The following is a 461,373-nucleotide window of genomic DNA, read 5'->3' as shown; positions in this document are numbered from 1 at the left end:
TGGCTTACATCTAAGTGAGATTGCTTATGGTAATTGGATTACACATGGTGCTCAAGTGGACAATGATACTGCCCATGCTTGTGTTCGCGCTGCATTGGATGTAGGGATCACAACATTTGATACTGCAGATGTATATTCCGATACGAAAGCTGAGATGGTGCTGGGCCAAGCATTAAAAGGAGTGCACAGAGCTGATATCGAATTGTGTACCAAGGTGTGCCATCCCACAGGGACGGGACGTAACGCAAGAGGTCTGTCTCGCAAGCATATTTTGGAGGCGTGCCATGCTTCACTGAACAGATTACAGACCGATTATATTGATATCTATTATGCGCATCGCTTTGACGCAACAGTATCCCTTGAAGAGACCTTTTTGGCTTTTTCGGATCTGGTGCGTCAAGGTAAGGTTCTCTATGTCGGGATAAGTGAGTGGACGGCGGATCAGATAGCAGAAGGTGCTATTTTGGCGAGGGAATTGAAGGTGCCATTGGTGGCTAGTCAACCTCAATATTCGATGTTATGGCGCGTGATGGAGACGGAGGTAGTTCAAGCTTGTGAGCGGGAAGGGATTGGACAGGTGGTCTGGTCACCGCTTGCTCAAGGAATTCTTTCAGGTAAATATATGCCAGGGCAACCATTGCCAGAGGGTTCTCGTGCTTCAACAGCTGCGGGCTCACCATTTATGAATAAATTGGCGGGTCAGTGGCTTCGGACTGAGGTGCTTGAGGCGGTCTCGAATCTCTCTTCCATCGCCAGTGAAGTTGGGTTGACGCTTCCGCAGTTGGCTATAGCATGGGTGTTGCAAAATACACAAGTCTCATCTGCAATTATTGGGGCATCCAAGCCTGAGCAGGTTATAGAAAATGCCAGAGCTGCGGGAGTTCGTCTGGATAGGGAAGTAATGTTGGAAATCGATAGGGTGCTAGAAGGACTCGTTGAACGTGATCCTAGAAAAACGGGCTGAATATTATATTATTCACCATTAATAGCTTCTGAACTCATTTGTCCTATGATCTCTAGTAACGCGGATAAGGAGGCACGATCGCAATCGGTTCTCCAAGCGGCATAAAGGGGAATCGATGGTGTGCTTTCTTCAAAGGGACGAAATGCGACACCTTCACGCTGAAAAATAGCAACTGAAGAGGGCACAATGGAAACTCCAAGATTAGCAGCTACCAAATTTACAATGGTGTACATCTGAATGGCTTCCTGTACAACATTCGGATACATGTCGTGTTGGGCGCAGAAGCTCATAATGAGGTCATGAAAAGGAGCTCCTAAATGACGCGGGAACGATATAAACGGCTCTAAAGCTAAAGAGCGAATGGATAACACCGGTAATTGAGATAGGTGATGCTGCTCTGGCAAAACGGCAATAAGCGATTCATTGACTAAGGGACGATGGTCGATATGTTTGCCCGACTCTGTATAACGTACAAATCCAATGTGAATCGTTCCTTCATGTAAAGCCTGCCACTGCTGAGCAGACGTCATCTCATGTAATCTGAGTTGTACTTGTGGATAACGTTCCCGAAACATTTTTAACATATTAACCAATACTCCACCAGCTGCAGAATCTATAAATCCAATGTTCAAATGTCCGATAATTCCTTGATCGACTAATTGTGTTGTTTTAATAGAGCGTTCCAGTTGAGATAAAATGGATTTAGCCTCCTCTAGAAATACCGCCCCCGCTGGCGTGAGACGAACTTGTCTTTTGTTCCGTTCTAATAGTTTCACACCAATTTCATTCTCCAGAGCTTGAATTTGCTGGCTTAAGGGAGGCTGTGTCATATTTAGCTTCTCTGCTGCACGGTTAAAATGCAGTTCCTCTGCTACTGCGATAAAGTATTGCAATTTTTTTATGTCCATACTTTTCATTCTCCCTTGAAATGCTTCTTCAAGCAAGTATAAGGATCTTTGAAGAAAAATGAAAGGAATGACATGTCCTTTGAGGTGTTTTATTCGAGTGCCAAATGCGCTAGACTTGGAATGGGTACCCAGAACAATGATGTACTGTTTGATTGGTCATAAAGGGGGAGATCTACGATGATAAGAGGATTAACAACAGCAGGTTTGGGTGAGATTAGTTCCAATGAAGAATACATCAGACTTGCGAGCCAATTCGGGTTTCGGTCCATAGACGTCAATCCATTAGAGTTGGTACAGCAATATGGCAAGGATGGGGCAGTTCAATTGTTGGAAAGTCATGGCGTCATGCTAGGATCTTTTGGTTTAGAGGTAGATTGGCGCACGACAGAGGATAGCTTTAGGGAGAGTCTGAAATCGCTTACCCAGATGGCTGAGGCCGCTGCTGACTTAAAGTGCACCACATGCTGCACATATATTTTACCTTCGACTGATCTTCCGGTCGCACCGTTTATGATTGCAGCCACTAGACGTTTAAGACTATGTGCAGAAATATTAGGCGCTTATGGTATTTCGCTAGCCTTAGAGTTCGTTGGCCCTCATCACTTACGTACACAATGGGCAAATCCGCTGATCTGGACGATGCATGATACGTTGAACTGGATAGACACCATTCAAGTGAGAAATATCGGCTTGTTGCTGGATTCCTATCATTGGCATACAAATGGATTAACAAGTGAGGATCTGCTGAAATTACAACCGCATCAAATCGCGTATGTCCATATCAATGATGCTAAACCTCTGCCCATAGAAGAATTGCTTGATTTTGATCGATTGTATCCAGGGGAAGGGGCTATTGATCTTACAGGCTTCCTGGGAAGCCTTACAAAGATCGGGTATACCGGCGTTATCGCCCAAGAAGTGCTGGCACCAGCCTCCGCACACAGTTCATCTGAATTATTTTCCCGTTCCAAAGCAGGTTTCGATAAAGTATTCTCATTGCTAGAAATCTAAACACATCGAACTCTACATTAGAAGAGGCGTTAAGGAAGGAATCAACTATCTGCTCTATGGGATAGTTGATTTTTTTCCTCTAAACATAGGATTACATACGTCTATAGGCCTCTTAATATAGTATAATCATACTGTATTGCTCAAAGTTGGAGATAGGGATATAGCACTATTAAATACTATTGACGAATGAGGAGTCTATGAGAACTTCGGAGAATAAAATTAAGTTAAGTCATATGTTGTACATAGTAGTATTCATCTGCCTGCTGATTGCAATACGCTGGAGCTGGTACAATCATTTTACTCTGTCTAATCCTCCTGTAGTGGAGCAAGGTGTGCTCGATTTGCGGGGAGTAGACCTTGAATCACTAAGCTCTTTTCCATTGGATGGAGAATGGGAGTTTTATCCTCAACAATGGGTGAATGCCGCCAATGTGGATAGAGTTTTAAAAGGCCAAATGCTTCAGGTGCCGGGTAACTGGAGTACCGCATTTAATCCTTCAGAGCAAAAAAAGGCATATGGATACGGAACTTATCATATGCGTATTTTGCTAGATCAACCCTTGTCTGAGCCGCTAAGCTTTTGGTTCCAGTCCATCTATACTTCTTCTGAAGTGGAGATCAATGGAACAGTGCTCGCACGGTTTGGTGTGTTATCTGACGAGAAGGAAGAGCATGTTTATGTGACGAAAGCATTCTTAATCAGTTATACACCTACAGATCAGAAGCATCTGGATCTATTTGTCCGGACGTCAAACTATGAGTCTCCACTAAAAGGGGGCATAATTCGGTCCGTGGAGTTTGGCATTCAACATGAAGTAGACACTATATACTGGAATTCCATTGGCTTGCAGCTAGTCGTAGGGGTCATGCTTCTTCTACATGGGTTGTATTTATTGATTATCTATCTGATGGATGTACGAAAAACAGAGCTGATTATTTTTTTCCTCATGATGGTCGCTGCGGCTGTATCCATTGGGGTTGAACATAATGGACTAATGTTCCGGTTTCTTCATGTTGATTTTGCCTGGATGTTGAGGTTAAAGGTTCTTTCGTATATAGGGTTTTGTCTATTCCTTTTATTGATGGGAAGAGAACTATTGGGGAATCGACGGAAAGGCAAGGCGTTTTATAGTTACATCCTGTCAGTTCTCATTTTTACTTTATTTATTATTGTAGGTCCTGAAGAGGCAGTGTTATATATCATCGGAAAAGGGTATTACATGATCCTGTATTACGTTCCAGTGTGTTGGACGGTATATTATTTTTGGAAGATGGTATCCTTACGAGCTGAAGGTGCTCTATTTTTATTGTTTTCAGTGTTAGCAGTACTAAATAATATGTTGTGGGGGGCTGTCTACTATGCCAGTAGCTCACAATTTATGTTTTATCCCGTAGATTTAATAGCTGCCCTTGCCGCATTTTCCGCCTATTGGTTTAGGAGATATTTTCATCAATCCCATCAAAATGTGTTACTGAACGCTCAATTGGCGGAATCCAATAAATTAAAGGACCGTTTTCTAGCCAATACGTCACATGAGCTGCGCACTCCACTGCATGGGATTATGAATATTGCCCAAAGTGTGTTAACAAGAAAAAAACATGTGCTGGATGAAGAGAGCCAGCGTGACATGGAATTGCTAATTATGGTCAGTCGCCGGATGTCGCTTATGCTGAATGACTTGCTTGATGTTGTGCGATTGCAGGATAAGCGGATTGTGATGAATATAAAGGTCTTGCAAGTGAGGTCATTGGCTGAAGGTGTACTGGATATGTTACGCTTCTTAACCGGTGGGACGAAGGTAGAGCTTCGAATGTCTATAGATGAGAAACTGCCTCGTGTTTATGCGGATGAGGAGCGATTGGTGCAGATTCTGATTAATTTAGTTCATAACGCACTAAAGTACACCGAACAGGGAAGTGTTGAACTGGCCGCAGAACAAGTGGGTGGGGATGTATGGATACATGTTACGGATACAGGAGTAGGCATGGATGAAGCTTTGAAAAAGCGTGTTTTTATGCGCTATGAACAAGGGGCTTACGGTCAAGGCGGCATTGGGCTGGGACTAAGCATCTGTAAGGAGCTGGTCGAACTGCATGGCAGTGAATTATTGCTGCAATCGCAGCCGGGTCAGGGAAGTAAGTTCAGCTTCAAATTACCTGTAGCCAAAGGGAGCTTGCAGTCATCCATTCCGGATGTCTATGCAGAAAAAGATTCGGATCCATTGTCACCATTCAGCACGTGGATAACTGCTGAGAAATCAGCTATGGTGGCTGCCACCTATAATACAAAGGAAGTAGAGCCACTCTCGAAGCTCGATACAGACGCTGATATCATACATGTGCTGGCAGTTGATGATGATTCGGTTAATTTAAAAGTTTTGCAAAATATTTTATCAGATGGAGCTTATCGGATTGATACAACGACTTCAGCCCGTGAGGCGCTGGATATGTTGCATCATGAGCAGTTCGATTTGGTTATCGCTGATGTGATGATGCCGGGCATGTCTGGTTATGAATTGACAAGATTGATACGCGAGCGGTTCACGATGTATGAACTTCCTATTATTCTACTGACCGCTCGCAGTGAGCAGGAGGATGTCTACGCAGGTTTCTTGGCTGGAGCAAATGACTATGTTACTAAGCCAGTAGATGCAATGGAATTGAAGTATCGCGCATCGTCGCTCACTTCTATGAAGCAAGCAGTCAATGATCGTTTGAGAATGGAGGCTGCTTATTTACAAGCGCAGATCCATCCACATTTTCTCTTTAATACATTAAATTCGATTATGTCCTTGAGTGATTTTGACACTGTCAAAATGAAAGATCTTTCAGATGCGTTCACTACTTATCTGCGGATCAGCTTTGACTTCTTAAATGCAGGCAAACTTGTTTCGCTGTCGCAAGAGCTGGAGCTGGTCGAGAATTATGTATATATCCAGCAGCAACGTTTTGAGGAGAGGCTGCAAGTTGAATGGGAAGTAGACGCGAATCTCCAGCTTCTAATTCCTCCGCTAACGATTCAGCCACTGGTGGAGAACGCCGTCCGGCATGGGATATTAAGTCGGGCAAAAGGTGGAATCTTGCGTATTCATATTGAGACACATGCGGAGGCTATTCATTTTATCATTGCAGATACGGGGATTGGAATGGATGAAGCTCAAGTCAGCAAGTTATTACAGCCAAAAAGTCTTAAGGATCAAGGAATTGGTCTCCTTAATACCGATCGGAGATTAACACAATTATATGGACAAGGCTTGAAGATTCAAAGTATTCCTGGGGTGGGAACTACGGTGTCTTTCATTATTCCTGATTAGGATGGTTGTAAAACCATCCTTTTCTGTCTAGCTGTAATTGAGTGGATGTGATTTGAATGATCAATTCTTCCACGGCGGATAAGGTTGCAACTATACAGACAATGGTTGTCCAAATGGTGTGGTTACTATGGGAAAGCCATATAGGAGTTACAAATAGGAGGAGCCCGGTGAGTTTATTGCCGTAGGTATGGATGCTTGCGTAAGTTTTGAATCTGCGAAGGGCAATCCCTATCGCTGTTAAGCGGATGACCGCGATCAAGAAGATCCATAGGATGAATTCGAGTGTGAGACCTAGAAGCGGATACAAAGTAAATAAGCTGATCCCGATTAGTATTGTGTCGGCAGCAGAATCCAGCTTTGCTCCGAGATGACTTGTTGTGCCTGATTTTCGGGCAATTGGACCATCTATCAGATCGGTGACTCCGCAAAGGATATAAATTGCAAGAAAGGGCGAACTTAGGGGCTCGAAGAATAACAGCATGATTGCCAAGATAATTCTGCCAAGTGTAATACAGTTAGGTATAACTTTCAACTTCAATCCCACCTTTGTTCATGACCTCATTTAATTCTATTGTACCAGAGGCAGAGTATATGCTATATGCTATTTGGAAAAGGATTATAAGATAGTATTGAAGAAGTAGTGAAGTAGAAGTGTAGATTAGGATTCTAGTAGTAATTTAGGAGGGATTTTATGAAGCAGAATACAAACTTAAAGGTACATACATTAGCTGATATCGAACATCTGAAAATTCACGGCAGAACAACAGGTTTACTTTCTCCACTAACGTTATTTTGGACAGGCAGTGCGGTCGAATTAAATGTTAAAAGTTCTGAGCTATGGCTTGAAGTAGAAGCAGATTATGATGTTTATGAACCTTGGATTAGCATCCTGATCAACTCCGTTCCTGTAAGCAGACAAATGTTAGTAGCAGGCCGGTATTGGATTTGTGTATTTAGAGGCATGAATGATCGTGTTGTGAAAAATGTCCGTATTGTAAAAGATGTGCAGGCAATGAGTGGAGACTCTGGCTGCTCTTTGCAGATACATGCGGTGAAGATGGATGGGGAATTTCTGCCCGTTGCGGACAAACCCCACAAGATAGAGTTCATAGGTGACAGTATAACATCCGGAGAAGGAAGTATAGGTGCCAAGGCTGAAGAAGACTGGATTCCAATGTGGTTTAGCGCCATTAACAACTATACTAGTATGACGGCAGATGCTTTAAATGCAGAATATAGAGTTATTTCTCAAAGTGGCTGGGGTGTCCTTACTAGCTGGGATAATAATCCGCACGGTAATATCCCTGATGGTTATGAACAGGTTTGTGGTCTTCTAACTGGAGCAAAGAACGAAGCTTTTGGAGCTTTTCAAGAACATTCTTTTGAATCCTGGCAGCCAGATGTTGTGGTAGTTAATCTAGGAACCAATGATGGGGGCGCTTTTCATTCGCCAGAATGGAAAGATGAGGTAACAGGGGAAAGCCATAAACAACGCTTAAATGAAGACGGGACCTATCATGAGGATGATATACAAGCTTTTGTCGATGCCGTCGAGAAATTTCTGATGATGCTTAGAAAAAATAATCAACATGCACATCTCGTATGGGCATACGGGATGCTTGGTATCCCCATGATGCCGGCGATCTACCGAGCGGTCGATGCTTATAGCAAGAAAACAGGGGACAAGCAGGTTTCAGTGTTGCAGCTTCCAAATATGACGGATGAGACCATAGGGGCAAGAAGTCATCCGGGAGCATTAGCTCATGAACAAGCGGCAAAAGAGTTGACGGGGTATTTGAAAGGGATTCTAGCGGGCGAAAGTTAATGATGAATTCATAAAAAACAAGCCGGAGCGAAAGGATCACGCTCCGGCTTGTTTTTATTTACTTTAGTCTATTTGGTGGATACAGATTTGAACCATTCGTTAACTTCTTTGGTGATTTGGTCACCACCATTTGCTTTCCAGTTGGAAACAAAGGAGTCAAAGGCATCTACTGGAAGCTTGCCGTAAATGATTTTGTTGAAGGTTTCCATTTCGGATTGACGAAGCAGATTCCATTTGGATACCATCGTTGGTGTCGCAGCACCAGTGAAATAGTTCTGTCTACGAATGTCTATTTGCGACATAACAACTTTTGCAGCGGCCCAGTTTTCCGGTTTACGGAACTCAGCCATTTGTTTTTCATAAGGAGTTACAGGTGTTTCACCATCAGCAAGTTTAACCAATGTCTTCATGAACAGATCAGGAATACGAGCCGGTCCAGTTAAGAAAGGAAACTCATTAGAGAAGTCTTTAATCTTCTCTTTATCACTAGTAGGTTTTCCATCAATCATGTCCCAATCGTAGCCTTTAGCAAAGCCGTATTCAAATTCACTACCAGCTGCTGGATTAGCTAAGTTATCAAGCAAGTAGTTGTAGTATAAGAAAATCGCTTCAGGGTGCTTAGCATCTTTGTTAATCATGATACTAGCGTTTACCCCAGAGTTCTGCCATTTGGTACCGATGAGTCCGTCTGGACCTGCTGGAACCGGATAAGCTTTGATCTTCGCTCCAGGTACATTTTTCATAAGATCGGGAGCCGGCCAGTCTGGAACCCAGTTTGCCCCTGGTAGAATACCTGCGGCGCCTTTTGTCCAGCTTTCAGCAGATTTACCTTCATCCCAAAGTGCGGAGTCTGTGTGAATATAACCTTTTTCCATCCACTCACTAAGCTTAGCAAGGGCTTGTTTAGCACCAGGGTTAATGGAACCGTATTCTAGATTGCCGTCGGCATCTTTATTCCATTGTTCTTCAATTGTACCGTAAGCACCGAATAACCAGTCGAGTTGGCCCATCCAGGTATTTGTATTATTTTTCAAAGAAATCGCAAGTGGGAAAACATCTTTAGGTGCTAGACCGTCAGGGTTTTCGTTCTTGAATTTGTCCATAATGATCTCAAGATCGGCGATTGTTTTTGGAGCTTGAAGGTTCAGCTTTTCCATCCAATCTTCCCGTAACCAGAGAAGGGTATCGTCATTATCGGTATATTCAAGGATCGGCATATTGTATTTCTTACCGTCTTTTGTGAATGGATACCAAAGTTCTGGGTGTGCTGCAGCATGATCTTTTAGAATTTTATTAGCATATTTGTCGAACAGCTCATCGATAGCAATGAACTGACCGGAATCAATCAGTTGATTGGTCAACACTGCATTGGTTGGTACAGAAACGAAGTCAGGCAGCTTTTCGCCAGAAGCAATGGCAAGCTGAAGCTTTTGTCTGTATTGATCGTCATTGGCAGGATACCAAGTATCTTTATGCTTCATGCCCAGTGTTTCCAGCATCCAGCGATCGTGAACATTGTTTTCTTTTGTATCGCCTTGAACATATTTCTTCGGCATCAATACCGAACTGAACTCGATGGGTGGATCGTATTTACCTTTTTCAAAAGCAGCATCTGCTTCAGATAAACTAGTCTCAGACGATGTGGTATTGTTTTGTTTGGCGTTTTCATTATTTCCGCCGCCACTGCCACAGGCTGTGAGTGTGATAAGTGCTGTGACCGTTAACAACGACCACATTTTTTTGAACTTGATCATTCTTTAATTCCCCCTACTGTGTATGATCTTTACAAGTGTAACTTTAACAACTAGTCGGGGATGGCATCTATATGAGATTTTTAGTTTCGATAGGACTCTATCATGCTATTTATTATTGTCTCGATATTCCTGCGGTGTTACTCCGAACTGTCGTTTGAATACTTTTATAAAATAAGCAGGGTCCATATAGCCAATCTCCATGCTGATTTCATAGACTTTTTTAGAAGTGGTTTTCAGCTTATGGCAGGCCCGATCCATGCGCAGGCGCGAGATATAATCGCTTATTCCTTCACCCGTTTCAATCTTATAAATTTTTGATAAATGAGTCGGATGGAGGTTTACATGGTCAGCCAGAACCCGTAATGAAACATCTAAATGCAGGTTTTTGTCTGTGAAATCTTGAATCTTTTTCACATATTCAGACCTGATGTCCTTAATTTCGTTAGACGTTCCTTCTTTCAATTTGCTCAGGATGCTGAGGGACCATTTTCTAAGTTTGCCGATGGTCGAGAACGCTTCACCGCTTTGCAACCAACCGAGATCGTCTCCCACTAAGTTAGCTAGAGTATGTCCATTTCGGTGTGCGAGATTCGTGAAGGATGCAGTGATTAAAAAACCTGCCTCCATGCAATGCTCCCACGATTCAGACCATTTCTCATCCAGCTCCGCGCAGACAGCGAGTAGTTTCTCTTCCGCAGCATCCCAATGCCCACTTTCAAGTAGGTGAATTAGTGTCGGCGGGGTGTAAAGGGCATCCAAAGGTCCTTGGGTGGTGGAAGGTTCAAATTCGCTGACCCGCATTACGAATTCGCGCTCGTCTCCCACGATCTGCCGGAAATAAGCTGTAGCCTGACGGAAACGGCTCGACACCTTCTCGGGAAACTGGAACCACTCGGTGATTACTATGGACAGGGAACCTTTCAGAAATTGCTTAACCTTATACTGAAGCTGTAAAGAAAGCTTTTCTAGAATGGTTTCTTTGCCGATGTCGGATCCTTTCTCTTTAAGCTGAAGCAGAAACACAAGATATCCATGTTCTTCTTTAACGCCCCAGACCTGCATGAATTCACCCATAATCTCTTCAGCCATATTGATGATGGCATATTCAATTAAGGTTTGATCATTATTGTTATAATGGCTAAATTCTTCTTCCATGCGTACAAGCATCAAAGCGCAATCGCCAGAATGGAAGGGCAAATCATAATTTACGAGCTTCCGTTCCCATTCGCCAGCTTGAAATTGATGACCTTGCAAGGCATCAAGCAGCAGTTGACCACGTAAAAGCGGCAGATTTTCCCGTAGGGTAAACTGGGTTCGTTTAAGCGAACTGATAAGTTCCCATTCTGTGTTCAATTGCTCGATGGCAGTTTTGACTGCACCGATGATTTCATCATCGGTAGGTGGCTTAAGCAAATAATCGACTGCATTATGCTGGAGTGCTTTTTTGGCATAATCGAACTCCGAATGGCCTGATAAAATAATGCATTTAATCTTTTTATCACGTTTTCTTATCCGCTCTATTAATTCAATTCCCGTCATTTCGGGCATTTGGATATCCGAGATCACAATATCAATCGGGTTGGTATCGATAATTTGTAGCGCCTCACGTGCCGAATACGCTTTATGCACCTGTTCAATTCCTAGCGTATGCCAGGGTTTAGTCATGGCAAGATTATCTACCCAGTGTGCTTCATCGTCTACTATAATCATTTGCATGTTGTTATTCTCCTTGATGATTCTTAAATTTAGAATATTCATCCTCAGTAGGGATTTCCCAGATAATCTCTGTTCGGAAACCTCCAAGAGGGGATGGTTTAAAGGTTAGACAGGATTGATTACCGAACAGGTGCATGATCCGCTGATTCGTATTCCAGAGCCCGCAGCCCATTTCTTCCTGCAACGGCTCCTGCATTTTACGATTCAAAGCTTCCAGCTGCTCCGGATTCAAGCCAGGTCCGTCGTCATCAATGTAGATCTTGCAGAAGCCGTTCGAAATCTCACCACTAATGCTGATTTCACCCGATGAATACGATTTTGCCACTCCGTGAATGACTGAATTCTCTACAATAGGTTGTAGCATTAGACGTGGCACAGACTGGCTTAACATGTTCTCAGGGATTTCGATATGATAATCAATTCTGGCATTGCGCAGTTTTTGAATATCCAAGTAGTTGACGAGCAGCTTGATTTCTTCATCCAGTGACGCGGTTTCCCGTTCCATTCGGGTAGTATAACGGTAGTAAGCACTTAAATTATAAGCCATTGAGACGACAGCGTCCTCATCCTTCATTTGGGCCATATTGATAATATAACCAAGGCAGTTATAGAGAAAATGTGGATTGATTTGCGCCTGCAGTTGCTTAAGTGTAGCTTCGCGGGCACGGATTTTCTCATTGAACACATTCTCTATCAGGTCTTGAATTTGATGGGACATATCATTAAAGCGATGGAATAGAAACGAAAACTCGTTCCGGCCCTCGTTATGAAGACGTACAGAATAATCTCCACGCTGCACGCGCCGTAAGCCTTTAATTAGCTTTTTGATAGGATATTGAACATTTCTGTATAGTAATATGGAAGCGGAAATTCCCATAACAAACAGCAAAATCATCGAGATATAGAACAAATCCTGACTGAGCGAAATGGGTTTTAGGATTTGATATAGAGGGACAACATCTATTAAATTCCAATCCAAATAGGAGGACTTCACAGAGCTGACCAGGTAGTTCTTGCCATTGAGTTTGACTACATCCTGCGTAGTGTTCTCAGGTGAGTGTTTATCCAGGTAACGAATGAGTTCTTCAGATAACTGCTTGTCCGCACTGCGATTCAGAATCGGAGAGTTCCCTTTATGATAGAGAAAAGGATCACCTTGTCCACCCTCCTTGTACGTATCCAGCATGTTCTGAATATTCTCATAACTGAAGCTGGCTTCAATCACCAAGTTGCTTCCCGTCAACATCCCCGGCTGAGCTAAGGAATCTGTATAGAACCAGTAGAAGGATTTTAGCTCGTCTTTAGATTCCAAGCTATGATCGCCATACGTCCATTTTCCACTCATATTTCTTTTTAAGTAATCCTCATCATACCCAAATGCTCGATTGTAGTTGGAGATGACATCTTTATTTTGCTGTGAATGTACGGCATATCTGGCAGGCCAAATATCTGCAACCCCGGATTGAAGCACCATCTTTTCCTGAATGACATACCGGGTTTGCATCTGATCATATCGATCAGCCCAAATGTTTAATCCGTTGAAGGCTCTGACATTTGGATCTCTAGAAAGGATAAGGGTGAAGTCCATCATCTGATTAATACGTGAATCAATTTGACTGGACAGAAAAGTGAGCTGCTTCGTATTGGACACCTGCAGCTCTTTACTCACAACATCGTAGGTGACGTTATTTGAAAAGGTATACATGATAATGATGGGGATGAACAAGAGTATGATCAGGCAGTTTATTTTGGCAAACAAACTAAACCGCGATTGTGTTAATTCTCTCAGGGATGTAAAGCGCTTCCAAATATTCATAAATGTACCCTCCAGATGATGTCCTAATAAAACCATATCAAGCCTAACAATGTTATATAGTCAAACCTGAGAAACGCCTGATACTATTTATAGCAGAGATCCCCATCACACACAAAATATTTTTTTTGGGAACAGGAGAGAGCTATGGAGGCTAATTCAATACAGCAGGTAGGCCTGGAAAATAAACCAAGTATAAAAAGTAAAAGAAAAAAAGGCTATAAACAACCATGGGTGCTCCACTTCATGGTATTACCGGCGGCAATTATGGTTTTTATTTTTTCTTATATCCCCATGTCAGGAATACTCATGGCATTTCAGGATTATAAGCCTGCATTAGGATTTTTTGATTCCGAATGGGTCGGACTTAAGCATTTCAGGTACATGTGGGAGAACGATTATTTCCTGCAAATTACTTGGAATACACTGTTTTTTGCTTGCTCCAAAATTGTTTTGAACCTGATTATTCCTTTTATATTCGCCTTGTTGCTCAATGAGGTAAGGAATATGGGTCTTAAAAGATCTATTCAAACACTCGTCTATCTACCGCATTTCTTGTCTTGGGTTACCCTTTCAGGAATTCTGATCGATATCCTAGCACAAACAGGGATCGTCAATCAGTTTATTTCGTCCGTTTTCGGCATAAAACCGATCTTTTTTCTAGGGGACGGCAACTGGTTCCGATTTACCATCATAGCCAGTGATGTTTGGAAAGAATTTGGTTTCAACACGATCATTTTCCTAGCTGCGCTATCCGGCATTAATCCATCACTTTATGAAGCTGCTGAAGTGGATGGGGCAGGTCGCTGGAAGCAAACGATGTATATTACCATACCAGCACTTATTCCAATTGCTATTGTAATTGCGACCTTGGCACTGGGCAATGTATTGAACGCCAACTTTGACCAGGTATTTAACCTATATAGTCCTTTGATCTATCAACAAGGGGATATCATTGATACCTTTGTGTACAGAGAAGGTCTTCTGAGCGGACAATTCAGCTTTGCGACCGCAGTTAATCTTTTTAAATCGGCAATTAGTTTAATTCTAATCGTTATTTCATACCGACTTGCCTATAGATTTGCAGGGTACAGAATTTTCTAGAAAGGATGACAACAAATGTACCATAAAACCCTTCCATATCGAATATTTAGCATATTCAACAATGTGCTCCTAACTATCCTTTCGGTGCTCTGCTTGCTGCCATTGTATCACTTACTCATGGTATCTCTTAGTGCGTCCGCCCCAGCCAATGCTGGATTGGTCACCTTTTGGCCAATTGGCTTTACTTTGGAGGCCTATGCAAAAACTTTTAACAACACTAATTTTCTTACATCCCTGTGGGTGTCGGTAGAGCGGACAATACTAGGAACAGCACTTGCACTGGTAGTAAATACGGTTGCAGCCTATGCTCTTTCTAAGGAAACTAGAGTTTTCCGGGCGCGTAATATCTATCTTTGGTATTTTGTCGTAACCATGCTGTTCAGTGGGGGTCTGATTCCGGGATATATCCTGATTCTAAAGCTCGGGCTGATGAATTCTTTGATGGCACTTATCCTACCTGGATTGGTAGCCGTATTTAACATCATTTTGCTGCTGAACTTCTTCCGTGGTGTACCTAAGGACCTTGAGGAAGCAGCCTTTATTGATGGGGCAGGACATTTTAAGACCTTTTTGAAAATATATTTACCAGTCTCCTTACCAGTCATTGCAACGGTTTCTCTATTCATGATGGTGGGTCATTGGAACTCTTATTTTGACGGTATAATCTATATCAGAGATTCGGATAAGCTGCCGCTGGCGACGTTTATGCAGACCATTATCGTTCAGGCAGATATGTCTAAGCTTGATCCGTCAGCCGTAGCTAACTTGTCTCAACGGACTATACGGGCTTCACAGATTTTCATAAGTGCGCTACCGATATTGTTAGTTTATCCATTCCTGCAACGGTATTTTGTAACAGGGATCGTAGTCGGAGCTGTAAAAGAATAGTCAAAAAAGAGGGAGTTACTGGACTAGTCCATGTAGCTCCCTTTTTTTGTAGGTATGGCATGCAAATTAGACACCCGAGATGAATTGCGCCTTCTAAAATACGGTGCTATACTTTTGGCATGAAATATGCTCGGAGGTGGTACAGTGCTAATGTTGAAATGCCCATTAGCTAGAAGTTCCTCACGCAAAGCCTAATATAGGGCGATACTTTGCGTGAGGTGCGATGGATGACTATATCGCCCAACTTAATTTTATCGTTTCTATAAATGGGCTTTGCACCTTATGAACTTTTAATATAAATAAGGGGCTGAAAAGCGATGTGTACACCATTTATTAGAAACCATCAATATAACTTAATTAAGAAACAAACGAAATTTGTTCTGCATACCCTGCGAACCGTTGCGGATCGCAGAGTCTTGGAGACTGTAAGATATAGTGCTGCTACGAACATTATTGAGGCATTTCCTTCTCTTACGGAGAATCACAAGCAGATGCTGGAACAAATATCGACCTTCGAAACTGCAGAAGATTTCCAGAGATATCTTAGTGAATTAGAACCATACCTAGAGTCATATCCGACGATTACGCTGAAGCAGATTCAGAAGCTATTCCCTAAGAATAAGAAACTGAAAGTACCTGATCTACAACTCATCGACTATCGCAACATAACATATTTGAGTTGGATAGATATTGCCAGTAATAAATTATTCATTATCTATCCGTACGAAGGACAGTTCATTGGTATAGAGGGTAGAATTACACCAACGCACAAAAAAGGGTACTGCATGTTCTGCAATCGGCATCAAGAGCTTGCATTCTTTTATGTTAAGACCAAGAATGTGAACGTTTCGCCGGATAATATTTCTGCTGTGGGTCAATACGTATGTTTGGATAATCAGGAATGTAATCGGAGCATAACCGATACAGCTAAGCTTGAGAGGTTCATTCTCTCTGTCCGCAAATAATGTTTAGAAAAGGCTCCCTTAGTGGGAGCCTTTTTTGTTAAAAGATATCGTCAGGATATAGACAATTCGTTTCATTGAAGCAATGAGGCACGACATTAGTGGATATAATGAGAAAGGGGAGTTAGTAGTATAATTCTTCGTAAGATTCAGTGACTGAATAAACAATATAAGCGTTTACAAACAGAAAATTTGAGTAGTTATAAGAATAGTCAGAAAATTTCCATATGACGTGCTTTGTTACTTAAGCTATAATGAGGTCTAAAAAAGAAAACGGGGCGTTATAATGAATCAAATTAAGGGTAACAAAAATCTTCTCTCGGAGAAGGAGGAACGTTTCTCTTCCGCGGGCTTTATTTTTGCCGCCATCGGCAGCTCGGTTGGGCTAGGGAATATGTGGAAGTTTCCTTATATTACAGGAGAAAATGGGGGGGCAGCTTTTTTCCTTCTTTTCATCGTCTGTTTAGTGCTGATAGGGTTACCGGTGCTGTTGGCAGAACTGGCTATCGGACGCAGCGGGCGTGGTAGCGCGGCGACCTCTTTTATGCGGGCTGGAGGCGGGAAGAGTTGGTTTGCAGCTGGAATGTTGCAGGTGCTTGCGCCGTTTTTAATTCTCTCCTTTTATATTATTGTTGCTGGCTGGACGCTGAACTATTCGATGATTGCTTTTAATGGACAACTATTCAGCACTACTGATTATGCAGGCGAATTCAATTCGTTTGTCTCCGGATATATGCCGATCGTTTGGCAGGGGATAGCCATTCTGATTACGGCGGGTGTAGTCATCCTTGGTGTATCAGGCGGGATTGAGAAATTTAACAAAGTATTAATTCCTGGTATGGTCGTACTCCTTGTAGTGTTAATGATTCGCGCGGTAACCTTACCGGGTGCATCCGCAGGGGTTTCCTTTTTCCTAAAACCGGACTTTTCAGTGTTGACAGCGGAATCTGCGCTAGTTGCATTGGGACATGCCTTCTTTTCATTATCGCTCGGGATGGGGATTCTCCTGACATACGGATCTTATGTTGATAAAAAACAATCGCTAGGTACCGCTGCCATCGCAATCGGTGCGGGAGATTTGTTATATGCTTTTATCGCAGGCTTGATTATTTTTCCGACGACGTTCTCATTTGGTATTGCTCCTGATCAGGGGCCTTCGCTGATTTTTATCGCTTTGCCAGCCGCTTTCTCGGCTATGCCTTTTGGTGCGCTCTTCGGCGGTTTGTTCTTTATCTTGCTGGCGATTGCTGCTCTAACCTCAGCTGTATCGCTGCTTGAAGTGCCAGTATCCTTCACAATGGAGCGCTGGAATTGGAGCCGGAAACGTTCGGTTTGGATTTTGACGTTGATCTGTTTCCTTCTTAGTATTCCTTTAGCGATGTCACTGGGAATGTTCCCGGAGCTAACGATTGGTGGCAAATCTCTATTTGATGGGCTGGATTTTATCACCTCTAACATTATGCTGCCACTTGGAGGTCTGCTGATTACCATCTTCGCCGGTTATTTCTGGAAAGGTGCAGCGGAAGCCGCTGGACTACAGGCACGCTGGTTCCGTGTTTGGCTGTTTATGCTCCGTTATGTGGCGCCGATCCTAGTGTTCCTAGTGCTGCTCCATACCTCGGGGATTATTTCCTTCTAATTCTGAAATTTATTTATCCAAAAATAGCTCTACGACCCTTGTTGGTTGTAGGGTTTTTTTGTGTTGAAAAGAGGGGATTAGCTTGATTTTTAATTCCTACTTGACTAGGTGGAATAATTGGAATATAGTATAAAAAAGCTTGAACGGTATGGAAGGGAATGTAACTAACTAATCAATCCTTAACTAATAATTGTATACAATTATACAAATATATTATTGGGGTTCGGACCCCACATATTATCGATGAGGAGCAGTATAGAAATGGCGATACGATCACGAAGGTTATCAAAGGATAATACCTACTATGAATTAAAACAAAAAATTATTGATAGCGAGTTTGAACCGAATCAACCTGTAAATGAAGAAAATTTGGCGGCCTTGCTCGGAGTCAGCCGCACACCTCTAAGAGAGGCGATACAGAGATTGGAGAACGAGGATTTTCTGGTTCGACAGCCAAATGGAAGACTGCGGGTAGCTTCAGTAACCCTTAAAGAGGTTGAAGAAATATTTCTTATTCGCAGCATGCTTGAAGGCTATATTGCAAGAAGTGCAGCTAAGCATGCCACAGAGAAAGATATTGTGAATTTAACGACGATGATTACAAAAATGAAACACTCGTTCCAGCTTGGTGATAATCAGAATTTTGTTACATATGGATTTGAGTTCCATGATTATTTATCAGAAATCAGCGAACTAAAAACCTTCGAGAAGGTTCTGAATCAATTAAGAGATCATTCGCTTCGTTATTGTCGATTCGTCTCTATGCATGGGGATTGGAACACACAAGCGGATGAAGAACATGATCTTATTTTACAAATGATCGCTGCTAAAAATGAAGATGGTGCTGAAAAAGCCATGCAAGATCATATTTTAAGCAGTCTATCGACTGCGCTTGATCGCATCAAAGGGATTGAAGAAAAGCTGGAAGCATAACGAAAGGGGAGTACATCACCTATGAAACCACTAAATGAGGTTGAGCAAGCTTTAGCTAATCAATTAATAGAGGTTCGCAGAAACCTGCATCGTGAGCCTGAATTAGCGTATGAAGAGTTTAAAACCACAACAAAATTACGGGAATGGCTGACCCAAGCCAATATTCACATCCTTGACTTGCCTCTACAAACCGGACTCATCGCAGAGATTGGGCAGGGTCACGGACCCATAGTGGCCATTCGTTGTGATATTGATGCACTTCCCATAGAGGAACAAACTGAATTGTCCTTTGCCTCAGAGATCCCAGGAAAAATGCATGCCTGTGGTCACGATTTTCACACGGCTACTATTTTAGGTGCTGCATTATTATTAAAGGCTCGTGAAAGTGAATTACCTGGAAAGGTTAGAGTATTGTTTCAACCCGCGGAAGAAACAGGGCATGGGGCGGAAAGTGTCTTAGCCTCGGGAGGACTCCAGGATGTGGCGGCTATATTTGGTCTCCATAATTCACCTGACTTGCCTACGGGAGCTTTTGGAACAAGAACAGGAGCTTTAACAGCCGGTGTTGACCGGTTTGAAATTACAATAAAAGGTGTCGGCGCTCATGCTGCTTATCCTGAAAAAGGTGTGGATACGATTGTAACTGCGGCTCAGATCATTACCGCACTACAAACCATCGTAAGTCGTCAAAACAGCACCACGGAACCAGTTGTGCTAAGTGTTACCCGAATTAATGGAGGCTTCACATGGAATGTATTGCCGGAAAAAGTCGAATTAGAAGGTACAGTAAGAACTTATAATGAAGAGATTCGCCGCAATATTCCGATACAAATGACTCGTCTTATCGAAGGAATTGCGGCGGGAGCTGGGGCAGAGGCACAGTTACATTGGTATCCAGGTCCACCCGCAACGATAAATCATGGGGAATGGGCGGACTTTACCAAAGAGATCGCCTCAGATTTCGGCTATGAAGTACATGATATTCCTCCACAGATGGGTGGAGAAGATTTCTCTTTTTATTTACAACAGATACCGGGTGCTTTTGTGAATATAGGATCAGGTCCAGCCTATCCCTTACATCACCCTCGTTTCGATGTTGATGAAGCTGCGATATTACCAGCTGCTAAGTATTTCGCTTTATTGGCAGAACAAGCGCTGGTGAAGCTGCAAGAGGAAGCTTAATCCTATATATGATTGAGGGGAATGGAAATGATTGAATTAAAGAATGTTTACAAATCGTTCACTCGGAAAGGGATCACTATTGATGCTCTTAAAGGAATCGATTTAAAGGTCGAAAAAGGCGATATATTCGGGGTTATCGGCTATAGCGGTGCTGGGAAAAGTACATTAATTCGTTTAGTCAATTATTTGGAAAGACCCACCAAAGGACAAGTTATGGTCGCTGGACGTGATTTGGGAACATACAACGATAAAGAGTTGCGTACCGCTAAGAAAAATATCGGAATGATATTTCAACATTTTAATCTACTAGAATCTAAAAAAGTATTTGATAATGTGGCGATCCCTCTAGTTCTCCTAAAAAAGAATAAAAATGAAATCCGCCAGCGGGTAATGGAGCTGCTAGAGTTTGTTGGATTAAGTGACAAAGCGGGGAGTTACCCGAGTGAGTTATCAGGTGGTCAGAAGCAACGTGTCGGGATTGCTAGAGCGCTTGCCTCGAATCCGTCTATCCTTTTATGTGACGAAGCGACCTCTGCCTTAGATCCACAGACCACACATTCTATCTTACAGCTATTAAAAAAAATCAATGCTGAATACAACATTACCGTGATGATCATTACACATGAAATGTCTGTGATTCAAGAGATTTGTAACAAGGTAGCGGTCATGGAAGAAGGCCGGATTATTGAGCAAGGAAGTGTTCTAGATGTATTCGGAAGTCCAAAACATCTGACCACGCAAAATTTCGTGAAGACGGTTATTCAAAATAGCATGACCTCTAGCGTGCGGAAATCTATCAAAACAGAACCCGGAAGTCAGCTGTACAAGCTTAATTTTGTGGGAGCAAGTGCCTCTGAGCCTATCCTGTTTGAAATGATTCGCTCCTGCGATATAAAGGTCAATATTTTATTTGCGAATACGACGGAGATTCAAGAAACAACACTGGGAACAGTGATCATTCAATTCGATGGTGAGGCAGCAGAGATTAACAATGCATTATCTTTCTTAACAAGAAATGGAGTCGGTGTAGAGGAGGTAGAATCTAATGTTTTCGACCACAGTAACAGGTGATCAATTTCTGCAGGCGATTATAGAAACAATTCAAATGGTAGGGTTCTCCTTGTTTGTTGGCTCCCTGATTGGGATCCCATTTGGGATATTGCTTGTCATCACTCGTCCGGGTGGGGTTTTGGAGAACAAAGCGCTTTACGCCATACTAAATCCGATTATCAACATCATTCGCTCATTGCCTTTTATTATTTTACTGGTTGCGATTGTGCCTTTCACACGATTGATTGTTCATACTTCAATTGGGACAAGCGCAGCGATCGTACCCTTGATTATCTATATCGCACCTTATATAGGGCGGTTGGTAGAGAACTCACTGCTTGAAGTGAATCCGGGAATCCTTGAAGCCGCTGAGGCGATGGGAGCCACTCCTTTTCAAGTCATTTGGTACTTTTTATTGCCAGAGGCGGTTGGATCCTTAATCCTGTCTCTTACAACAGCGACGATTGGTCTGATAGGTGCAACTGCAATGGCTGGAACGGTAGGGGGAGGCGGCGTGGGAGACTTGGCGATCGTATATGGATACCAACGCTTTGACACTGTTGTCGTAGTAGCCACCGTGATTATCCTCATTATTTTAGTGCAAGGGATTCAATCTTTAGGCAACACGCTAGCAAGAAAAATTCGCCGTTACTAGTTACTACATATTTTGGGAGGGACTCGACAGATGAGTGAATGGAGTAAGCAAGATCGTTTTAACGCATTATTATCAGGAGAACGGGCGGATCGTCCAATCGGAAGTGGTTGGCGCCATTTTATCGACAAAGAACAAACTGCAGATGATTTAGCAGAAACTACGATTTCTTTTACGAAAAAATATGATTGGGATTGGGTCAAGATTAATCCAAGAGCGACTTATCTGGCGGAAGCTTGGGGGAATCAATACGATTTTACGGATTATCAGACCGTATTTCCGAGACAGCAAACGACGGCTATTCCAACAGCGGCTAGTCTGTGGGATATCGATGTTAAAAAGGCAGTCCAGTCAGCCCCTTTGGCAGAGCATTTAGATGCGGTTAGAAAAATTCGCCAAGGGTTACCAGATACCCCACTAATCCAGACGGTATTTTCACCATTAACAGTGCTGCTATTTATTGTAGGACGTTCTGCTTACGTTACTAAAACGGTGTTTGGTATTGAGCACCCGGTAACTTTGGAATCCTTGTTTAAAGAACATCGAGCGGCAGCACACCATGCGCTACATGCGATTTCCTTAACTTTAGCCGATTATGTACAAGAGTTACAGCAAGCGGGTTCTGACGGTTTGTTCTACGCAGTGACGGGCACAGCTCACCCAGGATTATTTGATGAAGCAATGTTTGATGAGCTGTCCAGACCTTATGATTCTATTGTGTTAGAAGCAGCAAGCTATGGAAAAAACATTCTTCATACTTGTGGAGCTTACGCCCAGCCTGAGAAGTTCAACGATTATCGGATTGACGGGATCAGTTGGGATACGATAGCCAAGGGGAATCCAGGGTTAGAGGCAAATCTCAAAGCTACTAAAGTGGGGGGAGTCGATCATGGGTTGTTTGCGGTAAACGATATTGCCCAAATCAAGCAGCAGGCTGAAGATGCATTAAAGTTAATGAAAGACCAGCCGTTTATTCTATCTCCAAATTGCGCAATCCCACTCAATGTGACGGATGAGGCGTTGGCACAATTTAAAAAATCTATATTGGAATAGGGGAAGTAAGTATGAAAAAGTTAATGTTAGTGATGATGATAGGTGTTCTTGCAGTGTTGACGGCTTGTGGCAATAAAGAGGCGGGGGATTCTGGAGATAAGAAAAAACTTACCGTTGGATTTGGTGTCGGAACCTATGAGGAACAATTCCGCCAATCGATTCTACCGATTCTAGAGAAACAAGGGTATTCCGTTGACATTAAAACCTTCTCGCAAAACATGCAGGTCAATCCAGCAATGAAGGAAGGCTCCATTGACGCAAGCATATTCCAAAGTACAGCTTATATGGAGGCTATTAACGAAGAAATCAATGCAGATATGGTCGGAATTGCTTATGTTCCAGGTGCTCCACAAGGTCTTTATTCTGTAAATCATACCACGCTAGACGATGTTAAAGACGGTACAACCGTAGCTGTTCCGAACGATCCGGTAAACCAAGAGCGTGCACTACGTATTCTGGAAGAATTGGGTTGGGTCAAAATTAAAGAAGGGGCGGGCGTAGCGGATTTCAATATTAATAGTATGGAACCGGATAAATATAATATTGATATTAAAATACTGGACCCCGCTCAAATCCTTGTCTCCCTTCAAGATGTTGATTATGGCGTTGTAAACGGTAATTATATTGCCAATTCGGACAGAAAGATTACGGATGCTTTGAAAATAGAAAACACACCTATGGAACACAGAATTATCGTATCGGTTAATAAAAAGGATGAAAATTCACAGTGGGCTAAAGATTTGAAAGCTGCTTATGAATCCAAAGAGTTTGAAGAATATATTCATGGATTAGAAAAATATGATGGTTTCATTCTACCTGAAGCTTGGGACAACAATTAATTAAGGAAGTGAACGGAGTGACCAAAGAAAAGATTCATTTTATTGGTGGCGGACAGATGGCGGAAGCGATCATCCGCGCATGTATAGCGAATAACACCTTGTCTGTAAATCAAATTAGTGTATCGGATATTAATGAAGCGCGGCTGCAGTTTTTGAATACCAAATATGGTGTAGATACGGAGAGTTCACAAGAGCATAACCTGTCTACAGCAGATGTAATAGTAGTGGCAGTTCGTCCACAGGATGATTTAACTACACTTGGTCAAATCGTACAACAATTCGCTACAGCTTCTGCCGCTATCGTATCGATTGTGGCGGGTGTGACGAATGATCAATTAGCTGGGTATTTTGGAGCTGAACGGTCCATTATCCGGGTTATCCCCAATACTTTAACCGATACAGGATATGGATATAGTGGTGTAGCGTTAAATGCTTATGCTACTCGTGATCAAGTGGAGCATTTCTTACTTGGCTTTGGAAAAGTACAATATCTGGATGAGGCGTTAATGGATGTTTTCACTGGATTTGGTGTGGCGGGTCCTAACTATATCTATTATTTCATTGAATCTCTCGTGGATGCAGGTGTACTTGCCGGACTGCCGCGTGAGCAAGCCTGGAAGGTTGCATTGGAGAATATGATGGGATCGGTAGCAATGCTGCAACAGACAGGGCTGCATCCACGACAGCTGCTGGATATTAATAATTCACCTGGCGGTGTCGGCATGCATGGCTTGTACGAATTAAACAACAGTGATTTCGCAGCGGGCCTGCAAAGAAGTGTTCTGGCAGCTGTAAAACGTACTACTGAGTTGGGAGTGAAGTAATCATGGCAACGATGAAATGGGATCATTTAGTTCACTATGTCAATGATTTGGCCAAACCGGTTGAGATCTTTGGAGCTCATGGATTGGTTGCTTTTAAAGGAGGATCTCATAAAGATTGGGGAACCTATAATGCCTTAAGTTACTTTGGGCTAACCTATCTCGAGTTTCTGGGCATTGAGAATCTTGAGCTGGCAAAGGCAACTGAACATAATCTAGTGGTGAAAGATGCAGTTGAACTTTTACCAGAACATGAAGTTCTAAGTAGAGTAGTTATCCGGACGGATGATATTGAAGAAGTAGCGGCTTCTCTGAAAGCAGCAGGCTTATCATTATCTCCAATTATCGATGGTAAGCGTCTAGATAACGAGGGCAGATTAATAGAGTGGCGGATGATGACCATTGCTGGTGACTTTGGGGGACTGGTCTATCCGTTCATTATTCAATGGAGCGGAACGGATACAGAGCGAGTGGAAAGATTAACATCATCTGGAGTCATTAAGCCTCATCCTGCGGGAGAAGTCGAAATCGTCCGTGCTGTATTTCATGTCTCCGATCCTGAAGCTGCAGCCAACCATTGGGGAACCATATTCGGACTGCCTGTTACGAAGCCAGAGGATGATACCTTCAGCCTTAAGATTGGCGATAGATCATTTGTTTTCGTACAAGGAGACGAGAACCAATTCAAGCAGGTGGTTTTTGAAACGGATTCGTTAGAGCTGAAAGGGAAGACGATTCGGATTGGTGATGGGGAGTATGTTTTCGTTTAAGGGACTAGTATCTTTATAACTTTAGAAATAAAGACTTACTTGAAGGGATCGATACCTCGAGTAAGTCTTTTTGCTATTCACCGAAGGTACTAATGATGCTGGCATTTTTTTGTTTTAATCAATTTGTAAGATTTATTGAATTCCATTATATGGTACGATATCCATGGTATAAAAGGAATGAAGATAATTTCTCTTGCTTGGCACTATGGATTTTGATAAACATAATGGATAAATTTAAATATTACATATGGAGGTAATTACGGATGAAAACTCACTATTACTTAGATTGGTTTTATGATAAGGGTTTTTCTGAGAAATTAGTCAATGTGTTGCATGAGGATATAACAGACAGAAAATCGCTCGTTATGATTAGCGCTGAATCGTCTGATTTTAGTGATGAACAAGTTAATATTGATAGTGTTTTTGAAAGGACATGGTTTAATCAGGCTAACATTTATTTTGATGAATATCATTTCATTGATGACCGCACGCAGAAGGAAGATGCCCAGCGGTTAATTCAAAACGCCTCTGTCGTTTTTTTATGTGGTGGAACCGCTCGCGACCAAAAGTACCTTTTGACGGAATATGAATTATCGGATTTGATTAAAAAAAGCAATGCTGTTGTAATGGGAACAAGTGCTGGTGGGATGAACATGTCTGATGAATATGTGGATGAATGCACTGTTTGTGAAGGTATGGCTCTTAATCACTTTTCTTTTGAAGCTCATTTTGATCATGATAACACCGCGATGATTGAGGAGCGTTTCCCTTTATCGAATAAAATGGATATTTATGTGGCGGCAGACAAAGATGGTGCTGTACGTGTGAAGGACAGCAAAATCGACATTATAGGCAATGTATATTTAATTTCCCACTCAAAGATTCAGAAATTGGCTGAGACGCTCTAATAATGGTTGAGTGGTTGTGACACTGACGGTTAACTGAATGGTATTTGTTTTGAGTCCCTATTTGACAGCACCTTACGAGCAAATCGAGTTGATTACTATTTTGAATTTATATCATTCCAGATCCACGTAAAGTTATCGGATTCCGCGATTGTAAGGATATGAAGTTTCAAGTGAAGAAGCGTTTGATACAGTGAGAGGAGAACTCAAGTCTCTTTTCTTATGGACTGGGTCTAGAAAGGAGTGAATAAGCAATGGAGTGGAAAGGCGATGCAAATGCCAATAAAATAAGAGAGTCTCAGTTCACTGAGGAACTATCGGAGTCACAATTATCGGCTTTAGAATATGTTACGAATTACGCGCGAACTCGAAAAAGTGAAGCAGTTCAGACTATCCATGAAATTCTTCAAATGTCTAATGTGGATCGGGAAGAGTTTGAAGATGCTGTGGTCAAAATAAAGTCACATGCGAAGATTGCTCTACATTTCCATCCAGATCGACTAGATCCGGTAAAGAAAAGTGTTGCAGAGGCGCTATTGGAGCAAGGCGTGTACAAGAGCCAATTTGAGACCTTGTTATCCAGTGGTAGTGTATCAGCCTATCCGGGCGGTCAACGTGATTTGTGGGAGGAAAGACTATTTGGAGGGGCATACCAACAAGAGGGTGCTTCGAATAGCGAACGCCCTAAATATGGCGCTCTTGATTTGATGCGTCATTCGGATGGGCCAGCTCCGCGCTTTGGCTCCTGCTATTTCCTCCTATCCCCTGAGGTTTCTTATCGCAGTACATACACCTATATGGATTCGCATCAAAACCCTGTACAGAAAGGGACATATGCAGAATTTGATGATATGATGGCGGCATTACTAGAGGAGATTTTCTTAAGAGATTCCGCTCTAGGGGAAAAAGATCTTCAATCACAAAAATTAGTCGACCATCTTCGGGTCAACCTCACAATGCCGTTTACAGACCCTTCAAAGGGTGAAGCTAAACGTAATCTTAACCACTATATTGAAGCGCAGGTTCATGGAAATATCCGTCTAAAGGAAGATGTGGAAATCTTAGTAGCCGATCCTTCATTCAAGGGCACTCCAACAGGGCAAATCCTGGAGCAAATATGTTTACAGTATGCCATCCAACTCTATTGGCACATGGGATTCGCGATGTGGGTAGACGAAGTGCCTTCAGATTTTAGAGGGCCTACGATGCCTTCCTTGGCTAAGCGTATTGCTCATCACGGTTATATTGATGCGAGCATGATTGGATCTGCTGCTATGCACTTAAAGCATGATCCTGCAGCATGGCGGGACCGAGGAACCGAAAAAGATGTACTTCAAGAATTAAAACTCTTATGGCATGTTTTGGTACGGTACGGAAAGCCGCTCCGAAACTTTAAGTTGTAAGAAGCCTTGGTACGCTTGGAGTTATGGGCATTTAAGTAAACAAACAAACAAATAAATAAATAAATAAATAAGCAAGCGAATTTCCCTCCGTATGGGATATTTGACTTGTCATTGATGAGATGTAAGTGTGAATCAATTTCTATAGAAACTCCTGCTAATAGTATTAGTGGGAGTTTTTCTATTGGATACAGGGGAAATGTTCGTCATATTTTTCCATTTTGAAGTATAATAAGATTATAATTCATCGAGACTTTCTACCGGATAATATTTGAATATTGAGATAAAGTTTGTAGCTTCACAAAGTTCGTGAATATAATGTTAGACGAAATTATCTATTTAAGAACTAAAGGAGCGTAGTCGTATGAGCTATATTCGTATAGAAGATATAATGATTAAAAATTATAGATCTTTTGGAGATAAAGTTGTAGTTCACTTTCCTAAAGAAGATTATAAAAAACCAGTAGCTATAGTAGGGTACAACAACGCAGGAAAGACGAATTTTTTGAATTCAATTTTATATGGAATAACAGAAAAGTATGTTACTAAAGATAGCTTTACAATTAATGATTTTCATAATCGCAGCTATGATAATATACCTCTAATTGCAACAAAAATGAGTAGTAGTAGTGAACATAAAGTGGAAGGTAAAATAGCAAATCTTACAGGATATCATTATTTGGATATCGAACTCGATGGAACTGAAATAGAAAGTGCCAGAATCAACTCTTACGAAGATGGGAAACGAGAGAGACAACTCTATACCTCATTTGGTGCAGCTAAATACTTTAAAATATTCTACATAAATTTTCATGAAATTAAAAAAGAAATATCAACAAAGAAAACAAGTTGGGGGAATTTATCTTCATTTTTAGCAAAACATATCAAAAGTATAGTTGATAGAGATGGTATTATGGCAGATAAAAAAGATCAATTCAAAGCAGAGGTAAAGTCCTCTACTGATAAGGTAATGGCTGATTCCAGTTTGAATGAATTTTTAAATAGGATACAAATTAATTATTCGACTAACTTGAGACAAAATCAGTGTCATATTGAATTTGGATTGCCTGAGTATGAGGATATATTCTTAGAAATGATGTTCAAAGTTGGTCTTAATGGTGACATGAAAAACCTTGTACCGATCAGCCATTTTGGTGATGGTTATATTTCTATGTTTGTCATGGCTATTATTCAAGCGATTGCAGAGAGCAATGAGACAGACAAGTGTCTTTTCTTATTCGAAGAACCTGAAAGCTTTTTACATGAGAACCATCAAGAATATTTCTACAAAACTGTTCTTTGTGGCTTAGCTGAGAAAGGACACCAAGTAATTTATACTACTCATTCTGACAAAATGTTGGATGTCTTTGATACTAGAGGATTGATTCGTTTTGAATTTGATGAAGATACTAAGCAAACAGTACTTAAATACAACAAACATAATAGTGAGTTTCTCGAAGTCGAAGAGAACGAAGAAATTTTTGATGAGTTGCTTTCTGAAATTGATGATTATAATAATTACATCAAGCTAATTGAGCCAAACCTAAATAAAATATTATTCAGCAAAAAAGTTTTACTTGTAGAAGGCCCTAATGATCTGATGACTTACAAAGAAATTATCAGAAGAAAAGTATTGGAACTCACTGAGGATAATAAATACTCAGAAACCTATTTGAATTTTAATAACATTGCTATAGTTCCTCATCATGGGAAAGTAACTGCTTTAATTTTAATTAAGTTATGTAAGCACTTAGGCATAAATTATTTTGCTATCAATGATTTTGACTTCGAAGAAAATTTTGTGGCAAAGCTCTCTTTTGAAACAATCGGAGAACTTAAAGAAAGTGATATCTATAATACTGAACTAGAAAATATTAAAGTTTTTAATTCAAAAGGTGAGCCATTGAGTGAAAGAACTAAAAAGGGGATGATAACTACAAATTGGAATCTGATTAAAGAAGCCTCTTTTGAGAAGATACATTTTAACATACCTAAGTTAGAGTCTGTTTTAGGGTATGACTCAAATGATAAAAATAGCGCGAAGATCTGGAGAATAATTAAAGAAACATCTGAGTTTGGAGAGCCTATCTTCCCTGAAAATCTTAAGGAATTCCTTGAATTGAATAATATCCAAAGACAAAGATAACTTCGTCTAACATAATATTTACGCATCGGGCATATCCCCTCTGCCGGACACGCCCAGCGCTCGCCAGGTGTCGTGAATGCAGAAACGGTAGGGTGAAATTCTCGAAAAATAAAAGAGGGAGACTAACTCAACCAAGGCATAGACCCAATTGGTAAGAGAACAGTTTATGGTGGGATTTTCAAAGAAGGCAATAATTCCGACTAACACATTATCATGCTGTGAACCTGTTGGTTTAATACATAGAAGCTTTAAACATAACGAAATATAACCTCTATGATATCCCTAATGACCAGAATTGAATTCCGGAAGAGAATCAATATATCTTTATTAACATCTAGACCCAATGAAACTGGGACAATTCTGCAAGGTAACACTTGAGGTATCTATTTATTCGTAGCCTAATCCAGTTTGGCTCATCCAGTAACTCTCTATCATTGAGGGGAAGTTTGTGTGAATCAATTCTTGGAGCTTCTACCATTCGATAAATTTCATTGAAAAGAAGAGCAGTAGCGGTTTATGATTTTCCGTATTATGGCATTATAAAACTACAGCTTTCAGGGACTGTTGCAACTAAAAGAATTTCAAGGGGCAGATAGGGAATGAAAGAACTAAGATTTTCTATTGGAGAACCAAAGAGTATTAGATCATCGGTATGGAAAGTTTGGGTAAATAAAAGCGATATATATATTTTAACAAGGATGTTAGGCTCGGATTCTAAAGTCAGTTTACATGAATCTGGTGAATGCCAATGGTCCCGGAATTTTGACTCAGTTGCAAAATTCACTAACGCTCCAATTCGAAACAGAGATAGACATATTGTCAAGTGGAATCTACCTATAGTTAATGAAGGTGAAGCAAAACATATATTTAGAATTATCATTCCAAGAAGTGAATTAAGGGAAATTAATATAGAAGAAAACTTGAAAAAAGTAAGATGGCTTCCACTTCCTCGAACTGGACATGCAGTTCAAATAGAATGTTATATTACTCAGCCTCTATTAAGTGCACCGGACACTGCTAGTTCCCCGTATAATCATATAGCTTCTTTGCCACTGGCTGATGGAAGGTGGTTTGTATTATTTATTCAGGAAATAGTAGTGACTGAAGATAAAAAAAGCATGATTGAAAGTGCGAAAATTGATGCATTAAATATCTTATTAGGGAATGACTTGACTATTGAAGGTGAATTAAATGCAGTTGGATTTACAGATATAGGTGAATGTAAGGGCCTAATAGAGCTGATTTTACAAAGAAATAACGATGAGGAGTAATTCTAATGAATCCTCAACAACTTATAACATAATATTCTCATTTCTCGGCTATCGCTGATTGGTTTTCAGTAGAGATTTTGGTAAAGTGGTTGGCAATCCAGACAACCCGTGTTTCGTAAATGTAGGAATTAAGAATGTTATTTTGAGCTAAGTAGAGAGGACTAGAAAATGAATAGCAAATTTAATTTATATCAATTAAAGAGTATATACATGGAAGCATTTTCATCTGATGAAAAGACTCTTATTTTTGAGATCAGTATTGGTAGAGGAAGATTTATATTTATGATGTTCGTTTCTGATGAAGATATGGAAACGAAAGATAGACTGTTTATTTATTTAAGGAATATTAACTATATATTGAGAATTAAAATGTATGGCAACCACAAAGAAGGTGTGTTTGATATTTATATAACTAATGAAATAGAAAGTAAATTGACTGAAGAATTACAATTAAATCAAAAAGGGAATGTATTTAACTTTGAGCAATTTCTTAGTCAACTAAACAGTAGTATTCCTACCTCGATTACAAATGAAAATAAAATCGTTATTTTAAGAGAGAATAGGGCTATAGTTGGGGAATTAGGGGCAATAGATGAAGCTGAAAAAACCATTTTAATCGGTACAATAAGATTGCCTATCCAAAAAAAACCACAAGATAAAACACTAAGAAAGCTTTATGCTTATACTGACGGTGAATATAAAGATATTACACTATTAATTGAATTACTGAAGAAGTTTAATACTACAGTGGCTTGGAGAAGTAGTAATAATGAAATTGAAACAAATAATATTAATGCGTTAATTAATAAGTTGAAAAACGATAATTCATCAAGATTTTAAGTTTAATGGTCTTGTTATTACTTGCATTCTTTGTGTACATGGAAATTATGTACTGCGAAATAAATGGTAAGCTGTGTTTCTACATAATGAAATCTACTCTCGTGCCTATGGCACGGGAGTTTTCGCAATTCCTTTAGATAAAAGGAAGTTGCTTTCAATGACTTAATTCATTGTAACTGCACCAATTGACTATACCTCAAATACAAATCCCCAATCCGATTCAGAACTTCCTCATTCTCCGGTTGGAAATGAATCGCCCATTCCATGTACTTAATCGCTTTGCTTAGTTCTCCTGACTCTAAGTATTGCTCAGACATATACTGACTAAGTACAAATAGTCTATCCTCCCATTTATCACGTTCTCTCAATATCCAATCATGGGCCAATGTTCTAAATGAGTTCTTATGAAGCTGCTCAAACAATTGCGTACAAAGTTGCTGTTTATGTATGGAATCCTGTTCAATCCAAGCCTCATCCAGGAGTTTAATAAATGCAGTTAAGTCACATTTAATATTCCCACTCAAGTAGATATTTTCCTTATCCAACCTCAGAAAATTATATTCATCATTCTTAATGAGCTTTCGGAGATGCGTTAAATACATTCGTAAATTATGTCGTGCTTTTCCTGCTGCGACCTCACCCCATAGATCATCACATAGTTGTTCTCTTGTTACAGAAGGGTTCATGACTAAATAGATGAGAATTTGCTTGGCGTAACGCTGATTCCAGCCTTCAACAATTTGCTCTCCATTAACGAATACTTGAAAATGATTCAATAAATCGACTCTTAATATGTTCTCAGATATAACTTGGTTTTGTTCATCCAACATTACGAATAGTTCACTATGGAGTGCTTGAAGAAACGTATCTTCACTTTTGGGTGATCCATTGCCATTCTGAAAAAAGTGGTGGATCTGCTTGTAGGTTTCTTTAGGCTGGTCATAAAACGTCATATTTGATGAATTGATAACCGTCATACATTGCCAATTCAGAATATAACTAGTCTGTAAACCGGATAAATAGGTCGGATAAATGGGGTCAAGATCACCTGAAACGATGACTACAGGTTTAGTATTTCCTTTAAGCTGGACAAAAATTTCATTATGAATGTCTACAAAAGCTTCCCAAAGCTCAAAATAGGTTTCAAGTGAAACCGTATAGAAGCCTTCATATAATTGTAAAATCTCAGGACTGTCTGATGGATAAAGGGTAATATTTGGTATGACATGATTGGCTAGTAGCTCAATTGAATTATTTTGAACTAACGATCTTCGATGCTCTGTGAACTTAGTGGCTGTGCTTTTTGGGAAAAATAATGGAATAGAGTGCAGGCTGCAACCTAAAACCATTTCCGGTTTAAAAATTCCAAGCAGCACGGCACATATGTTTCCTGCTCCATGACCAACGGCGAAAAAAGAAGAAATATTGAGCTGTTCTACAGAAAAAGTGTGTCCTCGAATAGCAGTCTCCAAGTTAATTTGTTTGGCCCTTTATCGCTTAACCCATGTCCACGCAAATCATAGCGTAGAATATGATAGTGTTGCTGCAAATAAGGAACAATCAAATCCCAGGAACGTAAATTCATACCCGCTCCGTGGATAATCATGATAGTGTCTATTTGTTGGTTAAGAGAGTTAGAGTGAAGATATTCATAATAAATGTTCATACCATTTCGATCAATGTAAGGCATATGTTGTTCAGTTTCCTCTCATCATCAAATCGTAAGATTAATCGCTAGTACATCTTATAACAGCTTTAAAGGAAAATACATACAGATATGACTATAGTGAAATTGCCGCAACGCTTTGTCGGATGGCTGATTACTTTCCTTGATTACATATTCATATTTTTTCATTGGTATGTGCCTCCAAAATTTTACAGTTGTCATATTCGATGATGTGTCATCAAAAATGCCCAACATTCTACTTGGATGGCGGCAAAAATTTAACAAGTTTGGAGTAGAATCTATTATGGAAAGCAAAACAATTAAACACGTAGCCGTTTATTTAAGAAAATCACGGGACGATGGTGAGTTTGAAGACGTTCTCTCGAAGCATAGGGATACCCTTCTGACCTTGGTCGAGAATCGAAATTGGACCTATAGGCTATATGAAGAAGTGGCCTCTGGTGAGAAGATAGACTCCCGTAAGGAAATGCAGAAGTTACTTCGGCATGTTGAAGACCAGCTCTATGATGGGGTAGTGGTCATGGATATTGACCATTTAGGGCGTGGAGAAAACAAGGATTGGGCACTCATTAAAGATACATTCTTAAATTCAGAAACGGTCATTATCACACCAAACAAGATATACGATCTAGAAATAGACAATGACGATGTATCATTTGATTTCATGTCTATTTTTGCCCGAATAGAGTACAAAACGATTAAGCGAAGAATGAAGCAGGGCAAAGAGGCTGGAGCCAAGAAAGGCATGTGAACAAACGGAAAGCCACCGTTTCCTTACTACTACGATAAGAACACAAGGTCGGTATTGGTGGATGAAACAAAGCGTCCGATTTATCGAGCGATTGTTGAAAAGTATTTGAATGGAACAAACCTTGGTCATATCGCCATTTGGTTGACGGATAACAAGATACCCACGCCATACAACATTAAGCCGGATGGAAAGAACAAGGGCTGGTCAAATATTACGGTTCAACGGTTGCTGGCAAGCGAAATCCATTTGGGTTACATTACTTATGGAAAAACCCGTTCCAAGCGTGGTCAGGTGGAGCTTGTACCCGAAGAAGAGCGGATTAAAGTCATGGGAACACATGAAAAGCTGAAAACGCCGGAAGAACATGAAGCGATTATGGAGCGGCTGCTTAAGAATCGCATGTTGAATCCCAATTCAAGACGTAACATTTTTCCTTTGTCAGGCTTGCTTTATTGTGAGAAATGCGGTTCGCGGATGAGGTTCCGGGTGGGAGAGAACAAGAAGCAGGGGCAGCACTGGAGTGCATTGTGCTATCACCAGTACAAAGATGGAAGCAAATGTGAACAGCGTGGCAAGGTAATGGATGCTGATTTTTTCAATGCTCTGTATGATCGGATTATTCATGTTGATCCAAACATTTTGCGGGAGATTGAAATGCATGGCAGTCGGTATAATGATACTCAAGTGATCATCGAGGTCAAAGCGCAGGAATTGAAGAAGCAGAAGCGAGCGTTGGACAAGCTGCATGAATCGTATGAAGAGGACATGATAACGAAGCAGGTATTTTTGGAACGTAAAGCTATCCGGTCTAGGCAGATACAGAAACAGGAGGAAGATTTGAAGGATTTGCGGAAGGTTGTAGTAGATGAAGGGAATTATCCAACTGTGGAGCAGATATATGAGCGGATAGGTGAGTATAGAGAGTTGTGGAGCGCTGCGGTGACAAGTGAAGAGAAGAATCGAGCTTTGAAGAAGCTGGTGGAGCGGATTGTGTATAATCGGGAAGGGAATCGGGTAGAATTGACGGTTTGTTATAGGTGAAATCGTCTTTACTAGGGTTATTTAATAGATTGAAAAGAGTGCCTCTGGAAATAGTCCCAGAGGCTTAATCATTGGGAGTACAAAGTTATAATTAAGAATTGAATTGATTTGGTTTAGATACAAACAAGCGTTCTTTAAAATTTGTATCTCAAATGGTAGAATAGATGCATGGTAATTTTTTGAATGATTGGTTAGTCATATAGAATTTATTTTGAATTATACATAAATTTTAATTTGGGGGTATTAATATATGCCATATCCATCCGGGGGTAGGGGAGATAAACTCGGCAATAGATTTGAATTTAGGTGGGCAGTATACCAAATACTTCAGGTATTGGATGAAAAAATTGATTACTTTATTCTAGAAGCCCTCGGTGATGATGAGCAGGGCGTTGATATATGGATTGGTAGAAAGGATGGTATTAGAGAAGGGCAACAATGCAAAGGAAGAAGTGGGAGTAAGGAATACTGGGAATTTGGAACTGCAAATGCTAAGGGCATATTTAAAAATTGGAAATTTCATTTAGACAGAGATATTACAAATACGGTATCTCTAGTATCTCCTTTAGTGTTCACTTTGTTAGAGGACACAATAGATGGAGCAATGAAAACTAATGATATTCCTAAAGATTTTTATAATAATCAAATACTTACTGCTAGCAAAGAGGTAAGAGGTTTCTTCAGAAACTTTTGCAGGGCGATGGATCTAAACCCTGAACAAGATAATGATCTTATTAAATGTATTTCCTACTTAAAAAGGATAACTTATCGTCAATTCCCGGACAAAGAACTTAAAGAATTAATTATATCTAAAATTAGTTTATTATTCATTGGGAATGAAGAAGAAATATATGATACTTTGGTTTCTTGGATAGTAGAAGGTAATATTTGGGGGAGTAAGATAAGCCAATTTGTGTTATTTAAACTATTCAACGAAAAAGGCATTAAACTCAAGCAACTTGCTAATGATTCCCGCCTTCTACCTAGAATAGAAGAGTTAAATAGAGAATTCAGTTCAGTATTTATTCCGTTTAAGGATGAGATGATTGATAGAACTGAATTTTTGCTATGTAGAAATGAAATTAAATTAGGAAATTCATTATTGATACACGGAAAAGCTGGAAGAGGAAAAAGCGGGTGTACGGAGGATGTTATTAGTTATTGTCGTGAAAATGCTATACCATATTTAGCAATAAAATTAGATAAACGTACTCCAAGTGGAAATGCAGAAAAATGGGGGAACGATTTAGGGTTGCCCGCATCGATAGTTCATTGTATTCATAGTGTGTCTAAAACTGAAAAAGCAGTAATTATTTTGGATCAATTAGATGCACTACGATGGACTCAAGCACACTCTAAAGATGCTTTATTAGTATGCGCTCAAGTTATAAATCAAGTTGAGCGATTAAATATTGAAAGAGAAAATAAAATTTCAGTGGTTTTTGTATGTAGAACATATGATCTGGAAAATGATAATAATATTAAATCTTTGTTTAAAACTTCTGGAAAAATTAGCGAACTTATTCAATGGAATAAAATTCAAGTCAATGAATTAAATGATGAAACAGTAAGGGCTGTTATAGGATCAGGATATGCAAACTTAACAGGTAAATTAAAGGAAATACTTCGTATTCCAAGCAATATATATATTTGGGATAAATTAGACAAGGGGAACGCGTATAATGAATGTTCGACTGCAAATCATTTAGTTACTGAATGGTGGAGACAGTTAACAAGGAAATGTTTTGAGTTAGGACTAAGTGAAACAGATATGAATAGGTCAAAGGAAGATTTAATAAATAATTTTGATAAATCCGGACGGATATGTGTTCCCATAAAGATCTTAAACGTCAATAATTCATGTCTTGAATTCTTGTCTTCCAATGGTTTCCTGGTAGTACAAGATGATAAGGTTTCATTCGCTCATCAATCTATACTAGATTGTTTTTTAGTTGAAAAGATGCTAATTAAATATTACGAAATTGGAGATATATTAGAGGTTATTGGAAATAAAGAGAAGCAAACTCCTGGAAGAAGATATCAGGTGCAAATGCTCCTTCAAAATTTACTTGAGCTTGATAGCGATGATTTTCTAAATGCAGGTCAGAAAATGTTGGCTTCTGATCAAATTAGATACAGTGTGAAATTTGTCTTTTTCGAAATATTAAATCAGTTGGATATTCTAGACGAAAATATCCAGAGTTACATAGTAGAAAATTGTGAAAACGAATTATATGGTGAGCATATAATAAACAATGTTGTATACTCAAGACCACAATACATCAGACTACTTAGAGATTACGGCTTTTTAGAGAAATGGTTTAGTACTCCTCAGAAGAAGAATATTGCAATAAATCTTTTTATAAGTTTAGCACCAAATTATGAAACAAAAGATGTTGAATTTATTTTGAAGCATGCATTTCAATCTCAAGAAGATGATGATAAATTTTCTCGATGTTTTTCACATGATATTAACCAAGATAGTGATGAAATGTTTGAATTGCGTATGGAATTTTATAACAAATATCCACAAATGGCTGATACATATCTTGATATTAAGGCAATGCTTGAAAAATGTGAAATAAGAACAATAAGAGTGTTTGCATTTTTATTGGAGAACAAGCTTGGAAAAAATGGCCAAAGTATCTATAGGTATGCAGAGGAATTTTTGCAAGAAGATTCTGAAGTGTTCATAAAAAATGGACAAGAGGTAGTTGATATATTGTTACCATATATTCCAGTTTCAAATGATGAGATCTTATCTTTTGGTGATTGGTCTGGAAGAAGTGCTCATAGTAGAAGTTTAGAAAGGACAAGTATTGAGATTCTTAAGAAAGCTAATGCAGCAATTATTAATGCGAGCCCGAAGGTGTTCCTAGAACGATACAAAGAATATATTGGAACAGGTAAAGTAATCTTTAATGAGATAATATTAGATGCATTATATAAATTTCCGTATTTATACAGTGATTTTATTATTGAATATTTATGTAGTAGCTTTGATAATAATATTTTCGAAAAAACAAGTGGTAATGGTGATGAATTGCTCTTAGCCAAACAAGTTTTGAAAAAACATTCCGAACATTGCAAACAAGATGTATTTGATATGTTAGAAAAAAAGGTGATTGGTTACATATCACCACGAGCGACAGATATATATAAACGTAGAATTCAATACAATCAAGAATATAAAGGTTATAAACTTTATTGGAGTTTTTGGGGAGACCTTCAAAAAGAAATTCTAGAGGTTCTTCCATACAATCGACTGAGTAACAAAGCGAAAGATTTGGCTCGCGTTTTAAACCGTAAATTTAATAATGAAACAACCTTATATAGGTATTCGAATGGACATAGTGGATGGGTAACATCTTCCATAGCAGGTAAAACACTAAGTAATAAGAAATGGCTAGGTATATTAACTAACCAGAAGCTAAATGATAAACGTGGACATCATAATTGGAAAGAAGTTTCAGGGGGTTTTTTGGAAAACTCGATTGAATCATTTTCAGGCAGTTTTAGTGATGCTGTTTCTAAAGAACCTGTAAGAATGATAAAGTTGATGCTTTCACATGACGAAATTATTATGGATATTTATATTGATTCATTATTTAGTGGAGTAGCACATAGCAGTAACTTAGTGAATGTGCCTCTAAAATTGTTAGAAGCAATGATACTGAAATATTTATATGACTATACATCATATAGGGCAAGTTACATTTGTACTATTATTGAAAATCGGGAAGAAGTGGACTGGTCACAGGAGATATTAGATATTCTTAAAGATATTACGATTAAACATAAAAATCCGGAAATTGGCAAACCAAATGTTACCAGTAATGAAGACAAAGATATGCGTACTTTCGATATGTTACAAAGTAATGCATTAAATTGTGTTAGAGGAAAAGCAGCTCGCTCAATTGCACATTTGTTATGGAAAGATAGTAGTTTTTTTGGAGAGTTTAAAGATGTGCTTGAGAAATTGGTGGTGGATCAAAATCCAGCAGTCAGATTGGCAAGTTTATTTGCGTTATGGCCATCATATAATATTGATAGAGAATGGGCATCTAAAAAGATTATAAACTTATTAAAACAAGATTATCGCTTAGCAGGATTTCATGGTACAAAAGATATGCTCTTTTTATTGTACCCTCAATATCGTCAAAGAGTATTAGAAATTATTAAGCAATGTTATGCTTCTGAGGATAAGGAATTAATTCAGATAGGAGCCTATTGTTTATCAGAAATGTTTATTCTTAAAGAAAATTTCGAGGTTGAAATGGAAGATGTGGATAATATGAGTAAATTACAAGCTGAAAAGGTTCTATACATGGTCATGTTATATTTTAATAATGATCAATATAATCAGTTAGCTAAAAATATTATACGTAGATTTAAAACAAGTACTTTAGATTTAGAAATGTCTATTTCAAGATTGTTTTATGATAATTTGATAAATTTAGATAGAGATAAGGATTTTTTGATAGAGATTATGAACTCTAACCTAAATCGTAGAATATTGCATGCTTTTGTTTACTATTTGGAGAAGCAATCGAAGTCAATAATAAAATACAAAGATATTATTTTGTCAATGAGTAGGCATCTAATTGACAATCAAGTTGAGAGATATGAAGGTTTATGGGGAGTTCAAGATGAAATCTCCAAGTTAGTCATCGGATTGTATGATGAAACTTCTGGAAGCAAGCTTTCTGAGCTGAAGTATATTGCACAGGAATGTCTAGATATCTGGGATTTGATGTTTGAAAAGCAAATTGGACCAGTTAGAAGGTTGAGCAGAGAAATGATGGAAAGATAGATAGTGTGGAGAGAGTTGGATGGAATTATCACCGCCATGCTGTAACACGCCCATAACCTGGATAAAGGGTTCCTCTGGCCGGAAGAGGTTTTTGAAGTCGCCAAGCGCGACAACAAGCCCGTCTTCTTATCATTGGGTACAGCTACTTATTGACCCACACGTACCTGTCATTGATGAGTAGTCTGTATGAATCAATGTTATTTAACTCCTCCTAATAAATATTGGTGGGAGTTTTTTTGCATGTGGAAATTTTCTCAATTTGGTAGATTTACAAAATATGGAATATATGCTATCTTATCTATGAAAGCGCATCCAAGAGATGGCATATTGAACTTTTATTTACCATATTTAACATAGAGAGGAAAGGTGAAAATGAAAAATTTGCTCAAGAAGGCAATCACAATGATGCTGGCATTTACTCTGCTACTTGGATTGATGACAGCGCCGCCCGTTCATGCAGACAACGCACTTTTCACAATTGAAAGCGAAAACGCTCAGCTCACCTCCGATCTTCAAGTGACGACCCAAATTTACGGACAGCCCTAACCCGGATACTCTGGAAGCGGATTTGTCTGGATGCAGAATTCCGGTACAATTTCCTTCACAGTGACTGTCCCAGAAACCGGCATATATACGATCTCCACACGTTATATGCAGGAGCTCAGTGCTGACGGCAGGCTTCAATCTTTAGCCGTTAACGGCGTTACGAAGGGTTCGTATATGCTGCCCTATACGACCACATGGTCGAATTTCGATTTTGGCTATCACAAGCTGAATCAAGGCAGCAACACTATTCAACTGAAGGCTGGCTGGGGTTTCGCTTATTTTGATACCTTCACTGTGGATTATGCCGATCTTGATCCCCTGGATGTGCAACCTGTCCTCAGCGATACTCAAGCGACTCCGGAAACTCAGCTTCTGATGAATTATTTAACGGAGGTTTACGGCAATCATATGATCTCCGGCCAGCAGGAGATTTACGGAGGCGGAAATGACGGCAATTCCGAGCTGGAGTTTGATTGGATTCACAATTTAACGGGAAAGTATCCGGCGATCCGCGGATTTGATCTGATGAATTACAATCCGCTTTACGGCTGGGAGGATGGTACGACCGCCCGGATGATCGATTGGGTGAATAACCGGGGCGGGATCGCGACAAACAGCTGGCATATCACTGTGCCCCGAGATTTCACCGCCTATCAGCTCGGGGAATTTGTAGATTGGAAGAAAGCTACCTACAAGCCGACAGAAACCAATTTTAATACAGCCAATGCGGTAGTTCCAGGTACGAAAGAATACCAATATGTACAACTGGCCATTGGGGATTTGGCGGAGCAACTGCAGATTCTGCAAAATAACAATGTGCCGGTTATCTTCAGACCCTTCCATGAGGCGGAGGGCAACGGTGGATTGAATGGAGAAGGTGCATGGTTCTGGTGGGCTTCGGCAGGCTCGGAGGTGTACAAGCAGTTGTGGGACCTGCTCTATACTGAACTTACAGAAACGTACGGTCTGCACAATTTGATCTGGACCTACAACAGCTACGTGTACAGCACTTCTCCCGCATGGTATCCCGGCGATGATCAGGTGGATATTGTAGGCTATGATAAATACAACACGATCTATAACCGCTATGACGGTTTGTCTGGTGTGCCCAATGAGGACGCGATTACCTCGATTTTCTATCAGCTTGTTGATTTAACGGGCAGTACGAAAATGGTAGCCATGACGGAGAACGACACCGTTCCAAGCGTTCAAAATCTGACAGAGGAAAAATCGGGCTGGCTCTATTTCTTACCGTGGTATGGTGAGCATCTCATGAGTTCCGCCTTTAATTATCCGGCTACCTTAACAACGCTGTACCAAAGCAATTATGTAATCACGCTCGATGAGCTACCTGATTTGAAGGTTAACAATCCAATTCCAAGTGCGTCTATCACACCTGCAAACGTCGAATTTGATAAAAATGCCTCCAATCAGAGTGACAAAGCCATCACCGTGAATTTAAACGGCAATACGTTAACCGCTCTCCGGGCAGGCGCAAATACATTAATAGAGACTCAGGATTATACCTTGAGTGGAAATACGCTAATGCTCAAAAAAGCATTTCTGGCGACACTGCCGGTTGGCGAGCATTCGATCATCTTTGATTTTAATAAAGGACAAGATCCCGTATTAAAAGTGAAAATTGTCGATACCACGCCAAGCGCATCCATTGCGCCCGTGAGCGCTGCATTTGATAAAGCGGCGAATCTAACCCAGGATATTTCCGTAGTCCTTACCTTAAATGGACACCAGCTTGCAAGTATCACAAATGGAAATTTCACACTTTTAGCGAGTCAGGATTATACGGCATCAAGCGCTGCTGTTGTTCTGAAAAAATCCTATCTTTCCACGCTTCCGCTGGGACAGAATACCCTAACCTTTCATTTTAATGGAGGAAATAATGCTGTTCTTACAGTGAACGTAACGGATAGCAGTGTTCCAGTACCCACTGGAGATTTGACGGTCCAAGCTTTTAATGGCAACACAAGTGCCTCCACTAACGGGATTTCACCCAAAATCAAAGTAGTCAATACCGGTGATTCAGCGATTCAACTAAGTGATGTGAAGGTCCGGTATTACTATACGATTGATGGCGAGAAAGATCAGAGTTTCTGGATCGACTGGGCCAGCATCGGAAATGCGAATCTAACCGGCAATTTCATTAAGCTGGCGACTCCTGTTGCCAGTGCAGATTATGTTTTGGAAATTGGTTTCACGAGTTCGGCTGGAACACTTAATCCAGGTCAGAGCGCAGAAATTCAAACCCGTTTCTCCAAAACCGACTGGTCCAATTTCAACCAGGTTAATGATTATTCGTTCAAGGCATCCAGCAGTCAGTTCATCAACAATGAACAGGTCACCGGGTATATGAATGGTCAGCTTGTGTGGGGGATTGAGCCATAAGCTTTTAATGAAAAAAGGTATCTTTGTGTAAAACAAAGATGCTTTTTTTCATTTTGGGAAAAAGCAGGGAGTGCAATGGGAGAACCATTTCTGAAGTAGCCAGATTGCTCGATGATCAGTTTCTGGAGAAGGAAAAGCTTGAATTGAGCGAGATTACCATCGACTGTGTTGGCTATTTGTAGAACTGGAGCAAAGAAATTTTTGTTAAAATTAGGGAGTTAGGTGCTTGTGTGGAATTTTTGTAGTCAGTCGCGATTCTCCTGAGTCGTTCCTATGGTGTGCAATGTCGCATTAATCCTGCTGCAATGTCGCAAAAGTACATGGAAATAGAGTATGAAGATAGATTATACTCACTTTATTGATCTGATAATGAAAATCATTATCATACATAAGGGGGAGTCAGCATGAAAAGAACAAAGAAGAGGCAAGCAACCGGTAGAAAGGTAGATGCTGCCCAAAAAGCAGGACTATTAATGATATGGATGATGGCGCTGGTACTTGTGCTAACGGCTTGCGGTACTGGAGGGGGAGCAAATGCGGGCACTGCCGCACTGCCATCTGCTTCAGCCGAGCCGTCACCTACATCTGAGACACAGGCTCAGACTGCAGCCTTCCCGGTTACCATCTCGCATATGAAGGGCGAATATACGCTGACTGAGAAGCCGAAGGTCATCGCCGCGCTTGATGTGAAATTCATCGATCAATTGTTAGCGATAGGCGAGCATCCGGCAGGCAGCGTTGTAGCTGGAGCGAAAGATGCAAAGTTTCCAGAATATTTAAGTGAACAATTGGGTGATGTGAAGGTCCTGGGCACACGCGATGAGCCCAATCTTGAAGCTATTGTAGCGATGAATCCGGATCTTATATTGATGACCGATTTTCAGGAGCAGGTGTATGACAGCGTCAGTAAAATTGCGCCCACAATAGTACTCGACTTCTATGAAGATTGGCGGGATACATCGGCTACCATCGGTATGATAACGGGCAAGCAGGCGGAGGCGAAGGTAGTGCGTCAAGCCTACGAGGACAAAATCGTCGGACTGCGGGAGCAGCTGTCGGCGAAGCTGGGCGACGAAACGGTAGCTCTGATTCGCCCAAGACCGGAAGGTATTCGCGTACACGGTCCCGAACATCGGACCGGAAGCATTCTTTATGAGGATTTGGGATTGAATATCCCTGCATTCGTTCAGGAGATCAAAGATGATACCTCCGTTGAAATTTCGATGGAGACCATCGCTGATATTGGAGCAGATCACTATTTCCTGTTATCGGATGAATTGTTTGCCAAAGAGGCAGAGGCAATGGCGAACAGTCCGGTCTGGAAATCTCATGATGCCGTTAAAAATAACCGCGTATACAATGTGAATTCAACGCTCTGGATCGCTTATTATGGGCCAATTGCCCTCAATATTATTGTAGATCAAACCGCGGAAGCGCTGTTGGGATCGCATTAAAATGGACAACTATCTGTCGTCTGCCACCTGGAAGCAAATGGCGGAGGAATACCGTCTGTGGGTAGGTGAACTACCTGAAGGCAACGTTCGTACAATTGCCCTTAGCCAGTTGCACGAAGAAGCTGCATGCCGCGAATATGTAAGCTGGCTTAAAGGTTATATCGGTGCGCCTGATATGCAGGTTGCCGCTTCCATGCTGGCCAAGCGGATCGGTTATCTGTGGATCGCGCCGATGCTGACCGCTATGACCCTTCATAACCGGGAAGTCTCCATCCCGCTGGAGAACTGCTTCCTCTATCATCCGGCTTCCCCAGCTTTTAAAGGGGATACGCGTTTTCCTTTCCTTGCGCTGAACGGGCTTCGAGCGACGGCGGCACCGGAAGACAGGGAAGCGTGGCGAGAAGAGATCGTAGAGGAAATTTTCGCGGAACGTCTTGCGCCGCTGCTGCACACGCTTGCTGCAATTGGTCCCGTCTCCATGGCAGTACTTTGGGAGAATATTATGGTACGCATTGCCCCGTTGTATTCTCCTGGAACAGGTGAATTTGGGCAAGAGAGGCAACGAATGCAAGCCGATTTTGCCTTCCTGACCCGGATAGCTCCCGGACAATTGTTCGGCGCAAGACGCAATCCGTTTACCCGGTTCACAGAGAACAATGACCTGGCTCCGGTTGCAAAAAACAAGCGTATCACCTGCTGTTTTTATTACAGGATGTCGGCGGAATATTGCGGAAAATGTCCGAAAATTGACAATGAGAATGAATCTCAATTAAAATGACAACAGCAACGCACTCACTTATGTTGCGGACGCGCTTTCACTAAAGCATGTAATCCTATTCGAGTGCGCCCGTTTAACAGAGGATGCTATTGTCAGGAGATGAGAGAAATGCCGCTGAAAGAACAGGCAAGTTTATGGAGTGATACAACGATCAAAATGCTTGATGTGCGTAGCGGTACTTTGCCACCCGGCGGCGTTATGAGCGAAACCGGATTAACAGCCAATGTGTTGCTGCTGGCAGGCGGCGGGGAAGGTAGGCTTGTGATGAATGGCGAAATTTGCCATATCCAGGCCTATTTCGCTTGTCACGCAGTCAAGGGATCAGCATTTACTTTGACTGCTGGATCAGAAACCATTCATTATACTGTTATTATATACAAGGCTTTTCCAATGTTGGGGGCTGCCCATGTTCTGTTTCCGCAGCGCAATCACCCATTACGAACTTCATTTGTTCACCGTCCTGTGCTCCTGGCTGAACTGCATCAGACTGCGGAACAAATCGAAGCCAAATGGAGCCGGGGCGAAGGGCTGGAGCGTTTCCATGCGAATGCGCTACTGCAAGGAATGCTTTACGAGCTTATTATGGAGTATGAATGTGGTCAGAAAGGCACAGAGGCGGATATGGTGGATGTTGTCGCTGCCTATATAGCGGGGCATTATCGTCAGGAGCTGGAGCTTAAGGAGCTGGCAGCGCTTGCCGGATGCAGTACAAGACAGTTACAGCGGCGATTCAAACAGGAGAAGTTACTAGGACCGATGGAATATGTAATCCAGCTGCGGATGGAGAGTGCCGAGCGGATGTTGCGTCATACGGATGCTCCCATCGGCGAAATTGCAGAAAAAACGGGCTATCGCGACATGTATTACTTTAGCAGGGCATTTAAGAAATATCATGGAGTTCCCCCGCAGATCTACAGGCGCACTGCCGCTTCAGGGATCGGTGCTCTCTCAGCATATTCTGGGCTGCCGGATCGCCTGGCCTCATCGTACGAGACGCTGCAAGGCCCGGTAATTTGTCATATGCGAGGCGAATATTGCGTCACCGCTTCTCCGAGACGTATCGCCGTACTCGACGTTCAATATGCAGACCATTTGCTTGCGCTTGGGATATCTCCGGCAGGGAGTGTAGGAACGGGCAGTGCAGCGTTAAAATTCCCCCAATATATCAGGGAAAGGCTTAAGACAACGGAAATGCTCGGAACTTATGAGTACCCGGACCTGCAAGCTGTCGAACGGCTGCGGCCGGATTTGATTGTCTGTACTGAGGTGCATGCTCAGCATTATGAACGGTTAAGCCGGATTGCGCCAACCCTAATGTTTCAACGGAATGAGAGCTGGCAGACGATTCTGGGCCTGTTCGGTGAATTGACGGACAAGCGGACAGAGGTGGAGCGTATTATTGCGGATTACCTGCGCCGAACAGCATTGCTGTCTGAGCAGCTTTCAACGGCGCTGGCGGGTCAGAGCGTGGCCTTGATCCGTCCGCGTGAGTCGCTGGTACGGGTGCATACTGCCTCCCATCGCACAGGTGCCGTGCTGTACCGGGATCTTGGTCTGCCAGCTCCTCTATTTGTCGCAGACACTTCCGACACGGCTTATCATATTACAGTTGATAGACTGCCGGCTGTGCATGCCAGCCATTATTTTTTACTTAGTAATGAGATGATGCAGGAGGGGATATCTGCGACAGAGCAAAGCGTGCGAGGGATGTTGGATTCCGATGAGCGGCCGTATATATACCCGGTAGATGCCGCTACATGGATCGGCTGCTACGGACCGACAGGTATCAATTACATTGTGGATCAGGTAGCCCGTACCTTGCTGGCCTGAGCGGTATCTAAGAGGATCCCCTAATTTCAGGCTATTTTTAGCCTAAACGTGAACAGCTCCTGTGATTATCACAGGAGCTTGTTTGTGCTGCGGATTATTATTTGTTGGGATAGCATTTAGAATTATCTGTCTGACCTAAAATATAGTCGATGCTTACTTTATAGAAATTAGCTAGCGTAATTAAAACGGCGCTCGGAACATCCAAATTTCCATTTTCATAGCGGGAGTAGGTGGCTTGTGTAATATGTAAAAGCTCTTCTATTTGTTGCTGTGTCAGATCTTTGTCTGCGCGTAAATTACGGATTCCTGTGTACAATGCTCATCAGCATAAGGATGAAATCCTTTGAAAACTGCGATATCTACTCATTCTTTTAATTTAACTTTAGAGTAAGGAGTTTTTTGGTTCGTTCTGTTTAGTAAATAGTCAGTACTCGTCTTATGATAATCTGCTAGCTTAATCAGAACGGCCGTGGGAATATCAACATCACCGCGTTCATAATTACTATAAATCCTCTGGCTGCATTGCAAATACTCTGCCATTTGGGTTTGAGTCAAATCTTTATCTTCACGTAAATCTCGGATACGTTGATACATACTAAACACCTCCAAGGCAAGCATATCTTAGCGAATTATTCGCTATTGATTTTTAGCGATAAATTCGCTAAGATGATTGAAGAGATGATTTGGGAGGGATGACTGGTGAGTCTTTTGGAGGATTTATATTACGGGAAAATCTGTCCAAGTGAACTTTTGTGTTTACGCGATCCCGAGTATATACAGAACTCCAAGCTAATCTCAGAGTTTATGGACATCCTAAAAGCAAAGTTATCTATAGAAGACTTTACTATGATTGAACAAGCCTTGGATCTGAGTGGCATGCAGAACTCTATCTCATCCGCTTCCGCCTATACTCTCGGATTCAGAACGGGGGCTGCTATGATAATAGAAGTATTAGAACATAAGGATGAACTTATACACTCTAAGGGAGAAGCTATGTCTTGAAAAAATAAAGATAGAGCTATTAGAGGGTAGAAATCGAGAAGAGGAGAACAAAAATTGAACAATATCATTCCAAACCGCATATGTTGATAGACGAACTTCTTCAGGCAGAAAGTTGGGGCATTATTCAAGCGAAGTTGGTTCCTGCTATTAAGGAAGCTATCGCTATGGGAGATGTTGAAAAACTCTCTAAACTTAGGACTAAGTTTCCATATTCTTTCGAAAATTCATTAAAGCATTTGAAAAAAGCGGAGCGGGAATTTATTCGAAACGGATGACGGAAGTGGGGGGAACCCCCTAACATCCGCTGGTTATATGAAAAAGATAATTTTGACGATCAGTTTTACCGTAGTGAGAAATTAAGCCAGTCGGAGGCGTAGTTGATATACCGATTAGCTCTCTTTCTTCGCTTAGGACGGATAAAAATATCGTTATCGGAAGCAGTGAAAAGGATATCATTGCAGCTATCCCTGAGGCATCCCGCAGCGAAAAGAAAGTAGATGGTGTTGTTAACTATTGGGTGAACGGTACCAAGCTTGACTAAGGATTCTATCATCCTTCCCTTGCCTTTGTCGTCAAAGAAGACAAGGTTGAAAATCTAGAGTTAACCAATTTACTTATTGATCCGAGTGATTCGAGTGAATAAAGAAGGCAGGCTCACATGGCCAGCCTTCTTTATTTAACTTAACAAGTCGACTTCTTTTTGAGACCAGCCGGATGCTCCAATTGCTTCATTGGCTACATAAATTCCCGTTAGAACTGATCCTCCTGTTTCTAAGCTACCCTGGTTGATTACCGGAAGCAGCTTATAGCCTAGGGTCTTTTTTTAGTGTCTATAAAATCGGGGCCTGACCATTATGGGCAGGGCCTTCTTTACGTTATTCCAGACCATTGACAATTATTGTAAAGATGGTGTATTGTAAGTGATAAGTAGTAAGTATAAGTAGTAAGTAAATCAAACGCTCACCATACGGAATAAATATCATCCTGTAAATACGAATTAATGGATAGGGGTGGATGGTTATGATGGATCTTAAATTAGCACCAAGTTTTTCATTGATCGCGCTTAATGCACAGAGAAGTCTTCAGATGACTACTGTTAAGAAAGTGTCTTTGCGCTGCATGGCAGCAGCGGTTATATTGGAGCTTTACTTAGAGGGGTGTTTTACACCATCAGAGAACAAGTTAACTTTGCACAAGGAAGCACTTGATCAATCTCATTCAACACCCTATAGAGAAACTGTTCTACAACCCATACTTCATAATAGTGCTGAGGTAACGGGTGACCTAAATTGGTGGTTAAAGAAGGCTTCGAGGAAGTCTAACCATCAATTAAAAAAGTTCGAAACCGCGATTTCAGATGATCTTCAAGCCATGAATTTGCTTGAAGATATACCAAGCCTGATAGGGAGCGACATGTATTTTGATTCTGCTGAAGTTGAAATTAGAGCCTATCGCAGTAATATGGAGGCGTACACGAGCATTACAGAGAATATGCGCGCAGAGATTTTGGAAGAGGGCCCAGTTACGGACGAGGTCATTTGTATGCTATGGCTACTTCGTGAATGTGGATGTATGCAAGATTTCTTCTCACTGAACGAATTAGAACAGGTGAATATCAAACTACATGATCTATACCAAAGTAACTTATGGGCAAAGGCATTGTTTCCTATACAAATCCGCCATGGAATTGAGTTAGGCATCAAACGTTTTTTAGCATTGAAGACAAAGTTTGCGAAGACATTTATCGGCAGTAGTCTCAATCTTATCTTCCCTGCCCTAGAGCGATCACGAGCTGTCTTTATAGAAACAGAGTCTTGGTTTGATAATTCTAATCAAAGGTTAGACGCAGTTATTACAAGATTAATGTCCTATGGACATGAAGTTAAGGTGCTGGAGAGAGGATCGATTGCGACCCTTAAAATTGATAATTTGCTCTACGATGCGATCCCACATTTTGTAATGATGAAAGTGCCAATTCAAGGTGTGCGTCTTATTCCGAAGCGCCCGCTGTAAAGGAGTTGGTTATCAATGTCTAGACAACGATCCATGGAGAATATTATGGCGTCAGAATATGTATCGATAGGGGAATTAGTAAGAATCACAAATGCTCGTTATAGTACACTCAAACATTACACAGAAGAAGGCATGCTGCCCTTTGAACAGGCAGAGGAGAACTTAACACGCAGATATAAAAGAGAAGAAACCGTCGCGCGCATTCTTTGGATCAAAGAAATGAAAGCAAACGGTTTATCTATCCCACAAATTAAAGAAGCTTTAGGAATGAATTAAATATTTCTTCACCTTGCAGTCAAATTTAAACCTAACTCCGCGGGAGCTTCCCCCCATACTGCGCGCGCAATTGCTGCAATTTATCCAGCTTGCTTAGACTACTGTCCCTGTTTGCTAATCCCACTCCAAGGATCAGATTCTCAATAATATAGGTGGGGCCAACCATGGAGTGGAACTCCCAAACCTCACCTCTCCCGGCATAAAGCACGATATCTGCATCTTGCGATCGCGGGTAGACGAGTCTATCTGTGATCAGGATGACCTGGTAATTTACTTCACGTGCATGGTTCAGTATGACTTCAATCTCAGGCAGTATTTGCACAAATCCAAAGACAAGCAAGACATCTTGTTTGTCAGCATGCATTAAGGTCTCTAGCAGCTCATGGCCGCTGGGGGCCATTTTTTTCATTTGAAGACCAAAACGCGCCATTCGATAGATCATTAGCTCGGCTAATCCGGCGCAAGGGCCAGGGCTGTATACATAAATAATCCGAGCTGTTGATATTGCATCTACTGCACGCTTTAGTACATCGTCACTTAAATAGCGGCGTGTTTCTTGCAAATGATGTGAACAATTGTCCAGCAGCAGTTGAGGGAGTGAGGTATCGTCTGATCGCTGCATGGCATCACGCATTTTTACAGAAGGTGTGGATTCAAAGCGGAAACGGAGCCGGTTTTTAAAATCTTTGGCATGTTTATACCCCGCAGCTTTCCAGAACCGTGAAACGGAGGCAATGCTCAAATGCAGCTCGTCTGCCATTTCTTGTTCGGTCATATAGACCACACGTTGCTCATTTTTCTGAATAAAGTCGGCAATTATCCGTTGATTAGGCGAAAAAGCGCGATGGTTCCAATCTTTATACAATCTCTCAATCCTCCTATGATGATGCGATAGATAGAATATAACGTGCGAATATGTTGTAAATATTTTTACAACGTTAAAAATATTGAAAAAAATATTACTCTCATTTAACAAATGAAAAAAGCTGTGATGACATGGCCTTCTTATAATGAAGATAAATTCTTATTGGGAGGCCAAATATTTCATGAGCACGATAAAAACGCGTTACACACTGACTCAGTCACAAAAAATGATGATTTTTGTACTGTCGATGTCGCTTTACGGGTTGTCCAATATGTTTACCGAGCTAGTGCCTGGGATCAAACTGGGCCCGATTGAATTATCCATTGAATATTTCGCCTTCATTCCTTTGACATTATGTATGTTGTTTCACCCCTTATATGCGGCGGTCGGAGCAGCTGTTGGTGAGGTAATCTTCGGGGAATTGATGTTAGGCCAATTTGGTGGTTTAGGGGAGCTGGAGAAATTCATTACCTTCTCACTGGCGATGTATACCGCAGGCCGCATGGTATCTGATCCGAAGAATCGTAGACAGGTTGGAGTGGCTGCGATTACCGGCGTGGCGATTCACCAGTTTTTTAGCTCCGTTATAGATATTGTGAAGGTATGGGTAGGGGTAGAAGAGCTAGAGGCTGTTAAAGGGCTGGCTGAAAGCATCGTTGTAATTGAGGGAGTAGGGTTCCTGAATGATGTACTCTTCTCCGGCATTTTGTTCGCGCTGATTCCTACCATGTATCTGGTTCCGCGTTTATATGGGAAAATTGAACCTTTGCTCGGCATGAAACCACGTGAGCGGAATATGAAATATGCAACAGGAGCGTGGCTATCTCCTAAGCTGGTCATTGCCGGAACCTTTCTAGTGATGGTAGCGGTGGGGTCAGAATTGTTATCGGAATCGGGCTGGAACTTCGGTGATTTTGAGCTTGCAGGAGCGGAATCGAATGAAAAGACCTTGATTTGGCTCAGTATGTTGGTAGCGGCTGTAGTAGCGGCAACGGCGATTATTACACTGCTTCGGCGTTCGGCACGAAAAAGACAGGAAGCGGGTCAAGCAGATGCGTAATACAATTCTTGAATTGAACAAAATTAACTTTACGTATCCGGGAGCTGAACAACCAGTACTGCAAGACGTAGACTTACGACTGGGAGAAGGAGATTTTATTGCGATCATCGGCAGTAATGGCTCCGGGAAATCTACTCTCTGCAAATGCTTTAACGGCTTAATTCCTCATTATTACACTGGTGATTTCAGTGGAGAGGTGACAGTTTGCGGCCAATCTGCGGATGGAAAAAGTGTAGCAGAGCTGTCCAAACGTATCGGTTATGTTTATCAGGATTTCGAGAATCAATTGGTAAGGCCGACGGTGCTTGATGATGTGTCTTTTACACCTCTGAATTATGGGTTTACGGATTACAAGGAACGGGGAGAGCGTGCGCTGGCGTTAACCGGACTTAGTGATTTGAGGCATGAATTTATTTGGCAGTTAAGTGGTGGGCAAAAACATCTGCTCGCTCTGGCCGGAGCCCTAGCTATGGATCCGGAAATTCTGGTGATCGACGAACCCGTAGCCCAGCTTGATCCGCAGCATGCCCGTCATATCTATGATATTTTGCAGCGTTTAAATGAGGAGCATGGAAAGACCATTGTAGTGATTGAGCATCATGCGGAATTCATTGCGGATTATTGTAAAAATGTTGTCCTGATGGATCAGGGTAAAATGCGCTGGCAGAAGCCTGTTCGTGAAGCTTTGTCATCTGTAGAAGAATTGCTAGAGCTGGGCATTTACCCACCGGATGTGACCCGGGCGGCTTGGCTGCTACAGCCTGATGATCAGAACACAAAGCTGCTTCCCTTAAATGCTGAGGAAGGCAGTACCCGCATGATTCTTCGTCAGGATGCTAATGTGGAGACACTTCCAATCGGACGAATTCAAGAGCAGCTCCCCAAAGCAGCAAAAGAAGAAAGTTCTATCGTTCAGCTGGAGAATGTTCACCTCTCTTACCGTACGATTCATAAGGTGCTGCATCCTGTACTGAATGGAATTCAGCTAGAACTGCGGCAGGGAGAGTCCATTGCTCTTATTGGCAACAACGGAGCAGGTAAATCTTCATTAATGAAGCTGATTGCTGGTATTGTCAGACCTACAGCTGGAACCGTAAAGGTTAAAGATATGACGGTGAACGGGTTGCCGCCTGAACGTCTCTCCGGTACGGTAGCTTACGTATTCCAGAATCCGGAGGAAATGTTTATCGAGGATTCTGTGCGTAAGGAAATCGCTTATTATCTGAAGGCGCGGAAATTACCAGATACGGATGAAAGAGTGGATGAGATGCTAAAGGCGTTTCGCTTAAGCGAGCTGGCTGAACGGGATGCCCGACTGCTAAGTGGCGGGCAGCAGCGCCGGGTATCCTTGGCGATTGGTGCCGCGGTTAAACCCGCCATCATGCTGCTTGATGAACCGACAGCTAATCTGGACATTTCGACCAAACAAGAAATGGTACATGTGCTGGAGACGCTTCGTAATCATGTGAAGACGGTAGTCATCGCAACTCATGATATGCAGCTTGTCGCTGAATGGGCCAGCAGAATAATTGTAATGCATCAAGGACGGATAATCGCGGATGGAACGAAGGATGAAATTTTCGCTGATGGGCTTCTTTTACGGCGTGCGGGTCTGGCTCAGACCCAATTGATGGAGCTAAGTCGTATGCTCGGTCTCCCAAGAATTTGCAGTAGCTTAGAAGAGTTTGTGAGTTTAGTGGAAAAGAAGGAGGTAGCTGCAATCCATGGAAGCCGTTAAACGGGCACTTGACCGTATATCTGTAGAACAAATCAAATTGGAGTTACTCGGAACCGCATATAACAGCAGCAGCACTTTTCTGGGCAGGCTGGACCCGCGAACCCTGCTGCTCTGGTATCTCTTTTTTGCCATCGTGCCTTGGTTTGTACATAACCGGACAATCCTGTTAGGGATGTTCGTGCTTATGGTTTTAACGACCGTCCTCTCCCGGGTCAGCCCTTATATTATTTTTATATTATGTCTCGGCTTAATCAGCCAGATTGGCTGGATGTTTATATTGTCGCTCTTTTTCGGCGGGGGGATTGAATCCTTGCTGCCTATGCTGACACTGACGCTTAAGCTTTCGGTGATTTCGCTGGCGAGTATAACGGTTTTCTCTAGTCTTGATCCGGAACGACTTAGTGACGGCTTACTGTCTTTAGGAATCCCTGATACCTTTGCGTTCAGCTTATCTTATGGCTATCGTATTTTGCCTACTTTACTGGAGGAATTCCATCAGATTCTACTTTCCTTTAGATTGAGAGGGCAACGACCGCTTCAACATGGAATTTTCTATTGGCGAACAATAACGTATTATTTGCGAATCGTGATTCTGGCATTTTACCCGCTCATGTTGAACACAGCTAAACGTTCTCGAACAACGATTGAAGCTCTTGAGACTCGGGGATTTAGCTACGGGCTTAATAATAAGAAAGTGAAGAAGATCAAGTTATCTTATTTGAAAATGAAGCGGTCCGACTGGTACTTTTTATCCGGATCCATTGCTTATGTCATCTTGATATTCTGTATTGGTTATCTCTACCCTGAACTGGTGTATTAACATAACTTACAAGCTCAAAGGAGACGAATTAGACATGATGAATATTGATCTGCATACCCATGGTAAATTATCTAAGAAATCTACGTTTTCCCCCGAATATTTTGCGGAGATGATGTTCGAAGCCAAGGCAAATGGATTACAGGCTATAGCATTGACCGAGCATTTTAATACTTCTAATTTCTTTGCGATGTATGATGCGCTGGATCAGACTTATCCCTATAACGGGCATTATTACGATGTGAACGGACTTAAACTGTTTCCAGGTATGGAAGTGGATATCGCGGAGACAGGTCATATCCTGTTGATCGGACTAAAGGAGAATGTTCTAGCTGTCCGCGCTTTACTAGATGAGCATACACAGGAGGGGAATTTCATACCTTTTAAGCAGTTGCTTGATATGGCCGACGAACATAATCTTTGGAAAATCGGAGCCCACCCCTTCCGAACTTCTACGCCTTTACATCAACTGGATCCGGCATTGCTTCAGCGATTAGACGCTTTTGATTTCAACGCTAAGGATATTTACATGCAGGGGGTGGAGACTTATAAAAACTTGATCACGCCGTTTGCTGAGAAGCTGGGTGTGCCTGTGATTGCTGGCAGTGACAGTCATCAGTGTTTGCAGTATGGCAGTGTTGTGAATCGTCTGCAAGACTCCTGCTCAACTGTGGAAGAATTGAAGGAAGCTATCAAACAAGGAAACTATGTAATAGAGGTTTCTCCGTGTCTTCATACCAAAGTAAAAGCTTCGGTAATGATGAAAAAACTATTGAAGCAGTTAATTGGCGAAGCCCCCTCCAGAGATGAAGCGGAGTTAGGATATATGGCGTAGAAAGTAGAAGAGGGTTGTTCCATAAGCCATGAAATGATGAAATGGCTACTGGGACAACCCTTTTTGTTGTTCGCTGGATTTCATTACTTTTGCATGTACAAAGATAACTATCGGACACAGATGACTCTAAACGCAGTTTTATTCCAGATTTGGGATGCTAACGGACCGCATAGTCACTAATGGCACGAAATGGACCTCTGTCAAGAAAGTGGACAGTCACGCAACAGACATTCTAGTCAATTGCTCAGCAAAACGAACTGGAGAAAGATACCCCAGCGCGCCATGCATTCGCTTGCGGTTATAATAAAACTCAATATATTGAAAAAGTGTCTGGTAGGCTTGCTCCTTAGTTTTGAATCGTGGATTACAATAAATGAGCTCCTTTTTCAAAATGCTGTGCCACGACTCGATACAGGCGTTATCATAACAGTTACCTCTGCGGCTCATGCTGGACTCCATGCCATACGCTTTCAACTGCTTCGTGTATTCATGAGAAGTATATTGAGAACCTCTATCGGAGTGATGTAATAGACCCTTTTCCGGTTGTTTAGCTTCGTAAGCATCTTGTAAGGCGCCCGAAATTAAGCTAGTTTCCATATGGTTCTCCAAGCGCCACCCCACGATTTCACGCGTGCAAAGGTCCATCACACTAGCCAGGTACAAGCGCCCTCCCCGGCAAGGAATGTACGTAATGTCGGTAACCCATACTGAATTGGGTTTGAGTATTTTAAATTGCTGGTTCAGCGTATTCGGGGCAATCGGATGGTCATGATTGGAGTCAGTGGTCTGTACGCGATACGTTTTGGAGACAATGGAGCGAAGCTTCATATGTCGCATGTACACACTCACCGTGCGTTCGGTAACGGTATGACCTTCTTGATGTAACAGGCGGGTGATCTTCGGACTCCCATACCGCTTTTGATGGTCTGCAAAATGATACTGAATTCGCTTCATTATCGCAGCCTTACGAAGCATATGCGTACTGTTTTTTTCTGTCCGCCACTTGTAGTACCCGCTCCGTGACACATGTAGGGTCATGCACATCTTCTCCAAGAGAAACTCGGAGCGATGTTTTTCAATAAACTGGAATCTCAGTTCCTTGGTTTGCTGAAGATGTGCACTGCTTTTTTTACGATCGCTAATTCCTCTTCCACATCGGCAATCTTGTTATCTTTTTCTTGAAGTTGACGGCTCATTTCTTTCAACTGTGCCTCGAGTTCCCGTACTCGATCCACGCTAGCTGCCGGTTCATTCTTTAGTTCTCGATACTGGCTCATCCATTGATGCAGGGTACTTTTTGGGATGTTGAGCTCTTCCGCCAAGTCGCCCACTGTCTTTGTTTGCTCTTGAATGAACTGCACTGTCTGTTTTTTAAATTCTTCGTTATACCGTTGTCGATGTTCTCCCATGTGAACACACCTCCGTGGACTCATTATCGCCAGTCTGTTAACTACTGTCCACTTTTTATTCTAGCTTCAAAAAACACCATATATGAATCTCTTTCAACGGAATAACGGCTCTGGAGTCCGAAACTCTGCTCAGAAGGCTGGGAATTTGCCAATAACGTTATCTGGGTCCTCAAATCTCAGAATGTATGAATTATCGTTTGTCTTTCGAATCTTTATTGATGACTCGGGTGGGTCTGGTCACCCAATTCGTGCGATTCATCGGTTTTACAGTATCAATTCTTGAATTGGAAGGTTCCTTCGAAGGTTCTGTGGATTCAGTTTCAGTAGAAGCTGTACCCTCTTGATCTACGGTTTTTTTTCTCGATAGTCCTGTACCATCATGTTTGCCTCTGTTCCATACTCTTCCCTTACTCATACATACACTCCATTTCTATACGCTTATTCATAAACCATATCATATAAGGACAAGTTAAGGAAGAAAGACATAGCACAGATCGAAGAATTTTTCAAGTTATAAAGGTTACTGGAGATTTCATTTTATGGTGGCTATAATAGTACTGATATTGAAAGGAGAGTACTTATATTATGGCAATCAAGATCATAACAGACAGCGGTTCAGACCTACCCTTTGACTACATGGAGAAGTATAATGTTTCCGTGATCCACCTACCGGTTCATTTTGGGCATGAGTTAATGCCGGCTGATACGGACACGAAAAGCTTTTATGCTCAAATGCGCGAATCCAAGGAGCTGCCTACCACAGCTAGTCCAAGTCCCAACGAATTCCTTGAGAAGTTCAAGCAAGTGGAGGAGGGAACTGACATTATGGTCATTTGTATGTCCTCTAATATTAGTAGCACTTATCAGACGGCTATGATTGCTATGGAAATGTATAAGGATGAAGGACATACCAATGCAATAGAGGTTATAGATTCCAAAAACTTCTCAGGCGGGCTGTCATTGATTGTCGGCCTGGCGGCGCAGTGGTCCTTAACTTGTTCAAGCTTGCAAGAGCTCAAGGAAAAGGTACTTCAGCAGATAGAGGAAGTTAACGCTTATTTTACGCTGGACACTCTGGAGAATGTAATGAAAGGCGGACGTCTAAGTCGGCTCTCGGGAGCCGTAGCGTCTGTACTCAATATAAAGTTGCTGCTCAAAATCAGCGAAGAAGGCACTGTCGAAGTAGTGGAGAAGACCCGGGGTCTTCCAAAAGCACTGAATCGTCTGCTTGCGCATTTGGATGAGAAGCAGCATGATTACGAGAAAGCGGTTATCGCTATTGTACACAGTAATTGTGAGAAGCTGGCACTCGAGATTAAAGAACGCATTTTACTAAAGCATCCCTTCAAAGAAGTCTTACTCTCAAGCATGGGTCCGGTTATGGGAACCTATGCTGGGGAGGGCGGAATTGGCGTAGCTTTTTAAAATAGTGATCCTCACAATCCAGACAAATTACGATCGTACATGGGACGTTTTCCCGTGTGCGATTTTTATTTTATTACTATGTGATAATTTAGCTATTCTTTAGATTGTGTTTAGGCTCTGTTAATAATTACAGAATATAGTTAGATGGGGGGATTATCATGTATACAATATTGATCGCTGATGATGAAGCAGAAATTGTGGAATTGCTAAGATTATATTTAGAGAAAGAGTACAACATTTTGGAAGCGAACAGTGGGACTGAAGCCTTAACGCAGGTACAGAACCATAAAGTTGATTTGGCAATTCTGGATATTATGATGCCGGGTCTGGATGGACTGCAATTATTGAAAAAGATCCGCGAGGTGCATCATTTTCCAGTGTTATTTTTATCCGCCAAAAGCGAACATCATGACAAGATTCTGGGTCTTGAACTAGGAGCCGACGATTATATTTCCAAACCGTTTAATCCATTAGAAATAGTAGCCCGTGTTGGAGCACTGCTGCGGCGTGTACATCATTTCGATGCGCAAGTCGTTGAGGAAAAAGAAGCTGAACAGATTGTATTAGGTGAATTAATGCTGGATCAAAGCCAGTGTCTGCTCTATCGTTCTGGTGAACCTGTGGTGCTTACTTCTACCGAGTACAAAATTTTGGAACTAATGATGAAGCAGCCTGGACGAGTATTTACACGCAAAAAAATATATGAGGCCGTGTGGGAAGATTTTTATGTGTACGAAGATAATAGTATCATGGTACATATCAGCAATATCCGGGAAAAAATTGAGGAAGACTCCAAAAAGCCAGTATATTTAAAGACTATTAGAGGGCTGGGATACAAAATTGAAGCGCCTATGGAGCAATAGAGATCAACGACCTTTACAATCATCGCTGACGCTGGATTTTTTGTTGTTTATCTGTATTTTGTTTTTTCTCGTGATTGTATATTATTTGTTTATTAATCTTGATGTGACCCATATTTTTGAAAAAAATAAAATCGCTGATCCTGATTTGAAGGTGGAAGCTAGTGCTTATCGAGATAATCTGGAGCATGGGATAGAAACCAAACGTCTTCTGCGTAGCGGGGGATGGATCGAGGTCTTGGATCAAGACATGAAGGTCACCAAGGTTGTTGGAGAAAAAAAAGACGGTGTAACCCAATATACCAGTAACCAGCTTTTAAAAAGTTTGGAAAATGGAGAAGATCAAGCTTACTTTTACTCGTTGACCACGGTAAATGCTCAGAGCGAATCGGAGTGGCTGCTGCTGAAGCTGCCGCGGGAAGCTATCACCATCACCATTAATAGTGATCCCTTCGTGGCCTACTTTAATCATTCGCTTTCATACTATGTCTTTTTGGGTGTGGGAATGATTCTTTTGCTAATTATCGTGTACAGCTATTGGGTGGCGCGGCGAATCAGGAAACCACTGCGTATCATCACGCTTGGGCTGAAGCAGATGATTCAGGGGAATTATGATACTCGAATCGCTTTATATGCAGAGAAGGAATTTTCGCAAATTGGAGAGACTTTTAATTATATGGCAGACGTAATTGAAAAGACGACCAAAGAAAAACGCCAGGCAGAGGAAAGTAAGAAACGGATGATGGTTGATCTGTCCCATGATCTGAAGACGCCGATAACGAGTATACAGGGCTTTGCACAGGCGCTTGTAGAGGGTAGAGGCGAGGATGAAGAACGCCAAAAAAGATATTTAAGCTATATTTATAATAAATCCTCACAAGTTACTAAGCTGATTCAGAACATGCTGGAGCTGTTAAAAATAGATTCACCGGATTTCTTGCTACGAATGGAGCGTCAAGAACTGGGCGAATTTATTCGTGAAATCATTGCAGATACCTACGGAGAGATTGAACAAAAGAATTTTGTTTTGCATCTAAATGTTCCCGAAGAGGATGTGTTCTTGAACTTTGATGCTGAGCTGCTCTCGAGTGTGGTTCATAATTTGATCTCCAATGCACTGATCTATAATCCTCCAGGTACACATTTGCGTGTGGAGGTGATCCCTTTGGAGAAAGAAGTCACGATTGAAATCGCTGATACTGGAGTGGGTATTCCAGAAGAGCTGTGGTCCACAATGTTTGATCCGTTTGTTCGGGGAGATAAAGCGCGGACAGCTTCGGGAGGAACAGGGCTAGGTCTCTCGATAGCTATGAAAAATACAGAGAAAATGGGGGGTACGCTTCATCTCAGTCGCCGAAAGAAGGAACCTACGGTATTCACCATCCGGATTCCGAAATAACGAGCTGGAAGACATCCAAATCAGAAGACGGGAGAGAAACTATGGCTAAACTGAACAATTTCATCAGAGTTTGTCTAGCGATCCTTTTAGTGTTAGGCATTGTATTTTTAGGCTCACGCGTAGATTTTTTATTCACACCGATCCTGTCTTTGTTCAGTGTCATTATAGTGCCTTTAATGCTGGCGGGTTTCTTTTATTACCTGCTGCGGCCACTGATCGATACCTTGGAGAAATATAAGCTGAATCGTTCTTTGGCGATTATCATCGTATATGTAGTTATTTTAGTGCTTCTGTTTGCTTTTATTATCGGTGTTTGGCCTTCACTTCGCACACAATTAGTTAATTTCGTCGATAATATGCCGAATCTCATTGCCTCCTTGAATCAACAGCTATTGAAACTAGAAGATAATGAATTTCTGTCTGCGTTGATCCCTGCTGATGCGAATCCAGCCTCCACATTGACGGATTATTTGAATAAAGGGTTTACGCTGTTAACGAATTACGTTTCAGGACTGTTCTCTTTTGTTTCGAATTTTGCGATCATTTTATTCACCTTTCCGATTATGTTATTCTACATGCTTAAGGAAGGTGGGAAATTCGGACGTAAGATTGTAAGTTTCTTCCCAAAGAAGTATCGTGAAGAAGGAACTACAATGATGACTGAAATCGACAGTGCGCTTAGTGGCTTTATCGTGGGCCGGGTGCTTGTTAATTTAGCCTTAGGCGTTCTGATGTATATTGGTTTCCTTATTATCGGCCTGCAATATGCATTGCTGTTGACTGTAATCGCAGTTGTGATGAACTTCGTGCCTTTTATTGGTGCGATACTGTCTAGTATCCCTATTTTCATCATCGGATTCATTCAATCGCCGTCTATAGCCGTCTGGTCCATCATCATTGTTCTGGTAGCGCAGCAGATACAGGATAATTTAATCGCTCCCTACATCTTTGGGAAAAAGCTCGATATTCATCCACTGACAACGATTATCCTGGTATTGGTTGGCGGGGATTTAGGCGGGATCATAGCGATATTGCTGATTATTCCGCTGTATATGATTGTTAAAATCGTCTTGACCAAGGCCTATTATTTGTTTGTCAAGCAACGACGGGTAGAGATAGAGGTAGAGGAGAGTCCTGATATCTCTTAAGGTAATAAAACATTATGGAGGGATTTCTATGAATGAAGGAACGGAGCAAGGACTAATTCATATTTCAGATGATGTGGTGACTTCGATCGTCGGGCAAGTGGTTCTGGACACACCGGGTATTGCCGGCATGTCAGGAAGCAGTATCTCGGACAACTGGGCTAAACGTCTAAGCGGTAAAAATGTAAAAAAAGGAATGTCCGTTGAAGTAAAAGAAGTGGATGTTGCCATCGATCTTCAGGTCATAGTTAATTACGGATGTGTGATTCAAGAGGTCTGCTATATGCTGCAGCAAAATGTAAGAAATGCTGTTGAAAATATGATGGGACTGTCTCTAGTTTCCGTAAATGTTAAGGTTGAGAAGGTCGCTCTGCCATTCTAAGAATAGCCCATTTAATAGGCACCGTAATCTAGGCTTCTGCATAGAATGGAGCAAATCCATTTACGGAGGTCAGAACATCCATGTCGACATTTAACACTGGGCAGCAACAGAATGTGATTTATCAGGCCGATCCTGCTGTGATCCGGCACCTGCACGGTGTCCGTGATTCCCTACATCAATCTTGCAAGCCATACCTTAACCATAAGGTGAACGTACAGACAATAGATGGCTTTGTACATGAAGGCGTTATAGCCGGAGTAGATAATAAACACTTGTATCTGAATGTTGCAGCTAATGGGCAAATGCCCCGCGGGTTTTACAACCCTCATCAGCCTTATCATCCTCATCCGGGCCCGGGACCTGGCCCATATCCAGGACCTTATCCAGGTCCCCCATACAATAATAATGTGATTTTACCGCTTGTGTTGTTTGAACTGCTTGCTATCTCTTTAATCTAGTGCTTGGGTTTAATTGAAGAAGGACATGTGCAGGATTTGTGGTCATACGTTGACGCATCCCGCCAGGTCCTTTTTTTGTAGGCGTAAAGTATGTGTTAGAAGGAGGTGTTCTCATTATCACTTTAGGGATATAATGGGTACAAACTCTGGGAGGTGGCATATGATTAGATACCCTTTTTTGAAAAAAAATGCGACGATAGGCGTTACAGCACCTTCATCTGGAGTAGGCATTCAAAATGCAGAACTTCTTACACTGGCCTCCAGCCGGTTGAAGTCGCAAGGATTTAATGTCATTATCGGCGAAACGGCATGGAAGCAAGATAAGGCTAAATCTGCACCAGCCAATGTTCGTGGTCATGAGTTTAATGAGATGATCAATGATGACGGAATCGATGCCCTTATTCCGCCTTGGGGCGGGGAATTGTTAATTGAAGCTCTGGAATATATTGATTTTGATGCTTTGCAGGACAAATGGATCGTGGGATATTCAGATATAAGCGTCTTGCTGCTTGCGGTCACGCTGACAACCGGTCTGGCTACTGCTCACGGAGCGAATCTCATTGATTTACGGGGAGAGTATTCAGATGATACTACAGCCCTCTGGCAGGCGGTTCTAGAGACATCAGTGGGTGAGTCCATTGTCCAGCATTCATCTCTTAAATATCAGCGGGAATGGCAGCATGATGTGCCTTCGCCATGCGTTTTTCATTTGACAGAGGAGACCTATTGGAAGTCTCTAACTACAGATGCTGTAACGATGAAAGGACGTCTGTTGGGTGGTTGTATAGATGTAATTAGGCATTTAATCGGCACGCCCTATGGAAAGCTCCAGCATTTTCAGCAAGAAATGATTCATGACGAACCTATAGTTTGGTATTTGGAAAATTGTGAATTGAACACAGCGGATTTACGCAGATCTTTAGTGCAGATGAAGCTGGCAGGGTGGTTTGAGAATTGTTCGGGGATTATGTTTGGCAGAAGTCCAGCTAATCGGCCTGTGGATAACTATACTGCCGAGGATATCTATGCTGAACTTTCTGAAGAGCTTAAGGTACCGATCGTTTATGATATCGATTGTGGTCATGTCCCGCCGCAGGTTACTTTTATTAATGGAGCTTATGCAGAAATTGAAGTGGCAGATGGAGTAGGGACGGTAAAGCAATATTTCTATGAATAGCGTTATATCAAAAAGGACAACCCCTTGGGTTGTCCCTTTTACTATCATTAGTTCCCTGTATTTACAATCGCTGTGATTTCCTCATCCAGGTCCAGTCTTACATCTTCACGATAGGCGCGAACACCATATTCGCTGAGCATGTAACGCAGGATCGCTTCAATCATATTGGACTCCACTAGAAATTGACTGCGGCCCTGTACCCAAACCTCTGCAGAGTAACCGGTATCTTCTTCCCAGCTCAGTTCCACCTGAACATCCTCTGGGCGAACAGCCTTTCGTTCCGCCATGTGCAGACAGAGGGCATTGATGATCTCATCCATGCTTAGAACGATTGTAGACATTAGTAACGACCATTCTGTTCTTCTAAGCGGCGACGTTCTTTTCTACGACGGAAGAAGGACATCACGAGCATAACCAGTACATAGATAGCTAGCATATTAACGGCAAAGCCTAGGAAGTCACCAAAAGCTCCCATTCCACCAAACATTCCACCGAATAATAATCCGGCCAAACCACCGATCATCATGCCCTTCATTAAGCTGCCGCCGCTGAAGAATCCACGTTTCGTATTAGCGGCAGATCCTGCTGTGGAGCTTTTAGTGCTGTCACTTTTTTTGATGTTATTTGTTGTTGTTGATTTTTTTGGAGTTGTTGAATAGCTGCGAGTGCCGGATTTGAAACCGCCGCCACCTCGACGTGCATCGGCAAAGTCTGGAGCAGCCACTGCAAAAAATAGAGTGAAGGCCATTAGAATCATCATTACGCGTTTCATTGGTTTCATTTAGTACGAAAACCCTCCTGTGAGCATGAATTTTTGTGTATGGTCGGTAATACGCAGACATGCCCCACAAGGTTTCAATTTTATTTATCATAATTTATACTTTTATGCACAAAAAAAGCGTGGATCCAGGATCCACGCAAACAGCAGTTAGAGAGTCGTCATTCGTTACTTATACCCATCAGCGACAAGCTCAAGCGCTCCGGTTGCCGGATCGATGATCATGCCATGGATAGGTACATTAGGGGGAAGCAGTGGATGACGTTTAATCAGGTCCACAGTCTGAATTACCCCTTCTTCGACATTGTCAAACCCACGCAGCCATTTTGTTAGTTTGATTCCGGAATTCTCCAGTGTAGACAGCACTTCTTCAGATACGCCACGTTCTTTAATGGAATTGATCATATGGTCTGCATTGAGGGAGGCCATACCGCATTCATAGTGTCCAACCACGATTACTTCTTCAGCATCTAGTTCATATAGAGCTACCATTACACTACGCATAACACTACCGAAAGGCTGAGAAATAACCGCACCAGCATTTTTGATAATTTTGACATCACCATTTTTGAAATTCATGGCTTTCGGCAATAATTCAACGAGTCTAGTGTCCATACAGGTGATGATCAGCATTTTTTTGTCAGGATAACGACTGGTTAAATAAGCTTCATAGTCCTTATTCTCTACAAAACTTTTATTAAAGTTAATAATTTCTGATACGTGGCTCATATTAGCTTCCTCCCTTAAAATCCTTGAATTGTACTTACGTTGCGCATATCTCTTACCATGATATTGTTGCCATAAATCTGAGAATCACTGTCCAGCTTATAGGAAGAGAAACGTTCCTCTGCATCGAGTCGCATCTTGTCTTCATAAAAGATTTCCTGTTGCCGGCTTACGATAAAGGGAAGAGAATTCGTCTTTATCCTAGAATCGCCTTGTTCCACTTCTGAAACAATCAGTAACACATTAATTCCGTCACACCCGCAGCCTACCGTATCATAAAAGAGCTTGAAAAATCCTGGCTGATCTCCAAGCCTTTCCTTCAACTTCCTTTCTGCGAGAGGTGTAACTTGAATCATCATAGCCCTGTTCACGCTCCTTGATTTTTGTTCGAAGCATGCTCTGCTTCTTATGTAACTCATTAAATATTTAAAATTAGAGATGTAATCTCTGAAGTTGATTATACTCATTCAAAAAAGTATCATCAAGAGGAGTCTGTAAAACAGAGAAAGCAGGTGGAGTAGAATGGAACAACAAGTAAAGGAACGATGGGAACAATTCAGCGAGTTATTGGCAAAAATTAGTGGATATTCAGAGGCCATAGAATTAATGCACTGGGATTTGCGCACAGGTGCACCGCGTAAGGGAGTAGAAGTTCGTTCCGGTACGATTGGGATGCTGAGTGGAGAATTGTTCAGACTTGAGATTTCACAGGAGATGGGTGACTTTACAGCATTTTTCAGCCGTCCAGAAGTGTTGAGCCAGCTTACAGCTAATCAACAAAAGATCGTCAACGATTGCCGCAAAGAGTATGAGCGCAGTAAGAGTATTCCTTCCAAAAGATTCGAAGAGTACGCTGTCCTGTCTGCTCATTCCCAAACGATCTGGGAAGAAGCTAAGGAGAACAATGACTTTGCTACATTTGAACCTTATTTGAGCAAAATCGTAGCTCTGAAACAAGAGTTCATCGATTATTGGGGGGTAAATGGCACACGTTACGATACGCTACTAGATATGTATGAGCCTGATCTCACGGTAGAGAAGGTGGATGAAGTGTTCAGTCGCCTCCGCAGCCGCTTGGTTCCGTTAGTGGAAGCTATCGCTGCTTCACCTAATAAACCTGATACCAGCTTCTTGCAGCAGATTTTCCCTAAAGAGCAGCAACAAAAGTTTGGTAACTTTATTCTGAAGCAAATGGGCTATGACTTCGACGCAGGCCGCTTGGATGAGAGTGTGCATCCTTTTGCTACAGGGCTGAATCCAGGTGACGTTCGTATTACGACCGCTTATTTACTTGATAACGTGACTAGCGCCGTCTTCAGCTCACTGCATGAAGGTGGACATGCGCTTTACGAACAAAATATCAGCCAAGATTTAGTGGGAACACCACTGGCTCAAGGCGCATCGATGGGGATTCATGAATCTCAGTCGAGACTATGGGAGAATATGATCGGCCGCAGCCGTGCGTTCTGGCAACGTTATTACGGTGATTTGCAGCAGCATTTCCCAGAGCAGCTTGCTAATGTAGATGTAGAGGATTTCTACCGGGCTATTAACAGTGTGGAAAATTCATTCATCCGAATTGAAGCAGATGAGCTTACATACAATCTGCACATTATTGTGCGTTACGAGATCGAAAAGCTTATTTTTAATGAAGGTCTATCTGTCAAAGATCTGCCTCAGGTATGGAATGCTAAATATCAAGAATATTTAGGTATTACACCGCTTAATGATGCGCTTGGTGTATTGCAGGACGTGCACTGGTCCGGTGGAGACTTCGGATATTTTGCATCCTACTCTTTGGGAAATATGTATGCTGCCCAAATCTTGAATACACTCCGCAAGGAGCTGCCGAACTACGATGAATTGATTGCTGCGGGAAATCTTTTGCCGATTAAAGAATGGTTAACAGAAAAAATCTACCGTTTCGGAAAAAGTCTGACCCCTTCGCAAATTATCGAACAAGTAACAGGTGAGCCGCTCAGTCCAGATTATCTGGCTGATTATTTGGAGGAGAAATACACGGAGATTTACAAACTGTAATCCAGTGAGGTCCGCGTGGTATAATAGAAAGAAAGCTTAGACGGAAGGATATGGATATGGCAAATACTCACACCTACACCCGGAGAGAAGAAGTCGCGAATGCGATTACGCACGGGATCGGAGCTGTATTAAGCGTCGCTGCACTTGTCCTGCTTGTTGTTTTTGCAAGTCTGAAAGGAACGGCATGGCATGTGGTCAGCTTCTCCATTTATGGAACGACAATGCTGCTTCTGTATCTCAATTCAACACTTGTGCATAGTCTCAAAGAGGGCAAGGCGAAGGATTTGTTCGAATTTTTCGATCACTCCTCTATTTATCTGTTTATCGCAGGCACGTACACCCCCTTTTTGCTAGTAGCTATTCGGGGAACACTTGGCTGGAGTTTATTTGGAGTCATTTGGGGGATCGCAGTATTTGGCGTTTTCTTCAAAGCGTTTTTTGTTAAAAAGTTTCTGTTCATGTCTACGGTATTCTACATTGCTATGGGTTGGCTGATTGTTATCGCCTGGAACCCTCTTTCGGCAGTTGTAGCGGACGGTGGTATGATTCTGCTGATGGCTGGCGGAGTGCTTTATACTCTAGGTACAGTTTTTTATGTGTGGAGAGGGTTTCCGTTCCATCACGCGATCTGGCATGTATTTGTTCTTGCAGGCAGTGTCACACATTTCTTCGCCATATTGATTTATGTACTGCCAATCCAATAATTTCAAGCGGATTTATCGCGGAAAATATGGACTTTTAATAAAGAAAGAGATGACAAGCAAAAGTGCTTGACATCTCTCTTTCTTTTAGGTATCATAAGGGACGTTGTGAAGGTGTAAAGTGTTTTTCCTTGACGAAGGGGTTGTCCTTAATGAGTCAGGAGAATAGGCTCGAGAAAACGAATCGTATCAATTTGCTTTTTGCCTTCTATGAACGACTGCTTACAGATAAGCAGCAAACGTTTCTTAAATATTATTTTCACGATGATTTTTCCTTGGGAGAAATCGCCGCTGAATTTGAAATCAGCCGCCAAGCTGTTTATGAGCATATTAAGCGGGCTGAGCAAGTCCTTGAGAATTATGAAGAAAAACTTGGATTATTAGTGAAACATGAGAGTCGTACTAAATATTTAGAAGAGCTGCGCAGACTGCCGGAGAATGGGATGCTGCCTGAGCAATATAAACTTCGGTTCGCGGAGATCGTGGATCGCTTGCAGAGGTTAGAGTAGCATGAAGGGAGAAATCTGCATATGGCGTTTGAAGGTTTAACCGGAAGATTGCAGAATGTGTTCAGCAAGCTACGCGGGAAAGGTAAAGTATCCGAAGAAGACGTAAACGAAGCTATGCGTGAAGTGCGGTTAGCCCTTCTGGAAGCCGATGTTAACTTCAAGGTAGTTAAAGAATTCGTGGCTAAGGTGAAAGAAAAGTCCATCGGCAAGGAAGTCATGGACAGCTTTACGCCTGGCATGGTAATTATCGACATCGTCAACAAGGAACTAACCGAGCTGATGGGCGGAAGCCAAGCGAAGCTGGCCAAGTCGAACAAGCCACCGACCGTCATTATGATGGCGGGTCTACAAGGGGCTGGTAAGACAACCACTTCGGGTAAGCTAGCTAAGCTGTTACAGAAGGGCAATCATCGTCCGCTCCTGGTTGCGGGAGATATTTACCGGCCTGCTGCTATCAAGCAGCTGCAAGTGCTGGGAGAACAGATTAAGGTTCCGGTATTCTCGCTGGGTGATCAGACTAGTCCGGTAGAAATTGCCAGACAAGCTGTACAACATGCGAAAGATAACGGACTGGATTATGTTATTATCGATACTGCAGGCCGCCTGCATATTGATGAAGAACTAATGGAAGAACTCAAGCAGATTCACAATGTTGTAAATCCTGATGAAGTACTTCTTGTAGTAGATGCTATGACGGGTCAAGACGCCGTGAATGTAGCCGAGAGCTTTAATAAGCAGCTTGAGCTTACAGGGGTCGTATTGACGAAACTCGACGGCGACAGCCGTGGTGGTGCTGCACTGTCAGTAAAAGCTGTTACCGGTTGCCCGATCAAATTCGCCGCTTTAGGGGAGAAGATCGACGCGCTGGAGCCGTTCCATCCGGAACGTATGGCTTCTCGGATTCTGGGTATGGGCGACATGCTGTCGCTGATTGAGAAAGCCCAGGCGAACATTGATACTGACAAGGCTAAAGAAATGGAACGTAAGATGCGTAATGCAGAGTTTACGTTCGATGATTTCCTTGAGCAAATGGATCAGGTGAAGAAGCTAGGCCCCATCGATCAAATTCTTGATATGCTTCCGGGTATGAACAAAGCCAAAGGCATTAAAGATTTAAAGGTCGACGATAAGCAAATGGGACGCGTTGAAGCCATAGTTCATTCTATGACTAAGGCGGAGAAGCAACAGCCTGAAATCATTAACCATAACCGCCGCAAGCGTATCGCAACCGGCAGCGGAACCTCAGTCGCTGAGGTCAACCGCCTCATCAAACAATTTGATGAGATGCGTAAGATGATGAAGCAATTCTCCGGCATGATGGGCGGAGGCGGCAAAGCCTCCAAGAAAAATGCCATGAAGCAGCTTAAAGGTCTTGGTGGTGGAAAAGGGCTGAAATTCCCTTTTAAATGATCTTGAATGTCTGTCCAACTAATGTTGGAAACTATTATAAGGAGGTGATTTTTCGTGGCAGTACGTATTCGTCTAAAAAGAATGGGAGCGCATAAAGCGCCTTTCTATCGTGTAGTGGTTTCCGATTCCCGGTCCCCTCGTGACGGTCGTTTTATCGAGGAAATCGGTTATTATAATCCGATTGAACAACCGGCAGTAGTTAAGATCGATGAGGAAAAAGCTCTTAAATGGCTTCAAACAGGTGCGCAAGCATCTGATACCGTCCGCAACTTGCTTTCCAAAGCAGGCGTGATGAAGAAGTTTCATGAGCTTAAGCAACAGAAATAATGACTGATTGCGAGGGTCCTCTATGGAAGAATTAGTTGGAGTAATTGCTAAGGCTTTAGTGGATCATCCAGAAGATGTGACGGTACGGGCTGTGGAGAAAGAACACTTGATTGTCTATGAGCTGTCCGTACATCCAGATGATGTAGGAAAGGTCATCGGCAAGCAAGGCAGGATCGCCAAGGCGCTCCGTACAGTAGTCACATCTGCAGCAGTCAAGAGCGATAAACGCGTAACTGTAGATATTTTATCTTAAATAATGCGTACAATGAGGGGCTAGGGATAGTATATCCCGGCTCCTTTTTGTTCAAATATATAGATGAAGCTTGTAAAGGAGAGGGTTATATGACGGAAGAATTAACCGTAGGCCGGCTTGTGAATACGCATGGAATTCGCGGGGAGATTAAAGTATTATCCCATACCGATTTTCCTGAGGTTCGTTTCGCTAAAGACAAGAAACTGTTCGTCATCCCTGCGGATGGCAGTGCAAAATTTGAAGTGACTGTAGAATCCGCTCGAGAGCATAAGGGTATGTTTATCGTTAAGCTTAAGGGATATACCAATATTAACGAAGTGGAAAAGTATAAGGGAAGTTTGCTTAAGGTACCAAGTAATGATCTGGTTGATCTGCCAGAGAACGAATATTACTTCCACCAAATCGTTGGCTGTGAAGTTTATACGGATGATGCTGGAAATGAACCGCTTGGCACAATTACGGAAATTTTACAGCCAGGTGCAAATGACGTGTGGGTTGTTAAGCCTGCTAAAGGGCAAGACATCCTTATCCCTGTAATTAACGATGTAGTGCTGAACGTGGACATTGAGGCCAAACGAATTACGGTTCACTTAATGGAAGGACTATTGCCATGATCAGAATTGATGTGCTAACGCTCTTTCCGGAGATGTGCGAAGGCGTATTTAGCACAAGCATTCTTGGTAAGGCACGCGAAAAAGGGATTGTATCTTTGAATGCTGTGAACTTTCGTGATTTCTCAGGAAATAAGCACAACAGTGTAGATGATACACCGTATGGCGGGGGCGGGGGCATGGTACTGAAGCCTGACCCGATCTTTGCAGCGGTAGAACATGTATTGGGGATCGAGGCTAGTCCTTTGGAGAATGGTTCTGAATCTGCAGTCCCGACGCCTTCCTCTGTGAAGCCGCGCATCATTCTTATGTGCCCGCAAGGAAAGACGTATAATCAGAAGATTGCTGAGGAACTGGCACAAGAGCAGCATCTAATCTTTATATGTGGTCATTATGAGGGCTACGATGAGCGGATACGGGAGCATCTGGTTACAGATGAACTGTCGATTGGCGATTACGTGTTAACGGGTGGAGAACTACCGGCACTGACGGTTATTGATTCAGTAGTTCGGCTACAGCCAGGAGCGCTTGGAAATGAAACCTCTGCGATCACGGATTCGTTCAGTACAGGGCTGTTGGAATATCCCCACTACACTCGGCCAGCTGAATTTCGGGGCTGGAAGGTACCAGATATGTTGCTGAGTGGCCATCATGCCAACATCGAAGTATGGCGAAGAGAGCAAGCGTTACAGCGTACATTTGAACGTAGACCTGATTTGCTCGAAAGTGCAGAACTAACGTTGAAAGACAAGAAAACACTGGAACGTCTGAAAAATGAAATCAAGCCGGAGTAAAATTTTAATAAAACAGGCATATTTTACGTCTTTTTAACGTATCTTACGTTAAGGAGGCGTTTTTGTTATGTTTACTTAAATATAAGAAGGGCTATAATCTCGTATTTTTTTTGCGTAATTTCCAAAACAAATGAGCATATGTGCGTTGAACTCTTCTATTTGGGGTAATAGATAGAGGTGGCGTAATACTATATGCAGCTTACGATGCAGCAAGCTTAACTATTGAAAGGAATGAACTGAAGTGACTACGAAGACGCGTGAAGAATTCAAGCCTAGCGTGGACACGATCCACAAAGAAGCGGAGCCGCTCCGCACCGTGAATGATATTATCGATTATTATACAAATCGCAAATCGTAATTCCCATTCGCCCTTTAAAGCTTGAACATATAAGATTAATAATTAAGTATGAATAAGCAAGTCCAATAAAACCATTAGAGTATAGCGAACGAAAGTTCACTACATCTAATGGTTTTATTGTTCCTGCTAAGAGAGGTCAAACCCTGTGACTCTGATCAGAATGTAAACACCCCCTCTTCAAGGAAAATTAAAAACTCTTTGGAAAGGGGGTGTTTGGTTAACTATAAAAATTCGTGGAGGCGCATTCTACTCTTTGCGAAAGAGGCGATATACTCCTGTAAGTAGAGCGTAAAGCGCAAAACATACGAGAACAGTAACTGCCCATGCATAGTTGCGAACGGTATAGGTAAGCGATGATAAAATAATAAAGATGGTAATACGCAGTACGCCTTCCTTAATAAACTGTTTACGTGCTACATTCATTCGATTGGCCTCCTTGAATGGATAGGATGGTACGGATAACAAGCCGAAAATATGTCTTTCCTTATATATAACCTTTGGGAATACAAAAAATGCAGAGAACGGAAAGTAAATATCGATGCAAACAAATGACCTATGTAACTTAGCCGTTACCGACCTGTACTCCTCACCATAGAGTATATCATTACGAATGAGGAGGAGTACACTAGTGGAGGCTTATTATAATTGCTTACGTTGTAAGAATAGAAGGGTACGTATCCTGACTACTGATGGCAGACAGCATGAAGGTGTGATTACAGATGTGGACAGATATAATGTTTACTTAAGAACAGGATCAAATGGACCTGTGCAGACTTCTGCATTTTTTGGTTACCCTTATGCTGCAGACAATATTTTAACTCTCAGCTTGTTCACGCTGTTGGCTATTGCATTAATTTAATCATGATGATGCAAAAACAGACCGTCCGCTCATCCGGACGGTCTGTTTATTAGTGGTTGGTTACTCTACTGTAATTGCGCCTATATCAGAGCTTAAGGACAACAATGGACCTCCTCCGTTAACATCACGTTTGCCACCCTCAACCCCGGTGATCTGGCCTAGATCACTTTTAGCCACCAAGCTACATTTCACGCCATCGGCTAGAACAGCATTGAGGCTACCCACATTTGTTGTCGCTTTAAGGCGGCTATCACTCTTCATTCCGGCTATATCCATGCGTATGCTTCCTGTATTAGACTCTAGAGTGGACTTACCGGTGATGTTCGCTCCTTCGATATCAATAGCTCCAACGTTGCTGACGATGCGGTAGTTTCCGTCCAGATTGCGGAGACGAATTTGTCCGACATTATTGGTGATTTGATATTCATCCATACTGGTGGGGATCTCTATAGTATAGTTAATACTAAAATCCGAATAGCCGTATTTATCTTGAGCCCAAGTCCATAAATCCTTCTTCGGATTTGATTTGGAATTTGTAGATACCTTCAAAGTATCGCCACTAACGTCTATTGAAATCTCAGCGTCATCCAAGATTTTCTGACGGTCAGCTTTATGGGCAGAGCCGTTATGAGCTAAGATTGTTGCACTTACATTAATTTGATCACCCGTAGTTGATGTAACTTCAATTTCTCCCACTGCATTGTTCATGCTAAGCACTGAAGCAGAGCCGATCTCTTTTGATAAGGATAGTTCTTTGCTAATGCTGTTTGCTTTAACTTCGTCGACCACCTTGGTAGCTGTATCCTGAACGGCTTGCTCCACGCTTGCAGCGGCTTTACCTAACTCTTGCTTCACAGCCTCACCAATATTTTGCTGCACATCTTCAGTAATATTCTTTCCTAGTTCGTTATTAGCGGATTGCCTACCCGGTAACTCTGTGCATCCTGCCAGAAGTACGATGGACAAGACGGCTACAGCTGCCATTACGCTAGTTGTATTACTCTTTTTCATAGAATAAAATCCTCCTTATTTTTGGGTATATGTGTTTTTCCCTAAGCGCTACGTTATGTACGTACTTCTGTAAGTATAGCCTACGGGGATTTATTGTAAAAACGGCTGTAGACGGGTTAATATACTGGACCAAAGACTAGGTATTTAAAAAGTGTTCACTACACTTCAAATTTCAATTGTGCTAAAATGTAATATAGATCTTACGCTGACATTAAAATGGGTAAGGATACATATAAAAAGAGCGAAGATGCTCTCATATATAATCTTCAGCAGCTACTGAAAAGCGCTTTTTAAAGTGAGATGTGCTAGGGCTAGTTTGCGAATACGATATAGACCGTTGCCTTACTTGCATCACAGGGCGGTCTTTTTATTTTCTTACCTCAATTAAATCATGAAGAGCGGAGGGAGCCAGATGCAATATGTAGTTATTTTGCTTGCCTTGCTAGCGCTGGGTGTTGTGTATTATATAGCTCAGAAAAAGAAAACAAGCAGCTCAAGCAATCCTTTGCGCACCACTAGCAGTAATGTGATCTCAATGGACAGTCATCGCAAAGCCAAACAGAGTCCAGGGGAGCAGCCTTGCTCTTCTTGCAAGAAGAAGAATGGAAAATTGATCTTCTATGCTCAAGACAACGGAACCGTGGTCGGCTTGTGTAAAGACTGCCAGTCTAAGGCAAAAAAAAGAGATATGTTGCCGTTATAAAATAGAAAAATAAGTTGTATTAGCCCGTCCTTTATGATATTATTAACTCTGTTGTGTGGAATACGGTGGTCCGCTGCGGATAATGAGGGAGAGCTCAGATCTCTCCGGAAGAGGCAAGAACACCTGTACGGAAGGAGGAAGTCCTTAATGAATATCCTACAAGCTATTACGCAAGAGCAACTTCGTAAAGATATCCCTAGTTTTCGTCCGGGTGACACTTTGAAGGTGCATGTAAAAGTTATCGAGGGAACTCGTGAGCGTATCCAGTTGTTCGAAGGCGTTGTAATCAAACGTCGTGGCGGTGGAATCAGTGAGACTTTTACGGTTCGTAAAATTTCTTACGGTGTTGGTGTGGAAAGAACATTCCCAATCAACTCGCCTAAACTCGAAAAAATCGAAGTGGCTCGTCGTGGTAAAGTGCGTCGTGCTAAGCTTTATTACCTTCGTGAACTACGTGGTAAAGCAGCGAGAATTAAAGAAATTCGTCGCTAGAATAGTGACAGAGGAGAGGGGCTTGAGTTCAAGCCCCTTTCGCTTTATTTTTTTTTTGAAAATATAAGAAAAGCATAAGTTTTACGTTATACATTATTCTTAAATTTCTCGCATAAACGCTTACCGTCCTTAAAAGGACGCTGAGGGCGTTTTAGCTTGGTATACAATGCGTGTGACATATACGCTTGGGGATAAGCTTCTCCGAAAAGGCCTCCTGAAGGAGTTTCTGTGGAGGGGTTTTTGGCAGGAGTTTTTTTGTGTTGTATAGTAAGAGTAGTATTAAGAGAGGACGGTGAACTATGCAGCAGGAACAAAGCGAAACTTTGGAATCAAGCGAGCAGAACCCACGTAAACAGAAAAATGAAGTGCTGGAATGGGTCAAGGCCATTGCGATTGCTTTAGTTCTGGTTATACTGATTCGCTGGCTTTTATTCAAGCCTTTTATTGTAGATGGACCTTCCATGCAGCCTAATTTCCATACGGGAGAACGTGTTATCGTTAATGAAATTTTATACGATATAAGATCACCGCAGCGGGGTGAGGTTATTGTATTCCACGTGCCATCTGAAGGCAGAGATTTTATTAAACGTGTAATTGGTGTGGCTGGAGATACTGTGAAAGTAGAAGGAGATGTAGTTACAGTTAACGGTGAGGTTGTTAACGAGACTTACATCCAAGGCGCTATTGATGCTGCGCATAGTAACAACGCTCTGTATAATAATAAAGATTTCCCAAATGAAAAATTCACGGATGGTACTGTACCAGAAGGACATATTTTCGTTATGGGGGATAATCGCTCGGATAGTACAGACAGCCGGATGATTGGCTATGTGCCGCTGGGTGATATTGTGGGTCGTGCAGATTTAATCTTCTGGCCGATAAAAGATATTACACTGATTAACCATTAAGTTGACAGAAGTCAAAGGAGGTGACGGCAATGGCCATTCATTGGTTTCCTGGTCATATGACGAAGGCTAGGCGGCAAATCGAGGATAAGCTGAAGCTAATTGATGTTGTTATAGAGTTGCTTGATTCCCGTCTGCCGCTTTCCAGCCGCAATCCGATGATTGACGATATTTTGCGGGACAAGCCGAGATTAATTATTTTGAACAAAGCGGATCTGGCGGATCCGGAAATTACTCGGAAGTGGCTGGCTTACTTTAAGGAACAAGGGCATGTTGCCCATCCTGTGGATGCATCTACTGGAACAGGCGTCAAGGAGATTCCGGAGCAGGTCAAGCTGCTGCTGAAGGAAAAAATTGATCGGCAGATCGCAAGAGGAATGAACCCACGAGCTATGCGCGCATTGATCGTCGGTATTCCTAACGTCGGTAAATCAACGCTGATTAATCGAATGGCTGGGAAGAGTATCGCTGCTACGGGTGACCGCCCGGGGGTTACTAAGGGCCAGCAGTGGATTAAAACAGGAGGTAATCTGGAGCTTCTGGATACTCCTGGTATCTTATGGCCGAAGTTTGAGGATCAAGACGTGGGTTACCGCTTGGCAGTGACGGGTGCGATCAAAGAAGAAATCCTGAACATTGAGGACATTGCTTTTTATGCAGTGAAGTATTTGGTGAAGGATTATGGTTCCAGATTTCAAGAACGCTTTGGTATTGAGAAGCTTCCTGAGGATCTTGAGAACCCTGATGAGATCGTCGCAGTTATGGAAGCCGTGGGCCGCAAACGCGGTTGTCTGATTAGCGGTGGACGTGTTGATCTGGAAAAAGCTTCACGTGCTTTGCTGCATGAGCTGCGGGCAGGTAAGCTTGGTCGTTTTACGCTGGAAACACCTTAAAGGCGTTTAAATGAATGGGTATGGAAGAGCCATCCGGAATTTTTCGGGGGCTCTTTTTTTTGCCGATTTGGATCAAATTGGAGTGGTTATTTGTACATGACCATGTGAGCTTTACTATGGTAAGCTGACTTATGTAGTTTATAGAATAAATTATAATTGGCGGTGACAGATTCGTGAGTACGATAGATATGTTGAGTTATGAAAAAGAGGGCTGGGAACAGTCTTATCGCCGTATAGCCGGCGTAGATGAAGTAGGCAGAGGTTGTTTGTTTGGGGATGTTGTTGCAGCAGCGGTGATTTTGCCGGAAGGGCTTATTATTGATGGCGTCAACGACTCTAAGAAGCTTACAGCGAAAAAAAGAGATGCCTTATTCGAGATTATTATGGAGCAGGCGATAGCTATTGGTGTAGGTTATGTGGATTCCCGCATGATTGATGAAATTAATATTAAGCAGGCTTCTCGTCTGGCGATGAAAAAAGCGGTAGAAGGTCTTAGTCATACCCCGGACTATATGTTAATCGATGCTGAAAAAGTAGATCTTCCGTTGCCGCAGCAGGCGATCATAAAAGGGGATGCTAACAGCCAGTCCATTGCGGCAGCTTCGATTATAGCTAAAGTAACAAGAGATAGACTGTGTGAAGGGGTGTGGGAGGAATTATACCCTGATTATGGGATTGCGATACATAAAGGTTATGCGACCAAGCTTCACAGGGAACAAATTACGGCGTTAGGTCCGACACCTATGCATCGGCGCAGCTTTATTGGGAAGATTCTTGCTGAACAGCAAACCCTTTTTTAAAATATCAGAATATAAAAGACGCCAAAGGCGCTTAAGCTTGGATAAATTCACCGCTCAAAAAAGTCGGATTAATACCGATATAGTAAGAAGAGAGAAAATGGAGGGAGGAGAAACGGTATGAATATCGGAACATTGATCCGCGGATTGCTCGGGGATAATAAACCGGGAGCGGCCAAGTCTTTGGAATTAAAAGAAGGGCAAGTTGTACGTGGTGTTGTTTTGTCTGTATCGGATTCGGGAAAAGAAGCCGTTGTGCAGATTCAAGGTACACCTGTTCGTGCGGAGTTGGAAACACCACTACTGCCAGGAGAGACCCTGAACTTGCAGGTTGGAGCACCCGGAGAAGGCGGATTGCCCGTATTGAAGCCGGTCTCCCTCGGCGAAACGGTGTTAGCTACCCCGCAAAACATGGGCGAGGCGTTGGAATCGCTTGGGCTTACTGACTCCAAAGCGGGTCGGGAAATTGTGTTGGCGATGCAGTCGGGTGGTATTCCGCTTACCAAAGAGACAGCAGCGATTCTGGATGCTGTAATGAGTGCGAAACCTGCGGGCGTGCCGACCTCAGAGTGGCTTGATGCAGCTGTCATTTCTGTAAAGCGGGGCCTGCCGGTTACCCCTGAAAGTGTGAAAGGATTGCAGCAGGCGGTTTTTGGTCCGCAGCTTCATCAGCTTTTGTCAGCGCTCGAAGAACAGATTACGATTTGGGCAGGTCAAGTCGCCGGTGAAGAAACAACAACAGCTGAAGCTAAAGCTGAAATGGGTACCCAAACCGGAAAGCTGAATGCTCCTGTAACGACAGGTACAGGCGCTGTGATTAACGGGGAAGCGGTATCAGCAGGTGATGCTGATGCGGAAATGGACCAGGTGGCGGTTAAAGGGACTGGACAACCTGTAAGTAAACCTGCTGAAGGTAGCACTGGTGTTACTACTACAAGCGGAAGTGCTGCTGCAACAGGAGGGGCAATGGGAGCCGGAGTTATTTCTGACGAAACTGCAATTCCTTTGAATTCAGTGAAATCAGAAATATCGGGAAGTGCAGCTGCGAGTACAGCTGAAGCTCCTGAGAATGAAACCGGTATTGTAACTGCTAAGCCACTGGTGCCCGAAGAGGCTGGTGAGGTTGTTCAGCTCTCGAAGAGTGGAAATACTGGTGAACCTTTGGCTGGGAAGACAACTTCTACGATTGCTGCCGGGACTCAGAGTAGTGCCGCTAACACGCAAGGGGACGGGATTGTAAACAATCAAAATAGTTCTAATGGGAGCGAAACTCATGGCAATGAAATGAGTCTAAATAAAGATAGAGCGCAGGGCAGTGTCAGTGGCGCGAATACAAGCGCCACTGGATCAGTTGGGGCAGATAGCCAAGCTGCTGCGGCAAACCAAGCTGGTGCAGCAAGCCAAGCTGCTGCGCCTAGCGGGGCTGCCCTGCTCGCGAAGCTGCAGAGCGTGCTCACCGAGCTGCGCGGCAGCATGCCGCAGCTCGCGAACGTTCCGCCCGCTGACGCGGCGGGACAAGATCCTGCCCCCGCGCCGGCAGCGCCGCGCGGGGAGACCACGGCTGCTGCGGCTTCGCCGGTGCAGCCAGACACCGCCCCACCCGCGGATGCGGAGTCGTGGGTGGGGCGGGTGTTGAAGCTGCTCGGTGCGGAGCACGAGCAGCAGGCCGTGCGCGGCGGTGTTTTGCCGGCCGCGGAGACGGCGCGAGCGGCAGCGGGGACAGCTGCAGCCGCGCTAGGCAGTGTCGGCGGGGAGCAAGCTGCCGACACGTTGAAGGGCGTGCTGCTGCAGCTTATGAGCAGCAGCGAGGTGCCGCCCGCGGTAAAAGATGCCGCGAGCGGGCTAGTGCAGCAGCTGACAGGCCAACAGCTGCTGCTGAATACAGACCGGACTGCTCCCTTCGCGCAGGTTACACTGTTCTTGCCGCTGCAAGGTCCAGATGGGCAGGAAACTGCATCGGTTCATATCCAGTCCAGGCGGGGCCGCAAAGGGGAGTTGGATGCAGCTAACTGTCGATTATGGTTCGATTTGGACATGAAGCAGCTAGGGCAGACATTGGTAGACGTGCAGGTTGTAGATCGAATCGTTAGTCTTAAGCTTCATAATGATCATCCGTGGGTGCTTGAGCTGCTGGAGACGCGGCGTGATGATATAAAAACTGCAGTAGAATCCATCGGTTATCAATTATCAGGTTTAAGAACCGAACCCTTGCCAGAATTGAATTTACCTAAAGAGCTTGCTGGTTCCAATACTAATAAGTTTGTTGATTATGTTCCTGAGGCTTACAAAGGAGTGGATTACCGTATATGAATGAGCCTGTACAGCCAATTTCACAAGGGCTCAAAAAAGCGGTCGCTCTCAAATATAGTCCCGGACAAAACGAGGCTCCTGTCGTAGTAGCCAAGGGACAAGGCGCGATAGCAGACCTTATTCTGCAAAAGGCTAAGGAGAGCGGGGTTGCTGTTCAGGAAGATGCAGCCCTCGTGGAGGTTCTTTCAAAGCTTGATCTGGACCAACAGATTCCGTCTGAGCTCTATCAGCTGGTGGCGGAAATCCTCAGCTTTGTGTATCAAAGCGATCGTTCTGCTGGTGAACGGGGACAAGAATGAAAGAGCCATATGTAAGAAAACACTATAACCGCAAAGAGAAAGGAACTGCTGCAGAGAACGGAGCTGTGCAGTACCTATCTTCTAGTGGATATATGATATTGGAACGGAATTGGCGTTGTCGTACTGGAGAGCTTGATATCATTGCGGAGCGTGAAGACTGTATTGTTGTTGTCGAAGTTCGTAGCCGCAGTGGAGAGCTGCTTCAGGGAACTCCAGAAGAATCGGTGAATGCTCGCAAAATAAACCAGGTTCGGAATACAACACAGGTTTATTTGCATATGAAGGGTTATGAGGAACGGCGGGTTTCTTTTGATGTAATTAGCGTCTTGTTAAATGACGATCTTAGCCTAGCTTCACTTAGTCATATTCGCGAGGCGTTTTAAGAGTAACTCTATATTCTCATGCGATTCTTTATGAATTTACTGCTGTTCTGATAAAAAAGTCTTTACATACCTTCCGCACTGTGGGTCATTTCTCAAAAGAAATGGGTAAACATTAGGAGTAACTTTTTAATGTCATCATGAGGAGGGCTGTCTAGTGAAGAATAAACCTTCTGAAATGCAGGTTAGTTTTACATGCCAATATTGCCAGCAGAAGATTGAAGTGAAATTTAAAGCAGAGCCAATATCTGTCGTCTGTTGCGATAATTGCAATAAGACCTTCACGGTAATGCGGCCCACTATAGCGGAGGAAATATTAATAGATTGGGAAAATGAAGCGTTATTTCAAAAAATCCGGGCTGAAAAGTCGCAAAACAGCAATAGTAGTCTCTTAGCGCTTGTAATTAGAGTTATTGAACTGCTTACATGGCGTGACAAAGGCAATGGACAGGTGGAAGCGATCAAGGAGATGCGTGGCTGGCTTATTGACAATGAGGAGGCGCCTCCTTTAGCTGAACTGATTCAGAGTGATGTTAATAAACGTTCGAGTAAGCGGCGCGACTGGGAAAAGTAACATTAACAATAAAGAGGTATTCCGTCATCGCCTCATGACATAGAATGATACGTATAATTTCGTGAGAAATTAGGCGGAAAAGTCCTCGGGGCTCCGAATTTCCTAGGGTTTATGGGTAGTCGGAGCTTTTTTCATACATACTGTCATTAGAATAGGAACAAAGGGAGGGTGCAAATGGCTAAGGTTTTTTTCACATCAGATCATCATTTTGGGCATAAGTTGATCATTGATTTTGAATCCAGACCCTTCAACGATGTAGAGCAAATGAATGAAGTTATGATTGAAAGTTGGAATTCGGTAGTGAATCCGGACGATAAAGTATTTCATTTGGGAGACTTTTCTTTTTTTAATAAGGAGGCGACTCGTGCGATTGTGGCCAGGCTGCATGGATACAAAATCCTGATCCTTGGCAATCATGATCGCGGCCGCAGCCGAAGCTGGTGGCTTGAGGCAGGTTTTGATGAGGTTAGTGAATATCCTTTGATTTATAAGGATTTCTTTTTCCTCTCACATGAGCCTATGTACATGAATAAACATATGCCTTACGTAAATGTGCACGGTCATATTCATGGACAAAAATATGAGGGGAACAATCATTTTAACATTTGTGTAGAGCATTGGAACTATAAACCGTTGACTTTTGAGCAGATTAGGGACACGGTCGTAGTTAGTGAAGGAGATTGAAGTAGGTCTTTAGAGATGCTCTTTCGCTTTTATGTAAAACTTGAATTTCTTATTCTAAAGATAAATTGCTCACAGATTGCGTTAGGACACAACTTTTATAATGTACTTAACAGCTATTATGTATTTGGAAAATAAGGAAGCACCTTTTTTCTTGAAGCTATCACACCCCAAATTAGGGTGTATTTCAGGAGATGAGGTGTTTTTATTATGTATGGGAAAATGTTTAGCGCGTGTCTGTATGGGATTGAAGGGGTAATGATTGGTGTGGAAATCGATCTTGCAAATGGATTGCCGCAGACGAATATCATTGGCTTACCAGATTCAGCAATTCGCGAGGCTGTTGAACGAGTTAGGGCTGCCGTTAAAAATTGCGGTTACCGCTATCCACAGCAGCGTATTACGATCAATCTTGCCCCAGCTGACCTGCGTAAAGAAGGTTCCGCTTTTGATCTAGCGATTGCTTTAGGCATACTGATAACTAGTGGCCAGTTGATTATGCCTTCAGCTCAAGAGATGCTTTTAATTGGAGAGCTTGCGCTCGACGGCAGTCTGCGTCCGGTATCGGGTGTGCTGCCGATGGTTGAAGCAGCGCGTAAAAGCGGGTTTAAAGCCGTTCTGCTCCCGCAGGGCAATGCGGCAGAAGCTGCTTTAATCAGTGGCATGAATGTTTACACCCTCAACCATTTGCAAGCGTTAGTGAATGCTGCTGAACCTGTGGCCAGCTTTGGTCCGATTATAGATAAGCTAGTTCCTATAGAAGAATCTGAAGGATCACTACTTCCTTTTCCTGTATCCGTGAGTATGGGGGCGGGGGCAAAAGAACAACCTCCGGTGCTTGTTCTTTCTGTAGAGCATCTCAAATATAACCCTATATATTCTGATTCTGAGGCTGCTTCTTCCGAAGCGAATGAAATAATGGATGATTACAGTGATGTGCTTGGACAGCAACATGTGAAAAGAGCACTAACTATCGCGGCTGCAGGGATGCATAATATTATGCTTATTGGTCCACCTGGCACAGGCAAAACGATGCTGATTAAACGCCTTCCCAGTATCCTTCCGCAATTGTCGGACAGTGAGGCGCTTGAGGTAACCAAAATTTTTAGTGCGGCTGGAAATTTGAAGGATGCACACAAAGGTTTGCTGCGAAGTCGTCCATTTCGTTCTCCACACCACACGATATCTTCTGCCGGATTAATTGGAGGGGGCGGTATTCCCAAGCCAGGTGAGGTAAGTCTTGCACATCGAGGTATTCTGTTTCTGGATGAATTGCCAGAATTCTCCCGGAATGTACTTGAAGTGCTGCGACAGCCCCTCGAAGATGGGGTGGTTACTATAAGTCGTGCCCGAGCTTCCTTTACTTTTCCTGCCAAATTCATGCTCGCTGCATCGATGAATCCGTGCAGCTGCGGCTTTTTTGGAAGCGGTATCTTCCAGCAAAATTGTACCTGTAGTCCTGCCAGGATTGCCCAATATCGGGCAAAAATATCTGGTCCTTTATTGGATCGGATCGACTTACAGGTTGATGTTCCCCGCCCGAAGGAATGGGATCGGCAGGGGCATGTTTTATCGTCAGCAGATATGCGTGCGGAGGTGTTGGCTGCTCAGGCCATCCAAGCTAAACGTTACAAACGACTTGCGATTTCATGGAACAGTGAACTTTCCGGTGCTTCCCTTCGGAAATATGCGAGCCTAAACCGAGAGAGTGCTCAAATGCTGTATGACATTTTGGAGAATTTAGGTCTAAGCATGCGAGCGCATGATCGGATTATTAAGCTATCCCGTACCATAGCTGATCTAGAGGGTGCACAGGATATTTCTTCTGCACATCTCGCGGAAGCTGTGCAATACCGTAATCTGGATCGGCAGGTAATAGCGGAGGAATAAAGATAAAAGAGCAGCGATTCCCGTTATGGGAGATTCGCTGCTCTATATTATGGACCGTTAGTTACGAACACCGCCGAATCATTATTATCCTCTGATGTTTACGGAACGGACCTAGAGGACGTTATTTGCAAGTTTTTAGCCCTTGGAGCGTAGGTTCGGACTCTGGAGTCGCTATTCCTTCGGAAGAAGGTTATATTGGGTGATTTTCATTCCAATAGCTTCCATGAGGTCCGATAGCATTCCAAATATGGGATTAAGTTGCGTTTAAGATCAACTGTGTCCGTTAGCTACTTCGAATGCGAAATGCCACGTATTCAAACGAAGGTTAGATCGTTTAGTGAATTTCACATACATTTTTCTCTATAATTTCTTACAGTACATTCAATTCTACTTCGATATTGCCACGAGTAGCACGGGAGTAAGGACATGCGCCATGGGCAGCTTCTACCAAAGATGTTGCGGTTTCTCTGTCAACGCCTTTAACCAGCACGTCAAGCTTAACCGCAATGCCGAACCCGCCATCTTCAACTTTACCAAAGCTAACAGTAGCCGTAACTTCGCTGCCTTCAATCTTCACTTTGCCAAGTCGAGCAACCATGTTTAGGGCACTGTCAAAACAAGCGGAGTAGCCAGCTGCAAATAATTGTTCAGGATTAGTACCTTCACCACCGGCGCCACCCATTTCGCGTGGTGTACTGATCGTAAGGTTGAGTTTAGGACTTTCTGATTCTATATAACCGTTTCTTCCCCCAACCGCTTTAACTGTTGTTTCATACATCTTTTGTTGAATTGTCATCATAATAAATCTCTCCTATTCATTAATTAGTTTGTGTACAATCTAATTTATCACAATTAATATAAAAGTCAAATTAATTTTTTGCTATTATTATGATGTGTGAGTGAATTATGATAAAATAAAGAGATAAGGCGGGTGAATAAATATGAAAATGAGTGAAGAAGATATGCAGAAAATGACTACAACCCCAGAGCTGCTGATCGAGAATCAGCTCTGTTTTACCATTTATGCTTGCTCGCGTGAGATTACAAAGCTGTACCAACCGTATTTGGATAAGATCGGTTTAACTTACTCCCAATACCTAGTAATGCTTGTGTTATGGGAACGGCAGCAATGTACAGTGAAAGAGATTGGTGAGGCGTTATTTTTGGATTCAGGAACGCTGACTCCGCTATTGAAGCGCTTGCAAGCCGCAGGCCTAATTATACGTGAACGCTCGATGCAGGATGAGCGAAAAGTATTAATCTCACTAACGAAGCAAGGCTGGGCACTCCAAAGTGATGCCGTGTGTATTCCCGGCAAAATGATGGAAGAAACGACACTGACAAATAATGAATCCATAGAGCTACTTGATCAGTTTAAAGACTTATTGAATCGTGTTCACGAAGCTAATATCCAAGATAGTAAAAAGTAAGCGTAGTAAGGAGTCAATGCGATCGTTCGCATTTCGGCATGAAATCAAGCGAAAAAATGTGTACAAATCATGAATATATTTAAGGTAAGCGTTTTAAAAACATGTTACACTATTCTGGGTTCCTTTGTATGGCATATAGGTAAATATAAGCTTAGTCTTATAGATTTACACAATGTCTCTTGCAGAAATAGTGCCATTCTTTTTACGAGTGGTAGATCAGTTTCTGCTGGTTCCGGAATAGTGCTGCATGTATAACATCAGCCTATCCCTAACCCCGCGGCAATCAAAACGGAAAGCGAGATGACGACAGGCTGCCTGTTTAGTCACCACGCTACTTTAGGAGGCTACCGCTATGAATATCCACGAGTATCAGGGAAAAGAAGTGCTTAAGAAGTACGGTGTAGCCGTACCGAATGGAAAAGTAGCTTATACAGTGGAGGAAGCGGTAGAAGCCGCAGAGTCACTGAGCACACCAGTTGTTGTAGTTAAAGCTCAGATTCACGCAGGTGGACGCGGTAAAGCTGGAGGAGTAAAGGTTGCTAAGAATATCGATGAGGTGCGTAGTTACGCAACTGAGATTCTTGGAAAGACTCTAGTAACTCACCAGACTGGACCGGAGGGTAAGGTAGTAAAAAGACTGCTCATTGAAGAGGGTTGTCAAATTGTTAAGGAGTATTACATTGGTATCGTAGTTGACAGAGGAACTGGCCGAGTGGTCATGATGGCTTCTGAAGAAGGCGGTACTGAGATTGAAGAAGTAGCTGCAACACATCCGGAGAAAATTTTTAAAGAGATCATTGATCCGGCAGTGGGTTTGCAGACTTTCCAGGCGCGCAAGCTGGCTTACAGCATCTCTATTCCCAATGAGCTGGTAGGCAAAACTGTGAAATTCATGCAAGCGCTATATTTAGCTTTCGTGGATAAAGATTGCTCTATTGCCGAAATTAACCCATTGGTAGTGACTGCGGATGGGAATGTGATGGCACTGGATGCCAAACTGAATTTTGATTCCAATGCCTTGTTCCGTCATAAGGATATTCTAGAGCTGCGGGATTTGGATGAAGAGGATTTAAAGGAAATCGAAGCCTCGAAGTATGACCTTAGCTATATTGCGCTTGATGGCAATATTGGGTGCATGGTAAACGGTGCAGGTCTCGCGATGGCGACTATGGATATTATTAAGTATTATGGGGGCGAACCCGCCAACTTCCTGGATGTAGGGGGCGGTGCAACGACCGAGAAGGTAACAGAAGCCTTTAAAATCATTTTATCGGATGAAAAGGTGAACGGGATTTTTGTTAATATTTTCGGCGGTATTATGCGCTGTGATGTTATCGCTAACGGTGTTGTAGAAGCGGCTAGTCAACTGGGTTTGACCAAACCGCTGGTTGTGCGTCTTGAGGGAACAAATGTTGGATTAGGCAAGCAGATTTTGGCTGGATCGGGACTTAATATTGTTGCTGCTGATTCTATGGCGGACGGTGCCCGTAAGATTGTGTCTCTTGTGCAATAATGGCCTGATTTAGGAAGCCAGTTATCGTATTTGACAATATAAGTAGGGATGTGACTTAAGGCATGAGCATTCTTGTAGATAAAAATACGAAAGTTATCACGCAGGGAATTACAGGATCAACGGGTTTGTTCCATACTAAAGGTGCGCTTGATTATGGAACACAGATGGTTGGAGGGGTAACACCGGGTAAAGGTGGAACATCTGTCAATATCACGCTTGAAAATGGCAGTGAGGTTAGCCTTCCGGTATTCGATACTGTTGTAGCTGCTAAGGCGGCTACAGGCGCAACCGCTAGTGTAATCTATGTACCGCCAGCATTCGCAGCAGACTCCATAATGGAAGCCGTGGACGCAGAACTCGACTTGGTGATTTGTATTACCGAAGGGATTCCAGTGCTTGATATGGTAAAGGTGTCCCGTTATATGGAGGGGCGCTCTACTGTATTGATCGGACCCAACTGTCCGGGAGTTATCACTCCTGGGGAATGCAAAATAGGAATTATGCCGGGTTATATTCATATGCCAGGGTATGTAGGTGTTGTCTCGCGCAGCGGAACTCTAACCTATGAGGCTGTTCATCAGCTGACCACGCGTGGAATCGGGCAATCTTCAGCTGTAGGTATTGGCGGAGACCCTGTTAAAGGCTCGGAGTTTATTGATATTCTGAAGCTTTTTAATGAGGATCCGGGTACAAAGGCAGTCATCATGATTGGTGAAATTGGCGGAACCGCAGAGGAAGAAGCAGCAGAGTGGATTCGTGAGCATATGACTAAGCCGGTTGTAGGGTTTATTGGCGGTGCTACTGCCCCTCCTGGCAAACGTATGGGGCATGCGGGTGCTATTATTTCCGGAGGCAAAGGAACAGCGAGTGAGAAAATTGCCGTACTTGAATCGTGCGGAATCAAGGTCGCTCCTACACCTGCCGAAATGGGCTCAACGCTTGTGAGTGTGCTTGAAGAACGCGGTATTCTTAGCGCATTTACAACGCATTAATTATTTTATATAATTGAAGGAATTCACTCTACGCGAGTGGGCTTCTTTCGTGTATAATTATTTCAGAGGTAAGCAACCTTTTGTTCCTATCTAAGGGATGAAAGGTTGCTTTTTTTGTTTTTTAACATAGAAAAATATTGAATTAAAAGAAAATATTGCATTCATCAAATTCATGTTACAAAATAGGGAAGGCTAACCCTTCCATTAAAGGAGAGTAAGCTTATATGGAAGAAAAAGATCTGCTGTTTGGTTTTAATGAAGTGGAGGGGATTGGCTGGAAAAGTATCGACAAGATCCGCAGAGCAGGCTTAATGTCAGAACGAGCATTTTCCTGTAGTGCAAAAGATTGGGAAACGATCGGATTGAACAGAAAGCTGTCGAATTATCTTGCTTCCATATATACGTTAGAGTGGATCGCTAAAAGGCGCTTATTAATGGAAGAATGTGCAGTGAAGATGGTCACTGTGTTTGATGCGGCTTATCCTGTTTTGTTGAAGGAGACGGCACAGCCACCGTGGATCCTTTATTATCGGGGGCGTTTGGAACTGTTATCAACTCCTAGTGTGGCGATGGTTGGCACCCGTGTGCCAACAGCTTATGGACGAAAGGTAGGAGGGATTCTCGCGGAGGAGCTTAGTGCAGCAGGTCTAACGGTGGTTAGCGGACTTGCGAGGGGTATTGATAGCATTTGTCACGAAGCGGCGCTAAGAAGCGGTGGAGGGACCATAGCAGTAGTGGCAACAGGATTGGAAAAAGTCTATCCAACTGAAAATATTGAACTGGAGCGGCGTATCTCTCAGGAAGGGCTTGTCATCACAGAGTATCCTCTTGGAACTAAAAGTCATCCTGGATTATTTCCACAGCGTAATCGGATCATAGCAGGTTTATCACGGGGGACAGTGGTCGTGGAGGCTGACAGTCGCAGTGGATCACTTATTACAGCCGATGCTGCCTTGGAAGCTGGAAGGGATGTCTTCGCAGTTCCCGGACCTATCACATCACCTAAGAGCAGAGGGGCGTTAGAGCTTATCAAACAGGGTGCAAAGCTGGTAACCAGTGGATTAGATATTATAGAAGAATATACTTCTTATTTGCCGACAAACGTAATAAAAACAGGGAATAATAGCACTACCGAACAGACAGCAGACGACTTTATGATTGAAAAGAAATTGACAAATGAGGAGTCTCACCTATACCATATACTGCATCAAGGCCCTTTTATATTGGACGATATGCTTGTAAGAACAGGATGGGATTTTGGACATTTGCATTCAGTTCTGTTATCTTTAATCATAAAAAAAGCGGTAACACAATTACCAGGAGCTATTTATAAGGTAATTTAATATAGAGGTGCGAGTGTTAACGAGGAGGAAGAGTCTATGGCAGATGCATTAGTTATTGTCGAGTCGCCTGCAAAAGCGAAGACAATTGGCAAATATCTAGGTAGTAAATATATTGTAAAGGCATCAATGGGACATATTAGGGATCTACCGAAGAGTCAAATTGGTGTTGAGGTGGAGAATGATTTCAGTCCCAAATATATTACTATCCGCGGTAAAGGATCTATATTGAAGGAATTGAAAGACGCTAGTAAAAAAGTTAAAAAAGTTTATCTCGCAGCTGACCCCGACCGCGAAGGGGAAGCAATTGCTTGGCATTTGGCGCATGCGCTGGATTTAGATAATACACAAGAATGCAGAGTTGTTTTTAATGAGATCACCAAACAAGCGGTAAAAGATGCTTTTAAGACACCGCGTAAGATTAATATGGATCTCGTGAATGCACAGCAGGCTAGACGTATTCTGGATCGACTGGTAGGGTACAAGATTAGTCCTCTATTATGGAAGAAAGTCAAAAAAGGTTTATCTGCTGGACGTGTTCAATCCGTTGCCGTGAAGATCATTATGGATCGTGAGAATGAAATCTCCGCTTTTGTACCCACCGAATATTGGAGCATAACAGCGAAGCTTGGAATCCGGGATTCCGTCTTTGAAGCTAAGTTTCATAAGCTGAATGGTGTGAAAAAAGAACTGAACCAGGAAAGTGATGTTCAGGAGGTTCTTGAAGCCATTAAGAACGCATCTTTTAAGGTGAGTGATGTGAAGGAGAAGGAAAGACAACGTCATCCTTCGGCTCCTTTTACCACCAGCTCCCTACAACAGGAAGCAGCCCGTAAGCTTGGATTCCGTGCCGCTAAGACAATGTCTGTTGCACAGCAGCTATACGAAGGTGTGGAACTCGGTAAAGAAGGTACCGTAGGTTTGATCACTTATATGCGTACAGACTCCACGCGTCTCTCTGTCACCGCTCAGGATGAAGCTAAAGAGCTTATAACAGCTAAGTATGGTGAGAAGTTCTTGCCAGAATCCCCACGGCAGTATTCTAAAAAGGCAGCTGGAGCACAGGAAGCGCATGAAGCGATTCGTCCTACCTCGGCATTACGCGAACCTGAAATGGTCAAAGAGTTCTTGAGCCGTGATCAATTCCGTCTCTACAAGCTAGTGTGGGAGCGATTCGTATCAAGTCAGATGTCTTCTGCCCTGCTGGATACGCTTTCGGTCGATATTGCTGCAGGTACTGCTACATTCAGAGCTGTTGGTTCGAAGGTTTCATTCCCCGGGTTCATGAAGGTTTATGTAGAAGGCAACGATGACGGAACTACAGATGAAGACAAGTATTTGCCGCCGCTTCAAGCGGGAGATGCTTTAAATAAGCAGGAGATCGAGCCTAAGCAGCACTTTACACAACCGCCTCCACGATATACGGAAGCAAGACTTGTAAAGACGCTTGAGGAGCTGGGTATAGGCCGTCCAAGTACATATGCCCCAACGCTGGAAACCATCCAGAAGCGTGGGTATGTGGCTATTGAAGAGAAAAAATTCATGCCAACCGAACTTGGCGAGCTTGTTATAGAGCAGATGGAGCAATTTTTCCCGGAAATCCTAAACGTTGAATTCACCGCGAACATGGAAGGTGATCTTGACCATGTGGAAGAGGGCTCAGAAGACTGGGTAAAGGTTCTTGCAGAGTTTTACGAATCGTTTGAGAAGCGTTTGGTATTCGCGGAAGAAGAGATGAAAGAAATTGAGATTGAAGATGAAGTCTCTGATGAGATCTGTGAGAAATGCGGCAAACCTCTCGTGTATAAGCTGGGTCGCTTTGGGAAATTCCTAGCATGCTCTGGCTTTCCGGATTGCCGAAACACGAAACCGATTATCAAGGATATTGGCGTAACTTGCCCTAAATGTCATGAAGGTAAGGTTGTGGAGCGACGCAGCAAAAAAGGGCGTGTTTTCTATGGCTGCGACCAGTACCCTGGTTGTGATTTCGTTTCATGGGATAGACCTTCTATAAAACCATGTCCATCATGTGGATCTTGGATGATTGAGAAACGTAATAAGCAAGGAACCAAGCTACAATGTACGTCTTGTGATCATACAGAGGCGGTTCTAGACAACGAAGAAGAATTAGCAGATTAATAGTCTCTATGGGAGGAAAAAAGACAGTGTCAGATACAGCAAAAGTAACAGTAATTGGAGCGGGCCTCGCAGGAAGCGAAGCCGCTTGGCAAATAGCATCACTAGGAGTACCGGTAAGATTATATGAGATGAGACCTGTAGTAAAGACGCCAGCCCATCACACGAATCAATTTGCTGAACTGGTATGCAGCAACTCCTTGCGTGCGAATGGATTAGGAAATGCTGTAGGTGTATTGAAGGAAGAAATGCGGCGTTTGAACTCTCTGGTATTAGGTGCTGCTGACCGACACGCGGTACCCGCAGGAGGAGCACTCGCCGTAGATCGGGACGGATTCTCAGGTGAGATCACCCATACTTTGCATAATCATCCGCTCGTTGAAGTCATAAATGAAGAACTTACGCATATACCGGAGGAGGGGATTGTTGTTATTGCAACTGGTCCCCTAACTTCACCGGCATTATCCGCTGAAATAAAAGGGCTGCTGGGTGAAGAGTATTTCTACTTCTATGATGCAGCAGCACCGATTGTTGAGAAAGACACCATTGATATGAACAAGGTGTATTTGGCTTCCCGTTATGATAAGGGAGAAGCGGCTTATCTGAACTGTCCGATGACAGAAGAGGAGTTCGACGTGTTTTATGATGCGTTGATTTCTGCTGAAACAGCAGCTCTCAAGGATTTTGAGAAAGAAATATACTTTGAAGGCTGTATGCCTATTGAAATCATGATGAAACGCGGTAAGCAAACAGCGTTATTTGGCCCAATGAAGCCAGTAGGACTTATCAATCCACATACAGGTAAACTTCCTTACGCGGTTGTGCAACTCCGTCAGGATAATGCTGCCGGTACACTTTACAATCTTGTTGGTTTTCAGACCCATTTGAAATGGGGTGAGCAGAAGCGAGTATTTTCACTGATCCCAGGTCTTGAGAATGCAGAATATGTTCGTTATGGTGTGATGCACAGAAATACATTTATTAATTCTCCTAAGCTTCTGCACCCTACTTATCAGATGAAAGGCAAGGAAAGACTCTTTTTTGCTGGACAGATGACAGGTGTAGAAGGTTATGTTGAATCAGCTGCTTCCGGGCTCATAGCTGGCATTAATGCTGCACGGGCAGCACTCGGTCAGGAAGGACTGATCTTCCCGCAGGATACTGTTCTAGGCAGCATGCCAGCTTATATTACTTCAGCCGATCCAGAGCATTTTCAGCCTATGAATGCCAATTTCGGTCTGTTGCCGAAGGTAGAGAAGAAGATCCGCAATAAGAAGGAAAAGAATGAAATGTTAGCTCATCGCGCTCTGGACAGTCTTGCCGAGTATGCCAACCGTACAGGACTCGCTTATTCGGAGCCGGAGGTTGTCGATAGCGAACAAAGCCCATCTTAAGGAGGTAACTTACAATCATGGTACCCAGCTTTCATGCGACTACAATTTGTGCTGTAAGACATAACGGACAGGCAGCTATAGCAGGTGATGGACAGGTTACATTCGGAGAGAGTGTTATTATGAAGACGACGGCCAGAAAAGTCCGTCGCCTGTACAGAGGACAAGTAATAGCAGGTTTTGCGGGGTCCGTTGCGGATGCTATTACCCTATTCGAAAAATTCGAGGGCAAGCTGGAGGAGCATCATGGGAACCTGCAGCGGGCTGCAGTTGAATTAGCGAAGGACTGGCGTCAAGATCGTATTCTTCGGAAGCTTGAAGCTTTGATGATTGTTATGGATAAGGAAGGAATGCTCCTGATCTCCGGAAATGGTGAAATTATCGAACCGGATGATGACGTTCTTGCGATTGGTTCCGGTGGTAATTTTGCGCTGGCTTCAGGTCGAGCACTCAAACGTCATGCACCCAATCTTTCCGCTGCGGATATTGCTAGAGAATCGCTTCAGGTAGCATCTGAAATTTGTGTGTACACTAATTCCAACATTATTGTTGAACAATTATAGACTCAGTGCCATAGAGACAAGGAGGAATTCACGATGGTGAATCAATCGCTTACACCCCGTCAAATTGTAGCCGAATTGGATAAATATATCGTAGGTCAGAAGCAAGCCAAGAAATCGGTAGCTGTTGCGCTCCGTAATCGGTATCGGCGCAGTCTGCTAGCAGAGGAACTGCGTGATGAAGTCGTCCCTAAGAACATCCTGATGATCGGACCTACAGGTGTGGGTAAGACAGAGATCGCCCGGCGTCTAGCAAAGCTTGTTAATGCACCGTTCATCAAAGTGGAGGCTACTAAATTCACTGAGGTCGGTTATGTAGGTCGAGATGTGGAATCTATGGTTCGTGATCTGGTAGAGACTTCTATTCGTATGGTCAAGCTTGAGCGTACGGAGAAGGTTAAGGATCGTGCGGAAGAACTGGCTAATGAGCGGATCGTTTCTATATTGGTCCCTTCCTCTTCCAAAAATAAATCACAAAAGAATCCTTTCGAGATGATTTTTGGAGGGAATTCTGCACAAGAGGACTCTAAAGAAGACACTGAGCAGGATGGAAGTTTAAGTGAACGCCGCCGTGGGGTTAGATTTAAGCTGTTAGCTGGTCAGCTGGAAGATGACATCATTGAAATTGATGTTGAGGATACAGCGCCAACTATGATGGATATGTTTGCAGGTCAAGGTAACGACCAAATGGGTATGAATATGCAAGAGATGTTCGGCAGTTTGCTGCCTAAGCGGACGAAGAAACGTAAGCTTCCTATTCGCGAAGCGCGCAAGGTACTCATTCAGGATGAGGCGGCCAAGCTGATTGATATGGATGATGTGATCCAGGAATCCGTGACTCGGGCTGAACAATCAGGCATTATTTTTATCGATGAAATCGATAAAGTAGCAAGTCAGGGAAAAGGGTCTGGACCGGATGTGTCGCGTGAAGGCGTGCAACGGGATATTTTGCCGATTGTAGAGGGTTCAACCATTATGACGAAATACGGTCCTGTGAAGACGGACTATGTACTCTTTATGGCTGCCGGAGCTTTCCATATTGCTAAGCCTTCAGATTTGATTCCAGAACTTCAAGGCCGTTTTCCGATTCGCGTAGAGCTGAGCAGTCTAACGTTAGAGGATTTCGTTTCTATTTTGACGGAACCGGAGAATGCTTTAACTAAACAATATGTGAATCTGCTTAAAACAGAAAATTTAGAAGTGGAATTCCAGAAGGATGCTATACATGAGATTGCCAAAATAGCGGCTTCAGTGAATCAAAATATGGAGAATATAGGTGCACGGCGTCTTCATACTATTTTGGAGAAGCTGTTAGAGGATCTTTCTTTTGAAGCACCTGAGCTGACTTTGGAGAAAATGGTTATTACCCCGGAGTATGTGCGCGAGAAATTGGCAAGTATAGCTCAGGATCGTGATTTAAGTCAGTATATTCTTTAAAGTGACAAAAAAACAAAAAATCTATGTATTTTGAATTTGGGCATAACGGATTAGATAAATTACAAATTGGTGTCGTGAAAACGTAAAAATATGTCAAAACATGCAATTAAAAAGAAAATAATGAGTTAAAAATGTAAATAAATAGTAATAAAGTGCTAAAAGCCCTGTCTTTTCTAAAAAGATAGGGCTTATTTCTTATTGTAATAATATACAAATTAAATGAAAATCAATGTATGTGAAAATGCTAAATGTTATTCATTGCGACAGCGTTCGACGGAATACCGTAAATTTTGAGTATTTTTCTTCTTTATTTGTCGAAAGCAAGCAGGTTTTTTGATGGAAGTTGTGGAATTCTTTTCATTATGATAGCTTTGAAAGGAGGAATTGTCTTGGGATTGCTGAATAGTGTCAGTTTTCAACGATTGCAGGGAGGCATTGATGCTGCCTATAAACGACAAAGTGCTCTAGCAAATAACGTGGCTAATCAAGATACGCCCAATTTCAAACGTTCTGATGTTTCATTCGAAAGTATCCTGCAACAACAGGAAAGTGGAATCCAATCTACACTTAGAGCGAAAGTTTCGGATACCCGGCATTATCAATTTGGCAGCAACACAATTGTTCCCGCTGCTGTTGAGAATACTGATGAAACTACCTCTATGAACAATAACGACAATAATGTGGATGTAGATCGCGAAATGGCGTTAAGCGCAGAGAACCAGCTTAGGTATAGTTCTTATGTTGAACAGATTAACAGCCAGATTTCGATGATGCGAGCCGTAATTCAAGGAGGATAAGAGAGTATGAACTTTGGTAGTAGTTTTGGGATCAGCGCATCTGCATTAACGGCTCAACGGTTGCGGATGGATGTAATTTCTTCCAACGTAGCCAACGCTGAAACTACAAGAGCATCCGTGGTTGATGGCAAGGCTGTTCCTTACCGACGTAAGTTGGTGGTTTTGGAAACGAACGAAAGTAATAAATTCTCGAATATACTAAATTCGAAAATGAACAATAGCAATGAAGGGGTTAAGGTGCAGTCGATCATAGAAGATACTTCACCATTGAAGCCGGTATACAATCCGAGCCATCCTGATGCGGATGCTGAAGGATATGTCTATATGCCAAACGTAGACATTACCAAAGAAATGGTTGATATGTTATCTGCATCTCGCTCTTATGATGCCAATGTCACGATGCTTAATGCATCCAAGGCTATGGTAAGCAAGGCACTCGAAATTGGTAGATAAATGAATGTTAATTAACTTAAGGGGGGGAAACAGTTGATACAGAATATATCTAATGGGGTTCAGGCTGTACAGCAGCTTGCTATGAAACCGACATCTTCCGAAGTTTCATCCACTCCTGCTAATTCGATGGAGAGCTTTGGCTCTTATCTTGAGGATGCGCTCAATAAAGTGGCTGATCAGGAACAACAAGCTAAGGATATGAGTAATAAATTTGTATTGGGAGAAGTGAACATTGACGAAGTGATGATTTCTTCCCAACAGGCTCTACTGAGTTTACAGTTGACTACACAAGTCCGGAACAAAGTGATTGAAGCCTATCAAGAAATTATGAGAACTCAAATATAATAAATCCTAGCTTAGTTTCGGATGGGGTGACACTGTGAATGAAAGATTTGCCCAATATCGGGAGAAGGTTCTCTTGTATTGGAACAGATTTAGTGGTAAACAGAAGATTTTATTCTTTTCAACATTGTTTATCATTCTAATAATAATCGTAGTTATGACCATGCAGCTTTCAAAAACAGAATATGAAGTAGCATTTCAAGATTTGGACAGTACGGATTCGGCTGGAGTAATGAAAGCCTTAGATTCAGCAGGTGTTTCATACCGATTAAGTCAAGATGGAAAGAGTATTTCTGTACCAAGTACAGAAGCAGCTCGGGTCAAGGTGGATATCGGTTCTCAGGGGATTGTTCAAGGTGGTTCTATCGGATATAAAGTCTTTGATGAAAACTCATCGATGATTGGTACAACAGATAGCGAGTTTAACGTGAAGTACAATAATGCATTAAACGGTGAAGTTGAACAGTTAATGAGACGCATGCAAGGGATTAAAGATGCAAAAGTGCTGATTAATTTGCCTAAAGAGACAGTTTTTGCCTCACAGGCTGATCAGGAGCAGGCATCTGCATCCGTTGTGCTTTCATTTGATCCAGGATTTAGACCTACTCAAGACAATATTGACGGGTATTTCAATCTTGTGAAAACTGCTGTGCCCAATTTGCCAATTGACAACATTACCATTGCAAATAATGAAATTGAATTAATGCCAACAGCTAAAGGTGGACAGGCTGGTGTCACAAACCAAGTTGAAGAAAACTTCGCTCTTCAGAAAAAATTCGAAGAAGAAGTAAAGAAAAATGTGAAACAATTCCTTAGCACTCTTACCGGTCCTGATAAAGTGGATGTTCTTGTGTTCTCAAAGTTGAACTTTGACAAGGAAAACCGGAAGGAAGATCTTGTTACCCCTGTGGATACAGAGAACATGAAGGGGATTGAGATCAGTTCACAGATAATTAGTAATTCGTATTCGGGTCAAGGAAACACGACTGGCGGAGTGGCTGGCACTGGTTCTCAAGATGTTACGGGCTATCCTTCTGATGCGGGTGCGGATACTTCTACCTCGGAGGAATCTTCTGAAACGAGGAACTACGAAGTTAACCGAATTACTAAAGATGTTATTGCTAGTCCGTATACTGTTAAAGACTTAACCATAAATGTTGCAGTTGAACCACCTTCAGGAGAAAAAACTTTAGATGATGCAACATCAGCTGCAATTCAAAATATTTTGGTGAATATTGTTCGCGCTTCTCTTGCAGATTCAGGTACTACATATACAGACGCTGATTTGACCAAAAAGGTTTCGGTCTACTCGCAACAATTTGGTGGCACCGATGCCAACACCGTTAAAGGTGGTCTCGCTTCTTGGATGATATGGGCTATCGGAGCAGCAGCATTGCTGGTTGGAGCAGGTGGAGGATATCTAATCTACCGGAGTCGTAAACAGACTGTGGAAGAGGAAGATGAAGACATTCCATTGCAGGTTCCTACTGAATTTCCTTCTATTAACTTGGAGAGCGTGACGAATGAAAGTCAAGTTCGTAAGCAATTGGAAAGTTTGGCCAAGAAGAAGCCAGACGAATTCGTAAATCTGCTGCGTACATGGCTTGCAGACGAACAGAGGTGAACTAATGGCAAAGGCTAGCCAGCAGGGACTTAGTGGCCGTCAAAAAGCTGCGATCCTGCTTATCACACTAGGGCCCGAGGTATCGGCGCAAATTTTCAAACATTTAAGAGACGAGGAAATTGAACAGCTGACTCTTGAAATTGCCAATGTTCGCAAAGTGGACAGCAGTGAAAAAGAGTCGATCATGTCTGAATTCCATCAGATATGCCTCGCCCAGGAATATATATCACAAGGCGGTATTAACTACGCTAAAGAAATTCTGGAGAAAGCGCTTGGGTCAACAAAAGCAATGGAGGTCATTAATCGTCTGACTGCAACATTGCAAGTAAGACCTTTCGATTTTGCACGAAAAGCGGATCCTAATCAGATTCTCAACTTTATCCAGAATGAAAATGTACAGACTATTGCACTTGTATTGTCTTATCTGCAATTTGAACAAGCTGCCGCAATCCTCTCCTCGCTTCCTCAAGAGAAGCAGGCAGAGGTGGCGAGAAGAATTGCTGTTATGGACAGCACCTCTCCGGAGGTAATTACGCAAATTGAACGTGTGCTGGAGCAGAAGCTTTCCGCTACAGTAACTCAGGATTATACAAATGCTGGTGGTATCGAATCGATTGTACAAATCTTGAATGGGGTTGACCGGGGGACAGAACGTACGATTCTGGATTCTCTCGAAATTCAAGATCCAGAACTTGCCGAAGAGATCAAGAAACGGATGTTCGTATTCGAAGATATTGTCAATGTGGACAATCGTTCGATCCAACGCATTATTCGTGATATTGATAATGCGGATCTACAGCTTGCTCTCAAGGTTGCCAGCGAAGAAGTACGGGATGTTATTTTCAGAAATATGTCCAAGCGTATGGCAGAAACGTTCCGAGAAGAAATGGAATACATGGGTCCTGTGCGGCTGCGTGATGTTGAAGAAGCACAGACTCGTATTGTAGGCACGATCCGCAGACTCGAAGAGTCTGGTGAAATTATCATCGCTCGTGGCGGAGGAGATGACATCATTGTCTAAGCTGATCAAACACTCCCAGTATGTTCCGGTTGATGTCTTTAAAAGATTGGAACAGGCCCGGCAATATGCGGGCCTAACTGAGGAGCCCGTTCCCGAGGAGACTTTAAGCGAGACTGACTATCATGATCCCGCACGTGAAGAGGCAGAAGAGACGCGTAAGCAAATGCTTAAGGACGCTCAGGATTTTGCTGAAGAGCAGGTTCGGAATGCATCTCTTGAAGCGGAACAGATTGTAGAGTCCTCGAAAGCGGAGGCTGAAGAGTGGTGGAAACAACGGCGTGAGCAGGATGAACATCTGATCGAAGCTATCAAAGCTGAAGCTCATCAGCAAGGTTATGAGGAAGGTGTTTCTCAGGCTGAGGAAGAGATGAAGCATAAGATTGCAGAGATGATGGAAGAAGCGCGTGCTGTTTTGACTGAGGCTTATAAAGCTAGAGAAGTTATTATTCAGGAAGCGGAGCCTTTTTTAGTAGAGTTAAGCTGTGATATTGCAGAAAAAATTGTGGACAAGCAATTAACAGTAGAGCCACAATTCGCAATGGACTTAATTCGCAAAAATCTGGCTCGTAAGCGAGAACAGGGTTTGATCTCACTTTGTGTATCCCCAGCGCAGTTCGCTTTTGTGAATGCTGCTCGGGAAGAATTATCACTAGCTGTTGATTCACAGGCTGAACTGCAAATCTTGCCCGACTCAACGGTAAAAGACCAAGGATGTGTTATCCGCTCTTCCTTTGGCAGCATAGATGCTCGAATCGACACTCAGCTCGCAGAGATCAAAAAAGAGCTGGTAAGAATTGCGCTGGACACCGATGAGCAGAGAAATGGGGAAGACGATGCTTAATAGCAACCGTTATAAGGAGCAACTTCGTAATCTCGATCCGGTGAGGATCAATGGGAAAGTGACGCAGGTAATCGGTCTAATGGTTGAATCGGAAGGTCCTGACGCAAGTATAGGTGATGTATGCTACATCTACCCTTCTAAAGGAAACAAACCGCTGCAAGCTGAGGTCGTTGGTTTCCGTGATAACAAGGTACTATTGATGCCACTTGGTGAACTGCAGGCGATTGGACCTGGTTGTGATGTAGTGGGCACTGGTAAGCCGCTTAGCGTGCAAGTAGGTTCTGAATTATTAGGAAAAGTACTGGATGGTCTGGGGCAGCCGCTTGATGGCTCTCTCATTCCAGCACGAATGCCACATAGCTCTACCTTTAATATTCCTTCCAATCCACTTAATAGACCGCGGGTGCAGGAGCCCATTAGTATCGGTGTGAGAGCGATTGACGGTTTGCTAACGATTGGCAAGGGACAACGGGTCGGTATTTTTGCTGGCTCGGGGGTCGGCAAGAGTACTTTGATGGGGATGATTGCCCGGAATACATCAGCTGACGTAAATGTTATTGCTCTGATTGGTGAGCGTGGCAGAGAAGTATTGGATTTCATTGAACGAGATTTGGGACCAGAGGGCTTGCAGCGATCCGTAGTAATTGTTGCTACCTCAGACCAACCTGCATTGATTCGCATAAAAGGTGCGCTTATCGCTACAACGATTGCCGAGTATTTCCGCGATCGCGGCCTTAATGTAATGCTGATGATGGATTCGGTCACCCGTTATGCTATGGCCCAACGTGAAGTTGGACTTGCAGTTGGAGAGCCGCCAGCCATGCGGGGATATACACCTTCGGTGTTTGCAAGCTTACCCAAACTGCTGGAACGTGCTGGTACAGGTCCTACAGGCTCTATAACAGCCTTCTACACGGTACTAGTTGATGGTGATGACATGAACGAGCCAATCGCAGATGCAGTCAGAGGAATACTTGACGGACATATCGTACTCAATCGAAACATTGCTAACAAAGGACACTTTCCAGCAATAGATGTTCTTTCCAGCATAAGTCGAGTAATGAAGGATATTGCTCCAGAAGAACAGATTGCAGCAGCGGAGAATGTGAAGCGCCTTATGGCCGTTTACAAGGATTCAGAGGATTTGATTAATATTGGAGCTTATCAGAGAGGCTCTAATGCTCAAATCGACGAGTCGATGGAATTTATCGACAGTATATGGGATTTCACCAAACAAAAGGTGAATGAAAAAGTTACGCTGGCTGAAGTTCAACAGTCTTTAATTTCACAGTTCTCAAGGAGTTGATTCGGTATTATGAGGTTTCATTATACTTTTCAAAAAGTCGTTGACTTGAAGGGCAATGAGAAGACACAGGCAGAATGGATGCTCTCAAGCGCGCTTGGAGAATTGCAGGCACAGGAAAGAAGCCTGGATGAACTCATCTTTCAGCGGAGTGCTATCATGCTATCCTTACAAAATGCCGCAGAGCAAAAGACACCTATGGTTAAGATTCGTGAAATGCAGGAGTATGTGGAATATCTGGATAAATGCATTGCCCGTAAGCATACGGACATTAGCCGTGCACATCAAGAAGTCCAGAAGAAACAAGATCAGTTAAGCACTAAGGTTTTAGATGAAAAAGTATGGTTGAAGGCAAAAGACAAGGCTGAGACATTGTTTCAGCAAAGTATGATTTTACGGGAACAAAACGAACTGGATGAGATGGCAACCGTCCGCTTCGCGATGAAATCCCTCTAACCCGGGAGGTTTCCGCTAGTGGCTAATATTGATAATGATATGGAACTTGAAAATGAAGGGTCAGCGGGGAAATTTGAGCGGTTCTTATTCTTAATGATACCGATTATATTCACGCTAGTACTGCTTGGAGTACTGTTGACGCTTTTTAATATGGACATTCGTAATAATGTACTTGAAGTTGCGAATAAAATTCCTATCCTGGAAAAATGGGTTCCTGATCCGCCTGCAGATCCTTCTAAACCGAAGGAAGAAAGCAAAAAGCAGGAAGTGAGCTCAGCGACAACGATTAAGGAGCTTAAAGCTCAGCTCGCCCAGCAGGAAGAAAACCTGAAGAAGGTTACAGATGAAAAAACTGCCCAGGATACCAAGGTTCAGGCGCTAGAGTCACAGATTGAAGGAATGAAGAAGGAAGCTGAAACCGCAGAGGCAAGCACAGAAGAAGCTGAGGATCCTTATCAGAAACAGGTTTCTGATTTGGCTAAGCTGTATGCGGGCATGAAAGCTTCAAAGGCTGCACCGATCATGGAGAATTTAACTACAGAAGAAATGGTGCAGATCTTCAGTGTCATGAGTAAAGCGAGTAAAACTGCGATTTTGGAAAAAATGGATCCGCAAAAAGCTGCAGATGTAACGATAAAGTTAAAAGAAACTACATCTTCGAGTGACATGGCGATTGCAGCTCTTCAATCTAGATTGAAGAAAGACGCCGGTACAACAGCAACTGCGACAACCAGTACGAATTTGGATAAGGAAAAGTTGAATCAGACCTTCAGTTCAATGACTCCTGCTAATGCAGCAACGTTACTAGGAGAAATGTACAAGATTAGCCCTGATAAGGTTGTGACGATTATGAATACCGTAAGTGATAGTGTTCGTTCATCTATTTTGGGAGAAATGACTAAAAATGATAGCGCGCAAACTGCGAAAATTGTTAATCGTCTGATGGGTGCTAAATAGATAGGGAAAGGAGGTGAAAAATAAATGAGTTTAGTCGTTCAATCGCTTGTGAGTGCAAACACAACTGCAGTAAATGGGAGTACATCGACTACAACGGGCACAACAACGACAGCTGCACCATTTGCTCAAACCCTGGTACAAACCATGGGAGGCAATGCCAACACCTCGTCGACTCCAGCTGAACCCCTATTGGCAAATCTAGCTTCTTTGCTGCAAGGCCTGTTAAAGGAAGTGCAGCCGACTGGAGAAGAGCAAGCAGGGCAAGACACTCAGAAGGGTGATCTCCTTGAAAAACTTGCTGCTGATGTTGAGAAGCTGGATGAAAGTATCAGTAGTGATCCTGCTCTGTTGGTAGCCTTACAGGCTTGGATTCTTCAGGTATCTGCACTTTTATCTGGAAGCCATGCCGCAGAGGATGGCACTGCTACAACGGAAGCAGAAGTGGCTGGAAGCTTGTCCCCATTGGCACAGAATGCTGATACATTGAGATTTGCAGTTCAAGACGACCTGCAAAGTTTAGTTTCTATGATTCAGGAAGCTGCAGTGAGTGGCAATGAGGAAGTAGCAACTAAGGGAATCAGTTTATTGAATAATTTCACAGCGCTTTTAGAAGAGTCCTCCTCTAACACTAATAAAGGGAAGGGAAAGACGAGCAATGTGAATGCTGCTTCTGTTTCTTCCGTAGAACAGCCCGCTATCACTGAAAGCAAAAATAATCCAACGGATAAAACACTTCAGAATGTGAGCAATCGTTCCGGAGAAGCTGTTGTAGTGAAAAATGATACGGTTGTCAGCTCGCCAGTGACCTCAGGAACTGTGCAAGAAGCTGAAGCAGAGACTGCGAACACGCCGTTAATCAAGACAGGTGTAACCGGGGAAACGAAGTCAACAGAATCCACTCTAGATTCCACGCTAGGAATTACAGCTAACGAAGGGGATCATGAGGTTGTTACTGCGGGTCAGTTATCTCTGCGCGGAGGAATTACAGCACCGCTGAAGGCTGAAGTGCCAGCAGCGCCTGTTCCGGTTCAGCAATTTGCTCAAGAAATGACAGGTTTCATTACAGGCAAATTAGAGATTGTGCAAAAAGGTGGGATCGCTGAAGCGACTATATCCCTTTTTCCAGAAAATCTCGGACAAGTTGATGTTAAGATCACAATGCAAAATGGTCATTTAGTTGCCCAGTTCATGACTGAACATACCGGTGCTAAAGATATGCTGGAGCAACAAATGAACCAGCTTCGCGCTGCATTGCAATCTCAGGGTCTTCAAGTGGAGAAGCTGGAAGTTACGCAAAATAATACCCCACTTAATTCGCAATGGGGGCAGGAAGGACGCCAACCTAATTCCGGAAGTGGACAGCAGGGTAGACGTTCCAAAGAAAGCAGAGAGGAAGCCAGTGATGCCGTTCTTGCCGCAGAGCTGAATGGTGAATGGAAGGACTGGGTTTCAAATGCGGGACAAGAAGATCAGTCCCAAGGTGGATCTTTTTCTGCTAAGGCTTAACTCTAATAACAAACGAAAGAGAGGTGAGTGGTTATGGCGACAACAGTTCCGGTCTCTACTAAAGATCAGTGGAATTATACAACTCCCGACTCTAGTGCACGGACAACGGGTAATTCTACTTTAGGTAAGGATCAGTTTTTGAAGATTTTGATTACTCAGCTGCAAAATCAAGATCCGATGCAACCGATGGAAGATAAAGAATTTATTGCGCAAATGGCCCAGTTTACATCCGTGGAGCAATTGATGAATATCTCTACTCAGCTTAATGCTATGAATCAGTCCCTTGGATCTGTATCCGGGTTGATTGGTAAAGATATTACTTGGACAGACACCGCCACAAAGCTGCCTAAGACAGGTAATGTTGAATCTATCGTTGTTAGCAATGGTATTCAATATGCGGTTGTGGGAAAAGACAGAATTGCTTTAACCGATATTACACAAATTCAGAATGCCGCAGCAACGCCAGAAAGCGGTTCTGGTACAGATAGTAATACTCCGGAGAATAGCGGAGGAAGCGGGGCGAGCATATGAGTGACAGGCTTACTATAGGCCAGCTGTATCCTGCGTCCCTGCATTCTACAACGTTACAACGATCTTCGCTGCCTAAGCAGTCTGTGGCGGGGGAAGCTTCTTTTGAGAGTTTGCTGCAACAGAAACTATTAAAATTCAGCAATCATGCTGCTAAGCGCCTAGAACAAAGAGGGATAGAGCTTGGAAGCGGTCAGCTGGATCAAATTTCATCTGCTGTGGACAAAGCTGCTGCTAAAGGAAGTAAAGAATCCTTGATATTAATGAAGGATTTGGCGTTTATCGTTAGCGTTCCTAATCGCACAGTAGTTACTGCTATGGATGGTAACTCGATCAAAGATAATGTATTTACACAAATCGATAGTGCAATAGTGATTTCATAATAGGCTGGTCCTAACGGAAAGCCGAGGCGGCCGCTGACCGACTGACGCGGTCCCAATTCACTTGGAAAGTTATTAGGACTCTATAATCTGGGAGGACATTAAACATGTTAAGATCAATGTATTCAGGGGTTTCAGGAATGAGAGGCTTTCAAACTAAGCTTGATGTAATCGGTAATAATATTGCTAACGTCAACACTATCGGGTTTAAATCCGGACGTGTTATGTTCAAGGATATTATGAGCCAAACCGTTTCTGGTGTTACTGCACCGGGTGAGGATGGTCAAGGTGGGGTAAATGCGAAACAAGTTGGACTAGGTGTTAGTATTGCTTCTATAGATACCCTACATTTGGCTGGTAGTGCTCAAACCACCAACAACCCAACAGATTTACGTATCGATGGAGATGGTTTTTTTCTGGTTAAGCTTACTGAGGATCAAGATACTGCATTTTTGACCCGCGCCGGAGATTTCCACATTGACGCTGCGCGTAATCTTGTTACCGCTGACGGACTTCATGTTTTAGATTCCGACGGTGGGATCATTCAATTAGGTGACGATGTAACGGCGTTTTCTATCTCTAATGATGGAACAATTGTTCAGACCATGGAAGATGGAACGACTGGAGCTGGGGTGAAGATTGGTGTAGCCAAGGTTACTAACCCATCTGGTCTGGAGAAAATCGGAGGCAATCTGTATCGTATGACACTTAATGCGAATGCAGAAGGCGAACTAGTTCCGACTACAGCGAACAATACAGAAGATGGCACCGGGGCAATCATCTCTGGACAGCTGGAAATGTCCAATGTGGATCTTACCAATGAATTTACAGAAATGATCGTATCACAGCGTGGATTCCAGGCGAATTCCCGTATCATCACAACTTCTGATGAAGTGCTGCAGGAAGTAGTAAACCTGAAGCGTTAATTTAATCAATAAATTCTATATTTTCTTAAATGGTTCATGCGGAGTCGTGGGGGAGTTACTCCTCCCCCTATTTTGTTAGGAGGCCTGTTATGATATCGGTAACAAGATTAAATGGAACACCGATGTGGATCAATGCCCTACTGGTCGAAATGGTAGAAGAAAGCCCGGATACATACATTACGCTCGTAACCGGAAAAAGACTGATCGTTCTCGAAAAAGCCGATGAGGTTATTACGAAGATCCGGGATTATAACAGGGACATAGGCACATATGCTGCCACCATTAAAATCCAGTCAATGGAGGAGCTAACATGAAAAAGATGATGCCGTGGCTCATCACGATATTACTAGCGATTACTCTGATCGTGGTCGCCGCATTTTTACTATTGGACAGGATCTTTCCGAAAGATACGAACGAGGTAAGTGCTGCTGTTCAAAATGTGGAAACAAAACATTTAACTGCAGATGAAATCGTCGAATTGACGGCAGAGATCATTGATATCAAAACAAATCTTGCTGATCCCGATTTTATCCTTCAAGTAGATTTCGCCTTCCAACTGAGTTCTGCGAAATCAAAGGAAGAATTCGAAAAAATAAAAGAGATCAAAATCAAACCAATAATTATCAAGACGCTTGCAGATACCAAACCTGAGGACCTTAATGGAGCGAATGGAAAAGATCAGCTTAGCAGTAAGCTTATTAATCTGATCAATAAGACATTGACTGAGGGCCAAATTACTCAGATCGAAATCACCAAATTCCTTTTGGCTTCTGTGTAGCTTTATTCCTGATAATTCTTTGATAGGGGGGTGATTGAATTGGTTGATGTACTATCACAAAACGAAATTGATGCTCTACTTGCTGCACTTTCTTCAGGTGAGATGGACGCCGATGAACTTAAAAAGGAAGAAACTCAGAAGAAAATCCGCTCTTATGACTTTAAACGGGCTGTCCGCTTTTCCAAAGATCATATCCGCAGTCTTACACGGATACATGACAATTTCGCCCGTTATCTTACAACGTATTTTTCAGCCCAATTGCGCACCTTCGTTCAGATTAATGTCGTTCAAGTAGAGCAGCTCCCTTATGATGAATTTATTCGCTCCATACCGAAAATGACGATATTGAACATTTTTGAAGCTGAACCTTTAGAGGGCCGCATGGTAATGGAAGTTCATCCAAACATTGCTTTTGCTATGCTGGACAGGTTGCTTGGGGGCTTTGGAACTGCACCTTCTAAGATTAATGCTCTAACTGAGATCGAAACAACGATTATGGAGCGTATCTTTAGTAGATGTTTTGAGAGTCTGCAGGAGGCTTGGAAAACGGTGCTGGATATTCATCCGCGGATGGAAGCTCTTGAGACGAACCCGCAGTTCATGCAGATTGTATCGCCCAATGAGACCATTGCATTAATCTCTCTAAGTACCAAAATTGGAGATACAACAGGCATGATCAATCTTTGTATACCACATGTCGTTCTAGAGCCTATCATGTCCAGACTTTCTGTTCACCAATGGTTTGTGACAGAGAAGAAGACGCGGGATGAAGATGAGCTACTGGCCATTAGAGCTAGAGTTCATAAAGCGAAGCTGCCGATTGTTGCTGAACTTGGAGAATCGAGCTTATCCATATCTGAATTCCTAGGGCTTAGTGTCGGTGACGTGATTTCTCTCAACAGAAACGTAGATTCTGGACTGTCAATTAAGGTAGGGGAGAAGCTTAAGTTCATCGGAAGTCCCGGAATGGTTAAAGATCGGGTAGCCGTGCAAATAGACGAAATTGTCAATGAAGGAGTTGAAGAATTTGACGAGTAAAGATTATTTATCCCAAGAAGAAATCGACGCCCTTCTGAGACAATCTGCGGAGGGCTCATTAGCTCCTACGGAGAAAACGGTAGATGACTATCTAACACCGTTTGAACAGGATGCTTTGGGCGAAATTGGTAATATAACGTTTGGCAGTGCAGCAACAGCACTTTCCACTTTACTAGGGAAAAAAGTAGATATTACAACCCCTCAAGTTTCGATCATTACACGCGGGGAGTTTGAAATTGCTTTTCCTAAACCGCATGTAGCTGTTCACGTTCAATATGTGGATGGGTTTCAAGGGATTAACTCACTTGTTATTAAGATTAGGGATGCACAGGTCATTGCCGATCTGATGCTTGGCGGTGCCGGCGAACCTAAGGATGAAGAGTTGAATGAAATTCATATTAGCGCTGTGCAAGAAGCTATGAATCAAATGATGGGTTCTTCTGCTACATCGATGTCTACGATTTTTAATCGTTTTGTTAATATCTCGCCTCCGGGTATCGACATTTTGAATATGTCCAGCGGAGAAGGAGTAGGCAGTCTGCCAGACGATGAAACCCTAATTCGTATTTCGTTCCGGCTTAAAATTGGTGATTTGATAGATTCTACTATTATGCAGCTCTTGCCTGTTCAGTTCGCAAAAGATATGGTATCCATGCTACTTGGTGATGTTAGTCCGGCAGAGGAGGAGGCAGCGGTCACAATGGCTGAAACACCTGCTATGACTAATTCTGCGGAGACACCACCTCCAGCACCTCCGGTGCAACAGGCGCCCTCACAGCCCGCAGGAGGAACGCAACCACCATATCCACCGCAGGGTATGCCAGCGTATCCAGGGATGCCAGAAGGCGGGTATTATTATCCTCCAGCGGGTATGCCAGCGTACGGAATGCCTGGGATGCCACCATACGGTATGCCACCGCAAGGGATGCCATATGGGCAGACACCACCGCTTAATTCTGAGGCAAATCGCAATGTAAATGTACAGCCTGTGCAATTTGCAAATCTGAATGGTGGGGCCTTTGGTCATATTGATGAAAATAATTTAAATTTATTGATGGACATACCGCTTAGAGTAACCGTAGAATTAGGAAGGACCCAGAAGCAGATCAAAGATATTTTAGAAATGTCACAAGGCTCAATTATTGAGCTGGACAAGCTCGCAGGTGAGCCTGTAGATATTTTGGTTAACAACAAGCTTATTGCCAAAGGTGAAGTCGTTGTTATCGACGAAAACTTTGGCGTACGCGTTACGGATATCGTCAGCCAGTGGGACCGAATTCAGAAATTACAATAAGCATACTTAGGGAGGATTTTGTAAAAATGGCTAACCGAATTCTAATCGTGGACGATGCAGCATTTATGAGAATGATGATCCGTGACATTTTGTCGAAAAACGGATTTGAAGTAGTGGGCGAAGCTCAGGACGGTTCTCAAGCGATAGAAAAATTCAAGGAACTGCGTCCGGACCTCATCACGATGGATATTACTATGCCTGAGATGGACGGAATCGCCGCCCTGAAAGAAATCAAAAAAGTAGATCCGGCTGCAAAGGTTATTATGTGTTCAGCCATGGGCCAGCAGGCTATGGTTATCGATGCAATCCAAGCAGGAGCTAAAGACTTTATAGTGAAGCCTTTCCAAGCTGACCGGGTTATCGAAGCTATTAACAAAACGTTGGGCGTGTAGGATAAAGTCATGTTATATTCCGAAACGCTCGGAAGCAGTAACACCCTGCTGAATTTGTTTAAAGTTATTATTGTCCTGGCGATAATCATTGTACTTATAGTGGTACTGATTCGTTTTCTTGGACGACGTAATCAGACCTTTATGAGCAACCGTTCTATAAGAACGCTTGGTGCAATAGGGCTTGGACCTAATAAGTCGATGCAGGTTATCGAACTGGGAAGCAGTCTTTACTTAATCGGGATTGGTGAAAATATATCCATTTTGGATAAAGTCACCGATCCGGATGAGGTAGCATTGATCATTGCGGCATTTGAGGATCAGTCCTCTAACCAGAATAATTTCCTCGCACCGCTTATTGCCAAGGTAAAGGTAAAGCTGCGTGGGGAGGTTCCATCTCAGGAAATTGAACTTAGTGAAACATCATCTTTTTACGAGACTCTGCAATCCAAGCTTCGTTCTGCACCAGAGCGCAAAGAGAAAATGGAAGAGCTGCTTCGGGATGATGTTACTAAGGATGAGTCGAGGAATATATGAAAAAGAAGCTAATTCTTGCTATTCTGCTGTTCGGTATTATCAGTGTGGTTATGATGACGCCGATACATGCTGATCCTATACCTAATGTTAATATTCAGGTCGGTAATGAAGGTTCAAGCAGTGGTACCAGTTCCATATCAATTCTTCTTCTTGTTACGGTTCTGAGTATTGCTCCGGCGTTTCTGGTTCTTATGACTAGCTTTACTAGAATTGTAATCGTATTAGGTTTTGTGAGAACCTCGCTGGGTACTCAGGCTATGCCTCCAAACCAGGTGCTGGTAGGACTTGCTCTGTTTCTGACCCTGTTCATTATGTCACCAACGCTGGCCACAGTGAATGAAAATGCGTTGCAGCCGTATATGAAGGGGACAATCTCCCAGACTGAGGCTTTTGACAAAGCTGCTGATCCGATGAAAGAATTTATGTTTAAACAGACGAACACCAAAGATCTTCTGTTATTTATGAAATACACCGGTTATACCGGATCTACTAAACCGGCTACATACAGTGATATTCCACTGACGGTGATGGTGCCAGCTTTTGCAATTGGCGAATTGAAAAAGGCTTTTACAATGGGCTTCTTAATTTTCATACCATTCCTGATTATTGATATTGTTGTGGCGAGCACACTGATGGCCATGGGGATGATGATGCTTCCCCCGGTTATGATTTCATTACCTTTTAAAATAATGCTCTTTGTACTGGTAGACGGCTGGTACTTAGTCATTAAATCACTACTTCTTAGTTTTAACACCTGACCTAAAGAGGAGGCATGAGGGATGAGTACGGAGTTTATAATCGGGCTAGCAAGCCAAGCCGTATATTTAGTGCTGGAAGTCAGCGCACCCATGCTGATTCTTGGTCTGGTGGTAGGGCTAATAATCAGTATTTTTCAGGCTACGACACAGATTCAGGAACAGACGCTAGCGTTTGTTCCCAAAATCGTCGCAGTGCTATTGGCTTTATTGCTATTTGGTCCGTGGATCATCACGAAGCTGATTGACTTTACAAGCCAAATTTTGGGTAATCTCTATATGTATATTGGTTAATCAATGAACATGGAGACCATACTGCAAAGTTTACCCGTCTTTTTGCTTATTTTTTGTCGAATAACCGCTTTTTTTGTTGTCGTTCCTGTATTTTCTTCACAAGGAGTCCCGACAACCTTTAAGATTGGCATTTCTTTTTTTGTAGCATTGGTTGTCTTTAGTGCTAACGGAACAGGGCTTACGATCCCGCAGGATTTCAGTTATATTTTGCTGATTGCCAGAGAGGTATTAATAGGATTGTTGCTAGGTTTCGTTGGATATTTGATGTTTATGGCGATTCAGACAGCAGGTTCATTTATTGATATTCAGATTGGCTTCGGTATTGCTAATGTTATCGATCCTATGACTGGAACGTCTGCACCAATTCTTGGTAATTTCAAATATATGATAGCCCTGCTAATGTTTCTGAGCATGAATGGTCATCACCATCTGCTAGATGCTATTGTGTACAGTTATAAATGGGTTCCTATGAATAACGATTTATTTCTAGGCATGATTGACGGTAGTTTATCAGAGTTTCTGGTTCGAACATTTGCTCAGTCCTTTGTACTCGCTTTTCAAATGTCGGCTCCTTTAGTAACTGCGCTGTTTCTGACTGATGTTGGCCTTGCTTTCTTGGCGAGAACGGCTCCGCAATATAATGTATTTGTTATTGGGGTTCCGCTCAAAATCATTATAGGTCTTGCACTGCTTTTAGTGCTGATGCCTGGTCTGGCTGTGCTGTTTCAGAATCTCTTCGATATCATGTTCGAATCCATGGAGAATTTATTGAATCTCATGGGGAAGAGTCCGTAGGTGACCGTAAGGGGAGCGTATTATGCCTAAGACGAAGCGGTATAGACTGGATCTTCAACAATTCGCCGGTGAAAAGACGGAAAAAGCAACCCCGAAGAAACGGCAAGATGCTCGTAAAAAGGGTCAAGTAGCCAAAAGTGCTGAGCTATCCGGTGCAGTTGTATTGTTATCAGCAGTAGTTAGCTTGATGATGTTTGGTGGTTTTATGAAAGAACGCTTCATGAAGCTATATATGGATGTATTTCAGAATCAAATGACACTGGAGGTTACTCCTGAGAATATAACGCTGCTATTTAATCAATATGGACTACAAATACTGATTTTGCTAGCTCCATTACTTGGAATAGTTTTTGTTATGGCGCTGGTAAGCAATCTGGCGCAGGTGGGCTTTATGACCACTGGAGAGGGGATCACCCCTAAATTCAGCAAGCTTAATCCGATAAAAGGGTTCAAAAATATTTTCTCCATGCGTTCGTTTGTCGAGTTCCTGAAATCCATATTTAAGCTTCTAATTATCGCTTATCTGGTATATAGCACTTTATGGGGAGAAAAGAAGAACTTTGCATCCCTGTCGCATATCAGTGCGGAGGGGATTTTTAAATTTGCGGCCAAGCTGACGATGAGTCTTGGTTTGAAAATCGGGGCTGCCCTATTGGCTATGGCTTTTCTGGACTACATGTATCAGAAGTACGAGCATGAAAAAAGCCTGAAAATGTCCAAGCAGGATATCAAGGATGAATACAAAAAAATGGAGGGTGACCCTCTAATCAAAGGTAAGATCAGGGAACGCCAACGTAGAATGGCCATGCAGCGTATGATGCAGGAAGTTCCAAATGCGGATGTAATCATTACGAATCCTACGCACTTTGCTGTTGCGCTTAAATATGACGGTACCAAGATGGAAGCGCCGCAGATTATAGCAAAGGGTCAGGATTATGTAGCACTTCGCATCCGGGAGCTGGCTAAAGAGCACGGCGTCGTGACTATGGAAAACAAACCGCTGGCACGGGCATTATTCCAAAGGGCAGAGATTGGAGATGTCGTTCCAAATGATCTGTTCCAGGCTGTGGCTGAAGTGCTGGCATATGTATATAAGCTTAAAGGTAAGAGGAGATAAGGCGGGGGGGTTAGGACATTGAAAGCTAAAGATTTAACAGTTTTGCTAGGCATCATCGGGATCGTGCTTATGATGATTCTGCCTATCCCGTCCTGGCTATTGGACGTTTTGCTTGTTATTAACATCTCAATCGCATTAATTATCATTCTGGTTGCTATGAATACGAAAAATGCACTCGAATTTTCAATTTTTCCTTCATTGCTCCTAGTAACCACACTTTTTCGTCTGTCACTTAACATCTCGACTACAAAACTGATCCTGACTTACGGAGATGCCGGTTCAGTGGTATCTACTTTCGGTAGCTGGATCGCTGGCGGACAGATTGCGGTTGGATTTATCGTGTTTCTGATTTTGGTAGTAGTACAGTTTATTGTTATTACCAAAGGTTCAGAGCGCGTAGCTGAGGTAGGCGCTAGATTTACCTTGGATGCGATGCCCGGTAAACAAATGAGTATTGATGCCGATCTTAACGCAGGCATGATTAACGAAACCCAGGCACGTGAGCGCCGGCGTAACGTAGAACGCGAAGCGGATTTTTTCGGAGCCATGGACGGTGCAAGTAAATTCGTTAAAGGAGACGCGATTGCGAGTATTATCATCTTGCTGATCAACCTGATCGGTGGATTTATCATCGGTATGATGGTTCACGGGATGGATTTTGCTACTGCGTTATCCACTTATTCTGTATTGACCATCGGGGACGGTCTCGTCAGTCAAATTCCAGCTTTGCTTATTTCGACAGCAGCCGGCTTGATTGTTACTAGAGCTTCTTCGGAAGGTAATCTGGCAGAAGAGCTGACAGGACAGTTGTTGTCCTATCCGAAATTGTTGTATATTGTCGCAGTTACGGTAGCTTTTCTTGGACTCTTTACACCCATACATATGATTACAACGCTCCCATTGGCCGGATTGCTGGCTTTTGCAGCTTACCGTATGGGACAAAATTTAAATAAGAAACAGATTGCCGAAGAGCAACTTGTTGAAGAGAAGCAGATTGAAGAGGTACGAAGTCCGGAAAGTGTCATTAATTTGTTGTCAGTTGATCCCATTGAATTCGAGTTTGGTTATGGTCTTATTCCTTTGGCGGATACAGGTCAGGGAGGCGATCTGCTAGATCGTATCATCATGATTCGACGGCAATGTGCCCTAGAAATGGGTCTTGTAGTACCTGTTATTCGCATTCGCGACAATATTCAACTAAAACCGAATGAATATGTCATAAAAATTAAAGGAAATACAGTTGGCGGTGGTGAATTATTACTTAATCATTACCTTGCAATGAGTCCAGGATATGATGATGAATCTATAAACGGTATTGAGACCATCGAACCATCCTTTGGGCTTCCAGCATTATGGATTGATGAATCGGTTAAAGAGCGGGCTGAATTGTCCGGCTATACTGTAGTAGACCCTCCATCTGTTGTCGCAACACATCTGACGGAGTTAATCAAACGTCATGGACATGAGCTGATAGGAAGACAAGAAACTAAGATGCTGGTGGACAACCTTAGGGATAATTATCCAGTGCTCGTCGACGATCTTATTCCTTCCGTATTGGCGATTGGGGATGTGCAGAAGGTTCTTGCTAAGCTGCTTCGTGAAAAAATATCGATCAGAGATTTGGTTACGATTTTTGAGACATTGGCGGATTATGGGACATACACCAAGGATCCTGATATTCTCACTGAATATGTTCGTCAGTCCTTGTCCAGACAGATTACCCAGCAATTCTCACAAGTAGGAGAGACGCTGAAAGTCATCACGGTGGGGCCTAATCTTGAAAAGAAAATTTCCGAGAGTGTGCAGCAATCTGAACAGGGAAGTTATTTGGCACTAGATCCAACTTCGACACAAACGATCTATCAGCGGTTAAGTGAACAGATTAATCGATTGCTGCAGACAGGGCAACAGCCAATAGTGCTCACATCACCAACCATTCGTATGTATTTGCGGCAGGTGATTGAACGAACGATGCAGGATATTCCTGTACTGTCTTATAGCGAGCTAGAGCCTAACATTGAAATACAAAGCGTCGGAGTGGTGAATTTATGAGAGTGAAGCGTTACGTGGTCGATTCGATGCCTGACGCCATGCTTTCCATTCGCAACGAGCTTGGGAGCGAGGCCGTCATTTTAAGTACAAAGGAAATCAAAATCGGCGGATTTTTAGGGTTATTTAAGAAGAAAAAAATAGAAGTTGTAGCAGCAGTAGAAAAGGCAGAGAAGAATAATGTTCCAAAAAAGCCGGCTGCGCCAGCGATGAACATTCCACGGAGTGCAGTACCACAGGCTTATCAAAAAGCTTCATCTGCTTCCACTACACCTTCTATACCTTTCGTACCTTCTGTTTCATTAGAAAAGCCAGAAGAGTCACGGACGTTTGCAGAGATTGCTGCAGCCTTATCGGAAGCTATCAATGTACAAGAATCGATAGCCAAGCATCCGGAGCCAGAACCTGAGCAAAAACTTCCTGAATTAAATCTGGAAGATGCACCTTCTATATCAGCGTTGTATGAATCATTAGGATTAGAACAATCGCCAGAGGTTGCCACTGCTCTCGAAAATGATGTTCTTCGTGAGATTAGAGATATGAAGCTCTGGATGGAGCGAATTGCCAGACAATCCTCAGGTGGAAGAGAACTGCCAGACAGTCTGCAGGAGCTACGGGATCTTTTATTAGAGCAAGAAATGGATGCTGTGCTTGTTGAGGAATGGATCAGTAACATCTCGGAACGTTGGGTGGATGAAGGGCGTACTTGGGGACCAGAGAAATTTATGGGATCTCTTAAAGAACAGATTGATGGTTTCCTGACGGGACGAATTGCTGATGGAATTGCCCGGGATACTCAAATTGTATATATTGCCGGACCCACTGGAGTTGGAAAGACCACAACCATAGCTAAGCTTGCGGCAGAACAGCTATTTAAGCACGGACGCAAGGTAGGTTTTATCACCTCCGATACGTATAGAATCTCAGCTGTGGAACAGTTGCGAACCTACGCTGCTATTCTCAATGTTCCATTGGAGGTTGTCCAATCGCCAGGAGATTTGCAAAGAGCACTCTTTCGCTTGGAGAGTTGTGATCTAGTATTAATGGATACAGCTGGCCGAAATTATCGTAATGATATGCTAGTAGCCGAACTGCAAAGCTTGCTTGCGAAGGAATTGAGAAGTGAAACTTATCTTGTGCTTAGCTTGACCTCGAAAAGCCGTGATATGAAACTTATTGCAGAGCATTTCGGCAGATATAGGCTGGATAAGGTTATTTTCACAAAGCTGGATGAGACGGGGAGTTACGGCCCGCTCTTTAATGTCCTGAATGACTTCCCGCTTACCTTGTCTTATATGACGGATGGTCAAAATGTTCCTGATGACCTGCTTATGGCTACCAAAGGACAGCTGAGTGAGTTGCTTCTTGGAACAGGTGAAACATGATGGATCAGGCACAATCCTTAAGACAGCTTGTATCCAGTCAGGATTCTAAAGTAGCTGTAAGAGGGGGATCATCCGCCAGGATCATTACGGTGTGTAGTGGTAAAGGGGGCGTTGGTAAGTCGAATTTTACACTTAACTTCGCTCTAACTTTAAAGGCTATGGGCAAACGGGTTTTGCTGTTCGATGCAGATATCGGCATGGCTAATATAGATGTGTTGATGGGCGTATCGGCGAGATATAATCTTTATCATTTGTTAAAAAGAGAAGCGGATATCGAGCAGATTATTCAATACGGTCCGAATTCGCTCCCTTTTATAGCAGGTGGCTCTGGAATGGATGAGCTATTCACGCTTTCAGAGTCTGATCTTGATTATTTCACAAATCAGATAACACTTATCGCGGACAGCATGGATTATATTTTGTTCGATACTGGTGCTGGATTATCTAAGGAAACGATGAAGTTTATAACTTCTGCCGACGATTGCCTAGTGGTTACTACACCAGAACCAACAGCTATCACAGATGCATACGCATTAATGAAGGTTGTGAATCGTTCCTATCCTGAGACTTCCTTTAAATTGATTGTGAACCAGGCAGGTGATGAAAGGGAAGCCATAGCGACAAGCGATAAGATCCGAATGGCCGCCAGTCGTTTTTTGCAATTAGATATTTCTTATCTTGGTCATATAAGCTCAGATGCCCATGTAGTGCAAGCTGTCAAAAGGCAAACGCCATTCACATTGGCTTTTCCAAACAGTATTGCTGCAAAAGATATACATCGGCTTGCCCTAAGTTATTTGACCATTGATTCTAAAAAGACCACAAAAGTCCAAGGGATTAAAGGCTTTATCCATAAATGGTTAAAGCGGAGTAAATAGTTGTTCTGAATTTGGGACAGAGGTGGAAATGATATGAAGCCATATAAAGTATTGGTTGTTGATGATTCGGCATTTATGCGCAAGATCATTTCCGATTTAATTGAAAATGACGCTGACTTTCAGGTGACGGCAACAGCAAAAAACGGTCGTGAGGCTATCGAAAAAATCAATGAGCTTCGTCCAGATCTGGTTACTATGGATGTAGAAATGCCAGAAATGAACGGCCTGGAAGCGCTGAAAATAATAATGGCCTCAGACCCTCTGCCAGTGATTATGCTGTCAGGGATCAATGAAGAGGGTATGAAGGAAACCATTCTTGCACTGGAATGGGGCGCTTTTGACTTTATTCGTAAACCTTCGATTACCAACTCTCAGGATATCATGGGAGTGGGAGAATCCTTAAGGGAACAAATGAAAGAGGCTATGATGGCCCGGGAGCAGCGCGAAGCACGTGCTTCTGCATTTAAGTTGCCAGACATACCGCCAGTAGAAGTCGCACCGCCAACTGTACCGAGAGTGATGCCCGGCAAACCCAAGGTAGAACCTAAAGCTTCACTCAAAAATGAAGTGATCAAAAAACCGCGGGTGAAGCAGCCGTTAGATCATACTGTTCCTAAAAGAGCAGCCAAACCATTAATCTCTACTCCACCACCTTTATCAGAAAAGAGTAATGCAAGGTCAAGAGTAGAGAATAACGCTACCCCACCAAAACCGTTGCCTAAACCTAAAGTGGAAGTGTCTTCTGACGCTCCTGCAAATCCTCAGGTCCGGAAGTATGGGAGTAATGATCTGCAAAAGTTGGTTGCCGTGGGGTGCTCTACAGGTGGACCACGTGCTCTAAAGGTATTTCTGGAGAAGATTCCTGCGGATTTTCCAGCGCCTATTGTTATCGTGCAGCATATGCCGCCTAACTTTACCAAATCACTAGCCCAGCGACTGAATACCTTTAGCCCGCTAGAAGTGATTGAAGCTGAGCAGGGGATGATATTGCAAAAAGGAACTGCTTATATAGCACCTGGAGGCTATCATTTACAAGTTGTCCCATCCTCTAGAGGGCAATATGTGGTTGTACTCACAAAGGAGGAGGCGCGTAATGGCCATCGACCTTCTGTGGATGTTTTATTTGAATCATTGCTGCCGCTCACATCGTTAGAACGTCATTTGTTACTAATGACAGGGATGGGTAGTGATGGGGCAAGAATGATGAAATCCTTATACGACTCTGGGGTAACCTCAACCTTTGCTGAAAGCGAAGAAACTTGTGTCGTATATGGAATGCCGCGATCTGCGGTGGAATTACAGTGCGTCCAGCACGTACTGCCTTTGCAAGAAATTGCTCCAAGGCTGGTGCAAGCTGTTAAATAACAGAAAAGCGAACTCAAAGGGGAGGTGCTCACTGATGGACATGAACCAATATTTATCCATGTTTATTGATGAGTCGAACGATCATCTGCAGTCATTGAACGAGAGCATGATGGGGCTGGAAGCGAATCCTGAGGACATTAGTATTGTACAGGTAATATTCCGCTCTGCGCATACCTTAAAAGGTATGGCAGCAACTATGGGCTTTGAAGATTTGGCTTCACTCACACACCAAATGGAAAATGTTCTTGATTTGGTACGCAACAACAAACTGCGCATGCAGGATTTCATTTTTGATACGTTGTTCAAAAGTTTGGATGCCTTGGAGTCTATGGTTGAGGATATTACGGGAGGAGGCGAGGGTAAAGCGGATGTTTCGTCTATCGTCTCCTCCTTACAGGCTATAGTCCGGGGAGAGATTCCTGTTGCGGGTGGTGAGGCAGCTTCTGTCTCAGGACCTGCTGCACAAGCGGTTGAAACCCCGATTCATTTAGATGAGTTTCAATTTTCTGTTCTAGAACAGTCGATTCAAGAAGGACATCAAGTATTATATGTGGACGTAACCATTCGCAAGGATTGTCAGCTTAAGGCAGTACGTGCATATATGGTGTTTGATCTTTTGGAGCGTTCAGGTGAAGTGGTTAAATCCTTCCCATCCGTTCAGGATATTGAACAAGAGAAATTTGATCAAAGCTTCTCTCTCTATTACATAACTCAAAAAAGTGCTGATCAAATTCAGGCTATGATTCTAAATCTGTCTGAGATTGACAAGGTATCGGCAGTAGCATTGGATCAAGATTCTCTGCAACAGCTGGGTCAGGAAGCAGCAGCAGCCTCTGAAGTGGCAGCCACGACTACTGAGGCTCCAGCTGCACCTGCGGCTTCTGCCGCTAAACCCCTGCCAACCAAAGAAGAGGGCAACAAACCGGCAGCTCACAAAACAGGTGGTGCACCATCACGTACCATTCGTGTAGATATTGAACGTTTGGACGTGTTGATGAATTTATTCAGTGAACTTCTTATCGACCGTGTCCGATTGGAACAGCTGGCTTCTGAGGTTCAAAATGGTGATCTTACAGAAACGGTTGAGCATATGGGCCGGGTAAGCGGAGATCTCCAGAATATTGTAATGAAGCTGCGGATGGTTCCAGTAGATACAGTATTTAACCGATTCCCACGTATGATTCGTGATCTAGCCAAGTCACTAGACAAAAAAGTAGATCTTATCATCACAGGAGCAGAAACTGAGCTAGACCGAACGGTCATTGACGAAATCGGGGATCCGCTGGTGCATTTATTGCGTAATGCAGTTGACCATGGTATCGAATCCATTGCGGATCGTGTTGCTGCTGGTAAGCCGGAGACCGGAACGGTCTATTTGCGGGCTTTCCACAGTGGTAATCACGTCTTCATTGAGATCGAAGAAGATGGAACAGGGATTTATCCGGAGAAGGTTCTGAAATCTGCTGTGAAGAAGGGTGTTATAACACAAGAGCAGGCAGCCAGTATGTCAGACGACGAAGCTTTTCAGTTGTTATTTGCCCCAGGCTTCAGTACAGCAGAGGTCATTTCTGATGTTTCAGGGCGCGGGGTAGGGCTAGATGTTGTGAAATCTAAGATTTCTTCTTTGGGCGGCAATGTAACGATTTATTCTGCTCCAGGTAAAGGAACAAATTTCTCAGTACAACTGCCTCTAACTCTATCTATCATTGCTGCAATGCTTATCCGTTTAGGTTCTGAGAAGTATGCCATTCCTTTGACCTCTATAGTGGAAACCGGAATCGTGAAGCAATCTCAGATCCGTACAATCCATGGCAATAAAATGGTAGAATTCCGTGATTCACATATTCCTCTGGTTTCGCTAAGTCGTCTCTTTTCAGTACCAGATTATGATGAGAGTACCGAAGAAGAAACAGAAATCGTAGTTGTGCGCAAGGGAGAAAGATTAGTTGCCTTAGCAGTACAGGATTTTATTGGCCAGAACGAGGTTGTGATTAAGAATCTGGGTAAATATTTGCCTGATGTACAAGGAATATCTGGCGCAACCATTCTTGGTGATGGTCAAGTAGCACTTATTATTGATCCCAACGCTTTTATTAAATAACTAGGATAGAACAGGGAGGTTCATTCCATGGCTGAAGATATTAAAGTGATAGTGTTCAAATTAGGCGTAGAGGAATATGGAATTGAAGTTGAGAAGGTACAAACTATTGAGCGCATGATGCCCATTACTCGTGTACCTAAGACCTATTCATTTATCAAAGGTGTAATTAATTTACGTGGTGTTGTTATTCCTGTAATTGATTTACGGGGCCGTTTCGGCATCGAAGAGGCTGAACACACCGATCAGACAAGAATCATCATCGTATCTGTTAATGAAATGGAAGTAGGCTTCATTGTAGACTCTGCAAATGATGTTATAGATCTGAACAGAGATTCTATTGATACACCTCCTGATGTTGTTGGCGGCATCAAGGCGAAGTATTTGGATGGGGTGGCCAAGATTGGAGACGAGCGCTTACTGATTATGCTCAACTTGTCAGAAGTGCTTAACAAAAGCGAAATCGTTCAATTAGAAAGCCTAGAGGGCTAACCTGTGGAACTATTTAAGCACTATAAGGATTTCAAAATGGATGTGCTTAAGGAAGTTGGGAACATTGGAGCTGGAAATGCAGCCACCGCATTATCACAGCTCTTGAACAAGCCGATAGATATGGCTGTTCCTAAGGTACAGCTCCTTAACTTTGAAGAAATTACTGATAAAGTTGGCGGAGCCGAAGAACTAGTATATGCGGTGTTTCTACGTGTGGAGGGTGAAGCTCCAGGTAACCTGTTTTTCATTCTGTCACCAGAAGCGGCAATCAACTTGCTTAGTCGTATTGCAGGCATTGAGCTGTCGAGTGATGAAGAGCTTGGAGAAATGGAACTTTCTGCGCTAAGCGAAATTGGCAATATTTTGGCAGGTTCGTATCTTTCTTCTCTAGCAGACTTCACCTCACTTTCTATGTATCCAACGGTTCCGGCCCTTGCTATGGACATGGCTGGCGCCATCCTTAGCTACGGTCTGCTGCAATTCGGGCAGATGGGGGACGATGCATTGTTGATCGACACTACCTTCTTTGAGGGGAAAAACGAAATTGAAGGGCAATTTTTCCTTATTCCCGATCCGGAATCATTCCCGAAAATCTTCAAATCGCTAGGAGTTCCTTTTGAAAATGATTGAAGAACAAAGCATTATTAAAGTAGGGATGGCGGATCTTAACGTTGGCAGCCAAGATAGTTTAATTCGTACCACAGGTCTTGGCTCCTGCGTGGGATTAACATTGTTTGACCCTGGAAAAAAGCTCGCAGGGATGGCGCATGTGATGCTCCCATCATCTGAGATTGCTAGGGAAGGGCAGTTAAACATCGCTAAGTTTGCAGATACCGCAGTGCCGGAGCTCTTATCCCGTCTGCTAGAGCTTGGGGCGGTTCGGAGCCGGATCGTAGCCAAGATGGCCGGAGGTTCACAAATGTTTGCCTTTGCCGGGGGGAGCGACACCATGAGGATCGGGCCTCGTAATGTTGAATCTTGTAAACTAGCACTTGAAAATTTAAAAATTCCGTTAATCGCAGAAGACACAGGCGGCAATTATGGCCGTACGATAGAAATAGCCTGCAACACTGGTATATTGTTTATTCGCAGTGTGCAAAAAGGCGCTAAGGAACTATAATTATGAATATGATTGGAAACATTTTGATAAACTTGGTGTCGGGTTTGGTAGGTTTCATATTTACCTTTTTTGTAACCTACAGTAACAATGTATTGGGTACTAGTTTATTAAGAAGCCTAATTGCATTTATCATCTGGTTTCTGCTTGCTTTTCTCTTAAGATGGGTATTGGGTTTTATTATGATTCAAACATCGCCTCCGGATGAAGTGGACACTGGCGGTGAAGAACTTGGGGCGAAGCTGGACATCAGCACCCCTAATGAGGATGAAGAATTAATCAATCTACTAAAACCGAAGCCAGGACAAGGAAACGAAAATAGCGAGGGATTTAAGCCTCTTACACCTCCTAAGCTAGTTTCGATGAAGGATCCTGAAGAATTGGCCAAGGCCGTTCGTCACCTGAAAGAAGAATAAGTGAGGGCTGAGGCGGAATCGGTGATCTTATTGGAAGGTACATTTCGCCGCGAATGCTCGCTGACTAAACTTTGGGAAGGGTGAAAGCTATTGAACGAGCGTAAAGCTTCTCAATTGGAAACTGACGAGCTATGGGAACAGTGGAAAGAACACAGAGACCCTGATGCCAAAAAGAAGCTGATAGAGAGTTATCTCCATATTGTTGATTATGTATCCAGTCGTTTGGCTGTGGGATTACCCAAAAATGTATCCAAAGATGATTTAGCCAGCAATGGGGTTATGGGACTAATTGATGCGATTGAGAAATTCGACTACAAACGAGGATTGCAATTTCAGACCTATGCGTCCTGGCGTGTGCGTGGTGCGATATTAGATTCATTACGCCAAAGTGATTGGGTACCTAGATCCGTTAGGGAAAAAGCTAAAAAAATTGAGGACGCTTATCAGCAGCTGGAGCAGAAGCACTTAAGGTCAGTTAGTGACGAGGAAATGAGCCAATACCTTAATATTAGTGAACTGGAATTTCAAAATATGTTGCAGGATGTGGCTGTGATGTCACTTTGCTCACTGGAAGACCCGATTCGTGAAGAGGAATCAGAGACCCGAATGTCCATACTGGTGGACGATAAAGCTAAGAATCCGGATAGCAAGGTAAATGAATTCTACTTGCGCGAAGCGCTCACCAAAGGTATTGAGAAATTAACGGTGAAAGAAAGGACCGTTGTGTCCCTTTTATATTATGAAGATTTATCTTTAAGTGAGATTGCTGAGGTCATGTCGTTATCTCCTTCAAGAATTTCGCAGTTGCATTCCAAAGCTATTTTGCGGCTGAGGGGAACGCTCGAGAAGAACCGTGATCTCCTTATGCAGAACGATTAACCGTTAGCGGTGACAAGGGGGAGCAAAATTTGATCGGTCAATATGCTTTGAATCAGTACTTGAGTATAACTTTTTCGGAGGACAAAGGAATCGCGTATTTGCAGTTCTCCAAAAAGGATGAGAATTTTTCCTGCTCATCTACAGAACTGGAAGCCTTCCTGCACAGTCACAATATTCGCTACGGTATCAAGAGTGATGTTGTCGAACGTATTAGTAGTCATCCTGAGGAGTTTTTTTGGAGTAAAGTTCCGATTGCTGCAGGTTATCCTGCTGTGCATGGCACGGATGGACGAGTTATGCTTACAGTTGATCTGGAAGAGGACCGCAAACCGCTTGAGAAAGCGGATGGTAAGGTCGACTACAAGGACTTGGTCCGGCTTCGTAATGTGCTTAAAGGAAAGTTAATAGCTAAAATTATCCCTGCCCAGCCTGGAAAGCTAGGGATGACTGTAACTGGTGATGAGCTTGCTTTCAAGGCTGGAAAGGAAGCTCATTTTAAAATCGGGAAAAATGTACTCATTGATAACGATGGCACTTCGATGTACGCAGCGATTGATGGACTGGTCACGTTAACTGATAACGGGAAAATCAATGTGTTTCCTGTATATGAAGTGAATGGTGATGTCGATTACGGCACTGGAAATATTGATTTTGTAGGTACAGTCGTCATACGTGGGAATGTCCTTTCAGGCTTTACGGTAAAGTCTGCCGGTGATATTCGGGTTGTAGGCGGCGTTGAAGGTGCAGAGTTAATCTCTGGGGGCTCCATTGAAATTACTGGTGGAATTATCGGATATAACAAAGGCCAAGTTACCGCTGGAAAAAGTGTGAAGGTTTCTTTCATTCAAGATGGAAACGTAACCGCTGGGGAAGATGTAATTGTTTCTCAGAGTATTATGCACTCCAATATACGTGCTGGTAGAGATGTTATCTGTAACGGCTCTAAAGGTTTGATTGTGGGTGGAATCGTTCAGTCTGGAGATAGAGTTGTAGCACGAACTATAGGTAACACCATGTCCACTGCGACTGTGATTGAGGTAGGCGTGGTTCCAGAGCTTAGAAATGAGATTAACGAACTTCGTCAAGAGCTGCGGCAGCTGCTGGAGAACGAGGATAAAACCTCTAAAGCTTTGTATCTATTAAATCAATTGGCTACTAACGGTCAGCTCCCTGCGGATAAAGTGGCGCTTCGCGTCAAATTAAATGCTACTAAACAATCCCATCAACGTGAAGAAAAAAGAATTAAAGAACGAGTGCTAGAGATAGAAAGAATGTTAGAAGATACAGGTAGAGCGAGAGTTGAGGTTATCAAAACCATTTATGGCGGTTCAAAGATCATGATCGGCAGATATACCCGATTTGTTAAGGATGCTACGGAGCGGGTTGTGTTTATTTACAGTGATGGGGATATATCTTTAACGCCGTACAATTAATCGGGCGGGCAGCATTTGCGGCCGGCCATTACTTGTGAGAGAAGGGTTAAGATGAGCCTAAAACCGGTGGAACTGCAAATTGCTTTGCCTCGCACCACGGAGGCGGGCAAGCTTCAGAATGAATCTCAGCAACGTCCTGCTATCGACCAACATCAATTGGCTGGGCAAAATGTAAAACAAAGTCAGGAATTGGCCATGCGGAGCACTGAAGTGGATGAGTCTTCTGAATCAGCTTTACGGGATGGCGGTGGAAAAGGCAATCCACATTCAGGTGGAAATTCTTCTTCAGATAAACACTCGAACTCGCCTGCAACCCGTGATGCCGAGCATCCTTACAAAGGCCAACGCATTGATCTAAGTCTTTAATAAGAATCCACATGAATCTACATCTGAAATGCAAAAGGAGATAAGGCACTTGCAACCATGGGTTTATATTGTGCTAGTAGGTGTCGCCGCTATTCTTTATGCCCTTTTACTTCCCGCACGTGTAAAGGAAGGAAAAGCTAATCAGCAAAGCCTCAAGGAAACAGAGGCTGCGCTTGAGCTATATATGGCAGACATAGAGCGCGAGAATGAGGAACTGGTACAATTAGTTAGTAGTATTAAACAACAATCGCAAACTAATCATAATTTACTGCAGGGACAGGTTAATGAATTACAGAGTCAAGTGGTAGAGTTGCAGAACAGCTCTTTAAAGCTAGAAGCACGAGTGGCCGAGGAAGAGAAGGGTTTGAAAGAACTTGCAGTGACGGTTGAACAAGGTTCGAAGGTTAAAGTTGGTGTTAACGAAGATACGTCTCTGCCAGCAGAGATGAGTTCAGTGTCGCCAGATGTGAAAGCGAAACCTATTAGTTCGATAAAATTACGTTACCCAAGATTGTTTGAACTGCATGAGCAGGGCAAATCGATAGACTCCATTGCCAAGACGGCTGGACTTCAGCGAGGGGAAGTGCAACTGATTCTGCAACTTGCCAAACAGGAGGAATCGGTATGATTAAGAACCGTTCATTCTTGTTCGGACTAGGCACAGGACTAATTACTGGCGCTTTATTACTTCAGTTAATGATCTCCGGTGGAGCGGCTCCACTTACCAAAGAACAAGTTCTACAGGGTGCTGAAAAATTGAATATGAAAGTCATCGATGAATCTTCAGAATCTGCCTCGGGGGAAGCTGAGAATGATAATAAAGAGGAAATCACAGAGACCGAGGGATCGACAGTAGTAAGCAAGGAGAACGTCAGCCCCTCTGCGCCGGCTGCTGCAGCCTCCCCCACGCCGGTAGTGTCACCTACAGTACCTGAGAGCTCTGATAAAGCCGTTGCGCCGAAGAAGCCATCTACGCCTGCTGACGGCAAGGTTGAGCAGCCACAGGTCACTCCAAAGGCCAGTGCCGCTCCAACCGCTGTAGCTCCTGTAACGCCTAAAGTCACAGCAAATGCTAGTGTTTCCGTTCGAATTCCATCTGGAAGCACATTGACAGCAACAACAGATATTTTGGCAAAGGCTGGAGTCATTAAGGATAAGTCTACTTTTCTAGCGGCTGCAAACAAACGAAAGATTAATACGAAAATTCAATCCGGTTCTTATAGCTTTAATAAGGGAGAGAGTATTGACTCTATAATAGAGAAATTAATAACTTTAAAGTGATCGTTGCATACACTGAGATAATATGGTATAGTAATTGACGGTGTTAAAACACACGCCGGTTGATTTCGACAAGGGGTGCTTTCTTCTGAAGAAAGTCTTGCTGAAAGATGACGCATGGCGGAGGAGACACACAATAAACCAAACTTAGGAGGTGTGTGAAGATGGCAGTAATCTCCATGAAACAGCTTCTAGAAGCTGGGGTACACTTCGGTCACCAGACTCGTCGTTGGAACCCAAAGATGGATCGTTATATCTTCACTGAAAGAAACGGAATTTACATTATTGACTTGCAAAAAACAGTCAAAAAGGTAGAGGAAGCTTACAACTTTGTGAAAAGCGTCGCTGGTGACAACGGCACAATCCTATTCGTAGGAACAAAGAAACAAGCTCAAGATTCCGTAAAAGAAGAAGCAGAACGTTCCGGTATGTTCTTCATTAACCAACGTTGGTTGGGCGGAACGCTTACTAACTTCCAAACTATCCAAAAGCGTATTGATCGCTTGAAGAAATTGGAATCTTGGGAAGAAGACGGTACTTTTGAAGTACTACCTAAGAAAGAAGTTATCCTTCTTCGCAAAGAGAAAGATCGTCTTGAAAAATTCTTGGGCGGTATCAAGAACATGAAAGGTCTTCCAAGCGCGTTGTTCATCATTGACCCGCGTAAAGAGCGTATTGCAGTTGCAGAAGCTCGCAAATTGGGTATTCCAATCGTAGCTATCGTTGATACTAACTGTGATCCAGACGAAATCGACTACGTAATTCCAGGTAACGACGACGCTATCCGCGCTGTTAAATTGTTGACTGGTAAAATGGCAGACGCTGTTGTTGAAGCTCACCAAGGCGAAGACACAACTACTGCTTAAGTAGCGACTAGCACATACAAGAACTTAAATGAAAAGGGTGGTTGGCAGGTGGATAACCTCTCACTGCCCTTTTTTTAGGATAAAGGCCTTGAATAATGTAAGAAAACGACAATTACCTGGAGGGAATAAACAATGGCAGTTGATGCAAAAGCAGTAAAAGAACTTCGTGAAAGAACAGGCGCTGGTATGCTTGATTGTAAAAAAGCGCTTGAAGAAGCTAATAACGATATTACTAAAGCAGCAGAATTGCTTCGTGAAAAAGGTCTGTCCGCAGCAGCAAACAAAGCAGGACGTATTGCTACTGAAGGCGTTGTAGAATCTTACATCCACGCTGGCGGCCGCATTGGTGTACTTGTAGAAATCAACTGCGAAACTGACTTTGTTGGTAAAACAGATTCCTTCAAGGAATTTGCTCGCGATATCGCTATGCAAATCGCTGCAGCAAACCCTCGTTATGTTCGTCGTGAAGAAGTACCACAAGAAGATGTTGAAAAAGAAAAAGAAATCCTGAAAGCTCAAGCTTTGAACGAAGGTAAGCCTGAGAAAATCATTGAAAAAATGGTTGAAGGACGTATTGGTAAATATTACGAAGAATATTGCTTGCTTGAGCAAACTTTCGTTAAAGACCCAGACAAAACAATCTCCCAATTGTTGAATGAAAAAATCAGCACAATCGGAGAAAACATCTCGATCCGTCGTTTTGCTCGTTTTGAACTAGGCGAAGGTTTGGAAAAGAAAGTGGATAACTTTGTTGAAGAAGTTATGGCACAAGTTAATCAATAATAGCTTCATCATAAATATGAAGAATTGAATAAAGGCAAGCATCAGAAGAGCGGAACACGTACACGTAGTGTTCCGTCTTTTGCAGAAAGTGAGGGTATACATTTGGAACAGCCGGTATTTAAGAGAGTAGTCCTTAAGGTAAGTGGAGAGTCTTTGGCAGGACAAAACGGATATGGTATTGATGCCGACATGATTATTTCCATCGCTGAACAGATCAAGGAAGTTGTAGAACTTGGCGTTCAGGTTGCAATTGTTTGTGGCGGGGGTAACATTTGGCGCGGGATCGCGGGCAGCGCAAGCGGCATAGATCGCGCTACTGCAGATTATATGGGCATGCTGGCAACAGTAATGAACTCACTTGCTCTTCAGGACGCATTAGAGCAAATTGATGTGCCAACAAGAGTGCAGACTTCGATCTCGATGCAGCAAATTGCTGAACCATATATTCGTCGTCGTGCGATTCGCCACTTGGAGAAGGGCCGGGTTGTTATTTTTGCAGCAGGCACAGGTAACCCATTCTTCTCAACAGATACTACTGCAGCACTTAGAGCGGCAGAGATCGAAGCAGAAGTTATTCTGATGGCGAAAAATAAGGTTGACGGAGTATATTCTGCTGATCCGTTCAAAGATAGTACAGCTGAGAAATTCGAACAGCTTACTTATATGGATGTTCTGAATAAAAACCTCGGTGTTATGGATTCAACAGCTTCATCTTTATGCATGGATAACAATATACCGCTCATTGTATTCGCCATTACAGAACAAGGCAATATCAAACGTGTCGTTCTCGGTGAGAAGATCGGAACGATTGTTAAAGGGAGTGTAGATTAATGCCACAATCGGTCAAAAAAAATGCCGAAGAGCGTATGGACAAAGCGATTTCATCGCTGAAACGTGACTTGGCAACATTACGTGCAGGACGTGCAACAACATCGCTTCTCGATCGTATTCAAGTTGAATATTACGGAGCACCTACTCCAATTAATCAGCTGGCCAACATAAGTACTCCGGATTCCCGGACACTGTTGATTCAGCCGTGGGACAAAACATCGATGTCTGATATTGAACGGGCGATCATGAAATCCGATATCGGATTGACGCCAGCCAATGACGGCACCATTATTCGTCTTTCTATCCCTCCGCTGACTGAAGAGCGTCGGACGGACTTGGTTAAGCTGACTAAGAAGTTTGGTGAAGAAGCGAAAGTAGCGATCCGCAACATTCGCCGTGATGCCAACGATGATATTAAAAAGATGGAGAAAAACGGTATCTCTGAAGATGAGTCCCGTGGCCATCAGGAAGACATTCAAAAAACAACGGATAAGTTCATAGCCGAAGTTGACAAAGTGCTTGTCTCCAAAGAAAAAGAGATTATGGAAGTTTAATGATATTCAAGAGACTTAAGGCCCCTCCGTTAATGGTGGGGTTTGTCTCTTTCTGATAAGAGCTTGGAGGAAACGGAAATGATCAAACGGATTCAAGCGTGGCTGAGCCGTAAAGACAGGCAACAGTCAGTCGAGATTTCACCGGATAACATTCCCCGGCATGTGGCTGTGATTATGGATGGTAATGGACGCTGGGCTAAACGGCGCGGCTTACCGCGCGTTATGGGTCATCAGAACGGCATGAAGGCTGTCAAACGTGCTACGATCGCTGCAGACGAATTAGGTATTAAATACTTAACGATGTATGCGTTCTCGACAGAAAACTGGATACGCCCGAAAGAAGAAGTCGATTACTTGATGCGTTTGCCTGGGGAGTTTCTGGCGATTGAGCTTGATGAGCTAATCGAGAAGAATGTTCAAGTACGCATGATGGGTGACGCTGACGCTTTACCTTCATATACCCGTAAGGCTATGGAAGAGGCGGTAGCTCGAACAAAAGAGAATACTGGATTGATCTTAAATTTTGCTCTTAACTATGGTGGACGCAATGAAATAGAAGGCTGTATGCGCAGTTTAGGGAAAGATATCCAAGCTGGTATATTGTCGCCAGAAGAAATTACATCAGAGTTGATTAACAACAGACTATTAACTGCTGGTTTACCCGATCCTGATTTGTTGATACGAACAAGTGGAGAAATTCGGCTTAGCAATTTTATGTTATGGCAGATTGCCTATAGTGAATTGTGGTTTACTGATGTGTACTGGCCTGAGTTCGACAAAGAGCATTTGCATCAGGCCGTTGCTGAATATCAACGACGAACACGCCGTTATGGTGGACTGAAGTAGCTTGTTAGGAGATGGAACCTTTGAAGCAGCGATTGATTACCGGAATTGTTGCCGGAGTATTATTTTTAGGGTTATGTGTACTGGGAAACTGGCCGTATCAGGTTCTGCTTATTGCTATGGCTCTTATAGGTTTTTATGAATTTGTCAAAATGATAGGTATTCCTACGCTTTCCGGTACTACTGTTTTGGGTTACGCAGCTATTCTAAGCTTCATGATCCCATGGAATTTGCTTGGTGTTACTGCGCCGTTGTCCTGGGAGCAAGGGATTTGGATTCTGCTGTTATTGTTCCTTCTGGTCACCGTTTTTACTAAAAATAAATTAGATATTCGAGTAACAGCCTTGCTGTTTACTGGTATAGTATACATTGGAATGGGCTTCTCTTATATGGCCGTGGCTCGTGCATCGGATGACGGACATGGTTTGTTCTGGACTTTTTTGCTCCTGTTCTGCATTTGGGGCAGTGATGCGGGGGCATATTTTGTAGGCAGAAGCTTTGGCAAGAACAAGCTCTGGCCGGCCATCAGTCCTAACAAAACGGTGGAAGGTGCTGTTGGCGGGGTACTGATCTCGATGCTTATTTCTATCGTGTTTGCGCTGCTTGCTCCTGAACACTTGACGATAGGACGAGCGTTGCTTATTGGGCTTTCTTGTGCGATATTAGGACAGCTTGGAGATCTTGTGCAGTCAGCTTATAAACGTGCGTATGGCATTAAAGACTCAGGTACACTTTTGCCAGGGCATGGCGGTATTCTTGATCGATGTGACAGCTGGATTATCGTATTTCCATTCGTACATATTGTAATGCTTATGCCTTACTATTAAACGAAGGGAGAGAGAGTATAACTATGAAAAAAATAAGTGTTCTAGGTTCGACGGGTTCGATCGGCACTCAGACTCTAGATGTCATCGCAATGCACCCAGACTCTTTTGAAGTAGATGGCTTGGCGGCCGGAACAAATACAGCATTATTACTGGAACAAGTTCGTCGTTTTAACCCGCGTAGAGTCTCTGTGGCAACGAAAGAGCTGGCAGATGAGATTAGATCCAGCCTACCTTCTGGTATAGAGCTTTACAGCGGGAATGAAGGGCTTGTTGAAGTGGCGGCTGGCGGCGATGCCGAAATGGTCGTAACGGCTGTTATGGGAAGCGTAGGGCTTCAATCAACACTAGCGGCAATTGAAGCTGGCAAACATATTGGACTCGCCAATAAGGAGACATTAGTAACGGCCGGACATTTGGTCACTGATCTTGCTAATCGTAAGGGAGTTAAGCTGTTGCCGATTGATAGTGAGCATTCAGCTATTTATCAATGTCTCAATGGCGAGAATATCTCAGATATTGCCTACATCACTTTAACAGCATCCGGCGGCTCATTCCGTGACTTTACGCGTGATCAGCTTAAGGATGTGACGGTAGAAGATGCGCTTCGTCATCCGAATTGGAGCATGGGCGCGAAAATAACGATAGATTCTGCTACAATGGTGAACAAGGGCTTAGAGGTTATTGAAGCGCATTGGTTATTCGGTCTTCCGTATGAACAAGTGAATGTGCTGCTGCACCCGGAGAGCATCATTCACTCTTATGTTGAATTCCGTGACAGCAGTATTATTGCCCAGCTTGGCAATCCCGATATGCGTGTCCCGATTCAATATGCACTTACTTATCCAGATCGTTGGGAATCTCCGGCACAGCGTTTGTCGTTAGCTGAGATAGGACGTTTGACCTTCCGTGAAATGGACTTTGAACGTTACCCTGCACTGAAGCTAGCGATAGATTGCGGAAAAGCTGGTGGAACGGCGACTACTGCTTTCAACGCTGCGAACGAAATAGCAGTTGCTCGATTCTTAAGTCATGAGATCTCGTTCCTGCGTATTGAGGAGATTATCGGAGAAGTGCTAGATTGTCATAATAACGAGCATAATCCGAATCTGGAACAAATTGAATCCTGTGATAGACGTGTTCGAGAGCTGGCAGCTACGCTGTAGAACGTAGAAAGATCTCCTTTTAAAAATATAAGAAAGTATAAGTTTCACTTTATACATTATCCTTATATTTCTCGCGTAAACGCGTACCGTCTCCTTAAGGAACACTGATGGCGTTATTGCTTGACTGGAAATACTTACTTTGCCCTAAAAATAGGTTGGGACAGTTGATTCTCTTGTGCCTGATCGGAGAATAATGATAAATTAAGAGGACATACTTCGGTCTTACACCTAAAGGGGGATGATACGTTTGGAAATGGTTCAGGTCGTTTTTTTAACGGTGCTCATGTTTTTTGTACTTGTGACTGTACACGAATGGGGTCACTATTATTTTGCCAAACGCGCCGGTATTCTCGTGAGGGAATTTGCTATCGGTTTCGGTCCGAAACTGTTTTCTTATAAACGGAATGAGACTCAGTTCACTCTTCGCTTACTGCCTTTTGGCGGTTATGCCCGCATGGCTGGTGAAGATCCTGAGATTGTCGAGATTGGTTCTGGACAGACCATTGCGGTAAGGCTCGGACAAGACAATAAAGTTAAAAACATTTATCTGGATGCACTAGACACCCGTAGAAATGTTATCCGTGGTGAGGCGCTGAGTACCGATCTCGAAGATAAATTGCAGATTACCTTAGATGTGGACGGAGAAGTTACTACTTATGATGTTCATCCGCAAGCAATGATGATTAAAGGGACGCAACAGACACAAATTGCACCTAAAGATCGTCAATTCGGCAGCAAGACCGTGGGTCAGCGTGCGTTGGCTATCGTTGCGGGTCCTGTGATGAACTTTCTGTTAGCCTTTGTACTCTTCGCCATTCATTTGCAAATGGTCGGGATTCAAGTTGAAAATCCTACTTTTGTTAAGATTGGCGACGTCTCCGAAGGAATGCCGGCGCAAGAAGCAGGACTCCAAAAGGGCGATATCATTGTCTCCATCAATGGTGAGAAAATCGGTGCTGATTACAAAAAAATGATTAGCTTGACCTCGGAGTCCAAAGGTAAAGAAATGAACTGGACGCTGCAACGGGGAGAAGAAACCCTTAACGTTAAGCTAGTTCCTCGTAGTATGGAAGGACAAGAAGGCGGTAAAATAGGCATCACTCCTGAGCTACCTACTCGTAAAGCTGGTTTTGGCGAGACGATAACAGGTTCAGGAAAAGCTATGGTCGATACGACAGAAGCTATCTTTTTGGGCTTTAAACAATTGATCAATAAATTCAATATGGATGATATTGGAGGTCCGGTTCGTACGTTTGAGGTAACCGGTCAAATTGCTCAACAAGGTATTCAGTATCTTACATACTGGGCCGCTATTTTGAGTCTATATCTGGGGATATTTAACCTCTTGCCGATTCCGGCACTCGATGGAAGCCGTCTGGCATTCCTAGGTGTTGAGGCACTGCGTGGCAAACCTGTGGATCCGGGTCGTGAAGGCATGGTTCACTTTGTAGGTTTTGCACTGCTATTTTTATTAATGATTGCTGTTACGTATAATGATATTTTACGTTTGATCAGCGGCTAATTTTCTTCGGGAGGCATTCCATTACATGGCTAAAGATAAACAATTCGTTACGGAAATCACGCCGCAAAGCGAGGATTTCTCACGCTGGTATATTGATGTTATTAAAAAAGGAGACTTGATGGATTACTCTCCTGTTCGTGGCTGTATTGTATTTAAGCCAGAAGGCTATGAAATATGGGAGCATATTCAGGAGGAAATGAACCGTCGCCTCAAGGAAACTGGGCATCGAAACGCTTATTTTCCAGTGTTCATTCCAGAGAGTTTCTTTCAGAAGGAAAAGGATCATATTGAAGGCTTTAATCCAGAGCTGCCATGGGTAACAGAAGCGGGTGGTGACGTACTTGAGGAACGTCTCGCAGTTCGTCCTACTTCAGAGACCATGTTCGGCCACATGTACTCTAAATGGATTCAATCTTATCGTGACCTTCCTGTACTTATCAATCAATGGGCGAACGTGGTTCGTTGGGAGAAACGTACATTACCATTTATCCGCACGACTGAGTTTCTTTGGCAAGAAGGGCATACCGCGCATGAGAATGAAGCGGAAGCTCGTGAAGAAACTATGCGGATGCTGGATAACTACCGTGATTTTGTCGAGACCTATCTTGCCATTCCGGTTATTACTGGACAAAAGACACCTTCCGAGCGTTTTGCCGGTGCGGTAGATACGTATTCTATTGAAGCGATGATGAAGGATGGACGCGCTGTTCAGGCTGCTACTTCACATTACCTCGGCACCAAGTTTGCCACAGCTTTTGAGATTCAATATTTAAGCCGTGACAATAATTTGGAGTATGTACACACTACTTCATGGGGCTCAACCACTCGCTTGATTGGCTCCTTGATTATGGTACATGGAGATGACCGCGGTCTTGTTCTGCCGCCTAAGGTAGCTCCAACGCAAGTTATTATGATTCCTATCGGACCTCCTAAGACCCGCGAAGCTGTGATTGGGCGGACGGACGAGCTGTTCAAGGAATTGAAGAATGCTGGCGTTCGTGTACGTGTGGATGATCGTTCAGATGTTACTCCAGGCTGGAAGTTTAATGAATATGAAATGCGTGGAGTGCCAGTACGTTTGGAGCTTGGACCACGCGACATGGAGAATGGCGTCTGCGTTCTCGTCTCACGTGTCACCGGTGAGAAGAAGGTTATTCAACAGGAGAACCTCGTAGAAGAGGTTCAAACAATGCTTGAACAGGTTCACAACGAAATGTTCGAACGTGCCCTGAAATTCCGCGAGGACCACTTCTATTCTGTGGATTCCTTGGAGGAAATGAAGGCTTCGATGGATGAAAAACGTGGATTTGCTCTAGCTGGATGGTGTGGTTCCGAAGAATGCGAGTCCAAAGTTAAGGAAGAGACAGGTGCGGGTAGCCGCAATATTCCTTTTGATCCAGCGGAGACTAAGCAAGTCTGCATTTGCTGTGGCCAACCAGCCAAGCATACTGTGGTTTTTGCAAAGGCATATTAATCTTTAGGCACCGATCAACAGTCTTGTAGTATTTTAATTTAGCTTCTGGAGAGAGGAGTCGGCGGGCCGTAAGAACCCAATGCTTTTTGAAACCAGAAGCTTTTTAAAATATAAGAATTTATAGGAATTCGCTATAAATTATCCTTATATTTTTACGAGAAACAGTTATCGTCTTTAAAAGGCGACAACATCGTTTCTTCTTATCATATTGTACTTTCACTGTATATCATGGATAGTTTTAACTGGGTTATTAAAGGTGGGAGGAAAGCATGGAACAAAACCAGGAGAGAAGAAAAAGGTTCGAGCTCTTGATGAAGCAGGGTGAAATTCCGCCTGCAATCATGGATCCCTACTTTTTAGACGGGTATATAGAACGTGTTGAGATCAGTCGCGGCAACCGGGACTGGCAAATCGTTATTACGAAAGAAAGTCTGGTTCCAGCACAGGTATATCGGACATTTAGCCTTAGAATGCGGGAGAAGCTACAGCATATAGCTAAAGTAAGCTTTTTGTTCCTATATGATGAGAAGGTTAGTAGAGCGGAGCTTGTCCAAGAATATTGGGGACTGTTTCTGGAGTGGGTGCATCGGGAGATTCCATCGGTAAACGGCTGGCTGACCCGCTCCTCACAGGAGCTTAAAGAGGATACTTTAATGTTAACGATGAGTGATTCCACTTCGATGGAGCTGGCTCGCAAAAAAGGCATCGATGGAGCAATTATTAAATTTTATGATAAGTATTTCGGTCTCTCCTTAAAAGTTAAATTACTAATGGCGGAGAACGAAAATAATAATGTTGAAGCATTCGAAGAATTTCAGCAAAAGCTTCAGCAAGAACAACGCGAGATTGTTGAGCAGATGATGACTGCTGTTGAAACAGAAGCTCCTGCTGATGATAGCGATCCTAATGAAGTAATTAAGCTTCAAGTGGGGTATGAAATTAAGGAACAGGCTGTGCCGATTCTTGAAATTCAAGATGAAGAGAAGAAAATTACAATTCAGGGTACCATTTTTGGTCTGGATCGTAAGGAGCTTCGCAATGGCAGTACCTTGTTCACTTACAGTCTGACCGATTTTACGGATTCTCTACAAATGAAGATGTTCGCGAAGACTAAAGATGATCTGAAGGTTATGAGTCAGCTAGCTAATGGCAAATGGGTAAGAGCACGCGGAAAAGTAGAATATGACCGTTTTATGCAGATTCCTGAGCTCGTGATGATCCCTTCGGATTTAACGGAAGTTAAGGCACCGCCTGCACGTAAAGATACTGCTCCTAAGAAACGGGTGGAATTCCACCTTCACACTACGATGAGTACGATGGATGCGGTCACTCCGATCACTACCTATGTCAAAACAGCTGCCCAGTGGGGTCATCCTGCGATTGCTATTTCTGATCATGGTGGCGTTCAGGCTTTTCCTGATGCAAACCATGCAGCTCATAAGCATAAGATAAAAATGATTTATGGTGTGGAAGCTAATGTTGTGAATGACTCTGTGAATATTGTCGAGAATGCTCAGCCTTTGGACTTGAAGACAGCTACCTATGTAGTGTTTGATATAGAAACCACGGGTTTATCGATTACCCGCAATAATATTACGGAGCTGGCGGCCATTAAAATGTGCGAAGGCAAAGAAGTAGACCGTTATTCTACTTTTGTTAATCCGCATGAGAAAATCCCTTATCATATTCAGCAATTGACCAATATTACGGATGAAATGGTTAAGGATGCTCCTGATCTTGAACCAGTACTGCGTAAGTTTGTTGAATTTGTGGGTGACAGTATCCTTGTAGCTCATAACGCCAGGTTTGATATGGGTTTTATTCAGGCCTCGTTACGTAAAATAGGTGAACCTGATCTTCCGAATCCATCTCTTGATACGCTTGAGCTCGCTCGCTTACTATATCCAAGCATGAAGAATCACAGGCTGAACACATTAGCCGATAAATATAAAGTTCTTCTGGAAAGCCATCACCGTGCGATTGATGATACCATAGCACTCGGCGGTATATTAACAGGATTGCTCGCAGATGCTGAAAAGATGAAGGGCATGACCCGCCTTGATCGACTAAACGATTATGTGGGTAATGATCTTTCGAACACAAGACCGTTCCACTGTAATATTTATGCACTTAATCAAATAGGCAAAAAAAATCTCTATAAGCTCATTTCCATGTCACATACGGAATATTTCAAACGTGTACCTTGTATTCCAAAATCTAAGCTGGAAGAGCATAGAGATGGACTCCTAGTGATTTCCGGTTGTGAACGTGGAGAGTTTTTTGAAGCAGTACTCAACAAAACGACTGAGGAAGCCATGGAGGTTGCTCATTTTTATGATGTGCTGGAGATTCAGCCATTGACCATGTACATGCACTTGGTGGACAAGGGTTTTGTAGCAGGCCCGGATGAGCTTCGCGATGTAGTCCGGAAGGTTTGCGAAATAGGGGAACAGTTGAATAAACCTGTTATCGCAACGGGGAATGTGCATTATCTTGAACCCCGGGACAAGCTGTATCGTGATATTACGATTAATGGGATCACGGGCTTTAGTCCGCTTAAAGACCAACGCAAACCGGATGCACACTTCCGCACAACAGATGAAATGCTGTCTGAATTCGAATTTCTCGGTGCTGAAAAAGCGATGGAAGTCGTTGTCACAAATACAGTTGAGCTGGCGGAGCGTTTTGAAGAACTGGAGCTATTTCCAGATAAGCTATTTACACCAATTATTGACGGGGCGGACGAAGAAATTCGCGAGACCTGCTACAATACTGCCAAATCCATTTACGGTGAAGAGCTGCCTGAGGTAGTTATTGCCCGTTTGGAGAAAGAGCTTGCACCGATTATTAAATACGGATTCTCTGCCAACTATTTGATTTCTGAACGTCTCGTTAAAAAGTCAAATCAGGATGGGTATCTCGTAGGCTCGCGGGGTTCCGTAGGCTCTTCTGTAGTCGCTACATTTCTTGGGATTTCAGAAGTTAATCCTTTGCCTGCGCATTATATTTGCCTAGACCCCGAGTGTCGTCATAGTGAATGGTTCCTGGACGGTAGTGTGCGGAGCGGATTCGATTTACCAGATAAAGTCTGCCCGGATTGCGGTCAGAAGCTCAAAGGTGAAGGCCAGGATATTCCGTTCGAGACCTTCCTTGGATTTAAAGGGGATAAAGTTCCCGATATCGACTTGAACTTCTCAGGGGAATATCAGCCGAATGCACATAACTTTACCAAAGAAATGTTTGGTGAGAAAAATGTATTCCGTGCCGGAACGATTGGTACCGTAGCTGAGAAGACAGCCTTCGGATTTGCAAAAAAATACGAAGAACTGCACCAGAAACGTTGGCGTGGAGCTGAAGTTGGCCGTCTGGCGGCTGGCTGTACAGGCGTTAAACGTAGTACGGGACAGCATCCGGGTGGTATAGTCGTTGTTCCAGACTATATGGAGGTAGAAGATATTACGCCAGTACAATTCCCGGCAGATGATGTCAATGCTGAATGGAAGACCACACACTTTGATTATCACGCTTTTGACGCGAATTTGCTGAAGCTTGATATTCTGGGTCATGATGATCCGACGATGATGCGGATGCTTCAGGATTTGACAGGTGTTGATCCAACTTCTATCCCGATGAATGATCCGAAAGTAATGAGCATGTTTAACTCTACAGATGCACTTGGAGTAAGACCTGACGAAATCAGATCACCGGTTGCGACCTATGGTGTGCCCGAAATGGGTACCAAGTTCGTACGTCAAATGCTTATTGAGTCGAAGCCGTCCAGCTTTGCTGACTTACTGCAAATATCAGGTTTGTCTCATGGTACTGGAGTTTGGCTTGGTAACGCTCAAGAGCTTATAAAGAATAACACTTGTAACATTAAGACCGTTATCGGTTGTCGTGATGACATCATGCTCTTTTTAATTTATAAAGCGGGAATGGATGCGAGCTTGGCCTTTAAAATTACCGAGAGTGTTCGTAAAGGTAAAGGTTTGTCTGACGAATGGATCGAGGAAATGAAAAAGTGCAAGGTCCCACAATGGTATATTGATTCTTGTCTAAAGATTCAATACATGTTCCCGAAGGCGCATGCTGCTGCATACGTAATTTCTGCAGTACGTACCGCCTACTTCAAGCTGTATCATCCTATTGAATATTATGCGACTTATTTCTCTGTACGTGCGGCAGATTTTGATATTGAATTGTGCTGTAAGGGGTATGAAGCCATCAGCCGTCAGATCGTAGAAATTGAGCAAAAAGGATTTCAAGCTTTGCCTAAGGAAAAGGCTATGTTGCCTGTCCTTGAGATGGCTTTGGAGATGACGGCACGTGGGTTTACATTCAAAAACATTGATCTTTACCGCTCAGAAGCGAATAAGTTTATTGTTGATGACAAGAGTTTGATTCCTCCGTTTTCCGCATTAGCGGGAATTGGTGAGAATGCTGCTATCAACATAGCTGCTGCGAAAGATGCTGGAGAGTTCCTGTCTATTGAAGATTTCCAGCAGAAATCAAAGGCAAGTAAGACGGTTATTGAGCTGCTGACTGGCATGGGCTGCTTCCGCGGCTTACCGGAAAGCAATCAACTTTCCCTATTTTAAAGGCTTTAACAACACTTATTTCATGGCTAGAAAAGAGTGCTCCAAAGGGGGAGTCAAGGGCTAGCACTTGTCAGTCCAGTTTCCCTATGGTATAATTTCTTTGGTAATAATGAGATAAGTCCGTTGTGTAAAGAGTGGGGAAACCCACTCTTTATCTTTGGTATATAGCAAAAGACAAGTTCGTGGAGGTAATTTTCTTTTGAGCACACCCAAATCTAAAATTAAACAAACGGTAGAGCAGATGCTCGGGCCCTATCTCGACGACAATGGTTTCGAACTGGTGGACGTTGAATACGTGAAGGAAGGCTCCAATTGGTTTCTGCGTATATTCGTAGATAAAGAAGGCGGCATTGATATTGATGACTGCGGGATCATTAGCGAATATTTCAGTCAGAAGTTAGATGAGAATGATCCTATTCCTGAGGCATATTTCCTTGAGGTTTCCTCGCCGGGAGCAGAGCGTCCTCTCAAAAAAGCTGCGGATGTAGCTAAAGCGGTAGGTAAGGACGTGTATGTGACTGTTTATGAGCCGATTCAAGGACTCAAAGAATTTGAAGGTCGTTTGCTCTCGTTCGAGAACGAGGAACTGCTCATCTCCGCGGGCAAAAAAGAACATGTAGTACCGTACGCCAAGGTCGCAAGTGCGAGATTGGCCATTATTTTTTAACGTCTTGAAAGGGGGGCCGGAAATTCATGAGTATGGAGTTTATTGAAGCAATGAATGAGCTGGAGAGGGAGAGAGGCATCAGTAAAGATGTGCTGTTTGAAGCGATTGAAGCGGCGCTGATCTCTAGTTATAAACGTAATTTCAATGCAGCACAGAACGTGCGTGTTGACATGAATCGCAATACAGGTGTCATTAAAGTGTTTGCCCGCAAGTTAATTGTTGAGGAGGTCCTGGATACAAGGACTGAAATCTCATTGCCGGCAGCCAGAGAAATTAACCCGCATTTCCAGCTGGAAGATATCGCTGAGCTTGAAGTGACACCGCGTGATTTTGGACGTATTGCCGCACAGACTGCTAAGCAGGTTGTAACTCAACGGATTCGCGAAGCAGAGCGTGGACTTATCTATAATGCTTTTATCGACAAAGAAGATGATATCGTTACTGGACTAGTTCAACGTCAAGATATGCGGAACATTTACATTGATCTTGGTAAAATCGAAGCGGTTCTTCCGCTTAGCGAATTGATGCCAGGTGAAAAGTTCAAACAAAGCGAACGCATCAAGGCTTATATCACAAAAGTTGAGAATACAACAAAAGGTCCGCAGATTATGCTCTCCCGCAGTCATCCTGGATTACTGAAGCGTCTGTTCGAGCTTGAAGTTCCTGAAATATTTGACGGTGTAGTTGAGATTCGTTCTGTAGCTCGTGAAGCTGGCTTCCGCTCGAAGATTGCTGTGTATTCCCGCAATCCAGAAGTAGATCCCGTTGGTTCTTGCGTAGGTCCAAGAGGCACACGCGTTCAGACCATCGTTACTGAGCTTCGCGGTGAGAAGATCGATATCGTCCGTTATTCTGATCTGGTGCAGGAATATGTTGCGAATGCACTAAGCCCTTCCAAGGTTCTTGAAGTTCAAGTCTTTGAAGCGGAGAAGATGGCGAGAGTTATCGTTCCTGACTATCAATTATCACTGGCTATCGGTATTAAAGGGCAAAATGCACGTCTTGCCGCTAAACTTACCGGCTGGAAAATTGATATCAAGAGTGAAACTCAAGCGGAGCAGGAATACGGCAGACCGAAATCTTCTATTGATGAAATGCATCAGGATTCCGTCTCCATAGATTAATTAACCTGCTTGACGGGAGGCGTTTGGTATGAAACAAAAAAAGGTGCCGCTGCGGAAATGCGTTGCTACCCAAGAGATGATGCCTAAAAAAGAGCTGATTCGTGTGGTAAGAACGCCTGAAGGTGAAGTGCTGATTGATCTGACGGGTAAGAAGTCAGGCCGTGGTGCTTACATATGCGGCAAGCTTGAATGCTTTCAGCTGGCACAAAAGAACAAAGCACTTGACCGTGCATTGAAATGTCAAGTGAGTCCTGAAATCTACGCCCAGCTAGCCCGGGAGTTTACATCCGTGGAAGAGCAGTTCCTAGCAGCAAAGGATAGTGAGGATAATGAGTAAGGCGCTTTCTTATTTAGGGCTTGCCATGAGAGCAGGCAAGATAGTCACCGGTGACGAGGCTGTACTCAAAGCTGTACGGTCTTCAGAGGCGAAGCTGGTCGTTCTGGCAGGTGACGCTTCAGATAATACCCAAAAAAAGTTCCGTGATAAATGCGGAACTTACGATATTCCACTAGTAATCGCATTTCACCGGGATGAACTCGGTGCAAGTATTGGTAAAGACCAGCGTGTAGTACTGGCCATTACGGATAAAGGATTCGCGGAAATGATCTCCAAGCAACTCGGAGATACTGTCGGAGGTGGATTTATTGACTAAAGAAGAGAACAAAGATAAATTGCGCGTGTACGAATACGCAAAGTCACTAAACATGAGCAGTAAAGAAATTATTACTATTCTGAAGCGTTTGAATGTCCCCGTGAATAATCATATGAGTGTCATGGAGAATGGATCCGTGAACAAAGTTGAACAGTTCTTTAAGGATATCAAATCAAACGCTGCAGCCAAGCGGGATACCGGCACCAGCAGCCGGCCGGTAACAACCGGTGCGGTAACAGCCGAACCTCAAAGTGCTCAGAATGCCAACAAAAATCAACAGGAAAAGCAGGTAGGTATGAACAGTAACCAAAACAACAACCAATCGACGACGTCCCCAAGGCCCCAAAGCGGACAAGATTCCCGCAGAACACAAACAGGTTCAACGCAGAATGCACGTCCGCAACAAAGCGGTGCTCCACGTACTAACAGTACTAGCAGTACTAGTAGCAGCCGCCCGCAAAGCAGCACTACCGGCGGCAATCGCCCACAAGGTAGCAATACCGGTGGCAGCCGTCCGCAAGGCAGTAATACTGGCGGCAACCGTCCACAAGGAAGCAACACAAGTGGCAGCCGTCCGCAAGGCAGCAATACTGGTGGTAGCCGCCCACAAGGCAGCAACACTGGTGGAAGCCGTCCACAAGGAAGCAACACAAGTGGCAGCCGTCCGCAAGGACAAAACAGTGCACCACGCACTGACAGCCGTCCACAAGGTCAATCTGGCACAGGCGGAGGTTTCACACGCGGTGATGACAGAGGTCCTAAAAAGAACACAACTGGTGGCAGACCGAATAATAATCAAAGACGTTTTGATGATGGTAAAGGTGGTAACTACCGAGGTCGTGGTGGTAAGAATGGTCGTGGCAAGAACCAACCAATGGTACACCGCGAGAAGATCGATAACACACCTAAGAAAATCATCGTTCGTGGCAGCATGACCGTTGGTGAAACAGCGAAATTGCTTCACAAGGATGCTTCTGAAGTAATCAAAAAGCTGATTTCAATGGGTGTTATGGCTACCATCAACCAAGAACTTGATATCGACACCATTTTGCTACTCGCTGCTGAATTTGGCGTAGAAGTAGAAGTGAAGATTCCTGTTGATGAGGACAGCTTCGAAACAGTGGAAGAGAATGACAATGAAGAGGATCTTCAGACTCGTCCTCCAGTAGTTACTATTATGGGTCACGTTGACCATGGTAAAACTACACTGCTTGATGCTATTCGTTCGACAAATGTGACTCTAGGCGAAGCCGGCGGAATCACTCAGCACATCGGTGCTTATCAAGTCGAAATTAATCAAAAGAAAATCACGTTCCTTGATACACCTGGTCACGAAGCATTTACTGCTATGCGTGCTCGTGGTGCACAGGTTACGGATATGACAATTATCGTAGTTGCTGCTGATGACGGTGTTATGCCTCAGACCGTTGAAGCTATTGCACACGCTAAGGCTGCTGGACTTCCGATTATTGTCGCTGTTAATAAAATCGACAAGCCGGGCGCAGATCCTGATAAGGTGAAGCAAGAGCTTACAAGTTATGAACTTGTTCCTGAAGAGTGGGGTGGAGATACCATCTTCGTTAACCTCTCTGCGAAACAACGTATTAACTTGGAAGAACTGCTGGAAATGATCCTGCTCGTAGCTGAAGTTAATGAGTACAAAGCGAACCCTGACAAACGGGCACGCGGTACTGTTATAGAAGCTGAGCTTGATAAATCCCGTGGACCAGTTGCTCGTATACTCGTTCAGAACGGTACGTTGAAAGTCGGCGATGCCTTTGTAGCAGGTAACTGCTTCGGACGTGTACGTGCGATGGTCAATGATAAAGGTCGTAAGATTAAAGAAGCTGGACCATCTACTCCAGTAGAAATTACTGGTTTGACTGAGGTGCCACAAGCTGGCGATCCGTTTATGGCATTCGAAGACGAGCGTAAAGCCCGTGCGATTGCTGATAGACGTTCCACTTCCCAACGTCAATCTGAGCTGAATACGAACACCCGTGTAACTTTGGATGATCTGTTCCAGCACATTAAAGATGGCGAGATCAAAGACCTTAACGTGATTATCAAAGCTGACGTACAAGGTTCAGTCGAGGCGCTTAAAGGATCCTTGGCTAAGATCGAAGTAGAAGGCGTACGCGTGAAGATCATTCACAGCGGTGCTGGTGCGATTACTGAATCCGATATTACGCTTGCAGCAGCATCTAATGCTATCGTTATCGGCTTTAACGTTCGTCCAGACGCACAGACCAAAGCAGCTGCTGAGCAAGAAAAAGTAGATGTTCGTCTGCACAACATTATCTACAACGTAATTGAAGAAATCGAAAGTGCCATGAAAGGTATGCTCGATCCTATCTATAAAGAGAATGTTATCGGTCACGCCGAAGTTCGCAGCGTGTTCAAAATCAGCAAAGTGGGTACCATTGCAGGATGTATGGTTACTTCCGGTAAAATTACCCGTAATGCTGAAATGCGCTTGATCCGTAGCGGAATCGTAGTGTTCACTGGTAAGGTTGATACTTTGAAACGTTTCAAAGATGATGCCAAAGAAGTGGCGCAAGGTTATGAATGTGGCATAACTTTGGAACGCTATAATGACGTCCAAGAGGGCGACATTATCGAAGCGTTTCTTATGGAAACTGTAGAGCGCTAAGCGAAGAGGTGAATATAGATGTCTAAAATTAGAGCAGGACGAGTGGGCGAGCAGATCAAGAAAGAGCTTAGTCAACTTATCCAAAGCGGTCTGAAAGACCCTCGAATCGGTTTTGTAACTGTAACTGGCGTAGATGTGACTAACGATCTATCGCAAGCCAAGGTATACTTAAGCGTGTTCGGGGATGAAGAGCAGAAGGCAGACTCGCTTAAAGCGATTGAGAAAGCCAATGGTTTTCTTCGCTCAGAGCTTGGCAAGGCCATTCGCCTTCGGCATACACCGGAGCTGATCTTCAAGATCGACGAATCTGTCGCTTATGGCAGTCATATTGAGAAGCTTCTCGGAGAGCTTCATAAGAACGATTAGAAATAAGTGATTAAAGTGGGGTTCAAAATAGCGTTATGCTATTTTGAACAACCTTTAAAAAGGAGACGGCGAATGCAGAGCTATGAACAAAGTCTCCAGCAGACCCGTGAGTTTCTGCTGGAACACGACGATTACCTTGTAGTGTCGCATGTTCAGCCGGACGGAGATGCAGTCAGCTCCACCCTTGCGGTGGGCTGGCTTCTCTCATGTCTGGGCAAAAAATACACTATGCTGAATGAAGGACCGATCCCGAAGCGAATGGAATACCTATGGCATTCGGATGAAATCATCAATATGGCCTCTAGTGAACCGCCCCGTCAATACAGCAACGTCATCTGTGTGGATTGTGCGGATTTTCAGCGAGTAGGGCTGACAAACCGCTATTTTGCGAATGAGGCTCTTATCCTGAACATTGATCACCATCCAACAAATAACGGTTATGGATTCGTTAATTTAATCAAACCGGATGCAGCTGCGACAGCGGAAATATTGTTCGACCTGCTGAAGACATTCGAGATCGAATGGGATATTGATATCGCCACAGCTATATATACGGGTCTGTTAACAGATACCGGTGGTTTTCGTTATACCAACACATCACCAAAAGTAATGGCAGCTGTATCTGAGCTATTATCCCTTGGAGTTAACGGTCCTGAACTCGCTGAGACATTGCTTGAAGAAATGACGCTGCCACAGGTTAAAATATTAAATAAAGCCTTAAATACGCTGGAATTATCTCCTGAAGGGGATATTGCCTGGCTATATGTTACACCCGAGCATATGATCGAATGTGCTGCTGCTAATGAAGATTTGGAAGGGATCGTAAACTACCCTCGTAATATACGGGGCGTGGAAGTAGGCATTCTTTTTAAAGTTATTCATGAACATGCGGTCAAGGTTAGCCTACGTTCTGCCGGTAAAGTAGACGTGGCTGCATTGGCGCAAACGTTTGGCGGCGGCGGTCATACCCGTGCTGCAGGTGCGCGTATAGAAGCTACGCTTGAAGAGGCAATAACTCAGGTGCTTGAGGAGGTAAGACGTCATTTATGAGTGAATTAGAAGGTGTTCTGGCGGTTTATAAACCGGCAGGCTTCACTTCACATGATGTTGTAGCCAAGGCACGCCGTATTCTCGGCATGAAACGGATTGGTCATACGGGGACACTAGATCCCCAAGTGACTGGTGTATTGCCGCTTTGTCTGGGACGTGCGACTCGCGTTGTGGAGTATATTCAGGAGCTGCCCAAAGAATATGTGGCAACACTGAGACTGGGGATGTCCAGTGATACTGAAGACTTAACTGGAACCATTACGGAAACTGTAGATGAGGTTCATGTATCTGAGGAAGAGATTCTTGCAGTGCTTGCCTCTTTCAAAGGTGTAATTTCTCAGGTTCCTCCCATGTACTCTGCGGTGAAAGTGGATGGCAAACGTCTTTATGAATTGGCTAGAGAAGGCAAGACCGTTGAACGAAAAAGTCGTGAAGTAGAGATTTATGAAATCGAAATGACGGATATGACTTGGGAAGGTAATCATCCCGACATCACTTTCCGGGTATTATGCTCCAAAGGCACGTATATTCGAACACTTTGTGTTGATATCGGTCGTGCGCTTGGACTGCCGGGTGTAATGGTGAAGCTGGAGAGAACAATGTCGGCAGGAATTTCTGCCAGCCATTGTTTATCCCTTGAGGATATTGCCGCGCACAAGGAAGCCGGAACATTAGAAGATCATTTAATCGCTGCTGATGAGGCAATTTCGCATTTGCCTAAGCATACCGTTATGGATGAGAAGAAGAAGGCAGCACTGCAGGGTCAACGTTTGTCTTCGCGGTTCATTGCTCCAGAAGTGAAGACAGCAGGTCAAATTCGGCTATACGATCTTCAGGGATTGTTTCTTGGCATTTATGAGCTGGAAGAGACAGGTGCTATTGCCCCAGTAAAAGTGTTTGCACAAGCTTAAATCAATTTTACCAAGTGAATTGTAGGTGAGAAACAGCGTGAGAACCGTAACGTTAACCTATCCGATGTCGCCGGAGACTGCTGCCGAATGGGCACAACCTCAAGTGGCTGCTCTAGGGCAGTTTGACGGCCTGCATCGTGGACATGCCAGTGTTATTACATCCGCTGTGGCCTTAGCCCGTAAACAAGGTGTGCCGGCTGCAGTCCTTACATTTCATCCTCATCCCAAAGATGTTATGGGTAAGGGGGATTATGAAGGGTACTTGACGCCACCCTTTGAAAAGCAAGAGATTCTTGCCAGCATGGGTGTAGATATCCTGTATGTTATTGAATTTAATGAGCAGCTTTCCCGGGTTAGTCCACAGAATTTTGTCTCTGTTATGCTTTTGCCGCTACATATTGTAACTGCAGTTGTTGGCTTTGACTTTCGCTTTGGCTACCAAGGTGAAGGCGATGTTGAGATGCTTCGTAAGCTGGGTGAAGGTGTTATGAATGTGGAAGTTGCTCCTCCTTTTCTGCTTGAAGGCGAAAAGGTTAGCAGCTCCGGCATTCGCAAAAGTCTCCAAAATGGAGATCTGGGACTGGCAAACTCCTGGTTCGGACGTTGCTATCATCTGCGTGGTGAAGTGGGGCATGGTGAGAAGAGAGGCCGCACAATTGGTTTTCCAACTGCCAATTTGAAGCTCAGTGATCATTTTGTCATTCCGACCAAAGGTGTATATGCGGTTCGTGTCTTTTATAAGGATAAAGTTCTGTACGGGGTTATGAATGTGGGCGTTAAACCAACCTTTCATGAGGGTGTGTTGACTCCGAGCTTTGAGGTACATCTGTTTGACTTCGAGGGTGACCTGTATGATCAAGAGCTTAAGGTAGAATTGGTATCTTACATTCGTCCAGAACGGAAGTTTGACTCCATTGGGGCATTGATTACTCAGATTGGCGAGGATGCAGAAACCGCGAAGAAGATTCTGGAGTATAATTTATAGTCATCCCGGACAAGCCGTTTACTTTTGTTAATGGAGATGCTATACTAAGTAACGTTGCTGGCTTACAGCATCATAACCTTAGCTTGGTTGCACGTTCTCACCGACGGTGACGAGGCTAGTGGCGATTATATTGAAGGAGGTGAACAGGATGGCATTAACTCAAGAACGTAAACATCAATTGATCGACGAGCACAAAACTCACGAATCCGATACTGGATCCCCTGAGGTGCAAGTTGCTATCCTAACGGAGAACATCGTTAATTTGACTGACCACTTGCGTACGCACAAGAAAGATCATCACTCCCGTCGCGGATTGTTGAAAATGGTTGGACAACGTCGTAAACTTCTGGCGTATTTGAAAAACAAAGACATCAGACGTTACAGCGCCCTGATCGAAAGACTGGGATTGCGTCGTTAATTTTCCATAAGATTACTCTTAAAGCAGCCTGGTTGTATACCGTATGTCCTTCTCGGAGCGACAGCGGGACAGCTGGGTTGCTTTTTGAAAATTTAGGGAAAACTTAATATTAGGATCGATGAGATTATTCGCAAAAACGGCGGCTTTACTTTTCAGTAAGGCCCAGCCGTTTCTTCTTATATGTATACAGAATAGGTAGCCTCCCTTTGGGACAAGCCTTTCCAATTCATTTAGATCGATATGTGAACCTGCTATTTTAGACTGCGGGTCTACTACTATTCAAGGAGGTATTTATGGAAAAACGTGTAGAAATGCAGCTGGGTGGAAGACGCCTTGTGCTGGAAACGGGCCGCCTGGCTAAACAAGCAAATGCAGCTGTTATGGTGCGTTACGGGGATACTTCGGTATTATGTACCGTTACGGCTTCGAAAGAGCCTAAGGATCTGGATTTTTTCCCGCTTACAGTCAACTATGAGGAAAGATTATATGCGGTAGGTAAAATTCCTGGCGGATTTATTAAACGGGAAGGTAGACCGAGTGAGAAAGCGATTCTGTCAAGCCGTTTGACAGACCGTCCAATCAGACCACTGTTCCCTGAAGGATTTCGTAACGATGTTCAGGTATTGAACATGGTAATGAGTGTGGATCAGGACTGCGCACCAGATATTGCTGCTATGATCGGTACTTCAGCTGCACTTAGTATTTCCGATGTGCCTTTTGATGGACCCATCGGCGGCGTTGCTGTAGGTCGGATTAATGGAGAGTTTGTGATCAATCCGGATATGTCTCAGCAAGCAATCAGTGATGTTTATGTAGTGGTTGCTGGAACGAAGGATGCAATCATGATGGTTGAAGCAGAAGCGAACGAAGTGACGGAAGATGTGATGCTCGAAGCGATTATGTTCGGTCATGATGAAATCCGCAAGATCGTTGCAACCATTGAAGAACTGGTTAAAGTGGCTGGTAAAGAAAAAATGGCTGTGAAGCTGCATACAGTGAATGCTGACGTGAATACTGAGGTCCGTGCATTTGCTGAGGCTCGTCTGGTGGAAGCCGTTAAAATAGCTGAAAAACATGCGCGTCAGGAAGCGATTGATGTCGTTAATGATGAAGCGGTTGCGTATTTCGTAGAGAAGTACATAGAAGCACCGGAGCTTCTGAAAGATGTTAAAGAAGTCCTACATGATATCGTGAAGGATGAAGTAAGACGTCTAATCACACATGATAAGGTTCGTCCAGATGGACGTAAACTTGATGAAATCCGTCCGATTGAATGTGATACAAGTCTGTTACCGCGTACACACGGTTCCGGTCTGTTTACACGTGGACAAACACAAATCCTTAGCGTTTGTACCCTTGGAGCACTAGGTGATGTGCAAATTCTCGACGGAATCGATCCTACTGAAACGAAACGTTTCATGCACCATTACAACTTCCCACCGTTCAGCGTAGGGGAAGCTCGTCCGCTTAGAGCACCAGGACGCCGTGAAATCGGTCATGGAGCACTTGGAGAACGTGCATTATCCAAGGTTATACCTAGTGAAACTGAATTCCCGTACACGATTCGTCTAGTATCAGAAGCGATTGAATCTAACGGTTCTACTTCCCAGGCAAGTATCTGTGCCAGCATTCTGGCTATGATGGACGCTGGTGTGCCAATCAAAGCACCGGTAGCCGGAGTAGCAATGGGTCTGATCAAAGACGGAGAGCATGTCTCCATCCTGACGGATATTCAAGGGATGGAAGATCACCTCGGAGATATGGACTTCAAGGTAGCTGGTACAGCAGAAGGTGTTACAGCTATTCAAATGGACATTAAGATTGCCGGTATCGACCGCAACATTCTTCAGGATGCACTTCAGCAGGCTAAAGAAGGCCGTCTGTTCATCTTGGACAAAATGAATGAAGCGATCTCTGCGCCAAGACCTAATCTGTCCAAATATGCTCCGAAAATTATTATTATCAACATCAATCCGGACAAAATCCGTGATGTTATCGGTGCTGGTGGTAAGATTATCAATAAAATTATTGAAGAAACCGGCGTAAAAATCGACATCGAACAAGATGGCCGTGTCTTTATCGGTTCTTCAGATGAAGAAATGATCCAAAAGGCACGTTCGATTATCGAAGGACTAGTGCGTGAAGTACAAGTCGGAGAAATCTATGTGGGTACAGTTAGACGTATTGAGAAATTCGGAGCATTTGTTGAACTAATTCCGGGTAAAGACGGATTGGTACACATTTCCCAATTGTCCACTGAGCGCGTAGCTAAGGTTGAAGATGTTGTAGCTGTCGGGGATACAATTACCGTTAAAGTTACCGAAATCGACCAACAAGGCCGGGTTAACCTGTCGCGTAAAGCGGTATTGACTTCGGAAACTGGAGCTAAAGCTTAAGTTTCAATTGTAGAGGTACCTTTTCTAAAGTACCTAATAGCATAATAAAAGGAGACAGAAGCGATTGCGTTCTGGCTCTTTTTTTATATGAAATAAAGTAAAGTGCATCACTATCACGCCTCTTGCCTCTGTTCTTATGACATAAATTCCTCTCTTGTCTCATAGATTGGGACAAAGTGTCTTTGTATTCGTGTGGAACGGACTACAAGTCGTTTCTGCCGGGGAGGAAGTCGTCATGAAGACGGAAAAAGTGGCTTTAGTGGTTGCTTGTATTGCGATCGTGATAGGAATTGGCAGCACTCAGGGACCGGTAAAGGACATGCTTGCGCAATTGAAGCCGCAGGATGACCTAGCTGTGTGGAAGGATATTTCTAAGCCGGAGAACAATGATCTTCGGACACGGATTGAGACCGCCGCAGCCAAACTTAATGCCCCTCCAGTGAATGCCGTGGTTGATCGGGTATGGAAGGCGATTCCGGGTTATAACGGACTTGAGATTGATGTAGAGAGTACATATCGGAATGCTCTTTTGGCGCCAAAAGAACCTATAAAATTTGTGTATCGGCAGATTGAACCACAGATATCACTGAATCAACTGGGAGCTGAACCCATATATCGTGGGAATCCGGCCAAACCGATGGTATCGCTGATGATTAATGTGGCGTGGGGAAATGAGTACATTGTGCCAATGATGGATGTTTTGGATGAAGAGAACGTTAAAGTTACGTTTTTTCTGGATGGGAGCTGGCTGAGTAAAAACCCGGAGCTGGCTAAAGAAATGCTAAAACGTGGTCATGAGATGGAGAATCACGCTTATACCCACCCTAATATGAGTACTTTAAGTCGTGCACGAGCTACTGTAGAAATTGAGAAGACACAAAAGCTGTTAAAGGAATCGCTTGGAGTCACTAATAAATGGTTCGCCCCCCCTTCTGGTGATTTCGATCAGGAGACGGTAGAAATTGCAGGCAGCTTAGGGCTCAAAACCGTACTATGGACCGTGGATACCGTGGATTGGCGTAATCCTTCTCCTGAATCTGTAGTTGCCAAAATCACAAGCAAAGCGGAACCAGGCACTCTAGTCTTAATGCATCCCACAGCCTCATCCTCCAAAGCTCTGAGGGCCATGATACGTGGAATCAAAGCAAAAGGGTTGCAGTTAGGTACAGTTAGTCAAACGCTCTCAGCAGAGCGGCTGATCCCCTCTAATGTTGAGTGAGAGCTGTATTTCTGGTAGGATTATAGGCACGTGTAATTAAATTAGATAGAACATGGCTATTTGCCAGGAGGACTTGAAGTGGAAAAAATAGTGTTATCCAATGGTTTACGAGTGGTAATGGAGAAAATCCCGACTGGCCGGTCCGTTTCTTTCGGAATCTGGGTAAAGACAGGCTCTCGGAATGAACACCCTGGAAACAACGGGATATCCCATTTTGTAGAACATATGCTTTTTAAAGGTACGGATCGGTACAGCGCCAAGGATATTGCTGAGCAGTTTGACGCCATCGGGGGCAATGTAAATGCGTTTACCTCAAAGGAATATACATGTTATTATGCTAAAGTACTGGATGAGCATCTGCCCATCGCTGTAGATGTATTAGCGGATATGTTCTTCCGTTCACGGATGGACGCTGAAGAGCTGGAGAAAGAAAAGAATGTCATCCTTGAGGAAATCTCCATGTGCGAAGACACGCCGGATGATCTTGTACATGATTTGATGTGTGCTGCTGCCTACAAGGACCATCCGCTAGCGTATTCCATCCTTGGCTTGAAGGAACGGCTGATGGAGATGAAGCCGGATGATCTTCGGGCGTATATGAAGGAACAATACACGATTGAGAATACGGTTATAAGTGTAGCCGGCAACATTAGTGATGGATTGATCGAACTGCTGGAACAGCATTTTGGTTCTTTTGATAATCATGGTACAAGTGCACCGCTGACTCCACCAGATTACTATGGAGAACTCTTATTTCACCGCAAGAAAACAGAGCAGAATCACATCTGTCTTTCCTTGCCTGGCGTACGTTCTGGCGATCCCTTGCAATATGCTATGGTGCTGATCAATAATGCCGTAGGCGGAGGGATGAGCTCCCGTATGTTCCAGGAAATTCGTGAAAAACGCGGATTAGCTTATTCGGTGTATTCCTATCACAGCTCCCAGGCAGATTCTGGTCTGTTTACGGTCTATGCCGGTACAGCGCCCAAGCAAACAAAAGATGTCATGGAGTTAATCAAGGAAATGATGTACGAACTTGCTACCAACGGCCTCAGTGAAGATGAGCTGAGAAAAGGCAAGGAGCAGCTTAAAGGCAGTCTCATTCTTAGTCTCGAAAGCACTAGCAGCCGAATGAACCGTATCGGAAAAAATGAACTTATGCTCGGAAGACATAATACATTGGACGATATGATCGCCAAAATTCAGCTAGTGACGATGGACAATATCAACAGTGTGCTGGACCATATGTTCGCGGAGCCGCTTTCTTTAGCGATGGTAGGCTCATCAGATAAAGCTATTGCAAATGTTAGGAGAGATGATCTTGTCTTATTACGTACAAATCAATAAACTTACTGGAAACGAGGATGTAAATCTTCCTTGTAAAATGTCGGAGCAAGCTTCCGGTTATGATCTTTATGCTGCAGTTGCGGGTGAAATTGTACTTGCACCAGGAGAGCGTGCTTTAATTCCAACAGGGATTTCACTGGCTATGCCAGAGGGGCTTGAAGCGCAGATCCGTCCGCGTAGTGGACTGGCCTTGAAGCACGGGATTACCTGCTTGAATACACCTGGAACTATAGACGCTGATTACCGCGGAGAGATCAAAGTACTCTTGATCAATCTGGGGCAGGAGCCGTTTGCTATCGCTCGCAATGAGCGGATTGCCCAAATGGTATTTCAAGCTGTTCCAGTGGTTAATTTGGTGGAAGTGGAAGAGTTGTCCGAAACACAACGTGGAGCCGGAGGCTTTGGTCATACTGGCAAATAAGATTGTTGATATAATTCATTTAAAAAGCTTACGAATTCATGCCCAAGGCATGATTCGTGAGCTTTTTTTGTTATGCAGAGTTAATTATCATTAAACATTATTTTCTTCGATTGTTATGCAGATAGCATTTTATAAAGTGCTATCTGCTACTCCAACTACATCCGATTTCCCCATCGAATAAACTCAGCATTTTCATTGGCGCTCTGCCACAACTCTAACCCTACCGTCAAATTAAAAACGAAGCCCCTATCGGACCTCAGCGCTCTTATTAACAACAAATCTTCTTAATTTGGCTGTTTTCGGACCCCAGTGTCACTATTGGATAAAAACACCTGATATCGAACCTGTTTATGTCGAATAAGAGCTCTCCAGTCCGAAACTCCTCCTAAAAGACAAAAAATACACAAATAGTTGCATCTCGGTCCGTAACTCATCAGCCGTAAGCCATCTGCTCATCAGCCATCAGCCATGCGTGCCGGGGATTTCATTTCCGCTCTTCACCCATTAACTATGCCCAGCATAAGATGCTTTATAGTCGATAGTGTATGTTGAAAGGAGCGTCATCCCTATGCTTACTGGCGTCAGGATCGTGTTCCTGGGCGGGGACGCGAGACAGCTTGAAGTGATTCGGAAATGTGTGGAATTGGATGCGACGGTAAGCGCTGCCGGGTTCGATAAGTGGGAGACCCCTAGCCCAGGGGTGAGCCTGGAACAATTGACGGTAGAGCTGCTAAGTAATGCAGATGTATTAGTGTTGCCTACGGTAGGCTGTGATGATGAAGGGAATATTAGTGCTCTATTTTCTTCTGAGCGTTTAACGATTCTGGAGGAGCATTTCACTGCGCTGCCATCCGATTGTTTAGTGTATACCGGTATGGCTAAAAGTTACTTGCGCGGGATGTGTACCAAGCACTCACTAAAGTTAATCGAACTGCTTAATCGTGATGATGTGGCTATTTACAACTCTATCCCGACAGCGGAGGGAGCGTTGGTAATGGCTATTCAGAACACGGATTTTACGATTCACAGCTCGAAATCAATGGTGCTTGGTTTAGGTAGAACTGGATTTACAATGGCTCGAAGTCTACAGGGACTGGGGGCTAGTGTAAAGGTTGGTGTCAGAAAACAAGAACATTATGCACGTGCTGAGGAAATGGGCTGGAAGCCTTTTATGACCAGTGAGCTGCTGCTTCACGTACCGGATGTGGATCTTATATTTAATACGATACCAAGTATGATCATCACCGCTCAGGTGCTCTCGCGGCTTGCGCCGCATTGCGTAATTATTGATCTGGCATCTGCACCAGGCGGTTGTGACTTTCGTTATGCTGAAAAACGTGGGATTAAGGCGATGCTGGCTCCAGGACTCCCTGGCATTGTAGCTCCAAAAAGCGCTGGGATTATTATGGCAAATGCGCTGGTACAGTCGATTTCGGACGAGGCTTTAATCAAGGGGGACGAATAAAATGGATTGGCACGGAAAAACAGTAGGGTATGCGATCACTGGATCTCATTGCACTTTTGCTGAGGTAATGCCACAAATTCAGCGCTTCGTAGACGGGGGAGCAAACGTAGTACCTATAGTTTCAGCATCTGTACTAGGAACAGACACCCGCTTTGGGACATCGCAAAATTGGTTAAAACAGTTGAAAGATATAACAGGGAATGATATCATTTCTACAATTGTTGAAGCGGAGCCGCTGGGTCCTTCCAAGCTGCTGGATGTGCTGACAATAGCACCTTGCACAGGAAATACAACGAGTAAACTGGCTAATGCCATGACGGATAGTCCCGTGCTAATGGCAGCTAAATCGCAGATGCGCAACGGACGTCCACTAGTTCTAGCGATATCTACAAATGATGGATTGGGCCTAAATGCCGCAAATATTGCTAAGCTTCTGGTGGCTAAACATATTTATTTTGTACCATTCGGTCAAGATAACCCTGAGGGTAAACCTAACTCGCTCGTGGCACGCATGGATCTTATCCCGGAAGCTTGCTATGCCGCTTTGCAAGGTAAACAACTACAGCCGATGATCATCGAACGGTTTCATTCAGCATAGAAAATTAACAGAGCTCGGCTGATTTTGTTGTGGACAATAAAAGGGGAGATGCACCAAATGAGCAATGAGAAGTGCCAAGATAACGTAGTGGAAACAGCTAAGTTCATTGCTATCAAAAAAATATAAGCAATATTGCTACCGTCCTCAGGTTCGAGGGCGGTACAGCCATTTAACAACTTACTTAACGAATAAGCTCACGTACCGTAATCTTTTCACGAATGATTAGTGTGTTTGCTTTGATAATAATGGGGGAATTATACATGGGTATTCTGGTACAAAAATTCGGAGGAACATCGCTATCCACACCGCAAGCTAGAGAACACGTAATCCGCAATGTCAAAAGAGAGCTGGCAAGTGGCTACAGTCTTGTTATTGTTGTATCGGCCATGGGCCGTCGCGGAGAGCCTTACGCAACAGACACTTTGCTGGATTGGGCCGTGCAGAACGGAGATGCACTTCCTGACCGGGAAAAAGATCTCCTGATGTGCTGCGGTGAAATTATTTCAGCTACTACTCTATGTGGGCTGTTGGAGAATGAAGGTATCGCTTCTACAGTATTAACGGGAGCTCAGGCAGGATTTCTGACAGACAGCAACTATGGCAATGCCAGAATTCTGGATGTACGTCCGGAACGCATTCTCCGTGAGCTGCGTGAGGATAAAGTGGTTATTGTTACCGGGTTCCAGGGCCAGACTGAAGCGGGTGATTTAACAACTTTAGGCCGTGGCGGTAGTGATACCTCTGCCACAGCACTTGGTGCTGCTCTTCATGCTGATATGGTGGATATTTATACGGATGTTAACGGGATACTTACAGCTGATCCACGGATCGTTGAAGATGCTAAGCCATTAACTTACGTTAGTTATACAGAAATTTGCAATATGGCTCATCAGGGAGCAAAAGTCATTCATCCACGTGCGGTTGAGATTGCTATGCAGGCACAGATTCCAGTTCGTGTTCGTTCAACCTTTTCAGAAGCTGAAGGTACGCTGGTTACGAATCCAGAAGGATTTAACGATATCCAAGCAGGGGGTATTGTGGATCGATTCGTTACAGGGATTGCTTATGTCAGCAACGTTACACAGATTTCTGTGGAATGCCCGGACGGTAACGGAACCGGAGTGCAATTGCAAATCTTTAAGAGTATGGCAGATAACGGGATAAGCGTTGATTTTATTAATGTAACACCTACGGAAGCTCTTTATACGGTTTTTGATGACAAATCAGAGAAGGCTATTTCTGCTCTGCAACAGCTGGGTTTGCGACCTAAGAGTTTATCGGGTTGTGCCAAAGTTTCTGTTATCGGGGGAGGAATTAACGGTGTGCCTGGTATTATGGCGCGCATCGTTGAGGCGCTTAGCTCGCAAAACATTCAAATTCTACAATCCGCAGATTCGAATACAACGATATGGGTGCTTGTGAAAAAAGAAGATATGGTGCAGTCCTTGCGTTCGCTGCATGCTATGTTTGAATTGCACCGCTGACAAGGAGGAATTCAAAGTGGATTTCGGAAGATTAATAACAGCCATGGTAACCCCTTTTGATGGGGATGGAGAAATCAACTGGGATGTAACTTCACAGCTTGTCGATTATTTAATTGAGGTACAGAAATCAGAGGCTTTGGTTGTCTGCGGAACGACAGGGGAATCGCCTACGTTAAGCGATGAGGAAAAGTTGCAGCTGTTTTCTTTTGTGCTGGAAAAGGCGAATGGACGTTGTAAAGTTATTGCTGGAACTGGCAGCAATAACACGAAACATTCCATTCATCTGACGAAGGAAGCAGAGAAAATAGGTGTAGATGGAGTGCTTTTGGTCGTTCCTTATTATAATAAACCGAATCAGGAAGGTCTTTATCAGCATTTTTCCACGATTGCTTCAGAGACTTCATTACCAGTGATTCTATATAATGTTCCAGGTCGAACAGGTGTAAGTATGAGCGTGGCCACTACCCTGCGACTTGCTGAGATTCCGAACATCATTGCTACGAAAGAATGCGCGTCTGTGGATCAGGTAACACTTATTGCCTCTGCTTGTTCAGATGATTTCCGTGTATATACAGGTGATGATGCCTCGGGTCTTGCCAGTCTGGCTGTTGGTGGATACGGAATTATAAGTGTATCTAGCCATGTGGTTGGTGCGCAGATGTCAGAAATGATTTATGCTTATACCTCCGGCAATGTTCAGCTTGCTGGAGAGATTCATCGCCAGCTGTTCCCGATTTTTAAAGGAATGTTTGAATGCCCACAACCGCTGCCCAATCCATCAGCAGTAAAATATGCTTTAGGACTCAAGGGGATCCCTGTGGGCGGAGTCAGATTGCCACTTATTTCGCCAACGGAAGCGGAAGCGGCTTTTATTGAAGGACTATTTCACTAAGAATTAATCATTGATGATGAACGTTCTAAACCGGCTACTCTATTGGGGGAGCCGGTTTTTGCATTTATATTTTTTTTCTGAAATATTGAGGCGAATTTAAGGAAAGAATTTGGATACGAGGCGGATGACTTGTCTTTTGCCAAAAAAATCATGTATAATGATCTTAAGTGACTGGGTGCGGTTAAAATTAAATATGCGGTAATCTTCCGTCAATGTAATACATTGTGAGACAGGATAGGTCCCAAGATGAGTCTGTTTAAATAAATGACATGTCTTCGCGCGAGGGGCGCGACGGTGAATTTTGACGGCGTTTGTCCGCTTCAATATGAACTTTACTGCCCGGAATCGGGAGCTTTCGCATTGCGCATTTTACAGATTTCAGGAATTTCCTTGTTGATTGGAAGTTATTAGCTGTTTGAAGAATGTGTTCAGCGCCGCTGAAATAATCGAAGTTCGATATTTACCAATAAAAGTATGACGTCCAACATCATAGGAGGGTTAGATTCATTTGTCCAAAAAAAACAACAACGATAAATTGACGATTTTCGCATTGGGCGGAGTCGGAGAAATCGGGAAAAACATGTATGTTATTCAATACGGAGCTGACATTGTAGTCGTGGATTCGGGACTCAAGTTTCCGGAAGAGGATATGCTCGGTATTGACATCGTAATTCCTGATATCTCGTATTTGACAGAGAACCGTGACAAGGTAAGAGGTATTGTGCTTACTCACGGACACGAGGATCACATCGGTGGTCTGCCTTATGTCCTGAAGAATTTGAATGTTCCAGTCTATGGAACAAGATTAACTTTAGGCCTTGTAGAGAACAAATTGAAGGAAGCGAACCTGCTGGGTGACACCAAACGGATTCTGATCAACGAAGATTCAGAAATTCAATTGGGGAACTCACTTAAGGTAACTTTCTTTAGAACCAATCACAGCATTCCTGATTCCGTGGGTGTATGCATTGAGACTCCGGAAGGAAATGTTGTTCATACGGGCGATTTCAAATTTGACCACACCCCAGTCAACGGTCAATTTGCAAATCTGCATCGGATGGCAGAGATTGGCCAAAAGGGCGTGCTTGCTCTTTTGTCGGATAGTACGAATGCTGAGAAACCAGGCTTTACCCCTTCTGAGAAGAATGTCGGTATTGTGCTGGAAGATATTTTCCGCAAAGCTGAGCAACGTGTCGTTGTAGCAACTTTTGCTTCCAATGTGCACCGTATTCAGCAAGTGGTTAATGCAGCAGAATCCACGGGTCGTAAGATTACAGTAATTGGCCGTAGTATGGTTAACGTTGTATCTATCGCTTCTGAGCTTGGGTATCTGAACGTACCTGACGGTATGCTGATCGAACCGGAAGAAATGAATAGAATGGCAGCTAATCGTGTCGTTGTTCTTTGCACAGGCAGCCAAGGCGAGCCAATGTCTGCATTGACACGTATGGCGCGTTCCAGTCATCGTAAAGTAGATATCCTGCCAGGCGATACCGTTATTATTGCGGCAACACCTGTACCAGGTAATGAGAAATATGTAGGCCGTACCATCGATGAATTGTTCCGTCTTGGCGCTGATGTGATTTACAGCGGTTCCAACTCCGGCGTTCACGTATCCGGTCACGGTAGCCAAGAAGAACTTAAGCTTATGCTCAACCTCATGAAGCCGAAATTCTTCATTCCGATCCACGGTGAATTCCGCATGCAACGCAAACATGCTTTGCTGGCAGAATCCGTTGGCGTAGATCCACAGAACATTTTCATCACTGAAATCGGTGAAATTGTTGAGATCCAAGGCGGTGCCGCTCGTAAAGCTGGTAAAGTAACGGCTGGTAACGTATTGATTGACGGACTAGGTGTAGGCGATGTGGGTAACATTGTATTGCGTGACCGTAAGCTGCTGTCTCAAGACGGTATCTTGGTTGTCGTGGTTACACTTAGCAAACAGAATGGTGCCATTGTTTCTGGACCTGACATCATTTCACGTGGTTTCGTTTATGTTCGGGAGTCCGAAGGACTGCTCGACGAAGCTAACCGAATTGTATCCAGTACATTGCAACGCCTGATGAGTGAAAAAGTAAATGAGTGGGCTTCCCTTAAAACAAGCGTAAAAGATTCGCTGGGCCGTTTCTTATATGAACAAACGCGCCGCAGACCGATGATTTTGCCAATTATCATGGAAGTGTAAGGAGAGTTTCTCCTTCAATGAATATATAGCTAGGGCTGAGCCCCTTTTCCCCGGAAATATTGGACGGTTTCCTCGGGAGAAGGGGTTTTTGCATGTCATAATTACTTCATAAGCTGAAAATTGCATAAGGCAGCACCCTGAAATGTCATACTAAGGATTGTTAGTAAGGCAACAGCAGACTAAGAGCTGCATATGACAAGGGAGAGCTGCGAAGATGAACTACATCGAAGGATCAAATGGAGCAAAAAATGAGGAAGTTGTCCCAGGAGAAACTAATCCGAATCCTAATGAAAATATGCCGCCCACTGCAATGGGAGCGATTAAGGAGCTTGGACAAACGGTAGTCCCAAGTGGAGAGCCTGATATTTTTTGCTTAACGATTATTGGTCAGATTGAAGGACATATTGTAATGCCTCCACAGAACAAAACAACAAAGTATGAGCATATCATTCCACAGCTGGTGGCTGCTGAGCAGAATAAAAACATCAAAGGTCTGCTTATCATTTTAAATACGGTAGGTGGAGATGTAGAAGCGGGATTAGCAATTGCGGAAATGATTGCATCCCTCTCCAAGCCAACGGTAACCGTGGTCATTGGAGGCGGGCATAGTATCGGGGTGCCGATTGCGGTTTCCTCCACTTATTCGATTATTGCCGAAAGTGCAACGATGACGATTCATCCGATTCGTATGAATGGTTTAGTGATCGGAGTGCCGCAAACGTTCGAGTATATGGAGAAAATGCAGGAACGTGTCGTTAAATTTGTGACTTCCCATTCGCGTATTTCTGAAGAACAATTCCGTGATCTCATGTTTAAGACAGGTGAGCTCAATCGTGATATCGGGACGGCTGTGGGGGGCTTGGATGCCGTTAAATATGGCCTTATGGATGAGGTCGGCGGGATCGGAGCGGCTCTAGCGCATCTCAACCGAATGATCGGCGGGGATTTCTCTGCATCGACTCCAGGAGGGATTACGCAATGACACTGTACACAGTAGTTGCAATGGAACAGGTGTGGGAGGGGGCATTTAACAATTATGCAACAACCCGAGAAGTGAGTGTGCAGGGCATGCTGATGCAGGTTGAACCGATGGAGGAAGGGCGTGCGCGGATCGTGAGATTATTGGATTGTCCACTGAACCGTTATCTAGATCCGGCGTTCTCTCCAGGTTCGATAATTACATTAACATAAAGATTCAATTTCTGACAAAAGAGAACATAGGTACGCCACGCCATTATATGGTATAATGTTGTTCCGGGGGTGGCTGGCGTGGCTAAACGAAAAAAGAAGAAGAAAAAAGCGCTGCTCGGCAGCGTTTTAAAATATGAAATATATGGAATTTTATTAATAACTATTTCCGTCATTGCACTGTCTGGTGAAGCAGCCGTAGGGCGCTCACTTTCAAGTATGGCGGGTTACTTATTAGGGAGATTTTATTTTGTGTTGCCGCTTGTCGGCATTTTTTATGGACTCATGGTTATGATCCATCGAAGATGGCCTTCCTCGTGGAACAGCAGGCATACTGGCGTGCTTCTGCTTCTGTTGTCAATGTGCCTTATGAGCACAATATCTGCAATGGAGCAGAAGCTTGGCCCGTTGTCTTTGTTACATCCTGGCAATGTAATGACACAAATACATAATGATCTTTCGGGATCACTTTCACCTGGCTCGAACGACAGCAATGTCTATATGCTGGGTAAGGATATAAGCGGAGGTTACATCGGCGGGTTGGAGTATGCAGCGCTGTTATGGCTTTTTGGCAGTCTGGGCGCTAAGCTGCTTATGATCGTCATGCTGGCGATCAGCTTTATGCTAATTACCAACTTGTCATATGTAGAGATTTTTACGCTTTTGCGAGTGCGCTCGGTTAAGTTTGTGGAGGGGATTCGTCTCCATGCTGCAAATCGCCCGAAGGCGGTCCCAGTAGCGGCGAGACCATCTAGAGCGTCTGCTCCAGCTAAAGCTCGGCAGGTGAAGCAGCCTGTCTATGATGACGAGGATGAAGAAGACGAAGACGATCGGTATCTGCCTAATCGCAAACAACCTGTCCTTTTGAAAAAAATATCTGGCTGGTTCTCAGGTTCCACGCGTTCACAGGTGGAAGCAGATCCTGAGGATGACGATCAGGGTCCAATTGTGACAAGTGCTTCGAGCGGTCCGATTATTTCGGGATTAACACCAGATAGCCGTGTAATTCCATTAGAGGATATCGATCATGATTTTGACGATGCGGATCTGGATATTGAACCTGTGACGCCTATTATTCGAGATTTCTTTGAACATATCCGTTCAGAAGGTTTAAACGAAGAAGATCGGGAAGAGTGGAGTGAATTCTCACCCGCAGCTCGTGGTGAAGCAGCTAAACCTGCTGTAGCCGGAGCTAATGCCGTTAAGCAGCAGCCTACGGATGAGTCTGAGGAGAATGTAAGTATTGACTTGGAAGGCCTGCTAGGTGCTTCTCCAGATGGAGAGATTATTCCCGCTCCTCCAGCACCACCGCCACCGAAGCCATATAAGCTGCCATCGTTCCGTCTTTTAGCCAAACCTAACAATGGTGGCAAAGCTGGAGATCAGAATGATTATATGCAGACAGCCCGTAAATTAGAAGCAACACTTGAAAGCTTTGGGGTACGAGCTAAAGTGCTGGAGGTAGTAAGAGGCCCAGCTGTTACAAGATATGAGATACAACCGGATATTGGGGTTAAGGTTAGCCGTATTGTAAATCTGACGGATGACATTGCCCTTGCACTTGCAGCCAAAGACATTCGGATGGAAGCACCGATTCCGGGTAAATCTGCGATCGGGATAGAAGTTCCGAACTCTGAAGTGTCTATTGTTACCATGCGCGAAGTTATGGAAACACAGATTTTTCAGGAGGCTGAATCCAGATTATCGATTGCTTTTGGCCGTGATATTTCCGGCCAGACCATTATCGGCAATCTGGCTAAGATGCCCCATTTATTGGTGGCCGGTGCAACTGGCTCCGGTAAATCAGTCTGTATCAACGGGATTATAACAAGCATCTTATACAAAGCTAAACCTGATGAGGTCAAATTCCTCATGGTCGATCCTAAGATGGTCGAGCTGAATGTGTATAACGGAATTCCCCATCTTTTGGCTCCGGTTGTCACAGATCCAAAGCGGGCAAGCCTAGCCTTGAAGAAGATCGTAGTCGAAATGGAGAAGCGTTATGAGCTATTCTCCAAATCGGGAACACGGAATATGGAAGGTTATAATAAGCTAATGGCTGAGAATCCAGCGGCTATTCTACCGTATATCGTTGTTATTGTGGACGAGCTTGCGGATTTGATGATGGTTGCAGCCAATGATGTTGAGGATGCGATTTGCCGACTTGCACAAATGGCGCGGGCGGCAGGGATTCATCTAATTATCGCTACACAACGTCCTTCAGTAGATGTCATCACAGGTTTAATTAAAGCTAATATTCCATCCCGGATCGCTTTTGGCGTATCGTCCAATGTGGATTCACGTACCATTCTGGATATGCCCGGTGCAGAGAAGTTGTTAGGCCGAGGTGATATGTTGTTCTTACCAATGGGCGCATCTAAGCCTATTCGTGTACAGGGAGCTTTTATGAGTGACCAAGAAGTAGAGACTATTGTTCAATATGTCAGCAGTCAAGGTGAAGCCGAATACGATGAGTCCATCGTTCCTGAAGTGGATGATACAATCACTGAGGATCAGGAGCCACAGGATGAATTATACGAGCAAGCCGTACAAATTGTACTAGAGGCTAAGCAGGCTTCAGTGTCGCTGCTGCAGCGTCGTATGCGGGTCGGTTATACCCGTGCAGCCCGGTTGATTGACTCTATGGAGGCTCGTGGGGTCATCGGTCCTTATGAGGGCAGTAAGCCGCGTGAGGTGCTGATGTCACTTGAGCAATATCAGCATAACAAGATCAGCTCCTAAGCTGGAGAAGCCCGTCGAAACCTTCAATAGACAGTAAAAGAGATGGCCACTTTATGAAGTGGACCATCTCTTTTTTTGTATCTTGAGTACTTATTTGACTCTTGGCGCAGCAAGCAAAGCTTCAACAATATAATCCAGTTGCACATTTAGAGAATAGATATCACTGTAATAACCTAAGCCAAAATCGATCTCCATCAAACGGCCTTCTTTCACGGCAGGGATATTGTTCCAAATTGGGTTTTGGGTCAGATCAGCCATACCATCATAAGAGGAGCGGAAGATATAGTCACCACTGTATTTGCCAAGGACTTCAAAGGATACGGATTCCCCATCCGCACCAGTCGCCGTATCTATTTTCTGTTGAATGATGTCCGGCGCCTTCATGCCTAAATATTCATAAATGATTTGTGAACCACGTCCGAATTGTTTGCTCGCCACAACAGCCATGCTGTTGTCTTTTCCACCTTCCATGATGGATATTGTGTGATCAAGAATACCAGCTTCTTGCAGCTTTTGTTTGCTGACCTCAACTTTTTTATGGAAATCAGTAAATAATTCTTTTGCTTGATCTTCTTTGCCTACGACTTGTCCAATAAAGGACACCCGTTCTTCTGTTGACATTTTTTCATACGGAACTAAGACTGTTGGCGTAATTTGGTGAAGGGCTTCATAAGTTTCCTCTGACGGCACGATGATAAGATCGGGATTTAGAGCAAGGATTGCTTCAGGGCTAGCCTCAAACCAGGTGCCAAGCTTTTGCACATCTTTTAGCTCATCTTCAAATGCAGCACCCTCGGATACATCGGATACACCTATAGGTTTAATGCCGAGAGCCAGTACATCACCGAGCAAATAAAGAACTACAACTCTTTGTGGACTAGCGGGAACGGCAATGTCTCCTTTAACTGTGGAAATTATCCGGGTTTGTGCTTCGACAGCAGCTTTGTCTGTATTTGCCCCTGTACTTGTTTCTGCTGAGGGGGTGGGTTTCCCATTGCTTGATGCATTTGAATTTGTGGTTCCCGTGGAACAAGCGCTTAACACTATGGTAAAGCATAATAACAGGGTGAGCAGTAATGATGGTTTGGCATTTCTAAACATTGGTAATTCCCCTTCTCCGTTATATTGATAATGATTATCATAATCAATATAACGGAGAGGTTGTGTTCGGGCAATGTCAATTTGTGCACCTTGAGATGGCATATCACGCCAACTGGATTGGGTGATAACTTTATTTTTGTATCGGACAGGGGAGATTCCGTAATATTTTTTAAACATTTTTCCTAGATAATAGCCATCAGGATAACCTACTGCAATTGCGATGTCATGCAAGCTGGCCTCTGTGTTCAGGAGCAATATTTTCGATTTTTCCATGCGGATGTTGATTAAGTACTGAGCAGGGCTAGTCTGCAGCTGTGTTCTGAATAATCTGGATAATGTTCTAGGGCTGCTGTTTACCGCTTTAGCTAATTTTTCAAGAGAGAAGGTTTCCTTATAATAAGTCTGCATATAGCGAATTGCTTGATCTAGCGGATCAGGTTGAATTAACTGTGTTTCCAGCGTATGCAGCTGCCTGAGCATCTCATAAATCCATTGATAAAAAAGTGTTTTGACATGCAGCCGATCCAAAAGCCCTATTTTGCCCCAATCAGTAAACATGTTCTCCATCTTATCAAATAAGGGCAGTGGACTAGTAGGCGTAAATCCATATTGGAGATTAAAGGGATTATTGTGTTCCATGATTGCTTTTAGATTGTTGCGTGAGGCGAGTGAAAGGTTTGCTTTATATAAAATTAAGTAATACTCCAGTAGTTCCTCCGTGCGTAAAAATTGAATGTTCATTCCTTTTCCACCATGAAGGATATGAAAGTTGCTGATCTCGTGCGGGACCTCGTCAATTAGTATTTCGGCCTTGCCGTTTATGATCAACAAGAATGCACTTGAGGGCAGCTGATAATGTGAATTCAGATCACCTGATCGTTGAAAAGTATGGCGTATATCAATAATTTCTATTAATGCGTGGTTCCACAATAACATGTGGTCCTTTAAATTCATGATTAATATCAACTCCAACGTTTTCTTATTTCGATTATAGTTGATAATCATTCTCAATTACAATGAAATGCTATTACTTCTTTTTTAGTAATGCATAGGATGTCCTGACAGTCGTCATAATAACTTTAGCCATTCATGCAGAACTCACAAAAGAAAGGTAGAGCGAACCCCTATGAAGAAACATAAGTTGTGGATCTTTGCTTCTTTAACCCTTGCACTTGCTGCCGCACCGTTTGCAGGAATGTTGCTCCAGGGTAATGGCATAGTACAGACCAAGCAAAGTGCTGCTGCGTCATTTGTCCATGAACTAAATCATCCTGAAGAAGAGGCCTTGCCTGCCTTCAGCACGACTCCGATTAAACTCGGTTCTTCTGGTCAGGATGTTTATGAGTTGCAAGGACGTTTAAAACATCTGGGCTTTTATGAAGGGAAAATAGACAGTCAGTTTGGTCCGAAAACGAAAAATTCAGTAACGTGGTTTCAATGGAAGTTTGGAATGAAGTCTGATGGCATCGTAGGCGCTAAGACTAAGCTGAAATTGTATAACGCAACTAAGAACTGGAAGCCGACAGAGTCTGCTTCAGCAACCGGAAATAATACAGCAAACAACAACACCGGTAACAAAACAAATACAACCAATAATTCGGATTCAGCGTCTCTGTCTTCAGGGAATACGATGGGATTATCAGAAAATGATCTCAAAATCATGGCTAATGCCGTCTATGGTGAGTCGAGAGGCGAACCTTTCGAAGGTCAAGTTGCTGTTGCTGCAGTAATCTTGAACAGGGTAAAATCTCCGAGCTTTCCTAATACACCGTCTGGCGTTATTTTTCAGCCGGGAGCTTTTACAGCTGTAGCTGACGGGCAGATTTATTTGGAGCCAAATGAGCAGGCACGAAAAGCAGTGCAGCAAGCGCTGAATGGCTGGGACCCTTCGGGTGGATGTTTGTATTATTTCAACCCTAAAACGGCGACCTCCAAATGGATTTGGACTCGTCCACAGGTCAAGACTATCGGCCAGCATATTTTCTGTATGTAGATAAGTAAAGAAGTAAATCCAGAGAGCAACCGGGAAGAGGCATCCGGTTGCTTCCTTACTTTGGAATGGTTTAGAATGGTTATTAATTCATAAACATGTTAATGAGCAACTATCCACGCGGTAAAGGAGTTTTGGACTTGACTAATAATGTATTTCAGCATGGCAACGTTGCGGGTATGCGTATTCACGTGATGCCTACCAAGGCGTTCAAGACCTACGCCATCTCACTTTATGCCGGCGTCCCACTTAATGAGGATACGGTCACCCCTACAGCACTTGCTCCATTTGTGCTCCGCAGAGGTACCGCTTCTTACCCAGAGACTACTCAATTCCGCGAGCGTTTGGAGGAGCTGTATGGCGCTGGATTTGGTTTTGATATTTATAAAAGAGGCGATTATCAGATTGTTCAGTTTCGCATGGACACCATTAATGACTCCTTCGTGCAGAGTCAGGAGAGCTTGCTTGAACAATCCTTTGCTTTTCTAGGAGAAGTCCTGACCCGTCCATTGGTCGAGGATGGAAGCTTCCGTCCTTCCTATGTTGCAACAGAGCGTGAAACAGTGCGCAAGAAGCTGGAATCTATCGTAAATGATAAGATTCGTTATGCAGCGGAGCGCTGTATCGAAGAAATGTGCCGTAACGAGCCCTATCGTCTTCATCCACTGGGTCAAAGAGCGGATTTGGACCGGATTACCCCAAAAAGTTTGTACGAATCCTATAATTCATGGCTGGATGGAGCTATTTTGGATCTCTATGTAGTGGGAGATACGACTACTGAGGAAGTTGAAAAGCTTGTGCAGCATCACTTCGGACGCATTCAGTCGGAGGTGGGCTTATATAGCTCCAAGTTTGTTCCAGTATCCGTCAGCGAGGTAAGGACGGTAGAGGAGAAGCTGGATGTCAGTCAGGGCAAGTTGAACATGGGTCTGCGCACATCAATTACGTATAAGGACGATACATATGCGTCCGCACTTATGTACAACGGAATATTAGGAGGGTATCCACACTCCAAACTCTTCGTCAATGTACGGGAGAAGGCCAGTCTTGCATATTATGCTTCTTCACGCTATGACGGTCACAAGGGGATTGGAACGATACAATCAGGCATCGAAACGCAAAATTACAACAAAGCTGTTGAAATTATAGAGAAACAATTGGAAGAGATGAAAGCTGGCAACATCAGTGATCTGGAGTTAAGCCAGACCAAAGCCATGATCCGCAATCAGCTTTCCGAGATTCCGGATTCTGCTTTTGAGATGATCTCTTACGACTTCAACCGCCAGTTGTCAGGAAAAGAACGGACAGCGGATCAGCTGCTAGAAGAGGTGGAACAAATCGGTGCAGGGGAAGTAAAAGCCGCAGCGGAGACCTTTCAGCTGGATACGATTTATTTCTTGACAGGGAAGGAGGAATAGAGATGGAACAGATTCAATACGACAGACTTCAAGAGACCCTTTATCATGAGGTGATGGATAATGGGCTTCAGGTTTATGTATTGCCAAAACCAACATTCAAAAAAACTTACGCCACATTTGCAACTAAATACGGTTCTGTAGATAACCATTTTCATGTCGCAGGTGGAGAAGAGACCACTGTTCCTGATGGTATAGCTCACTTTTTGGAGCACAAAATGTTTGAAGAGCCAGAAGGCGATATTTTTGCCACTTTTGCCTCAAATGGAGCTTCAGCTAACGCTTTTACAAGTTTCGATCAGACGGTTTATCTTTTCTCGGCAACAGAGAACATAGAAACCAACCTTAGTACACTCGTTGATTTTGTGCAACGACCTTATTTTACGGATGAGAATGTAGAAAAGGAAAAAGGGATCATTGGTCAAGAAATCAATATGTATGCAGATAATCCAGACTGGCGTGTGTACTTTGGCCTTATTGAGGCGATGTATTCGAAACATCCGGTTCGGATTGATATTGCCGGAACTATAGAATCAATTAGTACGATTACGAAAGAAACACTGTACACTTGTTACAACTCTTTTTATCATCCCAGCAATATGCTGTTGTTCGTAGTAGGTGGTGTGGATCCGGAGAAGGTATTCTCCTTGATTCGCAGCAATCAGCAGGGTAAATCTTATGGTAAACAAGGTGAGATTAAGCGTATTTTTGAAGAGGAGCCGGAACAAGTCGCTACGAAGCGCTTGGAAAGTAAACTCGCCGTTTCGATGCCTAAGATTATGTTTGGATTTAAGGAAAAAGTTGATGGTCTTACAGGTGAAGCTGCGCTTAAGCGTGATCTGGCCACTAAGCTTATGCTTGATTTGCTGGTTGGCAGCAGCACAGCGTTGTACCAAAAGCTCTATGATGAAGAACTGATCTCTGACAGCTTTGGTCATGAATTTAATAGTTCAGAACAATATGCTTTTTCAGCTATGGGTGGAGATACCAAGGACCCTGATTTGCTTCTAAAACGAATAAAAGAAGAAGTAGATCAGATCTTAAAGTCTGGCTTTGCTGAGAAGGATTTCGAGCGGGCACGGAAAAAGAAAATAGGCGGATATTTGCGCATGCTGAACTCCCCTGAAAGTATCGCACATGAATTTACACGTTACCAATTCCGCGGTGGTGACCTGTTTGAAGTTCTGCCTATTTACGAATCGATTACTTTAGCTGAAGTGAATGAGCGTTTACATGCCCATGTAAATTGGGAGCAGCTCGCTGTTTCACTAGTGGTGAGTCCTTAAATGGCGCTTTTGGGAGAGAGCAACAAACCTTTAGGAGAAATGACAGTTCTGGTGACAGGGGGCAGCGGGGGAATCGGTGGCGCCATTGCTGAACGGTTTGCCTCTGTAGGCATGAATATTGTTATTCACTACAAGCACTCACATGAAGCTGCTAATGATGTCGCTCGGCGTTGTATGGCCCTTGGAGCAAAGGTAATGACTGTAAATGCGGATATGAAGGATCGCAGTCAGATTGTACGAATGGCGGAGAAGCTTGAAAGTAATGGAATGCAGCCAGATATTCTTGTTAACAATGCCGGTAAATCTCATTACGGGATGCTGGCTGATGTGAGTGAAGAGGAATGGGACGATATTATGGCCATTAACTTGAAAGGTACCTTTATGTGCAGCCAGATTTTTATGCCGTACATGGTATCCCAGCGTTATGGCCGAATCATCAACGTTTCTTCCGTGTGGGGAATATCGGGAGCCTCTTGTGAGGTCGCTTATTCAGCCAGTAAAGGCGGAGTAAATGCTTTTACTAAGGCGTTAGCCAAAGAATTAGCACCTTCTGGCGTAACTGTGAACGCGGTAGCTCCAGGAGCGGTTAATACGAATATGTTGTCTAACCTACAGGAGGATGAAGTCCGGATGCTGGAGGATGAGATTCCGGCGGGACGTTTGGCTACTCCGAACGAAATCTCTTCATTGATTTACTTTTTGGCACTGCCAGAATCCGGGTATATTACTGGGCAGATCATTAGCCCTAACGGTGGCTGGATTACGTAATGCTTAACTTGGAGAAAAGCTCCAGCATAAGAAGCTATCGTCTGAGACATATTATAAGTGTTGTTTTTTAATCTCTCGTAAGGCGGCTTACAGCCTGTATGCAGGTGTTCGACCGTAAACATGAAGGAGGATTTAAGATGACACAAGACGATAGCGTAATCAAAAATTTTGACACCTGGAAGAAATTCCTAGGTAAACGGGTTGTACAGGCGGAGAAACTTGGGATGAGTCAAGACACAATCTCAAAGCTGGCTTTTGAAATCGGGGAATTCCTTGATGAAAAAGTGGATCCAGCAAACACTCAAAACCGTGCGATCAAAGAGCTATGGGATGTCGGCAACGATGAAGAAAAGCAAACGATTGCTAAACTCATGGTCAAGTTGGCGAAAGACAACGCCTAAGCTTGCGGAAAAGCTCCCCCTGTGGGAGCTTTTCTGCAATTATTACAGGACTGACCTTGCCTTTCATTTTTATTTTATATATCATTAACATGACCCGTGTAAAAGACCGCTTTGCCGGGGCAGCTTTTTTTGCTGTATTGGCAAAGGGTAGGGAAAAGGAATCTATGAGGTGTACAAGTGGAATATAAACAGTGGTATATGGAATACAAGATTCACAAGAACAGACCCGGTCTGCTTGGTGATATCGCTTCAATGTTAGGGATGCTGGAAGTTAACATTCTGACGATTAATGGAGTTGAAGGAAAAACTCGCGGAATGTTGCTGGAGACCAATGATGATGAGAAAATTATGCTGATGGGCGAAATGCTCAAAAAAGTTGATAATATTACAGTTTCAGCTCTGCGGTCTCCTAGGCTCGTGGACAAGCTGGCTGTGCGCCATGGGCGATATATTGAACGGGATTCAGATGATCGGAAGACGTTTCGTTTCACCCGTGATGAGTTAGGTCTATTGGTTGATTTTCTCGGTGAGCTGTTTAAAAAAGATGGGAATCAGGTTATAGGACTGCGTGGTATGCCCCGTGTAGGAAAGACGGAATCCATTATAGCTGGCAGTGTCTGTGCTATGAAACGCTGGACATTTGTCTCGTCCACACTGTTGCGGCAGACGGTGCGGAGTCAATTGGCTGAAGATGAGATGAACCCACATAATGTATTTATTATTGATGGTATAGTTAGTACGATCCGCTCTAATGAGAAACATTATAATTTATTACAAAATGTTATGAGCATGCCAAGCACAAAGGTTATAGAGCATCCAGATATTTTCGTACGCGAATCTGAGTACAGTTATGATGACTTTGATATTATTATTGAGCTGCGGAATAATCCAACTGAAGAAATCTTGTACGAGTCGTTTACGACGAGCTACAGTGATGATTTATAGAACACAAACAATGAAGAATACACTTCCGAGCATGTTTATTTATAAAGCTGGTTAAGGAAGTTTACATTCATAGAACTTACAGGAGGTGATGGTATGTCGGAACTGGGCCGGCAATTGAAAGAGGCACGTCTGCAAAAAGGGATGAGTCTTGACGATGTCCAGGAAGTAACAAAAATTCGCAAAAAGTATTTGGAAGCCATCGAGTCTGGAGACTACAAGGTGCTTCCAGGAAGTTTTTATGTGAGGGCGTTTATCAAAACGTATGCAGAAGCAGTAGGCATGAGTCCTGACGAACTGCTCGAGGAGCATGGGAACGTACCTGCACCACCCGCAGACACGACCATGGAGACGGTGATTCAAAAGCGCAGCCGTAGACCCGAAACCGAACGGAATGCAAAATGGCTGCCAACGGTGCTAATGTGGACATTCCCTATATTGATTATTGTAGTGATTTACATTTATGCTTCTAGTTTAAACAAAGCAGACCCTGATCAAGTTGATCAAACAAATATCACCAATAATGTGCAGGATCCTAATACAGCACAAACTTCTCCACCCGCATCAGGAGGCGGTGTTGTAGCGCCTACTTCCTCGGCAGGTGCTGAAGCAACTACAGAGCCAACTACGGAGCCTACGCCAACACCGACACCAACGCCGACTCCTCAATCTATCACGGTTACACCAGATGGGAAGTCAGGCAAAACAACGAAATTTAAGGTCACAGCTCCTGCCGGAAGCGAAGTTAAGGTTGAGATTGTTGCATCCGGAGTAAGCTGGCTTGAAGTTTACAAAGGCGAGAACTCTAAAGGTGAAAAACTCTCCTTCGGAAATACAGCTGCAGGAGAAACTATGAGCTTCGTTCTTGGTAGTGAGGGCATGTATATTAAGTCTGGGTATTCCCCAGCAACTGAGATTACCGTAAATGGTCAAGTAATCACGGATGAGAAGACTTCTTCACGTCTCCTGCTTAATCTTGACGACGGTTCTGGAAGTGAAGGTACCCAAAGTGAAGGGACAGGCGAATAACAAATAGGATGTATAGACTTTGGCTTTAGGGAGAACATAAGACTGTTTTCAGTTTTAGCCAAAGTGAGGTGTACATCTTATGACAGTTAGCTGGATTGTAGCTGGCCTTGGGGTTGTTGTCAGTCTCATCGGATACTATTTGACACCAGGTGCTTGGGGATACGGAATTCTCGGATTCGGTATTGCACATATTGTGCTAGGAATTCTGGATATGTTTCGTAATCCGGTCCGAAGCAGATAGAAGCTGTAGAAATGAACGTCTCCAACGGCGTACTTCCGGTGGAGACGTGTTTCTACCCTTTGAACCAAACTCACTCGAAGGAAAAGCTCCACTTAGTGGGGCTGTTTTCTATGTCGGGTGAGCTACATAATGATTTATCCAAAATTAGACTTAATAGTACCATTCTCTTATAATAGTAGCAGACTAATTGTATAAAGGACGTGGAGTTTAATGAGTTCAGAATGTTCATTTGATATTGTATCCAAAATGGATATGCAGGAGTTAACGAATGCTATTCACCAAACAGAGAAAGAGATCGACAACCGCTTTGATTTTAAGAACAGCAAAAGCAGTCTGAAGATGGAGAAAGACGCACTTATAATCGCCTCTGAAGACGAATATAAGCTAAACGCTGTTATTGATATTTTACAATCAAAGATGGTGAAAAGAGGCATCACCCTAAAGAATCTGGACTTTGGTAAAGTAGAACCGGCTTCCCTGGGATCTGTACGTCAACGTTTAGGGCTTAAGCAAGGCATTGATCAGGAGAATGCGAAAAAGATTAATATTCTGATCCGTGATTCAAAATTAAAGGTGAAGAGCCAGATCCAAGGGGATCAAATTCGTGTAACCGGCAAGAGCCGCGATGATTTGCAGCAGATTATTCAGATTTTGCGTAAAGCTGATTTGCCGCTGGATCTACAATTCATGAACATGAAATAGAATTTTGTGCCCCGCAGTGCTTATTAGCACTAACAACGCGGGGTGCTTTCTGTTTTTTTGACACCTATTTATTGCTATAATATACTTGCTTAAGTAGAAATGGATTAGCCTGATTTAGGCAATTTGTATGAACGATTTAGGGGAGGAAAACTTCAGTGAATTTGCCCAACCGCATCACGCTAGCTCGTATTTGCCTGATCCCGATTATGATGTTTTTTTTACTGGTGGATTTCAGTTTTTATCCAGAACCGATACATTGGGGCTCGTTTCAGCTATCTGTTAATCATTTGGTAGCAGCTGTAATCTTTTTGCTTGCGGCCAGCACGGATGGAATAGACGGCTACATTGCTAGGAAATATAATATGGTCACCAATCTCGGTAAACTCCTTGATCCACTTGCGGACAAACTGCTGGTATCTGCAGTTCTGATTTCACTTGTGGAGCTGGGCAGATGCGATTCATGGATTGCTATTGTAATCATCAGTCGTGAGTTTGCAGTCACCGGACTTCGCCAGATTGCATTGCTAGAGGGAAAAGTGGTTGCCGCCAGCAAATGGGGCAAGATAAAGACGGTTGTACAAATTGTTGCGATCTCACTGCTGTTGTTGAATAATTTCCCATTTCAATTTGTCAGTATTCCTGTAGACGATATTGCTATTTGGGCCGCAGCGCTGATCACTATTTATTCTGGAATTGATTATTTTGTGAAGAATAAGGATCTGCTACAGCTGCATAATGCGTAAGAATGTAAGCTGGACATACAAGGAAAGGTAATAGGTGAAGCACCTATTACCTTTTTTGAAATCTAAAAGCAGTGTACCTACATTATAACTAGGAGGCGAAAGCCAGGTATGAAAGCGGAGATTATTGCAGTAGGGACAGAGCTTTTGCTCGGTCAAATCGTGAATAGTAATGCCCAGTTTTTGTCTATAGAGCTAGCTGCCATCGGGATCGATGTATACTTTCAAACTGTTGTCGGTGATAACAGCAGCCGCCTGCAGCAAGCCATCGAGATCGCTCAGAGTCGGGCCGACGTTATTATCTTTACAGGCGGAATTGGCCCCACTGAGGATGATCTGACTAAAGACGCACTGGCTGCATCGCTAGGTAGAACGCTCCACATTGATCGTTTGGCGATGGATCATGTACAACGTTTCTTTGATGATCGTAAGATCGTTATGACCGAAAATAACCGCAAACAGGCACTTATAATTGAAGGAACTACACCGTTGCCGAATGAAATCGGTCTTGCGGTTGGGATTGCTTTTGAGCATGAGAAGAAATATTATATTGTGCTTCCAGGTCCACCTCGTGAGATGAAACCGATGTTCGTAGATAAAGCAGTACCGTGGCTACAGCAGCACGCCTTGACGAACGAAACACCGCTTTATTCAAAAATGCTCAAATTTGCCGGCATCGGAGAATCACTGCTGGAGGACAAGCTCATTGAGCTGATTCGCAGTCAGACTGATCCAACGATTGCTCCGTATGCCAAAGAGGGAGAGGTAACTGTTCGTATTTCGACAAAGGCCCCTTCTGAGCATGAAGCTACAAAAAAGCTGGAGATACTGGAACAACAAATCAAGGAGATTTTGCCGGAACATTTGTATGCGAACATTGATGTGCCGCTAGAGCAATTGATAGTGGATTGGATGGCGGATGCCGGCCTGACCTTAAGTGCGGCAGAGAGCTGCACCGGAGGTTTGCTGATGGAGAGTATAACAAATATTCCAGGCAGTGCTTCGATGTTTGCCGGCGGAATCGTCTGCTATTCAAATGACTTAAAGAAAAAGCTGCTGAATGTGCCAAGTGCTTATTTGGAGGGACACAATGCCCCTGGAGCCGTAAGCCGAGAAGTTGCCGAGGTGTTGGCTGACCAAGTGAGAATGATTGCAGACAGCGATTTCGGCTTATCTGTTACAGGTGTAGCTGGACCGGGTTATTCTGAACGAAAGCCTGTTGGACTTGTATTTATCGGCTTGGCTGAACGGGGACGTAAGACAGAGGTTTATGAGCTTAATCTTAAAGGTACGCGGGAAAATATCCGCTTACGAACAGTTAAGGCTTTGCTGTATCGTCTCTGGCGGAGACTTGAGGAACGCAAGGTGGAGACACCTCTTGAGGGTTCAGACTTGTAATGGGAGATTAGCCCAGTTATAATAAACACATACGGAAGAACCGTGGCACTGAGATTTCTTTGCTGCGGTTTTTTGTATATTTGCAGAGATTTTGATCACGATGCTTTCTCATGATCATAAGTCGTTGATGTCCGGTGAAGTGGAGAATTTAATTAACTTCTATCTCCGGAGGGAGGCTTACAATAAAAGGGATAAATAACGCCCAAGACAAAAAAAACGAATGTATGTTCGAAAAAAAGCTTGGCAAGACCTTAAAAACACGTTATTATATTACTATAAACAGTGAAGGAAGTGGTCTGATTGTCAGATCGTCGTGCAGCGCTTGATATGGCGCTTCGTCAAATAGAAAAACAATTTGGTAAAGGTTCGGTAATGAAACTGGGAGAATCCACGCATATGCAAGTGGAAGTTGTACCTAGCGGATCTTTGGCACTTGATATTGCGTTAGGTATAGGCGGACTTCCAAAGGGACGTATTATTGAAGTATACGGACCGGAATCTTCAGGTAAAACAACAGTTGCTCTTCATGCTATTGCAGAAGTGCAAAGACAAGGCGGACAAGCTGCTTTTATCGATGCCGAGCATGCGCTTGATCCGAAATATGCACGTAACTTGGGCGTAAACATCGATGAATTGCTGCTTTCTCAGCCAGATACGGGTGAACAAGCGCTGGAAATCGCCGAAGCACTTGTTCGTAGTGGAGCCGTTGACATTATTGTCGTTGACTCCGTTGCTGCTTTGGTACCTAAGGCTGAAATTGAAGGCGATATGGGTGATTCCCACGTCGGACTGCAAGCTCGTTTGATGTCTCAAGCACTTCGTAAGCTTTCTGGTGCCATTAGCAAATCGAATACGATTGCTATCTTTATCAACCAGCTTCGTGAGAAGATCGGTGTTATGTTCGGTAACCCTGAGACAACTCCGGGTGGTCGTGCATTGAAATTCTACTCCTCTGTACGTTTAGATGTACGTCGCGTAGAGAGCATCAAGATGGGGAACGATGTGGTTGGTAACCGTACTAAGATCAAGATTGTGAAGAATAAAGTAGCCCCTCCATTTAAACAGGCTGATGTTGATATCATGTATGGTGAAGGGATTTCCAAAGAGGGAAGTCTTGTAGATATCGGTACTGAAATGGATATCGTGAATAAGAGTGGTGCATGGTATTCCTACGAAGGCGAGCGTCTCGGCCAAGGTCGTGAGAATGCTAAGCAGTTTTTGAAGGAACATCAGGATATTGCCCTTATTATTGAGAATAAGATCCGTGAAGCAAGTAATTTATCCACTATTGTTGCTGCGCCGAATAATGATGAGATTGTTGCAGAGCAAGAGGAAGAAGAAAAATTGCTCCTCGAAATCGAATAGTATATTAAACAATAGGACGCCCTGTGATTGATTGTTGCAGGGTGTCTTTTCTTAACAAGTATTGAAAGTAAGACGATAACTGATCTATTGCTATGAGGTGACAAACAACTATGGTAATACAACTGGATTTTGAAGCAGAAGAACAAGATGAGCAGGTGTTATCTGATTTTCCTGAAGGAGAACTCTTAGAGATCACTAAAGTAGAACGTCAAAAGAAATCTGACCACCGTTATATCATACATTTCGGAGCATATAACATGACTGTGCACGAGGACGTCATGATTAAATATCGAATGATTACTGGTAATTCTTTTATGAAGGCTGATTTGGAAGAAATTGTTGTAGCTGATGAGCGTCAACGAGCTTATGTGGAAGGCCTCCGTTATCTTGAACGTAAACCACGCACCGCTATGGAAATGACTCGCCGTTTACGCCAGAAGGAAATAGGAGAGACTATTATTGCGGAAGTGGTGCAGCGGCTGCAGCAGGAAAGATTTCTTGATGACCCTTTATATGCTAAGCAATGGGCGGAGCAACGAATAGCGAACCAGCGGAAAGGGAAGATGTGGATTCGACAAGAGCTACGTGAGAAGGGGATTGACAAAACCCTTATATCGGAAGCTTTGGAGAATATTACTCCTGAACAAGAGCTGGAGAGTGCACTCGAAACAGGGCGCAAGAAATGGAATCTCATCCGTGGAGACGCTTCAGATAAGCGAAGAAAGACTGGAGCCTTCCTTATGCGCCGTGGATTCTCGGGCGATATGGTTCGCCAAGTGATCAATACTTTACTTGCGGAAGACAATTATGAAGGTGAAGATGAGGAGTTTTACTAGAATCACTGATTCTCTTGACATTAATGCGTATATCGACTCTCTTGACAATGTCTTTTTATAAATAATAAAATATAACATGAATCGGCATAAAATTAGAATCCTTTTTCCTTCCCAAAAAGGAGACTGTTTTAAACGGTTCACGTACAACTCATATGAAATGTAATCGCCGGATAAGGCGGGCAGTGTGCATGTGCAGCATGTGCAGTATGGCAATCGGTTGTTTACCGGTTTTTTGTATGGTGATGAACGGATAGTTAAACAACTGCACAATTCCCAGGGATATACCTTGGAGAGGAACCAACGAGGAGGTGAACAGATGCTGGAATCATGGATCTGGGTCATTATCGTTCTCGTTGTAGCTGCAATATTCTTTGGGTTCGGTTATTTTATTCGTAAATCCCTTGCAGAAGCTAAAATCCAAAGCGCAGAAAGAGAAGCCGTTGTCATCGTTGAGAATGCGAAGAAGGACGCTGAGGCGCTGAAGAAAGAAACAGTATTGGAAGCTAAGGACGAAGTCCATAGAATCCGTACTGAAGCTGAGAAAGAAACTCGTGAACGTCGGAATGAAATCCAACGGCAAGAGAGACGTTTGCTGCAAAAGGAAGAATCTCTGGATAAAAAAATGGAATCGCTTGAAAGAAAAGAAGAACAAGTAGCTAACAAAGAGAAACGAATTGATGAAACCCAACAGCAAATTGATGTTATTTACAAAAACCAAGTCACTGAATTGGAACGTATCTCCAATTTAAGCATCGAAGATGCAAGAAGTATCATTCTTAGCAATGTTGAGCAAGAAGTTCGCCATGAAACGGCACAAATGATCAAAGAAATTGAACAGCAGGCGAAAGAAGAAGCGGATAAGAAATCCCGTGAAATCATTACACTCGCTATCCAACGCTGTGCAGCTGATCACGTGGCGGAAACAACGGTTTCAGTTGTTACGTTGCCGAATGAAGAGATGAAGGGTCGGATTATCGGTCGTGAAGGCCGTAATATTCGTGCGTTGGAAACTCTTACAGGTATCGACCTCATTATTGATGATACGCCGGAAGCAGTTATTTTGTCGGGATTTGATCCAATCCGCCGTGAAGTGGCCCGTACGGCACTTGAGAAATTGGTGGCTGATGGACGTATTCACCCCGCTCGTATTGAAGAGATGGTGGAGAAATCCCGCAAAGAAGTGGACGAACGGATTCGGGAATATGGTGAGCAAGCTACTTTCGAAGTGGGCGTTCACGGTTTGCATCCAGATTTGATCAAGATTCTGGGGCGTCTGAAATTCCGTACAAGCTATGGTCAAAATGTATTGAAGCACTCCATGGAGGTTGCTTATTTAACAGGACTGATGGCCGGTGAGCTTGGGGAAGACATCGTGCTTGCAAAACGTGCAGGATTACTTCATGATATCGGCAAAGCGCTGGATCATGAAGTGGAAGGTTCGCACGTTGAGATCGGCGTTGAACTAGCGAAGAAATATAAGGAACATCCGGTTGTTATCAACAGTATCGCATCTCATCATGGAGACTGCGAAGCTACCTCGGTTATTGCTATGTTGGTTGGCGCCGCTGACGCATTGTCGGCTGCTAGACCTGGTGCTCGCCGTGAAACACTGGAAACGTATATTAAACGTCTAGAGAAACTGGAAGAAATCTCAGAGTCATTCGAAGGCGTTGAGAAATCATTTGCTATTCAAGCGGGCCGTGAGGTGCGCGTGATGGTACAGCCAGAGAAGATTGACGATGCAGAGGCATTCCGTCTTGCTCGCGATATTACGAAGATGATTGAAAGTGAACTGGATTATCCAGGACATATCAAGGTTACCGTTATTCGTGAGACACGGGCTGTTGAATACGCTAAATAGGCAATAAGTAGATAACATACGCTTCGGAAATAACGATATTTATGATCGTTTCCTGGTACATGTTTCTGCTAGGAATATAAGGTTAAAGGATAAGATATAACTTATACTTTCTTATATTTGATGAAAATTGGCCCCTAAGCGGGGCCTTTTTTCTTTTAAATATGAAGACTTATCCGTTAGATGAAGAGGTTAAGATTAGGAGGAGAGAAACATTAAAGTACTATTCATTGGAGATATCGTAGGTAGTGTAGGTAGGAAGGCACTTCGGGAGATGTTGCCCTCATTAAAAAGCAAATATCAACCACATATAATCATAGTTAACGGTGAAAATTCTGCTGCCGGTAGAGGGATTACTAAAGCGATCGCAAATGAATTTTTTAACTGGGGCGTTCACGGAATCACCATGGGTAATCACACATGGGACAACAAGGATATCTTCGAGTTTATCGACGATGAGGCCCGGATTATCCGTCCTGCTAATTTTCCTCCAGGAACACCAGGAAGAGGATATACGGTTGTTAAAGGTAACGGGAAAGAGCTGGCTATAGTTAACCTGCAAGGCCGTACATTTTTGCCTGCGATTGATTGCCCTTTCCGTGTGGGTGAAGAAATTGTGGAAGAGCTACGTAGAGATCATAAATGCATTCTCGTTGATTTCCATGCAGAGGTTACCTCTGAAAAAATCGCCATGGGCTATTTCATGGATGGTCGCGCATCAATTGTAGTTGGGACCCACACTCACGTGCAGACGAATGATGATGTGATTTTGCCAGGTGGAACGGCTTACTTGACCGATGCGGGTATGGTTGGTTCAAGCGAAGGGATTCTGGGTATGGAAAGAGATGCAGTACTTTATAAGTTCACTACACAGCTTCCAGCACGATTTGTTGTTGATGAAGGCAAATGGCAGCTTCACGGTTTATTTGCAGAATTAGACGAGAATACTGGCGCGGCTACCCGTCTGGAGAAAATACGGCTACGTGAAGATGAATGGGTAATGAGCTAGTAGTAGGATAAGATAAGTGATTTTCTGGGTAATTTCGCCGAATAAGGGTAAAGTGTGATATTTATTATATCGAAAAAGAGTATCTATTGTACCATTTTCTCCAGAGTAGTCCGCAAAAAGAAGGAATTATTTCTTCTCTCGCGAATAACATCTAAAGTAGTGGAAGAACACCATTATTTTCCCAGGGGAGGTACTTACTATGGATGTATTAAAAGTATCAGCTAAATCCAATCCAAATTCCGTCGCCGGCGCTTTAGCAGGTGTTCTTCGTGAACGTGGATCGGCCGAATTACAAGCTATTGGAGCTGGAGCACTGAATCAAGCAGTCAAAGCAGTTGCCATTGCCCGGGGATTTGTTGCACCAAGCGGAGTAGATTTGATCTGCATTCCGGCATTTACAGACATTGTGATTGATGGAGAGGATCGAACCGCGATTAAATTGATTGTAGAACCCAGATAATAGAAGCATAGAACGGATGAACCTGTTTACTTATGTAAACAGGTTTTTTGCTTTTGGTATATAGTCTGGCGTTTTTAAGCATAGAATCTGGAATAGGGCTGCATGAAAGCGAGGGCTTGGGATGAGAACCGATAAGCTACAGGTTGCGGATTTTCATTGTGATGTGCTGTGTAAAATGCAAGCATCACCGGATATGGATTTTAAGAATGATCCCCGGTTGGATGTTACCGGAGAGCGGTTGGTAGCGGGCGGTGTAGAATTGCAGATTTTTGCGATATACCTTTCGGCAAGTAGAGGTAGACCTAGCTTTGAGAATGTTTTAGGACAAATTGATTTGTTCCGGCAAAAAATATTAGGCGCAGAGAGCCTTCAGTGGCTGCGTTGGAAGGAGGAGGTAGGTAAACGAGCAGCTGGAGCACCTCCATGGGGAATGCTCTCTCTGGAGGGTGTAGACGGTCTAGAAGGGAACCTATTTTATGCACAGCTCTGCTTTGAGCTTGGCGTGCGGTTTTTGGGGATCACTTGGAATTATGCCAATTGGGCAGCGGACGGAGTATTGGAGCAGCGCAACGGCGGATTTACGGAAAAAGGGCGAAAGCTGATCGAATGGTGCAACGACAGTGGAATGTTGCTTGATGTGTCACATTTGTCTCAAGCAGGTTTTTGGGAGCTAGCCGACTTAAGCACACGTCCGTTTATAGCTTCCCATTCGAACGCCGCAAAGATCTGCGGGCATGTTAGAAATTTAAATGATGAACAGATTAAAGCATTAATTGCAATGGACGGAAGAATGGGCCTGACCTTTTATCCGTGGTTTGTATGTGATGATGGAAAAGCTCGTATAGATGATTTGTTTAAGCATATTGATCATGTATGTAGTCTGGGTGGGGAGAAACATATGATGTTTGGTTCGGACTTTGACGGCATTGACACTTGGGTAGAGAATATGGAACATCCGGGAAAATACCCTGAGCTTGCCGAGCACCTGCTTCGTTACTATCCAGAAGCTTCCGTTAAAGGTTGGTTATATGAGAATGCGGTCTCCTACTTGCGTACAAACTTACCTTCACAGGTGTCTAAATCATGACAATCCTGTTCTAAAAGTATGAATTGTCGAAAAAAAGGCCCTCGTTATGATGTGGGGCTTTTTATTTTTGGTTAAGAAGATGTATAATGGTTAATGGCTTGTACAGATACTAGAGAAAATACAAGGAGTGACTTTACTATGAGTAAGACTGTACCCGTAGGTGTGTCGGCTAGACATATTCACCTTACGCAAGAGCATGTGGAGGCTTTGTTTGGCCCAGGATATCAACTAACGGAGTTCAAACCCCTCTCTCAACCAGGACAGTTTGCAGCAAATGAGCAAGTAGCAGTTATCGGCAGCAAAGGTAAATTTGACAAAGTAAGAATTTTGGGACCTGCTCGTCCGGCTTCCCAATTAGAAATTTCCCGTACTGACTCCTTCGCACTTGGCGTGAAAGCTCCAGTTCGCGAATCTGGAAATATTGATGGAACACCTGGCATTACGCTTAAAGGACCTGCTGGCGAAGTAGAATTGGAACAAGGCGTTATCATCGCCGCTCGTCACATTCACTTCCATACTTCTGAAGCTGAAGCTTGGGGCATTGCTGATAAGCAATTGCTTAAAGTTCGTCTCGGAGGCGATCGTGGTCTCGTATTGGAGAACGTAATTGCACGCGTATCAGACAGCTTTAAACTGGATATGCATATTGACACTGACGAAGCTAACGCTGCAGGTGCCAACAACGGCGATACTGCTGAAATCGTAGAATAGTCATCATAGTTATAGCAAAGATAAGGAGCGGGGGAGAAATCCTCCGCTTTTTTGTGCGTGTCTGATCCGCATGCTGTAAAGATTGCGTGTCTGATCCGCGTGCTGTAAAGTTTGCGTGTCTGATCCGCGTGCTGTAAAGTTTGTGTGTCTGATCCGCGTGCTGTAAAGATTGTGTGTCTGATCTGAGTGCTGTAAGGATTGTGTGTCTGATCCGCGTGCTGTAAGGATTGCGTGTCTGATCCGCGTGCTGTAAGGATTGCGTGTCTGATCTGCGTGCTGTAAAGATTGCGTGTCTGATCCGCGTGCTGTAAGGATTGCGTGTCTGATCCGAGTGCTGTAAGGATTGCGTGTCTGATCCGCGTGCTGTAAGGATTGCGTGTCTGATCTGCGTGCTGTAAGGATTGTGTGTCTGATCTGCGTGCTGTAAGGATTGTGTGTCTGATCCGCGTGCTGTAAAGTTTGCGTGGTTTACCCGACCGCTTGTACATATCGGACTGTATCGCAGCTATTTCAGCATTTTGATCTATTTTGCCAAGGTATCGGACCGCATAGCTCTTATTGCCTTATATTTGTACTGAATTGGGCTTCGAAGGTGTGAATAAGTGCATCTGAGTCCGATAGCATCGCCAAAAACCATGAATCTTCAAAATAAGGGCGTCTGAGTCCGATGGATCAACAGGATCAACAGGATCAACAGGATCAACAGGATCAACAAATGATACGCCCCAGGATAAATTGAGGAGGAGTATTTTACGGTTAGCAAAATATTTCTGTACGAGCAGAACGAATAGTATCCTGAAATGGATTTTTAATGAAAATTGGTGTGATGATAAAGAAAATCTATTATTATGTAACTTATTGTGTTATGATTATGGTTTATGACGTGACAAAAGGATTTATTGTTAAGAATATATGTATTAGAAATTAAGGAGACCCAATGACATTTAATGAACTGAATATTGTGCCTGCAATTTTGAAGGCTTTAAGCAAAGAAAACTATACATCACCTACACCAATACAGGAGCAGTCGATTCCAGCTGTATTAGCGGGTAGAGATTTACTTGGATGCGCGCAAACGGGAACAGGAAAAACAGCTGCATTTTCCGTGCCTATTATTCAATTGTTAAGCGAACAATCCAACCCAAACAAATCTAATAATGTGCGACGCATTCGCTCGTTGATTTTAACACCGACAAGAGAACTAGCGATTCAAATTGCTGATAACATAAAAGCGTATAGCCAATATACAGATATCCGCTCTGCTGCCATTGTTGGCGGTGTGTCACAGAAAGTGCAAGAACGTGCACTGAATCAAGGTGCCGATATTCTTATTGCTACCCCTGGTAGACTTATCGACCTGATCAATCAGAAACGTGTAGATCTGCAATATGTACAAATTTTAGTTCTGGATGAAGCTGACCGGATGCTGGATATGGGCTTTATCCATGATGTGAAACGAATCATCGCCAAAATGCCTACGAAGAAGCAAACTCTGTTTTTCTCGGCAACGATGCCAACTGAAATTTCTAAATTGATCAAAACATTGCTTGTGAATCCAGTGAAGGTAGAAATCACACCCGTGTCATCTACTGCGGATAGAATCAATCAATCGATCTATTTATTAGAGAACGGAAATAAGCAAAACCAATTGAACCTGCTGTTACAGGATAAATCCATCGTCTCAGCTTTGGTGTTTACTCGTACCAAACGTGGTGCGGACCGTGTTACCCGCGATCTGGCTAAAGTGAACATTTCTGCTCAAGCCATACACGGCAATAAATCACAAAATGATCGCCAGAACGCCTTGCGGAATTTTAAAAGCGGTGCGACTCGTGTTCTCGTAGCTACGGATATAGCTGCCCGGGGAATTGATATTGATGAGCTGTCTCACGTAATCAACTTCAATCTACCGAACATTCCGGAAACCTATGTGCACCGGATCGGTCGTACAGGCAGAGCGGGATTGAGCGGAACGGCAATTTCTTTTTGCGAAGCTGAAGAGCTTCCTTTCCTTAAAGATATTGAAAAATTGATTGGAAAATCGATTCCGGAAGTTAAGGATCATCCTTATCCGATGTCTCGTAAAACGCAAATGAAGACAGATCGTTCTGCGAAACCGTCAGGTTCGAAAGCAGCAGCTTCGAGACCATCGTCTTCCAGACCGTCGAATTCCAAACCAGCAACTGCTAAACCTGCGGCAACAAAACCGGCAGCAACAAAATCAGCGGCATCCAAACCAGCTAAAGCAAAACCTAAGTCTAACCCTCCATTGAAGCCAAAGTCCGAGTGGTTCACAAAAGGAAGACAAAAAACGAGCAGCAGATAAGTAAGTTTGAATGCGTATCGTTTCTATAGCAAAATAAAAAAACGTCAGAGTAAATTGAACTGCACCCCAATTGTTAGACACAACTAACATTTGGAGGTGCAGTTTTTTATGTTTTATGTCCTGATGATTTACAACAAAAAACAGCCGCTAAACAGTTCCTCACTGTACAACGGCTGTTGTTATTTCATTTATGCGGTTGCTTCAATTGTATTGTCCTGAACATAGGGGCTCAGTTCTTGCTGAAGTCCTGTGCTGATGGAAGTCATAGGGAGGCGAAGCGTATCCGAGGATAGTAGGCCGTTTTGGTTAAGCATCCATTTAATTGGAGCGGGATTCGATTCCTTGAACAATAGGCGGATGATCGGCAGTAGTTGTTCAAAGCTTTCTTTAGCGAAGTCCACTTGACCAGATGCAAAGGCTTCAAAGATACGAAGGCATTCTGCCGGATAAACGTTGGCAGTAGCGAGCATACCCCCAGCTGCTCCGCAGCTAAGCATTTCATAAAAGAGGGAATCATCGCCGCCAAGCACAGGTTTGGCACCTGTACGGACTAACTCCGTAACCATTTTTGTACTGCCTGAGCAGTCTTTTAAACCGACAACATTATTCATTTCTAGGATTGTACGTGCAGTATCTACCGTCATGGCGGTACCTGTACGACTTGGAATATCATAAGCCATGATAGGTATGCCTACTTCTGCTGCTTTGCGGAAATGGGCAATGATACCCTCTTGTGAAGGACGACTATAATAAGGTACGACTACTAGTGCACAATCAGCACCAAGGTTTGCAGCAATTTCCGTGCGTGCAACCGTAGAGGCTGTATCATTGGTACCTGTACCAACTACTAAGGGGATTGATGTGGATTGTAGAAGCTCACGGGAAGTGTTTACTAGAAGCTGCATTTCATTTACGGTTACAGTGGGCGATTCTCCGGTGGTTCCATTAACGACCAGACCTTGTATGCTGTTGTTAATAATGTTCTTTACATAACGCTGATACGAATCCAAATCAACTTCACCAGCAGCATTGAACGGGGTGACCACGGGGACATAAACTCCATAAATCTGTTGTTCTGTAAGCATAAATTATCGGCCTCCAAAATATTTTAATTCCTCTACATACACTTTACCATGGAAAGTAGCATCGTCGTTAGCTATAATAAATGATATGGATCATCAAAAATATTGATGTTAGGGTGAGGTAATGGATTTAACCTATTTACGAACCTTCCGCGAGGTGGCTAAACGTCAGAGCTTTACGCGAGCTGCTGAAGAATTGGGATATGCACAATCAAGTGTGACGATGCAGATACAGAAGATAGAGAAGGAATATGGAGTACCTTTAATAGAGAGGCATGGCCGTCAGCTGCGGCTTACCCCGCCAGGAGAAGAGTTATTGAAGCTGTTCGTGGAGATTTTGGATTTGTATGATCGTTCAAAAGAAACCATCGCCCAGCAAATCGGAGGAACGATAACTATTGGGACGATAGATTCTTTAGCGGCCTTTTATTTACCTCCTTACCTGCAGCAGCTAAGGACTAAATTTCCGAAGCTGGATATTCATCTGCAAACGATGCAGGAAGCTAATCTTCTTGCCAAAATAAAAGATGGCGAAGTAGATCTAGGCTTAATGTTGGATCGCACCACTGCGGATTCCATCCTTGAGCGTACGATCGTCAGAGATGAGCCGCTTGTATTGATAGCCCCCATTCATCATCCGCTTGCCCAGATGGATACGGTAACCCTACACGATTTGAATAACTGTGAGCTAATAGTCTCGGAGGAAAGCTGTATTTACCGCAGTCTGTTCGAGAATTTGTTAAAAGAGCACGGGATCATATTCCGCATTGGTTTTGAGCTTTCGAATCTGGAGGCCATCAAACGTTGTGTAATGAATGGCCTTGGAATTGCTTTGTTACCAAAAATCGTGGCAGAGGAAGAAATTGAACGAGGAAGCTTGGCGGAGCTGTCCTTTATTCATCCCGAAATTCACTTTGATCTGCAGCTTTTGATGCACCCTAAGAAGTGGAAATCACAACCGCTGCAATTTTTAATCCAAATGTTGCTTGCAAATCATTAATTTATTCCCATCAGGATCTTTCACAACAAACCAATGCTCATCTTGAATTTCAGTTACTAGCTCTACACCGAGAGCCTTCACATAATTGAAAGAGGCTTGCAAATCATCGGTCAGTAACAAAAAAGCTGGTGTTGTAATGGGCGGTGTTCCTTCAGGTTCTAAGCCGCCCCACAACGGCATGGTATCCAGTATGATTCCAGTGTTTCCCTGCATAGGCAGCGGGCATAAATGACCGTTCATGATCTTACAATCTGTCTCTGGAAGCCCCAGGACTTGGCAATACCAGCGACGGGATTTTTCAATATCATGTACGGGAATGAATACACTGCCAATTAAGTTCTTTACGGGGCTTATTATTGTGGAATTTAAAGCGGACATTGCTTGTTCATTCATTTAAAGACCTCCCAAATCCGAAATGGATAAACCTTTATTTGGAAATTATGTATCTAATCTATTTAAATCATACAATCAATAGGATTGCAAGGGAATTGTAAATGGTTATATTTTCATATGAAAGTAGCCAAAAAATTTGACATTGAAAATGAGTTTATGTTATATAAAAAGAAGAATTAGCACTCATCTAAGAAGAGTGCTAATCACGGAATGATGAATAATAAGGTTATTTTGAAAGGAGATTTATTTATTCATGGCCAAAAAAGAGTTTAAAGCCGAATCGAAAAGATTGCTGGAAATGATGATTAACTCCATTTATACTCAACGGGAAATTTTCCTGCGTGAACTGATTTCCAATGCAAGTGATGCGATTGATAAGATCTATTACAAAGCCTTAGCTGATGAAGGCCTGGTCTTCAATAAAGAGGATTATTATATTAAAGTGACCGCCGATAAGGCGAACAGAACCTTGACGATTTCCGATACAGGTATCGGGATGACACAAGAGGAGCTGGAGAATAACTTAGGTACAATCGCGAAGAGTGGATCTCTTGCTTTTAAGAAAGAGAACGAAGCTAAAGATGGCCACAACATCATCGGACAGTTCGGGGTGGGCTTCTACGCTGCGTTTATGGTGGCTGATGACGTTATAGTGATCAGTAAGGCATTAGGCAGCGACGAGGCCTTTAAATGGGAGTCTAAGGGCGCTGACGGCTATACCATCGAGACTGTTGAGAAGGATTCTGTCGGCACTGATGTGATTTTGAAGATTAAAGAGAATACTGAAGAAGATCAATATGATGAATATTTGGAAGAATATCGCCTGAAATCCATCATTAAAAAATACTCCGACTTCATCCGTTTCCCAATCAAAATGGACGTGAAGGAACAAAAGCCAAAAGAAGGCACGGAGAACGAGTTCGAAGAAGTTGTTCAAGAACAAACCGTAAACAGCATGGTGCCAATCTGGCGCAAGAATAAAAGCGAGCTGACTACAGAAGATTACGATAACTTCTATGCAGAGAAACGTTACGGCTTCGATAAGCCGCTTAAACATATTCATATCAGTGCTGATGGTGCTGTAGTGTACAATGCGATTTTGTTCATCCCAGAAAATACACCGTTTGACTATTACACAAAGGAATATGAAAAAGGTCTTGAGCTCTATTCCAACGGTGTGTTGATCATGAACAAATGTGCGGATCTGCTGCCTGATTACTTCAGTTTTGTAAAAGGTATGGTGGACTCAGAGGATCTTTCCTTGAACATTTCCAGAGAGATGCTCCAGCATGACCGTCAGCTGACTTTGATCGCTAAGAATATTAAGAATAAAGTGAAAAGCCAACTGCAAAGCCTGCTGAAGGATGAAAGAGAGAAATATGAGCAGTTCTATAATGCTTTTGGCAGACAGCTTAAGTTTGGTGTTTATAACGATTATGGGATGCACAAAGACACCCTTCAAGATTTGCTGATGTTCTACTCCTCCAAGGAGAAGAAGCTGGTTACACTGGACGAATACGTCTCAAGAATGCCAGAAGATCAGAAGTATATCTACTATGCTTCCGGAGAGTCGATCGACAGAATCGAAAAGCTCCCGCAAACCGAGCTTGTATCGGATAAAGGGTATGAAATTCTCTACTTCACTGATGATATTGATGAATTTGCGATCAAGATGATTCAGTCTTATAAGGAAAAAGAATTTAAATCCGTATCCAGCGGAGATCTGGGGATCGAAGCCGACGAAGCGGACAAGCCAACGGAAGCGGAAGAGAACGAAAACAAGGAGCTTTTTGAAGCGATGAAGGACATCCTGTCCGGCAAAGTGAAAAATGTTAAAGCTTCCAAACGTTTGAAGACTCATCCGGTATGTCTCTCTGCAGAAGGTGAGCTGACGATCGAGATGGAGAAAATTCTGAAATCGATGCCGAATGGCCAAGAGGTGCAAGCGGATAAGGTACTTGAAATCAACATCCATCACGAAGTATTCCAGTCCTTGAAGGCGGCAGCAGAGAACGACAAAGAAAAGCTCGGTTTATACACGAACCTGCTGTACAACCAAGCCCTGTTGATCGAAGGTCTACAGGTTAGTGATCCAGTTCAATTCACCAATGATATTTGCAAAATCATGAAATAATATGAAGTAACGAGACCATCCAATTGTATTATGATTGGGTGGTCTTTTTTATTTCAGCATTTCATTTTGTTGTGCGAAAAAGGTAGTAATCAATTTCAGAGTCATTATTTGTGCAACCGCTGATCGAATAGATAATTTCACCTTGTGTGCTTTTTTTACTCGTCACTTCGGAGCAGGTATCGGTTCTGACTCCTGTGTTGCTTCCACCGAATGCATCATTAGAGGTATCATAGCTGTAATTAATCACGTTACCGTCAAATTTTAAATCCTTAAATATGGGATCGCCTTCATCTGTGTAACTTGTAACGCGTATATTGTCTGCTTTTTTGCTGGAGAGATTCGTTATAAATTGCTCGAATTTATCGAGGTTGTACACTTTTTCCCAAGAAACAATATCCCCTCTACTGATGGCTTCTTTGGAAGTATAGGGCTCACTTTTAGGTACAGAATTGACTTGATTATCGGAGCAACCCCATACCCCTGCTAGTAAAAGAACAGAGAGTGTAAGCAAATTTACCTTTTTCACTGAGGGACCTCCTTGTAACGTATTTATATAAAAGACGAAGATTAACTGGAAAAGTTACAGTGAGCTTGATTTTTCACATTGACAATAAACAACAAATTGAGTATTATTTTCTCTAACTTGAATATGTAAAAGCAAAGAAGAGAAAGAGTACCACGGCAATTCTTTCAACAGAGAGCTCCGGTCGCTGAAAAGGAGTAAAGAAAACCCTTGGGAATATGGTCTCAGAGCTGCGCATCGAAACCTTATGGGTTGTAGGCTGCGCCGGAACCTGCATCCGTTACAGTGCTAGGGTATAAACGTTAATTAACGTCGTACCTGAAGAGGTAAATGTCATGAGGCATTTATAAAATTAGGTGGTAACACGTGAGTAGAACTCTCGTCCTTTGTGGATGGGAGTTTTTTTGTTGTCTAAAAAAGGAGGAGAAGGTTAATGAGTAATGTGTTTATAGGTGGCGCTTGGCCGTATGCGAATGGATCTTTACATCTGGGGAGATTATCAAGTGTGTTGCCTGGGGATGTGCTGGCACGATATTTTCGCTCCAAAGGGGATAACGTATTATATGTATCAGGCAGTGATTGCCATGGAACACCCGTAGCGGTTCAGGCTGCGAATGAAGGGATTACACCCGGAGCTTTTGCAAGCAGATATCATGAGGAGTTTCTGAAGTGTTTTAAACAGCTGGGATTTAGTTATGATCTATATACTCGAACGGATCAACAGCAGCATCATAAGGTCGTGCAAGAGTTGTTTACAAAGCTGCTAGAGAATGGTCATTTATATAAAAAAACCATCGCGCAATGTTACTGCGAGGTGGATCAGCGCTTTTTGCCAGACAGATATGTGGAAGGGACTTGTCCGGTATGTGGCCAGCGGGCGCGAGGGGATCAATGTGATTATTGTTCTACCATTCTAGATCCTGCCGATTTGTTAGACAGAGTCTGCAAATTATGTGGGAGTACACCAACAGAACGGCCGACAGAACATTATTATCTTAGCTTATCTAATTTTCAGTCTGAATTAACGGAATATGTAGAGGAAGCACAACTTTGGAGAGATAACGCTATAAAACTGACCAAACGTTATTTACAAGAAGAGCTGCAGGACCGCGCGGTAACAAGAGACTTGTCTTGGGGTGTAGATGTTCCTGTGGCTGGATTTGAAGATAAAAAGATTTATGTTTGGATTGAGGCGGTAAGTGGTTATTTATCAGCCAGTAAGCAGTGGGCTGCACAGTCCGGAGGAAGCTGGGAGGATTTTTGGTTAGAGGAAAAAGGGGAGATTACTGCTTATTATGTGCATGGTAAAGACAATATTCCTTTTCACACTTTAATATGGCCGGCTGTGTTATTAGGAGCTGGAGGTCTGCATTTACCGGACAGGATTATATCTAGCGAATATTTAACCCTTGAAGGGCAGAAGTTCTCCACTAGCCGAAACTGGGCGGTCTGGGTACCTGATATTTTAGAGCGGTATCAGCCAGATTCTATTCGTTATTTCTTAATTGCCAATGGACCCGAGAAGCGGGACACGGATTTTTCCTGGAGAGAGTTTATTTATAGCCATAATGGAGAGCTGCTTGGAGCATTTGGTAACTTTGTGAATCGTTCATTGGCTTTTGTAGATAAGTTTTATGAAGGGAAAGTGCCGAATGGGCAATTGGATAAGGGGTGGAATGACAACATTGACCTCTTGTATCTCGAATCAGGGCGGCTTATTGAGGCTGGGAATATAAAAGATGCGCTGGAGTATATTTTTTCTTATGTGCGCAAGGCAAACCAGTATTTCGACCTGCAAAAACCATGGATACAGATAAAAGAGGATCAGGTTTCTTGTGATTCTGCAATATACACATGTGTGCAGATTATTGCGAACCTAGCGAATTTGTTACATCCGTTTCTGCCGTTCTCTTGTGACAAGATCAGGGGGTTCCTGTCGTTAGAACTACCGAATTGGCAGCCTTGCTTGGTGCCCCCTTACCAACAGGTTACTGATTTACAATTATTGTTTGAACGAATTGATATTAGCCGTATTAAAGAAGAAGAGGATAGGCTAGATCAACAGCAAGTGAATAAATAGAGCTGGTATTATCCATTCTTGAAACTCTCAATAAACTTTGAAGCCAATGATGACAAGTATTTATCCTTAATCCAGACGGCGGCGACCCGCGTGCGTAGTGATTCACTACTGATTTCTTTATAGATCAAATTACTGTTACTCGTTAATTCGAAAGCGGATTTGGGGATGATTCCGATGCCAAGACCAGCGTTTGCCCAGAGCAGTGTTGTCCTAGCATCATCATTCATGCAGAAAATCAGCGGATCAAAGCCGTTCTCAAGACATGTTTCCCGGATAAGCTGCTCAAAACGGCGGTAGATAATAAGCGGCTTATCCTTTAGCTCACCGATCTCAATAAAGTTTTCATCCGTTTTCCAGTCATACTCAGGTGTCATTACGGCAATCATAGGTTCAGCTTGTGTGTAAAGACACTCTAAATTTGTACCATTAAAGGGTGTCCTTACAATTCCGACTTCGACAATGCCTTTATTCAAGAGGTCAATGATTCTAAAGGTATTTCCTTCATGAATCTCAAACTTCACACCTTTATAGGTTTTGTGAAATTCACATAGCCGATCTTGAAGCAACGTAGCTCCAGAGGAAGAAACTGTACCAATGGCTAGGGTTCCTTTTAAACCTTTGACAAAATCAGTGAGCTCACGGGCAGTGGAATCTGCCAGCTCCAGAATTTGTTGGGCACGGTCCCGCAAAATGGCTCCAGCTTCAGTGAGCTGCACGCTGCGTGGACCTCGTTCCACTAGCTTTACACCGAGTTCTTCCTCCAGGAGCTTTAGCTGCTGGCTCAGCGGAGGCTGGGCCATTTGCAGTTTTTTGGCTGCAGATGTGATCTGTCCTTCCTCAGCTATCGCCATAAAATATTTAAGCTGTCTAATATCCATATAAAAATCCTCCGAACTTGAGATATGCTAATCGTATGGGAGCGATACGAATCCAATATTATTAATATGTGAGTAGATATGCCATAATCATAACTGTTCTTATACATATTTCAAGTGGTTAAATACTTCTTATGTTGGGTGTGGATAAATTTGTTCAAAATTGCAGTATATTTAAAGCCGTACAAAAAAGAAGCGATCATTGGACCGATCTTCAAACTGATGGAAGCGATTCTGGAGCTGATTTTGCCTACCATTGTCGCATTGATCATCAACAACGGGGTTGGCAATCATGACAGCGCCTATGTTTACCGCATGGGTGGCCTAATGGTGCTGATGTCACTGCTTGGCTTCGGCTGCTCCATGGTATGCCAATATTATGCAGCCCGGGCTTCACAGGGATTCGGTACGACACTACGCAATAAGATGTTTAGACATATTACATCCTTGTCGTATGCTGAACTGGATACCTTAGGTACGCCTACACTGATTAATCGGATTACCAATGACGTAAACCAGCTGCAAATTGCTGTGGCCATGCTGATTCGTCTAGTTATTCGTGCACCGTTTATCTGCATCGGGGCTATCCTAATGTCCATGATTTTGGATTTTAGATTATCGCTGATTCTAATAGCGGCAACACCGGTTTTTGGCATTATTTTATATTTTATTATCACCCGCAGTGCTCCTTTGTACCGAAAATACCAGCAGAAGCTGGATGCCCTTGCGCTCGTACTGAGTGAGAATTTATCGGGGATTCGAGTGATTCGTGCTTTTGCCAAAAGACGTACAGAAAAAGACCGTTTTGATGCCTCATCCGATGATTTGACTACTACAGCGATACGGGTTTCGCGGATTTCTGCTTTGCTTGGGCCGATGACTACACTTGTAGTAAATGCGGCGATCATAGCTATTTTGTGGGTAGGCGGAATTCATATCGATGGGGGCCGATTGTCTCAAGGGGAGATCATTGCCTTCATCAATTACATCACTCAGATCTTGCTGGCGCTGATAGTAGTCTCCAACTTGGTTATTATTTTTACAAAAGCCTCATCCTCAGCGAATCGTGTGAATGAAGTGCTTGGTGTTAAGGTATCCGTGTCCGAGGAAGGAAATGCATTGATTGCAGAACCTGACCATGCTGCCCCTGCTATACAATTCGATCACGTATCCTTTGGGTATAATACGACAGGTGAATCGGCATTAGAGGATATATCTTTAGTAATTAATCGCGGAGAGACCGTGGGCCTGATTGGCAGTACGGGTTCAGGTAAGTCTACTTTTGTGAATTTGATCCCTCGTTTTTATGATGTGGTGCAAGGTGAAGTGAAAGTGGATGGTGTGGATGTCAGAGATTACAAGCTGCACCAGCTTCGTGAGAAAATAGGGATTGTACCGCAAAAAGCTGTGCTGTTTACAGGAACAATCGCTGAGAATATACGTTGGGGTAAGGAAGATGCAACTGAGGAAGAAATCATGCAGGCAGCCTCTATCGCTCAAGCGGAGGAGTTTATACGTAAATTACCCGAAGGCTTGAATACGCAAGTATCTCGTGGTGGATTAAATTTATCCGGTGGACAAAAGCAGCGCTTAACCATAGCTCGTGCAGTAGTAGGTAAGCCATCGATTCTTATTTTGGATGACTCCTCCAGTGCGCTGGATTTCTCCACAGATGCGGCACTTCGTAAGGCTCTCAAAGAGAGCAGCCAGGAAATGACCGTGCTCCTTGTCTCGCAGAGGGTAAGCACTGTAAGACAAGCGGATAAAATAATGGTATTTGAGGAAGGGCGGATCGCCGGTGTCGGAACCCATGAGGAGCTGATGCGGGGTTGTGAAGAGTATAAAGAAATCTGCCTGTCCCAGCTATCAAGTGAGGAGTCGGGCCAATGATCAAAAACAACATTTGGAAAAGACTTATTGTATACACAGGGCATTATAAAAAAATAGCTATAGGCGCAGTAATCTGCGCAATACTCAGTGTGATTGCCAGTCTAATTGGCCCGTTGCTTATCGGCAGCGCCATCGATTTTATGATCGGGCCGGGAGAGGTTGATTTTGACGCCGTACTTAGACTGCTTTTGATTCTGGCAGGGGTGTATATTGTCGGCAGCTTTTTCGGATGGCTTCTTACCTACCTGACTAATCGAATTGCCTACCGGACTGTATATGACTTACGGCGGGAGCTTTTTGATAAATTAAATGTTTTGCCGCTGAAATTTCATGATAACCACCCGCAAGGGGACAGCATCAGCCGGTTTGTTAATGATATGGATGCGGTCTCTGATGGACTGCTGCAAGGCTTCTCAACACTGCTCACGGGGATCATCACCATCGTGGGGGCGATTGTACTCATGTTGTACATTAGTCCTTTAATGACCTTAGTTGTTCTTCTGTCAGCACCCGTTACATTTTTTGTGGCAAGATTCATTACGATGCGCTCCCAGAAGATGTTTAAGGAGCAGGCTAAAATTCTGGGCGGTCTCAACGGATATGTGGAGGAAATGATTGGCGGACAAAAAGTGGTCACAGCTTATCATTATGAAGACCGTGCACTGACCCAGTTTGAAGAACGAAACGAGACTTTGTACCAGACTGGTGTGAAATCACAATTTTACGGTTCCTTGTCCAATCCGACAACAAGGTTAGTAAATAATATTACCTTCTCTGTTATCGCGATGATCGGAAGTGTTATGGTGATTCGCGGGCTTGTGACGGTAGGGGATTTGTCCAGCTTTTTGATCTTCTCCAACTTGTTCGCTAAGCCGTTTAATGAAATTACAGGTGTGATTACGCAGCTTCAATCGGCAACAGCATCAGCGCAGCGGATTTTCGCCATTCTAGACCTATCGCCAGAACCAGCTGATGCAACAGACGCCAAAATTATGAATACAAGTCAAGGAACGATTACCTTTGAAAAAGTATCCTTTGCTTATAATCCTGAACGTCCTCTGATTAATGATTTCAGTCTGGAAGTGAAACCAGGTACCCGGGTTGCAATTGTAGGGCAGACGGGAGCGGGGAAGACGACACTGGTTAATCTGCTTATGCGTTTTTATGATGTGGATAGGGGTTCCATCAAGATTGACGGCGTGGATATCAAGACGATTACCCGGGACAGTCTGCGGCGTAATTTCGGGATGGTGTTGCAGGACACTTGGCTGTTTGGCGGCACAATTAGAGAAAATATTGCCTACGGCAAACCTGAGGCTACCGAAGAAGAGGTCATCGCTGCTGCAAAGGCTGCTAATGCTCATAGCTTCATTAAACGCCTGCCTGAGGGATATGATACGAAGATCAGTGGCTCAGGAGATAATTTGTCGCAAGGACAAAAGCAGCTGCTAACCATAGCACGAGTGATGCTCGTAGATCCACCTATGCTCATTTTGGATGAAGCCACCAGCAGTATTGATACGCTGACTGAGGTACGGATTCAGAAGGCTTTTCTAAAAATGATCGCAGGCCGGACCAGCTTTGTAATTGCCCACCGTTTGTCAACGATTCGAGAATCGGATCTCATTCTTTTCATGAAGGACGGAGACATTGTGGAGAGTGGTACGCATGACCAACTCCTAGCCAGCGGTGGATATTACGCCAGATTATATAACAGTCAGTTCGCATCAGCGTAGACTTTGCATTTAGAAAAAAGAGCATTCAATCCCGAATTTGGGGGTGAATGCTCTTTTTGTCGGGTGGATAGTTAGTTTGGCTAAGCTTAGCTTAGCTTAGCTTGGCTTGGCTTGGCTTGGCTTACCTTACCTTACCTTACCTTACCTTACCTTACCTTACCCTTGCGGACCGTATTGCAGCTAAATTGTGTTTTTGGCGCCTTTTTTCAAAGTAACGGACTGCATAGCACTTATTCGGCTGATTTTGCAGCAAAAAGGAGCGGATATGGCACAATAGCTGCATCTGAGTCCGAACGAAGTGGAAAAAGGCATGATTTTGTGAAATTAGGGCGCCTCGGTCCAATACGTAGGAATGGCAGCCATCGCCAAAGGTAAATTGCTTCTGTTCCAGTGTAGAATGCTTAGAAAGTAGTTCGCTTACGTGCCAAGGTAGTTAGCTCATCGTCCCCAAAGTAGTTTGCTTAGCGTTCAAAGTAGTTAGCTCATCGTCCCCAAAGTAGTTTGGATAGCGTTCCAAAGTTAGTTATCTCACCGTCCCCAAAGTAATTTGCTTAGCGTTCCAAAGTAGCTATCACATCGTCAGCAAAGTAGTTTGTTTACCCTTGCGGACCGTATTGCAGCTAAATAGTGTTTTTGGCGCCTTATTTCAAAGTAACGGACTGCATAGCACTTATTCGGCTGATTTTGCAGCAAAAAGGAGCAGAAATGGCACAATAGCTGCATCTGAGTCCGAACGGAGTGGAAAAGGGTGGGATTTTGCGAAATAAGGGCGCCTCGGTCCAATACGTTGCAATGGCAGCCATCGCCAAAGGTAGATTGCTTCTGTTCCAGTGTAGAATGCTTAGAAATTCGTTTGCTTAGCGTTCCAAAGTAGCTATCACATCGTCAGCAAAGTAGTTTGTTTACCCTTGCGGACCGTATTGCAGCTAAATAGTGTTTTTGGCGCCTTATTTCAAAGTAACGGACTGCATAGCACTTATTCGGCTGATTTTGCAGCAAAATGCAGTGGATATGGCACAATAGCTGCATCTGAGTCCGAACGGAGTGGAAAAAGGCATGATTTTGTGAAATAAGGGCGCCTCGGTCCTATACACCGTGGCACCAACGAAGTCGATTGTTTAGCGTTCAAAAGTAAATTGCTTACCCTTACGGACCCGGTTACTATTCACCTCGCGCGCTATAGGGTGGGAATTTCCGATAAAAATATTTGTGAATGAATGAACTATCTGGACGGGCTAAACGTATTATAAGAAACGTATATTGAAGACGACGAAGCTATAGTAAATATGGCTTGTCGAGAGTGTTATGAGATTGGAAGGGGAGTGGCAAGATGTTGACAATCAAACATTTTACCAAGAGCTACAAGGGTGGCAAGAAGGCGGTAAATGATCTGAATTTGGTGGTCGAAAAAGGTGACATCTATGGCTTTATCGGTCATAACGGTGCGGGGAAAACAACAACTATCCGAGCAGTGGTCGGAGTTTTAGATTTTGAGGAGGGAGATATCGAGATTGGTGGGTACTCCATTAAAAAAGATCCCTTAGCCTGCAAAGCGATTACTGCGTATATTCCAGATAATCCGGATCTATACGATCATCTGACGGGCATTCAGTACTTGAATTTTATTGGTGATCTTTTTAGTGTATCGAAAGCGGATCGGGAGTTATTGATAAAGAAGTATAGCGATGAATTTGAGATTACCTCTAATCTGGGGGATTTAATCTCCGCATATTCTCATGGTATGAAACAGAAACTCGCGATTATCTCCTCGCTTATTCATAAACCGAAGCTGCTCGTTCTGGATGAACCCTTTGTGGGACTTGATCCAAAAGCGGCACACACGCTCAAGAGAATCATGGCGGAGATTTGCAGCCAGGGCAGTGCGATCTTTTTTTCGACGCATGTACTGGATGTGGCCGAGAAGCTCTGCAATAAGATTGCCATTATCAAAGCGGGTGAATTGATCACTCATGGGAAAACAGAAGAGGTGAAAGGTGACAGTAGCCTTGAAGATGTGTTTTTGGAGTTGATTAAACATGATTAATATCTGGCGATTGACGAAAATTCAGCTGATCTCATCCTTTGGGTTAAATAAAGCTTTGCATACAAGGGATATGAAAGAAAGACGAAAAATGCTTTTGCTGAGCATCGGTATCTTAATAGGGATTGTCATGATGGCAGTAGTTTCATTTGGATATAGCTTCATGATAGCAGAGACCCTTGAACAGATAGGCCGGTCAGAGCTGCTGCTTGCGATTATGATGGCTGTTACTTGCTTGATTGGATTTTTTACAACGATCTATAAGGCGAGTGGGGTATTATTTGGCTCCAAAGATTACGATCTCGTAATGTCGTTGCCTATCAAAACGAGCCATATCGTAGCAAGCCGTGTAGTTCAGCTCTATGTGCTGAATATACTGTTCTCATTGATGGTGATGGTGCCAGCAGGTGTAGTTTATGCTATAAAGGTAAATCCGGCAGTAGTATATTATTTATTTTTCATGATAACGCTGGTATTTATCCCATTAGTGCCGATCATTGCTGCAACAATTATAGGGGCATTGATTAGTTGGATTTCCTCACGTTTTAAAGGAAGTCGTTTAATAAGTCTCATTCTGACTTTTGCCGTAATCATTGTTATTATTTTGGGTTCAGGCCAAATGAATGGGAATGACCCGCAGTTACTTGCGGATATGAGCACACAAATTGCCGATCAAATCTTCAACTTATATCCTTTGACGGTTATGTATGTAGATGCTGTCTGCTCGTATCAGGTAGCTCCTTTACTATTATTTATAGGGATTTCGTTACTTTCTTTTATGTTGTTTACCCTTATTCTTGGCAGCAAATATAAAGCAATACACACAGGCATTACGACTTCTTACTCAAAGAATAAGTATCAAATGAGGTCACTTGAAGTCTCTTCACCGCTTTACACATTGTATAAAAAAGAGCTGCGCCGCTATTTCAGTTCTTCTATATATGTGCTAAATACGAGTATCGGTATGGTTATGTTACTTGTCATGGCGATTACCTTACTGTTTGTTAGCTCAGAGCAATTAGGACAAATTATGGAAATACCAGAACTCTCTAACTATCTAAGCAGATTGGCGCCACTATTTGTTTCCCTCTTTGTTGCATTAAGCTGTACGACATCGAGTTCGATTTCGCTTGAAGGTAACCATATTTGGATTTTAAAAAGCGCCCCCGTTCCGACAAAAACCATATTATTAAGTAAAATCGTAGTGAATCTCACCATTACAGTACCGATTGTGATTGTTAGTAGTGTGCTTCTAATGATTTCTCTGGGCACAGGCTGGATGGAGAGCTTGTTATTGCTAATAATCCCCGTCCTATACGCTTGTCTTACTGCAATGGTAGGTGTGATCGTTAACTTGAAGCTTCCTAAACTGGAGTGGACTAACGAAGTCTCAGTAATTAAACAAAGTGCTTCGGTCCTTGTAGCGATGATTATAGGATTTATCAGCTTGCTGATTCCATTTGGTTTGAGTTTTCTTTTATCCGATCTAAATGGTAATCTCGTTATGTTAGGTATTGGTGTGGTGATATTTGTGGCATGTGGAGTGATGTATAGATACATTCAGTCCAAAGGAGAACTTTTATTTCGGGCTCTTTAAAAAAGGGCATTCCAAAAGCCGAAATCGGCTGCTGGGATGCCCTTTATTTGTGCCAAGATTTATTTTCGTGAAAAATCCCCTAAGCTCTACTGTCGCTCATTAGCTAACTGTTCAATTCCACTCACCATTATTTTTAGACCTGTATAGAACATCTTATCGGAGCCAATTTCATTAAAGATATTGTTTTCGTACATTCGTTTTATAACATTAGGTCCATCCCCGGATAAGTGCTCAAGCGATTGTTTAAATACCTCTCTAGCATCTCCATTAGGTTCATTTTTCATGGCTAAGTCAATTCGATCCTGCTCATATTTGTCCAATTCGAAAGAGATTACATAGTTTAACACGCAAGCAATTAAGGAGAATTTGTCACTATCGCTTAAAGGAAGATGATCCACGATCTGAAGCAAAGTATTCAGTAAAGATAGATAATTAGGTTCAGAAGGCAAGGTTCTCATCATCAGCTGAGCCGAGCAAGGATACTTATGTAAAACCCCGCGGATTCGATCTGCAAAATGAAAAAGCTGTTCTTGCCAATCACCTTCGAGATTCGCAGTTTCGAGGGCTTCTTTGGCGATCTCATTAGCCAGTGTCTGGAAAATACTCTGTTTACTCTTAAAATGCCAATAGAGAGAGGCGGCTTGTATATTTAATAGTTCTGCTAATTTACGCATACTAAATGCCTCTATGCCGATATCATCCAACAGCTCCCAAGAAGCTTTTATTATATCTTGTTCAGTGATTTGCAGATTTTTGATTCTCATCGAAACGACCTCCTGTTACTGTCTTCTTTTATCATAAGCGAAGATGGATGGCTGGTCTACCATCGTTAGATTACCGGTTTATCTTACACTGTTAGATATTTTTATTTACAAGCAAATAAACGGGTGCTATATTAATCTTACACTGTTAGTTTAACGGTGCGATTTTTTAAAAAGGAGGCAGCGGTTAGCTATTTTATTAGTAAAAATTAAAAAGGATGTGTATAGACCCATGAGTAATCTACAAGTGGAACAATCCCAACCAGTCACCAAAGAATTTTCTATAAAAGCAATACTTCCCGTAATACTGGCACTTATAACAGGAATGTTGCTGGTTATGCTCGACAGTACAATTATGAATGTAGCGATCCCGCAGCTTGAAAAAACCTTTGATGCTAGCCTAAAAACAATACAGTGGGCCATCACGGGTTATACGCTGGCTTTATCCGTAATTATCCCATTGGCCGGATGGTTCTCGGATAAGTTTACTGCCAAACGTGTTTTTTTAGCTTCGATCGTATTGTTTACCATAGGTTCTTTATTATGCTCAATGGCACAATCCACAACAGAGCTGATAATCTTTCGTATTTTGCAGGGATTAGGCGGAGGGATGATTGCTCCAATTGGTATGGCTATGTCATTCAAAATCGCACCTCCCGATAAAAGAGGTTCAATCATGGGATTGCTTGGACTACCGATGTTAATTGCGCCTGTTCTTGGTCCTGTACTGTCAGGATGGCTGTTGGAATATGCAAGCTGGCACTGGATTTTTCTGATTAATGTCCCCATTGGTATTATTGCAATGATTGTTGGAGTGAAATTTCTTCCGGTAATAGAGAAGGGGAATAAAGCTAAATTGGATATTTGGGGTGTGATTTTATCACCACTCGCTTTCTCCAGCTTGGTATTTGGGGTGCATAGAGGGGGAGTGGACGGCTGGGGGGATCGTATAACGATTATATCTCTTGCGTTCAGCTTCATTGCTTTAGCCTTGTTTATTTTCGTGGAATTGCGCCAAAAAGAACCGTTATTGGAACTTCGCTCTTTTCGATCTCTAGAATTTAGTAAAGGTATGATTTTGACCTGGATTAATCAGTTCGCCTTATTTGGTTCGATTCTGTTAATTCCAATTTTTTTGCAGCAGGTCAGAGGTTTTTCTTCCTTTGAATCGGGACTTTTAGTTATTCCTCAAGCTTTAATATCCTTTGCTGGCATGATTATTGGAGGAAAATTATTTGATAAGTATGGAGCTCGGCCCGTTGTGTTCTCTGGACTTGTGCTGCTGTCCACCGGACTCTTTCTCTTGTCACGTTTACAAAATGATACAAGTGTATACGTTATGATCAGTTATTTTGCCATTATGGGACTTGGCCAAGGATTAACTACTATGCAGCTCGGTACACATGTGCTTAAGGCCGCTCCGAAGGATTTGATCAGCCGTGTGACCCCACTTACTGCCTCTGCACAACAAATTGTGGGTTCTTTTGCTGTCGCTATAATGTCGGGCTTATTGACTTCGAATATAGCTACTCAAATGAGTCAAGGAAATCAGAAGCTACCTTTAGAGGCTATGGTTGCAGGATTCCACGACACGTTCCTAGTTTCATTGGGCTTGGCGCTGTGTGGTGTGGTTCTTAGTCTCTTTTTGCGTAATCCGAAGAGCTGATCCTATCGTATTCTACCAATATTTTAGCGATGTTTATGGATTGTATCCTTGGTATAATTCAAAGATTGATAACCAAGGGGGAATCTCTTAACCCGTGAAGAATATATTTGCTAGATTTACTATAATGACCCTCGCTGTCGTGCTATACGCCGGAGTATTTATTCAGCATATATCGGCCGATAACGGGGTTCCTTTTGAGGATATAAACACTAGTTATGCAAAAAAAGAAATCATAGATTTATATAACCGGAATATATTAACTGGCACCTCGAATACTAAATTTTCACCTACTCAATCGATTACTAGAGCTGAATTTATTACAGTTCTTGATCGTCTGTTGAAGCTTGATCCAGCGTTGAGTCCGGTATCTCCTTATACCGACGTAGCCAAAAGCGCTTGGTATTACGGCTGGATACAGGCAGCAATTCAGCTTGAACTGGCGAACGGCACTTCGGCAACTACTTTTGCACCCGCAAAAGCAGTTACTCGGCAGGAAGCGGCTGTGTGGATAGCCAAAGCGCTAAAGCAAACAAACACTGCAACTACCGCACAAACCAATTTTAAAGATCGGCAACAAATTGCTAGCTGGGCAAGTGCTGCTGTAGCCAAGGTTAATGATCGCGGATTAATGAAGGGCGATAATAGCGGAAATTTTCGACCCACGGACCCGATAACCAGGCAAGAGACGGCAGTGCTGATGGATCGGGTGCTGCAACATACAAGCTGGGCGGCAGAGCTGGAAAGTGATCCGGACAAACGTATTGTTATAGGCTGGCAGTATGGTCTCACGACGTCACAATTTGAGAATCATGTTTTGCAATCGAACGTCAACACACTCTCACCACGTTGGTATTATGTTGGAAAAACAGGGACAGTAACGGATTCGACAGATGTCTCGCTGGTAACTTGGGCAAAAAAGAATAAAAGGCAAGTCTGGGCGATGGTTGGTAATCGATCGGATCAAGAAGCGACGCATCAAATGCTGTTGAGTACAACCGCAAGGAATACGGCAGTCAAACAATTAGCTGCTTTAGTGAGTAAATATGGATTAGATGGACTAAATATAGATTTTGAAAATGTAGCGGCCGAAGATCGTGTGTATTTGACTTCGTTTATTACTTTATTGGCCGAGAAAATGCATTCGCTCAATGTTATTCTGTCGATGGATGTATCCCCTGATCTTGGAACGGATTGGACAGAAGCTTTTGACTATGCTGCCCTAGGCAAGCAAGTGAATTACATGGTGATGATGGGGTATGATGAGCATTATGACGGGAGTCAAGTTCCGGGGTCCAATGCTTCGCTTTCTTATGATCAAAAGGCTGTGAATACAATCCTAAAAGTTGTACCTAGTCAAAAAGTTATATTGGCATTGCCCTTATATAATCGGGATTGGACACTGAACCAGAAGGGAACGGTTTTATCCTCTGAATATATTACGCTTCCGGAGCAAAATCAGATCATCAGCAGCTATGCATCGAAACCTGTGTGGAATCCTACTCTGGGACAATATGTCGCGAGCTACTCGAAACAAGCTATAAAACATACGATTTGGATTGAGGATGGGCGTTCATTAATAACTAAATACAACTTAGCGGTTACTAAAAAACTAGCTGGAGTAGCTTATTGGTATATAGGTGGAGAAAGTTCTGATATATGGTCTAGCTTAAGGAATGCAGAGAAATTTTTCGATTATACTTTTTAAAAATATGAAAGACTGGATGCGAATAGCCGCTTAGCTAATTGCTGTCCAGTCTTTTTATTGGGTTACTAAGTCGCAACTGCTAGAATGAGTTTGATTAAATCAGCCTCGAGTTACGTATTTTTTGAATTTTTTTACCTTTAGAACTTTAACATTTTGAGCTAGAAGTTTCTTGTCACTAACGATCCATGTGTGATCTTTGGAGTTTTTTCTACGAACCGCAGCGAAGTTATACTTATTTCCTGCATAAATTTTAAAGCCCTGTGCAGCGCAATCCGCACAAAACTTAACACATTCACCTTTATTCCAATCTGGAAAAGAAATCTGCTGGAAGACATTTCGTTTTACGAGTAGGGTGGCACCCTGAACATTGGTTACCTGTTTATTTTCCATATGAAGATAACGAAGCAAAAGTAGCTTCTTATCATTTAAATACATATAGTGAGCTCGTTTTCCAACGATATCAGCTTTAGTTTTATGGAGGATTTTCATACTATCCGTTAAATAGTTGGCAGAGTAATAATCGTCGTCATCAAATTTAGCGATACAACTATAATTCGCTAAGTGCACACCAAAATTCAGACAAAACCCGAGTGAACGATATTCTGGTAGTTTATAGATCCGTACGTTTTTATGTTTTTTTGCAGCATGTATATAATCTTCAATTCTCAAGCTATCATTATTTATGATGACGATAAGTTCTTTAGATTTGAAATTCTGTCGTTGATAGTTATCAAACATGGTTTTAATACAATCAAGTCGTTTCGTACAAGTTAGAATAGACACAGCAGATGAAGTAGATTCAGCATTTAACTTCATAACGGAATCTTTGGACTGCGTCCAACAAAATTCCTGTAGTTTTTAATATTCCGGATGATCTTATGGTTAGCTATTAACGTACTATCACTGATAATCCATGTATGTTTTGAAGAGTTTTTTCTACGTATGGCAACGAAGTTATTTTTACTCGCAGAATAAACCTTATAACCTTTCTTTTTGCTTCTGCTGCAAAAGAGATCATCCTCACCTACGTTTTTATTAGGAAATTTCACATGATCGAATACTTTTCGTTTGAAGACGAGCGTAGCGCCAGGGAGATGGGTAACCGTCCGGTGTTCATCATTTGCAAAACGAAGAATCAAAGTCTTTGAACCTAGTAAATACATATAGTGAGCCCGTTTTCCAAGGATATCAGCTTTAGTTCTTTGTAAGGTCAGATTACTTTCCGTCAAATAATGAGGGGCATAATAATCGTCGTCATCAAATTTGGCGATGGTATGATATTTGCATTTTGTTACGGCATAGTTTAAGCATGAACCGAGAGATTGATGTTCAGGTTTACGAAATATCTTAATATTTTTGTGTTTTTTAGCTAAGGTTAGGTAGGGGGATAGTGGAATTTTATTATTATTGATAATAATGATAAGTTCTTTATTTGCATATCTTTGTCTGCTGTAATTTTGAAATAGGTTGTTTAAATAATTATGGCGATTGGTACAGGTAATAATAGAAATACCTTGTTGGTTCGCCTTGTAGTGAGGTACAGCACTCATTTAACCAACCCCTCATATGCATTTTTGGGAAAAGTCTCATTTATACGATATGTCCAAGTTAGGATAGAGTCACGGCATATCAACCTCTTAAAAGCAAAATGGACTTGTTTAGAGAACACAAAACCCACAGTGATAGCTGTGGGTTTTGTAAGAGAGACACATCATATGAAACGCTTTGGATGTTTGTTCAGAAATAAGACTCAATGATGGAAATACTATTCTCAATTCTCGCCTTACTCTGCGTTAAATAATCTTTGGTCCAATCATCTAGGTTAGACATATCAAAACTCCGGTACATCCCTGTATAAACAATAATCTCTCTTAATCGAAGAAAAAGAGGAATTAGCTTCAGCTCATTTTCTGAAATACTGTTCTCTTTAACGTAGCCTTTAAGAAAATGCTCCATAAAACGCTGACATTGAAGCTGCCTGTCCTCCATACTATCATCCCCGTAAACGTAGACTAGATAATACAGTTGAATGGCGATATCTTCTACAAACCAGCTGTACTGAGCTTCATCAAAATCAAACAAGGTCAGCTTACCATTGTGGACCAAAAAGTTGCCTACATTGATATCCCCATGGATGAGACCATAGGTATTTATATCAGCGTCGAGATGCTTTAGCCGATCCATAAGCGCCTTACAGCTTTCTAAAACGCCACTTTGGGATGAAGGAATAAACCTGGTTACATTCTGCAGGTAGTAGTTCTGATGCCACGCATGTCTTTTGGTGTGTGGTTTATAAGATTTTGCTAATCTGTGCATTTGTCCAGTGATCATGCCACACTGCTCATAGAGCTCTACATCTTTCAGGCAGTCTGGGTAACCTATTCGTTTCCCTTGTGCTTTTTCAAAGGAAGATACCCTAAAGCACGAATCACCGATCTCTATTTGCTCAACTAAATTACCCTGAAGAGAACCTACGGGTCTTGATACTGAAACGCCATGATCTGCTATGTATAGAATCCATTCAAGTTCAGCCGCCAACAAATCCTTACTACGTAGCGAGCTATGAGTAAATCTTAGAATATATTGATGGTTACTAAGTTGGTATTCATAAACAAAATTTTGAAATCCGCCAATGAACGTTAGCTCATCTATGGGGATACCATATTTCGTACAGGCGGCACTTACAATCTGGTCATTAAATAAGGACTTAATCTTTTGTTCCAAGGGTTCTACTCCGTTCTACATTACAATGATTTTATCGAAATCGTTCTGGAGCTTTCCTGGATCTCAATAAGCAGCGGCCGTTCTTGTGGGTTGAGATTTGGGGCATGAATAGCCAGCATAAGTCTGCCCGTCAAATCACGAAACAACATCCCATGTCCGCCATCTTTGGCATAAAGAGGCTCAGGATCATGTTGCCAAGGTCCACTAATGTCACCGCTGATGGATCGGGCTAAACCCATGGCATAACCACCGGCTCCACTGCTAGACCACAACATAAGCAGCTCACCACTGCTAGTCTGATGCATAAAAGGACCGTCAGTTACGTACTGCCCTTCTTTGCCACCTACCGTCCAAGGAGCTTGTGAAGCCTGGAAAAGCAGCACGGGTTCACCAATACTAGCGCGTAAATCCTCCTTCAGCCGAACGGCATACATTTCTCCATCCGTCACTTCAATCCATTCACGGCAAAAGATCATCCAAGGTTTGTCTTCTTTATCTACATATAACGTTCCGTCAAGGCACTCCCAAGAAGCAGGGGTAATCGGATGATTGCTGATAGGGAGATAAGGACCCTCAGGTGTTTCCGCGCTTAATATTTGTGTCCCCCGTGGAACCCCATGTCTTTTAAAAGAACCGAACATATAATATTTTCCGTTGTAGCGGTGAACCTCTGGTGCCCAGAAATGATGATCAGCCCAAAAATTAGGATCTGGACGAAAGGCAGCAATGGGCCCGGACCATTCCTGAAGATCTGAGCTGATACATACATCGAAGCCGTGAGGTGTGCCACTCCAAGCTGTTAGGCCATCTGTGGTGCCCCCAATTCACAAGCTATCATCTGCTTAATTTTACAATATCTTCATTAGGCTTGGAAGCGTTACTTCATTTGCTCGCCTTGTAGCAAACGTATTTTCATTACGCCTGGTGTACAGCCGTAGTTTTTTCGGAAGACACGTATAAAATAATTAGTCTCCATGCCCAGCTGAAGCGCAATATCTTGAACGGGGATCTCCACATCCTCCGTCATTAATTGCAGCGCCCGCTCCAGCCGCAGATTCTGCAAATACTTATGCGGAGTGACCCCGTATTCCTGCACGAATAAACGCTGGAAATGCTGCACGGAGTAGCCGACTGCTGCTGCAAGATTGGAGATCAGAAGCGGTTCTGTGTAATGCTCGTTGATCAGCCCGACGGCTGTAGTTAGGGCTTCATTTCGGACAGACTCGAAGGCTAGACGATTAGCGGAGCTTTGTGAACTCTTGGCAGGGCGCAGCATTAAGAGCAGTCTATAGAGCGTGATAGACAACTCCTGCATCCACATCTCGTCTTGCCGATTGGAGGCAGGAGAATTCACCGTATGCCAAATTTGGCCGATTTCTTCCCAGCATTGTTCAAAACGCTCCGGTCGATAAGGAGCAGAAGGGAGCAGTTCAAGCGCTTCCAGCAATCCTTGAGCTTGACTGCCTTGAAAACCGATAAAGCCAACATGCCACGGTTCATGAGAGGTAGGATAATATTCATGACCTCGATCTGGCGGGAAGGCAAAAGCCATCCCCGGTTCCAGTATGATTTCTGTGCCATTTTCCAGATCACGAAATAAACCGGTTCCGGTCCGGATCAAAAAGATTTGATACACAGGAAATCCTGCTGGGCGCACATGATGGAATTGGATATGACGACCTACAGAGTAGGGGGATAGGGGTAACGTTCCAGAGTCGCGTGGTAATTCAATCAGAGAAAAAGGCAGCAGGTTTATCACCTCATCTTCATTTTGTGCTATCACTTCGAGACTATATTCCTACTGATTGAAATGACTTTTCTTATATTATGAATAGTATAAATGATGATTCCTGAATTAGATAGCTTACGCTTCTAGCCTGTCATCAGAGAATAGTCCCATTCCATAAATGGGCAGAATTGAGAGGATGATCGTACACAATGAATAAAAAACATTCCCCGATAAGCAGTAAAGCTGGAGTTATGCTGCACGGTGCTGATTATAATCCTGAACAATGGCTTAAATATCCGGAAGTATTGCGTGAGGATATCCGATTAATGAAGCTGGCGGGCTGCAATGTCATGTCCGTAGGCATTTTCTCGTGGGTATCTCTTGAACCAGAAGAGGGTGTGTTCACTTTCGAATGGTTGGATGGTGTACTTGATTCTTTTGCAGAGAATGGGATTTACGCTATCTTGGCAACGCCAAGTGGTGCCCGCCCAGCATGGATGTCGCAAAAATATCCAGAAGTCTTAAGAGTGGAGCGTAACCGTGTTCACAATTTGCATGGCTTCCGTCATAACCATTGCTTTACCTCACCAGTGTACCGTGAGAAAACTGCAATTCTGAATGCAAAGCTAGCGGAACGGTACAGCCAGCATCCAGCCATTATCGGGTGGCATATTTCGAATGAGTTCGGTGGGGAGTGTCACTGTGAGCTCTGCCAGGATGCTTTTAGAGAATGGCTGAAGGTGAAATATAATAACAGTTTGGATGAGGTGAATCATGCTTGGTGGGCTACTTTTTGGAGCCATACCTATACTTCATGGTCACAGATTGAATCCCCAGCTCCACATGGTGAGACACAAGTACACGGCTTGAATCTTGACTGGCGGCGTTTTGTTAGTGAACGGACGATTGACTTCTGCCAGCACGAGATCAATACGGTTCGTCCGTACAATCTAGAGCTGCCTATTACGACGAATATGCATATGATCGATGGTATTGATTACCGCGAGCTGGCCAAAATCTTGGATGTGGTCTCATGGGACGCTTATCCAGACTGGCATTATACCGAAGACGGTGACGATACTAGATTGGCAGCATGGACGGCGATGCACTACGACTTAATGCGCTCTTTTAAAAAGAAACCGTTCTTGCTGATGGAAAGCACGCCATCCCTTACGAACTGGCAATCGGTCAGTAAGCTAAAACGTCCCGGAATGCACAAGCTGTCTTCCTTGCAAGCGGTAGCGCATGGTTCGGATTCTGTGCAGTATTTCCAATGGCGCAAAAGCCGCGGATCAAGTGAGAAGTTCCACGGTGCAGTTGTAGACCACAGTGGCCACTCCGAGACTCGAGTATTCCAAGATGTAGCGGAAGTAGGGAAGACGCTGGCGGGAATGACGGAAGTAGTGGGTACGTCCACTCCGGCGCAGACGGCGATTATTTTCGATTGGGACAACCGCTGGGCGATAAAGGATGCGCAAGGCATCCGTAATTCCGGATTACGTTATGAGGAGACGGTGCTGCAGCATTATCGTGCACTTTGGGAGCTGGGCATTCCAGTTGATATTATAGGCTCTGGAGATGATTTGTCTGCCTACAAGCTGGTTGTTGCACCTATGTTATATCTGATTAGTGAAGAGAATGGAAAGCGAATTGAGAAATATGTGGAGCAAGGCGGCACATTCCTCGCAACCTATTGGTCAGGAGTAGTTAACGAAACGGATTTATGTCATCTGGGAGGATTCCCTGGTCCACTGCGCAGAACACTGGGGATTTGGGCAGAGGAGACAGAAGGGCTGCACAGCCGTGATCTGAACGGGTTAGTGATGGAGGCAGGTAATAAACTTAAGCTAAGCGGTGACTACGATGCGCATGAGATTGCCGAGCTGATTCATTTGGAAGGTGCAGAGGCTTTGGGGCATTATCGCAACGATTTCTATGCAGGCCGTCCAGCGCTTACAGTCAATCGTTTCGGTGAAGGAAATGCGTACCATCTTGCTACCCGGGTGAAAGAGACTTCATTCTATGTTGAGCTATACGCAGCGATCACATCTAAGGCAGGAATTACCCGTGCGATGGATAGTGATCTTCCAGCAGGTGTGACTGCACAACTTCGCACAGATGGCGAAAGTGATTATGTTTTTGTGCAAAATTTCAGCGGCAGTCCGCAAACGGTAGAGCTGGATGGAGCGGAATACACAGACTTGGAATCAGGTCTTTCAGCTCCGGCCCTATTGAATCTAGCGGTGAATGGACTTGCGATGTTGAAGCGTAAAGCATTAGTATAATAAAGAGGCAGGACCTGAGTTTCAGGTTCTGCCTTTTTTTTGAATAGAATCAGTTCTTAACTCTTCCCATCATAATGGTGTTATACAATTTGCCGTCCGATAGAAGTTTATCTTTCTTTAAAATCCCTTCGATTTCAAAGCCAAGCTTTTGATAAAGCTTAATAGCATTGGTGTTCGTTTCCAGCACATTTAGGGTGATCTTTTGAATACCGTTAGTGTCAGCCCAGGCAATCGATTCGCCAAGAAGATTTTTTCCAATACCATATCCCCAATACTCCTGCAGCACACATACTCCGAATTCTACTTTATGAGCGAATCTTTTTAAGGGATAACCTTCGCATCTGGAGAACGCAACGATTTGATCATCCACTACTGCGACTAGAAAGAGGTTATTATTTTTCTCTGAATCGGCTTGAATAAGCTGTTCAAATCCTTCTTCGTCAATAAAGGCTTCGCCTGGTTCCCGATCTAAATTCTCAGTCTCTCCATCGATACGTACTCTTAATTCAGACAACACCTTAGCGTCTTTTGAGGCAGCAGATCTAATGCTGTATTGGATTCCATTCACTGTAGATGTTTGAGGATTAATGATCATATGTCCTCCGTGACGATGGTTGATGTTAGAATTATTGCTTCGATGCCCTCAATGATCCGAGTGAAATAAGCTGCTTCATGAGGCACAAAATGAGTCCGATCCACACTCTGTTGAATGTTGATTTTCTGCCCGTTTGAATCGACTTTGAAACCATTGATTTGTAGACTATGTATTTCTCCCTGCCAAAAGCTTCGGAAGTCCGCAAACTTTGTGATAACAATTCCTGCGACCTCTTCTTCTTGCAGCTTAAAATCGTCCAGTGGATAAGGACTGTTATAAACAAAAACATGCGCTCGTTCTTTATCGATTAGATTTTCTTTGATCATACAGTAAGGAATTGTACCTAAGGGAATCAGCTCATCAAAAGCTAGCTCCAAACCGAGTTCTTCTTGAACCTCGCGAATCCCGTCATCTACCGTTTCGTGTGTCAGCAAATGTCCAGCGGCCGTGATGTCCAGCAATCCTGCATATTCTTGTTTCTGCTCACTACGAAGCTGTAAATAAATATAGGGGATTTCTTGGGTTTTGTTTATAAACCAGCAGTGGAAGGTCTCGTGCCAATGTCCTAACCGGTGTACTTCTTCCCGTGGAGCTGTACCGATTCGGTGACCGCCTTCATCAAATATAGTAAGTATCTCATTATGCATAGAAAAGCTCCTTTGTGAAAATATCTACTACCTAAAGCCTATCATAAAAACGATCGAATTGCTTCATGTGCCTAAGTGATTTTTATTGACATCGTTAAGAAAGATATGTATATTTTTGGATGTTAATCAAAGGAGGAGTTAAATGAATTTAGTAGCCATGAAGCAGGAAGACTTGGACACTTTAAGTGATGAAAGGTTAGGATGGGCCTGTATGGAGCCTACCTTTCAGCTGATTCGCGGAAAATCGCCATCGACCAAATCAGAAGTGATCTCGAAGCTCACAGAGGGGCAACAAGCATTATGTATGTTCAGAGTGCTATATGGTCACAGCTGTAATTCCGAAGGGGAGTATTATGCTTGGATTTCCTACATGCAAGACCTGCCAGGGTATTGGACAGGGGTGATAGGAGGCATACGATTTTTTGACGATTCACCCATGATTCTTTTGCTTCAGGAAACAAAGACATTTCTCGAGGAAAGAAATCATCGACTGGGTAAAGAGTGGGCGGATGCTGCCATCACGGATTTGGATCGAGACCCTCAGCTGTTAGAAGTAATTACTGGGTTATTCGAACGATATAAGAACCTGACACCAAATACGCATAGAATAATTGGCGAATATATTCGCTCTCATCCAGAGGAGTTTGTAGAAATAGGGTGTTCATAATTATGAATATGAAGAAACGTTATGTATTTCTCGTACTTATTTTTTTATTGATCGAAATCCCAGTAATCATTAATCTCTACCATAGTTATAATTCATTTGAGAATTTAGTGTTGGATCAAATCGACGAAACAGAAATCACCTCTATCGAGATTGAGAAATACTCAGTGGATGAAAAGGTAGTGATTGAAGATCCGAAGGAAATTGAAAAGATCATTTATGCTTTTTCAGATGTAAAATTGAGAAGAAGTAGTGCTTTGGACAAATCTACGGAGACCTACTGGATAAGTATTATTGTGAATAACAGCTTGAGAATTGGCATGAATCTTACAGATACTAACTTCTTGTATGTAACAAATCTTGATAAAAAGGACAAATACAGTTCGGGAAACTTTAGAATGACTAGTGATTTTGATGTGAATTGCATTGCAAGCTTATTTAAATGACGCAGAAGGATCAACCACCACTGGTACTGAGATTTTCGGACCCAGATGCCCCTATTTGCGAATTTAACGCCTATTAAGCAGGTTTTCGGACTCCAGCGTCGCTATAGCTCAGGAAGGAGCTTATAATTAGCTTTTTTTGCACCAATAGCGGCTATGAGGTCCGATAGCTATCCAAATAGCGGATAAAACGGTGTATAAGGTCAGCTGAGTCCTTTAGCTGCTGCGTATGCAGATGGTTAGTTGAGTCCTTTAGCTGCTGCGTGTGCAGATTGTTCAGTTGAGTCTTTTAACTGCTGCGTATGGAGATCGGTCAGCTGAGTCCTTTAGGTGCTGCATGTGCAGATCGCTCAGTTGAGTCTTTTAGCTATTGCGTGTGCAGAACAGTCAGTTGAGTCCGATAGTGCTTCATATCCACACACAAAAATGGGTGCCCCTATGGGACACCCATTTTTGTATGGATTATCTAGCCATCCATCCGCCATCCACATTAAGAACGTGACCGTTCAGGTAGTCAGATGCTGCGGAAGCCAAGAATACGGCAGGACCTTTAACATCATCAGGCGTTCCCCAACGTGCTGCAGGGATACGGTCTAAGATAGAGTCCGAACGACTTTGGTCGGCACGGATTGGAGCGGTATTTTCAGTAGCCATATAACCTGGTGCAATTGCATTGATGTTCAGACCGGAGCCTGCCCATTCATTGGCAAAAGCTTTAGTAAGACCAGCAACCCCGTGTTTACTCGCAGTGTAACCAGGGACATTGATTCCGCCTTGATAGGAGAGCATGGAGGCGATGTTAATGATTTTGCCGGATCCTCTTTCCAGGAAGTGGCGGCCTGCAATTTGCGACAGAAGGAACACTGTGTTCAGGTTCAAATTGATTACATCAAACCAGTCTTTTTCACTATGATCTTTTGCCGGTGCACGGCGGATCATTCCGGCGCAGTTTACGAGAATGTCAACATGTCCGGTCAGCTCTAGCGCTTGGTCAAAAGTGCTTTGCAGCTTGCTATGATCACTTAAGTCAGATTCGATACTAACTGCTTTTACTCCAAAAGCTTTTGCTGCATTTACAGTTTCTTCACTCGAATTAAGGGAGACTGATGCAACATCTGCACCGGCTTCTGCAAATGCAAGCGCGATTCCTTGTCCAAGACCTTGAGCTGCGCCTGTTACAATAGCTGTTTTACCTGCCAAGCTGAATAATGATGACATATAAATTACGCCCCTTTATTGTAGATGGATTGTTATTCCGGGTTTACCCGCATTCAATTGTAACGCCTGCACTGCGGAACTGTTCTGCCGTTTCGGGGGAGAGCCCTTTGTCCGTCAGGATCACGTCAACTTCTTGTAGGGAAGCGAAGGTACGCAGTGCAGTATGGCCGAATTTATGATGATCTACAACCGCGAATACCTTACGGGCTGTAGATACAAGGGCTTGCTTGAACTCAATTAAATCTCCTGTATAAATGGAGAGTCCATGCTCTATATGAATAGCAGTCGAAGAAAGGAATGCTTTTTGAATATTAAGCTTTTGTACATAGGAGACGGCTTCAGGACCAGCCAACATATTACGGACACGATAACCACCGGGAACGACCAGACGGATGTTATCTTTGGGAACCAGTTCGCTGATGATGTATACATCATTGGTGACTACCGTTAGTGGCATATTGTCCAGACGCCGAGCAATTTCAAGCGTGGTGCTACCGCCGTCAAGAGCGATAATATCGTCCGGTTCAATATGAGCAAGCGCACGCAAGGCAATCTCCGTCTTCTCGTCAGAGTATTTATCCAGCGGGTCCTTGGAGGGCAAAATACCAAACTGGTCGCTTTGTGCCAGCACAGCTCCGCCATGTACACGTACGATCAGTCCTTGTTCCTCCAGCCTACTTAAATCCTCGCGTATTGTTTTTCCAGTAACCTGAAGCTTATCGCTCAGTTCATTCACCGTTACATCTTTTTGGTTCAGCATAACTTCCATAATCATCTCGTGTCGTCGTATCGGGTTCATCCGCCTGCCTCATCTTTCCGTAATTGATTTATCTCTATTGTAATTCTTTCATGGATACGGGGTCCATATCATCATATCTTTTATTATCGCCAGCCATACTCCAGATAAAAGTATAGTTATGAGTGCCGACACCACTGTGGATGGACCAGCTTGGAGAAATAACTGCTTGTTCGTTATGCATTACGATATGGCGGGTTTCGTCAGGTTCTCCCATCAGGTGGAACACAACGGAATCGTCCGGAAGATCAAAATAGAAATAGGCTTCCATCCGGCGTGGATGGGTATGCGCTGGCATGGTGTTCCACATGCTGCCTGGTTTCAGTTGGGTCATACCCATAACCAGTTGGGCACTTTGTACACCATTTGTGTGAATGAAGCGGTGGATTGTCCGCTCGTTAGAGTTCTCCAGACCACCCATTGCACCGGATTCAGAATCGGCCAGTGTGGTTTTGGTAGTAGGGTAGGACTGATGGGCAGGAGCAGAATTCAAATAGAATTTAGCAGGCTTGGAAGCGTCTGCACTTTTGAAGACTACATCTTTAGAGCCTTGACCTACATAAAGACATTCTTTGAAATCTACTTCATATTCTGTGCCATCTACAACCACGGAGCCTTTACCACCGACATTGATGATGCCCAGTTCACGGCGTTCCAAGAAATAAGTAACCCCAAGTTCTTTAAGGTCAGTAGTTAGCGCAACCTCTTCTTTTACAGGATTAGCTCCACCAACGATCATACGATCTTCATGAGTTAGGACAAGCTTTAGCTCATCAGGTGCAAAAATAACGGGAATGTGGAATTCCTTACGGAGGCGCTCAGTGTCAAATTGTTTTACTTCATTAGGATGGGATGCGAAACGTCTTTCCATTGAATGTTCAATCTCCTTTGTGTACATATTATCGTTCGTATAGGTACACTTTAGTCCATTTATGTTCATTTTACAAGTACTAATCTTTTTTATTTCGTTTATTTATGTTTATTTATTGGTTTTTCCAATTGCAAAATGAACGGAAAGTGTGCACAATAGAGCTATTATGCTCGATTTTCATGAATGCCGGAAGATGATATAAAACTGAAATGATGGAGGTTGAAAAGTAATGCCGGGGTTGAAAAATATCCAGAGTACTTATAAGGAACGTCAGAAAGAAATTATTTTTAATATAGCACTGGAAGCGGAGCAACGCTCTTTATTGGAAAGTGGACTCTGGTTCCATGATGATGTGCGAAATAACTTTTATTATGCTTCGTATCTTTTTGCAGCGGCTGTTGATGATTCTTTTGAGCTGCCTTTTGATCGTGAGCAAGCGAAACAGAAAGCACAGGATGTGCTGCTGGAGATCTTAATGCTTCAGAACCGGCAGCCTGGCACGGAGTTATACGGCCATTGGCCACTCGGATTAAATCCAGTGCCGCGAGATGCGTCACCGCATGAGTTACCAGTGGAGCTTATGGGCAACCTGCTGGCGTATTTTTGCAAAAGATACGGAGGAGCATTAAACGCTCAACTTCGCATAGTTCTGAATACAGCGTTTGGACATATTTATCGCAGTGATTTCTACCGTAAGCCGGTGGTTACTTTTGGGCATCATGAAGCTAAATATACAGCTGTTAAGCTGATTTTTGGCACCATGTTTGCGGATGAAATATTGCTTGAGGATGGCCGGCAGAGTCTGAAGGATACACTGGCTTATATTCGTACTAAAGGGATGCCGGAATACGGCAGTCTTCCGTGGTTTTGGCATTGGGTGCAGGCATTCACCTGTGCGTTGGAACTTGTCCCGCCTGAGGATACGGAGCTTACTACAAGCCTTAAAGAAATGCTTGACCATTTATGGAATGTACGAGCTGAATTCTATCTGCGTGGCGCTTGGGTTGGTGCGCATTCTAGAGGCTGGCCGCATGATGTTCCCGGCGATGCTAATGTGCTTCATGATTATGTTCAGTTTGGAGATTTCCAGCTGCCTGAGATGATGCCGCGCACGGAGTATGCCGGTTTATTATTCTATCAAGCATCCGATGAAATATTAGCCGCAGCCATGAATCACCAGTCACCAGTGGAAGTAAGGAAGATTACTCAGAAGGTTGTCCCAACGGATCCACAGCCGCAGCCTTTGCTTCATTCCTATGCTTATATTACAGAAGAGTTTGCAGCAGGCGGGATGTGGGAGCGGGTTGAGGAATTCGATAATGAGCAGCTTCGCTGGGCTTTTTCGTTACCTGTGAGTGGAGAGGGAGGCGCAAATCAGCTGTATTTCTTCCACCCGGGACAAGGCTACAATGAGGGAGATCCCCGCCATCAAAGCCGTTATATGGAGGTTCTCTATCACAAGAATGTCATCATTTCTCTATTCCCAATCCCCCAGGGTGAAAAGAATACGATCATCGGTGTACTTCCCCAAGGGGAATGGAAACAAGAGCCTAACACATTGTACGGGCAGGTTGGTGAGACGTATGTTGTTATTTATTTATCTCACTCTTATCAGCTGCAGGAACGGTCTAGATTCATAGAGGTATCAGTCGCAGGGATGCCGGGTGGTGTGATCGTTGAAGCATTGGGCATTAAGAAAGCGGCTGAATGTGGTATTATTGGTTTAGAGGCTTTTGCCGCAGCTATGGCTCATAAAGAAAGGAATTTCGAAGTGGGAGAGGGATTAGCAGCGAATTATACCAACATGGATGGTGAAAGCTTAGTTCTGAGTATTAGTAGGGAGTCAGAATTACCGCAAGCTCAGCTTAATGGAATCCAGATCTCATTAGATCATTATTCAGTATAAAAAATACACAATTGCTGTGATAAATAGTAATCCAAGTCGGCCTTTTTGGCCGGCTTCTTTAATAAGGAGGTACATGAAAGGATGTGATGCCCCATTGCACAGCCCGCAATAGATACCTAAGTATCCGTAAACGTGATTTTGTCCAAAATACTTATAATTGGGGTGAGCGACAATTTATCTGGATAAACTAGACCTAACGATTTGGTAATTCAATCCTCCCTAAGCACATTTCCCTTTAGAATAGCGGTGTTAGGTTACTAAATAGTAATTAATTACATTAAACCCTATTTTTCTGAGAGACATTTGTCACAATAAAGGTTAATATCTAAGTGAGATAGAAATGATTGCGCTTACTTATTTTCTAATAAACCTAATCATAATGAATGCGAGGGATATAACAGTGATTGAAACTGAATTTCGTGTAGAAAATGACTTTCTAGGCAGTAAACAGGTAGATAAGAACGCTTATTATGGGATTCAGACACTACGCGCAGTCGAGAACTTTCCTATTACGGGCTATCGGGTTCACAAAGAGTTAATCAAAGCGATGGGGATTGTAAAAAAAGCCGCTGCGCTTGCAAATATGGAAGTTGGCCGTCTCTATCGAGGGCTTGGAGAGGTTGTAGTGAAAGCAGCAGAAGAAATCATCGAGGGTCAATGGCATGAGCAATTTATTGTAGATCCTATTCAGGGTGGTGCGGGTACCTCGTTAAATATGAATGCGAATGAGGTTATTGCTAACCGTGCTTTAGAACTGCTTGGCCATGAAAAAGGAGACTATCGTCACTTAAGCCCCAATTCACATGTAAATATGGCGCAGTCTACAAATGATGCGTTCCCGACGGCAATTCATATTGCCACACTTTCACTGCTGGAGCAGCTGCTTGTAACGATGCACAGAATGCATGATGTGTTTGCGGTAAAAGCGGATGAATTCGATCCTGTGATAAAAATGGGCCGGACACATCTTCAAGATGCAGTGCCGATTCGTCTGGGTCAAGAATTCGAGGCTTATCGCAGAGTGCTGGAAAGAGATATCAAACGTATTGAACATACACGCCATCATCTGTATGAAGTCAATATGGGGGCAACAGCAGTAGGTACAGGATTAAATGCTGATCCTCGTTATATTGAATTGGTGGTAGAGCACTTAGCTGAGATCAGTGAATTGCCACTCGTAACGGCAGATCATCTCGTCGATGCCACCCAAAATACGGACGCCTATACAGAAGTGTCTGCTGCCCTAAAAGTATGCATGATGAACATGTCCAAGATCGCTAATGATCTGCGGTTGATGGCCTCCGGTCCGCGGACTGGGTTTAATGAGATTTCATTGCCTGCACGCCAGCCTGGATCTTCAATTATGCCGGGTAAAGTTAACCCGGTTATGGCAGAGGTCATCAATCAGGTGGCTTTTCAAGTCATAGGGAACGATCATACGATCTGTCTGGCTTCCCAAGCGGGTCAACTGGAGCTGAATGTTATGGAGCCTGTGCTTGTGTTCAATCTCATTCAGTCCATCAGTATCATGAACAATTCCTTCCAAGTCTTCACAGACTTCTGTCTGGCTGGGATTGAAGCCAATAAGGAAAAGCTTGAGCGGGACGTGGAGCGGAGTGTCGGAATCATTACGGCTGTGAACCCGCATCTGGGGTATGAAGTGGTATCGCGGATTGCTAGAGAGGCGATTTTGACTGGGGAATCTGTACGGGAATTGTGCATTAAATATAATGTGCTAACCGAAGAAGAGCTTAATCTGATTCTGGATCCTTACGAAATGACACATCCGGGGATTGCAGGAGCAGCTTTATTGCATAAAGAGTAGAATGTTCCGGAGGATCGAGCTTATTGTTAGGAAAAAGCAAACCCCCCGCCACCGTTTAGGGTGACAGGGGGAGATCCTAAATATGTTTTTACTTATATGAATCTACTTCGGGATTGTCTGAAGTAGGTTCTTTTTTTACATTTCAGGCTTAAAAGAAAAATAAAGAACGTAACAGGCCGCGTTTTCTTGGCGGAGCCGTTAGCCTGGTAGTGGTAGTGGACTGGGAATTTTCATAAGAGGTGAGCGGTTTGCCGTTAGACACTTGCAACGGTTCTATGGATGCCGCTATTTGCTTGATCATTATTCGTAGATCCTCAAGCTCCTCACGCTGCTGTAGCAGTTGTATCAATACTACTTCGTCGGCTTTTTGATCGAGTGCACGTTCAACATTGTTGATGCGAGACAAGATATCCTTCATAGGCTCAGCATCTGTGTGCTGTAGTGGATTTTCCTGTTGTGATGTGGCAATTTGCTGCTCATTCGTGAGTGTGAGTTGTATACATTCCAAGGCTTCTCCGTGATTAATACGGTCTTTAATATGATTGAGCAGGTCGATTTGCTGCTCTGAGAAAACATAATGGCCAAATCGGTCTTTTGGAAAAAAATCAGGGAACATGGCAGCCCAACGTTTAATTGTTGTTATACTAACTGACATCAGCTCTGCGGCATCTTTTGTTTTTAGAATATCCATTTCGATTCCTCCAGTTCACGTAGTCATGTTATGAGTAATATTCGTTGTCCAGCAGCGGCTCCCTGCACGGTTGACAAAGGTAGTGCGTATTCGCTAAACAAAGTGTAATTACGAGCAATCTCACCCTTTTGGATTTCACTATCTTGCTTTTCCATTCCAAATTGAGTACAGATGAGCCTGCTCAGGGGTATAATTGCATTAGAGGTGAAGGCGATGAACAGGATTGAAGATGAGGAACAAATGACTGAGGAGCAATGGCAGGCTATTTTGCAAAACGATGTTGCTTATAACGACATATTTTTTTATGCGGTGAAGACTACAGGAATTTTTTGTCGACCCTCCTGCAAATCCAAAGCACCCAATCGGGAGAATGCGTGTATTTTTCAGAATGCTGAACAAGCGCTGGCAGCCGGATTTCGTCCTTGCAAAAGATGTAAACCGACAGGTGAGCGTCTTCCTGATAAGGAATGGGTAGCTTTGATGACTGAATACATTGATCATAATTATATGGCCCCCCTCACCCTTGAAACGTTAGCTGAGGTATGTCATGGCAGTCCTTATCATTTACATCGAACCTTTAAGAAAGTAAAGGGAATCACTCCTGTGGATTATATACAGCAAAAGAGAATCGCTAAGGCATCTGAGTATTTGCTTACTACAGAGCAGGCAGTTGCTGAGATTGCATTACGCGTGGGTCTGCCCAATACGTCATATTTTATTACTTTATATAAGAAAAAAACGGGGTATACGCCTACACAGTTTCGTCAGCTTAACAAACAGAAAGTAACGTTGGCTTCTGATTTTATTTTGGAGGGAAAGAATCATGGAGAATAAAACAAATGCTATTCTATACTGGACATTATTAACCGATAAGGACTGGAGTTTTTATATTGCTGCCACAGAGAATGGGTTAAGTTATGTGGGTTCGCAGCAGCAACCCTTTGAGGAATTAAGTGAATGGGTTAGACGTCGTTTTCCGGGGAGTGAACTGGTGCAGGACGATGAGAAGATGGCGCCTTATGTGAGGGAGCTTAGTGAATATTTGCAAGGGAACCGGCAGAGCTTCGGCATTCCTTTTGATTATCAGGGTACTCCTTTTCAGCTTGCGGTATGGAAGGCGTTATGTGAAATTCCATATGGGCAAACCTGGTCCTATTCGGATATTGCCACACATATACAAAAACCAGCTGCGGTGCGCGCGGTAGGGACTGCCATTGGTGCGAATCCGATTCTGATTACGGTGCCCTGCCACCGGGTTATTGGTAAGAATGGGACATTAACAGGATACCGGGGTGGTTTGGATATGAAGACCAAGCTACTCCAATTGGAGAGAGGAGAGTATACAGCAGATATATGAAAATAGAGTCCAATTACACCTCCCCAAAAACCTTGCTGAATAAAGGAACAGGTTATCTGTCAGGCTACAGTCATTCCTTAAATCCATATACGGGCTGCACTTACGGCTGTTCCTATTGTTATGTGCGCCAGATGCCTGTCTCGCTGTTCCGCAAAGAGGAGTGGGGGACGTGGGTAGATGTTAAACAAGAAGCGGCTGTGATTTTACAAAAAGAACTGCACAAAGCGAAGGCGAAAGGTCCCGTCTCTATTTTTATGTCGTCAAGCACAGATCCCTATCAACCGGTAGAGCACAAGGAACAGGTGACGAGATCTTTACTGGAGGTTATGGTACAAGACCCGCCCGATTTCCTATTCGTGCAGACCCGTAGTCCGCTGGTTCGCAGAGATATAGATTTATTAATACGTTTAGAGGATAAGGTTCGAGTAAGTATAACTATAGAAACAGACCGTGAAGATATTCAGCAAAAATTCACACCAAGCGCTCCACCCATTGCGGCAAGACTGAAGACGTTACAGCTTCTACGTGAAGCTGGCATCCCTGTTCAAGCTACTATAGCGCCAGTACTGCCAAGCAGTCCAGCTTTTCCAGCGACCTTAAGGGCTCTGGTGGATAGAGTCTGTGTGGATGACTATTTTATGGGCGACGGCAGCGGCGGCAAACGCACACGGAGATTAGGGATTTATTCCCTATATGAAGAGCTTCAACTGGAAGATTGGTATGATCCTGCAGCATATCGCAGAGTGTATGAAGGACTTCAGCAAGTTTTTTCCGAAGAGGAGCTATTCTTGAGCCAGAAGGGGTTCGAGCCTTAATCTGAAACATGGTATAATAAATGAGAGCATTCATACTTAGTATTTAATATACTTAATATCCGTAATAGCTTATTGGAGGATTAGTGTGGCAAAAGCAAAGGTGGCCAAGCGGCCCACAAGAGATGAATTTGTGCTTGAGGAGTTAGGTAATCAGTTAGTTGAAGCTAAGCAAGAAGGTTCTGAGATTTTATTGACCGTATGGGGAAAAGAAGAAGAGGTACGCGGCATGATCGTGGAAATGGATTCGCGAACCGGGAAAGTACACCTCAGTAATCATGAAGAAATCATAAAAGTTCCTTTTATGGATATCATGCAGGTTAATTATCCCAGAGATTAATGGGCACGGCAGCAACAGGAGGTCCTGAAAGCTATATTAGCTTTGGGGCCTCTTTGATCATAAAGTTAAGGAATAGAGGATATTGAAAGGTAGGTCAACAATGCAAGTAACCAAAACCAACGCAATGAGAATGCTGGATGCCAAAAAAATCGGCTATAAAGTGTTCGCTTATGACAATGAAGATGGACTCATCCATGGCACGGCTGTGGCTGAGAAGATTGGAAAGGCGGCAGAGACGGTTTTTAAAACGTTGGTCGCTCATAGCGGTGCGAATCTTTATGTATTTGTTATCCAGGTTGCCGAAGAGCTGGATCTCAAAAAGGCGGCCAAAGCCGCCGGAGAGAAAAAAATTGAGATGCTGCCAGTGAAGGATCTGCAGAAATGGACAGGCTATATCCGCGGTGGTTGTTCACCTGTTGGAATGAAAAAGCTGTACCCCACGTTCATTGACAGCAGTGCAGAAGGGCTGGACACGATGGCTGTCAGCGCTGGGAAGATTGGCCAGCAAATGGACGTAGCCCCACAGTTACTCGCTGAGGTTGTGCATGCGAAGTTTACAGAACTAATCAAATAGCCGAGCAGCAAGCTGGCCTAAATATTCCTTCAATGCTAACCCTGTTGTGGAGATCGCTCCTGGGGAGGGACTGAACTTGGCGGGCTGCAGTGCAATATCAGCGCTGGCGATATAATCCGTAGGATAGGCTTGCGCTGTTAGCCCCGCATTCTTAAAGTGCAACATCGCTCGGGACATATGAAAACCTGAAGTAACTAGTATAGGTTTTTTAAGTCCGGTTTGTTGCAGGATGGCTGCGGTATTTACAGCGTTTTGCTCCGTGTTGAGGGATTGATTCTCGATCAGGATATCCTCTTCGGGTATGCCGAGACCCAGTAGTTGTCTTTGCGCGATATCCGCTTCATTACCACTGTCGGAGAATACTTGTCCGCCAGAAAATAAGATTGGCAGACCTGTCTGCCGATGGAGGCGAACAGCAGTAAGCAGGCGATTTGCTGCTGATCCGTATAAATTGCCCTCGCCATCTATATCCGGTGTGCCAGAGCTGGCGCCCCCGCCGAGTACGACGATGACATCTCCTTGCAAAGTATCCGGCTGCGGATATTTCCGTTCTAGACTGCCGATCAGCGCATCGCTGACTAAGGGTGTCATGGAGAAATACATTAATAGTGTAACCCCGAGTAGAACTAGTGCTGGCCGGCGGTTTTTTTTCCATAACCAAATGACTAGACCTAGCAGAAGCACGATAAACAGACCGGGAGGAAGCACAAAGCTGTATACAAATTTGATGATGTAAATCAACAGTATCAACCGCCTTCTAAAAATATAAGTTCAGGTTGTATTGTAACATGAGATTGCAAGATTACATATTTACACGCGTATCCTTATACAAAACGGATATTGCCGCAGCTATCAGGATCATCCCCATAAAAGCGGGTGCGGCATGACCAAGTGATACATAAATTTGACCTCCAATGACAGGTCCAATCATTCTGGCTAAAGCCTGAATAGATTGGCTACCTCCTTGAATCCTTCCTTGTTCACTAGAATCGACAGACTTGGAGAGCATCCCATTGAATGAAGGCCCAAAAATCGAATCCCCAAAACCAAATATAAACATTCCAGCGATAAAAAGCGGATAGTATGAGAACAAAGCAGATAGCGCAATGAGACTGTAGCCTATAATCTCCGAAACCATTCCAAGAATTGCGATCTGTTTATCACTAAGTTTCAGCAAAAGCTTAGGCATGATGAAACCCTGTGAAAGGATGTCTTGGAAGCCCATAATTGAAAACATCAGTCCGATTAGTGCAGGCTTCCAGCTGAAAGTATCCATTGTGAATTGTGAAAAAACAGCCTGTAAAGATCCGTTGGGTATCCAAAGTAAGAATGCTGAGACCAGTAGCCTTTTTAAGTTTTTTATGGACAATATGCTTGCAAGCTGTGTAAATGGATTCAGTCTTACCAAGGTAATTTCTTTCAGTCTATTGTTCTTGTCAAGGCTCTCAGGCATAAAAAAGAATCCGTAAAGAACATTCAATAAGGTTATTATGGCTCCAAAATACATGGGTACAGAATAACCAAACTTGGCAAGTAATCCGCCTAGCGTTGGACCAATGACGGTACCTACACCTACTACCGCACTCACCCAGCCAAAGTATTTAGTTCTCTGTTCTGGAGGAATGATATCAGCAAAATAGGCGAAGATAGTACCTATGCTTCCGCCTGTTATACCTTCTATTATGCGTCCAACAAAAAGTACCCATAACGCTCCTCCTATCCCAAAAACAAAGTACCCAATTGCGGAACCTAAAAGGCATACCAAAAGTAATGGACGACGCCCGTATTTGTCACTCAAAGCTCCAAGTGCAGGGGCTGCAAAAAATACGCAGACTGCATAAACAGAGGTCAGCAGTGTGACAACTATAGCCTGTTCTCCCGGATTGCTTATATAAGGCTGCACTAAAAAGGGGACAACGGGCATGATGATACTGAAGCCTATTCCGCACAGAAACACAGAGATCAAACCGAAGATTAGAGCGTGTTTATCTACGGATTGATCTATGTTCTGTTTATTATGTGATCTGAATTTGAACATTAAATTCTCTCCTCAAAAGTTGATGTTTTGATTCCTTGGAAACAAATTTGGTACATCACCATTTTTATCACGTCTTTGTTTCCGTGTCAACAAAATATTGTACATAAAAATGCAGCCTTACTCATAAGAGCCCGGCTGCATGGAGTTTCATTTTCATTATTCGAATTTATTCGGATTAAAATCTATACCCTGTTTCTTTATTTCTGCATCCAAATGTCTACTATACTTTTCTACGAAGCTAAGCATACTGTCAAATTGCTCCTCAGTTACCTGCTCAAATACGGCTTTATCCCGCTCTTGGAACTCTTTGTGCAAGTCCTCATGGACGTTATAAATTACTTTCCCTTGCTCAGTAAGCCTAAAATAGATTTCTTTTTTGTTATCCGATTTTTGGTAGCTTTCGATGAGGCCCTTTTGGATGAGCTTCTTAGTTAATTTACTTATGGCACCGCGAGTCATATAAAAGGACTCTGCAAGTTTTGTGACGTTGGAATCTGCATTTTTTTCAATGTATTCGATGCAATGTACTTCAGAAGGTTTATAACCCTTAAGACTGTCTTCCATCTTATCCTTATTAAGCCAAACCATCTTGTTATATACGTCCCTGAAACCCATCATGACCTGTTCTTCTTTATTCATGGCCTGTCCTCCCAGCGCTCTTACATTAACAAATTATATTGATTTTTTGTTTCTATTTCAACAATATTAAAGTAGAGGATAGTTTGTTTTATTGAACTTTAGATAAAAATAACAGGTGAGCAGTAACGGCGGAAGTCCAAACATTCCCCGCAGTTACGCCCGCCACCTTTTTAAGCTTAAATAAATTAATCTTAAGAAACTGCGGTTTCTTCTTAAGAAAGTTCATCCGCTTGAAGCTGCACCAAAGATTGTTTGTCTGTTATCATAAGATTAAGATGATTGGACAGCTGTGGGATGATTTCTCGAAGGTAGGAGGACTGCATAATGAAGAGTATCCGGGTACTGCTCGCAGATGATGAACCGGTGATTTTGCGAGGCCTAAAAAAACTGATTTCATGGGAGAAGCTTGGACTGACCATTGTTGGAGAGGCCAGTGATGGAATAGAGCTGAAACAACAGATCGAGGATTGTGATCCTGATCTGATTATTAGTGATATAAGCATGCCAGGATATACAGGGATTGATATCATCCGCGAGATTCATGAAGCTGGCAGAGCGGTGAAGGTTATTTTTATAAGCGCTTATCAAGAGTTTACGTATGCCCGTCAAGCACTGCAATATGGTGCGCTGGATTATTTGGTGAAGCCCGTGAACAAAAACCAGCTGGAACAGGTTGTGAGCAAAGCCGTTTCCCTTATTCGTCAAGAAACAGAAGGCGAGCGCAACAAAGAGAAGCTAAACCATTATGAACAGAGAAACCGCAGATTAACGATCGAAGAATTGCTCGACAAGCTGACGGACGGCAATAAGGGGACAGCAGACACCTTGCTTGATATGGGGATTATTGCGCTAAGTCGCTACGTCAGTATCTGTTTGGTAGAGACGGACGAATCGTCGGGGCAGCCTTCCAGATGGGAAGAACGCGAACGTAAGCTGATTGATTTTGCACTGTCTAACATTATTAAAGAAACCGTGGAGCAAAGCGATAATAGTTATATGTTCCGTAAAGGGGAACGTTTTTGTATCCTGCTCCAGCATGAGCATGCTGAGGAACCAGCGGGAATTGCCATAGATCTCCATGACAAAATCACAAGTTTTCTGAAATTAAAGGTGACCCTTGGAGTAGGCAATCCTGTTGACGGTATGGATGATGCTGATGAATCTTATCGTCAAGCTTTGAAAGCGCTAAATTATAAATATTTTACAGGGCCTAATCGTGTGATTTCTGTTAAAGAGAGCAGGTATGAGAGTGAATCATTGATTCAAACTCCGCTGCATGAAATCCAGTCCGCCCTTGGGATTGCCATGAAATCACAACATAAAGAACAAATTGAGCAGGAGTGCCTGCGATTATTTCAGACGATCCGGCAGATGGCAGACGGAAATAGAAACCAAGCCGTTTCTACCGTATACAATACATTTTTGCAGCTTGAACAGGAGCTTATTCAATTTGGTGTGGAGGCAGGTCCATCACTTCAGGATACAAATCCGATTCTTGAACGATTGGCTAATTATTCTACCTTTCAAGAGGTGGAGGAAGATTTCCGTGTGCTTTTGAGCAAAATGTCTGGACAAATTGCCAGTCGCATGGGCAATAAGGAACTGAAGCAGCTTTCCCAGGTGAAGGCTTATATTGAGGAGCATTATCCAGAAAATATTACACTGGAATCTATGGCAGGGATGATGTTTATGAATTCCTATTATTTCAGCAGCTTTTTCAAAAAACATACCGGACAGAACTTTAAGAATTATGTCACTGAGGTGAGGATGAATCATGCCCTTCGTTTATTGCTGCAAAGCGATATGATGGTTTATGAGATTGCCGATAGTGTAGGCTACAACAATGCCCGGCATTTTAGCGATATGTTTAAGAAGAAATATGGCAAGCTGCCACAAGAATATAAGCAATCCTTCAAAAGCCAATAGTCAGATGGATAGCAAAGGGGATGCCTTCATTCATGTTTATCTGGGGCCGAAGATCCAAAAGTATATTTGTTAAATTCTCCGCTTCCTTTTTATTAGTCGGCTTAATTCCGCTTTTTGCACTTAGTTACATTTCTGTGCAGACTTTTTCCGGATATGTCGAGCGTTACACAACAAGTAATTTGCAGCAAATGGTACTATATATGAGCTATAATCTGAATTCTGCCTTCAATCAGTACAATGAGGTCTCTAAGCTGATGTATACGGGACGATATGAAGGTTTTATCGAGAGTTATTCACAGAATCAAACCTATAATGTAAATGAGCTGGAGCAGATCAATACGATTCCTATTGAAACCTTTCTAAAAACAGTTCTCTACAGTGATTCCTACATCACCAGTGTTTATTTTCATAGGGAGTCAGACGATAAGCTCTACTATCAGGAAAAAGAAAACAGAGGGGTCAACTTTGATCTGCTGCCTTATCAAGAGTGGTTAACTAAAATGGCTCCAAATCCTTCACAAGTGGCAATTTTCCCTACCCATTCCGAAGAATATTACACAGGTTCAAAGCGCAGTGTGTTCACTATCGGCCGTACTTTAATTGATATTTCTGGGCGTGTCACCAAAGATCCCAAGATAGTAGGGACCTTGTTTATGGACGTGGATGTTTCGTTATTTAATCAGTTCTTCAGAGAATTAAATCTGGGGGGACAGGATGAATTATTTCTGCTGGATGGCGACGGAAATGTATATTTCACGAATGAGACAAGGTCAGCGAATGGAGAATCTTTTCGGGCTAAAAAGGACGAGGAGATGATCGTTCTCAGTGAAGAGATTCCTTTTCTTAAAGGCACGGTGACTGCCAGAATTCATCGGGCGAATTTATTCGATCAGCTTTTTTCAGCCCGTACGACGGTGTTTATAGCGATGTTTATTTGTGCGATTGCAATGATCATCATGGGCGTCTGGTTCTCTAGGCGGCTGGCTGCTCCGATTCGGAACTTAATTAAGCAAATGGCTATCGTAGAATCCGGTAATTTGGATACCCAGATGGTCGTGAACAGCAATGATGAAATGGGTAGACTTAGCCATGGTTTTAACCGAATGGTCGAGCGTTTACAAGCCTATATCGATGAAGCTTACGTTGCCCAGATCAAGCAGAAGCAAACGGAGTTAAATGCTCTGAAAAGCCAGATTCGTCCGCATTATTTATACAACACCCTGGAAGTCATTCGAATGAATGCGGTGGATAAAGATAATGATGAGGTCGCAGATATGATTTTATCGCTCTCTAACCAGTTGAAATATGTAATCGACTATGGAGAGGATAGGGTAAGCATACGACAGGAGCTGGAGCATCTACGGGATTATTTCTATATTATCTCTGTGCGGTATGAGAATAAATTTGAGCTTGTAGTCGATCTCTCACCCGAAGTGGATCTGAACTGGTACATTCTGAAATTGTCACTTCAGCCGATAGTTGAAAATGCTATCCAGCATGGCTTGCGCAGTCAAGGCAGAGGGACAGTTGGATTGACGATCGAAAAGAAAGATGAAATGTTGTTGGTTACGATCTATGATGATGGAATCGGTATGAGCAAGGAAAAGGTACAGCAGTTGACTGAAACCTTGGAAGAGCCTAGTTCGCCTAGCAAAAATGTTGGACTAAAAAATGTACATGAACGAATTCGTACAGTGTACGGTGCAGAATACGGATTATCCATCAGCAGTCGGGAGCATATTGGGACATCGATTCTATTGTTGCTTCCGATTGTAGAGGACCCTTATAAAATCTCAGATTCGGAGAATGCGTAAAGGATGGACGATGAACGGAAGACTGCGGTCTTTCGTTCTTTTTTTACTTATTCTTAAATTCACCGCATATCCCGCTTAAAAAAGTTCATTCTAACTATTTATAAGGAATGCTATTCTATTAGCAACGGAAACGCTTTCGAGAGATGATGCGCACATCTTGCTTCAGTTTCCACGGTTTACAAAAAGGGGAGGCTATTATGATATGTACAAAAAAACAATGATGAAACTATCCGTATTGTTACTCGCCACTACAACAGTTTTGACTGCTTGCGGTGGAAATAATAATAATGCAGGGAGTAAGGCAACCGATACGCCAGCATCCGAAACGCCTTCAAATACACCACAAGAGACCAAAAAAGAGGTTAGCTTTACGATAGGTTACGCCTCCGGAGATCCGGCCACCAAAAAAGCAATCTCAGATACGGTCAAAAAGTTTACAGCAGCTAATCCGAATGTCACTATTAAAGATTTGAGCGAAACTTCATCCGCTGCCTATCTTGATTGGCTTAAAACAAAGGATGCTGTGGGTGAATTCCCGGACCTGGTGGAAATGCGTGATACAGAAGTTTTTGCCGATGCGGGTAAGATTGTAGAGCTGCCTTCCGATCTGCTAGATTTGTTCGAAGCCCCACCACAAGTGGATGGTAAGGTGTGGAACGCACCGCTGCAAGTGAACGCTCCCCAAGGGATTATCTACAGCAAAAAAGCATATGCGGATGCAGGGATCACCGAGCTTCCAAAAACCTATGACGAATTCATCGCCATCCAAGAGAAATTGAAAACATCGGGCATTACTCCGATTGTAGTAGGTGGAAAAGATATTTTCCATATGGGTTTCTGGGTTAACAAATTCCTGATTGATGAGGTCTACTCGAAAGATGCAGATTGGAATTCCAAACGTACCGCTAAAACGGTCAGCTTCACAGATGCTAATGTAGTTCAAGGCATAACGGACTTCAAAGAATTGTTCAAGAATTATGTAGATAAAGGTTGGCTCAGCACGGGCGACAATCAGACCGCTTCGATTCTTGTTTCTGGCAAAGCAGCACAATTGTACTCCGGTACGTGGATGTTTACACAAATCGCTGAAGCGGACCCGAACTTTGAATTTGGCTTCTATGCTCTTCCTGACCGTGAAGGGAAAATCAATGTCATTGGTCTTCCGTCACCAGCAGGCTGGTCTTTATCGGCTGAAGCCGCTAAGGATGCAGACAAAACAGAAGCCATTAAAGACTTTATCCGTTTCTTCTTCGCCCCAGAACAGTATTCGAATTATTTAGCAACCATAAATGCGATTCCTTCAACAAAAGAGAAAGTAACCTATGACACAAGTGAACAAATGCAAGTGGCTTTAGATCTTATTGCTGACCCGAATGTAGTGAAATCCTTGGCGATCAATAACTGGTGGGGAGACAATCTAATCCCTCCACAGTTCCGTAACTGGTACTACAAACTGTTGCAGGATCTCGTGGTAAAAGATGGAGATGTAGCGAAGTACATGAAAGATGCGGATACAGAGTATGACAACCAAGTGAAAGCTAATCAGATGTAAGAGCAGCGCCTGATCGAGCAACCTCTGCTGCTGCAGAGGTTCTCTTTTTAACAAGCGCGGTCTTTAAGGGAGGGAGAGTAGCCATGGCTACATCCGCAGTAAATGCTGACAAGTCATTGATAGGCACTGAGCAGCAGAAAAAGAAAAAGAAAAAATGGCAGTCCTACGCTCTGCTGTTCATATTGCCATCATTTATTTTGTACACCTTGTTCGTTATCGTCCCTACGGTAGGGAGTGTCTATTTAAGCTTCACCTCATGGGATGGCATTAGCGACAACGTAAGGTATATCGGCTTCGCTAACTTTGTGGAAATTTGGAATAGTCCAAGGGTGCATAACGCACTGAAAAATACGATGATCATGACCATTTCACTTGTTGTTCTAGAGAATATTGCAGCAATTGCAATGGCTATGATGGTCGATAAGGTACGCTGGTTCCGGAATTTATTCAGAAGTGTATTTTATTTCCCTACGTTGCTTAGTGGGATCGTAATGGGTTTCGTCTGGGCGATGATCCTGAATTACAACTTTGGTGTATTTAATCAGATCCTGGAGTCTGTTGGACTCGGAAGCTGGATTGTGGATTGGTTGGGCAATCCTAAATATGCGATGCTGTCGATTATTTTGTCTACCGTTTGGAAAGGCGCGGGTTATTATATGATCATTTACCTCGCTGGATTGCAAGGCATTCCGCAGGAATTAAATGAGGCGGCCAGTATTGATGGGGCAGGGGGCTGGCAACAGTTCCGGCACATTACCTTTCCGCTGCTTGCGGGGTCAATGACTGTATGTATGGTATTATCGATGATCAGCGCCTTGAAGATTTTTGATCAGATTGCCGTCATGACCGATGGTGGTCCGGGCTTTGAGACGGAGACATTAACTTATATTATTTATAAAGTCGGGTTTGGTGAATTAAGACAAGGTTTTGGTACTGCACTGGCGATGGTCTTGTTCTTAATCATACTCATCATTACAGTCTTCCAAGTGAAGGTTCTCCAGAAGCGGGAGGTGCAGCTCTAAGATGACGATGCAGACACGCAAAAGAGTTGGGCAAATCGCACTTTTCATTGTTACATTATTAGTGGCTATTATCTTTTTCTTTCCTATTTTCTTTAATTTAATGTCAGCCTTCAAGAGTAATGCAGAGATTATGAAGGATGCAATCGCTTTTCCGAAAACCCTTTATCTGGACAGCTTTAAATATCTGTTAACCGAAACAGAGTTTCCACGGGCTATTCTGAATAGTCTGATTTTGACAGCAGTTTCTATTGCGGCACAGGTCTTGATTATTCCGATGGCGGGCTACGCAATTGAACGCAGAAATGCCAGATGGACTCGGTTCATGTTCGTTTACTTTTTAGCAGGAATGATGATCCCTTTTCAGGCGTATATGATTCCTCTGTTTAAAGAGCTTAGAATGCTGGGGTTATACGGCAGCCTTGCCGGTCCAATTCTAATTTATGTAGCCGGTGCGGTGGGCTTTGGATGCCTGCTGTATACAAGCTTTGTCAAAGGCATTCCTAGAGAAATTGAAGAAGCGGCGGAGATCGACGGATGTTCTCGTTATGCGATATTCTGGAAAATTGTTTTCCCGCTGCTAGGACCCGTCACAGCCAGTATGGTGGTCTTAAACGGACTTGGAATCTGGAATGATTTCCTGATGCCGATGCTGGTATTGCCTTCAGGACAGGCTAAAACTATGGTCGTGGAAATTTACCGTTATATCGGAGAATTCTCCTCACGTTGGGATATGATTTTTGCAGGAACAGCAATGTCGGTTGTACCTGTACTGATTGTGTTTATCGCCTTGCAGAAGTATTTTGTTAAGGGGATTGCGTCTGGTGCAACGAAGGGTTAATTCATAAAAGGGATATATCCTGTAACCACTTAGTGGGCTGCGGGGTACATCCCTTTTTTTGTAAGCGAAACAATCACTAAAGCGTATTTGGATTCGCGGTTAAACGGCGGTAGCCCATTGGCGGGAGACCTGTCCAGCGTTTGAATTGCTTGCTGAAATGGGACACATCCCGGTACCCCAGCCGGTGGGCGACCGATTCGACAGATAGGTTATTGTCCATTAGCAGCAGTTTGGCGTGACGAATGATCAAGCGGGATAAATATTGTCTTGGCGACATGCCATAAATTTGGTGAAAAACACGATTGCAGTGAGTTGTACTGTATCCAAGCTTTGCCGCAATGTGCTCAATACCGCCGCCTCTTTCGCCTGTGCTTGCAGCGGTGGAGACAGATTCTTGCAGCAGTCCTTCGATCGCGTTAGCTAGAGCGACGGTATTTTCCGTAGCCTCTGTATCTGCCAGAAGGGGCATTTCCGAAAGTACCCAGCCGCTGAGTGCGGTTAGAAGTTGCAGCGAAGCATGCAATGTAATCAGACGATTTCTGTGTGTGTCCTTTGACTCTGACAGAATGGAAGAATTAATGATCACATCTAGAGCGGAACGAATGGCTCGCAGCTCCGGGGTATTCCCACTTAGACTAACAGCGTCTGCTGTTAATAATGCTCGCCGTAAAATCAGATCATCAATATCAAAATGCAGGCAGTAATAAGTCATGTCACGACTAGCATTCGAACCGAGGCTGCTATGTTCTACACCGGGACGAATGAATAAAATATCACCGCTTTGCTGGATAAAAGATTTATTGCCGACCGTCATATGTTGCTCACCCTGCAGTACAACGTTAATCTCAAACATGGGATGAGTGTGTACGGGATATTGCCAATCCGGATTTACTTTTCTCCAATGCGCGGCGAAGATATGGAAAGCCGCTTGAATGTCTGGAGCCATCTGGCCATCAATAGAATTATGAAAAGCGGGATCATTCGAGATCATTTCAATCCTCTTTTACTGTAAAGTTTGGCTTCATTATAACATAGGTTTTTGTTGATGTTTGATTTGCCCAAATAATAGAAGGCTTTAACCCTGTTGCACTTCCGGAAAGATCGATAACATGGAGATATAGCCCGGTAGTATCCGGGACCATGCTGGAAGGAGTGTTATTATTAATGTCGCATAATCAATTTTTTAATGCCCATCATTCACCGATCGGTGCATTTGCGAGTTTCACTTTAGGATTCAAAGGAGCTAGTGGAGGTTTCGATCTGGAGATTGGAAAACCACCTAGACAAAATATATTCATAGGATTAGAACGTGCTGATGGGAAGGGATATGACACACTGCCATTTCATGAGATCGGAGGAGAGGACGAGAGCAAACGCTATGATATCGAGAATCCGGATCCTAATCCTGACAAGGAGAATATTCTGTTCCCTTTTCAAGAGCGTGAGATTTCTAGAGATTTTCATGTAGCCACAGACAGCTGGAGTGCGGGTGATTTGACCTTCCGGATTCTGTCCCCCGTTCGTTCTGTACCCGATCCAGAAACTGCCTCTATAGAAGAAATGAAGGATGTACTGCTGCCTGCAGTGCTGGTTGAACTCGAAGTGGACAACACCTCATCCGCAACCTCGCGCCGTGCATTCTTTGGTTTTCAGGGAACAGATGTGTATAGCGGAATGAGAAGACTGGATGATGTATCATCGGAGATTACTGGCGTTGGCCAAGGAAGATTTATTGCAATTGCTGCGGAAAAAGGAACTGCAAAGTCCGCACTGCACTTCACAATGGAGGATATTCTAACGGAGGAGCTGCAGGAGAATTGGACCTTTGGGCTGGGACGAGTCGGTGCTTTGATCATGGATGTTCCAGCCAGAGTAAAAGAAACTTACCGCTTTGCTATCTGTTTTCACCGTTCAGGTTATGTCACCTCAGGAATTGATGCTTCCTATTATTATAATCATTTTTTCAACAATATAGAGGCAGTGGCTGCATATGCATTAGCTAGATTTGATATCCTTAAGCAAGAAGCGGAGCAAGCTAACGATAGATTTACTCATGATGACCTATCCGCAGATCAAACCTTTATGTTAGCGCATGCGATTCGTAGTTATTATGGCTCCACACAATTGCTGGACTACAAGAATAAGCCATTTTGGATCGTCAACGAAGGCGAATACCGGATGATGAATACCTTTGATCTTACCGTCGATCAGTTATTTTATGAGCTGCGTTTGAATCCTTGGACTGTACGTAATGAACTGGATATGTTCGTGGAAAGATTCAGCTACGAAGATACGGTGCGTTTCCCGGGTGATGATACAGAGTATCCAGGTGGAATTAGCTTCACACATGATATGGGTGTAGCCAACGTAGTTTCACGTCCGGGATATTCTGCTTATGAGGTCTATGGCATTGATGGTTGTTTCTCACATATGACACATGAACAATTGGTTAACTGGGTGCTGAGTGCAGCAACTTATGTAGAGCATACAGGCGACCGGGGCTGGATGGAACGTAATCTCAGTATTATGGAGAAATGCCTGAATAGCATGGTAAATCGCGATCATCCAGATCCTGAACAAAGAAATGGTGTCATGGGGCTTGATAGCTCACGTACGATGGGCGGAGCAGAAATTACTACGTATGACAGTCTGGATGAGTCTTTAGGTCAGGCTCGTAACAATATTTATCTGGCAGGAAAATGCTGGGCTGCTTACTTGGCTATGGAGAAAATATTTGCAGAGCATGGGCGTGCGGAACAGTCCAAAACAGCAGGTGATCAGGCTGAAAAATGCGCCGCAACAATGGTGGCAAGTGTTACAGCAGACGGGTATATTCCGGCTGTCATTGGAGAAGGCAATGACTCCAAGATCATTCCAGCTATCGAAGGTCTTGTGTTCCCTTACTTTACAGGCTGCAAAGAAGCTCTTGATCGTAATGGACGGTTCGCCGCCTATATTGGCGCACTCGACAAGCATCTGCATGCGGTGTTACAGCCGGGAGTATGCTTATTCGAAGACGGAGGTTGGAAAATCTCCTCAACTAGCAACAATAGCTGGCTCAGCAAAATCTATCTCTCCCAGTTCATCGCCCGCAGCATTCTGGGATTGGAATGGGAGGAACGGGGAGCGGCAGCGGATCGTGCTCACGTAGCTTGGCTTACCCATCCGGAGTTGTCGATTTGGAGCTGGAGCGATCAGATTATTTCCGGTGAGATCACGGGCAGTAAATATTATCCGCGTGGCGTTACAGCGATTTTGTGGTTAGATGAGAAATAAGAGTAGATAGTTTCAATAAGTAGAAACGGAATATGCAAAAATACTAAGAGGGGGCTACCCCTCTTTTTTGCTGTGTCGACGCTCCCTCCTTGATTCAATCTACCCCCTACTGAAGGGTCTTCATTCAAGAATTAACTTGTCGATAGATCTAATTGCTGCTATAGTCATACTGACTTATTAAATGCGTTTAATAAGTCAGTATGACTATAGGTGGGAGAGCCATGGCGAGTGAGAAACGACTTCCTTCACTGCAAATGAAATCTGAAATTATCCGAAATATTCGAACAGCATTATTAGAACTAGGAAGAGCAACGAAGGCAGAGTTAAGCCATAAATTACAATATAGTTTCCCGACGATTAGTAAATTTCTAATGCAGATGGAAGAGGCAGGGGAGATAACGATCAGCGGTCTGGATGAGTCAAGTGGTGGAAGAAGGGCAATAAGATATGCCTACAATCCGAATTATCGGTTAGGCATGGCTATTTTTTTGGAAAAAAATGAAACGAATTATACCATCTATAATTGCATTGGTGAGGTAATCAAAGAAGGGAGTTTACCCAGTATTCTTGAGGAAGATGTTAGTAAACTGGTCACGCTTATTGAAGATGAAAAAAAGGACAATCCTAAAATCCATTCTGTGGCTATTGGAGTTCCAGGTGCGGTGAATCATGGGCAGATTTTTCTGATTCCGGGTTATGAGAAATATCAGAATTTAGATTTGAGAAAACACATAGAAGATCAACTATCCATTCCGACAATCGTGGAAAATGATATGAATGCGGCTGTAATCGGCTATATGACGCAACGAAATTTGAAAGAGAATACTTCTCTAATGTATCTGTATTTAGGGAAAAATGGTCCGGGAGCTGGGATCGCGGTCAATGGTGAAATTGTGCGAGGAAAGACGTTTTTTTCAGGGGAAGTTCAATTCTTGCCCCAGTATGACAATAGAAATTTCATAGAGGCATTAACTGGAGATCCTGGTGGATCAAATATGCAATCGAATCAAAGCGTGGATGCGATTAGTCGATTAGTGGCTACTATGACTTCTATTTTGAATCCACATTATATTATTTTTTGTGAGGATGAATTAGCTCCAGCTATGCTTAATCAAATCGCTGAGCGAAGTGCCACATACGTTCCGAAGGAGCATCTTCCAGCGTTAGCGGTGAGTAACTTGAAGCGTGATTATCTGAATGGATTACAAAGTCTTGGATTAGGATTATTAGTTTCACAACAAATAGATGAGAACAATTAAGGAGATAACTATGGCAACTTTTTTTCTTATTATTATTTATTTAGCCTTTATTAGTTTAGGCTTGCCAGATTCATTGCTTGGATCCGCTTGGCCAGTGATGAGAATGGACTTAAATGCTTCATTAGGTACGGCTGGAATTCTTTCGATGGTCATTGCAGTAGGCACAATAGTGTCCAGTTTGATGAGTGGCATTATCCTTAAACGTTTTGGTACGGGGAAAGTGACTCTTGTTAGCTGCATCATGACTGCTGTAGCGTTGCTTGGTTTTGCATGGTCACCTTCGTTAGTGTGGTTAATTGTTGCTGCGATTCCACTCGGTTTAGGTGCGGGATCTGTAGATGCCGGATTAAATAGTTATGTTGCTACGCACTATAAAGCCCATCATATGAGTTGGTTACATTGTTTCTGGGGAGTGGGCGCCACGCTGGGTCCTATTATTATGGGCTCTTTTATCTCTGGTGAAGGTCTATGGCGGCAAGGTTATCTTACGGTTGCTTACATACAATTGAGCTTAGTCATTATTCTATTCGTTACACTGCCTTTATGGGATAGAGTGGCTGGGAGTAATAACCACCCGAATGCTGAAAGTGATCCCGAGTTCAATCATCCGGAGCTAGAGCATGCCGGAGAGAACACAAAACCTTGGAAATTAAGAGGGGTAAAGCTAGCGATGTTAACCTTTTTATTTTATTCTGCCATAGAAACGAGTATGGGGTTATGGGGGAGCAGCTTTCTTGTAAACATTAAAGATATTCCTGCATCAACTGCAGCGACATGGGTATCGTTTTTTTATCTAGGGATTACCTTTGGTAGAATGGTGACGGGTTTCATTACTTTTAAAATGAGTAATAAACAGCTAATTCGATATGGTCAACTCATTGCTTTAATCGGTACGGTGCTGTTAGTATTGCCGCTTCCAACTATAGTTTCACTTGTAGGATTTATGATTATAGGTTTAGGGTTAGCCCCCATTTTTCCGTGTATGCTACATGAAACCCCTGTACGATTCGGGAAGAAACATGCTCAGTCAATTATGGGCTTTCAGATGGCAACAGCTTATACCGGCACCACGCTGATGCCGCCTTTTATCGGCTTATTAGCTTCGAAATTCACGCTGGGTATTTTTCCTGCGATGATCATTTTTTTTGCCATCGTTATGCTCTTGTGTACAGAAAAGCTTAATCATTACTCAGCAAAAGTAAATGTCGGTTAAATTTGAATTGAATATATTACGGACTAACCCTTCATATATATAGCTATAGGAGGGGGGAGCTGTACATGTGGTTGTTAATTATTATAGGTGTTGGATGTCTCTCCGGTTTTATATTGTTTAGAAAGAATATATTGGCCGCTGATCAAGAATATTTTCAAGGACCGGAGAAATTGTCCATCATCATCCCCGCAAGGAATGAAGAATATAATTTGCGTTTTCTGCTCGACTCACTCCAGCTCCAAACCATTACCCCCTATGAAATTATTGTTGTGGATGACTTCTCGGAGGATCGGACCAAGGAAATTGCCGAAAGCTATGGAGTTAAGGTTATTGCAAATAGCAGTCTCCCTGAGGGATGGACGGGCAAGAGCTGGGCAGTATGGAATGGATATTTGCAAGCCTCGGGCGATATTTTTGCTTTTCTGGATGCAGATATCCGGTTAAAGTCTAACGCTCTGGCCTCATTATTAAAAGCAAGGGAGCTATCGAAAGGTGTCATTTCGGTAGTTCCTTTTCATCATACAGAAAAGCTGTTTGAGAAACTTGCCTTAATTATGAATATGCTGGGGATCTTCACATTCACCTCCGTTTTTGAAAAGAATAACACCAAAAAAGGATTATACGGTTCGTGTATTCTAGCTTTAAGGCAGGATTATGAAAAGGTTAATGGCCATCAAAGCATTAGATCTGAAGTGCTGGATGATTTGTCTTTAGGAGAGAAGTTTATCGCGGCAGGTGTTCCCATTAGAAATTTTATCGGGTATGGCTTAGTATCTTTTCGTATGTATCCGAAGGGGATAAAAAGTGAAATTGAAGGCTTCAGTAAAGGGGCTGTCTTAAGCACCTCAACGTTAAGCCCGCGGACGATTATTCCAATTGCACTTTGGGTGGTCGGGCTCATCATCTCAGAAACTGTGTTTATTTTTGCGAATACTTCTTGGGGATTGCCGTTACTTTTTGGTTATCTCCTTTATATGTTCCAGCTCTTTTATTTTATTAAATATGTAGGGGTTTTTGGCATCGTCATTCCAGTATTTCACGTGGTTGCTACTCTTTTCTTTATCTTGATTATGCTTTATTCGATATATCAGGTCGTTTTTCTGAGGCATGTAAGCTGGAAAGGAAGGCATATCCAGGTGGGAGGCCATAGGGACTAATGATCATATTGTGGGTCGCGGGTTTATTTTTGTCGGGATCTCTTATGTTTTCCTATTGGCTTGGGCTGGCGCGTAAAAAGAATTTAAAGGTCATAGGCGACGGTAATCCGGGGGCTTTGAATCTCTGGAAGTCATCTGGGTATAAATTCGGAATTTTTGGGGTGTTGTTGGATTTTTTAAAAGGATATCTGCCTCTTTTATGGGTAATGGGAAGCCATTATAGTCAGGGTTATTTCATTATTCCGCTTGCCTTAGCTCCTATTGCCGGTCATGCCTTCTCTCCATTTCTTAAAGGAAAAGGAGGGAAGGCGATTGCCGTAACCTTTGGGGTATGGAGTGCATTGACAGGATTCAAAGCCTCTTTAGCGTTAGCGGTCATCCTGGCAGTGTTGAAAGTGCTCGGCAGCGGGTACAAAAGCAGAGGAAATTCACCTGTCTCGGATGGTGTGCAAGTGGTTAGCGGAATGCTGCTCCTTTTTGTCTATTTGTGCATCAGTAAGTGGTCTGCTCCTATCCTATGGGTATGGCTTGGGAGCTTTGTAATCCTTGTGTATACGCACAGGTTAGAATGGATTGCATGGGTGAAGGAATATTTAAAAAGGGAGCGGGGGCATTGAAGTTACTTTTATCTCGTATAGGTTAATAAACAGGTTTCCAGCGATTAATTTCGGGGAAGCCTGTTTTTTTCGGTTTTATAAGATGCGTTATCTTTAAACAGAAGATTTTATAATGGCTAAAGTTGGTGCATTTTAGTATCTTTAATTATAAATGCTTTCAATTTAGAAAGTTACAGAGATAGGGTTATGAACTAAAGGGGGGCTTGTGATGAAGATCGGCGGCAGACTAAGAAATGGAGGCACATTGTTTACCCATCTGATTTTTTCATTCACATTATTAGCCGTTGTTTTAATCGGACTTGTGGGCAGTTATCTGTATGTTCAGGCTAATCGCTTAATGGTGGATGAGATTGCCAGAGACAGCAAGCAACGACTGATGACTTCAAGTGATTTTGTGGAAAATACGCTGCTGCAAAAATACGAAAACAGTATCCGCAACCGAGCAGTGTCTACCTTGTCGTTAGAGAATCAATCTATGCTGAATTATTTACTGGACAGTGAATGGGAAGGTAATACGAGCAGAATATTAGCTTTTCGCAAGGATCTCGAAATTTTCAAGCTTACTAATGAAGGCGTTTACAAAATATCCACATACTTCGAGAAAGGTAATTATATCATCGATAACAGCCAGTTTTATTCGAAGCTGGACAATTCTCCAGATGCTTCCTTCTTAAAAACATCAGTTACACCAGCCTTAAACCGCTGGACTTATAGAACGTTATCGGATAAAGAAGAGGTGTTGACTTACGCAATCGCCCTTCCCTATGGCGCTTTATCAAAAACATCAACCGGAACCATGTATATTGACGTTAGCTTAGAATACATCAATAAAATGATTTCCAGCACGATGAGCTCGCCGATGGAAAAGCTATATGCTTTTGATGAAAAGGGCAGCCCTATTATCCATACGGGCTCGAACGTCGAAGAGGGGCTTAAGACTGCTAAGCAATGGATGGAGTCAGCGGGGAATAATAAGGAAATTCATTATAATAAACGCGACAAATATGTGTTGTCTTTTAAAAATGACCAAACCTCGAATAATCAATGGAAATACGTATTAATACGGCCTATGAATTCATTTGTATCCTCATCAAAGCAGCTGAAGAGTCAAATATTTATCAGCTGTATCCTGGTATTGTTAATTGGGCTTCTATTCGCTTATTTGATCTCCAAACGTGTATATGTTCCTATGAAGAAGCTTGTAAACAATGTTCGCAGCTTTTATCATCCAGGCACCGTAAACTATTCGCAAAATGAGTTTGCTATTATTGGTAGTACAATCTCAAAGCTAGGTCAAAAAATCGAAACCTTAGAATCTAAAGCTAAAGTGAATGAACTAAAAAATCTGGTATTAGGTGCAGGTGTTGGCTCGGATTACTACGATTATTTACCTTTGCAATGTTATTACATGACTAGCTATATTCGTATAACCAAGGGAGATTGCGAGGAATTCAGGGCTTTTTATGAACAGCATGCTGCCTATAGCTTTTATAAATTCGTCAGCTTGAATACGCAGGAAGCGGCGATTATCTATTTCAGTGAGTTGAACAAGGATCCCGAAGAGCTGGAGCTTTTATTATTGAAGGAGCTGGAGCTTATAAAAAATGGGTTACCCGAGCAACTACACTTTGGAGCAGCGCTTGGATCGAAGGTTCAGGCACCTGAAGAAATCCCCTTTTCGTATCAAAATGCCTTACATGCCTATCGTTATCGGTTTATCTATGGTTCGGAAGCTATTGTGCGGTTTTCACATATCCCGCTCAACGATGTTACGCCACACTTATTCTCTTTTGATCTTTATAAAAATGCATTAAAGGCAGGCAATGACGTTACGATGAACAGGTTTATGGACGATTTCCAGAGGGTCCTGGAGAAAGGTGATGTCCAATTGGAGACGGTTGAGTTAGGCTTGCTTCAGTTGGTTACGGTTCTGTATCAGACCATTATTGAGCTTGATCTGCAACAAATCGTTTCGCCTTCCAGTCTGTTCGATGAGTTCAAAAAGGAAACGTTGGCCGAAACACTTGATTCCATTCGTGATTTATCAGCACAAATTACAGCTTATATTCAAGAGTCAGGTAATCACGCACATACGGAGATCATTCATAAATTAAAAATCTTTATCGATGATAATATTCAAGAGGATTTATCGCTAAATAAATTATCTGAGGTTGCTTCGTTGGCGCCATCGTATATTTCTACCTTGTTCGGAACCGTTATGAATGAATCATTCACTGAATATGTAACCCGAGTGCGGTTGGAGAAGGCGGCTGATTTATTAAGAGAAAAAAAGCAGCTGTCCGTGGCTGAGATTTCTGCTCAGGTGGGTTATCGTAACCCGCAATATTTTCACAACAAATTCAAAACACGTTACGGAGTTACACCGGTCCAGTATAGGAATGCAGGCAATGCAAACCATTCGAGCCATTCAAGTGCATAATTCTCCAATCCATGTGGAAAAGGCAATCGTCTCGCGATTGTCTTTTCTTTTGTTTGAAAAATTATAGCCCCAATACGAAGATAATTTACTGATTTTAATGAATTTACAATAGAAAAAGCGCTTACAATACCCTAACGTAAGGGGTGTTCAGACACAGTCTTAACGCAAAATCGTATTCGGAAGGAGAAAACAACTATGAACCCGGCAAGCACTGCTGGCATTCAAAAACAGGGAGAGAATCTTAAGCCGAAAGTCTCGAGGTGGACACATACTTGGCGCCAATACAAAAAAAACAAATATTTATTCTTATTACTAGCTCCCGTGATCATCTGGTATACCGTATTTGCTTATGGCCCGATGTATGGCATTCAACTGGCTTTTAAAGATTATTTTATTCGTGATGGAATTTGGGGAAGTCCTTGGGTCGGCTTTAAGCATTTCGAATATTTGTTCACAGCTTCACCCGACTTTTGGAAAATTATTAAGAACACGCTTATTATCAGTTTTTACCATATCATCTTTGGTTTTCCTGCACCGATTATATTGGCGCTGTTATTTAACGAACTTAGGTTTTCTTTCTTCAAGAAGGTTGCACAGACGATATCCTATTTACCCCATTTCTTATCCTGGATCGTTATTGGAGGGATATTGATCACTTTGTTATCTCCGAATTCGGGTGTGGTCAATTATATTATTCAGTGGCTCGGCTTTGATCCCATTTACTTTTTAGGCAGCGAGAAATATTTCCGTTTTACGCTCGTTATGTCAGGAATATGGAAGGAAATCGGCTGGGGAACGATTATATACTTAGCTGCATTAGCAAGCATTGATTCCCAAATGTACGAAGCTGCAGTTCTGGACGGAGCCAATCGCTGGAAACAAACGTTATTTATCACCATTCCTTCGATCCTGCCGGTGATTGCTATTCTGCTTATTCTTCGGGTAGGGAGTGTGCTGGATGCTGGCTTCGATCAAGTCTTAACACTTTATTCACCAGCAGTATATGGAGTGGCGGATACGTTAGATACTTATGTGTACCGGATAGGTCTGCAAAACTTTCAGTTCAGTCTAACGACGGCTGTTGGATTATTTAAAAATGTGGTGGGTCTTATCCTGGTGTTATTTGCAAACTTCATAACGAAAAAAATGGGGCAGGAAGGTCTTTATTAATGAATGAATGTAAGGAAGGAGTAACTACAATTGAAGCTATCCACTGGTGAAAAAGTATTCCAAGTCTTTCTAATCCTATTTGTAATCATTCTTTGTATTACGATGATTTATCCCTTCTTGCATGTGCTCTCTATATCATTTAGCACACCTGCGGAAGCCCTTCGGCCGGGAATTCATTTCTATCCTAAAGAAGTTTCCTTCTTTGCTTGGAAGCGTGTACTGACAACTGATACGGTCTGGCAAACGATGGGGAATACGGTTTTTCGCACAGTTGTAGGAACGGCTCTGACACTGGTGTTTCTGTCACTGGGAGCATATCCGCTGTCTCGCAAATATTTGCCGCACCGGGGATTTTATACAATGTTCATTGTTGTAACGATGTTTTTTGGCGGCGGGCTTATTCCTACCTATCTGCTAATCAAAAGTCTGGGACTTATAAATTCGTTATGGGTTTATATTGTCCCCGGCCTGCTCAGCACGTTTAATCTTCTGCTCCTGCGAAATTTCTTTATGGGTATACCGGAGGAACTGGAGGATTCAGCTAAAATAGATGGGGCTAATGATATGCGGATCTTATTTACGATTGTTATTCCGCTGTCGAAGCCTGTTCTAGCAACATTAGCCCTATGGACTGCAGTAGGGCACTGGAACGCTTGGTTTGATGCAATGTTATATATGCAGGATCAATCAAAGATTGTACTGCAGCTCTTCTTAAGACGGCTTGTTATTTCAGCCGAAGGAGATCCGATGTTACCACTTCCTACTAATGAGCAGGCTCCTGAAATGGTCAAAGCAGCTATTATTATGTTTACAGCGCTGCCTATATTAATGATCTATCCATTCCTGCAACGTTTCTTCGTCAAAGGAATTATGGTTGGATCACTTAAGGGTTAGAAGACTCAGAATGGTTTAAACAGTCCGCTATATCCGCGAGCTGTCTAAATATATAGATGAACAAGAAAAGGGAGGAAATAAAAGAATATGAGGCATACATCCAAGAAATGGTTGGAAATTGCTGCGATAGCCCTATCGGCTTCACTTGTCATGAGTGGTTGTGGCGGGAATGCGGCGAATAATAGCACTAACGAAGCTAAGCCGACGAATCAAGGTCAAGGGGGGACATCAGCAGCTGAAGCTCCGATTGAAATTATTTGGGCGAACAACTTTAATACGCCAGAAGAAGACGGTAACTATGTGCAAACCGAGCTAGAGAAGAAATTTAATGTAAAAATCAAAAATATTAAATTGGAACGTGGAACTTGGAAAGAACAATTTTCGGTGCTTCTAGCTTCTGGAGATATTCCTGATATCTTCCCGGTCGATGCAAACGAAACGGATATGGTGCAATGGGCAGATCAAGGGATCATTGCGACAATTGATAAGGCTGAAATTGAATCCCTGATGCCGAAATATGCAGCAGCATTGGATTCCGTTGATTCCGGGGCATGGGGCGTAGGCTTATACAACGAAAAAAACTGGGGGATCCCGAAAATTTGGCCAGGTGGTCTTGATGGATTTATTCCGGGCTATAATGAAGCCTGGCTGAAAAATATTGGCTACTCAGAACCACCCAAGACATTGGAAGAGCTTGAAGATGTACTCACCAAATTTGTTAATGAAGATCCGGACAAAAATGGGAAGAAAGATACTTACGGCTTAATCGGCCGCGGCAAGCTTCCAGAACAATTGTTCACAAGTGTGTTCTCAGCCTATGCTGTTTCCCCTTATCAATTCAAGAAGGATGCTTCCGGGAACGTAGTTTATGGAGGCGTTACAGAAGAGACACGATCAGCATTGGCGTTATTGAGCAAATGGTACAAAGCGGGTCTGATTGATCCTGAATTCATAACTAGTGATAATAACGAAATCAATATTAAATTTGCTGATCAAAAAGTGGGTATGGTGGATAACGGGAAGTGGGGCAATTTTTATAAAGAATCTGGGTTTGTCGCAAAACCTGGTCTAGAGAAAGGTCAAATATTCGTGCCTGGCAAGCCGTTTACAGCTCCAGATGGCGTTGCTTATTCATTCGCGTATGGTGCAAGACAGGCGCCAGTATTGTTCGGTGTTCAACTCGAAAAGGATGAGAAAAAACGTCATAAAATTATGGAAATTCTTGAATATGTGTCTACGGATTCCGAAGGTTTTCTGCTGACAGGTTTCGGTCAATTGGGGGTGAGCTATGATATGGAAGGGGACCTTGCCATTCCAAAAGCGGATGAAGAGGTTAGTGCTCCGAAGATGGGAGCGGGCAATTTCTATAATCCACTTAGCTCCACAGACACTTCAATGGAAAAACATACGGTAAAACAAGAATTGCTAGATTTGAGAGACAAGATCACTCCAGGTGTTACACCATTGCTTGATGTACTAGGCCCAGCGGTATTGACAAGCAAACCCAAGTATTGGGGCAATCTGAAGACGTTACAAGATACGTTTGTTATCAAGGCGATTACAGGAGAAGCGAACACGGGTAAAGATTTTGATAATTTCAAGGATAGCTGGCTAAAAGCCGGAGGTCAGGAAGTAACGGATGAAGTAAATAAAGTGTTGGCGGATCGTAAATAGAGCGGTTGCCCGCTGATTAGTACTGGATGATAGGCTGGAGCAAAAGCTTGCTCCAGCCTATTTATTAAACCCTTAAGAGAGTTGATTCTAAGATAACGGAGGTAGAAATGAGCGAATTAATTATTTATGAGCAGCCGAATGAAGCCCTGGGGAAAGACGATTTTACAGTAAGCGTAAGAGAGCCTGGTGGGGTATGGCAATCTCTGTTTGTTTTTGAAGCAAAGGTGGATATGCATCAGGTTCGGTCGACATCGATGGTTTATTTTGATATGGATGGCACGGTGGAGGTCTCTGTTCATTGTAAAAAACAACAGATTGAACAAGCGGTTATTCGCCCTTTGGCATCCCAAATCTCCTTTCAAATCGAAGAGAATACCCTTTTGTTCACATTGGAGCACCCGTGTAAGCTTTCCATTGAAATCAATGGAGAACGTTTTAGTAACTTGCATCTTTTTGCCAACCCCTTGGAGACAGCCCCTCCTAGACATGACGATGATAATGTAGTGCTTGTCCAACCAGGAATACATCAATTTGCGGCTATCGCAGAACAAGTTCAGCGTTTGTCAGAAAGGGCTAACGGGGAGCGTCAGACGATATATTTTATGCCCGGCTATCATCAATTCGAGAATCCAATGCTGCATATCCCTTCTGGGACCACCGTTTATATTGCCGGAGGCGCGATCCTTTGTGGATCCATAATGATTGACCATGCTGAGAATGTTGTTGTTCGCGGCAGAGGTGTTCTGTATTTGGCGGATATGGAGAAAACGACTTATTTAAGAGGCGTTCAAATCCAGCATTCTGAACAGATTGAGATCGAAGGGATCATCACGCTTGATCCTCCGCATTACAGTATATATATCGGAGCGTCTAAGCATATTCGCATTCATAACTTCAAAGCTTTTAGTACACGCGGCTGGTGTGATGGAATTGATATGATGGCTAGCTCAAATGTGGATATTAAAGATGTGTTCTTGAGAACTTCTGATGATTGCATTGCCATTTACGGCAGTCGTGGAGAGTATTACGGAGACTCACGCCATATCACGGTTAAAGATTCCATACTCTGGGCGGACGTCGCTCATGCCATACATGTCGGTATTCATGGTGATCACCAACATAATGGCGATTTTATAGAAAATATTTGGTTCGAAAATATCGATGTGCTTGAACATCACGAGCCGCAGGAAAATTATTGGGGCGTTATGGCAATTTGTGCAGGGGACAACAATACCATTCGTAAGGTTACTTTCAAAAATATCCGGGTGGAGGATTTCGAACTAGGTCAGCTGTTTGATGTCCGCGTGGTGTGGAATAAAACCTATAATCCGGTGCCAGGACGCTGTATCGAAAATATTGAATTTAGCGATATCCACTACAATGGGAAGAATACCCATCCTTCCCGTATATTCGGCTATGACGAGGAAAGAGGTGTGAAGGACATTTATTTTTATAATCTCCAGATTAATGGAGAGGTTATTGTCGACCTGAATAACAAACATTTTGTAGTGAATGAATTTGCCAGCGGTATTTATTTGCATTAAATCAGAGGATGTAAATGAATGGAGGAGAACAATGAATTCATTTAAAGAGCTACTCTTTGGAAAATCGCTTAAACGTATTTTTAGGATCACAGTTTCTTTAAGTTTGTTGGTAACGCTAGTGCCTTTATCAGCAGAAGGAGCCGCAGTAGAATCGACAGAGCTGTCGATAATTACGGATTACCAACCTGCCATTAATGAGGTTATAGATGAAAGCGGATTCAAACATCCGGGTGTTGGCCTGACCAAGGATATTCTTGAGAATATTAGGACACAGGTACGGGCGCAAAAAGAACCCTGGATCACTTATTATAATCAGATGCTTCTCTCTCCGGCAGCTTCAAGAACGGTCACTTCCAACAATCAGAGTGGTGCGGATCCGTTGAAACCAGCGAGCGATGCTTTTAATAGCCAAGGCTTTAATTCAAGATTTATAGCGGATGGGTTGAAGGCTTACACACAAGCTCTATTGTATGTAATATCGGGTGATGAGGTTTACAGAGCCAATGCTATGCATATTATCCGGATTTGGTCGCAGATGGACCCTGAGAAATACGTGTATTTTAATGATGCACATATTCATACAGGAATTCCGCTTAATCGAATGGTTACTGCGGCGGAAATCTTAAGGTACACAAGTACTCAAACTGAAGAGCTGAAATGGACGGAACAAGATGTCGCTGATTTTGCGAATAATCTTATTAATCCGGTTATTGAAACATTCCAACACACCAATGATCGTTTTATGAACCAGCATCTTTATCCGCTGCTTGGAGCTATGTCAGGTTATATTTTTACAGGAAATAAAGATATGTACAATGAGGGAGTTGAATGGTTTACCGTCAATAAAACCGCTGTCGATCAGGGGCAAAATGGCGCGATAAAAGCATTATTCAGATGGGTTGATACAAATATTGTAACAGGGGAAAAAGTTAATCCTCCCGTAGTTCAGCATGTTGAAATGGGCAGAGATCAGGCGCATGGCGCTGGGGATATAACGAATGTAGAGATTTTATCACGTTTATTATTGGCTCAGGAAACAAAGGTAGATCCGGTAGAGGGGACTGTTTCTAATACGCCAAATGCGGTGGGTCCGTATGAGTTTCTAGATCAACGGATTTTAAAAGCTGCCGACTACTTTGCGCAGTATATGATTGGCTATGATACACCATGGATTCCAGTGGCGGCACATACAGATGTAAATGGAAATCCAATGATTATCTATAAACACTTGGCTGGCGGTTACAGGGGGAGAATTGGCGGTAATGTCTATGACCTTTATTATTATTATAAATATTCAGCTGGAATAAATATGGAGGTTGAAGCTCCTTACTTTAGCGAGATGTTTACTAAGCGATTGCCTTTCTATTGGGAGTCTCCGGATGGAGGCGGGGATTATTGGCTGTACATCCCTAAAGAAGCAGAGGGCGAGGGTACGCTCAATCTGCCGAAGGGGATAACGAATCCAGATTTGAGAGAACTAGAAGACCGGTATACGAAGCTTGATAGTCACTCCACCACAAAACAAGAAGGAGACACTACTTACGTTGAGATTACCGCAACAGATGAGGGCAGTAAAATTGCTTATGTGGGTGCAAGCAGCGGCGAACGAACCATTGCTTTTAAGATTCGGACTACTGGCATAGCAACCATGGAGGTGTTTGGCGATACCGTTACGCTGCCTGATACAAAGGGGCAATGGAGGTATATTCAGTATGCGTTCAATGAGTTCCAAGGCTTCAGCGATCTTGTCTATTTTAATGTGAAAGGAAATGGGACAACAGTCGATATTGACCATATTAATTTAAAAGCCGGGGCACAGCTTACCCCTCCAGTATTTACATCAGGGAAGGCACCGGTATCTTTATTTACCTATGAGGGTTCTACAGCGGCAATTCAATTTGATTTCTCTGCGACAGACGCAGGTGCAACGGATGTTGTTGCCTATCAAGCGGATCAATTACCTGAGGGCGCACTGTTCAATGAAACTTCAGGTGTGTTCTCTTGGTCTGGAGCACATGCGGGAACGTATTCCTTTGTAGTGAGTGCCTCAGACGGAACTTCGGTTACAACCAAGGATGTTACTGTTGTAGTAGCGAATGATCGGCAATCTGCCGTCAACGCCGTCATTTCTCCTTATCATGCTGATGTGCCTTACATTTCGGCAACGTTAGCTCACTATAAGCAAGTGCATGCTGAGGTAATGGATGTAATTACTAATGTCACTGACGAGGTCTTCTATCAGAAGTTATTTGACCTGAATCTTGCAGTGCAAAGTCTTAAAGAATTGACGCCTTTAATGAAAGATGGAAGTGTTAATTTTACGAATATGTTTGTCAGCTCAACCTTTGGTAATGCAGTCCCGAACCTGCTGGACAACACAAATGATAGTTTTGTGGGGTATTATACAGCGCAGGATCGGGCGCATTACATGGATTTAGGACCGGATTTTCAAATATCAGCAGAAAGCTTTGAGCTTCAGGTAAGAGCTAGTTTTCCGGAGAGAATTGGCGGCGTTGCAATGTTCGGATCGAATGACAAAGAAAATTGGACCCGCTTAACTCCCGGTTTGACAACAGTTACTGAAGAGATGCAGAGACTAGAGGTTCAAGCAGGCCTGGAGCATGAAAAATTCCGATTTTTGAAAATGGAAATGATAAAGCCTTCGAGTACTATGCTGGAAATTGCTGAATTTAGAATCTTTGGCCAGCGGTATGAGACAGTAAATCAATTAGAGTCCGTGTCCATTCACTCAGATCAAAGCTTAAAAAATCGGATTATTCCAGGGGATACGATTCAATTATCCTTTAAGTCTACAGAAATGATCCATAATGTCACGGCCAATATACAGGGTCAACCTGTTGCAGTCAGTTCTGTGGACAATATCAACTGGACAGCTAAGCTTGTGGTGAATGAAAATGTTCCATCAGGTACTGTGAAATTTAAGATCAATTATAAAACGGCAGCTGGAGAGGATGCTGTAGAGACTATTTTTACAACAGATGGTTCTACTTTATTCATTGCAGATCAGACAGGGCTTGTCGCTAATGTGCTTGAGATAGCAAATCTAATCGATTCCAGTGGAAGGAATCCGGCTGATCTTTTGGCAACAGCAAAAGTTTTATTTGATAATCATTTAGGTTCTATCACGGATTTTCGTTTAAATGGCAGTGGTTATGGTGCCTATCTAACCTTTGACTTTAAAGAAGGTGGCCAGGCATTGCTGTCTAGGGTAGAAGTAATCGGAAGGCAAGATAATTATGCGGGCAGAATTAATGGAACAGTGGTGCAAGGCTCCAACGACAATGTGACGTGGACTACGATCTCTAATGCAGCCTGGAATACGCCGGAATGGCAGACGTTGACGATTAACAGCACAGAACCCTATCGTTATATCCGCATCACCAATGGAAACAACTGGTATGGAAACATGGCTGAACTACGTTTGTATGGTGATGTTAAAATCAATTCAAAGCTTGATGCGGTGTCCATTAGCTCCGACCAAAGTATCCAGAAACGAATTGTGTCTGGGAACACGGTGAAATTGTCTTTTAAAGCAAGCGATGCAATAAACCAAGTGAATGTCAATATTCAGGGTCAAGTCGCAACCATTGCTACTGTCGATAAGATCAATTGGACGGCTGAAGCGGTGATGGGCAATAACGTACAACCTGGACCTGTGAACTTTAGTATTAAATACAAGACAAAGGAGGGAATCGAGGGGCCGGAAAAAACATCAACTACAGATGGTTCATCTCTGTACATTCCCGATGAGACCGAGTTGATTAGTAATGTGCTTGCGATTACTAATTTAAGTGATTCCAGTGGGAGAACATCCACTGATCTCAGAAATGTTGCGGGATCATTATTCGATGGAAATGCAGGCTCAATTACGGATTTTCGGGTAAATGGCAGTGGATATGGAGGATTTATAACGTTTGATTTTAAAGAAGGGAATAGGGTTCAGCTGTCCAAGGCAGAGGTGCTTTCCAGGCAAGATAATTATTTTACACGAATCAATGGGACTGTGGTTCAGGGTTCGAATGATAATACAAGCTGGACGACAATCTCCTCTCCTGCAGGAAAAACGATGGATTGGCAGACCTTAAGTATTAGTAATGCAGAAGCCTATCGTTATATCCGGATCTATAATAGTAGTAATTGGTTTGGAAACATGGCAGAATTACGCTTTTATGGTGTAGTAAAAGGGGCAGATCATACAGCTCCGGTGACAATGGATGATGCGCCACAAGGTTGGACTAACAAGGATACGTTGGTAACCTTCACAGCTACAGATGCGGGCTCTGGTGTTGCGGTAACCTATTTCACAGTAAACGATGGCGAGCAGCAAACCGGGAATTCAGTTATTTTGTCCCATGAAGGAACACATAAGTTAGTTTATTGGAGCGTTGACCGGGAAGGTAATGTGGAACAGCCGCAAAAGGTTGCTGTGGTGAAGATTGATCGAACCGCACCACAGGTGGTAATTAACGGAGAGGTTTCCTATACCATAGAGCAGACATTAAACATCACCTGTAATGCAGCTGATACTGTATCAGGCATCACTTATTCGCCATGTGATTCAACGCTCGCAGATGTAAAGGCGTATACGCTGGAACCAGGAACTCATAGTGTAACTGCGAAAGCCGAGGATGCGGCGGGCAATGTCGGGTTGGCAGAGCATTCGTTTAGTGTATATGCGACATTTGACAGCTTGTCGGCATTAACCGAAACTTTTGCAGCTGAGACGGGTGCTCCAGATTTAGAAAACGTAATCAAATCACTTAAGCAGCAGCTGGCTAACGCAAAAGAAAAAGCTGAGCAGCATGCTGGCGCAGGAGTTCACAGCTTGCTGGAAGCTTTTAAAAGTGAAGTGAACTTCCAGAGCAATCAGGTGTTCACTTCTGAGCAGGCAGAGGTTCTAGTCCGTTGGTCACAATGGCTCCAGATTACAACTCCGCTTGCTGGTGGAGCCCCTGGAAAGCCAGTGTTGTCTGACAATAATGGGTATGACACCGGGCTTCGAGATGGCAACTATGCCGTCACGATGAATCTTTGGTGGGGGAACAACGGTACCGAATTTAAGCTCTATGAAAACGATGTGCTGATCAGTACCCAGATGCTGACAGACAGCTCACCGAATGCGCAGACATTGAGTACGGATATTGTGGGCAAAACAAATGGAACCTACACGTACACTTGCGAGCTGGTCAACAGCTTCGGCTCGACGATATGCGATCCGCTTATCCTTACTGTTACCGATGCAACACCGGGTAAGCCTATAGTATCCCACGACAACTGGAGCGGGGATGGAACTTATGACGTTATGATGAATATGTGGTGGGGAACCAATGGTACTGAGTACCGTTTGTATGAGAATGGAGAAGTGATCGACACCCAGACACTAAACACGGCTACCCCTGCGGCTCAGATGACAGTTACGAAACTTAAAGATAAAGCACCAGGTGTATATGAATATTACGCAGTATTAGTCAATGCATCAGGCGAGACATCTAGTGAGAAAATCACAGTAACTGTCAAGCCAAGAAACTGATCATAGAGCTGATGAAATAGGAAGGCCCTTTCTTCGGGATGACCGAGGGAGGGGCTTTTTTAGAGGGATTGAGACGTTGAATAACGAACGGAGAATTAGGGAATTCTGTAAATTGACATAACACCTATAGGTGTTATAATCAAAAGTGAACCCAAAAGGTGTTATATTAATTGAATGCTGGAGGTTATTTATTATGCAAACTCAAGAACCCTTGCAAGAAATTCGTCAAACGATTTTACTAGATGCGCCAATAGAAAAGGTTTGGAAAGCTGTTGCCACGGCAGAAGGAATGGCAGCCTGGTGGATGCCTAGTACATTCGAGCCTGTTGTTGGGCATGAATTCATCCTGCATGCTGGACAATTCGGAGATTCTCCTTGTAAAGTAACCGAAGTTGATCCTCCGAATCGTGTTGGTTTTAATTGGGGGAAGGATTGGCATCTTGCTTTTGAACTGAAAGAAATCGAAGGGAAAACTGAATTTACCTTGATTCATTCTGGATGGGACCCTGAAAAAGTTACTGAATTTGGACAACCACATCCAATCGTACGCGGCTTTATGAACAGCGGCTGGGAAAAAATCGTCCAAGAAAAACTTCCTGCTTATATCGAGGCTTAATATGCCGGTTGCTGAAGCAGGACATGATGTATTTCAGGCGATAGCAGATCCTACCCGCCGCAGTCTGCTAAAGCTGCTCGCTAATAAGGAAATGTCTATAGCATCTATTACGGATTGCTACCCGATCAGCCGAACCGCTGTTAATAAGCATTTACAGGTATTGTCCGATGCGCAGCTTGTTAGCAGTCAGAAAGTCGGACGGGAGACCCGGTATAAGCTTCAGCCAGAACCTTTGCTGGAGCTGCAAGATTGGCTTGCCTTTTTTGAAGGTTATTGGGCTAATAAATTGTTTGCGCTTAAAGAATATGTTGAGGCTGACTCAGAGGAGAAGTAATAAACCGGGAGGCGTGAGATCGCGCTCCCCGGTTTTTTGTGTTGTTTAAATTCAGTTTATAAAAGGGAGTTACCATCACAATACAAACTAAAACGTTGGAGGAATTGTAATGGTAAATGAACGCAAAAAAATAATTGAGCCCAACCCTGGAGATTGGGCCGTCGAAGCGCGTGGGCTCGTCAAAACGTTTGGTGACAATCGCGCAGTTGATGAAGTAAATCTAAACGTTAAGGCAGGCACAATTTACGGTGTTCTTGGTCCCAATGGGGCTGGAAAGACGACGGTAATTCGGATGCTGGCTACGTTACTTCGTCCGGATGCGGGGTCGGCGCGAATCTTCGGGCATGATGTGGTAAAGGAGTCGCAGATTGTTCGGCAATTGATAGGGGTTACGGGACAATATGCTTCTGTGGATGAGTCACTTAGTGCTACAGAGAATCTGATTATCTTTTCACGTCTTTTAGGGTTAGGGCGGGTAGAGGCGCGGCAAAAGGCAGCGGAGTTGTTAGAAGAGTTTGGTCTGACGGAGGCGGCGAAACGGCCACTTCGAAATTTCTCTGGCGGTATGCGCCGACGTCTGGATCTTGCAGCGAGTCTGATTGCCCAGCCTCCGCTTATCTTTTTGGATGAACCAACAACAGGCCTGGACCCACGGACACGTTCGCAAATGTGGGATACCATTCGTCGGTTGGTGAACACAGGATCAACAGTGCTGTTAACTACACAGTATCTTGAAGAAGCCGATCAGCTGGCAGATCGCATTGCAGTTATTGATCATGGCCATGTCGTTGCAGAAGGCACCGTGGATGAGCTAAAAGCTTCAGTGGGCACCACCTCGCTGCACTTAAAAGTCCAAAATCTTAAAGATATCGCTCAAGCGCGCCGGATTGTGGAACATGTGCTGCATATCCAGTCTATAGTGCCGAATGAGGCTGGGAAAATTACTGCACCGATGGCGAACGCTGATTTAGTCACTGATTTGCTTATTGCACTCCGCGAAGCGGGGATTCCACTTGCGGAGATGAGTGTGCAGAAACCGACGCTTGATGAAGTGTTTTTGACGATCACTGGCCATGGAGTTACGGATGAGGCGTCCCAAGCGTCACAAGAATCAATTAATAAGGAGGCAGCAAGAGCATGAGTATGAGAACATCTACTATTAGTCCAGGTGCGACCCGACAATTGAAAAACCATACGAGCTTCAAACAATCTGTTCGTAACTCGTTAACGATGGCTTATCGCGGGATATTGAAAATCCGTCGCACACCTGAGCAATTGTTCGACGTAACGCTGCAGCCAATTATTTTCACACTAATGTTTACTTATATTTTTGGTGGAGCCATATCAGGAGATGTAGTGAGCTATTTACCCGTTATTATTCCTGGTATTCTAGTGCAGACTGTAATCACGACCTCCATCGTCACTGGTGTCCAACTGCGGGAAGACATGGATAAAGGGGTGTTTGACCGCTTTAAGTCATTGCCGATTGCCCGAATAGCCCCATTAGCCGGAGCTTTGTTGGCAGATACAATTCGATATACGATCGCAACTGTGCTTACTTTTGTCATGGGCTATATTATGGGTTACCGACCTGATGGCGGTCTGGAGCATGTCGCAATTGCTGCGCTTTTGGTTATCGTCTGCTCCTGGTCGATTAGCTGGATTTTCGCTTTCTTTGGTGTGATTGCCCGAACCGCTTCCAGCGTACAAGGGATATCAATGATTGTGCTGTTCCCACTCACTTTTCTATCCAACGCCTTCGTGCCTGTAGATACGATGCCTAACTGGCTGCAATGGTTTGTCAAAGTAAATCCAATCTCGCATCTTGTGTCAGCTGTCCGTCAGCTTGCTAACTCTGGAACCGTAGGCTGGGATTTCGCTATCTCACTTATCGGAGCCGCTGTGATTGTTGCGATTTTTGCACCTATTACTGTGCGTGCATATATGCGCCGGACATAATTAGAGATGAAGAAACGGCAGAAATGCCGTTTTTTTTGTGTTTTTTATTATGTTGAAAAAGCCGTGATCAAAGGATATCCCAAGATTACGGCTTAAATTTGTTGAGGAGGGACTTGCAAAGAGGCTTTTTAGAATTACTTATCTTTTTTAAAGAAGGTATGAATTAAATTGGAGACCGATCTATCATACAATATTTTAGCAGTTTCCTCATTTTGAATATGTCCACCCAAATGCAGATGAATGACGCCATGCAATGACGCCCATACCAGGTTAACAACAAGGAGAGGGTCTTTCTCATTAATAAACCCTTGTTCGATCGCTTCTGTAATAAGGGCTATCACTTGTTGTAGTGCCGTAAAGATAGCATGTAAGCTTTCCTCCTCCGGTTTGAATTCACTAAAGGCCCCTCCGAACATAACCATATAATAGCTGGTATGATTCCGTGAGAAATCCCAATAAGCTTGTCCAAGCCCGCGAAGATATAAATTTAGATTATCTTGTTTTGGAACCGCTTGAAAGGCAGCAGCTAATAATTTACACCCTTGCAAAAAAAGCTCCTTCGCTAAACCTTCCTTGTTTCCAAACAAGTTATAAATGATCTTTGTGGGACATTCCATTTTTTCAGCAACCTTGCGAATAGTTACACCTTCGGGTCCGGATTCATGCATGATGGCCGCAGCGGCTTCGATAATGTTCAGTCTTAATGTTTCCGCATGCTGTTGTTTTGCTTTTGGGTAGGTTGTAACAGATTGAGCATCTATAGAAGATATTTCGGACGATTTTTGCATGTAGTTTCACTTCCTTAGAACTTTACTTTAGCTTTTTAGATAGCCGTTATTTCTAAACCTTATTTTACTGATGTAGAAGAGAAATAGCCAATAATTAAATGTGTAGAACTTTATTTGACAACGAAACCTCACTTGGATACAATGATTCATATTGAAACACTGTTTCTGAATAGTCATTAAAGGGAGAGATGATAACAATGATTACAATTCAAAATAAATGGACGTTGATTACCGGAGCTTCTTCGGGTATAGGTGAAGCGTTTGCTCGAGAACTTGCAGCCAAAGGAAGTCACTTAATTTTAGTCGCCCGTTCTGAAGATAAATTGATTGCTTTAGCGGAAAAATTACAACGAAAATTTCAAATTCAAGCGGAGGTTCTAGTTGCTGATTTATCTCAAGAAGGTTCCCCTGACAGGCTCTATCAACAATGTGTAGAACGTGGCTTGAACGTTGATATTCTTATTAATAATGCAGGTTTTGCTACGCATGGGCTTTTTGAACAACTATCTGGTTCGAGACAACATGAAGAAGTGATGCTAAATGTATTGGCGGTTGTAGATCTGACCCATTTGTTTTTGCCAGAGATGTTAAAAAGAAAAAGCGGAGTGATTATAAACGTTGCATCAACAGCAGCATTTCAACCTCTCCCTAATATGGCTGTATATGGAGCGACAAAAGCTTTTGTATTATCATTTACACAAGCGCTATGGGAGGAAAATCGGAAACGGGGCGTACAATTTCTTGCGTTATGTCCGGGGTCTACGGAAACAGAATTTTTTAATGTTGTAGGAGCCGATGAAGCTTCGGTCGGGAAACGAGATACTCCAGAAAATGTGGTTCAAGTGGCTATTCGTTCGCTTCAAGCTAAAAAAGTGTTTGCTGTCCCAGGATTTACAAACTATATTTCAGCTCAAATGTCACGTTTTTTCACACGTAAACAAATGCTTTATTTTGTTGGACGCATGCTCCGTACGCGACATTAATAGATCAACGTATTCAAGCTGGTGTATTCCTTAGCAATGATTAACTATTTTAATTATAAAAAAACAACAAAACAGCGGTTCTCCCCAATATGGGAGAACCGCTGTTTTGTGTTTTGACTTGCTGACTTTGACTCCGTTCGCTTGAATTTACATCAACATCACTAACATCACCAACACCAACACCAACACCAACACCAACAACAACATCAACATCACCATCACCAACATCACCAACATCTACAACAACAACATCGACAAAATTACCAATCGACATCTAAATCACATCGCCGACTCATAATCGTCCACTGTGGTACGGACCCCAATGACGCTATTAGTATGTTTTTCGCAGTTCCAGCGTAGTTTCGGACTCCAGTGCAGCTATTCCCTAGAAAGGGTTCTAAATATGATGTTTTGTGCGCCAATAGGTGCATTGAGGTCCGATAGGATCAGAAAAGTGGGGGATTTCTGCGAATAAGGTCAACTGAGTCCGATAGTACCTCGTCCAGGGTAATTAACTAACTAATGTATTAAGATTCAATAAAAAGGAAAACAAACCAGCGTTGGTTTGTTGCTACAATAGATATTTGGGCAAGTAAGGCTAACGGACCCCAATGGTGTTATTAGTATGTTTTTCGCAGTTCCAGCGCAGTTTCGGACTCCAGTGCAGCTATTCCCTAGAAAGGGTTCTAAATATGGTGATTTGTACGCCAATAGGTGCATTGGGGTCCGATAGGATCAGCAAAGTGGGGAAGTTCTACGAATAAGGTCAACTGAGTCCGATAGTACCTCGTCCGCCAAAGTAAGGGGAGGTAAACACCTATGTTCTTGCAATCAACCTTATTGTATTAAGGTTCAATAAAAAGGACAAAAAACCAGCGTTGGTTGCTTCAACAAAAATTTGGGCAAGCAAGGCTGGCTAACGGACCCCAATGACGTTATTAGCATGTTTTTCGCAGTTCCAGCGCAGTTTCGGACTCCAGTGCAGCTATTCCCTAGAAAGGGTTCTAAATATGATGTTTTGTGCGCCAATAGGTGCATTGAGGTCCGATAGGATCAGAAAAGTGGGGAAGTTCTACGAATAAGGTCAACTGAGTCCGATAGTACCTCGTCCGCCAAAGTAAGGGGAGGTAAACACCCTCGCCCTCGCAAATAGCCTACTAGTAAACACCCCCGTCCTCGCAAACAACCTACTAGTAAACACCATCGACGTTGCAAACACACTACTGGCATGAACCTTCGTACACGTAACTCCGTATTGGAAGCTACGTCATGCGCAGAAAGCAATTGGATTTAATCAAAGAAGGTTCGGTCCTCAAATTATTTTGGCCTATTTTTCCATTAACTACTTCATCTGTCGTAGTAATTATGTTATACTGCAACTACTACGACAGATGAAGTAATCATGGGGGGATATTCTTGATCAGCAGTGATGTTATACGCGGCTACAATGATACGATGATCCTCTACATGCTGCTGGACGGGGAATCTTACGGGTACGAGATTTCCAAAAATATCAGGCAGTTGACGCAGGAGAAATATGTCATGAAAGAGACAACGTTATATTCTGCCTTCACCCGACTGGAGAAAAACGGGTATATAGAATCCTTTTATCTGGATGAGAGTCTTGGCAAGCGGCGTACGTATTATCGGATTACCTCGTTGGGTCTCGCCTATTACCGAGAAAAATGTGAGGAATGGAAGGTTACGCAGCAAGTTGTAAACCAATTTATCAAGGAGTGGTGATAGAGCATGGAGACGATCATAGTATATCTGGATAATATGTTTGCGGGTCTGCCAAAGAGTCAGGAACTGGAACATCTGAAGCAAGAGCTGCTATCCGGGATGGAGGAGAAGTACCTAGAGCTGAAGCTTGCTGGCAAGTCGGAGAATGAGGCGATTGGTATCGTCATATCGGAATTCGGCAATATTGAAGAGCTGACAGCGGAGCTTGGCATCGATCCAGTTGCGCCGGAACAGGCTATTCCGGTGCTGACGGAAGAAGAGGTTTACGCTTATGCGGCGGCCAGACGAAGCGCTGGATTATGGACGGGTATCGGCGTTTTTCTCTGCGCATGCGGAGTGGCGTTTTTGATCACCCTGGATACAATATTTGAAAATAAGGCTGTTATGAGTGATAAAGGTTCTATGCTGGGGCTGGTCGGAATGTTCGTGCTGGTCGCTATCGCGGTCGGGATGTTTATACACAGCGGAATGAAGCTTGATCGCTTTAAGAGTCTGGAGCAAGGTTTTCAGCTGCCTTACGCTCTAAAGATGGCGCTTCAACGGAGCCAAAGTCTTTATGCTCCGACTTACCGTCTTTCTCTGATTACAGGAGTCTGCCTGTGTGTGCTGTCGCCGGCTTTTATCTTCACCACTAGCTATGTCAACGATGACTATGCTCCCTATGGAGTCGCTGCTTTTCTGTTTATTGCGGCTGTAGCGGTGTTTCTGTTCATCTATTACGGGAATATCCAGGGTACTTATACGAAGTTGCTGGAGGAGCCGAATATCATTGCAGAGAAGCAGGAAGAGAACCGATTTGTTGGAGTTGTTGGGGCTGTGTTATGGCCTTTGGCGACGGCGATTTTTCTGTTCACGGGTTTTGTCTATGGGCGCTGGGACATCAATTGGGCAGTATTCCCAATTGCGGGTATCCTGTCCGGCATGTTAAGCAATGTTAATCATGTTCTGAACCGTAAAGATATCTCCTGATGGTGTTGACTACACTTGTACATTCCTGAACTAGATAGATTATATGTAAGGTATTCTACCAGTAGATTTGGCTGGAGAATACCTTTTTTTGTTGGATTTTAACAGGTGAGCTAAATGAGCTCTTTAATATTTTGACATTTAAATTTTAAGTACGGACTTGGACATATGTTGAGAGAAAGAGAATATGAATATACAACAATAATCTTGTTAAAGAGGCGACAATACATTAACTAGTTAGGAGAAATGATCGATGGAATTCGAACTGGGCAGCATTTTGAAACTAGTAAAACGTAGGCTGCTGTTCATTATTGTATTATGTATCGCTGCAGTCGGGCTCGCTGGTAGTGTTAGCTATTACGTTTTACAGCCGAAATACGAAGCGACAGCTTCTATACTTATTCAAGGGGACAGGCAGCAGAAAGCAATTAATGACATTATGGCCGGACAAAAGCTGGTCACTACTTACGGGGAGATCATTCGAAGCAGCAGGATAGCGGAAGAGGTCGTCAGAAAGCTGCAGCTAAAAATGACAGCAGAAGAGTTACTCAAAAATGTTAAGACAAGAACCAATAGCGAGTCACTCGTAACAACGGTAATTGTGACTGATTCAAAAGCTCAACGGGCAACAGATATCGCGAATGGCTTCGGAGAGGCCTTTAATGCGAATATTCAATCGATTATGGGAGTGGAGAATGTTGTATTTCTCGACCGTGCCAAGGTTCCTTCTGATCCTGTCTCACCTAAGCCCGTCTTCAATATGGCTGTTGCCTTCGGATTGGCGCTGATTACCGGGATTGCAATCTCTATCCTCCGGGAATTGATGGAGAAACCCGTGAGAAGTGCCAAAGATATTCAGCTTGATTTGCAGCTTCCGCTTCTGGGAACCGTGGGCAAATTAAAGCCACGCAAACGGCGGAATAAAGCGAAAACCAAATCAGCAGAAGGAGCCATCAGTTATGAAGAAGAAAACGCCAAAATTATATTGCCTGGAACAACCGAAGTCATCTAGCGGAGATCAATTCCGAAGCATACGCTCCAATATTCGTTATACCCGCGTTGGTGGAGAGATCCGCTCTTTATTAGTCACAAGCTCGCTTCCGGATGAAGGAAAATCAACGGTAGCCATAAACCTGGCGATTGCCATGGCGGAAGCTGGTAAGACAGTTCTACTCATTGATGGGGATCTACGTACGCCAACGGTGCATAAGGCATTTGATCTGCCTAATTGGATCGGGCTTAGCAGTATCTTAGTGGATCATACCCGCTTAGAGGATTGCATTATTTCTATTGAGGAAGCAGAAGGTTTGTCTGTATTGACCTCTGGTCCGATTTCACCAAATCCCGCTGAATTACTAGGCTCTGAAGGAATGAAGCGATTGTTTGCAGAGCTGAGCGTGCGTTTTGATACGATTGTTATCGACTCATCCTCTGTATTAATGCCATTTTCGGATGCCCTTATTTTGGCAACGATGACTGAGGGGGTATTGCTAGTTGTGAAATCCGGAAAAGTGCTCTTAAAGCACACGAGTTCTGCCAAGCACTTGCTAGAGCAGCAGGGAGCACATTTGCTGGGAGCCGTATTGAATTATCGGAAAAAGAGCAGGCGTTCCAAGATTCGTGGTGAAGATTTTGCCGAGTGGGCCTCTTCTTCTGGAATGGTCTGACGTCTATGTCATTTGCTTCTCTTCGTTATTTGCTCGGGAATATCACTTACGCTGGTGCTCAGTTTGTGATTGTGATCCTGCTGAATAAATTCGGGTCATCGGCAATCGTGGGGCAATATTCGCTAGGGCTTGCAGTTACTGCTCCGATCTTTATGTTGTCGCATCTACATCTTCGTTCCGTATTAATCGTTGATTCATCGGGGAAATACAGTTTTGGAGACTTTCTGGGCTTACGGCTGATAACAACCGCCCTTGCGTTTACGATTACCGCAGGTTTTTGCATAATAAGTGGTTTGGATTGGAATACAGTATTGGTTATTTTCTTCATCGGTCTGTATAGAATCGTTGAATCAATCAGTGATATTTTATTAGGCATCGTTCAAAAGGAGGAGAGATTAGATCAAATCTCAATCTCCAGAATGGCAAAAGGGTTATTCTCCATTCTAATCTTCATCCTCGTATTTATCCCTACACAGAGCCTTGTTCTTGCCTTGTTAGTCATGATTATCGGATGGTTAGCGATAACGATTGGATATGATGCTCGTAAAGCGAGAATATACACTTCTCTCAGGCCACTCTTCAACAAAAGAAGCCTATGGAGTTTACTGATCGTCAGTTCACCGCTAGGCCTGGTATTGGCGTTGATGTCGTTAAATACGAATATCCCATTATATGCGATTTCCTATTTTAAAGGGGAGCATGACTTAGGTATTTATGCTTCACTCTCATATATGATTGTTGCCTGCAATGTTGTCGTCACCGCACTTGGTGAAGCCATAACACCACGTCTTGCCAGGTGGCACGCAGGCGGGAGACACAAGGAGTTTGTCACTTTACTCAGCCGAATGATAGCGATGGGTTTGGGTTTTAGTGCGGTCGCTTGTTTGATAGGGTGGTTGTTTGGACACAAGCTGTTAACCGTATTATTCAGTTCAGACGTGGCAGGAGAGTTAGGGTTGTTTCATTGGCTGCTGGCGTCCACCATGCTGGTATTTATTTCATCCTACCTGTGGTACGCCATAACGGCTACCGGAAGGTACAAAGCCCAGATTCCATTGTTTTTGTGCACAGCATTCACTAATGGCTTGTGTTGTCTGATCTTCGTACCTCATTACGGGGTAGTAGGTGCTGCGATGGGAGCTAGTTCGTCGTTATTTGTACAGATGATTGGCAGTGTAGTTGTGCTGTATCGTGTCATCGGAAAGGTGAGAAAACGGGAACAATCGGAAGCGGCGGCATAAGTTCTTGTTTTATAGGAAAGTAGGAAAGTAGGGACTTGTATGACATCTGTATCTGTTGTAGGGAAGCCCTACACCATGCACAATTTATTTCTGTTTGCGGTCATGGGGTACATCATATGCCTTCCGGCGCAGATTGATTTTGGGGGAGCCTTCCGTATCGCCCCGTCGGATCTCTTCTTGATGTTAGGTTTATTTGCCGCTGGATTCCATCTCAAATTGGACCGGAGGATATTCAGTTCATGGCATTGGGGCATGCTGTTCATTTTTGTTTTAGCTTCCTTTGTATCCATTTGGCGCAACGGCTTCATTACTCAATACGCCCTGTTGCAAAAAGATATTGGATTTATTCTCCTTTTGTTGACCTACATCATGCTTGTGCAAGCAGCAGATAGCTGGGAACGGTTATATAAAATGCTCCGATTTTTCCTGATCAGTGTGCTGCTCTTAAATGGTGTTGCCCTATTCGCTTTTTTCAGCGGAGTAAAGGTTCCGTTCATGGTGCAAGACGGGCGGTTGTCCGGCATGTTAATTGATCCCAATGCATACGGGGGATTGCTGGTGACGGCTTTTGCCATTCATATCATGACGAGTGGGGAGAAGATAAAGCTGCTGCGGGGATGGGTCAGCATACTAGCGACAATAAGCTTAGCCGGGGGCATTATGATGACTTTCTCGCGCTCGTCTTGGATTGGTCTGTTCCTAGTATTACTTACACTTTTGATTACCAAACCTTCCAGACTGATCAAGATCGGAATGGGGTTTGGGGTGGCATTTATAGCTCTGCTGCTGTATAAAGGCACCGCTTATCTAAATGTGCTGGAGTCTATGTCCAGCAGACCTTCCCAGATTCAGTCGCGTCTTGACATCATTGACAAAGCGGTGGATTGGATCGCACAAAGTCCGTTATTAGGCATTGGGCTTGGTTCCTATAATTACGAACTGCGCATTATTATCCACAACACCCCTATATGGTTTTTGACTGAATTCGGCTTATTGGGCTTGATTGTATATGGCGGATTTATGATTTGGTTCTTCATTGTGGGTATCCGTTCTTATCGTGCAGCAGATCCGATTCATAGACCAATTATTATGGCATTGCTGCTGTCCCATGCGGCGATGATTGGGTTATCGATGGGCATTGAGGCGTTATTCCAGCGGTATTGGTGGTTCATGATGGCGATGAACGGAGCTTGCATCCGGTTAACAGACAAAAACCTGAAAGGAGAGATGCCCTATCGAACCCAACACGTTGAAAGGCCAACTGGGCGCAAGCTTCGACAACGAGCAGAGCAACCTCAATAAAAGCTCAATTAAGGACATCGGGAGTGTTCCAGCTGAGGAAGGCTTACAAGCAAAGGTTGCTTTTGTAGCCTCAATATATGGGCATTTCGAGAGTTTTCATTTACCTTACATGGCGTTATTGCAGCAAAAAGGGTGTGAAGTCCATGCTTACGCTCAGCCGGGCGAAGCCAGACAGCGCTTGGAACAGCGGGGAATTGTATGTCACGACGTACCTATACAACGAAGTCCTTTACAGTTGAAGAATTGGACGGCTCTGCGGATCTTAACTAAAAGCTTCCAAGCGGAAAAATTTCAGTTCGTCCATGTACATACACCAGTGGCTTCGATTCTCGGACGGATTGCAGCCCATAGAACAGGTGTCCCCAGCCTATTGTATACAGCTCATGGTTTTCATTTTTTTAAAGGTGCTCCTCTTCTGAACTGGATGCTTTATTATCCGTTGGAGTATTTGATGGCCCGTTGGACGGATGTGCTGATCACTATCAATAGTGAAGATTATGAGCGCGCTCAAAAATTCCCTGTCCGAAAAAAAGTAACTTATGTGAGTGGAGTCGGGCTTGATCTTCAGGTATACGGTAGCGGTGAGAGGGATAATGAAGTTGCAAAAATGAAGGGGGAAAGTCGTCGCCAGCTATTTGATTTACCTAAGAGATACAATGATAATCCTTCATTCGTTGTTCTCTGCGTCGCTGAGTTAAATGCTAACAAGAACCAAAAACAGTTGATCGAAGCACTACATCATTTGGGTGATCAAGCAAGCGATATTCATCTAGCATTCGCAGGTACAGGTCCTTTCGAGCAAACTCTTGTAGAACTTGCTACTCGGTTAGGGGTTAGGGATCAGGTGCATTTTCTGGGGTTTCGAAGAGATATACCGGATTTGCTACAAGCGTGTGATGTTGCGGCACTCGTGTCCTATCGCGAGGGGTTACCCCGGGCGATTATGGAGGCGATGGCAGCAGGTAAACCCGTGATCGGCACACATATTCGGGGCATTCGCGATTTGATTGAGCATGAGTCAACGGGCATGTTGGTTCCAGTAGATGATATTGCTGCTACGGCAAAAGCACTGGTTCAACTGCGAGCGGACGCAGCTTTGACCGCAGCAATGGGGAAAGCGAATAAGGACAGGATTATTCGCTATGGATTGCCTGCGGTGCTTTGTGAAATGGACTCGATTTATATAGAAGCGCTGAATGAACCAGGGATAAAACCATTTCAGTCTGAATTACAACCGGGTCTGACAGCAGATAGATAATTCATTCTCGCATATACGACAACATACGAATAAACGAATAATTAGTTAATTAGGGAGAAAGAAGTGATGAAAATGCGGATCGTACGTTTAGTCATGTTGGATGCGGGAATTATAGCGGCTTCAGTGTGGCTTGTGTTTTTACTTCGGTTTGATTTTCAAATCCCTGAGCAGTACATGTGGATGCTTCCGTGGGCGATACTCATTCACATTATGGTGTACGCAGCGTTCTCATTTGGATTCAAGGTGTATAACAATATCTGGCGATACACCGGTATAGGTGAGTTATTGCAGCTGCTAAAAGTGAGTGCTTTAACACTCTGTGGAGTGGTCGCTGTCAATGTATCTACGCATGTATTCGTCCCTTCTTATCGATTGCCGATTTCGATTTATTTTGCAGCGGGATACGTATTTCTCGGCATTTCCGGCTTACGTTTAGTTAACCGCCTCATTAACGATAGGTTCGAAACTCCGGGAACAAAGGGTTCATCCGAAGGCAATCTGCTAATCGTAGGGGCAGGGAAAGCGGGCATCCTCGTTACCAAAGATATCAAGCATTCAAGATTTAAATTCATGAACCCAGTCGCTTTCATAGATGATGATATCTCAAAGCGCAAGCTGGAGCTTATGGGGTTACCGATTGTCGGTAACCGTAACTTCATTCCCCAGGCAGTCGAGCAGCTGGATATTTCGTTCATTATCATCGCTTTGCCTACGGCTCCACAAAAGGAATTACTGGAGATCATCGAAATCTGCAAATCTACCAAAGCTCAGATCAAGTTAATGCCTAGTATGACCGATATTTTGGACGGGAAAATGGCCATTAACATGATCCGTGAAGTATCCGTAAATGATTTGCTGGGGAGAAGCCCAATAGAAATTAATACGGAAGAGATTCGTGAGAATTTGGGAAGCGAGTGTATTCTCATCACCGGTGCAGGCGGTTCAATTGGTTCGGAGTTATGCCGGCAATTGGCTGCGTACCGTCCGAAGGAAATGCTGCTTTTGGGGCATGGAGAAAATAGCATTTATCTTATTGAACAAGAATTGCGGCAGTTATATCCCGATCAGATCATTCATCCCATTATAGCGGACATTCAGGATGTATCGCGGATTGATAACGTTTTTCAAAAATTCCGCCCCTCCATTGTGTATCATGCCGCTGCTCACAAGCATGTTCCTCTTATGGAGATGAATCCAGTAGAGGCAGTTAAAAATAATGTGATCGGCACAAGGAATGTAGCGGAAGCGAGTGCTAAATATGGTGCTAAACGGTTCATCCTCATCTCATCGGATAAGGCGGTTAATCCTACCAGTGTTATGGGGGCCACGAAACGAGCCGCGGAAATGATCATTAATGATCAGAATTCCTTAAGCAAGACGGTTTTTGCTGCTGTACGTTTTGGTAATGTGCTGGGCAGTAGGGGAAGTGTCATTCCGTTATTCAAAAGACAAATCGAAAACGGCGGCCCGGTGACGGTTACACATATGGATATGGTGCGTTACTTCATGACGATACCCGAAGCGGTACAGTTGGTTATTCAAGCAAGTGTGCTGGCACAAGGGGGAGAAGTGTTTGTGCTGGATATGGGTAAGCCAGTTCGTATATACGATCTAGCGAGGGATTTAATCCGCTTGTCGGGTCTCGAGCCTGACAAAGATATTCCCATTGTGGTCACTGGCATTCGTCCTGGAGAAAAATTGTTTGAGGAGCTTTTGACTGAAGAAGAAGGGTTATTGGTCACTAACAACTACCGTATTATGATTAGCCGCCCGCAAAGTGTCTCCAGATCTGAACTGAATTTGGTGTTGGGGGTTCTGGAGAACTTGTGCAAACGGTATGAACTGATGCCAAGCAGTCATCAGATCAAAAAACTGCTAAAGCAGCTAATTCCAAGCTATTCGGGTTTTCAGGAAGAAACGCAGGTGGGCACACATGATCTTGAACGCATTAAATCCGAAGTTCATGCGGGAATCTGACCTATGAAGTCGACTAAGTATTCATGGATGACAAGATTATGGGGCAAGCGCGACAAGCCAATTACAGGTAAACGTTCACGCATGCGGCGGGTGGGACGATACAGCCTGATTGTTATTCTTGTTGTGGTTGTAGTTGGGGGGATCTGGATTGGAGGGATATTGAATCCAGAGCATCGTTTTAACAAGGCGATTCTTAACCCCTTGACGATCCCTAGCTCTAATGTGGTTACGGACAATGAAGAGAGGGTACAGTCGCTCAGCACACCAGCCCCACAAACACAAACGGATGAGCTTATCCTAACAACGCCTACACAAACTCCAGCTGCGGCGATATCCCCAGCAGACAAGAAAAGCTCATCCTTTAATGTAGTGCTAATTGGAACAGACACTTGGGGCGGAGAAAGCTCGCGGGCAGATACGATCATGGTTGCCCATGTGATGCCGGATCAACGGAAGGTGAATATCGTATCTGTGCCGCGGGACACGCGGGTTTATGTGCAGAATGTCGGTTATACCAAGATCAATCATGCACATATCGTTGGTGAGACAAAGGGTGGGAATCAGCAGGGTACGCTGACACTGATTCAAGCCGTTAGTGATTTTATGAATATTCCTATTCATTACTACATCAAGACGAACTTCTCCGGTGTTCGTGATTTCATCGATTCGATCGGCGGGATCGATATGCAAATTGATCAGGATGTGACCATCACTCCGGAGATCACCATCAAGAAAGGTGAGCAGCATCTGGATGGTGCCCACACGCTTTATTTAGCAAGGGAGCGTTACTCGACTCCGGAGGGTGACTTTAGCCGCCAACGGGAGCAGTTCAATATCGTTCGGGCTGTAGCCAAAAAGCTATTAAGTCCGGAACACCTTCCTGATTTAGCGGGACTGCTACTACATGAAAAGAAAGACATTATTGATACGAGTTTTAGTGACAGTGATTTGATGAGCTTAGCTTGGCTATTCAAGGGAATGGATTCCGCGGATTTTGCTTACGAACAGATTCCTGGCCATAACAGCTCTGCTCTAGATCCGCTCGTCCGAACTAAAGTGTATTACTGGAGTGCTAATTCGGAAGAGGTAAAGTCACTCACAGAACGTCTTTTTACGGAATAAGAGAAAGGCGGGGGGATGACTACCATGTATCGCCATATGAAGCGGGGCTTCGATTTGGTGGGAGCGATCTTTATGTTAGGTGTGTTTAGTCCGGTCATGGCTGTAGTGGCGTTGCTGATTCGGATAAAGTTGGGAAGTCCTATTTTGTTCAAGCAGCAGCGGCCGGGCATGGGAGAAAGACCCTTCTACATCTACAAGTTTCGAACCATGGCTGAAATGTATGATGCGCAAGGCCAGCCGTTATCGGATGCTCGGCGTTATATCAAATTCGGCGGATTGATTCGAAAGCTGAGTCTGGATGAGCTGCCGCAATTAGTGAATGTTGTGAAGGGAGAAATGAGTCTGATCGGACCAAGACCTTTGCTCATCCGTTACAGCCCGCATTACTCTGAACGGGAGCGGCTGCGATTCACTGTAAGACCCGGAATCACGGGATTGGCGCAGGTATCTGGACGTAATACTTCGGAATGGAAACAGCGGCTCTCCTATGACGTTACCTATGTTGAGAAGCTGAGCTTTAGATTAGATGCGTTGATCTTATGTAAAACTGTGCTGAAGGTGATCCGCCAAGATGACGTTGTGGCCAATCCGGGTGAGCATAGTCTGCCGCTCGATGAGTACAGAATGAACCAAAAGGAGGGGTCGGCATGAATTTGCGGTTTAGTCCGCTTCAGGAAGATGATATTCACCTTGCATGCCGGCTCTTACAGAGCAACTTGCCAGAGTCGGTCTACAATCAAACCATATTCGCCTGTGGCGGTTATCCCGAATATTTGAAAGCAGCATGTAAATGCGGAAGCCATTCAGCAACACTGCTGATTGGTGCCTATTCTGAAGATCTTCTTATTGGATTCGCTGAATGGAGAAGAATGGAGCAGATGCTGGTTCTGAATAACTTGAATGTGGACGCAGCTTATCGAAAAGACGGCATCGGCGGCAAGCTTATGGCCTACGGGGAGACGTTAGCCCAAAAGGATGGCATTTCGAAGCTGGCACTTGATGTATTTTCGTGGAATGAGCAAGCTCATGCTTGGTATTTGCGGCTTGGTTTTGCAGAGGAAGGCCGGACTTACTGGTATGTAAGAGATTTGGCTCCAGCGATTGATAGGGATAGAGAAGCATTGGCGTACATCATAGATGATTACCCGATGGCAGAAGCACATCATCAAAAGTATGGATTCTCTTCTCTTAAGATTAGAACGAAGGAAGAGACTTCAGTAGTGGGCCGGTTAGGTGAACAGTATTATCGTATCCAGCTGCAAAGTGGAGGGTGGAGTGGCTGCAATCTTTTGACAGACGTATTAATGGATTTAGACCGGGAGAAAAGGCTGCTGTTGCTTTCTTCAGATGCTTATTTGCGTGAGCGAGACCCCGAGCTAATCTTAAGCACTGAAAGTATACGTATGATCAAAATATTGGAGAATCAAGAGGTGTTGTATGAGTAACTTTATCGTGCTAGGCAGCTCTAGTTCAGAGGAATGGGATGCCTATTTGAACCAGTTAGAGACGAAGGATATCTATTTCTCCTCAGCGTTTTTTCGGCTGTTTGAGGACGGAGAGCACCAGCAGGCAGAGCTGTTTGTATTCAAGCAGGGAGACCAGCTCATCATTTATCCTTACTTGCTTCGTTCCATAAGCCATCTTCCTGCTGTAATCCAACTGGGGCTTGAAGGTGATTGGTACGACATTAGTACACCTTATGGATACGGGGGACCGATATCGAATCTCCCTCCAGGAGCCGAACGAAGTGAGCTGTACCGGCAATTCAGTGAAACGTTCACGGATTACTGTAGAGAGAAAAAGATCATGACTGAGTTTGTGAGATTTCATCCCTTAATAGGCAACGCTACGGAATATCAAAGCGGGCTTACTACCGAGTGGAATAGAAATACAATTTATATTGATTTGACTGTGGGTTCGGAGGCAGAGCTTATCCGGAATTATGGCAGCAATCATAAACGGAATATTCACAAAATAAAGTCTGCGCCCTTTACAATTCGGAATTCCAATCTGAAAGATCGTATTGAGTCCTTCAGTGAATTGTATTACGGAACACTAAATGATTTACAGGCGGATTCTTTTTATTATTTCCCCAAAAAATTTATAGAAGATACTAGTTATCTACTTGAGGGGAGAGTAGAGCTATTCGAAGCTATGGTTGGGGAGAAAACGGTGGCAACCAGCATCGTGTTACATGAACGACCGTGGATGCATTATCACCTATGTGGTTGGGATCGCGCCTATCTGCAGTGGTCACCTACCAAATTGCTAATTCACGCAGCAGCCAAGTGGGGGATGGAAAATGGCTTTGAACGTTTTCATCTTGGCGGGGGATATAAGGGGAATGACGACTTATTTCAATTCAAGCATAGATTCGCGACACAACTGGAACCCCTTGACTATTACTTAGGTAAACGAATTTTTTTTCCAGAGTTGTATGAGCGGATCATATCCTTTTGTGACACTAGAGTATCAGGAAGTTACTTTCCGCTCTATCGGCATCCAGATCTCGATATGATATGTATTCCATCTGGAGAAATCGGTCCAAATGGAGAAAGGAGCTTCGCATGAGCATTCGTCAAACAAGCATTCTGCCACGAATCTTGTTATCCCCGCCGCATATTAGTGGACGTGAGCAGGTCTACATGGAGGAGGCGATACACTCTGGTTGGATTGCTCCTATTGGTCCGCAAGTCGATGCGTTCGAGCGGGAGATGGCCGCCTACACAGGATCAAAGGGTGCACTAGCGTTAAGCTCTGGCACGGCGGCGATTCATCTCGCACTTCGTCTAGCCGGTGTCACACAAGGAGATTACGTGATCTGTTCAACGCTCACGTTCGTTGCTAGCGCCAATCCTATTTTATATTTGGGGGCCACCCCCGTATTTGTCGATTCAGAGCCTGAGACCTGGAACATGTGTCCGCTGGCTTTTCAGCGGGCCTGCCAAGATTTGAATGACAAAGGACTGCTGCCAAAAGCGGCTGTTGTCGTCAATTTATACGGACAAAGCGCAGATATGGAGCCCATTGTAGAAATAGCTGACCGATATGGAATTACCTTGATTGAAGATGCTGCCGAATCATTAGGTGCTTTCTATCAAGGCAAGGCCAGCGGAACCTGGGGCCAATTCGGAATCTATTCTTTCAACGGAAATAAGATTATTACAACCTCAGGTGGGGGCATGCTCGTATCCGACGATACCGAAGCCCTAGAGCAAGCGCGCTTCTGGTCTACGCAAGCCCGAGACACTGCCCCTCATTATCAACATTCCGAAATGGGATACAACTATCGGTTAAGCAACCTGTTGGCAGCTATAGGACGCGGTCAATTAGAACTGCTTGAAGAGCGGGTTGAACGGCGCAGATCTATTGGCCGGCGATATAGGGAACGTTTAGGTTCCATACCGGGTCTTCATTTTATGCCGGAAGCACGCAATTGTCGCAGCACGCACTGGTTGAGTGCGCTGACCATCGATGAAGAAGTGGCGGGGTTCTCTTCACGACAACTTCTGTCATGTCTGGAACAGCACAATATCGAAGCTAGGCCTGTATGGAAACCGCTGCATTTACAACCCTTGTTCGAGAGCAATTACTACTATCCTTACAGTGAGGAATACAGTGTATCAGATAACTTATTTTCAACAGGTGTCTGCCTGCCTTCTGGAAGCTCTTTATCGGATGAGGATTTGGAACGTGTCATTTATGCGATAGAGACATGTAACCAATACCGTTGATTCATCTTATTTAGCCTTCCATCCGCTGGCAGCTGATCCGCTTTCCTTCACATACAAAGTGGCTTGTGCCGTGCCATCCGTTCGCATGGCCAGACTGCCAACTGGGGCGGTTACGACTCCCTCGGGCGAACCCTCCACTATGAACACCGCGGGCAACACTGCCCCGCCAGTGAGGCGAATGGCCCGTTTGAAGTTACCGTAGGTCGAGAACCATTCAGGAAGCGAATAAGGATTATACAAGGTACCTAGTGATGTGCCTTGCATACCGATTAGTGTTTCGAATTCTAGAATTCGCTTTACTTTCACTGCCCGGGTATCGAACACAGCTACATTATTGAGGCGCAGAGATGGTTTAGCTGCACCGTAAGAAGAGACTAGCACTACCTGATTGGTTCCGCTATTGCGGACGATCATATTGTCGACAGTAGCCATGACGTCAGACTCCGTTGTGAATAAATGCAAAGTACTGCCCGTTAAGTCCTGTGCATCCATCGTCCCCACATAAAGATCTCCCCCGTCGATTCGGACACCACTTGCTAAGGTGGAACCCGAGCCGTACATTCCTAACGAACCGATATGCAACCTTGGTTTACCTCCGGCAGCATTAAACGCTGCATAGATCGCAGGGCCTCCGATGCCATCGAACTTGGCGCTAGCGATATCAATAAATTGTGAATAGATCGTCTGTAGACCGAAGTTAGCTTTATGATCGGTGGAGCGGATAGCCAAATGATTGATTTTCAGCGTCAGTCCATAGGACAGTAAGGCAGGACTTACCGATCCGCTTACACGCATATCTAGTGAACCGATGTCGAGTGTCCAGAGTTTAGCGATAGCATCTGTAAGCCCTGCTGATAGATCGTTACCGAAACCAATGGTAGTCAAGGAGTCGAATCGCTGATAAAAGCTGCGCGTTCCTTTAAAGACGTCGGGTTCAAGATCGAGAGAGTTAGCGCCAGTAAAACCCGGTGCGCCACCGCGGCTATTATTCAGGACTGCTCTGTTGACATGAAGCTGGTCTACAAAATGGACCACAAAGTTCTTTCGTCCAGCAGTCTCACAGCGTGCATATCCGATGTGCACATTAACGGAGGGGATTTCTTCTGTCCCCCCAATGAAGATATTATCTCCATAGCAATCGTGAGAGTACACTGACTCTATCGTTATATTTTGCGAAGAAGATATGAACAAGCCGTGAAGTTGATCGTTGACGGCTGTTTTAACAGTCGATGCATTTCCATCAATTTCAAGGGTGCCCGCGATTGTAATATTTGAGGCATTTAAGATGACTAGAACCCTAGTGTCTGAGGGTGGATTCGGGGCAAGCACAAGTTTGGAGCCGGCTTCAAAGCTTAAATTCGTTTTGGCCGGAATTCGAAGACACCACCAGTCGAGGACGGAGGGGTTACGCATGCGTCCCGAAGATACCTTATATACACCAGGAGGAAAGATTACTACTTTGTTTTTGGCGTTTCCCGCATTGATAGCATTTTGAATCGCTACTGTATCGTCCTTGATACCGTTTCCTACAGCGCCGTACGATCGGACGTTCACATAACCGTTAGTCTCAGGGTCTAATTTAATAGATGTGACCGCACCATCAGAAAGGATGGACGTAGTCACCGAGCTGTCTGGAATAGGGGCAGTAGCCATATACTTCACTCCTTTATACTTTGATTTTGTATTTTATGTGAATTTTTCGGGGAATGCACGGTACAAAGATCACTCTTAGCGGGCGAAAGGAGTTTTTTATTTTGAAGGTATTGGTAACTGGGGGGTTAGGCTTTATTGGGTCCCATGTGGTTGATCGGCTAATAAAAAAGGGCATAGAAACTGTGATTGTAGATAATGTATCCGGAGCCTCCGGTCTGACTTATATGAATTCTGCTGCGGTTTTGTATAAGTACGATATTCGGGATGAGACTTTGCATGAGGTGTTTAACCTTGAAAAGCCAAATGCAGTCATTCATCTGGCTGCACAGATCGACGTCAGAGAATCACAGCGGAACCCGTTATTTGATGCGAATGTGAATATTGTTGGCACGCTGAATGTACTGCGCATGTGCGAGATCCATCAGGTTCAAAAGCTAGTTTATGCCTCATCGGCAGCGGTTTATGGGAACCCGGAATATTTGAGCATTGATGAGCAGCATCCCTTAAATCCCGAGTCCTGCTATGGTGTATCCAAAAGTGTACCAGAGTCATATATTCGGATGTTTGCCAGCTTACATGGGCTGAAATATACGATTCTGCGTCTCGCTAATGTATATGGGCCAAGGCAAAGTTCGCACGGAGAAGCTGGCGTTGTTTCCGTTTTTCTGGATCGGATAAAGCAAGGGAAGGATCTTGTTATCTATGGGGACGGTGAGCAGACTAGAGATTTCGTCTATGTGGAGGATGTGGCGCAAGCGTTCGTTGATGCGGTTCAGACCGACGGCAGAGTGAATAATGAGACGATGAATATTAGCTGCGGAATACCAACCTCGATAAATACGATGGTTCGGATATTAGGGGACATCACGGGTCGGGATTTCCTGACAACCTATGCGGAGCCTCGTCCGGGGGATATTCTCCATAGCTATTTAAACAATCAAAAAGCCCAGGAATTATTGTCTTGGTTCCCTAACCATACCTTTCATACCGGGCTGGAAAAAACAATAACTGACCGCTTAAGTGTAGGAAGCGCAGTAGATCATTAAAAGCACCCATTGAAAGGGGCACTCCGCATGGAACGCAAAATGAACTCGGAAATGTTCGTTCTCCGTAGTGTAGCCTGCTTAAGTATAGCCCTGCTGCATGCTCTTTATCGGGTTTATGACGATGGAAATACACCTTGGGTAGAATCGGTGGGTTTACTGCTAACGTTTGGCACACCTGTATTCGTATTTATCTCCCAATTCGTGTTGTCATTTGCCTATCCCAATGAAATTCCAGCGAGATTTTGGGAGAAAAGAATCAAGTATATTTTATTGCCTTACTTTTTTTTCGGGACCTTGTATGCAGGACTAAAAGGATTGGAGATGTCGGGTAGTGACGGCATTCCTTTGCTGCAGGCTTTTTGGTATTACCTCTGGCGTCATTTGCTGATTGGAGATTTCCATGGCTATTTTATACTGATTATCTTTCAGTTTTATGCTTTATTCCTCTGGTTTCAGACGTATGCGAAGCGGCTTAACCCCCGCAATATTCTAATCGTATCGTTCCTTATTAACGTTATCTATTTGGGTTGCTTCAACTTTACTACGCCCGCAGATACGGCTGCCGCCCATTATTTCTGGGATAAAATGTACTGGATTTTCGCACCTGGTTGGATTTTTTACTTTACAGTAGCCTATTACTTGGGACGAAATGAGCTGTGGTTCCGGGAAAAATTAAAAAAGTTCCGCATAGCCGTATACACGCTCCCGGTTCTGACAGGTGCGCTTGTGCTGTTCGTGAATAGTCAAGGCTGGATAACGGCGCATAGCTCCAAAAGAATTGATATGCTTCTATTCGCCTTAAGCATGATTTTGCTGCTCTTCTCCGTGGCATCGAAAATGAAGAAAGTGCCACGTGTACTGGAATGGAGCAGCAGATACTCTTTTGGCATATACTTGCTTCATCCTTTGCTATTGGCTATATTCGTCAAGCTTCCAGCTTCATTTGGGTTGCAAAACCTTGGACTATTTAGTGTTCTGCTGCAATTTGTCGGTTGTGTGGTAGGCTCGGCACTTATAATGAATTTAGCGAATCGAATTCCTGGCGGAGCGTATGTATTCGGTCGGATCGGCGTTGGGATAAACCCAAGCAAACCACCGAAATCGCTGGATAAGCCGATAACTCCGAGTATTGGGAATGCAAACTAGCTTGGATTTGACCGGCCGCTAATCGTCTGTGTTTAGGTGATTAGTGGTCTTTTTTTGTTTTTGTGTTAATTGCGATTCCTTCGCTAATTACATCGCGATTACATCGCACTAGCAGCATCCTCTCAATTCTCATTAAAAAAGCAAAATAGTTGTAAAAAGTACAATTAAGTCTTATGCTCGCAGCTTTGGGGCAGTTTAATTGTATATTTTACAACTATTATTTTGGAATCCCGCCATATTGAGGAAATTGCTCGTATTTAAGTGTACAGAGTGCAACTAAATTCACAAAGGCTACCTTCAAAGCGTATATAGTTGCACAAAATACAATTAAACAAACTTCGTCGTTACCTAACATTAGCTACACTCTGGCACATTGGCGGCAAAGTCCCAGTATAATTGTTGTATTGTAGTCAGTTCACACGAGGTTTTGATTGTTCGGACCGTATTGCAGCTATTTTCACTTTTTAGTTGATTTTACGATAGTTTCGGACTGTATTGCGCTTATTTCCATAAAAACACACATTATGGAAGCTACTTTACACGAATAGCTGCATCTAAGTCCGATAATTTAGCAAAATGAATGAAATTATTAAAATAACGGCTCCTCAGTCCGATCTATAGTGAGGGGGATCTAATTAGATGAACTTCGATTATAGTCGAAGGGAACTAAATTAGTTAGAATAATTAGGTAGTCCCTTTATGGTTTTTTACATCCAGAGAATAATGCATCGTGCAGAATATTAGGAGGAAATGAATAGTGGAACTTGGAGTAAGCACATTTGTCGAGACCACACCGGATGTCCAAACGGGTGAGACAATAAGTCATGCAGAACGACTACGTGAAGTAGTGGAGGAAATTGTACTTGCCGAAGAGGTGGGATTAGATGTATACGGAGTAGGTGAGCATCATCGGCATGATTATGCGGCATCTTCACCTGCGGTTGTACTGGCTGCAGCTGCTTCGTTGACTACTAAGATCCGGTTGAGCAGTGCTGTAATGATCCTGTCTTCAGCCGATCCGGTGCGTGTGTTTCAGGACTTTGCAACGCTGGACGGAATTTCGAACGGACGTGCGGAGATTATGATCGGCCGGGGTTCGTTTACAGAGTCTTTTCCTCTATTCGGATATGATCTGAAGGATTATGAAGAACTGTTCAATGAGAAGCTGGAATTGTTATTAGCCATCCAAAAGTCAGAAAAAGTGACCTGGAAAGGCAAACACCGAGCAGCTATAGAAAATTTGGGGATTTACCCGCGTCCGGTTCAAGATCCTTTACCGATTTGGATCGGGAGTGCAGGAAGTCCAGAGTCTGCGATCCGCACAGGATCACTAGGTTTGCCTTTTGTTTTAGCGATTATAGGGAATGTTCTACCGCTGGATTATGCGTCACATGTGCAGCTTTACAAAAAAGCAGCTGCTGAAGCCGGGCGTGATATTTCAAAATATCCAATCGCTTCGCATTCACACGGGTTTATAGCGGAGACTAATCAGTTAGCGCTGGAGAAATTTTTCCCTTCAACGCATGCCCGGACCAATGTGCGGGCGAAGGAAAAAGGAACACCTCCGTACCATCGTGCAGATTATGATGCAGCGTGCAGCTTAGATGGCGCCCTTTACGTAGGTGATCCAGAAACTGTTGCTAATAAAATCATTCATCTGCGCAAGCATGTGGGAATTACGCGATTCTTTTTACATGTGCCGCACGGCACGATGCCTCATGAGGATGTTATGCAGGCGATTAGACTGCTTGGCACCGAAGTGGCCCCACGTGTTCGGGAAGAAGTAGCGCGCTGGGAAGCAAGTAATCGGTAATTTAGTAAGCTGCGTCCTTAGGACGTGGCTTTTTTTGTAAGGTATACTGAAGAAATGAATAACGTTTTATACAGGAGGGGCAATGGATAAAATTCATTATTTATCTCAATTCAATTTGCTTCAATCGTTAGGACTGGAAGACCTAATTGAAATGGAAGAATTAACGCGAATAACAGTAGTCCCCAAAAATACATATATCCAAACACCGTCAACCTTTTCTGAAGGACTGTTTTTTGTGAAAAAAGGGAAGGTTCGTTTATACCAATTAAATGCAAACGGTAAGCAATTTACATCGGATATCCTTAATGAAGGCAATGTTTTTGGTGAAATGGGTGTGATTTCTTTTGGAACGAAGGAACATTATATTGAAACGATTGAGGAAAGCCATATCTGCACAATTGATCCTGGAAGGTTTGAAGAATTCATCTCTCACCGGCCTAGGTTTATGATGTTATTATTGCAAGTATTGAGCGACCGCATAAAAAGTATGAGTCAGTTAACGCAAAATCTAGCCATCGGAAATCTGCATGATAAAATATTGTGCGTTCTTTTAAAGCTGGCGGATCAGCATGGGGTTGAGCATGAGGATAATTGTTACAAAATTAATGTTCCTCTATCGCATCAAGAAATCGCTAATTTAATTGGGGCCAGCAGAGAGGCTGTAACAGTGGCACTACAAGAATTGGTGAAAGCTGAAGTTATTCGGACAGGGTTCAGAACTATCTATATCCAGCGAGACAAGATCTTGGAAAGAAATATAACTTAGCTATTGAGTTGTAAACGAGATTACAGCTTCATTTTTAGAAACAACGGTATCCTAGCTATGACATGAAGGTGATTTAAGCTCTCAAATCATAGTGAAGGGACGATTTCCATGGAACACAGGAAGGGCGCTCGGAAGGTTACTGAAATTCCCGTTGAGATTGTAGAACTGCTGAATAAAGGATATTTACAGAGCGTGAATTTAACGGAATGGCTTGCTGTGGATCATCTTATATTGCTGGAAAATGTACTGAATGAGCTAGGTTTTGAACAGGAAGCTAAACCAATTTTACAAAGGCTGAATGCGTTATCGGAAAAGAAAATCATGAAGCTCATCCCGGTGATTTCACGTGAGTGGCAGCTTCTATTTGATTGTAAATCACAGCTGGAACGTTCCCGACTATTTGCTGTGTTAGCTCATCATAACTCCGATAGTGTTCGCTGCTGGGCTGCTTATATCGTGGGCCAGAATCATCAATGGAGTCTAGTTCAAAAACTAACAGCAATCCGTCCTTTTGCAGCGGATGGTTTTTGGGGTGCGTGAGATTTCTTGGATGGCTTTGAGGGAATCAGTCATTGCCGAGCTGGAAGCGTCCATTGAATTGTTAAAGGATTGGGTTCATGATCAGGACGTGAATATTAGGAGATTTGCGGTCGAATTGACGCGTCCACATGGGGTATGGGCAAAGCATATTACAGCGCTCAAAGAAAATCCAGCGATTGCCCTTCCGCTATTAGAACCGCTTAACTCTGATCCGGCAAAATACGTCCAGGATTCTGTAAGCAATTGGTTAAATGATGCTAGCAAAAGCAATCCGGCATGGGTACAACAAATTTGTGACGATTGGTTGAACCTATCGGGTACCAAGGAAACAAAGCGGATTGTAACCCGGGCAACAAGAAGTATTACTGATCAAAAATGAAATTAGTGCATCACTTTAGACTGGATATTCAAACGCCAAACACTATGGACTAATATGTGTTGGCGTTTTTTATTATGGAGTTAACTTGGATAATTCAAGAGAAAGACTACTTCCTATTTATTATTTAAACCAAACTTCGTGAAAATATTTATATTGTTAATCCTCAGGTCATCTGTTATACTCTGAAACACCAAATGTTATAAAAACTAACACTAATTAAAGGAATGGAGGATTTTCGTATGAAAAAACAAATAATTCGTAATGTAGGCGTCACGTTATCCATGTTTTTAGTGGTGAATTCGTTATCCGGTGTCATGTATGCTAACACATCGAATGATGCGTATAAGCCAAAAACCCATGTTCTGAAGGCCAATTCGGAGACTGTTCGATGGGGGAATATTGGTAAGGGAGATCCAGCTCTGACTGTACATTCGGGAGACATCGTAACGGTTGAGGCTATTACACATCACTCTGGTGATGATTACGAGCGGATGATTAAAGGAGATGCGGGAGTGGAGGATATTTTCCACTGGATTGAAGGGGAGAAGAACGAAGCGCTCCGCGGGCCAGGCGTACATATTATGACGGGTCCCATCGCAGTAGAAGGTGCTGAACCAGGGGATGTGCTGGAAGTGAAGATTCTGGACATGAAGCTGAGACCTAATGGAAATGAACAATACGCTGGAAAAACATATGGCGTGAATGCCGCGGCGAACTGGGGTTATCTATACGGAGATATGGTGGAGGAGCCGAAAAAGCGTGAGGTAGTAACCATCTATGAGATGGATACGGAGGGTGGAACAGATTATGCAACAGCTGTATATAACTACAAATGGTCTGTGCAAACCGATCCGGATGGTCAAGTGCACCCGACAATTGACTACCCGGGTGTTATCGTTGACCATAAAACGATTGATAAGAATTTCGATGTGCTAAAAGGTGTGAAAATTCCGGTGCGTCTCCACTTTGGTACAATGGGTGTGGCGCCGAAAGAAGCGGATGTTGTTGACTCCGTTCCACCTTCTTACAACGGCGGTAACGTAGATGATTGGCGGATTACCGAAGGTGCAACGATGTATTATCCTGTATCCGTAGCTGGTGCACTACTGTCGATCGGTGACCCGCATGCCGGTCAAGGCGATTCGGAGATTAACGGTACTGCGATTGAGACATCGGTCACTGGGGATATACAAGTTATTCTTCATAAAAAAACATCGCTTAACAACAAGCTGAAAGGTTTAAACTTCCCATTACTTGAAAATGAGAACGAGTGGGTCGTGCATGGATTCAGCTACGCTAATTATTTGGAGGAGCTGGGGGCTAGTGCTCAGACGGATATCTTCAACAACTCGTCCATCGACAAAGCAATGAAGGATGCCGCTCATAAAACAAAAGATTTTTTAATGGCTGGAATGGAATTGAGCGAAGATGAAGCATACTCTCTGATGTCGGTGTCAGCTGATTTTGGAATTACACAAGTGGTGGATGGAAACTGGGGCGTTCACGCCTTAATTGATAAAGGTCAATTCGGCGATTCCGAGCGCAAGCCCGTGGTTTTACGGAGCAGCTTTGAGAACTATGGAGCAAAGGTTGGCTGGCAGCCTGCCACTAAGACAGTTACGCTGAGCTACAATGGCAATGTACTGGAGATGAAGGTTGGAGCGACAACGGGAATTTACAACGGAGAGACAGTGAAGCTTGTAGCCCCATTAAGTGTTGTGAACGGGCAGGTTGTGGTCAGCGAATATTTCGTGAACTTTTATAAAGCTAAGCTGGCTAAGACAGAGTAGGACGAAATAGCAATTATTTGATAATTCTAATAAAAATTTAGATGAGAAAAGAACCGTCTTTATAGGCGGTTCTTTTTCTTATATATTTAAGCCGTCTTGATTTTTGTGGCGTTTCAATAAAATTTGGTTTTCTACACGTACCAGTCCATCCAGACAATAGATTGATTCATGCATAAACCGTTCCATCTCTTCAAGATTCTCAACTAAGATGTGAATATGCAGAATACAAGGTCCTGTCATTTCGTATAATACAGCTACACGTTCGTTTTCTTTTAATACGTCGACGATATGATTCAAATGAGCAGGCTCTACTTCAAGTTCCAGGTAGGCGGAGATTTTCTTTCCTAACTTTTCGGCACTGATGACAATCGAGAACTGTTCAATAATCCCTTGATTGACTAGCCGATCAATACGGTCTTTCACCGCGACACTTGATAAACTGACTTCTTTAGCTAGATCAGTATAGGAAATTCTGCTGTTTTGGGCCAGCCGCATCAAAATATGGTTATCGATAGGATCTAGCATGCGGATTCGTTCACCTCTTTTTTCGTAATTGTATCAGAAAAAAAGTGGGAATGCCTAGTAGCGCTTTACAGTAGAAGTGTGTGACGGCATTCTCTGCTGAAGATAGTTGACATAAAAGAATTATTTCACTATACTGGCTGTAATCTTATATACGATATACGTTGAAGGAGCCCAGTAGTAACTTAGTCCCTGTTCCAGAAAGCCGGGGGTTGATGAAACCCGGTACACACTAAGCTTGCGAATTACACTTTGGAGTATCTCGGGTAACACCGAGCGGAATGGCGAACGATATCTCGTCAAGAGTGGTATCAATGGTATGCTTGAGCATAAGCGTTTCATGGGTGCAATCTGGGTGGTAACACGGTTATTCAATCGTCCCTATGTCTACAATAGACAAGGGGACGATTTTTTTGTTTTTAAATATAAGGATTTATATGGTTCACTTCATCAATGATCCTTATATTTCTCGCTGAAACGGTACCGTCCTAATCAGGAGGGCAAAGCCGTTTCCGCTTGGCGGACTGATGTTTCATTATAGGATAACTACTAATTTTGAGGGGTGTAAGGCAATGAATATTATCGACGAACTAGAATGGCGCGATGCCATCAATCAACAAACAGATGCCGAAGGGCTTAGAGAACTGACCAATCAAAAATCGGTATCCCTGTACTGCGGTGTAGATCCAACTGGTGACAGTATGCATATTGGCCACTTGATTCCGTTCATGGTGCTCAAAAGATTCCAGCTGGCAGGACATCGTCCGGTTATTCTAATTGGTGGGGCTACGGGAACGATCGGTGATCCAAGTGGACGTCAATCCGAGCGCTCTTTGCAAACGCTGGAGCAAGTCCAAGCCAACGTTGATGCACTTACAGCACAAATGAAAAAATTGTTCGTGACTGATGGCGACAATCAAATCCGCATGGTGAACAACTACGATTGGACGCATAAAATCAATGTTATCGAATTTTTGCGTGACTATGGTAAAAACTTCAGTATCAATTCGATGCTTGCCAAGGATGTTGTAGCGAGCAGATTGGACAGCGGAATTTCCTTTACGGAATTCTCCTACCAAATCCTGCAATCCCTGGACTACCTGCACCTGTTCCAGCATGAAGATGTGCAGCTGCAAATCGGTGGTTCTGACCAATGGGGGAACATCACAAGTGGCTTAGATCTGATTCGTAAAAAAGAAGGTTCTGAAGCGGTGGCATTCGGACTTACCATCCCGCTTATGCTGAAAGCCGATGGTACAAAATTCGGTAAAACAGCTGGTGGAGCCATTTGGTTGGATCCGAACAAAACGACAGCTTTTGAATTCTACCAGTTCTGGGCAAATACAGATGACCGTGATGTTGTGAAATACCTGAAGTACTTTACATTCCTCTCTAAAGAGCAAATTGATGCACTAGCAGAAAAGGTGCAAACCGAACCGCATAAACGTGAAGCGCAAATAACACTGGCTGAAGAAATGACCAGATTCGTGCATGGTGAGGAATTGCTGGAGCAGGCTAAACGCATTACTGCCGCTCTGTTCAGTGGAGATATTAAATCTCTGACCGCTGACGAGATCGAGCAAGGCTTCAAGGAAATGCCGACCTACGAAACGACATTGGAGTCCAAAAATATCGTGGAGTGGCTGGTAGATCTAGGAATTGAGCCATCCAAACGTCAAGCGCGTGAAGACATCACCAAAGGCGCAATTTCCATGAACGGTGAAAAAGTTAGCGATGTAGCATTTGAAGTTACAGCCAGCGAAGCCATCGGCGGACGTTTTATCATTATCCGTAAGGGTAAGAAAAACTACAGCCTGGTGAAATTGTCCTAATAATAAGAAGCCTTCCTTATGAATAAGGAAGGTTTTTTGTTGTATTTTAAGTATAGAGGCAGACTATTTGCATATTAAGTGAAATTTGAAAGGTGAAATCGTCAAAATTATGGTAAGCTTAGGATTCGTGTGATTTATGGATTAACATGATATTCTACAACTATAACAGAAAATTAGGAGTGGTAATTTGAGAAGACAAAAACCAATGACCATGGAAGAATTGATGAATGAGTTACAAGGACAGAAAACGTATCAAGAAGATCCCAATCACATCTCTTTCGAGAAATTGTTTAATGAAGCGTTTATGAGTAAGTATTCCAATTACAAAAGTTTCGATGAGTTTGTAACCAAAGGGAACTTTCAAGTAAAGACAGAAGAAGATGTTGCTGACATACCTGATGAACTCTTTGATCGTCATGTTGTTAGGGAGACGAAGTTTGCGGATTGGAAATCCATGTTGGAAACAGCAAATAGAGAATACGTCCGTAATTAATAAGACTTAGTCTCTAACTACCGTTAGTTAGACTCATCCACAAAGAAACTGCACACCCTTATTGCTTTGTTCCAACGGACAATGGGGAGTGCAGCTTTTTTATGCCCAGTTATTCGACCAGCTATGATGTTTTACTCATCGTTGACTTGCAGATCTATGATTTAATTGAACAAATAGGAATTAGGTTCTACAAAGATAGTATTACATAGGAGGGGCAGAATCGTATGACTGCATGTATACGAACCTCTAAGCAGGAGACCCTTCATGTCATGTGGAAAACCGTCTCAGAGGATTGTAATCTAGCCTGTGATTATTGCTATTACAGTACAGCCGGGGGACATCCTCAGCAACCGATCCGGGTGATGGATACGGAGCTTCTGGAGCGGTTTATCGCTCAGTACATGAAAAGATCATCAGGGATAGCGACTTTCTCTTGGCAGGGTGGGGAGCCATTATTGGCCGGACTTTCGTATTTTGAACAAGTGATTTCATTTCAAGCTAAGTACGCTCCGCCTCATACGATGATCAGTAATGCACTGCAGACCAATGGAACGCTTATCCATGAGAAATGGGCGAAATTTTTTAAACGGTATAACTTTTTGGTTGGGATTAGTCTGGATGGCCCAGAGCCTATTCATGATGCTCATCGTGTAACGGGTTCGGGGAAAGGCAGTTATAGTCTAGTTATGCGTGGGATTCGTCATTTACAGAATGAGGGTGTGGAGTATAGTATTCTGACGGTGATTCATGAAGATAACGTGACGAAACCAGAGGAGTTGATGGCATTTTATCTAGAACATACCTTTCCGAATATTCAGTTTATCCCCTGCATGGATTTTGTTTCTCAAAAAAGTGATGTAGCGGGACGTTTCCGAATTACACCTGAACAATACGGAGTCTTTTTATGCCGTACATTTGACCTTTGGTACAACGGTGGGTATCCAGAGCTTCCTATTCGTATTTTTGAGAATATGCTTCTTGTATTCATGCATCGTGAGGCAGAGTTATGCGTTCACAACTCATGTTGCCCGAAGATGATGGTGCTTGAAACGAACGGGGATGCCTACCCTTGCGATTTCTTTATTGATGAAGAGCATAGGTTAGGAAATATCGGCCAAACTGACCTGAAAGCGCTGCTAACCAGCCCAGTATATGATGATTTTTTGTTAATGAAGCCCAATATGAATGAATCATGCTATAAGTGTGAGTACCTTAGCTTTTGCAATGGGGGATGTCCGCGCAACCGGAATTGGCTTGATGTTAATGATCGGACTGAGGTTGATTATTTCTGCCATAGTTACAAAATGTTCTACTCACACGCCTATGAACGCATGTTATTACTGGCGAACCGACTTAGATCGGAGCGGATGCTGGAGTACAGGAAAAGTGCAAAACCACTTCCAGGTCGAAATGATCCATGTCTCTGCGGAAGCGGGAAGAAATTCAAAAATTGCTGTCAGGCATTATAGCTTTGACTAGATAAGGTTGTCCCAACAGTCATGCAAAGGATTGGGAACAACCTTTTTGTTATGCTATAGAACCATATGATTTCTCGCCATTATTGCCGCACCAGTCACCACAGCTTCTTCTTTTAATATACCTAGGGAGAAGTGAGGTTGGTATTCAGGATAACGGTAAGTGTTTCTCTGTGCCACCTCCACCGCTGTTTGGAAAAACAACTCGTGAGAGTGAATGAGCGCACCGCCTAGAATGATGGTCTCTGGATGAAACAGGTTGATAACGTTAGCGAGCCCGATCCCGAAATGGCTGGCAGCTTGGGTAAATAATTCACGCGCATGTGGATTACCGTCTCTAAAGGCTTGTACCAATACATCATAAGTCAGCTTCTCAGGCGCCACTTTATATCTTTGGAGGATCAGATCGTTGTCCATTTTCGCCTCCGAGCGTGCACTTTGTTCTATGGCCTGCACAGATACAAATGCTTCCAGAGCCCCGTAGTTCCCGTCATGATTTAATCGGGGTCCATCTGTCTGGATGATCATTTGACCAATGGCATCTTCCATATCCATTGTGCCATGAACAATACTTCCATGCGACATCATCGCATAGCGGAGTCCTGCTCCAGCATGTACATAAAGCATATGCTGAATGTTTGCGTGACGGATAGACCATCGTTCCCCAAGCAATGCGGAATTGGCACCGTTGTCCAACCAAGCTTTGAACCCCGTCCGTTCCTCCACCAATTTGCAAATCGGAAGATTGTTCCAGCCCGAAGAAGGGAAGTGCAGCGGCTTTAGGATCAAGCCATGTTCCCGATCAAGTGGCCCCACAGCCCCTATTCCTATCCCGATGATTTGACTGTCCACTAACTGATGGTCCCGAAGGAAAGCGCGTATTTGATTACTGATATGATCTATAAATCTTTCAGGTGTGAATGCCTGATCCATTCGCCAGTGAACAATTGATTTTGGGTTCATTTGCATATCAAATAAACCAAGAGAAGAATACACCCTGGAAATCTCTAAACCGATTATATAACCGTAGGAAGGATTGATCTGGTATAAAATAGGTCTTCTGCCTCCGCTAGATTCTCCAAATCCGCTTTCTATCAGCAAGCTTTCTTCCGTCATCTCATCCAATATCCGGGTCATTGTGCTTTTGGTAAGTGAAAATGTCTGTAGAAGATCCAACTTGGAAACAGTGCCTTGTTCGGCGATTCGGTCGTATAGAAGTTTTTTTGGTGATGGAATTTGTGTCGAGCGCTTTTCCACGATATACCTCCAAGCTATATATAGGATGAACTTGTAAGATCGTTTTTTATATAGTTTGTATTTATTAACATGAATATAGTATAACTCATAAACCCTTGGTTGTATTTTACCGTTCAAAAAACTTAATTCCATTTTGGGAAAAAGTGATATAATGAAATTACGACAGATTATAAAAGGGTGGATTCCATGAGAACAACTATGAAAACAAATATGATACCGAATACAGACCTGAGGATAAGTCTACTGTTTCAGTTGTTTTGGGTATTTGTTCGAATTGGTCCAGTAACCTTCGGGGGAGGTTATGCGATGATCCCTATGATCGAACGGGAAATTTCCGCTAAACGAAAATGGCTGGGTGAAGAAGAGATGGATGAAATTCTATCTTTAGCTGGTGCTGCACCTGGTGGTGTAGGTGTAAATGCAGCGGCATTCATTGGTTATCGTCTTGCTGGTGTGACGGGGGCGATTGCTGCAATCGCAGGGATAACGATTCCGACCTTTATCATTGTTTGTTTGCTTAGCGCCGTGTACTCCCAACTGGCCGACCAACCAAAAGTCATTGCCGCTATGAAAGGGATTAATGGTGCAGTTATTGCTTTGATCCTAGTAGCTGCATATCGAATGGCCAAGAACGCTATAATTGACAAGACTACCGCAGTTACGGCGTTAGTTATACCGGTTGTTTTACTGGTTTTCGGAATTAATCCCATTTACGTGATTGCAGTTGGTTTATGTATTGGGTTTGTATATCTGCAAATTAAACAGCTCTTAGGGCTCCAAGTTCGAACGGAGAAGGAGTCCTTGAAAGCTTCTGATGAAGAATCGAATTATCCGGAGTATTACATCTAGGGGGAAGCGATGTGATTTGGAATTTATTTTTCACTTTTATAAAAATAGGTCTTCTGTCTTTTGGAGGAGGGTACGCCATCATTCCGATGATTCAGCATGAAGCCATGGCTGGGGGTTGGTTATCCGAAGGGGAATTTCAAGAGGTAGTTTCCATCGCAGGGATGTCACCTGGTCCTGTTGCGACGAACAGTGCAACCTTAATCGGATATCGTATAGCCGGAATGGAAGGAGCGATTGTGTCAACATTAGGCATGGTTCTGCCCTCATTTTTAATCATCATTGTTATTTCTGTCTTCTTTTATCGGGTGAGGGATAGTCAATGGATTAAAACGTTATTTTATGGTTTGCGGCCAGTGATTACAGGCTTGATTGCCTATGCTGCGATTCGTTTTGGCTTAAATAGCGTGGAACATGCTTTTATTACTTGGCAGACCCTTGGCATGTTGATCATTGTATTCGCTGCACTTTATGGTTTAATGAAATATAAGCTGCATCCGCTCACCATTATCGTTGCTTCTGGCATTCTTGGGGTAGCTTTTTTTTAGACAGAGCCGGGACGATTCCAGATTGGAGGTAAATCATGTCAGAGAATATACGGGCATGTTGTTCAGCTAGTCGAAATCAAGTCGCGAAACAAGAATCTATTGATGTTTGTAAGGAGAACACAACGGTTCAAGGAGTAACAGGGGAAAAAGATTTCTCGGACATGATCCTTATCCCTGGAGGCACTTTTCTTATGGGGACGGATGATAAGGAAGGGTTCCCCGCAGATGGAGAAGGGCCGACTAGGAAGGTTACCTTATCTTCCTTTTTGATGGATGTAACGGCGGTTACGAACAAGCAGTTTGCTGCTTTTATCAAGGAAACAAACTATGTTACAGATGCGGAACGTTTTGGATGGTCTTACGTGTTTCATTCTTTTGTTTCCATGGAGACAGGGAAAAAGGTGACCCAAGTAGCCACTCAAACCCCCTGGTGGTGGGTGGTGGAGGGAGCGGATTGGTGTCATCCTGAAGGTCCGGATTCCCATGTAGATGAACGACTTGATCATCCGGCTATTCACCTATCATGGCATGATGCGGATGCATATTGTCGCTGGGCTGGTAAACGTCTGCCTACGGAAGCGGAGTGGGAGTATGCCGCACGAGGAGGACTGGTTCAGAAACGGTATCCTTGGGGGGATGAATTAAAACCAGAAGGAGAGCATCGCTGTAATATATGGCAGGGAAAGTTTCCCGATAAAAATCATGCCAGCGATGGTTTTGCAGGTACCGCACCTGTAAGTTCCTATCTGCCTAACGGCTATGGTCTTTATAATATGTCAGGAAACGTGTGGGAATGGTGCGCGGATTGGTTTACTAAGGACTATCATTTATCTTCCGAATCCGTGAATCCGAAAGGTCCAGTAAGTGGTGTCGCAAGATCGATGCGCGGAGGATCATATTTGTGCCATAAATCTTACTGCAACCGTTATCGGGTGGCGGCTAGAAGCAAAAATACTCCAGACAGCTCTGCCGGAAATATTGGCTTTCGATGCACGGCTGATTATACAAGTTAAAGCACTTTTACGACTACTACATAAGAAGGAGGAACTTCCTTGTCCTCTATCATCCATAGTCAGTTTGACATCAACGTGCTGGACGTCCTAAAGATTCAATATCAGAAGCGGATCCTGTTCGATTATGTCCAGTCTTGTTATACCGTCTCTTATATCCAAAAAGGTGAGGTATTGACGACATCCTCCGAAGGAGAATATGTTGCTTCTGCCGGAGATGTGATGATCCACCGTCCTAACGAGCCTTTTAATGTGATCTCCAAAACGGATGGCGTACATTATCTGTTTAATATTAACGCTAAAGTTAAAGACGGAGATGACTTCTTTAAGTTATTCCCTTTAGGCAAGGTGATTCGGGTCCGGGATCGAAGCGAATATGAGCGAAGGTTTGACGAGTTGCGAAACCTGTGGTTGCAGGAGGAAGATGATTTCAGGAATGTTCAGGTCGGTTCATTGGCATTTTTTCTTCTTTATGAAATTATGGAGAGTACCAAGCTTGGCGGGCGACGTTCTTCACGAGATCCCTTTATCACGGACCGCTTTAATGAAGCGTTGCAATATATGGAGGAGAGGCTTGATCAGGAGATTAGTAGAGAGGAGCTTTCCAAGCTCTATCATATGAATCCTGTTTATTTTAGCCGGGCATTTCAGAAAATATATAAACTGACACCCATGCAAATGCTGCGAAAATTGCGGCTGCAGCAAGCTAAACAAATGCTGGAATATACGGATTTTACAATCGAGCATATCTCCCAGAGATGTGGTTATTATGATGCTTCACACTTCAGCAAGGTATTTCGTGGCGAATACGGCAAGGGGCCGGCAGAGTACCGGAAAAGTATCGAATTTACAAAAACAAACATCGCTACTCCATAGCGGAGCTTTCCATATTCATTTACTCTTATGAGCATGAGCAGATCATTCTAAGCTGCCCGAATCGAGCGTAACCATTTCGATGAAAAGGAAAGGCAGGGAATAACTCATGAGAATCTTGTATTTGGATTTGGATTCGCTTCGCCCGGACCATCTGGGATGTTATGGCTATCATCGGAATACCTCCCCGAATATCGATTCAATCGCAAAAGAAGGTGTCACCTTTACCAACTACTATTGTTCAGATGCTCCTTGCCTGCCGTCTCGTTCTGCTTTAATGTCCGGGCGATTTGGCATTCATAATGGGATTGTAGGGCATGGCGGAACCGCTGCTGATATGCGTAGAGAAGGAGCAAAACGTGAATTCAATGACCGGTTGGGGATGGAGAGCCTTCCGGCTATATTAAGGCAAGCTGCGATGAAAACTGCATCGATCAGCACCTTCTCCGAACGACACTCGGCTTGGACCTTTAACGCCGGGTTCCAAGAAGTGTTTAATGTTGGTGGCAGAGGGCATGAGACGGCAGAGCAGGTGCTTCCAGTGGCACTTAAATGGCTTGAGGATAATGGGGAGTCCGAAAATTGGTTTCTGCACCTGAATTTCTGGGATCCGCATACACCTTATCGTACACCTGAAAGCTACGGTAATCCGTTCGAGAAGGAGCCTTTACCCGATTGGATCACGGAAGACGTGTTTGAGCTTCACCGAAATAAGAAGGGGCAGCATAGTATTGAAGATATGAATGCGCTCGCGAAATCGCATTATCAGCAGCATTTCAGGCATCAGCAGGAGATAGAGAACCGTGATGACCTGCGTGTTATCTTTGACAACTATGATGCTGGAGTTAAGTATCTGGACGAGCATCTCGGAAAAGTTTTTTCTAAGCTGAGAGAACTTGGCGTGATGGAAGATACGGCTATCTTGATCTCTGCGGATCATGGAGAGAGTCTGGGTGAACTAGGAATTTACTCCGAACATGGCACAGCAGACGAGGCGACTTGCCGTATTCCGATGATTGTTCGCTGGCCAGGGGGCAAGAAGGGAATCGTGGAGGAGGGGCTACATTATCACCTTGATCTAGGACCTACATTAGCAAGCCTTTTGAATTTGAAAGCGGCTGCTTCTTGGGATGGTGAAAGTTATGCAGGTACCATTCTGGAGGGGGATTTGGGAGGGCGTGAGTATCTCGTAATCTCACAATGTGTGCATGTGTGTCAACGCAGCGTTCGGTTTGCGGATTGGTTATATATACGTACCTATCATGACGGACACCATGGATTCCCGCAAGAAATGCTGTTTGATTTGAAGCATGATCCTTATGAACAACATAATCTTGCCGAAGTGCGTAAAGACGTTTGTATGGAGGCTGTCTATCTGTTGAATGAATGGCATGATAATATGATGGGCTCCATGGATTGTGATATCGATCCATTATGGACAGTACTTATGGAAGGTGGACCCTACCATGCCAAAGAGTATCTGAGCTCATCCTTATAGGATGCTTAATAATATCCTAGTAAATGCGGCGAATGAAAGACATATGAAATGGAGGTTGCCCTGAATGGGCAACCTCCCTATTTATGTTCTCGCTTTTTGTGGATCTATTAAAGATCCGGGAAGCCTCAAAACGGTCTTCGTCCCGCTACCCTCCTTACTATACAGCAGAACGCCGCAAGGATCGCCATACTTAAGATTTAGACGATTATTGACATTTAGGAGACCGATATGATCTCCTGATTCTATATTCTTACCAGCCAGCAACTCCGTAAGTTGTTCCAGTCTTGTTGTATCGATGCCTACACCATTATCTTCTACCACGATTTCAAGCAGCCCCGCTTCGTTTTTCTCTACGGAGATCAGCAAAATTCCTTGTCCTTGTGCCTCAAGCCCATGACCAAGCGCATTTTCAACAATAGGTTGAAGGATCATTTTAGGCACGGGAATGTGTAACCATTCCTGGGGACACAACAGCTTGTAAGTAAATTTGTCCGGGAAACGGCCTTGGTAAATCCTCACACAAGATTCCGCGATTTTCAGCTCTTCCCCAAGAGTTACCTCCTCTTTGCCTTTGATGCTGTACTTGAGCATTGTGCTTAAGGCGGTAGTCATCTCGAAGATATCCCGATTTCCTTTTACGATCGCAACGCCCTTGATTGTATCTAAAGTATTGCTTAAGAAATGCGGATTAATTTGACTTTGTAAATACGAATATTCCGCCCGCTGCTTTTCCAGATCGGTCAGATAAAGTTGAGTTGAAGCATCGATTAATTGGTCCGTCAAATCGTGGATCCGTGTGGTCATATCGTTGAACTGTCGAGAGATGATTTCAATCTCAGCATAGCCCTTTAAATCGACCTTGTTGTTCAATATCCCCAGACTTCCGCCCTTTAATTGATTCATATAGCGCATAAGCCTAGACAACGGTCTTAAGAGATTCATCATAAGCACAGAATAGGGGATAGAGACGACCAGCAAGATTAAGGCTAGAAGAGCATAGCTGACCTTCTTCAATTTCTCCAGTTCTTTCATTAAATTATGGACAGGAACAGCGGTTATGATTTTTCCAGAGATCTCCGGTAAGCTAAAGGACTGAATTGCATATTTCTTTCCATGAACGGTCTCGACGATGGACTCTCCATCCCTTCCAGTTGCCCGAGTTTGAAACTGCTGGAGCATATCCTCCGGCTCATTGCTATTAGAGTAGATCATGCCTTTATCATCCATCATAAAAAAGCTGGTTCCGACCAATCGGGGATACTCAGAAATTTCAGTTTGAATGGCCTTCATATCTACAATAACTGCGAGATAGCCAATTTTTTCACCATATAGGGACGTGTCACCTGAAGCGAAGATGTTCATCCCGAAAAGCAGTTTTCTCTTGTCGATGACTTTGTCTGGAGGACTGTATCCGCGATAATGAACGATTCCATCCTCCTCAGCTGTTTTCATAAGATCGATAGCATATTTTGTTCTTCCTGCTAAGGAAATACGTGTGTTTGAGCTGCCGATAACAATAATATCTAAGATATCCGTGTTCATATTTCGGGCGATGCTCAACAATCCTTCAACTTTTTGGGATAGATCGTAGACTCGAAGCTTATCATTCTCGACTAGGAACTTTTGGACGGTCGAATCGTAACCCACATTCATCATCATGGAAGAAACGTTGGCATAGTTGTCAGAAATCCGTTGCTTGAGGAGGGAGACCAGCTCTGTATTGTATTGCGTATTTTGATTAATGATAGTTTCGCTTGATAGTTGGTAGACTCGTGAAACGATGATTGGGATAATGGCAACAATAAATAACCCGAATAGCAAAACCTGAGTTCGGATGGATAGTCTCTTAAATGTCTTCATTGTTTTGTTCCCTATATTGTGTAGGTGTCATTTTGAGATGCCGTTTAAAAATTCGTGTGAAATAGAAATAATCCTGAAAACCGCATTTCTCACCGATTTGGTAAATGGAAAGGTTGGTTTCGATCAGCGTTTTACAAGCGTATTCAATTCGTAAACGACTGATATGTTCGATGATGGTCTCGCCGACCTCTTTTTTGAATAATTGGCATAAATAATTTGGACTTAAAAAAAACTGATTGGCTAAATGCTGGATCGAAATTTCTTGATTGAAATGGTTGCGGATGTATAACATGATTTCTTTGACTTTGTGGTTTGAGATTCGTGAAATATCAGATTCGTTTCTGTTCATAAAAATATCAAGTGTCATAAGAATCAGATCATCGATCATAGCTTCAGCCGTGCCGTACCGATAATAGAGCTGTTCATATCCTTCAAAAAAACGGCCGCTAACCCGAGTCCCTTCCCGAGGAAATAAGTAGAGGATCGATGTATAGAGCAAATAGGCTTCTTTAATGGTGAACGTTCCCTCTTTGAATAATTTCTTTATCGATTCCATGGCTGCTATGAAACCGAGCCGGTCTTTATTATGAAGAATCCGGGAAATCTCTTTGAGTTTCTCGTCGATCGGTATTTCCTGCTGTGGATTCACCCGGTAACATCCGGGCATCCCCGTTGTGAACATACTGAAAGCAGCATGAGAGGCGGACTCTAAAGATGCATCCAATTGTTGTATATCCGAAATAGGAGGACCGATCCCGACTCCGCACTCTTGTACAACTTCTGTTTGTTCAAGACCCTGGAGGAAGACTTCGTATTGGCACTCTTCTAATAAGTATCCATACCTACGGCGGCTCATTGGGAAGACCAGGGAAGAGAACTGCCCGACATCTACAGGTGAACTTAACCCTTGGATAACAATGGGGATATGAGGGGTATCTTTCGACAAGGGTATTTTCTTCTCATCCAACCATAAGTTAATTCGTTCAAGATCTCCGGAACAAACCGCTTCATAAAGTTCGAAGTCGTGGATAGGTTGTTCTTTAACTGTCTTGGAATCGTGTTGCTGGGCTATTCGGTTGAGCATTCCTTCAATTTCTTCGATTTCAAAGGGTTTGAGACAATATCCGAAAGTACCATAATTCATCGCTTTTTGTGCATAAGCGAACTCGGCATGTCCGCTGAGTACGATAAAGATCGTATCAGCTGCGATGGCCTTGCCACGTTGAATGAGCTCTAGTCCATTCATAACAGGCATCTTGATATCTGTTAGAACAAGGGTGGGGCGAAGCGATTGAATTAATTGAAGGGCTTCTTGCCCGTTTTCGGCATCGCCGATTACTTCAAAGCCGTATTTCTTCCAATTCACTCCTGCTTTAATTCCTTCTACAATCCACTTCTCATCATCTGCAATAATCACTGAACGCATAAGTGAATCCCCCTTTCTTTATAGAGCTCTTAGATTTATCCTAGCGATTGTGGACCAAGGGGGGTATGGACTATCTTACGCTCACTATGTCCGATATTACGAGTCACGGGAAGGTCACCCGCCAAGGTGTGAAAAATCCACATGACCGGAGTTGTATTCTCTATACAAGAGAATTTACACTCCCGATATAATTTACCATATAAATCGCTTACAAGCATAACAATCTCATACAGAAAGGTGGGGAGAAGATTGGCTGATTCTGTAACCGCTCGAACGCCTAAGCGAAGCTTAAAAACTCTTGCTCCAAAGCAAAGTTTAGGGAAAACGATTTTACAGTACAAGTATTTTTACCTTATGGTTCTACCGGTGTTAATCTGGTACGCCCTCTTCAGCTATGCTCCCATGTACGGTGTAACGCTAGCGTTCAAAACATTTAATTACAGTGAGGGGATTCTGGGCAGTCCTTGGGTTGGATTGGAGAATTTTCAAACGCTGCTGACCGACCCCGATTTTCGCAAGGCGTTTTGGAATACGGTCATTATCAGCTTGATGAAGCTGGTCACTCATTTCCCGATGCCCATTATCCTGGCGATTGTTTTATATGAGTTTTCCAGGACAAAAATGAAGCGGTTTTTTCAGACGATCCTGACGTTCCCGCATTTTATATCGTGGGTTGTACTGTCGGGGATTATTATCAATATTTTAAGCAAAGACGGGATTTATAACCAGATCATCATGCTGTTTGGTGGAGATCCGAATTCTCCTCTTGTCGATGAAAGTGCATTCAGACCCGTTCTGTATATCACGCATGTGTGGCGAGAGATCGGTTGGGATTCAATCATTTACCTGGCGGCTCTGGCAGGGATCAATCCTGAGCTGTTTGAAGCGGCTGAAGTAGACGGAGCGAACCGGTTTCGCCGTTTGCTAAACATCGCATGGCCGGGTTTGAAAAGTACAGTCGCAGTCCTGCTAATCCTTCAAGTTGGACAACTACTAACCCAAGGTTCGAGCTTCGAGCAAATTTTCAACCTGTATAGTTCGCCGGTATATTCGGTTGCCGACACGATCGATACTTACATTTATCGGACTTCATTCACGATTGGAGGAGACTTTGGATATATGACCGCCGTGGGTGTCGTAAAGTCCATTATCAGCCTAATCCTTTTATGGGCGGCCAATACGTTCGCTAAGAAGATGGGCGAGGAAGGACTGTATTAATCTGCAGGAAAAGGGGAGAAGCAAGTGACCGACATAACGGTTAAAAAGAGAAAAAAGTGGAGTGTTTTCGATATCGTCGCATTCGTGGTGCTGGGGCTCCTAGCAATAGTAACATTTTTTCCCTTCTATAATGTTCTTATTATCTCTGTGGCAAAGTTCGAAGCGATTAGTAAAAGCGACTTTTATATTTTTCCGCTTTCGTTTGACCTGTCCGCTTACAAGCTTTTGCTTCAGGATATGAAGTTTTGGACTTCCATCTTTAATTCTGTCATCGTAACAGTGGTTGGCGTGTTGTTCAGCATGACAATCTCTGTGGCGGGAGCTTACGCATTATCCAAGCGGGGTATGCCCGGCAGAAACATAATGCTTAGCTTGATCTTGTTCACTATGTTTTTCAATGGCGGTTTAATTCCTTTTTACTTAGTCGTTAAAGATCTAGGATTCGTAAACAATATACTCGTCATGATCATCCCTGCGGGTCTCAATACGTTTTATCTAATCATTATGAAAAACTATTTCAATACCATTCCAGAAAGCTTGGAAGAATCGGCTAAGCTGGATGGGGCGAATGATCTGTACATTCTTTTCAAAATCATTATTCCAATTTCTGCTCCATTCATGGCGACTTTTGCTTTGTTCTATGCTGTGGAAAGATGGAATGAATGGTGGTATGCATTAATTTTTATCAGTGACGCGGCAAAAGCACCCCTTCAGATTTATCTACGGGAGACACTTATTACTTCGAATTCCTTGCTAAGCCAAATGGCACAAACGATGGCCGAGCAGGAGCAGACGGGGAAGGTCTACACACCTGCACTTCAAATGGCAGCGATTGTAGTTTCGAGTATTCCGATTATTGTTGTTTATCCGTTCCTGCAGAAGCATTTTAATAAAGGCATTATGGTGGGTTCAATAAAAGGATAAGAAAGATTTTAAATAGATTGATTCTATCCTAAAATAGTATAAAGGGAGGTTTCAAGCATGCATAGAAAGAAAATAATGACATTGGCATTATGTATAACTTTGTTGGCTTCAGTACTCACGGCTTGCGGTGGAGGCAATAACGGCAAAGGGCAGGCTGGTTCAAACGGTGAAACATCTCCGAATTCTTCTAACTCCACTGATAATCCTTACAAGGATCCAATGACTATTTCTCTTGGGTTTTGGGATGCGGATGCCGAGATTGCTAACCTCGAAAAGGACCCGATCGCTAAACAAGTGTTGGAGAAATTCAACATCACACTAAAACCTGTCAATTTGTCTTGGGATGACTATACCCAGAAGATTCAAATGTGGGCCGCCTCCGGCCAATTGCCAGACATTTTCGCGATCGACGCCGTCGGTACACAATATCAGCGCAAATGGGTGAATCAAGGCGTTGTTAAAGCGCTCCCGGATCTTTCAAAGTATCCGAATCTTGCAAAATACTTCGAATCGCCAGATATTAAAGGATTAGGAGTAGATGGAAAGTATTATACTGTACCTCGCCGGATGTTCCCGAGTGTCGATTGGAGTGCACTGGACCGTATGGTTTTCTATCGTTGGGATCTTGCTCAAAAGGCTGGGATCACCAAAGAACCAGAGACATGGCAAGAGTTTGAAGCCATGCTTGATGCAATCGTAAAGTCGGATCCGGAAGGCAAGCATGTTACTGGTCTTACGACGACAACTACCAAGATGCTGGGCGGATTCTTCTGGTTGTATGGCAACCCGGTTGCTACTAGTGATGGAAGCGGCAGTGATTTTAAATGGATCAAAGAGGATGGAAAGTTTATCCCTGCTGTATTCTCTAAAAATGCGCTGCCAGCGCTGCAAAACATGAAGAATATGTACGAAAAAGGATTGATCGATCCAGACATCGCGCTTGTTAAACCAGCAGAGTCCTATGACAATTTCGTAGCAGGCAAAGCAGCTGCTCTCCTGAGCGGTGGAGGTTTCATAAATTTAAATAGCGATATGTATGAAAAACGCTGGAAAACAGCTTATCCGGATAAGGATATGACGGAGAGCGTGAAGGCGCTCAAGCCGCTTATCGGTCCTGATGGTGAACGTTCACATTCCATCTTTAAAACATACTGGTCAGAAAGCTATTTCAGCAATAAGATTGACGATAAAAAGATGGATCGCATCATGGCACTCTATGATTATGTGTTGTCTCCTGAAGGCAAGGATCTGTTGACTTATGGCATCGAAGGTGTAGATTACAAGCTCGAAAATGGGCAGAAGGTTGTCATTGAAAAGGGTTCGTTAAATGAGAAGTATCCAGCTAGCAGATTTCTGAAGAATTTGGTAGCTTATGAAACTTCAGATAGCTATAACATGGATAACCCGACGATTGCTAACGAAGGAATCCGCAAAGAAGCTGTCGATTACATCGACTGGATTCAGAACAATACAAAGGTGCCAGAATACGACATTCGGTTAACTTATATGTCCACCCCAACAAAGGATAAATTTACTGTGCTTGACCATGATGATTTGCTTAAGATCATGCTTTCTAAAGAACCCGTTGAGAGTTACTGGAATAGCATTGTGAACGATTATAAGGCTAAAGGCCTTGATAAAATGATAGAGGAAGTAAATGAGAAGGCCAAGGAACAAGGTATTGAATAATGGATGGATAGAGAAGATCCGGGCGGAAGTAGCCCGGATCTTCCGTTTAATTATTTGAAGTATGGTTTAGACTGTGCGGCGCTACTAACCGCATACTTATAAGATTGGGAGGGTAAAGTTTATGAAACTTAGCATTCACTTGACCGGGTTAACCGAGAAACAGTTAGCAGCAGTTTCAGAAGTAGCGGGAATATTGAGTATACGAATGGAACGCTCAGGGATACCAGTGAATTGTATTAAGCAAGGGAAGGGCTTTCGAATATCTTACGATGAGGCTCAAGTCACCATTGCGTATGGACAGGAACATCAGTTGATCCGGGCACTCAGCCGATTTCTTGAGAACGTACGCCGTGGAGAACGAGTTGAAATTAATGAACGGCCGGTTTATGAACAGTTAGGCTTCATGGTAGACTGTTCGCGAAATGCGGTTCTTAACTATCAAGGATATAAGGAATTGATCCGGCGTTTAGCGCTTATGGGATATTCAACGGTTCAGTTGTATTCGGAAGACACCTACGAACTGGAGGGATACCCTTATTTCGGCTATTTGCGAGGCCGATATACTGGAGATCAAATTCGGGAGCTGGATCAGTATGCCGCGTTATTTGGCATAGAACTGGTTCCTTGTATTCAGACCCTGGCCCATCTCGGCCAAGCATTGAAATGGCAGGCACATGCACCGCTTGTGGATTTCCAGGATATTCTCCTTATTGATGATCCCAGAACTTATGAGTTAATTGATCGAATGTTTGCTTTTATGTCGGCTCATGTAAGCAGTCGCCGCATAAATATCGGGATGGACGAAGCTCATATGATGGGACTTGGTAAATACCTGGATAAGCATGGGTATCAGGATCGATCTTCATTAATGTTAAAACACTTTAGCACTGTTATGGAGATCGCCAGAAAATATGCTTTCCAGACGATGATGTGGAGCGACATGTTTTTCCGTCTGGCCAGTTCCGGAGAATATTACGATGCTGAAAGTCCAATTAGCCCTGATATTGTAAAGCTGATTCCTGAAGATGTTACCTTGATCTACTGGGATTATTATTCGGAAACGCAGGAGAAATACGACGGGATGTTAAGCAAACATAAGCAGCTGAATGATCATATTGGATTTGCAGGTGGTGCTTGGAAATGGATGGGCTTCGCGCCAAACAATGAATTCAGTCGCCATGTCAGTCTGCTGGCTCATGATAGCTGTGTTAAGCATGGAATTCAAGAAGTGTTGATTACCGCATGGGGAGATAATGGCGCTGAAGCTTCCGTTTTCTCGGTTCTTCCTACCCTTCAACTTTGGGCGGAGCTGAGCTACACGGGATGTTTCGTGGAGAACCATGTCAAAGAAAGATTCAGCAGCTGTGTGCAAGGCAATTATGATGACTTTATGGCACTTGATGCGGCCAACCTGGTTCTGGGTAATTCGGCTCCGGGGGGATGTTCTATCAATCCGGCTAAATACTTGCTTTATCAAGATATTTTGTGTGGTTTGTTTGATCGACATGTTATTCCTAACGCGTATTCGAAGCATTATCAGCAAAGTGCAGAAAAGCTCGAACAGGCGATCACTCGCAATTCGTCTTGGCAATCCTTATTCTCTGTACAAGCCAGCTTGTGTCGCTTGCTCGAAATAAAGAGCGAAATCGGGATTTCTATACGCGACGCTTATCATCGGGGGAATTTAGAGGAATTGGCTCACTTTGCCAAGGTGACTTTGCCACAATTATCTGATTTGGCCAGACAATTCATGGACGACTATCGAGTGCAATGGGAGCTGGAAAATAAGGTATTTGGTCTTGATGTTTTTGATCTTCGTATGGGAGGAATGCTTGAGAGAATCAGAACGGCGATTCATCGAATCAATCGTTATGTCGAAGGGAACGTGGAGCAGATTACTGAATTAGAAGAGGAGCTTCTGACGTTCGACGGTCTTGTTGACGAGGGCGACCCCAGGACGATAAGTGCGAATTTATGGCACACGATTGCAACACCATCCGTGATCGCTGGGGTTTAAGGAGGGGGTGAGGTTATGATTGATACTAATCTGGACCATCAAAAGGGCACAAAGCAGCCCAACCTTTTGCTTATCACCGTAGATCAGATGCGTTTTGATTGCCTGAGCATTATGGGACATCCCGTCGTTGAGACACCCAACCTGGACGCTCTGGCATCAAGGGGGATCTTATTTGAGCACGCTTACTCGGCTACCCCCAGTTGTATTCCCGCCAGGGCTGCTATCATGACAGGAATGGGGCAGAGATCACATGGGCGGGTTGGTTATCAGGATAGGGTTGAATGGAATTACGCCCATACGATTGCCGGAGAGCTTGCTCAAGCTGGTTATCATACGCAGTGTGTTGGCAAGATGCATGTGTATCCTGCACGTAATCTATGTGGATTCCATAATGTGGTGCTTCATGATGGATATCTTCACTACAATCGGGATAAGAGCAAAACGTTACAGGATGAACACTATGATCAAGTGGATGATTATTTGCAGTGGCTGCGAAGACAAACTAATGCTAACTCGGATATCACTGATTTAGGCCTTGATTGCAACGCCTCAACGGTTGCCCGCCCCTGGCACTTGCCGGAAGCGATGCATCCCACGAATTGGTGCGTGACCGAGTCGCTAGACTTTTTGCGAAGAAGGGACCCTGGAAAACCATTTTTCTTATGGTCTTCCTTCGTTCGCCCGCATTCCCCATTGGATCCGCCACAATGTTATCTAGATATGTACAAGGACTTGGAATTTCCCGATCCTCCAATCGGAGACTGGGTGGACGAGAGTGCGGCCTTAAACGGAGCTAAGGATCCAACTTCTTCGTTCACTAATTTGCCAAAGCGCAGATTGGATCGTGCCCGTGCGGCGTATTACGCGCTAATTACGCATCTTGACGACCAAATTGGGAGGTTGATCAATGGGCTGCAGGAGTATGGAGTTTTAAATGAAACTTTGATTCTATTTACTTCTGATCATGGTGAAATGATGGGGGATCACCATTACTTCCGCAAATCTCTTCCTTATGAAGGAAGTGCTAAGATTCCTTTCATAGTGTTTGATCCGGGAGAAACGCTTGGACTTCTTGCAGGCTCCCGGCCTGATTCCATTGTAGAGCTTCGCGATATTATGCCCACATTTCTTGAAGCTGCTGGCGTCCAAATACCAGTTCCAGTAGAAGGGCAAAGTGTGTTGCCGCTGTGCAGGGGAGATCAGACATTATGGCGATCTTATATTCATGGGGAACAAGCCTATGGAGAAAAGTCCCACCACTTCTTAACGGATGGAAGAGAGAAATTTATTTGGTATTCTCAGACAGGGGAAGAGCAGTATTTTGATCTAGCGGCAGACCCCTCAGAGAAGATTAATGCGATAGGCTGTACTGATAAATTTGAGCGTATAAAAGAGTGGAGAGAGCGTCTTATTCACGAGCTGGAGGGACGAGAGGAAGGGTTTGTAAACAACGGCGAATGGATTGCCGGACGCCCAATATCTCATATTCTAAAGGCATCCCAATTGGGGAAATAATCATAACATAGGGCAACCAGAACTCACAGGTTGCCCTACGTCTGTTACGGATATAAAGAAAGGTTAGTGAATTTACCAGCTACTCCGGCGTTCAGGCAAAGGGTCCTGATCTTGAATCATTCGATGGACGAGCAATTCAACCATCGAATGGCGAATATCACTATAATCGGGATCTTCAAAACGATTGGAGTTTTCATGAGGATCCTCTTTCAAATCATACAATTCGCCGTAGGTCTCACCTGCGAAAATCACCAGCTTATAACGTGTTGTACGCAAACACTTAGCGTTAATGCCGCGGTCATGAGCAATATAAGCGGTCAGGGCAGAATTGCGCACATGGGACTCTCTTCCAGCCAGCACCTCCATCTGTGACACACCTTGAATTCCGTAGGGAGTTTTGAGACCTGCGGCTGCAAGCAGTGTGGGGACAATATCAACATGTTCCATCAAAGCAGGGACCCGTTGCCCGGAAGCAATCCCAGGACCGCGTACGATCATCGGGATTCGTGTTAACCCTTCATAAAACCACGGCCCCTTGTAAATTAGTCCATGGTCACCGAGCAGTTCTCCATGATCGCTGGTAAAGAGGATGACTACATCATCGTACATTTCTTTTTGACGCCAAGCTTTTATAATACGTCCGATCTGCGCATCAATGAAGGTAATCATCGCATAATAATTTCGGGTGAGCCGTTTCATATGCGCTTCATCAAGAGAATGCTCCTCACCGCCACCAGGCCAATATCCTCCCTGACTCTGACGCAGCAGATGTGGAGGACGAAGATGCACGTCATCTGCTTCTCTGGCTGGAGATGGAATGTCAGTGTCAGCGTACATATCCGCGTAAGCTTTTGGAGGGTCAAAGGGGTGATGTGGATCGACGAAACTGGTCCATAAAAATAGCGGTTGCTCGGTTTTGTGGGCGAGGATAGCATCGATACTCCGTTCAGCAATCCAATAAGTCTGATGCAGCTCCGGAGGGAGTTCGCTCTCCCACACATCGTTTTGAGCATTAGAAGCTCTGTAATGGTCCTTGCTGAAACGCTCTGCCACTTCAGGGTTACGCTGTCTAAGCCACTCCATATATTCCCCGATACAATTATCTTCCGTAATATGATGTTCATCAAATCCGTAGTACGTTCCATCGGAAGCTCTTCCGCGGTCACGATAAGCAGGCTCTTCATATTCTTGTGAAAAGTTCCCCTTCATCTGAGGGCGGAAATGCATCTTTCCTATACCGATGGTTTCATAATCCGCTTTCTTTAAATGATCGCATAAGGTAAGTTCGTCTTCTCTGAGTGTGGTACCGATGTTCCAGGCACCATGAACATGCGGATACCTGCCTGTAAAAATGGAAGAACGTGAAGGCGTGCAAACGGGACTAGCGCAGTAAGCGCCAGTGAAGAGTGTGCCTTCCGAAGCAAGCTGGTCAAGTTCAGGTGTCAGTACGGAAGCGTTTTCGATACCTAGTGCGTCCGCGCGCATTTGATCTGTGGTAATTAACCAAATATGAGTTCTTTTTGACATCCGTAATAACCCCCTATGAATATAGTGTATAGCATCACAAAAGCCCCTAGCAACCAATGAATTCTCCATATATTTCATTAGAATCGTCCATATGGGTTGATATTTTTATTACCTATAATTAAATAGTCTATCTCAATGTTGGAGGAGAAATTATATGCGGAAGTTATCCATATCAGGGGATCATTTTATATTGGACGAACAACCCATCCGGTTGCTTTCTGGTGCGCTTCATTATTTCCGGATCGTTCCGGAATATTGGCAGGATCGTTTGCTGAAGCTGAAGGCTTGTGGATTGAATACTGTTGAAACCTATATTCCTTGGAATTTACACGAACCAGAGGAGGGGAACTTCAATTTTGCTGGATTTGCTGACATCGAGGCTTTCGTTAGACTTGCCGGAGAGCTTGGTTTGCACGTGATTTTGCGGCCAAGTCCTTATATTTGTGCGGAATGGGAATTCGGTGGATTGCCAGCTTGGTTACTTGCGGACAATAACATACAACTGCGTTGTAATGATAACGTCTATTTATCTAAGTTGGATGCCTATTTCGATGAGTTGCTTCCACGTCTGCGGCCCTTGTTAAGCACTAACGGTGGGCCTGTGCTTGCCCTTCAAATAGAGAACGAATATGGAAGCTTTGGTAGTGATAAGACTTACCTGAATGATCTAAAGGCAGGAATGATCGCCCGCGGCATGGACGTTCTGCTGTTTACTTCAGATGGAGCTGAAGATCATATGCTCCAAGGCGGTATGATTGACGGAGTGTTCGCCACTGTAAATTTTGGTTCACGGGCAAAGGAAGCCTTTGCTAAACTACGTGAATATCAGCCTACGGGACCGTTGATGTGTATGGAATTCTGGAATGGATGGTTTGACCACTGGATGAAACCGCATAATACACGCCCCGAATCTGAAGTAGCGGAGACTTTGGATGAAATGCTGGCTTTAGGAGCCTCTGTTAACTTCTATATGTTCCATGGGGGGACGAATTTTGGATTTATGAATGGGGCAAATCTTTTTGACAAATATGAGCCCATCGTAACCAGCTACGATTATGATACGCTGCTGGACGAATCCGGTAAGCCAACTGCAAAATTCTATGCAGCACGAAAAATAATTGAGAAATACGTAACGTTACCGCCACTGGAATTACCGCCGTTTTTAAAGTCACAAGCTTATGGTAAAGTGTTGATGACAGAAGCAGCACCACTGTTCACTCAGTTAGACGTTTTGTCTACCCCAGAACATAGAGCATGTCCCGAGCCAATGGAGAAACTGGGTCAGAATCATGGGTTCATCTTATATTCGACGAGGATCAGTGGACCCCGCAGCAGTACGGAGCTCGTCCTTCAAGAAGTACGTGATCGTGCGCTTGTATTCGCGAATGGGGCCTTTGTCGGTACAGTTGAACGCTGGGATCCGCGAGGAATTCCATTAGAGGTTCCAACGGAGGGACTGCAGATCGACATCCTTGTGGAGAATATGGGGCGTGTAAATTATGGCCCGCTGCTTTGTGATCCAAAAGGCATAACCTGTGGCGTTAGACTCGGCTATCAATTCCTGCATGATTGGACCATTCATTCTTTGCCTTTAACCAATCTTAAGGGATTATCATTCACACCGATAGATTGCGAGCAACGTCAGCAGCCTACTTTTTACCGGGGGGGCTTTCAAGTCAGTAAGCCTGAGGATACTTTTTTGCGGCTGGACGGATGGAGTAAAGGTCAGGTTTTCATAAACGGCTTTAATTTAGGGCGCTACTGGGAGCAGGGTCCAACTAAAACACTATACTTACCAGCGCCGCTTCTGCGTCAAGGTGATAACGAGCTTATCTTATTCGAACTACATGGCGTAATGGAGCCAGTGGTTACTTTTGTAGATACACCGGAGCTCACATGATATTTAACGGGTGAGTAAGTATCATGATTCTATAGTACGGGTCTGATGATTTTTAATATATAATCAAGACAGCCCAACAATTTATAGGAACTGAAAATGCACGATTAGGGTGGGTTAGAGGAGGATTTTAAATGAGCTATGATTTGATGGCATTTGAGACGTCTAAAGCACCGCAAGAGAGAGCAGCGTTTATGGAGTGGTATGAGCAGCAAGTGCAGTGGTCGGAAGACCATGCCTATAACGATCCATCGGTTTTATCGGAGGCGCTGCAACGCTTTTATAGTGAGTTGTCTGAGCAATTTCCTAATATGAATGTAGAGGACGAGATTTTTGAGGCGATGGAGGAAGCCGGAACGGATAACCGGTTAACTGACTACTCGCTTGGCTCATCCGTCATCTATGCGGCTTTTGCGTATTCCGTAGCTGACGAAGCTTATACGGCGATGCGGGAGTTGGCTATAAAACATAAAGTTGGATTTTTTGATGTAAGCAGCAACGAAGGTGATATTATTTTTCCTTGTAGCAATATGATTTAGAGTGTAGACAGCTGGTTGCTCTCCTAGTTGTGAATGAAGGGGCAACCAGCATGTTTTTTATCTTCTTTACTCTACTACAGACGGAATAATACACTCCTTAATCAGAGGCCAGCGGTCACGAGGCTGAAGTGTGAATTCTGAGGCGATGGTTACGACAAGATCCTTTTCTGGAATGCAGCAAATGACATTACCACCATCACCTAACGCTGAGTAGGTGTAAACCCCGTCTTCTTCGCGTAGCCACCACAAGTAACCGTAATGATTAGGGTTCATCGCTGTTGATTCCTCAATCCATGTCTCCGAAATGATCTGATTTTGCTCCCATTGTCCACGGTTCAAATATAATAAACCAAAACGCGCCATATCGCGTGGAGACAACGTAAGTCCCCATCCTCCTGTGGTGATACGATTTGGGTCTTCCACCCACCCCTTCACATTTACCCCAAACAAATCATCGAACCCAAATGAGCTCATCTCATAATCCGGGATTTCATTCATTCCGATAGGTTTAAATAAACGTTCGTTGGCGAACTCACGGGCACTCTGTCCAGTGCTGCGCGTGATGATGGCAGAAAGCAGATGTGCTCCAGCGGTAGAATATTTGAAATCCCCAATTATTCCTTGTTGGCCTAGCATATCCAGCGTATATTTTACCCAGTCAGGCTGCATACACATTTGCTCCAGCGGTTCGTGCCAATCTGCAAAAGCATAAGGTGCGGTCATCGTAAGGAGATGGTGCAAGGTGATTTCTTGTTTTTGCGGATCTTGAGCAGCGTTTGGAACATAGTCCGGGAAAAACTCCAGTACCTTTTGATCTGCATTGTTAATAAAGCCAGCATCTATGGCAATGCCTATGAGCGCGGATATGATACTTTTTGTTACAGAGGCCACATGATGTGTGTCATTCGGGCCAGCGCCATTATAATATTTTTCATAAGCGATAGTTCCACTTCTTATCACAACAATCCCGTTGATATTGCTATACTCGGATTTGATCCTTGATTCTAGTTCTGAAAGCATATCAGCATCCATTCCCAAGTTTGCGGGGGCTGAGATTTGCCAATCTGAAGTTGGATAATTGTTTTTGAGCATGAAAGTAACTCCTTTATGAATTTTTTTTCTTTACTGGAAAATAGACCTCGGTAACCAGATCCTCAGGCACAGCGGCTTGTATCGGGTCCGTTACATATATTTCATAGGGCGAATTCACCATTTCATAACCTTCATTTTCTATCCATTCTCTCAGCTTTGCATAGACCGAGGTCAATTCTGAATAGGCGCCTTTAAGAACAGATCTCGCACAAAGAGCATCAGGCAAATCTCTTGTACCTTTTACAACCTCTTTTATGGGGAGAGCAAACTCTGTATCATTTCCGGCTGGATTATATTCACGGCTGTGATAAATTGTTATTGGCGTACCGAGCAAAGTGAGTTTTTCAGTGGCGATTTTTTCATAAAGCCCGCTAAAATAATGTCCATAACCTAGCGCATAGTCATCACTGCTCAACATCTGACGCGTAAAAAGAATATTCATAGGCTGAGTTTCAACAAGCTCTACTTTTATCTCATTCAGGTAGGACATCATGGGGATACCTTTCTCCAAATTTAATACATCACTATTGATTTGTTTTAAGGTGTATTCATAAGAACTTATTTTCTCCTGTATTTCTTTTTTCTTCAGATTAAGGGCTGAGTAGAGCTTCTCTTCTGAACGATCCTGTTCCCATTGCAAAATGTCTCTGATTTCTTCCAGCGAGAAATAATAAGCTTTTAGACGATTGATAAAAAGCATTTTTTTAAGTTGTTTGATGGAGTAATACCTGTAACCGTTCTCAGGGTTAATCTCATCGGGATGAATTAATCCGATCTCATCATAATATCGAAGCGTCTTCGTAGAAACTTCGCATATCTTCGAGAATTCTCCAATCGACAGCAAAAAGTCATCTCCTTTTTTCGTTTGAATTAAGCTTCATAGCCAAAACATCGATGTTTGGTTCTAGCTCTACTTAACACCTTACCCTAAGGTCAAAGTCAACAGCAAAATAGTAAACCGATTCCAAGGTTACGACAATATATAGGTGAATGGCCATTCAGAAAGGAGTAGCCAACGGGGCTACCCTTATTTATTAGAGTGTATCATTTTAGATAAAACCTTCAAATATTTCCCATAAAACTTCTAGAACATGTTAAGATTTTCACAAGAAAAGATTATAGGAATGGAGAGGAGAACATTTTGTCTAGAAAAAAATACGTATCTTTATTCGTTTTGTTTATCGTCCTGTTATCGGGATGCGAAAAAAACAATGCCGATATATCCAATAATACAGATGTAGATGTAACTGATGATCAAGAATATAACTTGCTGATTACGAATAACAGTCCGTTATTTTTAAAAAGTGTAGTTGTTACCGTTGATGAAGGAAATAACGTTCAAATTAACTCTTTGATCGACAGTAATATTAAGCATGGTGGGGTAGCAAAGTTCCCCATAGATAATGGAAAGCATTTATTTAAGGTTACACTCAATCCGAAAGATAATTACTCGGTCAGTAAAGAATTTAAGGAAGAATTTAAAGCAGGAGAGATTGTTGAATATCAGATCCTAATAGAACAAAACGAAGTATCTATTCAAAAGATTAAGGATATTAAATAGCAGACTCAATTATAGCAATGAAAAAGCAGGTGGACTTGCCACCTGCTTTACCGATCACCACACTTTAATATAATTTTTGCCCTTATTCAAAAGTGTAAGAGGTCCTAAAGTGCTTTTATGTTCTTTCTTTTTATCCAGAAAATCTGTATCCAGGATTATATTGCTGCCATCCGGATTCTCAAACTCGGCATCCACGATGCGCACCCGCGGCAAAGTCTCAGTTGAATGTACCTCACCTAAGAAGTTAACGAAGCTTTCAGGCAGATCAATAGAAAGGAATCCTTCATCTCCTTGATCTACAATAAAGAAGTCTGGACCAAAGCTTTCCTCAACCAGCTTTACATTCTCTCTTTCGAAAGGCTCAGCACCGTTTAAATAAGCGTTGTTATTAATGAACATAGGCTGTTCAACGAGTTCAAACTCCTCAAGATCACCGTGTAACTTATGGACATTCTCGATATACTCCGCCAAAGAGGTGGTGTAGTTATTGAAATGTGATGTTCCCACGCCTGTCCATCCGTCTTTTCCAACAATGATATTGTTGTAGAACCGATCGTCCCCACCATAAATAAGTGAGAAACCGGCAATTTTTGTACTATGCGGAAGATGATATTGCGTGGACCGATTTAGTACCTTACGATGAACCATCCTGCCGCCGATCAGATTGTTGATATAGGCTCCACCTTGGGCTACATTCTCCAAAGCATGTTTAGCTGTCAAGATATTATGGTCAACAATGTAGGGGCCATGGCTTACTTCTATAAACAAATCCCGGTGATTTTGATAGAACAGATTTTTACTGATTCTTGTCCCTTGGGTCTGCCAATCCAGCCATAAACCTAAAGTACAATCGTGAATCCGGTTATGGTGGATGTGAGTATCGATCGGTGCGTGAAGCTTGATCCCGGCAATTTCGTGGCCCCAGAATTCCCGTTTTATCGCAATGTTGTAAATATGGTTATGATGAATTTCGCTGAAAATACAACCTAAGTGGCCGACGATGGCATTTTGGCCGCAATCATAAATGGTATTATGGCGGATAAGATGTGAACCGATCGATTCTTTGCTCCAGCCCTGACGCTCAGCAGTAAAGACGGATTCAAGCTGATATTGATATCCGGGTTTGTCTTTTCGAATGGTACGGTAATTATGGCCTGTGGAAGCTTCTTTGCCGATACTGATAGCGCTGCATTTGGCATCGTGAATGATATTATTTTCAATAATCCAGCCTTTGCTCCAGTTAGTGCCCAGCAGTCCGGGCTGGTCTGCCGTTGGAGGTGCCCAAGGTGTTGCCGCATGCGCCATTTCAAAACCTTTTACAGTAATATAATCAATCCCGGTTTCTTCAGGGTAGAAACAAGATCTGCGTACATTGATTTCTACCAGTTCTTTGTTCGGGTTGGCACCTTGGAAATTAGCGTAAATCGTGGTGTGGTCAGGGCTTACTTTGGCAAACCAAACATAGGTCGTCTGTTTTGGATTTTGGACCGGAACCATCTCATGTGTCCAGAGATCCTTGAACTCCAGCTTTTCGACGGGAGCTGCCAGTTGATCATACTGACTGACCTCATAAAAAGACATGCCATTTAGATATACATCGCCTAAGTGTCTTGTCTCCTCTATAGTGACGAGCCAATCGCCAGACACTTCCTCAACATACGGATTAAAGCTGCCAAAAAACGTGTTCGGCAAGATCACTTTCCAAATATGATTCTCAACCTGCTGCCAATCTTGTATATGTTCAGAGCCTTTTATGACAACCTGCTCGTCTTCAGCGGCTTGATAAATAATTCTTCTTTGTTCGCTTAATCCTTTGTATCTCGGTTTTACCCATTCGCGATATATCCCTTCATGAACGATAATCTTGTCCCCAGCCACAGCTGCTGAAGCCGCTTTATTGATGGTTAAAAAAGGATCATGTTGAGTACCTTGACCTTGATCTGAACCAGTTTTTGATACGTGATATTCCATTGTCCTATAACCTCCGCTTGGTTGACTTTATCCAATATTATAGGAAATAACGTTGTTAGTTCTATACTTTATATAGTACACTTTAAGACAAAATTAGTGTTTTCGTGAAGGAGAATCTACTTGTGGCCCTTTTTTGAAAAACATGGTGTCGGCGAAAAAGATTACTTTAAACTCATTCCCTTGAAAAACTATCATTTTCCACTTCATTTTCATCGGGCATTTGAGATTATTTATGTCAACGACGGGCAGTTATCTATCACCATTGATGGGAAAAGCTATCAGGTGCAGAAAAATGATCTGGTTTTTATTTTTCCTAATCAGATGCATGAATTTGAGACGATTGATTTTTCGGAGATTATGGTAATCCTCTTCTCCACAGAATTGATAGGTGATTTTCACATGAATTATAAAAGCTTTATTCCAACTGACAATGTTCTCCATGCTGTGAATGAACCTGATTGTACAAAGCTGGATTCAATTTATAGCCAGAAAAGTTTCCTGTATGGTGTATGCGCGCAGTTGATCTGTCAGACATCATTTGCTCCAGTCAAACAGTCCCCGCAAACAAAGGTGCTCTATAAAATCCTGCTTTTTGTAGAACAAAATTATTCTGCCGATTGCACATTAAAAGCTGTAGCAAAACATCTGCAATATGATTACCCTTATTTATCAAAGCTATTTGTCCAGCTGATGAAAATGCCCTTCACAGATTACTTGAATCACTATCGTATCTCACAAGCATGTTATATATTAAAAAACTCGAATCTGACTATTGGTGAAGTTGCCAACCTTTGCGGCTATAGTAACTTACGGTCATTTCATCGGAATTTTCAGAAAATCACCCATCAATCGCCGAAAGGGTATCGGGTTTCCAATCCGCCTGATAAGAAAATGAACTAGAAGACTTTAAGAGGGTAGGGAAGAGGATAAAAAGAACTCCAAAACCACGAGTATAGTGGTCTTGGAGTTCTTCTTTTTTTTATTGTTGCATCATAATTCTGTAAATCAGCATGGCTGCTTCGGCACGTGTGGAATGGGCAGTTGGTGTAAGCTGCTGCTGAGAGTCTCCTTTAATGAGACCTGCTGATACCAGCGCCGCAATATCATTTGCCGCATAATTAGAAATTTGATTATGGTCAGTGTAGCCGTCTAATGCAGAGGAAGAGGTCGTATTCGATTTCCATACCTCTGCAGCCTTCAATGCCCTAGCTGCCATAACAAACATCTCTTGTCTGGAGATGGAATCATGAGGGTGGTAAAGACCGTCGGTTTGGCCCGTAACGACCCCTAATTTCTGAGCAGTCATAAGTCCCTCATAAAAATAATCGTTAGGTGACACATCAGCAAAGCTATTTCCTTCTGCTGCGGATAGACCTAAAGCTCTAACTAATAAAAGTGCGAAATCTGCACGTGTAATAGTCTGTTCGGGTCTAAACTCTGTTTCCGTTACACCATTAATGACACCTTTTGATGTTAGTACTTCTACAATAAACTTCGCCCAATGAGAATCTGTTATATCCCTGAACGTTTTGTGATTGTAAACGGCGGCGTATTGTCCAGATGAATTTGTTGTTGAGAAAATAGCTTGCTTCTTATCTGAATCATAATTCCCGCCTAATACCGGTTGGATGACTCCGTACTCATTGACGTTCCACACTACAATAAAGGTGTTGTTCAATGGAGGTACAGCTTCTAGATAAGGAAGCCCAATTTGTATGGCTGAATTTAAGCTCTCTAATTGAACTGTTGTACCATTCAAAAGTAGCTCGTAATCAATAAGCAAACGTTCACCCAATCGCTTCTTTAAACTTCCTGTTGTATCGACAGATTTGAGGAGCAAAGTAACTGTCTTCACATTGTCCAGTGTCTTCGCCGGGAATAGATTATCCGGAAGTACAAAGGTAGCTAGTGTTGTATTGATCTCAAGCTGCAATGTGGAAGTTCCAACAAGAAATGCAGCGGCAGGGAGAGTGACTTCAAATGAGCTATCATCTGACGATTGTTCCTCTGCAAGCTGAATTCTTAGGATTTTATGGCCTGCAGAATTAGGTTTGGCTAAAGCGATAATCTTTTGTAAGGAAGATTCAGTCAATATCGCACTAGTTTTTCCTCCATTCATAGTAGTAGGTATCTCAATCCTTACGCTACCGTCCAAATGGAGTATAGTAGTGGCCGAATCTCCAACCGATGATCCGGAACTGCCTGAGCTAGGGGCAGCCGTCGGACTTGGAGAAGCCGTCGGACTCGGAGAAACAGTCGGACTCGGAGAAGCCGTCGGGCTCGGAGAAACAGTCGGACTCGGAGAAGCCGTCGGGCTCGGAGAAGTGGTCGGACTCGGAGAAGCCGTCGGACTTGGAGAAGCCGTCGGACTTGGTTCCGGTCCATCAAAAGGAATGAACTTCAAGAAATCGCCCCAGATTATATTCCCGTCAGCATCCCGAGAGTAATTGACTACAGGATTTAAGCTGACAAAGTTAGAATCGGTCAGTTCTAAACCTGATTTATTCGCCGATCGCGTACCGTCAAACATGAAATTATTGTCCGCAGCTAAAGAAGCTGGATATTGGTCTTTTGCAATGTTGGCAGTTCGGTAAGATAAGAAACCGTCAATCGTAAAGTCAGCAGTAATGTGATCATAAGTGGTGAAGCTTATATTACCACGCATATTGTTAAATCCGATGTTGTTGATGGCGATCACACCTGGATTACTATTGCTTGTAAAACCATAAGCGCCATTACCAAAGGCGATGGAATCGCGAATGGTATGTGTGACATGAATGCCTTCGCCACCAAGCTTGAAGCCATTTTTATCACCGGCACCTACGGTTCCGTCTGTTAAGAACCCATTGTTGAAGGCGGCGCTGTGCTCAATCAGCACTGAACCTATCGCTCCTGAGCCTGCTTTCGTATATAAGTCCCAGCCATCGTCGATATTGTTATGCGCCAGACAACCTCTAAAAATATTACCAACACCCGCAGTCAATTTTGCCGCAAAGCCATCGGCATTATTGTCGGATGGATCACGGTTGTCGAAGGAGGTACTGTTGAGAATTAAGTTGTAGGAAGGCCATTCACTGATTTCTATCGCGGTACCATCAGTTCGGCTGATTTGTAGACCAGTGTCACCATTCGCATAGAAACGGCTATTTTCAACGATGTTATAATTGCCTCCCACCGTAAAGCCTTTGGTATTCCCAGCTGAGCGAGTGAAATCAAGCCCCTTCACATGCCAATAGTTTCCGCTCAAGAGAACGCCTTCTGTTTTTTTGTCAAAATCAAAGATAGGTCTTGCTCCTGGTGCTGCTTCTATATACTTTTTGGCGGAGGCTTTACCATCATTGTACTTTTTAATCTCAAGTGGTGATTTCCGCACATAACGACCCTCAAGCACAATAATATGCTGACCTGGTTTAACGAAATCAATCGCAGTATCGATATCAAGTGGGAGATTGATCGTTCCATCTCCGGAGCTTGATCCGGTGGGCGATACGTAGATCTCATCATCTTCGTTATAACTTTTTAGGGTGACGGTAAAGTTGCTGATAATCTTCTCATAAGAGGTCAAATACTGAGTATCATCTGGTAAAAAAGTAATGCTAAAGTTCGTATTTCCTTGATCAAGAAGTTTCGTGGGAATAGAAAGACGTTTACCAGCTATTGCCTCGATATCCTGAGCGATGATCGTAGAACCTTGCTTCAACGTCACCGTTCCGTTGACATTAGAGCGCACAATCATTTGGTAAGCTGGATCTGAGGTTTTACTTAGTGAAAGTATATTTAAGCTAGGTGTGACGGGAGTCGCAGGTGGTTTTATTTTAGGAGAATCTGTAGCTGCTGAAGTGACTGTTAATTGAATATTGCTTACATTAATTGTGGCTAAACGAGCGGCATAGAATCCGACGTACATTTTTGAATCCTGTACGCTAAGAATGTCTGGTGTGAAATGAATAGCTTGCTGGCCATTATTGAGCTGTCCTGTAAAACCACTATTCGTCTTTGCTAACGTTAAATGGTAAGGTGCTGCAGGAACAGTATTGGCAGGTGCCGGACGTTCTTTTTGAAGCATGATGGTTTGAATCCCTTTACTGCCAGTCCCATCCGTTTTTTCAACTCCAGTGCGGACAAAAAGCTGTGTGCCCAGATCGCTTTTCGTCCCGCCGCTATAACCACCGAGGGCAGCTATATTGGATGCAAAGACGCTAGAATTTCCTTGTGTGCCGATGACGTCACGTGCCATAATGCCAAAAGATTCTTGCCCGTCATATGGATTTTTTGCAAAAGCCAACACTTGGACATCCGCAGACAGCACGAAATTATCTTCCGAAGCATCTAGCTCGGTGTAATAGAAGGTAATGCCGTCATGATCTTCGGTGACTTTACCGCCGCCTTCCAAAGCGATCAGCTGGGCGGATCCATCCTCGTTGACAATCGTCTGATTGTTAGCAGCTGAAGTGGACTGACCGAATTGAATGCTTTTCCAAATGGGATCCATCTTTTCTTTTACTGTAACGGAATACGTAATGGGCTTAATAGAAGAATCGGTAGGGAGTATACCAATTTCATACAATCCAGCTGCCTGATTGTCGAACTTGGAAGTGTCGAGCGTATAGCTGTTTAGCTTCTCTCTATCTGAATTATCATACACTTTGGATACGAGCAGATTTTTGCTGTCAAAGTTGTCGTTAATAAAAAAGGTAGTTTTAGGATAGCTGGTGACTTCGATGCCTACTAGTTTTTTAACGTTGACCTTAACTTGAAAAGAGGTTATTAAGCCTTTATGCGCAATTGTGATTTTTTTATCGCCAGATGTCGTGGTGTCGAGAGGAGAGACTTTGTATTCATTGTTCAACAGCCGAATCTGTGTACCATCACTGTAATGAGCATAAACCACAAGTCCTTCTAGTTTGAGGGAGTCACCGATATAGTAGAGTGTTTGTTTAGGTTCATTTCGAATTTCTAAAGCGGATAACGTCGCTGCTTTTACTTCCACATTAAAGGTCGTTGTGATTGCCGGCGCCTCTGTTGAAGTAACGGATACCGCTGTGGAGCCTGATTGCGTAAATAGATACGGTAATAAATCGCTGACCGGTTGTCCGTTAATGGAGAGGGAATAAAGATCACTGGTCAGTTCTTTGGTCAGGAAGCCGTCGTTATAATTGGCAACAAGAACAAGACCTTCTGGATCGAAGGTATCCCCTGGATAATATACGGTTTTAGCTGGATAATACTTCACTGATAATGAGGTCATAGATAATGGAACGATTTGCAAAGGAATGCTCACGAAAGCACCGTTGTAGTTAATGATTATGATATTTTCTCCAACCTTGCTGCTATCAAAGCCTGTAACAATATAATCCGTAGAAGACAAAACGGCCTCACTCTCATCAGAAAAAATAGCCTTAACGACTAATCCAGTCAAATCAAGGGATTCACCAACCAGATAAGTGGTTTTCGTCATTGCGCTGGTATCAGCGGTTAAGCTGGTTACGATTTTGGATTCAAGCTGGATGTCTATGTCACTGAAAGTAACAGTTGCATCTCTAGCTACATAGATTCCGGCAAAAAGAGTATCTGTGAACGTATCGTCCAGTGTTATGATTTCGGTCTGATCACCCACACTTAATCGATAAGTATCTCCTGATTTTTTAATACTTAGCGAATATACAGCTCCTGCGGACGGGGCCTGGATATCGCTAAAAGGATTTAACTTCACTTGGGTGTCTTTTTTATAAAAACCTTTCATTACCTGATCCAAAGCACCCACCGCCGCATAGTTAGAAGTGGTTGTGCTTGTATCTCCGTTCGTCCCAATACTGTCGCGGAGCATAAGACCGAAGGATTTCTGGTTAGGTGTGCTGACAGTGCTATTGCTATTAAAAGCAATCACTGAAGCGGTCGCTTTCAGTTCAAAGTTCGCATCCACCGGAATCTCTTTCGAATAAAAAGATATTCCCTCATCGCTGCTGGAGATTTTGCCGCCGTAAGTCGTCATCGTTACAGAGGTTGGACTTTCAATTATAGGCTCGGGGTTCTTAGTTGGACTAGTGTTGCCTCCGAAGGCGCTGAAGCCCCAAGGTCCTAACTCGATTTGACCTTCTTGACTGAAATGAATATTACGGAACGTAACCGTAGTATTTCTAGCGGTGTAAAGGCCCGCATATTGAATGGAGCCGTCAAAGCTTTCGATCGTTTTGGTTTCATTGCCGATGCGGACAATATACAGATTTCCGGTCTTTTTGATGCTTAATTCGTAATTCTCTCCTTGGTCAGGGCGATTAACGTTATCAAACACGTACCCAAGTTTCTGTAGGCTTGTATTTTGCAATTTGTGAAACGCTTTCATTTCTTGATCCAAAGCACCCACGGCGACATAATCTCCAGAGTAGGCTCCGGATTGGTTATCCCACACATTGCCGCGCAGCATTATTCCGAAGGAAACTTGGTTATTGGCTGTCCAAGCATCCACGTGAGCCGTTGCCTTCAACTCAAAATTAACACTTGGATCAACCTCTATAAAGTAATAAGCGATACCTTCCGTGCTGCCCGATACTTTGCCTCTATCGTTCGAGCTTCGCAGTGTAGCTGATCCATCCGTGTTCTCCGTAATGCCAAAGTTGGCTGCAGTAATCTTGTCTTGCCCCCCAACATCACCAAATACGCTGCCTTGCCATTCACTTTGAATGTTAATCATTCCTTCATAAGGATCAGGTGCTTCCTCTGCAAACATCGATAACGGAAAAGAGGAACACAAAAGCAGGAAGGTTACGAGCATGGCTAACAAACGTTGTTGTTTTCTCAATGATTAAAACCTCTCCTTATATGATCGATTTTGACCAAAGCTAAGCTTGATCATCCGAAATTATACGTTATCACTAAAGCGTACAGCTATAATCAATACGCCATATAACGCTGTTTATGCAGTAGGAGAGGGAGAATCTGAGTTAATGACACCCGGTTTATGCCTTTGCTTCTGCTACTTATGTGGAGTTTTCGGAGCTTGGTGTTGGTGGTTAGCACGCTGGCGTGGTGATTACGGGCGCCGAAACTGCCGATAAGTACGTTCGCAGTGGAAGTCCGCGATCGTTTGAGCGAAAATTACGCCCGCCATTGGAGTTACGGACCGTAATGCAGCTATTTCAGCTAATTCGCTCATTTTCCCTGAGTTTCGGACTGTATAGCTCTTATTGAGCTGAAAAAGTGTATCTGAGGGGTGCTTTTGAGTAAATAGCTGCAACGGAGTCCGATAGCGTGGCGAAAACGAGGATAATTGGCAAATAAGGGCTATGCAGTCCGAACATAGGGAGTTGAGTGGTTACAGACTTAGGTATTCTACAAAATGCTTAGTTTGTGGAAAAATCAAAGCCAACACACGGGCTTGGCTGTGGGTAATTCCTTCCGCGGTTGCCGTTACGGACCGTAATGCAGCTATTTCAGCTAATTCGCTCATTTTCCCTGAGTTTCGGACTGCATAGCTCTTAATGAGCTGAAAAAGTGGATCTGAGGGGTGCTTTAGAGTAAATAGCTGCAACGGAGTCCGATAGCGTGGTGAAATCGAAGATAATTGGCAAATAGGGGCTATACGGTCCGAACGTAGGGAGTTCAACTGGCGAGAGTGTATTAATGGATGGCAAACAGATTAAAACTGGCTTACAAAGTGAACCAAATCATCTAAATATTGCTCAACAACAATATGTCGTGGGAAAAAGACTGCGGTCAAATATGTTCTTAATGGTGATGAGGCATTCTTTTTTGAGAGCATAGAGTGATCAGCATCAGGAAGATAGAAGACGGAGAGTAGGTTTTTAGGAATTTTTTCACGGTAAATACGTTCGGTTTCCTCAACATCTACATTTATATCTTGCCCGCCAAGAACTAAGTGGACAGGAGTAGTGAAGTTTTTTAAATCCTCACTCGCATCTGACTGATAATTTTTAGAGAAAAAACCCCATTTTTCTTTGGAAATTAAATCGTCCGATTGTGCAATTCGCAAGTAACTTTCATATGACGCCTGTTCCTTAAGTAGCAGTAGGATTTGCGCGTTATAATCTTCTCTCTTTTTTATCTCCTTTTCCGAAAAACCTTCTAAAATCATCTCTTGTCTGGTATTGTATTGTCCTTGAGAAATCCATTGAATGGCGGGGGATACAAGAATACTGAAGGCGAGATCAGGCACTTTTTTAACAATCTTGGGAATCACCCAGCCCGCCTGACTTGCTCCCCACAAACCAATAGCTTGAGCATCAATCATAGGTAAGGCTTTAGCCCAGTTAATCGCATATATAGTATCTTGTGCTCTATCCTCCATGCTTTGCTCTAGCCAGTTCCCTGAGGAACCCCCAATACCTGGTTTGTTAAGAGATAAGGAAGCATATCCGGCAGAGGCGAGCTTTTCCCACAAAGGTTTATATCCATCATCGTAAGTATCATTAACTGGGCCATCCCCATGAACAAAAACTACCAGTCCGACGGTTCCAGAGTAGCTTTCGGGCAGAACTAAGGTTCCTGTTAGTTGACCTTGAGGCGTATCAATTTCAATTTTTTGCTCAGTCATTGAGAAAGAATGTTGCTGTAGTACGAACAAGACCGCTGCAATTAACAACGAAATGGTAATCATCCAGACAGTTAGCTTAATTTTCTTTTTCATTCATTGATCCCCCAGATTGTAGCGATGTTGTTCTTGTCATGTAATGCCAAATAGGCTCTTTAAAAAGTAAATGTCTTACCGCGCTATAGTTAGATTTATGGATCTCAAAGTTCAACTGCTGGTACATATTAATGGCTCGTTTATTCTTGTTAGCAACATGTAGCGTTAATTTTTCAACCTCAGAATGACTGTTTACAAAATCCGCCGCCCAACCCAGCAACTCTTTGCCAATTCCCTTATTACGGTGACTGGACCGAACAGCCAAATGAGCCACATAACACTCTTTTGCTCTAGGTTGATAATCCAAAAAATATAACCCAAGGATTAACTTACAAACATTTAAGTATCCAAATTTCTTGAATAGCTGCAAAAAGGGAGCCCGATTCAGTGGTTTAATTGATCCTTTTTTAAGGGAGAGCGTATCCTGCCATTTTAAGTAGATAGTGCCAACCACTTCTCCGTTTTCATAAGCGATTATTTGTTTAGATGATAAGGAAGAAGAATCTTGTTCCCAAAGTCTTATAAGTAGATCAGCAATTTCATTGTCCTCGAGAGAGAGGAGAGAGTGAAATTTCCCATGAAATGCATCTACCAATAGCCTGCTTACAGCCTCACGATCTTGTTCCTGGTAATGGGCGATGATAACCTCGTTTGTACTCATTTAGTAGTATCAGCTAGGGCATGCTCGATTTGAATTTGAAGCTCATAATGAAGCTTGTCGTTGTTAAACATGGATAGGTACGATTTCTCCAGAATGATGATTGGTCCCAATACCATGTAGTGATGCCCATTTAAAAAGTGTTCCAGCTTGGCAATTTCATGATCTACATCCTGATCGTCTGTTACAAAAAATGCTTTATAGAGATAGCACCCTTTTTCTAAAAAAATGTCAGGGGCGGGAGTGGTTTCAATGGTTTCAAAGCATAAGGTTACTTGTTCAGAATCGTATACATAATGCAAATCTGTTTCAAATAAATGATGGTTCTGCGGTCTTTTTTCATATAAACTTCGTGCAGTTAGTGTTTCGTTATCCTCTAGCACCAACCACTTTTTCAGATAACGATTGTCCACATGTTTAATTTGATAATCCCCCTCCATGTTGCCATAATCTGCATGTTCTTTTAGTACCTTTTGTATAAATTGTTGCAGCATTATTAATTGGTTTATTTCTGAGTTGATTTTGTTTAGCGATTTCTCTAACAACTGTTGGTAGTCATTCGTTGCGGATTTATTCATACTTTGGTTAATGGTACTGACAGGGATGTTTAATTTGCGGAGCAACAGGATATGTGCCAATTGATAGATCTCATCGATGCCGTACATCCGGTACTGATTATTGTCTATATAGGATGGAAACAGGATTTCTTTTTCTTCAAAATATCGAATCTGGTGGATAGATACATTCATAAGTTTTGATAGTTCTCCAATTGTAAGGTACGGATTCAAGGGCGGTGCTCCTAACTGTAAGTTATTTGATAAAATAACTATAAACCTTAGGTCAGACCTAAGGTCAAGCGTCGATTAAAATACGGGATAAGCAGAGCACTTTTTTTCTAAATAATGATTAGTAATAGTAATGGGTGGTATTGAAAAAGACATAGATTTTGGAAGGACAATGCGGGGGTGCAACGGATTAGATTCATGATCATTTTTTTGTATAAGCCTTGCTGGTATGACCTTAGAGTTGCCATTACGGACCGTAATGCAGCTATTCGTACATTTCCGCTCGTATTCCAAAAGTTAGGGACTGCATAGCTCTTATTAGCTGCAAATCGACTCAAAATGGGGTGGTTATGAGCATATAGTTGCAACTGAGTCCGATAGCGTGGCGAAAACGAAGATAATTGGGAAATAAGAGCTATACGGTCCGAACGTAACTTTGTTAATCAAACCAAACTAATCAAAACAAACTAATCAAATCAAATCATCACATTCTAAGCTGATAGCTTCGATTCCGTTCTTTTCCACCGACGATCTCTAGTAGCTGCTGTTCAACTAACTCATGTAAAACACGTCGGGCATGACGATTAGTGACTCTAAGATGATGGGTGAGTTCAACAGGTGTGAAAGGACGCAGAAGACGTCTTGCGAAACGAAGTGTTTCAGCTTCTAACCATGTTAATGAAGAGGGCACGTCTGAAGCCATGAATTTGCCGATGAATGCGAGTACTAGTTGTTGACATAGCTGAGGCTCGTCCGTGATTGAGGGATAGGCGATGGATAGGAAGGTCCAACCGTCTAGCGATAATAAGGAATGGCGTCTACATAAATCTTTGAATCGTCGTACATCAAGATCTCTAGCATGCGGACCGTAGCCTTGAATCTCAATTCCGCCCTTTGCTCCACCTGGCATATAGGCCAGATCAAGATAACGATAACCATTGTTGAAATCGCGCACTTCCCATTCGGGGAACAAGTAGTTGAAGTTTCCTACAGCAGGAAACCATACCGCACGTAGAAATTCGACTGTTCCATAGCCCAACCCTTTTGCAAGAAGCTCCTGTCTGCGGGGATTGTTCTCCTTATCCAAGTTGATCTGTAACCATTCCTCTAGTTGCTGTTCGAATCTGAACATTTTGTGTATCCTCCTTAAGTAATTTTTTTTGAAAAAAGAAAAAGCCGCTCCCATACAATTCCTCCTGAGCTCAGCCCAGGATAGAGATTGTATAAAAGCGGCGTGTTCTTCACGACCTATAGTTGCTATTATAACGAGTGCTGAAGATTTCTTCAATGAGTTACTGTGTATAAAGATGACGAATCTGATTAGGTTTTAGTTGAAGGAAGCTAGCATGGTGAACGAGCTGAATTTGCTGAAGTTACTAGTTACTCTAAAAGCGGATTCTTCCCCCGCGCGGCCGCATGGCTTTTCTAGGACGATCATCATGTGGTTACTGATCCGCAAAAATGGATTACGTGCTCTGCGCAATATCATTATTCATTTTCGAACGTTGCGGACCGTATTGCAGCTATTCGTACATTTTCGCTCGTATTCCAAAAGTTACGGACTGCATAGCTCTTATTAGCTGCAAATCGACTCAAAATGGGGTAGTTATGAGCGAATAGTTGCAACTGAGTCCGATAGCGTGGCAAAACCCTCATTTTTCAGCAAATAAGGTCTCCTGAGTCCGCATGCGTGCGGTGTAAGTATTCAGAGTTCCCAACGACGTCAGAATTGTCTATCTAGTCCAAGTCGTCAGATTATCATTGTGTCCATGTCTTCCATGTCCCAAAGTCGTGTAACTCCAGCATGAACGGACCGTATTGCAGCTATTCGTACATTTTCGCTCGTATTCCAAAAGTTACGGACTGCATAGCTCTTATTAGCTGCAAATCGACTCAAAATGGGGTAGTTATGAGCGAATTGTTGCAACTGAGTCCGATAGCGTGGCAAAACCCTCATTTTTCAGCAAATAAGGTCTCCTGAGTCCGCATGCGCGCGGCAGATACATTCGAGTTGCCAAAGTAGCACAAGTCGCCCAACTGGTCCTTTCATTTCGTCATTAAACTCATCATGTTCATACCGTCGTCCTACTCATCGTGCTCACACCGTCATCCTACTCATCATGGTCATATCAGACCATCTTTTCATACAAGTCCCGCTTTTTCAGAAAAAAATCCTAATAAAGGCCCATTACTTTGTCGAATTGTGAAGGAAATTAGAAAATTTTATAGAATTATCTATGTTCATCTAAACTTTTTACTCTTCAACACGTGTTGCAGGATGGCCCTGGTGATTGCTGCAGCTTTACTCTTCCATAAAAGGGGCCGATACGATGCTCAAAAGGACATTACTTATCTATCTGATTGGTTTAATTTTATTATCTGCGATTCCTCTATCCATTCTTATGGGTCACGATAAACAAGGGAGTCACCTGCAAGTGCAGCATGGAGTCATGGATCTCGCAGCTTGGGATTACGAACAGGATAAGATTATCAAGTTAGACGGTGAATGGGAGTTTTATTGGAATCACTTATTAACTCCTGAGCATTTTAGGGCGGGTAGCGCAGATATACCTGCTTCTTCAGCTTGGATGGAGGTGCCCTCCCGGTGGAACGGCAACATCGTTAATGGAAGCCCTTTACCCGCCTTCGGTTCTGCTACCTATCGGATGGTTCTAAAAAACCTGCCCGTAAGTGGGGTATTCGCCTTGAAAAAAACAAATATCCGCTTTTCAAGCAGGATTTTTGTTAATGGACAGTCAGTTATTGAGGATGGTAATCCTGCTGCTAATGAAGCTGATTATCGGTCAGGGAATATCCCGCAGATTGGGCTTTTTTCGTCTGATAAGGGAGATGTAGAAATCATAATTCAAGTCTCCAACTTCGATTATGTAAATGGGGGCATTCCGGTTTCTTTATCCTTTGGTGAGGAAGCAGCAATGATGGAGGTTCAGCAGAAGAGTACGGCCCGTGAATTTAGCACCGTTGCTATTTTAGGCACACTTGCCCTTATCTTTTTTATCTGCTTTGGGGCAGCGTCCTTATACCGTAAGCAGGATTACTCTTTACTTGTGTTTGCGACTATTTGTTTGCTGTTTGCGATATATCATGGGTTGATCGGTGAGCGTTCACTCTTACTCTTTTTCCCTAAACTTTCGTTCATAATGCTCTACAAAGTAAAGGATATAAGCTCCATCTCCTGCTTTATTGTGCTCGCAATATTTTTTTACCAAATGCACAAAAGCATAATATCTTTAAAATTCACTCAAGCCATAACGATTGTTTTAGGCAGCTTTATAATTCTGGTCGCCATCCTGCCGATTCGTTCTTACACGGTCATTTATCCGTATGTGATTATTTTATATGAGCTGATGTTAATTTGGATGTTATGTAGAGTGGCCACCCTGTATATCAGAAGCGCAGAAGTAAATAGAATCAAATTGCTGCTGATGTTTATGGCGATTCTAGCTATTAATCTATATTCCATAGATATTATTCTGTTTGCTCTATCTATAAAAGAGAACCTTTGGCTCGGACAGTTTTACATTGTGGCTTTTAATATCATCATGATCGTGCTGATTGTTCTACGTTTTTTTGAAGCCTACCATACCATAGACGAGATGAAAAACCAGTTGATCGGGCTGGATAAAATTAAAGATGAATTCCTTTCCAACACCTCACATGAACTAAAAACACCTCTGAATGCCATAGTGAACATTACAGCTACGCTGCTGGATGGGGTTGAGGGTCCAGTTAATGAAAAACAAGCGCAGAATCTAGCGATCGTAATCGGGAGCGGCAGAAGATTAACACATATGGTAAATGAACTACTCGATTATTCCAAAATGAAGTACGGAGACATCACATTATACAAAAGCAAACTGGATTTGAAAGCCGTTGTTGATTCCGTCATTGGCATTCATTCTTTTCTGCTCGGAGAAAAGTCGATCCTGCTCGTTAACAGAGTCGCTTCGAATTTCCCTATGGTGAATGCAGATGGCAATCGCCTGATTCAAATTTTCCACAACTTGGTTGATAATGCGATTAAATTTACGGAACAGGGTGAAATAGAGATTAGTGCCAGAGTTATTCAGGAGTGGGTGGAAGTACGTGTGGCAGACACAGGTTTGGGAATCTCACCGGAAATGCAGGAGCGTATTTTCAAAGCTTTTGAGCAGGTGGATGAGGCGGAGATTCATAGTCATGGTGGAACAGGGCTCGGATTAAGTATTACTAAGAAGCTAGTAGAACTGCATGGCGGGAACATAGCTGTGGAATCTACAGTGGGAAAAGGTTCGGTGTTTATTTTTACACTTCCACGGTGGGATAAAGCGGTTAAGCCAATCACGAGACCTACCCTTAAGGCGGTACATTCTTATAAAGAATTAAGTTTCTCCCATGGTGGTTATCCCCTTTATATCAAAGGCGAGATCGATGAGCCCATTTTAGTAGTGGACGATGATTTTGCCAATCTGCAATCTATGATCAATCTGTTTAAGCTAGAGAAATATTCTATTGTGGTTGTTAATCGCGGACAGATGGCACTTGAGGAGCTAGCGAAAAACACAGATTTTTTTCTGGTGGTACTGGATATTACCATGCCGGACATTTCGGGTTACGAGGTTCTGCAAAAGATTAGAGAGAGATTTACTCCTTTTGAGCTGCCTGTGTTAATGTTGACGGCCAAGAACAGGGTGAGCGATATGAAGATGTCCATGGATAACGGTGCAAATGACTATGTGGGAAAACCTTTTGAAGCTGAAGAGCTAATGGCACGTGTTAAAAGTCTGACCCGATTGAGAGCTTCCGTGAAGACTGCCAAAGACGCTGAAATTGCTTTTTTACGATCCCAGATCAAACCTCATTTCTTATACAATGCTCTGAATTCAATTGCTGAACTATGTGTGGAAGAACCAGAGAAGGCCGAAGAGTTGACACTGCAGCTGTCACAGTATTTGCGAAGCAGCTTTGATTTCAAACAACTGGATTCACTAACGAGTTTGGAGAATGAGCTTGAGCTGGTAGAGGCTTATATCAATATTGAAAAAGCACGCTTCGGTGCCAGATTAAATGTGGAATATGATGTGAGAGTAAATACGGATTACCGGATTCCTCCGCTGATTCTACAGCCTTTGGTCGAAAATGCAATAAGGCATGGCCTAATGTCCAATTTGCGGGGTGGCACGGTAAATATATCTGTAAAGGAATTAGAGAATTCGCTGATTAGCTTTATTGTGGAGGATAATGGATCTGGAATGAGTGAGCATAAATTGAAAGAAGTAATGAAGTCAGATGTAGATAAAAGAGGGGTGGGGCTGTGGAATATCAGTCAGCGCATAAAGCTGTTATATGGAACAAATATTCATATTCAAAGTGCTGAAGGATTAGGCACAACGGTATCTTTTGAAATTCCAATACAGCAGCTTAAGCGGATGGGAGGTTAAGGCATGCTGCGAGCGATTATTGTAGATGATGAGGAGTTATCGGTAAAACGCCTGAAGCGGATCTTATCGCAGAGCGGAGAGATTGAAGTCTATGAGACGTTTTTGGATCCAGCGGAAGCCTATGCTTTTGCGAAGGCCCAACCGATAGATGTAGCTTTTTTGGATATTTCTATGCCTGAGACGAATGGGATGAAGCTTTCTAGCCTTTTGCATGAATTGGATGAATCGATAGATGTGGTTTTTGTAACCGGATTTGATGAGTATGCGCTGCAGGCTTTTGACCTAAGTGCAGTGGATTATCTTTTGAAGCCTGTAACTGCGGAGCGGTTGTCTAAGACGTTAGAGAAACTCAAAAAAATGAATCGAAATACAACGGCTGAGCCTACGTTAGAAGTTTTTTTATTTAATGGTTTAAAAGTGTATCGCAGAACGCAGAACAGAGAGCTAATCAAGCTGAGAAGTCCAAAAACAGAAGAATTATTTGCTTTTCTGGTTAGTAAAGGAACGGTTAGCCGGGAGGAAATTATCGACACGTTGTGGAGCGGATTGGAGCCTGAAAAAGCATGGAAGAATCTGAACTCGACGCTGTATTATATTCGAAAAGCAATCGGCGCCAATTATATAAAAGCAAGCAGGAACGAAATTCATGTAGTAGAGAGCAGCATTTATTGTGATCTGTATGAATTTGAGCGATTGTTAAAGCAAATCAGGCAAACCTCTGAAAGACATGTTGAATGGATGATTCAAGCAGAAGTTTTATACTCAGGAGCATTACTCAAAGGAAAAGCTTATGAATGGGCTAGTAGCAGGACCCGGAGACTCGAGCATGAATATATAGGATTGCTGGAGCTGGCTGCAAGATTTCATTTAGAGCAGAATCAGCAGCATCAAGCACTGCATTATTTTGGAGAAATATTAAAATTAGATTCCTTGCGAGAGGACATCTATCATGAAATCATCAACTTATTAATTGAATTAGGGAGAATGAATGAAGCACAGCGGAAATTTGGCCAATTGGAAGAGATGTTGCAGCAAGAGCTCGGAACAACACCCGATCCTAAACTCAAAGCGTTAATGAAACAGAAGTTATTGTAATGGAAGGAACCTTCGAATGGATGGTTATCGAGGGTTCTTTTTTTGTTTATTTTTTGTTTATCTTAATTTTGTATAATACTCTCGATTATTGTCGAATTAATGACATGATTTATGCTAGAGGGGGAAATAGAGTTTGAAGCCATCATTTATGAAAATAGGCATTAGTATTTCTTTATGTACTGGACTTGTGGTGCAGGGGGTGGGTCCTATGCAAACTCCAATCATAAGTGCAAAAGCTAGTTTCGGTTGGATCGAGAATAGCCCAGCTATAATAACGTCCATCAATGAAGATGACTATTCCAACGCAGGTGTTGAGGTAGCCAGCTTTTTGTCAGGAAAAGTATCGGATCCAGAGTTAACAGGGATTGCTGTAGTAGCTTTAGATAATACCAAAGGGGCCTGGCAGTATTACAACACGGTGGGAAGAATTTGGTATAATATCGAGCCGGTTTCGAACAGTAATGCTTTTCTGCTGCTGAAATCGGAGAAAATCCGTTTTGTCCCGGCTAAAGACTGGAACGGAACTGCTTCCATTAGCTTTAAGCTATGGGATACGACAGCATCAGGTTATCAAAATTATCAAAAAAATGCGAATACCACAGTATCTGCCGCGTTCAGCTCAGATCCGGGTATAGCCGTAATTACTGTAAATCCAGTGAACGATGCACCTTATCTGACAGAACTAAATGGTGGGGACTATCTTAGTTTTGACGGCAACGGGGATTATGTGACCTTCCCGGATCAACGGATTTATGGGAATTCTTTTACAGTTGAAGGATTTTTGAAGGTAGATGCTTTTCAGACCTGGATGAGATTTTTTGAATCATCGATCGCAGAGCAGAACCACAATATTTTTGTGGGTTTTAACGGCAAACGGATGAATTTCACTGCCTACACTAATAAGGGAGATATTAATGTCACTGAGGATTTCCCGATTTCTAAATGGGTTCATGTCGCGATTGTTTATGATCACAGTCAGAAAAAGGGACGGATTTATTGGGATGGTGTACTTAAGGCAGAAGGGGCTATGGATTTAAGTACTGTAGGCAACGTTGCACGTCCGAATAACTGGCTTGGAAAAAGCACGTGGAGACAGGACGGAGATTATAACGGTGGAATGAGAGACGTGAGGTTCTGGAGTAAAGCCAAGACCCAAAGTGATATTGTTCGAGAAATGAATGTCGACTTGACAGGCTCGGAGCCTAATCTGGCTTTAAACTATAAATTAGCGAATAGCAATGATGGGAATGTCGCTATTAATACTTCTGGTCTTCCCCTTAAGAACGGTACAATTACTGGGGCAACCTGGAAGCAGGACACAGGTTTTATGGGGAATACTACAACCGATAAAAACAAGTCGGTCTCACGATCCTTTAAGGTCCTCGATGTGGATGGAGATGACCTACAAGTATCAGCTACTTCCTCGAATATGCTCTTAATTCCGAATAATGGACTGAAAATAAGTGGAAGTGGTGAGCAACGAACTTTAGAAATAACACCCGCAGCGAATGCTTTTGGCACCAGTGTGATTTCAGTCAAAGTAAGTGATGGAACATTAAACAACACCTACACTTTTAATGTGACCGTAAACAATACGGGGGATGTAATCGTAACCGGAGTGTCTTTGGATAAACCATCACTGAGTTTAACGCAAGGAGAAGCAGGGGACACACTTAGTGCCGTAATAACACCTGCTGATGCCACGAACAAAACAGTAAATTGGAGCTCTAGTGATGAAACTGTTGCAACCGTTGTAAACGGAGTGGTAACTCCAGTTGGCGTTGGAACAGCGATCATCACGGTAACGACTACTGATGGAAGTTTTACTGCTTCGTCTGTAGTAAATGTGAGTGCTCCCATCCCACCCGTTGTGGACGTAACTGGAGTGAAGCTAGATCAGGAGACACTGAATTTAACAACTGGAGAAGCTGATGGACTCCTAAAAGCAACAATAGAGCCTGCCAATGCAACGGATAAAGACGTGATCTGGAGCTCTAGCGATGAGACAGTCGCGACCGTTGTGAACGGAGTAGTAACTCCGGTTGGAGAGGGTACCGCAGTTATTACGGTAACGACCAAAGATGGAAGTTTTAAGGCTTCAACCACAGTAAATGTGAGTGCCCCAATCCCACCCGTTGTGGACGTAACTGGAGTGAAGCTAGATCAGGAGACACTGAATTTAACAGCTGGTGAAGCTAATGGAATTCTAAAAGCAACAATAGAGCCTGCCAATGCAACGGATAAAGACGTGATCTGGAGCTCCAGCGATGAGACAGTTGCGACCGTAGTAAACGGAGTAGTAACTCCGGTTGGAGAGGGTACCGCAGTTATTACGGTAACGACGAAAGATGGAAGTTTTACGGCTTCAACCACAGTAAATGTGAGTGCCCCAATCCCACCCGTTGTGGACGTAACTGGAGTGAAGCTAGATCAGGAGACACTGAATTTAACAGCTGGAGAAGCTGATGGACTCCTAAAAGCAACAATAGAGCCTGCCAATGCAACGGATAAAGACGTGATCTGGAGCTCTAGCGATGAGACAGTCGCGACCGTTGTGAACGGAGTAGTAACTCCGGTTGGAGAGGGTACCGCAGTTATTACGGTAACGACCAAAGATGGAAGTTTTAAGGCTTCAACCACAGTAAATGTGAGTGCTCCAATCCCGCCGGTTGTGGACGTAACTGGAGTGAAGCTAGATCAGGAGACACTGGAATTAACAGCTGGTGAAGCTGATGGACTCCTAAAAGCAACAATAGAGCCTGCCAATGCAACGGATAAAGATGTGATCTGGAGCTCTAGCGATGAGACAGTCGCGACCGTTGTGAACGGAGTAGTAACTCCGGTTGGTGAGGGTACCGCAGTTATTACGGTAACGACCAAAGATGGAAGTTTTAAGGCTTCAACCACAGTAAATGTAGCCGCTCCTAAGCCACCTAGCGTTATCGTAACTGGGGTGACTTTAGACCATACAGAACTTAACTTAACGGTGGGTGAAGGCGACGGTAATCTACAAGTTACAGTAGCACCTGCTAATGCGACAAATAAAGGTGTGATCTGGAGCTCCAGCGATGAGACAGTAGCTAAGGTTGTTTATGGAGTAGTAACTCCGATTGGTGAGGGAACAGCCATCATTACGGTAACGACGAAAGATGGAAGTTATACGGCTTCTACAACCGTCACTGTGAAGGCTCCTGTTAAGCCAGTTACAGCACCAGGAATTCCAACATCTGTAACTGCAACTGCAGAGAATGGTCAAGCAATCATCACCTTTATACCGCCGGTGAACGATGGAGGCAGCGAAATCATAGGATATATTGTAACTGCTAATCCGGGAGGTTTGACGGTTACGGGAACTGGAAGTCCGCTGACAATCAGTGGTTTGACGAATGGAACAAGCTATACCTTCACGATACAGGCAATCAATAAAGCTGGCATCAGCGAATCCTCTGCTGAGTCCAATGCAGTTGTTCCTAGCACTTCATCTGGTGGTGATGTTGTTGTTCCGTGGCAACCAACCCCATCAGCAACTCCGGCACCTGTGGTAAATGATGCTTCCATCCTAATCAATGGTAAAGCGGAAACAGTGGGAACCGCAACGAATGGTAAACGGAATGAGCAAACGTTAACCACCATTGTGTTAGATCAGAAGAAGCTAGAGGACAAGCTCGCCACTGAAGGTAAAGGTACGGTAGTTTCTATCGCTGCAAATAGTAAATCTGATGTTATAGTTGGCGAACTAAACGGACAAATGGTTAAAAATATGCAGGGTAATCAGGCAATTCTTGAGATCAAAACAGGAAATGCGACATTTACACTGCCTGCTCAGCAAATTAATATTGACGCTTTGAACGAGCAAATCGGCAAGTCGGTAGCTTTGCAAGATATTAAGATACAGATTGAAATTAGCGCCCCTACAGCCGATAAAGTTAAAGCTTTAGAAGCAGCTGCGCAAAAAGGATCCTTTTCATTAGTTTCCGCGCCAGTTAATTTTACGGCCAGAGGTATCTACGGAGATAAGAGTATTGAACTTTCCCAATTCAATACGTATGTTAAACGTACCATAGCCATTCCTGAGGGGATGGACCCGAACAAGATTACAACTGGAGTGTATGTTGATTCCGAAGGTTCGGTACACCATGTACCTACTAAAGTGGTTGTAATTGATGGCAAATATTTTGCTACTATCAACAGCTTAAGCGGAGGTACTTACTCAGTAATCTGGCATCCGCTTGAATTTAGTGATGTGGCTAATCACTGGGCAAAAGAGGCAGTGAACGATATGGGCTCTCGATTAGTCATTGAGGGAACAGGTAATGGTCAATTTACTCCGGATCAAGCCATTACCCGTGCAGAGTTTGCGGCGATTGTTGTACGCGGTCTGGGACTTGAGATGGAACAAGCTGCAACACCATTCTCAGATGTAAAGACCACGGATTGGTATAACAGTGCGATCAACACAGCATTTGCTTATCAATTAATCAATGGTTTTGAAGATGGTATGTTCCGCCCTGATGAACATATTACCCGCGAACAAGCGATGTTAATTATCGCCAAAGCGATGAAAATTACAGCGCTACAGACTAAGCTTTCTGTTCAATCGGCTGACGTTTTGTTAGCTCCATTTACAGATAGTAGTGAGGTTTCTAACTGGGCGATCAGTGGAGTTACTGACACTTTGCAGGCAGGCATTATCATGGGAAGAAGCAGTAAAGGGCTTGCTCCAAAAGATGATATGACAAGAGCTGAGGTTGCAGAGATCGTGAAGCGGCTACTTGAAAAGTCGGATTTAATTTAATCTACTAAGCTCCAGAATTGTGATGAAGACAGAGGATTCGTTCAAAGAACATTGAACGAGTCCTCTTTTCTTTTTATGGTTAGCCAAGCAGGAGAATGGCTAGTTATCCAGAAAAAATAACTTAGCTCGTTTATACGATAATTAGAAAAGAGGCGAAATCTATGGAAATAAATCCACTCATTAATGATGTATTTCAGGCAGCAGAATCAGGCAATGTAGAACGGCTGAAAGAAATCCTGGAAGCTCATCCGTACCTTGCGAATATGGAGAATAACGAGGGTCTTACACCGCTTGGTTATGCCGCGCATTTTGGTAAAGTGGAAGCTGTTCAGGTTTTGTTAGACTATGGTGCTGACATTGATGCAGTGTCACATTCCCAAATCAGCTATATTCCATCCAACACAGCATTACATGCGGCAATTGCTGTTGAGCGAAATATGGAGGTGATCCGGGTTCTTTTGCAACATCAGGCCAAGACCAATATATTTGATAGTGATGGATATACTTCCCTACATTCTGCTGCTTTTCATACGGATAATGTAGAACTAATAGAGTTGTTAATCGAACATGACGCCGACATTTCTGCTAAAATTAAAAGTGGTGAATCTGTATGGTCGGTTGCGATTAAGCAGAGTAATCATAATGTTGCAGAATTTCTCCGCGGAAAAGGAGTAGTCTTGAATGAAAATCACAGTGGATGATAAGAATGATTCAACGGTAGCTATAATCTCTGGAGAAGAGATCATTATCAATAATGTAAGGGATGCCTTAGACTTAATGATGAATGTGAAATACCAAGGATGCGATAAAATGCTTCTGAGGAAGGAACAGATTACGGATGATTTTTTCGAGCTAAAGTCTGGAATTGCTGGTGAGATTGCTCAAAAATATACAAACTATCAGATGAGAGTTGCTATCGTAGGAGAATTTACAAGCTATAACAGCAAAAGTCTGAATGATTTTATTTACGAATGCAATCAAGGCGATAAGATGTTGTTCAAAAGTACTGAAGCTGAGGCTTTAGCAGCCCTTCATTTATGCAAATCGTGGAGATGATCCAGAGAGGAGATATATCATGGATGAAAGTAAAATCACAATGAATCGATCGATGCCTATATTTCCGGGTTTTCGCTTGAGGTTCAGGAAATCCCTAATACGTTAAGAAAGGTGATAAAAGAGGCGGCACCGGAAGCAGAGGAAAAAATAAACTATCAGATGCCTACTTTTGCATTACACGGAAATTTGGTGCATTTCGCTGCTTATCCCAAGCATATTGGATTCTACCCCACACCAAGTGGAATTAATGCTTTTAAAGATGAATTATCAGGCTATAAAGGTGCTAAAGGTTCCGTTCAATTCCCCATTGATAAGCCTATGCCTTATGAATTAATTAGCAAGATTGTAACCTTCAGAGTCTCTGAGAATCTAAAAAAAGTTGAAGCAAAATAAGGCGTCTACTGGTATGAAATAGAGTTGTACGTCTGGCTAGGGCTGGAAGTGTGTATCCATTGTTGATCTTCTTCTTGAAGCTAGTGAACATTTGGATCCTCTTACGAGGCACTTCTTGCCTTTCTATCCTCATTGCGGACGTCGTACGAATGCCAGTATAATATCCTGGGCATAGTCCCCAAACCCACTTCCGAACAGATTTAATCCTCTTTTATTGAGTGCATCCTCCCGAATTTCAAAACGTACACGAATAGGTTCATTAAACGCCAGCTTTAAAGAGCTGATTGTAGTGGAAGATGAGAGAGAACCATTACAGCTGCTGCCCGATTTAGAGACACTCCATGTAGTAAGAGCTCCATATTCAGTTCCACTTCTCCAACGTTCAGGGGTCAGCTTCCCTTTGCGGTTACCGAAATCGGAGGGGCAAGTCCAAGTCCCGACTAACTGGTCATTGATGGATAAGCTGATATCACTGGCCCAATCCTCTCGGAACGAAGGGGCTTCTGAGCATACTTCTGCCGAAATGCGGATTTCATCCAACTCGACGCCTGGAGGCAGGGGGTTGGCAAAATAGTATTCGACATAACCCGCTTCCGCGAACCATAAGAGTGAGGCATCGACTCGTTCAGGCATGTAGAATGCTCTTGGATCATCCTGGGAGCCAATGACGCCACCATCTTTTCCAGCCATCCCACAGGACGGTTGTATGGAGCAGCGGGAGAACATGCCGATGGGCATATGTATTTCCTCGGTTTGATGCAGGCCATCCCCTAGTTTCGAAGGGAGATCGAGATGAATAGAGCGACAGGTAACCGCACAGATTTTTTCGCGATTTGCTCCTTGCGTAGACGAGATAAGATTAACCTGTTCTAATGTCTGCACATTGATAGATATGGTTGGCTGAGCTACACCTAACGTCTCAGCTAATTGACTGACACTCATAGGCTTTTCGCCAAGGGCTTCAAGAATGCGGACGCGGACGTCACCAGACAGTGCTTTAGCTACATCTAAAATGCGTGACGCGGGATAACGTATCGTTTCTTGTGAAATATCATTCATCATATTTGTTCCTTTTCGTTTAGGATGGGTTGAGGTTATTGTACAATGAAGAATGGATATTGTAAAATCATAATAAACATTGCGAAAATCATATACTGGTGCTAAAATGGGCTCAACTTCTTATTTTGAAAGGCTGTGCTCGCCAAATGACAACTTCTATATTAGCTTCTGAGACACTTGAGATTCCTCGATCTGAACACCCTCATCCACATTGGCAACGTCAGGAATGGATGAATTTGAATGGGCAATGGTCATTTAACTTTGATCCGAACAACGAAGGTATGAAGGCGTTATGGTACTCCAATCCTGAAATCGCTTACGATTCAATGATCACTGTACCTTTTTCTTGGGTAAGTCCCTTATCCGGAATTGGCTGCGATCAACAAGGAATCGGCTGGTATCGACGCACCGTGAATGGGCAGGCTATCGACCAACAAACACGATTGTTTTTACGTTTTGGGGCAGTAGATTATTCATGTGATGTGTGGATAAATGGAGAACATGTAGGTTCACATCAAGGTGGATATGGTTCATTTGAATTTGATGTTACACCTTACTGGGCAGCTAACAGTGAGAATAATATTGTCGTAAGAGCTGAGGATTTCGATCATGCTTATCAAGCGCGGGGCAAACAAGGATATGGAGAAATCCGTGGAATTTGGCAGCCTGTATGGCTTGAAGCACGCCCCGAAACTTATATGAAAGATGCAAAGTTTGTGACCAGTATAGATGGACAGGTGAAGGTAACTACAAGAATAATTTCGCATGAAACGGGTTCGGCAGATTTTACGCTGCAATTCGCTGATCATTCCGTTGTTCATACAGAGAAGCTGCAGCTTATAGCAGGGGAGAACGAATGTAAGCTGTCTATCGATATTCCCAATCCGCATTTGTGGAGTCCAGAAACTCCTTATTTATACGAAGGTGAACTGCAGCTTAGTGGATCGTTTGGTACAGATACAGTCAGCACTTATTTTGGAATTCGCGAAATTCAGACTGCCCGCTTTGACGATCGTGATTATCGGTGGATCACCTTAAATGGCAAGCCGATATATTTGAACGGCACTCTTGATCAGTCCTATCACAAGACAGGTTATTTCACCTATCCAACGGATGAAGACATGCGGGATGAAATTTATCTAATGAAACGTTTGGGACTAAACATGGTGCGAATTCATATCAAGCCCGAAGAACCCCGTAAGCTGTATTGGGCGGATAAGCTTGGCATTCTTGTTATGGAAGATATGCCTTGTTTCTGGGGTAATCCAGATGACAAAGCCAGAGCCTCCTATGAGAGTGAAGCCCTTGAGGTGATTGAACGAGATTATAATCATCCATCTATTTTTTCGTGGGTTATGTTCAATGAGACCTGGGGTTTGGAGACAGATGCTCAGGAGGCTGGCCTCACAAGTGATGTACAGCAGCAGAGTAGTTATCTTAAAGAGACACAGGAATGGGTGCGGGAGAAATATCGCTGGGCGAAGCAGCTTGATCCGACTAGAATTGTTGAGGATAACTCGCCTTGTAATTATGATCATGTGGAATCGGATATTAATACATGGCACTTTTACATTAATGGTTACGAGCAGCTGCAAGCCCACATGAATGAGGTTGTAGATAAAACATTCCCAGGGTCGGAGTTTAACTGTATTGGCGGCAACGTACAGTCTGATGCACCTCTAATGAACAGCGAATGCGGCAACGTGTGGGGGATCGAAGGTGGTGCAGGGGACAGTGATTTGGCATGGCATTACCGCTATATGATGAATGAATTCCGGCGGCATGATAAGCTATGTGGATTCGTATTTACAGAATTCCGTGATGTTACGAATGAGTTCAATGGTTATTACCGGCTAGACGGGAGCGATAAGGATTTTGGATATGGGGATTTTGTTCCCGGGATGACGATTGCGGATCTGCATTCCCCAGATTTTATCGTGATAGATGCTCCTCCATGCCAGACAGTAGAAGCAGGGCAGAGTGTTAAAGTACCTTTGCTAGGTTCCAGCTTCGCGGACAGCTATCACGGTCATAATTTGAAGCTGAAATGGGAACTGTGGTACGACAATTTGGGGACTCGGGTCACTGCGCAAAGTGGACATATGTCTGTGAAATGGGATAACTTTGGAAACACTATACTTCCTTCTTTGAACATTACAATGCCTGGTCAGGAGGCGGCTGCAATACTTGCTGTTTCTCTGATTAATGAGAAGGGTGAAGTGATCACGCGGAATTTCATTACTTTCGATGTAAGAGGCGGTAATAACACTGCATTGTTTAAAGGTGAAGGAGAATTTATAAAAATTCCAGTGGGAGCTTATACCGAACATAACTTTAAGCATCAATGGGATGCTATCCAAGGATCTAAGATTAATGGTGCTGGGCAAGGTCATTATGTATATGAGGTTACACTGCCAGATGCAGCAGATAAATCGATGATTGGTGAGATTGAGATCATGTTCGAAGCAAGTGCTAAACGATTGCTGGCGCGGCATGTTGAAGGTACGAAGCTTAATGATATGGGCCTTGATCTTATGCATGGGGCAGATGCGAGGGTGGAATATAATCCGAATACGTATTATATGACGGATGAAGAGCGTCATCCTTCCCGAGTGAACGTTCTGGTGGATGAACAGCGGATTGGTTCTTTCTATTTACCGGATGATCCGGCTGATAGCAGAGGGATTTTGTCTTGGCATTATCAGCCAATAGCGAATAAGCTGGATGAGGCTGGATCTTACGGCTACCTATGCAAGGCAAGTGTACCGGGGCAGTTAGCAGCGAAGCTGGATCGCAATCGTGTTTTTCGTTTGGAGTTGCAAGCAGAGGACGGCGGGCTAGCTTTGTATGGCCGTAATGCAGGTCGTTATCCACTGGACTTGTTGATTCGTTATCGCTAAATAACCTCGATGTGCAAAAAAAAGCAATTCCAGCTAAGAAGCAGGGATTGCTTTTTTATCGGTACTGCAAGGTATTATTAAAGTTCTTTATCATTAATGCTGTTTAACCAGCTTTCAATCTCCCCAATGACCGAGCTAATGCAGCCATCTTCAAAAGGTGAAGTCAGGCCCGCAAGTTCAACTAGCTTGATAAAGGATTTGCTTCCTCCGGCTTGACATAACTCCAAATAATCACTCCAAGCGGATTTGAAATCTTCATTTGAGCGTTTCCAGAACTGGAAGGCACATAGCTGTGCTAGTGTATAGTCAATGTAATAGAACGGGGAAGCGAAGATATGGCCTTGCTTATGCCAAAATCCACCCTGTTCCAGATAAGCATTACCTTCATAATTGCGGTGCGGCAAATATTTTTTCTCGATTTCTCGCCATGCTTGCTTACGTTCAGCAGGGGTTGCTTCAGGATTGCTGTAAACAAAATGCTGGAATTCATCTACAGTAACTCCGTAAGGAATAAACTGAAGGCTATCTGCCAAATGATTGAAACGGTATTTGTCTGCATCCTCTTCAAAGAACAATTCCATCCATGGCCAAGCAAAAAACTCCATGCTCATGGAATGGATCTCACAGGCTTCATAAGTAGGAAAAGCATATTCGGGTACATTAATATTTCGGCTTTCATACACCTGGAAGGCATGCCCCACTTCATGGGTCAAGACATCAATATCCCCTGAGGTTCCATTGAAATTCGAGAAAATAAAAGGTGCCTGGTATTGGCTGAAGTAAGTACAATAGCCGCCGCCTTGCTTTCCTTTTTTACTTACTAAATCCACTAGATTGTTATCCAACATAAAAGTAAAGAATTCATCAGTTTCCGGAGAGAGCTCTTTGTACATCTTTGATCCGTTAGCTACAATCCAGTCAGGATCTCCTTTAGGAGTGGCGTTGCCAGTCTTGAAGCTGAAGTTCTCGTCATAAAATTTCAAGGCATCCAGGCCTAGACGTTCAGTCTGCCGTTTCTTAAGCTGTTGGGAGACGGGTACGATATGCTCCAGAACTTGTTTGCGGAAGTTGGCTACCATGTCGGCGTTATAATCGGTCCGCATCATCCGGTCATAACCTAGCTCCACAAAGTTGCTGTAACCAAGCTTTTTAGCAATGCGGTCACGGACTTTAACTAGCTCGTCATAGATTCGATCAAATTCACTTTCATGTTCAGACATAAAATCATATCTGGCTTGTGAAGCACGTTTACGCATATCACGGTCCGTGGACAATTCAAAAGGAGTAAGCTGAGTCAGTGTGCGTTCTTCGCCTTCGAATGGAATCTTAGCGGACGCGATAAGCTGAGCGTATTCTGTAGAGAGTTTGTTCTCCAATTGTAAATCTTCGATGATTTCTGGACTAAAAGTACGCAGAGCTACTTCTGCAAGCTGAAGCAGCTGTGTGCCCCATTCTTGTTCGAATTCGGCTCTGTATTTGGAATTGACGAGTGCTTTGTAATAGTCCGTTATGTATTCTTGAACGATAGGCCCAATTTCGTCCATGAATTCCTGTTCAGCCTTGTAGAATTCATCTGTTGTATTGATCGAATGGCGAACGCTAACCAATGTCTGCAGCGTGTCAAACTCATTGCGAAGCTTGTTAATAGCGGTAACGGAAGCCTTTTGCACTTCTAATGGCTCGGTGTCATTGAGATCTTTAAGCAGGTTGTTAAAATCCTGTTTGAACTTCTCTACATCCGGGCGCTCATAGCGATAATCATTAAATTTCATTAACTATTCAACTTCCTTTCTATACCAGATAGTCTCTATTATATATTCTGAACAGCAATTTACGATAGACCTGTGTTAGCTGTTTTTGAATAAAAAAAGAACAAATGGACAAAAGTGTAAAAACTTGTTAGATGAAATACGGTTTGATATTATCTAAGAATATAGTAGAAATGCAATTTATGAGCGCATCCGTACAATGTAATGAAGCGAAAATAGGAGGCTCGATATAGATGAAACCCCGGATTACAGTAATAACACTAGGTGTGGACGATCTGGAGAGGGCTTTGATTTTTTACAGGGATGGATTAGGATTCCCGACCAAAGGGATCATTGGGAACGAATTTGAACATGGAGCAGTTGCCTTTCAACAGCTTATCTATTACTAAGCCTTTATTTAACCCGCATTCGCTGAATACGGGTTATCTCTGTTTATATATGAATATTTGTATTTTTCCACTTTACACCATACATCCTTCCTCCCTCTTTTTTTACAGCACCAGCACAAATGTCGACAAACTTAATATATCATGATATATTATTATGTATAAGATGAAAAAATTAGAGTCAGGAGATAACGAAAGTCATGAGTGAGACAACATCATCCAAACCGATGTATGAAAAAATATTTGATGAAGTGAAGCAACTTATCCTTAATAAATCTTATGGACAAGGCGAACGGGTTCCCTCTGAGAAAGAACTGGCTGAAGCCTATAATGTTAGTCGGATTACGAGTAAAAAAGCTCTGGAAATGCTCGCCGCGGAACAATTAATTGTGAGAAAACCTGGAAGAGGTTCATTTGTGGCTGATCCAGCAGTCGATTACATGGAATCAGCGATATCTCCGGGGACGGTCTCCGACGGAACTGTTTTCAATTCCTTTAACCATGAGGAAAAGACGATCGGTCTGGTTATTACCGACTTTGGCAACAGCTATGGCACAGGCTTGATTTATGGCATGGAGCAGGCTTCACGTGATAATGATTGTTTTCTGGTTTTAAGAAGAACCTTTGGGGTCCCGGAGAACGAAGAGAAGTCTATTCAGAAGTTGCTCAGCTTAGGTGTAGATGGTCTGATCATTTTTCCGGCTCAAGGCGAATTTTTTAATGCTGAGATTCTAAAATTGGTGATAGGGCGCTTCCCGCTAGTTCTGGTAGATCGCCATTTAAAAGGAGTGGCAGCAGCATCGATCAGTACTGATAATATGCAGGCTGCACTCAAAGGTACGGAGTATTTATTTGATCTCGGGCATACTCACATCTCCATTCTCTCTCCACCTCCAGCGGATACCACAGCTCTTGAAGAGCGGGTAGAAGGATTTATTCAAGCGCATGCGGAGCGGGGGATAGCTGTAGACAAGGGATTGTGGGTCAGCGATTTGACCTCAACACTACCGGATTCCTTCAACGATGAGAATATTGAACATGACATTTCACGGCTTATTTCTCATTTGCAAAAGAATCCAACAATAACAGCGCTTTTTGCTGTGGAATATAATATTGCGCTGCTGGCTAGAACTGCGGTCCAACGACTTGGGCTACGGATTCCAGAAGATATTTCGATCATTTGCTTTGATAGTCCGCCAACTCCACTCGGTTCGGGTTATGCATTTACCCATTTACGGCAAAATGAAGAAGAGATGGGGCGACTCGCAGTAGAAAATGTATTGCGAATTATGAACGGGCAAAGTGTGTCCAATAAGATAATGCTGGAAGCTGAGTTGATTTCTGGTGAATCAACAAGCTCTGCTAAACAATCCGTCTCTAAATAGAAATTTGGGTTATTATCCAAATTAAACATATATTAGTTGTTATGAAAACCTATCTTTATGGATGGGTTTTTTTATTTATTTTAGAAATATATTTATCTTTATAGATGTATTGATATATCATTATAATAAATAAACATATTGACATACCAATTACATGACAATATACTAATCAATGAAAGCGCTTCAAAGCTCAAAAGAAAAAGGGGGTATTATAACTGAAAGCAACTAGAGAAATACCCGAGTCGATGCAAAAACTGGCATCTAGCGTAAAAGCACAGCTGAGTGATCGTCCGAAATTAGCCGACATGTTCGAGAAATGTATGGCTAACACCTGGAACACAACCTTAAAACGAATGCCAAACGGAAGCACTTTTGTTATTACCGGGGATATTCCAGCGATGTGGCTACGGGATTCCGCCGCACAGGTCAGACCTTTCCTAATCCTTGCCTCCGAAGATGAAGAAATTGCAGACATGATTGAGGGACTTGTACGTAGACAATTTACTTACATCCAGCTTGATCCTTATGCTAACGCATTCAATGAAGAAGAAAGTGGGCATGGTCACCAAGAGGATCTGACAGAGATGAGCCCGGGAGTCTGGGAAAGAAAATATGAAATTGATTCGTTATGTTATCCAATCCAACTGAGTTATCTGCTCTGGAAGAATTCGGGTCGCACAAGTCAGTTTAATGAGTCATTTGTAACGGGCATAGAAAGAATCATAACATTATGGACTACCGAACAGAACCATGAGCGCGATTCAAAATATCTTTTTCAACGGATGAACTGTCCGCCCACGGATACGTTAGCTCGAGAAGGCAAAGGGACGTTGACGGCTTATACCGGAATGACTTGGTCTGGATTTCGTCCTAGTGACGATGCCTGTGAATATGGGTATTTGGTTCCAGCCAATATGTTCGCGGTGGTTGTTTTACGATATGTGTGTGAAATTGCCCGTGAGATTTTAGGTGATCAGGAGCTGGAAAAGAAAGCTAGGAAACTATCTGACCAGCTTAATAAGGGAATAAGTGAGTATGGAATTGTAGAACATCCAGAGTTTGGGGCGGTCTATGCCTATGAAGTTGATGGTCTGGGACAGGTGAATATTATGGATGATGCAAATGTACCGAGTCTTCTCTCTATTCCCTATTTGGGTTATGTGAGTGCTGATGATCCTATCTATAAGAATACCCGTGAACTTATTTTAAGTAGCACTAATCCCTATTTTTTCGCAGGAAAAGAGGCTGCTGGCATTGGAAGTCCGCATACGCCAAATCGGTATATCTGGCCCATAGCTTTAGCGATACAGGGAATGACATCTGTCAGCATAGAGGAACAGGAGGTCTTACTTCATCTGCTGGAGAAGACGGATGCTGGAACTGGATTTATGCATGAAGGGTTTCATGTGGATAATCCTGATGAATTTACACGTCCATGGTTCTCTTGGGCAAACATGATGTTCTGTGAGCTTGTACTCATGCGCTGTGGTAGGCAAATTAAGCGCGGTTGAGACCAACAAGGTTTTTATAATCGACTCTAAAGGGGATAGAGAACATGAAAAAATGGCTGGTTACCTCCATTGTTTTGGTAATGACTACTACACTTGCTGCGGGCTGCGGTGGTAATAACGGATCTGCGGACAAAGAGACCGGAAACACAAGCAAAGCTGGGAGCAGTACCGGGAAAAAGACAGAGCTTACCTTCTGGGGAGATTGGGGCGGTGAGGGGCAGAAGCAATTCGAGACCATGGTGGATGCTTTTAATAAATCGCAGGATAAAATTCACGTAAAATATGTGCTGCAACAGGATATGATTACCAAATTCCTAACTTCTGCGACCAATGGTGGCACTCCCGATGTACTGTTTTGGGACCGTTGGAGAACTTCGCTGTATGCTCCGAAAAATGTACTGCATCCGGTAGATGAATACTTAACGCGTGACGGCATTTCCGAAGATGATTTTTACAGCGAATCGCTACGGGAGCTTTCATACGATGACAAATTATATGGGCTGCCGCTTACGGTAGATGCACGTGCTCTTTTCTATAATAAGAAGCTGCTCGCAGAGGCTGGACTTCAGCCTCCAACAACTTGGGATGAACTAGAGGCAGCGGCTACGAAGCTAACCAAATGGAATGGAAATAAATTGGAGACCGCAGGTTTTTCTATGGGGGATTTGGGACTTTTTAATATGTATCTCCAACAGGCTGGCGGCACCATGCTTACAGAAGATGGAAAGACCAATTTTAATAATGAGCAGGGCAAGCAAGTGCTTGAGTTCTGGGATCGATTGATGAACAAGGATAAGGTATATAAAGTAGGGTTCGAACTTGGACTTGGTGAAGGGCAAGATGCTTTTGTCACAGGTAAAGTGGCTATGCTGTATTCCGGTCCGTGGATGCTCAGCACCTATAACAAATATGGTAAAGATCTGGATTATGGAATCGTTCCTCCTCCGGCCGGACCAAATGGTGATAAAGGCAGTGTCATGGGTGGATTTGGTCTAGTGATTCCAGAAGGCTCCAAACATAAAGAAGAGGCATGGGAGTTCATCAAATGGTGGACAGCGAACAAGGATAACGCGTTGCTCTGGGCTAAGACGAGTCTAAATCTGCCGGGTTATAAGCCATCGATGGAAGATCCATTTTTCAAGGATGATCCAAAGTGGCAGCCGTTTCTGGAAACGCTGGAGTTCGCTAAGGTTCGTCCGAACCACCCTGGTTATTCCGTGATGGAGACTGATGCTTTGGCCCCTAATTTGCAGCTTAACCAGCAAAACAAGATGAGCATTGATGAGACCTTAAAGAAATCACAAGAAGAGGGCGACAAAATGCTGAAGGATAATGAAGTAGTGAAGTAATAAGTAAGACATTTGAAGTGAAGGGAGGTTTCGCCTCCCTTTTGCTTAGGAGGGGGTAGCTGAAATGGCTTCCATCAGAAAGCTAGAGAAACATCAGGCGCGGACGGCTTATCTGTTTATTACACCCACGGTATTGCTGTTTACAGTTTTCACGGTCATCCCCGTGGTAATGGCGCTATATTTAAGCTTTACCAACTACGATGTACTTAGTAGAAACGATTGGATCGGTTTTGATAACTATCGCCGTTTGATAGAGGACAGTTTGTTATGGAAAACATTCCGAAATGTATTTCTGTATTCCATCATTTTCGTTCCATTTAATATTCTGATTTCGCTTCTCCTCGGGATTCTACTTAGTCGATCCTGGCGTGGGGTAAAGTTGTTCCGCACACTGAATTATCTGCCTACCCTTACATCCGCTGTTGCTGCAGCTACGGTATGGATCTGGCTTTTGCATCCTGAATTTGGTTTGGTTAACGGATTGTTGTCTTATGTTGGGATTACAGGTCCGGCTTGGTTATCCGAGACACGAACAGCGATGTTGTCCATTATTATGCTTACCCTCTGGCAGTCAGTAGGTTCTAATATGATTATCTACTTGGCAGGTCTGCAAGGCGTGCCTGACTATTTGTACGAATCTGCACGGCTGGACGGTGCTAATAAGCTGGCTTGTTTCCGGTTTATTACTTGGCCGCAGCTGCGACCAACGACCTTTCTTGTCAGTACGATGTCAATCATTGGTGCGTTGCAGTTGTTCGACCAAGCTTTTGTGCTGACGCAGGGGGGTCCGGCGAATATGACAAAGACCCCGGTTTATCTGATCTATCAGCAGGGCTTTAATCAATTGCAAATGGGGTATGCGTCTGCACAAGCATTTGTGCTTGCTGTGGCGATTCTCATATTCTCACTTATAAACATGCGGATCACAAAGGCGGAGGAGTCCATTGTATAAGCCGGGCTTGCCATGCAGAAGGGGGATAGAGGTATGGATACTAGCGGAAGTTCGTTATTAAAAAGAAGCTTAAGTAAAACTATCTATTATATAGTGTGCATTGTTATTGCCATCGTAATGTTTCTACCTTTTTATTGGAGTGTTCTTACATCCTTGAAGCCTGACGAAGAGATATTCGCCATGCCCATCCGGTGGTTTCCTTCACATTTGACCTTAGAACACTATCGTAAGGCATTTACTACGGTTCCGTTTGCGCTCTATTTCTGGAATTCGCTTGTACTTGCAGTAGCGGGTGTACTGGCGAATCTGTTCTTTGGTTCCATCAGTGGATACGCGTTTGCAAAGTTGAATTTTAAGCTCAATAAGCCAATATTCCGCGTGCTGCTTGCGGCGATGATGATACCAGGCATTGTGACGATGATCCCCACGGTTTATGTTATGCGCCATATTCCTCTTTTTGGAGGCAATGATATTTTTGGTAGCGGGGGTAACGGGCTGATGAACTCATTCTGGGGGATTATTCTTCCGGGCGCTTCAGGAACCTTTGCTGTGTTCTTTATGCGGCAATTCTTTCTCACCTTGCCTAGTGACATGATGGAAATGGCCCGGATCGAAGGCTGTGGAGAGTTTAAAATATTTTGGCGGATTTATTTGCCGTTGACTAAACCAGCGTTGGCTACTTTAAGTATCTTTACCTTCCAAGCGGGCTGGAACAGTTTCTTATGGCCAATGATTGTGCTGAATGATCCCAACAAAGCAACGATTCAAATGGGACTTCAAGCTTTTTCTTATAATTTTCAAACAGACTACGGTCCAATGATGGCTGGTGCGCTAGTAGCAATCTTGCCGATATTGGTGTTGTTTTTAGCGCTTCAGCGTTATTTTGTACAGGGAATAGCCTTTAGTGGTATTAAGGGTTAATGCAACAAAAATCGAACCAGGGAGAGAGTCTATATGAACCAATTGGAGATAGGGATTTGGGAGGAACGGGCGAATCAAGCACAAGCTGCATTGGATTCATTATTCTGGAATGAAGCGATCAAAATGTACAATATAGAAACACCTTGTCCAAATGGAGAATGCAACACGATTTTTCATTATTGGTGGATGGCTCATGCTGTGGATGTATTGGTAGATGGACTACAGCGGACTAGAGAGAACTGGTATGCCGAAAGGCTTTCCGCACTTCATGAAGGTCTGCTTCAGCGAAATGGTGGAGTATGGCCAAATGAGTTGTATGATGATATGGAATGGATGGCTCTCGCGTGGCTTCGTGCATATCAAGCAACAGGAGTGGAAGGTTATAAAGATACAGCCCTTCTTTTATGGAATGACATTCAGACAGGTTGGAACGAGCATATGGGCGGTGGGATTGCTTGGCAGAAGTCACAGTTGGATTATAAAAATACACCAGCCAACGCACCGGCAGCTATACTTGGGGCACGCTTGTATCAAGCTTTTGGTGAAGCTAGCAATCTTGAATGGGCGTTAAAAATATACAGATGGCAAAAAGAGCATCTGGTAGATCCGGCAACGGGTTTTGTATGGGATGGCATGAATCGCACTGGCAATGGCCAGATCGATAAGGATTGGAAATACTCCTACAATCAAGGCGTCTTCATTGGCGCAGCAGTTGAACTGTACCGTATTACTAAAGAGCAAGAATATTTAGAGGATGCTCACCTAACCTTTGCCGCCGCAGCCCATGAACTTGCTGACTCTCAGGGAGGTGTGCTGCCAGATGAAGGGAATGGTGATGCGGGACTGTTTAAAGGGATCCTGATTCGCTATACAGCTGAATGGGTTAAAGCTGATTCAGCAGCAGTTGATGCTGTTGATTTCCTGCGTGCGAATGCAGAATGTCTCTGGGAACAAGGAAAGTCAGAGGACACAGTGTTGTTTGGCACAGATTGGACTTCGTCCACTGCTGGTGTAATTCAGCTCAGCTCCCAGCTTAGTGCGATCAAGCTGCTGGAGAAGATGGCTGAATTAACTAAGGAACAGGTTTGAGGTGAGTTCTTAATGACACAAGCAAAGGAAGCCATAGAAGCGGTCAGTTGGCAGGAAAAGTCCGAGTGGTTCCAACAATGTCTACTACGTAATTATTATAATGCTGAGACTGGTATCATGAACCAATGGTATCCCAGAGAGTACAACGTTGCGGGGGAAAACTTTTATTATTGGTGGCAGGCTCATGTCATTGATATTTTAGTAGATGGTTATGAGCGTAGTGGAGATCCTGTGTATTCCTTGAGAATTAAGGAGCTAAGTCAAAGTCTGCAAGCTTATAACGGGGGGACTTTCAGGCATAATTACTATGATGATATGGAATGGACAGCATTGGCGTTGCTGCGTGCTTATCGGGTTACAGGACATGAAGCCTATTTAAGTGCTGTGCTTGATCTATGGGAGGATATTAAGACGGCTTGGAATGAACAGTTGGGTGGAGGTCTGGCGTGGAAGAAGGATCAGCTCGATTATAAAAACACTCCTGCCAATGCACCTGCCGTTAACCTTGCAGCCCGGCTATATGAACTTTTTCATAAGCAAGAGGATCTGGAGTGGGCACTCCGTATCTATGAATGGAACAAGACATATTTAGTGGATTCTGCGACTGGTTTTGTGTGGGATGGGATGAATAGACGCGGGGATGGCCAGATCGATTACGATTGGGAGTTTACGTACTGTCAGGGAGTGTTTCTAGGCGCTGGCCTAGAGCTTTACAAGAATACGGGTAATGTTCATTACTTAGAAGATGCGAATCGAACGGCTAATACTTGTATTGATCGGTTATGTGATCCGGTTAATCTGATACTGCCTGATGAAGGCATTGATGATACGGGTTTGTTCAAGGGTATTCTGATTCGTTATTTGGTTCAGCTCTGTAAAGAATCTCCTGAAAATATCCGTATTCGCGAGGTCGTATTGGCCAATGCAATGCAGTTATGGGAAAAAGGTCTGGATAAACAACTGGGTCTGTGCAGTTCATCGTGGGAAGTGAAACCGGAGCTTCCGGTTCAGCTGAGCATTCAACTCAGCGGCTTGATGCTGCTGGAGGGTGCGGCGGCACTGGCGAACGAGTAGCATATAAAATATAAAGACACCTCAAGAGAGGTGTCTTTTTGTTGTTTGAATAACTATCTACAATTAGAAGATTCGATGCTTCCAGCCATTTAATTTAGCGATAGCCTCAATATAATAGTAGTCTCCATAGATCAGGGATACATCAATGAAGGAATCGCCACTGCCAGTTCCGTGCAATAAAATCGCTTCATGCTCCGGCTGCTCCCAGGTTGCGTAATTTTCAGTCAGTGAGCGCAGAATTCGCTCCGCTGCATTTGCATATAGACTTTTTTCGCCTAATGGTACGATATCTGCAAGCTCTAATAATCCTGAAGCGGCTATAGAGGCTGCGGAGCTATCTCGGAACATCCGTGTGTCATCCTCTAGGCGGAAATCCCAAAAAGGGACTTGATCCTCGGGTAAAGCAGAGATGAAATAATGTGCGATCCGTTTAGCAGTGTTCAGGAAACGTTCATCTCCAGTGTGGCGATAAGTATTGATGAAGCCGTACAGTCCCCAAGCCGTTCCACGGCTCCAAGAGGATTCAGCCGAGTAGCCTTGACCGCCAAAATTCTCAATATAAGCACCTGTCTCTGCATCAAAAGAAATAATATGTTTGGTGGATCCATCCTCACGTATGCCATATTGCATCGTCGTCTCGGCGTGGTTAATTGCAATATGCTTATAGCGGGGATCACCTGTCACTTTGCTGGCCCAGAACAGCAGGGAGATATTTAACATACAGTCGATAATTACCCAGCCGTATTTATCTTCATTCCATGCGCGGATGAATTTGCCTACAGGATTATAGCGGGCAGCGAGGAAATTCGCCGCTTCAATTCCTCTGCGCAGGGCATCTTCGTCACCTGTAATTGTATGTTTGATTACAGCTGTCGGTAGGAATTGGAATCCCACATCGTGATGCATCTCAACCGTTGGTTTAATAAACCATTCCTCCAAGGTACCGTCCCAATGCCAAGCGGCCTCCTTGTAAAGGTCTTTTCCGGTCATATCATGCATGATCCAGAGGAGTCCAGGCCAGAACCCTGTAGTCCACCAGTCTGAACCGATATCATCAAATTTGCCATCTTTTCCGGCGAAATGCGGGCACTTATCACCTATCTGCTCTATCATACGTTCTACTTTTGTATCGAGTCTACCCATGATCTCTTGCCAATAAGGGTTTGTCATTGTTACTGCCTCCAGTGTATTTAGGATGTTATGAGTATAGCTTTCTAAAGTTCAGGAAAGTTGTGTTTTGATATAAGGAAATGTTTGATTATTGTCATGTTGTAACAGGCTTTTAATCTATAACTGACAAAATACAAACATTTCTGCATAACACATTAAAACTTTATCGGTGTTAGAAGCGATACAATCTAAATGAACAGGAGGATGGTAAAGTGGATGATTTACAAGTATATAAAGCACCTAAAGATTTCCCGGGACGTGAGGATTATAAGGTAAGAGTACGGCAGCCTGAAGGAGAATGGCATAGCTTGTTTATTTACGAGGTTAAGGTAGATATGCATGAGGTACGTCCTGCATCCATGGCTTATTTTGATCTGGAAGGTACAGTAGAAGTTGAAGTCACCTGTCTTTATACGGAGATTGATTGTGTGAACATTGCTCCGGCTTCGCGAGAGGTCACTTACGAACATCATGGAAATACCATTTTGTTTAAGCTAACGGGTCCGCAAAAGTTATCGATTGAGATCAACGGTGATATTTTTCGGAATCTGCATTTATTTGCTAACCCTAAGGAGAAGGATGCCCCTCAACCAGAGGATGCTAATGTCCTAGTAGTCCAACCGGGTATACACCGGAAACCTGATCTTTTACGTCTGCTGGAAAATGCCGCTGCTGATCCTCGTGAAAAGAGGAAGGTGCTTTATTTCGCCCCGGGCACACATTATATAGAAGAAACAGTATTGCCGGTCCCTTCGGAAACCACGGTGTATCTTGCCGGAGGTTCTGTGCTTGTAGGTTCCTTGGTATTCGAGGGAGTTCATGATGTATCCATTCGTGGTCGCGGTATAATTTATCTTGCGGATTTTCATCGATTCTCGGCCTTTCGAGGGATACGAATTGTTTTTTCACGATCTATAAATGTGGAAGGTATTACCGTGATTGATCCGCCACATTATAGCATTTTCATCGGGCAGTCTGAGCAGATTGTGATTGATAATTTCAAATCGTTTAGCACTCGCGGTTGGTCTGATGGCATTGATATCATGTCTAGTTCTGAGATTAGAATCCGGGATGTTTTTATGCGTAATTCTGATGATTGTATTGCTATCTATGGCTCAAGATGGGATTTTTATGGGGATACCCGCAATATTAGCGTTCATGATTCTATTCTGTGGGCGGATGTTGCTCATCCATTGATGATTGGCACTCATGGTGACCATGAACGGAATGGTGACGTAATTGAGTCTATTGTTTTTGCGAATATTGATATCTTGAATCATCACGAACCGCAAGAGAATTATTGGGGGGCACTGGCGATTAATGCCGGGGATCGAAATAAGGTGTGTAATGTTCTATATGAAAATATACGTGTGGAACGTATTGAGCAGGGGCAGCTAATTGATGTGCGAGTGGTCTATAATAAGGACTACAATCCAGAGCCGGGGACAAGCATCCGGGACATTACATTTCGAGACATCAGCTATAGCGGGAGGGCGAACCCTTCACGAATTTATGGATATGACGAAGAGAGAGCTGTTGAAAATGTGACCTTTGTCAATTTAAGGATCAATGGTGAACTGATGGACGCCCCCCGCCCAGAGCTGATGGATATTAATCATTTTGCTAAAAATATACTCTTCGTTACTGAAAAAAATACGGTTGTGTAAATTGGATCTAATTACTTTTTCTATATTTTAATGGAGTCGTCCCTAGGACTCTTTTGAACAGTTGATTGAAATAAGAGGCATTTGGAAAACCAACAGTGATTCCGATTTGCTCCACAGGCAGGTCTGTCGTTCCTAACAAGCGGCAGGCCTGTTTGATCCGGCGGGCAGTCAGATAATCAACAAGCCTTCCTCCGGTTTCCTGATGAAAGATTCTGGAGATATAGGATTTGGACAAGTGAATCTCCTCAGCCAACTGATCCAGATTAACCTCCTCATGATAATGCTCTTCGATAAAACTCATGATTTTCTCAGAATAGCGCAAGGTTCGCCGTTCTCCTGATTGGAATACATGCTGATCTTCAGTTCCTATACTGCTCAATAATTGAAGAATTAACAGTGAAATGTCTTCGGTATCCTCAGTCAGACTGACTTTTTTATTGTGATTATAATGCTCCAGAATCCACTCCACAGACTCAACGTGGTCCTTAAGATCAAAGGCACAATGTGTATTTTTTCCTTGCCAAAGCGCTGTGAATAAAGCCTTTCTTTTCGCAAAACCCTCCAGCAGGTGCTCAGCAACATGTGGATCAATGTAGAAGATGGTTCGTTCAAAAGGACACTCGGGAGAAACCTCAGAATAGATCCGGTGCAGCTGATAGGGCTGGAAAAAGAATAACATTCCCCTGCGAATATCGTACATCTGCTGATTCACAACAACGTTTCCCTGTCCGCCATACACGAACATGACTTCGCAGCATTGATGCCAGTGATAATAACCTTTGTAATAGTCGTCGGTATATATTTTATAATCCCAAATCAAGGTCTTGTGTTCTTCAAAAACAACAGGTTCGAACAGCTGCTTCATAGGCCCTCCAAGATGACAAAATATAAACATTTTCTTATATCCCATTATAACTTTAATTATTATGAAAGCGATACAATAAATACGTTAAACTATGAAAAATCCGGTAGTGGAGGGTAACATTATGACGCGAAAAATTGTTAATCCGGTGTTGGCAGGTTTTCATCCAGATCCGTCTTTTATTAGAGTAGGGGATGATTATTATATCGCAACATCTACTTTTGAATGGTTTCCAGGTGTAGAAATCCATCATTCCAAGGATCTAGTCCATTGGCATTCCATTTCACGTGTTCTGACAGAAGCCTCACAAGTAGATCTGCGTGGTAACGTAAGTTCTGGTTCCATTTGGGCACCAGCGCTTTCTTATGATCAAGGCGTGTTCTATCTGCTATTTACAGATGTGAAATCTCGCAAAAGTGTATATAAAGATCTGCATAACTATTTAATTACAGCGACTGATATCATGGGTCCGTGGAGTGAGCCGGTTAGACTTAATGGCAGCGGGTTTGATCCATTTTTGTTCCATGATCTGGACGGGACCAAATGGCTGCTTAATATGCGTTGGGATTTCCGTAAAAATCACAATAACTTCTCTGGCATCATTATGCAGGAATATGACCCGGAGACTGGCAAATTAACGGGACCTATCCATGAAATTTATAAAGGGACACCTATCGGAGTGACCGAAGGTCCGCAATTGTACCAGAAGGATGGGTACTATTACTTACTGACAGCTGAAGGGGGCACCGGCATCAACCATATGGTTACCTTAGCTAGAAGCCGAAGCCTCACAGGTCCTTATGAGACTGATCCGGATTTCCCGATTATGACCACGGCGCATGATCTGACCTACCCGTTTCAGCAAGCAGGTCACGGATCGCTCGTAGAGACTCAGAATGGGGACTGGTACATGGCGCATTTATGCACACGTCCGATTCCGGGAACGTCAACGATGAATCCGTTAGGCCGGGAAACTGCTATTCAACGCTGTGAATGGACAGAGGATGGCTGGTTGCGATTGGCCCACGGAGGGAAGCTGCCTGCATTGGAGACAATGGCTCCTGAGCTGCCGGTATTCACTTTTGAGGAGCTGCCAAACAGAGATGATTTTGATGGAGAGGTTCTTGGATTTCCATACCAAAGCTTGCGTGTGCCCTTTGATGAATCTTGGGTTAGCTTGAAGGAACGCCCAGGGTTTCTTCGTCTGCGCGGTAGAGAGTCGTTAGCTTCACTGCATGATCAGAGCTTAATTGCCCGGCCGATTCAACATTTTGAATGCTCAGCTACAACCTGTCTGGAATTCAAGCCGGATAGCTTCCTGCAAATGGCTGGACTAGTCCTCTATTATGATGACAGTGATTACTATTATTTGCGTGTTACCGCAGATGAGATCCGTGGAACTAGTTTGGGCGTTGTGCTGTGTAGAGGTGGCAAATACGATGAGATTTCCTCTATGCAGCTATCTGTGAAGAATTGGGATCGTTATTATCTAAAGGCGGAAATTCATGGACGTGATCTGTTGTTTTATGCCTCTCCAGATGGGGTGAATTGGACAGCTGTCTGTACTCCCTTAGATTTTGGCACGCTTTCGGATGAATATGGCGGTAAGCTCGGATTTACCGGTTCCTATGTCGGGGTATGTGCTCAGGATTTGGATCAGCAAGCGAAGCCGGCTTATTTTGACTATTTTGAATATAAAGCTTTATAGGTGTTCGAAAAAACCATAACATTCTTCATATTCTATTTTAGGATAAAATGTTAATTTTTACTTATCTTACATAGAAAGGGATGTTTGTGATTTTGAAAAAGACTTATAAAGTCGCACTAACCTGCACACTCTTGCTGAATCTGGCCCTGTCCTCTGCTGCAATGGCCGCATCCATCGACGTCGACGTGAGTAATTTGAAAGAAGTCCAAACTTCTGGACCGGAAAAGGCTTGGGTTGGAGAATGGAAGGGCGACGATACGATTATTGTGGACACACAAGGAAATGTTACTACTGTTGGAGAACTCAAAGAGTCTTCAAGCTTTGTACCTCCGGCAGATGACAATCTTATAAATAATGAATTGCTGGCACCGGAGCTGATAACACCTACTTTTGAACCAGATTCTCCGCAAGCCACTCTATCTTCCGCATATGGTCATGCGTGGCCGTATACAGCCGAAAATAGTTATGGGATTAACTGTTATGGTTATGCCTTAAGATTTCCAGGAGCAATCAATCCTGGTGATGGAGACGGGGTCTCAAATGTCAGAGATCCTGCCTATTTTACTAATGTGTATTATACTGCTGGTCTTGTAGTTCAAGATGGCAATACGAATCCTTTATACTTTAAGCCGGGTTGGCGGATACTTCCGGGCCGAACTGCAGCGATTAATTCCGATGAACATCGAATTGCACTTAGAGTGGGGTGGATCGACTCAAATGGCAATGGTAAAGTCGATATTCCTGAGGATAACGTTGATTACCACTTCATGCTTCAAAATAGCTCAGGTTTATGGTCAGAGAAACATGGACATCAACCTTCTCAAAACACAGCAATTTCAGATCCTAGCAATTTCGTCTGGAGCAATGGCTCTCATTATGGTTTTTACAATAGCGTGACCGTTTATATTGCTGCAAAAATATTTTAGAATTTCATAAACATTACGTATGGAATAGCGATAGTCTTTTTTTGAAGATTATGGCTATTCTTTTTTAGTTTCGAATTGTTTATGGGATTATGTATACACTTTTTAACTTTGGTATGATACAATTAAATTGTACACAAATTAAATAAAGGTGGTTATTTTGATGGTATGGGTAGCTAATATTATGGTCGGTGTTGTTGCGTTAATACATATCTATATTGTTTATTTAGAAATGTTCGCTTGGTCAAAGCCAAAAGGGCTTCGAGTCTTTGGAATGACACAGGAAGTTGCGGATGCTTCTAAAACTCTGGCCGCGAATCAAGGGTTATACAATGGATTTTTGGCGGCAGGTTTAATTTGGGGATTGGTTCATCCGAATGTAAATTTCGGCCATCAAATTGAAATCTTCTTCTTGGCAACAGTTATTGTGGCGGCATTATATGGCGGACTGACGGTGAAAAAGTCTATTTTGTTTATGCAAGGTCTTCCAGCCTTAGTTGCATTAATCCTCGTGGTTTCGATTTAAGATAACTTAGAAGTAATGGACTTTAGTAGGGTTTCTACTCGCATACATGCGTGGTGGAGCCCTTTTTTGCGTAAGATCAAGAAATTATTGGAAAAGGATATGCGCTGGTTTAAATGCAGAAATTATGAATAGGTGTACTAAGAAACAGCAAAGAAGTGGTAGATTAATATGTTTTAGGTAAAGGTGCGGCCTTTAGATAAGATGAAAGGGGGACTTTAGCAAACCTATTGCATGCTTGTGTGGGCTGAAAGAGTAGACGAAATAGCGTTTAATCTGAAAGTTTTAGACTTTAAAAGTAAAACCTTATCATAAAAAAGAGCTGCTTCCCAGCAGGGATCACCTGTCGGGAAACAGCTCTTTTTATGTGCTGGTTAAATGAGGATCTTATTTAATAGATGCTGTATAAATCGCTTCTACAGATTTGGAGAGGAGCGCGTTAAACTCTTCTTCTGATTGTCCAGCGCTTAGTCCCTGCGATAACGCACGTGAGAAGCTGGCAATCAGTCCTTGATTATGGGCGAGCTTATCGTTTGCTTCCGCTTGTGTGTAACCGCCTGATAAAGCGACAATTCGCAAAACGTGAGGATCATCCATTAATTCGCGGTAGAAATTATTCTCCGTTGGAATGGAGAGCTTAAGCATGACCTTCACGTCTTTGCCCAGCGTAGACAATTGGGGCGATAGTTCTTCTTTTAGCAGCTTCTCTGAAGCTGTTTTATCAGCAGTGTGGATATCAACTTCCGGTTCGATAATAGGAACGAGTCCCGCTGCTAAAATCTGCTTGCCGATTTCAAACTGCTGTTCTACCACCTTTTTTATACCGGCAGGGTTAGCCTCTTTAATCACCGAGCGCATTTTTGTACCGAAGATGTTACGTTCGTTGGCCCGCTTCAGAAGATCATTCAAGCCGGGAATAGGCTTCATTAGTTGTACTCCGTCCTCAGGGTCGGCAAGCCCTTTATCGATTTTCAGGAAAGGCACAATACCTTTTTTCTCCCATAGAAAATCGGCAGTATATTGACCGTCTATAGAACGATCCATTGTGTTCTCAAATAAGATTGCACCCAGTATATGCTTAGAATCAAATGCAGGGCTCTTGATAATGCGCGTTCTCATCTCGTGAACCAACCCATACATTTGATCTTCATTAGAGTAACTACCCTCTGCAACGCCATATTGCAGCAGCGCTTTAGGTGTACTTCCACCACTTTGATCCAAGGCAGCTATAAATCCCTGTCCCGTCCGAATTCGTTCCCATTGCTCCATATTCATGAAAATTCTCCTTCCTTTCGTGAACTGAATGAAAATTCTTATGTTCATTAACTATAACACTTAATGTACCGGCTCTAAACAAATGGCATTGTAAACTTGGCAGGTAACTAGTTCGTCATGAGTAGTTTTGAATCTGCGATATAAGGACTTCTGGGTCCGGCTGTTCTATGAGGATGACGTGGTATCGACGTCTGAGGTCATCTGAGTCCGGACTAGCCAAGATTGACGATAATACACACCGTAACGGACTGTATTGCAGCTATTTGGTGTTTTTGGAGCATTATTCAGAAGTATCGGACCGCAAAGCTCTTATTGCCAAGTTTTTGCTCCAAAGAAGAGTGGATTTGGTCGAATAGCTGCATCCGAGTCCGATAGCAGGGCGACATGGCCTAAATCTGCGAAATAGCGTCTCCTGAGTCCGGACCGTCGATGGCGAGGACGAGTAGCCTCAGCAGACGATTAAGAATCGACATATAGCGTCATCTGAGTCCGGATTAGCCAAGATAGACGATACTACATCATCGTTCGGACTGTATTGCAGCTATTTGGTGTTTTTGGAGCATTTTTCAGGAGTATCGGACCGCATAGCTCTTATTGCCAAGTTTTTGCTCCAAAGAGGGGTACATTTGGTCGAATAGCTGCATCTGGGTCCGATAGCATGGCGAAATGGGCTAAATCTGCGAAATAGCGTCTCCTGAGTCCGGACTTTCGATGGCGAGGACGGTAGCCTCAGCAGACGATTAAGATCGACGTATAGCGTCATCTGAGTCCGAACCCATAGTTAGTGTGGACATAAAGCCTCAACTGACGAGTACGAATCGACGTTTGAGGTCATCTGAGTCCGGACTAGCCAAGATTGACGATAATACACACCGTAACGGACTGTATTGCAGCTATTTAGTGTTATTGGAACATTTTTCAGAAGTTTCGGACCGCATAGCTCTTATTGGCAAGTTCTTGCTCCAAAGAGGCGTACATTTGGTCGAATAGCTGCATCTGAGTCCGATAGTATGGCGAAATGACCAAAATCTGTGAAATAGCGTCTCCTGAGTCCGGACCATACATGGTGTGGAGATAAAGCCTCGGCAGACGCGTGCGAATCGACGTTTGAGGTCAACTAAGTCCGACTAGCCACTATTGACGATAATACACGCCGTAACGGACTGTATTGCAGCTATTTAGTGTTATTGGAGCATTTTTCAGGAGTATCGGACCGCATAGCTCTTATTGCCAAGTTTTTGCTCCAAAGAGGCGTACATTTGGTCGAATAGCTGCATCTGAGTCCGATAGCATGGCGAAATGGGCTAAATCTGCGAAATAGCGTCTCCTGAGTCCGGACCATCAATGGCGAGGACATGTAGCCTCCGCAGACGATTAAGCATCGACGTATAATGACCCTGAGTCCGAACCCATAGTTAGTGTGGGCCTACAGCCTCGGTTGATGAGAACGAATCGACGTTTGAGGCCACCTGAGTCCGTCCCCTCCATGGTGTGGACATGCAGCCAACGCAGACGAGTGAGAATCGACGAATAAGGTCTGTTAGGTCCGATCTCGCAGCAGTCGGAGATGCGGGCAAACATAAATGTTACTCCAAGCAGAAACTAAAGACGCTCTATGCGAACTTTAAAGTGATCCCCCAAAGCGCACACCTAGCAAACTTCAAGACATTCACAGGGTTCACCTAGCAAACCTCAACTCGTTCCCAAAGGTACTCTTTACAACATATTGTCCTCTTGGGAGACTCCAAGTCATTCCGAAATGCTGAGTGAAAATTCCTTCGAAGTATTCTCTGATAATATTCCTCGAAGTAGTCACTTTTTATGCTTAATTCCCAAACTTGGAATCAAATCGCATAGTCTTCTTCGAGGCGCGCCAGACCAATCCAGTCAATTACTTAAAGTTAGTTTGAAACACAGTGGAAGGATGATCACATTTAGGCGACTGGGAATTTTGATCATGTTATAAACAGCTTTGTATGAAGAATTTTAAATCAGAGTGTGTAAAGTTAGAGCACCTAAACCCATGCTGGGAGCGGGTTGTTAACTTGCTCGCGGATTATTTCCTAGTAATTTAATATGAATAATCCAATAAGATAATTGGTGTGACATTAATCATAATTACCAATTTGAAGCTTTGTGAAAATAATAACTTTTCGTAAATGTCGAAATGAGGTTGACGAATAAAAATATCAGTCGTATGATTGATTCTACTGAGTATGCTAGTAATTAAAAGTAAGTTAATAAATAATATATAATAGCGGGAGGAATGAAAGTGGAATCATCAACATTTGTGCTTTTTGGCGCTACAGGAGATTTAGCAAAACGTAAAATCTATCCTGCACTATATAACCTCTTTTTAGATGGTCAAATTTCAGGTCCTCTCTCAGTGATTGGATTAGGAAGAAGAGAAGTTTCAACTGAAGCTTTCCGTAAGCAAGTCCTGCAATCTTTGCAGACATTTTCTAGACAGCCGGCAGTAGAATCTCCACAGTTGCAGGTTTTCTTGGAAGCTTTTGAATATAGCGTTCTAGATGTAGGTAATACAGAGGATTATTTGAAGCTCCTGGAGCATGTTAAACGTCGTGAGCAATTGCTTAACATTCCGGAGAATCGGATGTTCTATTTATCGGTGGGTCCTGAGTTTTTCAAGGAAATTGCCGCCAATATTCACTCCAGTGGTCTGGGATCGACGAAGGGCTGGAAGCGTCTGATTATTGAGAAGCCTTTTGGTACAGACTTGCAAACAGCAAGAGAGTTAAATGACAGCTTGAATGCCGTATTTGCAGAAGAAGAGATTTTCCGAATTGACCATTTCTTGGGTAAACCAATGGTTCAGAATCTGGAAGTTCTAAAATATTCAAATCCTGTACTTAGAGCACTGTGGAAAAATCGTTATATCGCAAATGTGCAAATTACGGCGAGTGAGATTGTCGGCGTTGAAGAACGGGCAGGCTATTATGATAAAGCTGGGGCACTTCGTGATATGTTCCAGAACCATATGCTGCAATTGCTCATGATGATGGCGATGCAGCTTCCAAAAGGCAGTACACCTGAAGAGATCCGCGGGAAGAAAAGATATGTCATGGAGCGCCTCATTCCGTTAAGTAAAGACGAGGTTAATCAATACGTTATCCGCGGACAATATGCTGAAGGTGAAATTAAAGGTAAATCTGTTGCAGGATACTTAGATGAACCAGGAATTAGCCAATCCTCACAAAATGAGACGTTTATTGCAGCGCGTTTGTTTATAGATGATCCATTGTGGAATGAAGTTCCGTTCTATATCCGTACCGGCAAGAGAATGAAAGAGAAATCAACAAGAATTGTTATAGAATTTAAAGAACCGTTTAATGATAACAATAACAAAAATAAAGGGAATGACGTTCCAAATCTACTCATCATCGAGATCGGTCCAAATGAAGCCATTACGCTTCAGTTGAATACGAAGGATCAGTTGCAGAAAGGGAAACTTGAACCTGTCCTCGCTACTTATGAAGCCGGAACTTCAGACGTACCAGAAGCTTACGAAAATCTGATCTTTGATGCGCTTCGTGGTGACGCCACTTTCTTCGCTCACTGGAAAGAAGTCGAGCTGTCATGGCAATGGGTTACACCAATCCAGGAAGCTATGGAGGAGGGGCTAATGCCACTTCATACCTATGCTTCAGGTTCTTATGGTCCAAATGCGGCTATGGAGCTTTTGGGTGAAGACCGCTGGTGGTTTGATGATGCAGATCAGGAGTCAGATGTTCTCGACGCTCAAGCAGAAGTTGCAGCAGCGCAGGAATCTATACGGCCAGGGGCTTAAGCCCCTGCCTGTTTTTTTTGCCAATTTAGCTAAAATACATCATAAGAATCTATAAATCGGAGGGAATTTACATGAAAGTAGGATTAGTTGGGTTAGGAAAAATGGGTTTTAATTTGGGTCAAAATTTGCTGGATCATGGACATGAGGTTGTTGCTTTTGATCTGAATGCACCTGCTGTAGAAGAAATGAAAGCTAAAGGCGCTAGTGGAGCAGTTACGCTTCCTGAATTGGTGCAGCAATTGGAAACGCCAAGAATCATTTGGATCATGGTTCCGCATCAGGTCGTTGATTCTGTAATCGCTGAACTCACTCCACAATTGTCTAAAGGTGATATCGTTATTGAAGCAGGAAACTCGCACTACAAGGAATCTATTCGCCGGTATGAGGAATTGAAGGAGCACGGAATTCACTTTATGGATGCAGGCACCTCTGGTGGTATGGAAGGGGCGCGTAATGGCGCTTGTTACATGGTTGGCGGAGATCCCGAAGCTTGGGAAGTTGTGGAGCCGATTTTCCGTGATACAGCTGTAGAAAGCGGCTTTTTATATGCTGGTAAAGCAGGTAGCGGCCATTTTCTAAAAATGGTGCATAACGGTATCGAATACGGCATGATGGCTGCGATCGGTGAAGGTTTTGAGGTTCTGGAAAAGAGTGAATTTGACTACAACTTTGAGGAAGTAGCTCGGGTGTGGAATCACGGCTCTGTAATCCGTTCATGGCTGATGGAACTTGTGGAACGCGCCTTCTCGAAGGACGCTAAACTAGATGAGATCAAGGGCATTATGCATTCGTCTGGTGAAGGCAGATGGACGCTTGAAACCGCCTTTGATCTACAAGCGGCGACTCCGGTTATCGCAATGGCGTTATTGATGCGTTACCGTTCCCTAGAGACTGACACATTTACTGGTAAAGTAGTAGCTGCACTGCGGAACGAATTCGGTGGACACGCTGTGGAAACTAAATAAGATTGGCCGACTCTGAAATGAGTGTTTACAAGCTCGAATTTCCCGCAATTTATGTTGCGGAGAAATTTGGGCTTTTTATTTTAAGGGGAATAGATAATGGGAAGTATAGATGGAGTACGAATTTAATGCAGTTTACATATTTTAGGGGTAGAAGGGTAAGTTAGGAAGCAAGGGGGAGATTTCATGCAAAGTGGAATTCGTGAGCGACTTCATTTTCTAAATAAATTTCTGCATGCGCCCCGACAATATGGTAGTGTGACTCCCAGTTCACATTGGCTGGCCCAGACGTTGCTTGATCCAGTGCCTTGGAACCAAGTGCATTCTATGGCTGAGTTAGGTGCGGGGACTGGTGCAATCACAAGGTTTATTCCGCGTGGAGAAAAGACCGGTATGAATGTTCTTCTATTTGAAATAGATCCTGATTTTCGCAGTCAATTAAGAGAGGAATTCCCCGGATGTTTCTGCAACAACGATTGTCTCCGGCTGCGTCTTGCGCTTCATAACAGCAGTCTGGAGAAGCTGGATTGTATCGTGAGTAGTTTGTCTTTGATGAATTTCTCGAAGCCAGACCGCACTAGGTTTATGGAACAGATCATTTCTTCTTTAAAAGAAGGAGGGTGGTTTATAACCTATGAATATTTTCCGCGGATGAAAACAGAGTTGAGCCAGCATTTTGAGATCCTACACACGAAGTGGGTGCTGCTGAATTTTCCACCAGCGCTTGTATATATTTGCAGGAAAAAAACCACAACGCAAGTGCAACGCGAAAATCCCAAATCAACAGTCAACGTAGTCCCAATCTCTCAGGTTTATACAAAAAGATAATCATCTTTATACAACAAATGCCGTCACCCATTACTCATTGGGGAACGGCATTTTTAATTGGGCACCGAAGGCATTTGAGCCCGATCAATAGAGAAGCTCAATATTCTCTTTGTTCAGGCGCTTCAACCAAACCTCAGAAGGCTGGCGGTCTGTGATCAAAAAGTCGATTTGGCCAAGCTCGATCAGCTTCGTAAAGGCGGTCTTATCGAATTTGGTGTGATCGGCCAGGAGTATGACCTTGTTAGCTTGACGTAGCATATATTTCTTGAGCTCACACTCCGGTTCATTAGAATCTGTGATGCCTCGCTCCATATCAATTCCTTTACAACTGATAACCGCAGTGTCCACATTGTATCTTTGAATGGTGTCATGTGCTACAGGACCCACGAGTGACATGGATCGGTAACGTAAAGAACCACCGGTAGAGATGATATCCATCCCTGAATTCGAGAACTCATGCAAAATATTAATCGAGTTCGTGATAATGGTCAGATTGTTTTTATTGCCAAGCAGTTTTAGAAACTCAAAGGCTGTGGAGCTAGGATCCACCATTAACGTATCTCCATCATTGATTAAATCGAGCGCCTTGAGTGCGATTCCCCGTTTGATATCTGTATTCAGCGCATTGCGTGTAACAAAAGGCAAATCCTCGTTCGTGTGACGATTCAGCATGGCCCCGCCATAGGTTCGGCTCAGAATGCCATCCTTCTCCAGCTTCTCCAAATCTCTGCGTATCGTCTCTTCTGTAACTTCAAACATCCGGCTTAGATCAGAGACTAATACTCGTTTATCCTGATGAACAAGATCTATTATTTTTTTGCGTCTTTCAGCTGCAAGCATAGGGATCACCTTTCCGAAATCTGTATATTCCTTAATCATAGCTCCAAATATCTGTGTTTTGCAATAAAATCAACGTAGAATCATGTTTGTTTTCCAATAATATTCACAAAACGGATATAAAACAAATAAAAACAACATAAATAATATTTAAAATGTTGACAACAAAGATTCGCAGGCATACGATGAAGGAGAAAAGAAGTCCTGTAGTGGTAATTAGATTTGAAAGATACCAGAGCCGGCCCAGTTGCGATTCAGAGGCCAGCCTGAGGCGCTGCAGCCGGAATACTACGCTCTAGCTTGCAGAGTTGTGTGTAAAACTTTGGTGTTGATAAATTAACTTTAGGAGGCTGGTCAAGCAATGAGCACGCATGTGTATTATGTTCCATCGATCAATATTATGGGCAAGGGATGCTTGCAGGAGATTGGTCCATACATCCAAGAACTTAAATTAAAAAAGGCGCTTGTAGTTACGGACAAATTCCTTATGAAAAGTGGCATTGCTGGTAAATTGCTGGCGGTATTGGACGAAGCGGGGATTGAATATGCCATCTATGATGAAGTGAAACCCAATCCGACCTGTAAAAATGTCCACGATGGCGTTGATTATCTCAAGTCGCAGAATTGTGATTATCTGATTTCCATCGGCGGTGGATCACCACAGGATACTGCCAAAGCCATTGGTATCATTGCCACAAATGGCGGTCATATCAAAGAATATGAAGGTGTACACAAGTCTAAGCATAAATCACTGCCGATTGTCGCCGTGAATACCACTGCTGGTACTTCGGCTGAAGTGACCATTAACTATGTAATCACAGACGAAGATCGCAAAGTGAAGATGGTTATGGTAGATAAAAACAGCCTTGCGACGATTTCAGTCAACGATCCTGAGCTTATGGTTGATAAACCAGCTGCACTTACCGCGGCCACGGGTATGGATGCACTGACTCATGCGATTGAAGCGTTGGTGACGCCAGGAGCTTATCCGGTAACTGATGCTACGGCACTAGCCGCAGTGGAGCTAATTTTTGCTAACCTGGCTCGTACTGTGAAGAATGGCCATGATATCGAAGCGCGTGAACAGATGGTATACGCGATATTCCTTGGCGGATTGGCTTTCAATAATGCGGGGCTTGGTTATGTGCATGCGATGGCGCATCAGCTGGGCGGCGTATACGATCTGCCGCACGGCGTATGTAACGCGATGCTGCTGCCTTTTGTGGAAGAAGAAAATGCCAAATATGTGCCTGAGAAATTCAGATCCATTGCTAAAGCGATTGGACTTAATGTAGAGAACCAAACGGATAAACAATGCGCGGATTTCGTAATTGAGTCGATCAAGGCGTTGTCTAAAGAAGTAGGGATTCCAGCCAAATTATCCGAGCTTGGTGTAGAAGAAGTAGATCTTGATCTTCTGGCTGAAAATTCGATGAAGGATGCTTGTGCACCAGGGAACCCTTTTATTCCTACTAAAAAAGAAGTTATTACACTGTTCAAAAAAATATTATAAATCACCCCTTATCATAGGAGATTGTTTATGAATAATCACATCGCCGTTGACATCGGTGCCTCAAGTGGGCGATTGGTGCGCGGAATATTGCAAGAAGGTATTCTTTCCTTAGAAGAGCTTCATCGCTTTAGCAATAGCTTTACGGAACAAGAGGGTTCCTGTTTCTGGGACATTGATTATTTAGTAGAGCAGATTATGATCGGGCTTCAGAAGGCTAAAACCGATGGAATTACTACCTGTACGCTCGGTATTGATACATGGGGTGTAGATTATGTGCTGGTAGATGCGGACGGGAATCGTGTTCAGGAAGTATACGCCTACCGGGACCGCAGAACGGATCTGGCTGTGGATCTGGTGGCAAAGCAGCTTTCACCACAAACCGTCTATGAAAAGACAGGAATCCAGCAGTTATCCATCAATACCTTGAATCAGTTATATGTTCATAATGAAGAAGAGTTAGCGCAAGCGGATCAAATTTTACTTGTACCAGATTATCTATATTACCGACTGACTGGCCGCAAGATCAATGAGGTTACTATTGCATCTACAACACAGCTGTTGAATCTGGAAAGCCGGGATTTTGACGATGACCTATTAGAATTCTTGAATATCAGGAAAGATCAATTTTCAAAATTAACTGAGCCTGGTGTAGTGGTTGGTCCTCTTGACGAAGCTTTAATCCAACAATATGACCTGCCAGAATGCCAACTGATCTGTGTGGCTTCCCATGATACGGCCTCAGCAGTGCTAGGTGCTCCACTTCAAGAAGGCTCAGCTTATATCAGCAGTGGAACTTGGTCTTTACTCGGTGTAGAAAGAACGGAGCCTCTAAATTCTCTACAAGCCATGCAGGTCAACTACACCAATGAGTGGGGAGCCTACGGAACTTATAGATTCCTCAAAAATGTAATGGGCTTATGGCTTATTCAAGAGGTTCGCAGATTACTGAACAATTGTTATAGTTTTGCGGAGCTTGCAGAGCTTGCGCAGGGAGAAGAGGGGTTTCGTAGCCTCATCCCTTGTAATGCACCAAGGTTTCTAAATCCATCCAACATGATAGAAGAAATCCGCAGTGCCTGTATGGAGAGTGGGCAGCCCGTTCCGGAGACACCTGGACAGTTAGCACGTTGTGTTTTTGACAGCTTGGCTTTATCCTATCTAACTTATTTGGAAGAGTTGGAGGAGCTGACAGAACGTCGGATCGAGGGGTTGCAAATTGTCGGCGGAGGGGCGAACAACCGGCTTTTATGCCAACTAACAGCTGACGTTATTGGCAGGGAAGTAAAGGCTGGACCAACGGAAGCGACTGCTCTAGGAAATATAGTAGTGCAGATGATTAGCGCAGATTCCATTGCAGACATAACTGAGGCAAGAGCTATTATCGAACAATCTTTTGAAATAACATCATACATTCCGCAGCCGATCAAGCATTTTGATAACATTCTAAATCGCTGGAGAAGCCTTCATCTGTCCAGAGTGAATGAGCTTATCTAAGCGAAACAGACATTGCACTATTTTAGGAGGATAAACAGCATGGATCAGAGCATTATCACTAGCTATAACGAAGCCAAAAAACTATACGCCACCCACGGTATTGATGTGGATAAAGTGCTGGAGCGACTCGCGCAAATTAAAATTTCCATACATTGCTGGCAGGGTGATGATGTAAAAGGTTTTCTTTTTAAGGAAAAAGAACTAAGCGGGGGCATTGCGGTAACGGGAAGTTATCCGGGCCGGGCGGGTACACCAGATGAACTACGTCAAGATTTAGAAAAGGCGTTATCTCTTATTCCTGGTAAACATAAGGTTAACCTGCATGCTATTTACGCAGATACAGATGAACCTGTAGATTTGGATGAACTAGAGCCACGACATTTTCAATCCTGGGTGGATTGGGCGAAGGAGCAGGGCTTAGGGCTTGATTTTAACCCTACTTGTTTCTCACATCCGAAAGCAGCCGATGGATTCACTCTCAGTCATTCGGACGCGGAGATTCGGGATTTCTGGATCAGACACTGTAAAGCTTCACGTACGATCGCTGAGCATTTTGGGCGGGAGCTGGGTCAGCCTTGTGTGACGAATTTTTGGATTCCAGACGGTTATAAAGATACGCCAGTAGATCGGCTAGCTCCAAGAGTACGTTTAAAAGAGTCGTTGGATGAGATTTTTAGTCAGGAAATAGATCCGCTTTATAATATGGATGCCTTGGAAAGTAAACTGTTTGGAATTGGCTCTGAAAGTTATGTGGTTGGCTCTCATGAATTCTATATGGGTTATGGTTTAACAAATGGAAAAGCAATCTGTCTGGATGCGGGACATTTTCATCCTACAGAAGTGATTTCGAATAAATTATCTTCGATTCTGATGTTCAGTGAGCAGCTGCTGCTGCATGTTAGCAGACCTGTCCGCTGGGACAGTGACCATGTGGTAACGATGGATGATGAGCTGCTGGAAATCGCCCGTGAATTAGTTCGTGGGGACTTACTTCCTCGTACGAATATTGGATTGGATTTCTTTGATGGCAGTATCAATCATCTCGCGGCATGGGTCATTGGCACCCGCAACACTATTAAGGCGTTGCTGCGTGCGATGCTGGAACCAGTGGAAGAACTTAAGCAAATCGAGCAGTCCGGGGATTATACTTCACGTCTTGCTCTGGTAGAAGAGTTCAAATCGTATCCGTTTGGAGCGGTCTGGGATTACTACTGTGCATCACAAGGTACACCGGTGCGTGAGCAATGGCTTACTGAAGTGAAAAATTATGAACAGGACGTTTTGTCTTTAAGATAAAAGTGGATACGGAGAGTAGCAAATACAAAGGAGAGAATAGACTATGAGTACTTCCTTGTTAGAGTCAAAAGGTTATATTGCCAGCAGTGAAGCTCCATTTATTCAGGAAATGTCAGAGATCACCCGTCATATGTGGGAGCTTGGCTGGGATGAACTGAATGGTGGGAATGTCAGCTATTTGCTGGATGAGAATGAGGTGGCTAAGTATATTAATGTACTGGAGCCGTTGCGCACGATCAAACTCACCTTTCCGGTAAAAGAATTAGCAGGCAAGTATTTTATCGTAACAGGTTCGGGCAAATATTTCAGAAATGTGATTAAAGACCCTGAAGCGAATCTGGGTGTGTTAAGGGTTAGCGGCAATGGCGAAAGTGTGGAAGTATTGTGGGGATTGCGGAATGGTGCAGTTCCTACGAGTGAGCTCGCTTCGCATTTTATGAGTCATATTGAACGCTTGAAAGTAGATCCCACACACCGTATCGTGCTGCATACACATGCTACAAATGTTATCGCGATGACCTTCACGCATGATCTGGACGAACTGAAGTTTACCAAAACACTATGGGAAATGTGCACAGAGTGCCTTGTTGTTTTCCCTGATGGGGTCAGCGTTATTCCGTGGATTGTTCCGGGCAGCAGTGAGATCGGCCGCGAAACCGCTAAGAAAATGAAGGATCACCGTTTAGTCATCTGGCCGCAGCATGGGATTTTTGGCACGGGCTCCACCATGGATGCTACCTTTGGTCTAGTAGAAACGGTTGAAAAGGCTGCGACGATCTACAACTTGATTGGCGGTAGAGAAATCAAACAAAAGATCACAGACCAACAGCTATGGGATTTAGCTAAAGCATTTGGAGTTACACCTAAAGCGGGGATTCTTGAAGTCTAGAGAGTCATTATAATTTGGTGAAAACCGGGCATTCGTAGATTCTGCGAGGTCCGGTTTTTTTTGTCTTTTTCTTAAAATTTGCATTTCCCATCTTTTGGGTAGATAATAAGCTTACTTAAAGTAATCAATTAATAAATTGGAGGTAACATATGAATACAGAGCAACTATTTTCACCTTTTCAAGTGGGGAATCTTTCGCTGTCGAACCGATTTGTAATGGCGCCGATGACACGCGCGCAGTCTCCGAATGGTGTGCCGGGAAGCAATGTTGCCGCTTATTATCGTAGACGTGCAGAGGGTGGAGTGGGATTAATTGTTACTGAGGGTACTGCGGTAAATCATCCAGCGGCTGTCAGTCACCAAGATATTCCTAATATACATGAAGAAGCATCTTTAGAAGGCTGGAAGAAGGTTGTGGAAGAGGTTCACGCAGCTGGGGGCAAGATCATCCCGCAGCTTTGGCATGTGGGGATGGCGCGTACAATCGGCGAGTATCCTAACGTTGAAGCCCTTCCTGTAGGCCCTTCGGGTCTGAATTTAGCAGGTGAGCCGGTGACAGAGCCGCTGACCACAGAAGAGGTTGAAAGCTTAGTAACAGCCTTCGCTCAAGCGGCGGCAAATGCCAAAAGCGTTGGCTTTGATGGCATCGAGCTGCATGGCGCTCATGGGTATCTGATAGACCAGTTCTTCTGGGATAGAACGAATAAACGTACCGATCGTTACGGTGGCGATTTGGTAGGAAGAACAACATTCGCTGTCGAGATCATTAAAGCATGCCGTCAAGCGGTTGGACCAGACTTCCCAATCGTGCTGCGCTTTTCCCAGTGGAAGTTGGGGGCGTATGATGAGAAGCTGGCGAAGACTTCAGAAGAACTTGCGAGTTTCCTGGCACCGCTTAGCGAAGCGGGTGTAGATATTTTTCATTGCTCGACCCGACGCTTCAGTCAACCTGAATTTGCTGGCTCTGATCTTAATTTAGCTGGGTGGACTAAGAAGTTTACCGGGAAGCCGTGTATTACAGTGGGCTCTATTGGCCTGCAAAGCGATTTCTTCGCAGAAGATAAAGCTCAGAAGCCTACGGATAATATCGATGAGTTAACTGAAAGGTTCGCTCGGGAGGAGTTTGATTTGGTAGCAGTGGGCAGAGCGCTTATTAGCGATCCAGCTTGGCCTGCCAAAGTACAAAGCGGAGCGATAGACGAAATCATCCCATTTACTCCTGAAGCGACGAATACTCTTTACTAAAACTAGCAGAATATACAATGACTATTTTTTTAGGTAAGAGGTTGTATAACTGTTTCAAGAGTAGTGTATCTGCTTATAATAGTAGCATACCCCCCTTAATATGATAGAACTTGACCCTGCCAAACGTTGGCGGGGTATTTTTTTGTCGATATGCAACGCTCCTTTACATCATTAATAGATCGGGCACTTCTATGTTAGGCCAGCATTATGTTATAATTTTAAATTAGCAAAGTATAAAAATAATTGTTGAACAATAGAGGACGTGAAAACAGCATGACAAAGGGGAACCACAACTCACCGGACTTAAAATCCGGCAAGGGTTCTAAGGATTATTCGAAATATTTTGATTTTAGTGATGCAAAGGTAATTAGTGAAGAAGAAGGTAAGGTTACTTACCGGATTAAAGGAAGAAATGTGCAAATTAATAGCCAGCCTGACTATAAAGAAGGAAAACGGCGCGGCAAGGAAGAAATAGAAGTGCATTATGATTTCGAGATTCCTGAAGAGATGCAGAATTTCGGAGTGGGCAAATATTATCATATAACGACTTATGGCTGCCAAATGAATGAGCATGACACGGAAACGATGAAGGGCCTATTGGAACAGATGGGCTACCGCAGTGTCGCTGACCGTAATGACGCGGATCTCATTTTGCTGAATACTTGTGCGATTCGGGAGAACGCCGAGGATAAGGTATTTGGAGAGCTAGGACATCTTAAGAACCTGAAGATCGAGAAGCCGGGTCTGTTGTTAGGGGTATGCGGTTGCATGTCCCAAGAGGAAGGCGTAGTCAACCGGATTATGTCAAAGCATGGCTTCGTGGATATGATCTTCGGTACGCATAATATTCACAGATTGCCACACCTCATTAAAGAAGCGGTATTTAGTAAAGAGCTTGTGGTTGAGGTATGGTCTAAAGAAGGCGACATTATTGAGAACTTGCCGAAGAAGCGGGAAGGCATGCGCGCTTGGGTGAACATTATGTATGGCTGTGATAAGTTCTGCACGTATTGCATCGTACCGTTTACACGCGGTAAAGAACGCAGTCGTCGTCCAGAGGACGTTATCGCTGAGGTGAGAGAGCTTGCCCGCCAAGGCTTCAAGGAAGTAACGTTGCTGGGGCAGAACGTAAATGCTTACGGTAAAGATTTTACAGACATTGATTACACTTTCGGTAACCTGATGGATGATATGCGTCTGATTGATATTCCGCGCATTCGCTTTATGACATCGCATCCGCGAGATTTTGACGATAAATTGATTGAGGTTTTAGGCAAAGGCGGCAACTTGGTGGAGCATATCCATCTGCCGGTTCAATCGGGAAGTACTGCCGTTCTTAAGAAAATGAGCCGTAAATATACCCGGGAAGCTTATCTGGAATTAGTACGCAAGATTAAGATAAGTGTGCCGAATGCTGTATTAAGTACCGATATTATCGTTGGTTTCCCTGGGGAGACTGATGAGCAATTTGAAGATACCCTATCGCTTGTGCGTGAGGTTGGGTATGATATGGCATATACGTTCATTTATTCTCCACGGGAAGGGACACCAGCAGCGGCGATGGAAGATAACGTACCGATGTCGGTGAAGAGTGAACGTCTGCAAAGATTAAATGATCTCATCAAAGAGAACAGCCGGATCATTAATGACCGGATGCTGGGTGAAGTTGTAGAGGTGCTGGTTGAAGGGGAGAGTAAGAATAACTCCGAAGTCCTTTCTGGCCGTTCCCGAGCTAACAAGCTGGTCCATTTTGAAGGTCCGAAGGAGCTTATCGGCACATTTGTAAACGTGAGAATTACAGATACCAAAACATGGTACATTAAAGGGGATATTGTGGTTGAGGCCGCAGCTGTTCATTAATCACATACGAATGGGGAGATGACTAATGAGTACGGAAGAACAACGGTTGAATAAATATGGAATGAAGACTTATAATACTCGTGATCTGATCGTTCGCGAGGATATTATGGGCAAAGCTAAAGAATTAGCGTCATTAATCTCAACCAGCGAAGAGGTTCGCCATTTTCAGCAGGCGGAGCAAAAAATTCTTAATCACGAGCGTGTGCAAGGACTGATTGCAACCATTAAGAAAAAACAAAAAGAAATCGTGGCCTTCGAAAGCTTCAATAATAAAGATATGGTCGCCAAAATTGAACGTGAAATTGAAGTGCTGCAAGATGAGATCGACGGTATTCCTGTCGTCAATGAATTTCAGCAAAGCCAGAGCGATATTAATTATTTGCTCCAGCTAGTAATTTCCGTGATTAGAGATACCGTTTCGGAAAAAATAAATGTGGAAGCCGGCACCGAAGCGCCTCCGACCACATGCGGATAACCCACACTCAGTTCAGGGGGCGGATGCAGATCCGTCCCTTTATTTCAATATAAGAGGTAGAAGTAAGATTCAAGAATATACATAATCCTTATAATTCAACGACAACGTCGTTTCTCATATAGTCTTTTTTGTAGGATGATGTAAAATAATGGAATTTAGCTGTTGATTTATGAAGAAAATGTTTGGTACATTTAAAGATACGAATAAGTAAAACTACAGCTTCGGAAAAGGATGGGGCAATTATGAGCGACAATGGGGAATTAACCTATAACGCCAAAAAATATCGTACACCGGATGGTGTTCCGGCCGACATTGTAATGTTTACACTGACCAAACGCGAACGGAAGACGGTCACTAAGACGCTGCCTTTACGTGAATTGAAGGTAATGTTAATTAGACGGAAAAAATGGCCATGTGCAGGCATGTGGGCTCTACCAGGCGGATTCTGTCAGGAAGATGAGTCTATTTATGATGCTGCAACTCGTGAGCTGAAAGAAGAGACCGGTGTCGATGGAGGTCACTTAGAATATCTTGGAGTTTATAGTACACCTGGCCGCGACCCTCGGGGATGGATAATCAGCCATGCCTTTTTCGCCTTAGTAGAAGAGTGGATGCTGGAACAAAGACAAGCTTCCGACGATGCGGGTGAAGTGGGTTTATTTACGTTGCAGGAAGCGTTAGAAGAACTGGAGCTCGCTTTTGACCACCATGAAATCATCAAGGATGCATACGTACGTATCCAACAGCAAATGCTGCAGACAACGATAGCAAGACAGTTTTTGCCTAGGCATTTTACGCTAAGTGAGCTTTATCAGGTGATTCAGACAGTAGTGCCGGAATTTAAAGAGCCAAATTTTATTCGTAAAATCACGTCAACACGCAGCCGTCAGGGTATATTAAAAGAAGTGAGAGATGAAGAGGGCAATGCACTCAGCTCCAATCAATACTCACAACGCCCGGCTCAGCTGTATATGTTTACAGATCACGAGCCATTGTTGTCCATTTATACGTAGTGTCTTAAATCAGGGGAGGGACGATTCTCATGAGAGCACTAATAGTAATTGACTTTACCAATGATTTTGTCAATGGGAATTTACCGGTTGGGCAGCCTGCAATCGACATCGAGCCAAGAATCAGCCAATTAACATCTGAGTTTGTCCAAAATGGCGATTATGTTGTAATGGCTGTAGATTTACATGAAGACAATGATCCTTATCATCCTGAGAGTAAACTGTTTCCACCTCACAATGTACGAGGGACTAGAGGGCGGGAGCTTTATGGAAGTTTGAAAACTGTTTATGAAGCTGACCAGGATTCCATCTATTGGATGGACAAAACTCGATATAGCGCTTTTAGTGGAACTGATCTGGAAATTAAGCTGCGGGAACGTGGCATTACTGACCTTCATTTGATTGGCGTTTGTACAGATATATGTGTTTTGCACACTGCGGTGGATGCATATAACAAAGGTTTTATTATTACTGTGCACGAAGATGCGGTCGCCAGCTTCAACGCGGATGGACATAAATGGGCACTAAATCATTTCCGGGGAAGTTTAGGAGCAGACGTTGTTAAGGCATAATACTATAAAAAACATACACATACAGCAACGTGGATATTAGGAGATGAGGACTTGAAGAGAGAACTTGCGCTACATACAGATAAATATCAGATCAATATGATGTATGCTCACTGGGTGAATGGAAGCCATAAGCGAAAAGCTGTATTTGAAGCTTATTTCCGCAAGTTACCTTTCGGAAACGGCTATGCCGTGTTCGCAGGATTAGAGCGTATCGTTGGGTACATCGGCGGTTTGCGTTTCACCGAAGATGATATCCGTTACTTGTCGGAGCAAGAAGAAAATTACGCTCCCGCTTTTTTGGAAGAACTGCTGCAATTTCATTTTCAGGGCAACGTTTATTCGATGAAAGAAGGGGCGTTGATTTTTCCGGATGAGCCACTAATCCGTGTGGAAGGGACGATCATGGAAGCGCAGCTGGTGGAGACCGCCATTCTGAACTTCATGAACTACCAGACGCTGATCGCTACGAAGGCTTCCCGAATTAAGCAGGTGGCTCCGAATGATATTCTGCTGGAGTTTGGTACCCGACGGGCACAAGAAGCGGATGCGGCGGTCTGGGGCGCTAGAGCGGCTTATATCGGCGGCTTTGATGCAACCTCTAACATGCTGGCAGGTAAAATGTTTGGCATCCCTACCAAAGGTACACATGCGCATTCTTGGGTTCAGAGCTTCAGCAGCGAGCAGGAAGCTTTTGATGCTTATGCCAAGGTGATGCCTGATGAAGTTACACTATTAGTTGATACCTTCGATACGTTGCGCAGTGGTGTGCCGAATGCGATTAGAACCGCCAAAAAGCTTGAAGCTCAAGGTAAAAAGATGATCGGTATCCGCTTAGACAGCGGTGACTTAGCCTATCTATCCCGGCAGGCGCGGAACATGCTGGATGAAGCTGGGCTCGATTATGTGAAGATTGTGGCATCCAATGATTTGGATGAGAATACAATCATGGATCTGAAGCTGCAAGGTGCAGCCATCGACACGTGGGGCGTAGGCACACAATTGATTACGGCTTCGGATCAACCCTCTTTGGGTGGGGTCTATAAGCTGGTAGAAATTGAGTCCGCAACGGGAGAAATGGTACCGACGATCAAGATTTCTTCTAACCCTGAAAAAGTATCCACGCCAGGCAGCAAGGACGTATTCCGGATTATCGGGAAAAATGGCAAAGCGCTAGCAGATTATATCTGCTTCCCGGAAGAGGAAGCTCCGCGCAACGGCGGTCGGGTGAAGCTGTTTAATCCGCTGCATCCATACATGCACAAGTATGTGGAGCGCTATGAAGCGCTGCCTATGCTTGAGCCGATCTATGTGAACGGCTTCCAGGTCTATACTTTGCCGGATCTGAATGAAGTTCGCCGTTACCATCGGGAGCAGAAGGATCTGTTCTGGCCGGAATATCTGCGTAAGCTCAATCCTGAGGTGTACCGGGTGAATCTGAGTGAGAAGGTCTGGACCAACAAGCAACAATTGATCGCGGAGCATATTCAGCCGGAGATCGAGTAGATTTTGTAGTTTCGATGGAAAGAAGCATGGGAGGATTAGATTCCCGTGCTTTTTTGCGTTTGGGTGAAGCCGACGTTTGGGTGAAGCTTGCGTTTGTTAACTTCGAACGCCGCGAGTTTACTTTCTGAGAGTATATTAAGCCAGCTTGTCTGCGTATCTCTGATTTGGCTTTCGTTGCATTTTGTGCAGCAGAACACTAGTTAAAGTATATCGACAAATTACCATAAACCCAAAAGAATAAGTAAATCCCGCAGAATGAGGCGCATCCGGTGCGAGTAGGCGAATCAACGGTATAAATCCCGCAGAATGAGGCGCATCCGGTGTGAGTGGGCAAATCAACGGTATAAATCCCGTAGAATGAGGCGAATCCGGTGTGAGTAGGCAAATCTACGGTATATCTCCCGCAGAATGTGGCGAATCCGTGTGAGTAGGCAAATCAACGGTATAAATCCCGTAGAATGAGCCGAATCCGGTGTGAGTGGGCATATCAACGGTATATATACCGCAGAACGGGACGAATCCGGTGCGAGTAGGCGAATCAACGGTATAAATCCCGTAGAATGTGGCGAATCCGTTGCGAGTAGGCAAATCAACGGTATATATACCGCAGAATGAGGCGAATCCGGTGCGAGTAGGCAAATCTACGGTATAAATCCCGTAGAATGAGGCGAATCCGGTGCGAGTAGGCGAATCAACGGTATAAATCCCGTAGAATGTGGCTCGTCCGGTGTGAGTAGGCAAATCAACGGTATAAATCCCGCAGAATGAGGCGAATCCGGTGTGAGTAGGCAAATCAACGGTATAAATCCCGCAGAATGAGGCGCATCCGATGTGACTGGGCAAATCTACGGTATAAATCCCGTAGAATGGAGCGCATCCGGTGCGAGTAGGCAAATCTACGGTATAAATCCCGTAGAATGAGGCGAATCCGGTACGAGTGGGCAAATCTACGGTATAAATCCCGTAGAATGAGCCGAATCCGTTGCGAGTAGGCGAATCAACGGTATATATACCGCAGAATGTGGCGAATCCGGTGCGAGTGGGCGAATCAACGGTATAAATCCCGTACAATGAGCCGAACCCGGTGCGAGTGAGCAAATCTACGTTATAAATCCCGTAGAATGTGGCGAATCCGGTGTGAGTAGGCAAATCAACGGTCCCATAAGAAAAGGTGTATCCCCGTTCTACGCGATCGCGAAGAATAATGGATACACCTTTTTACATGTCAATGCGAGCAATTTAGTTTAGTTCTTCTTCCGGAATTTCGCGAATGACCAGATGGTAAGCATCAGCAGGAAGCCCAGACATGTGCCTATGCTGATCCGGTTCTGAGTGTCGAAAAGGAAGGAAATCGTAATAACCGACAAACAGATAAGTGTCAAAATCGTTATATAAGGAAAGCCCCAGACTTTAAAGCTTGGCTCTTTAGGATAGGTTTTCCGCAGCTTCAGCTGTGATAGACAGATGCTGATCCATACCAAGCTTACTACGAAGCCGGGAACAGCCATCAGCAGCCGGAAAAGTCCATCCTGTGCGAAGTACGCTAACATAGAACCAACAAAAAGAACTATAGCGCAAAGTTTAAGACTGTTGATCGGCACACCTTTTGCTGAGGTCTTTGCTAAGCTACGTGGAGCTTCACCCTGTGAAGCCAAAGAGTGCAACATCCGTGTGGCGCCATAGATACCGGAGTTAGCAGCAGAGAGCACAGCTGTAATCAGTATGAAGTTCATAACATGGTCAGCACCCTTAAGTCCTGTAGCTGCTAAAACCTGCACAAAGGGGCTGGTATGCTCGTTAAGCTGATTCCAAGGAATTAACCCACAGATGATCAGAATTGGAATCGTATAGAACAGAATAACGCGCAAAATGAAGCTTTTGACAACTCTAGGCAACACTTTTTCTGCATCTTGAGTTTCTGTTAAAGTTAGTCCAATCAGCTCAGATCCGCCATATGAGAACATGACGACCAGAAGGGCAGAGAAGATAGGTGTCCAGCCTTGTGGGAATAATCCGCCATAATCCGTAAAATTACTTAAATAGGGTGTCCCTTCAGACATAGGCAATAGCCCAAACAATAATGCAGCTCCCAGAATAATAAAGATGATAATCATAGCTATTTTGATTCCTGCTAACCAAAACTCCGTCTCTCCATAACCGCTTACACTCATCATATTGATGCCAATAATTAAAGCACCACTTGCTAGACTCAGTAGCCATAACGGAACATCCGGTAACCAGTATTGCAAGAAGCTTCCTGCCGCCAGCACTTCGATCACGCAGACAGTCAACCACATGAAGCAATAGAGCCAACCCACGATAAAGGAAAGCCGTTCTCCAAAAGCCTCGCGAATGAATTCCTTCATATTTTTGTTCGGGTATACCGTGGCCATTTCGGCAATTGCACCCATAACGACTAGTAGCAGCAAGCCTGCCAATACATAGGAGAGAACAACCCCTGGTCCAGCAATGCTTATCGTCTCAGAGCTTCCTTTAAAAATCCCCGTACCGATTACGCCGCCCATCGCCATAAAGCTGATATGCCGTGGAAGCAATTTTTTCTGTAATGATGCTTCGTTTGACTTCACATTTAATGCCTCCTAAGTAGGTTCAAAAAATTACACCAAGAATCAGTTTATCCTGAAATGGACTAGTTGAAAAGTATAAATGATACACATTTGTAGAAATAGAGGTGATTTTTCATCGGTGTGTGATATTTATCATGAACAATGTGATGAATTTAACATCTTAATTTTTAATTTTATTGCTAAATGAAAGTAGATAAATAAGCTTAGGCAACACTTGGAAAATGCAAGATTTGTCACTTCGCGTCTTGCGAAATCAAGTTACAATCGTTGAAAAAGTCAAAAGGATATTATACTAGATGACATTCTGAAAGGGGCTATGTCGGTGGTACAGTTACCAAAAGTGAACGAGCTCGGATTTTTTGAGATTCGTCTGGAGTCAATTGGAGGGTTGGGTGCGAACCTGGCTGGTAAAATGCTTGCGGAAGCAGGTGTTGTCGGTGCTGGAATGAATGGGGTCAGCTTTTCGTCATATGGTTCGGAGAAGAAGGGATCAGCGGTAAAAGCGCATATCCGGTTTTGTGATTTGAACACACCTATTCGTGACACGTCTCCGGTTGAGCGTCCGCATGTTGTTGGGGTATTTCACGAAGCACTAGCAAAGACAGTTAACGTAATTAGCGGAATTTATGAACATAGCACAGTATTGGTAAACTCAGCAAAATCGCCGGAGGAATTGAAATCCTCCCTGAATATGATGGCAGGAACTATTGCAGTCGTTGATGCTACAACTATCGCCTTAGATGAGAAAAACCGCGTTAATATGGCGATGCTGGGCGCGTTGTTCCGGATGTGTGATTTCTTGGACCCTGAAATTATGAAAGGCGTTATAGAGAAATCACTAGGCAAAAAGTATCCACAGGCAGTACAGTCAGCGCTGACTACTTTCGACCGTGGATTTAATGAAGTTAAGTTTATGCATTTTCCACTGCCTGCGGGCGTGACAATGCCTGAATTCGTGCGGTCTGATATTTCCGCATTGGGTTATGAAACACAGCCTATCGGCGGTACCATTACGAATCCTGGGAGCAGCTTTTTAAAGAACTTGAGCATTTCTCGCTCCGGTTTGCTGCCTCATTTTAAGCAGGAGGATTGTATTCATTGTGCGCAGTGCGATACGGTGTGTCCTGATCTGTGTTTTGTTTGGGATGAGCAGCCTGATAAGAAGGGGCGTCCACAAATGTTCCTGCAAGGTATTGATTACCAATACTGTAAAGGCTGTTTAAAATGTGTAGAAGCTTGTCCTACAACTGCCTTGTCTGGCGAACGTGAGGAAGAAGGCTACGCAGAGAGTCATACGGTCCGGCATATTTTTGATCTCGTTACTGAGGCCTAATTAACGGAGGAAAGGTGGAATACACGTGGCTATAGATTATGAAAAAGAAATAGGCTCTGCTAAAGTAGAGCAGAAATTCCTATATGAATCCGGCAATGAAATGGCAGCTTACGCTGCTCATCAGATTAATTATCATGTAATGGGGTATTTTCCGATTTCTCCATCGACAGAAGTAGCGCAATTTCTTGATACGATGAAAGCGAACGGCCAGCATGATATTATGCTGATTCCGTCAGATGGCGAGCATAGCTCTGCTGGAATCTGTTATGGCGCTTCAACGGCTGGCGGACGTGTATTTAATGCTACCAGTGCCCAAGGTTATATGTTCATGCTTGAGCAATTGCCTGTACAAGCTGGTACGCGTATGCCTATGGTTATGAATCTAATCTGCCGTTCGATCTCTGGACCGCTGAATATTCACGGGGATCATTCTGATTTGTATTTTGCCCTGAATACAGGTTGGCCAATTTTAATGTGCCGGGATCCACAATCTGTTTATGATATGAACCTAATGGCATTGAAGCTTGCTGAACATGCTAAAGTTCGTCTTCCGGTAATGGTGGCTTCAGATGGATATTTCACTTCCCACCAGAAGCGCCGCGTACAGGCCTTTACTCATCGGGAGGATGTTCATAAATTTGTTGGAGCACAACCTCCAACAGGTTTCACCGATACTTTAGACCGCAATAATCCGGTAACCGTTGGCCCTTATATGAACGAACCTGACTATATTAACAACCGTTATCAACAGTCCGTAGCTATGTACAATGCGGGTGAAGTTTTTGAAGAAATCGCGAAGGAATTTGCTGAGTTAACCGGACGTTATTATCCAATGATCGAGGAATATCGGATGGAAGATGCTGAAGTAGCAGTATTCTTGATGAATTCTGCCTCTGAGATTATTAAGGATGTTGTAGATCAGCTTCGTTTGCAAGGAATCAAAGCCGGTGCAATCTCGCCGAATATGATCCGTCCTTTCCCGCAGAAGCAAATTGCTGAAGCGCTGAAAAACGTTAAAGCAATCACCGTTGGTGACCGCGCAGATTCTGTTGGCGGACACGGTGGTAACATGGTCAATGAAATTAAGGCAGCCCTGTTCACATATGGCAACACTACGACTAAAGTAATAAGCCGTATTTACGGTTTGGGTGGTAAGGACTTCTACGCAGAAGATGGTCATGCATTTTTCCAATTAGCAATTGATGCTGTTGCTGCAGATCGAGTAGACATACCATTTGATTATTACGGCCACAATCCGGGTACACCAGATAAAGCTCCACAACGTCTTCTGAAGCCAATGGACTTTGACTCACTGAAGACAGGCTTGATCACTGTGAAACAGGATGAAGCAACGGGCAAATTAAGCGTACGGATTCCGCCGCTACGCAGCTTGACGAAGAAACCTAAACGGCTCTCCCCAGGGCATGGTGCGTGTCCGGGTTGTGGGATTTTCTCAGGACTGGAGACTTTCTTCAAAGGGATTGAAGGGGATATCGTCGCACTTTATCATACAGGCTGTGCCATGGTAACGACTACGGGGTACCCGTATTCCTCCCATAAATCAACGTTTATCCATAATCTTTTCCAAAATGGAGCGGCTACCTTGTCCGGTGTCGTAGAGATGTTCTGGGAACGCAAACGTCGCGGTGAGCTGGATGGACTAGGGCTTAAAGAGGACTTTACGTTTGTTATGGTAACCGGAGATGGCGGCATGGACATCGGGATGGGACCGGCAATTGGAGCTGCACTGCGTGGTCACAAAATGATTATTGTAGAGTACGATAACGAGGGTTACATGAATACTGGAGCACAGCAGTCCTATTCGACACCACTGGGTCACCGTACTTCAACCTCCAGTATCGGCAAGCAGCAGCAAGGTAAAGTGACTCAGCATAAAGATACAGCACAAATTATGGCGGCTACTAACATTCCTTATGTCTTCACGGGTTCGGAGGCTTATCCGCAGGATCTGGTGAAAAAAGCGGCAAAAGCACAGTGGTACGCACAAAACGAAGGTTTGGTGTATGGTAAAATCCTGATCGCATGTCCGCTAAACTGGATGTCTGATGATAAGGAAGGCACTAACATCGTTTCATTAGCTGTTGAGTCTTGCTTCTTCCCGTTATATGAAGTAGAGCATGGTTCTACGAATATCACATATAATCCCGAAGACAAGGGCAAACGTGTCGAGCTCTCAGCATGGCTGAAGACAATGGGTAAAACTCGTCACTTGTTGAAACCTGAGAATGAGCCAGCTTTGCACAGCTTCGAAGAAGAAGTTGAGCGCCGTTGGAATCGTCTCAAGGCAAAACACGAACATCCTGACTTATAAGATGTGTTTATCTCCAGCATATAAAATATGAAAAAACCCGGCAGATTTGTCTGCCGGGTTTTTTGTGGTTAGGGAGCATTTGCGCGTAAGAAACAGTTTTCGGACACCACTGACCTTAAACACAGTCTTCTTTCCCATTTGGAATTCTAACGGACTGCATAGCAGTTATCTGCCCTAAAAACTCCCAATATGAACCCTTTTTGAAGGAATAGTGTCACTGGAGTCCGCGAAACTTCTGAAAAAGCTAAGAACCGGCAAATAACGTCATTTAGGTCCTATGTGTTAAAGACTTGGTCATTTACAATTAGAATAAAGTCCAGTTCCCTTTTACTCTTGCATGTTGTTCTGCCCTAACCAGAAGATAGCGGGTACAAATGACAAGACAAGAACTACCTACGATTAAAGCGCCGAGAGCCCACCACCAGCTAATCCCGATATTATCGTATAACGCCCCGCGCACGAGAACCAGACTATATGTGAGTGGAAACAGAAGGGATAGGCCCGTTGCCCATGCTGGGAATACCGCTGGTGGAATACGAACCCCACCAAACAGCTCCATTGGTGCTTGAAAGATGTAATAGAGTAGCCCTGAATCCCTTGAGAATAGAGATATCGCACACAGCAAAGCTCCCCATATAACCGCTGATATCATGATAAGTACTAATACAGGCAATAAGGCGCCCCAGTTAACAGTCGTTGCATCCGCAAGAAAAATGAAAGTCAGGATGGAGAAACAAGCGAACATCCATATTCCGTGAAATAGTGAATATATGGAACGTCCATACAGGAAGGCCATTTTTGACGCTGGGGTTAGGAACACTACCTCAAGTGTGCCCCCTTTGCGTTCTTGTTCGAATAACCATGCGGCTTGCACAACCGTCCAGTATAACTGAAAGACGAGATATCCGCTCAGCAGAAAAAGGGGAATCCGTCCATCTGGTATTACTTTTGAGAGTGCTGATCCTGCTCCTGTTCTAAAGGGCTGCATAGTAAAGTAGGTGGTTAAAAAGGTGAGCGCCGGCCAGAGTAGAAGTGAAAAAAACACTGCGCGTCCCTTAACTCTATTTCGATGCTGCTTAGTGATCTCCGCGCTAAGGGTAAACCATAAGCTATGTAAGTTCATGATACCCTTCCTTCCGAAAGGAGGATAATCGCATCCTCCAAATTAGGTTTTTCGGATGCGAAGCTTTTAATGCTAAGCCCATGCTCCGTAGTCCATGGCAGCAGCTCTGTAATGATCCTATCAGCCGAAGGTGTCTTTACAGAAATGCGCTGCAGTCCATCATTTCGAAGTTCAAGTTTTTCTGTTGCGCAGACACCCATTAATTCCGCAGGCTGAGTATATGTTCGTAGATGCTCTAGTAGCTTGGGACGAAGTGATTCATGCCAGCCTGTAACCTCTAAATGAGCGGTTTGCGAGCCTGCAACCTGATGGACAATCCGCTCAGGTTTGTCACAGAGCAGAAGCTCGCCTCGATTCAGTACATAAACCCGGTCACAGAGTTCTTCGACCTCCTGCAAATAATGGCTGGTCAGAAGGATACCCTTTCCACTGTCCAGTGCAAGCTTTCTTATCGTACCGCGAAGCTGCCTGGCAATGGGGGCATCAAGGCCAAGTGTGGGCTCATCTAGAAATAAGTATTGTGGATCGTTGATAAGTCCGCGGGCGATTTGCAGCCGTTGCTTCATCCCTTTAGAATATTGCTCAACGGGTTGGTCAGCAGCTTGGGTCAAACCTACTTCCTCCAGAAGACGTTCTGCTTCTCTAGCGATTTGAGGGCTGTTCATTCCATAGAGTTTACCGAAGTATTGAAGATTCTCTCTACCAGTGAGTCGCCAGTACAACATTCGTTCTCCTCCGGCGATCATATTTACTTTTTGCTGAATGGCCTGTCGATTCTTGTGCAGTGACATTCCATCGACTTCAATACTGCCTGAGGTTGGCTCTAGGAGAGTAGAGAGCATACGTATTGTAGTGGTTTTTCCAGCGCCATTTAGACCGAGAAGACCTACGATTTCCCCCGCAGCGATATCTAAAGATAGTGATTTCACTGCAGTCACTGATCTTTTTTCCGAACGGAACCAGCCCAGTCTATGTTTGCTTTCGTAAATTTTAGTAACTTCATGCATGTTTATCAATGGTTTTCACCCTCCAAGGTTTTAGAAACGTTCGAACAACCCGCGCTCTATGCGCCGATTTGTCCATTGACCAACCGTTATGTATACAACACTAAGTAGTATGATAGGCAATGCATCAATTAATCGTATTGATTCTCCAGTTAGCAGCGTGCCTCGTAGCAGTTGTAGCGCATAGGTCAATGGGAAAATCTCACCTATAGCCTGCAAGTAGTCAGGCAAGTATTGCCTTGGAAACTGAAATCCACATAGTAGAGCAGTTATCGTAAATAGAGTATTTTGAACAATGAAGGTGTCCCTTGTATAAAGCATAATGCTTCCTAGCACCAGCGCCATCGCATAACATGATAGTAAAAACAGCAAAATTCCCACGAGGAGAGATATAAAGTGAACAGAGGGGAGCCGAAGTCCTGCCAAAAGGCCAAAGAAGAGAACCACCAGCAATTCCGCCCCGCTTCGATACAACTGCTGGACTGCGTTTCCTAGAAAATAACCGCTCCGGCTTGAAGGGGAGAGCAACAGTGCCTCAAGTGTACCTTCTCTCCATTCGGTAATAAGTGCCCTGGATACATTCATCATCATACTGACGGAAAATATACTGAGCATACCTCCAATAATTACATAGGTCAGATAGTCATCACTGCCACTATAGATAGCGAATTTTGAATCTATATCCCCATTGATTAGATACACATAAGAAAAATAAGAGATGATGACTAGATAAACTCCATCAATAATGTGCCCGAATGTAAAGGTCCAGGGAAAGGCTCTAAGATTAGATTTTTGGTTTCTTTTTAGAGTTGCGATAGCGATATGCCACAACTGTACTCACACCTTTCATTAACCTTATTGTTCAAGGTACTGCCTTTGCAGAACGAGAAGATTATCAAAGACTTCTTTGTTCACTGAATAAAATAAATAATTCCCTTTTCGCTGTGATTGGGTAAATCCTGCTTCACTTAGTTGTTTTAGCTGTTTAGAGACCGCAGCTTCAGAAATACCCAATATTGGCGCAAGCTGCTTGGTACAATGTGGATTTTTCCACAGTAGTTTCAGAATTCGCATCCGCGTATCATCACTTAAAGCTTTGAGTTGGCGCAACAGGTCACTCGGCGGTCCTTCACTAAAGGCAAGACCGGGAACATCCACCGTGAGTGGTAAAAATAAAGTATCTTCGTACCAGCCAACAAGCAGATGCGGAAATATGAAAGTAGAAGGAAAAACGTACACTTGTCCAAGCTGTTCATAAGAAAAGTAATACGTTACTGCCTTTTGAGCTGTTAGAGTCCCGTTCTCTGCGAGGAGGCGTGGGTGGAGCGTATTTAGTGCCTTTTCCGGGGATCGACTGGCTAAGTCTTGAAACTGAGCGGCTGAGATGTTCATAAATGGTTCAATATAGTCCCATTCCTGCCCGAAATAATCATGTTCGTATGTAATTAATGTTGAGATTAACAGCTTGCGAACACTAGCCAGATTGTTTATCAGGTACTTCACGTTTCCACTCAACTTCATCAGCGAACGCTTGCTTTCGGATTCATTCAGCCATTCGACTAGGGTACTTAGTGCAATTTCTTGATTCATAAATAGATACACTAGCTCTGCATCCGGAAGTTTTTTGAGTAGGGTGATTCCTTGATTGCAAGAAATAGGGACACCCATACGGTCCGGTAAATCTAGCAGAGCGATCCAACGGTCTGACAACTGCCCAAGTGTGTGGATGTTCTCCTGTAGAGCAAGAGGCATCCTTTTCTTGAGCTCCAGAGCCCATTGTAATCTTGTTGGATGGTGTTCTGGTTGATGGAAGACATGCAGACTGCATAATAACTCATGAAAAGGACTGACGACCGTTTTGATCTTTCGATTTAAAGTTTGGAGTGAGCTCATCTTTTTCCTTTCCGATTAACTGTTTGGTTAATCAAAAACCACTTTCGCGTAAAGTGTTCAAAATTATAGGGGGAATGGTCAAGTTTGTCAAATCTTTTATACAGAAAAAAGCGAGAGCACATCCCCATGCGATGGACATGGATGTTTCTCTCACTTATAGGATTCTTTTGATAGAGTTATGAAGTAGAGTTATCTTCTGCCTCTAGGCATCATGGAGTTATCGCACATGATATCTTTAACAGAATAGGTGTAGCAATGACGAGGAACTGGGACACAGTGATGGCGTCTAACGATTTCTACCGGGTGAATAACATTCACAACTTGAGGGTGGTAGTAATCTTGATAAACCACCTTAGGTGGGTCAGTGACAGTTTGGGCCGGGCATTTTGGACATCCTTCTGACATTTCCTTCAGCTCCTTTGTGTGTGAACTTACCGTATTATACGCACAGAACAAAGGCGTGCTTGGTTATTTGTCTAGTTTATAAAAAAATGGGTGGGATTATTGTTTGTATATCTCTCGCATTACATGACGAAGCTCCGGGATAATGAGCCGTTCCATAGCCAATTTAACGGCTCCAGTGGAGCCGGGCATAGAAAAAACAGCTGTGTTGCCAATCGTACCTGCAATTGCCCGGCTAAGGATTGCCGCCGAACCAATGTCCTCTGTGTAGCTTAACATTCGAAAAATCTCACCGAAGCCCGGTAGCGTTTTATCAAGCAAGGATGAAACTGCTTCGTAGGTGGTATCACGGGGAGAGATTCCTGTTCCACCTGTCAGCAACACGGCCTCAACTTCAGTGTGATCAGCGTTTTTATAGAGTAGTTCACGAATGTCCTGATAGTTGTCTTTGATAATGGTATGACCAATAACTTCATACCCGGCAGCCTCGAGCATGGATTTGATTAATGCTCCACCGGTATCTGTTTCAGTAGTTCTGGTGTCTGAGACGGTAATGATGTAGCAGGAAACGGATTGTGGTGCTTCCTTCCGATGTTCTTCAACGGATGACAATGAGATCAGCTCCTAAATTAGAGATGTTCTCATGATAGGGTATGGGGAAGGCAAAGACAAGTTTTGTTATCAATCGCTATTCTTTTGAGGTTATAGGTGTGCCGCTTGCGTGCTTTGGCATCATGTAGTAAACTCGCTACCATACCCGTAATTTGCAAGGAGCGATGAATCATGGAACAGGTTGTACCTGTGTATATATTGTCAGGATTTCTGGGAAGCGGCAAAACTACCCTGCTGCAGCGCCTGCTGGAACATTGGAAAGATCAGGGCTTGCGCCCGGCCGTAGTGATGAATGAGCTGGGTGAAGTGAACCTGGATGGGCTGCTGGTTGAGCAAACCGTTCCTATGGCAGAGCTGCTCGGCGGCTGTATCTGTTGTTCTATCCGAGGGGATCTTAGCACAGAGCTAACTACTCTTATCAAGAAGGAATCACCTGATGTGGTTGTTATTGAGGCCACAGGTGCGGCGAACCCGTTGGAAATTGTAGATGGTGTAACCGAAACTTCACTGTATCAAAAAGTCGAGCTAAAAAGCTTGATCACCGTCGTTGACGCCGCGCATCTGCTCGAATTGTACCGTGCGCAGCAGGGGGCAACCTATCGACTGATGCAGGAGCAAATTCGCTGCGCATCTGTTTTGATTCTGAATAAAACTGACCGTGTCTCAGCAGATGAAGCGGAAGAGATCACAACTGTTCTGCGAAAATGGAATTCTTATGCACCGATTATGCCAGCGGAGCGTTGTGAGATCGACACAGAGGAGCTCCTGCGTAGTGCAGGTGGAGTTCTTACGGATACACTGCTTGAAGAGAGCGACAGCGAAATCCAAGTGCATGAGGAAGCTCAACTACCTTTAGGAGGCACCCATGCTTCTCATGATCACGTGATGGCATACACACATTACTTCAAACGACCTGTCAACAGCGAGACCTTTGAACAGTTCGTCAAGGAGCTTCCGCGTGATGTTTATAGGGCTAAAGGCATTGTGACCTTTAATGACACCTCCAGTCGTTTTCTTTTTCAATATGCTTACCGTGAAGCTGATTTTATGAAAATCACACCTCAAGGCGAAGTCCCAGACGTAGCTGTATTTATCGGGGAACACTTCTCATCCAGTGAGTTACGCACGAAGCTGCTGGAGATGGAAGGACGTATTTTAGTTCGGCCTGGCACGATCAAAAGAAGCCTGTAATCCGTTCTGCTTCAGAAGAAGCTGTGGTTCATTCCTAATCTTGTAGGTTAATAGTAAGGCATACCCATTAAAAATGCAGGAGGTTGAAGGCTATGACCCGAATTCAATATCAGGAGTGCATTGACGCTTGTCTCGAAAGTATGAATGCCTGTAACTACAGCTATGTCTCAAGCCTAAAAGAATATGATCTTGCATCACTTCGTGAGAGCATGCGACTCGATCGTGAATGTGCGGATATTTGTTCTTATGCCATTCAAGCAATGACCCGTCAAAGTCCGTTTGTATCTGGAATTCTAAAACTATGTGCGGAGATTTGTGAAGCATGCGCAGATGAGAGCAGCAAGCATATACATAATCACTGCCAAGAATGTATTAATGCCTGCCGTAAAGCTGCAGAGGCATGCCGTTTGATTAGCGATGCTGTTGAGGTATATGCGTAAGAACGTATAGCCTAACTCTCATATATGAACTAATAGCCAGACTGTTGCTGTAGAAATATAGCAATAGTCTGGTTTTTTATATTCAGGTCTGTTTGATTAATGCTACTGGTAGAAAAAAAGGGGAGGAATACTGGATAGAAAGGAAGTTTTAGAAAGGGCTGCTATAGCAGTTCTTTCATTTTTTTGATTCCTAGAAGAGGAAATTCGTAGGGAACCGGAGAATTAACAGTAGATATGAAGGGAGAATGTTAAGTGGCGAACTTAGTAGATCGTAACTTTGCCAGCGGTAGTATAGATGTTGCTATTCCCCTGATAGAATTAGAACAGATCAGTAAACAGTATGGACGCCGACCCGTATTGGAAGAAGTATCGTTTACTATTGAAAAGGGGACTGCAACTGCTCTGATCGGACGGAACGGATCCGGCAAAAGTACGCTGTTGTCAATCTTAGCTGGACTGGTCCATATTTCCTCTGGAAAGCTGAGTTGTAAGGATTCAAATCTGAGAATTGGTTATGCACCTGAGATGTTTCCAGGGTTGAAGCTGACCCCAGAACAGTACTTGCGAAGTATGGGACAGATTAGCGGCCTTGCGCCAGTCCTGATCGAGCAGGAGCTAACAACGTTATTTCAACTTTTTAAGCTGGAGCACTTTCGCAAGCAGTCTATGCTAAACTTCTCCAAAGGAATGCTGCAAAAAATTAATTTGATTCAAAGCTTGCTGGGAAGTCCCTCATTGCTGCTTCTTGATGAACCTATGTCGGGCCTTGATCTCCCATCAATGAATAAGTTAGCTGAGCTTCTCATCGGTTTGAGAAATAAGGGTACTGCTATAGTCTTCTCTGTACATGAACCCCAATGGATTGAATTGCTTGCGGATCAGGTTCATGTGATACATGAAGGGAAAATTGTAAAGTCAATTCAGGGGTCAGAGAAGCTGAACTTTAAACCCTCTACATACATACTATTGTCTAATCTGTCGATTCAGAAACTGCAGCAATTGAAGGAAATGGCAGGTTTCATTGCAATAAATACGTTTAAGGATAGTTGTAACATAGAACGTACGGCATTGACAGTAACAAGTTCAGAATCAGATGCTTTTTTGCGGGTTATCTTGGAGTCGGGTGGTTCAATACAATCGGTAGAACCTCGCGGAGGATCGCATGACTTAGAAAAATGGATGAATCCTAGAAGTTGAACAGGGGGTCTTACGTGTATCCGTTTATCGTTTACATGCTGCGAAGTTATACTCGATCTCAGCGTTATTTCGGCCCGTTAGCAGGGATTGTGATTGCAGTCTTGATATTGTATTCTTATAAGCCCAATCCAGTTATGAATAGCTATGCCGCTACAGCAGTAATGCTCTTTATAAGCTGCGCTTGGATGAGTCTTAGTTTTTTGAATCATGAGCACGCTGTTCATCGGCAGATTGCAGTTGTTCACATGCGAAGTGCGGCAAAACATAGTGCAGGTGGTATCTTAACGCTTGCATTTCTAACGTTGCTGATAGATCTATTGATTGTGCTTTATCCTTGGGTAACAGGTCATTTCGCAGAATCACCTGGGGCATATCGGTTAATTCTAGCGCTTATAGGACATGGATTGTTGGGTATGCTTGGTGTGGCTATTGCCCTATTCTTTCAATCTTCTTGGATTCAAAAAGGCAGTCACGCAACAGGTATGTTATTAGCTATCGTTGTATTATCACTGGGTGGAGCACAAATCAGCGAAAGTTTGCCTGGTATATTTCATTTTTTGATCTGGTTGTTGCCGCCAGTAACTCCTGTAATGGAGGCCATGATGAAAGCTGATACATTGTCATTAGCGGAGTTGTTAGGTTCCTTTGCACAAGCATTAGTATATATAACACTGCTTATCGGTTTTTATTTGTACAGATCAAGACAGAGGGATTACAACAAAACATAACTTGTATAGATAAAAGGAACAAGGATACAGAAGTGGGGGAAAAGATGAAGGATACATATGTACCTGAGAGTGAACAATCGAAAGAGTTATTCGCCTATTTTGGACTGGCAGTTTATTATGGACAGGCCCTCGAGCAGCAGCTTACCAACTTGCTATTGCTTACTAAGCTATCACAAGGAAAAACGCCAACAGAAGCAGATCTGACAGACCTTTATCAGCGAAAACTCAGCAATTCACTCGGCCAACTCATCAAAGAAATCCAACATCATTTTCCTTTCTCGGAGCAAGAAACCGCTCAGTTGGAGGAAGTGTGGAAACAACGTAATTACATCGTTCATGATTACTTTAAAGAGCGTATACAGGAAACCTTTACGCCTGCCGGAAGAGCTAAAATGATTCGGGAGCTGAAACGTTTTAAAAATAAAGCAAGTAGACTTGAAGTTAAACTGCAAGGCTACTGCACAGAAATGTTCACGAAGCTTGGATTAGAGGAGGAAAACTTATTGTAATAATCCTTCTAAGCCGCAAGCTGTTACAACCTCTGGTCTAAAATGAACCGAAGAAGCTCTAACACAGCGAGAGAGTGCAGTTAAAGCTTCGCCTAATGCCGGAATCATCTCCGGTGTTAGGCTTTCTCCAGGTTCCCACCACCAATTGTTAATATTCAATGTTTGCTTCTTCTTATCCATCACCGGTTCAAATCTGCCAACAAAACGATCATTATATAATATTGGCAGTACATAGTAACCATATTCTCGTTCTATTGCCGGCTTATAGACCTCCCAGCGGTAATGAAATCCGAATAATTGCCGAACCAGCTCGCGTTCCCACAACAAATTATCCAGCGGAGCCAAAACAGCCGCAAATGAATCACGTGGTTGAAGCCCAATCTCTTCAGATTCTTGCAGCATCACAGACTCCAAGGTTGGAGCATCTATACTGCGGATATAAAGCGGAACCTTAATCCCCTCGACCCAAACTTCTCTGAGACTATCCTTCTCCAGCAATCTCTGAATCGCCGCCGCACGCTCTTTGCTCTTCAGTCCGGATATGCCCAGCCATCCGTCTCCAGATTTATTCCATAACAAGCCGATACTTCCTATTCTACGTAACACATACCAATCGTGAAATTGTTCTTCCGTGACATTTGGATCGGCTGAACTCAGCAGCTCTGAGGGTAACAAACGTTCAACGAAATCATAATATCGCCGAGTATGTACACGATGGTGGACAACAATCTCTCCCCAAAAGTACATGCTTTCCATTGCAGCTCGTGATAATCTTGTCGGAGCCCAAGCCCAATCTACTTTCTCCTTTCCGTCTAAATCCAAAGAGGAGAGGGGACCACGCTTCTGAAGCTCTTCACGAACCTGTGCTACAGCGACCATTACAGGCTCATTAGCCTGATGGTGGGAGGCAGCAGCTGTTCTTCTCCGCTTAAAATAAGGCCAATCCTCTGTACAATAAATAGACATGTTCTTGTCCCAGCCATCAACGAGCAACCTGTCTTTATACAGAAGCTCTTGGACCAGTTCTGGCGTAAATCCCGGAATCCGTGCCTGGAGGACCAGCTCATGATTATGGCCGGCAATATTAAGGGGGTCATATTGGATGCAGCCTACGTGACGAACATAGTCATAAATACTAAGTTTTCCGGAAGGGATAGCTCCGGCAGTTAACTTTTGATGAGATAGCAGAAAAAGCCTGGCTTGTTTCTTAGTCAGATTATAAGTAAGCATCGTTTACTCCTCCAAGGATATGTATTAATTTCCATAATACAGAACATCTGTTCTAAGATCAAGCAGGAAAAAACCCTGAATCACAATGAAGTGACTCAGGGTTGTAAATTACATTTTCTCAAGAGAGGGTTGCAAGTTTCCGAGTGCTGGACGGTTGCTTGCGCCAGCGTTATCGTCAGAGCTGTTAGCAGCGGCACCTACTTGCAGCTGGTACATACGGAAGTATCTTCCGCCAAGCGCCATCAGTTCATCGTGGCTACCGCGTTCTACGATCTCTCCGTGATGTAGGACTAGAATCTGATCTGCACTGCGAATCGTGGATAAGCGGTGAGCGATGATGAAAGTGGTGCGTCCTTTTTTGAGAACTTCCAGCGCATCCTGAATGACGCTTTCCGTTTCTGTATCGATGTTGGAGGTAGCTTCATCTAGAATAAGAATAGCTGGGTCAAAGGAGAGAGCTCTCGCAAAAGAAATCAATTGCCGCTGACCCGCAGATAAAGTACTTCCTTTCTCAATTACCGGTTCATCAAATCCTTGTGGAAGATGAGCGAGCAACTTATCCGCACCAACCTCACGCAATGCACGTTCTACACGTTCACGTGAAATTCGTTCATCCCCTAGGCTGACGTTCGAAGCAATGGTGCCCGTGAAGAGGTAAGGATCCTGCAGCACGATGCCCATGTGATTCCGCAGCCACTGCTTCGGAATATCCGTAACCTTTTGACCGTCAATCGTAATATCGCCTTTTTGTGGATCATAGAACCGGAACAGCAGATTGATGATTGAGCTTTTGCCGGAACCCGTATGACCTACAAGAGCGACAGTTTCACCCGGGCGTGCTTCAAAGGAGATATCGCGAAGGACGTAGTCTTTTTTATAAGCAAAAGATACATTCTTAAATTCCACTTTTCCTTTGTAGCGTGGCATGGAGCCGTCCGTAACATTCTCTCCAGGTTCATCCATAAGCGTAAACACACGTCCCGCAGATACCATAGAAGTATCCAGGTTCGCCAACTGGTTCACCATACCTGTGATAGGTTGGAACAAACGTCCGAGCACATCGACAAAGGCATACAGAACGCCTAAGGATACAAAGGTTGAACCAGTAATACTGCCATGTCCGAAATACCAAAGCACCATCACAAAAGAGAGACTACGAAGTGAGTTCACCAGATTGTGGGACGTGAAAGCATTCAGATTTAACATTTTATTCTGATATTTCAAGTAATCATCGTTCAGGTTCTCAAATTCTGCACTAAGCTGCTTCTGACGGCGGAATATCCGGACGATTGACATCCCCTGAATCGATTCATTAATAATGGCGTTAATTTCACTTAGACGTGAGCGAATGATCGTATTGTATTTGGTCGCAATTTTGCGATAGAGCACGATCCACAGCACAAGAATAGGTACAATGAACAAGCTGATCAGACCCAGACGGACATCAAGTAAGAACAGAGCGATATATACGCCAGTTATATTGATAATACCGGTGCTGAAATTGGAAAGGACGGCAATGAATAGATCCTTAATCGCCTCGGTATCATTTGTAACCCGCGACACTACCTTACCAGCAGGCAAATTGTCAAAAAAATGAACGGGTAGTCGCTGGATATGTGCGTATACATCTGTCCGCAGCTTCCGGATTACCTGATTCGCCGAAGATTGCAGCCAGTAGGTTTTTCCGAATTCAGCAAAGATGGAGATTACAAGAAAAATAGCATACATTCCGACCAACTGATAGATTCCAGGAAGCTCAGGTTTGTAAAAAGCGAACAGCTCATCGGCCGATAGCTTAACCGCCGGATAGATAACTTCGTTATCACCACGGGTGATATGCATCTCTCCATCGATGAACTTTCGTTCACCGTCAGGCTGTGTTACAGCTTCGTTAATAAAATAAAAACTTCTCCCTGCTTGAAGAACACGAATTTCTTGGCCTTTAGTTTCACCAGGCTCAAAGCGATCGCCGCGTTTGTATAAACTATTGTTATATTCAGCCGCCTTATCGGGAGACGTGGTGCTGAAATAGGGCTTCTCGATGGCCAGCATGTGATTGTCGATCATGCTTTTGGCTATAAATGGACCTGCCAGCTCTGCCGCTACCCCGATTGAAAGCAGCAGAAGGGCTGCGATAAAGGTTTTCTTTGCGGTCAATGCATATTCCAGCAGGCGTTTGCCTGTGCTTTGTGTCAACCGTGACACCTCCTAAAATGTTTTGCGTAGTCGTAGCTCTTTTATTTATGGTTGTAGTTTAATCATTCGATAAGTTATTTTCGACTTGCTGCCGATCATATTGTTCACGGTACCAGCCATTCAAATCCAACAGCTCCTGATGTGTACCTCGCTCAACGATTTGTCCGTTATCCAGTACAACAATCATATCGGCATGTTGGACGGCGGAGAGACGGTGAGTAGAGATTAATGTGGTTTTTCCGGCACGTTCATTCCGGATATTGTCGATAATCTGAGCTTCCGTACGAGCGTCAACGGCTGATAAGGCATCGTCCAGAATAAGAATATCAGGATTAGCGATAAAAGCTCTGGACAGAGAGACACGTTGCTTTTGTCCACCGGAGAGAGATACACCACGTTCACCCACCAGAGTATCCAGACCATCGGACAATGTGCCCAGGTCGTTCTGGAAAGCGGCAGCTGTAATGGCTTGCATAATCGTATCGTCATCGGCGTTGTCTAGACCAAACTGAATGTTTTGCCGAACGGATTTGGAGAAAAGAATTTGCTCTTGCGGAACATAACCCATCCAGCTATGCAGCTGATCCAGGGAAATCTGTTGAATAGGCACGCCAGAGATAAGGATCTCTCCATTACCTGTCGGATATTCGCGGAGCAATTGTTTGAGCAGTGTAGATTTCCCGCTTCCTGTACGCCCGACTACACCTAATGTCTGCCCTTGGTTCAGGGTTAAGTTGACATGGACTAGATTGTCTATCGTCGAAGAAGGATAACGGAAAGTCACATCGTTAAGCTCGATTCGAGTAGGGTGGGGAACTTGAACAGGATGGGCAGCATTTTGAACATCGGGTTTGGAGTTTAACGTCTCGTCGATACGTTCGAGGGAAGCTCCACCACGCTGCATAATGTTGATCAATTCTCCAATAGCGAACATCGGCCATACAATCATACCGAGGTACATATTAAAGGAGACTAGATCACCCAGTGTGATCTGATTGCGGAATACAAGGTAAATCCCATAAGTAAGACCAATAATGTAGCTGAGTCCGACGCAGAAGCGGATAGTTGGTTCGAAGAAAGCATCGACACGAGCTACGGCCATATTTTTGTTGTAAACATCTTCAGTAATATCCGAGAAACGTTTTTCATCAAGACGCTCTTGGACATAAGCACGGATTACGCGTACACCAGAGACAGATTCGAGCACTTGGTCATTCATATCTCCGAATGCATCCTGCGCTAAGCTGTAACGATCATGAATAGCTTTACCATAAAAAATCATAGCTATTGCAATTAGGGGTAATGGTAATACTGCTGCAAGGGTCAATTTCCAACTCACGAGAAAGCCCATCGCAAACAACACAACCGTGAGGTAGATTGTAGAATCCACCAGTGTAAGCATCCCGAATCCTACGGTAGCTGAGACGGCTCTGATATCATTGGTTGCCCGGGCCATGAGGTCACCAGTTCTATTTTTTTCGAAGAACGAGGGTGTCATAGTCATAAGATGATTCATAAATCGGGAGCGCAGCAGGCGCTCAACAAGGTTGGAACCTCCGAAAAGTTTGTGCATCCATATGTAGGTAATCCAATAAATAACTAGCAGCAAAATAAAGATCATGCCGATATATTTGGCAAGCGAAGCTGTAGTAATCGAACCGCGTACTATGTCGTCAATGGCATTGCCTAGCAGACGTGGAGGGAGTAATTCAAGAACGCCTACACCTATGAGTAATATGAGTCCAATCAGGTAACGCCTTTTTTCTCGGCGAAAAAACCAGCCGAGATCGCGAAGAACAGAGAACAAGTAAATCCCTTCCTTTCAGGTTGTAATGATTGCTTGTGATGCTGATAAAAGCGCAAGTGATTATCTCTTCAGCAAACAAAAAAGGCATATCATCCGAAAACGGACGATATGCCTGTAATTTACAGCTATCATGCGCACGGTGCGTTACAGCACCAAGCATGTGAGAGACCTTCAAGAACTAAAGTTATACGGTCCATAAGACTCGCAAAAACTTCAGGATGGCTTAATCACTTGGGCTGCTTCGGTATTCGGTTGAGTAAAAATTCCAACAATAGTAAAATAATATGGCTGTAACTTCGTAAACACCGCGCTCACCCCTTTCATTAATTTGGTAATAACTAGAAGACGTTTAGTTATGTTCAGAGTTTATCATCCGGTTCGCGAATTTGTCAAACTTAATTTTAAATGGATTGGGAAATCATTAATTGCATAAAGTTGTTTGAATATCGACTTATTTTCGTTATGATTAGAATATACAAAGGAGCTGAGAGAAATGAACATGGAAATTAGTCAAGCAGCGGCAGCTTGGTTTAAGAGAGAATTGGACCTTAAGAATGGAGACTATATTCGTTTATTTCCCCGGTATAGCTCGGGAGGTGGACTTCACCCCGGTTTTTCGCTGGGCATTGCTACAGAAGCGCCTGGGCGTCCAGCTATTCAGGTCAAACAGGATGATATTGTGTTCTACATGGAGGAGCAGGACTTGTGGTATATGGAAGGTCATGACCTATCTATCGTATACTCTGAGTCAGAGGATGACATTGAATATAAGTACGAACCAAAGCCGGTATCCGGCGAAGTGCAGGTATAGTTGTCTTAATGATTGTTTATTTTAATCAGGAAAAGCCCTTGCCAAAAGGCAGGGGCTTTTCAAATGCTGTCTTTAAAAATGAGGGTATTCCAGTTGGAAATACATAGGTGTTATCAGTGCAAATTGCGAGAGGTTTCTTCCTCCAGAGCGAAGTCGAAGTCGTCAATATCGTACACCTGAACTGGAACTCCACCCTCGATGATCCGTTGAATCAATTCAAATTGATCCGTTAGGATAGGTACTTTCTCACGTTGTGAGGACAGCAGAAGCTCTGTTTCGATGGGATCGAACATCTCACCGTAGACAGCGGTATCCATACTGTTAATGATGGTGATTTTGGATTGCCCGCCAAGGAGAATACCTGAGCTTTTCGCCCATGGCACTGCTAAACAGCGGTTGATCTTCTTCGCGTTGAGCGGTTCTTCAAAATAAGCAATGAGCTCACTAATCTTCAACTTAACATGCTTGTCGTCGTCCGGACGGTTCATCAACGGATCATCGCTGTCTCGCAGTTCGTATAGTTCCATCACAGTAGTATAAGGCACTATATATTCTACAGGGCTGCTCGATACGAGAAGCTGGCCGTAAATCGCCATCATGACGGCTTCCGTCACAAATTGTCTAGACATCGTTATCCTCCTGAAGTTCGGTACTGCAATTGTACTTATGATCTAAAATTATAAAAACACTGTAGAGAGCAAAAGTCAACTGTACTTAGCAACTCACTAAAGAGAAGGGAAAGAATATTCCTGTGAAGCAATGGAAATCATATTTTACTTTTGTACGACCTTATATGAAATTGATTGTGTTTACGCTGTTTATCGGCATGATCAAATTCAGTATTCCGCTAACACTGCCAATGATTCTGAAATACGTGGTTGATGACCTCCTAATGAACCCGAGCATGGGGATTGAGGAACGGGTATCACATTTGATGCTTATTCTGGGTGGTGCCTTAATTTTATTTGTTATCGTAAGAGGACCCGTGGAGTATTATCGCCAATACTTTGCTCAGCTTATCACAAGTAAAGTGTTGTTCGATATGCGAAATAAGCTTTACAGTCATTTACAGCGGCTGTCACTGCGGTATTATCAGAATACCAAGGTGGGAGAAGCCATCTCCAGATTTATTAACGATGTTGAGCAGACCAAAAATTTGGTCGAAGTCGGCATGATGAATGTATGGCTCGACACGTTTACGCTAGTTTTTGCTTTGGGATTTATGTTTTATTTAAATCCGGTGCTGGCGCTCGTGTCTATCTCGGTATTGCCTTTTTACGCAATTGCTGTTAACAAATTGTATAAGCGGCTTAAGCTGTTAACGAAAGATCGTTCCCAGGCTCTGGCTGGCATCCAAGGTTATCTCCATGAACGGATTCAAGGGATATCAATCATCCGCAGCTTTACGATGGAAAAAGTGGATCAGAAGCAGTTTGAAGACATCAACGGTAACTTTCTAAAAAAAGCGATGGCGCAAACCCGCTGGAACGCTATGACCTTCGCAATTATTAATACATTAACAGATATAGCACCTCTTTTGGTCATCGGATATGGTGGATATCAGGTCATTCATGGCAATTTGACAGTAGGTACCTTTGTAGCTTTCTTTGGCTATCTGGACCGGATGTATTCCCCGCTGCGGAGATTGATTAATTCCTCGACGGTGCTTACACAAGCCTCTGCTTCTCTTGAACGGGTGCTTGAGCTGCTGAATGAACCTTATGATATTGTAGACAAGCCGGGAGCAAAAGTGCTAAAGGATTCACGTGGTGAGATTGCTTTTCAGAATGTATGGTTTAAATATAACGAAGAGAATGATTGGGTCTTAAAAGATATTAATTTGAGAATTCAGCCCGGACAGACCATTGCGTTCGTCGGAATGAGCGGTGGAGGAAAGTCCTCCCTTATAAGCTTGATCCCGAGATTCTATGACATCAGTAAAGGCAGCCTCCAAATGGATGGTTATGATATACAGGAATTAACACAGGAAAGCTTGCGTAGGTCTGTCGGTATGGTCTTACAAGATAATTTCTTATTCAGCGGATCTGTGCGTGAGAATATTTTATTCGGTAATCCTAACGCCACGGAAGAGGAGGTTATTTCAGCAGCAAAAGCTGCCAATGCGCATGATTTTATTGAGCAGCTGCCACTGGGTTATGAGACAGAAGTGGGAGAACGTGGTGTTAAGCTATCCGGAGGACAGAAGCAGCGGGTTGCTATCGCAAGGGTATTTCTCAAGGATCCGAAGGTTCTTATATTAGACGAAGCTACTTCGGCGCTGGATCTGGAATCGGAGCATTTAATTCAACAAGCGCTGCAGTCCCTTTCTTCGGAACGTACTACACTAATTGTAGCGCATAGACTGTCAACGATTACTCATGCAGATCAGATTGTCGTACTTGAGAATGGTGAAATTACTGAACGGGGTACGCATGAACAGCTGATGGCGATAGAGGGTAGTTATGCGCGATTATTTAACGTACAGCATTTAGACGCTTAATATGTTTTGGAAAATAATTAAACACCTTAGTGGTCCTCTCGAAAGAGAAGGCCACTTTTTTTGAATTCCAATCAGGCTAGCGGCACACAGTAACTTTTACTATGGCAAAAATTCTACACAGGATTTGAGTCTTTTCGGAGATCATGTGCGTCTAAAGCTTATAAACATCATGAAAGGAAGTGAGGAACGTGAATAAAACCACGCTTGAGGAAAAGGCGATAGCAGGTGATGAAGACAGCTTTACTGCGCTTATTGACGGCATGCAGGAGCGTTTATACCGAATGGCCTACTCCTATGTGCGGAATCAAGAGGATGCGCTGGAGATTGTGCAGGAGACCGTCTTCAAAGCCTATATCTCCATTCATAAATTGAAGCAACCGCAATATTTTAAAACTTGGCTCACCAAGATCGCTGTCAACTGTGCGCTGGACTTTATCCGTAAATCTAAAAAAATCGTGTATATAGATCAAGAGCTAGGAGGCAGTTATGCTCCGAAATCTAGGGAAGAGGTTATGGATTTGCATGAAGCGCTCAGCGGTCTTGATGAAAAATCAAGAATGGTGATTGTGATGAGATATTTGGAGGACTTGCCCATAAAGGAAATTGCAGAGGTTCTCGATATGCCCCTGAGCAGCGTCAAAACCGTTATTTTTAGAGGTTTGGAAAAATTAAAAATAAGTATGGAGGAGAGTGAGTACTTTGGATAAGCAACTAGAACGTCTACAGGAAGCCTATAATGAGATTGAAATTCCTAAAGAACTATCATTCGCTTCTCGTAAAGGAATTGAAAGAGGGAAAATCTATAAACAGAAAAACAGTTCTTCAAAACGTACTTTGAAATGGACAGGATCAGTAGCTGCTGCTGTATTGATTTCTTTTACGGTGGGTGTAAATACGGTTCCTGCTTTTGCGAGTAGTATGGATCAAATACCGGTTCTAGGTAAGCTGGTCAGTGTTCTGCAATTTACGGAGGGAAGCGCAGGAGGTGGAACTATTCAGGATGGAGTATATGTGAATTTTATTTCGGTCAAACAACTGAAGAATAGTGATCAATTGATTTTGAATTTTGCAAATCCGGATGAAACTCAACAGATGGCAAGCTCATATAACGTAAAGTTTACGGAAAATCCGGCAACAATGACGATTACAGTAAGTGGGGCCAGAAAATTCTCAGCAGTCAAAGATCTGGAGACATTAAAACAAAGCCGATATGTTCAGGATGCTTATCCACTAATTACACTAGATGATTCGGCCATTCGGTTCAATGTCACACTTACGGACTCGGTTGCTTATGAGGTGAAAGAATATAAAGAGCCAGCACAGGTAGTGATTACGTTAAAAGAGAAAGGAGACGAAGCAAAAGGGGGCTCTGTATATTCCTTAAGAACGGTCTCACAGCCTTCTGGTGAGGCGCTGGGTATGGCTGAAGAAATGTTATATGGGTTAGAGGATATGCGGATGTTAAAGGATCAGAAAGGCTTATATCTCGTGGAAGCAGGATATTTTAATACAGAAGAAGAGGCTTTGAAGCAGTTGCAGAAAATTAAGACAGAGTATGGCGTTGAAGATTTATTAGTCGTTGAAAAAAGAGCAGCACAGCAAATTCCGCAGTCCATTTCTCAGGTGGAGGAATAATGAAGAAGAAGGTTCAAAAAAGGCACAATAAAAAAAGACCGCCAAAAGCGGTCTTTTTGTGCTGTTCTATTACATTTTGCCGATCATAAGTGATAAAATGCCGGCTGCGATCAGCGGACCGACCGGAACGCCCTTAAATAATGCAACCCCGATCACTGTGCCAATCAGCAGACCCGCAACAACTGTGGGTTGGTTGGTCATGAGCGTAGCACCGCGGCCTCCAAGAAAAGCGACGAGAATGCCGATAGCGATAGCAAGCAAGGACTTCCAGTGCAAGAAGGATTGACCGACTGTCTGCAACGATATTTTGCCGCTGGCTAATGGGGTCATGACCCCGATGGTCAGGATGATAATCCCGATGGTTAAACCGTATTTTTCTAGCCAAGGAAAGGTTTGCTGCAGGCCAAGTACTCTTAGCAGTAATAGGACGACCATTGCTATTGTTACAGGGGAATTGCTGCTGATAATTCCCAGCGCTGCAAGTCCAAGCAAAAGCAAAGAGGTCATGTCCATCTTAATGTTTCAACTCCTTAGGATTAGAACTTTCTTTTGACACAATGTGATCTGCGATAAGCTTACCATGCCCTCTTCCGGTCTCAATAAACACTTCGTTAGCATTGCGGCCGGAGGCGATTACTCCAGCAACATACAACCCTGGAACATTACTTTCCATGGTAGAGGTGTTAAAAGCAGGCTTATCCATGTCGTCATCCATGATCACACCCGCTGAAGTGAGGAGGGTACGGCTAGGACGGAAGCCAGTCAAGGCAAGAACGAAATCATTATCCAATGCTTTCTTGTCCCCCTTATGATCCGTAACAATTACTGAGCTTGCAGTAATTTCAGTGACACGCGAGCCTAAGTGCAGAGTGATTTTCCCTTTTTGCACCATGCCTTCAAAGATTGGCCGAACCCAAGGTTTAATATTCTCTGAGATGCTTTCACCACGATATACCATATCTACCGTAGCTCCTACACGCATAAGCTCCAGCGCTGCATCTACTGCGGAATTACTGCCGCCAATTACAGTTACCTTCATTCCCGTGTAAGGATGAGCTTCACCGAAATAATGAGTAACTTTAGGTAGTTCTTCACCTGGAATGCCAATCATATTCGGCTGATCAAAATAACCTGTTGCTATAACTACATTAGCAGTGATACGTTTCTGATGCTCACCACGCATATTTGACGTATGTACGGCAAAGGTTCCATCTTCAAGCGGCTCAATGGATAAAGCTTCTTCATAAGCGGCGATCTCTAGACCATATTGCTCAGCGGCTCGGCGATAATAGACAAGCGCTTCGTGACGGTAAGGTTTGTCGTTGGTCGAAGTGAACGGAACATCCCCGATTTCTAATAACTGAGCCGTACTGAAAAATTGCATATTTGTTGGATACAAATAAATGGAGTGTACAATAAAGCTTTTTTCAATGATAAGGCTGGACAGGCCTTGGCGTTGGCATTCGATAGCTGCCGAGAGGCCGCAAGGACCTGCACCGATAATAATGACATCTTTCATAAAGCGGGTTACCTCCTGATTGTTACTATCTTTTCTTTAAATCCTACCCTAAATTCATGAATTTTTCCATAAGAGCAGATTGAGTATAATAACCATTGCAAGAATAACGTTGATTATTATATAATTAGATATATATCTAATGTTTCAATTTATTGTGAAATTCTAGGAGCGTGAACCCAGTGCAGTTGGAGAAAATCGTGAGTTATCATAAAGCTTTAGCTGATCCAACGCGTCTTCGCTTATTGTTGCTTCTGTCCCAAGGAGAAATGCACGGGCAAGCGCTGGCTGAGAAGTTGAATTTATCGCAGCCTACAGTCACTCATCATGCGGCTAAATTACGTGAAGCGGCTCTAATAAAAGAAAGACGCGACAAAAATACAGTTTATTTTAAGTTGAATCCGGAGTTTATCAATAATGGTGCTGAGGCTTCACTGCAGTTTATTTTTTCGAAAGGAGCTGAGAATATGGAAGAGCAATTGCCTGAGAATAGTCTTCAGGATACTGTAATTCGTAATTTTTTCTCTAAAGATGGCCGGCTGCGGCAAATTCCAGCACAATACAAGAAGAAATTGATAGCGCTTCAATACATGGTTGAGAAGCTGGAGCCAGGAGTTGTTTATACGGAAAAGGAAATCAATGAGTTTATTAAGCAGTTTCATGAAGATTTCGCCACTATTCGTCGTGAATTCATCATGCATCAGTTTATGTATCGTGAGAAGGACAAGTATGAACTAAATCCTCGAGAAGTATGGACTCGGTGGGAATATGTCAAATAATGATCTTTTAAATATTAACATTCTGTGTCGATTTGAAATGTACTGATTAATTATTCGAATTTCGAATAAAATGGAATTGTAAGCGTTATCTGAGACATATTTAGAAAGGAGACTTTCGTTATGTTATTTAAACGCACAAAAAAGCAACCCAAATCAGATCATGTAACCGTCACATTACCCCAAGTGAAACAGGCGATTCGAAAGTTCGAAGAAGATATGCCTGGACCTATTAATAGAACAGCATTAATCTTAGAGGACAAAAGAATCGATATGAGTCGCCTGAAACGTTATTTGGGTGGAATACCCGAACGGAATTTCTATATGTCACGAGAGACCTATGAAATTTTCGAGGAAGAAGACAAGTTAGTGCCGTATTATCTGGATTTAGTTCAGGCTGCTGTAGACAGTTATATTAGTGATACAGGCAAGCTACCGTTGCTTGAAGACACCTGGTTGCCAGAGGTTCATTATCGATTGTTATCTACAGAAAGTTATCTAAAAGAAACACCTCCTTTTCCGCTGTATATTACGGATGAAGAAATGATGCTGACCCATCGGGCAGAGCATTTCGAGTAAAGGAATGACGCAGATACGAATCTTCATAAAGACTGTTCAGTAAAAGGGAAGCCATAAATCCTTTTTGTTGAATAGTCTTTTCTTTGTCTCTTAAGGCATAGTACAATTACATTCTGTAGGTTAGGTTTGAAAATTAACAGCATGTAAGGGGAATCGCTTGATGAAGGAAGTACAAGCTATTTTATTTGATCTGGACAATACTTTAATGGATCGCGACTATACATTTCGCAGCTTTAGCACTCAGTTCGTGCAGGATTTTCTTGGGCATCTGAAACCTGCGGAAGCGCAGGCCGTGATTGAGGATATGATCCACAGAGACGCTGATGGCTATCGTGATAAAGACGGATTTTTCTTAGAACTTAGTGAGATCCTGCCTTGGGAAAAGCCTGTGACGGCTGAACATATCCGGGCGTATTATGATGCGAGCTACATCAATCATGGTGCAGTCATGGAGCATGCTTTGGAGGTTCTGGAGTATTGCGTGGAGCGTGGATATACTTTGGGGCTGGTCACCAACGGTAAAAAAGAAATCCAGAACACCAAAATCGATATTCTCGGCCTGCGAGAGTACTTCAAGGCTATAGTTATATCTGGAGAAGTTGGCATTGCGAAGCCTGATCCTGCGATTTATCAATTGGCACTAGACAAGCTGGGTGCCTCTGCGGATCAAACCTTGTTTATAGGGGATCATCCGGTAAATGATATCTGGGGTGCAGGTAAGGCTGGCCTTGAAGGAATTTGGCTGCAAAGGAAACATCCTTGGGACGATCAGCTGGACATCCAACCTTGGAAAATGATCCGTGAGCTGAAAGAATTAAAGGCTATTTTGTAATCTGGAAAATTTGGGGTTGACATTTTACTGCTGCACCAATTATGATAACAGCATCTTAAATTTCGGAAGGAGACGATGTTTTATGACAGTTTTAAATGTAATGAACTCAACTGTTGTGGATACGTGTCTTCCGGGAACAGCTGCTGCCGAATAATTGATTCGTGCAGTTTAGCAGGTAAGCTCAATTACGCTTATTAGAGCCGCCGGGAACCGTATAGGGTCCGGTGGCTTTTTTGCGTGTGTAGAAAGATTGGATTTGGTGTAATAAATCCACATGTCTATATACCGCCGCCGGAGTCTTTATTTCCGGCGGCTTTTTGTGTTCTCGGAAAACGCCAAGGGGCAAGAAAAAACATAAACATATCTTTTAGGAGGAAATGAATGAATAGCATAAAGCAATATGGTTGGAATGAAAACTGGAGTACAAAATGGAATGAAAAGTGGAGTCATGCAGAGGATAAACAATTTATACCCGGGAGAATCGTTGGTGATTTCGGCAGTAAGTACAAAGTGTTAACTGATGTAGGAGAGACGTGGGGAGAGCTTGCCGGGAAGCTGAGACACACATTTGTAGCCTCGGGTGATTTTCCTGCCATTGGAGACTGGGTAGCATTAGCAATGCAAGATGGCGGCGAGCATGGAATTATACATGGCGTATTGCCCCGGCAGAGTGTGATCTCACGCAAGGTCGCAGGAAATACACAAGATGAGCAAATTGTTGCCTCCAATGTAGACACGTTATTTCTGGTCAGCGCGTTGAATGATGATTTTAATGTTCGCCGGATGGAGAGATATCTGATCATGGCTTGGAATAGTGGGGCAAATCCAGTTATTCTACTCACTAAAGCGGATCTTTGCCCGGATGCAGACAGTAAAATCGCTGAAATGGAGAGCGCGGCTCCCGGAGTATCAGTACATGCTGTTAGTGCAATACAAGATGAAGGGCGCGAGAAGCTGCTGCCATACATTGGTGAGGGTCAAACAGTAGCTCTAACGGGCTCCTCCGGTTGTGGGAAGTCGACAATGGTCAACTGGCTATGCGGGAAGAACCTTCAGATTACTCAGGATGTTAGAGAAGGGGATAGCCGCGGACGTCATACTACTACCCACCGTGAACTGTTTGTTTTGCCGGATGGGGGGATTATCGTAGATACACCGGGGATGCGGGAGCTGCAGCTCTGGGAAGATGAAGGTGGTCTTGATCTAGCCTTTAGTGATATCAGCGGCCTAGCTACTAAGTGCCGGTTTAGTAACTGTAGTCATGAACGCGAAGAGGGCTGTGCTGTACTTGAAGCAGTCCAAACAGGTGAACTGGAAGAGAAGAGACTATTCAACTACCGAAAAACACAACGAGAAGTATTGTACCAAAATAATAAAGAAGCCAAGCTTAAGAGAAAAAGCGCAGCTTCCACTAAAGTGAGTTCATCCAGAACCAGAGGATACGGATGGCGTAAAGAGCTGGATGAATATTAAAAAGAATTGATATAACGGCATAGACATTGGAAAAAGGCGCCCCTTAGCTTTTGACAGCTAAGGGGCGCCCTTAATTATTGAATTGAATCTAAACGGTTATGGTTTAGAAGGATGCAGCAGTTTCCTTAGCCAGTTGCAATCCGTTTTCAATGATTTCAGCAGATTGTGCTGGAAGTTGGTTGTGGCCTTCGATGATTACTTGTGTAATATCTTTAATTCCCCACAGGTTAAGGTTACCAACGATGAAGTTTACTGCCATTTCAGCACTTGCTGCAGGACCTTCAGAGTAGATACCGCCTCTTGCATTCAGAACGATTGCTTTTTTACCTGTCAAAAGACCAACTGGACCTTCAGCAGTGTAAGAGAATGTTTTACCAGCTTGGCAAAGGTAATCTACATAAGTGTGCAATACAGCAGGTACAGTCATATTCCACAGTGGGAAACCGAATACTACCTTATCTGCAGCGATGAACTGGTTAAGATATTTATTAACGATAGCGGCACCAGCTGCTTCTTCAGGTGTTGCTTCGTATCCTTGAGCGGCTTTATACATACCAGTGATCAGGGTATTGTCGTAGTATGGAAGTTGCTCTGCGAACAGATCAAGCTCAGTGATTTCATCTTCTGGGTTGTTGAGTTTGTAGCTCTCCAAGAATTCATTGTAAAGCTTAACACTTACGGATTGTTCTGCTGGACGGTTGTTTGCTTTAATAAATAGAACTTTAGACATTATGATTTCTCCCTTGCATGTGTGTATTTAATATTAACTATATTTAATATAGCATGTAATCTTTTGTTTGTAAATTATTTTTTTGTCATTGAAATTTGTTTACGCTCAAGGAGTTTGAAAAAATGAAAACAAGGTTAATAGGAGATACAAGAGAACAGGAAATAATTTCCTGTCTCTATAAGTTCCAGAATGATCTAAAAGGAGCGATTGACATGTCCATCGATCGGTTTATCATTAAAAAATTGGACAGCTGTCACGAAGAGCATACGCGTCAGAATTTAGTGAAGCTATTTAGACTTCGAATCCAAAAAGCTGAAAAAGCAGAGCAGAAGAATTACAAGATCAGCTGATAATTGCTTAGCTCTTCCTAATAGTAGATTTTTCGCTGAATGAGACAGAGTCCTTGGGTTAAAAAAGTCCGTAAATATAGCAGAGCAGTGATCCTCCCGTTAAGGGGGGATCACTGCTCTGCGTTTTTAGTCTTGGGCAGATTGTTTCAGCTTAGAATCAGCAAAGGAAGCTGACCGACCACAAACGTTACTTTGGCAAGTGACATTGTAGCGTCAGGTAACCCGCTACCTCTAATCTGCTGACAAATGCAAAGTCATTTGTCGAGTTACACACTAAGTGACCTTCCAAGTTATCCTCAGCGGCCAACGGACTCAGATGACGTTATATGCGAAATTATGGGCATTAGAGCAGAGTTTCGGACTCCAGCGCAGCTATTTAGCTTTTTGAGGTCGTTAATTAGTGTTTTTCGTGCCAATAGTGACTCTAGGGTCCGATAGGATTCCAAATGAGCCAAAAAGCTGCGATTAAGGTCAACTGAGTCCGAAAGCATCCAACAATGAGTCCGATAGCAGTCAGCTATGTGACTAGTCAGTAAACAGCAATTCAATTTTGCTATATAGCAGTCCCAAGTAGAACCAAAGCAAACCATGCAGAACTCAAGCAGAACCAGACAGAACTAAGGTCGCATACTTTAATAGTAGAAGCTATGTATGTGTAAATGGTATCTAATACAAATGATGGCTCGAGTTTAGATCAAGATGCTAGAGGGAGCTCCAAAATGGTCAAGAGTCCCAGCGGCTATTATAGTGTTAAGTGACAACTCCCTGGAATGTCATGTAACCCGTTATACATACATCTGCACCACCGAGTAATAAACATCCATCGCAACCAACGGACTCAGATGCCGTTATATGCGAAATTATGGGCATTAGAGCAGAGTTTCGGACTCCAGCGCAGCTATTCAGCTTTTTGAGGTCGATAATTAGTGTTTTTCGTACCAATAGCGACTCTGGGGTCCAATAGGATTCCAAATGAGTCAAAAAGCTGCGATTAAGGTCTTCTGGGTCCGATAGCAGTCGGCTATGGGATGGCCGGCAAGCAGCAATCTAAAATGTGCTATGAAATAGCACAAAGCAGTACAAAATAGCACCAAGCAGAACCAAGGATGATTTTGATAGTAGAAGCTATGTATGCGCAAATGGTATCTAAATCAAACGGAGTGTCATTTTGGATCAAGTTTAGCTTCAAAAAGAAAACGAGTCTAAGCAGCAATTCTTAGTTGCTTAGGACGCTCTTTATTAGAAGCGTAGGACTGCAATGTTGTGACAAAAAAACTACCCCTCCATTAATAGAGGGATAGCGCCAATGAATCATTTTCACTGTAACTGTGCAATATAGCTTCAGAGCCTTTAATTTCGATACTAATCAGAGAATTGAGGCATTTCTGGAGGGCACTTTTGCCCTTTTGAATTTTGAGCTCCAGCGTACTGTTAAGTAATCTAAGTACTTTTTGAGTGGGCTGTTTATTTTCTGTTGTGAAATACACAGGTACAAGTTTGTTCTGAAATGTGATGAGCATTCTCATTTTGAAATCACCTCGCTACAAGTATTTCATGTTAATGATCATACCCCTTGTTTCTTAATTTTACCTTAAAATTAGCTTATGATAACATAAAGATTGCTAGTTTAATATACATTTATATGTAATACAGGAAGGATACAATAATGTGAATGAGAAAGAACGAACGGATTTAACGGATTTAACGGAATTTTTATTTCCAGATCGGGTAACCGACCAAGTAGTATTAAATGAATTGTTAAATACTGCGCCTACAGCAGAAAGGATAGGTAGATTCAAATATAGAGAGAAGGAGAAAACTAAAGATCTGTGTTTGCAAATACATAAGGATAAAATACTAGCCTACTGCAATAATACACCGGACTCTCCTCCGTGTGTGCTGAAGAGCAGAGATGAAACAGAGAGCTTTTGTCTCGAGTTGTTCGAATGTGAGAGAGCGATGGAGCCCTTTGCTCACGGGATTCCGGCGTTGCTAATGTCAAAAAAAAGGTTTGAGGAGCTGAAAAAAGGCTCGGATTCCTCTACGGTTCACAGACTCTCAGAGTGTTTAGCTGCAGAGACAGGGGATGACGTCCATTCCAACCATCTTGCACGAGTGATGAAATGCTTCGACGCAGAGGGAGAATTACGACTTTGCATTTCTAGTGATAATGGCTGGAAGTTTCAGTATGCTAGCTTCATAAGCGATCATTCAAGTGGCTGGTTGCTGCGAATGAGCAGCGATCCTTCCCAAGACTGGATTGTAGCTCTTCCTATATCGAAAGCACAATTATGTAGTTCAGTGGCAGAGTGGGTATTAGATTCCTCCTCTTTTCCTACTTCACAATAACCGTTGAATAGGGAGGAAGAGTAAGCTGATCTGAATTTAAGGTCACTTTGTCAGCAGTTGTCTTTTGGATCTTGGTGTAAGAGATACCTTCGACATTTGGATGAAGCGTAATGATTTGTTCATCTCCAGTTAGGTTATGAACAACGAGGACTTGATCCTTTGTTGTTATACGTTCGTAGGCCATTACCCCTACATTGCCAGAAGTGTAGTCTCGAATTCCGCCATCACGGAGCGCAGGGACTTCGTTTCTTAACGCAATGAGTTCGCGGTATCTTTTAAGCAGTGAGCTGCTGTCGTTAGTCTGGCTTTCGACATTAATGCTAACATCATCAGCGTTATTGCTGCCGACCTCCCAAGTAGTCTGCCCCTCACCCTGATCCGCTGTCATCCATCTCATGGGCTCACGAATTCCTTCATCTGGTTTTACACCAAGCATTCCTATTTCTTCACCATAATAAATAAAAGGATTTCCAGGCAAGGTTAACAGCAGGGCTGCTGCCATTTTTGCATGATCCAGATTGCCGTCTAATTGACTCATGACTCTGTTTTGATCATGATTTGTCAAAAAAATCGCATCGGTAAAATGGCTCTCAGATATTTTGGAGTACAGATTATACGTACGTTCCAGCGTAAAGGCAGTCCCGCTGTCTTTTTCAGTTTTCACGGAATTAATAAGAGTCTCTGCTAAACCAAAGTTAAAGCTGGAGTCAAAGGCTTGATCCAAATAAGCCCCTACGGTGACTGCAGAATTCTCCCATACTTCACCAACAATATAAGCTTGAGGATTCACTTCATTCATCGCTTTGCGGAAATCCTGCCACCAAAATACATTTTTATGGGTTGTGGCTTGGCTTTTGTCGGTTAGAAGGTCTTCGTAAATATGTTTAGCAGCGTCTAAACGGAATCCATCAACCCCTTGTTCCAGCCAAAACTTGCCGATATCCTTCATTTCATTACGAACTTCCGTATGATCAAAATTTAGATCAGGCATGCCTTCCCAAAAGCCACCTAGATAATGACTACCCAGTAAAGAGTGCCATGCATTGCCACTACCAGCGGCACTGGCTCCATTCGCAGGACGTCCTTGATCTTCAGCCCATATGTACCAGTCGCGATATTTGCTGTCCTTATTTTTAGCGGAATCTACGAACCAAGGATGTTCTTTGGAGGTGTGATTCACGACCAAATCCATAATTACTTTAATCCCACGTTTATGCGCCTCCATAACGAGCTCCTGTAAATCCTCAATCGTCCCATAATCTGGATTGATTGCACGATAATCAGTCACATCGTAACCATGATAGCTTGGTGAAGGGTTGATAGGCATAAGCCAAATCCCTCCGATCCCTAGATCGTCTGTGGTGTCAGGATTTCCGTCATTTAAGTAATCTAATTTTTTGGTAATCCCTTTGAGGTCACCGATGCCATCCCCGTCAGAGTCATAGAATGAACGAACAAAAATCTCATAATAAACCGTTGAGGGTTGTTCGTCAGTAGTTATCGTTCTTGCAGCGGGAGGTGTAGTAGTATTTTGAGCTGTATTTGCTTTTGGCGACGGAGAAGAGGAGGCAGAGGAAGGGATATTGTTATTATTTCCTGAACACCCGGAGAGCAGAAAGGCAGTTAAGCTAAGACCCAAAAGTCCGTTTATTGTGTGTTTTTTGGTGATAGGTGTTGCTCGTTTATCCATATAAAATAACCCCTTCTGCTGCAATTTTCCTATAAAGGAAATGGTAAGCGCTTTAATTCTTATAGTACTGTAATCAAATCCTCAGGTAAAACGTTTGCACAGATATAAAAACAGCAAATCCAGTGATATTTATCCATAAATTCAATAAAAACCGCTATTATCATGGATATTCTTTTAATTCCCCACGATATTCGGGATTTTAACCTTTCAGTAGGCATGTGCATATGCTTTAAGCAAGGGCGAAGGACCCGGTAAGAAAGGAGAATGAAGAATGAAGATTCGGAAAAAGCTGTCATTGTCGCTCATGATCATTACTTTATGCTTTTCAGTACTTGCCGGTTGCGGCGGAAAGTCAGAGACGGTAAAGGTGAAGATTGGGGAGGTTACCCGCTCTGTCTTTTATGCACCCGAGTATGTTGCCTTGACTCAAGGTTTCTTCAAAGATGAAGGGCTGGATGTAGAACTGCAGACGATTCCCGGTGGCGATAAAACGATGACTGCATTGCTCTCAGGAGCTATTGATGTGGCGTTGGTTGGTTCAGAAACCTCCATTTACGTGTATCAGCAGGGCTCGGATGATCCGGTCATTAATTTTGCACAGCTGACTCAAAGGGATGGAACATTCCTGTTCGCCCGGAAGGCTGATGGAGATTTTAATTGGGATAAAGTGAAGGGCTCTACCTTCCTTGGTCAAAGAAAAGGCGGAATGCCACAAATGGCAGGCGCGTTTACTTTATCTAAAAAAGGAATTGATCCTGCGAAGGATATTACCTTGATCCAAAATATCGATTTTGCTAATATTGCCGGTGCATTTGCTTCAGGTACTGGTGATTATGTGCAGCTGTTTGAGCCGCAGGCCTCTATCTTCGAACGAGAAGACCGGGGAGCTGTAGTGGCATCGTTTGGGGTAGAGAGCGGTTATTTACCTTACACAGTATTTATGTCAAAGAACAGCTATATAAGCAAAAATGGGGACACCGTGCAAAAGTTCACTAATGCCATCCAGCGTGCTCAGCTTTGGGTGAAGGAACATAGTCCTGAAGAAATTACGGATGCCATAATAACTTATTTTGATAAAACGGATCGTGACATTGTGATTTCTGCTGTAAAACGCTACAAGGAACAGGACACCTACGCCATTAATCCGATTGTTGATAATGAAGAATGGAATAATCTGCTGGATGTTATGGATAACGCAGGTGAACTTAAAGAACGTGTTCCAGCAGAAAAAATCGTGAACAATACTTTTGCTGAAAAAGCTGAAAAGACCATAAAGAGCAGTGGCTCTAAATAAGAGAGATAAGATCCTAAATGGATTTTGTTAACTATAAGGAGGGGATGACCTTGCTTCCAGTAGTGCAATTAAAGGGAGTAACGCATGCCTATCTCGGCGATCGGGAAGCTTCACTGGCCGTTGAGGATCTAAATCTTAATGTCGAGCAAGGAGAGTTCGTCAGCTTAGTAGGCCCAAGTGGCTGTGGCAAGACGACTCTCCTGTCGATTATTGCCGGACTGCTGCAGCCCTCTGAGGGTGAAGTATTCGTAAATGGCCAACCCATTCTAGGCCCTTCACCTGAGGTTGGATATATGCTGCAGCAGGATTATCTTTTTCCTTGGCGGAGTATTCTTGACAATGCTGTGCTTGGACTGGAGCTGACCGGAAGCTTAAACGAGGAGAGCCATAAACGGACTTTGGAGCTGCTGCGCGAGATGGGATTAGAAGGGAAAGAACATGCCTATCCTTCTCAGCTATCCGGAGGGATGCGGCAACGGGTGGCTCTTGTACGAACATTAGCTACCAATCCAGGACTGCTGCTGCTAGACGAGCCGTTCTCGGCACTTGATTATCAGATCAAACTTCAGCTGGAGGATTTAGTCTCAGAGACCTTACGCAGCCGGGGAACCACGGCTATTTTGGTCACGCATGATCTGTCAGAAGCGATTGCGGTCAGCAGTAGGGTTATTTTATTGCAGCGAAATCCAGGGAAGATTCGTAAAGTTTTTCCTGTTCCGGAGCTAATCCGCTCAGCCCCACCGCTGTATGCGCGTGATCAGCCAGGGTTTGCGGAGCTTTTTCATGAAGTATGGACAGAGATGGAGATCGCAGGGAGGGAAAGCTAATGAAACGAACAGAGCAAGCGGGAGTTTTAGCTTCCCGTGAACTGTGGCTGCAGCAAATGCATGTGGATTTCAAAAAAAGAAAGCAGCGCCGGCGTAATCAGGTAATCGCTGTAAGAAGCAGTCTGTTGCTGCTGTTCTTTGTGCTGTGGGAAGCGGGAGCAAGAATGGGCTGGATTGATGAGTTATTGTTCAGCTACCCGACAAAAATCTTCAAGCAGATTTGGCAGGATATGATCAGTGGAAGCTTGTGGCCTCATTTGGGGATGACGGTAGGAGAGACTGCGGTAGGGTTTGTTCTGGGAACCTTGTTAGGAACGCTGCTGGCAGTGATTATTTGGTGGTCTCCGTTTTTATCAGCGGTGCTTGATCCGTTTATGGTTGTCTTTAACAGTATGCCGAAGGTGGCCTTGGGGCCGATTTTTATCGTAATGTTCGGGGCGGGTTTCACCGCTATCGTTGTAACAACCTTATCGATTACGGTGATCATTACTACACTTGTTGTTTACAATAGCTTTTGTAGTGTGGATCCTAATCTTGTGAAGGTGGTTCGTTCTTTTGGAGCTTCTAAAGTTCAGGTGTTTTTTAAAGTGATTCTTCCGGCATCTTTTCCAACGGTTGTCTCTACCCTAAAGGTGAATGTGGGTATGTCATGGGTCGGGGTTATCGTGGGAGAGTTTCTAGTAGCAAAATCCGGTCTTGGGTACCTGATCATATATGGATTCCAGGTGTTTAATTTCACGCTTGTGATGTCCAGTCTGCTGATTATCGCAGCCGTAGCAACGGCAATGTATCAACTGGTAGTGTATCTGGAGAAGCGCTTGTTATACCGGCGGTAAGTCTAATGTAACGTTGTGTCCGTACACAAAATCTTGTAACATGTCTATATCTTTACCTATTAACGGTTAGTGCTTTTAAGGAGAGATAGGGTTATGGGATTTCGTGTGATTAAAACAGCTGCTGCGACGTTAATGTCCGTTCTTCTCGCGTCTGCAGTAGGCATACCCAATGCACAAAGTGCAGGGCTTTTAGCCATTTTGGGTGTGGAGGTTACCTTGAAAAGGAGTTTCCGGACGATAACGGCGCGTTTTTTGGCCTCGCTCGTGGGACTCTTTTTTGGGTGTATTTTATTTTGGATATTAGGGTTTCATTACTGGGTGCTTGGATTATACGTTCTGGTTGGCTTTCCGATGATTGTGAAGTCTGGCTACAAGGAAGGGATTGTCACTAGCTCTGTTATTGTGTTTCGTGTTTTTGGACAAGCTGAGTTATCGCTTCATGTGTTGTTGCAGCAAGTAGAGCTTCTGGCCATAGGTCTCGGTTCAGCGGGGGTGGTTAACTTGATTTACATGCCACAGACCGGGGGAGTTATTTATGGAATCCGCAAGGAAGTGGATCGATACTTTTCAGTTATTTTTACTCAGATGGCCCGTACTTTGCGTGAACCTGCGTATATGTGGGATGGCAAAGAATTAATTGATGCGGATAATGCAGTGCAGCGGGGACTGACTGCCGCTACTCGTGAGATGGAGAATCATGTGATTCATCCTGATGAAGCTTGGAATGTCTATTTCTATATGCGTAAGGAGCAGCTGGAATCGATTCAAAGCATGATGCAGCTGATTTCTCAAGTATATCGCCATTTACCGCATGGAGAGATGGTAGCTGAATTGTTCGACCAGCTTAGCGGAGATGTTTTGGCTGAAGAATATACAGGCCGCACGGAACATTTGCTGGAAGAGCTTGAACAAGAATTTGAAAGCATGGATTTGCCGGAGACACGTGAGGAATTCGAAGTGCGATCAGCGATTCTGCAGCTTTGCAGAGAATTGGCACTTTATTTGAAAATTGCGAAACGCCATAAAATACCGGTCAGCTATAAGCCTGAGAAACGTTTGCTCACCCGGAAAAAAGCTTAAAATTAGGCTTTAATAAAGTGAAGTATTAACATTCGCCCCTGAAATCACGATAAAATATGTATGAACTAAAAGTTGATCTCCGAAAGGGATTAACAATTATAGGGTGAGTTCAAATTCAAGCAGGAAATTCATATACGAATTTTCCGCATTGGCAGGTGAGGCGTATGGACAAAGATATGGAATCATTTATCGGAAAACAACTTGTAGCTAACCTCTTTAATGACAAAGGAGTATTTGTTTTACCCGCATTGACTTTATTGAGTGCTGAACATATTAGATTAATTCGACAACATAAGATCACTCTGGAATCTCATGACGTCGTCCAGCTGGATAGCGCGGAATTTTTCCAGCTTGCAATTGATGATTGTACAGCTGCGATTGAGAATATTTTTGAACAGATTCGTCATAACAAAAATAAAAGAATTCCTATGCTGGAAGTTAGAAATGAAGTGATTCCGTTTATCCAGCAGGTAAGCGAAAAGAATGACTTCTACGGAGTATTGGCTGCTTTGCAGACCAAAGATGATTATACATACAGACATAATGTAGCCGTGGGCATAATATCTACCTTGCTAGGCAAATGGCTGAAGCTAAAGTCTGAGGATTTGAGCATGTTGACCATTGCAGCGACTCTTCATGATATCGGCAAAATGAGAATCCCGGATGACATATTAACCAAGCCCGGTCCATTATCCGACGAAGAGTTTCAGCTGATGAAAAAGCATACGACCTTTGGGTATGAGATGATCAGGGATACGGTAGGCACAAACCATACCCAAGCGCTAGTAGCCTTACAGCATCATGAAAGAATGGACGGCAGTGGTTATCCATTTGGTGTGCTTGGGAACCGGATTACTGATTTCAGTAAAATCGTTGCTGTGGCTGATGTGTTTCACGCGATGACCTCCGACCGTTTTTATCGCAAAGCGGCTCCTTTATACGAAGTATTACTGCAAATGGAGGAGAGTGTGTTCGGTAAGCTCGACCCTTATATTTGCAGAGTGTTTATTAATAAGTTAATGCAGTCAATGCTAGGGAACGAAGTGGAATTGACAGATGGGCGAAAAGGAAAAATTGTTATGATTCTTGCTACAGACCCTTTGCGGCCACTGGTGAATATTGATGAGGATTTTATTGACTTAAGCAAACATAGATCGCTTGGAATTGTGCGGGTAATCCCGCAATAGCTGGTGTTTTAAGGTTTTTTGAGGGGTCAGGAATGGCTCTGGAACAGGTTGGACCATTTTTGGAATCTACTCATATATGTACAAATTTTGAAATAAAATGAACTATGAGTCTCCTGAAAAAGCCTTCTTGAGGGCTTACTCAAATTTATTTATAGTCTAACAATCAACAAATGCCTAGAACCTGCATACACTTGATAGTGAATGATTGTATGGAGGAGGTTCAAAGATGTCATTAAGCCATAAACGTCAAACAAGGGAGATCATTACGAAGGCAATTTGCGGCAAAGGTCGTAAGTTCTCTACAGCAACCCATACCGTGACTCCGCCACATCATCCGACTAGTATTTTGGGGGCTTGGATTATCAACCACCAATACGAAGCGGTTGCCGCCGGGAACGGAATCGAAGTAATTGGTACTTATGATGTAAACATCTGGTACTCGTACGACAAGAACAAGCAGACCGAGGTAGCAAAGGAAACAGTCTCTTATGTGGAGCTCATCCCGCTTTCCTACCTGGACACGAGACACCGCACTTCAACAGTTGAGGTCTCTGCGGAGGCAACGCAGGAACCCAACTGTGTAGAAGCGGGCGTATCGCCAGGCGGAGGCAGTGTGACACTTCGCGTAGAGCGCGAATTCGAAGTGGAGTTGGTGGCTGAGACCAAAGTCCGTGTGTATGTCACTGAGCAAAGTGATGATCCAGAAGACAAGGATTATGATTTTGAAGGTGATAGCTTCGATTACGATGATCTGGACCCTGACAATCTGGATGATGAGCTGTAAGGAAGGATACGCCGCCGTTAACTGAGTATCAATGGGTTATGGTCCATTATATGTAGGGAGTGCGGCGGCGTAGAGGGCGAATGCCCTCCTTTTTTTTATTTATTTTTAGGATGAAAAAAGGTTCACGCTCGGATGGAGGCGCTAAAGAGTATGAATGAAGGTCTTAAGGTGTATTCAGAATTGTCTGTGGCAGAGAGAGAGTCTAGATTGCTTAGAAGCGGAGTTGAAGCAACGCTGACGCCATCTGTAAAACGTTTTGTCGATACATATGCTTCACACGCTACTGAGAAGGGGCACAGGCAGTGTTATAAGATATTGGTTTATCATTTGACTGTGCTCCACATCTCTTTGCTTGGAGCGGGTCTTGGAATGCGTGCGGCCACCGATAATTATAGCGAAGCTGTGAGCTTTGCTAATGCCGAGAGCAATACCACGGGAGGCCGAGTGCGGGGAGAGCTTCGCGGGGTGATGAAATTGCTCCAGCGGATTGCTGTCCGCACGCTGTACAGCTTGGGGCTGGATAGCGGTGAGGTCCTGCTGAGGGCAATGGGGAACCGGAGGTATGTGGTGGAGGGAGTCACTCCACTAGTAAAGACCTCCGGGCAACGATTGCCCGAGCCTTATCGTTCCGCAGCGTTAGCGCTGGAACGAGAGCTGGCTCTGGAGCAGCCGGGCCGCAGCGGCTTGCTGATGGGTATGGACCCGGAGTTCATCATCCTCCGGGAATCCACCGGCCGCGTCGTGCCTGCGTCGCGGTACCTGCCCACGGACGGCGTCGCTGGCTGCGACGCCGGACCTCCGGGAACGCGCGGCGCGTTCCCGGTCGCCGAGCTGCGCCCTCAGCCGCGCGGGGAACCGCGCGCACTGCTGGCGCAGCTGATGTCCGCCGCGGCGCTGGCGGACCGGCTCATCGCCGACCGCTCGCTGCGCTGGCGGGCGGGAGGCATGCCGCTGACGGGCTGGGCCCTCGGCGGCCATCTGCACTTCAGCGGCGTGACGCTGACGGCGCCGCTGCTGCGCGCGCTCGATAACTATCTCGCGCTGCCCATGCTTCTGCTCGAAGACGTCCGCGCAGGGGCGCGTCGTCCCCGATACGGCGTGCTCGGCGATTTCCGGACTCAGCCGCATGGCGGCTTCGAGTACCGGACCTTGCCGAGCTTCCTGGTATCCCCGGTCATCGCTAAAGGCGCGGTCTATTTGGCCCACCTAATCGTGAGCCATTATGAGGACCTGACGCAACGCCCGCTCGACCGGGAAGACCTGCATATCGCCTACTACAGCGGCGATAAACCTCCGCTGCGCGCCGCAATCCCCCCATTGCTGGCGCAGCTGCGTTCCCTAGGCGGCTACGAGATTGCCGCCCCCTATATCGAGCCTTTATTCGAATATATTGCCGCTGAGCGGACGTGGGATGAGTCGCGTGATATACGTGAGTTATGGTGCAGCAAAGTAAAAGTGTGATATTTTACTATTTGGTCTACATGTTAACGATGGTCCATGAACCGATATCTTGAAAGCCAAGTCGTTTATAAATAACTCCGGCATGTGGGTTGTCATAAAAGAGGCATAATGACTTTCCTTCATGAAGCAGGTCTGCACATAGCTGTGCCATTACGCGCGAAGCAAGGCCTTGCTCTCTGAATGCTTGATGTGTGGCAACCCCGACAATCATCGCTGACATGGAATTTTCCGCTGATGTTGAAGCTGTGACAATGACCTTATCTTCCCGTTCCATATAATACGTGCGGCCGGTGTTGCTTTCCAGCGTTTTACGCAGGCTGGTTCTTGAACCATTCCGGCTGCTTTCAAATTCTTCAATGGTATCGGTGAGTGCGCAAATCGCTTCTACATCCTGAACTGTAGCTTTTTTGATAGGCTCAGCTGAAGAGAAGGACTCACTTATTTTATTGTTCATATCTTTTAATTCAGCAAAATACAGCTGTTTTACTTGTTTGAAATTAATTTCCCCGTCAAAAGCCTTCACCACCTCTGAGGCTCCGGAGATCATATGCATGTCATTATCCTTTCGGATAATCTCAGCGAACCCCTCGACATCAAAAGGGCCATCTGCATAAGGAAGGTAGCTTCTATAGAAGCGCAGCAGAACGGCTTTTATCCGCCCGTCAGCTGGATCAATCTCTCCCCACAAATCCATGAAATCCTGTTCAAACCCAAAATTCTCCACATCGCCAATGATAAATAAATTAAGCGCCGGCTCTTTCCGCAGCAATGCCATCAGCAGCTCTTGATCATCCTTCGTTAGCTTTCGTATCATATTGTATTCTCCTTTGATTTTCATATGGGCTGATGCTCTGTGTTAATATTTTACAATATTTAAAAGCAGAAGAATATACCTCCTGTAAGTGTTTGTCTGATAAGTATTCTAGTCTTTCGTTGTACTAATGTGAGGTTTCAGGGTAACTTTGTCCACCAATTTTCTGTTATAATGGGGGACAGCATTAAATAGGCATGGAGGTTGACCATGGCACAATATACGCCGATGATAGAGCAATATTTAAAGGTAAAGGAAGGGGCTAAGGATGCCTTCCTATTTTTTAGACTGGGCGATTTCTATGAAATGTTCTTTGAAGATGCCATTTTGGCTTCCAAGGAGCTTGAGATTACGTTGACAGGCCGCGAAGGCGGGGGCGAGGAGAAAATCCCTATGTGTGGAGTGCCTTACCACGCCGCCGAGGGATATATTCAACGCCTGATAGAAAAAGGATATAAAGTCGCCATTTGTGAGCAGTTAGAGGATGCTTCAGTCACGAAAGGCATGGTGAAGCGGGATATTGTACGCGTCGTGACACCAGGAACCGTGATGGATGGAAAAATCATTGCTGACAAGAGCAACAACTACCTCGTTTGCGTTACCGAAAGTGACGGAATGATGGCATTAGCTGCCTGCGATTTAACAACTGGTGAGCTATATGTTACTTCGGTATTATCTGGAGCCGAATGGCTGCGTGATGAGATTGGCATCTATGAACCGGCTGAGATCATCGGAGACGCTGCACTGTTGGAGATTCTGCGAAGCGAAACGCCGCTGTTAGCCAAACCTGTAGTTTACACCCCTTGGGAGAAACGCGAGGAGGAGCTGGCACGTCGTCAGTTCGGTGAAGCGGCATGGGTACGTCTAGAGAAGGAACGTGGACAATGTCTGGCGCTTCTGATCTCTTATCTGAATGAGACCCAGCGGCGTTCGTTAGGGCAGCTTAGTCAGATTTCTCCTTATGAACCAGGCAATTATATGATTCTAGATCCATTTACACGCCGGAACCTTGAACTAACCGAAACGGTTCGCGAACGCTCCAAAAAAGGATCCTTGCTCTGGCTGCTGGATCGAACGGAAACGTCGATGGGCGCCCGTCTGTTGCGCCGTAGAATTGATAAGCCGCTATTGCAGCGAGCTCCGATCGAACGGCGCCTAGAGGCTGTCGATTATTTGTACAATCAGTTTATCGTTCGCGAGGACCTGCGTTTAGCGCTTAAAGAAATTTATGATTTGGAGCGGTTGGTGGGTCGTATTGCTTTTGGCAGCGCCAATGGCCGTGATATGAATGCCCTGAAATTATCGCTGGCGCAAATTCCTGCATTGAAGGAATTATGTATGACCTCCGGTTCAGCTACTTTACGAGAGATCGGTGCAAGCATGGATGAATGCGCCGAGCTGCGAGAGGACATTGACCGTGCAATCGTCGAGGATGCCCCGGTGTCTGTGCGCGACGGTGGAATTATCCGTTCCGGTTATCATGAACGTTTGGACGAGCTTAGGGAAGCTAGCAGTAACGGTAAACGTTGGATCGCTGAACTGGAGGCTAAGGAAAGACAGGCCACTGGCATTAAGTCACTGAAGATCGGCTATAACAAAATCTTCGGTTATTTCATAGAGATCACCAAATCCAATCTGGCTGCATTGCCGGAAGGACGTTATGAACGCAAACAGACGCTTGCTAACGCAGAGCGTTTTGTCACACCTGAGCTTAAAGAGAAGGAAGCACTAATTCTTGAAGCTCAGGATAAAATGACGGATTTGGAATACAGCCTCTTTACCGAGCTGCGTGATCGCATCAGCGGGCAAATCCCCCGCCTGCAAAATCTTGCAGAAAAGGTTGCCGAGATTGATGTGTATCAATGCTTGGCGGCAGTTAGTGCCGAACATCGTTTTGTGAAGCCAGTCCTTTCGGATGGTTATGATCTTCGGCTTGAAGGGGGCCGTCATCCCGTTGTGGAGGCGGTGCTTAAAGATTCCGCGTTTATTGCAAATGGAAGCACGCTGAGTAAGGAAGCAGGTAACATTCTTCTAATTACAGGTCCTAATATGGCGGGCAAAAGCACCTACATGCGTCAGGTGGCGCTGATCTGCATCATGGCTCAGATTGGATGTTTTGTTCCAGCAAACAGTGCTGAAGTTCCGCTTATAGACCGGATCTTTACTCGTATTGGAGCAGCTGATGATTTGATCGGTGGTCAAAGTACATTTATGGTGGAAATGGCTGACATCCAGGTTATGACAGAGAAAGCAACAGCTCGCAGCTTGATTATTATTGATGAGCTGGGAAGAGGTACCTCGACCAGTGAAGGTATGGCCATCGCTCAGGCGGTTATTGAATATGTACATGATGTTATTTCTTGCAAAGCTCTAGTTTCGACGCATTTTCATGAATTGGCTCATTTGGAAGGGAGTCTTAAAGGACTTCGGAATTACTCTATGGCTGTTCAAGAGAGCGGCGATAAAGTAAACTTCCTGCGCAAGCTAGTTCCTGGAGCGGCTGACAGCAGCTATGGGATCTATTGTGCACGTCTTGCGGGTCTTCCTGAAGGGATTATTGACCGAGCTTATGGTCTCTTACAGAGCATTGAGCAGGCAGCCCATCCTGGTGGTACTGAACTTCATTACGGGGGAAGCCTCGAAAGACAGGCGGCTGTAAGAGAAGTTGCTAGCACATCTTCCGTGGCGCAAGCCGTAAGTGTCATCACTGAGGCACCTGTAGAAAATGAGGTTGTTCAGTTGTCTATCTTTGGTGAGGAAGAACCACGCAAGAACCGCAAAGGTAGTGCACATCAAGTAGCGGTAACTGAAATCCATGAGAATCCCGCGCTAAAAGAGTTCATTTCTTCTGTGCGTGACGCTGATCTTATGAATATGACGCCGCTGCAGGCGATGAGTCTGTTGAACGAGCTGAAGATGAAGGTTAAGGATCTGCAATAAAGATTTTATAATAATTGATTGCCTAAATAAGAGGTGAATGAAATGGCCAAAATTCATATATTGGACGAGCATATTGCCAACCAGATTGCTGCGGGTGAAGTAGTAGAGCGGCCAGCTTCTGTTGTAAAGGAGCTTGTCGAGAATGCGATTGACGCTGGCAGTACAAGAATTGAGGTATCGGTAGAAGAGGGGGGCTTGCAGAGCATCCGCGTTAAAGATAATGGCTCTGGGATTGATCCTGAAGATTGTGAGACCGCCTTTTACCGGCATGCTACAAGTAAAATTCTGAATGGCCGTGATCTATTTCAAATCACAAGCTTAGGCTTCCGCGGAGAGGCACTTCCCAGTATTGCCGCGGTATCCAAGGTATCGCTTCTAACTGCAACTGCCGATGACGGCAAAGGGCGCCTAGTAGACATTGAGGGTGGCAATCTCATACGAAATGAGGACGCTCCTTCCGGCCGGGGAAGTGATCTTGCCGTTCGTGAATTATTTTTTAATACGCCGGCAAGGCTGAAATATATGAAGAGTATTCAGACGGAGCTGGGCCATATCTCAGATGCCATGTACCGCATGGCGCTCGCTCATCCGGGGATCTCTTTTACCTTGCATCATAATGGCAATCAGCTGCTGCATACGCTCGGAAATGGTGATCTGCTGCAGGTCATCGCAGCTGTTTACGGAACCAATGCCGCCAAAGCAATGCTGCCGATTACGGCAGAAGACTTGGATTACCGGATTTCCGGATATATTAGTCGTCCAGAATGGACTCGTTCCAATCGAAATGCAATCACTACTATTGTCGGTGGACGTTATATTCGCAGTAATGGTCTGAACGCAGCAATCATGCGCGCTTATCATACCTTGCTTCCGATTAACCGTTATCCGCTATTAGTTCTTGAACTGGATATGCACCCCTCTTTGGTAGATGTCAATGTACATCCAGCAAAACTGGAGGTTCGATTTAGTAAAGAGAATGAGCTTTACACCTTTGTTGAGCAGGAGATCCGCAAAATACTGCTGGGGCAAAGTCTGATTCCACGTCCAAGCAAGGAAACAATCGGACCCAAGGGCAGCAGCTCCTTTATCCAGGAGCAATTTGCTTTTTCCAAAGGGGCCGTTCCACCGTCATCTTCGACTGGTGATGTGAAGGATACAGCTCCCACGGGATCTGCCAACTTCTTAAGTGGACTACAGTCATCGAGCCTTGACCGTAATTCCCGTGATTTTAGCAAGGAAGGTCAGGCGGATCATCAGGTGGCTCGCGAGGTGGCTCCAGCTTACGGGTCAGGCTATCCGTCTTCATCTTCGCAGGGGCGCCAAACTAGTGCGAATACTAGTTATTCCAATAGCTATCGCCCGCAAGAAACCTCAATGTCGCAGAAGCAGCTCCTTTCGGTTGAGAAGCTATGGGCTCCACCACAACAAGAAGAGCCTGGACTTCCGGCCTTTCCTGAGCTTAATTATATAGGTCAGCATCATGGGACGTATATTATTGCTCAGAATGATGGAGGGCTTTATTTAATCGATCAGCATGCGGCACATGAACGAATTAATTACGAATACTTCTATGAGAAATTTGGTCGGCCGGAGGATGCCTCACAGGAGCTGCTACTGCCGATTACGCTGGAGTTCACGCCTTCTGAAAGTCGCCAGCTTAGTGAACGTCTACATTGGTTTCAGCAGGCCGGGGTATACCTTGAGCACTTTGGCGGACAGACCTTTCTCGTTCGTTCCTTGCCCTATTGGTTTCCTGAAGGGGATGAGAAGGCGGTCGTTGAAGAAATGGCGGAGTGGGTCTTAAGTGAGCGTATGATTGATCTTGCGAAGCTACGAGAAAAGTCATCGATTCTGTGTTCATGTAAAGCCTCGATTAAGGCCAACCATAAACTAACAGAACAGGAAGTGGAAGCTCTGTTATCCCGACTTGCAGAGTGCAAGCAACCGTATACTTGCCCACATGGACGGCCGATTGTGATCTCTTTTTCATCCTATGATTTAGAGAAATTGTTCAAGCGGGTTATGTAATTATACATTTTTTGAAATTTGTTGAGAGCAAGACTGGAGGCACCATGATTATAACTACGGGGTATAGCCCGATAATGGAAATAGTAGAACGCGCGCAAAGCCTTGCGGAGAGAACGGGTTGTAGTTATGCTTCACGTGAGAAACTCTCAATTACAAGGATGGTTGAACATTACGGAGATGAGGATATTCTGATTCTATCTCAGGACGCTGTTCGACTACACCGCTTAGGAATGGAGCCTATGGAGTTTCATCCAAGCATGGGCTTCGTTCGCGCTAAACGAATCCTAAAGGGTGAGATCGAGCCGATGCTTGTTGCTGCTCGAATGCTTCCCGGAGATAGCGTATTGGATTGTACAGCCGGATTAGGAGCCGACTCCTTACTGTTTGCTGTGCATGGTGGTGAGTCCTCGGAGGTTACCGCTTTGGAGAGCTCATTACCGCTGTACGCACTGCTCAGTGAAGGGATGTCTCATTACACCTCTGGGCAAGTAAAGGTCAATGAGGCTTTACGCAGAGTTAATGTCGTGCATAGTGAACATTTGGATTATTTACGGTCTCAACCAGATCGAAGTGTGGATATTGTCTACTTCGATCCTATGTTTCGCGTGCCTCTGACGGGTTCTGCCTCGATTTCCCCGCTGCGGCAATTCGCTAACCGTGCAGCCTTATCGACAGAGAGTGTAGCAGAGGCGGTTAGGGTCGCCCGTAAGACTGTTCTTTTAAAAGAAAAGGCTTTGAGTGGCGAATTTGAACGCCTAGGGTTTACTGAGCTGCTCCGAAGCAACTCCAAAACATCGTACGGGGTGATACACATTGACAACTAAAGAAAGGCATAAGGTTCTAGTGCTGTTAGGACCAACTGCCGTAGGCAAAACCCGGTTAAGTCTGGAGCTGGCAGCAGCTTATAACGCTGAGATTATTTCCGGCGATTCGATGCAGGTTTATTGTGGTATGGATATTGGTACAGCTAAGATTACACCCGCTGAAATGAAGGGAATTCCCCATCACCTGATCGATATTCATGATCCGCAGGATGCGTATTCTGCCGCTGAATTTCAAGAGCAGGGCACTAGACTTATCGAGGAGATAAGCGCTAGAGGGAAGCTTCCCTTTATCGTAGGGGGGACTGGACTGTATATTGAGTCTTTATGTTACGGCTTTCAGTTCTCGGAAGCAGTGGCTGATGAAGCTTTCCGTAAAGAGCAGGATCAATTTGCGGAAGAATATGGAGCGCTTGCACTGCATGCCAGACTCGAGGCGGTTGATCCAGTCAGCGCAGCCAAACTTCATCCTAACGACCGTCGCAGAATTATCCGTGCACTGGAAATTCAACACCAGACAAACACTACACTTTCCGCTTCTCATGCTGCTCAAAAGAAGGAATCACCCTATGACTTATGTCTCATAGGTTTGACAATGGACCGGAAAATACTATATAAACGTATTGAGGACCGAATTGATAGCATGCTGGCGGATGGTCTCGTTGCTGAGGTGAAGGGACTGCTGGATAACGGTTACAGCAGAAGCCTTGTGTCCATGCAGGGATTGGGTTACAAGGAAATTGCCGCTTACCTGGCGGGAGAACTGACGCTGGAAGAAGCTGTGATACTGCTTAAACGCGATACTCGCCGATTCGCCAAAAGACAGTTGTCATGGTTTCGCCACATGAAGGAAATCGAGTGGATCGATGTCGAAGGTGAACAAAACTTTTCTGAGAATTTCTCAAAAATACGTGGTATAATAGCAGGAAAGTTTCTCTCAGGTCTTGAATATACTTCTGAACAATCTAATTGAACCATTGGGGGTACGTCATATGAACAAGTCCATTAACATCCAAGATACATTCTTGAACCAACTACGCAAAGAAAATATCCCTGCTACGGTATATCTGACCAACGGTTTTCAAATCCGGGGAATAATTAAAGCATTCGACAATTTTACAATCGTCATTGACAGTGATGGACGCCAGCAAATGGTGTATAAACACGCAATTTCCACGTTCACACCACAGCGTAGTGTATCACTGATGCAAGACAGCAGTAGTGAAGAATAATATTTATCAAAAATGAATTGAAACCTTTCTTGTTTATAAATCGTTTGAATAGAGTGTGAGAGAGCAACCTGTGAAGGTTGTTCTTTTCATTCATGGCAGACCATTTATGTTTATTTCCGAAAGGGAGTCAGGAGGCATTATGTCTAGAGACGATACATCCAGGACGAATCACAATAGAGATAGAGGATCGTCCAGTTCCAAATCAAAACCAAAATCAAAACCAAAAAAGAAAAAGAAATTTTTGACGAAGAAGCGTGTGCTGTGGAGCTTGTTCTTCGCTACGGCATTAGCCATTTTTTGTGCATTAGGTGGATATCTGTTCATTATGCTAAATGGTCAAAAGCTTCTGCTTGAGAACCAAGATAAGCTAACAGTGAATGAAACTACTAAGGTATATGACCGCAATGCTAATTTAATCGGCGAATTATCACTGGAGAAAAGTGATCCAGTAGAGTATGAAGAAATTCCACCGTTATTGGTTAATGCTTTTGTAGCCACAGAGGATAAACGTTTCTTCGAACATTCTGGTGTGGATTTATGGTCGATTGGCCGGGCAGCAGTAAAGGATATCGCCGCACGAAGTATGGTAGAGGGCGGTAGTACCATTACTCAACAGCTCGCCAAAAACATCTTCCTGACACGGGACAAGACGTTTTTCCGTAAAGCAACTGAAGTGTCTATTGCCGTAGCCCTTGAGAATCAGAAATCTAAAGAAGAGATCATTACGATGTATCTGAACCGGATTAACTTCGGGGGTACAATTTACGGAATTAAAGCAGCATCAGTAAGATATTTTGGTAAAAGTGATTTGAGTCAGCTTAAGGTCTGGGAAATCGCGACATTGGCGGCGATGCCAAAAGGCCCGTCTCGTTACAACCCGCTGCGTAACCCAGATCTTTCGAAGGAACGGCGCGCAGTAGTGCTTCAGCTTATGTATGAGCAAGGGTACATAACGGAGCAGGAAAGAGACGAAGCAAAAGCCGTAGATTATAACTATAAGCCGCCAGAAAAGAAACAGCGTTATCAAGCATTTATTGATTTTGCAGTAGATGAGGCGGAAGAAAAATTTGGATTGTCAGAAGATGATCTGAATATCGGCGGATACAAAATTTACACTACCATGGATAAGCATGCTCAAGAAACGGTTGAAGATGCTTTTGCAGATAGTGATAATTTTGAAAAGAGTGTAGATGAAGAGCTGGTACAAGGCTCAATGACGATTGTGAATCAGGAGAATGGCAGCATTGTCGCACTCCTTGGCGGACGGAATTATGAGAAAAAAGGCTACAGTCGTGTAACTGGCAGCCGTCGTTCTCCAGGTTCTGCTTTCAAACCAATTGTCTCTTATGCTCCAGCGCTGGAATCTGGGAAATTCACCATGAATTCAACGCTAAGCAATGAGAAGCAATGTTTCGCGAACTATTGTCCAACCAACCTGCACGGATATTCTAAGAGCATCAACATGAGTGATGCCATTCAGAAATCAGAGAATATTCCTGCTGTTTGGCTGCTCAATGAAATTGGTGTGAATACCGGATTTAAATTTGCCAAGAAACTAGGCATTGGATTGGAAGACGAGGATAAGAACCTCTCGCTGGCTCTTGGAGGCATGAGCAAAGGAACCAATACGCTGGAAATGGCGCAAGCCTACAGCGCTTTTGCAAATGGCGGCGAACTAAGAGAGGCTTATTCCATTAAATCCATCTCTGACAGCAGTGGTGAGACGGTCTACAAAGCGAATACAACGCCTGAGCGTGTGATGAGTAAGGAAACGGCTTATCAAATGACTGAGATGATGCAGAAGGTCGTGGAGAGCGGTACGGGTAGAAAAGCTAGGATTGACCGTCCTGTGGCCGGTAAGACCGGTACGACGCAAAGTGGATATTCTGGAATCAGCTCGAACCGTGATGTGTGGTTTGTAGGCTACACGCCGGAATGGACAGCAGCAGTCTGGATGGGTTATGACAAGCCAAGTAAAAAGCATCTGCTTAAGAACAGCAGTCCGCTTGCCGCTGCTTTCTGGGGTAAGGTCATGGAGGAAGCGCTGAAGGATGTTCCTAAGAAATCCTTCCCGCAGATCGATAACGAGATTGCCCCTGAGCCTACAGAAACACCAGAAACAGCTCAGACCGTTACTGGACTATCAGCAGCATATGATCCTTCTACGATGACTGTAAATCTCAATTGGGAGGCAGTTCCTATTTCCGGAGTTGAGTATCGTATTTATCGTAGAGAGACATCGGAAGCTGAGTTTGGCTCACTGTTAAATACAGTGACTACCAGCGCAGGGGATTTTAGTGCACTGCCTGGTTTGGTTTACGAGTATTATGTAACTTCTTATGACCCTGCGCTGAAAGTGGAGAGCGAACCATCCAATGTGGTTAGTGTATCCGTGCAGGATGAAATGCCAACCCCTGAACCAACCATAGATCCTAATCTTCCGACCCCGACCCCAGAGGAAGGTGGCAACAACGGAGAGAATGGAAATGGTGGCAATAACGGAGGCGGCAACGAGGGTGGCGGAAATGACGGAGGTACAGGGACGATCCCTGAAATCACCCCGCCACCGCCAACACCAGTGCCGACTCCAACTCCAGAACCCACTATCGGTGGAGAAGGTTCCGGCGATGAGAGCGGGAATGTGTCCACAAACCCTGATCCAGAGGCGGGGTTTGTGAACGGAGATTCTTCCGCTCAATAAACGAGTTTGAATTTCAAATAATAAGCTTTATCCATGGCAGCCCAGCTTCGCTTTATTTAAAAAGCGAAGCTAGGCTGCCGTTTTTGTTAGGTTTAGAAGAAAAATTTCTTGTATTTTGCGGGATATTTTGAGTGTATCCTCTAAATGTGTTAAGCTGAATAGACCATACTGGAGAGGGTAATTTCTATGAAACGTAAATTCGGAGACCGGGCCAACTGGCGCCGGATTACGCGTCGCCATTTTGCCTGCCGCTATGTGGAGAGCCGGGAATTCAGCGGATATATTACGCTTTATACCATCTACGGGCTGAAAGAACCACTGTGGAAGAGCTATGGACGACATACATATCGTATTGCAGATAAAGGTTATTCCTGGCTGCAATATTTTCCGAAAGACAGTCACTATATTGTGACGGCTATGTTCGACGAAAAACAAAATATTGTTCAATGGTACATAGACACCTGTAAGGTGCAAGGCGTCACTGACCAAGGTGTGCCTTGGTTTGACGATTTGTATCTGGACGTGGTAGTACTTTGGAACGGCGAGGTGTTTTTGCTCGATGAGGATGAACTGGAGGAAGCACTGGAGAGGCAAGATATCTCAGAAAGCGATTATAAGCTAGCCTGGGAGACTGCCCATACTATTTTACGTGGCATCGATGCTCATGCTTTCCCTTATTTCTCTCTCTCTTTGAAACATCGTGCCGAATTATTTCATCATGGAGAATTCAGGAGGAAATAAAGATGGAATGGTACGTTTATGGAAGAGACTCTTCCCCGATTCGGATTGTTCCCAAAAAACGCCGAATTTGGTCTAAACGAACGTTGCTTATTGCTTTAATGCTTATTGTTGTAGTTGGATTGTTGTGGTGTGCGTACGCATTGAGGAATATCAATAAAGCCGCAACGACAGATCCTATGCTCAAAGCCGATACAGGGATCATTCTTGGCATGTCGATGTGGGGAGATGAACCTAGCCCGGGATTGAAGGAACGATTGGATTACGGGCTTAAGCTTTATCAAGAGGGGATGTTCTCGCATTTCATAGTTTCTGGAGGTTTGGATAAACCTGATCTTAAATATACCGAAGGTCAAGGCATGCGTAATTATTTAGTAGCTCATGGAGTTCCGGATAGCGCCATTTCTGTTGAAAATAAAGCTACCAGCACTTACGAGAATCTTCTGTATAGCAAAGCAATTATGACAAGTGAGGGATTGTCTTCAGCAATTATTATTACGCATACATATCATGGATGGCGTTCACACGAAATCGCGGACGAGCTCGGTTATGTGAATCCTGAACTGGGACTTACAGAATCCACTGTTCTGTCGATGACAAGGCATAAGTCGCGTGAAATTCTAGCCTATACGAAATGGAAAATCCAGCAGTTGTTCCTGTAATTGTTCCCGAATATCAGAATCTTCTAATAACGCCTCCTATTCCGGAAGAGACTTGATTAGAAAAGCCAGCCCCCAAATGGATTAAACTCTAACTGGGGGCTATTTGTTATTTGTATATCAAAAATAATGGGAGTGTAAAATGATAAAAAAATAAGCGTTTGCTTATGGCTTTTATGTATTTCGGTCATTCTATCCTCGTGTACCATCGTAGAAGATGCGAGGTATAGCAGGGAATCCAATGTCGAAACCCCATTCTTTAAAACAAGTGCATGATGTCATTCAGTTATTGCATATAATGCTCTAACGAGGTGATTACAATGGGTGAAGAAAATTTAAGAAAGATAACCATTAATGATTCCAGAATGAATATAACTTTCAAAAATCAAGACCCAACAAATATTACGAATGAAACATTGGAGAGCGCGCTGGCTCAAAATAATCATTTAGAATCTACAAAAGAAATCCTGCAAGAGCTTCATGAGCTTATCGGTCTTGAAAAGGTGAAGGATCTTATATATGAAATTCATGCGCTTATCCAAGTGGAAAAAATGAGACAAGAACTGGGGTTAAATGTAGTTAATCAGGTTTATCATATGCTGTTTAAAGGCAACCCCGGGACTGGAAAAACAACTGTAGCAAGAATCGTTGCCAAGCTGTTAAAGAATATGGGCATATTAAGTAAAGGTCAATTAATCGAAGTAGAGAGAGCGGATTTAGTGGGGGAATACATAGGGCATACAGCTCAAAAGACCAGAGACCTTGTTAAGAAGGCTATGGGTGGCGTATTATTCATTGACGAGGCTTATAGCTTGGCTAGAGGCGGAGATAAAGATTTTGGGAAAGAGGCAATCGACTGTCTTGTAAAGGTTATGGAGGACAGGAATGATGATCTCATCATTATCTTAGCGGGTTATCCAAATGAAATGGAGATGTTCATGGAGGCTAATACCGGACTTCCCTCACGTTTTCCAATTCAACTTGATTTTCAGGACTATACAACAGATGAACTGATATTGATTGCACATAAAATGGCAGCTGAAAGAGACTATATAATTACTCCGGAAACAAACGGGAAACTAAAAGAGTTAATCCTTAATGAGAAAATTATTGAAGAAAATTTTAGTAATGCGCGGTATGTACGCAATATCCTCGAGCAGGCAATTCGCCATCAAGCGGTTAGATTAATAAGCAGACATGTCAAAATATCCAAGCAATCTTTGATGGAGATCTTACCGAGAGACCTTGTTCTTCCGGTCGATGATTATCCAAAAGGGGAGAGTATAATCTCTTAAATAAATTGACACCGGCTAAGTTTATACGTGCTTAGTCGGTTTATCTTTTATAAAAGATTGAAGATTATCATAATGAAAATGCTGACAGCATGGTGAGCCGTTCCATTATCAGCCTATATTACCAATGAAACTTATGATAAAATGTTTTGAAGTGCTGTGAATGAACAGTTTCATCTGTATAACATCAGCAAGAAGTGAAAAACTGATTAAATGGTACACAAAGATTCTATTACCGTCATAAGGAGCATGAATAAATGGCAATAACTACGCATGATACAGAAACGGATATTCAAGATCGGGCGATATTGGTCACTCTCGTCACAGATAAAATTAAACGTACCGGTATTGACCCAGAGCTTTCTCTGCAGGAATTAGTACAGTTAGCAGAAACAGCAGGTGTTGAAGTCCTGGATGTGTTGCGTCAGAATAAGGAAACACCGGATTCAAAATGGTTTATCGGGAAAGGTAAGGTAGAAGAGCTCCGCATGGCCGCTGATGGTCTTGGAGCTAATACGGCTATTTTTGATCAGGAATTATCTGGAGCGCAGGTACGGAACCTTGAAGAGTCTTTGGATCTGAAGATTATTGATCGGACGCAGCTCATTTTGGATATTTTTGCTGGGCGGGCCAAAACGAGAGAGGGTATTATTCAAGTAGAGCTGGCACAGCTGTCCTATCTTTTGCCGCGGTTATCCGGTCAAGGCAAAAACTTATCCAGATTAGGCGGGGGGATAGGAACCAGAGGTCCAGGTGAAAGTAAGCTTGAGACCGATCGCCGGCATATTCGCAATCGGATTACGGAGTTGAAACGCCAGTTGGATGAGGTAGTTAAGACCCGTGAGTTGCACCGTGAACGCCGTCGTAAGGCAGGGGCAGTGCAGGTTGCTCTAGTCGGCTACACAAATGCTGGTAAATCGACGCTGCTTAAGCAGCTTACGGATGCGGATGTTTATATTGAAAATCAATTGTTTGCTACGCTTGACCCTACTTCACGTGTGCTTCAGCTAACGGGTGGCAAAGAGGTAGTGCTTACGGATACTGTAGGCTTCATTCAGAATCTTCCGCATGATCTTGTGGCATCTTTCCGCGCAACGCTGGAGGAAGTCAATGAGGCCAATCTGGTGTTGCATGTAGTGGATGCCTCATCTCCAATGCGTGAGGAGCAGATGGAGATTGTGCAAACTATTTTGCAGGACTTAGGGGCAGCCAGCAAACCGCAAATAGTGCTTTTTAATAAAATCGATCTATGTGAGCCTGAGCAACTGGAAATGCTGCCAACCGGCACAGGGTTTTTGAAGATCAGTGCGTTTAACCCTGAGGATTTAACCCGGATTATCGAAATTATCTCTGATGAATTGGCCGGAGATACGCTGAATTTTCGAATTCCTGGAGACCGTGGCGATATTTCTTCCCTGCTTTACAGAGTAGGTGAGGTTCTGGAAACCACCTATGACGAGAACGATGTTATCTATAACGTCCGTCTTAATAAAGAGGATTATGATAAATGGGGTTACATGCTTGCTGATTTTGTGGACCAACCGTAATCTTCTTTGTTCCCCTAAAGTGGAAATGCTTGTAGTATAGGTATAAAATAATAGCTAATGACAAAAAGCGTCAGGCAACTGTCGCTTTCTGTCATTATGATGGCAAGTAAATGTAAGGAGCGAATAAGAACTAATGGCAGTTTTTGCAGAAGATATTTTAGGAGCGGCAGAGTCCGCAGAAGTTGAAATCGAAGGTGCAGTCAAAGCTCTTGATCGAATTGTCGATAAGAATCAATGGAAGGTTATAGAAGCGTTTCAACGTCATCAGGTCAGTGATTATCATTTTGCGGGTTCAACGGGGTATGCTTACAACGACCGTGGACGCGAAGTGCTGGATCTTGTCTATGCTGACGTTTTTGGTGCGGAATCAGCTTTGGTGCGCCCGCATTTTGCTTCAGGAACACATACCATTTCAACAGCCCTCTTTGGTGTGCTGCGACCAGGAGACGAGCTTTTATACATCACAGGTCGTCCATACGATACCTTACACAAGGTGATTGGCCAAGCAGGAGATGGGACAGGCTCACTCGCAGACTTCGGAATTACATATCGGGAGGTTGCCCTTACCGCAGAGGGTAAGATTGATTGGGAAGAGGTAACTCTCTCTATCAATGAGAAGACTAAAGTAATTGGAATTCAAAGATCGCGTGGTTATGATTGGCGTGCTTCCTTCACAGTAGCCGAAATAGGTGACATGACAGCGAGAGTGAAGTCATTGAAACCGGATGTTATTGTGTTCGTTGATAATTGCTATGGTGAGTTTACTGAAGAGCTTGAGCCTCCACAGGTTGGAGTGGATCTAGTAGCGGGTTCATTAATTAAAAATCCTGGTGGTGGAATTGCTGAGACGGGTGGATACATCTGTGGGCGCAGAGATCTAGTAGAGCTTACAGCGTACCGTCTTACAGCTCCTGGTATCGGCGGCGAAGTAGGTGCAATGTTAGGAACTACCCGCGGGTTATACCAAGGACTGTTCATGGCTCCGCATACAGTTGGACAAGCCCTTAAAGGCAGTATTTTTGCGGCAGCTGTATTTCAGCGCTGCGGGTTTGAGACGAAACCAGCGTGGAATGAACCTCGTACAGATTTGATTCAGGCGGTTTCCTTTGATGGACCGGATCACTTAATTGCCTTCGTGCAGGGAATTCAACGTGCTGCGGCGGTAGACAGTCATGTAGTTCCAGAACCATGGGATATGCCGGGATATGAACATCCTGTCATCATGGCGGCAGGTACGTTTATACAAGGTGGTAGCTTAGAGTTATCGGCAGATGCGCCTATCCGTGCGCCTTATATCGGCTATATGCAAGGGGGATTAACCTACTCCCATGTCAAATATGGCGTTTTGATGGCACTCCAAAGTATGCGTGATCGAAAATTACTGTCAGAAAATCTTACACACCATTGACACGCTGTATTAGGAAATGTACAATGAGATCAGAAAAAGATCATTGGAAGGTTGGATGAGTCATGGGTGATGAAATCCGCAGAAATATGGCATTATTTCCTATTGGAATTGTAATGAAGTTAACTGATTTATCTGCAAGACAAATTCGTTATTATGAACAGCACAGTCTAATCGTACCTGCACGTACATCTGGGAATCAACGTTTGTTCTCTTTTAATGATGTTGAGCGCCTATTAGAAATTAAGGCCTTGATTGAAAAGGGTGTTAACATTGCTGGCATCAAGCAAGTAATGAACCCAGTCTCTAAGGAATCCGAAGAAGCTACTGTGATTACCCCTGACACAGAGGTTAGACGTAGAGAGCTATCAGATTCGCAGCTTCACCGTTTGCTGAAGCAAGAACTAGTTTCCGGTAAAAGACCGGGACAGGTATCGCTTATTCAAGGTGAGTTATCCCGGTTTTTTAATAAATAATAATATACAGAGTTTTGAAAGGGAGAGGATCACGTGAGCTTTTCTAAAGAGGATATTTTACGCATTGCCAAGGAAGAGAATGTTCGTTTCATTCGTCTGCAATTTACAGATCTGTTAGGTACTATCAAGAATGTAGAGATTCCGGTTAGCCAATTGGAAAAAGCACTCGACAACAAAATGATGTTTGATGGTTCCTCCATTGAAGGTTATGTACGGATTGAAGAATCCGATATGTATCTCTTCCCAGACCTTGATACTTGGGTAATCTTCCCTTGGGTGACTGATAGCCGGGTTGCACGTCTGATTTGTGACGTGTATATGCCTGATGGTACTCCATTTGCTGGAGACCCACGTGGTATCCTGAAGCGTTGTCTGAAGGAAGCCGAAGAAATGGGCTTTACAGCGATGAATGTTGGACCTGAACCTGAATTCTTCTTGTTCAAAACAGACGAAAGAGGTAACCCAACTACAGAATTGAACGACCAAGGTGGTTATTTCGACTTAGCTCCTACGGACTTAGGAGAAAACTGCCGTCGTGAAATCGTATTGACCCTTGAAGAAATGGGCTTTGAAATCGAAGCATCCCACCATGAAGTGGCTTCCGGCCAGCATGAAATTGATTTCAAATATGCTGACGCGATCACTTCTGCTGACCAAATTCAAACCTTTAAGCTCGTTGTGAAGACGGTTGCCCGTCAACACGGCTTGCATGCAACTTTTATGCCTAAACCTTTGTTTGGTATTAACGGATCGGGTATGCACGCTCACCAATCCTTGTTTAATGGCAAAGAAAACATGTTCTACGATGAAAGTGACAAGCTAGGTCTGAGCAAAACTGCACGTTACTATATGGCTGGTATTTTGAAGCACGCTCGTGCTTTTGCAGCGATTACTAACCCAACAGTGAACTCTTACAAACGTCTTGTTCCTGGTTATGAAGCACCTTGTTACGTAGCTTGGTCTGCAAGTAACCGTAGCCCGATGATTCGTATCCCGGCTTCGAGAGGGCTTAGCACACGTGTTGAAGTTCGTAATCCGGACCCGGCAGCTAACCCATACCTCGCACTTGCTGTTATGTTGAAAGCAGGGCTAGACGGAATTAAGCGTAAGCTTGATCTTCCAGCCCCAATTGACCGTAACATCTATGTGATGTCTGAGGAAGAGCGTATTGAAGAAGGCATCCCGAGCTTGCCATCCGATTTGAAAGAAGCGCTAAGCGAAATGATCCGCAGCCATGTAATTACCGAAGCTCTCGGCGAACATGCGCTGGCTCACTTCTACGAGCTGAAAGAAATCGAATGGGATATCTATCGTACTCAGGTTCACGAGTGGGAAAGAAACCAATACATGACTTTGTACTAGAACCTTTAAACCCTTGACACCTTTGGTGTTGAGGGTTTTTTTGTTTGGGCAAAATAGTGGTTTTGTAACCATCAATGATATGTCTACGAAAAATGCCCGCGAAATGCCCACAAATAGCTGAGGTTAAGGTTATTCGAGGATGTTTTACAGGTGAATATCAAAATTGGCATATTGTTGATTAACAATTTTAACGTGTAAGAAGCTGTTCATTTATCATAAATAATGGGATATCATGGGATATAGAAGAATTAAATGCAGAGACGGAGGAGTGAATTTGGATATAGTTTGGTCAAACTTAATATTAACTTTGATAATTTTCGGGATATTAGTGGTTTTGATTTTTAAAGGTATAAGTTTATTAGTAAGAAGTTATAAATCAAAAAAATAACTCTTCAGACGAGTGTACATAGTCATGACAGACATTGCTTATATTCTCGCATTGCTTTGACTTTTAAAGGATTTATCAAAGAGTGTTGACACAAATCTGAGTTACAGATCATTAAGGATGGCGATTTACAGAACCACCCCGCGTTTGCTGTGAGTCGCTATTTTATTTTTTTCTGAAAATGTTATAAGTAAAGTGTTTCGTGGAATTTGTCTTTTACTTAATTGATGTGTCGTCTGCCTATTAAGATAGCAGGTGCCCGAATCGTCCGGGAACAATTTGAATTTCGAGCACAACTCCATAGCTGTCAATAAGAGTGAGTCGATTGAATGAAATTTTTCAATCCGTAGCAATAAAAATGAAGAAAAGATTTGAAGAATAAGAGGATACGTTAGTCATGTGGGTAATAACTATTATAGTAATAAGGAGGTGCGTAATGAAAAAAATATTATTAACTACAGCTACTAGTATTCTTCTGTTTGCCTCAATTCTCGGTGCATGTAGTAACAATAAAACAACAAACGAGGCAGAGCCTACAGCGTCAAGTGCAGCGCCTACGCCAGTTGTCGAAGCTACAACCACTCCCGAACCTTCTGCTACTCCTTCTATGGAGGCGCAGGAGTCCGCCAGTCCGGAGGCCACTGATCCTCTAGCATCCGATCGACCAAAGACCAAAGCATTTGGTGAACAGGAGGGAGGGGTCTCAGGGCAAGAAGGTACACTTGGGCAAGGTGATGGATATTCCCTGTATGTTTTTCAGGGTTTCACACTAGACTCACAGTCTGGTCGTTTATCATTAACTGAGGATCCAACCTATTATGCCGAAATTGAACACTTGCCTGCCGGTTACGATCTCACAGCTTTGAAGCAACAGGGACAAACCGAGCTTTCTGCAATTGGTAAAGCAAACGACCATAGCGGGGAACTAATTGAACATCCTCTAGGTTTTGCAGAATTATATCTGCAGGCTACCAGTGATAAGGGGATAGAAGATTATATGGTCTGGAAAAATCAGGCGGGGGAAGCTTTTCTTTTTCGGATACACAATCCTAAGGGTGATTCGTCGAATAAGTTTGCACCTTGGGTGATGGTTTCACTGGCAACACTTGAACTTGAAATGAATTAAGTGTAAACAGAACCGAAGGGGGTGTATGGAGTAGAAGAAGTGTGCCATAACCATAATCAAAAAATGGTTGTTGGCACACTTCTTCTTCTTTTTGGTACCTTACTTCATTTGAACGCCAATTTCCATTTGCTGAGGTTGCAAATTTCGCGTATGAGCCCGGTATAGGACCCAGCAGACCTTATATGAAGCTTTATCCCACATTTTGGATACTAAAGGACCCCATAGTCGCTATTGGCATTAAAAACACTCAATATGAGCCTCATTCTTAGGAATAACGTCACTGGAGTCCGAAACCATGCTCCAAAGCCTGAAAATAAGCAAATAGCGTCATATGGGTCCGAAAGTCATGGCGTGTAGTAAAGGGATTTAATGTTAAAATATCTTATATATAGATAACTAATTCTTACCTGCAAAGGAGTAAGTTCATGCAAATTTTTATTTACATAGGCTTGGGCTTTTTTATAATTTCAGGTATATGTGTTGGAGCCTTCACGACAGGTACACAACAAAGAGGTAACTTTTATTCGGAATCTAAGCAAGACCGTAAAGCTAAAAACAAAGTAGCGAATGGGTCTGCTTTAGGTGGTCTTATTTCATTAGCTATAGCTGGGATTCTTTATTTGTTGTAATTGAACGCAAAATATAAGGAGGAGGAATGTTGCAGATGGTGAAGATTTTTAATGAAAATACGGTCTCATTTACTCAAAAACAGTCCCCGATCCCAGAGTTTGCTTGGCATACGAGTGAAAGATTAGCTGAAATGGTGGGCTCCAAGCATTTAGTTTTTGATATCAGATCTTTAGATCCTGATAAATATTCTTATCCTTATCATTTTCATAGAAATGCTGAAGAGATATTTGTGATTTTAGCGGGAAAAGCGATGTTAAGAACACCCGAGGGTTTTACGGAGGTTACGGAAGGGGATGTAATATTTTTTGAAATGGGATCGGAAGGGGCGCACCAGCTTTATAATCATACGGATGCACCATGCAGGTATCTGGATCTCCGAACGAATCAGGGAATAGATGTTTGCGAATATCCAGACTCTGGAAAAATCAACATTTTGCCTTATCAAGAAATCTATCAAGCGGATGAACAGGCGGATTATTATAAGGGTGAAGAGCATGTAAGGGAAAAATGGAATGGGGGAGCGTAATTGATTAAAGATCGTTGGTTTACAGTAACGGAAATTGATCCGACCACCTATGCAATCAGTGAATATGGACATTGGGAAAAGGTGCATTCTTTTTTACTCTTGGGGCAAAAACAAGCCGCGTTAATTGATACGGGATTAGGTATTGATAATATAAAAAGAATAACGGATCAGTTAACGGATTTACCTATCGCTGTCATAACTACACATGTGCATGCAGATCATATTGGCAGTCACGGACAATTCGAGACAATCTATGTTCATAAAGAGGATGAGGATTGGCTGATTAACGGAATAAATGGCTTGTCCCTTGCCCAGATTCGAAAGGATATGAGTCGAGACATCACCCTTCCTGTTCCTGAAACCTTTGATCCTAACACCTACATACCTTTTCAAGGGAAACCAACGGCTCTTTTACAAGAGGGGGATGTGCTCGACATAGGTGGGCGCGAAATAGAAATTTACCACACACCAGGTCATTCGCCAGGTCATATCAGCCTATTTGATCATGCCAACGGATATCTGTTTACAGGTGATTTATTGTATGACGTTACTCCAATCTATGCTTTTTACCCTTCGACTAGTCCGGTTGATTTAGTGGCATCCTTAGAGAAGATTACAGAAATTCCAGGGGTTACCCAAGTATATGGCTCTCATAATACGCTGGGTTTAGATCCATCTATTTTACAAGAGGTCAAAAAGGCAGTTCGTGAGTTACGTGAGCAAAAAGTAGTGGCACATGGTACGGGTATTCACCAGTTTGATGGGTTTAGTGTGCAATTTTAGGTTCTTTCTATTTCGAAATCAAATGAGAGGTATGGCGATAACAACTTAATTATTCAGATACGATTGACCTGAAGAGTGCATGCAATTGTTGTACTTGGGAGTAAGCTTCCTTGTACTGGTTGTCGGATTGTTGAATAGGCAATAAACCCGGCAAGAAGGAAATACAATACACAGGCGTTTCTTTGCTGTTCATATATATTTTAAGCGTGAGTTCTTCTATCACATTAGCTTCTTCATCAGCTTCCTTAAGGACGTTAATATCTGCACTAGTTGCAGTTGTTTTGCTGTTTTGTTGTCTTTTGGAGACTTTTGAAAGGGTAAGTGCGTTAACCACAATCTCGGATCCCATTACATTATCGAAAGAGTATAGCTTTGCTACTGCTTTTTTGTTGTTCTTCGGATTTCTGGTGCCTATTGCTAATTTTTTATTAGGTTCGTTAAGTGCGATCAAGTGAGATTGATTGGGGGGAATGAATGTTTTGGTGAAAATGATGTTAAAGGATGCAGCCGCATTAACTAGCATAGAAATATCAGATGAAGTGGATAGCGTTTTCAATTTTATAATGGCGGCACTTAGAATTAAAACAACTCCTAAAATAGCAAATAAGTACACTAAGATAATCAGCATATAATCACCTCCCAGTTATCTCATTAGACTCAAATTGTTGCTTATTGAAAGATATGCCTGAATGATCCCCACTAGTATCTTTTAAAAGGGAAATTCGTGGAATTATAGGATCGGCTTCGGAATTAGCCCAAAAAAAGCACCCGGAGAAACCTGCCGATTCTGCAAATGGCGCAAAATTGGGGGTTGCTGCAAGGGTGCTTTTTAAGGTAAGTATGTAACCTATAGAAAATTGAAGGCAGTGATATGATCGGTATAAACAATCAGCTGTTTGTATTCGATCGGAGTCCCATAACTAGCATAAGGTCTTACAGTAACGTCATTGAGGACAACAAAGTTATAGCTGAAATTTTTATCAGGGTGTTCTGCTCCCAAATAAGATATGTATTCGTCTACTATTACATCATCCATCAAAGATTTTAAATCAAATACATCCTCTTTGTTGGAGACGGCTGGAGAGACGATTCCCTGAATGCTGCCAAAAGAGGTGAGCAAATTCACTTTTTTTCCACTAGCTTGTTCATCATTTAAAAGTAAACCGGACAGCTTACCCAGTGCATCGACTTTAAAATCGACGAGGGTTCTAATTTTTGAGTTATTCAAAACTAAACACATCCTTTTCAATTTGCAATCCTGTTAACAATATTCGACATATAATCACCAAACTCCTAGTATGCTAATGAAAAAATACTTACTTATGTAATGACCCCCATTCTGTATATGGTGATTTGGGGGCTGTGACGTCCTCAGCGAATTCAATTCCTTATCGTTACTCGTGTTCCTATAGGGACGATAGCTGCGAGTGTTAACACATCCTCGTTGTACATCCGGATACAGCCGTGGGATACCTCTTTCCCAATGGAGGAAGGATCATTCGTTCCATGAATCCCGTAGTGTGGTTTAGACAGTCCCATCCAAAAGGCACCAAAGGGACCGCCTGGATTGGGTTGTTTGTTAATAATCGTGAATTCTCCCACTGGGGATTGGGTTAACATCTTACCAATGCCGACAGGGAAACCTCTAATCACAATATCATTGTCCAGAAGATATAACATTCGTTGGGTCAGATCTACAATAATTCGGTAATTTGGCATTATGCACAACACTCCTTTCTAATTAGGATATGAGCAGAACGCCTAAACGGTTATTCATAGAAAATGCCCATTTTAGCGAACGAGAACAAATGTTCGTTAGTGGTTGAGAAAGCAAAATACACAGAAAAAAGGCTGTTCCGCATTTGCGGAACAGCCTTTTATGGTAGGAGTGCATACTTAGTGGATATCTCGAAACAATCCGATGACTCTTCCGAGAATAGTTACGCGATTAAGGCGAAGAGGCTCATAAGCTGGATTCTCCGGCTGAAGCCGTATATGATCACGTTCCTTGTAAAAGGTCTTAACGGTTGCTTCATCTTCTTCAGTCATGGCTACAACGATATCTCCGTTGTCCGCTGTTTGTTGTTGGCGAACAATTACATAATCACCATTCATAATGCCAGCATCCACCATACTATCACCCATAACTGACAGCATAAATACTTTGTTGTCACCTACATAGTGAGTAGGAAGTGGGAAGTAGTCCTCGATATTCTCTGTAGCAGTGATAGGTACCCCGGCGGTAACTTTACCTACGACAGGAATCCGTGAGATGGTCTGGGCGAATTGGTGAACATTCTCTGAATCCTCTTGGCCTAGTAATTCTATTGCACGTGGCTTCGTTGGATCTCGACGAATAAGTCCCTTCTTCTCAAGCCGGTCCAAATGACCGTGAACTGTGGAGCTGGAAGCAAGGCCAACAGCTTCTCCAATTTCCCGGACGGAAGGTGGATAACCCTTGCTGCGGACTTCGCTTCGTATAAATTCCAGGATCGCCAGCTGGCGACTTGAAATCTTTGACATTGGAATCAACCCCATATAGTAATGTTTGGGAAAATTATAACATAGAACTACCGTTCGCACAAACATAAGTTCTAACTATTATAAATATTAATCTGCTAGAGTTAAAAAATGGTAGACAAATGATAATAAAATGTACCACTTGAGTCTCTCGAAAAAAAGAGAACAATTGTTCTGAAATAGTATTGAACAAAACACATGTTCGTGTTATTATGAATTCGAAAGTAAGAACAAGTGTTTGGAGGATGATAATTATGCTAAAATACAGTACATACCGCAGCATCTACGATAAGGCCCCAGTGGTTGAATCTTTAGGACATAATGACGTTGCCCGTAATTCCGCTAAGGTGAAAGAGATAACGGAACGTTTGCTAGGAGGGATGATTTCGTTGTTCCGTCAGGACTTCTTTATTAAGTTAATATTGATTATCGTGCTAGTATTTTCTGGCCTAACAGTAGTGGGAAATGTATTTGCAGGATCGACGACTATAATGAAGGAAGAGAAGCGGATTGTGGTTGAACGTGGAGATACACTATGGAGTATTGCCCTTAAGAATAAACCGGCTGATATGAAGACAGTTGTTTATATAGAAGGAATTAAACGTTCAAGTGGGATTAAGAGTAGTCAAATTAACGCTGGAGACATACTTACTTTACCTATTTATTAATTTTCTGAGAACATAATAGAATGACCATTAGAGCTTGCAGGGAGTAGACCTTGACAAGCTCTTTTTCTCATGGCAGAGTTAGAATTAATTTATAGGGGGAGGGAAAGTATTGAATATTGATGAGTTGGTCGCGCGAATTAACGAATTGGCACGCAAACAGAAGAGCGTAGGCCTTAATCAAGAGGAAGTGGCGGAACGCGCCAAGCTTCGTGAAATTTACCTGGGGAATATCCGCAATAACTTCCGAGCACAATTAAATACTATTGAAGTAGTAGATAACGATGAGCATGAACAAGGTAACAAGGGGCTTAAACATTAGCTCGCTGTTCCTTTTCATAGATATTTCAGGATGACTAGGGGGAACGCACATGGCCCGTTCTTGGGAAAGAATGGTTCAACGCAACACACAGCAAATCAACAAGCAAAGAAAGAAACAAGGCAAGGATACGATTTATGCCTCTAAATCTCCTACCCAGAATGCCGAAGTCTTTAAAGGTCGCAACATTGCATTTCCGGTAGTGTTAGTGATACTTGGCACTATGTTTTGGGTAGTTGGTTCTATTGATCAGGCCAAAGGAAATGGCATGCTGGCTAATTGGTTGGGAGTAGTACTGTACTATTTGCTGGCAGCGCTATTGTTCTTCCGTCGTCCGTACTTGAAGGTGGAAAAAGCAAGACTGTCTACTATTAAATTCAATCGCGAACGCGGGCTTCCAGCTGCAGATATTGAGAAAATCACCCTTTCGCGTGGAGCTGTAGTCATTAAGCACAAAGGGAAACGTACGAAATGGATTTTCACAAGACTTATGAATCGCTATGATACTAATGCGATGAGTACACGATTAGAAGCATTTGCTAAAGCTCACAACATTGAAGTAGTTCACGAATAGAACTAGACCAGTTAAAGGGAGAGGGAGACCTGTAATGCCAATTTCTGCTGTACTATTTGACCTTGATGATACATTGCTGTGGGATGATCGGAGCGTCGAAGAAGCATTTCGTTCTGCTTGTGAAGCCGCCGGGGATACGATTGATCCACAAGAACTAGAAGTTGCAGTTCGTAAGGAAGCAAGTAGCTTGTATGAATCTTATGAGACGTTCCCATTTACAAAGATGATCGGAATTAATCCATATGAAGCACTCTGGGCTAACTTTACGGCAGGTGAACAACCAGAATTCCGTCAATTGGAGCAGCTTGCACCGGTATATCGTAAAGAGTCTTGGCGTCGCGGACTTGCAGCCTTAGGGGTGGAAGACGAAGCACTAGCTGAGACCTTGGCAACTAAATTCGCAGCAGAGCGCAGAAAACGTCCATACATCTATGAAGAAACAATGCATGTACTGGAGCAGTTACGGGGTCAAGTGAAGCTTTTGCTACTTACGAACGGCTGTCCTGCACTGCAACAAGAAAAACTAGATGGTGTGCCAGAGTTAATTCCTTTCTTTGATCATATTGTGATTTCCGGAAGCTTTGGTAAAGGCAAACCGGATAAGGAAATTTTCCTGCATGCTTTAGAGCTTCTTGATGTAACTCCTGAGCAAGCGGTTATGGTCGGCGATAAGCTTACAACGGATATCCGTGGGGGGCTGGCAGCAGGGTTGACCACGGTCTGGATTAATAGAAAAGGTAGAGCACCTAGTCTTGATATTCATCCGGATCATGAAATCAATCACCTTGAGGAACTTCTTCCACTAGTTCAATCCTTGTAAGATATACAGAGCTATTAGCTCCAACATAAAGACTTTATAAAAGCAGCGAGTTTCTGAGATCCTAAGAAACTCGCTGCTTTTCTGTACATACATACTAACATAAGGATTTCATTAGATTTTTAAGTAAATGATTTAAGTCACAAGTCTAATGCGGAATTGATGCAAAATACTGAAAAACCAATAATAATGTGTATAATAGATGGAGATGTATAACATGAATTGGTAGATTTTTATTATTCGATAATGATTGGGAGGGCTCCAAATGATGAGATCGAAGAAATTAGTCGCTGTATTATTAGGTGCAACACTTCTAGTACTAGGTGGATGTTCTTCAAATGGAACCAAGCATTCAGAAATACATAACATGAATATGAACATGTCTATGGAACCTATCAAAGTCGAACTACAATGGAGTCCTGAAGAAGTTGTTGTAAATCAAAAGGTAACCTTTGAAGCTGTGGTGACCCAAGATAACGAGGCAGTAGATGATGCAAAAGAGGTTCTGTTCGAAATTGTGAATAAAAATGATGAGGGACAGAAAATAGAGCTTAAGGGAAAGCTAATAGGTAAAGGAGTCTATCAAGCAGAAGGGACCCTTGAAAAGGAAGGACAATATAATGTCACTTCACATGTGACAGCCCGGACACAGCACTCTATGCCTAGCAAAGAGCTGTCTGTGAAACCATGATTCAAAGGTTCACAACGGTTGCTGAGCAATAACAGATAAAGCAGAGTGGAAAGGAAGGCTTTTCGAAATTCCTTTATTCTGCTAAACTTACTCTAATGTTTTACTGGGGGGACTATTAGTTGGCTAAATATACACTTGAGGAAAGCTTACAACAAAGGATTTTGATCCTTGATGGCGCAATGGGCACAATGATCCAACAGGTGCCTCTTACTGGAGAAGATTTTGGTGGCGATGAGCTGGATGGCTGTAATGAAATGCTGGTATTAACACGTCCAGAAGTCATTCAGACGATTCATGAGCAGTATCTCGAAGCAGGGGCTGATCTCATTGAGACTAACACATTTGGTGCAACCTCTGTTGTACTGGCGGAATATGATATTCCTCAGCGCGCACGTGAGATCAATCTAGCGGCAGCAGAGTTGGCCCGCAGAGCAGTAGACAAATATGACACACCTGACCGTCCGCGATACGTCGTGGGGGCTATGGGTCCAACAACAAAAACGCTCTCAGTAACTGGAGGCGTTACTTTCCAAGAGCTAGTTGATAGCTATGAGGAACAAGCAGTGGCATTGATCGACGGTAAAGTAGATGTTTTGCTGCTGGAGACCTCTCAAGATACACTTAACGTTAAAGCTGGAAGTATTGGTATTCGTAATGCTTTTGAAAAGACTGGCATCACATTACCGGTTATGATTTCAGGAACAATTGAACCAATGGGTACTACACTGGCGGGTCAGAATATTGAAGCATTTTATATCTCATTAGAACATCTGAAGCCTATCTCTATGGGCCTCAACTGTGCGACTGGTCCAGAGTTCATGCGGGATCATATTCGTTCGCTTTCGGAGATCTCCTCGGCAGCCGTGAGCTGTTATCCAAACGCAGGATTGCCGGATGAGAATGGACATTATCATGAATCTCCAGATTCTTTAGCTCGCAAGATTGCAGCCTTTGCTGAAAAAGGCTGGCTGAATATTGCGGGGGGCTGCTGTGGAACGACACCAGAGCATATCCGTGCGATGAAGGAAGCACTTTCCGAATATCCTCCACGCCCGCTGGCAGGTAATCATCCACCTGCACTTTCAGGTATTGAGCCTATCTATATTGAGAACGACAACCGTCCTTACATGGTTGGTGAACGTACGAATGTACTTGGCTCTCGTAAATTCAAACGTCTTATCGTCGAAGGTAAATATGAGGAAGCCTCAGAAATTGCCCGAGCTCAGGTAAAGAGTGGGGCACAGGTTATTGACGTGTGTGTACAAGACCCTGACCGCGATGAGATTGAAGATATTAAGCTTTTCTTAGAACTGGTTGTAAAAAAGGTTAAAGTACCTCTGATGATCGATACTACCGATCCTAAGGTTATTGATTTAGCTTTGCAGTACTGCCAAGGTAAGGCGATAATTAACTCTATTAACCTTGAAGATGGTGAAGAGAAATTCGAGCTGGTGACGCCGATCATTCATAAATATGGCGCAGCTATTGTTGTGGGTACCATCGATGAGACGGGACAAGCAATTAAGGCGACAGATAAACTGGAAGTGGCTAAACGCTCCTATGACTTGCTAGTGAACAAGTATGGTTTAGCAGGAGAAGATCTTATTTTTGACACGCTGGTGTTCCCTGTAGGAACCGGAGATGAACAATATATCGGTTCAGCAAAAGAAACGATTGACGGCATTCGTTTGATCAAGGAAGCACTTCCAGGTGTTCATACGATCTTGGGCATCAGCAACGTCTCCTTTGGATTGCCGGAAGCGGGACGTGAAGTGTTGAACTCAGTATTCCTTTATGAATGTACAAAAGCTGGATTAGATTATGCGATCGTAAATACAGAGAAAGTGGAGCGGTATGCTTCCATTCCTGCCGAAGAACGTCATCTTGCTGAGGAACTGATTTATAATACGAATGATGAGACGCTTTCTGCTTTTGTAGCTGCTTTCCGTGGTAAAAAAGTAGAGAAAAAAGAGAAGATTTCCAACCTGTCACTTGAAGAACGTTTAGCCTCCTATGTGGTTGAAGGTACGAAGGAAGGACTCATTCCTGATCTAAATGAAGCATTGACTAAATCTGGTCCGCTGGAGATCATCAATGGACCGCTGATGGCAGGGATGTCGGAAGTCGGCCGGTTATTTAACAATAATGAATTGATTGTTGCTGAAGTGCTGCAAAGCGCTGAAGTGATGAAGGCTTCTGTGAATCACCTAGAGCAGTTTATGCAGAAGGATGAGACAGCGGTTAAAGGAAAAATTATGCTGGCGACCGTAAAAGGGGACGTGCATGATATTGGTAAGAATCTAGTGGAGATCATCCTCTCCAACAATGGTTATCAGATCATTAATTTGGGTATAAAAGTACCACCAGAGACCATTATCGAAGCCTTCCGTCGAGAAAAAGCTGATGCGATAGGATTGTCCGGGCTGCTTGTAAAATCTGCTCAGCAGATGGTGCTCACCGCTCAGGATTTACGTACAGCTGGGATCGATGTTCCGATTATGGTTGGCGGCGCAGCTTTGACCCGTAAATTTACGAAGACCCGTATTCGTCCAGAATATGACGGCCTAGTATTGTATGCTAAGGACGCTATGGACGGGCTGGATATTGCCAATCGGCTTATGAACCCTGAAGAACGGGAGAAGATTGCCGAGGAAATTCGTGTGGAGGCAGAAGCAGCGGTTGCCGTTGCGCCTAAGCAAGAACTGCCGAAACTAACCAGAGCAGTGCGTTCCAAAATATCTCCAGATGCACCTGTTTTTGTTCCACCGGATTTAGAACGCCACGTACTGCGTAACTATCCATTGGGGCATATTATCCCCTATGTGAATATGCAAATGCTGCTGGGTCATCATTTGGGGTTACGGGGTTCTGTAGAAGCCCAATTAGCTGCTGGAGATCAGCGGACTGTTGAACTGAAGGGTACCGTAGACGATATTCTCCATCAAGCGATGCTAGAGGGTACCATTACTCCACATGCTATGTATCAATTCTTCCCTGCACAATCGCAAGGGAATGATATTATAGTGTATAATCCACAGAATACGTCCGAGATCCTGCATACCTTTACTTTCCCAAGACAAGGGGTAGAGCCTCATCTGTGCTTGGCGGACTTCTTGAAACCTGTTGACAGTGGTATTATGGACTATGTTGGATTCCTAGTTGTAACAGCAGGTCACGGTGTACGTGAATTGTCTACTCAGCTGAAAGAAAGCGGAGATTATCTGCGTTCACACGCCTTGCAGTCGGTTGCACTTGAAGTGGCAGAAGGACTGGCAGAACGTGTCCATCATATGATGCGCGATACTTGGGGTTTCCCAGATCCGGCGGATATGACGATGAAGCAAAGACATGGGGCAAGATACCAAGGGATCCGTGTTTCATTTGGTTATCCTGCATGCCCGGATTTAGAAGATCAAGGTCCACTGTTTAAGTTGTTATCTCCGGAGGATATCGGTGTTCACCTTACAGAAGGCTTTATGATGGAGCCCGAAGCTTCCGTTTCGGCTATGGTATTTGCCCATCCAGAAGCGCAGTATTTTAATGTAGAGAAGCTGTAATTCTTTCATTTATATACCTGGTCTGTAGGGGATTGTATCCCTTTCAGCGGAACCTCCCGTAACTGGGGGGTTTTTTGCTGGAAGAAGGTCGTTTAGAATTGAAAAGAGATGGTTGAGCCAATAAGTAGAAGGGAGGAAAAAGAATGGATTTATATTTTTTAGGTACTAATGCAGGTGTACCAACGCTACAACGTAATGTAACGTCCGTTACATTAAGACTGCTGGAAGAACGTCGCAGTATTTGGATGTTCGATTGTGGGGAAGGTACACAACATCAGGTTCTTAGTTCGCCGATTCGGCTAGGAAAGCTGGAAAAGCTATTCATTACCCACTTGCATGGTGATCACCTATTTGGTCTTCCAGGTCTATTATCAAGTCGTGGTTATCAGGGAGGGACAGCGCCGTTAACGGTGTACGGCCCCCCTGGATTAAAAGCATACCTAGAGATCTCCTTAGCTGTGAGCCAATCCCGAATTCCTTATAAGATTGAGATTGTGGAGCATACAGGAGGAACTATATTCGAGGATGATGGCTTTAAAGTTGAAGCTGCATTACTTGAGCACCGCATTGACAGCTATGGCTACCGGGTAACGGAAAAGGATAGTCCCGGAAGCCTCAATACGGAATTGCTTAAGAGTTATGGTTTAAAACCGGGACCGATTTATGGGAAATTAAAAAAAGGTGAAGATGTTGTTACGGATGAAGGTGTACGAATCTGTGCTGCTGATGTTGTTAGGGAACCTAAACGAGGACGTATTGTTACTATCCTTGGGGATACAAGACCTTGTTCGGGAGCCTTAGAACTCTCTCTTAATGCAGACCTTGTTGTTCATGAAGCAACCTTCGCCCATGATCTGGCTGACATGGCGTATCAATATCATCACAGTACAGCGCGTCAGGCTGCAGAGTTAGCAAAAGAAGCCAAAGCAGGACAGCTGTTGCTGACTCATTTCAGTTCTCGTTACAGCTCGCATGAAGAGTTAATTCCTTTGCTTGAGGAAGCTGAACTCATATTCCCTGAGACATTATTAGCTGAGGAATTTAATGCATATCCGGTACCTCGCAGACTAAATGGGCAATAGGGGGAATGATTATTTTCCGGGAAAGCGCAGGAAATGACAGTGCTATGCTAAAAAATGCTGGATGAGACGCTTGTTCGATTTCATTCGACGAAGTGTGTTAGATTTAAAGTAATCACGGAGTAAAAGACGAACGAATGGCTGGACATATTGCCGAAAATCAGTAGGTGATATCTTCCACCTAAAGGGCTTGAGTATGCCTGTAAATCCAAGCAGGGCAAAGGCTGCGAGTTTGTTAATACTATTATTTATTTATTATATTAATTAAATTTATTATGGAAACTGAGGGGTTAGTGATGGAACAAATTGAAGGATTATTGATTGATCTAGACGGTACATTGTACCATGGGCATAAAATGATTCCCGGTGCTGATCTGCTGATAAAGGCTCTTCGTGAATCGGATATCCCTTTTTTATTTGTTACCAATAACTCATCGCGTACGGCAGCTAACGTTGCTGCCCACTTAAGTGGAATGGGAATTGAGGCGAAAGCTGAGGAGGTATGTACCTCTTCTATGGCAGCCGCACGTTACATAGCTGAGGAATCACCTGGGGCTACAGTGGCGATACTTGGAGAAGAGGGACTGCGTATGGCTTGCATTGAGGCAGGGCTCCAAATCGTCACAGAATCCCCTGATTATGTGGTGCAAGGTATCGATCGTTCTTTTAATTATGCTTCGTTAGCTCAAGCTTCGCGTTGGATTTTGAGCGGGGCAAAGTTTGTGCTCACCAATCCAGATTTAATGTTACCATCAGATGATGGGGTTATGCCGGGTGCGGGTACGATCGGTGCAGCAATTGAGGCTGCCAGTGGTGTGAAGCCAGTAGTGATCGGTAAGCCTGAATCGCATCTGATCAAATATGCGACAGATCTTCTGAAAATTCAACCTGAACATGCTGCTGTTGTTGGGGATAATATGCGTACGGATATCGCTGCCGGTGTTAATGCGGGCTGTCGTACAATCCTTGTTCTTACCGGTTTAACCACTACAGAGAATCTGGAGCACTATAAAAGTATCACAGGGATCACTCCCGATGAAATATGTGCCGATTTAGCTGAACTTAAAATGTTTCTCGGTGTATAATAGCTAGGGTCTTATTACTTCACCAACTTAGAGGGGACGATGAGTATGCCAGAATTGCCGGAAATGGAGAATTATAGACAGCTGCTTAGCCAGCGTATTATAAATGTTCCGATAACTAATGTAATTGTGAACAGAGAAAAAACAATTAACATGGAAACAGAAGCTTTCATTGATGCCTTGATCGGTGCGCGTGTTGTTTTTGTAGAGCGGCGCGCCAAGTACATTTTGTTTCATCTCCATGATGGACGAAGATTACTATTGCATTTAATGCTGGGTGGATTGCTTTTTTATGGTTCAGAAGAAGAGCGGCCGGATCGTAATACGCAAGTAGAAATCGCATTTGGTGATCAGATCCTTTATTTTATGGGCCTGCGGTTAGGGTTCTTACATTTAGTATCCGTGAAGGAAAGCGAAGCAACGATGGGTAAGCTTGGACCTGAGCTGCTGGATCGACGGATGACGCCGGAACGTTTTGCAGGAATATTAAAAGGGCGGCGTGGTGCGTTAAAAAGTCTGTTAGTGAATCAGCATGTAATGGCGGGTATTGGAAATTGTTATGCGGATGAGATTGCTTTTGACGCTGGGCTTCTGCCTTCAGTTTTAGTACAAAATTTATCACCTGAAGCCATTTCCCGTCTGTATCAAAGCATTCAAAAAGTATTAACTGATGCGACAGAGATCGGCGGATACATGGAAATGCCGTTTATGACAGGTGACATGGTTACGGGTTCCTATAATGATCAATGTAAAGTCTATGACCGTGAGGGCGAGCCTTGCCTACGCGATGGGGGAACGATTATCAAAACAGAGCTGTCTGGACGCAAAGTATTTTATTGCCCAGACTGTCAACATGAAGCCTAAACCCAAAATAGGGGCTCATGTCAGCATTCGTGGTGGATATGGGAGAGCTGCCCGATTTGCTTGGGAGAGTGGTGCAACAAGTTTTCAATATTTTCCGAAAAATCCGCGCAGTCTGAAGCTAAAGACGGTTGATATTCGAGATACAAGGGATTGTGCACTCTTTTGCCAAGAAAAAGGAATCACCTCTATCGCCCACACCCCTTATGCAATCAATATGGCTGCGAATAGGGATGACGCAACCCCTCGAAACGTGTATGTAGACTCCCTTCTTAATGATCTGGAAATTGCTGAAGCCTGCGGTTCCTTAGGTATTGTTGTTCATTTTGGACATTTTGCTGGAATGGAGCCGTTACAAGGCTATCAAAATATTATACAATGTATGAATGAGACGCTGCAGTCCTGGGAAGGTAACGCCAAGCTGCTAATTGAGAATCAAGCGGGCAACCATGGTACCGAAGGGATTACACTTGAAGAATTGGTGAAGGTTCGTGAGCTTAGCCAGTTTCCCGAGAAGATTGGATTTTGTCTGGATACCTGTCATGCTTTTGCAGCAGGAATTTGGAATCCTGAGCATACGGAAGACTTGCTTGAACGAGGAAACCAGCTTGGATTTTGGCCGCATCTTGTAGCTGTTCATCTTAATGATTCTAAGTTTCCCTTTGGTTCAAGACGGGACCGGCATGCTGGAATAGGAAAAGGTTTTATCGGCGAAAAGGGTCTTGAAAGCTTAATAACTTCTGATCCATTACGTAAAACATCTGTTGTTTTGGAAACTGAAAAGGGTCCAGATGGCAGTCATCGGAATGAAATAGCTACTGTTCGCAGTTGGTTTGAAGCGGGGGGCTAGAAAGTGATTCATATCTATATGGACGATCTCCGTAAAGGTCCGCTTGGATTTGCTTTAGCCCGGACAACAGAAGAATGTCTTCTGATGCTGCGTGAGTGTGAGGTCGGTATTTTATCGTTAGATTATGATATGGGACCGGATGATTATTCAGGTGGGGAAGTGGCTAGACGGATTGTTCTGGAAGGACTGTACCCCTGTGAAATCTATCTACACACCTCCAGCGTTTTAGGGAGAAAAGAAATGTATGAAATCTTATACGCAGCTAAACCTGAGGGGATGCGCTTGTTTAATGGTCCCCTGAGTTCTGATAAGCTTCATGATATCGCTGGGGAGACGGGACTAAAATGAAGGAAATGAATGAAGCGGATTTACTGGAGATACTCACGAGACCGGGAGAACCGCTGGTAGTGTTTTTGCATACTCCGCTGTGTGGTACCTGTAAGGCTACAGAACGCATGTTGGAAGTGGCGGCACATCTGTTGCCTGCTGAACTCCAAATGGTTGCTGGAAATGTGAACATGTTGCCTAATCTGGTACAACAATACCGTATTACCAGTGTTCCTGCTCTACTAGTGGCTTCTGCTGACCGGATAGAGGATCCGCATATTTATTATTCAATGGTTTCAGTTGAGCGGATTCTGGAATACATAAGGAGTGTTATATCATGATCATTTCATTACAACATTTATCTCTGCGCAGAGAAGAAAGCCTAATCTTGGACGATGTGTCCTTAGAAGTTAAGGAAGGCGAAAACTGGGTCATTTTGGGACGGAATGGTTCTGGCAAAACAACAATTTTGGAGATTATGACAGGTTATTTATTCCCTAGCAAAGGAACTGTTGAGGTATTGGGGAATAAATATGGTCAATGTGATTTACGCGAGGTTCGTAAAGAAATTGGTTATATTGGTCCTTCCTTAATGGAGAAGATGTCTTTAAATGATCCGGTGTGGGAGGTTGTCGCTACAGGAGCTTACGCTTATTTGCGTTTCTACGAGAGCATTCCACACGAAGTGAAGGAGAAGGCAATCCGCCTGCTAGAGGATATGAATCTGGGCAATATGGCACTTCATCCTTTTGGAACCTTGTCACAGGGAGAGCGAAAAAAAGCAATGCTGGCAAGATGTCTTATGGCTGACCCCAAACTACTGATTATGGACGAGCCTTGTGCAGGTCTTGATCTGTACGAAAGAGAAAAAATGCTGGCTGAAGTAGATAAGCTGAGACAACGTAATGTCTCCGTTGTTTATGTAACTCATCATGTGGAAGAAATTGTCCCGCTTTTTACACATGTTGCTTTAATTCGCGACGGTAAGCTAGCTGGTTCCGGACCGAAAGAAGAAGTATTAACCAAAGAAATGATCTTGGCCACCTATGATATTCCTGTTGATGTAGAATGGGATAGCGGTCGTCCCTGGATTAAAATTAGACCTGGAGGCAAAACGATTTGAACGAATTAAGACATGATAACGAAGAGCAGACCACTGCTCCGGAAGAAATAGTGTACTCCCGATATATTTGTACAGCTAATCACGGCTTTGCGCCATATGCTCAGGAAGAGCTTCGGCGCTTGTTCGGCGCAGTGAAGAGTACGCTGCTGTTGCCGGGAGAAATCTTTCTCGCCACCTTGCAGTCTGAACCCGAGGAAGTATCACGATTGCTCACACAGAATCTGCCCATTTTCCTTCGTCATATACAGCCTGTGCAGTTTCAGGATGAAGGAACCATGGAAGCACTACAGCGTTTGGCTGTGTATTTAAGCCGCCGCAGTGAGCTAGAGGGGGAGAAAGTATCCCTAAATGTTCGTAAAGGGGATCCTTCCTTCTGGCAGGAAAGTCCGGGCGAACTTCGTGAATGGCTGCAGGAGCAATTGCAAAGCTTGGGTGCAGAATTTACAGTACAAGATCCGGCATGGGTCATTTCTGTCTACGCAGACGGGAATGCCTTATATGCAGGAGTGTCCAGACCAGAAGAGAATCTATCCGGCTGGAATGGCGGTGCAATCCGCTTCCGCAAGGAAGACGGACAAATCTCACGTGCTAAGTTCAAGCTGATGGAAGCGGAGAAGGAGTTCGCTATTCCTTTTTACAGCTTCCGTAATGCGCTTGATATTGGTGCCTCTCCAGGGGGCTGGACTTCTTTCTTGCTGGAGCGTGGAATGAAGGTAACAGCGGTTGACCCTGCTTTGATGCATGAATCGCTGCGTAATTACCCGGGTCTGAAGATCCTGCGCAAAAATGCCGGAGAAGTGAAATTCCGCGATAATGAATTTGATCTGCTTGTATGTGATATGAGCTGGAGTCCTAAGCTGATGGCAAAGCTTGTAACCGGGCTGCTGCACAGCCTGTCACCAGGCGGAACAGCGATTGTGACCGTAAAGCTGATGCATAAGAAACCTCTAGCGATGATCAAAGAGATCATTGCAATGTTTGAGGGCGAACGTATGCAGATTCAGCGGGCTAAGCAGCTGTTTCATAATCGTGACGAGATCACGCTTTATATGATTAAATACTAGGTAAGATCCTAATTTAAAAATCTTAAGGGAAAGCATCCCGTTATTAACGTTATCGTAATCTGCGGTAACAACGTTAATGGCGGAAGCTTTCTCTTTTTTTTATGTGAAAAAGGGGGAAGTTCAGTGAATTTTGCATCGAAGCTTGGGGTAGGGCAGATAATGGACGCCAGATACAGAATTATTGACCAGATTGGAACAGGTGGAATGAGTATTGTTTATCTTGCGGAGGATCTGCGTTTAAAGGGGAAACGTTGGGCTGTAAAAGAAAGTGTTAGCTCAGCAACGCTGTATTCGGACATTGAAGCGGAAGCGGAGATGCTAATGGGGCTGGATCACCCGCGGCTTCCACGTATTGTTGATTACTATCTTTCGGATAAAGAAGGGTATTCTTATTTAGTCATGGATTATATTGAAGGGATAACTTTAAGTCAGCTGATGAGGGATAATCCCGGACCTTTGCCTTGTGAATTCATCCTACAAATTGCTAAACAGCTTTTAGAAGTCCTGCAATATTTGCATGGTCATCATCCGCCCATTGTTTATCGTGATTTAAAGCCCTCCAATCTTATGTTAACTAAGCAAAAAGAATTAATGTTAATCGACTTCGGAATCGCTCGAAATTTTAGAAAAGGCATCGCTGAAGATACGGTGAAGCTTGGTACGGTAGGATTCGCGGCTCCTGAGCAGTATGGGAATGGGCAGAGTCAACCGGTTTCTGACTTATATGGTCTTGGTGCGTTGCTTTTATATATGGCTACCGGAGGATTATGCAGCCACTGGGAGTCAGGAATGGAAAATAAGTTGCGTGACCAAGTTCCCGCAGCTTTTATTCCGATAATTAGACGTTTATTACGGCCACATCCGGAGGAAAGATATCAGGAGGCAACAGCTGTTATTCAAGCACTGGTTCATGTGGAGGCTGATATGGATGAAGGTAATCATTCAGCAGTGTCTGTACCCCTAGCAGTTGATAAACGGAAAGCTAAAGTGATCGCCTTACTTGGGGTAGGGCCGGGACTTGGAACAACACATACTTCATTTGCGATTAGTGATTATCTGGCACAGATCGGTTCAACAGCTTGGGTTGATCTATCACCGGATTCATCGGTTTATGATCGCATGCACAATATGCTTGATGTGCAGAGTGCTTCAGTTCCTGCTGAGAGCTCTGAGTCTGTATTTTCCTGGAGGAAGGTTCATTACTGGAAGCGACCTCACCATGGGGACGTAGCAGAGCTTATGAGAGGGGCTTATCAATTTGTGGTATTAGATCTGGGCACGGGTGGATTTGATGGAGCGCTGGAAGAAATCAAACATAGCGATATTCCCATTCTAATTGCTTCTGGCGCAGATTGGCGACTGGAGGAAACTTTATTATGGATTAGGAGGAAGGGGCTGCAGCCTGAACGGGATTGGAGAGTGGGTTTACCACTTGCTGAACAGCAATCTGTTGAACTGTTGCGAAATTCTTTAGGTATAGATAGGGTTTATAATTTACCGTGTCAGCAAGATCCATTTTTACAAAAAGGGAAGTTGGCAGATGTAATTGCTGAGCTATTAGGGGACATTAAGGGCGAACGAAACGATGGAAAACGCCGTGGTTTTTTCTTAAGATAGGCTATTGGGACTAACATTTAATTCAGTGTTCCGCTAAAGTGTGATAAAATATATATTTATACGTGATTTGATTTACGCATTATTTAAGTATAGACAGGAGCTTGCGGAGAATTTATGAGTTTACTTACTGTAGAAGACGTTTCCCACAATTTTGGGGATCGGACGTTGTTCAAGAACGTGTCTTTCCGGTTGTTACCAGGAGAACATGTTGGAATTGTTGGAGCAAATGGCGTTGGTAAATCGACGCTAATGAATATTTTGACAGGAAAGCTTTTGAAGGATAATGGTAAAGTAGAATGGACCCCTCGGGTGCGTTACGGTTATTTGGACCAACATACGATTCTTACACCAGGCAAAACGATTCGCGATGTTCTAAAGGACGCTTTTCTGCCACTGCTTGAGTTAGAGCAGGAAATGCTGAAGATCACAGAGCAGATGGGTGATGCTTCGCCTGAGGAACTAGAAGTACTACTGGAGCAGATGGGGGACATTCAGGAACAACTGGACATCGGAGATTTCTATCTGATTGATGTAAAAGTGGAGGAAATGGCAAATGGTTTAGGCCTGTCCGTGATTGGGCTTGATCGTGATGTAGCTTCTCTTAGCGGTGGTCAAAGAACCAAAGTACTGCTGGCAAAGCTTTTGCTTGAGAAACCCAATGTACTATTGCTTGATGAGCCTACCAACTATTTGGATGTTGAGCATATCGATTGGCTGACCAACTATTTGAAACAGTACCCATATGCATTTATATTGATTTCCCATGACACTGAGTTCATGAATAAAGTCGTTAATGTCGTTTATCACTTGGAGTTCGGTAAATTGACCCGTTACACGGCGAACTATGAGAAATTCCTTGATATGGCGGAGATGAACAAAAACCAGCATATCGATGCCTATGAGAAACAACAAGATTTTATCAAAAAACAAGAGGACTTCATCCAACGGAATAAAGCGCGTGCTTCAACCTCAGGCCGGGCAAAAAGCC

405 protein-coding genes, 4 pseudogenes and 2 other annotated features (2 of these 411 running past the window's edge) are annotated in these 461,373 nt (G+C 43.5%); of the genes and pseudogenes, 325 read left to right on the top strand and 84 right to left on the bottom strand.

All coding sequences use genetic code 11. From position 1 onward, the window contains the following. On the top strand, window positions 1-964 hold the 3' portion of the coding sequence (locus tag NYE35_RS19885; RefSeq protein WP_341121934.1) for an aldo/keto reductase family protein. It extends 26 nt beyond the left edge of the window; 964 of the gene's 990 nt are visible here — the last part of the coding sequence; the start codon falls outside the window, past its left edge; it ends in the stop codon at window positions 962-964. A gap of 8 nt (window positions 965-972) precedes the next feature. Here the strand turns inward: NYE35_RS19885 and NYE35_RS19880 are convergent, their stop codons facing one another. Continuing rightward, window positions 973-1,872: a LysR family transcriptional regulator gene (locus NYE35_RS19880; RefSeq protein ID WP_038572065.1), complete on the bottom strand. Its 900-nt coding sequence runs from the start codon at window positions 1,870-1,872 to the stop codon at window positions 973-975. Window positions 1,873-2,049: 177 nt separating this feature from the next. Here NYE35_RS19880 and NYE35_RS19875 point away from each other — a divergent pair, with 177 nt between their 5' ends. Beyond that, the gene (locus NYE35_RS19875) at window positions 2,050-2,883 is read left to right on the top strand and encodes a sugar phosphate isomerase/epimerase family protein (RefSeq protein ID WP_038572064.1); all 834 of its coding nucleotides are present in this window, start codon (window positions 2,050-2,052) and stop codon (window positions 2,881-2,883) included. 197 nt (window positions 2,884-3,080) lie between these two features. After that, complete coding sequence (locus NYE35_RS19870; protein WP_341121933.1) at window positions 3,081-6,197, top strand: ATP-binding response regulator; 3,117 nt, start codon at window positions 3,081-3,083, stop codon at window positions 6,195-6,197. Here NYE35_RS19870 and NYE35_RS19865 read toward each other — a convergent pair. Continuing rightward, window positions 6,184-6,729, bottom strand: coding sequence for a CDP-alcohol phosphatidyltransferase family protein (locus NYE35_RS19865; RefSeq protein ID WP_326047672.1), 546 nt, complete (start codon window positions 6,727-6,729; stop codon window positions 6,184-6,186). The two genes, NYE35_RS19870 and NYE35_RS19865, sit on opposite strands and share 14 nt — an antisense overlap. A 159-nt stretch (window positions 6,730-6,888) precedes the next feature. Between NYE35_RS19865 and NYE35_RS19860 the strand changes: the two genes are divergently transcribed. Next, window positions 6,889-8,022 carry an SGNH/GDSL hydrolase family protein gene (locus NYE35_RS19860; RefSeq protein ID WP_341121931.1) on the top strand — a complete coding sequence of 378 codons (1,134 nt, stop codon included), beginning with the start codon at window positions 6,889-6,891 and terminating at the stop codon, window positions 8,020-8,022. 68 nt (window positions 8,023-8,090) lie between these two features. On the opposite strand, the gene NYE35_RS19855 is transcribed toward NYE35_RS19860, so the two are convergent. The 3 genes from NYE35_RS19855 to NYE35_RS19845 form a co-directional block, all read right to left on the bottom strand. Further along, on the bottom strand, window positions 8,091-9,776 hold the full coding sequence (locus tag NYE35_RS19855) for an ABC transporter substrate-binding protein (protein ID WP_036688689.1): 1,686 nt from the start codon (window positions 9,774-9,776) through the stop codon (window positions 8,091-8,093). 105 nt (window positions 9,777-9,881) lie between these two features. Further along, window positions 9,882-11,492 (bottom strand): response regulator transcription factor, encoded by a 1,611-nt coding sequence (locus tag NYE35_RS19850; RefSeq protein ID WP_036688687.1) that lies wholly within the window; start codon window positions 11,490-11,492, stop codon window positions 9,882-9,884. Window positions 11,493-11,496: 4 nt separating this feature from the next. After that, on the bottom strand, window positions 11,497-13,308 hold the full coding sequence (locus NYE35_RS19845) for a sensor histidine kinase (RefSeq protein ID WP_036688684.1): 1,812 nt from the start codon (window positions 13,306-13,308) through the stop codon (window positions 11,497-11,499). 144 nt (window positions 13,309-13,452) lie between these two features. Between NYE35_RS19845 and NYE35_RS19840 the strand changes: the two genes are divergently transcribed. From NYE35_RS19840 to NYE35_RS19760, 17 genes are all read left to right on the top strand, one after another. Then, window positions 13,453-14,409, top strand: a complete 957-nt coding sequence (locus NYE35_RS19840; protein ID WP_076100321.1) for an ABC transporter permease — start codon at window positions 13,453-13,455, stop codon at window positions 14,407-14,409. A gap of 15 nt (window positions 14,410-14,424) precedes the next feature. Next, on the top strand, window positions 14,425-15,297 hold the full coding sequence (locus tag NYE35_RS19835) for a carbohydrate ABC transporter permease (RefSeq protein ID WP_036688680.1): 873 nt from the start codon (window positions 14,425-14,427) through the stop codon (window positions 15,295-15,297). A gap of 317 nt (window positions 15,298-15,614) precedes the next feature. After that, window positions 15,615-16,262 (top strand): FusB/FusC family EF-G-binding protein, encoded by a 648-nt coding sequence (locus tag NYE35_RS19830; protein ID WP_036688678.1) that lies wholly within the window; start codon window positions 15,615-15,617, stop codon window positions 16,260-16,262. A gap of 283 nt (window positions 16,263-16,545) precedes the next feature. Next, window positions 16,546-17,898, top strand: a complete 1,353-nt coding sequence (locus tag NYE35_RS19825) for a sodium-dependent transporter (RefSeq protein WP_036688675.1) — start codon at window positions 16,546-16,548, stop codon at window positions 17,896-17,898. Window positions 17,899-18,159: 261 nt separating this feature from the next. Beyond that, complete coding sequence (locus NYE35_RS19820) at window positions 18,160-18,831, top strand: GntR family transcriptional regulator (protein ID WP_052097124.1); 672 nt, start codon at window positions 18,160-18,162, stop codon at window positions 18,829-18,831. Window positions 18,832-18,852: 21 nt separating this feature from the next. Next, window positions 18,853-20,013, top strand: a complete 1,161-nt coding sequence (locus tag NYE35_RS19815; protein ID WP_341121930.1) for an amidohydrolase — start codon at window positions 18,853-18,855, stop codon at window positions 20,011-20,013. Between the two features lie 27 nt (window positions 20,014-20,040). Then, window positions 20,041-21,084 (top strand): methionine ABC transporter ATP-binding protein, encoded by a 1,044-nt coding sequence (locus tag NYE35_RS19810; protein WP_341121929.1) that lies wholly within the window; start codon window positions 20,041-20,043, stop codon window positions 21,082-21,084. Beyond that, entirely contained in the window at window positions 21,059-21,718 is a 660-nt protein-coding gene (locus NYE35_RS19805; protein ID WP_339809839.1) for a methionine ABC transporter permease, read from the top strand. Before NYE35_RS19810 ends, NYE35_RS19805 begins: the two co-directional genes overlap by 26 nt. Window positions 21,719-21,748: 30 nt before the next feature. Then, complete coding sequence (locus NYE35_RS19800) at window positions 21,749-22,768, top strand: uroporphyrinogen decarboxylase family protein (protein WP_326047667.1); 1,020 nt, start codon at window positions 21,749-21,751, stop codon at window positions 22,766-22,768. Window positions 22,769-22,779: 11 nt separating this feature from the next. Continuing rightward, entirely contained in the window at window positions 22,780-23,607 is an 828-nt protein-coding gene (locus NYE35_RS19795; RefSeq protein WP_036688665.1) for a MetQ/NlpA family ABC transporter substrate-binding protein, read from the top strand. 17 nt (window positions 23,608-23,624) lie between these two features. Continuing rightward, the gene (proC, locus tag NYE35_RS19790) at window positions 23,625-24,431 is read left to right on the top strand and encodes a pyrroline-5-carboxylate reductase (RefSeq protein WP_076106412.1); all 807 of its coding nucleotides are present in this window, start codon (window positions 23,625-23,627) and stop codon (window positions 24,429-24,431) included. A gap of 2 nt (window positions 24,432-24,433) precedes the next feature. Continuing rightward, the gene (locus NYE35_RS19785) at window positions 24,434-25,198 is read left to right on the top strand and encodes a VOC family protein (protein WP_341121927.1); all 765 of its coding nucleotides are present in this window, start codon (window positions 24,434-24,436) and stop codon (window positions 25,196-25,198) included. A gap of 263 nt (window positions 25,199-25,461) precedes the next feature. Next, entirely contained in the window at window positions 25,462-26,106 is a 645-nt protein-coding gene (locus NYE35_RS19780; protein WP_341121925.1) for a Type 1 glutamine amidotransferase-like domain-containing protein, read from the top strand. Window positions 26,107-26,357: 251 nt separating this feature from the next. Continuing rightward, a complete protein-coding gene (locus tag NYE35_RS19775; protein ID WP_341121924.1) occupies window positions 26,358-27,506 on the top strand; it encodes a DUF3626 domain-containing protein in 1,149 nt (382 codons plus the stop codon). Window positions 27,507-27,867: 361 nt separating this feature from the next. Continuing rightward, entirely contained in the window at window positions 27,868-29,649 is a 1,782-nt protein-coding gene (locus NYE35_RS19770; protein WP_341121923.1) for an ATP-dependent nuclease, read from the top strand. A 599-nt stretch (window positions 29,650-30,248) separates the two neighbouring features. Continuing rightward, the gene (locus NYE35_RS19765) at window positions 30,249-30,920 is read left to right on the top strand and encodes a hypothetical protein (protein WP_341121922.1); all 672 of its coding nucleotides are present in this window, start codon (window positions 30,249-30,251) and stop codon (window positions 30,918-30,920) included. 168 nt (window positions 30,921-31,088) lie between these two features. Next, complete coding sequence (locus NYE35_RS19760; RefSeq protein ID WP_341121921.1) at window positions 31,089-31,760, top strand: hypothetical protein; 672 nt, start codon at window positions 31,089-31,091, stop codon at window positions 31,758-31,760. Window positions 31,761-31,927: 167 nt separating this feature from the next. On the opposite strand, the gene NYE35_RS19755 is transcribed toward NYE35_RS19760, so the two are convergent. Continuing rightward, window positions 31,928-33,136 (bottom strand): AfsR/SARP family transcriptional regulator, encoded by a 1,209-nt coding sequence (locus tag NYE35_RS19755; protein ID WP_341121920.1) that lies wholly within the window; start codon window positions 33,134-33,136, stop codon window positions 31,928-31,930. Between the two features lie 59 nt (window positions 33,137-33,195). Continuing rightward, on the bottom strand, window positions 33,196-33,366 hold the full coding sequence (locus tag NYE35_RS31460) for an alpha/beta fold hydrolase (protein ID WP_445321972.1): 171 nt from the start codon (window positions 33,364-33,366) through the stop codon (window positions 33,196-33,198). Between the two features lie 364 nt (window positions 33,367-33,730). On the opposite strand from NYE35_RS31460, the gene NYE35_RS19750 reads away from it, so the two are divergent. The 7 genes and pseudogenes from NYE35_RS19750 (at window position 33,731) to NYE35_RS19720 (ending at window position 47,063) form a co-directional block, all read left to right on the top strand. Further along, the gene (locus NYE35_RS19750; RefSeq protein ID WP_341121919.1) at window positions 33,731-34,198 is read left to right on the top strand and encodes a recombinase family protein; all 468 of its coding nucleotides are present in this window, start codon (window positions 33,731-33,733) and stop codon (window positions 34,196-34,198) included. A gap of 57 nt (window positions 34,199-34,255) precedes the next feature. Further along, the gene (locus NYE35_RS19745) at window positions 34,256-35,239 is read left to right on the top strand and encodes a recombinase family protein (protein WP_341121918.1); all 984 of its coding nucleotides are present in this window, start codon (window positions 34,256-34,258) and stop codon (window positions 35,237-35,239) included. Window positions 35,240-35,489: 250 nt separating this feature from the next. Next, a complete protein-coding gene (locus NYE35_RS19740) occupies window positions 35,490-40,052 on the top strand; it encodes a hypothetical protein (RefSeq protein WP_341121917.1) in 4,563 nt (1,520 codons plus the stop codon). A 372-nt stretch (window positions 40,053-40,424) separates the two neighbouring features. Beyond that, window positions 40,425-43,001, top strand: a pseudogene (locus NYE35_RS19735) (glycosyl hydrolase). A 404-nt stretch (window positions 43,002-43,405) separates the two neighbouring features. Continuing rightward, window positions 43,406-44,455, top strand: coding sequence for an ABC transporter substrate-binding protein (locus tag NYE35_RS19730; RefSeq protein ID WP_036688650.1), 1,050 nt, complete (start codon window positions 43,406-43,408; stop codon window positions 44,453-44,455). Window position 44,456: 1 nt separating this feature from the next. Next, a complete protein-coding gene (locus NYE35_RS19725) occupies window positions 44,457-45,233 on the top strand; it encodes an IucA/IucC family C-terminal-domain containing protein (protein ID WP_076100332.1) in 777 nt (258 codons plus the stop codon). Between the two features lie 108 nt (window positions 45,234-45,341). Next, window positions 45,342-47,063, top strand: coding sequence for a helix-turn-helix domain-containing protein (locus tag NYE35_RS19720; RefSeq protein ID WP_076275215.1), 1,722 nt, complete (start codon window positions 45,342-45,344; stop codon window positions 47,061-47,063). 97 nt (window positions 47,064-47,160) lie between these two features. Here the strand turns inward: NYE35_RS19720 and NYE35_RS19715 are convergent, their stop codons facing one another. Both NYE35_RS19715 and NYE35_RS19710 read right to left on the bottom strand, forming a co-directional pair. Continuing rightward, a complete protein-coding gene (locus tag NYE35_RS19715) occupies window positions 47,161-47,379 on the bottom strand; it encodes a helix-turn-helix domain-containing protein (protein ID WP_341121915.1) in 219 nt (72 codons plus the stop codon). A gap of 47 nt (window positions 47,380-47,426) precedes the next feature. Continuing rightward, entirely contained in the window at window positions 47,427-47,657 is a 231-nt protein-coding gene (locus NYE35_RS19710) for a helix-turn-helix domain-containing protein (protein WP_341121914.1), read from the bottom strand. Window positions 47,658-47,762: 105 nt separating this feature from the next. Here NYE35_RS19710 and NYE35_RS19705 point away from each other — a divergent pair, with 105 nt between their 5' ends. From NYE35_RS19705 to NYE35_RS19695, 3 genes are all read left to right on the top strand, one after another. Next, complete coding sequence (locus NYE35_RS19705) at window positions 47,763-48,065, top strand: DUF6809 family protein (protein ID WP_076100341.1); 303 nt, start codon at window positions 47,763-47,765, stop codon at window positions 48,063-48,065. 1,020 nt (window positions 48,066-49,085) lie between these two features. Then, on the top strand, window positions 49,086-50,078 hold the full coding sequence (locus NYE35_RS19700; protein WP_341121913.1) for a hypothetical protein: 993 nt from the start codon (window positions 49,086-49,088) through the stop codon (window positions 50,076-50,078). Between the two features lie 15 nt (window positions 50,079-50,093). Continuing rightward, window positions 50,094-50,354, top strand: coding sequence for a helix-turn-helix domain-containing protein (locus NYE35_RS19695; protein WP_036688642.1), 261 nt, complete (start codon window positions 50,094-50,096; stop codon window positions 50,352-50,354). Window positions 50,355-50,385: 31 nt separating this feature from the next. Here the strand turns inward: NYE35_RS19695 and NYE35_RS19690 are convergent, their stop codons facing one another. After that, window positions 50,386-51,219: a MurR/RpiR family transcriptional regulator gene (locus NYE35_RS19690; protein WP_036688639.1), complete on the bottom strand. Its 834-nt coding sequence runs from the start codon at window positions 51,217-51,219 to the stop codon at window positions 50,386-50,388. Window positions 51,220-51,400: 181 nt separating this feature from the next. Here NYE35_RS19690 and NYE35_RS19685 point away from each other — a divergent pair, with 181 nt between their 5' ends. From NYE35_RS19685 to NYE35_RS19670, 4 genes are read left to right on the top strand one after another with little or no spacing between them, the layout of a single operon-like run. Next, window positions 51,401-52,279, top strand: coding sequence for a cell division protein FtsQ (locus tag NYE35_RS19685; protein WP_076143825.1), 879 nt, complete (start codon window positions 51,401-51,403; stop codon window positions 52,277-52,279). Further along, window positions 52,272-54,017 carry an ABC transporter ATP-binding protein gene (locus NYE35_RS19680; RefSeq protein WP_052097114.1) on the top strand — a complete coding sequence of 582 codons (1,746 nt, stop codon included), beginning with the start codon at window positions 52,272-52,274 and terminating at the stop codon, window positions 54,015-54,017. The genes NYE35_RS19685 and NYE35_RS19680 overlap by 8 nt, the downstream gene beginning before the upstream one ends. Beyond that, window positions 54,004-54,837 (top strand): energy-coupling factor transporter transmembrane component T family protein, encoded by an 834-nt coding sequence (locus NYE35_RS19675; RefSeq protein WP_038572018.1) that lies wholly within the window; start codon window positions 54,004-54,006, stop codon window positions 54,835-54,837. Before NYE35_RS19680 ends, NYE35_RS19675 begins: the two co-directional genes overlap by 14 nt. Before the next feature lie 34 nt (window positions 54,838-54,871). After that, window positions 54,872-55,669, top strand: a complete 798-nt coding sequence (locus NYE35_RS19670) for a PHP domain-containing protein (RefSeq protein WP_326047664.1) — start codon at window positions 54,872-54,874, stop codon at window positions 55,667-55,669. A 216-nt stretch (window positions 55,670-55,885) separates the two neighbouring features. Here NYE35_RS19670 and NYE35_RS19665 read toward each other — a convergent pair whose 3' ends face one another. The 3 genes from NYE35_RS19665 to NYE35_RS19655 all read right to left on the bottom strand — a co-directional run bounded on the left by NYE35_RS19665 (window position 55,886) and on the right by NYE35_RS19655 (window position 57,493). Next, the gene (locus NYE35_RS19665) at window positions 55,886-56,749 is read right to left on the bottom strand and encodes an IS3 family transposase (protein ID WP_341122440.1); all 864 of its coding nucleotides are present in this window, start codon (window positions 56,747-56,749) and stop codon (window positions 55,886-55,888) included. An 11-nt stretch (window positions 56,750-56,760) separates the two neighbouring features. After that, on the bottom strand, window positions 56,761-57,078 hold the full coding sequence (locus tag NYE35_RS19660; protein ID WP_036683594.1) for a transposase: 318 nt from the start codon (window positions 57,076-57,078) through the stop codon (window positions 56,761-56,763). 190 nt (window positions 57,079-57,268) lie between these two features. Beyond that, entirely contained in the window at window positions 57,269-57,493 is a 225-nt protein-coding gene (locus NYE35_RS19655; protein WP_038572016.1) for a hypothetical protein, read from the bottom strand. Between the two features lie 170 nt (window positions 57,494-57,663). Between NYE35_RS19655 and NYE35_RS19650 the strand changes: the two genes are divergently transcribed. The 7 genes from NYE35_RS19650 to NYE35_RS19620 all read left to right on the top strand — a co-directional run bounded on the left by NYE35_RS19650 (window position 57,664) and on the right by NYE35_RS19620 (window position 63,924). Further along, window positions 57,664-58,503 (top strand): DegV family protein, encoded by an 840-nt coding sequence (locus NYE35_RS19650; RefSeq protein ID WP_076106380.1) that lies wholly within the window; start codon window positions 57,664-57,666, stop codon window positions 58,501-58,503. A 155-nt stretch (window positions 58,504-58,658) separates the two neighbouring features. Then, window positions 58,659-59,366 carry a response regulator transcription factor gene (locus tag NYE35_RS19645; protein WP_170914177.1) on the top strand — a complete coding sequence of 236 codons (708 nt, stop codon included), beginning with the start codon at window positions 58,659-58,661 and terminating at the stop codon, window positions 59,364-59,366. Then, complete coding sequence (locus NYE35_RS19640) at window positions 59,344-60,762, top strand: sensor histidine kinase (RefSeq protein WP_341121912.1); 1,419 nt, start codon at window positions 59,344-59,346, stop codon at window positions 60,760-60,762. Before NYE35_RS19645 ends, NYE35_RS19640 begins: the two co-directional genes overlap by 23 nt. Before the next feature lie 41 nt (window positions 60,763-60,803). After that, on the top strand, window positions 60,804-61,910 hold the full coding sequence (locus tag NYE35_RS19635; protein WP_036688627.1) for an AI-2E family transporter: 1,107 nt from the start codon (window positions 60,804-60,806) through the stop codon (window positions 61,908-61,910). A 28-nt stretch (window positions 61,911-61,938) separates the two neighbouring features. Beyond that, window positions 61,939-62,289 (top strand): Asp23/Gls24 family envelope stress response protein, encoded by a 351-nt coding sequence (locus tag NYE35_RS19630; protein WP_036688625.1) that lies wholly within the window; start codon window positions 61,939-61,941, stop codon window positions 62,287-62,289. Between the two features lie 80 nt (window positions 62,290-62,369). Beyond that, window positions 62,370-62,747 carry a hypothetical protein gene (locus tag NYE35_RS19625; RefSeq protein ID WP_036688624.1) on the top strand — a complete coding sequence of 126 codons (378 nt, stop codon included), beginning with the start codon at window positions 62,370-62,372 and terminating at the stop codon, window positions 62,745-62,747. Window positions 62,748-62,907: 160 nt separating this feature from the next. Further along, window positions 62,908-63,924 (top strand): S66 family peptidase, encoded by a 1,017-nt coding sequence (locus NYE35_RS19620; protein ID WP_036688621.1) that lies wholly within the window; start codon window positions 62,908-62,910, stop codon window positions 63,922-63,924. 47 nt (window positions 63,925-63,971) lie between these two features. Here the strand turns inward: NYE35_RS19620 and NYE35_RS19615 are convergent, their stop codons facing one another. The 4 genes from NYE35_RS19615 to NYE35_RS19600 all read right to left on the bottom strand — a co-directional run bounded on the left by NYE35_RS19615 (window position 63,972) and on the right by NYE35_RS19600 (window position 65,787). Continuing rightward, window positions 63,972-64,256, bottom strand: a complete 285-nt coding sequence (locus NYE35_RS19615) for a YxcD family protein (protein WP_036689115.1) — start codon at window positions 64,254-64,256, stop codon at window positions 63,972-63,974. 8 nt (window positions 64,257-64,264) lie between these two features. Continuing rightward, window positions 64,265-64,696: a hypothetical protein gene (locus tag NYE35_RS19610; RefSeq protein ID WP_036689112.1), complete on the bottom strand. Its 432-nt coding sequence runs from the start codon at window positions 64,694-64,696 to the stop codon at window positions 64,265-64,267. Window positions 64,697-64,870: 174 nt separating this feature from the next. Further along, window positions 64,871-65,431, bottom strand: a complete 561-nt coding sequence (locus tag NYE35_RS19605; protein ID WP_036688619.1) for a beta-class carbonic anhydrase — start codon at window positions 65,429-65,431, stop codon at window positions 64,871-64,873. 14 nt (window positions 65,432-65,445) lie between these two features. Next, window positions 65,446-65,787, bottom strand: coding sequence for an iron-sulfur cluster biosynthesis family protein (locus tag NYE35_RS19600; protein ID WP_341121911.1), 342 nt, complete (start codon window positions 65,785-65,787; stop codon window positions 65,446-65,448). 163 nt (window positions 65,788-65,950) lie between these two features. On the opposite strand from NYE35_RS19600, the gene NYE35_RS19595 reads away from it, so the two are divergent. The 8 genes from NYE35_RS19595 to trmD all read left to right on the top strand — a co-directional run bounded on the left by NYE35_RS19595 (window position 65,951) and on the right by trmD (window position 72,073). Continuing rightward, on the top strand, window positions 65,951-67,468 hold the full coding sequence (locus tag NYE35_RS19595; RefSeq protein ID WP_341121910.1) for a carboxypeptidase M32: 1,518 nt from the start codon (window positions 65,951-65,953) through the stop codon (window positions 67,466-67,468). A gap of 56 nt (window positions 67,469-67,524) precedes the next feature. After that, window positions 67,525-68,172: a PAQR family membrane homeostasis protein TrhA gene (gene trhA / locus NYE35_RS19590; protein WP_036688612.1), complete on the top strand. Its 648-nt coding sequence runs from the start codon at window positions 67,525-67,527 to the stop codon at window positions 68,170-68,172. Window positions 68,173-68,321: 149 nt separating this feature from the next. Further along, window positions 68,322-68,678, top strand: a complete 357-nt coding sequence (gene ylxM, locus NYE35_RS19585; protein ID WP_036688609.1) for a YlxM family DNA-binding protein — start codon at window positions 68,322-68,324, stop codon at window positions 68,676-68,678. Between the two features lie 21 nt (window positions 68,679-68,699). Next, window positions 68,700-70,088 carry a signal recognition particle protein gene (gene ffh / locus NYE35_RS19580; protein WP_036688607.1) on the top strand — a complete coding sequence of 463 codons (1,389 nt, stop codon included), beginning with the start codon at window positions 68,700-68,702 and terminating at the stop codon, window positions 70,086-70,088. Window positions 70,089-70,142: 54 nt separating this feature from the next. Beyond that, a complete protein-coding gene (gene rpsP / locus NYE35_RS19575; RefSeq protein WP_036688604.1) occupies window positions 70,143-70,415 on the top strand; it encodes a 30S ribosomal protein S16 in 273 nt (90 codons plus the stop codon). A gap of 22 nt (window positions 70,416-70,437) precedes the next feature. Beyond that, window positions 70,438-70,668, top strand: a complete 231-nt coding sequence (locus NYE35_RS19570; RefSeq protein WP_036688600.1) for a KH domain-containing protein — start codon at window positions 70,438-70,440, stop codon at window positions 70,666-70,668. An 89-nt stretch (window positions 70,669-70,757) separates the two neighbouring features. Further along, window positions 70,758-71,282 (top strand): ribosome maturation factor RimM, encoded by a 525-nt coding sequence (gene rimM / locus NYE35_RS19565; RefSeq protein ID WP_038572005.1) that lies wholly within the window; start codon window positions 70,758-70,760, stop codon window positions 71,280-71,282. Further along, entirely contained in the window at window positions 71,282-72,073 is a 792-nt protein-coding gene (gene trmD / locus NYE35_RS19560; RefSeq protein ID WP_076141092.1) for a tRNA (guanosine(37)-N1)-methyltransferase TrmD, read from the top strand. Before rimM ends, trmD begins: the two co-directional genes overlap by 1 nt. 604 nt (window positions 72,074-72,677) lie before the next feature. Here trmD and NYE35_RS19555 read toward each other — a convergent pair. Beyond that, window positions 72,678-72,854 (bottom strand): hypothetical protein, encoded by a 177-nt coding sequence (locus tag NYE35_RS19555; RefSeq protein WP_155288145.1) that lies wholly within the window; start codon window positions 72,852-72,854, stop codon window positions 72,678-72,680. 205 nt (window positions 72,855-73,059) lie between these two features. Here NYE35_RS19555 and NYE35_RS19550 point away from each other — a divergent pair, with 205 nt between their 5' ends. Then, entirely contained in the window at window positions 73,060-73,290 is a 231-nt protein-coding gene (locus NYE35_RS19550) for a hypothetical protein (protein WP_036688596.1), read from the top strand. A 60-nt stretch (window positions 73,291-73,350) separates the two neighbouring features. Here NYE35_RS19550 and NYE35_RS19545 read toward each other — a convergent pair whose 3' ends face one another. Beyond that, on the bottom strand, window positions 73,351-74,301 hold the full coding sequence (locus NYE35_RS19545) for a hypothetical protein (protein WP_038572002.1): 951 nt from the start codon (window positions 74,299-74,301) through the stop codon (window positions 73,351-73,353). Window positions 74,302-74,713: 412 nt separating this feature from the next. Between NYE35_RS19545 and NYE35_RS19540 the strand changes: the two genes are divergently transcribed. The 11 genes from NYE35_RS19540 to NYE35_RS19490 all read left to right on the top strand — a co-directional run bounded on the left by NYE35_RS19540 (window position 74,714) and on the right by NYE35_RS19490 (window position 84,225). After that, window positions 74,714-75,004, top strand: coding sequence for a hypothetical protein (locus NYE35_RS19540; RefSeq protein WP_038571998.1), 291 nt, complete (start codon window positions 74,714-74,716; stop codon window positions 75,002-75,004). A 147-nt stretch (window positions 75,005-75,151) separates the two neighbouring features. Further along, window positions 75,152-75,496 carry a 50S ribosomal protein L19 gene (gene rplS, locus NYE35_RS19535; RefSeq protein WP_036688590.1) on the top strand — a complete coding sequence of 115 codons (345 nt, stop codon included), beginning with the start codon at window positions 75,152-75,154 and terminating at the stop codon, window positions 75,494-75,496. A 299-nt stretch (window positions 75,497-75,795) separates the two neighbouring features. Beyond that, complete coding sequence (gene lepB / locus NYE35_RS19530) at window positions 75,796-76,404, top strand: signal peptidase I (RefSeq protein ID WP_036688589.1); 609 nt, start codon at window positions 75,796-75,798, stop codon at window positions 76,402-76,404. A 29-nt stretch (window positions 76,405-76,433) separates the two neighbouring features. Then, a complete protein-coding gene (gene ylqF / locus NYE35_RS19525; protein ID WP_036688587.1) occupies window positions 76,434-77,294 on the top strand; it encodes a ribosome biogenesis GTPase YlqF in 861 nt (286 codons plus the stop codon). A 188-nt stretch (window positions 77,295-77,482) separates the two neighbouring features. Further along, window positions 77,483-78,094: a ribonuclease HII gene (locus tag NYE35_RS19520; protein ID WP_076100429.1), complete on the top strand. Its 612-nt coding sequence runs from the start codon at window positions 77,483-77,485 to the stop codon at window positions 78,092-78,094. A gap of 117 nt (window positions 78,095-78,211) precedes the next feature. Then, complete coding sequence (locus NYE35_RS19515) at window positions 78,212-80,401, top strand: hypothetical protein (RefSeq protein WP_094901197.1); 2,190 nt, start codon at window positions 78,212-78,214, stop codon at window positions 80,399-80,401. Beyond that, window positions 80,398-80,700, top strand: coding sequence for an EscU/YscU/HrcU family type III secretion system export apparatus switch protein (locus tag NYE35_RS19510; RefSeq protein ID WP_038571992.1), 303 nt, complete (start codon window positions 80,398-80,400; stop codon window positions 80,698-80,700). The genes NYE35_RS19515 and NYE35_RS19510 overlap by 4 nt, the downstream gene beginning before the upstream one ends. After that, complete coding sequence (locus NYE35_RS19505) at window positions 80,697-81,083, top strand: YraN family protein (protein WP_038571990.1); 387 nt, start codon at window positions 80,697-80,699, stop codon at window positions 81,081-81,083. Before NYE35_RS19510 ends, NYE35_RS19505 begins: the two co-directional genes overlap by 4 nt. 154 nt (window positions 81,084-81,237) lie before the next feature. Beyond that, on the top strand, window positions 81,238-81,654 hold the full coding sequence (locus tag NYE35_RS19500) for a hypothetical protein (protein ID WP_051491578.1): 417 nt from the start codon (window positions 81,238-81,240) through the stop codon (window positions 81,652-81,654). A gap of 174 nt (window positions 81,655-81,828) precedes the next feature. Then, complete coding sequence (locus tag NYE35_RS19495) at window positions 81,829-82,338, top strand: metallophosphoesterase (protein ID WP_094901199.1); 510 nt, start codon at window positions 81,829-81,831, stop codon at window positions 82,336-82,338. Window positions 82,339-82,545: 207 nt separating this feature from the next. After that, on the top strand, window positions 82,546-84,225 hold the full coding sequence (locus NYE35_RS19490; RefSeq protein WP_094901201.1) for a YifB family Mg chelatase-like AAA ATPase: 1,680 nt from the start codon (window positions 82,546-82,548) through the stop codon (window positions 84,223-84,225). 370 nt (window positions 84,226-84,595) lie between these two features. On the opposite strand, the gene NYE35_RS19485 is transcribed toward NYE35_RS19490, so the two are convergent. Further along, window positions 84,596-85,024, bottom strand: coding sequence for an organic hydroperoxide resistance protein (locus tag NYE35_RS19485; protein WP_076100366.1), 429 nt, complete (start codon window positions 85,022-85,024; stop codon window positions 84,596-84,598). Window positions 85,025-85,166: 142 nt separating this feature from the next. Here NYE35_RS19485 and NYE35_RS19480 point away from each other — a divergent pair, with 142 nt between their 5' ends. The 77 genes from NYE35_RS19480 (at window position 85,167) to NYE35_RS19100 (ending at window position 165,139) form a co-directional block, all read left to right on the top strand. Further along, window positions 85,167-85,655 carry a MarR family winged helix-turn-helix transcriptional regulator gene (locus tag NYE35_RS19480; RefSeq protein ID WP_235219564.1) on the top strand — a complete coding sequence of 163 codons (489 nt, stop codon included), beginning with the start codon at window positions 85,167-85,169 and terminating at the stop codon, window positions 85,653-85,655. 352 nt (window positions 85,656-86,007) lie between these two features. Beyond that, on the top strand, window positions 86,008-87,168 hold the full coding sequence (sucC, locus tag NYE35_RS19475) for an ADP-forming succinate--CoA ligase subunit beta (protein WP_038571984.1): 1,161 nt from the start codon (window positions 86,008-86,010) through the stop codon (window positions 87,166-87,168). Window positions 87,169-87,230: 62 nt separating this feature from the next. Then, window positions 87,231-88,160 (top strand): succinate--CoA ligase subunit alpha, encoded by a 930-nt coding sequence (gene sucD, locus NYE35_RS19470; RefSeq protein ID WP_036688571.1) that lies wholly within the window; start codon window positions 87,231-87,233, stop codon window positions 88,158-88,160. Window positions 88,161-88,384: 224 nt separating this feature from the next. Next, entirely contained in the window at window positions 88,385-89,503 is a 1,119-nt protein-coding gene (dprA, locus tag NYE35_RS19465) for a DNA-processing protein DprA (protein ID WP_094901203.1), read from the top strand. 36 nt (window positions 89,504-89,539) lie between these two features. After that, on the top strand, window positions 89,540-91,639 hold the full coding sequence (gene topA, locus NYE35_RS19460) for a type I DNA topoisomerase (RefSeq protein WP_036688567.1): 2,100 nt from the start codon (window positions 89,540-89,542) through the stop codon (window positions 91,637-91,639). 8 nt (window positions 91,640-91,647) lie between these two features. After that, on the top strand, window positions 91,648-93,030 hold the full coding sequence (gene trmFO, locus NYE35_RS19455; RefSeq protein WP_076100371.1) for an FADH(2)-oxidizing methylenetetrahydrofolate--tRNA-(uracil(54)-C(5))-methyltransferase TrmFO: 1,383 nt from the start codon (window positions 91,648-91,650) through the stop codon (window positions 93,028-93,030). Window positions 93,031-93,047: 17 nt separating this feature from the next. Further along, the gene (gene hslV, locus NYE35_RS19450) at window positions 93,048-93,590 is read left to right on the top strand and encodes an ATP-dependent protease subunit HslV (RefSeq protein WP_036688562.1); all 543 of its coding nucleotides are present in this window, start codon (window positions 93,048-93,050) and stop codon (window positions 93,588-93,590) included. 33 nt (window positions 93,591-93,623) lie between these two features. Further along, window positions 93,624-95,024 (top strand): ATP-dependent protease ATPase subunit HslU, encoded by a 1,401-nt coding sequence (gene hslU, locus NYE35_RS19445; protein ID WP_038571978.1) that lies wholly within the window; start codon window positions 93,624-93,626, stop codon window positions 95,022-95,024. Between the two features lie 389 nt (window positions 95,025-95,413). Beyond that, the gene (flgB, locus tag NYE35_RS19440) at window positions 95,414-95,821 is read left to right on the top strand and encodes a flagellar basal body rod protein FlgB (RefSeq protein WP_038571975.1); all 408 of its coding nucleotides are present in this window, start codon (window positions 95,414-95,416) and stop codon (window positions 95,819-95,821) included. 6 nt (window positions 95,822-95,827) lie between these two features. Further along, entirely contained in the window at window positions 95,828-96,274 is a 447-nt protein-coding gene (gene flgC, locus NYE35_RS19435) for a flagellar basal body rod protein FlgC (protein WP_036688555.1), read from the top strand. 33 nt (window positions 96,275-96,307) lie between these two features. Further along, the gene (gene fliE, locus NYE35_RS19430) at window positions 96,308-96,619 is read left to right on the top strand and encodes a flagellar hook-basal body complex protein FliE (protein WP_036688553.1); all 312 of its coding nucleotides are present in this window, start codon (window positions 96,308-96,310) and stop codon (window positions 96,617-96,619) included. Window positions 96,620-96,653: 34 nt separating this feature from the next. Beyond that, complete coding sequence (fliF, locus tag NYE35_RS19425) at window positions 96,654-98,240, top strand: flagellar basal-body MS-ring/collar protein FliF (RefSeq protein ID WP_076106359.1); 1,587 nt, start codon at window positions 96,654-96,656, stop codon at window positions 98,238-98,240. A 4-nt stretch (window positions 98,241-98,244) separates the two neighbouring features. After that, a complete protein-coding gene (gene fliG, locus NYE35_RS19420) occupies window positions 98,245-99,261 on the top strand; it encodes a flagellar motor switch protein FliG (protein WP_038571969.1) in 1,017 nt (338 codons plus the stop codon). Next, on the top strand, window positions 99,254-100,102 hold the full coding sequence (locus tag NYE35_RS19415; protein WP_036688548.1) for a FliH/SctL family protein: 849 nt from the start codon (window positions 99,254-99,256) through the stop codon (window positions 100,100-100,102). Before fliG ends, NYE35_RS19415 begins: the two co-directional genes overlap by 8 nt. After that, the gene (fliI, locus tag NYE35_RS19410; RefSeq protein ID WP_036688546.1) at window positions 100,095-101,408 is read left to right on the top strand and encodes a flagellar protein export ATPase FliI; all 1,314 of its coding nucleotides are present in this window, start codon (window positions 100,095-100,097) and stop codon (window positions 101,406-101,408) included. The genes NYE35_RS19415 and fliI overlap by 8 nt, the downstream gene beginning before the upstream one ends. 9 nt (window positions 101,409-101,417) lie before the next feature. Next, window positions 101,418-101,861 carry a flagellar export protein FliJ gene (gene fliJ / locus NYE35_RS19405; RefSeq protein ID WP_038571963.1) on the top strand — a complete coding sequence of 148 codons (444 nt, stop codon included), beginning with the start codon at window positions 101,418-101,420 and terminating at the stop codon, window positions 101,859-101,861. A 39-nt stretch (window positions 101,862-101,900) separates the two neighbouring features. Then, complete coding sequence (locus NYE35_RS19400; RefSeq protein ID WP_341122484.1) at window positions 101,901-102,818, top strand: MotE family protein; 918 nt, start codon at window positions 101,901-101,903, stop codon at window positions 102,816-102,818. A 24-nt stretch (window positions 102,819-102,842) separates the two neighbouring features. Then, a complete protein-coding gene (locus NYE35_RS19395; protein WP_076106357.1) occupies window positions 102,843-104,324 on the top strand; it encodes a flagellar hook-length control protein FliK in 1,482 nt (493 codons plus the stop codon). Window positions 104,325-104,357: 33 nt separating this feature from the next. Beyond that, window positions 104,358-104,855: a flagellar hook capping FlgD N-terminal domain-containing protein gene (locus NYE35_RS19390; RefSeq protein ID WP_036688543.1), complete on the top strand. Its 498-nt coding sequence runs from the start codon at window positions 104,358-104,360 to the stop codon at window positions 104,853-104,855. Then, window positions 104,852-105,235, top strand: a complete 384-nt coding sequence (locus NYE35_RS19385; protein WP_036688541.1) for a TIGR02530 family flagellar biosynthesis protein — start codon at window positions 104,852-104,854, stop codon at window positions 105,233-105,235. Before NYE35_RS19390 ends, NYE35_RS19385 begins: the two co-directional genes overlap by 4 nt. Window positions 105,236-105,339: 104 nt before the next feature. Then, the gene (gene flgG, locus NYE35_RS19380; protein WP_036688538.1) at window positions 105,340-106,158 is read left to right on the top strand and encodes a flagellar basal body rod protein FlgG; all 819 of its coding nucleotides are present in this window, start codon (window positions 105,340-105,342) and stop codon (window positions 106,156-106,158) included. An 89-nt stretch (window positions 106,159-106,247) separates the two neighbouring features. After that, a complete protein-coding gene (locus NYE35_RS19375) occupies window positions 106,248-106,472 on the top strand; it encodes a flagellar FlbD family protein (protein ID WP_036688535.1) in 225 nt (74 codons plus the stop codon). Next, complete coding sequence (locus tag NYE35_RS19370) at window positions 106,469-106,936, top strand: flagellar basal body-associated FliL family protein (RefSeq protein WP_036688532.1); 468 nt, start codon at window positions 106,469-106,471, stop codon at window positions 106,934-106,936. The genes NYE35_RS19375 and NYE35_RS19370 overlap by 4 nt, the downstream gene beginning before the upstream one ends. Before the next feature lie 39 nt (window positions 106,937-106,975). Continuing rightward, window positions 106,976-107,974, top strand: coding sequence for a flagellar motor switch protein FliM (gene fliM, locus NYE35_RS19365; RefSeq protein ID WP_036688529.1), 999 nt, complete (start codon window positions 106,976-106,978; stop codon window positions 107,972-107,974). Then, window positions 107,964-109,268 carry a flagellar motor switch phosphatase FliY gene (fliY, locus tag NYE35_RS19360; protein ID WP_036688526.1) on the top strand — a complete coding sequence of 435 codons (1,305 nt, stop codon included), beginning with the start codon at window positions 107,964-107,966 and terminating at the stop codon, window positions 109,266-109,268. The genes fliM and fliY overlap by 11 nt, the downstream gene beginning before the upstream one ends. A 26-nt stretch (window positions 109,269-109,294) precedes the next feature. Further along, window positions 109,295-109,660 (top strand): response regulator, encoded by a 366-nt coding sequence (locus NYE35_RS19355; protein WP_036688523.1) that lies wholly within the window; start codon window positions 109,295-109,297, stop codon window positions 109,658-109,660. Between the two features lie 9 nt (window positions 109,661-109,669). After that, on the top strand, window positions 109,670-110,194 hold the full coding sequence (locus tag NYE35_RS19350) for a flagellar biosynthetic protein FliO (protein ID WP_036688521.1): 525 nt from the start codon (window positions 109,670-109,672) through the stop codon (window positions 110,192-110,194). Next, complete coding sequence (gene fliP / locus NYE35_RS19345; RefSeq protein ID WP_076100382.1) at window positions 110,191-110,952, top strand: flagellar type III secretion system pore protein FliP; 762 nt, start codon at window positions 110,191-110,193, stop codon at window positions 110,950-110,952. Before NYE35_RS19350 ends, fliP begins: the two co-directional genes overlap by 4 nt. 21 nt (window positions 110,953-110,973) lie before the next feature. Beyond that, window positions 110,974-111,243: a flagellar biosynthesis protein FliQ gene (gene fliQ / locus NYE35_RS19340; RefSeq protein WP_036688516.1), complete on the top strand. Its 270-nt coding sequence runs from the start codon at window positions 110,974-110,976 to the stop codon at window positions 111,241-111,243. A 9-nt stretch (window positions 111,244-111,252) separates the two neighbouring features. Further along, on the top strand, window positions 111,253-112,038 hold the full coding sequence (gene fliR / locus NYE35_RS19335; RefSeq protein WP_036688514.1) for a flagellar biosynthetic protein FliR: 786 nt from the start codon (window positions 111,253-111,255) through the stop codon (window positions 112,036-112,038). 22 nt (window positions 112,039-112,060) lie between these two features. After that, window positions 112,061-113,155: a flagellar biosynthesis protein FlhB gene (flhB, locus tag NYE35_RS19330; RefSeq protein ID WP_036688512.1), complete on the top strand. Its 1,095-nt coding sequence runs from the start codon at window positions 112,061-112,063 to the stop codon at window positions 113,153-113,155. Between the two features lie 18 nt (window positions 113,156-113,173). Further along, complete coding sequence (gene flhA / locus NYE35_RS19325; protein WP_036688509.1) at window positions 113,174-115,207, top strand: flagellar biosynthesis protein FlhA; 2,034 nt, start codon at window positions 113,174-113,176, stop codon at window positions 115,205-115,207. After that, window positions 115,204-116,589: a flagellar biosynthesis protein FlhF gene (flhF, locus tag NYE35_RS19320; RefSeq protein WP_341121909.1), complete on the top strand. Its 1,386-nt coding sequence runs from the start codon at window positions 115,204-115,206 to the stop codon at window positions 116,587-116,589. Before flhA ends, flhF begins: the two co-directional genes overlap by 4 nt. Continuing rightward, window positions 116,586-117,467 carry a MinD/ParA family protein gene (locus NYE35_RS19315; protein ID WP_038571955.1) on the top strand — a complete coding sequence of 294 codons (882 nt, stop codon included), beginning with the start codon at window positions 116,586-116,588 and terminating at the stop codon, window positions 117,465-117,467. The genes flhF and NYE35_RS19315 overlap by 4 nt, the downstream gene beginning before the upstream one ends. Window positions 117,468-117,500: 33 nt before the next feature. Continuing rightward, window positions 117,501-118,832: a protein-glutamate methylesterase/protein-glutamine glutaminase gene (locus tag NYE35_RS19310; protein WP_076316348.1), complete on the top strand. Its 1,332-nt coding sequence runs from the start codon at window positions 117,501-117,503 to the stop codon at window positions 118,830-118,832. Between the two features lie 34 nt (window positions 118,833-118,866). Beyond that, window positions 118,867-120,933 carry a chemotaxis protein CheA gene (locus tag NYE35_RS19305; protein WP_076100385.1) on the top strand — a complete coding sequence of 689 codons (2,067 nt, stop codon included), beginning with the start codon at window positions 118,867-118,869 and terminating at the stop codon, window positions 120,931-120,933. 27 nt (window positions 120,934-120,960) lie between these two features. After that, window positions 120,961-121,422, top strand: a complete 462-nt coding sequence (locus NYE35_RS19300; RefSeq protein WP_036688501.1) for a chemotaxis protein CheW — start codon at window positions 120,961-120,963, stop codon at window positions 121,420-121,422. A 36-nt stretch (window positions 121,423-121,458) separates the two neighbouring features. After that, window positions 121,459-122,052: a chemotaxis protein CheC gene (locus NYE35_RS19295; protein ID WP_445321971.1), complete on the top strand. Its 594-nt coding sequence runs from the start codon at window positions 121,459-121,461 to the stop codon at window positions 122,050-122,052. Further along, complete coding sequence (locus NYE35_RS19290) at window positions 122,045-122,542, top strand: chemotaxis protein CheD (protein ID WP_036688499.1); 498 nt, start codon at window positions 122,045-122,047, stop codon at window positions 122,540-122,542. The genes NYE35_RS19295 and NYE35_RS19290 overlap by 8 nt, the downstream gene beginning before the upstream one ends. A 2-nt stretch (window positions 122,543-122,544) precedes the next feature. After that, window positions 122,545-122,955, top strand: coding sequence for a hypothetical protein (locus tag NYE35_RS19285; protein WP_370510564.1), 411 nt, complete (start codon window positions 122,545-122,547; stop codon window positions 122,953-122,955). 90 nt (window positions 122,956-123,045) lie between these two features. Then, window positions 123,046-123,834 (top strand): FliA/WhiG family RNA polymerase sigma factor, encoded by a 789-nt coding sequence (locus tag NYE35_RS19280; protein WP_076127824.1) that lies wholly within the window; start codon window positions 123,046-123,048, stop codon window positions 123,832-123,834. 29 nt (window positions 123,835-123,863) lie between these two features. Beyond that, on the top strand, window positions 123,864-125,267 hold the full coding sequence (locus NYE35_RS19275; RefSeq protein WP_341121906.1) for a DUF342 domain-containing protein: 1,404 nt from the start codon (window positions 123,864-123,866) through the stop codon (window positions 125,265-125,267). A 51-nt stretch (window positions 125,268-125,318) separates the two neighbouring features. Continuing rightward, complete coding sequence (locus NYE35_RS19270) at window positions 125,319-125,633, top strand: hypothetical protein (RefSeq protein WP_036688496.1); 315 nt, start codon at window positions 125,319-125,321, stop codon at window positions 125,631-125,633. A 49-nt stretch (window positions 125,634-125,682) separates the two neighbouring features. Continuing rightward, on the top strand, window positions 125,683-126,261 hold the full coding sequence (locus NYE35_RS19265) for a hypothetical protein (RefSeq protein WP_038571941.1): 579 nt from the start codon (window positions 125,683-125,685) through the stop codon (window positions 126,259-126,261). Beyond that, window positions 126,258-126,914 carry an endolytic transglycosylase MltG gene (locus tag NYE35_RS19260; protein ID WP_341121905.1) on the top strand — a complete coding sequence of 219 codons (657 nt, stop codon included), beginning with the start codon at window positions 126,258-126,260 and terminating at the stop codon, window positions 126,912-126,914. Before NYE35_RS19265 ends, NYE35_RS19260 begins: the two co-directional genes overlap by 4 nt. A gap of 161 nt (window positions 126,915-127,075) precedes the next feature. Next, window positions 127,076-127,777 (top strand): 30S ribosomal protein S2, encoded by a 702-nt coding sequence (rpsB, locus tag NYE35_RS19255; RefSeq protein ID WP_036688493.1) that lies wholly within the window; start codon window positions 127,076-127,078, stop codon window positions 127,775-127,777. Between the two features lie 132 nt (window positions 127,778-127,909). Continuing rightward, window positions 127,910-128,560: a translation elongation factor Ts gene (gene tsf, locus NYE35_RS19250; protein ID WP_036688492.1), complete on the top strand. Its 651-nt coding sequence runs from the start codon at window positions 127,910-127,912 to the stop codon at window positions 128,558-128,560. A 102-nt stretch (window positions 128,561-128,662) separates the two neighbouring features. Beyond that, window positions 128,663-129,391: a UMP kinase gene (gene pyrH / locus NYE35_RS19245; RefSeq protein WP_036688491.1), complete on the top strand. Its 729-nt coding sequence runs from the start codon at window positions 128,663-128,665 to the stop codon at window positions 129,389-129,391. Then, window positions 129,391-129,945 carry a ribosome recycling factor gene (frr, locus tag NYE35_RS19240; protein WP_036688489.1) on the top strand — a complete coding sequence of 185 codons (555 nt, stop codon included), beginning with the start codon at window positions 129,391-129,393 and terminating at the stop codon, window positions 129,943-129,945. The genes pyrH and frr overlap by 1 nt, the downstream gene beginning before the upstream one ends. Before the next feature lie 78 nt (window positions 129,946-130,023). After that, the gene (locus NYE35_RS19235) at window positions 130,024-130,791 is read left to right on the top strand and encodes an isoprenyl transferase (RefSeq protein WP_036688488.1); all 768 of its coding nucleotides are present in this window, start codon (window positions 130,024-130,026) and stop codon (window positions 130,789-130,791) included. Between the two features lie 20 nt (window positions 130,792-130,811). Further along, a complete protein-coding gene (locus NYE35_RS19230; RefSeq protein ID WP_038571935.1) occupies window positions 130,812-131,615 on the top strand; it encodes a phosphatidate cytidylyltransferase in 804 nt (267 codons plus the stop codon). A gap of 23 nt (window positions 131,616-131,638) precedes the next feature. Beyond that, window positions 131,639-132,778: a 1-deoxy-D-xylulose-5-phosphate reductoisomerase gene (locus NYE35_RS19225; RefSeq protein ID WP_036688483.1), complete on the top strand. Its 1,140-nt coding sequence runs from the start codon at window positions 131,639-131,641 to the stop codon at window positions 132,776-132,778. A gap of 247 nt (window positions 132,779-133,025) precedes the next feature. After that, window positions 133,026-134,300: an RIP metalloprotease RseP gene (gene rseP / locus NYE35_RS19220; protein ID WP_341121904.1), complete on the top strand. Its 1,275-nt coding sequence runs from the start codon at window positions 133,026-133,028 to the stop codon at window positions 134,298-134,300. Window positions 134,301-134,325: 25 nt separating this feature from the next. Beyond that, window positions 134,326-135,774 (top strand): proline--tRNA ligase, encoded by a 1,449-nt coding sequence (gene proS / locus NYE35_RS19215; protein WP_036688477.1) that lies wholly within the window; start codon window positions 134,326-134,328, stop codon window positions 135,772-135,774. A gap of 269 nt (window positions 135,775-136,043) precedes the next feature. After that, the gene (locus NYE35_RS19210; RefSeq protein ID WP_341121903.1) at window positions 136,044-140,372 is read left to right on the top strand and encodes a PolC-type DNA polymerase III; all 4,329 of its coding nucleotides are present in this window, start codon (window positions 136,044-136,046) and stop codon (window positions 140,370-140,372) included. Window positions 140,373-140,571: 199 nt separating this feature from the next. Beyond that, entirely contained in the window at window positions 140,572-141,039 is a 468-nt protein-coding gene (rimP, locus tag NYE35_RS19205; RefSeq protein WP_076127842.1) for a ribosome maturation factor RimP, read from the top strand. 26 nt (window positions 141,040-141,065) lie between these two features. Continuing rightward, window positions 141,066-142,163, top strand: a complete 1,098-nt coding sequence (nusA, locus tag NYE35_RS19200) for a transcription termination factor NusA (protein WP_036688470.1) — start codon at window positions 141,066-141,068, stop codon at window positions 142,161-142,163. 28 nt (window positions 142,164-142,191) lie between these two features. Further along, on the top strand, window positions 142,192-142,500 hold the full coding sequence (rnpM, locus tag NYE35_RS19195) for an RNase P modulator RnpM (RefSeq protein ID WP_036688467.1): 309 nt from the start codon (window positions 142,192-142,194) through the stop codon (window positions 142,498-142,500). Then, window positions 142,493-142,816: a YlxQ family RNA-binding protein gene (locus tag NYE35_RS19190; RefSeq protein WP_036688466.1), complete on the top strand. Its 324-nt coding sequence runs from the start codon at window positions 142,493-142,495 to the stop codon at window positions 142,814-142,816. The genes rnpM and NYE35_RS19190 overlap by 8 nt, the downstream gene beginning before the upstream one ends. Continuing rightward, window positions 142,809-145,469, top strand: a complete 2,661-nt coding sequence (gene infB, locus NYE35_RS19185; protein WP_036688463.1) for a translation initiation factor IF-2 — start codon at window positions 142,809-142,811, stop codon at window positions 145,467-145,469. Before NYE35_RS19190 ends, infB begins: the two co-directional genes overlap by 8 nt. Before the next feature lie 18 nt (window positions 145,470-145,487). Continuing rightward, window positions 145,488-145,835, top strand: a complete 348-nt coding sequence (rbfA, locus tag NYE35_RS19180; RefSeq protein WP_036688461.1) for a 30S ribosome-binding factor RbfA — start codon at window positions 145,488-145,490, stop codon at window positions 145,833-145,835. Between the two features lie 72 nt (window positions 145,836-145,907). Continuing rightward, window positions 145,908-146,885 (top strand): DHH family phosphoesterase, encoded by a 978-nt coding sequence (locus NYE35_RS19175; RefSeq protein ID WP_038571927.1) that lies wholly within the window; start codon window positions 145,908-145,910, stop codon window positions 146,883-146,885. Beyond that, a complete protein-coding gene (gene truB / locus NYE35_RS19170) occupies window positions 146,882-147,796 on the top strand; it encodes a tRNA pseudouridine(55) synthase TruB (RefSeq protein WP_076140993.1) in 915 nt (304 codons plus the stop codon). The genes NYE35_RS19175 and truB overlap by 4 nt, the downstream gene beginning before the upstream one ends. A gap of 37 nt (window positions 147,797-147,833) precedes the next feature. Beyond that, entirely contained in the window at window positions 147,834-148,781 is a 948-nt protein-coding gene (locus NYE35_RS19165) for a bifunctional riboflavin kinase/FAD synthetase (RefSeq protein ID WP_038571921.1), read from the top strand. A 148-nt stretch (window positions 148,782-148,929) separates the two neighbouring features. After that, window positions 148,930-149,199 (top strand): 30S ribosomal protein S15, encoded by a 270-nt coding sequence (gene rpsO / locus NYE35_RS19160; RefSeq protein WP_036656390.1) that lies wholly within the window; start codon window positions 148,930-148,932, stop codon window positions 149,197-149,199. 293 nt (window positions 149,200-149,492) lie between these two features. Next, entirely contained in the window at window positions 149,493-151,595 is a 2,103-nt protein-coding gene (gene pnp / locus NYE35_RS19155) for a polyribonucleotide nucleotidyltransferase (RefSeq protein WP_036688453.1), read from the top strand. Window positions 151,596-151,830: 235 nt separating this feature from the next. Beyond that, window positions 151,831-152,814, top strand: coding sequence for a polysaccharide deacetylase family protein (locus NYE35_RS19150; protein WP_341121901.1), 984 nt, complete (start codon window positions 151,831-151,833; stop codon window positions 152,812-152,814). 78 nt (window positions 152,815-152,892) lie between these two features. After that, entirely contained in the window at window positions 152,893-154,161 is a 1,269-nt protein-coding gene (locus NYE35_RS19145; protein ID WP_036688449.1) for a M16 family metallopeptidase, read from the top strand. Next, window positions 154,136-154,582, top strand: coding sequence for a dUTP diphosphatase (gene dut / locus NYE35_RS19140; RefSeq protein ID WP_170914171.1), 447 nt, complete (start codon window positions 154,136-154,138; stop codon window positions 154,580-154,582). The genes NYE35_RS19145 and dut overlap by 26 nt, the downstream gene beginning before the upstream one ends. Window positions 154,583-155,150: 568 nt before the next feature. Beyond that, window positions 155,151-156,047 (top strand): dipicolinate synthase subunit DpsA, encoded by an 897-nt coding sequence (gene dpsA / locus NYE35_RS19135; RefSeq protein ID WP_036688445.1) that lies wholly within the window; start codon window positions 155,151-155,153, stop codon window positions 156,045-156,047. 1 nt (window position 156,048) lies between these two features. Then, the gene (locus NYE35_RS19130; RefSeq protein WP_036688443.1) at window positions 156,049-156,645 is read left to right on the top strand and encodes a dipicolinate synthase subunit B; all 597 of its coding nucleotides are present in this window, start codon (window positions 156,049-156,051) and stop codon (window positions 156,643-156,645) included. Window positions 156,646-156,905: 260 nt separating this feature from the next. After that, complete coding sequence (gene dapG, locus NYE35_RS19125) at window positions 156,906-158,129, top strand: aspartate kinase (protein WP_036688442.1); 1,224 nt, start codon at window positions 156,906-156,908, stop codon at window positions 158,127-158,129. Between the two features lie 16 nt (window positions 158,130-158,145). Continuing rightward, on the top strand, window positions 158,146-159,021 hold the full coding sequence (gene dapA, locus NYE35_RS19120) for a 4-hydroxy-tetrahydrodipicolinate synthase (RefSeq protein WP_036688439.1): 876 nt from the start codon (window positions 158,146-158,148) through the stop codon (window positions 159,019-159,021). A gap of 508 nt (window positions 159,022-159,529) precedes the next feature. Further along, on the top strand, window positions 159,530-161,209 hold the full coding sequence (locus tag NYE35_RS19115; protein WP_036688436.1) for a ribonuclease J: 1,680 nt from the start codon (window positions 159,530-159,532) through the stop codon (window positions 161,207-161,209). A 214-nt stretch (window positions 161,210-161,423) separates the two neighbouring features. Continuing rightward, on the top strand, window positions 161,424-162,191 hold the full coding sequence (locus NYE35_RS19110; protein ID WP_076140992.1) for a ClpP family protease: 768 nt from the start codon (window positions 161,424-161,426) through the stop codon (window positions 162,189-162,191). Continuing rightward, a complete protein-coding gene (locus NYE35_RS19105) occupies window positions 162,188-162,400 on the top strand; it encodes a YlzJ-like family protein (RefSeq protein WP_076100399.1) in 213 nt (70 codons plus the stop codon). Before NYE35_RS19110 ends, NYE35_RS19105 begins: the two co-directional genes overlap by 4 nt. A 78-nt stretch (window positions 162,401-162,478) precedes the next feature. After that, window positions 162,479-165,139 carry an FtsK/SpoIIIE family DNA translocase gene (locus tag NYE35_RS19100; RefSeq protein ID WP_341121900.1) on the top strand — a complete coding sequence of 887 codons (2,661 nt, stop codon included), beginning with the start codon at window positions 162,479-162,481 and terminating at the stop codon, window positions 165,137-165,139. A gap of 90 nt (window positions 165,140-165,229) precedes the next feature. Here NYE35_RS19100 and NYE35_RS19095 read toward each other — a convergent pair whose 3' ends face one another. Next, window positions 165,230-167,194 (bottom strand): ABC transporter substrate-binding protein, encoded by a 1,965-nt coding sequence (locus NYE35_RS19095; RefSeq protein ID WP_076275234.1) that lies wholly within the window; start codon window positions 167,192-167,194, stop codon window positions 165,230-165,232. A 172-nt stretch (window positions 167,195-167,366) separates the two neighbouring features. Here NYE35_RS19095 and sleB point away from each other — a divergent pair, with 172 nt between their 5' ends. The 19 genes from sleB to NYE35_RS19000 all read left to right on the top strand — a co-directional run bounded on the left by sleB (window position 167,367) and on the right by NYE35_RS19000 (window position 186,804). Then, window positions 167,367-168,233, top strand: coding sequence for a spore cortex-lytic enzyme (gene sleB, locus NYE35_RS19090; RefSeq protein WP_036688421.1), 867 nt, complete (start codon window positions 167,367-167,369; stop codon window positions 168,231-168,233). A 176-nt stretch (window positions 168,234-168,409) separates the two neighbouring features. Next, on the top strand, window positions 168,410-169,648 hold the full coding sequence (gene yfmF, locus NYE35_RS19085; RefSeq protein WP_256717312.1) for an EF-P 5-aminopentanol modification-associated protein YfmF: 1,239 nt from the start codon (window positions 168,410-168,412) through the stop codon (window positions 169,646-169,648). Between the two features lie 2 nt (window positions 169,649-169,650). After that, window positions 169,651-170,931, top strand: a complete 1,281-nt coding sequence (yfmH, locus tag NYE35_RS19080) for an EF-P 5-aminopentanol modification-associated protein YfmH (protein WP_038571902.1) — start codon at window positions 169,651-169,653, stop codon at window positions 170,929-170,931. Further along, the gene (ymfI, locus tag NYE35_RS19075; RefSeq protein ID WP_036688412.1) at window positions 170,932-171,699 is read left to right on the top strand and encodes an elongation factor P 5-aminopentanone reductase; all 768 of its coding nucleotides are present in this window, start codon (window positions 170,932-170,934) and stop codon (window positions 171,697-171,699) included. It begins immediately after the preceding gene. 137 nt (window positions 171,700-171,836) lie between these two features. Then, window positions 171,837-172,100, top strand: a complete 264-nt coding sequence (locus NYE35_RS19070) for a DUF3243 domain-containing protein (protein ID WP_036688409.1) — start codon at window positions 171,837-171,839, stop codon at window positions 172,098-172,100. Window positions 172,101-172,277: 177 nt separating this feature from the next. After that, a complete protein-coding gene (locus NYE35_RS19065; RefSeq protein WP_036688406.1) occupies window positions 172,278-173,045 on the top strand; it encodes a DUF3388 domain-containing protein in 768 nt (255 codons plus the stop codon). Between the two features lie 93 nt (window positions 173,046-173,138). After that, complete coding sequence (locus NYE35_RS19060; RefSeq protein WP_036688403.1) at window positions 173,139-174,071, top strand: helix-turn-helix domain-containing protein; 933 nt, start codon at window positions 173,139-173,141, stop codon at window positions 174,069-174,071. Between the two features lie 79 nt (window positions 174,072-174,150). After that, window positions 174,151-174,312: a hypothetical protein gene (locus tag NYE35_RS19055; RefSeq protein WP_169744781.1), complete on the top strand. Its 162-nt coding sequence runs from the start codon at window positions 174,151-174,153 to the stop codon at window positions 174,310-174,312. Window positions 174,313-174,522: 210 nt separating this feature from the next. Then, window positions 174,523-175,014, top strand: coding sequence for a YajQ family cyclic di-GMP-binding protein (locus NYE35_RS19050; protein ID WP_036688400.1), 492 nt, complete (start codon window positions 174,523-174,525; stop codon window positions 175,012-175,014). A gap of 155 nt (window positions 175,015-175,169) precedes the next feature. Beyond that, a complete protein-coding gene (gene pgsA / locus NYE35_RS19045; protein ID WP_036688397.1) occupies window positions 175,170-175,757 on the top strand; it encodes a CDP-diacylglycerol--glycerol-3-phosphate 3-phosphatidyltransferase in 588 nt (195 codons plus the stop codon). Between the two features lie 108 nt (window positions 175,758-175,865). Further along, entirely contained in the window at window positions 175,866-177,152 is a 1,287-nt protein-coding gene (locus NYE35_RS19040) for a competence/damage-inducible protein A (RefSeq protein WP_341121898.1), read from the top strand. A 300-nt stretch (window positions 177,153-177,452) separates the two neighbouring features. Next, a complete protein-coding gene (gene recA, locus NYE35_RS19035) occupies window positions 177,453-178,517 on the top strand; it encodes a recombinase RecA (protein ID WP_036688391.1) in 1,065 nt (354 codons plus the stop codon). 110 nt (window positions 178,518-178,627) lie between these two features. Continuing rightward, window positions 178,628-179,353, top strand: coding sequence for a regulatory protein RecX (locus NYE35_RS19030; RefSeq protein WP_051491576.1), 726 nt, complete (start codon window positions 178,628-178,630; stop codon window positions 179,351-179,353). Window positions 179,354-179,669: 316 nt separating this feature from the next. After that, window positions 179,670-181,214 (top strand): ribonuclease Y, encoded by a 1,545-nt coding sequence (gene rny / locus NYE35_RS19025; RefSeq protein WP_370510565.1) that lies wholly within the window; start codon window positions 179,670-179,672, stop codon window positions 181,212-181,214. Window positions 181,215-181,425: 211 nt separating this feature from the next. Continuing rightward, a complete protein-coding gene (locus NYE35_RS19020) occupies window positions 181,426-182,220 on the top strand; it encodes a TIGR00282 family metallophosphoesterase (protein WP_076100408.1) in 795 nt (264 codons plus the stop codon). Window positions 182,221-182,419: 199 nt separating this feature from the next. Next, window positions 182,420-182,680, top strand: coding sequence for a stage V sporulation protein S (locus NYE35_RS19015; protein WP_019910496.1), 261 nt, complete (start codon window positions 182,420-182,422; stop codon window positions 182,678-182,680). Window positions 182,681-182,801: 121 nt separating this feature from the next. Continuing rightward, the gene (locus tag NYE35_RS19010; protein WP_341121897.1) at window positions 182,802-183,767 is read left to right on the top strand and encodes a dipeptidase; all 966 of its coding nucleotides are present in this window, start codon (window positions 182,802-182,804) and stop codon (window positions 183,765-183,767) included. 138 nt (window positions 183,768-183,905) lie between these two features. Further along, window positions 183,906-184,478, top strand: coding sequence for a phosphate propanoyltransferase (pduL, locus tag NYE35_RS19005; RefSeq protein WP_036688383.1), 573 nt, complete (start codon window positions 183,906-183,908; stop codon window positions 184,476-184,478). A gap of 937 nt (window positions 184,479-185,415) precedes the next feature. After that, complete coding sequence (locus NYE35_RS19000; protein WP_036688380.1) at window positions 185,416-186,804, top strand: DEAD/DEAH box helicase; 1,389 nt, start codon at window positions 185,416-185,418, stop codon at window positions 186,802-186,804. A gap of 188 nt (window positions 186,805-186,992) precedes the next feature. Here the strand turns inward: NYE35_RS19000 and dapA (NYE35_RS18995) are convergent, their stop codons facing one another. Then, window positions 186,993-187,889 (bottom strand): 4-hydroxy-tetrahydrodipicolinate synthase, encoded by an 897-nt coding sequence (gene dapA, locus NYE35_RS18995; RefSeq protein ID WP_341121896.1) that lies wholly within the window; start codon window positions 187,887-187,889, stop codon window positions 186,993-186,995. 121 nt (window positions 187,890-188,010) lie between these two features. On the opposite strand from dapA (NYE35_RS18995), the gene NYE35_RS18990 reads away from it, so the two are divergent. Next, window positions 188,011-188,886, top strand: coding sequence for a LysR family transcriptional regulator (locus tag NYE35_RS18990; RefSeq protein ID WP_076136445.1), 876 nt, complete (start codon window positions 188,011-188,013; stop codon window positions 188,884-188,886). On the opposite strand, the gene NYE35_RS18985 is transcribed toward NYE35_RS18990, so the two are convergent. Next, window positions 188,857-189,279 (bottom strand): VOC family protein, encoded by a 423-nt coding sequence (locus NYE35_RS18985; protein ID WP_081384079.1) that lies wholly within the window; start codon window positions 189,277-189,279, stop codon window positions 188,857-188,859. The genes NYE35_RS18990 and NYE35_RS18985 overlap by 30 nt on opposite strands. A 253-nt stretch (window positions 189,280-189,532) precedes the next feature. On the opposite strand from NYE35_RS18985, the gene htpG reads away from it, so the two are divergent. Continuing rightward, entirely contained in the window at window positions 189,533-191,413 is a 1,881-nt protein-coding gene (gene htpG / locus NYE35_RS18980) for a molecular chaperone HtpG (protein ID WP_076106327.1), read from the top strand. A gap of 61 nt (window positions 191,414-191,474) precedes the next feature. Here the strand turns inward: htpG and NYE35_RS18975 are convergent, their stop codons facing one another. After that, window positions 191,475-191,939: a DUF4362 domain-containing protein gene (locus NYE35_RS18975; protein WP_051491574.1), complete on the bottom strand. Its 465-nt coding sequence runs from the start codon at window positions 191,937-191,939 to the stop codon at window positions 191,475-191,477. A gap of 125 nt (window positions 191,940-192,064) precedes the next feature. Continuing rightward, window positions 192,065-192,326: a binding site (T-box leader), on the top strand. Window positions 192,327-192,369: 43 nt separating this feature from the next. Between NYE35_RS18975 and metG the strand changes: the two genes are divergently transcribed. Beyond that, window positions 192,370-194,016 (top strand): methionine--tRNA ligase, encoded by a 1,647-nt coding sequence (gene metG / locus NYE35_RS18970; RefSeq protein WP_341121895.1) that lies wholly within the window; start codon window positions 192,370-192,372, stop codon window positions 194,014-194,016. An 8-nt stretch (window positions 194,017-194,024) separates the two neighbouring features. Here metG and NYE35_RS18965 read toward each other — a convergent pair whose 3' ends face one another. Further along, the gene (locus tag NYE35_RS18965; RefSeq protein WP_036688370.1) at window positions 194,025-194,894 is read right to left on the bottom strand and encodes a LysR family transcriptional regulator; all 870 of its coding nucleotides are present in this window, start codon (window positions 194,892-194,894) and stop codon (window positions 194,025-194,027) included. Between the two features lie 150 nt (window positions 194,895-195,044). Between NYE35_RS18965 and NYE35_RS18960 the strand changes: the two genes are divergently transcribed. The 4 genes from NYE35_RS18960 (at window position 195,045) to NYE35_RS18945 (ending at window position 202,155) form a co-directional block, all read left to right on the top strand. After that, window positions 195,045-196,781: an ABC transporter ATP-binding protein gene (locus NYE35_RS18960; protein WP_076272311.1), complete on the top strand. Its 1,737-nt coding sequence runs from the start codon at window positions 195,045-195,047 to the stop codon at window positions 196,779-196,781. Next, window positions 196,778-198,517, top strand: a complete 1,740-nt coding sequence (locus NYE35_RS18955; RefSeq protein ID WP_341121894.1) for an ABC transporter ATP-binding protein — start codon at window positions 196,778-196,780, stop codon at window positions 198,515-198,517. Before NYE35_RS18960 ends, NYE35_RS18955 begins: the two co-directional genes overlap by 4 nt. A gap of 1,330 nt (window positions 198,518-199,847) precedes the next feature. Continuing rightward, window positions 199,848-200,561, top strand: a complete 714-nt coding sequence (locus tag NYE35_RS18950) for an ABC transporter ATP-binding protein (RefSeq protein ID WP_076098925.1) — start codon at window positions 199,848-199,850, stop codon at window positions 200,559-200,561. Then, a complete protein-coding gene (locus tag NYE35_RS18945) occupies window positions 200,554-202,155 on the top strand; it encodes a hypothetical protein (protein WP_341121892.1) in 1,602 nt (533 codons plus the stop codon). Before NYE35_RS18950 ends, NYE35_RS18945 begins: the two co-directional genes overlap by 8 nt. An 86-nt stretch (window positions 202,156-202,241) precedes the next feature. Here the strand turns inward: NYE35_RS18945 and NYE35_RS18940 are convergent, their stop codons facing one another. Further along, window positions 202,242-202,919, bottom strand: a complete 678-nt coding sequence (locus NYE35_RS18940; RefSeq protein WP_038571872.1) for a TetR/AcrR family transcriptional regulator — start codon at window positions 202,917-202,919, stop codon at window positions 202,242-202,244. Window positions 202,920-203,148: 229 nt separating this feature from the next. Between NYE35_RS18940 and NYE35_RS18935 the strand changes: the two genes are divergently transcribed. Together NYE35_RS18935 and NYE35_RS18930 are read left to right on the top strand one after the other, a co-directional pair. Beyond that, on the top strand, window positions 203,149-204,582 hold the full coding sequence (locus NYE35_RS18935; protein WP_076141874.1) for an MDR family MFS transporter: 1,434 nt from the start codon (window positions 203,149-203,151) through the stop codon (window positions 204,580-204,582). Between the two features lie 94 nt (window positions 204,583-204,676). After that, window positions 204,677-206,287, top strand: a complete 1,611-nt coding sequence (locus NYE35_RS18930; protein ID WP_081390157.1) for an S-layer homology domain-containing protein — start codon at window positions 204,677-204,679, stop codon at window positions 206,285-206,287. Between the two features lie 99 nt (window positions 206,288-206,386). Here the strand turns inward: NYE35_RS18930 and NYE35_RS18925 are convergent, their stop codons facing one another. From NYE35_RS18925 to NYE35_RS18905, 5 genes are all read right to left on the bottom strand, one after another. After that, window positions 206,387-207,103, bottom strand: a complete 717-nt coding sequence (locus NYE35_RS18925) for a glycosyltransferase family 2 protein (protein WP_341121888.1) — start codon at window positions 207,101-207,103, stop codon at window positions 206,387-206,389. Beyond that, entirely contained in the window at window positions 207,100-207,837 is a 738-nt protein-coding gene (locus NYE35_RS18920) for a glycosyltransferase (protein ID WP_340951391.1), read from the bottom strand. The genes NYE35_RS18925 and NYE35_RS18920 overlap by 4 nt, the downstream gene beginning before the upstream one ends. Before the next feature lie 187 nt (window positions 207,838-208,024). Then, window positions 208,025-209,011: a phosphotransferase enzyme family protein gene (locus NYE35_RS18915; RefSeq protein WP_340951390.1), complete on the bottom strand. Its 987-nt coding sequence runs from the start codon at window positions 209,009-209,011 to the stop codon at window positions 208,025-208,027. Between the two features lie 20 nt (window positions 209,012-209,031). Next, window positions 209,032-209,835 (bottom strand): glycoside hydrolase family 43 protein, encoded by an 804-nt coding sequence (locus tag NYE35_RS18910; protein ID WP_341122483.1) that lies wholly within the window; start codon window positions 209,833-209,835, stop codon window positions 209,032-209,034. A gap of 53 nt (window positions 209,836-209,888) precedes the next feature. Further along, the gene (locus tag NYE35_RS18905) at window positions 209,889-210,794 is read right to left on the bottom strand and encodes a helix-turn-helix domain-containing protein (protein ID WP_235219562.1); all 906 of its coding nucleotides are present in this window, start codon (window positions 210,792-210,794) and stop codon (window positions 209,889-209,891) included. A gap of 155 nt (window positions 210,795-210,949) precedes the next feature. Here NYE35_RS18905 and NYE35_RS18900 point away from each other — a divergent pair, with 155 nt between their 5' ends. Then, a complete protein-coding gene (locus NYE35_RS18900) occupies window positions 210,950-213,025 on the top strand; it encodes a beta-galactosidase (protein ID WP_341121885.1) in 2,076 nt (691 codons plus the stop codon). Window positions 213,026-213,074: 49 nt separating this feature from the next. Here the strand turns inward: NYE35_RS18900 and NYE35_RS18895 are convergent, their stop codons facing one another. Together NYE35_RS18895 and NYE35_RS18890 are read right to left on the bottom strand one after the other, a co-directional pair. Further along, entirely contained in the window at window positions 213,075-213,620 is a 546-nt protein-coding gene (locus NYE35_RS18895) for a GNAT family N-acetyltransferase (protein ID WP_076098930.1), read from the bottom strand. Beyond that, window positions 213,617-214,267, bottom strand: coding sequence for an NUDIX hydrolase (locus NYE35_RS18890; RefSeq protein WP_341121883.1), 651 nt, complete (start codon window positions 214,265-214,267; stop codon window positions 213,617-213,619). Before NYE35_RS18890 ends, NYE35_RS18895 begins: the two co-directional genes overlap by 4 nt. A gap of 142 nt (window positions 214,268-214,409) precedes the next feature. Here NYE35_RS18890 and NYE35_RS18885 point away from each other — a divergent pair, with 142 nt between their 5' ends. Beyond that, window positions 214,410-214,934 carry a hypothetical protein gene (locus NYE35_RS18885; protein ID WP_076146496.1) on the top strand — a complete coding sequence of 175 codons (525 nt, stop codon included), beginning with the start codon at window positions 214,410-214,412 and terminating at the stop codon, window positions 214,932-214,934. Between the two features lie 2 nt (window positions 214,935-214,936). After that, window positions 214,937-215,377, top strand: a complete 441-nt coding sequence (locus NYE35_RS18880; RefSeq protein WP_326046836.1) for a hypothetical protein — start codon at window positions 214,937-214,939, stop codon at window positions 215,375-215,377. 459 nt (window positions 215,378-215,836) lie between these two features. Here the strand turns inward: NYE35_RS18880 and kduD are convergent, their stop codons facing one another. From kduD to kduI, 3 genes are read right to left on the bottom strand one after another with little or no spacing between them, the layout of a single operon-like run. Then, window positions 215,837-216,592, bottom strand: a complete 756-nt coding sequence (gene kduD / locus NYE35_RS18875; RefSeq protein WP_036688326.1) for a 2-dehydro-3-deoxy-D-gluconate 5-dehydrogenase KduD — start codon at window positions 216,590-216,592, stop codon at window positions 215,837-215,839. A gap of 43 nt (window positions 216,593-216,635) precedes the next feature. Further along, window positions 216,636-217,391, bottom strand: coding sequence for a DeoR/GlpR family DNA-binding transcription regulator (locus NYE35_RS18870; RefSeq protein WP_038571843.1), 756 nt, complete (start codon window positions 217,389-217,391; stop codon window positions 216,636-216,638). Window positions 217,392-217,425: 34 nt separating this feature from the next. Continuing rightward, complete coding sequence (gene kduI, locus NYE35_RS18865; protein WP_036688322.1) at window positions 217,426-218,259, bottom strand: 5-dehydro-4-deoxy-D-glucuronate isomerase; 834 nt, start codon at window positions 218,257-218,259, stop codon at window positions 217,426-217,428. A gap of 229 nt (window positions 218,260-218,488) precedes the next feature. On the opposite strand from kduI, the gene NYE35_RS18860 reads away from it, so the two are divergent. Then, entirely contained in the window at window positions 218,489-220,165 is a 1,677-nt protein-coding gene (locus tag NYE35_RS18860; RefSeq protein ID WP_341121880.1) for a hypothetical protein, read from the top strand. Window positions 220,166-220,565: 400 nt separating this feature from the next. Further along, entirely contained in the window at window positions 220,566-221,990 is a 1,425-nt protein-coding gene (aspA, locus tag NYE35_RS18855; RefSeq protein ID WP_036689072.1) for an aspartate ammonia-lyase, read from the top strand. Between the two features lie 148 nt (window positions 221,991-222,138). On the opposite strand, the gene NYE35_RS18850 is transcribed toward aspA, so the two are convergent. Continuing rightward, entirely contained in the window at window positions 222,139-222,681 is a 543-nt protein-coding gene (locus NYE35_RS18850; protein WP_038571837.1) for a MerR family transcriptional regulator, read from the bottom strand. A gap of 213 nt (window positions 222,682-222,894) precedes the next feature. Between NYE35_RS18850 and NYE35_RS18845 the strand changes: the two genes are divergently transcribed. The 5 genes from NYE35_RS18845 to ybaK all read left to right on the top strand — a co-directional run bounded on the left by NYE35_RS18845 (window position 222,895) and on the right by ybaK (window position 225,764). Next, window positions 222,895-223,515 (top strand): bifunctional transcriptional activator/DNA repair enzyme AdaA, encoded by a 621-nt coding sequence (locus NYE35_RS18845; RefSeq protein WP_341121877.1) that lies wholly within the window; start codon window positions 222,895-222,897, stop codon window positions 223,513-223,515. Beyond that, window positions 223,505-224,038 carry a methylated-DNA--[protein]-cysteine S-methyltransferase gene (locus tag NYE35_RS18840; protein ID WP_076316954.1) on the top strand — a complete coding sequence of 178 codons (534 nt, stop codon included), beginning with the start codon at window positions 223,505-223,507 and terminating at the stop codon, window positions 224,036-224,038. The genes NYE35_RS18845 and NYE35_RS18840 overlap by 11 nt, the downstream gene beginning before the upstream one ends. After that, window positions 224,035-224,853 carry an SPL family radical SAM protein gene (locus NYE35_RS18835; RefSeq protein ID WP_341031424.1) on the top strand — a complete coding sequence of 273 codons (819 nt, stop codon included), beginning with the start codon at window positions 224,035-224,037 and terminating at the stop codon, window positions 224,851-224,853. The genes NYE35_RS18840 and NYE35_RS18835 overlap by 4 nt, the downstream gene beginning before the upstream one ends. 85 nt (window positions 224,854-224,938) lie before the next feature. Continuing rightward, window positions 224,939-225,190: a YolD-like family protein gene (locus NYE35_RS18830; RefSeq protein ID WP_036688306.1), complete on the top strand. Its 252-nt coding sequence runs from the start codon at window positions 224,939-224,941 to the stop codon at window positions 225,188-225,190. A gap of 100 nt (window positions 225,191-225,290) precedes the next feature. Then, window positions 225,291-225,764: a Cys-tRNA(Pro) deacylase gene (gene ybaK, locus NYE35_RS18825; protein WP_341121874.1), complete on the top strand. Its 474-nt coding sequence runs from the start codon at window positions 225,291-225,293 to the stop codon at window positions 225,762-225,764. Here ybaK and NYE35_RS18820 read toward each other — a convergent pair. From NYE35_RS18820 to NYE35_RS18810, 3 genes are all read right to left on the bottom strand, one after another. Next, the gene (locus NYE35_RS18820; RefSeq protein WP_036688302.1) at window positions 225,753-226,505 is read right to left on the bottom strand and encodes a YdcF family protein; all 753 of its coding nucleotides are present in this window, start codon (window positions 226,503-226,505) and stop codon (window positions 225,753-225,755) included. The two genes, ybaK and NYE35_RS18820, sit on opposite strands and share 12 nt — an antisense overlap. Before the next feature lie 61 nt (window positions 226,506-226,566). After that, window positions 226,567-227,802 (bottom strand): MFS transporter, encoded by a 1,236-nt coding sequence (locus tag NYE35_RS18815; RefSeq protein WP_038571831.1) that lies wholly within the window; start codon window positions 227,800-227,802, stop codon window positions 226,567-226,569. A 156-nt stretch (window positions 227,803-227,958) separates the two neighbouring features. After that, window positions 227,959-228,441 carry a MarR family transcriptional regulator gene (locus tag NYE35_RS18810; protein ID WP_076106290.1) on the bottom strand — a complete coding sequence of 161 codons (483 nt, stop codon included), beginning with the start codon at window positions 228,439-228,441 and terminating at the stop codon, window positions 227,959-227,961. Window positions 228,442-228,765: 324 nt separating this feature from the next. On the opposite strand from NYE35_RS18810, the gene NYE35_RS18805 reads away from it, so the two are divergent. The 5 genes from NYE35_RS18805 to NYE35_RS18785 all read left to right on the top strand — a co-directional run bounded on the left by NYE35_RS18805 (window position 228,766) and on the right by NYE35_RS18785 (window position 235,593). Continuing rightward, window positions 228,766-230,367: a response regulator gene (locus tag NYE35_RS18805; protein WP_076274956.1), complete on the top strand. Its 1,602-nt coding sequence runs from the start codon at window positions 228,766-228,768 to the stop codon at window positions 230,365-230,367. 32 nt (window positions 230,368-230,399) lie between these two features. Next, complete coding sequence (locus tag NYE35_RS18800; RefSeq protein WP_076272704.1) at window positions 230,400-232,181, top strand: cache domain-containing sensor histidine kinase; 1,782 nt, start codon at window positions 230,400-230,402, stop codon at window positions 232,179-232,181. A gap of 202 nt (window positions 232,182-232,383) precedes the next feature. Beyond that, entirely contained in the window at window positions 232,384-233,733 is a 1,350-nt protein-coding gene (locus NYE35_RS18795) for an ABC transporter substrate-binding protein (RefSeq protein WP_036688291.1), read from the top strand. A gap of 83 nt (window positions 233,734-233,816) precedes the next feature. Beyond that, complete coding sequence (locus NYE35_RS18790) at window positions 233,817-234,755, top strand: carbohydrate ABC transporter permease (protein ID WP_076098942.1); 939 nt, start codon at window positions 233,817-233,819, stop codon at window positions 234,753-234,755. Window position 234,756: 1 nt separating this feature from the next. Further along, complete coding sequence (locus tag NYE35_RS18785; protein WP_170914270.1) at window positions 234,757-235,593, top strand: carbohydrate ABC transporter permease; 837 nt, start codon at window positions 234,757-234,759, stop codon at window positions 235,591-235,593. 76 nt (window positions 235,594-235,669) lie between these two features. Here the strand turns inward: NYE35_RS18785 and NYE35_RS18780 are convergent, their stop codons facing one another. Then, window positions 235,670-236,584, bottom strand: a complete 915-nt coding sequence (locus tag NYE35_RS18780; RefSeq protein WP_341121871.1) for a helix-turn-helix transcriptional regulator — start codon at window positions 236,582-236,584, stop codon at window positions 235,670-235,672. Window positions 236,585-236,757: 173 nt separating this feature from the next. Between NYE35_RS18780 and NYE35_RS18775 the strand changes: the two genes are divergently transcribed. The 15 genes from NYE35_RS18775 (at window position 236,758) to NYE35_RS18705 (ending at window position 259,297) form a co-directional block, all read left to right on the top strand. Beyond that, window positions 236,758-238,869, top strand: a complete 2,112-nt coding sequence (locus NYE35_RS18775; RefSeq protein WP_341121870.1) for a glycoside hydrolase family 52 protein — start codon at window positions 236,758-236,760, stop codon at window positions 238,867-238,869. A 221-nt stretch (window positions 238,870-239,090) separates the two neighbouring features. Continuing rightward, the gene (locus tag NYE35_RS18770) at window positions 239,091-240,128 is read left to right on the top strand and encodes an ROK family transcriptional regulator (RefSeq protein ID WP_341121869.1); all 1,038 of its coding nucleotides are present in this window, start codon (window positions 239,091-239,093) and stop codon (window positions 240,126-240,128) included. 10 nt (window positions 240,129-240,138) lie between these two features. Further along, complete coding sequence (locus NYE35_RS18765) at window positions 240,139-241,341, top strand: MFS transporter (protein WP_341121868.1); 1,203 nt, start codon at window positions 240,139-240,141, stop codon at window positions 241,339-241,341. A gap of 65 nt (window positions 241,342-241,406) precedes the next feature. Beyond that, window positions 241,407-242,498: a glycosyltransferase gene (locus NYE35_RS18760; RefSeq protein ID WP_341121867.1), complete on the top strand. Its 1,092-nt coding sequence runs from the start codon at window positions 241,407-241,409 to the stop codon at window positions 242,496-242,498. Continuing rightward, on the top strand, window positions 242,498-243,115 hold the full coding sequence (locus tag NYE35_RS18755) for a glycerol-3-phosphate acyltransferase (RefSeq protein WP_076141892.1): 618 nt from the start codon (window positions 242,498-242,500) through the stop codon (window positions 243,113-243,115). Before NYE35_RS18760 ends, NYE35_RS18755 begins: the two co-directional genes overlap by 1 nt. A 208-nt stretch (window positions 243,116-243,323) precedes the next feature. Next, window positions 243,324-245,555, top strand: a complete 2,232-nt coding sequence (locus NYE35_RS18750) for an AraC family transcriptional regulator (RefSeq protein WP_341121866.1) — start codon at window positions 243,324-243,326, stop codon at window positions 245,553-245,555. Between the two features lie 195 nt (window positions 245,556-245,750). Next, complete coding sequence (locus NYE35_RS18745) at window positions 245,751-246,725, top strand: ABC transporter permease (RefSeq protein WP_036688267.1); 975 nt, start codon at window positions 245,751-245,753, stop codon at window positions 246,723-246,725. Between the two features lie 30 nt (window positions 246,726-246,755). After that, complete coding sequence (locus tag NYE35_RS18740; RefSeq protein WP_036688266.1) at window positions 246,756-247,619, top strand: carbohydrate ABC transporter permease; 864 nt, start codon at window positions 246,756-246,758, stop codon at window positions 247,617-247,619. A gap of 87 nt (window positions 247,620-247,706) precedes the next feature. Further along, the gene (locus NYE35_RS18735; protein WP_036688263.1) at window positions 247,707-249,293 is read left to right on the top strand and encodes an extracellular solute-binding protein; all 1,587 of its coding nucleotides are present in this window, start codon (window positions 247,707-247,709) and stop codon (window positions 249,291-249,293) included. A 107-nt stretch (window positions 249,294-249,400) separates the two neighbouring features. Further along, on the top strand, window positions 249,401-250,837 hold the full coding sequence (locus tag NYE35_RS18730; protein WP_341121864.1) for a glycosyl hydrolase family 28 protein: 1,437 nt from the start codon (window positions 249,401-249,403) through the stop codon (window positions 250,835-250,837). Between the two features lie 31 nt (window positions 250,838-250,868). Further along, complete coding sequence (locus tag NYE35_RS18725; RefSeq protein WP_341121863.1) at window positions 250,869-256,388, top strand: discoidin domain-containing protein; 5,520 nt, start codon at window positions 250,869-250,871, stop codon at window positions 256,386-256,388. A gap of 193 nt (window positions 256,389-256,581) precedes the next feature. Then, window positions 256,582-257,004, top strand: a complete 423-nt coding sequence (locus NYE35_RS18720; protein WP_036688260.1) for an SRPBCC family protein — start codon at window positions 256,582-256,584, stop codon at window positions 257,002-257,004. A 1-nt stretch (window position 257,005) separates the two neighbouring features. Next, a complete protein-coding gene (locus tag NYE35_RS18715; protein ID WP_036688259.1) occupies window positions 257,006-257,338 on the top strand; it encodes an ArsR/SmtB family transcription factor in 333 nt (110 codons plus the stop codon). A gap of 109 nt (window positions 257,339-257,447) precedes the next feature. After that, window positions 257,448-258,479 (top strand): ATP-binding cassette domain-containing protein, encoded by a 1,032-nt coding sequence (locus NYE35_RS18710; protein ID WP_076098950.1) that lies wholly within the window; start codon window positions 257,448-257,450, stop codon window positions 258,477-258,479. A gap of 2 nt (window positions 258,480-258,481) precedes the next feature. Continuing rightward, window positions 258,482-259,297, top strand: coding sequence for an ABC transporter permease (locus NYE35_RS18705; protein ID WP_036689061.1), 816 nt, complete (start codon window positions 258,482-258,484; stop codon window positions 259,295-259,297). A 134-nt stretch (window positions 259,298-259,431) separates the two neighbouring features. Here the strand turns inward: NYE35_RS18705 and NYE35_RS18700 are convergent, their stop codons facing one another. Next, entirely contained in the window at window positions 259,432-260,085 is a 654-nt protein-coding gene (locus NYE35_RS18700) for a TetR/AcrR family transcriptional regulator (protein WP_094901897.1), read from the bottom strand. Window positions 260,086-260,282: 197 nt separating this feature from the next. Between NYE35_RS18700 and NYE35_RS18695 the strand changes: the two genes are divergently transcribed. Further along, the gene (locus NYE35_RS18695) at window positions 260,283-261,068 is read left to right on the top strand and encodes an SDR family NAD(P)-dependent oxidoreductase (protein ID WP_094901895.1); all 786 of its coding nucleotides are present in this window, start codon (window positions 260,283-260,285) and stop codon (window positions 261,066-261,068) included. 49 nt (window positions 261,069-261,117) lie between these two features. On the opposite strand, the gene NYE35_RS18690 is transcribed toward NYE35_RS18695, so the two are convergent. Next, complete coding sequence (locus NYE35_RS18690; RefSeq protein WP_341121862.1) at window positions 261,118-261,342, bottom strand: hypothetical protein; 225 nt, start codon at window positions 261,340-261,342, stop codon at window positions 261,118-261,120. 1,142 nt (window positions 261,343-262,484) lie between these two features. On the opposite strand from NYE35_RS18690, the gene NYE35_RS18685 reads away from it, so the two are divergent. The 13 genes from NYE35_RS18685 to NYE35_RS18625 all read left to right on the top strand — a co-directional run bounded on the left by NYE35_RS18685 (window position 262,485) and on the right by NYE35_RS18625 (window position 276,078). After that, window positions 262,485-262,811, top strand: coding sequence for a PadR family transcriptional regulator (locus NYE35_RS18685; RefSeq protein ID WP_036688249.1), 327 nt, complete (start codon window positions 262,485-262,487; stop codon window positions 262,809-262,811). Between the two features lie 6 nt (window positions 262,812-262,817). Continuing rightward, window positions 262,818-263,780 carry a permease prefix domain 1-containing protein gene (locus tag NYE35_RS18680; RefSeq protein WP_341121861.1) on the top strand — a complete coding sequence of 321 codons (963 nt, stop codon included), beginning with the start codon at window positions 262,818-262,820 and terminating at the stop codon, window positions 263,778-263,780. Between the two features lie 250 nt (window positions 263,781-264,030). Further along, a complete protein-coding gene (locus NYE35_RS18675) occupies window positions 264,031-264,789 on the top strand; it encodes a YveK family protein (protein WP_076098952.1) in 759 nt (252 codons plus the stop codon). Then, window positions 264,737-265,444: a CpsD/CapB family tyrosine-protein kinase gene (locus NYE35_RS18670; protein ID WP_036688243.1), complete on the top strand. Its 708-nt coding sequence runs from the start codon at window positions 264,737-264,739 to the stop codon at window positions 265,442-265,444. Before NYE35_RS18675 ends, NYE35_RS18670 begins: the two co-directional genes overlap by 53 nt. A gap of 5 nt (window positions 265,445-265,449) precedes the next feature. Then, window positions 265,450-266,685 carry an oligosaccharide flippase family protein gene (locus NYE35_RS18665; protein WP_038571773.1) on the top strand — a complete coding sequence of 412 codons (1,236 nt, stop codon included), beginning with the start codon at window positions 265,450-265,452 and terminating at the stop codon, window positions 266,683-266,685. A 75-nt stretch (window positions 266,686-266,760) separates the two neighbouring features. Continuing rightward, the gene (locus tag NYE35_RS18660) at window positions 266,761-267,987 is read left to right on the top strand and encodes an O-antigen ligase family protein (protein WP_076296246.1); all 1,227 of its coding nucleotides are present in this window, start codon (window positions 266,761-266,763) and stop codon (window positions 267,985-267,987) included. Then, the gene (locus NYE35_RS18655; RefSeq protein ID WP_081383843.1) at window positions 267,935-269,245 is read left to right on the top strand and encodes a glycosyltransferase family 4 protein; all 1,311 of its coding nucleotides are present in this window, start codon (window positions 267,935-267,937) and stop codon (window positions 269,243-269,245) included. The genes NYE35_RS18660 and NYE35_RS18655 overlap by 53 nt, the downstream gene beginning before the upstream one ends. Window positions 269,246-269,311: 66 nt before the next feature. Continuing rightward, window positions 269,312-271,222, top strand: coding sequence for a polysaccharide biosynthesis protein (locus NYE35_RS18650; RefSeq protein WP_341121859.1), 1,911 nt, complete (start codon window positions 269,312-269,314; stop codon window positions 271,220-271,222). Between the two features lie 3 nt (window positions 271,223-271,225). Continuing rightward, window positions 271,226-272,344, top strand: coding sequence for an LCP family protein (locus NYE35_RS18645; RefSeq protein WP_341121858.1), 1,119 nt, complete (start codon window positions 271,226-271,228; stop codon window positions 272,342-272,344). A 36-nt stretch (window positions 272,345-272,380) separates the two neighbouring features. Continuing rightward, on the top strand, window positions 272,381-272,995 hold the full coding sequence (locus NYE35_RS18640; protein ID WP_036689052.1) for a sugar transferase: 615 nt from the start codon (window positions 272,381-272,383) through the stop codon (window positions 272,993-272,995). Then, on the top strand, window positions 272,992-273,789 hold the full coding sequence (locus NYE35_RS18635; RefSeq protein ID WP_051491570.1) for a GNAT family N-acetyltransferase: 798 nt from the start codon (window positions 272,992-272,994) through the stop codon (window positions 273,787-273,789). Before NYE35_RS18640 ends, NYE35_RS18635 begins: the two co-directional genes overlap by 4 nt. Continuing rightward, on the top strand, window positions 273,782-274,915 hold the full coding sequence (locus NYE35_RS18630) for a GNAT family N-acetyltransferase (RefSeq protein ID WP_076272689.1): 1,134 nt from the start codon (window positions 273,782-273,784) through the stop codon (window positions 274,913-274,915). Before NYE35_RS18635 ends, NYE35_RS18630 begins: the two co-directional genes overlap by 8 nt. Next, window positions 274,912-276,078: a DegT/DnrJ/EryC1/StrS family aminotransferase gene (locus NYE35_RS18625; protein WP_076272688.1), complete on the top strand. Its 1,167-nt coding sequence runs from the start codon at window positions 274,912-274,914 to the stop codon at window positions 276,076-276,078. The genes NYE35_RS18630 and NYE35_RS18625 overlap by 4 nt, the downstream gene beginning before the upstream one ends. 6 nt (window positions 276,079-276,084) lie before the next feature. Here the strand turns inward: NYE35_RS18625 and NYE35_RS18620 are convergent, their stop codons facing one another. Continuing rightward, on the bottom strand, window positions 276,085-277,731 hold the full coding sequence (locus tag NYE35_RS18620) for a glycosyl hydrolase family 28-related protein (protein WP_094901879.1): 1,647 nt from the start codon (window positions 277,729-277,731) through the stop codon (window positions 276,085-276,087). Between the two features lie 101 nt (window positions 277,732-277,832). Here NYE35_RS18620 and NYE35_RS18615 point away from each other — a divergent pair, with 101 nt between their 5' ends. The 6 genes and pseudogenes from NYE35_RS18615 (at window position 277,833) to NYE35_RS18590 (ending at window position 285,211) form a co-directional block, all read left to right on the top strand. Continuing rightward, window positions 277,833-278,777 (top strand): NAD-dependent epimerase/dehydratase family protein, encoded by a 945-nt coding sequence (locus NYE35_RS18615; protein ID WP_076106232.1) that lies wholly within the window; start codon window positions 277,833-277,835, stop codon window positions 278,775-278,777. Between the two features lie 27 nt (window positions 278,778-278,804). Then, window positions 278,805-279,923 carry an acyltransferase family protein gene (locus NYE35_RS18610; protein ID WP_076106230.1) on the top strand — a complete coding sequence of 373 codons (1,119 nt, stop codon included), beginning with the start codon at window positions 278,805-278,807 and terminating at the stop codon, window positions 279,921-279,923. Between the two features lie 757 nt (window positions 279,924-280,680). Continuing rightward, window positions 280,681-281,736, top strand: a complete 1,056-nt coding sequence (locus NYE35_RS18605; protein WP_036688226.1) for an Atu2307/SP_0267 family LLM class monooxygenase — start codon at window positions 280,681-280,683, stop codon at window positions 281,734-281,736. A gap of 82 nt (window positions 281,737-281,818) precedes the next feature. After that, a complete protein-coding gene (locus NYE35_RS18600) occupies window positions 281,819-282,502 on the top strand; it encodes a Crp/Fnr family transcriptional regulator (RefSeq protein WP_036688224.1) in 684 nt (227 codons plus the stop codon). A 108-nt stretch (window positions 282,503-282,610) separates the two neighbouring features. Beyond that, window positions 282,611-283,421, top strand: a pseudogene (locus NYE35_RS18595) (DNA alkylation repair protein). Between the two features lie 239 nt (window positions 283,422-283,660). Then, a complete protein-coding gene (locus tag NYE35_RS18590; RefSeq protein ID WP_341121857.1) occupies window positions 283,661-285,211 on the top strand; it encodes an acetamidase/formamidase family protein in 1,551 nt (516 codons plus the stop codon). Between the two features lie 78 nt (window positions 285,212-285,289). Here the strand turns inward: NYE35_RS18590 and NYE35_RS18585 are convergent, their stop codons facing one another. After that, window positions 285,290-285,736, bottom strand: coding sequence for an Lrp/AsnC family transcriptional regulator (locus NYE35_RS18585; protein ID WP_038571749.1), 447 nt, complete (start codon window positions 285,734-285,736; stop codon window positions 285,290-285,292). 152 nt (window positions 285,737-285,888) lie between these two features. Then, window positions 285,889-286,119: a binding site (T-box leader), on the top strand. A 186-nt stretch (window positions 286,120-286,305) separates the two neighbouring features. Between NYE35_RS18585 and tyrS the strand changes: the two genes are divergently transcribed. From tyrS to NYE35_RS18570, 3 genes are all read left to right on the top strand, one after another. After that, window positions 286,306-287,565 (top strand): tyrosine--tRNA ligase, encoded by a 1,260-nt coding sequence (gene tyrS / locus NYE35_RS18580; RefSeq protein ID WP_036688216.1) that lies wholly within the window; start codon window positions 286,306-286,308, stop codon window positions 287,563-287,565. A 205-nt stretch (window positions 287,566-287,770) separates the two neighbouring features. Then, window positions 287,771-288,058 (top strand): hypothetical protein, encoded by a 288-nt coding sequence (locus tag NYE35_RS18575; RefSeq protein WP_036688213.1) that lies wholly within the window; start codon window positions 287,771-287,773, stop codon window positions 288,056-288,058. 224 nt (window positions 288,059-288,282) lie between these two features. After that, entirely contained in the window at window positions 288,283-289,527 is a 1,245-nt protein-coding gene (locus NYE35_RS18570; RefSeq protein WP_341121856.1) for an anaerobic sulfatase maturase, read from the top strand. A gap of 63 nt (window positions 289,528-289,590) precedes the next feature. On the opposite strand, the gene NYE35_RS18565 is transcribed toward NYE35_RS18570, so the two are convergent. After that, window positions 289,591-290,790, bottom strand: a complete 1,200-nt coding sequence (locus NYE35_RS18565; RefSeq protein WP_076106217.1) for an ROK family protein — start codon at window positions 290,788-290,790, stop codon at window positions 289,591-289,593. A 186-nt stretch (window positions 290,791-290,976) separates the two neighbouring features. On the opposite strand from NYE35_RS18565, the gene NYE35_RS18560 reads away from it, so the two are divergent. The 5 genes from NYE35_RS18560 to NYE35_RS18540 all read left to right on the top strand — a co-directional run bounded on the left by NYE35_RS18560 (window position 290,977) and on the right by NYE35_RS18540 (window position 295,565). Then, window positions 290,977-291,639, top strand: coding sequence for a chromate transporter (locus tag NYE35_RS18560; RefSeq protein ID WP_256717124.1), 663 nt, complete (start codon window positions 290,977-290,979; stop codon window positions 291,637-291,639). An 11-nt stretch (window positions 291,640-291,650) separates the two neighbouring features. After that, window positions 291,651-292,184, top strand: a complete 534-nt coding sequence (locus NYE35_RS18555) for a chromate transporter (RefSeq protein ID WP_036688207.1) — start codon at window positions 291,651-291,653, stop codon at window positions 292,182-292,184. 35 nt (window positions 292,185-292,219) lie between these two features. Next, entirely contained in the window at window positions 292,220-293,197 is a 978-nt protein-coding gene (locus tag NYE35_RS18550; protein ID WP_341121854.1) for a formylglycine-generating enzyme family protein, read from the top strand. 39 nt (window positions 293,198-293,236) lie between these two features. Next, complete coding sequence (locus NYE35_RS18545; protein WP_341121853.1) at window positions 293,237-294,070, top strand: AraC family transcriptional regulator; 834 nt, start codon at window positions 293,237-293,239, stop codon at window positions 294,068-294,070. A gap of 106 nt (window positions 294,071-294,176) precedes the next feature. Continuing rightward, window positions 294,177-295,565 carry a sulfatase gene (locus tag NYE35_RS18540; RefSeq protein WP_076146432.1) on the top strand — a complete coding sequence of 463 codons (1,389 nt, stop codon included), beginning with the start codon at window positions 294,177-294,179 and terminating at the stop codon, window positions 295,563-295,565. A gap of 81 nt (window positions 295,566-295,646) precedes the next feature. Here the strand turns inward: NYE35_RS18540 and NYE35_RS18535 are convergent, their stop codons facing one another. Then, entirely contained in the window at window positions 295,647-297,425 is a 1,779-nt protein-coding gene (locus NYE35_RS18535) for a cache domain-containing sensor histidine kinase (protein ID WP_036688197.1), read from the bottom strand. After that, window positions 297,412-298,851 (bottom strand): response regulator, encoded by a 1,440-nt coding sequence (locus NYE35_RS18530; protein WP_341121851.1) that lies wholly within the window; start codon window positions 298,849-298,851, stop codon window positions 297,412-297,414. Before NYE35_RS18530 ends, NYE35_RS18535 begins: the two co-directional genes overlap by 14 nt. A gap of 249 nt (window positions 298,852-299,100) precedes the next feature. Here NYE35_RS18530 and NYE35_RS18525 point away from each other — a divergent pair, with 249 nt between their 5' ends. The 5 genes from NYE35_RS18525 (at window position 299,101) to NYE35_RS18505 (ending at window position 306,214) form a co-directional block, all read left to right on the top strand. Further along, a complete protein-coding gene (locus NYE35_RS18525; RefSeq protein WP_036688194.1) occupies window positions 299,101-300,069 on the top strand; it encodes an ABC transporter permease in 969 nt (322 codons plus the stop codon). Between the two features lie 24 nt (window positions 300,070-300,093). Then, window positions 300,094-300,993 carry a carbohydrate ABC transporter permease gene (locus tag NYE35_RS18520; protein ID WP_051491567.1) on the top strand — a complete coding sequence of 300 codons (900 nt, stop codon included), beginning with the start codon at window positions 300,094-300,096 and terminating at the stop codon, window positions 300,991-300,993. 57 nt (window positions 300,994-301,050) lie between these two features. Then, entirely contained in the window at window positions 301,051-302,682 is a 1,632-nt protein-coding gene (locus NYE35_RS18515; protein WP_036688193.1) for an extracellular solute-binding protein, read from the top strand. Window positions 302,683-302,803: 121 nt separating this feature from the next. Then, window positions 302,804-304,699, top strand: coding sequence for a family 20 glycosylhydrolase (locus NYE35_RS18510; RefSeq protein ID WP_341121850.1), 1,896 nt, complete (start codon window positions 302,804-302,806; stop codon window positions 304,697-304,699). Window positions 304,700-304,714: 15 nt separating this feature from the next. Next, complete coding sequence (locus tag NYE35_RS18505; protein WP_076098969.1) at window positions 304,715-306,214, top strand: arylsulfatase; 1,500 nt, start codon at window positions 304,715-304,717, stop codon at window positions 306,212-306,214. Window positions 306,215-306,286: 72 nt separating this feature from the next. Here the strand turns inward: NYE35_RS18505 and NYE35_RS18500 are convergent, their stop codons facing one another. Next, window positions 306,287-307,741 (bottom strand): sulfatase family protein, encoded by a 1,455-nt coding sequence (locus NYE35_RS18500; protein ID WP_076098970.1) that lies wholly within the window; start codon window positions 307,739-307,741, stop codon window positions 306,287-306,289. Between the two features lie 154 nt (window positions 307,742-307,895). On the opposite strand from NYE35_RS18500, the gene NYE35_RS18495 reads away from it, so the two are divergent. Both NYE35_RS18495 and NYE35_RS18490 read left to right on the top strand, forming a co-directional pair. Next, window positions 307,896-309,641 (top strand): glycoside hydrolase family 35 protein, encoded by a 1,746-nt coding sequence (locus tag NYE35_RS18495; protein WP_341121849.1) that lies wholly within the window; start codon window positions 307,896-307,898, stop codon window positions 309,639-309,641. Window positions 309,642-309,772: 131 nt separating this feature from the next. After that, entirely contained in the window at window positions 309,773-310,177 is a 405-nt protein-coding gene (locus NYE35_RS18490; RefSeq protein WP_341121848.1) for a hypothetical protein, read from the top strand. Window positions 310,178-310,243: 66 nt separating this feature from the next. On the opposite strand, the gene NYE35_RS18485 is transcribed toward NYE35_RS18490, so the two are convergent. Next, the gene (locus NYE35_RS18485) at window positions 310,244-311,269 is read right to left on the bottom strand and encodes a serine hydrolase domain-containing protein (RefSeq protein WP_339809952.1); all 1,026 of its coding nucleotides are present in this window, start codon (window positions 311,267-311,269) and stop codon (window positions 310,244-310,246) included. A gap of 13 nt (window positions 311,270-311,282) precedes the next feature. Then, a complete protein-coding gene (locus tag NYE35_RS18480; RefSeq protein ID WP_341043134.1) occupies window positions 311,283-312,113 on the bottom strand; it encodes a MerR family transcriptional regulator in 831 nt (276 codons plus the stop codon). A gap of 297 nt (window positions 312,114-312,410) precedes the next feature. Here NYE35_RS18480 and NYE35_RS18475 point away from each other — a divergent pair, with 297 nt between their 5' ends. Beyond that, entirely contained in the window at window positions 312,411-312,830 is a 420-nt protein-coding gene (locus tag NYE35_RS18475; protein WP_341121847.1) for a hypothetical protein, read from the top strand. 54 nt (window positions 312,831-312,884) lie between these two features. Here NYE35_RS18475 and NYE35_RS18470 read toward each other — a convergent pair whose 3' ends face one another. Continuing rightward, window positions 312,885-314,801, bottom strand: a complete 1,917-nt coding sequence (locus tag NYE35_RS18470) for a right-handed parallel beta-helix repeat-containing protein (protein WP_341121846.1) — start codon at window positions 314,799-314,801, stop codon at window positions 312,885-312,887. Window positions 314,802-314,921: 120 nt separating this feature from the next. Between NYE35_RS18470 and NYE35_RS18465 the strand changes: the two genes are divergently transcribed. After that, window positions 314,922-315,701 carry a helix-turn-helix domain-containing protein gene (locus tag NYE35_RS18465; RefSeq protein WP_076274782.1) on the top strand — a complete coding sequence of 260 codons (780 nt, stop codon included), beginning with the start codon at window positions 314,922-314,924 and terminating at the stop codon, window positions 315,699-315,701. 79 nt (window positions 315,702-315,780) lie between these two features. Here NYE35_RS18465 and NYE35_RS18460 read toward each other — a convergent pair whose 3' ends face one another. The 5 genes from NYE35_RS18460 to NYE35_RS18440 form a co-directional block, all read right to left on the bottom strand. Continuing rightward, a complete protein-coding gene (locus NYE35_RS18460) occupies window positions 315,781-321,600 on the bottom strand; it encodes a bacterial Ig-like domain-containing protein (RefSeq protein ID WP_341121845.1) in 5,820 nt (1,939 codons plus the stop codon). 837 nt (window positions 321,601-322,437) lie between these two features. Further along, window positions 322,438-323,445 carry an alpha/beta hydrolase family protein gene (locus NYE35_RS18455; protein WP_341121843.1) on the bottom strand — a complete coding sequence of 336 codons (1,008 nt, stop codon included), beginning with the start codon at window positions 323,443-323,445 and terminating at the stop codon, window positions 322,438-322,440. After that, the gene (locus tag NYE35_RS18450; protein WP_341121842.1) at window positions 323,429-324,106 is read right to left on the bottom strand and encodes a GNAT family N-acetyltransferase; all 678 of its coding nucleotides are present in this window, start codon (window positions 324,104-324,106) and stop codon (window positions 323,429-323,431) included. Before NYE35_RS18450 ends, NYE35_RS18455 begins: the two co-directional genes overlap by 17 nt. Then, window positions 324,103-324,891, bottom strand: a complete 789-nt coding sequence (locus NYE35_RS18445) for a MerR family transcriptional regulator (protein ID WP_036688167.1) — start codon at window positions 324,889-324,891, stop codon at window positions 324,103-324,105. Before NYE35_RS18445 ends, NYE35_RS18450 begins: the two co-directional genes overlap by 4 nt. A gap of 481 nt (window positions 324,892-325,372) precedes the next feature. Further along, complete coding sequence (locus NYE35_RS18440; protein ID WP_094903895.1) at window positions 325,373-326,020, bottom strand: transcriptional regulator; 648 nt, start codon at window positions 326,018-326,020, stop codon at window positions 325,373-325,375. Between the two features lie 214 nt (window positions 326,021-326,234). Between NYE35_RS18440 and NYE35_RS18435 the strand changes: the two genes are divergently transcribed. From NYE35_RS18435 to NYE35_RS18405, 7 genes and pseudogenes are all read left to right on the top strand, one after another. Continuing rightward, window positions 326,235-326,468, top strand: a complete 234-nt coding sequence (locus NYE35_RS18435; RefSeq protein WP_326046858.1) for a hypothetical protein — start codon at window positions 326,235-326,237, stop codon at window positions 326,466-326,468. A gap of 750 nt (window positions 326,469-327,218) precedes the next feature. After that, a complete protein-coding gene (locus NYE35_RS18430; RefSeq protein ID WP_143759092.1) occupies window positions 327,219-330,329 on the top strand; it encodes an ATP-binding protein in 3,111 nt (1,036 codons plus the stop codon). 3 nt (window positions 330,330-330,332) lie between these two features. Continuing rightward, window positions 330,333-331,424 (top strand): response regulator, encoded by a 1,092-nt coding sequence (locus NYE35_RS18425; RefSeq protein ID WP_076106173.1) that lies wholly within the window; start codon window positions 330,333-330,335, stop codon window positions 331,422-331,424. Window positions 331,425-331,632: 208 nt separating this feature from the next. Next, complete coding sequence (locus tag NYE35_RS18420) at window positions 331,633-336,219, top strand: Ig-like domain-containing protein (protein ID WP_341121839.1); 4,587 nt, start codon at window positions 331,633-331,635, stop codon at window positions 336,217-336,219. Window positions 336,220-336,380: 161 nt separating this feature from the next. Beyond that, window positions 336,381-336,920: an ankyrin repeat domain-containing protein gene (locus NYE35_RS18415; protein ID WP_341121837.1), complete on the top strand. Its 540-nt coding sequence runs from the start codon at window positions 336,381-336,383 to the stop codon at window positions 336,918-336,920. Then, on the top strand, window positions 336,901-337,275 hold the full coding sequence (locus tag NYE35_RS18410; protein WP_036688100.1) for a DUF4180 domain-containing protein: 375 nt from the start codon (window positions 336,901-336,903) through the stop codon (window positions 337,273-337,275). The genes NYE35_RS18415 and NYE35_RS18410 overlap by 20 nt, the downstream gene beginning before the upstream one ends. 19 nt (window positions 337,276-337,294) lie before the next feature. Continuing rightward, window positions 337,295-337,668, top strand: a pseudogene (locus NYE35_RS18405) (iron chaperone). 129 nt (window positions 337,669-337,797) lie between these two features. On the opposite strand, the gene NYE35_RS18400 reads toward NYE35_RS18405, so the two are convergent. After that, window positions 337,798-338,730, bottom strand: a complete 933-nt coding sequence (locus NYE35_RS18400) for an ArsR/SmtB family transcription factor (protein WP_235219558.1) — start codon at window positions 338,728-338,730, stop codon at window positions 337,798-337,800. 143 nt (window positions 338,731-338,873) lie between these two features. Here NYE35_RS18400 and NYE35_RS18395 point away from each other — a divergent pair, with 143 nt between their 5' ends. Continuing rightward, window positions 338,874-341,627 carry a glycoside hydrolase family 2 protein gene (locus tag NYE35_RS18395; protein WP_341121833.1) on the top strand — a complete coding sequence of 918 codons (2,754 nt, stop codon included), beginning with the start codon at window positions 338,874-338,876 and terminating at the stop codon, window positions 341,625-341,627. 77 nt (window positions 341,628-341,704) lie between these two features. Here NYE35_RS18395 and NYE35_RS18390 read toward each other — a convergent pair whose 3' ends face one another. Next, entirely contained in the window at window positions 341,705-343,399 is a 1,695-nt protein-coding gene (locus NYE35_RS18390; RefSeq protein ID WP_036688094.1) for a M3 family oligoendopeptidase, read from the bottom strand. Window positions 343,400-343,629: 230 nt separating this feature from the next. Between NYE35_RS18390 and NYE35_RS18385 the strand changes: the two are divergent. The 8 genes and pseudogenes from NYE35_RS18385 to NYE35_RS18350 form a co-directional block, all read left to right on the top strand. Then, window positions 343,630-343,773: pseudogene (locus NYE35_RS18385) on the top strand (VOC family protein); the annotation flags it as partial. Between the two features lie 209 nt (window positions 343,774-343,982). Next, window positions 343,983-345,167 carry a GntR family transcriptional regulator gene (locus NYE35_RS18380; RefSeq protein ID WP_341121831.1) on the top strand — a complete coding sequence of 395 codons (1,185 nt, stop codon included), beginning with the start codon at window positions 343,983-343,985 and terminating at the stop codon, window positions 345,165-345,167. Window positions 345,168-345,412: 245 nt separating this feature from the next. After that, complete coding sequence (locus tag NYE35_RS18375; protein ID WP_341121830.1) at window positions 345,413-346,678, top strand: glycoside hydrolase family 125 protein; 1,266 nt, start codon at window positions 345,413-345,415, stop codon at window positions 346,676-346,678. Window positions 346,679-346,722: 44 nt separating this feature from the next. Further along, entirely contained in the window at window positions 346,723-348,027 is a 1,305-nt protein-coding gene (locus tag NYE35_RS18370) for an ABC transporter substrate-binding protein (protein WP_036688089.1), read from the top strand. 64 nt (window positions 348,028-348,091) lie between these two features. Then, on the top strand, window positions 348,092-348,979 hold the full coding sequence (locus NYE35_RS18365) for a carbohydrate ABC transporter permease (RefSeq protein WP_036688088.1): 888 nt from the start codon (window positions 348,092-348,094) through the stop codon (window positions 348,977-348,979). A 33-nt stretch (window positions 348,980-349,012) separates the two neighbouring features. Further along, window positions 349,013-349,900: a carbohydrate ABC transporter permease gene (locus NYE35_RS18360; protein ID WP_038571680.1), complete on the top strand. Its 888-nt coding sequence runs from the start codon at window positions 349,013-349,015 to the stop codon at window positions 349,898-349,900. 33 nt (window positions 349,901-349,933) lie between these two features. Beyond that, entirely contained in the window at window positions 349,934-350,989 is a 1,056-nt protein-coding gene (locus tag NYE35_RS18355) for a glycoside hydrolase family 76 protein (protein WP_076275421.1), read from the top strand. A gap of 12 nt (window positions 350,990-351,001) precedes the next feature. Beyond that, window positions 351,002-352,063 carry a glycoside hydrolase family 76 protein gene (locus NYE35_RS18350; protein WP_076275422.1) on the top strand — a complete coding sequence of 354 codons (1,062 nt, stop codon included), beginning with the start codon at window positions 351,002-351,004 and terminating at the stop codon, window positions 352,061-352,063. 63 nt (window positions 352,064-352,126) lie between these two features. On the opposite strand, the gene NYE35_RS18345 is transcribed toward NYE35_RS18350, so the two are convergent. After that, window positions 352,127-353,233, bottom strand: a complete 1,107-nt coding sequence (locus NYE35_RS18345; protein WP_051491557.1) for a glycoside hydrolase family 88 protein — start codon at window positions 353,231-353,233, stop codon at window positions 352,127-352,129. Between the two features lie 212 nt (window positions 353,234-353,445). On the opposite strand from NYE35_RS18345, the gene NYE35_RS18340 reads away from it, so the two are divergent. Then, window positions 353,446-354,900, top strand: coding sequence for a glycosyl hydrolase family 28 protein (locus NYE35_RS18340; RefSeq protein ID WP_341121829.1), 1,455 nt, complete (start codon window positions 353,446-353,448; stop codon window positions 354,898-354,900). Window positions 354,901-354,907: 7 nt separating this feature from the next. Here NYE35_RS18340 and NYE35_RS18335 read toward each other — a convergent pair whose 3' ends face one another. Then, window positions 354,908-355,765, bottom strand: coding sequence for an AraC family transcriptional regulator (locus NYE35_RS18335; RefSeq protein ID WP_051491556.1), 858 nt, complete (start codon window positions 355,763-355,765; stop codon window positions 354,908-354,910). A 121-nt stretch (window positions 355,766-355,886) separates the two neighbouring features. On the opposite strand from NYE35_RS18335, the gene NYE35_RS18330 reads away from it, so the two are divergent. The 3 genes from NYE35_RS18330 (at window position 355,887) to NYE35_RS18320 (ending at window position 358,919) form a co-directional block, all read left to right on the top strand. Next, complete coding sequence (locus NYE35_RS18330; protein ID WP_339210111.1) at window positions 355,887-357,470, top strand: glycoside hydrolase family 43 protein; 1,584 nt, start codon at window positions 355,887-355,889, stop codon at window positions 357,468-357,470. Between the two features lie 92 nt (window positions 357,471-357,562). Further along, window positions 357,563-358,396: a hypothetical protein gene (locus tag NYE35_RS18325; RefSeq protein WP_038571664.1), complete on the top strand. Its 834-nt coding sequence runs from the start codon at window positions 357,563-357,565 to the stop codon at window positions 358,394-358,396. A 160-nt stretch (window positions 358,397-358,556) separates the two neighbouring features. Beyond that, window positions 358,557-358,919 carry a DUF1304 domain-containing protein gene (locus NYE35_RS18320; protein WP_036688073.1) on the top strand — a complete coding sequence of 121 codons (363 nt, stop codon included), beginning with the start codon at window positions 358,557-358,559 and terminating at the stop codon, window positions 358,917-358,919. A 384-nt stretch (window positions 358,920-359,303) separates the two neighbouring features. Here the strand turns inward: NYE35_RS18320 and NYE35_RS18315 are convergent, their stop codons facing one another. After that, entirely contained in the window at window positions 359,304-360,191 is an 888-nt protein-coding gene (locus NYE35_RS18315; protein ID WP_341121827.1) for a fructose bisphosphate aldolase, read from the bottom strand. A 173-nt stretch (window positions 360,192-360,364) separates the two neighbouring features. Here NYE35_RS18315 and NYE35_RS18310 point away from each other — a divergent pair, with 173 nt between their 5' ends. The 4 genes from NYE35_RS18310 to NYE35_RS18295 all read left to right on the top strand — a co-directional run bounded on the left by NYE35_RS18310 (window position 360,365) and on the right by NYE35_RS18295 (window position 365,789). Further along, window positions 360,365-360,547 carry a hypothetical protein gene (locus NYE35_RS18310; protein WP_341121826.1) on the top strand — a complete coding sequence of 61 codons (183 nt, stop codon included), beginning with the start codon at window positions 360,365-360,367 and terminating at the stop codon, window positions 360,545-360,547. A gap of 1,916 nt (window positions 360,548-362,463) precedes the next feature. Continuing rightward, the gene (gene zwf / locus NYE35_RS18305; protein ID WP_076225283.1) at window positions 362,464-363,999 is read left to right on the top strand and encodes a glucose-6-phosphate dehydrogenase; all 1,536 of its coding nucleotides are present in this window, start codon (window positions 362,464-362,466) and stop codon (window positions 363,997-363,999) included. Window positions 364,000-364,070: 71 nt separating this feature from the next. After that, window positions 364,071-364,964 (top strand): phosphogluconate dehydrogenase (NAD(+)-dependent, decarboxylating), encoded by an 894-nt coding sequence (gene gnd / locus NYE35_RS18300; protein ID WP_036688068.1) that lies wholly within the window; start codon window positions 364,071-364,073, stop codon window positions 364,962-364,964. 183 nt (window positions 364,965-365,147) lie between these two features. Then, complete coding sequence (locus NYE35_RS18295) at window positions 365,148-365,789, top strand: class I SAM-dependent methyltransferase (protein ID WP_341121825.1); 642 nt, start codon at window positions 365,148-365,150, stop codon at window positions 365,787-365,789. Window positions 365,790-365,873: 84 nt separating this feature from the next. Here NYE35_RS18295 and NYE35_RS18290 read toward each other — a convergent pair whose 3' ends face one another. Further along, window positions 365,874-366,629 carry a DeoR/GlpR family DNA-binding transcription regulator gene (locus NYE35_RS18290; protein ID WP_076100077.1) on the bottom strand — a complete coding sequence of 252 codons (756 nt, stop codon included), beginning with the start codon at window positions 366,627-366,629 and terminating at the stop codon, window positions 365,874-365,876. A 358-nt stretch (window positions 366,630-366,987) separates the two neighbouring features. Between NYE35_RS18290 and NYE35_RS18285 the strand changes: the two genes are divergently transcribed. From NYE35_RS18285 to NYE35_RS18240, 10 genes are all read left to right on the top strand, one after another. Continuing rightward, window positions 366,988-368,139 (top strand): iron-containing alcohol dehydrogenase, encoded by a 1,152-nt coding sequence (locus NYE35_RS18285; protein WP_076273622.1) that lies wholly within the window; start codon window positions 366,988-366,990, stop codon window positions 368,137-368,139. A 27-nt stretch (window positions 368,140-368,166) separates the two neighbouring features. Beyond that, entirely contained in the window at window positions 368,167-369,633 is a 1,467-nt protein-coding gene (rhaB, locus tag NYE35_RS18280) for a rhamnulokinase (RefSeq protein ID WP_341121824.1), read from the top strand. Between the two features lie 39 nt (window positions 369,634-369,672). Further along, window positions 369,673-370,929 (top strand): L-rhamnose isomerase, encoded by a 1,257-nt coding sequence (rhaA, locus tag NYE35_RS18275; protein WP_341031468.1) that lies wholly within the window; start codon window positions 369,673-369,675, stop codon window positions 370,927-370,929. Between the two features lie 43 nt (window positions 370,930-370,972). Continuing rightward, a complete protein-coding gene (gene rhaD, locus NYE35_RS18270) occupies window positions 370,973-371,818 on the top strand; it encodes a rhamnulose-1-phosphate aldolase (protein ID WP_036688060.1) in 846 nt (281 codons plus the stop codon). A 149-nt stretch (window positions 371,819-371,967) separates the two neighbouring features. Then, a complete protein-coding gene (locus NYE35_RS18265; RefSeq protein ID WP_038571652.1) occupies window positions 371,968-373,062 on the top strand; it encodes an NADH:flavin oxidoreductase in 1,095 nt (364 codons plus the stop codon). Window positions 373,063-373,335: 273 nt separating this feature from the next. After that, window positions 373,336-374,922: a tRNA (N6-isopentenyl adenosine(37)-C2)-methylthiotransferase MiaB gene (gene miaB, locus NYE35_RS18260; protein ID WP_038571650.1), complete on the top strand. Its 1,587-nt coding sequence runs from the start codon at window positions 373,336-373,338 to the stop codon at window positions 374,920-374,922. Between the two features lie 25 nt (window positions 374,923-374,947). Then, on the top strand, window positions 374,948-375,397 hold the full coding sequence (locus NYE35_RS18255; RefSeq protein ID WP_036688057.1) for a RicAFT regulatory complex protein RicA family protein: 450 nt from the start codon (window positions 374,948-374,950) through the stop codon (window positions 375,395-375,397). A gap of 242 nt (window positions 375,398-375,639) precedes the next feature. After that, window positions 375,640-376,410 (top strand): NUDIX domain-containing protein, encoded by a 771-nt coding sequence (locus NYE35_RS18250; protein ID WP_036688055.1) that lies wholly within the window; start codon window positions 375,640-375,642, stop codon window positions 376,408-376,410. A 29-nt stretch (window positions 376,411-376,439) separates the two neighbouring features. After that, entirely contained in the window at window positions 376,440-376,979 is a 540-nt protein-coding gene (locus NYE35_RS18245; protein ID WP_341121823.1) for a cysteine hydrolase family protein, read from the top strand. 51 nt (window positions 376,980-377,030) lie between these two features. Continuing rightward, window positions 377,031-378,482 (top strand): nicotinate phosphoribosyltransferase, encoded by a 1,452-nt coding sequence (locus tag NYE35_RS18240; RefSeq protein ID WP_036688051.1) that lies wholly within the window; start codon window positions 377,031-377,033, stop codon window positions 378,480-378,482. 387 nt (window positions 378,483-378,869) lie between these two features. Here the strand turns inward: NYE35_RS18240 and NYE35_RS18235 are convergent, their stop codons facing one another. Further along, window positions 378,870-379,631, bottom strand: a complete 762-nt coding sequence (locus NYE35_RS18235) for a hypothetical protein (RefSeq protein ID WP_341121822.1) — start codon at window positions 379,629-379,631, stop codon at window positions 378,870-378,872. Window positions 379,632-379,726: 95 nt separating this feature from the next. Next, a complete protein-coding gene (locus NYE35_RS18230; protein WP_036688050.1) occupies window positions 379,727-381,070 on the bottom strand; it encodes an amino acid permease in 1,344 nt (447 codons plus the stop codon). Window positions 381,071-381,392: 322 nt separating this feature from the next. Here NYE35_RS18230 and NYE35_RS18225 point away from each other — a divergent pair, with 322 nt between their 5' ends. Both NYE35_RS18225 and NYE35_RS18220 read left to right on the top strand, forming a co-directional pair. Next, entirely contained in the window at window positions 381,393-382,403 is a 1,011-nt protein-coding gene (locus NYE35_RS18225; protein WP_038571642.1) for a 2-oxoacid:acceptor oxidoreductase family protein, read from the top strand. Window positions 382,404-382,428: 25 nt separating this feature from the next. Continuing rightward, a complete protein-coding gene (locus tag NYE35_RS18220) occupies window positions 382,429-384,735 on the top strand; it encodes a thiamine pyrophosphate-dependent enzyme (protein ID WP_076273308.1) in 2,307 nt (768 codons plus the stop codon). Between the two features lie 304 nt (window positions 384,736-385,039). Here NYE35_RS18220 and NYE35_RS18215 read toward each other — a convergent pair whose 3' ends face one another. The 5 genes from NYE35_RS18215 to NYE35_RS18195 form a co-directional block, all read right to left on the bottom strand. After that, entirely contained in the window at window positions 385,040-385,858 is an 819-nt protein-coding gene (locus NYE35_RS18215; protein WP_076103969.1) for an ABC transporter permease, read from the bottom strand. Continuing rightward, window positions 385,855-386,874: an ABC transporter ATP-binding protein gene (locus tag NYE35_RS18210; protein ID WP_212592223.1), complete on the bottom strand. Its 1,020-nt coding sequence runs from the start codon at window positions 386,872-386,874 to the stop codon at window positions 385,855-385,857. The genes NYE35_RS18215 and NYE35_RS18210 overlap by 4 nt, the downstream gene beginning before the upstream one ends. Before the next feature lie 21 nt (window positions 386,875-386,895). Continuing rightward, a complete protein-coding gene (locus NYE35_RS18205) occupies window positions 386,896-387,693 on the bottom strand; it encodes an ABC transporter permease (RefSeq protein WP_036688041.1) in 798 nt (265 codons plus the stop codon). 24 nt (window positions 387,694-387,717) lie between these two features. Next, window positions 387,718-388,755 (bottom strand): ArsR/SmtB family transcription factor, encoded by a 1,038-nt coding sequence (locus tag NYE35_RS18200; protein WP_341121820.1) that lies wholly within the window; start codon window positions 388,753-388,755, stop codon window positions 387,718-387,720. A 501-nt stretch (window positions 388,756-389,256) separates the two neighbouring features. Then, entirely contained in the window at window positions 389,257-389,775 is a 519-nt protein-coding gene (locus NYE35_RS18195; RefSeq protein WP_036688034.1) for a MogA/MoaB family molybdenum cofactor biosynthesis protein, read from the bottom strand. A 165-nt stretch (window positions 389,776-389,940) separates the two neighbouring features. On the opposite strand from NYE35_RS18195, the gene NYE35_RS18190 reads away from it, so the two are divergent. From NYE35_RS18190 to NYE35_RS18170, 5 genes are all read left to right on the top strand, one after another. Continuing rightward, complete coding sequence (locus NYE35_RS18190; protein ID WP_341121819.1) at window positions 389,941-390,960, top strand: CobW family GTP-binding protein; 1,020 nt, start codon at window positions 389,941-389,943, stop codon at window positions 390,958-390,960. Window positions 390,961-391,052: 92 nt separating this feature from the next. After that, entirely contained in the window at window positions 391,053-391,400 is a 348-nt protein-coding gene (locus NYE35_RS18185; RefSeq protein WP_036688030.1) for a four-helix bundle copper-binding protein, read from the top strand. Window positions 391,401-391,652: 252 nt separating this feature from the next. Then, a complete protein-coding gene (locus tag NYE35_RS18180) occupies window positions 391,653-392,597 on the top strand; it encodes an ATP-binding cassette domain-containing protein (protein ID WP_076275251.1) in 945 nt (314 codons plus the stop codon). A gap of 14 nt (window positions 392,598-392,611) precedes the next feature. Continuing rightward, window positions 392,612-393,325 (top strand): hypothetical protein, encoded by a 714-nt coding sequence (locus tag NYE35_RS18175; RefSeq protein WP_076103966.1) that lies wholly within the window; start codon window positions 392,612-392,614, stop codon window positions 393,323-393,325. Between the two features lie 44 nt (window positions 393,326-393,369). Further along, window positions 393,370-393,834 carry a hypothetical protein gene (locus NYE35_RS18170; protein WP_038571625.1) on the top strand — a complete coding sequence of 155 codons (465 nt, stop codon included), beginning with the start codon at window positions 393,370-393,372 and terminating at the stop codon, window positions 393,832-393,834. Here the strand turns inward: NYE35_RS18170 and NYE35_RS18165 are convergent. The 3 genes from NYE35_RS18165 to NYE35_RS18155 all read right to left on the bottom strand — a co-directional run bounded on the left by NYE35_RS18165 (window position 393,826) and on the right by NYE35_RS18155 (window position 399,067). Beyond that, window positions 393,826-395,064, bottom strand: coding sequence for a winged helix-turn-helix domain-containing protein (locus tag NYE35_RS18165; RefSeq protein WP_076275250.1), 1,239 nt, complete (start codon window positions 395,062-395,064; stop codon window positions 393,826-393,828). The genes NYE35_RS18170 and NYE35_RS18165 overlap by 9 nt on opposite strands. 108 nt (window positions 395,065-395,172) lie before the next feature. Then, window positions 395,173-397,260, bottom strand: a complete 2,088-nt coding sequence (locus tag NYE35_RS18160; RefSeq protein ID WP_036688022.1) for an ABC transporter ATP-binding protein — start codon at window positions 397,258-397,260, stop codon at window positions 395,173-395,175. 58 nt (window positions 397,261-397,318) lie between these two features. After that, window positions 397,319-399,067, bottom strand: coding sequence for an ABC transporter ATP-binding protein (locus tag NYE35_RS18155; RefSeq protein ID WP_076273304.1), 1,749 nt, complete (start codon window positions 399,065-399,067; stop codon window positions 397,319-397,321). Window positions 399,068-399,560: 493 nt separating this feature from the next. On the opposite strand from NYE35_RS18155, the gene NYE35_RS18150 reads away from it, so the two are divergent. Further along, window positions 399,561-399,878 (top strand): HesB/YadR/YfhF family protein, encoded by a 318-nt coding sequence (locus tag NYE35_RS18150; RefSeq protein ID WP_094903204.1) that lies wholly within the window; start codon window positions 399,561-399,563, stop codon window positions 399,876-399,878. Between the two features lie 113 nt (window positions 399,879-399,991). On the opposite strand, the gene NYE35_RS18145 is transcribed toward NYE35_RS18150, so the two are convergent. Next, window positions 399,992-400,507 carry a hypothetical protein gene (locus NYE35_RS18145; RefSeq protein WP_038571616.1) on the bottom strand — a complete coding sequence of 172 codons (516 nt, stop codon included), beginning with the start codon at window positions 400,505-400,507 and terminating at the stop codon, window positions 399,992-399,994. Between the two features lie 122 nt (window positions 400,508-400,629). On the opposite strand from NYE35_RS18145, the gene NYE35_RS18140 reads away from it, so the two are divergent. From NYE35_RS18140 to NYE35_RS18130, 3 genes are all read left to right on the top strand, one after another. Next, entirely contained in the window at window positions 400,630-402,378 is a 1,749-nt protein-coding gene (locus tag NYE35_RS18140; protein WP_076200789.1) for an ABC transporter ATP-binding protein, read from the top strand. Between the two features lie 188 nt (window positions 402,379-402,566). Then, window positions 402,567-403,085 carry a sigma-70 family RNA polymerase sigma factor gene (locus tag NYE35_RS18135; protein ID WP_341121818.1) on the top strand — a complete coding sequence of 173 codons (519 nt, stop codon included), beginning with the start codon at window positions 402,567-402,569 and terminating at the stop codon, window positions 403,083-403,085. Beyond that, a complete protein-coding gene (locus tag NYE35_RS18130; protein WP_341121817.1) occupies window positions 403,078-404,013 on the top strand; it encodes a DUF4179 domain-containing protein in 936 nt (311 codons plus the stop codon). The genes NYE35_RS18135 and NYE35_RS18130 overlap by 8 nt, the downstream gene beginning before the upstream one ends. A gap of 69 nt (window positions 404,014-404,082) precedes the next feature. On the opposite strand, the gene NYE35_RS18125 is transcribed toward NYE35_RS18130, so the two are convergent. Both NYE35_RS18125 and NYE35_RS18120 read right to left on the bottom strand, forming a co-directional pair. After that, window positions 404,083-404,526, bottom strand: a complete 444-nt coding sequence (locus NYE35_RS18125; RefSeq protein WP_036688009.1) for a DUF441 domain-containing protein — start codon at window positions 404,524-404,526, stop codon at window positions 404,083-404,085. A gap of 1 nt (window position 404,527) precedes the next feature. After that, window positions 404,528-405,532, bottom strand: coding sequence for a YpdA family putative bacillithiol disulfide reductase (locus NYE35_RS18120; RefSeq protein ID WP_036688007.1), 1,005 nt, complete (start codon window positions 405,530-405,532; stop codon window positions 404,528-404,530). Between the two features lie 179 nt (window positions 405,533-405,711). On the opposite strand from NYE35_RS18120, the gene NYE35_RS18115 reads away from it, so the two are divergent. The 4 genes from NYE35_RS18115 to rsgA all read left to right on the top strand — a co-directional run bounded on the left by NYE35_RS18115 (window position 405,712) and on the right by rsgA (window position 409,189). Beyond that, window positions 405,712-406,308 carry a DUF2087 domain-containing protein gene (locus NYE35_RS18115; RefSeq protein WP_036688006.1) on the top strand — a complete coding sequence of 199 codons (597 nt, stop codon included), beginning with the start codon at window positions 405,712-405,714 and terminating at the stop codon, window positions 406,306-406,308. 120 nt (window positions 406,309-406,428) lie between these two features. Then, a complete protein-coding gene (locus NYE35_RS18110) occupies window positions 406,429-406,884 on the top strand; it encodes a DUF3939 domain-containing protein (RefSeq protein ID WP_036688004.1) in 456 nt (151 codons plus the stop codon). A gap of 160 nt (window positions 406,885-407,044) precedes the next feature. Beyond that, entirely contained in the window at window positions 407,045-407,716 is a 672-nt protein-coding gene (locus NYE35_RS18105) for an HAD family hydrolase (RefSeq protein WP_038571611.1), read from the top strand. Window positions 407,717-408,097: 381 nt separating this feature from the next. After that, a complete protein-coding gene (rsgA, locus tag NYE35_RS18100; protein ID WP_076144727.1) occupies window positions 408,098-409,189 on the top strand; it encodes a ribosome small subunit-dependent GTPase A in 1,092 nt (363 codons plus the stop codon). A 103-nt stretch (window positions 409,190-409,292) separates the two neighbouring features. Here the strand turns inward: rsgA and NYE35_RS18095 are convergent, their stop codons facing one another. Then, window positions 409,293-409,919, bottom strand: a complete 627-nt coding sequence (locus tag NYE35_RS18095) for an FMN-dependent NADH-azoreductase (protein WP_038571605.1) — start codon at window positions 409,917-409,919, stop codon at window positions 409,293-409,295. Between the two features lie 122 nt (window positions 409,920-410,041). Here NYE35_RS18095 and NYE35_RS18090 point away from each other — a divergent pair, with 122 nt between their 5' ends. Beyond that, window positions 410,042-410,269, top strand: a complete 228-nt coding sequence (locus NYE35_RS18090) for a hypothetical protein (protein WP_038571602.1) — start codon at window positions 410,042-410,044, stop codon at window positions 410,267-410,269. 1,286 nt (window positions 410,270-411,555) lie between these two features. On the opposite strand, the gene NYE35_RS18085 is transcribed toward NYE35_RS18090, so the two are convergent. Beyond that, the gene (locus NYE35_RS18085) at window positions 411,556-411,795 is read right to left on the bottom strand and encodes a hypothetical protein (RefSeq protein WP_036687997.1); all 240 of its coding nucleotides are present in this window, start codon (window positions 411,793-411,795) and stop codon (window positions 411,556-411,558) included. Window positions 411,796-411,937: 142 nt separating this feature from the next. Between NYE35_RS18085 and NYE35_RS18080 the strand changes: the two genes are divergently transcribed. Then, window positions 411,938-412,618, top strand: a complete 681-nt coding sequence (locus NYE35_RS18080) for a hypothetical protein (RefSeq protein ID WP_076098755.1) — start codon at window positions 411,938-411,940, stop codon at window positions 412,616-412,618. Here NYE35_RS18080 and NYE35_RS18075 read toward each other — a convergent pair. Further along, window positions 412,605-414,308 carry an alpha-amylase family glycosyl hydrolase gene (locus NYE35_RS18075; protein WP_341121816.1) on the bottom strand — a complete coding sequence of 568 codons (1,704 nt, stop codon included), beginning with the start codon at window positions 414,306-414,308 and terminating at the stop codon, window positions 412,605-412,607. The two genes, NYE35_RS18080 and NYE35_RS18075, sit on opposite strands and share 14 nt — an antisense overlap. A 271-nt stretch (window positions 414,309-414,579) precedes the next feature. Here NYE35_RS18075 and NYE35_RS18070 point away from each other — a divergent pair, with 271 nt between their 5' ends. From NYE35_RS18070 to NYE35_RS18040, 7 genes are all read left to right on the top strand, one after another. Then, window positions 414,580-415,602 (top strand): ABC transporter substrate-binding protein, encoded by a 1,023-nt coding sequence (locus NYE35_RS18070; RefSeq protein ID WP_076213466.1) that lies wholly within the window; start codon window positions 414,580-414,582, stop codon window positions 415,600-415,602. A 50-nt stretch (window positions 415,603-415,652) separates the two neighbouring features. Then, window positions 415,653-416,429, top strand: coding sequence for an ABC transporter ATP-binding protein (locus NYE35_RS18065; protein WP_339210070.1), 777 nt, complete (start codon window positions 415,653-415,655; stop codon window positions 416,427-416,429). Further along, entirely contained in the window at window positions 416,429-417,265 is an 837-nt protein-coding gene (locus tag NYE35_RS18060; protein WP_076273296.1) for an ABC transporter permease, read from the top strand. Before NYE35_RS18065 ends, NYE35_RS18060 begins: the two co-directional genes overlap by 1 nt. A gap of 93 nt (window positions 417,266-417,358) precedes the next feature. Next, window positions 417,359-418,345: an aromatic acid exporter family protein gene (locus NYE35_RS18055; protein WP_036687757.1), complete on the top strand. Its 987-nt coding sequence runs from the start codon at window positions 417,359-417,361 to the stop codon at window positions 418,343-418,345. 164 nt (window positions 418,346-418,509) lie between these two features. Beyond that, window positions 418,510-419,532, top strand: coding sequence for an HD-GYP domain-containing protein (locus NYE35_RS18050; RefSeq protein ID WP_051491532.1), 1,023 nt, complete (start codon window positions 418,510-418,512; stop codon window positions 419,530-419,532). 226 nt (window positions 419,533-419,758) lie between these two features. Beyond that, window positions 419,759-420,316 (top strand): outer spore coat protein CotE, encoded by a 558-nt coding sequence (locus NYE35_RS18045; protein WP_036687755.1) that lies wholly within the window; start codon window positions 419,759-419,761, stop codon window positions 420,314-420,316. 150 nt (window positions 420,317-420,466) lie between these two features. Then, window positions 420,467-421,777 (top strand): putative amidoligase domain-containing protein, encoded by a 1,311-nt coding sequence (locus tag NYE35_RS18040; protein ID WP_341121815.1) that lies wholly within the window; start codon window positions 420,467-420,469, stop codon window positions 421,775-421,777. Window positions 421,778-421,793: 16 nt separating this feature from the next. Here NYE35_RS18040 and NYE35_RS18035 read toward each other — a convergent pair whose 3' ends face one another. Then, window positions 421,794-422,591, bottom strand: coding sequence for a GNAT family N-acetyltransferase (locus NYE35_RS18035; protein WP_038571594.1), 798 nt, complete (start codon window positions 422,589-422,591; stop codon window positions 421,794-421,796). A 207-nt stretch (window positions 422,592-422,798) separates the two neighbouring features. On the opposite strand from NYE35_RS18035, the gene mutS reads away from it, so the two are divergent. From mutS to NYE35_RS17950, 17 genes are all read left to right on the top strand, one after another. Then, complete coding sequence (gene mutS / locus NYE35_RS18030) at window positions 422,799-425,528, top strand: DNA mismatch repair protein MutS (protein WP_076213472.1); 2,730 nt, start codon at window positions 422,799-422,801, stop codon at window positions 425,526-425,528. A 42-nt stretch (window positions 425,529-425,570) separates the two neighbouring features. Beyond that, window positions 425,571-427,556 carry a DNA mismatch repair endonuclease MutL gene (mutL, locus tag NYE35_RS18025; protein WP_076213474.1) on the top strand — a complete coding sequence of 662 codons (1,986 nt, stop codon included), beginning with the start codon at window positions 425,571-425,573 and terminating at the stop codon, window positions 427,554-427,556. Window positions 427,557-427,600: 44 nt separating this feature from the next. Continuing rightward, window positions 427,601-428,380 carry a class I SAM-dependent methyltransferase gene (locus NYE35_RS18020; RefSeq protein WP_036687743.1) on the top strand — a complete coding sequence of 260 codons (780 nt, stop codon included), beginning with the start codon at window positions 427,601-427,603 and terminating at the stop codon, window positions 428,378-428,380. Next, window positions 428,370-429,350 (top strand): tRNA (adenosine(37)-N6)-dimethylallyltransferase MiaA, encoded by a 981-nt coding sequence (gene miaA, locus NYE35_RS18015; RefSeq protein WP_063829841.1) that lies wholly within the window; start codon window positions 428,370-428,372, stop codon window positions 429,348-429,350. The genes NYE35_RS18020 and miaA overlap by 11 nt, the downstream gene beginning before the upstream one ends. Window positions 429,351-429,369: 19 nt before the next feature. After that, complete coding sequence (gene hfq / locus NYE35_RS18010; RefSeq protein ID WP_036687741.1) at window positions 429,370-429,609, top strand: RNA chaperone Hfq; 240 nt, start codon at window positions 429,370-429,372, stop codon at window positions 429,607-429,609. A gap of 139 nt (window positions 429,610-429,748) precedes the next feature. Further along, entirely contained in the window at window positions 429,749-432,310 is a 2,562-nt protein-coding gene (locus NYE35_RS18005; RefSeq protein ID WP_036687740.1) for a transglycosylase domain-containing protein, read from the top strand. 186 nt (window positions 432,311-432,496) lie between these two features. Further along, window positions 432,497-433,051 carry a DUF402 domain-containing protein gene (locus NYE35_RS18000; RefSeq protein ID WP_036687739.1) on the top strand — a complete coding sequence of 185 codons (555 nt, stop codon included), beginning with the start codon at window positions 432,497-432,499 and terminating at the stop codon, window positions 433,049-433,051. 2 nt (window positions 433,052-433,053) lie between these two features. Continuing rightward, window positions 433,054-433,710 carry a YdcF family protein gene (locus NYE35_RS17995; RefSeq protein ID WP_036687738.1) on the top strand — a complete coding sequence of 219 codons (657 nt, stop codon included), beginning with the start codon at window positions 433,054-433,056 and terminating at the stop codon, window positions 433,708-433,710. A gap of 317 nt (window positions 433,711-434,027) precedes the next feature. Continuing rightward, window positions 434,028-435,002 (top strand): AAA family ATPase, encoded by a 975-nt coding sequence (locus NYE35_RS17990; protein ID WP_036687736.1) that lies wholly within the window; start codon window positions 434,028-434,030, stop codon window positions 435,000-435,002. A gap of 254 nt (window positions 435,003-435,256) precedes the next feature. Further along, window positions 435,257-436,546, top strand: coding sequence for a GTPase HflX (gene hflX, locus NYE35_RS17985; protein WP_036687733.1), 1,290 nt, complete (start codon window positions 435,257-435,259; stop codon window positions 436,544-436,546). 133 nt (window positions 436,547-436,679) lie between these two features. Next, window positions 436,680-437,954 (top strand): methionine gamma-lyase family protein, encoded by a 1,275-nt coding sequence (locus tag NYE35_RS17980; RefSeq protein ID WP_036687732.1) that lies wholly within the window; start codon window positions 436,680-436,682, stop codon window positions 437,952-437,954. Window positions 437,955-438,016: 62 nt separating this feature from the next. Then, window positions 438,017-438,427: a MerR family transcriptional regulator gene (locus tag NYE35_RS17975; RefSeq protein WP_019910684.1), complete on the top strand. Its 411-nt coding sequence runs from the start codon at window positions 438,017-438,019 to the stop codon at window positions 438,425-438,427. Window positions 438,428-438,460: 33 nt separating this feature from the next. Next, window positions 438,461-439,789, top strand: a complete 1,329-nt coding sequence (glnA, locus tag NYE35_RS17970; RefSeq protein ID WP_036687730.1) for a type I glutamate--ammonia ligase — start codon at window positions 438,461-438,463, stop codon at window positions 439,787-439,789. An 821-nt stretch (window positions 439,790-440,610) separates the two neighbouring features. Beyond that, a complete protein-coding gene (locus tag NYE35_RS17965) occupies window positions 440,611-441,300 on the top strand; it encodes a hypothetical protein (RefSeq protein ID WP_339210062.1) in 690 nt (229 codons plus the stop codon). A gap of 425 nt (window positions 441,301-441,725) precedes the next feature. Continuing rightward, window positions 441,726-441,929: a DUF5316 domain-containing protein gene (locus NYE35_RS17960; protein ID WP_036687728.1), complete on the top strand. Its 204-nt coding sequence runs from the start codon at window positions 441,726-441,728 to the stop codon at window positions 441,927-441,929. Window positions 441,930-441,964: 35 nt separating this feature from the next. Next, window positions 441,965-442,456 (top strand): cupin domain-containing protein, encoded by a 492-nt coding sequence (locus NYE35_RS17955; RefSeq protein ID WP_341121812.1) that lies wholly within the window; start codon window positions 441,965-441,967, stop codon window positions 442,454-442,456. After that, complete coding sequence (locus tag NYE35_RS17950) at window positions 442,457-443,239, top strand: MBL fold metallo-hydrolase (RefSeq protein WP_341121811.1); 783 nt, start codon at window positions 442,457-442,459, stop codon at window positions 443,237-443,239. It begins immediately after the preceding gene. 49 nt (window positions 443,240-443,288) lie between these two features. Here NYE35_RS17950 and NYE35_RS17945 read toward each other — a convergent pair whose 3' ends face one another. The 4 genes from NYE35_RS17945 to lexA form a co-directional block, all read right to left on the bottom strand. Next, complete coding sequence (locus tag NYE35_RS17945) at window positions 443,289-443,867, bottom strand: hypothetical protein (RefSeq protein WP_076273285.1); 579 nt, start codon at window positions 443,865-443,867, stop codon at window positions 443,289-443,291. 219 nt (window positions 443,868-444,086) lie between these two features. Continuing rightward, window positions 444,087-444,467, bottom strand: coding sequence for a hypothetical protein (locus tag NYE35_RS17940; protein WP_038571576.1), 381 nt, complete (start codon window positions 444,465-444,467; stop codon window positions 444,087-444,089). A gap of 152 nt (window positions 444,468-444,619) precedes the next feature. Continuing rightward, window positions 444,620-444,958 (bottom strand): L,D-transpeptidase, encoded by a 339-nt coding sequence (locus NYE35_RS17935; RefSeq protein WP_036687722.1) that lies wholly within the window; start codon window positions 444,956-444,958, stop codon window positions 444,620-444,622. Between the two features lie 177 nt (window positions 444,959-445,135). Further along, window positions 445,136-445,762 (bottom strand): transcriptional repressor LexA, encoded by a 627-nt coding sequence (lexA, locus tag NYE35_RS17930; protein ID WP_036687720.1) that lies wholly within the window; start codon window positions 445,760-445,762, stop codon window positions 445,136-445,138. A 251-nt stretch (window positions 445,763-446,013) separates the two neighbouring features. Here lexA and NYE35_RS17925 point away from each other — a divergent pair, with 251 nt between their 5' ends. From NYE35_RS17925 to NYE35_RS17850, 16 genes are all read left to right on the top strand, one after another. Next, window positions 446,014-446,427, top strand: coding sequence for a LysM peptidoglycan-binding domain-containing protein (locus NYE35_RS17925; RefSeq protein WP_036687719.1), 414 nt, complete (start codon window positions 446,014-446,016; stop codon window positions 446,425-446,427). A gap of 109 nt (window positions 446,428-446,536) precedes the next feature. Then, window positions 446,537-446,746 (top strand): DUF896 domain-containing protein, encoded by a 210-nt coding sequence (locus NYE35_RS17920; protein WP_036687717.1) that lies wholly within the window; start codon window positions 446,537-446,539, stop codon window positions 446,744-446,746. A gap of 49 nt (window positions 446,747-446,795) precedes the next feature. After that, on the top strand, window positions 446,796-447,317 hold the full coding sequence (locus NYE35_RS17915) for a hypothetical protein (protein ID WP_036687716.1): 522 nt from the start codon (window positions 446,796-446,798) through the stop codon (window positions 447,315-447,317). A gap of 34 nt (window positions 447,318-447,351) precedes the next feature. Beyond that, window positions 447,352-448,137, top strand: coding sequence for an HAD family hydrolase (locus tag NYE35_RS17910; protein ID WP_036687714.1), 786 nt, complete (start codon window positions 447,352-447,354; stop codon window positions 448,135-448,137). Between the two features lie 262 nt (window positions 448,138-448,399). Then, window positions 448,400-448,825: a FixH family protein gene (locus NYE35_RS17905; protein WP_038571571.1), complete on the top strand. Its 426-nt coding sequence runs from the start codon at window positions 448,400-448,402 to the stop codon at window positions 448,823-448,825. A 179-nt stretch (window positions 448,826-449,004) separates the two neighbouring features. Next, window positions 449,005-452,382: a methionine synthase gene (gene metH / locus NYE35_RS17900; RefSeq protein ID WP_370510530.1), complete on the top strand. Its 3,378-nt coding sequence runs from the start codon at window positions 449,005-449,007 to the stop codon at window positions 452,380-452,382. A 143-nt stretch (window positions 452,383-452,525) separates the two neighbouring features. Further along, the gene (gene rnz, locus NYE35_RS17895; protein ID WP_036687710.1) at window positions 452,526-453,464 is read left to right on the top strand and encodes a ribonuclease Z; all 939 of its coding nucleotides are present in this window, start codon (window positions 452,526-452,528) and stop codon (window positions 453,462-453,464) included. Window positions 453,465-453,757: 293 nt separating this feature from the next. Continuing rightward, window positions 453,758-454,546: a TIGR01457 family HAD-type hydrolase gene (locus tag NYE35_RS17890; RefSeq protein ID WP_094902406.1), complete on the top strand. Its 789-nt coding sequence runs from the start codon at window positions 453,758-453,760 to the stop codon at window positions 454,544-454,546. Between the two features lie 45 nt (window positions 454,547-454,591). After that, window positions 454,592-455,407, top strand: a complete 816-nt coding sequence (locus NYE35_RS17885; protein ID WP_036687706.1) for an Fpg/Nei family DNA glycosylase — start codon at window positions 454,592-454,594, stop codon at window positions 455,405-455,407. Further along, entirely contained in the window at window positions 455,397-456,254 is an 858-nt protein-coding gene (locus NYE35_RS17880) for a deoxyribonuclease IV (RefSeq protein WP_341122481.1), read from the top strand. Before NYE35_RS17885 ends, NYE35_RS17880 begins: the two co-directional genes overlap by 11 nt. Window positions 456,255-456,257: 3 nt before the next feature. Then, window positions 456,258-456,602: a cyclic-phosphate processing receiver domain-containing protein gene (locus tag NYE35_RS17875; protein ID WP_036687703.1), complete on the top strand. Its 345-nt coding sequence runs from the start codon at window positions 456,258-456,260 to the stop codon at window positions 456,600-456,602. Beyond that, entirely contained in the window at window positions 456,599-456,922 is a 324-nt protein-coding gene (locus NYE35_RS17870) for a thioredoxin family protein (RefSeq protein ID WP_038571558.1), read from the top strand. The genes NYE35_RS17875 and NYE35_RS17870 overlap by 4 nt, the downstream gene beginning before the upstream one ends. Then, entirely contained in the window at window positions 456,919-457,704 is a 786-nt protein-coding gene (locus tag NYE35_RS17865) for an ABC transporter ATP-binding protein (protein WP_282579836.1), read from the top strand. The genes NYE35_RS17870 and NYE35_RS17865 overlap by 4 nt, the downstream gene beginning before the upstream one ends. Next, a complete protein-coding gene (locus tag NYE35_RS17860) occupies window positions 457,701-458,768 on the top strand; it encodes an SAM-dependent methyltransferase (protein WP_036687700.1) in 1,068 nt (355 codons plus the stop codon). Before NYE35_RS17865 ends, NYE35_RS17860 begins: the two co-directional genes overlap by 4 nt. 123 nt (window positions 458,769-458,891) lie before the next feature. Further along, window positions 458,892-460,385, top strand: a complete 1,494-nt coding sequence (locus tag NYE35_RS17855) for a serine/threonine-protein kinase (RefSeq protein ID WP_341121810.1) — start codon at window positions 458,892-458,894, stop codon at window positions 460,383-460,385. A gap of 114 nt (window positions 460,386-460,499) precedes the next feature. Further along, window positions 460,500-461,373, top strand: the 5' portion of a protein-coding gene (locus tag NYE35_RS17850) for an ABC-F family ATP-binding cassette domain-containing protein (RefSeq protein ID WP_036687697.1). The gene runs 680 nt beyond the window's last position; the window shows 874 of its 1,554 coding nt (coding positions 1-874); it begins with the start codon at window positions 460,500-460,502; its stop codon lies off the right edge, out of view.

The organism is Paenibacillus sp. FSL L8-0494 (assembly GCF_038003695.1).
Classification (GTDB): Bacteria; Bacillota; Bacilli; order Paenibacillales; family Paenibacillaceae; genus Paenibacillus_AQ; species Paenibacillus_AQ odorifer.
The sequence above is the reverse complement of the archived record's forward strand: the minus strand, read 5'-3'. Positions and strand labels throughout refer to the sequence as shown.

Bases quoted from the DNA above. Each gene is read 5' to 3' on its own strand.
- NYE35_RS19880 (WP_038572065.1), bottom strand. From the start codon at position 1,872: ATGGACATAAAAAAATTGCAATACTTTATCGCAGTAGCAGAGGAACTG.
- NYE35_RS19875 (WP_038572064.1), top strand. From the start codon at position 2,050: ATGATAAGAGGATTAACAACAGCAGGTTTGGGTGAGATTAGTTCCAAT.
- NYE35_RS19870 (WP_341121933.1), top strand. From the start codon at position 3,081: ATGAGAACTTCGGAGAATAAAATTAAGTTAAGTCATATGTTGTACATA.
- NYE35_RS19860 (WP_341121931.1), top strand. From the start codon at position 6,889: ATGAAGCAGAATACAAACTTAAAGGTACATACATTAGCTGATATCGAA.
- NYE35_RS19855 (WP_036688689.1), bottom strand. From the start codon at position 9,776: ATGATCAAGTTCAAAAAAATGTGGTCGTTGTTAACGGTCACAGCACTT.
- NYE35_RS19850 (WP_036688687.1), bottom strand. From the start codon at position 11,492: ATGCAAATGATTATAGTAGACGATGAAGCACACTGGGTAGATAATCTT.
- NYE35_RS19845 (WP_036688684.1), bottom strand. From the start codon at position 13,308: ATGAATATTTGGAAGCGCTTTACATCCCTGAGAGAATTAACACAATCG.
- NYE35_RS19840 (WP_076100321.1), top strand. From the start codon at position 13,453: ATGGAGGCTAATTCAATACAGCAGGTAGGCCTGGAAAATAAACCAAGT.
- NYE35_RS19835 (WP_036688680.1), top strand. From the start codon at position 14,425: ATGTACCATAAAACCCTTCCATATCGAATATTTAGCATATTCAACAAT.
- NYE35_RS19830 (WP_036688678.1), top strand. From the start codon at position 15,615: ATGTGTACACCATTTATTAGAAACCATCAATATAACTTAATTAAGAAA.
- NYE35_RS19825 (WP_036688675.1), top strand. From the start codon at position 16,546: ATGAATCAAATTAAGGGTAACAAAAATCTTCTCTCGGAGAAGGAGGAA.
- NYE35_RS19820 (WP_052097124.1), top strand. From the start codon at position 18,160: ATGGCGATACGATCACGAAGGTTATCAAAGGATAATACCTACTATGAA.
- NYE35_RS19815 (WP_341121930.1), top strand. From the start codon at position 18,853: ATGAAACCACTAAATGAGGTTGAGCAAGCTTTAGCTAATCAATTAATA.
- NYE35_RS19810 (WP_341121929.1), top strand. From the start codon at position 20,041: ATGATTGAATTAAAGAATGTTTACAAATCGTTCACTCGGAAAGGGATC.
- NYE35_RS19805 (WP_339809839.1), top strand. From the start codon at position 21,059: ATGTTTTCGACCACAGTAACAGGTGATCAATTTCTGCAGGCGATTATA.
- NYE35_RS19800 (WP_326047667.1), top strand. From the start codon at position 21,749: ATGAGTGAATGGAGTAAGCAAGATCGTTTTAACGCATTATTATCAGGA.
- NYE35_RS19795 (WP_036688665.1), top strand. From the start codon at position 22,780: ATGAAAAAGTTAATGTTAGTGATGATGATAGGTGTTCTTGCAGTGTTG.
- NYE35_RS19785 (WP_341121927.1), top strand. From the start codon at position 24,434: ATGGCAACGATGAAATGGGATCATTTAGTTCACTATGTCAATGATTTG.
- NYE35_RS19780 (WP_341121925.1), top strand. From the start codon at position 25,462: ATGAAAACTCACTATTACTTAGATTGGTTTTATGATAAGGGTTTTTCT.
- NYE35_RS19775 (WP_341121924.1), top strand. From the start codon at position 26,358: ATGGAGTGGAAAGGCGATGCAAATGCCAATAAAATAAGAGAGTCTCAG.
- NYE35_RS19770 (WP_341121923.1), top strand. From the start codon at position 27,868: ATGAGCTATATTCGTATAGAAGATATAATGATTAAAAATTATAGATCT.
- NYE35_RS19765 (WP_341121922.1), top strand. From the start codon at position 30,249: ATGAAAGAACTAAGATTTTCTATTGGAGAACCAAAGAGTATTAGATCA.
- NYE35_RS19760 (WP_341121921.1), top strand. From the start codon at position 31,089: ATGAATAGCAAATTTAATTTATATCAATTAAAGAGTATATACATGGAA.
- NYE35_RS31460 (WP_445321972.1), bottom strand. From the start codon at position 33,366: ATGATTATCCACGGAGCGGGTATGAATTTACGTTCCTGGGATTTGATT.
- NYE35_RS19750 (WP_341121919.1), top strand. From the start codon at position 33,731: ATGGAAAGCAAAACAATTAAACACGTAGCCGTTTATTTAAGAAAATCA.
- NYE35_RS19740 (WP_341121917.1), top strand. From the start codon at position 35,490: ATGCCATATCCATCCGGGGGTAGGGGAGATAAACTCGGCAATAGATTT.
- NYE35_RS19730 (WP_036688650.1), top strand. From the start codon at position 43,406: ATGAAAAGAACAAAGAAGAGGCAAGCAACCGGTAGAAAGGTAGATGCT.
- NYE35_RS19725 (WP_076100332.1), top strand. From the start codon at position 44,457: ATGGACAACTATCTGTCGTCTGCCACCTGGAAGCAAATGGCGGAGGAA.
- NYE35_RS19720 (WP_076275215.1), top strand. From the start codon at position 45,342: ATGCCGCTGAAAGAACAGGCAAGTTTATGGAGTGATACAACGATCAAA.
- NYE35_RS19710 (WP_341121914.1), bottom strand. From the start codon at position 47,657: ATGTATCAACGTATCCGAGATTTACGTGAAGATAAAGATTTGACTCAA.
- NYE35_RS19700 (WP_341121913.1), top strand. From the start codon at position 49,086: ATGATGGATCTTAAATTAGCACCAAGTTTTTCATTGATCGCGCTTAAT.
- NYE35_RS19695 (WP_036688642.1), top strand. From the start codon at position 50,094: ATGTCTAGACAACGATCCATGGAGAATATTATGGCGTCAGAATATGTA.
- NYE35_RS19685 (WP_076143825.1), top strand. From the start codon at position 51,401: ATGAGCACGATAAAAACGCGTTACACACTGACTCAGTCACAAAAAATG.
- NYE35_RS19680 (WP_052097114.1), top strand. From the start codon at position 52,272: ATGCGTAATACAATTCTTGAATTGAACAAAATTAACTTTACGTATCCG.
- NYE35_RS19675 (WP_038572018.1), top strand. From the start codon at position 54,004: ATGGAAGCCGTTAAACGGGCACTTGACCGTATATCTGTAGAACAAATC.
- NYE35_RS19670 (WP_326047664.1), top strand. From the start codon at position 54,872: ATGATGAATATTGATCTGCATACCCATGGTAAATTATCTAAGAAATCT.
- NYE35_RS19660 (WP_036683594.1), bottom strand. From the start codon at position 57,078: ATGGGAGAACATCGACAACGGTATAACGAAGAATTTAAAAAACAGACA.
- NYE35_RS19655 (WP_038572016.1), bottom strand. From the start codon at position 57,493: ATGAGTAAGGGAAGAGTATGGAACAGAGGCAAACATGATGGTACAGGA.
- NYE35_RS19650 (WP_076106380.1), top strand. From the start codon at position 57,664: ATGGCAATCAAGATCATAACAGACAGCGGTTCAGACCTACCCTTTGAC.
- NYE35_RS19635 (WP_036688627.1), top strand. From the start codon at position 60,804: ATGGCTAAACTGAACAATTTCATCAGAGTTTGTCTAGCGATCCTTTTA.
- NYE35_RS19630 (WP_036688625.1), top strand. From the start codon at position 61,939: ATGAATGAAGGAACGGAGCAAGGACTAATTCATATTTCAGATGATGTG.
- NYE35_RS19625 (WP_036688624.1), top strand. From the start codon at position 62,370: ATGTCGACATTTAACACTGGGCAGCAACAGAATGTGATTTATCAGGCC.
- NYE35_RS19620 (WP_036688621.1), top strand. From the start codon at position 62,908: ATGATTAGATACCCTTTTTTGAAAAAAAATGCGACGATAGGCGTTACA.
- NYE35_RS19610 (WP_036689112.1), bottom strand. From the start codon at position 64,696: ATGAAACGCGTAATGATGATTCTAATGGCCTTCACTCTATTTTTTGCA.
- NYE35_RS19605 (WP_036688619.1), bottom strand. From the start codon at position 65,431: ATGAGCCACGTATCAGAAATTATTAACTTTAATAAAAGTTTTGTAGAG.
- NYE35_RS19600 (WP_341121911.1), bottom strand. From the start codon at position 65,787: ATGATGATTCAAGTTACACCTCTCGCAGAAAGGAAGTTGAAGGAAAGG.
- NYE35_RS19595 (WP_341121910.1), top strand. From the start codon at position 65,951: ATGGAACAACAAGTAAAGGAACGATGGGAACAATTCAGCGAGTTATTG.
- trhA (WP_036688612.1), top strand. From the start codon at position 67,525: ATGGCAAATACTCACACCTACACCCGGAGAGAAGAAGTCGCGAATGCG.
- ylxM (WP_036688609.1), top strand. From the start codon at position 68,322: ATGAGTCAGGAGAATAGGCTCGAGAAAACGAATCGTATCAATTTGCTT.
- ffh (WP_036688607.1), top strand. From the start codon at position 68,700: ATGGCGTTTGAAGGTTTAACCGGAAGATTGCAGAATGTGTTCAGCAAG.
- NYE35_RS19570 (WP_036688600.1), top strand. From the start codon at position 70,438: ATGGAAGAATTAGTTGGAGTAATTGCTAAGGCTTTAGTGGATCATCCA.
- rimM (WP_038572005.1), top strand. From the start codon at position 70,758: ATGACGGAAGAATTAACCGTAGGCCGGCTTGTGAATACGCATGGAATT.
- NYE35_RS19555 (WP_155288145.1), bottom strand. From the start codon at position 72,854: ATGAATGTAGCACGTAAACAGTTTATTAAGGAAGGCGTACTGCGTATT.
- NYE35_RS19545 (WP_038572002.1), bottom strand. From the start codon at position 74,301: ATGAAAAAGAGTAATACAACTAGCGTAATGGCAGCTGTAGCCGTCTTG.
- NYE35_RS19540 (WP_038571998.1), top strand. From the start codon at position 74,714: ATGCAATATGTAGTTATTTTGCTTGCCTTGCTAGCGCTGGGTGTTGTG.
- rplS (WP_036688590.1), top strand. From the start codon at position 75,152: ATGAATATCCTACAAGCTATTACGCAAGAGCAACTTCGTAAAGATATC.
- lepB (WP_036688589.1), top strand. From the start codon at position 75,796: ATGCAGCAGGAACAAAGCGAAACTTTGGAATCAAGCGAGCAGAACCCA.
- ylqF (WP_036688587.1), top strand. From the start codon at position 76,434: ATGGCCATTCATTGGTTTCCTGGTCATATGACGAAGGCTAGGCGGCAA.
- NYE35_RS19520 (WP_076100429.1), top strand. From the start codon at position 77,483: ATGTTGAGTTATGAAAAAGAGGGCTGGGAACAGTCTTATCGCCGTATA.
- NYE35_RS19515 (WP_094901197.1), top strand. From the start codon at position 78,212: ATGAATATCGGAACATTGATCCGCGGATTGCTCGGGGATAATAAACCG.
- NYE35_RS19510 (WP_038571992.1), top strand. From the start codon at position 80,398: ATGAATGAGCCTGTACAGCCAATTTCACAAGGGCTCAAAAAAGCGGTC.
- NYE35_RS19505 (WP_038571990.1), top strand. From the start codon at position 80,697: ATGAAAGAGCCATATGTAAGAAAACACTATAACCGCAAAGAGAAAGGA.
- NYE35_RS19495 (WP_094901199.1), top strand. From the start codon at position 81,829: ATGGCTAAGGTTTTTTTCACATCAGATCATCATTTTGGGCATAAGTTG.
- NYE35_RS19490 (WP_094901201.1), top strand. From the start codon at position 82,546: ATGTATGGGAAAATGTTTAGCGCGTGTCTGTATGGGATTGAAGGGGTA.
- NYE35_RS19485 (WP_076100366.1), bottom strand. From the start codon at position 85,024: ATGATGACAATTCAACAAAAGATGTATGAAACAACAGTTAAAGCGGTT.
- NYE35_RS19480 (WP_235219564.1), top strand. From the start codon at position 85,167: ATGAAAATGAGTGAAGAAGATATGCAGAAAATGACTACAACCCCAGAG.
- sucC (WP_038571984.1), top strand. From the start codon at position 86,008: ATGAATATCCACGAGTATCAGGGAAAAGAAGTGCTTAAGAAGTACGGT.
- sucD (WP_036688571.1), top strand. From the start codon at position 87,231: ATGAGCATTCTTGTAGATAAAAATACGAAAGTTATCACGCAGGGAATT.
- dprA (WP_094901203.1), top strand. From the start codon at position 88,385: ATGGAAGAAAAAGATCTGCTGTTTGGTTTTAATGAAGTGGAGGGGATT.
- topA (WP_036688567.1), top strand. From the start codon at position 89,540: ATGGCAGATGCATTAGTTATTGTCGAGTCGCCTGCAAAAGCGAAGACA.
- trmFO (WP_076100371.1), top strand. From the start codon at position 91,648: ATGGGAGGAAAAAAGACAGTGTCAGATACAGCAAAAGTAACAGTAATT.
- hslV (WP_036688562.1), top strand. From the start codon at position 93,048: ATGGTACCCAGCTTTCATGCGACTACAATTTGTGCTGTAAGACATAAC.
- hslU (WP_038571978.1), top strand. From the start codon at position 93,624: ATGGTGAATCAATCGCTTACACCCCGTCAAATTGTAGCCGAATTGGAT.
- flgC (WP_036688555.1), top strand. From the start codon at position 95,828: ATGAACTTTGGTAGTAGTTTTGGGATCAGCGCATCTGCATTAACGGCT.
- fliG (WP_038571969.1), top strand. From the start codon at position 98,245: ATGGCAAAGGCTAGCCAGCAGGGACTTAGTGGCCGTCAAAAAGCTGCG.
- fliI (WP_036688546.1), top strand. From the start codon at position 100,095: ATGCTTAATAGCAACCGTTATAAGGAGCAACTTCGTAATCTCGATCCG.
- fliJ (WP_038571963.1), top strand. From the start codon at position 101,418: ATGAGGTTTCATTATACTTTTCAAAAAGTCGTTGACTTGAAGGGCAAT.
- NYE35_RS19400 (WP_341122484.1), top strand. From the start codon at position 101,901: ATGGAACTTGAAAATGAAGGGTCAGCGGGGAAATTTGAGCGGTTCTTA.
- NYE35_RS19395 (WP_076106357.1), top strand. From the start codon at position 102,843: ATGAGTTTAGTCGTTCAATCGCTTGTGAGTGCAAACACAACTGCAGTA.
- NYE35_RS19390 (WP_036688543.1), top strand. From the start codon at position 104,358: ATGGCGACAACAGTTCCGGTCTCTACTAAAGATCAGTGGAATTATACA.
- NYE35_RS19385 (WP_036688541.1), top strand. From the start codon at position 104,852: ATGAGTGACAGGCTTACTATAGGCCAGCTGTATCCTGCGTCCCTGCAT.
- flgG (WP_036688538.1), top strand. From the start codon at position 105,340: ATGTTAAGATCAATGTATTCAGGGGTTTCAGGAATGAGAGGCTTTCAA.
- NYE35_RS19375 (WP_036688535.1), top strand. From the start codon at position 106,248: ATGATATCGGTAACAAGATTAAATGGAACACCGATGTGGATCAATGCC.
- NYE35_RS19370 (WP_036688532.1), top strand. From the start codon at position 106,469: ATGAAAAAGATGATGCCGTGGCTCATCACGATATTACTAGCGATTACT.
- NYE35_RS19355 (WP_036688523.1), top strand. From the start codon at position 109,295: ATGGCTAACCGAATTCTAATCGTGGACGATGCAGCATTTATGAGAATG.
- NYE35_RS19350 (WP_036688521.1), top strand. From the start codon at position 109,670: ATGTTATATTCCGAAACGCTCGGAAGCAGTAACACCCTGCTGAATTTG.
- fliP (WP_076100382.1), top strand. From the start codon at position 110,191: ATGAAAAAGAAGCTAATTCTTGCTATTCTGCTGTTCGGTATTATCAGT.
- fliQ (WP_036688516.1), top strand. From the start codon at position 110,974: ATGAGTACGGAGTTTATAATCGGGCTAGCAAGCCAAGCCGTATATTTA.
- fliR (WP_036688514.1), top strand. From the start codon at position 111,253: ATGGAGACCATACTGCAAAGTTTACCCGTCTTTTTGCTTATTTTTTGT.
- flhB (WP_036688512.1), top strand. From the start codon at position 112,061: ATGCCTAAGACGAAGCGGTATAGACTGGATCTTCAACAATTCGCCGGT.
- flhF (WP_341121909.1), top strand. From the start codon at position 115,204: ATGAGAGTGAAGCGTTACGTGGTCGATTCGATGCCTGACGCCATGCTT.
- NYE35_RS19315 (WP_038571955.1), top strand. From the start codon at position 116,586: ATGATGGATCAGGCACAATCCTTAAGACAGCTTGTATCCAGTCAGGAT.
- NYE35_RS19310 (WP_076316348.1), top strand. From the start codon at position 117,501: ATGAAGCCATATAAAGTATTGGTTGTTGATGATTCGGCATTTATGCGC.
- NYE35_RS19305 (WP_076100385.1), top strand. From the start codon at position 118,867: ATGGACATGAACCAATATTTATCCATGTTTATTGATGAGTCGAACGAT.
- NYE35_RS19300 (WP_036688501.1), top strand. From the start codon at position 120,961: ATGGCTGAAGATATTAAAGTGATAGTGTTCAAATTAGGCGTAGAGGAA.
- NYE35_RS19295 (WP_445321971.1), top strand. From the start codon at position 121,459: ATGGATGTGCTTAAGGAAGTTGGGAACATTGGAGCTGGAAATGCAGCC.
- NYE35_RS19290 (WP_036688499.1), top strand. From the start codon at position 122,045: ATGATTGAAGAACAAAGCATTATTAAAGTAGGGATGGCGGATCTTAAC.
- NYE35_RS19285 (WP_370510564.1), top strand. From the start codon at position 122,545: ATGAATATGATTGGAAACATTTTGATAAACTTGGTGTCGGGTTTGGTA.
- NYE35_RS19270 (WP_036688496.1), top strand. From the start codon at position 125,319: ATGAGCCTAAAACCGGTGGAACTGCAAATTGCTTTGCCTCGCACCACG.
- NYE35_RS19260 (WP_341121905.1), top strand. From the start codon at position 126,258: ATGATTAAGAACCGTTCATTCTTGTTCGGACTAGGCACAGGACTAATT.
- rpsB (WP_036688493.1), top strand. From the start codon at position 127,076: ATGGCAGTAATCTCCATGAAACAGCTTCTAGAAGCTGGGGTACACTTC.
- tsf (WP_036688492.1), top strand. From the start codon at position 127,910: ATGGCAGTTGATGCAAAAGCAGTAAAAGAACTTCGTGAAAGAACAGGC.
- frr (WP_036688489.1), top strand. From the start codon at position 129,391: ATGCCACAATCGGTCAAAAAAAATGCCGAAGAGCGTATGGACAAAGCG.
- NYE35_RS19235 (WP_036688488.1), top strand. From the start codon at position 130,024: ATGATCAAACGGATTCAAGCGTGGCTGAGCCGTAAAGACAGGCAACAG.
- NYE35_RS19225 (WP_036688483.1), top strand. From the start codon at position 131,639: ATGAAAAAAATAAGTGTTCTAGGTTCGACGGGTTCGATCGGCACTCAG.
- proS (WP_036688477.1), top strand. From the start codon at position 134,326: ATGGCTAAAGATAAACAATTCGTTACGGAAATCACGCCGCAAAGCGAG.
- NYE35_RS19210 (WP_341121903.1), top strand. From the start codon at position 136,044: ATGGAACAAAACCAGGAGAGAAGAAAAAGGTTCGAGCTCTTGATGAAG.
- nusA (WP_036688470.1), top strand. From the start codon at position 141,066: ATGAGTATGGAGTTTATTGAAGCAATGAATGAGCTGGAGAGGGAGAGA.
- rnpM (WP_036688467.1), top strand. From the start codon at position 142,192: ATGAAACAAAAAAAGGTGCCGCTGCGGAAATGCGTTGCTACCCAAGAG.
- NYE35_RS19190 (WP_036688466.1), top strand. From the start codon at position 142,493: ATGAGTAAGGCGCTTTCTTATTTAGGGCTTGCCATGAGAGCAGGCAAG.
- rbfA (WP_036688461.1), top strand. From the start codon at position 145,488: ATGTCTAAAATTAGAGCAGGACGAGTGGGCGAGCAGATCAAGAAAGAG.
- NYE35_RS19175 (WP_038571927.1), top strand. From the start codon at position 145,908: ATGCAGAGCTATGAACAAAGTCTCCAGCAGACCCGTGAGTTTCTGCTG.
- truB (WP_076140993.1), top strand. From the start codon at position 146,882: ATGAGTGAATTAGAAGGTGTTCTGGCGGTTTATAAACCGGCAGGCTTC.
- rpsO (WP_036656390.1), top strand. From the start codon at position 148,930: ATGGCATTAACTCAAGAACGTAAACATCAATTGATCGACGAGCACAAA.
- pnp (WP_036688453.1), top strand. From the start codon at position 149,493: ATGGAAAAACGTGTAGAAATGCAGCTGGGTGGAAGACGCCTTGTGCTG.
- NYE35_RS19150 (WP_341121901.1), top strand. From the start codon at position 151,831: ATGAAGACGGAAAAAGTGGCTTTAGTGGTTGCTTGTATTGCGATCGTG.
- dpsA (WP_036688445.1), top strand. From the start codon at position 155,151: ATGCTTACTGGCGTCAGGATCGTGTTCCTGGGCGGGGACGCGAGACAG.
- NYE35_RS19130 (WP_036688443.1), top strand. From the start codon at position 156,049: ATGGATTGGCACGGAAAAACAGTAGGGTATGCGATCACTGGATCTCAT.
- dapG (WP_036688442.1), top strand. From the start codon at position 156,906: ATGGGTATTCTGGTACAAAAATTCGGAGGAACATCGCTATCCACACCG.
- NYE35_RS19110 (WP_076140992.1), top strand. From the start codon at position 161,424: ATGAACTACATCGAAGGATCAAATGGAGCAAAAAATGAGGAAGTTGTC.
- NYE35_RS19105 (WP_076100399.1), top strand. From the start codon at position 162,188: ATGACACTGTACACAGTAGTTGCAATGGAACAGGTGTGGGAGGGGGCA.
- NYE35_RS19095 (WP_076275234.1), bottom strand. From the start codon at position 167,194: ATGAATTTAAAGGACCACATGTTATTGTGGAACCACGCATTAATAGAA.
- sleB (WP_036688421.1), top strand. From the start codon at position 167,367: ATGAAGAAACATAAGTTGTGGATCTTTGCTTCTTTAACCCTTGCACTT.
- yfmF (WP_256717312.1), top strand. From the start codon at position 168,410: ATGCGTATTCACGTGATGCCTACCAAGGCGTTCAAGACCTACGCCATC.
- yfmH (WP_038571902.1), top strand. From the start codon at position 169,651: ATGGAACAGATTCAATACGACAGACTTCAAGAGACCCTTTATCATGAG.
- ymfI (WP_036688412.1), top strand. From the start codon at position 170,932: ATGGCGCTTTTGGGAGAGAGCAACAAACCTTTAGGAGAAATGACAGTT.
- NYE35_RS19070 (WP_036688409.1), top strand. From the start codon at position 171,837: ATGACACAAGACGATAGCGTAATCAAAAATTTTGACACCTGGAAGAAA.
- NYE35_RS19060 (WP_036688403.1), top strand. From the start codon at position 173,139: ATGTCGGAACTGGGCCGGCAATTGAAAGAGGCACGTCTGCAAAAAGGG.
- NYE35_RS19055 (WP_169744781.1), top strand. From the start codon at position 174,151: ATGACAGTTAGCTGGATTGTAGCTGGCCTTGGGGTTGTTGTCAGTCTC.
- NYE35_RS19050 (WP_036688400.1), top strand. From the start codon at position 174,523: ATGAGTTCAGAATGTTCATTTGATATTGTATCCAAAATGGATATGCAG.
- NYE35_RS19040 (WP_341121898.1), top strand. From the start codon at position 175,866: ATGAAAGCGGAGATTATTGCAGTAGGGACAGAGCTTTTGCTCGGTCAA.
- NYE35_RS19030 (WP_051491576.1), top strand. From the start codon at position 178,628: ATGGTAATACAACTGGATTTTGAAGCAGAAGAACAAGATGAGCAGGTG.
- rny (WP_370510565.1), top strand. From the start codon at position 179,670: ATGCTGGAATCATGGATCTGGGTCATTATCGTTCTCGTTGTAGCTGCA.
- NYE35_RS19015 (WP_019910496.1), top strand. From the start codon at position 182,420: ATGGATGTATTAAAAGTATCAGCTAAATCCAATCCAAATTCCGTCGCC.
- NYE35_RS19010 (WP_341121897.1), top strand. From the start codon at position 182,802: ATGAGAACCGATAAGCTACAGGTTGCGGATTTTCATTGTGATGTGCTG.
- pduL (WP_036688383.1), top strand. From the start codon at position 183,906: ATGAGTAAGACTGTACCCGTAGGTGTGTCGGCTAGACATATTCACCTT.
- NYE35_RS19000 (WP_036688380.1), top strand. From the start codon at position 185,416: ATGACATTTAATGAACTGAATATTGTGCCTGCAATTTTGAAGGCTTTA.
- dapA (WP_341121896.1), bottom strand. From the start codon at position 187,889: ATGCTTACAGAACAACAGATTTATGGAGTTTATGTCCCCGTGGTCACC.
- NYE35_RS18990 (WP_076136445.1), top strand. From the start codon at position 188,011: ATGGATTTAACCTATTTACGAACCTTCCGCGAGGTGGCTAAACGTCAG.
- NYE35_RS18985 (WP_081384079.1), bottom strand. From the start codon at position 189,279: ATGAATGAACAAGCAATGTCCGCTTTAAATTCCACAATAATAAGCCCC.
- htpG (WP_076106327.1), top strand. From the start codon at position 189,533: ATGGCCAAAAAAGAGTTTAAAGCCGAATCGAAAAGATTGCTGGAAATG.
- metG (WP_341121895.1), top strand. From the start codon at position 192,370: ATGAGTAATGTGTTTATAGGTGGCGCTTGGCCGTATGCGAATGGATCT.
- NYE35_RS18965 (WP_036688370.1), bottom strand. From the start codon at position 194,894: ATGGATATTAGACAGCTTAAATATTTTATGGCGATAGCTGAGGAAGGA.
- NYE35_RS18955 (WP_341121894.1), top strand. From the start codon at position 196,778: ATGATCAAAAACAACATTTGGAAAAGACTTATTGTATACACAGGGCAT.
- NYE35_RS18950 (WP_076098925.1), top strand. From the start codon at position 199,848: ATGTTGACAATCAAACATTTTACCAAGAGCTACAAGGGTGGCAAGAAG.
- NYE35_RS18945 (WP_341121892.1), top strand. From the start codon at position 200,554: ATGATTAATATCTGGCGATTGACGAAAATTCAGCTGATCTCATCCTTT.
- NYE35_RS18940 (WP_038571872.1), bottom strand. From the start codon at position 202,919: ATGAGAATCAAAAATCTGCAAATCACTGAACAAGATATAATAAAAGCT.
- NYE35_RS18935 (WP_076141874.1), top strand. From the start codon at position 203,149: ATGAGTAATCTACAAGTGGAACAATCCCAACCAGTCACCAAAGAATTT.
- NYE35_RS18925 (WP_341121888.1), bottom strand. From the start codon at position 207,103: ATGAAGTTAAATGCTGAATCTACTTCATCTGCTGTGTCTATTCTAACT.
- NYE35_RS18920 (WP_340951391.1), bottom strand. From the start codon at position 207,837: ATGAGTGCTGTACCTCACTACAAGGCGAACCAACAAGGTATTTCTATT.
- NYE35_RS18900 (WP_341121885.1), top strand. From the start codon at position 210,950: ATGAATAAAAAACATTCCCCGATAAGCAGTAAAGCTGGAGTTATGCTG.
- NYE35_RS18895 (WP_076098930.1), bottom strand. From the start codon at position 213,620: ATGATCATTAATCCTCAAACATCTACAGTGAATGGAATCCAATACAGC.
- NYE35_RS18890 (WP_341121883.1), bottom strand. From the start codon at position 214,267: ATGCATAATGAGATACTTACTATATTTGATGAAGGCGGTCACCGAATC.
- NYE35_RS18885 (WP_076146496.1), top strand. From the start codon at position 214,410: ATGAATTTAGTAGCCATGAAGCAGGAAGACTTGGACACTTTAAGTGAT.
- NYE35_RS18880 (WP_326046836.1), top strand. From the start codon at position 214,937: ATGAATATGAAGAAACGTTATGTATTTCTCGTACTTATTTTTTTATTG.
- kduD (WP_036688326.1), bottom strand. From the start codon at position 216,592: ATGTCATCATTATTCAGCTTGGCAGGTAAAACAGCTATTGTAACAGGC.
- NYE35_RS18870 (WP_038571843.1), bottom strand. From the start codon at position 217,391: ATGAACCCGATACGACGACACGAGATGATTATGGAAGTTATGCTGAAC.
- kduI (WP_036688322.1), bottom strand. From the start codon at position 218,259: ATGGAAAGACGTTTCGCATCCCATCCTAATGAAGTAAAACAATTTGAC.
- NYE35_RS18860 (WP_341121880.1), top strand. From the start codon at position 218,489: ATGCCGGGGTTGAAAAATATCCAGAGTACTTATAAGGAACGTCAGAAA.
- NYE35_RS18850 (WP_038571837.1), bottom strand. From the start codon at position 222,681: ATGGATATTCTAAAAACAAAAGATGCCGCAGAGCTGATGTCAGTTAGT.
- NYE35_RS18845 (WP_341121877.1), top strand. From the start codon at position 222,895: ATGAACAGGATTGAAGATGAGGAACAAATGACTGAGGAGCAATGGCAG.
- NYE35_RS18840 (WP_076316954.1), top strand. From the start codon at position 223,505: ATGGAGAATAAAACAAATGCTATTCTATACTGGACATTATTAACCGAT.
- NYE35_RS18835 (WP_341031424.1), top strand. From the start codon at position 224,035: ATGAAAATAGAGTCCAATTACACCTCCCCAAAAACCTTGCTGAATAAA.
- ybaK (WP_341121874.1), top strand. From the start codon at position 225,291: ATGCAAGTAACCAAAACCAACGCAATGAGAATGCTGGATGCCAAAAAA.
- NYE35_RS18815 (WP_038571831.1), bottom strand. From the start codon at position 227,802: ATGTTCAAATTCAGATCACATAATAAACAGAACATAGATCAATCCGTA.
- NYE35_RS18810 (WP_076106290.1), bottom strand. From the start codon at position 228,441: ATGAATAAAGAAGAACAGGTCATGATGGGTTTCAGGGACGTATATAAC.
- NYE35_RS18805 (WP_076274956.1), top strand. From the start codon at position 228,766: ATGAAGAGTATCCGGGTACTGCTCGCAGATGATGAACCGGTGATTTTG.
- NYE35_RS18800 (WP_076272704.1), top strand. From the start codon at position 230,400: ATGTTTATCTGGGGCCGAAGATCCAAAAGTATATTTGTTAAATTCTCC.
- NYE35_RS18795 (WP_036688291.1), top strand. From the start codon at position 232,384: ATGTACAAAAAAACAATGATGAAACTATCCGTATTGTTACTCGCCACT.
- NYE35_RS18790 (WP_076098942.1), top strand. From the start codon at position 233,817: ATGGCTACATCCGCAGTAAATGCTGACAAGTCATTGATAGGCACTGAG.
- NYE35_RS18785 (WP_170914270.1), top strand. From the start codon at position 234,757: ATGACGATGCAGACACGCAAAAGAGTTGGGCAAATCGCACTTTTCATT.
- NYE35_RS18780 (WP_341121871.1), bottom strand. From the start codon at position 236,584: ATGATCTCGAATGATCCCGCTTTTCATAATTCTATTGATGGCCAGATG.
- NYE35_RS18775 (WP_341121870.1), top strand. From the start codon at position 236,758: ATGTCGCATAATCAATTTTTTAATGCCCATCATTCACCGATCGGTGCA.
- NYE35_RS18770 (WP_341121869.1), top strand. From the start codon at position 239,091: ATGGCGAGTGAGAAACGACTTCCTTCACTGCAAATGAAATCTGAAATT.
- NYE35_RS18765 (WP_341121868.1), top strand. From the start codon at position 240,139: ATGGCAACTTTTTTTCTTATTATTATTTATTTAGCCTTTATTAGTTTA.
- NYE35_RS18760 (WP_341121867.1), top strand. From the start codon at position 241,407: ATGTGGTTGTTAATTATTATAGGTGTTGGATGTCTCTCCGGTTTTATA.
- NYE35_RS18755 (WP_076141892.1), top strand. From the start codon at position 242,498: ATGATCATATTGTGGGTCGCGGGTTTATTTTTGTCGGGATCTCTTATG.
- NYE35_RS18750 (WP_341121866.1), top strand. From the start codon at position 243,324: ATGAAGATCGGCGGCAGACTAAGAAATGGAGGCACATTGTTTACCCAT.
- NYE35_RS18745 (WP_036688267.1), top strand. From the start codon at position 245,751: ATGAACCCGGCAAGCACTGCTGGCATTCAAAAACAGGGAGAGAATCTT.
- NYE35_RS18735 (WP_036688263.1), top strand. From the start codon at position 247,707: ATGAGGCATACATCCAAGAAATGGTTGGAAATTGCTGCGATAGCCCTA.
- NYE35_RS18730 (WP_341121864.1), top strand. From the start codon at position 249,401: ATGAGCGAATTAATTATTTATGAGCAGCCGAATGAAGCCCTGGGGAAA.
- NYE35_RS18725 (WP_341121863.1), top strand. From the start codon at position 250,869: ATGAATTCATTTAAAGAGCTACTCTTTGGAAAATCGCTTAAACGTATT.
- NYE35_RS18720 (WP_036688260.1), top strand. From the start codon at position 256,582: ATGCAAACTCAAGAACCCTTGCAAGAAATTCGTCAAACGATTTTACTA.
- NYE35_RS18715 (WP_036688259.1), top strand. From the start codon at position 257,006: ATGCCGGTTGCTGAAGCAGGACATGATGTATTTCAGGCGATAGCAGAT.
- NYE35_RS18710 (WP_076098950.1), top strand. From the start codon at position 257,448: ATGGTAAATGAACGCAAAAAAATAATTGAGCCCAACCCTGGAGATTGG.
- NYE35_RS18705 (WP_036689061.1), top strand. From the start codon at position 258,482: ATGAGAACATCTACTATTAGTCCAGGTGCGACCCGACAATTGAAAAAC.
- NYE35_RS18700 (WP_094901897.1), bottom strand. From the start codon at position 260,085: ATGCAAAAATCGTCCGAAATATCTTCTATAGATGCTCAATCTGTTACA.
- NYE35_RS18695 (WP_094901895.1), top strand. From the start codon at position 260,283: ATGATTACAATTCAAAATAAATGGACGTTGATTACCGGAGCTTCTTCG.
- NYE35_RS18690 (WP_341121862.1), bottom strand. From the start codon at position 261,342: ATGTCGATTGGTAATTTTGTCGATGTTGTTGTTGTAGATGTTGGTGAT.
- NYE35_RS18680 (WP_341121861.1), top strand. From the start codon at position 262,818: ATGGAGACGATCATAGTATATCTGGATAATATGTTTGCGGGTCTGCCA.
- NYE35_RS18675 (WP_076098952.1), top strand. From the start codon at position 264,031: ATGGAATTCGAACTGGGCAGCATTTTGAAACTAGTAAAACGTAGGCTG.
- NYE35_RS18670 (WP_036688243.1), top strand. From the start codon at position 264,737: ATGAAGAAGAAAACGCCAAAATTATATTGCCTGGAACAACCGAAGTCA.
- NYE35_RS18665 (WP_038571773.1), top strand. From the start codon at position 265,450: ATGTCATTTGCTTCTCTTCGTTATTTGCTCGGGAATATCACTTACGCT.
- NYE35_RS18660 (WP_076296246.1), top strand. From the start codon at position 266,761: ATGCACAATTTATTTCTGTTTGCGGTCATGGGGTACATCATATGCCTT.
- NYE35_RS18650 (WP_341121859.1), top strand. From the start codon at position 269,312: ATGAAAATGCGGATCGTACGTTTAGTCATGTTGGATGCGGGAATTATA.
- NYE35_RS18645 (WP_341121858.1), top strand. From the start codon at position 271,226: ATGAAGTCGACTAAGTATTCATGGATGACAAGATTATGGGGCAAGCGC.
- NYE35_RS18640 (WP_036689052.1), top strand. From the start codon at position 272,381: ATGAAGCGGGGCTTCGATTTGGTGGGAGCGATCTTTATGTTAGGTGTG.
- NYE35_RS18635 (WP_051491570.1), top strand. From the start codon at position 272,992: ATGAATTTGCGGTTTAGTCCGCTTCAGGAAGATGATATTCACCTTGCA.
- NYE35_RS18630 (WP_076272689.1), top strand. From the start codon at position 273,782: ATGAGTAACTTTATCGTGCTAGGCAGCTCTAGTTCAGAGGAATGGGAT.
- NYE35_RS18625 (WP_076272688.1), top strand. From the start codon at position 274,912: ATGAGCATTCGTCAAACAAGCATTCTGCCACGAATCTTGTTATCCCCG.
- NYE35_RS18620 (WP_094901879.1), bottom strand. From the start codon at position 277,731: ATGGCTACTGCCCCTATTCCAGACAGCTCGGTGACTACGTCCATCCTT.
- NYE35_RS18610 (WP_076106230.1), top strand. From the start codon at position 278,805: ATGGAACGCAAAATGAACTCGGAAATGTTCGTTCTCCGTAGTGTAGCC.
- NYE35_RS18600 (WP_036688224.1), top strand. From the start codon at position 281,819: ATGGATAAAATTCATTATTTATCTCAATTCAATTTGCTTCAATCGTTA.
- NYE35_RS18590 (WP_341121857.1), top strand. From the start codon at position 283,661: ATGAAAAAACAAATAATTCGTAATGTAGGCGTCACGTTATCCATGTTT.
- NYE35_RS18585 (WP_038571749.1), bottom strand. From the start codon at position 285,736: ATGCTAGATCCTATCGATAACCATATTTTGATGCGGCTGGCCCAAAAC.
- tyrS (WP_036688216.1), top strand. From the start codon at position 286,306: ATGAATATTATCGACGAACTAGAATGGCGCGATGCCATCAATCAACAA.
- NYE35_RS18575 (WP_036688213.1), top strand. From the start codon at position 287,771: ATGACCATGGAAGAATTGATGAATGAGTTACAAGGACAGAAAACGTAT.
- NYE35_RS18570 (WP_341121856.1), top strand. From the start codon at position 288,283: ATGACTGCATGTATACGAACCTCTAAGCAGGAGACCCTTCATGTCATG.
- NYE35_RS18560 (WP_256717124.1), top strand. From the start codon at position 290,977: ATGAGAACAACTATGAAAACAAATATGATACCGAATACAGACCTGAGG.
- NYE35_RS18550 (WP_341121854.1), top strand. From the start codon at position 292,220: ATGTCAGAGAATATACGGGCATGTTGTTCAGCTAGTCGAAATCAAGTC.
- NYE35_RS18540 (WP_076146432.1), top strand. From the start codon at position 294,177: ATGAGAATCTTGTATTTGGATTTGGATTCGCTTCGCCCGGACCATCTG.
- NYE35_RS18535 (WP_036688197.1), bottom strand. From the start codon at position 297,425: ATGAAGACATTTAAGAGACTATCCATCCGAACTCAGGTTTTGCTATTC.
- NYE35_RS18530 (WP_341121851.1), bottom strand. From the start codon at position 298,851: ATGCGTTCAGTGATTATTGCAGATGATGAGAAGTGGATTGTAGAAGGA.
- NYE35_RS18515 (WP_036688193.1), top strand. From the start codon at position 301,051: ATGCATAGAAAGAAAATAATGACATTGGCATTATGTATAACTTTGTTG.
- NYE35_RS18510 (WP_341121850.1), top strand. From the start codon at position 302,804: ATGAAACTTAGCATTCACTTGACCGGGTTAACCGAGAAACAGTTAGCA.
- NYE35_RS18505 (WP_076098969.1), top strand. From the start codon at position 304,715: ATGATTGATACTAATCTGGACCATCAAAAGGGCACAAAGCAGCCCAAC.
- NYE35_RS18500 (WP_076098970.1), bottom strand. From the start codon at position 307,741: ATGTCAAAAAGAACTCATATTTGGTTAATTACCACAGATCAAATGCGC.
- NYE35_RS18495 (WP_341121849.1), top strand. From the start codon at position 307,896: ATGCGGAAGTTATCCATATCAGGGGATCATTTTATATTGGACGAACAA.
- NYE35_RS18490 (WP_341121848.1), top strand. From the start codon at position 309,773: ATGAGCTATGATTTGATGGCATTTGAGACGTCTAAAGCACCGCAAGAG.
- NYE35_RS18485 (WP_339809952.1), bottom strand. From the start codon at position 311,269: ATGCTCAAAAACAATTATCCAACTTCAGATTGGCAAATCTCAGCCCCC.
- NYE35_RS18470 (WP_341121846.1), bottom strand. From the start codon at position 314,801: ATGGAATATCACGTATCAAAAACTGGTTCAGATCAAGGTCAAGGTACT.
- NYE35_RS18455 (WP_341121843.1), bottom strand. From the start codon at position 323,445: ATGAAAAAGAAAATTAAGCTAACTGTCTGGATGATTACCATTTCGTTG.
- NYE35_RS18450 (WP_341121842.1), bottom strand. From the start codon at position 324,106: ATGAGTACAAACGAGGTTATCATCGCCCATTACCAGGAACAAGATCGT.
- NYE35_RS18440 (WP_094903895.1), bottom strand. From the start codon at position 326,020: ATGTTCAGATTCGAACAGCAACTAGAGGAATGGTTACAGATCAACTTG.
- NYE35_RS18435 (WP_326046858.1), top strand. From the start codon at position 326,235: ATGGTGAACGAGCTGAATTTGCTGAAGTTACTAGTTACTCTAAAAGCG.
- NYE35_RS18430 (WP_143759092.1), top strand. From the start codon at position 327,219: ATGCTCAAAAGGACATTACTTATCTATCTGATTGGTTTAATTTTATTA.
- NYE35_RS18425 (WP_076106173.1), top strand. From the start codon at position 330,333: ATGCTGCGAGCGATTATTGTAGATGATGAGGAGTTATCGGTAAAACGC.
- NYE35_RS18420 (WP_341121839.1), top strand. From the start codon at position 331,633: ATGCAAACTCCAATCATAAGTGCAAAAGCTAGTTTCGGTTGGATCGAG.
- NYE35_RS18415 (WP_341121837.1), top strand. From the start codon at position 336,381: ATGGAAATAAATCCACTCATTAATGATGTATTTCAGGCAGCAGAATCA.
- NYE35_RS18410 (WP_036688100.1), top strand. From the start codon at position 336,901: ATGAAAATCACAGTGGATGATAAGAATGATTCAACGGTAGCTATAATC.
- NYE35_RS18400 (WP_235219558.1), bottom strand. From the start codon at position 338,730: ATGATGAATGATATTTCACAAGAAACGATACGTTATCCCGCGTCACGC.
- NYE35_RS18395 (WP_341121833.1), top strand. From the start codon at position 338,874: ATGACAACTTCTATATTAGCTTCTGAGACACTTGAGATTCCTCGATCT.
- NYE35_RS18390 (WP_036688094.1), bottom strand. From the start codon at position 343,399: ATGAAATTTAATGATTATCGCTATGAGCGCCCGGATGTAGAGAAGTTC.
- NYE35_RS18380 (WP_341121831.1), top strand. From the start codon at position 343,983: ATGAGTGAGACAACATCATCCAAACCGATGTATGAAAAAATATTTGAT.
- NYE35_RS18375 (WP_341121830.1), top strand. From the start codon at position 345,413: ATGCAAAAACTGGCATCTAGCGTAAAAGCACAGCTGAGTGATCGTCCG.
- NYE35_RS18370 (WP_036688089.1), top strand. From the start codon at position 346,723: ATGAAAAAATGGCTGGTTACCTCCATTGTTTTGGTAATGACTACTACA.
- NYE35_RS18365 (WP_036688088.1), top strand. From the start codon at position 348,092: ATGGCTTCCATCAGAAAGCTAGAGAAACATCAGGCGCGGACGGCTTAT.
- NYE35_RS18360 (WP_038571680.1), top strand. From the start codon at position 349,013: ATGGATACTAGCGGAAGTTCGTTATTAAAAAGAAGCTTAAGTAAAACT.
- NYE35_RS18355 (WP_076275421.1), top strand. From the start codon at position 349,934: ATGAACCAATTGGAGATAGGGATTTGGGAGGAACGGGCGAATCAAGCA.
- NYE35_RS18350 (WP_076275422.1), top strand. From the start codon at position 351,002: ATGACACAAGCAAAGGAAGCCATAGAAGCGGTCAGTTGGCAGGAAAAG.
- NYE35_RS18345 (WP_051491557.1), bottom strand. From the start codon at position 353,233: ATGACAAACCCTTATTGGCAAGAGATCATGGGTAGACTCGATACAAAA.
- NYE35_RS18335 (WP_051491556.1), bottom strand. From the start codon at position 355,765: ATGAAGCAGCTGTTCGAACCTGTTGTTTTTGAAGAACACAAGACCTTG.
- NYE35_RS18330 (WP_339210111.1), top strand. From the start codon at position 355,887: ATGACGCGAAAAATTGTTAATCCGGTGTTGGCAGGTTTTCATCCAGAT.
- NYE35_RS18320 (WP_036688073.1), top strand. From the start codon at position 358,557: ATGGTATGGGTAGCTAATATTATGGTCGGTGTTGTTGCGTTAATACAT.
- NYE35_RS18315 (WP_341121827.1), bottom strand. From the start codon at position 360,191: ATGAATATGGAGCAATGGGAACGAATTCGGACGGGACAGGGATTTATA.
- NYE35_RS18310 (WP_341121826.1), top strand. From the start codon at position 360,365: ATGACGTGGTATCGACGTCTGAGGTCATCTGAGTCCGGACTAGCCAAG.
- gnd (WP_036688068.1), top strand. From the start codon at position 364,071: ATGAAAGTAGGATTAGTTGGGTTAGGAAAAATGGGTTTTAATTTGGGT.
- NYE35_RS18295 (WP_341121825.1), top strand. From the start codon at position 365,148: ATGCAAAGTGGAATTCGTGAGCGACTTCATTTTCTAAATAAATTTCTG.
- NYE35_RS18290 (WP_076100077.1), bottom strand. From the start codon at position 366,629: ATGCTTGCAGCTGAAAGACGCAAAAAAATAATAGATCTTGTTCATCAG.
- NYE35_RS18285 (WP_076273622.1), top strand. From the start codon at position 366,988: ATGAGCACGCATGTGTATTATGTTCCATCGATCAATATTATGGGCAAG.
- rhaB (WP_341121824.1), top strand. From the start codon at position 368,167: ATGAATAATCACATCGCCGTTGACATCGGTGCCTCAAGTGGGCGATTG.
- rhaA (WP_341031468.1), top strand. From the start codon at position 369,673: ATGGATCAGAGCATTATCACTAGCTATAACGAAGCCAAAAAACTATAC.
- rhaD (WP_036688060.1), top strand. From the start codon at position 370,973: ATGAGTACTTCCTTGTTAGAGTCAAAAGGTTATATTGCCAGCAGTGAA.
- NYE35_RS18265 (WP_038571652.1), top strand. From the start codon at position 371,968: ATGAATACAGAGCAACTATTTTCACCTTTTCAAGTGGGGAATCTTTCG.
- miaB (WP_038571650.1), top strand. From the start codon at position 373,336: ATGACAAAGGGGAACCACAACTCACCGGACTTAAAATCCGGCAAGGGT.
- NYE35_RS18255 (WP_036688057.1), top strand. From the start codon at position 374,948: ATGAGTACGGAAGAACAACGGTTGAATAAATATGGAATGAAGACTTAT.
- NYE35_RS18250 (WP_036688055.1), top strand. From the start codon at position 375,640: ATGAGCGACAATGGGGAATTAACCTATAACGCCAAAAAATATCGTACA.
- NYE35_RS18245 (WP_341121823.1), top strand. From the start codon at position 376,440: ATGAGAGCACTAATAGTAATTGACTTTACCAATGATTTTGTCAATGGG.
- NYE35_RS18215 (WP_076103969.1), bottom strand. From the start codon at position 385,858: ATGAACTTACATAGCTTATGGTTTACCCTTAGCGCGGAGATCACTAAG.
- NYE35_RS18200 (WP_341121820.1), bottom strand. From the start codon at position 388,755: ATGAGCTCACTCCAAACTTTAAATCGAAAGATCAAAACGGTCGTCAGT.
- NYE35_RS18190 (WP_341121819.1), top strand. From the start codon at position 389,941: ATGGAACAGGTTGTACCTGTGTATATATTGTCAGGATTTCTGGGAAGC.
- NYE35_RS18185 (WP_036688030.1), top strand. From the start codon at position 391,053: ATGACCCGAATTCAATATCAGGAGTGCATTGACGCTTGTCTCGAAAGT.
- NYE35_RS18170 (WP_038571625.1), top strand. From the start codon at position 393,370: ATGAAGGATACATATGTACCTGAGAGTGAACAATCGAAAGAGTTATTC.
- NYE35_RS18165 (WP_076275250.1), bottom strand. From the start codon at position 395,064: ATGCTTACTTATAATCTGACTAAGAAACAAGCCAGGCTTTTTCTGCTA.
- NYE35_RS18150 (WP_094903204.1), top strand. From the start codon at position 399,561: ATGAACATGGAAATTAGTCAAGCAGCGGCAGCTTGGTTTAAGAGAGAA.
- NYE35_RS18145 (WP_038571616.1), bottom strand. From the start codon at position 400,507: ATGTCTAGACAATTTGTGACGGAAGCCGTCATGATGGCGATTTACGGC.
- NYE35_RS18125 (WP_036688009.1), bottom strand. From the start codon at position 404,526: ATGGACATGACCTCTTTGCTTTTGCTTGGACTTGCAGCGCTGGGAATT.
- NYE35_RS18120 (WP_036688007.1), bottom strand. From the start codon at position 405,532: ATGAAAGATGTCATTATTATCGGTGCAGGTCCTTGCGGCCTCTCGGCA.
- NYE35_RS18110 (WP_036688004.1), top strand. From the start codon at position 406,429: ATGTTATTTAAACGCACAAAAAAGCAACCCAAATCAGATCATGTAACC.
- NYE35_RS18105 (WP_038571611.1), top strand. From the start codon at position 407,045: ATGAAGGAAGTACAAGCTATTTTATTTGATCTGGACAATACTTTAATG.
- rsgA (WP_076144727.1), top strand. From the start codon at position 408,098: ATGAATAGCATAAAGCAATATGGTTGGAATGAAAACTGGAGTACAAAA.
- NYE35_RS18095 (WP_038571605.1), bottom strand. From the start codon at position 409,919: ATGTCTAAAGTTCTATTTATTAAAGCAAACAACCGTCCAGCAGAACAA.
- NYE35_RS18090 (WP_038571602.1), top strand. From the start codon at position 410,042: ATGAAAACAAGGTTAATAGGAGATACAAGAGAACAGGAAATAATTTCC.
- NYE35_RS18085 (WP_036687997.1), bottom strand. From the start codon at position 411,795: ATGAGAATGCTCATCACATTTCAGAACAAACTTGTACCTGTGTATTTC.
- NYE35_RS18075 (WP_341121816.1), bottom strand. From the start codon at position 414,308: ATGGATAAACGAGCAACACCTATCACCAAAAAACACACAATAAACGGA.
- NYE35_RS18070 (WP_076213466.1), top strand. From the start codon at position 414,580: ATGAAGATTCGGAAAAAGCTGTCATTGTCGCTCATGATCATTACTTTA.
- NYE35_RS18060 (WP_076273296.1), top strand. From the start codon at position 416,429: ATGAAACGAACAGAGCAAGCGGGAGTTTTAGCTTCCCGTGAACTGTGG.
- NYE35_RS18055 (WP_036687757.1), top strand. From the start codon at position 417,359: ATGGGATTTCGTGTGATTAAAACAGCTGCTGCGACGTTAATGTCCGTT.
- NYE35_RS18050 (WP_051491532.1), top strand. From the start codon at position 418,510: ATGGACAAAGATATGGAATCATTTATCGGAAAACAACTTGTAGCTAAC.
- NYE35_RS18045 (WP_036687755.1), top strand. From the start codon at position 419,759: ATGTCATTAAGCCATAAACGTCAAACAAGGGAGATCATTACGAAGGCA.
- NYE35_RS18040 (WP_341121815.1), top strand. From the start codon at position 420,467: ATGAATGAAGGTCTTAAGGTGTATTCAGAATTGTCTGTGGCAGAGAGA.
- NYE35_RS18035 (WP_038571594.1), bottom strand. From the start codon at position 422,591: ATGATACGAAAGCTAACGAAGGATGATCAAGAGCTGCTGATGGCATTG.
- mutS (WP_076213472.1), top strand. From the start codon at position 422,799: ATGGCACAATATACGCCGATGATAGAGCAATATTTAAAGGTAAAGGAA.
- mutL (WP_076213474.1), top strand. From the start codon at position 425,571: ATGGCCAAAATTCATATATTGGACGAGCATATTGCCAACCAGATTGCT.
- NYE35_RS18020 (WP_036687743.1), top strand. From the start codon at position 427,601: ATGATTATAACTACGGGGTATAGCCCGATAATGGAAATAGTAGAACGC.
- hfq (WP_036687741.1), top strand. From the start codon at position 429,370: ATGAACAAGTCCATTAACATCCAAGATACATTCTTGAACCAACTACGC.
- NYE35_RS18005 (WP_036687740.1), top strand. From the start codon at position 429,749: ATGTCTAGAGACGATACATCCAGGACGAATCACAATAGAGATAGAGGA.
- NYE35_RS18000 (WP_036687739.1), top strand. From the start codon at position 432,497: ATGAAACGTAAATTCGGAGACCGGGCCAACTGGCGCCGGATTACGCGT.
- NYE35_RS17995 (WP_036687738.1), top strand. From the start codon at position 433,054: ATGGAATGGTACGTTTATGGAAGAGACTCTTCCCCGATTCGGATTGTT.
- NYE35_RS17990 (WP_036687736.1), top strand. From the start codon at position 434,028: ATGGGTGAAGAAAATTTAAGAAAGATAACCATTAATGATTCCAGAATG.
- hflX (WP_036687733.1), top strand. From the start codon at position 435,257: ATGGCAATAACTACGCATGATACAGAAACGGATATTCAAGATCGGGCG.
- NYE35_RS17980 (WP_036687732.1), top strand. From the start codon at position 436,680: ATGGCAGTTTTTGCAGAAGATATTTTAGGAGCGGCAGAGTCCGCAGAA.
- NYE35_RS17975 (WP_019910684.1), top strand. From the start codon at position 438,017: ATGGGTGATGAAATCCGCAGAAATATGGCATTATTTCCTATTGGAATT.
- NYE35_RS17965 (WP_339210062.1), top strand. From the start codon at position 440,611: ATGAAAAAAATATTATTAACTACAGCTACTAGTATTCTTCTGTTTGCC.
- NYE35_RS17960 (WP_036687728.1), top strand. From the start codon at position 441,726: ATGCAAATTTTTATTTACATAGGCTTGGGCTTTTTTATAATTTCAGGT.
- NYE35_RS17955 (WP_341121812.1), top strand. From the start codon at position 441,965: ATGGTGAAGATTTTTAATGAAAATACGGTCTCATTTACTCAAAAACAG.
- NYE35_RS17945 (WP_076273285.1), bottom strand. From the start codon at position 443,867: ATGCTGATTATCTTAGTGTACTTATTTGCTATTTTAGGAGTTGTTTTA.
- NYE35_RS17935 (WP_036687722.1), bottom strand. From the start codon at position 444,958: ATGCCAAATTACCGAATTATTGTAGATCTGACCCAACGAATGTTATAT.
- lexA (WP_036687720.1), bottom strand. From the start codon at position 445,762: ATGTCAAAGATTTCAAGTCGCCAGCTGGCGATCCTGGAATTTATACGA.
- NYE35_RS17925 (WP_036687719.1), top strand. From the start codon at position 446,014: ATGCTAAAATACAGTACATACCGCAGCATCTACGATAAGGCCCCAGTG.
- NYE35_RS17915 (WP_036687716.1), top strand. From the start codon at position 446,796: ATGGCCCGTTCTTGGGAAAGAATGGTTCAACGCAACACACAGCAAATC.
- NYE35_RS17910 (WP_036687714.1), top strand. From the start codon at position 447,352: ATGCCAATTTCTGCTGTACTATTTGACCTTGATGATACATTGCTGTGG.
- NYE35_RS17905 (WP_038571571.1), top strand. From the start codon at position 448,400: ATGATGAGATCGAAGAAATTAGTCGCTGTATTATTAGGTGCAACACTT.
- metH (WP_370510530.1), top strand. From the start codon at position 449,005: ATGGGCACAATGATCCAACAGGTGCCTCTTACTGGAGAAGATTTTGGT.
- rnz (WP_036687710.1), top strand. From the start codon at position 452,526: ATGGATTTATATTTTTTAGGTACTAATGCAGGTGTACCAACGCTACAA.
- NYE35_RS17890 (WP_094902406.1), top strand. From the start codon at position 453,758: ATGGAACAAATTGAAGGATTATTGATTGATCTAGACGGTACATTGTAC.
- NYE35_RS17885 (WP_036687706.1), top strand. From the start codon at position 454,592: ATGCCAGAATTGCCGGAAATGGAGAATTATAGACAGCTGCTTAGCCAG.
- NYE35_RS17880 (WP_341122481.1), top strand. From the start codon at position 455,397: ATGAAGCCTAAACCCAAAATAGGGGCTCATGTCAGCATTCGTGGTGGA.
- NYE35_RS17870 (WP_038571558.1), top strand. From the start codon at position 456,599: ATGAAGGAAATGAATGAAGCGGATTTACTGGAGATACTCACGAGACCG.
- NYE35_RS17865 (WP_282579836.1), top strand. From the start codon at position 456,919: ATGATCATTTCATTACAACATTTATCTCTGCGCAGAGAAGAAAGCCTA.